Source organism: Tunturibacter psychrotolerans (genome assembly GCF_040359615.1).
Classification (GTDB): Bacteria; Acidobacteriota; Terriglobia; order Terriglobales; family Acidobacteriaceae; genus Edaphobacter; species Edaphobacter psychrotolerans.
Genome location: NZ_CP132942.1, coordinates 1,841,541 through 2,302,913, shown reverse-complemented (window position 1 = coordinate 2,302,913; position 461,373 = coordinate 1,841,541). Strand labels below are relative to the sequence as shown.

Annotated in this window: 402 protein-coding genes, 5 tRNA genes and 1 pseudogene (2 of these 408 running past the window's edge); 210 read left to right on the top strand and 198 right to left on the bottom strand. The window is 57.8% G+C overall.

Translation table 11 applies throughout. The features are described from left to right. The 3 genes in view from RBB77_RS09605 to RBB77_RS09595 are tightly spaced (at most 56 nt apart) and all read left to right on the top strand, a layout consistent with a single transcriptional unit that may run on beyond the window. Positions 1-476, top strand: partial view of a GerMN domain-containing protein gene (locus RBB77_RS09605; protein ID WP_353066852.1) — the 3' portion only. It extends 184 nt beyond the left edge of the window; 476 of the gene's 660 nt are visible here — the last part of the coding sequence; its start codon lies beyond the left edge, outside the window; it ends in the stop codon at positions 474-476. A 20-nt stretch (positions 477-496) separates the two neighbouring features. Next, positions 497-1,354, top strand: coding sequence for a glutamate racemase (murI, locus tag RBB77_RS09600; RefSeq protein ID WP_353066850.1), 858 nt, complete (start codon positions 497-499; stop codon positions 1,352-1,354). Between the two features lie 56 nt (positions 1,355-1,410). Next, positions 1,411-1,788 (top strand): EVE domain-containing protein, encoded by a 378-nt coding sequence (locus RBB77_RS09595; RefSeq protein ID WP_353066848.1) that lies wholly within the window; start codon positions 1,411-1,413, stop codon positions 1,786-1,788. Here the strand turns inward: RBB77_RS09595 and RBB77_RS09590 are convergent. Further along, complete coding sequence (locus RBB77_RS09590) at positions 1,785-3,101, bottom strand: Gfo/Idh/MocA family protein (RefSeq protein ID WP_353066846.1); 1,317 nt, start codon at positions 3,099-3,101, stop codon at positions 1,785-1,787. The two genes, RBB77_RS09595 and RBB77_RS09590, sit on opposite strands and share 4 nt — an antisense overlap. A 137-nt stretch (positions 3,102-3,238) precedes the next feature. Here RBB77_RS09590 and RBB77_RS09585 point away from each other — a divergent pair, with 137 nt between their 5' ends. Next, positions 3,239-4,000 (top strand): enoyl-ACP reductase FabI, encoded by a 762-nt coding sequence (locus RBB77_RS09585; protein ID WP_353066844.1) that lies wholly within the window; start codon positions 3,239-3,241, stop codon positions 3,998-4,000. A gap of 165 nt (positions 4,001-4,165) precedes the next feature. After that, the gene (locus RBB77_RS09580) at positions 4,166-4,675 is read left to right on the top strand and encodes a DinB family protein (RefSeq protein ID WP_353066842.1); all 510 of its coding nucleotides are present in this window, start codon (positions 4,166-4,168) and stop codon (positions 4,673-4,675) included. 20 nt (positions 4,676-4,695) lie between these two features. Here RBB77_RS09580 and RBB77_RS09575 read toward each other — a convergent pair whose 3' ends face one another. Beyond that, on the bottom strand, positions 4,696-5,187 hold the full coding sequence (locus RBB77_RS09575) for an amidohydrolase family protein (protein ID WP_353066840.1): 492 nt from the start codon (positions 5,185-5,187) through the stop codon (positions 4,696-4,698). Positions 5,188-5,320: 133 nt separating this feature from the next. Further along, positions 5,321-5,758, bottom strand: a pseudogene (locus RBB77_RS09570) (amidohydrolase family protein); the annotation flags it as partial. A gap of 353 nt (positions 5,759-6,111) precedes the next feature. Between RBB77_RS09570 and RBB77_RS09565 the strand changes: the two are divergent. Further along, entirely contained in the window at positions 6,112-7,515 is a 1,404-nt protein-coding gene (locus RBB77_RS09565; RefSeq protein ID WP_353066838.1) for an amidohydrolase family protein, read from the top strand. Between the two features lie 32 nt (positions 7,516-7,547). Here the strand turns inward: RBB77_RS09565 and RBB77_RS09560 are convergent, their stop codons facing one another. Together RBB77_RS09560 and RBB77_RS09555 are read right to left on the bottom strand one after the other, a co-directional pair. Beyond that, the gene (locus tag RBB77_RS09560) at positions 7,548-9,371 is read right to left on the bottom strand and encodes an ABC-F family ATP-binding cassette domain-containing protein (protein WP_353066836.1); all 1,824 of its coding nucleotides are present in this window, start codon (positions 9,369-9,371) and stop codon (positions 7,548-7,550) included. A gap of 229 nt (positions 9,372-9,600) precedes the next feature. Further along, positions 9,601-10,848, bottom strand: a complete 1,248-nt coding sequence (locus tag RBB77_RS09555; protein WP_353066834.1) for a hypothetical protein — start codon at positions 10,846-10,848, stop codon at positions 9,601-9,603. A gap of 274 nt (positions 10,849-11,122) precedes the next feature. Here RBB77_RS09555 and RBB77_RS09550 point away from each other — a divergent pair, with 274 nt between their 5' ends. Further along, positions 11,123-12,046: an acid phosphatase gene (locus RBB77_RS09550; protein ID WP_353066832.1), complete on the top strand. Its 924-nt coding sequence runs from the start codon at positions 11,123-11,125 to the stop codon at positions 12,044-12,046. Between the two features lie 39 nt (positions 12,047-12,085). Here RBB77_RS09550 and RBB77_RS09545 read toward each other — a convergent pair whose 3' ends face one another. Together RBB77_RS09545 and bshC are read right to left on the bottom strand one after the other, a co-directional pair. Then, the gene (locus RBB77_RS09545) at positions 12,086-12,394 is read right to left on the bottom strand and encodes a hypothetical protein (protein ID WP_353066830.1); all 309 of its coding nucleotides are present in this window, start codon (positions 12,392-12,394) and stop codon (positions 12,086-12,088) included. Positions 12,395-12,441: 47 nt separating this feature from the next. Next, positions 12,442-14,088, bottom strand: coding sequence for a bacillithiol biosynthesis cysteine-adding enzyme BshC (bshC, locus tag RBB77_RS09540; protein ID WP_353066828.1), 1,647 nt, complete (start codon positions 14,086-14,088; stop codon positions 12,442-12,444). A 118-nt stretch (positions 14,089-14,206) separates the two neighbouring features. Here bshC and RBB77_RS09535 point away from each other — a divergent pair, with 118 nt between their 5' ends. From RBB77_RS09535 to RBB77_RS09520, 4 genes are all read left to right on the top strand, one after another. Continuing rightward, the gene (locus RBB77_RS09535; protein WP_353066826.1) at positions 14,207-14,860 is read left to right on the top strand and encodes an NUDIX hydrolase; all 654 of its coding nucleotides are present in this window, start codon (positions 14,207-14,209) and stop codon (positions 14,858-14,860) included. A gap of 279 nt (positions 14,861-15,139) precedes the next feature. Continuing rightward, on the top strand, positions 15,140-15,367 hold the full coding sequence (locus tag RBB77_RS09530) for a cold-shock protein (RefSeq protein WP_353066824.1): 228 nt from the start codon (positions 15,140-15,142) through the stop codon (positions 15,365-15,367). A gap of 139 nt (positions 15,368-15,506) precedes the next feature. After that, positions 15,507-17,252: a DNA polymerase/3'-5' exonuclease PolX gene (polX, locus tag RBB77_RS09525; protein ID WP_353066822.1), complete on the top strand. Its 1,746-nt coding sequence runs from the start codon at positions 15,507-15,509 to the stop codon at positions 17,250-17,252. A 71-nt stretch (positions 17,253-17,323) separates the two neighbouring features. After that, on the top strand, positions 17,324-18,046 hold the full coding sequence (locus tag RBB77_RS09520; protein WP_353066820.1) for a hypothetical protein: 723 nt from the start codon (positions 17,324-17,326) through the stop codon (positions 18,044-18,046). 67 nt (positions 18,047-18,113) lie between these two features. On the opposite strand, the gene RBB77_RS09515 is transcribed toward RBB77_RS09520, so the two are convergent. Then, positions 18,114-18,710 carry a hypothetical protein gene (locus RBB77_RS09515; RefSeq protein WP_353066818.1) on the bottom strand — a complete coding sequence of 199 codons (597 nt, stop codon included), beginning with the start codon at positions 18,708-18,710 and terminating at the stop codon, positions 18,114-18,116. Positions 18,711-18,896: 186 nt separating this feature from the next. Between RBB77_RS09515 and RBB77_RS09510 the strand changes: the two genes are divergently transcribed. Then, the gene (locus RBB77_RS09510) at positions 18,897-20,876 is read left to right on the top strand and encodes a winged helix-turn-helix domain-containing tetratricopeptide repeat protein (RefSeq protein ID WP_353066816.1); all 1,980 of its coding nucleotides are present in this window, start codon (positions 18,897-18,899) and stop codon (positions 20,874-20,876) included. A 77-nt stretch (positions 20,877-20,953) separates the two neighbouring features. Here RBB77_RS09510 and RBB77_RS09505 read toward each other — a convergent pair whose 3' ends face one another. Next, a complete protein-coding gene (locus tag RBB77_RS09505) occupies positions 20,954-21,328 on the bottom strand; it encodes an RrF2 family transcriptional regulator (RefSeq protein WP_353066814.1) in 375 nt (124 codons plus the stop codon). 90 nt (positions 21,329-21,418) lie between these two features. On the opposite strand from RBB77_RS09505, the gene RBB77_RS09500 reads away from it, so the two are divergent. Beyond that, positions 21,419-22,213 (top strand): TIGR00282 family metallophosphoesterase, encoded by a 795-nt coding sequence (locus RBB77_RS09500; RefSeq protein ID WP_353066812.1) that lies wholly within the window; start codon positions 21,419-21,421, stop codon positions 22,211-22,213. 70 nt (positions 22,214-22,283) lie between these two features. Here RBB77_RS09500 and RBB77_RS09495 read toward each other — a convergent pair whose 3' ends face one another. Beyond that, complete coding sequence (locus RBB77_RS09495; protein ID WP_353066811.1) at positions 22,284-22,865, bottom strand: DinB family protein; 582 nt, start codon at positions 22,863-22,865, stop codon at positions 22,284-22,286. A 115-nt stretch (positions 22,866-22,980) separates the two neighbouring features. Beyond that, a complete protein-coding gene (locus RBB77_RS09490; RefSeq protein ID WP_353066810.1) occupies positions 22,981-23,523 on the bottom strand; it encodes a DinB family protein in 543 nt (180 codons plus the stop codon). A gap of 93 nt (positions 23,524-23,616) precedes the next feature. Between RBB77_RS09490 and RBB77_RS09485 the strand changes: the two genes are divergently transcribed. Further along, positions 23,617-23,967, top strand: coding sequence for a cupin domain-containing protein (locus tag RBB77_RS09485; RefSeq protein ID WP_353066808.1), 351 nt, complete (start codon positions 23,617-23,619; stop codon positions 23,965-23,967). Here the strand turns inward: RBB77_RS09485 and RBB77_RS09480 are convergent. Beyond that, entirely contained in the window at positions 23,957-24,475 is a 519-nt protein-coding gene (locus RBB77_RS09480) for an ester cyclase (RefSeq protein ID WP_353066806.1), read from the bottom strand. The two genes, RBB77_RS09485 and RBB77_RS09480, sit on opposite strands and share 11 nt — an antisense overlap. Positions 24,476-24,691: 216 nt before the next feature. Here RBB77_RS09480 and RBB77_RS09475 point away from each other — a divergent pair, with 216 nt between their 5' ends. Next, complete coding sequence (locus RBB77_RS09475; RefSeq protein WP_353066804.1) at positions 24,692-25,894, top strand: cysteine desulfurase family protein; 1,203 nt, start codon at positions 24,692-24,694, stop codon at positions 25,892-25,894. Positions 25,895-26,088: 194 nt separating this feature from the next. On the opposite strand, the gene RBB77_RS09470 is transcribed toward RBB77_RS09475, so the two are convergent. Beyond that, the gene (locus tag RBB77_RS09470; protein WP_353066802.1) at positions 26,089-27,972 is read right to left on the bottom strand and encodes an APC family permease; all 1,884 of its coding nucleotides are present in this window, start codon (positions 27,970-27,972) and stop codon (positions 26,089-26,091) included. 151 nt (positions 27,973-28,123) lie between these two features. On the opposite strand from RBB77_RS09470, the gene RBB77_RS09465 reads away from it, so the two are divergent. From RBB77_RS09465 to RBB77_RS09455, 3 genes are all read left to right on the top strand, one after another. Further along, a complete protein-coding gene (locus tag RBB77_RS09465; RefSeq protein ID WP_353066800.1) occupies positions 28,124-28,690 on the top strand; it encodes a glutathione peroxidase in 567 nt (188 codons plus the stop codon). Between the two features lie 108 nt (positions 28,691-28,798). After that, positions 28,799-30,790, top strand: a complete 1,992-nt coding sequence (locus tag RBB77_RS09460) for a M61 family peptidase (RefSeq protein WP_353066796.1) — start codon at positions 28,799-28,801, stop codon at positions 30,788-30,790. Between the two features lie 381 nt (positions 30,791-31,171). Next, the gene (locus tag RBB77_RS09455; protein WP_353066794.1) at positions 31,172-31,930 is read left to right on the top strand and encodes a hypothetical protein; all 759 of its coding nucleotides are present in this window, start codon (positions 31,172-31,174) and stop codon (positions 31,928-31,930) included. Positions 31,931-31,948: 18 nt separating this feature from the next. On the opposite strand, the gene RBB77_RS09450 is transcribed toward RBB77_RS09455, so the two are convergent. Further along, the gene (locus RBB77_RS09450) at positions 31,949-33,265 is read right to left on the bottom strand and encodes a protein kinase domain-containing protein (protein ID WP_353066792.1); all 1,317 of its coding nucleotides are present in this window, start codon (positions 33,263-33,265) and stop codon (positions 31,949-31,951) included. 154 nt (positions 33,266-33,419) lie between these two features. After that, a complete protein-coding gene (locus tag RBB77_RS09445; protein WP_353066790.1) occupies positions 33,420-34,874 on the bottom strand; it encodes a serine hydrolase domain-containing protein in 1,455 nt (484 codons plus the stop codon). Between RBB77_RS09445 and RBB77_RS09440 the strand changes: the two genes are divergently transcribed. From RBB77_RS09440 to mnmA, 4 genes are all read left to right on the top strand, one after another. Then, on the top strand, positions 34,831-38,259 hold the full coding sequence (locus RBB77_RS09440; RefSeq protein WP_353066788.1) for an alpha-mannosidase: 3,429 nt from the start codon (positions 34,831-34,833) through the stop codon (positions 38,257-38,259). The genes RBB77_RS09445 and RBB77_RS09440 overlap by 44 nt on opposite strands. A gap of 169 nt (positions 38,260-38,428) precedes the next feature. Next, positions 38,429-39,472, top strand: coding sequence for a hypothetical protein (locus RBB77_RS09435; protein ID WP_353066786.1), 1,044 nt, complete (start codon positions 38,429-38,431; stop codon positions 39,470-39,472). Positions 39,473-39,512: 40 nt separating this feature from the next. Continuing rightward, positions 39,513-40,484 carry a hypothetical protein gene (locus RBB77_RS09430; RefSeq protein ID WP_353066784.1) on the top strand — a complete coding sequence of 324 codons (972 nt, stop codon included), beginning with the start codon at positions 39,513-39,515 and terminating at the stop codon, positions 40,482-40,484. 182 nt (positions 40,485-40,666) lie between these two features. Further along, positions 40,667-41,785: a tRNA 2-thiouridine(34) synthase MnmA gene (mnmA, locus tag RBB77_RS09425; protein WP_353066782.1), complete on the top strand. Its 1,119-nt coding sequence runs from the start codon at positions 40,667-40,669 to the stop codon at positions 41,783-41,785. 140 nt (positions 41,786-41,925) lie between these two features. Here mnmA and RBB77_RS09420 read toward each other — a convergent pair whose 3' ends face one another. Continuing rightward, positions 41,926-42,495, bottom strand: a complete 570-nt coding sequence (locus RBB77_RS09420; RefSeq protein WP_353066781.1) for a hypothetical protein — start codon at positions 42,493-42,495, stop codon at positions 41,926-41,928. 114 nt (positions 42,496-42,609) lie between these two features. After that, positions 42,610-42,999: a YtxH domain-containing protein gene (locus RBB77_RS09415; protein WP_353066779.1), complete on the bottom strand. Its 390-nt coding sequence runs from the start codon at positions 42,997-42,999 to the stop codon at positions 42,610-42,612. A 426-nt stretch (positions 43,000-43,425) separates the two neighbouring features. On the opposite strand from RBB77_RS09415, the gene RBB77_RS09410 reads away from it, so the two are divergent. The 8 genes from RBB77_RS09410 (at position 43,426) to RBB77_RS09375 (ending at position 52,989) form a co-directional block, all read left to right on the top strand. Next, a complete protein-coding gene (locus RBB77_RS09410; protein ID WP_353066777.1) occupies positions 43,426-44,562 on the top strand; it encodes a BON domain-containing protein in 1,137 nt (378 codons plus the stop codon). 164 nt (positions 44,563-44,726) lie between these two features. Further along, the gene (locus RBB77_RS09405) at positions 44,727-46,523 is read left to right on the top strand and encodes a glycoside hydrolase family 57 protein (protein WP_353066774.1); all 1,797 of its coding nucleotides are present in this window, start codon (positions 44,727-44,729) and stop codon (positions 46,521-46,523) included. Positions 46,524-46,724: 201 nt separating this feature from the next. Further along, positions 46,725-47,024: a GIY-YIG nuclease family protein gene (locus RBB77_RS09400; protein WP_353066772.1), complete on the top strand. Its 300-nt coding sequence runs from the start codon at positions 46,725-46,727 to the stop codon at positions 47,022-47,024. A gap of 503 nt (positions 47,025-47,527) precedes the next feature. Then, on the top strand, positions 47,528-48,418 hold the full coding sequence (locus RBB77_RS09395; protein ID WP_353066770.1) for a hypothetical protein: 891 nt from the start codon (positions 47,528-47,530) through the stop codon (positions 48,416-48,418). Next, positions 48,415-49,077, top strand: a complete 663-nt coding sequence (locus RBB77_RS09390) for a class I SAM-dependent methyltransferase (RefSeq protein ID WP_353066768.1) — start codon at positions 48,415-48,417, stop codon at positions 49,075-49,077. The genes RBB77_RS09395 and RBB77_RS09390 overlap by 4 nt, the downstream gene beginning before the upstream one ends. A gap of 66 nt (positions 49,078-49,143) precedes the next feature. After that, positions 49,144-51,288 (top strand): M1 family metallopeptidase, encoded by a 2,145-nt coding sequence (locus RBB77_RS09385; RefSeq protein ID WP_353066766.1) that lies wholly within the window; start codon positions 49,144-49,146, stop codon positions 51,286-51,288. A 7-nt stretch (positions 51,289-51,295) separates the two neighbouring features. Then, positions 51,296-52,381 (top strand): hypothetical protein, encoded by a 1,086-nt coding sequence (locus RBB77_RS09380; RefSeq protein ID WP_353066764.1) that lies wholly within the window; start codon positions 51,296-51,298, stop codon positions 52,379-52,381. Between the two features lie 74 nt (positions 52,382-52,455). Further along, positions 52,456-52,989, top strand: coding sequence for a SixA phosphatase family protein (locus tag RBB77_RS09375; protein ID WP_353066762.1), 534 nt, complete (start codon positions 52,456-52,458; stop codon positions 52,987-52,989). Here RBB77_RS09375 and RBB77_RS09370 read toward each other — a convergent pair. After that, the gene (locus RBB77_RS09370; RefSeq protein ID WP_353066760.1) at positions 52,941-54,503 is read right to left on the bottom strand and encodes a Ppx/GppA phosphatase family protein; all 1,563 of its coding nucleotides are present in this window, start codon (positions 54,501-54,503) and stop codon (positions 52,941-52,943) included. The two genes, RBB77_RS09375 and RBB77_RS09370, sit on opposite strands and share 49 nt — an antisense overlap. 132 nt (positions 54,504-54,635) lie before the next feature. Here RBB77_RS09370 and RBB77_RS09365 point away from each other — a divergent pair, with 132 nt between their 5' ends. The 3 genes from RBB77_RS09365 to RBB77_RS09355 all read left to right on the top strand — a co-directional run bounded on the left by RBB77_RS09365 (position 54,636) and on the right by RBB77_RS09355 (position 60,213). Then, positions 54,636-56,900: an ArnT family glycosyltransferase gene (locus tag RBB77_RS09365; protein ID WP_353066758.1), complete on the top strand. Its 2,265-nt coding sequence runs from the start codon at positions 54,636-54,638 to the stop codon at positions 56,898-56,900. Between the two features lie 86 nt (positions 56,901-56,986). Next, a complete protein-coding gene (locus RBB77_RS09360; protein WP_353066756.1) occupies positions 56,987-58,963 on the top strand; it encodes an ArnT family glycosyltransferase in 1,977 nt (658 codons plus the stop codon). 74 nt (positions 58,964-59,037) lie between these two features. After that, positions 59,038-60,213, top strand: a complete 1,176-nt coding sequence (locus RBB77_RS09355) for a glycosyltransferase (RefSeq protein ID WP_353066754.1) — start codon at positions 59,038-59,040, stop codon at positions 60,211-60,213. Between the two features lie 10 nt (positions 60,214-60,223). Here the strand turns inward: RBB77_RS09355 and RBB77_RS09350 are convergent, their stop codons facing one another. The 4 genes from RBB77_RS09350 to RBB77_RS09335 form a co-directional block, all read right to left on the bottom strand. Further along, positions 60,224-60,625, bottom strand: a complete 402-nt coding sequence (locus tag RBB77_RS09350; RefSeq protein WP_183976352.1) for a MerR family transcriptional regulator — start codon at positions 60,623-60,625, stop codon at positions 60,224-60,226. 97 nt (positions 60,626-60,722) lie between these two features. Beyond that, positions 60,723-61,511 carry a hypothetical protein gene (locus tag RBB77_RS09345; protein ID WP_353066752.1) on the bottom strand — a complete coding sequence of 263 codons (789 nt, stop codon included), beginning with the start codon at positions 61,509-61,511 and terminating at the stop codon, positions 60,723-60,725. A gap of 135 nt (positions 61,512-61,646) precedes the next feature. Beyond that, positions 61,647-62,897: a J domain-containing protein gene (locus tag RBB77_RS09340; protein ID WP_353066750.1), complete on the bottom strand. Its 1,251-nt coding sequence runs from the start codon at positions 62,895-62,897 to the stop codon at positions 61,647-61,649. 49 nt (positions 62,898-62,946) lie between these two features. After that, the gene (locus RBB77_RS09335) at positions 62,947-63,849 is read right to left on the bottom strand and encodes an Fpg/Nei family DNA glycosylase (RefSeq protein WP_353066748.1); all 903 of its coding nucleotides are present in this window, start codon (positions 63,847-63,849) and stop codon (positions 62,947-62,949) included. Between the two features lie 211 nt (positions 63,850-64,060). On the opposite strand from RBB77_RS09335, the gene RBB77_RS09330 reads away from it, so the two are divergent. Beyond that, positions 64,061-65,170 (top strand): acyltransferase family protein, encoded by a 1,110-nt coding sequence (locus RBB77_RS09330; RefSeq protein WP_353066746.1) that lies wholly within the window; start codon positions 64,061-64,063, stop codon positions 65,168-65,170. 4 nt (positions 65,171-65,174) lie between these two features. On the opposite strand, the gene RBB77_RS09325 is transcribed toward RBB77_RS09330, so the two are convergent. Beyond that, positions 65,175-65,345, bottom strand: coding sequence for a hypothetical protein (locus tag RBB77_RS09325; protein WP_353066745.1), 171 nt, complete (start codon positions 65,343-65,345; stop codon positions 65,175-65,177). A 221-nt stretch (positions 65,346-65,566) separates the two neighbouring features. After that, positions 65,567-67,483 (bottom strand): molecular chaperone DnaK, encoded by a 1,917-nt coding sequence (gene dnaK / locus RBB77_RS09320; protein WP_353066743.1) that lies wholly within the window; start codon positions 67,481-67,483, stop codon positions 65,567-65,569. 360 nt (positions 67,484-67,843) lie between these two features. Here dnaK and RBB77_RS09315 point away from each other — a divergent pair, with 360 nt between their 5' ends. The 6 genes from RBB77_RS09315 to RBB77_RS09290 all read left to right on the top strand — a co-directional run bounded on the left by RBB77_RS09315 (position 67,844) and on the right by RBB77_RS09290 (position 74,311). Then, a complete protein-coding gene (locus RBB77_RS09315; protein ID WP_353066741.1) occupies positions 67,844-68,125 on the top strand; it encodes a hypothetical protein in 282 nt (93 codons plus the stop codon). Between the two features lie 193 nt (positions 68,126-68,318). Beyond that, positions 68,319-69,905 (top strand): DHA2 family efflux MFS transporter permease subunit, encoded by a 1,587-nt coding sequence (locus RBB77_RS09310; protein WP_353066739.1) that lies wholly within the window; start codon positions 68,319-68,321, stop codon positions 69,903-69,905. Between the two features lie 3 nt (positions 69,906-69,908). Further along, a complete protein-coding gene (locus tag RBB77_RS09305) occupies positions 69,909-70,406 on the top strand; it encodes a GNAT family N-acetyltransferase (protein WP_353066737.1) in 498 nt (165 codons plus the stop codon). 84 nt (positions 70,407-70,490) lie between these two features. Next, positions 70,491-72,122, top strand: coding sequence for a hypothetical protein (locus tag RBB77_RS09300; RefSeq protein ID WP_353066735.1), 1,632 nt, complete (start codon positions 70,491-70,493; stop codon positions 72,120-72,122). A 72-nt stretch (positions 72,123-72,194) separates the two neighbouring features. Next, complete coding sequence (locus tag RBB77_RS09295; RefSeq protein WP_353066733.1) at positions 72,195-73,208, top strand: polyprenyl synthetase family protein; 1,014 nt, start codon at positions 72,195-72,197, stop codon at positions 73,206-73,208. Positions 73,209-73,252: 44 nt separating this feature from the next. Continuing rightward, a complete protein-coding gene (locus tag RBB77_RS09290; RefSeq protein ID WP_353066731.1) occupies positions 73,253-74,311 on the top strand; it encodes a YncE family protein in 1,059 nt (352 codons plus the stop codon). A 50-nt stretch (positions 74,312-74,361) separates the two neighbouring features. Here the strand turns inward: RBB77_RS09290 and RBB77_RS09285 are convergent, their stop codons facing one another. Next, on the bottom strand, positions 74,362-74,592 hold the full coding sequence (locus RBB77_RS09285) for a hypothetical protein (protein ID WP_353066729.1): 231 nt from the start codon (positions 74,590-74,592) through the stop codon (positions 74,362-74,364). A 235-nt stretch (positions 74,593-74,827) separates the two neighbouring features. On the opposite strand from RBB77_RS09285, the gene RBB77_RS09280 reads away from it, so the two are divergent. The 4 genes from RBB77_RS09280 to RBB77_RS09265 all read left to right on the top strand — a co-directional run bounded on the left by RBB77_RS09280 (position 74,828) and on the right by RBB77_RS09265 (position 77,629). Further along, a complete protein-coding gene (locus RBB77_RS09280) occupies positions 74,828-75,691 on the top strand; it encodes a twin-arginine translocation signal domain-containing protein (RefSeq protein WP_353066728.1) in 864 nt (287 codons plus the stop codon). A 99-nt stretch (positions 75,692-75,790) separates the two neighbouring features. Then, a complete protein-coding gene (locus tag RBB77_RS09275; RefSeq protein ID WP_353066726.1) occupies positions 75,791-76,162 on the top strand; it encodes a metal-sulfur cluster assembly factor in 372 nt (123 codons plus the stop codon). A gap of 2 nt (positions 76,163-76,164) precedes the next feature. Continuing rightward, the gene (locus RBB77_RS09270) at positions 76,165-76,941 is read left to right on the top strand and encodes a class I SAM-dependent methyltransferase (protein WP_353066724.1); all 777 of its coding nucleotides are present in this window, start codon (positions 76,165-76,167) and stop codon (positions 76,939-76,941) included. A 148-nt stretch (positions 76,942-77,089) separates the two neighbouring features. Beyond that, the gene (locus tag RBB77_RS09265) at positions 77,090-77,629 is read left to right on the top strand and encodes a GNAT family N-acetyltransferase (protein WP_353066722.1); all 540 of its coding nucleotides are present in this window, start codon (positions 77,090-77,092) and stop codon (positions 77,627-77,629) included. A 51-nt stretch (positions 77,630-77,680) separates the two neighbouring features. On the opposite strand, the gene RBB77_RS09260 is transcribed toward RBB77_RS09265, so the two are convergent. From RBB77_RS09260 to ftsZ, 6 genes are all read right to left on the bottom strand, one after another. Continuing rightward, positions 77,681-78,130, bottom strand: coding sequence for a DUF4019 domain-containing protein (locus RBB77_RS09260; RefSeq protein WP_353066720.1), 450 nt, complete (start codon positions 78,128-78,130; stop codon positions 77,681-77,683). Positions 78,131-78,213: 83 nt separating this feature from the next. Then, on the bottom strand, positions 78,214-78,669 hold the full coding sequence (gene tsaE / locus RBB77_RS09255; protein ID WP_353066718.1) for a tRNA (adenosine(37)-N6)-threonylcarbamoyltransferase complex ATPase subunit type 1 TsaE: 456 nt from the start codon (positions 78,667-78,669) through the stop codon (positions 78,214-78,216). Between the two features lie 35 nt (positions 78,670-78,704). After that, positions 78,705-80,486, bottom strand: a complete 1,782-nt coding sequence (locus RBB77_RS09250; RefSeq protein WP_353066716.1) for an ArnT family glycosyltransferase — start codon at positions 80,484-80,486, stop codon at positions 78,705-78,707. 91 nt (positions 80,487-80,577) lie between these two features. Further along, on the bottom strand, positions 80,578-82,191 hold the full coding sequence (locus tag RBB77_RS09245; RefSeq protein ID WP_353066714.1) for an NAD(P)H-hydrate dehydratase: 1,614 nt from the start codon (positions 82,189-82,191) through the stop codon (positions 80,578-80,580). A 363-nt stretch (positions 82,192-82,554) separates the two neighbouring features. Beyond that, positions 82,555-83,814 carry a penicillin-binding transpeptidase domain-containing protein gene (locus RBB77_RS09240; RefSeq protein WP_353066712.1) on the bottom strand — a complete coding sequence of 420 codons (1,260 nt, stop codon included), beginning with the start codon at positions 83,812-83,814 and terminating at the stop codon, positions 82,555-82,557. Positions 83,815-83,953: 139 nt separating this feature from the next. Beyond that, on the bottom strand, positions 83,954-85,435 hold the full coding sequence (gene ftsZ, locus RBB77_RS09235) for a cell division protein FtsZ (RefSeq protein ID WP_353066710.1): 1,482 nt from the start codon (positions 85,433-85,435) through the stop codon (positions 83,954-83,956). 236 nt (positions 85,436-85,671) lie between these two features. Here ftsZ and RBB77_RS09230 point away from each other — a divergent pair, with 236 nt between their 5' ends. Genes RBB77_RS09230 through RBB77_RS09220 form a run of 3 tightly spaced genes read left to right on the top strand, consistent with a single transcriptional unit; the run spans position 85,672 to position 88,171 of the window. Next, complete coding sequence (locus tag RBB77_RS09230) at positions 85,672-86,247, top strand: hypothetical protein (RefSeq protein ID WP_353066708.1); 576 nt, start codon at positions 85,672-85,674, stop codon at positions 86,245-86,247. Positions 86,248-86,264: 17 nt separating this feature from the next. After that, a complete protein-coding gene (locus tag RBB77_RS09225; protein ID WP_353066706.1) occupies positions 86,265-87,395 on the top strand; it encodes a sensor histidine kinase in 1,131 nt (376 codons plus the stop codon). Next, on the top strand, positions 87,392-88,171 hold the full coding sequence (locus tag RBB77_RS09220; protein ID WP_353066704.1) for a LytR/AlgR family response regulator transcription factor: 780 nt from the start codon (positions 87,392-87,394) through the stop codon (positions 88,169-88,171). The genes RBB77_RS09225 and RBB77_RS09220 overlap by 4 nt, the downstream gene beginning before the upstream one ends. A 109-nt stretch (positions 88,172-88,280) precedes the next feature. On the opposite strand, the gene RBB77_RS09215 is transcribed toward RBB77_RS09220, so the two are convergent. From RBB77_RS09215 to murC, 8 genes are all read right to left on the bottom strand, one after another. Then, positions 88,281-88,763 carry an SRPBCC family protein gene (locus RBB77_RS09215; RefSeq protein WP_353066702.1) on the bottom strand — a complete coding sequence of 161 codons (483 nt, stop codon included), beginning with the start codon at positions 88,761-88,763 and terminating at the stop codon, positions 88,281-88,283. Further along, on the bottom strand, positions 88,753-89,262 hold the full coding sequence (locus RBB77_RS09210; protein WP_353066700.1) for an SRPBCC domain-containing protein: 510 nt from the start codon (positions 89,260-89,262) through the stop codon (positions 88,753-88,755). Before RBB77_RS09210 ends, RBB77_RS09215 begins: the two co-directional genes overlap by 11 nt. 33 nt (positions 89,263-89,295) lie before the next feature. Beyond that, on the bottom strand, positions 89,296-89,790 hold the full coding sequence (locus tag RBB77_RS09205) for an SRPBCC family protein (protein ID WP_353066698.1): 495 nt from the start codon (positions 89,788-89,790) through the stop codon (positions 89,296-89,298). Further along, positions 89,765-90,136, bottom strand: coding sequence for an ArsR/SmtB family transcription factor (locus RBB77_RS09200; RefSeq protein WP_353066696.1), 372 nt, complete (start codon positions 90,134-90,136; stop codon positions 89,765-89,767). Before RBB77_RS09200 ends, RBB77_RS09205 begins: the two co-directional genes overlap by 26 nt. 109 nt (positions 90,137-90,245) lie before the next feature. Next, entirely contained in the window at positions 90,246-92,033 is a 1,788-nt protein-coding gene (locus RBB77_RS09195) for a hypothetical protein (protein ID WP_353066694.1), read from the bottom strand. Positions 92,034-92,268: 235 nt separating this feature from the next. Next, complete coding sequence (gene ftsA, locus RBB77_RS09190; protein ID WP_353066692.1) at positions 92,269-93,498, bottom strand: cell division protein FtsA; 1,230 nt, start codon at positions 93,496-93,498, stop codon at positions 92,269-92,271. Then, entirely contained in the window at positions 93,495-94,817 is a 1,323-nt protein-coding gene (locus RBB77_RS09185) for an FtsQ-type POTRA domain-containing protein (RefSeq protein WP_353066690.1), read from the bottom strand. The genes ftsA and RBB77_RS09185 overlap by 4 nt, the downstream gene beginning before the upstream one ends. Positions 94,818-94,949: 132 nt before the next feature. Then, positions 94,950-96,350, bottom strand: coding sequence for a UDP-N-acetylmuramate--L-alanine ligase (gene murC, locus RBB77_RS09180; RefSeq protein WP_353066688.1), 1,401 nt, complete (start codon positions 96,348-96,350; stop codon positions 94,950-94,952). A gap of 206 nt (positions 96,351-96,556) precedes the next feature. Between murC and RBB77_RS09175 the strand changes: the two genes are divergently transcribed. Together RBB77_RS09175 and RBB77_RS09170 are read left to right on the top strand one after the other, a co-directional pair. Then, on the top strand, positions 96,557-97,615 hold the full coding sequence (locus tag RBB77_RS09175; protein WP_353066686.1) for an acetamidase/formamidase family protein: 1,059 nt from the start codon (positions 96,557-96,559) through the stop codon (positions 97,613-97,615). Positions 97,616-97,833: 218 nt separating this feature from the next. Continuing rightward, positions 97,834-98,937 (top strand): YXWGXW repeat-containing protein, encoded by a 1,104-nt coding sequence (locus tag RBB77_RS09170; protein WP_353066684.1) that lies wholly within the window; start codon positions 97,834-97,836, stop codon positions 98,935-98,937. Between the two features lie 278 nt (positions 98,938-99,215). Here RBB77_RS09170 and murG read toward each other — a convergent pair whose 3' ends face one another. The 11 genes from murG to RBB77_RS09115 all read right to left on the bottom strand — a co-directional run bounded on the left by murG (position 99,216) and on the right by RBB77_RS09115 (position 112,339). Continuing rightward, a complete protein-coding gene (gene murG / locus RBB77_RS09165; protein ID WP_353066682.1) occupies positions 99,216-100,289 on the bottom strand; it encodes an undecaprenyldiphospho-muramoylpentapeptide beta-N-acetylglucosaminyltransferase in 1,074 nt (357 codons plus the stop codon). 109 nt (positions 100,290-100,398) lie between these two features. Beyond that, entirely contained in the window at positions 100,399-101,490 is a 1,092-nt protein-coding gene (gene ftsW / locus RBB77_RS09160) for a putative lipid II flippase FtsW (protein WP_353066680.1), read from the bottom strand. A 20-nt stretch (positions 101,491-101,510) separates the two neighbouring features. Beyond that, complete coding sequence (gene murD, locus RBB77_RS09155; protein ID WP_353067599.1) at positions 101,511-102,866, bottom strand: UDP-N-acetylmuramoyl-L-alanine--D-glutamate ligase; 1,356 nt, start codon at positions 102,864-102,866, stop codon at positions 101,511-101,513. A 15-nt stretch (positions 102,867-102,881) separates the two neighbouring features. Further along, positions 102,882-104,018 (bottom strand): phospho-N-acetylmuramoyl-pentapeptide-transferase, encoded by a 1,137-nt coding sequence (mraY, locus tag RBB77_RS09150; protein ID WP_353066678.1) that lies wholly within the window; start codon positions 104,016-104,018, stop codon positions 102,882-102,884. Positions 104,019-104,152: 134 nt separating this feature from the next. Continuing rightward, positions 104,153-104,800 carry a hypothetical protein gene (locus RBB77_RS09145; RefSeq protein WP_353066676.1) on the bottom strand — a complete coding sequence of 216 codons (648 nt, stop codon included), beginning with the start codon at positions 104,798-104,800 and terminating at the stop codon, positions 104,153-104,155. Positions 104,801-104,857: 57 nt separating this feature from the next. Continuing rightward, positions 104,858-106,243 (bottom strand): UDP-N-acetylmuramoyl-tripeptide--D-alanyl-D-alanine ligase, encoded by a 1,386-nt coding sequence (locus RBB77_RS09140; protein ID WP_353066674.1) that lies wholly within the window; start codon positions 106,241-106,243, stop codon positions 104,858-104,860. Then, positions 106,240-107,733 carry a UDP-N-acetylmuramoyl-L-alanyl-D-glutamate--2,6-diaminopimelate ligase gene (locus RBB77_RS09135; RefSeq protein ID WP_353066672.1) on the bottom strand — a complete coding sequence of 498 codons (1,494 nt, stop codon included), beginning with the start codon at positions 107,731-107,733 and terminating at the stop codon, positions 106,240-106,242. Before RBB77_RS09135 ends, RBB77_RS09140 begins: the two co-directional genes overlap by 4 nt. A gap of 46 nt (positions 107,734-107,779) precedes the next feature. After that, positions 107,780-110,107: a penicillin-binding transpeptidase domain-containing protein gene (locus tag RBB77_RS09130; protein WP_353066670.1), complete on the bottom strand. Its 2,328-nt coding sequence runs from the start codon at positions 110,105-110,107 to the stop codon at positions 107,780-107,782. 94 nt (positions 110,108-110,201) lie between these two features. Beyond that, positions 110,202-110,723 carry a cell division protein FtsL gene (gene ftsL / locus RBB77_RS09125; RefSeq protein WP_353066668.1) on the bottom strand — a complete coding sequence of 174 codons (522 nt, stop codon included), beginning with the start codon at positions 110,721-110,723 and terminating at the stop codon, positions 110,202-110,204. Between the two features lie 214 nt (positions 110,724-110,937). After that, positions 110,938-111,831 (bottom strand): 16S rRNA (cytosine(1402)-N(4))-methyltransferase RsmH, encoded by an 894-nt coding sequence (rsmH, locus tag RBB77_RS09120; RefSeq protein WP_353066666.1) that lies wholly within the window; start codon positions 111,829-111,831, stop codon positions 110,938-110,940. A gap of 46 nt (positions 111,832-111,877) precedes the next feature. After that, positions 111,878-112,339 (bottom strand): division/cell wall cluster transcriptional repressor MraZ, encoded by a 462-nt coding sequence (locus RBB77_RS09115; RefSeq protein WP_183976249.1) that lies wholly within the window; start codon positions 112,337-112,339, stop codon positions 111,878-111,880. Between the two features lie 416 nt (positions 112,340-112,755). Between RBB77_RS09115 and RBB77_RS09110 the strand changes: the two genes are divergently transcribed. The 3 genes from RBB77_RS09110 (at position 112,756) to RBB77_RS09100 (ending at position 115,205) form a co-directional block, all read left to right on the top strand. Beyond that, complete coding sequence (locus tag RBB77_RS09110; RefSeq protein ID WP_353066664.1) at positions 112,756-112,947, top strand: hypothetical protein; 192 nt, start codon at positions 112,756-112,758, stop codon at positions 112,945-112,947. A gap of 111 nt (positions 112,948-113,058) precedes the next feature. After that, the gene (locus RBB77_RS09105) at positions 113,059-113,937 is read left to right on the top strand and encodes an IS1595 family transposase (RefSeq protein ID WP_353066662.1); all 879 of its coding nucleotides are present in this window, start codon (positions 113,059-113,061) and stop codon (positions 113,935-113,937) included. Positions 113,938-114,215: 278 nt separating this feature from the next. Beyond that, positions 114,216-115,205 carry a hypothetical protein gene (locus RBB77_RS09100; RefSeq protein ID WP_353066660.1) on the top strand — a complete coding sequence of 330 codons (990 nt, stop codon included), beginning with the start codon at positions 114,216-114,218 and terminating at the stop codon, positions 115,203-115,205. Positions 115,206-115,944: 739 nt separating this feature from the next. Here RBB77_RS09100 and RBB77_RS09095 read toward each other — a convergent pair. Then, complete coding sequence (locus tag RBB77_RS09095; RefSeq protein WP_353066658.1) at positions 115,945-116,475, bottom strand: DUF2127 domain-containing protein; 531 nt, start codon at positions 116,473-116,475, stop codon at positions 115,945-115,947. A 259-nt stretch (positions 116,476-116,734) separates the two neighbouring features. Here RBB77_RS09095 and RBB77_RS09090 point away from each other — a divergent pair, with 259 nt between their 5' ends. From RBB77_RS09090 to RBB77_RS09080, 3 genes are all read left to right on the top strand, one after another. Beyond that, on the top strand, positions 116,735-117,289 hold the full coding sequence (locus RBB77_RS09090) for a fasciclin domain-containing protein (RefSeq protein ID WP_353066656.1): 555 nt from the start codon (positions 116,735-116,737) through the stop codon (positions 117,287-117,289). A gap of 121 nt (positions 117,290-117,410) precedes the next feature. Next, positions 117,411-117,974, top strand: coding sequence for an SRPBCC family protein (locus RBB77_RS09085; protein WP_353066654.1), 564 nt, complete (start codon positions 117,411-117,413; stop codon positions 117,972-117,974). Positions 117,975-118,060: 86 nt separating this feature from the next. After that, positions 118,061-118,843, top strand: coding sequence for a hypothetical protein (locus RBB77_RS09080; protein WP_353066653.1), 783 nt, complete (start codon positions 118,061-118,063; stop codon positions 118,841-118,843). Positions 118,844-118,909: 66 nt separating this feature from the next. On the opposite strand, the gene dxs is transcribed toward RBB77_RS09080, so the two are convergent. Next, positions 118,910-120,802 carry a 1-deoxy-D-xylulose-5-phosphate synthase gene (gene dxs, locus RBB77_RS09075; RefSeq protein ID WP_353066651.1) on the bottom strand — a complete coding sequence of 631 codons (1,893 nt, stop codon included), beginning with the start codon at positions 120,800-120,802 and terminating at the stop codon, positions 118,910-118,912. A 341-nt stretch (positions 120,803-121,143) separates the two neighbouring features. On the opposite strand from dxs, the gene RBB77_RS09070 reads away from it, so the two are divergent. The 3 genes from RBB77_RS09070 to RBB77_RS09060 all read left to right on the top strand — a co-directional run bounded on the left by RBB77_RS09070 (position 121,144) and on the right by RBB77_RS09060 (position 125,935). Then, on the top strand, positions 121,144-121,950 hold the full coding sequence (locus RBB77_RS09070; protein WP_353066649.1) for an ABC transporter ATP-binding protein: 807 nt from the start codon (positions 121,144-121,146) through the stop codon (positions 121,948-121,950). Further along, positions 121,938-123,674, top strand: coding sequence for a hypothetical protein (locus tag RBB77_RS09065; RefSeq protein WP_353066647.1), 1,737 nt, complete (start codon positions 121,938-121,940; stop codon positions 123,672-123,674). Before RBB77_RS09070 ends, RBB77_RS09065 begins: the two co-directional genes overlap by 13 nt. 131 nt (positions 123,675-123,805) lie before the next feature. Next, the gene (locus RBB77_RS09060; RefSeq protein ID WP_353066645.1) at positions 123,806-125,935 is read left to right on the top strand and encodes a prolyl oligopeptidase family serine peptidase; all 2,130 of its coding nucleotides are present in this window, start codon (positions 123,806-123,808) and stop codon (positions 125,933-125,935) included. A 134-nt stretch (positions 125,936-126,069) separates the two neighbouring features. Here the strand turns inward: RBB77_RS09060 and pgeF are convergent, their stop codons facing one another. Then, positions 126,070-126,921 (bottom strand): peptidoglycan editing factor PgeF, encoded by an 852-nt coding sequence (gene pgeF / locus RBB77_RS09055; protein ID WP_353066644.1) that lies wholly within the window; start codon positions 126,919-126,921, stop codon positions 126,070-126,072. A gap of 298 nt (positions 126,922-127,219) precedes the next feature. Here pgeF and aroE point away from each other — a divergent pair, with 298 nt between their 5' ends. Continuing rightward, on the top strand, positions 127,220-128,800 hold the full coding sequence (aroE, locus tag RBB77_RS09050; protein WP_353066642.1) for a shikimate dehydrogenase: 1,581 nt from the start codon (positions 127,220-127,222) through the stop codon (positions 128,798-128,800). Positions 128,801-128,880: 80 nt separating this feature from the next. On the opposite strand, the gene RBB77_RS09045 is transcribed toward aroE, so the two are convergent. After that, complete coding sequence (locus RBB77_RS09045; RefSeq protein WP_353066640.1) at positions 128,881-129,396, bottom strand: hypothetical protein; 516 nt, start codon at positions 129,394-129,396, stop codon at positions 128,881-128,883. Positions 129,397-129,730: 334 nt separating this feature from the next. On the opposite strand from RBB77_RS09045, the gene RBB77_RS09040 reads away from it, so the two are divergent. Next, positions 129,731-130,012: a hypothetical protein gene (locus RBB77_RS09040; protein WP_353066638.1), complete on the top strand. Its 282-nt coding sequence runs from the start codon at positions 129,731-129,733 to the stop codon at positions 130,010-130,012. A gap of 106 nt (positions 130,013-130,118) precedes the next feature. Here RBB77_RS09040 and atpC read toward each other — a convergent pair whose 3' ends face one another. The 9 genes from atpC to hfq form a co-directional block, all read right to left on the bottom strand. Continuing rightward, positions 130,119-130,553: an ATP synthase F1 subunit epsilon gene (atpC, locus tag RBB77_RS09035; protein WP_353066636.1), complete on the bottom strand. Its 435-nt coding sequence runs from the start codon at positions 130,551-130,553 to the stop codon at positions 130,119-130,121. A gap of 4 nt (positions 130,554-130,557) precedes the next feature. Continuing rightward, positions 130,558-132,000 carry a F0F1 ATP synthase subunit beta gene (gene atpD, locus RBB77_RS09030; protein WP_353066634.1) on the bottom strand — a complete coding sequence of 481 codons (1,443 nt, stop codon included), beginning with the start codon at positions 131,998-132,000 and terminating at the stop codon, positions 130,558-130,560. A 32-nt stretch (positions 132,001-132,032) separates the two neighbouring features. After that, complete coding sequence (locus RBB77_RS09025; protein ID WP_353066632.1) at positions 132,033-133,124, bottom strand: F0F1 ATP synthase subunit gamma; 1,092 nt, start codon at positions 133,122-133,124, stop codon at positions 132,033-132,035. Between the two features lie 3 nt (positions 133,125-133,127). Next, positions 133,128-134,675: a F0F1 ATP synthase subunit alpha gene (gene atpA / locus RBB77_RS09020; protein WP_353066630.1), complete on the bottom strand. Its 1,548-nt coding sequence runs from the start codon at positions 134,673-134,675 to the stop codon at positions 133,128-133,130. Between the two features lie 62 nt (positions 134,676-134,737). Then, positions 134,738-135,277 carry an ATP synthase F1 subunit delta gene (atpH, locus tag RBB77_RS09015; protein WP_353066628.1) on the bottom strand — a complete coding sequence of 180 codons (540 nt, stop codon included), beginning with the start codon at positions 135,275-135,277 and terminating at the stop codon, positions 134,738-134,740. Next, the gene (locus tag RBB77_RS09010) at positions 135,277-135,999 is read right to left on the bottom strand and encodes an ATP synthase F0 subunit B (protein ID WP_353066626.1); all 723 of its coding nucleotides are present in this window, start codon (positions 135,997-135,999) and stop codon (positions 135,277-135,279) included. Before RBB77_RS09010 ends, atpH begins: the two co-directional genes overlap by 1 nt. Beyond that, the gene (locus tag RBB77_RS09005; RefSeq protein WP_353066624.1) at positions 135,996-136,463 is read right to left on the bottom strand and encodes a F0F1 ATP synthase subunit B family protein; all 468 of its coding nucleotides are present in this window, start codon (positions 136,461-136,463) and stop codon (positions 135,996-135,998) included. The genes RBB77_RS09010 and RBB77_RS09005 overlap by 4 nt, the downstream gene beginning before the upstream one ends. Positions 136,464-136,831: 368 nt before the next feature. Next, positions 136,832-138,256 (bottom strand): GTPase HflX, encoded by a 1,425-nt coding sequence (hflX, locus tag RBB77_RS09000; protein WP_353066622.1) that lies wholly within the window; start codon positions 138,254-138,256, stop codon positions 136,832-136,834. A 33-nt stretch (positions 138,257-138,289) separates the two neighbouring features. Beyond that, on the bottom strand, positions 138,290-138,613 hold the full coding sequence (hfq, locus tag RBB77_RS08995) for an RNA chaperone Hfq (RefSeq protein WP_353066620.1): 324 nt from the start codon (positions 138,611-138,613) through the stop codon (positions 138,290-138,292). Between the two features lie 252 nt (positions 138,614-138,865). On the opposite strand from hfq, the gene RBB77_RS08990 reads away from it, so the two are divergent. Beyond that, entirely contained in the window at positions 138,866-140,032 is a 1,167-nt protein-coding gene (locus tag RBB77_RS08990) for a DegT/DnrJ/EryC1/StrS family aminotransferase (RefSeq protein ID WP_353066618.1), read from the top strand. Here RBB77_RS08990 and RBB77_RS08985 read toward each other — a convergent pair. The 3 genes from RBB77_RS08985 to RBB77_RS08975 form a co-directional block, all read right to left on the bottom strand. Then, the gene (locus RBB77_RS08985) at positions 140,023-140,811 is read right to left on the bottom strand and encodes a phosphotransferase enzyme family protein (RefSeq protein WP_353066616.1); all 789 of its coding nucleotides are present in this window, start codon (positions 140,809-140,811) and stop codon (positions 140,023-140,025) included. The two genes, RBB77_RS08990 and RBB77_RS08985, sit on opposite strands and share 10 nt — an antisense overlap. A gap of 41 nt (positions 140,812-140,852) precedes the next feature. Further along, positions 140,853-142,034 (bottom strand): SH3 domain-containing protein, encoded by a 1,182-nt coding sequence (locus RBB77_RS08980; RefSeq protein WP_353066614.1) that lies wholly within the window; start codon positions 142,032-142,034, stop codon positions 140,853-140,855. Positions 142,035-142,221: 187 nt separating this feature from the next. Further along, positions 142,222-143,382, bottom strand: a complete 1,161-nt coding sequence (locus RBB77_RS08975; protein ID WP_353066612.1) for a lactonase family protein — start codon at positions 143,380-143,382, stop codon at positions 142,222-142,224. An 87-nt stretch (positions 143,383-143,469) separates the two neighbouring features. Here RBB77_RS08975 and RBB77_RS08970 point away from each other — a divergent pair, with 87 nt between their 5' ends. Then, entirely contained in the window at positions 143,470-144,567 is a 1,098-nt protein-coding gene (locus tag RBB77_RS08970; protein ID WP_353066610.1) for a M28 family peptidase, read from the top strand. A gap of 69 nt (positions 144,568-144,636) precedes the next feature. Here the strand turns inward: RBB77_RS08970 and RBB77_RS08965 are convergent, their stop codons facing one another. The 4 genes from RBB77_RS08965 to nadA form a co-directional block, all read right to left on the bottom strand. Then, positions 144,637-146,103: a catalase gene (locus tag RBB77_RS08965; protein WP_353066608.1), complete on the bottom strand. Its 1,467-nt coding sequence runs from the start codon at positions 146,101-146,103 to the stop codon at positions 144,637-144,639. A 91-nt stretch (positions 146,104-146,194) separates the two neighbouring features. Continuing rightward, positions 146,195-146,500, bottom strand: coding sequence for a Fur family transcriptional regulator (locus RBB77_RS08960; RefSeq protein ID WP_353066606.1), 306 nt, complete (start codon positions 146,498-146,500; stop codon positions 146,195-146,197). Positions 146,501-146,659: 159 nt separating this feature from the next. Further along, positions 146,660-147,091, bottom strand: a complete 432-nt coding sequence (locus RBB77_RS08955) for a DUF2203 domain-containing protein (RefSeq protein WP_353066604.1) — start codon at positions 147,089-147,091, stop codon at positions 146,660-146,662. Continuing rightward, positions 147,088-148,242, bottom strand: a complete 1,155-nt coding sequence (gene nadA / locus RBB77_RS08950) for a quinolinate synthase NadA (RefSeq protein WP_353066602.1) — start codon at positions 148,240-148,242, stop codon at positions 147,088-147,090. Before nadA ends, RBB77_RS08955 begins: the two co-directional genes overlap by 4 nt. Before the next feature lie 345 nt (positions 148,243-148,587). On the opposite strand from nadA, the gene RBB77_RS08945 reads away from it, so the two are divergent. The 3 genes from RBB77_RS08945 to RBB77_RS08935 are packed head-to-tail and all read left to right on the top strand — an operon-like array spanning position 148,588 to position 150,924. Then, positions 148,588-149,124 (top strand): Sec-independent protein translocase subunit TatA/TatB, encoded by a 537-nt coding sequence (locus RBB77_RS08945; RefSeq protein ID WP_353066600.1) that lies wholly within the window; start codon positions 148,588-148,590, stop codon positions 149,122-149,124. Beyond that, positions 149,117-149,905, top strand: coding sequence for a twin-arginine translocase subunit TatC (tatC, locus tag RBB77_RS08940; protein ID WP_353066598.1), 789 nt, complete (start codon positions 149,117-149,119; stop codon positions 149,903-149,905). The genes RBB77_RS08945 and tatC overlap by 8 nt, the downstream gene beginning before the upstream one ends. Further along, on the top strand, positions 149,902-150,924 hold the full coding sequence (locus RBB77_RS08935) for a M28 family peptidase (RefSeq protein WP_353066596.1): 1,023 nt from the start codon (positions 149,902-149,904) through the stop codon (positions 150,922-150,924). The genes tatC and RBB77_RS08935 overlap by 4 nt, the downstream gene beginning before the upstream one ends. A 51-nt stretch (positions 150,925-150,975) precedes the next feature. On the opposite strand, the gene RBB77_RS08930 is transcribed toward RBB77_RS08935, so the two are convergent. Continuing rightward, positions 150,976-151,494, bottom strand: a complete 519-nt coding sequence (locus RBB77_RS08930) for a DUF3761 domain-containing protein (protein ID WP_353066594.1) — start codon at positions 151,492-151,494, stop codon at positions 150,976-150,978. Positions 151,495-151,701: 207 nt separating this feature from the next. Between RBB77_RS08930 and RBB77_RS08925 the strand changes: the two genes are divergently transcribed. Further along, the gene (locus RBB77_RS08925; protein WP_353066592.1) at positions 151,702-151,908 is read left to right on the top strand and encodes a hypothetical protein; all 207 of its coding nucleotides are present in this window, start codon (positions 151,702-151,704) and stop codon (positions 151,906-151,908) included. A gap of 137 nt (positions 151,909-152,045) precedes the next feature. Continuing rightward, positions 152,046-152,954 (top strand): TerC/Alx family metal homeostasis membrane protein, encoded by a 909-nt coding sequence (locus tag RBB77_RS08920; RefSeq protein WP_353067598.1) that lies wholly within the window; start codon positions 152,046-152,048, stop codon positions 152,952-152,954. A gap of 54 nt (positions 152,955-153,008) precedes the next feature. Here the strand turns inward: RBB77_RS08920 and RBB77_RS08915 are convergent, their stop codons facing one another. Further along, on the bottom strand, positions 153,009-153,251 hold the full coding sequence (locus RBB77_RS08915) for a hypothetical protein (RefSeq protein ID WP_353066591.1): 243 nt from the start codon (positions 153,249-153,251) through the stop codon (positions 153,009-153,011). Between the two features lie 34 nt (positions 153,252-153,285). Next, positions 153,286-154,857: an L-aspartate oxidase gene (gene nadB / locus RBB77_RS08910; RefSeq protein ID WP_353066589.1), complete on the bottom strand. Its 1,572-nt coding sequence runs from the start codon at positions 154,855-154,857 to the stop codon at positions 153,286-153,288. A gap of 163 nt (positions 154,858-155,020) precedes the next feature. On the opposite strand from nadB, the gene aroB reads away from it, so the two are divergent. From aroB to ubiE, 3 genes are read left to right on the top strand one after another with little or no spacing between them, the layout of a single operon-like run. Continuing rightward, positions 155,021-156,130, top strand: coding sequence for a 3-dehydroquinate synthase (gene aroB, locus RBB77_RS08905; protein ID WP_353066587.1), 1,110 nt, complete (start codon positions 155,021-155,023; stop codon positions 156,128-156,130). Positions 156,131-156,133: 3 nt separating this feature from the next. Continuing rightward, positions 156,134-156,523 carry a hypothetical protein gene (locus RBB77_RS08900; protein ID WP_353066585.1) on the top strand — a complete coding sequence of 130 codons (390 nt, stop codon included), beginning with the start codon at positions 156,134-156,136 and terminating at the stop codon, positions 156,521-156,523. 8 nt (positions 156,524-156,531) lie between these two features. Next, positions 156,532-157,308, top strand: coding sequence for a bifunctional demethylmenaquinone methyltransferase/2-methoxy-6-polyprenyl-1,4-benzoquinol methylase UbiE (gene ubiE, locus RBB77_RS08895; protein WP_353066583.1), 777 nt, complete (start codon positions 156,532-156,534; stop codon positions 157,306-157,308). A 3-nt stretch (positions 157,309-157,311) separates the two neighbouring features. On the opposite strand, the gene RBB77_RS08890 is transcribed toward ubiE, so the two are convergent. Beyond that, positions 157,312-157,812, bottom strand: coding sequence for a nuclear transport factor 2 family protein (locus tag RBB77_RS08890; protein WP_353066581.1), 501 nt, complete (start codon positions 157,810-157,812; stop codon positions 157,312-157,314). 139 nt (positions 157,813-157,951) lie between these two features. On the opposite strand from RBB77_RS08890, the gene RBB77_RS08885 reads away from it, so the two are divergent. After that, the gene (locus RBB77_RS08885) at positions 157,952-159,307 is read left to right on the top strand and encodes an MFS transporter (RefSeq protein WP_353066579.1); all 1,356 of its coding nucleotides are present in this window, start codon (positions 157,952-157,954) and stop codon (positions 159,305-159,307) included. Between the two features lie 28 nt (positions 159,308-159,335). Continuing rightward, complete coding sequence (locus RBB77_RS08880) at positions 159,336-160,790, top strand: cation diffusion facilitator family transporter (RefSeq protein ID WP_353066577.1); 1,455 nt, start codon at positions 159,336-159,338, stop codon at positions 160,788-160,790. 31 nt (positions 160,791-160,821) lie between these two features. Here RBB77_RS08880 and RBB77_RS08875 read toward each other — a convergent pair whose 3' ends face one another. After that, the gene (locus RBB77_RS08875; protein ID WP_353066575.1) at positions 160,822-161,283 is read right to left on the bottom strand and encodes a cupin domain-containing protein; all 462 of its coding nucleotides are present in this window, start codon (positions 161,281-161,283) and stop codon (positions 160,822-160,824) included. A gap of 54 nt (positions 161,284-161,337) precedes the next feature. Here RBB77_RS08875 and RBB77_RS08870 point away from each other — a divergent pair, with 54 nt between their 5' ends. From RBB77_RS08870 to RBB77_RS08860, 3 genes are all read left to right on the top strand, one after another. Beyond that, the gene (locus RBB77_RS08870) at positions 161,338-161,718 is read left to right on the top strand and encodes a hypothetical protein (protein WP_353066573.1); all 381 of its coding nucleotides are present in this window, start codon (positions 161,338-161,340) and stop codon (positions 161,716-161,718) included. 109 nt (positions 161,719-161,827) lie between these two features. Then, a complete protein-coding gene (locus RBB77_RS08865) occupies positions 161,828-164,149 on the top strand; it encodes a TonB-dependent receptor (protein ID WP_353066571.1) in 2,322 nt (773 codons plus the stop codon). A gap of 127 nt (positions 164,150-164,276) precedes the next feature. Continuing rightward, positions 164,277-165,113, top strand: a complete 837-nt coding sequence (locus RBB77_RS08860) for a PASTA domain-containing protein (protein ID WP_353066569.1) — start codon at positions 164,277-164,279, stop codon at positions 165,111-165,113. 22 nt (positions 165,114-165,135) lie between these two features. Here the strand turns inward: RBB77_RS08860 and RBB77_RS08855 are convergent, their stop codons facing one another. From RBB77_RS08855 to aroC, 4 genes are all read right to left on the bottom strand, one after another. Then, positions 165,136-166,509, bottom strand: coding sequence for a transcription antitermination factor NusB (locus RBB77_RS08855; RefSeq protein WP_353066567.1), 1,374 nt, complete (start codon positions 166,507-166,509; stop codon positions 165,136-165,138). Beyond that, entirely contained in the window at positions 166,506-167,438 is a 933-nt protein-coding gene (fmt, locus tag RBB77_RS08850) for a methionyl-tRNA formyltransferase (protein ID WP_353066565.1), read from the bottom strand. Before fmt ends, RBB77_RS08855 begins: the two co-directional genes overlap by 4 nt. Before the next feature lie 296 nt (positions 167,439-167,734). Beyond that, entirely contained in the window at positions 167,735-168,274 is a 540-nt protein-coding gene (def, locus tag RBB77_RS08845) for a peptide deformylase (protein WP_353066563.1), read from the bottom strand. Next, positions 168,275-169,450 (bottom strand): chorismate synthase, encoded by a 1,176-nt coding sequence (aroC, locus tag RBB77_RS08840; RefSeq protein WP_353066562.1) that lies wholly within the window; start codon positions 169,448-169,450, stop codon positions 168,275-168,277. 244 nt (positions 169,451-169,694) lie between these two features. Here aroC and RBB77_RS08835 point away from each other — a divergent pair, with 244 nt between their 5' ends. Together RBB77_RS08835 and RBB77_RS08830 are read left to right on the top strand one after the other, a co-directional pair. Next, entirely contained in the window at positions 169,695-170,825 is a 1,131-nt protein-coding gene (locus RBB77_RS08835; RefSeq protein WP_353066560.1) for an alkene reductase, read from the top strand. A gap of 83 nt (positions 170,826-170,908) precedes the next feature. Beyond that, positions 170,909-171,382, top strand: coding sequence for a hypothetical protein (locus tag RBB77_RS08830; RefSeq protein ID WP_353066558.1), 474 nt, complete (start codon positions 170,909-170,911; stop codon positions 171,380-171,382). 73 nt (positions 171,383-171,455) lie between these two features. Here the strand turns inward: RBB77_RS08830 and RBB77_RS08825 are convergent, their stop codons facing one another. Next, complete coding sequence (locus tag RBB77_RS08825) at positions 171,456-172,520, bottom strand: hypothetical protein (RefSeq protein ID WP_353066556.1); 1,065 nt, start codon at positions 172,518-172,520, stop codon at positions 171,456-171,458. A 115-nt stretch (positions 172,521-172,635) separates the two neighbouring features. Here RBB77_RS08825 and RBB77_RS08820 point away from each other — a divergent pair, with 115 nt between their 5' ends. The 3 genes from RBB77_RS08820 to RBB77_RS08810 all read left to right on the top strand — a co-directional run bounded on the left by RBB77_RS08820 (position 172,636) and on the right by RBB77_RS08810 (position 175,238). Beyond that, positions 172,636-173,976: an amidohydrolase family protein gene (locus tag RBB77_RS08820; protein WP_353066554.1), complete on the top strand. Its 1,341-nt coding sequence runs from the start codon at positions 172,636-172,638 to the stop codon at positions 173,974-173,976. 363 nt (positions 173,977-174,339) lie between these two features. Continuing rightward, positions 174,340-174,813: a MarR family winged helix-turn-helix transcriptional regulator gene (locus tag RBB77_RS08815; RefSeq protein ID WP_353066553.1), complete on the top strand. Its 474-nt coding sequence runs from the start codon at positions 174,340-174,342 to the stop codon at positions 174,811-174,813. Positions 174,814-174,833: 20 nt separating this feature from the next. Beyond that, the gene (locus RBB77_RS08810; protein WP_353066551.1) at positions 174,834-175,238 is read left to right on the top strand and encodes a DUF1398 family protein; all 405 of its coding nucleotides are present in this window, start codon (positions 174,834-174,836) and stop codon (positions 175,236-175,238) included. 281 nt (positions 175,239-175,519) lie between these two features. On the opposite strand, the gene RBB77_RS08805 is transcribed toward RBB77_RS08810, so the two are convergent. Together RBB77_RS08805 and RBB77_RS08800 are read right to left on the bottom strand one after the other, a co-directional pair. Continuing rightward, positions 175,520-176,581 (bottom strand): 3'-5' exoribonuclease YhaM family protein, encoded by a 1,062-nt coding sequence (locus RBB77_RS08805; RefSeq protein WP_353066549.1) that lies wholly within the window; start codon positions 176,579-176,581, stop codon positions 175,520-175,522. Positions 176,582-176,586: 5 nt separating this feature from the next. Next, positions 176,587-178,527: a peptidylprolyl isomerase gene (locus RBB77_RS08800; RefSeq protein WP_353066548.1), complete on the bottom strand. Its 1,941-nt coding sequence runs from the start codon at positions 178,525-178,527 to the stop codon at positions 176,587-176,589. Between the two features lie 277 nt (positions 178,528-178,804). Here RBB77_RS08800 and RBB77_RS08795 point away from each other — a divergent pair, with 277 nt between their 5' ends. Beyond that, positions 178,805-180,418, top strand: coding sequence for a S41 family peptidase (locus RBB77_RS08795; protein ID WP_353066546.1), 1,614 nt, complete (start codon positions 178,805-178,807; stop codon positions 180,416-180,418). Positions 180,419-180,489: 71 nt separating this feature from the next. On the opposite strand, the gene RBB77_RS08790 is transcribed toward RBB77_RS08795, so the two are convergent. Continuing rightward, a tRNA-Gly gene (locus RBB77_RS08790) sits at positions 180,490-180,564 on the bottom strand. A 100-nt stretch (positions 180,565-180,664) separates the two neighbouring features. Here RBB77_RS08790 and dinB point away from each other — a divergent pair. From dinB to RBB77_RS08740, 10 genes are all read left to right on the top strand, one after another. After that, complete coding sequence (dinB, locus tag RBB77_RS08785; protein WP_353066544.1) at positions 180,665-181,732, top strand: DNA polymerase IV; 1,068 nt, start codon at positions 180,665-180,667, stop codon at positions 181,730-181,732. Positions 181,733-182,002: 270 nt separating this feature from the next. Further along, positions 182,003-182,995: a cytochrome c oxidase subunit II gene (coxB, locus tag RBB77_RS08780; RefSeq protein WP_353066542.1), complete on the top strand. Its 993-nt coding sequence runs from the start codon at positions 182,003-182,005 to the stop codon at positions 182,993-182,995. A 24-nt stretch (positions 182,996-183,019) separates the two neighbouring features. Next, positions 183,020-184,702 carry a cytochrome c oxidase subunit I gene (gene ctaD / locus RBB77_RS08775; protein ID WP_353066540.1) on the top strand — a complete coding sequence of 561 codons (1,683 nt, stop codon included), beginning with the start codon at positions 183,020-183,022 and terminating at the stop codon, positions 184,700-184,702. Then, positions 184,703-185,314, top strand: a complete 612-nt coding sequence (locus tag RBB77_RS08770; protein WP_353066538.1) for a cytochrome c oxidase subunit 3 — start codon at positions 184,703-184,705, stop codon at positions 185,312-185,314. Between the two features lie 21 nt (positions 185,315-185,335). Next, on the top strand, positions 185,336-186,196 hold the full coding sequence (locus RBB77_RS08765; RefSeq protein ID WP_353066536.1) for a cytochrome c oxidase subunit 4: 861 nt from the start codon (positions 185,336-185,338) through the stop codon (positions 186,194-186,196). Between the two features lie 10 nt (positions 186,197-186,206). After that, complete coding sequence (locus RBB77_RS08760) at positions 186,207-186,962, top strand: c-type cytochrome (RefSeq protein WP_353066534.1); 756 nt, start codon at positions 186,207-186,209, stop codon at positions 186,960-186,962. A 40-nt stretch (positions 186,963-187,002) separates the two neighbouring features. Next, positions 187,003-187,689: a ubiquinol-cytochrome c reductase iron-sulfur subunit gene (locus RBB77_RS08755; protein WP_353066532.1), complete on the top strand. Its 687-nt coding sequence runs from the start codon at positions 187,003-187,005 to the stop codon at positions 187,687-187,689. Continuing rightward, the gene (locus tag RBB77_RS08750; protein ID WP_353066530.1) at positions 187,677-189,173 is read left to right on the top strand and encodes a cytochrome b N-terminal domain-containing protein; all 1,497 of its coding nucleotides are present in this window, start codon (positions 187,677-187,679) and stop codon (positions 189,171-189,173) included. The genes RBB77_RS08755 and RBB77_RS08750 overlap by 13 nt, the downstream gene beginning before the upstream one ends. A gap of 153 nt (positions 189,174-189,326) precedes the next feature. After that, positions 189,327-190,157: a cytochrome c oxidase assembly protein gene (locus RBB77_RS08745; protein ID WP_353066528.1), complete on the top strand. Its 831-nt coding sequence runs from the start codon at positions 189,327-189,329 to the stop codon at positions 190,155-190,157. A 333-nt stretch (positions 190,158-190,490) separates the two neighbouring features. Then, complete coding sequence (locus tag RBB77_RS08740; protein ID WP_353066526.1) at positions 190,491-192,272, top strand: hypothetical protein; 1,782 nt, start codon at positions 190,491-190,493, stop codon at positions 192,270-192,272. A gap of 105 nt (positions 192,273-192,377) precedes the next feature. Here the strand turns inward: RBB77_RS08740 and RBB77_RS08735 are convergent, their stop codons facing one another. The 4 genes from RBB77_RS08735 to fbp all read right to left on the bottom strand — a co-directional run bounded on the left by RBB77_RS08735 (position 192,378) and on the right by fbp (position 194,314). Continuing rightward, positions 192,378-192,719 (bottom strand): hypothetical protein, encoded by a 342-nt coding sequence (locus RBB77_RS08735; RefSeq protein ID WP_353066524.1) that lies wholly within the window; start codon positions 192,717-192,719, stop codon positions 192,378-192,380. A gap of 124 nt (positions 192,720-192,843) precedes the next feature. Then, a tRNA-Ala gene (locus RBB77_RS08730) sits at positions 192,844-192,919 on the bottom strand. A 118-nt stretch (positions 192,920-193,037) separates the two neighbouring features. Continuing rightward, on the bottom strand, positions 193,038-193,301 hold the full coding sequence (locus tag RBB77_RS08725; protein WP_353066522.1) for a hypothetical protein: 264 nt from the start codon (positions 193,299-193,301) through the stop codon (positions 193,038-193,040). After that, complete coding sequence (gene fbp / locus RBB77_RS08720; protein WP_353066520.1) at positions 193,298-194,314, bottom strand: class 1 fructose-bisphosphatase; 1,017 nt, start codon at positions 194,312-194,314, stop codon at positions 193,298-193,300. The genes RBB77_RS08725 and fbp overlap by 4 nt, the downstream gene beginning before the upstream one ends. 67 nt (positions 194,315-194,381) lie before the next feature. Here fbp and RBB77_RS08715 point away from each other — a divergent pair, with 67 nt between their 5' ends. Then, a complete protein-coding gene (locus RBB77_RS08715; RefSeq protein ID WP_353066518.1) occupies positions 194,382-195,680 on the top strand; it encodes a M24 family metallopeptidase in 1,299 nt (432 codons plus the stop codon). Between the two features lie 25 nt (positions 195,681-195,705). Here RBB77_RS08715 and RBB77_RS08710 read toward each other — a convergent pair whose 3' ends face one another. Then, entirely contained in the window at positions 195,706-196,260 is a 555-nt protein-coding gene (locus RBB77_RS08710; protein WP_353066516.1) for a TetR/AcrR family transcriptional regulator, read from the bottom strand. Positions 196,261-196,430: 170 nt separating this feature from the next. Here RBB77_RS08710 and RBB77_RS08705 point away from each other — a divergent pair, with 170 nt between their 5' ends. Beyond that, a complete protein-coding gene (locus RBB77_RS08705) occupies positions 196,431-197,204 on the top strand; it encodes an SDR family oxidoreductase (RefSeq protein WP_183976068.1) in 774 nt (257 codons plus the stop codon). Positions 197,205-197,265: 61 nt separating this feature from the next. On the opposite strand, the gene RBB77_RS08700 is transcribed toward RBB77_RS08705, so the two are convergent. The 3 genes from RBB77_RS08700 to RBB77_RS08690 form a co-directional block, all read right to left on the bottom strand. Further along, entirely contained in the window at positions 197,266-199,179 is a 1,914-nt protein-coding gene (locus RBB77_RS08700) for a CocE/NonD family hydrolase (protein WP_353066514.1), read from the bottom strand. Between the two features lie 111 nt (positions 199,180-199,290). Then, positions 199,291-199,722 carry a hypothetical protein gene (locus RBB77_RS08695; RefSeq protein ID WP_353066512.1) on the bottom strand — a complete coding sequence of 144 codons (432 nt, stop codon included), beginning with the start codon at positions 199,720-199,722 and terminating at the stop codon, positions 199,291-199,293. A gap of 47 nt (positions 199,723-199,769) precedes the next feature. Continuing rightward, entirely contained in the window at positions 199,770-201,662 is a 1,893-nt protein-coding gene (locus tag RBB77_RS08690) for a M14 family metallopeptidase (protein WP_353066511.1), read from the bottom strand. Positions 201,663-201,781: 119 nt separating this feature from the next. Between RBB77_RS08690 and RBB77_RS08685 the strand changes: the two genes are divergently transcribed. Then, positions 201,782-202,489, top strand: a complete 708-nt coding sequence (locus RBB77_RS08685) for an O-methyltransferase (protein WP_353066509.1) — start codon at positions 201,782-201,784, stop codon at positions 202,487-202,489. Here the strand turns inward: RBB77_RS08685 and ispF are convergent. The 3 genes from ispF to RBB77_RS08670 form a co-directional block, all read right to left on the bottom strand. Further along, positions 202,486-203,097 (bottom strand): 2-C-methyl-D-erythritol 2,4-cyclodiphosphate synthase, encoded by a 612-nt coding sequence (gene ispF / locus RBB77_RS08680; RefSeq protein WP_353066507.1) that lies wholly within the window; start codon positions 203,095-203,097, stop codon positions 202,486-202,488. The genes RBB77_RS08685 and ispF overlap by 4 nt on opposite strands. Before the next feature lie 56 nt (positions 203,098-203,153). Beyond that, positions 203,154-203,870, bottom strand: a complete 717-nt coding sequence (gene ispD / locus RBB77_RS08675) for a 2-C-methyl-D-erythritol 4-phosphate cytidylyltransferase (RefSeq protein WP_353067597.1) — start codon at positions 203,868-203,870, stop codon at positions 203,154-203,156. A 72-nt stretch (positions 203,871-203,942) separates the two neighbouring features. Next, entirely contained in the window at positions 203,943-204,410 is a 468-nt protein-coding gene (locus tag RBB77_RS08670; RefSeq protein WP_353066505.1) for a GNAT family N-acetyltransferase, read from the bottom strand. Between the two features lie 59 nt (positions 204,411-204,469). On the opposite strand from RBB77_RS08670, the gene RBB77_RS08665 reads away from it, so the two are divergent. The 3 genes from RBB77_RS08665 (at position 204,470) to ftsH (ending at position 208,279) form a co-directional block, all read left to right on the top strand. Then, positions 204,470-204,952 carry a carboxypeptidase-like regulatory domain-containing protein gene (locus tag RBB77_RS08665; protein WP_353066503.1) on the top strand — a complete coding sequence of 161 codons (483 nt, stop codon included), beginning with the start codon at positions 204,470-204,472 and terminating at the stop codon, positions 204,950-204,952. A 5-nt stretch (positions 204,953-204,957) separates the two neighbouring features. Further along, positions 204,958-206,001, top strand: coding sequence for a tRNA lysidine(34) synthetase TilS (tilS, locus tag RBB77_RS08660; RefSeq protein WP_353066501.1), 1,044 nt, complete (start codon positions 204,958-204,960; stop codon positions 205,999-206,001). Positions 206,002-206,356: 355 nt separating this feature from the next. Continuing rightward, positions 206,357-208,279 (top strand): ATP-dependent zinc metalloprotease FtsH, encoded by a 1,923-nt coding sequence (gene ftsH, locus RBB77_RS08655; protein ID WP_353066499.1) that lies wholly within the window; start codon positions 206,357-206,359, stop codon positions 208,277-208,279. A gap of 137 nt (positions 208,280-208,416) precedes the next feature. Here the strand turns inward: ftsH and RBB77_RS08650 are convergent, their stop codons facing one another. Next, on the bottom strand, positions 208,417-209,298 hold the full coding sequence (locus tag RBB77_RS08650; protein WP_353066497.1) for a manganese catalase family protein: 882 nt from the start codon (positions 209,296-209,298) through the stop codon (positions 208,417-208,419). Between the two features lie 90 nt (positions 209,299-209,388). Between RBB77_RS08650 and RBB77_RS08645 the strand changes: the two genes are divergently transcribed. From RBB77_RS08645 to holA, 3 genes are all read left to right on the top strand, one after another. Next, a complete protein-coding gene (locus RBB77_RS08645; protein ID WP_353066495.1) occupies positions 209,389-209,790 on the top strand; it encodes a DUF4260 domain-containing protein in 402 nt (133 codons plus the stop codon). Between the two features lie 67 nt (positions 209,791-209,857). After that, positions 209,858-210,367: an LptE family protein gene (lptE, locus tag RBB77_RS08640; RefSeq protein WP_353066493.1), complete on the top strand. Its 510-nt coding sequence runs from the start codon at positions 209,858-209,860 to the stop codon at positions 210,365-210,367. After that, positions 210,367-211,512 (top strand): DNA polymerase III subunit delta, encoded by a 1,146-nt coding sequence (gene holA, locus RBB77_RS08635; RefSeq protein ID WP_353066491.1) that lies wholly within the window; start codon positions 210,367-210,369, stop codon positions 211,510-211,512. Before lptE ends, holA begins: the two co-directional genes overlap by 1 nt. A gap of 86 nt (positions 211,513-211,598) precedes the next feature. On the opposite strand, the gene RBB77_RS08630 is transcribed toward holA, so the two are convergent. Further along, a complete protein-coding gene (locus RBB77_RS08630) occupies positions 211,599-212,162 on the bottom strand; it encodes a PEP-CTERM sorting domain-containing protein (RefSeq protein ID WP_353066490.1) in 564 nt (187 codons plus the stop codon). Positions 212,163-212,433: 271 nt separating this feature from the next. Here RBB77_RS08630 and sseA point away from each other — a divergent pair, with 271 nt between their 5' ends. Continuing rightward, positions 212,434-213,279, top strand: a complete 846-nt coding sequence (gene sseA, locus RBB77_RS08625) for a 3-mercaptopyruvate sulfurtransferase (protein ID WP_353066488.1) — start codon at positions 212,434-212,436, stop codon at positions 213,277-213,279. 33 nt (positions 213,280-213,312) lie between these two features. Continuing rightward, a complete protein-coding gene (locus tag RBB77_RS08620) occupies positions 213,313-214,212 on the top strand; it encodes an Fpg/Nei family DNA glycosylase (RefSeq protein WP_353066486.1) in 900 nt (299 codons plus the stop codon). A gap of 51 nt (positions 214,213-214,263) precedes the next feature. Here RBB77_RS08620 and RBB77_RS08615 read toward each other — a convergent pair whose 3' ends face one another. Then, the gene (locus tag RBB77_RS08615) at positions 214,264-214,545 is read right to left on the bottom strand and encodes a hypothetical protein (RefSeq protein ID WP_183976040.1); all 282 of its coding nucleotides are present in this window, start codon (positions 214,543-214,545) and stop codon (positions 214,264-214,266) included. A 113-nt stretch (positions 214,546-214,658) separates the two neighbouring features. Between RBB77_RS08615 and RBB77_RS08610 the strand changes: the two genes are divergently transcribed. Beyond that, entirely contained in the window at positions 214,659-215,720 is a 1,062-nt protein-coding gene (locus RBB77_RS08610; protein ID WP_353066484.1) for an AI-2E family transporter, read from the top strand. A 476-nt stretch (positions 215,721-216,196) separates the two neighbouring features. Here RBB77_RS08610 and RBB77_RS08605 read toward each other — a convergent pair whose 3' ends face one another. The 5 genes from RBB77_RS08605 to RBB77_RS08585 all read right to left on the bottom strand — a co-directional run bounded on the left by RBB77_RS08605 (position 216,197) and on the right by RBB77_RS08585 (position 223,475). Further along, positions 216,197-218,533, bottom strand: coding sequence for a Tex family protein (locus tag RBB77_RS08605; RefSeq protein WP_353066482.1), 2,337 nt, complete (start codon positions 218,531-218,533; stop codon positions 216,197-216,199). 175 nt (positions 218,534-218,708) lie between these two features. Next, entirely contained in the window at positions 218,709-221,552 is a 2,844-nt protein-coding gene (gene polA / locus RBB77_RS08600; RefSeq protein WP_353066480.1) for a DNA polymerase I, read from the bottom strand. 73 nt (positions 221,553-221,625) lie between these two features. After that, positions 221,626-222,531: a tRNA preQ1(34) S-adenosylmethionine ribosyltransferase-isomerase QueA gene (gene queA / locus RBB77_RS08595; RefSeq protein WP_353066478.1), complete on the bottom strand. Its 906-nt coding sequence runs from the start codon at positions 222,529-222,531 to the stop codon at positions 221,626-221,628. Beyond that, complete coding sequence (locus tag RBB77_RS08590) at positions 222,419-222,715, bottom strand: S-adenosylmethionine:tRNA ribosyltransferase-isomerase (RefSeq protein WP_353066476.1); 297 nt, start codon at positions 222,713-222,715, stop codon at positions 222,419-222,421. Before RBB77_RS08590 ends, queA begins: the two co-directional genes overlap by 113 nt. A gap of 109 nt (positions 222,716-222,824) precedes the next feature. Further along, a complete protein-coding gene (locus RBB77_RS08585) occupies positions 222,825-223,475 on the bottom strand; it encodes a lysophospholipid acyltransferase family protein (RefSeq protein WP_353066474.1) in 651 nt (216 codons plus the stop codon). A 139-nt stretch (positions 223,476-223,614) separates the two neighbouring features. Here RBB77_RS08585 and RBB77_RS08580 point away from each other — a divergent pair, with 139 nt between their 5' ends. Further along, the gene (locus RBB77_RS08580; RefSeq protein ID WP_353066472.1) at positions 223,615-225,111 is read left to right on the top strand and encodes an outer membrane beta-barrel protein; all 1,497 of its coding nucleotides are present in this window, start codon (positions 223,615-223,617) and stop codon (positions 225,109-225,111) included. A gap of 21 nt (positions 225,112-225,132) precedes the next feature. Here the strand turns inward: RBB77_RS08580 and RBB77_RS08575 are convergent, their stop codons facing one another. From RBB77_RS08575 to RBB77_RS08560, 4 genes are all read right to left on the bottom strand, one after another. Then, positions 225,133-226,374 carry an ABC transporter permease gene (locus RBB77_RS08575; protein ID WP_353066470.1) on the bottom strand — a complete coding sequence of 414 codons (1,242 nt, stop codon included), beginning with the start codon at positions 226,372-226,374 and terminating at the stop codon, positions 225,133-225,135. Then, positions 226,367-227,299 carry an ABC transporter ATP-binding protein gene (locus RBB77_RS08570; RefSeq protein ID WP_353066468.1) on the bottom strand — a complete coding sequence of 311 codons (933 nt, stop codon included), beginning with the start codon at positions 227,297-227,299 and terminating at the stop codon, positions 226,367-226,369. Before RBB77_RS08570 ends, RBB77_RS08575 begins: the two co-directional genes overlap by 8 nt. Positions 227,300-227,386: 87 nt before the next feature. Beyond that, complete coding sequence (locus RBB77_RS08565; protein ID WP_353066466.1) at positions 227,387-227,785, bottom strand: ester cyclase; 399 nt, start codon at positions 227,783-227,785, stop codon at positions 227,387-227,389. Between the two features lie 69 nt (positions 227,786-227,854). Beyond that, positions 227,855-229,087, bottom strand: coding sequence for an MFS transporter (locus tag RBB77_RS08560; protein ID WP_353066462.1), 1,233 nt, complete (start codon positions 229,085-229,087; stop codon positions 227,855-227,857). 101 nt (positions 229,088-229,188) lie between these two features. On the opposite strand from RBB77_RS08560, the gene recG reads away from it, so the two are divergent. Continuing rightward, the gene (recG, locus tag RBB77_RS08555) at positions 229,189-231,582 is read left to right on the top strand and encodes an ATP-dependent DNA helicase RecG (RefSeq protein WP_353066460.1); all 2,394 of its coding nucleotides are present in this window, start codon (positions 229,189-229,191) and stop codon (positions 231,580-231,582) included. Between the two features lie 53 nt (positions 231,583-231,635). Here the strand turns inward: recG and RBB77_RS08550 are convergent, their stop codons facing one another. Beyond that, entirely contained in the window at positions 231,636-232,082 is a 447-nt protein-coding gene (locus tag RBB77_RS08550; protein ID WP_353066458.1) for a response regulator, read from the bottom strand. 656 nt (positions 232,083-232,738) lie between these two features. Then, positions 232,739-233,713 carry a PhzF family phenazine biosynthesis protein gene (locus RBB77_RS08545; RefSeq protein WP_353066457.1) on the bottom strand — a complete coding sequence of 325 codons (975 nt, stop codon included), beginning with the start codon at positions 233,711-233,713 and terminating at the stop codon, positions 232,739-232,741. 324 nt (positions 233,714-234,037) lie between these two features. Here RBB77_RS08545 and RBB77_RS08540 point away from each other — a divergent pair, with 324 nt between their 5' ends. Then, positions 234,038-234,694 carry a peroxiredoxin gene (locus tag RBB77_RS08540; protein ID WP_353066455.1) on the top strand — a complete coding sequence of 219 codons (657 nt, stop codon included), beginning with the start codon at positions 234,038-234,040 and terminating at the stop codon, positions 234,692-234,694. 47 nt (positions 234,695-234,741) lie between these two features. Beyond that, positions 234,742-234,817, top strand: a tRNA-Cys gene (locus tag RBB77_RS08535). 103 nt (positions 234,818-234,920) lie between these two features. Here the strand turns inward: RBB77_RS08535 and RBB77_RS08530 are convergent. Genes RBB77_RS08530 through RBB77_RS08520 form a run of 3 tightly spaced genes read right to left on the bottom strand, consistent with a single transcriptional unit; the run spans position 234,921 to position 236,726 of the window. Further along, a complete protein-coding gene (locus tag RBB77_RS08530) occupies positions 234,921-235,166 on the bottom strand; it encodes a tyrosine-type recombinase/integrase (protein ID WP_353066453.1) in 246 nt (81 codons plus the stop codon). Then, positions 235,091-236,077, bottom strand: a complete 987-nt coding sequence (locus tag RBB77_RS08525; RefSeq protein WP_353066451.1) for a tyrosine-type recombinase/integrase — start codon at positions 236,075-236,077, stop codon at positions 235,091-235,093. Before RBB77_RS08525 ends, RBB77_RS08530 begins: the two co-directional genes overlap by 76 nt. 4 nt (positions 236,078-236,081) lie before the next feature. After that, a complete protein-coding gene (locus RBB77_RS08520) occupies positions 236,082-236,726 on the bottom strand; it encodes a hypothetical protein (RefSeq protein ID WP_353066449.1) in 645 nt (214 codons plus the stop codon). A 45-nt stretch (positions 236,727-236,771) separates the two neighbouring features. On the opposite strand from RBB77_RS08520, the gene RBB77_RS08515 reads away from it, so the two are divergent. Continuing rightward, entirely contained in the window at positions 236,772-237,062 is a 291-nt protein-coding gene (locus RBB77_RS08515; protein WP_353066447.1) for a helix-turn-helix domain-containing protein, read from the top strand. A 2,718-nt stretch (positions 237,063-239,780) separates the two neighbouring features. Here RBB77_RS08515 and RBB77_RS08510 read toward each other — a convergent pair. Next, the gene (locus RBB77_RS08510) at positions 239,781-240,431 is read right to left on the bottom strand and encodes a lipase family protein (protein ID WP_353067596.1); all 651 of its coding nucleotides are present in this window, start codon (positions 240,429-240,431) and stop codon (positions 239,781-239,783) included. Beyond that, entirely contained in the window at positions 240,412-241,425 is a 1,014-nt protein-coding gene (locus RBB77_RS08505; RefSeq protein ID WP_353066446.1) for a hypothetical protein, read from the bottom strand. Before RBB77_RS08505 ends, RBB77_RS08510 begins: the two co-directional genes overlap by 20 nt. Positions 241,426-241,636: 211 nt before the next feature. On the opposite strand from RBB77_RS08505, the gene RBB77_RS08500 reads away from it, so the two are divergent. Together RBB77_RS08500 and RBB77_RS08495 are read left to right on the top strand one after the other, a co-directional pair. Then, positions 241,637-242,152, top strand: a complete 516-nt coding sequence (locus RBB77_RS08500; protein ID WP_353066444.1) for a hypothetical protein — start codon at positions 241,637-241,639, stop codon at positions 242,150-242,152. A gap of 1,598 nt (positions 242,153-243,750) precedes the next feature. Continuing rightward, positions 243,751-244,365 (top strand): PEP-CTERM sorting domain-containing protein, encoded by a 615-nt coding sequence (locus RBB77_RS08495; protein ID WP_353066442.1) that lies wholly within the window; start codon positions 243,751-243,753, stop codon positions 244,363-244,365. A 462-nt stretch (positions 244,366-244,827) separates the two neighbouring features. Here RBB77_RS08495 and RBB77_RS08490 read toward each other — a convergent pair whose 3' ends face one another. Continuing rightward, positions 244,828-245,202: a hypothetical protein gene (locus RBB77_RS08490; protein ID WP_353066440.1), complete on the bottom strand. Its 375-nt coding sequence runs from the start codon at positions 245,200-245,202 to the stop codon at positions 244,828-244,830. 324 nt (positions 245,203-245,526) lie between these two features. Next, positions 245,527-246,036 (bottom strand): hypothetical protein, encoded by a 510-nt coding sequence (locus tag RBB77_RS08485; protein ID WP_353066438.1) that lies wholly within the window; start codon positions 246,034-246,036, stop codon positions 245,527-245,529. On the opposite strand from RBB77_RS08485, the gene RBB77_RS08480 reads away from it, so the two are divergent. Continuing rightward, a complete protein-coding gene (locus tag RBB77_RS08480; RefSeq protein WP_353066436.1) occupies positions 246,030-246,719 on the top strand; it encodes a recombinase family protein in 690 nt (229 codons plus the stop codon). The two genes, RBB77_RS08485 and RBB77_RS08480, sit on opposite strands and share 7 nt — an antisense overlap. Before the next feature lie 524 nt (positions 246,720-247,243). On the opposite strand, the gene RBB77_RS08475 is transcribed toward RBB77_RS08480, so the two are convergent. Further along, positions 247,244-252,037, bottom strand: coding sequence for an RHS repeat-associated core domain-containing protein (locus RBB77_RS08475; RefSeq protein WP_353066434.1), 4,794 nt, complete (start codon positions 252,035-252,037; stop codon positions 247,244-247,246). Positions 252,038-252,865: 828 nt separating this feature from the next. Here RBB77_RS08475 and RBB77_RS08470 point away from each other — a divergent pair. Together RBB77_RS08470 and RBB77_RS08465 are read left to right on the top strand one after the other, a co-directional pair. Continuing rightward, on the top strand, positions 252,866-253,789 hold the full coding sequence (locus tag RBB77_RS08470; protein WP_353066432.1) for a hypothetical protein: 924 nt from the start codon (positions 252,866-252,868) through the stop codon (positions 253,787-253,789). A 609-nt stretch (positions 253,790-254,398) separates the two neighbouring features. Then, positions 254,399-254,869: a hypothetical protein gene (locus tag RBB77_RS08465; protein WP_353066430.1), complete on the top strand. Its 471-nt coding sequence runs from the start codon at positions 254,399-254,401 to the stop codon at positions 254,867-254,869. 307 nt (positions 254,870-255,176) lie between these two features. Here RBB77_RS08465 and RBB77_RS08460 read toward each other — a convergent pair whose 3' ends face one another. Further along, the gene (locus RBB77_RS08460; RefSeq protein WP_353066428.1) at positions 255,177-255,671 is read right to left on the bottom strand and encodes a hypothetical protein; all 495 of its coding nucleotides are present in this window, start codon (positions 255,669-255,671) and stop codon (positions 255,177-255,179) included. A 656-nt stretch (positions 255,672-256,327) separates the two neighbouring features. On the opposite strand from RBB77_RS08460, the gene RBB77_RS08455 reads away from it, so the two are divergent. Further along, positions 256,328-256,540, top strand: coding sequence for a hypothetical protein (locus tag RBB77_RS08455; protein WP_353066426.1), 213 nt, complete (start codon positions 256,328-256,330; stop codon positions 256,538-256,540). 172 nt (positions 256,541-256,712) lie between these two features. Here the strand turns inward: RBB77_RS08455 and RBB77_RS08450 are convergent, their stop codons facing one another. Genes RBB77_RS08450 through RBB77_RS08440 form a run of 3 tightly spaced genes read right to left on the bottom strand, consistent with a single transcriptional unit; the run spans position 256,713 to position 259,262 of the window. Continuing rightward, positions 256,713-257,528, bottom strand: coding sequence for a YsnF/AvaK domain-containing protein (locus RBB77_RS08450; protein ID WP_353066425.1), 816 nt, complete (start codon positions 257,526-257,528; stop codon positions 256,713-256,715). Between the two features lie 42 nt (positions 257,529-257,570). Continuing rightward, entirely contained in the window at positions 257,571-258,011 is a 441-nt protein-coding gene (locus RBB77_RS08445; RefSeq protein WP_353066423.1) for a YsnF/AvaK domain-containing protein, read from the bottom strand. A 42-nt stretch (positions 258,012-258,053) separates the two neighbouring features. After that, positions 258,054-259,262 (bottom strand): OmpA family protein, encoded by a 1,209-nt coding sequence (locus RBB77_RS08440; RefSeq protein ID WP_353066421.1) that lies wholly within the window; start codon positions 259,260-259,262, stop codon positions 258,054-258,056. A gap of 423 nt (positions 259,263-259,685) precedes the next feature. Here RBB77_RS08440 and RBB77_RS08435 point away from each other — a divergent pair, with 423 nt between their 5' ends. The 5 genes from RBB77_RS08435 (at position 259,686) to RBB77_RS08415 (ending at position 266,199) form a co-directional block, all read left to right on the top strand. Next, entirely contained in the window at positions 259,686-260,162 is a 477-nt protein-coding gene (locus RBB77_RS08435) for a nuclear transport factor 2 family protein (RefSeq protein ID WP_353066419.1), read from the top strand. A 169-nt stretch (positions 260,163-260,331) separates the two neighbouring features. Continuing rightward, the gene (locus tag RBB77_RS08430) at positions 260,332-260,793 is read left to right on the top strand and encodes a DUF4126 domain-containing protein (RefSeq protein WP_353066417.1); all 462 of its coding nucleotides are present in this window, start codon (positions 260,332-260,334) and stop codon (positions 260,791-260,793) included. Next, positions 260,793-262,184 carry an FAD-containing oxidoreductase gene (locus tag RBB77_RS08425; protein ID WP_353066415.1) on the top strand — a complete coding sequence of 464 codons (1,392 nt, stop codon included), beginning with the start codon at positions 260,793-260,795 and terminating at the stop codon, positions 262,182-262,184. Before RBB77_RS08430 ends, RBB77_RS08425 begins: the two co-directional genes overlap by 1 nt. A 76-nt stretch (positions 262,185-262,260) precedes the next feature. Beyond that, complete coding sequence (locus RBB77_RS08420) at positions 262,261-262,686, top strand: TOBE domain-containing protein (RefSeq protein WP_353066414.1); 426 nt, start codon at positions 262,261-262,263, stop codon at positions 262,684-262,686. Between the two features lie 177 nt (positions 262,687-262,863). Next, positions 262,864-266,199 (top strand): TonB-dependent receptor, encoded by a 3,336-nt coding sequence (locus tag RBB77_RS08415; protein ID WP_353066412.1) that lies wholly within the window; start codon positions 262,864-262,866, stop codon positions 266,197-266,199. Positions 266,200-266,246: 47 nt separating this feature from the next. Here the strand turns inward: RBB77_RS08415 and RBB77_RS08410 are convergent, their stop codons facing one another. From RBB77_RS08410 to RBB77_RS08390, 5 genes are all read right to left on the bottom strand, one after another. After that, a complete protein-coding gene (locus RBB77_RS08410) occupies positions 266,247-267,263 on the bottom strand; it encodes a tetratricopeptide repeat protein (protein WP_353067595.1) in 1,017 nt (338 codons plus the stop codon). Between the two features lie 74 nt (positions 267,264-267,337). Continuing rightward, positions 267,338-267,847 carry a hypothetical protein gene (locus RBB77_RS08405; RefSeq protein ID WP_353066410.1) on the bottom strand — a complete coding sequence of 170 codons (510 nt, stop codon included), beginning with the start codon at positions 267,845-267,847 and terminating at the stop codon, positions 267,338-267,340. A 76-nt stretch (positions 267,848-267,923) separates the two neighbouring features. Next, positions 267,924-270,224: a tetratricopeptide repeat protein gene (locus tag RBB77_RS08400; protein WP_353066408.1), complete on the bottom strand. Its 2,301-nt coding sequence runs from the start codon at positions 270,222-270,224 to the stop codon at positions 267,924-267,926. Positions 270,225-270,295: 71 nt separating this feature from the next. Next, the gene (locus RBB77_RS08395) at positions 270,296-272,209 is read right to left on the bottom strand and encodes a CRTAC1 family protein (protein WP_353066407.1); all 1,914 of its coding nucleotides are present in this window, start codon (positions 272,207-272,209) and stop codon (positions 270,296-270,298) included. A 222-nt stretch (positions 272,210-272,431) separates the two neighbouring features. Further along, the gene (locus tag RBB77_RS08390; RefSeq protein ID WP_353066405.1) at positions 272,432-273,718 is read right to left on the bottom strand and encodes a GRP family sugar transporter; all 1,287 of its coding nucleotides are present in this window, start codon (positions 273,716-273,718) and stop codon (positions 272,432-272,434) included. Positions 273,719-274,028: 310 nt separating this feature from the next. Here RBB77_RS08390 and RBB77_RS08385 point away from each other — a divergent pair, with 310 nt between their 5' ends. The 4 genes from RBB77_RS08385 to fdhD all read left to right on the top strand — a co-directional run bounded on the left by RBB77_RS08385 (position 274,029) and on the right by fdhD (position 279,460). Then, entirely contained in the window at positions 274,029-276,239 is a 2,211-nt protein-coding gene (locus RBB77_RS08385; RefSeq protein WP_353066403.1) for an alpha-N-acetylglucosaminidase, read from the top strand. A 3-nt stretch (positions 276,240-276,242) separates the two neighbouring features. After that, positions 276,243-277,427, top strand: coding sequence for an acyltransferase family protein (locus RBB77_RS08380; protein WP_353066401.1), 1,185 nt, complete (start codon positions 276,243-276,245; stop codon positions 277,425-277,427). 99 nt (positions 277,428-277,526) lie between these two features. Then, entirely contained in the window at positions 277,527-278,486 is a 960-nt protein-coding gene (locus tag RBB77_RS08375; protein ID WP_353066399.1) for a carbohydrate kinase family protein, read from the top strand. 35 nt (positions 278,487-278,521) lie between these two features. Continuing rightward, on the top strand, positions 278,522-279,460 hold the full coding sequence (gene fdhD / locus RBB77_RS08370; protein ID WP_353066397.1) for a formate dehydrogenase accessory sulfurtransferase FdhD: 939 nt from the start codon (positions 278,522-278,524) through the stop codon (positions 279,458-279,460). 73 nt (positions 279,461-279,533) lie between these two features. Here fdhD and RBB77_RS08365 read toward each other — a convergent pair whose 3' ends face one another. Genes RBB77_RS08365 through RBB77_RS08355 form a run of 3 tightly spaced genes read right to left on the bottom strand, consistent with a single transcriptional unit; the run spans position 279,534 to position 282,934 of the window. Next, positions 279,534-281,129 (bottom strand): Do family serine endopeptidase, encoded by a 1,596-nt coding sequence (locus RBB77_RS08365; RefSeq protein WP_353066395.1) that lies wholly within the window; start codon positions 281,127-281,129, stop codon positions 279,534-279,536. A gap of 33 nt (positions 281,130-281,162) precedes the next feature. Further along, complete coding sequence (locus RBB77_RS08360; RefSeq protein WP_353066394.1) at positions 281,163-282,533, bottom strand: M56 family metallopeptidase; 1,371 nt, start codon at positions 282,531-282,533, stop codon at positions 281,163-281,165. A gap of 5 nt (positions 282,534-282,538) precedes the next feature. Continuing rightward, positions 282,539-282,934 (bottom strand): BlaI/MecI/CopY family transcriptional regulator, encoded by a 396-nt coding sequence (locus RBB77_RS08355; protein ID WP_353066392.1) that lies wholly within the window; start codon positions 282,932-282,934, stop codon positions 282,539-282,541. A gap of 182 nt (positions 282,935-283,116) precedes the next feature. Between RBB77_RS08355 and RBB77_RS08350 the strand changes: the two genes are divergently transcribed. From RBB77_RS08350 to RBB77_RS08330, 5 genes are all read left to right on the top strand, one after another. Continuing rightward, on the top strand, positions 283,117-283,629 hold the full coding sequence (locus RBB77_RS08350) for an SRPBCC family protein (RefSeq protein WP_353066391.1): 513 nt from the start codon (positions 283,117-283,119) through the stop codon (positions 283,627-283,629). Further along, the gene (locus RBB77_RS08345; protein WP_353066389.1) at positions 283,626-284,585 is read left to right on the top strand and encodes an epimerase; all 960 of its coding nucleotides are present in this window, start codon (positions 283,626-283,628) and stop codon (positions 284,583-284,585) included. Before RBB77_RS08350 ends, RBB77_RS08345 begins: the two co-directional genes overlap by 4 nt. A 31-nt stretch (positions 284,586-284,616) precedes the next feature. After that, positions 284,617-286,668 (top strand): EAL domain-containing protein, encoded by a 2,052-nt coding sequence (locus RBB77_RS08340; RefSeq protein ID WP_353066387.1) that lies wholly within the window; start codon positions 284,617-284,619, stop codon positions 286,666-286,668. A gap of 247 nt (positions 286,669-286,915) precedes the next feature. Further along, entirely contained in the window at positions 286,916-288,292 is a 1,377-nt protein-coding gene (locus tag RBB77_RS08335; protein ID WP_353066385.1) for an ethanolamine ammonia-lyase subunit EutB, read from the top strand. 81 nt (positions 288,293-288,373) lie between these two features. Then, entirely contained in the window at positions 288,374-288,811 is a 438-nt protein-coding gene (locus RBB77_RS08330) for a hypothetical protein (RefSeq protein ID WP_353066383.1), read from the top strand. A 24-nt stretch (positions 288,812-288,835) separates the two neighbouring features. Here the strand turns inward: RBB77_RS08330 and RBB77_RS08325 are convergent, their stop codons facing one another. Then, complete coding sequence (locus RBB77_RS08325) at positions 288,836-289,840, bottom strand: phospholipase D-like domain-containing protein (RefSeq protein WP_353066381.1); 1,005 nt, start codon at positions 289,838-289,840, stop codon at positions 288,836-288,838. A gap of 86 nt (positions 289,841-289,926) precedes the next feature. After that, on the bottom strand, positions 289,927-291,732 hold the full coding sequence (locus RBB77_RS08320; RefSeq protein WP_353066379.1) for an ABC transporter ATP-binding protein: 1,806 nt from the start codon (positions 291,730-291,732) through the stop codon (positions 289,927-289,929). A gap of 216 nt (positions 291,733-291,948) precedes the next feature. On the opposite strand from RBB77_RS08320, the gene eutC reads away from it, so the two are divergent. Further along, positions 291,949-292,758, top strand: a complete 810-nt coding sequence (eutC, locus tag RBB77_RS08315) for an ethanolamine ammonia-lyase subunit EutC (RefSeq protein WP_353066377.1) — start codon at positions 291,949-291,951, stop codon at positions 292,756-292,758. A gap of 73 nt (positions 292,759-292,831) precedes the next feature. On the opposite strand, the gene RBB77_RS08310 is transcribed toward eutC, so the two are convergent. The 3 genes from RBB77_RS08310 to RBB77_RS08300 all read right to left on the bottom strand — a co-directional run bounded on the left by RBB77_RS08310 (position 292,832) and on the right by RBB77_RS08300 (position 300,738). Then, positions 292,832-296,758 carry a TonB-dependent receptor gene (locus RBB77_RS08310; RefSeq protein ID WP_353066375.1) on the bottom strand — a complete coding sequence of 1,309 codons (3,927 nt, stop codon included), beginning with the start codon at positions 296,756-296,758 and terminating at the stop codon, positions 292,832-292,834. A gap of 355 nt (positions 296,759-297,113) precedes the next feature. Then, positions 297,114-299,279 (bottom strand): peptidyl-dipeptidase Dcp, encoded by a 2,166-nt coding sequence (gene dcp, locus RBB77_RS08305; protein WP_353066374.1) that lies wholly within the window; start codon positions 299,277-299,279, stop codon positions 297,114-297,116. Between the two features lie 241 nt (positions 299,280-299,520). Next, positions 299,521-300,738 (bottom strand): cytochrome c3 family protein, encoded by a 1,218-nt coding sequence (locus tag RBB77_RS08300; RefSeq protein WP_353066372.1) that lies wholly within the window; start codon positions 300,736-300,738, stop codon positions 299,521-299,523. A 194-nt stretch (positions 300,739-300,932) separates the two neighbouring features. Between RBB77_RS08300 and RBB77_RS08295 the strand changes: the two genes are divergently transcribed. The 6 genes from RBB77_RS08295 (at position 300,933) to RBB77_RS08270 (ending at position 306,243) form a co-directional block, all read left to right on the top strand. Continuing rightward, positions 300,933-301,322 carry a YidH family protein gene (locus RBB77_RS08295; protein WP_353066370.1) on the top strand — a complete coding sequence of 130 codons (390 nt, stop codon included), beginning with the start codon at positions 300,933-300,935 and terminating at the stop codon, positions 301,320-301,322. A gap of 213 nt (positions 301,323-301,535) precedes the next feature. Continuing rightward, complete coding sequence (locus RBB77_RS08290; RefSeq protein ID WP_353066368.1) at positions 301,536-301,832, top strand: DUF503 domain-containing protein; 297 nt, start codon at positions 301,536-301,538, stop codon at positions 301,830-301,832. A 99-nt stretch (positions 301,833-301,931) separates the two neighbouring features. Then, positions 301,932-302,342, top strand: a complete 411-nt coding sequence (gene rbfA, locus RBB77_RS08285) for a 30S ribosome-binding factor RbfA (RefSeq protein ID WP_353066366.1) — start codon at positions 301,932-301,934, stop codon at positions 302,340-302,342. Continuing rightward, positions 302,339-303,337 (top strand): DHH family phosphoesterase, encoded by a 999-nt coding sequence (locus RBB77_RS08280; protein WP_353066364.1) that lies wholly within the window; start codon positions 302,339-302,341, stop codon positions 303,335-303,337. The genes rbfA and RBB77_RS08280 overlap by 4 nt, the downstream gene beginning before the upstream one ends. Positions 303,338-303,364: 27 nt before the next feature. Beyond that, positions 303,365-305,197 carry an ArnT family glycosyltransferase gene (locus RBB77_RS08275; protein WP_353066362.1) on the top strand — a complete coding sequence of 611 codons (1,833 nt, stop codon included), beginning with the start codon at positions 303,365-303,367 and terminating at the stop codon, positions 305,195-305,197. 62 nt (positions 305,198-305,259) lie between these two features. Next, positions 305,260-306,243: a GNAT family N-acetyltransferase gene (locus tag RBB77_RS08270; RefSeq protein WP_353066360.1), complete on the top strand. Its 984-nt coding sequence runs from the start codon at positions 305,260-305,262 to the stop codon at positions 306,241-306,243. 37 nt (positions 306,244-306,280) lie between these two features. On the opposite strand, the gene RBB77_RS08265 is transcribed toward RBB77_RS08270, so the two are convergent. Continuing rightward, positions 306,281-306,550 carry a DUF2277 domain-containing protein gene (locus tag RBB77_RS08265; RefSeq protein WP_353066359.1) on the bottom strand — a complete coding sequence of 90 codons (270 nt, stop codon included), beginning with the start codon at positions 306,548-306,550 and terminating at the stop codon, positions 306,281-306,283. Positions 306,551-306,588: 38 nt separating this feature from the next. Next, a complete protein-coding gene (gene guaB / locus RBB77_RS08260; protein WP_353066357.1) occupies positions 306,589-308,115 on the bottom strand; it encodes an IMP dehydrogenase in 1,527 nt (508 codons plus the stop codon). A 347-nt stretch (positions 308,116-308,462) separates the two neighbouring features. Between guaB and rimP the strand changes: the two genes are divergently transcribed. The 17 genes from rimP (at position 308,463) to RBB77_RS08175 (ending at position 326,160) form a co-directional block, all read left to right on the top strand. Beyond that, the gene (gene rimP / locus RBB77_RS08255) at positions 308,463-309,044 is read left to right on the top strand and encodes a ribosome maturation factor RimP (protein WP_353066355.1); all 582 of its coding nucleotides are present in this window, start codon (positions 308,463-308,465) and stop codon (positions 309,042-309,044) included. 90 nt (positions 309,045-309,134) lie between these two features. Then, on the top strand, positions 309,135-310,733 hold the full coding sequence (nusA, locus tag RBB77_RS08250; RefSeq protein ID WP_353066353.1) for a transcription termination factor NusA: 1,599 nt from the start codon (positions 309,135-309,137) through the stop codon (positions 310,731-310,733). A 136-nt stretch (positions 310,734-310,869) separates the two neighbouring features. Beyond that, positions 310,870-314,061 (top strand): translation initiation factor IF-2, encoded by a 3,192-nt coding sequence (infB, locus tag RBB77_RS08245; RefSeq protein ID WP_353066351.1) that lies wholly within the window; start codon positions 310,870-310,872, stop codon positions 314,059-314,061. A 318-nt stretch (positions 314,062-314,379) separates the two neighbouring features. Continuing rightward, entirely contained in the window at positions 314,380-315,243 is an 864-nt protein-coding gene (locus RBB77_RS08240; RefSeq protein ID WP_353066349.1) for a hypothetical protein, read from the top strand. A 261-nt stretch (positions 315,244-315,504) separates the two neighbouring features. Further along, the gene (locus RBB77_RS08235; protein WP_353066347.1) at positions 315,505-316,716 is read left to right on the top strand and encodes a M24 family metallopeptidase; all 1,212 of its coding nucleotides are present in this window, start codon (positions 315,505-315,507) and stop codon (positions 316,714-316,716) included. Positions 316,717-317,007: 291 nt separating this feature from the next. Further along, positions 317,008-317,178, top strand: a complete 171-nt coding sequence (locus RBB77_RS08230; protein ID WP_353066345.1) for a carboxymuconolactone decarboxylase family protein — start codon at positions 317,008-317,010, stop codon at positions 317,176-317,178. A gap of 215 nt (positions 317,179-317,393) precedes the next feature. Then, a complete protein-coding gene (locus tag RBB77_RS08225; protein WP_353066343.1) occupies positions 317,394-317,870 on the top strand; it encodes a VOC family protein in 477 nt (158 codons plus the stop codon). A gap of 134 nt (positions 317,871-318,004) precedes the next feature. After that, the gene (locus RBB77_RS08220; protein ID WP_353066341.1) at positions 318,005-318,529 is read left to right on the top strand and encodes a DUF6677 family protein; all 525 of its coding nucleotides are present in this window, start codon (positions 318,005-318,007) and stop codon (positions 318,527-318,529) included. Continuing rightward, positions 318,526-318,702: a hypothetical protein gene (locus RBB77_RS08215; RefSeq protein WP_353066339.1), complete on the top strand. Its 177-nt coding sequence runs from the start codon at positions 318,526-318,528 to the stop codon at positions 318,700-318,702. Before RBB77_RS08220 ends, RBB77_RS08215 begins: the two co-directional genes overlap by 4 nt. Before the next feature lie 107 nt (positions 318,703-318,809). Continuing rightward, positions 318,810-318,893 (top strand) — tRNA-Leu (locus tag RBB77_RS08210). 43 nt (positions 318,894-318,936) lie between these two features. Further along, positions 318,937-319,254 carry a DUF3467 domain-containing protein gene (locus RBB77_RS08205; protein ID WP_353066337.1) on the top strand — a complete coding sequence of 106 codons (318 nt, stop codon included), beginning with the start codon at positions 318,937-318,939 and terminating at the stop codon, positions 319,252-319,254. Between the two features lie 3 nt (positions 319,255-319,257). Beyond that, positions 319,258-320,895, top strand: a complete 1,638-nt coding sequence (locus RBB77_RS08200; RefSeq protein WP_353066335.1) for an ArnT family glycosyltransferase — start codon at positions 319,258-319,260, stop codon at positions 320,893-320,895. Positions 320,896-320,912: 17 nt separating this feature from the next. Next, the gene (locus RBB77_RS08195; RefSeq protein ID WP_353066333.1) at positions 320,913-322,544 is read left to right on the top strand and encodes a tetratricopeptide repeat protein; all 1,632 of its coding nucleotides are present in this window, start codon (positions 320,913-320,915) and stop codon (positions 322,542-322,544) included. After that, positions 322,541-323,857 carry an NfeD family protein gene (locus tag RBB77_RS08190; protein WP_353066331.1) on the top strand — a complete coding sequence of 439 codons (1,317 nt, stop codon included), beginning with the start codon at positions 322,541-322,543 and terminating at the stop codon, positions 323,855-323,857. The genes RBB77_RS08195 and RBB77_RS08190 overlap by 4 nt, the downstream gene beginning before the upstream one ends. 78 nt (positions 323,858-323,935) lie before the next feature. After that, positions 323,936-324,619 carry an outer membrane beta-barrel protein gene (locus tag RBB77_RS08185; RefSeq protein ID WP_353066329.1) on the top strand — a complete coding sequence of 228 codons (684 nt, stop codon included), beginning with the start codon at positions 323,936-323,938 and terminating at the stop codon, positions 324,617-324,619. A gap of 78 nt (positions 324,620-324,697) precedes the next feature. Next, positions 324,698-325,477, top strand: coding sequence for a slipin family protein (locus RBB77_RS08180; RefSeq protein ID WP_183975899.1), 780 nt, complete (start codon positions 324,698-324,700; stop codon positions 325,475-325,477). 2 nt (positions 325,478-325,479) lie between these two features. Then, entirely contained in the window at positions 325,480-326,160 is a 681-nt protein-coding gene (locus RBB77_RS08175; RefSeq protein WP_353066326.1) for an SPOR domain-containing protein, read from the top strand. Here the strand turns inward: RBB77_RS08175 and RBB77_RS08170 are convergent. From RBB77_RS08170 to RBB77_RS08135, 8 genes are all read right to left on the bottom strand, one after another. Then, positions 326,139-326,873 carry a lysophospholipid acyltransferase family protein gene (locus RBB77_RS08170; RefSeq protein ID WP_353066324.1) on the bottom strand — a complete coding sequence of 245 codons (735 nt, stop codon included), beginning with the start codon at positions 326,871-326,873 and terminating at the stop codon, positions 326,139-326,141. The genes RBB77_RS08175 and RBB77_RS08170 overlap by 22 nt on opposite strands. 41 nt (positions 326,874-326,914) lie before the next feature. Further along, positions 326,915-328,348, bottom strand: a complete 1,434-nt coding sequence (mpl, locus tag RBB77_RS08165) for a UDP-N-acetylmuramate:L-alanyl-gamma-D-glutamyl-meso-diaminopimelate ligase (RefSeq protein ID WP_353066322.1) — start codon at positions 328,346-328,348, stop codon at positions 326,915-326,917. Between the two features lie 16 nt (positions 328,349-328,364). Then, the gene (locus RBB77_RS08160) at positions 328,365-329,309 is read right to left on the bottom strand and encodes a S66 peptidase family protein (RefSeq protein WP_353066320.1); all 945 of its coding nucleotides are present in this window, start codon (positions 329,307-329,309) and stop codon (positions 328,365-328,367) included. Further along, on the bottom strand, positions 329,306-330,109 hold the full coding sequence (gene dapF, locus RBB77_RS08155; RefSeq protein ID WP_353066318.1) for a diaminopimelate epimerase: 804 nt from the start codon (positions 330,107-330,109) through the stop codon (positions 329,306-329,308). Before dapF ends, RBB77_RS08160 begins: the two co-directional genes overlap by 4 nt. Positions 330,110-330,153: 44 nt before the next feature. Continuing rightward, positions 330,154-331,773: a glycosyltransferase family 39 protein gene (locus tag RBB77_RS08150; RefSeq protein ID WP_353066316.1), complete on the bottom strand. Its 1,620-nt coding sequence runs from the start codon at positions 331,771-331,773 to the stop codon at positions 330,154-330,156. Between the two features lie 73 nt (positions 331,774-331,846). After that, positions 331,847-332,791 (bottom strand): PfkB family carbohydrate kinase, encoded by a 945-nt coding sequence (locus RBB77_RS08145; RefSeq protein WP_353066313.1) that lies wholly within the window; start codon positions 332,789-332,791, stop codon positions 331,847-331,849. 74 nt (positions 332,792-332,865) lie between these two features. Beyond that, positions 332,866-333,732 carry an S-methyl-5'-thioadenosine phosphorylase gene (gene mtnP, locus RBB77_RS08140; RefSeq protein ID WP_353066311.1) on the bottom strand — a complete coding sequence of 289 codons (867 nt, stop codon included), beginning with the start codon at positions 333,730-333,732 and terminating at the stop codon, positions 332,866-332,868. A 38-nt stretch (positions 333,733-333,770) separates the two neighbouring features. After that, positions 333,771-335,342, bottom strand: a complete 1,572-nt coding sequence (locus RBB77_RS08135; RefSeq protein ID WP_353066309.1) for a hypothetical protein — start codon at positions 335,340-335,342, stop codon at positions 333,771-333,773. Positions 335,343-335,400: 58 nt separating this feature from the next. On the opposite strand from RBB77_RS08135, the gene RBB77_RS08130 reads away from it, so the two are divergent. The 4 genes from RBB77_RS08130 to ribF are packed head-to-tail and all read left to right on the top strand — an operon-like array spanning position 335,401 to position 338,865. After that, complete coding sequence (locus RBB77_RS08130; RefSeq protein ID WP_353066307.1) at positions 335,401-336,465, top strand: YgfZ/GcvT domain-containing protein; 1,065 nt, start codon at positions 335,401-335,403, stop codon at positions 336,463-336,465. 2 nt (positions 336,466-336,467) lie between these two features. Continuing rightward, a complete protein-coding gene (locus RBB77_RS08125) occupies positions 336,468-337,082 on the top strand; it encodes a DUF1844 domain-containing protein (protein WP_353066305.1) in 615 nt (204 codons plus the stop codon). Between the two features lie 2 nt (positions 337,083-337,084). Continuing rightward, positions 337,085-337,885, top strand: coding sequence for an MBL fold metallo-hydrolase (locus tag RBB77_RS08120; RefSeq protein ID WP_353066303.1), 801 nt, complete (start codon positions 337,085-337,087; stop codon positions 337,883-337,885). After that, positions 337,885-338,865 carry a riboflavin biosynthesis protein RibF gene (ribF, locus tag RBB77_RS08115; RefSeq protein WP_353066302.1) on the top strand — a complete coding sequence of 327 codons (981 nt, stop codon included), beginning with the start codon at positions 337,885-337,887 and terminating at the stop codon, positions 338,863-338,865. The genes RBB77_RS08120 and ribF overlap by 1 nt, the downstream gene beginning before the upstream one ends. Here the strand turns inward: ribF and RBB77_RS08110 are convergent. The 3 genes from RBB77_RS08110 to RBB77_RS08100 form a co-directional block, all read right to left on the bottom strand. Continuing rightward, entirely contained in the window at positions 338,816-341,431 is a 2,616-nt protein-coding gene (locus RBB77_RS08110; RefSeq protein ID WP_353066300.1) for a penicillin-binding protein 1A, read from the bottom strand. The genes ribF and RBB77_RS08110 overlap by 50 nt on opposite strands. A gap of 75 nt (positions 341,432-341,506) precedes the next feature. Continuing rightward, complete coding sequence (locus RBB77_RS08105) at positions 341,507-342,742, bottom strand: S41 family peptidase (RefSeq protein WP_353066298.1); 1,236 nt, start codon at positions 342,740-342,742, stop codon at positions 341,507-341,509. A 145-nt stretch (positions 342,743-342,887) separates the two neighbouring features. Beyond that, positions 342,888-342,964, bottom strand: a tRNA-Met gene (locus RBB77_RS08100). Positions 342,965-343,096: 132 nt separating this feature from the next. On the opposite strand from RBB77_RS08100, the gene kdsB reads away from it, so the two are divergent. The 4 genes from kdsB (at position 343,097) to RBB77_RS08080 (ending at position 345,068) form a co-directional block, all read left to right on the top strand. Further along, a complete protein-coding gene (kdsB, locus tag RBB77_RS08095) occupies positions 343,097-343,807 on the top strand; it encodes a 3-deoxy-manno-octulosonate cytidylyltransferase (protein WP_434557112.1) in 711 nt (236 codons plus the stop codon). Between the two features lie 65 nt (positions 343,808-343,872). Next, positions 343,873-344,235: a VOC family protein gene (locus tag RBB77_RS08090; protein ID WP_353066296.1), complete on the top strand. Its 363-nt coding sequence runs from the start codon at positions 343,873-343,875 to the stop codon at positions 344,233-344,235. A 22-nt stretch (positions 344,236-344,257) separates the two neighbouring features. Then, positions 344,258-344,677 (top strand): VOC family protein, encoded by a 420-nt coding sequence (locus tag RBB77_RS08085; protein ID WP_353066294.1) that lies wholly within the window; start codon positions 344,258-344,260, stop codon positions 344,675-344,677. 40 nt (positions 344,678-344,717) lie between these two features. Then, entirely contained in the window at positions 344,718-345,068 is a 351-nt protein-coding gene (locus RBB77_RS08080) for a hypothetical protein (protein WP_353066292.1), read from the top strand. Positions 345,069-345,367: 299 nt separating this feature from the next. Here RBB77_RS08080 and RBB77_RS08075 read toward each other — a convergent pair whose 3' ends face one another. The 5 genes from RBB77_RS08075 to coaD all read right to left on the bottom strand — a co-directional run bounded on the left by RBB77_RS08075 (position 345,368) and on the right by coaD (position 350,499). After that, the gene (locus tag RBB77_RS08075; RefSeq protein WP_353066290.1) at positions 345,368-346,033 is read right to left on the bottom strand and encodes an HAD-IA family hydrolase; all 666 of its coding nucleotides are present in this window, start codon (positions 346,031-346,033) and stop codon (positions 345,368-345,370) included. Further along, positions 346,030-347,466: a phosphoglucomutase/phosphomannomutase family protein gene (locus tag RBB77_RS08070; RefSeq protein ID WP_353066288.1), complete on the bottom strand. Its 1,437-nt coding sequence runs from the start codon at positions 347,464-347,466 to the stop codon at positions 346,030-346,032. Before RBB77_RS08070 ends, RBB77_RS08075 begins: the two co-directional genes overlap by 4 nt. Before the next feature lie 54 nt (positions 347,467-347,520). After that, positions 347,521-348,687, bottom strand: coding sequence for a mannose-1-phosphate guanylyltransferase (locus RBB77_RS08065; protein ID WP_353066286.1), 1,167 nt, complete (start codon positions 348,685-348,687; stop codon positions 347,521-347,523). A 64-nt stretch (positions 348,688-348,751) separates the two neighbouring features. Beyond that, positions 348,752-349,948: a pyridoxal phosphate-dependent aminotransferase gene (locus RBB77_RS08060; RefSeq protein WP_353066284.1), complete on the bottom strand. Its 1,197-nt coding sequence runs from the start codon at positions 349,946-349,948 to the stop codon at positions 348,752-348,754. A gap of 56 nt (positions 349,949-350,004) precedes the next feature. Next, positions 350,005-350,499, bottom strand: a complete 495-nt coding sequence (gene coaD / locus RBB77_RS08055) for a pantetheine-phosphate adenylyltransferase (RefSeq protein WP_353066282.1) — start codon at positions 350,497-350,499, stop codon at positions 350,005-350,007. A 126-nt stretch (positions 350,500-350,625) separates the two neighbouring features. On the opposite strand from coaD, the gene RBB77_RS08050 reads away from it, so the two are divergent. The 3 genes from RBB77_RS08050 to RBB77_RS08040 are packed head-to-tail and all read left to right on the top strand — an operon-like array spanning position 350,626 to position 352,335. Beyond that, positions 350,626-351,237, top strand: a complete 612-nt coding sequence (locus RBB77_RS08050; protein ID WP_353066280.1) for an RNA polymerase sigma factor — start codon at positions 350,626-350,628, stop codon at positions 351,235-351,237. After that, positions 351,234-351,746, top strand: coding sequence for a hypothetical protein (locus RBB77_RS08045; RefSeq protein ID WP_353066278.1), 513 nt, complete (start codon positions 351,234-351,236; stop codon positions 351,744-351,746). The genes RBB77_RS08050 and RBB77_RS08045 overlap by 4 nt, the downstream gene beginning before the upstream one ends. Before the next feature lies 1 nt (position 351,747). Continuing rightward, on the top strand, positions 351,748-352,335 hold the full coding sequence (locus tag RBB77_RS08040) for a Spy/CpxP family protein refolding chaperone (RefSeq protein WP_353066277.1): 588 nt from the start codon (positions 351,748-351,750) through the stop codon (positions 352,333-352,335). A 402-nt stretch (positions 352,336-352,737) separates the two neighbouring features. Here RBB77_RS08040 and recA read toward each other — a convergent pair whose 3' ends face one another. The 4 genes from recA to RBB77_RS08020 all read right to left on the bottom strand — a co-directional run bounded on the left by recA (position 352,738) and on the right by RBB77_RS08020 (position 356,003). Beyond that, the gene (gene recA / locus RBB77_RS08035; protein WP_353066275.1) at positions 352,738-353,805 is read right to left on the bottom strand and encodes a recombinase RecA; all 1,068 of its coding nucleotides are present in this window, start codon (positions 353,803-353,805) and stop codon (positions 352,738-352,740) included. A 127-nt stretch (positions 353,806-353,932) separates the two neighbouring features. Continuing rightward, positions 353,933-354,376 carry a hypothetical protein gene (locus tag RBB77_RS08030; RefSeq protein ID WP_353066273.1) on the bottom strand — a complete coding sequence of 148 codons (444 nt, stop codon included), beginning with the start codon at positions 354,374-354,376 and terminating at the stop codon, positions 353,933-353,935. A 467-nt stretch (positions 354,377-354,843) separates the two neighbouring features. Further along, positions 354,844-355,581 (bottom strand): DUF5666 domain-containing protein, encoded by a 738-nt coding sequence (locus tag RBB77_RS08025; protein WP_353066271.1) that lies wholly within the window; start codon positions 355,579-355,581, stop codon positions 354,844-354,846. Continuing rightward, entirely contained in the window at positions 355,566-356,003 is a 438-nt protein-coding gene (locus tag RBB77_RS08020) for a hypothetical protein (RefSeq protein ID WP_353066269.1), read from the bottom strand. Before RBB77_RS08020 ends, RBB77_RS08025 begins: the two co-directional genes overlap by 16 nt. A gap of 258 nt (positions 356,004-356,261) precedes the next feature. On the opposite strand from RBB77_RS08020, the gene RBB77_RS08015 reads away from it, so the two are divergent. Beyond that, the gene (locus tag RBB77_RS08015) at positions 356,262-356,546 is read left to right on the top strand and encodes an RcnB family protein (protein ID WP_353066267.1); all 285 of its coding nucleotides are present in this window, start codon (positions 356,262-356,264) and stop codon (positions 356,544-356,546) included. Between the two features lie 125 nt (positions 356,547-356,671). Here RBB77_RS08015 and RBB77_RS08010 read toward each other — a convergent pair whose 3' ends face one another. Beyond that, the gene (locus RBB77_RS08010; protein WP_353066265.1) at positions 356,672-358,246 is read right to left on the bottom strand and encodes an FAD-dependent thymidylate synthase; all 1,575 of its coding nucleotides are present in this window, start codon (positions 358,244-358,246) and stop codon (positions 356,672-356,674) included. A 74-nt stretch (positions 358,247-358,320) separates the two neighbouring features. On the opposite strand from RBB77_RS08010, the gene RBB77_RS08005 reads away from it, so the two are divergent. From RBB77_RS08005 to RBB77_RS07975, 7 genes are all read left to right on the top strand, one after another. Continuing rightward, complete coding sequence (locus tag RBB77_RS08005; protein ID WP_353066263.1) at positions 358,321-359,082, top strand: YqjF family protein; 762 nt, start codon at positions 358,321-358,323, stop codon at positions 359,080-359,082. Positions 359,083-359,144: 62 nt separating this feature from the next. Further along, complete coding sequence (fabG, locus tag RBB77_RS08000; protein ID WP_353066261.1) at positions 359,145-359,891, top strand: 3-oxoacyl-[acyl-carrier-protein] reductase; 747 nt, start codon at positions 359,145-359,147, stop codon at positions 359,889-359,891. A gap of 391 nt (positions 359,892-360,282) precedes the next feature. After that, entirely contained in the window at positions 360,283-361,437 is a 1,155-nt protein-coding gene (locus tag RBB77_RS07995) for a hypothetical protein (protein WP_353066259.1), read from the top strand. A 61-nt stretch (positions 361,438-361,498) separates the two neighbouring features. After that, the gene (locus RBB77_RS07990) at positions 361,499-362,284 is read left to right on the top strand and encodes a class I SAM-dependent methyltransferase (RefSeq protein ID WP_353066258.1); all 786 of its coding nucleotides are present in this window, start codon (positions 361,499-361,501) and stop codon (positions 362,282-362,284) included. A 256-nt stretch (positions 362,285-362,540) separates the two neighbouring features. Then, on the top strand, positions 362,541-362,888 hold the full coding sequence (locus tag RBB77_RS07985; RefSeq protein WP_353067593.1) for a helix-turn-helix domain-containing protein: 348 nt from the start codon (positions 362,541-362,543) through the stop codon (positions 362,886-362,888). Positions 362,889-362,959: 71 nt separating this feature from the next. Continuing rightward, positions 362,960-363,427 carry a GAF domain-containing protein gene (locus tag RBB77_RS07980; protein WP_353066256.1) on the top strand — a complete coding sequence of 156 codons (468 nt, stop codon included), beginning with the start codon at positions 362,960-362,962 and terminating at the stop codon, positions 363,425-363,427. A 624-nt stretch (positions 363,428-364,051) separates the two neighbouring features. Beyond that, a complete protein-coding gene (locus RBB77_RS07975) occupies positions 364,052-367,633 on the top strand; it encodes a TonB-dependent receptor (protein ID WP_353066254.1) in 3,582 nt (1,193 codons plus the stop codon). 110 nt (positions 367,634-367,743) lie between these two features. Here the strand turns inward: RBB77_RS07975 and RBB77_RS07970 are convergent, their stop codons facing one another. The 8 genes from RBB77_RS07970 to RBB77_RS07935 all read right to left on the bottom strand — a co-directional run bounded on the left by RBB77_RS07970 (position 367,744) and on the right by RBB77_RS07935 (position 373,842). Then, positions 367,744-368,571, bottom strand: coding sequence for a rhomboid family intramembrane serine protease (locus tag RBB77_RS07970; RefSeq protein WP_353066252.1), 828 nt, complete (start codon positions 368,569-368,571; stop codon positions 367,744-367,746). 120 nt (positions 368,572-368,691) lie between these two features. Then, positions 368,692-369,183, bottom strand: coding sequence for a hypothetical protein (locus tag RBB77_RS07965; RefSeq protein ID WP_353066250.1), 492 nt, complete (start codon positions 369,181-369,183; stop codon positions 368,692-368,694). 107 nt (positions 369,184-369,290) lie between these two features. After that, positions 369,291-370,358 carry an MBL fold metallo-hydrolase gene (locus tag RBB77_RS07960; RefSeq protein WP_353066248.1) on the bottom strand — a complete coding sequence of 356 codons (1,068 nt, stop codon included), beginning with the start codon at positions 370,356-370,358 and terminating at the stop codon, positions 369,291-369,293. 71 nt (positions 370,359-370,429) lie between these two features. Then, entirely contained in the window at positions 370,430-370,669 is a 240-nt protein-coding gene (locus RBB77_RS07955; RefSeq protein ID WP_353066246.1) for a hypothetical protein, read from the bottom strand. Positions 370,670-370,684: 15 nt separating this feature from the next. After that, the gene (locus RBB77_RS07950; RefSeq protein WP_353066244.1) at positions 370,685-371,140 is read right to left on the bottom strand and encodes a MaoC family dehydratase; all 456 of its coding nucleotides are present in this window, start codon (positions 371,138-371,140) and stop codon (positions 370,685-370,687) included. A gap of 28 nt (positions 371,141-371,168) precedes the next feature. Then, the gene (locus RBB77_RS07945; protein WP_353066242.1) at positions 371,169-371,921 is read right to left on the bottom strand and encodes a hypothetical protein; all 753 of its coding nucleotides are present in this window, start codon (positions 371,919-371,921) and stop codon (positions 371,169-371,171) included. A 134-nt stretch (positions 371,922-372,055) separates the two neighbouring features. Further along, positions 372,056-372,916 carry a 3-hydroxybutyryl-CoA dehydrogenase gene (locus RBB77_RS07940; RefSeq protein WP_353066240.1) on the bottom strand — a complete coding sequence of 287 codons (861 nt, stop codon included), beginning with the start codon at positions 372,914-372,916 and terminating at the stop codon, positions 372,056-372,058. Positions 372,917-372,999: 83 nt separating this feature from the next. Further along, positions 373,000-373,842, bottom strand: a complete 843-nt coding sequence (locus RBB77_RS07935) for a PP2C family protein-serine/threonine phosphatase (protein WP_353066238.1) — start codon at positions 373,840-373,842, stop codon at positions 373,000-373,002. Between the two features lie 101 nt (positions 373,843-373,943). Between RBB77_RS07935 and RBB77_RS07930 the strand changes: the two genes are divergently transcribed. Beyond that, the gene (locus tag RBB77_RS07930) at positions 373,944-374,846 is read left to right on the top strand and encodes a DNA-methyltransferase (RefSeq protein ID WP_353066236.1); all 903 of its coding nucleotides are present in this window, start codon (positions 373,944-373,946) and stop codon (positions 374,844-374,846) included. On the opposite strand, the gene RBB77_RS07925 is transcribed toward RBB77_RS07930, so the two are convergent. The 5 genes from RBB77_RS07925 to RBB77_RS07905 all read right to left on the bottom strand — a co-directional run bounded on the left by RBB77_RS07925 (position 374,806) and on the right by RBB77_RS07905 (position 378,027). Continuing rightward, complete coding sequence (locus RBB77_RS07925) at positions 374,806-375,348, bottom strand: hypothetical protein (protein ID WP_353066234.1); 543 nt, start codon at positions 375,346-375,348, stop codon at positions 374,806-374,808. The genes RBB77_RS07930 and RBB77_RS07925 overlap by 41 nt on opposite strands. Positions 375,349-375,520: 172 nt before the next feature. After that, complete coding sequence (locus RBB77_RS07920; protein WP_353066232.1) at positions 375,521-376,069, bottom strand: hypothetical protein; 549 nt, start codon at positions 376,067-376,069, stop codon at positions 375,521-375,523. After that, positions 376,066-376,329 carry a hypothetical protein gene (locus RBB77_RS07915; RefSeq protein ID WP_353066230.1) on the bottom strand — a complete coding sequence of 88 codons (264 nt, stop codon included), beginning with the start codon at positions 376,327-376,329 and terminating at the stop codon, positions 376,066-376,068. Before RBB77_RS07915 ends, RBB77_RS07920 begins: the two co-directional genes overlap by 4 nt. A 75-nt stretch (positions 376,330-376,404) precedes the next feature. Then, positions 376,405-377,346: a metallophosphoesterase family protein gene (locus RBB77_RS07910; protein ID WP_353066228.1), complete on the bottom strand. Its 942-nt coding sequence runs from the start codon at positions 377,344-377,346 to the stop codon at positions 376,405-376,407. A 162-nt stretch (positions 377,347-377,508) separates the two neighbouring features. Further along, positions 377,509-378,027: a PEP-CTERM sorting domain-containing protein gene (locus tag RBB77_RS07905; protein WP_353066226.1), complete on the bottom strand. Its 519-nt coding sequence runs from the start codon at positions 378,025-378,027 to the stop codon at positions 377,509-377,511. A 136-nt stretch (positions 378,028-378,163) separates the two neighbouring features. Between RBB77_RS07905 and RBB77_RS07900 the strand changes: the two genes are divergently transcribed. From RBB77_RS07900 to RBB77_RS07880, 5 genes are all read left to right on the top strand, one after another. Then, on the top strand, positions 378,164-378,622 hold the full coding sequence (locus tag RBB77_RS07900) for a vitamin K epoxide reductase family protein (RefSeq protein ID WP_353066224.1): 459 nt from the start codon (positions 378,164-378,166) through the stop codon (positions 378,620-378,622). A gap of 114 nt (positions 378,623-378,736) precedes the next feature. After that, positions 378,737-379,135, top strand: a complete 399-nt coding sequence (locus RBB77_RS07895; protein ID WP_353066222.1) for a hypothetical protein — start codon at positions 378,737-378,739, stop codon at positions 379,133-379,135. A gap of 223 nt (positions 379,136-379,358) precedes the next feature. Next, positions 379,359-380,312, top strand: a complete 954-nt coding sequence (locus RBB77_RS07890; RefSeq protein WP_353066220.1) for a radical SAM protein — start codon at positions 379,359-379,361, stop codon at positions 380,310-380,312. A gap of 335 nt (positions 380,313-380,647) precedes the next feature. Further along, positions 380,648-382,150, top strand: a complete 1,503-nt coding sequence (locus tag RBB77_RS07885; protein ID WP_353067592.1) for a glycosyltransferase family 2 protein — start codon at positions 380,648-380,650, stop codon at positions 382,148-382,150. 81 nt (positions 382,151-382,231) lie between these two features. Further along, a complete protein-coding gene (locus tag RBB77_RS07880) occupies positions 382,232-382,612 on the top strand; it encodes a hypothetical protein (RefSeq protein ID WP_353066218.1) in 381 nt (126 codons plus the stop codon). Between the two features lie 119 nt (positions 382,613-382,731). On the opposite strand, the gene RBB77_RS07875 is transcribed toward RBB77_RS07880, so the two are convergent. The 7 genes from RBB77_RS07875 to RBB77_RS07845 all read right to left on the bottom strand — a co-directional run bounded on the left by RBB77_RS07875 (position 382,732) and on the right by RBB77_RS07845 (position 394,538). Then, positions 382,732-383,724 (bottom strand): hypothetical protein, encoded by a 993-nt coding sequence (locus RBB77_RS07875; RefSeq protein ID WP_353066216.1) that lies wholly within the window; start codon positions 383,722-383,724, stop codon positions 382,732-382,734. Between the two features lie 270 nt (positions 383,725-383,994). Next, positions 383,995-387,717 carry an Rne/Rng family ribonuclease gene (locus RBB77_RS07870; protein WP_353066214.1) on the bottom strand — a complete coding sequence of 1,241 codons (3,723 nt, stop codon included), beginning with the start codon at positions 387,715-387,717 and terminating at the stop codon, positions 383,995-383,997. Between the two features lie 587 nt (positions 387,718-388,304). Further along, the gene (rodA, locus tag RBB77_RS07865; protein WP_353066212.1) at positions 388,305-389,405 is read right to left on the bottom strand and encodes a rod shape-determining protein RodA; all 1,101 of its coding nucleotides are present in this window, start codon (positions 389,403-389,405) and stop codon (positions 388,305-388,307) included. A 15-nt stretch (positions 389,406-389,420) separates the two neighbouring features. Beyond that, the gene (gene mrdA, locus RBB77_RS07860; RefSeq protein WP_353066210.1) at positions 389,421-391,352 is read right to left on the bottom strand and encodes a penicillin-binding protein 2; all 1,932 of its coding nucleotides are present in this window, start codon (positions 391,350-391,352) and stop codon (positions 389,421-389,423) included. Positions 391,353-391,433: 81 nt separating this feature from the next. Beyond that, a complete protein-coding gene (gene mreD, locus RBB77_RS07855) occupies positions 391,434-391,958 on the bottom strand; it encodes a rod shape-determining protein MreD (protein WP_183975776.1) in 525 nt (174 codons plus the stop codon). A gap of 19 nt (positions 391,959-391,977) precedes the next feature. Continuing rightward, positions 391,978-393,273 (bottom strand): rod shape-determining protein MreC, encoded by a 1,296-nt coding sequence (gene mreC, locus RBB77_RS07850; RefSeq protein WP_353066208.1) that lies wholly within the window; start codon positions 393,271-393,273, stop codon positions 391,978-391,980. A gap of 137 nt (positions 393,274-393,410) precedes the next feature. Further along, positions 393,411-394,538, bottom strand: coding sequence for an alpha/beta hydrolase (locus RBB77_RS07845; protein WP_353066206.1), 1,128 nt, complete (start codon positions 394,536-394,538; stop codon positions 393,411-393,413). A 99-nt stretch (positions 394,539-394,637) separates the two neighbouring features. Between RBB77_RS07845 and era the strand changes: the two genes are divergently transcribed. Then, positions 394,638-395,687, top strand: a complete 1,050-nt coding sequence (gene era, locus RBB77_RS07840) for a GTPase Era (RefSeq protein WP_353066204.1) — start codon at positions 394,638-394,640, stop codon at positions 395,685-395,687. A gap of 20 nt (positions 395,688-395,707) precedes the next feature. On the opposite strand, the gene RBB77_RS07835 is transcribed toward era, so the two are convergent. From RBB77_RS07835 to ald, 3 genes are all read right to left on the bottom strand, one after another. Continuing rightward, positions 395,708-397,078 (bottom strand): sigma-54-dependent transcriptional regulator, encoded by a 1,371-nt coding sequence (locus tag RBB77_RS07835; protein WP_353066202.1) that lies wholly within the window; start codon positions 397,076-397,078, stop codon positions 395,708-395,710. Continuing rightward, positions 397,075-399,678: a sensor histidine kinase gene (locus RBB77_RS07830; RefSeq protein WP_353066200.1), complete on the bottom strand. Its 2,604-nt coding sequence runs from the start codon at positions 399,676-399,678 to the stop codon at positions 397,075-397,077. The genes RBB77_RS07835 and RBB77_RS07830 overlap by 4 nt, the downstream gene beginning before the upstream one ends. 76 nt (positions 399,679-399,754) lie before the next feature. Continuing rightward, positions 399,755-400,867, bottom strand: coding sequence for an alanine dehydrogenase (gene ald, locus RBB77_RS07825; protein ID WP_353066198.1), 1,113 nt, complete (start codon positions 400,865-400,867; stop codon positions 399,755-399,757). A gap of 324 nt (positions 400,868-401,191) precedes the next feature. On the opposite strand from ald, the gene RBB77_RS07820 reads away from it, so the two are divergent. Further along, on the top strand, positions 401,192-402,256 hold the full coding sequence (locus RBB77_RS07820; RefSeq protein ID WP_281376834.1) for a rod shape-determining protein: 1,065 nt from the start codon (positions 401,192-401,194) through the stop codon (positions 402,254-402,256). A gap of 434 nt (positions 402,257-402,690) precedes the next feature. On the opposite strand, the gene RBB77_RS07815 is transcribed toward RBB77_RS07820, so the two are convergent. From RBB77_RS07815 to RBB77_RS07800, 4 genes are all read right to left on the bottom strand, one after another. Next, entirely contained in the window at positions 402,691-404,175 is a 1,485-nt protein-coding gene (locus tag RBB77_RS07815) for a hemolysin family protein (RefSeq protein ID WP_353066195.1), read from the bottom strand. Continuing rightward, positions 404,172-404,783, bottom strand: a complete 612-nt coding sequence (gene ybeY, locus RBB77_RS07810; RefSeq protein WP_353066193.1) for an rRNA maturation RNase YbeY — start codon at positions 404,781-404,783, stop codon at positions 404,172-404,174. Before ybeY ends, RBB77_RS07815 begins: the two co-directional genes overlap by 4 nt. After that, positions 404,780-405,742, bottom strand: a complete 963-nt coding sequence (locus RBB77_RS07805; RefSeq protein ID WP_353066191.1) for a glycoside hydrolase family 16 protein — start codon at positions 405,740-405,742, stop codon at positions 404,780-404,782. The genes ybeY and RBB77_RS07805 overlap by 4 nt, the downstream gene beginning before the upstream one ends. A gap of 79 nt (positions 405,743-405,821) precedes the next feature. Then, positions 405,822-406,859 (bottom strand): PhoH family protein, encoded by a 1,038-nt coding sequence (locus RBB77_RS07800; protein ID WP_353066189.1) that lies wholly within the window; start codon positions 406,857-406,859, stop codon positions 405,822-405,824. 468 nt (positions 406,860-407,327) lie between these two features. Between RBB77_RS07800 and rpsT the strand changes: the two genes are divergently transcribed. Next, positions 407,328-407,606 (top strand): 30S ribosomal protein S20, encoded by a 279-nt coding sequence (rpsT, locus tag RBB77_RS07795; protein WP_179585465.1) that lies wholly within the window; start codon positions 407,328-407,330, stop codon positions 407,604-407,606. A gap of 151 nt (positions 407,607-407,757) precedes the next feature. Here the strand turns inward: rpsT and RBB77_RS07790 are convergent, their stop codons facing one another. Continuing rightward, entirely contained in the window at positions 407,758-409,506 is a 1,749-nt protein-coding gene (locus tag RBB77_RS07790) for a hypothetical protein (protein ID WP_353066186.1), read from the bottom strand. Between the two features lie 160 nt (positions 409,507-409,666). Here RBB77_RS07790 and RBB77_RS07785 point away from each other — a divergent pair, with 160 nt between their 5' ends. Together RBB77_RS07785 and RBB77_RS07780 are read left to right on the top strand one after the other, a co-directional pair. Next, positions 409,667-411,784, top strand: a complete 2,118-nt coding sequence (locus RBB77_RS07785; protein WP_353066185.1) for a M13 family metallopeptidase — start codon at positions 409,667-409,669, stop codon at positions 411,782-411,784. 80 nt (positions 411,785-411,864) lie between these two features. Further along, positions 411,865-412,785, top strand: a complete 921-nt coding sequence (locus RBB77_RS07780) for a DMT family transporter (RefSeq protein WP_353066183.1) — start codon at positions 411,865-411,867, stop codon at positions 412,783-412,785. Between the two features lie 13 nt (positions 412,786-412,798). Here RBB77_RS07780 and RBB77_RS07775 read toward each other — a convergent pair whose 3' ends face one another. Then, positions 412,799-414,184 carry an MATE family efflux transporter gene (locus RBB77_RS07775; RefSeq protein ID WP_353066180.1) on the bottom strand — a complete coding sequence of 462 codons (1,386 nt, stop codon included), beginning with the start codon at positions 414,182-414,184 and terminating at the stop codon, positions 412,799-412,801. 672 nt (positions 414,185-414,856) lie between these two features. Here RBB77_RS07775 and RBB77_RS07770 point away from each other — a divergent pair. Together RBB77_RS07770 and RBB77_RS07765 are read left to right on the top strand one after the other, a co-directional pair. Then, positions 414,857-415,834: a zinc-dependent alcohol dehydrogenase family protein gene (locus RBB77_RS07770; protein WP_353066178.1), complete on the top strand. Its 978-nt coding sequence runs from the start codon at positions 414,857-414,859 to the stop codon at positions 415,832-415,834. Positions 415,835-415,928: 94 nt separating this feature from the next. After that, entirely contained in the window at positions 415,929-416,291 is a 363-nt protein-coding gene (locus RBB77_RS07765; RefSeq protein ID WP_353066176.1) for an STAS domain-containing protein, read from the top strand. Between the two features lie 52 nt (positions 416,292-416,343). Here the strand turns inward: RBB77_RS07765 and RBB77_RS07760 are convergent, their stop codons facing one another. From RBB77_RS07760 to RBB77_RS07750, 3 genes are all read right to left on the bottom strand, one after another. Next, positions 416,344-417,777 (bottom strand): DUF1254 domain-containing protein, encoded by a 1,434-nt coding sequence (locus RBB77_RS07760; RefSeq protein WP_353066174.1) that lies wholly within the window; start codon positions 417,775-417,777, stop codon positions 416,344-416,346. 114 nt (positions 417,778-417,891) lie between these two features. Beyond that, entirely contained in the window at positions 417,892-419,148 is a 1,257-nt protein-coding gene (locus tag RBB77_RS07755; protein ID WP_353066172.1) for a threonine synthase, read from the bottom strand. A gap of 204 nt (positions 419,149-419,352) precedes the next feature. Beyond that, a complete protein-coding gene (locus tag RBB77_RS07750) occupies positions 419,353-419,706 on the bottom strand; it encodes a hypothetical protein (RefSeq protein WP_353066170.1) in 354 nt (117 codons plus the stop codon). Positions 419,707-419,851: 145 nt separating this feature from the next. Between RBB77_RS07750 and RBB77_RS07745 the strand changes: the two genes are divergently transcribed. The 14 genes from RBB77_RS07745 (at position 419,852) to RBB77_RS07680 (ending at position 433,799) form a co-directional block, all read left to right on the top strand. Next, positions 419,852-420,829, top strand: a complete 978-nt coding sequence (locus tag RBB77_RS07745) for an HAD family hydrolase (RefSeq protein WP_353066169.1) — start codon at positions 419,852-419,854, stop codon at positions 420,827-420,829. Between the two features lie 64 nt (positions 420,830-420,893). Further along, entirely contained in the window at positions 420,894-421,598 is a 705-nt protein-coding gene (locus tag RBB77_RS07740; protein WP_353066166.1) for a lytic transglycosylase domain-containing protein, read from the top strand. Between the two features lie 33 nt (positions 421,599-421,631). Beyond that, a complete protein-coding gene (locus RBB77_RS07735) occupies positions 421,632-422,684 on the top strand; it encodes a lysylphosphatidylglycerol synthase transmembrane domain-containing protein (protein ID WP_353066164.1) in 1,053 nt (350 codons plus the stop codon). A 127-nt stretch (positions 422,685-422,811) separates the two neighbouring features. Then, positions 422,812-423,285 (top strand): transcriptional regulator NrdR, encoded by a 474-nt coding sequence (gene nrdR / locus RBB77_RS07730; protein ID WP_353066161.1) that lies wholly within the window; start codon positions 422,812-422,814, stop codon positions 423,283-423,285. A gap of 3 nt (positions 423,286-423,288) precedes the next feature. Then, complete coding sequence (locus RBB77_RS07725; protein ID WP_353066159.1) at positions 423,289-424,335, top strand: isocitrate/isopropylmalate dehydrogenase family protein; 1,047 nt, start codon at positions 423,289-423,291, stop codon at positions 424,333-424,335. A 77-nt stretch (positions 424,336-424,412) separates the two neighbouring features. After that, on the top strand, positions 424,413-425,192 hold the full coding sequence (locus RBB77_RS07720) for a carboxypeptidase regulatory-like domain-containing protein (protein WP_353066157.1): 780 nt from the start codon (positions 424,413-424,415) through the stop codon (positions 425,190-425,192). Positions 425,193-425,237: 45 nt separating this feature from the next. Continuing rightward, on the top strand, positions 425,238-425,603 hold the full coding sequence (locus tag RBB77_RS07715) for a hypothetical protein (RefSeq protein ID WP_353066156.1): 366 nt from the start codon (positions 425,238-425,240) through the stop codon (positions 425,601-425,603). A 145-nt stretch (positions 425,604-425,748) separates the two neighbouring features. Continuing rightward, positions 425,749-426,870: an aspartate-semialdehyde dehydrogenase gene (gene asd, locus RBB77_RS07710; RefSeq protein WP_353066154.1), complete on the top strand. Its 1,122-nt coding sequence runs from the start codon at positions 425,749-425,751 to the stop codon at positions 426,868-426,870. Positions 426,871-426,896: 26 nt separating this feature from the next. Next, a complete protein-coding gene (lysC, locus tag RBB77_RS07705; protein WP_353067591.1) occupies positions 426,897-428,300 on the top strand; it encodes a lysine-sensitive aspartokinase 3 in 1,404 nt (467 codons plus the stop codon). 10 nt (positions 428,301-428,310) lie between these two features. Next, positions 428,311-428,997 (top strand): 4-hydroxy-tetrahydrodipicolinate reductase, encoded by a 687-nt coding sequence (gene dapB / locus RBB77_RS07700; protein WP_353066152.1) that lies wholly within the window; start codon positions 428,311-428,313, stop codon positions 428,995-428,997. An 18-nt stretch (positions 428,998-429,015) separates the two neighbouring features. Beyond that, positions 429,016-430,284, top strand: coding sequence for an aminopeptidase (locus tag RBB77_RS07695; RefSeq protein ID WP_353066150.1), 1,269 nt, complete (start codon positions 429,016-429,018; stop codon positions 430,282-430,284). A gap of 324 nt (positions 430,285-430,608) precedes the next feature. Beyond that, positions 430,609-431,856, top strand: a complete 1,248-nt coding sequence (locus tag RBB77_RS07690) for a pyridoxal phosphate-dependent aminotransferase (protein WP_353066148.1) — start codon at positions 430,609-430,611, stop codon at positions 431,854-431,856. Positions 431,857-431,978: 122 nt separating this feature from the next. Next, positions 431,979-432,899, top strand: a complete 921-nt coding sequence (dapA, locus tag RBB77_RS07685; protein ID WP_353066146.1) for a 4-hydroxy-tetrahydrodipicolinate synthase — start codon at positions 431,979-431,981, stop codon at positions 432,897-432,899. Positions 432,900-432,953: 54 nt separating this feature from the next. Then, positions 432,954-433,799, top strand: a complete 846-nt coding sequence (locus tag RBB77_RS07680) for a 2,3,4,5-tetrahydropyridine-2,6-dicarboxylate N-succinyltransferase (RefSeq protein ID WP_353066144.1) — start codon at positions 432,954-432,956, stop codon at positions 433,797-433,799. Between the two features lie 229 nt (positions 433,800-434,028). On the opposite strand, the gene RBB77_RS07675 is transcribed toward RBB77_RS07680, so the two are convergent. Both RBB77_RS07675 and RBB77_RS07670 read right to left on the bottom strand, forming a co-directional pair. Beyond that, positions 434,029-435,414 (bottom strand): dihydrolipoyl dehydrogenase family protein, encoded by a 1,386-nt coding sequence (locus RBB77_RS07675; protein WP_353066142.1) that lies wholly within the window; start codon positions 435,412-435,414, stop codon positions 434,029-434,031. A gap of 154 nt (positions 435,415-435,568) precedes the next feature. Further along, positions 435,569-436,180, bottom strand: coding sequence for a protoglobin domain-containing protein (locus tag RBB77_RS07670; RefSeq protein WP_353066140.1), 612 nt, complete (start codon positions 436,178-436,180; stop codon positions 435,569-435,571). Between the two features lie 100 nt (positions 436,181-436,280). On the opposite strand from RBB77_RS07670, the gene RBB77_RS07665 reads away from it, so the two are divergent. The 6 genes from RBB77_RS07665 to RBB77_RS07640 all read left to right on the top strand — a co-directional run bounded on the left by RBB77_RS07665 (position 436,281) and on the right by RBB77_RS07640 (position 444,492). Next, positions 436,281-437,819 carry a carboxylesterase/lipase family protein gene (locus RBB77_RS07665; protein WP_353066138.1) on the top strand — a complete coding sequence of 513 codons (1,539 nt, stop codon included), beginning with the start codon at positions 436,281-436,283 and terminating at the stop codon, positions 437,817-437,819. Between the two features lie 82 nt (positions 437,820-437,901). Beyond that, positions 437,902-438,651 (top strand): ribose-5-phosphate isomerase RpiA, encoded by a 750-nt coding sequence (gene rpiA, locus RBB77_RS07660; protein ID WP_353066137.1) that lies wholly within the window; start codon positions 437,902-437,904, stop codon positions 438,649-438,651. A 94-nt stretch (positions 438,652-438,745) separates the two neighbouring features. Continuing rightward, entirely contained in the window at positions 438,746-439,147 is a 402-nt protein-coding gene (locus RBB77_RS07655; protein WP_353066135.1) for a hypothetical protein, read from the top strand. Between the two features lie 123 nt (positions 439,148-439,270). After that, positions 439,271-440,935 carry a ribonuclease J gene (locus tag RBB77_RS07650; RefSeq protein WP_353066133.1) on the top strand — a complete coding sequence of 555 codons (1,665 nt, stop codon included), beginning with the start codon at positions 439,271-439,273 and terminating at the stop codon, positions 440,933-440,935. A gap of 202 nt (positions 440,936-441,137) precedes the next feature. Further along, positions 441,138-443,354 (top strand): patatin-like phospholipase family protein, encoded by a 2,217-nt coding sequence (locus tag RBB77_RS07645; protein ID WP_353066131.1) that lies wholly within the window; start codon positions 441,138-441,140, stop codon positions 443,352-443,354. Between the two features lie 112 nt (positions 443,355-443,466). Continuing rightward, positions 443,467-444,492, top strand: coding sequence for a threonine ammonia-lyase (locus tag RBB77_RS07640; protein WP_353066129.1), 1,026 nt, complete (start codon positions 443,467-443,469; stop codon positions 444,490-444,492). Between the two features lie 113 nt (positions 444,493-444,605). On the opposite strand, the gene RBB77_RS07635 is transcribed toward RBB77_RS07640, so the two are convergent. Both RBB77_RS07635 and RBB77_RS07630 read right to left on the bottom strand, forming a co-directional pair. Next, the gene (locus tag RBB77_RS07635; RefSeq protein ID WP_353066126.1) at positions 444,606-446,408 is read right to left on the bottom strand and encodes a chloride channel protein; all 1,803 of its coding nucleotides are present in this window, start codon (positions 446,406-446,408) and stop codon (positions 444,606-444,608) included. Positions 446,409-446,414: 6 nt separating this feature from the next. Next, positions 446,415-447,599, bottom strand: a complete 1,185-nt coding sequence (locus RBB77_RS07630) for a tetratricopeptide repeat protein (RefSeq protein ID WP_353066124.1) — start codon at positions 447,597-447,599, stop codon at positions 446,415-446,417. Between the two features lie 183 nt (positions 447,600-447,782). Between RBB77_RS07630 and RBB77_RS07625 the strand changes: the two genes are divergently transcribed. Next, entirely contained in the window at positions 447,783-448,808 is a 1,026-nt protein-coding gene (locus tag RBB77_RS07625) for a hypothetical protein (protein WP_353066122.1), read from the top strand. 96 nt (positions 448,809-448,904) lie between these two features. Beyond that, positions 448,905-449,789 (top strand): undecaprenyl-diphosphate phosphatase, encoded by an 885-nt coding sequence (locus RBB77_RS07620; protein ID WP_353066120.1) that lies wholly within the window; start codon positions 448,905-448,907, stop codon positions 449,787-449,789. A 66-nt stretch (positions 449,790-449,855) separates the two neighbouring features. Here RBB77_RS07620 and RBB77_RS07615 read toward each other — a convergent pair whose 3' ends face one another. Together RBB77_RS07615 and RBB77_RS07610 are read right to left on the bottom strand one after the other, a co-directional pair. Continuing rightward, positions 449,856-450,215, bottom strand: coding sequence for a DoxX family protein (locus tag RBB77_RS07615; protein WP_353066118.1), 360 nt, complete (start codon positions 450,213-450,215; stop codon positions 449,856-449,858). Positions 450,216-450,327: 112 nt separating this feature from the next. After that, a complete protein-coding gene (locus RBB77_RS07610; protein ID WP_353066116.1) occupies positions 450,328-450,792 on the bottom strand; it encodes a PA2169 family four-helix-bundle protein in 465 nt (154 codons plus the stop codon). A gap of 366 nt (positions 450,793-451,158) precedes the next feature. Between RBB77_RS07610 and RBB77_RS07605 the strand changes: the two genes are divergently transcribed. Further along, positions 451,159-453,837: a DNA translocase FtsK gene (locus RBB77_RS07605; protein ID WP_353066114.1), complete on the top strand. Its 2,679-nt coding sequence runs from the start codon at positions 451,159-451,161 to the stop codon at positions 453,835-453,837. A gap of 24 nt (positions 453,838-453,861) precedes the next feature. On the opposite strand, the gene RBB77_RS07600 is transcribed toward RBB77_RS07605, so the two are convergent. Together RBB77_RS07600 and RBB77_RS07595 are read right to left on the bottom strand one after the other, a co-directional pair. Next, entirely contained in the window at positions 453,862-455,160 is a 1,299-nt protein-coding gene (locus tag RBB77_RS07600) for a DUF3999 family protein (RefSeq protein WP_353066112.1), read from the bottom strand. Then, positions 455,157-457,058, bottom strand: coding sequence for a DUF2339 domain-containing protein (locus RBB77_RS07595; protein ID WP_353066110.1), 1,902 nt, complete (start codon positions 457,056-457,058; stop codon positions 455,157-455,159). The genes RBB77_RS07600 and RBB77_RS07595 overlap by 4 nt, the downstream gene beginning before the upstream one ends. A gap of 85 nt (positions 457,059-457,143) precedes the next feature. Here RBB77_RS07595 and RBB77_RS07590 point away from each other — a divergent pair, with 85 nt between their 5' ends. The 3 genes from RBB77_RS07590 to RBB77_RS07580 are packed head-to-tail and all read left to right on the top strand — an operon-like array spanning position 457,144 to position 459,650. Further along, complete coding sequence (locus RBB77_RS07590; RefSeq protein WP_353066108.1) at positions 457,144-457,854, top strand: response regulator; 711 nt, start codon at positions 457,144-457,146, stop codon at positions 457,852-457,854. Positions 457,855-457,889: 35 nt separating this feature from the next. Continuing rightward, positions 457,890-458,597, top strand: coding sequence for a response regulator (locus RBB77_RS07585; RefSeq protein ID WP_183975687.1), 708 nt, complete (start codon positions 457,890-457,892; stop codon positions 458,595-458,597). Between the two features lie 42 nt (positions 458,598-458,639). Then, a complete protein-coding gene (locus RBB77_RS07580) occupies positions 458,640-459,650 on the top strand; it encodes a YpdA family putative bacillithiol disulfide reductase (protein ID WP_353066106.1) in 1,011 nt (336 codons plus the stop codon). 13 nt (positions 459,651-459,663) lie between these two features. Here RBB77_RS07580 and RBB77_RS07575 read toward each other — a convergent pair whose 3' ends face one another. Both RBB77_RS07575 and RBB77_RS07570 read right to left on the bottom strand, forming a co-directional pair. Further along, positions 459,664-460,548, bottom strand: coding sequence for an ABC transporter permease (locus RBB77_RS07575; protein WP_353066104.1), 885 nt, complete (start codon positions 460,546-460,548; stop codon positions 459,664-459,666). 33 nt (positions 460,549-460,581) lie between these two features. After that, positions 460,582-461,373: the 3' portion of an ABC transporter ATP-binding protein gene (locus RBB77_RS07570; protein WP_353066102.1), read on the bottom strand. The gene runs 150 nt beyond the window's last position; 792 of the gene's 942 nt are visible here — the last part of the coding sequence; its start codon lies beyond the right edge, outside the window — the gene reads right to left on this strand; the stop codon is at positions 460,582-460,584.

Genomic DNA, 461,373 nt, shown 5'->3' with positions numbered 1-461,373 from the left:
ACACCGACGCCTCCATCACACCAACCACCGAATCCCTCGCGCTCCCCCAGGCCCCCACTCTCCGCGCCCGCACCCTGCTCGATCACCTCCTCACTGCCTACTCTCTCCCCACCTCGAAACATCCACTCCAAAGCGGCCCAGCAGTCGACGACGTCTTCCTGCTCGGCGAACCGCCCAACTCTCCCAACAAACCCTCAACGAGTTCTGCCCCAACCGAAGCCAAACAGCTGGCCATCGTCAATCTCCGCGGCTCTTTCGTAGACAACCACCCCTCAGGCATTCAGGTCGAAGCCCTCACCCTGCAATCGATCATCGGGACTCTCCATGCCGCTCTTCCCGAGGTCACCAGTATCCGTTTCCTCGTCGACGGCCAGCCGCACGACACCCTCGCCGGTCACGCCGATCTCCTCCGCACCTATCCAGCGGTCGACACCACCGTTCACCCGGCCCCGCCCACCGAAACTCCTCAGTTATAAACGAAAGCTATCAAACAGCCATGACCGAAAGACCCGCAGCCCAACCAAACACCGCAAAGTCCCTCACCATCGGCGTCTTCGACTCTGGCTTCGGCGGTCTCACCGTCCTCCGGGCTCTTCTCGCCCTCATCCCTGACGCGCATTACATCTTCCTCGGCGACACAGCTCGTCTCCCCTACGGCTCCAAGTCGCGCGAGACCGTCGCGCGTTACGCCGTCTCCAGCGCAAAGTTCCTCCAAGCCCAGGGCGCCGACCTTCTCGTCATCGCCTGCAACACCGCCACCGCACTCGCCCTCCCAGACATTCAGGAAGCCCTCCCGATCCCCGTCATCGGAGTAGTGGAACCCGGCGCCCACGCCGCCCTCACGACTTCAAGCTTTCCCGACGGCCCACACCACGTCCTCGTCCTCGCCACCGCCGCCACGGTCCAATCCCACGCCTACACCCGCGCGCTCAATGCCCTCGGCCTCGAAGCCTGCGAAAAGGCGTGTCCCCTCCTAGTCCCTCTCGTCGAAGAAGGCTGGACCAACCATCCCGTCACCGACGATGTCCTGAAGATCTATCTCACCGAGGCCCTAGCCGCCGCCCCCGCGACCCAAACCCTTCTCCTCGGCTGCACCCACTATCCCCTCATCGAACAGGCCATCCACCGCACCCTCGACGCCATCGGCCACCCGCTCACCATCATCGACTCTGCCGACGCGGCCGCCCGCGCCACCGCCGCCCTCGTAGCCCGGCAATTTCCCAATCGCACCAGCGACGCCAAACCCACTTGCACCTTCTACGCCACCGACTCCATCGAAAAATTTCAGCGACTAGGTTCCAACTTTCTCGGCAAGCCCGTCGCCGAAGTCAATCTCATCGACCTCGGGGGCTAAACTAGATCCGGCCACAAGCAGCTTCTTGTCGACCTCAACGAAAAGAGACAAAACAAATGGCATTCCTGCTAAAGACCGAACCGACCAAATACTCCTTCGACGACCTCGAACGCGACGGCGAGACCACGTGGGACGGTATCTCCAACCCTCAGGCTCTTCTCAACCTCCGCGGCATGAAAAAGGGCGAAAATCTCGTCATTTATCACTCCAACGTTGGCAAAGCGGCCGTGGGCTTGGCGAAAGTAGTCTCCGTCGACGCCACCGATCCCAAAAACCCACAAGTTCGCATCAAGCCGGTCAAGCGGCTCAAAGCCGAGAAGACCCTCGCCGACATGCGCACCGCCGCCGTCTTCAAAGATTCAATCCTGTTTCGCCAGTTCCGCCTCTCCGTCGTCCCTCTCACCGACGCGCAGTACGACTGGCTGACAGCCTAGGCAGTCTTCAGGATCACCTTCTTCTCGAAGTAAGAAGCGTTCGCCATGTGGCAAGCCGCCGCCGCATGATGCCCAAACACCACATCCTCCACCACAGGCTTCCTCGACCTCACCGCATCGAAGAACGTAGCCAGGTGCGGCCTCAGCTCATCCCACGACGGCCCCTTCCACATCATCGTGTCATCCAGCGGATGCTCCGCCAGAAACGCATCGTGCTCTGCATGCCACTGCTTCTCATACTGCGCATGCATCGCAGCCGGAAACCCGTTGATCCCATAAGCCGGCGAGCGATCAACTCCCAGTTCAGGAATCAACGTCACCGTATTGGTGTTCGAAATCTCAATAACACCCTTCGGCCCCATCACCCGAGTGACCTCAGGCGTCTCCGTCCCCAGCGTCAACCGCACCGTCACCGGCACATTGCCATATTCAAACGAGGTCACCATCAGGTCCGGCATATTCCGCCCATCCTTCCAGCGATAGATCCCCCCAATCGAATAAGCTCGATCCGGAATTGCGTTGATGCCAGTTACAAATTGCATCCCCGTCAGCAGATGCACCATCAGATCGCCCGCCATGCCCGTGCCGTACTCATGAAACGCACGCCACCGCGCAAACGCAATCGGGTCGAACGCCTTCTTAGGCGCAGTCCCCTGCCACGTCACCCAGTCCAGCGTCTCCGGCGACAGATCAAGCGGCGGCGGATACACCCACGCACCACCAGGTGAGTTCCTCCCCAACTGCAACTCCACCTGATGCACCTCGCCAATCGCGCCCGAGTCATACAACTCCTTCGCCTTCGCAAACACCTTCGAGCTCACCCGCTGCGAACCAACCTGGACAAAGTTCTTGCTTCCCTTCACCGCCGCAACCATCTCCTCGCCCTCGGGGATCGTGTGCGCCATCGGCTTCTCGCAGTGCACATCCTTCCCCGCGCGAATCGCGTCGACGGTCACCTGCTTATGCCAGTGATCCGGCACCGCAACAATCACCGCCTCAATATCCTTATCCTCCAGAATCTCCTGATAGCGCCGCGTCGTCTTGATATTCGGTCCAGCAATCTCTTTCGCAAGCATATGCCGCCCGTCATACAGATCGCACGCCGCCACACACTGCGCCTGCGGCAGACTCACAGCGTTCCTTAACAACTGGGACCCCTGAATCCCCACCCCGATGCTCGCGAATCTCACCCGGTCCCCACTCGCGACGGGTTGCGCCTGTTCTTCCCCAAGCATCACCGCACCCGGCAACACCGCCGACATCGCCAACCCGCTCCCCGTCTGCAAAAACCGTCTCCGCGAAAACTCCGACATGCTCTTGGTCTCCTTAGCTGCGAATCCAGCATAGATCAAGTCGTATCCTCATGCGTCACCGTGCCGACAGTATTCGCGCCACCGGATACGCTGATATCCTCAATCTTGCGCAATTGAAACAGGAGACATCCAACATCATGATTGACCTCAAAGGCAAAGTAGCCGTCGTCTTCGGCCTCGCCAACAAACGCAGCATCGCCTGGGGCATAGCCCAGAAGCTCTCCGAAGCCGGCGCCACCCTCGCCATCTGCTACCAGAACGAGCGCCTCCAGCGCGAAGCCGAAGAACTCGCCGCCGATTTGCCCAACACCAAAACCTTCCGCTGCGACGTCTCCATCGACGCCGACATCGACAGCGTCTTCGAGCAACTCAAATCCGCCTACGGAAAAATCGACATCCTCGTCCACTCCATCGGCTTCGCTCCCAACATCAAGAACAACGTCCTCAACACCGCCCGTGAAGACTTCCGCATCGCTCACGACATCAGCGTCTACTCCCTCATCGCGCTCGCCCGCGCCGCCGAACCCCTCATGGCCGAAGGCAGCTCCATCCTCACCCTCACCTACTACGGCGCAGAAAAGGTCTTCCCCAACTACAACATCATGGGCGTAGCCAAAGCCGGCCTCGAAGCCGCGGTCCGCTACCTCGCCTCCGACCTCGGCGCGAAGAAGATCCGAGTCAACGCCATCTCCGCAGGTCCCATCAAAACCCTCGCTGCGCGCGGCATCAGCGACTTCACCAGTATCCTTACCGCAGTCGAACAACGCGCCCCACTCCACCGTAACGTAGACCAGCTCGAAGTGGGTAACGCAGCCATGTTCCTCTCAAGCGATCTAGCCAGCGGTATCACCGGCGAAATCACTTTCGTAGACTGCGGCTTCAACGTCACCGGCCTGTAAAGATCAATCGACAGTCTTCCTCCCACTCGAACCTCCGTCATCTCGACCGAAGCAGCGGACAGTCTCATCGTCCGTTGCGCAGTTGAGAGGAGCCACATTTTGCTTAGTCTCATCCATCTGTAGCTTTCCTCGTATATCCTTCTCTCCAACTTTGAAGGAGCACCAATGACCATCTCAGAAATTCTCCTCCAGGACTTCGACACCGAAGTCTCCAACACGCGCCGCACCCTCGAGCGCGTCCCAGAAGGCAAAACCGACTGGAAGTGTCATGACAAATCCATGCCCTTCGGCAGGCTCGCCATGCACTGCGCCACCCTCCTCATGTTCGGCCACTACATCCTCGAAGACGACGGCATGGACATGGCCAACTCAAAACGCCCTCACATGCCTCTCGAGTTCACCACACGCGAAAATGCGCTGAAGCAGCTCGACGAAAGCTCCGCCAAATGCCGCGCATCGCTCGCTGCCGCATCTGACGAACACCTTTCAAAGCCCTGGAAGTTCTCCTACGGCGAAACGATCATCTCGCACGCTCCACGCTCCCAATCCTTCCGCCAGATGTGCTTCGACCACCTCATCCACCACACCGCGCAGCTAGGCGTCTATCTCCGCCTCAACGACATCCCTGTCCCCGCACTCTACGGCCCCTCCGCCGACGAGCAGTGGTCAGCCTGAGCCCACCCTCAGGCTGCACCTCAAGGCCGCTTGTAAACGACCCCATTCTTCATCACAAACACCACCTTCGTCGTCGCCGAGATATTCTCCAACGGATCTCCCGGCACAGCGATCACATCCGCAAAGTATCCAGCCTTCAACTCCCCAATCTGCCCCGACCAACCCAGCAGCCTCGCTCCATTCAGCAGATCCGCCTGCAACGCCGCCGCTGGGTTCATTCCAAACTCCACCATCAACTCCAGCTCACGAGCCTGCGTGCCATGCGGAAACGGCCCCACATCACTTCCCATCGCCACCGGCACCCCAGCCGCAAGCTGCTTCTTAAACTCGGCCGCATGATACACAATCAACTGCCTCTCCCTTGCCTCTGCCGGTTTGCTCGCAGCGTGGTCCGCGAAATATTCGCTGATCGCAAACGTAGGCACAGCATAAATCTGCTTCTCCTTCATAGCCTTCATCGTCGAATCGCTCAACTGATACGCATGATCCACCGAAGCTACCCCAGCAGCCACCGCAAACCCCGTCCCCGGCTCTCCCGTCGCATGCACCGCTACCCCCTCGCCCCGAACCCACTCCACCGCCGGTCCGCTCAGCCTCTTTCACCGCCGCTCGAAGCTCCGCCTCCGTGTACTGATACGGCGTCACAAACGCACCCTCCCGCACCCCATCCTTCCCTGTCTCATACACCTTCGTAAAGTCCGCCCCACCTTTCCTCTGCTCCCGAATCACCTTCACAATTTCCTCGCTCGAATCCGCATAGTCGGCATTCGAGAGCACCTTCTGCGCCGGGTTATACCCGATCGCGTCCTCATGACCGCCCGTCAAATCGATCGCATTGCAACTCATGCGCATTCGCGGCCCCGGAATCAATCCCGAATTGATCGCATTTCGCACTGCAACATCAGCGCATCCCGCGCCCTCAGTCCCCATATCGCGCTCCGCTGTAAAGCCCGCCATCAAATCCGCCTTCGCCGCCCCTGCCGCAATCAACGTCCTCTCCGGAACACTCTCCTGCACCGTCTGCAAATCTTCCGCCCCCGGATGCAGAAACAGATGCACATGCGCATCGATCAACCCAGGCATAAGCGTCGTGTCCCCGAGATCAATCACCTCTGCCCCCGCAGGTCGCTCCACATGCGCCCCAACCGCGACAATTTTCTCTCCCTCCACCAACACCTCACCCGGCGCCACCACTCTGCCAGCCGCCACATCCAGCATTCGCGCCGCATGCAACACCGTCACGTGCTTAGCCGCACCACCCGCATCCTGCGCCGCACAAGCCACTCCCGCCAACCCAACAACCATCCCGCAAAAAAGTTTTTTCATAATCCCAGCAGCATATCGCGAAACCATCGCCTCACACTCCCCAAACAAACAATGCAAGCGCCACTACACTTTCCAATTGACTTGACAATCCATCCACGCTAAACACAACCATGGCCAGGCATCTCTCAATCCTCTTCCGCAGGACGTTCATCCTCCTCGCGATCGCGACTTGTCCATCATTCGCCGCGAATCCCAAGCTCATCATCCGCAACGCGCGCATTATGACGATGGCCGCCAACCAACGCGAGCCCATCAACGGCTATCTAGCCATCGCATCAGACGGCTCAATTCAGGCCGTAGCACCCGGCGAGCCGCCAGCCAGCCTCCACGCCGACAAAATCGTCGACGCCCACGGCGACTTCATGATTCCCGGCTTCATCTCCGCGCACAGCCACCTCTGGCAGGCAGCCTACCGCGGTCTCGCCGCCGACAAAACCCTCCCCGGCTGGATCGACGACCTCTACGGCAAACACGCATCCAAAGCCTCACCCGAAGACATGTATTGGTTCGCTCTCCTCGGCTCACTCGACCATCTTGAACACGGCGTCACCACCGCCTACAACTTCACCTACGGCGGACGAGCCAAAACCGCCGACCTGAATAACCAATTCGAAGAGGCCCAGTTTCGCGGTGCGCAGGAGTCCGGCATCCGTTTCGTTCACAGCTACTCCCCCGACCGAATGTCTCCCAACATCACCATCGAGCAGGCGCGCACGCGCCTCAAGACCTTCCTAGACTGGACTGCCGCTCAACCACCCGACTCACACTTTCTCAGCGTCATGATCGGTGGAATGACTGCCTTCAACAACACCTACCAGCAGGCAGTGATGGAAGCGGCCATGATGAAAGAGTTCCACCTCGGCAATCAGACTCATTACATCGAAGCGCCCGACGACCAGGGCGAGCAACGGTCAAAGTTTCGCTGGATGCAAGAAAGCGGCCTGCTCAACAACCAACTCATCTTCGGTCACTTCATCCACGCAGACGACTTCATCCTCGAGCAAACCGCCAAAGTCGGCGCTTCCATGTCCTGGAACCCACTCTCCAATGGTCGCCTCGCGTCTGGAACGGCAGACATCCCGAAATATCTCAAGATGGGCATCCGCGTTGGCATGGGCGTCGATGGCGAAGCCAGCGCCGATCTCGCCGACCCCTTCGAAAACATGCGCACCGGCCTCTACGCCATCCACGACAAGTACGAAGACGCCACTGTCATGAGCCCCTACCAGGTCCTCTGGCTACACACCATGGGATCCGCCGACGTCCTCAACGTAAAAGACAAATTAGGTTCACTCGAACCCGGCAAGTTCGCCGACTTTCTCCTCATCAACCCAAAGCGTCTCGGCGTCTCACTCGAAGACCCCTACGCGAACCTCGTTCTCATCGCTGCGGAGCGTGACATCGACAGCGTCTACGTCGGCGGCGAAGTGATGGTCGAGCACAATCAGCTTCTCCATCACGACCTCGACAAAGTTCAGTCCGAATCCGACCACCGCGTTCTCGCCCAGCACTAACACTCGCCCAAGGCAATCGCAACGACGAAGACCTACCCAACCTTCTCCGTCAGCTCTGCCCACCGCGCATACAATTCATCCGCCACCGACTGCGCCGCCTCCATCTCCGCCAGCGCAGCAGTCAACCGTGCCGCATCCACCGCAACCGCAGGATCCTCAATCGTCTCCCTGGCCTTCTGCAGCCGATCCTCAGCCGCCTCCACCGCAGCCTCGATCCCCGCATACTCCCGAGCCTCCAGATAGGACAGTTTCTTCTTCCCACCAGACGCTCCATTTGAAGCCGTCGCAGGAACAGCAGGCGAAACCGCAACCCCCGCAGCCCCCGGAGCAATCGCATCCTCCACCTTCACGCCCCTCCACTGCTCCCACTGCGAGTAATCCGCGAACATCTCCGCGCCACCGCGCCCATCCAGCCCCAGCACAATCGTCGACACCCGATCCAACATGTAACGATCGTGGGTCACTAAGACGAGAGCCCCGGTGTACTCGAGCAAACTCTCCTCAAGAATCTCCAGCGTCGCAATATCCAGATCATTCGTGGGCTCATCGAGCAACAACAAATCCGCAGGCTCCAGCATCAGCTTCGCAATCAACACCCGAGCCCGTTCTCCCCCACTCAAACGCTCCACTGGCTGATTCAGCTGCTCACTCGTAAACAAAAACTTCGTAGCATAACTAGCCACATGCACCACCCGGCCCTGGTACACCACAGAGTCCGAATCCGGAGCCAGCGCCCGCCGCAGAGTCACCTCTTCCTCGAGCTCTCGCATCTGGCTGAAGTAGACAATCTTCAACGAAGGAGCTTTCTTGATCGTCCCCTTCGAAGGCTCCAACTCGCCAGTCAACAGCCGCAGCAGCGTAGTCTTCCCGCTCCCATTCGGCCCCACCAACCCCACGCGCATCCCCGAGGTCACCAGAAAATTCAACCCCTCAACAATCTTCCGGTCCCCCAGCACAACCGAAACATCCTCCAGCTCTACCAGCCGCTTCGTCTGCCGATCCGTCGCGGAAAAATCGATCCCCGCGCTCGACGTCTGCACTCGCGAGTTGACCTCTTTCAACTGCCCAATCAAATCCTGCGCATTATCGATCCGCGCCTTTGCTTTCGTACTCCTCGCCTTCGGCCCCCGACGCAGCCAGTCCACCTCGATCTTCACGCGATTCTTCAGCGCATCCTGCAGCTTGCTCTGCGCCTCCATATACGCCTGCTTGCCCTCGATGAACTTCGAGTACGTCCCCTTCACCCGCAGAAGGCCTTCCGCATACACACGGTTCAGTTCCACTATCTCTGTCGCAACATTCTCAAGAAAATAACGATCATGGCTAATAAGCACGCAAGCAAAACTACCCTCATTCAGCAGCTCCTCCAGCCACGCAATCCCGGCTAAATCCAAATGGTTCGTAGGCTCATCGAGCAGTAGCACATCCGGATGCGTCACCACCGCCTCCGCAATCGCCAGCCGCTTTCTCCACCCTCCACTCAGCCTCGCAGCCTCCGCATCAAGACTCGGAAAACCCGTCCGCCCACTCGTTTCTCGCAGCCGTCCCTCATGCTCCCCCTCGGCCACCTTCGCGCGCACCAGCGCGGCCTCCAACACCTCACGTACCGTCACCCCAGGCGCAAACACCGACTCCTGCTGCACATATCCCACCCGCGCCCGCTTCCGCACCGCAACATCCCCGGCATCGGCATCTTCATCGCCTGCAAGCACCTTCAGCAATGTGGACTTCCCCGCGCCATTAGGCCCAATTAGCCCAATACGATCTCCATCACTCACAGTAAAACTGATCTCACGAAACAAAGGCGTCGCGCCAAAGGCCTTAGTCAAACCCTGCGCATTTACGATTGGTGGCATTCCTCCAGTTTACCGTCTAAACCAAACCATTCCTAATCGCGCAAGTAATCCATCAGGATTCACTCACCTCTAAGCGCGCAGAATCAAGCGATCTTATAAATCAGCACTGAACGCAGCAGGGCTATGTAAGATCCGCTGATCAATGCCGGATCACATAGCCTTGGATTTAGCTACTACAGAGCGGAGGCTTTCCACCTCGCTCATTCAGTTCAAATTGCCTCTCGATTTCTCACCATTGGAACCCTCGACGCGCATCTGTGAACACCGAAACACATCCGGGAAGCGTTCCGCAAAGCGGATTCGGATCTTCGATCGGCACAAATATTTGGTTGTTGACAGGGTTTACCGTCACCGAATGAGCGTTGGTTCCCGTAGGAAAGTTTTCGATCCACTCATTCGTCTCGGCGTCGATAACACCCAACACGGGAGACGCTGTAGTTGCGCCCGGGCTCGTGAAATAGTCACGCGCTCCCAGATAGTAATCATGATCGACCGGATCGTACGCGCCGTAGTCTACCCCACCCACTTGCGGGATGTTGGCCAGAATTGCTCCCGTGCGCCCGTTGATAACATAAGTGCGCGGCGCGAAGAGAACCGGGTCAGGCGCCGGGAACCCCGGGTCGCAGGTGACCAGAACATTGTCGCGAGGCCCCTGCGCCATCCCGGATGGCATACAGTTGTCCAACCCCGAAAACACCTGCGTCACGTCTCCCGTTGCAGGATCCATCACCGCGACTGCGCCCGCGGTCAAATTCGATCCAACCTCCGGAATGCTGATAAGAAACTTGTTGGTTCGGGAGTCATATAGAACACTGGCAATGCCCCCCTGCGAGGTGTCAGGTGTGCCGTTAGTCCCATCAAAAACTATTTTCTTCACGATCTTGAATGTCTTGCTACTGATCAACGTGATGAAGGCCGGAGTTGAATCGCCGTTCGTGACGGCAACAACCTGCTCCGCTGGGTCATAGTCCATCTCATCGGCTCGAAACATGCCACCTGTGTGGATTTCGGCGACCTCGGGTGGAGAAGAAACACTTACGCTTAGGTCAAATACTCTTACCGTGCTCGGATAATCTCCAGCAAACAGGTAATGACCAGCGACCACGTTTCCGTCGGGGCCCGAGTGGGGACTGTCAATGCCAACGCCAGCAAATACGGCCGGCGTCTCCCCCAACTTTCTGTCTGTAAGTGCATCGAAGATGGCGACGGCCTTCGACGAGCGGCTCGACACGAATAGCAATTGTGACTTGGTATCGACGCGAGCCTGGTCGAAGCTGACAAAGGGATTCGCCTTGGAAGTTCCAGGAACCCCTATCGCTCCAATCGGAACGACCTGAGAGTGGCGGTCGTGATTCCAATCCGAGTCTGTCTGAAAAGGATGTGAATTGTCATCGACATCCGTTTGACTGAAGGCTGGTTGACACAAAACCCAGCCGGTGGTCGCCATACATACGAGCACGACGAGAAGATTTCTCATAAGTCCTCCTTCAATGCCTATCTAGTTCGGTACAGCCCAATTGCAGACGCTTTGCGAGGCTGGCCGCATATATACTCACGCCAATTCAACGCTGGGTTAACGCAGGCGTGCATTCCTGTTAATCTCCGGCGAAGATCACCAGAGATTCAGCTAGATGAGTCGCATCTCAAGATCAGCCCATCACCCCAAAGAAGTCGCGCATACGAACAAATTGTCGCGGACGGGTTCATAATGTCGAAGTCAAGACATCACGCGCCGCGTGGAGGAATAACCCTTGCAGATCAAAACTTTCGGTATGTTCCTGCTTCCAGTCCTTTGCCTCACGATCGCAACCCAATCCAAGGGACAGAGTGCCTCCCAAGCCCCGGCGTCGGTTCCTGCTTCAGTCGCCACGGCACCTTCAACTCCCTCGCAGACAAAATCCTATGGACTGATCTCGGTGCCGGAGATCATGCCCGGCATCCTTGCCGGATACTTGCCACCGACGACGTTGCCAAATAGTTTGGCTTTAGTTCCCCCCGCGCCCGCGCCCGGCACCGCTGTTTATGCACTGGACGAGGCTGTCAGCAAAGCCAACCTCACGCTGCAAGGCTCTCCACGTTGGCAACAGGCAACGAGCGATGCAGATCTATCGTTCCCTCACGTAGCCGAAACCTTTTCCTGCTCCATGGGTATTCCAATTACCGAGGCCGACACACCGCATCTTTACATTTTGTTGCGGCGATCCTTCACCGACGCTGCTCTCTCCACCTACGCCGCCAAGAATCACTACAACCGAACTCGTCCGTTCATGGAAAACACTCATCCGACCTGCTCTCCACACGACGAAGCGTTCTTGAGGAAAGACGGCTCCTACCCATCGGGACACACCACCATCGGATGGGCCTGGGCTCTCATTCTCACCGAAATTGCTCCGACCCAAACCGATGCAATCCTGGCGCGCGGACGCTCGTTCGGAGACAGTCGCCTAGTCTGCAACGTGCATTGGCAAAGTGACGTCAACGAGGGCAGAATCATGGGCGCAAGCACAGTCGCGAGACTGCACGCAGACCCTGCCTTCCTCGCCGATCTCGACGCCGCCAAAGCAGACTATGAAATTGCCCACGCTAAGGAACTGAAACCTACTCGCGACTGCACCGCCGAAGCCGCTGCTCTCGCAACCCCACTCGCGACGGAAACAACGCCGACCGTACATTGATGCGACACGGCCGCCAGCCACATCGCACTTGGGCAACAACTAATCCAAATCGAAGTCCCGCAGCGGCCGATCCGTCAACGGAGTCTCCTTCGCCTTCTTCACCGCCTCAGCAAACTTCTTCGCCATCACATCATCTTTGTTCTTCTGCGCATCCACACTCTGCTGAAAAATCGAATCTCTCCGCGCATCTGCTTCGCGCAACGCCTTCGCTGCCTCGCCAAAGTCCTCGAACATCTTCTTCTTCGGAGCAGATTTATGCGCAATCACCGACCGCGTCACCGGATCCACCTTCAGCATTCCCCCACAATCCGGACACATTACCTCAAACGGCTGATCGCTCAATCCCATTGCAACACCTCACCCACCCATTCTAAAGCGTGAGGTTCAAACATCCGCTACAACCGCACCACCACATGCCCCGGACATTGATTCCCCGCCACCCCAACCAGTTTCTCCACCAGCCCATCCCCATACCGCGCCACATACCAAACCCCCGCCACCACGCGCTCCTGCGGATGCTCCCCGGGGAATACATTCAACACGATCGCCTCTGCATGCTTCCGCAGACTGGCTTCCTTCTGCAGTTCAAACGTAGCCGCCATCCGCCGCAGCCGACTCATTTGATACCGCATCTTCGAACCCGAAACCTCCGCCGCCCGCCCCAGCGACGCATCCATCCCACCCAGATAATCGGTCAGCGCACTCAACTCCTTCTCCATCGCATTCCCGACAGCCGCCAGCTTGCGCTTCCCTTCAATCGGCATCGCACGAGCCCCCAGCCTCTGCGCCAGCGCCTCCGCCGTCGTCATCGCATCCGGTAGATGCACCTCGTCCTTATCCATCACAGTCGCAATCGCCGGCTCAAGCAACGTCGCACTCAACCTCGGCAGCACCGGCGTAATCCGCCCCAATATCGCCTCATACAAAACCGCACTCTGCGCAAAATAAGCAATCTCAGCCGGCCCACCCACATAAGCCGCGGTCGGCAGCAACGTATCCTGAAACACCGGCCGCAGCAGCGCATTCGGACTCAGTCGCTCCGGCGCCGTCTCCAGAATCGCAATCAGTTCCGCAGTCGAATAGCTCCGCCCTCCAGCCTTCCACATCCCATCCGCCGTCCGCCGCAACGCCTCACGATCCCACACTCCAATCCCTTGCGGATCACTCAAAAGAAACAGCAGTGAAGCTCCCTCATTCACCAGGACCTGAGCGTGATACCCACCAGACTCAAGCTCCTTCGTCCGCTTCAGTAAAGCCTCTTCAAGTTCTGCCGCATGTTCGATCGCATATCGAAGTGTCTCCGCACCGAGAGCGTGAAAACCCCGGCCCGCAGCATCCATCACAATCAATCCCTGCTCTTCAAACAGCCGAGTCATCAGCCGTCCGAAAGCCCTCCCCAAAGTAGGCCCGTGATCACTCCCCGACTGAACCCCATAACACTCGCGAAGCAGATCGCAGACAGGCGCATACCCCAGCAACTCACTCGCCTGCTCCAACAATCCATCGATATGCCCCTCAAGCACCACGCCACCGGCAGGAACGGCATGATGAGGAAACTTCACACCCATCGAGAGCTTCTCCACCGAAGTCTTCGTCAGCAGCGAAACCTGGTCCACCTCTTCCAGATCATGATCCTCCGTCGCCATCCAGAACACCGGCACATGCTCGACGCCCGTAGCCCTGGTCGCCTCTTTCGCGCGCGCCACCGCCGTCGCCGCCTTCAGGATCGTCAACAGCGGCCCCCCAAACAGCATCACCTGCTGCCCCGTCACCACCGCCCTTGCCCCGGCTCTCAGCTTCGCAATATTTGCCTTGACCGCATCCCCCGCACCAAATTCAATCGCCTGCTTCTCCAGCAAATCCGCCAGCGCTCCGGCATCCTTCACCGGCTCGCCGCTTCTGATCCACTTCCCGGCAAATGGCTCAGCCCCAAACCACCGACGCACCGCCGAATCACCCGCGCTCTCCGCCATCGCAAGATAGTCGCTGTAAATACGCGACACATGCGGCAACACCGTGATCGGAAAACACTCAACACTCATGCAGACCTATCCTCAATCTCTTCAACAGCGACCACCCTCAGCCAGATGGCACAATTTTCTGGGCATTCCGTTGGATGCCCGTCACCCAAGTCTAGATGCAGGATGATACTTTAGCCTCATGGCCGCAAAAAGAAAGCAGATCGCCAAACCCAGCGCCCTCCAGACCCAAGCCCCGAAACCACTGACTGCAACCACCATCAAACCGACCTCGAAGTTCGCCAAGCCCAGACTCATCTCCTCGAAACTCTCCTACAAGGGCAAAGTCTTCTCTGTCTTCACCGATAAGCTCGAAGAGCCCGGCGGCTTCGTCAACACTCGCGACGTCATCCGCCACAACGGCTCCGTCGTCATCCTCGCCATCGACGAGTCAAAGAACCCCGCCGACCCCGAGATCATCCTTATCCGTCAGTACCGCCACGCCGCCGGCCAATTTCTCATCGAGCTGCCCGCCGGACGCGTCGACGCCGGCGAAGCCACCCTCGCCGCCGCCAAACGCGAGATGATCGAAGAGACCGGCTACCGCGCCAAACGCTGGACCCTCCTCACCAAGTATTTCGCCAGCCCCGGCTTCCTCGGGGAATGGATGCAGATCTACCTCGCCCGGGACCTCCGCGAAGGTACCGCCACGCCCGAGCCCGACGAAAACATCGAGATCTTCCGCCTCCCCCTCTCCGAAGCCCTCGTCCTCATCGCCGCCAACAAGATCCACGACGGCAAAACCCTCATCGGCCTCATGCTCTACGACTCGGCCCGCCGCGCCGGTCATCTCTAACAACCAGTCGAATCACCCACGCAACGCCTTCAGGACGAAGCAGTTTTAGTCTCATGCAAAAATCTGCTCAAAGCTGTCGCCCGCATGCAATATCGGGCTGCGCCATCCAAAATTCGCAGGAAACCCGTCGCTATCCACAAATAACCAGCCTGCGAGCGCTTCTTCCAGAAAACTCCCGCAACGATGTTTGCGTCACACTGTCCAGTGGCGCAACCGCTGAAACGCTTTCACTTCCCGTTGCACCATCCTAGTGAAGACGCAAGAAAGGGAGTCGCTAAAGTGGCACAATACAAAGGTACGGTTAAGTGGTTCAACAACGCTAAAGGCTACGGTTTCCTGGGCCGCGACGGTGGGGCCGATGTCTTCGTCCATTACAGTTCCATCCAACGCGAAGGCTACAAGAGCCTCAAAGAAGGTGATGAAGTAGAGTTCGACATCATCCAAGGAAGTAAAGGTCCTCAAGCAGATCAGGTTGCTCGTCTCAAAGAAGCAACTCAGGCTCAGTAGGGAGTTACAGATACGATCAGACCTCCTACGGTCGCTTAAGTAGTTTGACGACCAGCCCTGCCCGGCCCTTGTAAACCGTTTTCCCTCACATTTTGTTGCATACTGACTCAGTGGCCGCAGAGGCCTCTGAAGCTTTGCTATGGACAATATCTCGATCGCCCGCCTCCTCGACGAAACCGCCTCCCTCCTTGAAATCGACTCCGCCGACCCTTTCCGTATCCGCTCCTACCGCCGCGCCGCCGAAGCCGTCGAGCAGCAAACCACACAGCTCGCCACCATCGCAGATGACCCAAAGCAGCTCCTGGCCATCGCCGGAATCGGCAAGGGCATGCTGGCAAACATCCAGGCCCTCCTTACCACCGGAACCATGCCACTCCGCGAAGAGCTTCTGCAAAAATACAAGCCCACCATGCTCGAACTCCTTCGCCTCCCCGGCATGGGCCCCAAAACCGTCGCTCTCGTCTGGTCGTCCTGCCAGGTGTGTGACATTGACGGCCTCGAAGCCGCCGCCAAGGCCGGTCACCTCACCAAGCTCCCCCGCATGGGAGAAAAATTCGTCACCAAGCTCCTCAAAGGCATCGAGGACCACCGCAAGAACTCCAGCCGCTTCCGCATCGACAAAGCCCAACAGCACGCCGACACCATCTCCGACCTCATCTGCGCCTTCCCCGGCATCGACGAAATCACCCCCGCCGGCTCCCTCCGCCGCGGCCGAGAGACTGTCGGCGACCTCGACCTCCTCGTCACCGGCCCCGCCTGCGAACCCGACGTCGTCTCTGCAGCCGTCGAGCACGTAGCCGCGCTCCCCCTCATCGACAAGCTCATAGCCAAAGGTCAAAACAAAGTCTCCTTCACCCTCCGCAACAACCTCCAGGTCGACGTCCGCCTCCTCCCCCGCGCCAGCTACGGAGCCGCCCTCCAATACTTCACCGGCAGCAAGATGCACAACGTAGCCCTCCGCCAGCGCGCCATCAAACGCGGCCTCACCCTTAGCGAGTACGCGCTCCTCCGCCTCGAAGACAACGTCATCGTAGCCGCCGCCAGCGAAGCCGAAATATACAACGCCCTCGACCTCGACTACATCCCACCCGAACTTCGCGAAAACGGCGGCGAACTCGAGGCCGCCGCAAACCACACCCTCCCTCAACTCATCACACGAGCCGACATCCGCGGCGACCTCCACATGCACACCGAAGCCACCGACGGCCGCGACACCATCCGTCAGATGGCCGAAGCCGCCCTCGCCCGCGGCCTCTCCTACATCGCCATCACTGACCACAGCAAAAACCTCGCCATGACCAACGGCCTCGACGACACCCGCGCCCTCGCCCACATCAAGCGCATCCGCGAAGTAGACGCTGAAATGGAAGGCAAGATCCGCATCCTCCCCGGCATCGAAGTGGACATCCTTGCCGAAGGCGCTCTCGACCTCGACGACTCCACCCTCGCCCAAATGGACATCGTCGTAGCCAGCGTCCACTCACACTTCAACCAGCCCACCGAAGAGATGACCACCCGCGTCCTCCGCGCCCTCGAGAACCCACACGTCCGCATCCTCGGCCACCCCACCGGCCGCAAAGTTCTGGGACGCGAACCCTACGCCATCAACGTCGACGCCGTCCTCAAACAAGCCGCGAAACTAGGCGTAGCAGTCGAGCACAACGCCAGCCCCGCACGCGCCGACCTCAACGACCTCCACCTCCGCCTCGCCAAACAACACGGCTGCAAGATTGTCATCAACACCGACGCCCACGCCACAGAAGAACTCGACCAGATGCGCTACGGCATCACCCAACTACGCCGCGCCTGGCTCACCCCCGCCGACATCCTCAACACCCAACCCACCGCCGAAACCCTCCTCAAGCAACTTCGGCCGAAGCCCTGAGAACGGAGCCAACCCACTCCCCCGCCGTATCTAACCACGAACCAAAACCTCATCGCGTGAAAGGAAATCCGGTGCGCAAATCACTCTCCTATGCCCTGATCTTTGCAGCCACCTTAACCGCGCACGCCGCCCCCCAGAAATTCCAGTCCGCTCCAAACCCTCAATCTGAATCCATGGACTGTACCGACTCCGACAAACCAATCACCACCCACGACTACACCGCAGCCCCCACCGACATCGTCCAGCCCCACCGCCTCGAACTCACACGCCCCTTCGACGCAAGCGCAAAGTTGAAACTACACGTCTGTCGTGCAAACCTGCGAATAAATATTGAGCCCGACGCCAAACAGATCAAACTCACCATCGTGCTTAACTCCGAATCAGGCAGCTACACCGTCGCCAACTACGTCAGGACCATCCGCGTCCAGCCCGACAAGGGCGTCATCCAACTCAACTTCCCCAAGTCCGCCCAAGCGTCAGTAACCGTCACCATGCCCATGGGACAGAACTCCGACAATGAGATCAACCTTGGCTACGGAGACCTCGACTTCAACGCAGCTGGCAGCGCTGGCCACCGAGAGTTCAACGTAGGCATGGGCCACATGCAGCTCCTCCTCGACAAAGACAAGAGCTACTCCAACTTGAAAGTCAACGTAGGCCTCGGCACGCTCCACGACCACCGCCCCGGCGGCTCCGACGGTCACTTCACCGTCACCAAAGTGTACCCAGGCACCGGCGCAGGCTCACTCGAGATCAACATAGGCATGGGCTCTCTCGACATCCGCAACGACTAAAGCAGCACGCGCCTTCACCCCCACAAAATCGCCAGGAGTGAAGGCGTGCAAGCCATCCGCAAAGCCCTCAGAAGATACTCGTAGCCGGGGTCTCCACCGTCATTCGAGTTCCCGTAATCGTTCCCTGAAAGTGAGCTACCCGATTTCCAGCTTCGGTGTACTGGTCGATCGTGAATGGCCCGCTAAACGAATTCCCCGCACGTTCCAGCGTGATCTGCTCTTGAATTTGCGCAGGCCCGATCAGGTTCAATCCGGTATTGTCATACGCAGCCGCAAAGTGGTTCAGCTTGAAGACATTCAATCCCACCTGCTTCCACACGCCCATGCACATGTCCCCGATGAGCGGCGGCCGGCCACCAGACTGCATGATCTCCGTCCCGTCCCCATGCCAGATCGAATACCCCGCATCGAACTCCGTCCCATCTTTGAACCCAGCCGTATCTTTCAGGAAAAACTTCACGTGCCACATACCCACAATCGGTGAAAAATTATCAAGCACATCATTCGCCAGCAGAAAATGTGCCCCTCCAGGTTGATAGTTATAGCCAGTGTGAGTCGGCGTCGGACGATTGACACCACATATAGCATTCGCGTTAGGAACTAACAAGATGGTCAGTGCAACCGCGCCAACCAGGGCGGACAGCGATCGATAAAGCTTCTTCATTTCATCTCTCCTTTGCCGGCTTGGCCAGCTCGTAGAGAGTTATGCTCCGCGAATCATTCAGGCGCAATACAGAGAAGGTGAAGTCGAGGTGAAGTAGAGGTAAAGCGGCAACTTCATGAAACCAAAAAGGATCTACCTCCCTTCATCCGCCGGAGCTATACTGCCACCACAAAGGAGTACGCTCCTGTGACCGTCTCGGTCTATAAGTTCGGTGACTTCCGACTGGATTGCGACCGCTTCGAGCTGTACCGGGCCGGGCGCAGTCTGAAGCTGGAACGGAAGCCGTTGGAGCTGCTCGTCCTTTTAGCAGCGCGAAACGGCAATCTCGTCACCAGAACCGAGATCGCCGAGCATCTCTGGGGCCGCGAAGTCTTCGTCGACACCGAGCACGGAATCAACACCGCCATCCGCAAAATCCGCGAAGTCCTGAACGACGATCCCGTGCAGTCACGTTTTATCCAGACCGTCACCGGCAAGGGCTACCGGTTCATCGGATCCATCGTCGAGGCCTCCGACGAAGCCGTCACCTCGACCACGCAACACACCGACCAAACCTCGACCACCAGAAATCGAAGAGTGGGTGACATCAACCCGCCTCCGCCGTCAACCGGCGCAGTCGCCATACAAGACCCTCCACTAGGCAATGAAGCCCCCCCGCCTGAAGCGTTAATGTCTCCCAGCAAAGACGACCCGCCACCACCCCGCGGCTCACGTCTTCTCATCTGGCTCTTCGCGTTAACCGGTCTCGCCCTTCTCATCCTCGCGGTTACTCTCGGCACACGCGCCCTGCGAAACCGGAACCACCTAACAGCGCCCAGGATCACCTCCCTCGCAGTCCTCCCTCTCGATAACCTCTCCGGCGACCCCGCCCAGAACTACTTCGCCGACGGCATGACCGACGAGCTCACCACCATGCTCGCCAAAAACTCCACCCTCCGCATCGTCTCCCGAACCTCCGCCATGCAGTACAAGGGAGCCCATCGCCCCCTCCCGGAGATAGCCCGTGAACTCGGCGTCGACGGCATCCTCGAGGGCTCCATCTCCCGCTCCGGCGACAAGGTCCACATGACCATCCAGCTCATCCAGGCCCCAACCGACACGCACCTATGGGCTGAGAGCTACGACCGCAACGCAAACGACATCGTCACGCTCCCTAATGAAGCCGCACAAGCAATCGCAAAACGGCTCGGCGGCGCCACTCCTCAACCCGCTTCCGCTCGATATGTAAATCCTGATGCCCACGACGCTTACCTCCGCGGGCGCTATATCTGGTTTCAGGGCGACAACGAAGCAGCAGGCAAATACTTCCGAAAAGCCATCGAACTGCAACCGGACTACGCACCCGGCTGGGCTGGCCTTGCCACCTACTACGGTCAAGGCGCCTTCTACAACCTCGACCCAAGAGTCGCCATTCCGCAGGCAATCGAAGCAGCCAACAAAGCAGTTGCACTCGATCCCTCGCTTCCCTGGGCGCACCTCGCACTTGGCGCGAACATGTTCTTTAATTGGAATTGGCCGCAGGCAGAGCAGGAGATCGAACGCGCGATTGAACTCAATCCCGACTTTGCCGAGCCCTATCACTTCCGCGCAAAGGTATGGAGTGCACTTGGCCGCCATAGCGAAGCCATCGAATCGGAAAAAAAAGCCATGGAACTGGACCCATTTGAGCGACCCTTCGCTATGGCTCTGGCCCTCGAAGACGCGCGACTGTACGACGCTGCCATCGACGACATTCATTCACGATTGGAAGCAACACCTCAGGATCTAAGCCTTCACTGGATGCTCTGCGACACCTACCGACGGAAAGGTGACCTGAAGAAGGCGGCAGAGGAGTGGGAAAAATCATTGCAGTTGACAGGTAATAAAGAGGAGGCCGAGAACATCCGGCGTACGTATGAGAAGGGCGGCTATCAGGCTCTACTCCTGCAACAGTTGGCCAACTTCAAAAAGCAGTCTGCAACACAATACGTCTCGCCTATGGAGTTTGCCCTTCAATACGCCCAGCTCGGCCGCCGCGATGAGACGCTCGCCTCGTTGGAGGAGGCGCGACAACAACGTGCCCCCTTCCTCCTCTGGATCCAGAACGATCCGGCCTACGACTTCCTCCACTCCGACGAGCGCTATCGCGCCATCATCAAAGCAATCGGCCTCCCGCCAAAATACTGACCGCACCAGCTTCTCCCCCAACGCAGCAAAGCCCCGGTTTTTCACCGAGGCCAACCACAAAACCCAATCTGCAAAATCTATTTCTTCTTCAACCGTTTCACCACACCAGCCAGCGAGTGTTCATTCATCGCCGCCACTGCATCCCCGCGCACCTTCTTGATCCAAGCGCTCACAGCCTTATCCTCAATGCTCAACCAGTCGCCCGCCGACGCCTCAAACACATCGCCGAGCCCGATCTGCTTCGCCGGAACCTTCAGCTTCGCGCCACCATGCGGCCCCTTCTTCTGCTCAATCAGCCCGGCCTTATGCAGCAGCAAAAAAGCCCTCCGCACCATCACGGCGCTCTCCTTCAGCTCCTCCGCAATCGCAGACGAAGTATGCATTGCATCCGGCTCACTCGCCAGCACCGCCAAAATTCGCACGCTCAACTGAAACCGTCCGCTCTGTGCCATGCAAAAAAACTACCACACCCAGCCGAGGATGCAATCACTCTCTCATCCGCACAGCCATTTCTCCACCATCCCAACATGTAAACTTCTTCAGTGAACATCCTTTTTGTCGGCGACGTCTTTGGCTCCGCCGGCCGCCACATCGTCCGCGAACACCTCCCCCACGTCCTCGAAACCAACGCCGTCGATCTCCTCGTCATCAACGGAGAAAACGCCGCCGGCGGCTTCGGCATCACCCCCTCCATCGCAGAAGAGCTCTTCGATCTCGGCGCCCACGTCATCACCACCGGCAACCACATCTGGGACAAGCGCGAGATCTTCGAATACATGACCGTCCCCGCCGACTCCCACGTCCGCGGCCGCCGCGTCCTCCGCCCCGCCAACTACGCCGTCGGCACCCCCGGCTTCGGCGTCTACGAGGGCGAACTCCCCACCGGCCAGACCTACGCCGTCATGAACCTCCAGTGCCGCGTCTTCATGTCCTCCTGCGACGACCCCTTCCGCAAAGCCGACGAGCTCCTCAGCAAGATCACCGCTAAGGTCATCCTCCTCGACCTCCACGGCGAAGCCACCTCCGAAAAAGTAGCCATCGGCTGGTATCTCGACGGCCGCGTCACCGCTCTCCTCGGCACCCACACCCACATCCCCACCGCCGACGAGCGCATCCTCCCCAACGGCACCGCCTACCAAACCGACGTAGGCATGTCCGGTCCCTACGACTCCGTCATCGGCGTAGAAAAAGAGTTAGTCCTAGCCCGCTTCCTCACAGGAATGCCCGGCAAGTTCGAGCCCGCCAAGGGCAACCCCAAAATGTGCGCCGCCCTCATCAACTGCGACGGAGCCACCGGCCGCGCCCATCGCATCCAGCGCATTATGCTAGGCGAATAGCAAGTCGCCCAAAAGAAAGAGCAGCCGGAAAAGGCTGCTCTTTCTAATCATTCCATAAAAAAACAGACCGTTACTTCCTGCTGGCAGGAGGCACAATCCCATTCATCCGCAGATACTCCACCAGTTGCCCATAGTGGTCGGATGCGTGTGCCACCAATCCGCCCGCCAGGCTCGCTCGCGTATTCGTCCCATCCGCACTCTCAAACGCGTTCTGCGGAGTCAGCGTCGCAAACGCCTTATGTGCAAACACGAAGGAAGCTTTCAGCGCCGCAACCGCCGCGTCCTTGTCCTTGATATTCGCCAGCGCCTTCACATCCACATCCGGCTTCATCGCGCCCACTTTGCTGGCATAGTAGTAGTTCGCCGATGCAATATGCAGCACCATCTTGCGAAACGTGCTCACCGTTGCATATTCGCTTCCCTGCCCCGGCACAAAGATCGCAGCACTCGGTGCAAAGTCGTACTTCTCAGCCGGCATCGCCTCGGCCAGCGGCACCATTTCGCCCTCAAAATCACTCAGCATCCCATCGAAGCTCTTCGCCGGCGCAATCATCGTCCCTGGAGCGATCTTCGGCCCCTTCGCATCCTGCGCCTGCATCCCTGTCGCGCAACAACAAGCCAGCGCCAACGCCACAACCATCCGCTTCATCATGTCATCTCTCCAAAAATTTCATAGAATCCCCGCGCCAGAGCGCAGAGCCGCGCTAAGCCTATCAGGTTTCAATCGCACTTATGTCACAAGTAGTTCACACACGCAGCCATTGACTCTACGAAGCAGGAAACGCCGGGTCAGCCTTGATCTCCTCAATCTGAAACGTATGCCGAGTGCTATGTTGTCCCAACACCACCAACCACTGATAACAGTCCAGATCCCCTAACGAAATATGGGGAAAAAAATGATCGCGCAGTTTCGCCTCCGTCTGCGCAACGAATGCAACTGTAACCGCCCTTGTCTTTTGTAACTCAGAAACTAACTCATTCCGATCCGGCCATCTCCCCGTCGGACGAACCCCTTCCCGAGCAATCAGTTTGTTTCTCCGTCCACTCGCGATCCCGAGAACGAACGGCTCCTTCGCACCAACCTCCGCCTTCTTCTCGGGCTCCGCCGCCCCTTCCAGAGTCTTTGCAATCGCCGACCGAATGAATCCTTCAAACACAACCAGGTGCTCGATGTTATCTGCAATCGACCATCGCTCCGGCGTCTCGCGAAAGCTCCACTGCTCCTCGGACAATCCACGCACCAACTCCAGCAGCCTCGCTTCACTCGAGGCTAACTCGTCCATCACCAACCGTCTTTCTTGCTTGTTCATATCGCTATTACTACTCAATAGATCCACTCCATGCAAGGCGCGAGCGCCATCCGCAGCGCGGTACAATCGCAAAACAATAGCATGGAGTAATACATGCAAAATCCTTCCTTCGAAGTCATAAGCCTTTCGGCCGAATCAGCAACAGCAGCCGGCTACAACAACCATTCCATCGCCAGCGTCAACGATCATGAAGTCCGTATAAGCGTCATGACCGAGTCCTATCACTGGCACTGCCATCCCGACTCTGACGAGAGTTTTCTCGCGCTGGAAGGTGGCCTCTTCATTGATTTCGACGACCAAACTGTCGAGCTCTTGCCGGGCCACATGATCACCGTCAAGCGCGGCGTCCGTCACCGCACCAGACCAGTCGGCAATCGTTCAGTCAATCTCACCTTCGAACGCGCTAACGCGCAGACCGAAACGCTTCCCTCACCTAAGGTTTAAGCTGTGGCGCAGCCAATAGCCCAAGCTGCTCCATCATGCCAACGTCATCCCGAGCGCCGTAATGATCGACGATCTTGCCATCGCGCATCTTGTACCAATGCATCACCTCGACCTCGAAGTGTTTATGGGTAGGAGGCACTCCAATCAATAAGCCGCCGTTCACTGATCGCTTCTGAACGCCAAGGTGAGTGCCGCTCTCGCGGCAACGAACAACGACCACATCGTCCTTCGCAATCAAATCAATGATGTCGAGACGAAAATCAGGGAACGTCGTCCAGATGTCTTCATAAACCATTTGCAGGCGCTGACGTCCACCCGGCGTTCCAAAGTTCTTCGTATCCTCGGCGTAATAGGTCGACGCATTCTTCCAATCGCCGCGATTCATAGAATCATGGTGCGCGCGAATCAAAGCCGCGTTCTCAGCCGACTTGTCCGAGTCAACTGCAAGACAGTCCCTATTCACGCCGAACATCAAACACGAAAGCAACATCAAGACTGCAATCTTCATTTAGATCTCCTCGGAACGTTGTGGTCAGTTGAATCCATCGAAAAACGTACCTCGCCAGAGCGATCGCACACGCGTGCCGCTCCGTATGGCATGTGCCAACCTTCTAAGTCATCTGTTGAGTCGCTAGCGTGGAACCGATGGGTCATCATACTGCCCTGCGCTCGATTTATCGGTCGCAAAACGAGACCCGGAGTACCTCACAGTAAAATAGAAGACATGCGCCGAATCTACATGGACGCGAACGCGACCACGCCTCTCCTGCCCGAAGTCTTTGAAGCCATGCGTCCCTTCTTCCTGGAGCACTACGGCAACGCCAGCTCCATCCATCAACAGGGCCAGTTCGCACGCGCCGCTGTCGACCACGCCCGCGACCAGATCGCTCATCTGCTCCACTGCCGCACCTCCGAGATCGTCTTCACCTCCGGCGGCACCGAGAGCGATAACCTCGCCCTCTTCGGCACACTCGAGAATGCTGCCGCACCGGCTCACTTCATCACCACCAGCATCGAACACGACGCTATCCTCCGCGCCGCCGCGGCCCTCGCCAAAAAGAAGATAGAAGTAACCATTCTCCCCAGCACCCCACAAGGTGTCATCGAGCCCACCGCTCTGCTCGCAGCCATCCGCCCCGAGACAAAGCTCGTCAGCGTCATGTTCGCCAACAACGAGACCGGCGTCATCCAGCCCATCGCCGCGCTAGCCGCCATCGCCCATGCATCCGGCGCGCTCTTCCACACCGACGCCGTTCAGGTCGTAGGCCGGCTCCCACTCGACCTCAGCCCCAAGGGCGCGCTCAAGGACGTCGACCTCCTAACCATCTCCGGCCACAAGATCTACGCCCCCAAGGGCATCGGCGCCCTCTTCGTTCGCCGCAACGTCCGCCTCGCCCCGATGCTCTACGGCGGCAGCCACGAGCGCCAACGCCGGGCCGGAACCGAAAACGTAGCCGGCATAGTCGGCCTCGGCAAAGCCGCCGAACTAGCCAACATCTGGCTCGCCGAAGACAGCCCCATCGACGGCCCCACCCACCTCACCGCCCTTCGCGACCGCCTCGAGCAAGGCATCCTCTCTCAAGTAGAGGAGCGCGGAGTCAACGGCGAAGGCGCCCCTCGCGTCTCCAACACCTCCAGCCTCTACTTCGATCACGTCGAAGCCGAAGCTCTCGTCATCGCCCTCGACCTCAAGGGACTCTCGGTCAGCGGAGGTTCTGCCTGCCAGTCCGGCGCCACTGAGCCCTCCCACGTCCTCACCGCGATGGGCCTCTCTCCCGCTCGCGCCCGCGCCAGCATCCGCTTCTCTCTCTCCCGCCTCACCACCGCCCAAGAGATCGACGAAGCCCTCGCCCTCATCCCTGCCGCCGTAGCCCGGCTCCGCGACCTGAGCCCCACCTGGAACAAAACCACCCTCATTCCCGCCTAATCGAGCAAACAAAGCCGCCTCGCAAGAGGCGGCCAGCACAGCTCAAAAATAAATCCCAAAAAGTTGGCGCATTTTCCGTCGAGGAAAAACACGCGGCGAAACACCACGTTTCACCACGCATCTCACCACAAATTCACCATCAAAACACCACGCCAAAACAGCCGTTTTTCTCAAAACACCCAGCAAAAACGGCGTCACAGGTACCAGGGAATATTAACCACCACAATCCTCTGATTTCCCTTCACCAGCAGCAGCAATTTCAACAACTGCACCCGCTGATTATGCAGCGCATTCTCCCACCAATGCCGCACCACCAGCTCCGGCAGCAGCACCGCCACCTTACGCCCAGGATTCTTCTCCTCAAGCTCCAAAATGTAATCCATCAGCGGAGTAACAACGAACCGATAGTTCGAAGGAATCGTCACCAACTCGGGCTCCTGCAGCCCCTCCTTCTTGATCGGCGCCATCACGAGATCTTCCCAGATGTCCTCCAGGCTGCACTCCTCATCATCCGAGTGGATATGCACCACCTTGATCTCCTTCGAAAGCAACAACCCAAACCGCATCGCCTTCTCCGTGATCCGGTCCCACCGAGCCATCGGAATCACCACCAACGGCTCTTGCAGATTCACCAGGTTCAACGGTGCCAGGTCCGCCATCTCACGCTTCACCCGCGAGTAATGCCGCTTCACCACCCACATAACCCCGATCAGAACGGGTACCAGTAGCGCCGTCACCCAAGCCCCTGCGCGGAACTTTGCAACGAGCACAACAAGTGTCGTAATCCCTGTCGCCACGGCACCGACACCGTTCACAAACATATGCCAGCCGCGTCCCGGATGAGCCTCGCCCCTCTTCCAGTGCACCACCATTCCGGCCTGCGAGAGCGTAAAAGCAAGAAACGCTCCAATCGCATACAGCGGAATCAAGCGGTCGGTCACGCCCCCAAACAAAATCAGGATCACTGCAGTAAATCCCGTCAGAGCATAGATCCCATGCGAGTACAGAAGCCGCCGCCCGCGCAGAATAAACACATGCGGCAGATAGTCATGCAGCGCAATCGCGCGTGTGAGCCGTGGAAAGTCAGCAAACGCCGTGTTTGCGCTCAACGCCAGAGCCACCAACACGCTGCCCGACGTCAGATAATAAAACCATCCGCGCCCGAAGACAGCAGTCACCAGCAAACTAAGCAAACTTTGAAAGTGTGCCGCATCCGGATCCATCGGCATAATCCGGTATGTCTTCGCCAGGTAAGCGATCCCGAACAACAGCACCATCAAAATTCCGATGATCACCGTCAGCGTCCGCTGCGCCCGCTGCACCCTCGGCTCGCCAAACGCCATCACTCCATTCGATACAGCCTCGACCCCGGTCATCGCCGCGCATCCACTCGCAAACGCCTTCAACAGCATCCAGATCCCCAGCGTCCCAACCGTCGCCGGCAACGCAGCAGGAATCGGAGCCATCGGCATCGGATGCCCACCAGCATGAATCGTCTTCCACATCCCAACCGCAATCAACGCCAGCAACGTGCTGACAAAAAGGAACGTCGGCAGCATGAATGCCGTTCCCGTATCCTTCACACCGCGCATGTTCACCAACGCGAGAATCACAAGGATAATCAGGCAGATCAGCAGCGTATGGCTCTGCAGCCCTGCGAATCGCGTACCCTGCACCGCCGACGTCAGCGCCGTCACACCCGCCGAAATCCCCACCGCTGCCGTCAGAATATAGTCGATCATCAGCGCCGCCGCTGCCAGCAGCCCCGGTTTCTCCCCCAGGTTCTCCGACGCAACGGTATAGCTTCCGCCGCCACCCGGATACGCCGCAATCGTCTGTCGATAGCTGAAGTACACAATCGCCAGCAAAATCAGGATCGCCCCGATAATCCGCCAGCCGTACTCAACCCCGCCGATCCCCAACGGAATCAGCAGCGTCATCGCTGCCTCAGGCCCGTACGCCGCGCTCGTCAGCCCATCCAGGCCAAAAATAGGAATTCCCGCAGCTACACCAATGTGCTCTGCCCGCTCCTCACTAGTTGCGAGGGGCCTGCCAATAATCGAATCTGCAAATGACATACGATTTAGATCCTACCGCCTCCGTCAACCCAATCCCTCGAAAAAGTCATAAAGAAGACGTAAAAGACCCAAACCAATATCGACCTCCGCAAGCCATTCCGGGAATCCTTGCCACACCTATAATCGACTCAATACAGTTTCAGGAGAATCCATGTCCCTCGCCGCTCTCTACGACATCCCCGTCCACAAAATCACCGGCGAAGGCACCTCGCTCGCCGACTACCGTGGCAAAGTCCTCCTCATCGTCAACGTCGCCTCCAAGTGCGGTCTGACTCCCCAGTACGACGCCCTAGAAAAGATCTACGCCCGCTTCAAAAACTCCGGATTCGTCGTCTGCGGCTTCCCTGCCAACGACTTCGGCGCCCAGGAACCCGGCTCCAACGAGGACATCCAGACCTTTTGCCGTTCCACCTTCGGCGTCGACTTCCCCATGTTCTCCAAGATCGCCGTCACAGGCCCCGACACCCATCCCCTTTACCAGTCGCTCATCGCCGCCGAACCCAAAGCCACCAGTCCCGGTCGCGAAGCCTTTCGCGAAAACCTCAACGGCTTCCTTCAGCAGCACGGCGCCACCACCAATCCCGAACCCGGCATCCTCTGGAACTTCGAAAAGTTCCTCATCGACCGCAACGGCAAAGTCGCCGCCCGCTTCTCCCCCGAAGTCCTTCCAGACGACCCCGCCGTCGTAGCCGCCATCGAATCCTGCCTTAACTCCTAATCCCGAACAAGGACGCAGCCTGCGACAACCAGTCTGCGTACTTTCCTCAGCCTTATCCGTCTCCATCTAATATCTAAAATCCTGCTTCGAGAGGAAAATTCTCTACTCATGATCAACCGCACCGCCATTCTGCCTTTAGCCCTTCTCACCTTCGGAACTCCTGGCCTCCTCCAGGCCCAAAAGACGGCCGCCAAGGTTGTCAAACTTCCTACCAACAGCGCCGCTAGCCAGATACCCCATCTCGGAGAGCCCATCCAGATCACCGCCGATCTCTCCGAAGCGCCCCGCAAGCTCTATCACGCCGAGATCGACATCCCCGTCAAGGCCGGCCCCGTCTCTCTCACCTCTCCCAAGTGGATCCCCGGCAACCACCGCCCCACCGGTCCCGTGGACGACATCACCGGCGTTGTCTTCACCGCTAACGGCAAAGTCCTCCCCTGGCGCCGCGACGATGAAGACCTCTACGAGTTCCACGTAACCGTCCCTGCCGGCGTCACCACCCTCCACGCCCATCTCGACTGCATCGTCACCGCCCGCGTCAGCGACAAACTAGCCGTCCTTGAATGGGAAAAACTCCTTCTCTATCCCGCGAAGACTCCCGTCAAAGAAATCGCCGTCCAGCCGTCAGTGAAGGTTCCCACAGGCTGGGGCATCGGCACGGCACTCACCCCCACCGACGGCTACGATCCCCAAAATCCTAAAGGCGGCCTCACCCACTACGCCCCCACCACCGTCGAGCAGCTCGAAGACTCCCCCGTCATCACCGGCCAATACTTCCACGAGTTCGCCCTCGCCCCTGAGGTCACGCCGAAACATTACATCGACGTAGTCTCCGACTCACCCGAAGACTCCAACCTCCGCCCCGCACTGCTCGCCGAACTCAACAACCTCGTCCGCGAAGCCGGTGCCGCCTACGATTCGCACCACTACAACGTCTACCACTTCCTCCTCACCCTCTCTGACGTAGCTGGCGGCGAAGGCCTCGAGCACGGCCAGTCCTCCGACAATGGTGTCGGCGAAAAAGGCTTCTCCGACCCAATGCATCAACTCGCCGAATCCGACCTCCTCTCCCACGAGTTCACTCACTCCTGGAACGGCAAATACCGTCGCCCCTTCAACCTCTACCAAGACGACTTCGAGAAGATGCAGCAGGGCTCGCTCCTCTGGGTCTACGAAGGTATGACCCAATACCTCGGCAACGTCCTCGCCGCCCGCTCCGGCCTCAAATCGCAGGAGCAGTACCGCGACATCCTCGCCCTCTCCGCCGCCAGCCTCGACTATCGACCCGGCCGCGAGTGGCGCTCGACCGAAGACACCGCCATCTCCGCCAGCATCCTCCGCGGCGGGAACCCCGCCTGGTCCAACTGGAAGCGCGGCCAGGACTACTACCAGGAAGGCGAGCTCTTCTGGCTCGACGCCGACACCCTCATCCGCCAGAAGACTGACAACAAGAAGTCCCTCACCGACTTCCTTCACATCTTCCTCGGCAAAGGCGGCAACACCGGCCCACTCATCGTGACCTATAACCGTGACGAGCTAGTCGCCGATCTCAACCAAGTCATGCCGTACGACTGGGCCACTTTCATCCACGAGCGCATCGATAACCTCAATCCACGCGCCGACCTCGCCGGCATCGAACGCGGCGGCTACAAACTCGTCTACACCGACAAGCCCTCCAAGTCCGAGCACACCGTCGCTGAATCCGGCAGCCGTCGCGGCAGCTCCGTCAATGTCTGGTACTCCCTTGGCTTCCGCATCGGCAGCGACGGCACCATCACCGACGTTCGCTGGAACGGTCCCGCCGACAAGGCCAAGTTCTTCCCTGGACAGAAGATCATCGCGGTCAACGGCAACGTCTTCTCCGGTGACGCTCTCAAGACCGCAATCAAACAGGCAAAGGGAACCTCTGAGCCAATCCACTTCATCCTGCAAAGCGACGCATTCGTCACCACCGCCGACATCGACTATCACGAAGGCGAGCGCTACCCCACCCTCGTCCGAGTAGACGGCACTCCCGCCTACCTCGACGACATTACAAAGCCCCTCGCCAATTCCGAACCCATCCCCGCCGAGAAGAAAGAAAAAGACTGGAACGAATAATCCCCGCACCGCAAACAGAGAAGCGCCGCTCCCATCAAGAGCGGCGCTTCCCTGTTTCCAACCCAATCCAAACCCACCCCCCGCAGTACCCCGCCATCGAGGGTGCCGTTGCCGCTGTAGTTGTTTCGTTCTTGCCTTTCTTGTTGTCATCCCCGGAGGGGATCTGCTGTTGCAGTTCTCTTCCCCATCCAAAAATCTCCGGCATTCTGACCGAAGTTGCCAAATCAACTCACCCGCCCCCGCATTCCACCTGGCCTGTTGTCGCCCGTCACACTCCGACCGTCGAGACGTCTGAACTCAGCAGAAAAAAAATAACAGAAGCAATCCACCCAAACTTCGATAAGCTTGGAGACCATCCCCTTCGGAGATGCTCAATCCTTAATGCTGACTCTGACGCAAAACATTGTGATCCTCGTCGTGACGATGACCTGTTCCATGCTTTTCATGGCGATTCTCAACCGTTTCTGGCCTCGCGAACGGCGGACAGTGCACAACGATCTGATCGGCTGGCAACTCGGCATCCTTGGCACAACCTATGCCGTCATCCTCGGCTTCATGCTCTACACAGTCTGGACCAACTTCGGCGAGGCAAACGTCAACACCGACCTCGAAGCCAACTCATTGCGCAACGTCTATAACATCGCCGAGGGCCTGCCTGCTCCCCAACGCACCCTCCTCGAACAGCAGACCCGAGCCTACGCCGACGCTGTCATCAACTATGACTGGCCCGAGTTGCATCGCGGCGAAATCCCCGAAGAAAGCCATCTCCTCGACCGCGACATGTGGAAGACCCTCACCTCGATCAAGGCTGCCAGCCCTTCCGAACTCGTCGCCCAGGACCACGCAATGACCGAACTAAGCTCCCTCACCGAGCATCGGCGCACCCGTCTCATTCAAAGCGTCTACCGTCTTCCCACCATCCTGTGGGCCGTTCTCCTGGTTGGAGGCCTCGTCACCATACTCTCGGCTTCCCTCTTCGGTGCCGCCAACCGGACCCTCCACGTGGCTCAGGTCTTCTTCTTCACCCTGCTCATCACTCTCGTCCTACTCGCAATCGCCGACGTCAACCTGCCCTTCCGCGGCTGGGTTCACGTCAGCGACTTCGCTTTCAAGCACGCCCGGATGAATATGAACGACTAACGATCGAAAGCTAACGCCCTATCGACGATAGTTCTGCGCATAGCTGTCGCCAGGCAGCCCCTCTGCGTGCCTCTTCTTCAGCAGCGCAAACGCCTCATCACGGCTCATCGTGCCCCCTACGGTCACCAAATAGGGAGCACGTCCGTTGGGCGTGAACACCTCAGGCCGCAGATCCGGATGCTTCGCCGCAACGCTCGCTGCCTTCTCCTGTGCCTGCGCCTCCCGGTTATACGTAAACGCCACCACCCGCCACTGTCCGGCACCGTTTGTTGCAGTTGTCGGCGTCGCAGGCACAGAAGCCTCCGGCGCAGCCACAGAGGCAGGAGCAGCCACTGAGCCACGCTCAGCAGGCGCCTCCAGCGCAGGAGCGGGCGCCGCTTCACTCCCCTCCGTCGCAATCGCAGGAACCACAGCATTCGCCTGCACCGCGCCGCCAGCCTTCGACGCACGTCCATGCACAAAGAGCGCAACCACCGCCAGCAGCAGCATCGCTCCAACACCAATCGCCAGCCGCCGTCCTTCTATCCCGCGTGACTCCGCCTCCACAGGAACCCGAACACGTTCCGTCGGGTAAGACGGAAGCTCCACCACGGTCTGCGCCACTATTCCCGCATCGGTCGCTTTCGTTACCACCGGACGAGTCCCTACCTGCACCGTATCCGGCCGTAACGCCGTATGAATCTCTTCCAGCCCCCACTCCCCACTCATTCCCTTGGGTACGATCTCGTTGAACGGAGCAGCCAGTGGCATATACCGTTTCGCCTCTTCAAGCGTCTTGCTCTGCGTCAGAGCCTGCAGCAACACCACCGAATAATCGTGCACATCCCGGCTCTTCAGATCGCGACCCTCCTGCCCCTCGGGAGTCTCCCGAATGCAGTCGCTTCGCAGCTTGATCGCCTCACCGACAGCAAGCACATTCGCCGGCTCGATATGTTCATGCACAAAGCCATTCGAGTGCAGCGCCTCAAGTGCCATCAACAAGCTCGTCCCAATCTGCTTGGTCTCCTCCGTCGTCAAACGCCGCTCGGCAACAATCTCGCCCATGTTGGCGTCGACCGGTTCCATCACTGCGTAAACCAGCGAAGTCTCGTCCAGCGTCACCCGACCAAACTGAATCAGCTTCACCAGATTGGGGTGATTCAGCACCTGAATCCCGCGCCACCGCACCAGGATCTCTTCATCATCAAAGTGCGATTCGATCAGCCGTATGACCGTCGGTCCACCAACACCATCCGAAGTCGAAAAGAAAGCACTCCTGCCTTCGGGCCGTATCAGCTTCGTAAGAGGAAACGCTCCATCAATCGTTCGTCCTTCATATTCTGTCCAGAGTTCCATGTCTGTTCTACCGTCCTGAGGATTGATTCAAGGAGAAAGCCGCAATGGGCAAGCGAAACAAGAAAGGACGTGACAAAAGCAGTCGCAAGCAGCCAGACTCCTCGCACAACCACGACCCATTATCCTTCATCGTAACGCCGCCTCTCAACGCAAACTAGCTCCCCGATGGAATTACCAGGTATTGCTCTAGCTTCCCGTCCGGCTCCTCATAGACTGTGACGCGCAACTGCCTGTCCGGAAAGCTCACACTGAAGGACCGAAACGTCATTCCGCCGCGCAACTCCTCATCCGTCTGTTTGAAGTTGCTCGGCGCTCCCAGCGGCTTCAAGCTGTTTGAGAAATCCGTCACCGCCTCGTCCGTGAAATACCCATTACAAAGCGCCGTCAACTGTGTACGGTCCAACTTCCCATTCTGCAACCCGGTAAAGATATCCAGTGCACGCTTCTCTGCCGCAGCAGTCCCAGCCGACATATCACCGCCCAGCACCAGCGGAGCGATCCTCTTCGCCAACGCGCCAGCCGCGCTCGAAGCATCTTCATTCGTCAGCACCGTCACCGCCACCTTGTCATCGGGATACACAACATTCTGCGACACAAACCCAGACACCTCCCCGCTATGCGACACGAAGCGATGCCCATCCCGGTCTCCCACCTGCACTCCCAAACCATAGTGTGTCCCGGTACCATCCTTCAGCTTCACCTCGCGAAACATCTCGTCATAAGAAGCCGGCGCCAGCAGCGTCCGATTCATCAAACTGATATCCCACAGCGCCAGATCGCTCGCCGGCATCGCCAGCTCTCCCGCAGCAAACATCCACCCCGCGCCTTCCTGCGGCGCCGGACGCAACGGTCCCAGTGCATGTTGGTAATATCCAGTCGGATCAGTCGCCGGCAGCCTGCTCGCGTCCGAGTTCAACACTCCATTCATCTTCAACGGGTTGAAGATCCGCTCCTGCAACTGCTCAATCAACGGCTTGCCCGCAACGATCTCCGCAATCCGCCCCGCAATCACATAGTTCGTATTCGAGTACTGCCACTTCGTCCCCGGCTCGAAGTCCAGTGGCTTCTTTGCCCACACATCCAGAATGTACTGCGGAGTCGCCGGCTGCATCATCGAGGTCATCACATAATCTTCGGGCCAAAAATCCTGATACCCCGAGGTCATCGACAGTACCTGACGCACCGTCACCTCATTCGCTCGCGTCAGCTCCGGCAAATACTTCCCCACCGGATCATCCAGCTTCACCTTGCCATCCTGCACCAGCAGCAAAATCAACGCCGCCGTAAACTGTTTGCTCACCGAGCCAATCGAATACTGCATTCCCGGCTCCGCCAGCAACACTGGCTCCAGCCGTGCCTTCCCATACGCCTTCACAAACGCTACCTTCCCACCCTGCACGACCGCGACCGAAGCGCTCGGCACCCCGGTTGACTTCATCACATCAGCCGCAGCGTCACCGATTCCCTTCACCGCGTCCGGCGCAAGCGTATTCTGCGCCAACACCGTTCCAACCATTGAAAAACCCAACCCAAGGACAGCAGCAGAACACACTCGCAGATTGATCATGCACGAAAGAGTAGCAGCACTTCCGAAACTCGTCAGCCTCAAAGATTCTCTCCATCCAAACGCCCGTTTTTCTCCCGAAGCCTCATCTTTTGCTAACCTTGGCTTCATGCTCCTTCGCCGGCTTCCGCTCGCCCTCCTGCTCTCTTGCACCACGCTGCTCGCCCAATCCTTCACCCCTGTTCGAGAACAAAAAAACCTCTCCCCCGCCGCCATCGCCAAACTCCACACCCTCGAAACCCTCAACGCCCTTCCCGCCGGCGAGTGGCACTTCCACGCCGGCGACGTCCCCCACGGCGAATCTCCCTCGCTCGACGACTCTTCCTGGCCACTCGTCGCTCCTAAATCCAAAGCTCCTCACGAAGCCGTCTGGTACCGCCGCGAGATCGAAGTTCCCAAGACCCTCAACGGATACGACCTCACCGGCTCCCGCATCTGGTTTCAGTTTCGCGCCGGAGCCAATGGCCCCATCCCCGAGGTCATCTACTTTAACGGCCGCCGCGTAGCCCTCGGCGACGACCTCGAACCCATCATCCTCTTCGAACCCGCCAAGCCCGGCGACAAGATCCTCGTAGCCGTCAAGCTCCTCCAGACCGTCGACGACAAAACCTTCTCCGGCATCAGTCTCCGCATCGAACCCAACCCCGACGCAACCGGCGCCACCGCCCGCCCATCCCCCGATGACATCCGCATCCAGTGCATCGCCGCGGCAAATATCCTCCCCTCCCTCGCACCCCCGCGCAAAGATCTCCTCCCCAAAGTAGAAGAAGCCGTAGCATCCATCGACACCAACGCCCTAGCCGCAGCCGACCAGGCCGCCTTCGACAAATCCCTCCGCCACGCGCAGGAGATTCTCATCGCCCTCCACCCGGTTCTCTCTGAAGCCAAAATCGACCTAGCCGGAAACTCTCACATCGACGCCGCCTGGCTCTGGCCCAAAAGCGAGACCGTCGACGTAGTCAAGCGCACCTTCACCACCGCGCTCCAACTGATGAATGAGTATCCCGACTACACCTTCTCGCAATCCGCCGCACAATACACCGAGTGGATGGCCGAAAAGTATCCCGCCCTCAACGACCAGATCCGTCAGCGAGTCAAAGAGGGTCGTTGGGAAATAGTCGGCGGCATGTGGGTCGAACCCGATCTCAACCTGCCCGACGGAGAGTCACAAATCCGTCAGCTCCTCGTAGGCCAGCGCTACTTTCAGAAGGAGTACGGCGTCACCGCCCGGATCGGCTGGAACCCAGACTCCTTCGGCTACAACTGGCAGCTCCCTCAGATCTACAAACGTTCCGGCCTCGACTACTTCGTCACGCAGAAGATGCACTGGAACGACACCAATCAGCTCCCGTTCCGCCTCTTCTGGTGGGAATCGCCCGACGGCAGCAAGGTCCTGACCTACTTCCCCACCGACTACGTCCACGACAACGTAAACCCCACCCGCATCTCCGCTGACTTCGCCGAGTCCGCTGACCGCAACCCCGGCACCACCGAGATGCTCGACCTCTACGGCATCGGCGACCACGGCGGCGGTCCCACCCGCGCCATGCTCGATCAAGCCGACCACTGGATCGCCGCAGGCACAAAAGATCACGACGCAGTCCCCACCATGCGCTACCACACCGCGCAGCAGTACTTCACCAACGTAGAAAAAAACCTCAACTCCAACTCCCCCACGTGGAACTACGACTCGATCGCCAAAGGCTACACCGCACCAGCAGCGGCAAACGGCGCACTAGGCATCCCCACCTGGAAAGACGAGCTCTACTTCGAATACCACCGCGGCATCTACACCACGCAAGCTGCGCACAAACGCAACATGCGCAACAGCGAAGTCGCAACTCTCGACGCAGAAAAACTAGCCTCCTTCGCATGGCTCGCCGGCAGCCCCTATCCGGCCGACGAGCTCACCGAGAGCTGGAAAAAAATCACCTTCAACCAGTTCCACGACCTCGCAGCCGGCTCAGGCATCGCCATCATCTACAAAGACGCCCAGCGCGACTACACCGAAGTCTTTAACTCCGACGCACTCATCAACAACGCCTCCGTCAAAACCCTCGCCGACCAGATCAACACAGCGAATCAACCGGGCGAACCGATACTGGTTACGAACACGCTTGCATGGCCACGCAAAGAAACAATCCAGATCAATGTCCAAACGCCCGAAGTCGGTGAACTAGCTCTCACCGATGACGCCGGAAACAAGCTTCCATACGAAGATCTGAACGAAGGATCAAATAGTCGAGAGCACACCGTACTCGCCACGATTGATGTACCCGCACTCGGATACAGCGTTCTGCACGCAACCGCGTCATCAGCCAAACAGCCGCGCGGTTACGAAACCGCACCCTCCGACCTGACGCTCGCCAACGACAAGCTAAAAGTGTCCATCGACTCCAGGACTGGCTGCATCACCCAGATCAGCGATCCGGCAGCCACTCACAAGTATCTGGCCCCAAACTCCTGCGGCAACCAGCTACAAGCCTTCGTCGACACCCCGAAGCAGTACGACGCATGGAACATCGATCCCGGCACACTCGATAAAGCCCCCACCATCATCGATCACGTCGACTCAATTCATGTCATCCGGTACAGCCCCCTTCGCAAGAGCATCCGCATCTCTCGCCACTGGCAAAACTCCACCTTCACCCAGAACATCTCTCTCGACGCCGGCGCCGACCACGTCGACATCTCCAATGACATCGACTGGCACGAATCCCACGTCCTCCTCAAAGCCGCGTTCCCGTTAGCCGCAACCGCACCTAAAGCCACCTACGAAATCCCCTACGGCTCCATTGAGCGGCCCACCACTCGCAACAACTCCTGGGAGAAAGCCCAGTTCGAAGTCCCAGCCATGCGCTGGGCCGACCTCGGTGATGCCAACCAGGGGCTCTCCGTCCTCAACGACTCAAAGTACGGCTATGACGCGGTCGGCAACACCCTCCGCATCACGCTCCTGCGTTCCCCCACCTGGCCTGACGCCGACGCCGACCGCGGTCACCAGCACTTCGTCTACTCCATCTACCCCCACACCGGCTCCTGGAAGCAAGCCCAGACCGTCCGTCGCGGCTACGAGCTCAACGACCCACTCAAAGCCACCCAAGTCTTCGCCCACACCGGCACCCTGCCCGCGCAATCCTCATGGGCCGAAGTCGAAAACCCCAACGTAACCCTGACCGCCATCAAAAAAGCCGAAGACTCCGACGCTCTCGTCTTCCGCATGTACGAGTGGGCCGGTACCCCAACCGAAGTCAAACTCCACATCCCCCACGGCGCCACCTACGCCGTCGAATCCAACATGATGGAGAAGCCCGAAGGCGGACATCTCCCCTTAACCGGCGACGTAGTCACCGTTCCCATCAAGCCCTACGAGATCATCACCCTCCAGGCCATCTATCCCCGCCAAGCCACCACGACAAATAACCAATAGCCGTCTTTCGTTCTTGCATTTACGCCGCGTTGAGTTTCCATCGCAAATGGAAAACTCAACGCGGCTTCTTTTTTTGCAAAAACCCTCCCAGAAACAACGTCTCGCAGCTATACCTGTGGCCCAGACTTCTGCCATACTTAAAATCATCGCTAAAAGTGAAGGCTTCATCATGATGCACCGGGCTCTCCTCTGTATCTGCACGATAGCTGTCCTCGTTAGCTTCAGCCGCGCTCAATCTTCGCGCGAAAAACAAGATCGCAGAATCAACCCCCAGGCCCCCCTCCAGGCCGAACTGCTCGCGCCCGTGGACGCCAACAAACTTGCACTGGGAGCTCCGGTCTTCGCGAAGGCCCGCGTCGACTGGAATGACCCCTCCTGTCATCTCCGCACCGGCTCCGCCGTCACCGGCCACATCGTCGCCATCGAGAAGCGAACAAAACAAAGCAAAGGATCCAGCCTCACCATCGCCTTCGACCACGCCGACTGTGACGGCCGCATCGCGCCCATTCAGTTCACACTCTTCGCCCTCATCGCCGCCCCCGAAGTCGATGAAGGCATGCCGCTCAGAGACTCCAGCACAAACCTCGGCGCATCAAGCACGCAACCTCACATGTCCATGGGAGGCGGAGGAGGCTTGGGGGGCGGCGGATCCTCAGCCCATGCAGCCACACCAATAGCCAGCAAAGATGACATGAGCCTCAACGGAAAATCTTCCGATGACAAGACCCCCAAAGTCATCCAGGCCGGACAGGTCATCGGCCTTAAAAAAGTCACTCTCAGTGTAGGCACCGGTCCCGACGGAGCCTCCGTCCTCACGTCCCTCAAAGACAACATCCGCCTCGAAGGCGCCACCCAACTCGTGCTCATGCCTCGCGGCTCGGTCGCACCCACACCGAAACCGGAACTCGCAGAAAACTCCACACCCCCCAACCTCACCGCCGCAGCAACACCGCCCCCACCACCCGAACCCAAACCCGCTCCCCCTCCCCCCGCCGCCCCCACCCGAGATCGACGAGACCAGCATCTGCACCGCCCCCTGCTCCCTCGTCCCCGACTCCACCGATATCGCGGCAGTCCACGCCTCACGTACCCTCTCCACTGCCGCCTTCGGTTTCGTCCCTCACGACACCCGCGAATACTCCGCCTTCGACTACGAATCCACCCTCGCCTACCTCGACGCCCAGAACCTTCTCTTCACCTACGACCCTCATAAGCTGCGCCAGCGCTTCCCCGCCGGCATCCGCACCGAATCCATGCGCACCGTCCGAGCCGTGCTCCTCGACCCCGCCACGCTCAAGATTAAAAAGATGGTCGACTGGCAGATCCAGGGAGAAGGTCAGTTCATCTGGCCTGCCGCGCCCGGTCAGATCCTCGTTCACCTCGGCCATCATCTGCGCCTCCTCGACGCCAACCTCAACGTTCTCCGCGAGGCCCCCGTCCCCGGCCAACTCGTCTTCGTCTCCGCCTCCCCCTCAGGCAGCTACATCGCCGTCGGAACCCTGCATGAGCGGCACACCCCAACCAGTCACCAGCAGCTAGTCGACGTCCTCCACATCGACCCCGAAGAGGACACCGACGTTCAACTCTTCGATCAAAATTTCACCGTCCTGCTCACCACCCGTCAAAGCTCCTCGCTGCCTCCGCCCGTTCTCTCAGACGCCGGAGAGATCAGAGTCAACACCGTTGGTCACGACCGCTGGCGCATCCGCGAGCTCCGCTGGGACCACACCGAACACACCATCGCCAACATCAACTCCGTCTGCCATCCGAACATCTCCACCCCGCTGCCGGACTCCGTCTTCCTCGTCGGCTGCACCCAGTCTCCTCTTCAAAACTGGTATCGCCTCATACGTCTCGACGGCCATCCCATCCTCAACGGCCATGGCTCCTCCGAAGAGATCGAGCAATCCTCCAGCAGCAGCAATCAGGACGACTTCGCCGTCCGCGTCGTCCGCGCCCACGTCGCCAAAGCACGCGGCGCCTACTTTCACAAGCAGGACCTGAAGGAGCAGGAGGTCAGCGTCTACCGCGCCAGCGACGGCAAGCGTCTCTTCTTCTCCATCAATCCCGCCGTCTCTCTCGCCGAGCAGTCCTTCGCCTTAGCCCCCGATGGTACGCAGCTAGCCATCCTCACCAGCAACAGTATCTCGCTCTACCCAATCGCCAACACCTCCCCCAAGATCGGAAAGGTCTCACAGGCAGCCCACCCCACCGCCTCAAACTGAAATCGTCCCAAGCGGATTGAGGCAAAGCGCCATCAATCCCGCAATCTATTCCAGCGGGCACTAACCAACGAACTCTCTCCACACGTTGATATACTGGAAGAGTGCGTCAGAGGACGCGCCTCATCGCAAGGTTTCTCAGGCTATTTCAGCGAAGTCATCCCGCGGTGCCCCCGAACAATTCCATGCCCACCGAGCCCAACAACACGATTGCGGTCGCCATGTCCGGAGGAGTCGACTCCTCCGCCGTCGCCGCACTCCTGCGCGCTCAGGGTCACGAGCTCGTCGGCCTCACCCTCCAGCTCTGGAACCAGCGCCGCCTCGCAGGACATGAGGGCATGCCCGAAGCCGTCCAGGGCCGCTGCTGCTCCATCGACGACGTCTACGACGCTCGCCACGTAGCCGAGCAGCTCGACATCCCCTACTACGTCGTCAACCAGCAGGAGCGATTCGAAGCCGACGTCGTTAAGCCCTTCGTATCGGAGTATCTCGCCGGCCGCACGCCCATCCCCTGCACCCTCTGCAACAATCACCTCAAGTTCGACCAGCTCCTCACGACCGCCCGTCAGATCGGCGCAGATCGCATCGCCACCGGCCACTACGCACGCAACCGCTTCGACGAGACGCGCCAGCGCTGGATCCTCTCCCGCCCCGAAGACAAGTCCAAGGACCAGACCTACTTCCTCTTCGGCCTCACGCAGGAGCAGCTCAGCCGCACCATCTTCCCCCTCGGCGAGATGCAGAAGCCTGCCGTCCGCCAGATGGCCGCCGACGCAGGCCTTGCCGTAGCGCAAAAGTCCGACTCGCAGGAGATCTGCTTCATCCCAGGGGGCGACTACAACACCTTCCTCAAGGCCTACCTCGACGAGCAGGGCGAAGACCTCCCCAACACAGCGGGCGAACTCGTCACCACCACCGGAGAAGTCATCGGCCACCACGAAGGCATCCAGAGCTTCACCGTCGGCCAGCGCAAGGGTCTAGGCATCACCAGCCCCAACCCGCTCTACGTCCTCGCCATCCACCCTGACTCGCACCAGGTCACCGTAGGCTCAGACGAAGATCTCCAGTCCCGCGACCTCTTCGCCAACCGCCTCAACTGGATCTCGATCCCCGAGCTTACCGAACCCATCCGTGTCAGCATCAAGATCCGCCATCGCCACACCCCGGCCATGGCCACGCTCACCCGCGTAGACGCCGAAACCGTCCACGCCTTTTTCGACGAGCCCCAACGCGCCATCACCCCCGGCCAATCCGCCGTCTTCTACCAGGAAGACGAGGTAGTCGGAGGCGGTTGGATCACCTAACCAGAAAAACCATTGATTTCCTAGTTGCCGCTTTTCTGGTTGTCATCCCGAAGGGGATCTGCTGTTGCTTTCTTCCTCATCCTCAACAAAAGCCCAAAGCGGTCCACTAACTCCTGAGTCCGAGAACAAAACAAAAGCTCCTACCAGCCCGGATCAGTATCCCGCCGCGAGTTCCTGCCCGGCCCTTTCGCCCGACCCACCAAAACATCTATCCCCGCCTTCAGCCCATTCACCAGGCCATTGAACTCCCGAACCGGCAACTTGATCCCGCGCTGAACCGTCTCCGAGATGTCGTTCGTCGTATTCAGAACCGAAGTCACCATCCCATCCACCCGGTCCAACTGCGCGCGCGTCTTCGAGTTCAAATCGCTCGCAGTCGCATCGAACTCCATCGCTTTGGCACGAACCACATGACTCGTCTCGACCAGATTGTCGGTGATGATTTTAATCTTCGGAGTCGTCTCTTGAATAAACCCATGAGAGTTTTCCAAAACCGGCGTCAGCTTCGCGCGTATCTCTTCAAAAATCTCAAGTCCACGCTTCCGCGTCTTCGCCGCGCCGACAGCCATCGCAATCAAAGCAACCGCCTGTGCGATCAGCGCAACGGCCACCATTCCAACGAAGACCATCAATAGCCGCGAGTTCCCTGAAGAAAGCGAGTCCGCATCTTGCAGCCACATACCTGACATCACGATCCGCATCGCTTCCATAAAGTCTCTCAATCCCTCAAGTTACGAGATAACAAATCATAAGGCCCGGCCGCCAGCAAGGGGTCGACCGGGCCTAGACTATCAGAAACGACGACAACGAGGACCAGAACTGTTCTACGAGTTGGATTCGCCCGTCGTGCTCACATACGCTTGTTTGCCCGCGTCGATCGCAGAAGATACCTTATCGGCGTGTTCCTGAACCAGGCCCTTCCCCTTCTCGACATATTGAGCCCACTGCGTCCGTCCCTTGTCGTAGTACTCCTTGCCGCGATCGACATATTCGTTCACTTGCTGCTTACCCTGTTGCGCCAGAACTGCCGCACGATCCTGCGCCTGTTGGGCAAGGACAGCAGCCCGATCCTTGGCATCAAGAGCGCTCGCGACCAGATCCTCTCGCGTCTCTTTCCCGGCCTTTGGGGCATACAACACACCGACAAGGGCACCGATGCCCAGTCCCGCCAGGAACCAACCCAATCCACTCACACTCTCGTCGTTATCTGACATACTCATTCTCCTCTTTCAGGCTTCGGTTCAGAATCTGCCTTCCGCCTTTATATCTCAACTTCTTAGATTTCCAATCCATCAGATCCGAAAACCACTTCAAATCTTCACTCGATTCGATTGCTCGGGCAATCGCAACTTCGCTGTGTCTAGGAAGATGCCCTGCACTCCAATTAGGTTGCGCGCCAAACCCCTCACTACGGTCATTTGCCGCAAACCTCCTCTCTGCTCGCTTTTCACTTTTTGCCGAAAGCAAGCTGATATCTTTCCTGAACCGCCTCGTCTAACAGTCAATAACAAGATCATCCTCCGCGAAAAACGAGCAAACCCGGTTCACTCGAAACTTCCGTCTAAGACGCTGCATCGGATACCTGTTCAGTGGTTTACAGTGTTCGCAGAGCGTCTCCCTCGACGCACGAAAGGGGTTTCATGTACGCCAACCGCTCTCTCTCCGCCACACGCGCTCTTCTGGCCATCGGCTCTCTCGCCATCGCACTCAGCTTTGCCGGATGCAAAAGCTCCGCACCCGCCGTCCCTACCGACGACGCCAGCCTGACCGCTGCCCTGCAAACCCGCCTCACCAACGATGACGCCCTCAAGTCCGAACCGATCAACTCCTCCGTTCAGGACAAAGTCGCCACCCTCAACGGAACCGTCAGCAGTGAAGCAGCGCGCTCCCTCGCCGCCGCTGACGCCGCACAAGTCGCCGGCATCAAGACCGTAGTCAACAATCTTTCCGTGCAGGCTCCCGTGGCCATGACTGCCGCAGTCGTCCCACCGCCGCCCACGCCCGCACCCGTCGCGCCAAAGAAACTCCCCACCCCAAAACCAGCAGCGAAGCCAAAGCCAGCCCCAATCGTCCAGGAGCCCGCTCCCGCCCAACCGCCTCCGCCCCCTCAGGAAGCAGCAGCCACACCGCCGCCCCCGCCGCAGCAGGAGCTCCCACCGCCGCCCCCGCCCCCACCACCCGTGCCCGAGTTCCGTAGCATCACAGTTCCGCCCGACACGACCATCCCCATCCGCATCACGCAAACCCTCGACAGCGCCACCACGCAACAAGGCGACACCTTCACCGGCACCGTCGCCACCGACATCATCCTCGACGACCTCGTCGTCATCCGTCAGGGCACCGCCGTCACAGGCCGTGTCTCTGCCGTGCAGGAAGCAGCCCACTACAAAGGCAGCTCACTCCTCACTGTCGAACTCACCAGCATCACCCGCCGCGGCGAAAAACTCGCCGTCACCACCGAACCCTACAGCGTCGAGGGCAAGGGTCGCGGCAAAAACACAGCCGAGAAAGTCGGTGGTGGAGCAGCCGTCGGTGCTATCCTCGGTGGCATCCTCGGTGGCGGCAAAGGAGCAGCGATCGGCGCAGCCGCAGGCGGCGGTGTTGGTGCAGGCGCAAACACCATCACCCGCGGCGAGCAAGTTCAGATCCCGTCCGAAAGCCTCATCCGCTTCCGTCTGACCAACACCTTGTCTCTCAAAGTTCCAACAAAAAATACAGAGAGCACGAGCAGCAACCCTGATCTGCAATCGCGGCCTGGAGACCAGCCGCCACAGTAGCAAAGCTTTGCATCAAACCGTTTAGAGCCCAGGCGGCAGTCTCACCTGGGCGGTCATCCCATCCTGAAACCGTTCAACGCGGATCAGGACTAAACGAAGCTGCAGCCCGACGAAGATCCGTCACAAGACTGCCCTACCCAGCGTTTTTCCAGAGGTGTACCGTCTTGACGAAGGCATCGATCGACAATGCGTCTCGCCCCGCAGGGTTTCTCACCTTCACCCTGCACGCGCATCTCCCCTATGTCGTCAATCACGGCACGTGGCCCCATGGACTCGAGTGGCTCCACGAAGCCGCTGCCGAAACCTACCTCCCTTTTCTCCGCGTCCTCAAAAATCTCGAGCGCGACAAAATCCGTTTCAACTGCAACCTCAATCTCTCGCCCATCCTCCTTGAGCAGCTCTCTCACCCAGTCTTCCTCGCCGAGTTCCCCCGCTACCTCACCCGCAAGATCGTAGCTGCCCGCGAAGACGAAGCTTTCTTCCTCCAATCCGGCGACCACCATCTCGCCGAGACCGCCCGTTTCTGGCAGCGCTTCTTCTCGCAGGCACTCGACGACTTCAACGGCTTCAACCGCGATCTCATCGCCGCCTTCCGTCACTTCAACGACACCGGCCTCATCGACATCATCACCTGCGGCGCCACCCACGGCTACATGCCTCTGCTCGGCACGGACGAGAGCGTACGCGCCCAGATCCACACCGCCGTCGACACCCACATCCGCCACTTCAATAAAGCCCCTCGCGGCATCTGGGCACCCGAGTGCGGCTACCGCCCCGCCGGTATCTGGAGCCAACCCGTCCCCAACTCCGACGGCACCCCAACGCCCCCAGCCTTCCATCGCATCGGCGTCGAGCAAGCCCTCTCCGAAGCCGGCCTCGAGTTCTTCTTCGTCGACACTCATCTCGTTGAAGAGTCCCGACACACCGCCTCGCCCTACGATCCACCCCGCGACGGTCTTCCCCATACTCCCGAAAAGGAGCGTGTCACCCACCAGCCCCACCGCTCCCTCTACCAGCCCTACTACGTCGACGGCCCCTCCGCCAAAGAGAACGCCACCACCATCTTTCCCCGCGACCCCCACACCGGCCTCCAGGTCTGGTCCGGAGACACAGGCTATCCCGGCGACGGCGTCTACCTCGACTTCCACAAAAAACGCTGGCCCGGCGGTCATCGCTACTGGCGCGTCACCGGCTCCAAAGTCCAGATGGGAGACAAGCAGCCCTACTACCCTCAGGAAGCCGCCGAGCGCGTCAAAGCCCACGCCTCTCACTTCGTCCATCTCGTCTACGATGCGCTGAAGTCCGGCTTCAACGACTCCATCCCTCCCATCCTCTGCTCCCCCTTCGACGCCGAGCTTTTCGGTCACTGGTGGTTCGAGGGCTCCCTCTGGCTCGAAGCCGTCGCCCGCAACCTCCACGAGTACGAGTCCGGAATCCAGCTCATCAGTTGCGCCGACTACCTCGACCAGTACCCCCACCGCGGTTTCATCGCCATGCCCGAGGGCTCCTGGGGAACGGAGGGCAACAACCAGGTCTGGCTCAACCCCGAAACCAGCTGGACCTACACCCACATCTACCCCGCCGAGATCTACACCCGCGACGTCTGCACCACCGGCCTCTGGCGCACCTCTGACCTCGCCCTACGCGTCATGCAACAGCTCTGCCGAGAACTCCTCCTGCTCGAATCCTCCGACTGGCAGTTCCTCATCACCACCGGCGCTGCCCGCGACTACGCAGAAATCCGATTCCTCACGCACAACGATCAGTTCAACGAAGTCAAAGCCCTCTGGCAAACCTACGAATCATCTGGCGCCATCACCGAAGCCCAGCAATCTCGCCTGGCCGAAATCGAACAGCGCGACAGCATCTTCCCCAACATCGATCCCGGCCTCTGGGTCACCGCTGCCAAGGAGCCCTTCCCCGCTCCACCCCTTCCCCATCCCGTCGAAACCACAGCCTAGCCTCTACGCCGCAACCTGCCATTGAAGTTGCATTGGCTGTTGCTGTTGCTGTTGCTGTTCCCGTTGCCGTTGCCGCTGCTGTTGCTGTTGCTGTTGCATTTCTGTTGTCATCCCCGAAGGGGATCTGCTGTTGCCGTTACCTCTCAGCTACCGTCCAACCTTTTCCCATCCCCACCAAGAAATCCCTGCTACCCTCCCCAAATGCCTCCCCGCGACTATCACTTCTGGGTCTACATCCTATCCAGCCGTTCGCGAAACCTATACATAGGCATAACCAACAACATTCATCGCCGAACCAATCAACACCACGAAGCGCCCCCTAAAACCCACACAGCGCACTACAACATTCACCGCCTCGTCTACTGCGAATATTTCCGTTACGTGCGCAGCGCCATCGCCCGCGAAAAAGAACTTAAGCATTGGACAAGAGCCCAAAAGATCGAACTGATCGAACGAACGAATCCGACATGGGACAACCTCCTGCCACCCCAACCCGATTAATCAAGTTGCCGTGTCTGCTGCCGTTGCCTTTCTTGTTGTCATCCCCGGATCTACAATTGCAGTTGCCGTTGCCGTTGCTGTTGCTGTTGCCTTTCTTGTTGTCATCCCAGAAGGGGATCTGCTTTGCTTTTGCACGTCCACCGCACACTACCAAAACAATCATCATTCGTACTTCATCGTCCTGAGTAAGCCCCCAAAAAACCTGTCAACCCCGCAAACGCCAAAAACCCGCGCCAATCCAGCACAATCGCGTGGCGTATTAGTTTCCCACCACCAGCTATAATGAATGAAGCAAACAGAAAAACCCCGGAATCCCCGGGGTTTTCCACATTAACCCGTAACCCGTTTGATTTGACGAATTTACCCGCAACCCCTTTGGAATGAAGATTTTGCAGAATGCCAAAATGGCAATTCGCTGAAAATAAACCACTTGCATGGGATGACGGGGGGGGTACCCCTCAATCCGGCGGCATCAAAACTCAACGAAGAGGACGATACTGACAGTGACGACAGCAACACAAACACGAAGCACCAACGCCACTCTCAACCACCTGACCACATCCTCCAGACACCCCCTCACCCTCTGGCATCTTCTCTCCCTCGACGCCCCCACAGTAGCCGCCCTTTGGACCTGGTTCATCGCCTCCGCCAACCATCTCCATCTACCAGCGGTCAGCATCGTAGCCATGTTTCTCGCCGTCTGGATGCTCTACGCCGCCGACCGTCTCCTCGACGCGCGCAACATCGACGCATCAAACAGTAGCGACCTCGAAGCGCGCCACTACTTCCACAATCGGCACCGTGGCGCCTTCCTCACCGGCATCCTCGCCGCCTCCATTACCCTCGCAATCCTTCTCCCCCACCTTGAACCCCAAGCCATCCACCTCTACCTCATCCTCGGCGGTCTGCTCTTCGGTTATTTCATCCTCATCCACGCCACCAGCAGCGCTCATCGTCTCCCCAAGGAGATCGCCGTCGGCCTCTTCTTCGCCGCCGCTACCTTTATCCCCACCGTAGCTCGCCGCCCCGACCTCCGCATCTCCCTATTCCCACTCGCGGTCCTCTTCGCTACGGCATGCAGCCTCAACTGCCTCTTCATCTACACCTGGGAACACAGCTCCCTCACGCCATCCGCTCCCCCCGCACACCCCGCCACCCAACTTGCCCTCCACAAACTTCCGCTTCTCACCGCCACACTCATCTTCCTCAGCGCCGCCTTCTCCATACTTGACCGTCAGGTTTCGTGGTCGATCCCATGCGCGATCGCGGCCTCCACTCTCTTGCTCCTCCTCTTGCATCACCGCCGCCATCACACCGCACGCCTCACCCTCCGAAGCCTCGCCGACCTCGCCCTCATAACACCGCTCCTTCTCCTCCCCCTCCTTCCTCGATGATGCGCGGCCAACCCAACTTCGACCAAATCGCGCGTCCTTACCGCTGGCTCGAATACCTCACCCTCGGCCGTGCTCTCGAGCGATGCCGCCTCCACTACCTGCCAAGCCTCCTCAAACGCAAGCAAGCCCTCGTCCTCGGCGACGGCGACGGCCGCTTCCTCGCACAACTCCTCGCTCAAAATCCTCGCCTCCACGCCGATGCGATCGACACCAGCGCAACCATGCTCCAACTCCTCCGCCAACGGTGCGAAGCTCTGGTCCCAAAAACACACACACGCCTCACCACCCATCAAGCCGACGCGCTCACCTACCCACTCGCCCCGCCCTACGATCTCATCGTCACTCACTTCTTTCTCGATTGCCTCACCCAGCCCGACCTCGAAACCCTCGTCAACCGCATCGCGCCAACTCTCTCGCCCGGGGCCCTCTGGCTAGTCTCCGACTTCCAAATCCCCACCGGCCCAATGCGCCTCCCAGCGAAGATTCTCGTCCGCGCTCTCTATCTCGCCTTCCGCATCCTCACCGGCCTCCGCACCACCCAACTCCCCGACCACGCCACCCCCCTCAAGCAAGCAGGCCTAACCCGAATCGCCCAACGACAACGCCTCTCCGGACTCCTGATCACCGAACTCTGGCAACGCAACCCGGACCCCCAATGAACCCCCTCGCTCCCGCAACACAAACTTTTTCCTCCCCAGACCCGCAGCCCCACCTACAATCCCCATATGCCGCGAACCCGCCCGCTCCTCGTCGCCGCACTCCTCCTCTACCCGCTCGCGATCCACGCTCAAACAACTCCGCAGCCCAGCATCGCGACTAACTCACCCGACGGCAAGCCACTCTCCACCAGGGTCGTCGCCTACAACATCGACGCCAAACTCGACACCAATAAAAAAACCCTCGACGCCACCGAGACCCTCACCTACAAAAACCTCAGCGGCCACCCCCTCACCACAATCCCATTCCACCTCTACCTCAACGCCTTCCGCCCCCAGTCCACCTTCTCCAAAGAAAGTCACTACACCGGCGGAGTCCTCGACCCCGAGGACGACAAAAACTACCCATCCGAAAAACTCGGCAGCATCACAATCTCCCACATCGAAGCTGACGGCTACGGCGACCTCACCTCAGCCATGCACTTCATCGCCCCCGATGACAACAACGCCGAAGACCACACCGTCACCGAGATCAATCTCCCTCATCCGCTCGCACCCAACGACGCCATCACCTTCCGCCTCGCCTTCCACGACATCTTCCCGCTCTCGGTCGCCCGTAACGGTTACAAACGCGACTTCATCATGGGCGGCCAGTGGTACCCGAAACCCGGAGTCTTCTGGCACGGCGCCTGGAACTGCCACCAATATCACTCCTCCACAGAATTTTTCTCCGACTTCGCAACCTTCCGCGTCTCGCTAACGCTCCCACGCCGCTACGTAGTCGGCGCCAGCGGCGTTCCAACCGGCGAAGTCACCAACTCCGACAACACCAAGACCCTCAGCTTCTACGGCGAAGACATAGGAGACTTCGCCTGGGCCGCAAGCCCAAACTTCACCATCACTGACGGAACCTACCTCTCTTCTCTAGGCCCAGTAAAGATTCACGTCCTCGCACTTGCTGCCCATCCCAAAGCTGGCGGTCGTTACCTCGACGTCATGCAGAAGACCCTCGCCGAGTATGACCATCGCTACGGGCCCTATCCCTACAAGATCATCACTGTCATCGACCCCGAGCCCGGCTCTGAGATCGGCGGCATGGAATACCCCACCCTCTTCACAGGAGAAACCTCCTGGTACGACCCCACCTACCTCACCGAACAAGCCGCCGAACATGAGTTCGGCCATCAATACTGGTACGGAATGGTCGCCACCAACGAGTTCGAAGACGCGTGGCTCGACGAAGGCATCAACTCCTACACCGAGGTCAAAGTCATGGCCGCCATCTTCGGTCAAAACACCTCAGTCTTCGGACGATCTTACGCAAACCTTGGCGACACTGATCTGCGGCGTTATAACTACTTCATCGAGCCCGACTTTGATCCGGTAACTCGCTGGGCCTTCAAATTCCGCAACTTCGACTCCTACGGCGTTATCACTTACGGCAAATCCGCCACTCTCCTGACCACACTCGAAGGCATCATCGGTCGAGACACGATGGACGAAGCCATGCGCACCTACTTCATGCGCTACCGCTTTACTCATCCCACAACCGAGGACTTCCTCCGCACCATCGAGGAGGTCGCCATAGCCCATGGCAAAGCCATCTCCACCGTTTCCCTTCCTCCAACACGCATACAGCAGCCCACAACATCGTACCAACCCCCAGCCACCTCTTTCAACGAGGCCGATGCTTCTCCCACGCTCGCCTTTCCTTCATCTCCGCCGCTCACCTCAACCGGCTATCCCGACTACGCCACCACTTCAGCCACGAACTCCAGCCTTCGATCCTTCTTCAACCAGGCCGTCTACGGAACTCAGATCCTCGACTACTCCGTCGACCAAGTCTCTTCCGATCCAGCCCAATGGTGGCTCCCGGAACCCAAAGACAAGAAGCAAGTCCAGTACCTCTCCTCTGTCTACCTCCGTCGCAAGGGCGATTTCATCCTCCCCGTCACCGCAGAAATCGTCTTCGACGACGGCACACGTCTCCGGGAACGTTGGGATGGCGTCGACCGCTGGACCAAATTCACTTACACTCGCAACGCGAAGATCCTCTCTGTCGAAATCGACCCCGACCACACGATCCTCCTCGACAAAAATCTCTTCAACAATAGCTACGTCATCACGCCTAACAACATCCCCGCTCGCAAACTCTCCAACATCTGGCTGAGCTTCCAGCAACTTCTGGCCCAACTCTCCTCCTGGATCGTGTAAACCCATCATGCTCGAACGTCGCAACATCTTCCTTCACGGCCTCTTCCTCGCACTCCGCCGCTTCCCCGCGCTTATCTGGGCGTACGTCTTCAACCTGGGACTGGGTCTGATCTTTTCCATCCGCCTCCACGCTCAGTTCAGCTCCATAATGGATCACTCCCTCGCCGCGCAGCGACTCACAAGCGGTTTCGACCTCAGCACACTGGCCAACACTTTTCTCCGCTTGCAGGATGGCCCTTCTGGCGGCAACGCCGGCGCCTTTACCTCTGTCCCTCTGTACCTGCTGGTCTATTTCCTCCTCGTCCCTGGAACTCTCTTCTGCTATCAAACAAAGAGCCGCGCAAAGCTGAGCACCCTCTTCCACCAGGGACTGATCCACTTCTGGCGTTTTTTCCGGATCACCCTCCTCACCGTCCTGGTCTCGGCACTAATACTCGGCCCTCTCGTCTTCATCCAAGGCAAATGGGCCGACCACGTCGACAGGCACGCTGTCGAACGTAACGCATTCTTCGCAACCCTCATCGGTTACGTGGTTATCTTCCTCGTCGCGTCTATCCTTCGTCTCTACTTCGATCTCGTTGAGGTCTACACGGTCCAGCTCGGCCTCCATCTCCGCCATAACGGCAAGCCTGACCGCCGCGTCCGCCGCGCGCTCGCCCCTGCCTGGAGAACCCTCCGCGTTCACTTTTCGCAAGCGTGGCCCGTCTTCCTCTTTCTCACCATCCTAGGAGCGTCCGCCGTCATCCTCACCGCCCGCGTTTCCATGCATATGCTCGCGCAGCCTCGAGTCTGGCCAACCTTCCTCCTCGCCCAGCTTGGCCTCTTCCTTCTCTTGTTCACTCGCTTCTGGCAACGCGGAGCCGAGACATCTCTGGCCCTCCAACACCCCATCTTCACCCCGGCGCCCCTACCCATCCTTCCTGTCGTTGGCAAGGTAAACCCCGTCGACCCGCTGCACCCAGTCCCTGCTCACCAGATCTCCCCGCCTGGCCAGCCTCTCGACCCGATTCCAAATCCCGAACCCGCCTCCCCCTCGCTTGACGTGCCAGATCCAGGAGTCTTCCATCACAATCCGGCCAAACCACCACAATAGCCCAACATCTCACCACACATTCATACCCCGGCTATGAGCCATAAACGCCCCCTGCGGTAATATGTGAATAGATTATGAATTTGTATATTCTTCGCCACGCCAGCGCTGGTCTTCGCAGAACAAATCCCCTCCTCGACGTGAAGCGTCCCCTCGACAAAGAAGGGAAAAAGCATAGTCTCCAGCTTGCTTACGTGCTCAATGCATTGAACATACAGTTTGATCTCATCATCTCGAGCCCACTCAAGCGCTCCCTCCAGACCGCCGCCATGATCGGCACCGAGACCGGTTACGAAGCCCCGATTCAGCAATCTGAAGCACTCGCCCCCTCCGCTACCGTAAAGGACTTCCAAAAGCTCCTTCGCGAGATCTCGAACCGCGAAAACGTCCTCGTGGTCGGCCATAACCCAAACCTAACCATTTTCTTAGGCTCGCTTCTAGTCCCCGCCGCAAGCCCCACAGCCAATATCCGCCTCCGCAAGGGCTCTATCGCGCGCGTCGTCATCACCCGTGGTCCCGCTACTCTGCAAGCCTTGCTCGACCCCCGCACCGTTCGCGCCCTCTACGCCACCTCGACGAAGAGTTCCCGCCGAAAGACCTCGCGAAAATAAGCCGCTTCTTTCTTCAGCGACCAGGCCTCCAACTCGGCTCCACCACGTCCCGGCACCAACTCCAGCAGAACACGCTTCGGATACACATGAGTCTTCATCTGGAGGACCGCGCTGGCGCGGTCCTGATTCAGCGCCACCGCTAGCCGAAGCAACACCACCGCCCGTGTCACGTTCATGTGCTCTTCCACCGGAATCCACCGCATCGGCCGGTCCAGAGGATCGGGCCGGCTCTTCCCCATGTACCGGGCGACAGCGCTCACAATCATCCGCTGTTCCGGCGAAAATCCGAAGATCTCCGAGTTCGCAATGATGTATTGCGTGTGACGGTAATGTCCCTGGTGGTTCATGAACTTGCCGACATCCTGCATCATCGCCGCAGCCTCGAGCCACAGCCTGTACTCCTCCGGCAACTCATGCACCCGCGCCAATGCATTGAACAACTCCACCACATGCTGCCTCACCGGCTCCACCCGCCGCTGTTCGATTCCGTACCTCTGGCAAACCTCGAGCACGCCTGCCCATCGCTCGCTCTCGATCTTCTGGTGCACTGACGTTCGTAGATCGACCTCCGCCAGCATCTGCGCGAGCATCCCGTCGCGCAGGCCCAGCGGAGAATAGCGAAATCCCTTCAGCCCCATCCGCTCCAGCAAACTTGCATACACCAGCGAGCCGCCGACGATAATCTCCGACCGCCGTGGCCCAATCCCTGGCACTCCTTCCCGCTCAGAATTGTTCATCTTCGCCAGCCGATCCGCCAGTCGCCGCACATCGGGTGTGTCCGCAGTCAAAGCTCCCACGCGCTCCAGTCGTTTCTTTGCCAAAGTCTTATTTGTCGCCCTGCCCTTGCGGACATGCCCACTCGCCTCCGCCAGCGCCGACGCCGTCCCCGAGGTCGCAATCACCAACCCTACTCTCGGCGTCCCAAGCTTCTTCTCTGCCCGCTTCAACTCGCGATCAATGAACTGCTTCAACCGCGCGACATCTTCCTTCGCCGGAGGGTCGCTCCGCAGAAACTCTTCCCGCAGCCGCACCGCTCCCAGCGGCATGCTCACCATCGACTTGATTCGGCCGCCATCGGAGAGCGTCACCTCGCAACTCCCGCCGCCCAGATCGATCAGCAGACACCGTCCCCGCGCCCCCACCTCATGCGTCACCACTCCCAGGTGAATCAGGTGCCCTTCCTCAAGCCCCGAGATCACCTCAACGTTCCAACCCGTTGTCGCCTTCACCCACTCAGTAAACGCCGCTGCATTCCGCGCATCACGCATCGCGCTCGTCGCCACCACGCGAACTTTATCGGCCACATGCAGCTGTACTGCCTTATGAAAACGCTTGAGCGCACGAATCGTCGAGGCCATCGCCTCAGGCGAGATCACTCCCGTCTGAAAAACACTCTCCCCCAGCCGCGTGACCTCACGGTCCTCGTGCAATGTCTTCAATCGATGCATCTGTACGCTGGCAATTTTCAAGCGACACGAGTTCGATCCAATATCGATCGCGGCAAACGTAGGCATAGTTCTGGAGTCACCTCAGGAGCAAAAATCCCACCACAAGAAGATTACATCTCGCAAGCCGTTCCCTGAGCGGCGCACCTTACCAACAATCTTCCTTGCAAGCCATTTATGCTAGAAGAGCACAGCGAAAATATGATGAAAGACACACTCCTCGAAACAATCGCCGAACCTGAGGCAACGCTCGCCACCTGTAACCCGCGACGCTCCACGGCGCTGCTCGTTCTCGCCGGCCTCTGGCTCATCATCTTCTTCGCCGCCCTCTTCTCTCCGCCCTTGCTCGACGACGCCGACGCAACCCATGCCAACGCCGCCCGTCACATGGCCCTCTCCGGCGATCTCGTCACGCTTCGTGTCAACGGCATCCGCTATCTCGAAAAAGCGCCGCTCCCCTACTGGCTGGGCGCCCTCAGCTTCTGTCTCTTCGGCTTCAACACCTTTGCCGCGCATCTCCCGCAGGCAATCGGCGTCCTTCTCCTCGCACTCCTCGGCTATCATTGGGCCTTTCGCGCTTTCAACGCCCGCGCTGCCTTCTACACCGGCCTCGCCACTCTCACCACCGTCGGCGTCTTTCTCTTTACCCGCTACTACATCCCCGAAGTTCTCCTCTCTCTGTTCCTCTGCGTCGCCCTCTACTGCCTCCTGCAAAGTCTCCTCCCCTCCGCAAGTGAGAAAGCGGCAGACCAAAGGTCGCCGAAACACAAAACGGCTTTCTCAAATGCTGGGAAAAGAGCCGTCATCTCGACCGATGCGCAGCGGAGTGGAGTGCCCCCCGCATTTCTTTCCCCGACCGCCTACGCCTACGTCATGTGGACAGTTCTCGCCCTCGCTGTCCTTACCAAAGGCCTCGTAGCGCTCATCTTCTTCTCCGGCGCGGCCATTCTCTATCTCGCCCTAAGCGGCGAATACAAAAACTGGCGCACTCTCAAACCCTTCACGGGAATCCTGCTCTTCCTTCTCATCGCATCCCCGTGGCACATCCTCGCTGGCCTGCGCAACACCGGCGGCATGAACGGCCACGGCTTCTTCTGGTTCTACTTCATCAACGAGCATTTCCTCCGCTTCCTCGGCCGACGCTACCCGATGGACTACAACAAGCTCCCTACCTCCCTCTTCTGGAGCCTCCATCTCGTCTGGCTTTTCCCCTGGTCGCTCTTCTGTGGAACCCTCATCCACCAGGCCTACACCACCTTCCAGAGCTATCGCGCTTCTAATCCCGCACCCACCAACGAAGCTAGAACCTTCTACTGGCAACCCTACGCCGTAGTCGGTGTGGGCCTAATTCTCCAAAACGCCCTGAAGGTTCCATACCTCTTCACTGTCTTCGTGGCACTCATCCTCTTTCTGCTCTACGGCCTCCGCCGCCGCCAATCAAACTCTCCATCGGGCACCCCACTCCTCCGCGTCAGCACGCTCGCCCAACGCAGCACCCTCCTTCTTACCCTCTTCGCCACTCTGGTCCTCACGTTCTTCTCCCTCTCCACCAACCAGGAGTACTACACCTTCCCCGCGTACCTCGCGATCATCCTTCTCCTTGCCGTTGCCCTCACGCACGCCGAGCAAACCTTCCCCTTCGACTCCGCCTCACGCCGCTGGATCACCGTCGCTCACACCACCTTCACCGTCCTCGGCTTGGCCATTGCCGTCACGCTGATCTACGGCCTCTGGAACTCCCGCCATCTCCCCTTCGTTCCCGACATCGGCGATGTCCTCGCCCACCGCGGCGTAGGCAACTACACCCTCTCCATGTCCGGCATCTTCGACCTCACAGGTCCCAGCTTCGCGGCACTACGTCTCCCCGCCGCGCTCGCCGCCGTAGCCTTCCTTACCGGCCCGGCCATCGCCTGGTTTCTCCGCTCGCAGCGCCGACACCTCGCTTCGACTGTAACTGTCGCCCTCACCGCGACCACTTTCTTCGTCGCAGCTCACATAGCCTTCGCACGCTTTGCTCCCATGCTCTCCTCCCGCAGCGTCGCCGACACCATCCAACAGCTCGAAGCCAACCACTCCATCGCCCCCAACACCGAAGTCCTCCTCTACGGAGATCAGTCCTACGGATCCTCGATCGCCTTCTACCTCGGCCGACAGGTCTATCTCGTCAACGGCCGCTCCTCCTCTATGCTCTTCGGCGGAACCTTCCCCGACGCACCGCCCATCTTCCTCACCTCGCAGGACCTGCTCACCGTCTGGGGCCACGGCGAACGCAAGCTTCTCTTCGTTCCCATGGAAAAGCGAGAAATAGTCGACCAACTCCTCGGCAACAAAAAGATTCTTCTCTTCGAAAGTTCCGGCAAAGCCCTCTTCACCGACCGTCCCCTGAACAACTCGGGCAAATCCGAAGATCACAACACCGCGACTCTCTCCCTCAACCAAAATCTGACCAGACCGAACACTCGCTGATCGGAACGACAAGGATGCCCTCACATCGCAGTCCATTGCAGCACCGGTTGATCTGCCAAAGCGCTCCCAGCTAAAGCCAGAGACCCATGCAACCTGACCATCTCTACGAAGAAGCCTTAGTGCACGAGACCTCCTCCCCAAACGCCGCCCCGCGACGTCTCTGGAGTCCCGTCTCTCTCGTCATCATCTTCTTTCTCTGGCTCATTCTTCAGATCGGCGGCCTCTTCACCCCCGGCCTCCTCGACGACGTCGACTCCATCTACATCGAGGTCGCTCGCGAGATGCTGCAACGCCACGACTTCGTCACCCCAACGATCGACGGCATTCGTTTCTTCGACAAACCTCCCCTGATGTACTGGATGGCAGCCGGCTCCATGCATCTCTTCGGCATCCACGACTGGGCCGCCCGCCTTCCCCTTGCCCTCGCCGTCCTGGCGCTCCTCCTATCCGTCTACGCCCTAGGCATCCGCCTCTTCGCAGCAATCTCCCCCACCGACAAACCCGACCGCGGAGGCTTCTACGCCGCACTCGCCGTCGCCACCAGCATTGGCCCCTACCTCTACACCCGCTTTTACATCCCAGACATTCTCATCGCCCTCTGGATGACCCTGGCGGTCCATCTCTTCCTCATAGCCCTCAACCGCCGTCAGCCACACGGTACCTCCTCATCCCAGCAACAAAGATCCGCCCTTCAACCGTGCCTCGCCTTCGCCGCCGTCATGGCCGCAAATGTCCTGACAAAAGGTCTCATCGGCCTTGTCTTTCCCATCGGCTTCGTCCTGCTCTACCTGGCCTTCACAAACCAGCTCAGGCTCCTGCTCAAACTCCATCTCATCCCCAGCACATTGGTCTTCCTCGCTCTCGCAGCACCGTGGCACATCCTCGCCGCGCTACGCACTCCCGCAATCCCACTCCCCGCTGGCTTCGGTCTCCCCGCCACCGGAGGCTGGGCCTGGTTCTATCTCTACAACGAGCACATCGCGAGATTCCTCTCAAAACGCATCCCCCACGACTACGGCCAGACACCCGTGCTTCTCTTCTGGCTCTATCTCGCCATCTGGGTCCTTCCCTGGACCGTCTTCCTGCCGGCAGCGATCGCCAATCACGTTCGAACTCTCCGCAACCACGCGTCCAACATCACCGCCAACGCGCTCTCCGTCGCCCGCGACCACGAAGCCGCCCTCTCGCTCCTTCTATGGAGCATCCTCGTCATGGGCTTCTTCTCCCTCTCCAGCCGTCAGGAGTACTACTCCATTCCCGCGATACCGGCCTTGTGCCTCATGGCCGGCGGTCTCCTCGCCCGCGCGGATCAATCGTCACGCTCAACACTCCACGACATCGGCGCCACGGCCACCGAGAGCGCCCTCCACTGGCACGTCTACCTTCTCCTGCCCCTTACCACGATCATTGCCATCGTCTGCGGATACTTCGCCATCACCGCACCGCACCCGGCCCCCGGCGCCGATCTAGCCTCACTCCTGAACTCCAATCCCGACTTCTATAATCTCTCCCTCGGCCACCTCTTCGACCTCACCGACGACGCCATGGGAATCTTCCGTGGCCCGCTCGTCGCAGTCGCTCTCAGCATGCTCGGCGTCGGCTTCGGCAGCTACATCCTGCGACGCCGCTCGTTCACTTACGCTGCGAATCTCGTCCTCGCCGCTGCAATGACCCTCACCCTTCTCGCCGCACACGAAGGCCTCGTCCGCTTCTATCCCATCCTTGGGTCAAAGGCCCTCGCCGCCACCATAAATCAGGACATCCGGCCCGGCGATCGCGTCATCATCGATGGTTGGCTGTCCTCCGGCTCATCCATCCTTTTCTACACCGGCCAACAGGCAGCCCTCGTCAACGGGCGAATCTACGGCCCCTGGTATGGCTCCTTCTGGCCCGATGCCCCACCCATCTTCGGAACCGACGACGGACTCCGCCAAGCCTGGTCCGGCTCCCAGCGTATCTTCCTGCTTACCTTCAACAAACAACGTGCCGCCGACCTTGCACGCTTCGCCCCGGTCCACCTCCTCGCCGCCGAAGGCGGTAAATTCATCCTCTCCAACCGCTAATCGCTCTTCGGTCTCCCTAGCGGCGCCCCCCGCAGTGGCACAACCCAACACGAGCCGATATCCTTACAGAAGCCATGTCCCCCATCCTGCTCCTGATCGGCCGCGTTGCCTTTGCCATCGGCTTCTTCGGCATCGTGACCTCCGGAGTGTCTTTTCTTCTGGCCGTCATCGGCGGCTTCCGATTCCGCTCCCATCGCAACGATCAGGGCAACTACGCCCCTCCGGTAAGCATTCTCAAGCCTCTTCACGGCAAGGATTCCGGGCTGGAGGAGAATATCGAGAGCTTCTTCACCCTCAACTATCCCCAGTTTGAACTCATCTTCTGCGCAAGATCACTCTCCGATCCAGGAATTCTCTGCGCTCAAGAAGTCGCGGCCCGATTCCCATCCATTTCCGCACGATTCCTGGCCTCAGGCGAGCCGCTCTGGCAAAATCCCAAGACCTTCTCCATGTCGCTCCTTGTCGAAGCGGCGCAGCACGAGATCATCCTCTTCTCCGACAGCGACGTTCGCGTCAGCCCCTCCTATCTCCACGACATCCTGCAGCCTCTGGCCGACCCCGCAGTCGGCTTAGTCACCTGTGTTTTTCGGGGAAAGCCCGCAGTCACCACCTCGCTGCCCACCGCCCTCACACAAACAGTGGAGTTCTCCAGTGGCGTCCTGACCGCAAATCTGATCGAAGACATCAAGTTCGGGCTCGGCCCGACTCTCCTCACCCGCAAAGCCCTGATCGACCAGATCGGCGGCTTCAAAGACATGGGAGACTTGCTCGCCGACGACTTCTGGCTCGGCAACCGCATCGCAGAAAAAGGTTACAAAGTAATCCTCTCAACGGCCATCGTCGATCACTGCATCAACTATGGAAGCTTCATCGCCGGCCTGCGTCACCAGATCAGCTGGATGAAGAACACTCGCTGCTCCCGTCCCGCCGGACACCTCGGCACCGGTCTCACCTACGCCATGCCCTTCGGTCTCCTCGGGTTTTTCTCCGGACTCGCCATCGGGCGACCCACCATCGGCTTGGGGCTTCTCGTTGCCGCAATCGCCAATCGCTGTCTTCAGGCCCTGCTCATCGGCTTCGCCATCATGCGCGACAGGCTATCGCTCACCTTCTTCTGGCTTTATCCCCTCTGCGATCTCCTCGGCTTCTACAGTTGGGCCGCAAGCTACTTCGGCCGAGAGATCATCTATCGCGGGGAGCGCTACCGCATCAACCCCGGCGGCGTTTTGCTTCGACTAGGCCCGAAGTAAATCCAACACTTCAGCCGGTCTTCTTATCCTTCCGCCCCGGAATCACGACCTGCCGCCGAAACGGAACCAGCCCAGCCCCCGGGGCCTGCTGTTGCTGCATTCGCGTCAACATCTCCGTCCGAACATAGTCGACGAACCCTTGCATCTGTCGATTCATCTCCTCCATCCGCTCCCGCATCTGCAGCACGATCGCGATCCCCGCGATATTCACGCCCAGGTCCCGCGCCAGGTTCAAGATAAACTCTAGCCGCTCCAGATCCTCATCGGTATAAAGACGCGTATTGCCCTCACTCCGCGACGGCCGCAGCAACCCCTCCCGCTCATACAAACGCAACGTCTGCGGATGAATCTCGTACATCTCCGCCACCGACGAAATCATGTACGCGCCCTTGCTCTTCCGCTTTGTCGCCATAGTCTCGAACCCCTGGAATCCCAACTCCGCTAGATGCTCTATCGAAGTCTAGCTCCTCGGGGCCTACGCTCGTCAAACAACTCTACGCAACCCGCACTTAACGCAAAAGACCAGCCGCCAAAGTCACACTCCGAACTCGATCCCGCCCGTGCTCTTCCACCGCTCCCACCTGCTTCGCCAACAAGACATCATACTTCCCATAATCGATCGTCACCTTCGCCTCGCCACCGATCCGCACATGCGTCGTCGAAACATTCTTCGCCGGTACCCATACACTCCCCCGTCGCATGTACCACGAGTCGAAGCTCGCGCTATCCAGCATCCACGAAGGACTCTTCGCCGGCTCTCCCATCATCCGCACCGTCGCAAAGTCATCCATGCTCACCCACACCTTCCCCCGATACGCCACGTTGCTGTAAACCTTCGGCTCTACCTTCAGAACCCACGTATTCACACCCTCCAGCTGCTCCCTGCCAACCAGCTCCACCCTGTAGGTATCTGTTGAAAACATTGCACGCTGCCAGTCCGTCTTCTCTGACGTCTGCTCCTCCTTATCGACCAGCCGCCGAAGAACCTCCCTGCACAGCAGCTTCGACCCCGACTCCGACAGTACCGTGAAATATTTCCTACCCGGAGCCACGTACTCTGTACGCACGATCATCTCCGCATGGTGTTTGCCACCGGTGCCGTCATATTCCAGCTGATAAGTTCGGTCAGTCCTGTAGTGTTCGAGCGCCGCCTGCCGCTCGCCATTCTTCTCGAGCATTCGGCTGACAATCTCCTCCGCTGTCGGAGTCGTTCGACTCTGTGCCTGCAAACATCCCGTGCAAGCCAGCACGGAGAACAGGAAACCGGGAAACATCAGCGCTTTCGCCAGATGCCGCATGGAATCACCTCCGATTTTAGAGAGATTTCATCATGGGTGCACAAGTTTCAGTGCAAACAGACCATGTACACCCCAACATTTCTTGATGAACTAGGATGCGACAAACGGTCAAGCGGGGTGCAAAGAAATTAGAACTTACACATTCTGAAATAAATCTTCGCGCGGATCCTCCGGATTCAGCTTCGCCAACTCGCGCAAAATCTCCTTGCTTCGTTCATCATGCACCTTCGGCACGACGATCTTCACCTCCACGATCTCATCGCCACGAGCACCCTCCCGCGAAGCTGAAGGCACTCCCTTCTCCCGCAGCCGCAGCTTCTGTCCCGTCTGTGTCCCTGGCGGAATCTTCAACTGCGTTCTTGCGCCGCCCTCATGCGAATCGATCGTAGGCACATCAATCTTTGCTCCCAGCGCGGCTTCGGTCATCGTAACCGGAACGGTTACATATATGTCATCCGCCGCCCGCGTAAACACCGGATGCGTCCCCGCCTTGATAATCAAAAACAGATCTCCCGCCGGTCCGCCATTCGTCCCCGCATTGCCTTTACCCGCCAGCCGAATCCTTTGTCCATCCCGGGTCCCCGGCTTAATGCGAAACTCCAGCGGCTCACGCTTGGTCACCACACCCTCGCCATCGCAGGTCAGGCACGAGTTCTGCACCTTCCCCGAACCACCGCACCGCGGACACTGAATATTGAACTTCATCCGGCCGCCCATCTGCGTCACCTGTCCCGAACCATGGCACTCCGGACACTCCACACTTCCGCCCGTAGTTGACTTGCCCTTGCATGTCGGGCAAACCTCCTGCCGCTGAATCTCCAGCCGCGTTACACCACCCCGCACTGCCATCCAGAAATCGACGCTCACCTGGTATTCAAGATCGGTCCCCGGCTGCGGCCCACGCGCGGCCTGCTTCCCTCCGTTAAACATCCCGCTGAAGATGTCCTTGAAGCTCCCGCCAAACCCGCCGCCCGACTCCTGCTGCGCCGCGCGTCCACTCTGAAAGTCCGAAAAATCGAACCCCCCAAAGTCAAACGGAACCTCCTGCCCGGCACCGCGGCTCGCACCAGCACGTCCGGCACCATAACCACCAGAAGATGCACCTCCGCCATAGCCGCCCCGCGCGGCAGCCTCCGCCGCAGCCGGGTCGATATTGTCCGAGTAGAAGCCAAGCTGGTCGTAGATCTTCCGCTTCTTGTCATCGCTCAAAACATCGTTCGCTTCAGAGATCTCTTTGAACTTCTCCTCGGCTTTTTTGTCGTTCGGATTCACGTCCGGGTGATACTTCCGCGCAGCCTTGCGAAACGCCTTGCGAATCTCCTCCGCCGTCGCCGTCTTCTTCACGCCCAGCGTGCCGTAATAGTCTTTCGTCTGTGTCGTCGCCATAATCTTCTTCCATTCTCTTACCAATGCGCCTCACGCGCATCTCTAAACCTCACTCAGCCTTCGAATCCTGCCCCGCCTGGCAGACCGGACACCAAAAAAGATTCCGCCCCGCCATCACCTTCGTCAAAATCTTCGTCCCGCTGATTGAGCAAGGCCGACCCTGCCGCCGATACACATAGTGCGCCTCTTCCTTCAGCACCGGCCCACTCTTATGCGGCCGATCCTTCGGCTTCGTCGTCACAATCCTCCGATCGATCATCCCAGCCTTCATCAACACGATCGCCTCTTTCCATATCGACCGCAGCGTGCTCTCCGCTACGTCTTTTCCCGGAGTAAACGGGCTCAGCCGCGCCCGAAACAGCAACTCAGCACGAAAGATATTCCCTACTCCCGCCGCCACCGACTGGTCCATCAGCAGCTCTCCAATCGCCTTCTTGCTCTTCGCAACACGCGCAATCATCTTCTCCGGCCCATCCCCATTTAACGGATCAGGCCCCAGACGCTCTAGCAACGCATCCCACTTCTCCTGCGAGTAGATCGAGCAGTCCATCGGCCCGCGCAACTCCACCCACGCCACCTTCGACGATTCAATATGCCCAGTCCCATCATCGTCCGAATACCAAGCATGCCGCTTACTCACACCCGGCACCGCCGGCCTCTTCACCGCAGCCTCATTCCACATCCGCAGCCGCAACGCACCACGCACCTCCGGTAGCGGCCCCGAACCCTCCGTGAAGTCTCCCTGCAGCCCGAGATGCACATGGAGGATCAAGTCCTTTCCGAAGTCATACCCAAGATGCTTCCCCACAGCCAGCACTCGCTTCAGCTTTCGCCCATCAATCATCCCCGCATCGGTAAACCGCCCCTGCGGCCCATCCACCCGAACAGTCTTCCCCGCAAACGCAGCCGAGTGCCTCTCGGCCCATCGATGAATCTCGTTCCCCTCAGGCATCTTCTCTCACTCTCGTCGCAGTCGCTCGCATCTGGTGCCATCGTCGAATCCATCGCGGACGTCCATTCGCCTCAATTCACATTGGGAGTGCGGAATACTGCGCTCAGAGGTCTACATCGCCATCTCTGACTTTAACGCTGCATCCTCCATGCTATGCTCCTTGGAACGCGGCGCTCCCCATCGTCTGCACAAGCGTCTAACGAGGAATTCTTTGACCGCAACAAATGCTAGCTTCTACCGGCCAGAGCTTGATGTTCTTCGCTTTGTCGCCTTTCTTCTAGTCTTCTTCTATCACTCCGTCACTGTCGCCAGCGGCATCTTCGATTCCTTCCGCATCGCCGGTGCGCTTGGCGTCTGTCTCTTCTTCCTGCTCAGCTCTTACCTCATTACCGAATTGCTCGAGCGTGAAAAGAGTCAATCTGGAGACATTCACCTTCGAGCCTTTTACATTCGACGGGGCCTCCGCATTTGGCCCCTCTATTTTATCGTTCTGCTGGTTGACTACCTCTTGCAACTCCACCTGAACCCCGGAGTCTTCACCACCTCACGCCTCTTGGCTTTCCTCTTCGCCGCGGGCAACTGGTACGTCGCGTACCACGGCTTTACCGATACCATCTCAACGCCGCTCTGGAGCATCCCCGTAGAGGAGCAGTTCTACATCCTCTGGCCTTCTGCCCGGAAATACCTCCACCGCTCTGGCTCCATCGTCTTCTCCATCGCCATGTTTGCCGTTGCCTATCTGGCGCTCGCTCACCTATGCCATGCCGGCTCCAGCGCCATCCTGATGATCTGGGTTAACAGCTTCGTTCAATTCCAGTTCTTCAGCACAGGAGCTTTACTTGCGCTTGCGCTTCGAGGCCGTGCGCCAAAACTACATCCCCTCGTCCGATCGCTCTTCTTCATCATGGGTCTTGCCGCTCTTGGTGCAGCCCAACATCTCTTTCAGGTCAAGGAAACATCAGACCCGGTTACCTTCCATCTCGCAGCTCCCGGCTACCTCTGCGTCAACCTTGGCTGCACCCTGCTCTTCTTCAGCTTCCTCGGTGAGACACGTCTAGCCAAACTGCGCCCCCTGGTCTACCTGGGAAAGATCTCGTACGGTCTCTACGTCTTTCACTGGGCCATGCTACGTCTCTCGATTTACCTCGTTCATCGCCTCACCAGTGGCCACCAAATAGCGAGGATGACGACCAACGCACTTGAAGTCGCGTTTGCCTTCATCCTCACTGTCTTGCTGGCTTCTATCTCTTACCGATTCTTCGAATCACCCATACTGCGCTACAAGAAGCGCTTCGAAGTTATTCGAACGCGCTCCGTCTAACAGATCAGTTCCAGACCTGACGCGCCTCGATCGCCTCGATCGAAAACATCTGATCCGGCTCCATCTGCTGCATCCGCTGGGCGAACTTCACCGCTTCTTCTTTGGTATCGAACATCATCCGGTTGTACAGCCGGCCTGCTCGAACCTGGTCGCACTTCCACATCGTCTCGGTCATGGTCTTCCCTCCAAGCAATCGATTGAGTTCCAGGTTCTCCATCCAAAACGTCTCTGCGTACTGATCTTCCCTGTTTCTTCCGCTCACCGCTACACACCTTTCTGGTGATAGACGCACTCTACACGCCAACCCCCACAATTCGAACTGATAAAAAGGAGGGGCACCCCATCAGGAACGCCCCTCACCTTTATTACGTTCAAACCAGTCCTTACGGATTACACTTATTTCTTTTCATCGACGTCGACGTATTCAGCATCAATCACGCCTTCGTCCTTCTTCGGCTCTTCGTGCGTTTCCGTCGCTGCTGTCGCACCATCGGTCGGTGCTGATGCCGCAGACGCCTTGTACATCGCCTCTGCGAGCTTGTGGCTCACAGTCGTTAGACGATCCTTCGCAGCATTCAGCTCACTCGCGCTCGGAGTTCCAGCCAGAGTCGTCTTCGCCTCCGCCAGAGCCGTCTCGACCTCGGTCTTATCCGACTCCTGAACCTTATCGCCTGCATCCTTCAACATCTTTTCAATGTTGTAGACCAGCGAATCCAGTCCATTCCGAGCCTCGACCGCCTCCCGCTGCTCCTTGTCCTCAGCCGCGTGAGCCTCGGCATCCTTCGCCATCCGCTCAACCTCTTCCTTGCTCAAGCCCGACGAGCTGGTAATCGTAATCTTCTGATCCTTACCCGTCGCATTGTCCTTGGCCGTCACATTCAGAATGCCGTTCGCATCGATGTCAAACGTAACCTCGATCTGCGGCACGCCACGCGGAGCCGGAGGAATTCCAGCCAGCTTGAACTTGCCTAGCGTCCGGTTCTGCGCCGCCATCGGCCGTTCGCCCTGCAGCACATGCACTTCAACTTCAGTCTGCGAATCAGCCGCCGTCGAGAACGTCTCCGTCTTCTTCGTCGGAATCGTAGTGTTCCGGTTGATCATCGCCGTCGCCACACCGCCCATCGTCTCAATCGACAACGTCAGCGGAGTCACATCGAGCAGCAACAGATCCTTCACTTCACCAGCCAACACGCCAGCCTGAACTGCCGCGCCGATCGCCACAACCTCATCCGGGTTCACGCCCTTATGCGGCTCCTTGCCGAACAGCTCCTTCACCAACTGCTGAATCTTCGGCATTCGAGTCTGACCACCGACGAGAACCACCTCGTCGATCTTGCTCGCATCCACGCCAGCATCCTTCATCGCCTGCTTCGACGGTCCAATCGACCGCTGCAGCAGATCATCGACCAATGACTCCAGCTTCGCGCGAGTCAAGTTCCGAACAAGGTGCTTCGGTCCACTCGCATCGGCGGTAATGAAGGGGAGATTGATCTCCGACTCCTGCGCCGTCGACAGCTCGATCTTCGCCTTCTCTGCGGCATCCTTCAACCGCTGCAGCGCCATCTCGTTGCCCTTCGCATGCAGATCAAGCCCGGTATCAGCCTTGAACTCAGCAATCAGCCAATCCACAATGCGCTGGTCAAGGTTGTCACCACCAAGGTGCGTATCACCGTTGGTCGACTTCACCTCAATGACGCCTTCACCAACCTCAAGAATCGAGATATCGAACGTACCGCCACCGAAGTCATAGACCGCAATCGTCTCGTCCTTCTTCTTGTCCAGACCATAAGCAAGCGCAGCCGCAGTCGGCTCGTTCACAATACGCTTCACATCCAGTCCAGCGATCTTGCCGGCATCTTTGGTCGCCTGACGCTGAGCATCATTGAAGTAAGCCGGAACCGTAATCACAGCCTCGGTCACCGAGGTCCCCAGATAGTCCTCTGCAGCCTTCTTCAGCTTCTGCAGAATCATCGCCGAGATCTCAGGCGGAGTGAACTCCTTACCCTGCGCGCTCACCACAATGTTGTCGCCCTTCGCAACAACCTTGTACGGCACCATCTTCAACTCGTCGCCAACTTCATTCATGCGACGACCCATAAACCGCTTGATCGAATAAACCGTATTCTCCGGATTCGTAATCGCCTGGCGCTTGGCCACCTGGCCCACCAGCCGCTCGCCACTCTTGGTGAACGCAACCACGGAAGGGGTCGTCCGGCCACCCTCTTCGTTCGGGATCACCTTCGGCTCCCCACCTTCCATCACCGCGACGCATGAGTTCGTCGTTCCCAAGTCAATTCCAATAATCTTCGCCATCCCAAATCCCCATTCTGGGCTCGCAGCCCATCAACATTTTTGACATCCCAAGAATCTCACCTTGAGTCACTTATTGTCAACTATTCTGATGTACCCAACCACCTATTGGATTCAAAACCCTTACTCATTCTTCCAAATAGCTTTAGCCTCCGCCCAGCCATTACAAAAGAACCGAAATCTAGCCTAAGAATTCTCCCGACGCGCCTCCAGTCCCCACTCCCACCCGCCGATAGACCAAACACGTGATTCGCCAAAACACCCCGGCGATATCGCCCAATCGGTCCCTCGAAGGTGTCATTGTCGCCCTTGATGCCCCCAGTTACGCTTCCTTCAATTAATGCATCACTTGGAGCTCTGCTCATGTCTTCCCTTACTGCACGCCGTACCGCACGCCGCCTTTTGAAAGTCGCCTCCCTGGGCCTCGCAGGCCTCCTAGCCGGTCTCCTCTCTGGTTGTAACGCCACCGAAGACTCCCCCAACATCTCGACCACCACCTACACCTGGTCCACCCACCTTCCGAAGAGCCTCGACGCCGTCCAGGTTCCCCCGCTCCGCCACTCCCCTTCCACGCGGAGGCTACAGATGGGCTCTTATCACAACGTCTCCCAGTCGATGGGCCAGATGGGCCGCAACCCCTCCTAAAGCCCCTCGACACCGAACCGGCAGACGTACGCCGGAAACCACAACCAACCAAGCGCGGCAGGCTCCATCCAACGGGCCTGCCGCCTTTTTGCGTCGCTAACCGCACCGCGCAAACTTCGAATGCATCCATTACCTCCTTTTTTGCCTCTATTTAGGAGACAATCACTCCACCGCAAGGATCCTTCCGGAGACCATGGCCTCGGCTGCGAGCGCACCGCCCGATCAATCCGCTTCCATGACCCAAGGCGTCAACCCCTGGCTGATCGCCGCATCGGTCATGCTCGCCACCTTCATGGAGGTGCTCGATACCGCGATCGCCTCGGTCGCCCTCCCTTACATAGCCGGTTCTCTCTCCGCCTCCAACGACGAAGCCACCTGGGTCCTCACCAGCTACCTCGTCGCAAACGCCATCATCCTTCCCGCCAGCAACTGGTTCTCCCTCAAATTCGGCCGTAAGCGCTTCCTCCTGTCCTGCATCGTGATCTTCACCATATCCAGCTTCGCCTGCGGAGCAGCTCCCACCCTCGGCATCTTGCTGCTGGCCCGCATCGTTCAAGGCGCAGGCGGTGGCGCCCTGCAACCTCTCTCCCAGGCCATCCTCCTCGAATCCTTCCCGCCCTCCAAACGCGGAGCTGCCATGGCCGTCTTCGCCTTCGGAGTCGTCGTAGCCCCAGTCCTCGGCCCCACTTTGGGCGGCTGGCTCACCGACACCTACTCCTGGCGCTACGCCTTCTACATCAACATCCCCATCGGCATCCTCGCAATCGTCATGATCAGCCGCTTCGTCCACGACCCGCCGTACATCAGCAAATCTCGAGTCCCCGCCTTCGACCGCTACGGCTTTGGTGCCCTCGTCGTCTGGACAGGCTGTCTCCAGGTCGTCCTCGACAAGGGTCAGGAAGACGACTGGTTCGGAGCCATCTGGATTCGTTGGGCCGTCTTCTTCCTCGTTACATCTTTTATCTACTTCTGTTGGCACTGCTGGCACGACAAAGACTCCATCGTCGATCTAAAAGTCCTCAAAGACCGAAACTTCCGCCTGGGCTCCATTCTCATCTTCATGTTCGGTGTCGGCATCTACTCCACCGTCACCGTCCTCCCGCTCTTCTATCAGGAACTCCTCGGTTACACAGCGTTCACTGCGGGTCTCGCTGTCGCTCCTCGCGGCATCGGCGCAGTCTGCGGCATGCCTGTCATCGGCTACCTCTCAAACAAGGTTGACCCCCGCTACCTTCTCACCTTTGGCTTCTTCACCTTCGGCCTCACCACTCTTTACTTCGGCAACGTCACCCTGGACATCTCCCCCACCACACTGCTCCTCCCCATCCTCATCACCGGCTTCGGTCTTAGCTTCGTCTTCGTCCCCATCAGCACCGCCGCCTACGGCACACTCGACACGAAACAAATCGGCAATGCCAGCGGCCTCTTCAACCTCATGCGCAACATCGGCGGCTCCATCGGCATCTCCATCGCCTCCACTCTGCTCACCCGTCGCGCCGACGTCCACCAAAACCTCATAATCAACTCCGTTCCTCGCACCGGCCAGCAGTTTCAAAACTCCCTCGGCAGCATGACCCAGTTCCTGACCAACCCCTACGGACAGGCGAACGCCGCCGATCCCGCCCAGGCCAGCCTCTACCAGCAGCTCGGCCGCCAGGCCACCCTCTGGGCATTTGTCGACGTCTTCCGTTGGCTCTCTCTTCTCTGTTTTGTCTGCGTCGGCATCGTATGGTTCTTGAAAAAAGTAAAACCAGGCAAGCCCCCCGCCGGCGCCCATTAGCCCATGGTCATCCTTCACGAAATCACTCCGGCGCTATCAGCCAGCTACAAAACAGTTCGTCTCCACGCTCTCCGGGACACACCATCCGCCTTCGGCAGCACCTACGCCCACGAATCTCAATTCTCTGAAGCCGAATGGCACACCCGCGCCGCCAACCTCTGCACCCCACACTCCGTCGGCTACCTCGCCTATCACCAGAACGAGTATTGCGGCATCGCCGCCGGTTTCCTCAACAAAGAAGTCCCACAAAACGCCGAACTCGTCTCGATGTGGGTTGCCTCCACCCACCGTCGAACCGGCACCGGCAAACTCCTCGTCGACGCCATCGAATCCTGGGCTCGCCTCTGCGCAGCCCACACTCTCCGGCTCATGGTCACCAACACCAACCTCGCCGCCATATCCTTCTACGAGCGCCTCGGATTCACTGCAACCGGCCGAACCGAGCCCTACCCCAACGATCCCAATCTCATCGAATACGAGATGTCGAAATCGATCCTTTGATCTCCACCCCTGGCATCGATTGACGTCGGTCAACATCCCAACATCACGCAATGCCCACGTCTAAGTCTGCGATACCCTCAAGACATGCAGCGCGACCGGCTCCCTTATCTCCTGATCCCTCTAGCCGCCTGCATCGCCATCTTCCCTCTCCTCCTCAACGGCTGCTCCTGCGGCCACGACTTCGACTTCCATCTCCTCAACTGGATGGAAGCCGCCCGCCAATTCACTCACGGCAACCTTCACCCTCACTGGGCCTACACCGCTGCCTGGAACGCCGGAGAACCTCGTTTCGTCTTCTACCCTCCACTCTCCTGGACCCTCGGCGCGATCCTCACCCTCATCTTCCCCATCACCGCGACACCTATCGTCTACACCTGGCTAGCCCTCACCGCCAGCGGTCTCGCCCTCCACCGTCTCGCCCGAGACTTCGCTCCTCCCACAGCCGCTCTCCTCGCAGCCCTCCTCTACACGGTGAATCCCTACATGCTCTTCACCGCCTACGAGCGCACCGCCTACGCCGAACTCCTCGCCGCAGCCTTCATCCCACTCCTCCTCCACGCCATCCTCCGCGAGCGCGTCACCATCCCCGGCATCGCTATCCCCATCGCCCTCCTCTGGCTCACCAACGCGCCCGCTGCCGTCATGAGCTGCTACGCCCTCGCGCTCCTCACGCTCATCCGCCTCGCCAGACCCTCCAACACGCCTCGCAAAAATATCGCCATCAATACCACCGTCGGCACCATTCTCGGCCTAGCCATTGCCGCCTTCTACATCGTCCCCGCCGCGTACGAACGTCGCTTCGTTCAGATCGCCATGGCCATCATCCCCAACATGCGCATCCAGGACAACTTCCTCTTCCATCACACCGGCGACCTCGCACACGATCAGGTTCTCCACACCGCCTCTCTCCTTGCCGTAATCCTCCTCACCCTGACCATCGCCGCCCTCGCAATCTCTCTCACTCGATACGCCCAACGAAACACGCTTACAAAATCCCTGTCCATCCTCACCTCAGCAATCGCCGTCCTACTGACCCCCCTCACCGCCATCCTCTGGAACCACGCCCCCGAATTGGCCTTCCTGCAATTCCCCTGGCGCTTCCTCGCAATCCTCGCCGCCGTCTTCAGCCTATCTACCGCCTTGGCGTTCGCCCGTGTGCACCTCAACCCCACCACGCACACACTAGTCGCAATCGCCCTCGCCGCAACTCTCACCTACCCTGCCTACAACCTCTTCCGTCAATCCTGCGACGAAGAGGACACCCCCGCAGCCCGCCAAGCCCTCTTCCAGTCAAACCAGGGCACCGACCCCACCGACGAATACACTCCCGCCACCGCCGACAACGACTCCCTCTCCCCCAAAGATCCCGCCTTCTGGCTCTCGCACGATCCCAACGCCAAGGCCCCCACCAACACCCAACCCAGCCCCACTCCCACGCACCTCACCATCAACGCCCCCATCGCCGAAGACCTCATCCTCAATCTCCGCAACTACCCAAACTGGCACATCTCCCTGAACGGCTCCCCTGACTCAACCCGCGACCAACGCGACGACGGCCTCATCGCCCTCCCCATCCCCGCCGGCCCATCCACCATCGCAATCATCTACGCCCACACCCTCGACCAGACCATCGGCGACACCATCTCACTCATCGCCCTCGCAACTCTTCTCTTCCTCCTCCGCCGCAAATCTCAATCGCAATCCACGCTCCCTTAAACATCACGAACTCACGCACATAAACCACCAACCTAAACCCACATCAATCAAGCTGATTTATCATCGAAGCCGATGCAACCCACGGTAAAAGACCTGCTTCTTTCCGGCGCTCGGCTCACTGATGCTGCCCTCGAACGCCTCCTGCCCGCAACCGACACTCTCCCCCACTCCATTCACCGCGCCATGCGCCACAGCACCTTCGCCGGCGGCAAGCGTCTCCGTCCCATCCTCTGCATGGAAGCCGCCCGCATGGTCGCAGGCACCGGAACCTACCCCGAAGGCATCGCCGACCTCGGCGCCGCGCTCGAGATGCTCCACACCTACTCCCTCATTCACGACGACCTCCCCGCCCTCGACAACGACGACCTCCGCCGCGGCCAGCCCACGGCCCACGTCGTCTTCGGCGAAGCCACCGCCATTCTCGCCGGCGACGCACTCCAAACCCTCGCATTCCAGACCATCGCAGGCCTTCCCATCTCCTCCCCCACCACCGTCGCCATCCTCCGCGACATCTCACTCGCCATCGGCACCGGCGTAGGCCGCGTGGGCGACCTCGACACCAAACTCCCTCCCGGCATGATCGGCGGCCAGGTCATGGACATTGAAGCCGAAGGGACCGCCCCCACGGCCGCACTCGTCGAAGCCATCCACCGCTCCAAAACCGGCGCTCTCATCACCACCAGCATCGTCTCCGGCGGCCTCTACGGCCTCAGCCTCCGCCACCGCTCCTCAAGCAGCGGCTACAGCAACGACGAACCCACCGAAACCAAAGCAAGCCGCGCAGCCTATGCCCCCTACGCCGACACCATCGCCCGCCTCCGCACCTTCGGCGAAAAAGCAGGCCTAGCTTTCCAAATCGTCGACGACGTCCTCGACATGACGCAAAGCTCCGAAGAACTCGGCAAGACCGCCGGCAAAGACACCGCCACCACCAAAGCCACCTGGCCTGCCGTCTTCGGCATCGACCAGTCCCTCCACGACGCCGAAGAGCTCATCGCCGACGCATTCGCCGCCCTGGCCCCATTCGGCGAAGCCGCAGCCCCACTCAAATCGCTCGCCCAATATCTCGTCGAACGCAAAAACTGAAAAAGCTCCTCCCCGCCATTCGCGGACGGGTAAACTCTCAACCTATGAAGATTCTTCTCTTCTCCGTCCGCGTAATCTCCTCGACCCTTGCCATCGCAACACTCTCTGCCGCAACTCTCTCCGCGTTAGCACAAACCTCAGGCACCCTCCTCGTAGCGAATCAGACGGATCGCACCCTCTCCTTCATCGACCCAACCACCGCCCAACAAACCTTCGCGCTCCAGGAAGACCGCATCACCGGCCACGAAGTCACCACTTCTCCCGACGGCCGCACTGCCTACCTTCCCATCTATGGCAACGCAGGCGTAGGCCGCCCCGGCACAGACGGACACGAGATGCTCGTCATCGACGTTCCCACCCACAAGATCACCGCCACCGTCGACTTCGGCCACGGCGTACGCCCCCACCTCCCCGTCTACGACACCAAACGCAATCTCCTTTACGTCTCCACCGAACTAGACGAAGCCATCACCGTCATTGACCCGAAGACCCTCAAAATCCTCTACAAGATTCCCACCGGCGCCGCCCAGTCCCACATGTTCGCGCTCTCTCACGACGGCCGCTTCGCCTACACCACCAACGTAGGCCCCGCCAGCGTCTCCGTCCTCGACCTCGACACACACAAAACGCTCGCAATCATTCCAGTCGGCGAGCCCGGAACAACACGTGTCCAGCGCATCTCCCTCAGCAACGACGACAAGCTTTTATTCACCTCCGACTGGAATAATCCCCGCCTCGCCGTCATCGACACCGCCACGCGCAAGCTCAAGACATGGATTCCACTCCCCGGCACCGGCTACGGCAGTGCATCCACGCACGACGGCCGCTACCTCATCCTCTGCCTCTCCAAATCGGCAAAGGTCGCAGTCATCGATCTCTCGAACTACTCCATCGTCCGCACCATCGACGTCCCCAGCCAGCCCCAGGAAGTTCTCATCCGCCCAGACGGCCTCGTAGCTTACGTCTCCTGCAACAAGGATCACAAAGTCGCAGCCATCGATCTAGAAACCTGGAAGGTCCAATCCCTCATCGACGCGGGAAACGATGCAGACGGCCTCGCCTGGTCCAATGCACCGTCACCAGCATCCGCCGGCACGCACTAACAAAACCGCGCTCCAGAATCCATGTAGTTCCTTTTGCGCACCGCAACGGACTACGCAGGATAACCCGCGTCCATCCACTCCTTGAACAGCGCAACACGATCGGCTGACCACGGTTCATCAGGAGGCATCGACCCATCAGACACTGTGCCGTAGACAAGAGTCGCATTCGCAGGCACACTCATCCACACGAAATCATCAAGAGCAATCCCATCAGGCTTCATGCATTCAATGTCCCCATCCCGAAATAGCGGGCGGATATCTTTAGCAAAGCTGAGCGCCATTGTGCCTCCTTAACGAACCACAGATGATTTTGGATTCTACGCCCACCCCACCCTTCGCAAAATCAATCTCCCCTTCAGCGACCTCGCTGAATTTCACAAATCCCTGACATCCACGCGGCGTACAGGTCTCGTACCCCATGCACCCGGAAAGTTCTCCGAGACCCCAGGGCCCCCAAAACAATCGAAGCGAACCGTGGACGAACTTTTCAGGAATTGAATCAGGAGATGTACCGCAATGAAAGCACTAAACGAAATCGAAGCCGTCCGTTCGCCAGAAGAAAGCCAATCAGCATCCTCCCGACGATCGTTTCTTAAAGGCGCCGCGCTTACCGGAGCCGCAACCTTCGCCGCTGTCGGCGCACTCTCCACCACAGTCTCAGCACAACAGCAGGAAGAGACTGACAGCATGCAGTACGAACACGAACACCTGAAGAAAAGCGATCGCGACATCCTCATCGCCGCACAGATCGCCGAAGCACTCGCCGTCACCACCTACACCAACATCATCAACACCTCCCCCTTCTTCAAAACAATTCCCGACGACGATCAGGGCTACCTCATCGGCGCCCGCCAGGAAGAGATGTCCCATTATCTTCTCGAGCAGTCCGTAACCGACCAGTTCACCCCCTTCACACAGTTCTTCTATCCCAAGAAAATGTTCTCGGACGCTCAGACCACCCTCAACATTCTGGTCACTCTCGAGGACGCATTCATCGCGGCTTATCTTGTTGGCGTGCGCAACTTCTCCACTCGCAACCTGCGCCTCACCGCAGCCCGCATCATGGGCATCGAAAGCGACCACCGGACTCTCGCACGAGTCGTAGGTGGCGACGTGACCCCGCAGTTTGGTGGCCCCATCAAATCCATCACTGGCATCCAGGGAGTCGCAGAGAGTATCGCTCCCCCGAACAACAACGGCTACGAGAGAACGCTATGCTGGACCTCGATCGACCAGGCCTTAACCGCGCTGACTCCCTTCGTAAACTTCAACGCCGCCAAAGCCGCAGGCTTTGACACCGCACAATCGTTCCCCTTCGAACCCTTCACCCCAACCCTGCCTAACCCGCTCGGAGACTTCATCTCCTTCAGCGGCTGCTGACAACTCTGCCCACGAATGCCCACACCTTCGACCCTGAGGTATGGGCATTCGTGAGTCCATTGACCTGTGCCGCAGGACTCTCCTCTATCATCAACACAGATGCTCACCGAGTCCGACATCCTCAAGGCCCTCCGCGACTGCTACGACCCCGTCCTCCCTTGCAACATCGTCGACCTCGGCCTCATCCGCTCCGTAACCATTACCCGCGACCTCGATGCCCCCGGCACTAATATCCCCGGCGTCCCGCAAAAGCACATTATCGAACTCTCCCTCACTCCCACCCAAACCGACGAACCCTCCCAAGCGCAACTCGTGGCCCAAATCACACATCGTCTCGCTGGCCTCGAGACCGTAAGCCGAACCAACATCGTCGTCCTCGAAACCCCCATCTGGACACCCCTCAACATCACCCCTTCAGGCCGCAAAACTCTCGGCCTGGATGGCAACCCAAACCTGGTCCAGATCCGCTAACCATGCCCCCACGCAAATCCAAATCCGTACTGGTGATGCCACCACCACCGCCACCACAACATCCCTTCGACCAGATCCACGGCGTCGAGACCAGCGGCCTCATTGCCGCCGGCAACCTCACCACCGGCCACCCCAACGACGCCCACGTCACCGCCTACTACGGCGTCGCTCCCAGCATCCTCCGCACTCTCATCGACCTCTGGCGCGCCACCAATCCACCTCACCCCATCCACCACTACACCTTCGTCGACATCGGCGCCGGCAAAGGCCGCGCTATGCTAGTTGCCAGCGAACTCCCCTTCCATCAAGTCATCGGCATCGAGCTCAACCCCACACTAGCCGGCACCGCACAAACCAACCTCGAGCACTGGCGCGCCTCCCACGTCGCCGACACCACCGCACCCGCTCTCGCCCCCATTCGCCTCCTCGAACAAGACGCCCTAACCTTCGACTTCCCCCGCACCCCCACCCTCGCCTTCCTCTTTCACCCCTTCGAAGCACCCGTCCTCAAGCTCCTCCTCCGTCGCATCGAAGCCCAGTTCGCCCCACGCCGCGGCACCCCCGCACCAGCCTTCGATCTCCTCTACGTCAACTCCGAGTGCCGCGCCGTCCTGGACCGCCACCCTGCCTTCACGCGCCTCTTCCTCGGCCCCGTAGCCATGTCCCCCGAAGACCACGCCGCCGACCTGGCCGCCATCGCCCAGCAAAAAGAGTACGGCTCCACCGGCGACGAAGAGTGCGCCATCTACCGCTTCACCGGCCGCGCGACAAAACCCTGACCATACAAGCCAGCCGCGCACTCCAGGTGATACGCTGTCGTTGCCTATGATTGCCTGAACGAACCATCGAGCTGCCCGCAACCGCCTCGGCGACTCTCACCGAAGCCAAGCATTTCTACGCGCCAGCCACCTCGTTCAGGAGTTCCAAATGCCCCTCGCAACTCAAGCCGTACCCAGCATCCCCACCGCACGTCTCGAACTCGTAGCTATCACCCCCGAGTCCCTCACCTCTGAACAAACATCCGACGGCAAACTCGGCCAAATCCTAAACTGCCGCGTCACCTCCGAGTGGCCCCACGCCGACTGGGAACCTCACGTCCTCCAACTCCTCCAGCAGACCTTCGCCGAAGACCCCACCGACATCGGCTGGCACCGCTACGTCCTCCTTCGCGCAATCAACGACCAACCCGCCACCCTCATAGGGTCCGTCGGTGGCTTCCGCTGGCCCGACAACCACCAAGCCGCAGAGGTCGGCTACGCCATCCTCCCCGCGTTCCGCCTGCACGGTTACGCCATCGAAGCAACAAAAGCAATGATCGCCTGGATCGAAGCCACCAACGCCGTAAAAACAATCTTCGCCCACACCTTCCCGCACCTCGCCGGATCCATTCGCATCCTCGAGCAATGCGGCTTCACCCTCGAAGGCCCCGGCAAAGAAGAAAACACGATCCGCTATCGAAAGCAGTAACCAAAAGAAGGGCGCGATCATTGACCGCGCCCCTCATTCTCCGCACAAAAACTACTTAATGTAGTACCCCGCCACTCGCCAAACCTTATCCTTCTCCCGGCTCATAATCACCGTCTCCTGAGCCGTAGCCTTGTGTTCAAAGCTCGTCTCATACAAGATCACCACGTAATCACCCTCCGGTACGTTCGGCAACAGCGTCGTATACGTCGCACTCTGCAGCTTCCTGCTCTCAAGTCTTCCCAGCGGGTCCCGCACATTCTTCATCGTCGAATCCCACTTCTCCATCGTCACCGCACTCCGCACCACCGCAGCCGCAGCCTTCCAGCTATCGACATATTTGCCGGCGTCCATCATCGCCAGCCAGCTCTCAGCCTCGCGAGCCGCGATCTGCTCCGCCGTCTGTTGCATCATCGGAGCGTGTTCCTGCGCAGCCAGGCCGACCGCACCCCCCACCATCATCACGACACAAACAACCACAGCCACCTTCGAAATGAATCTCACGCAAGTCCTCTCACGATCATCCAGACACACCAATCCTAAGCCATCAAAATCATCGAAGGCTACGAAGCCCAGGCAGACAACCTCTACCCCTTCACCCGCACATAGAACATCCGCTCATCCCCACCCGCATGTTCAATCAAAATCTCCCCATCCGCCCGCTCCACCACACTCGGAAACTTCTCCCCCCACTCCACCAGCACCAGCGCGTCCGGCTCCTCGGCCATCTCCTCCAGCCCCAGCGTCATCAACTCACGTTCCGTCTCCAGCCGATAAAGGTCCAAGTGAAACAGCCGCACCTTCTTCCCTTTGTACTCATGCACCAGCGTAAACGTAGGACTCGTCACATCCTCCTCTTCCGCCGCCCCCAGAGCCGCAGCAATCCCCTTCACCAGCGTCGTCTTTCCCGTGCCTAAATCCCCTCGCAGCACAAACATCTTCGGCGCAGGCAGCAGCATCTCCGCCACCCTCTCTCCCATCGCCAACGTACCCGCCTCACTCCGCGTCTTGAACCGCTTCTTCTCCCGCAACTCCACACTCACATCGCTCTCCTCAACTCGTCACTACCTTCATCTTCTCACTGTACCGAATCGTGTTTCGTCGCCTCCGTCGGCTTCGGCCTCGCCATATCCACCAGACTTGAAGCGGCATGTACATCAAAATGTCCGTCATAAACCAACAGCCCGCCATCTAAAATCGCCGTCGGCTTTAGCGCTTTGAACTGCGCATAAGGATTGGGCTGCCCAAACGGCAGATCGACACCCTCCAGTTCATCATCGCTGATTAGAACCGGGCCATCGATCTCCGCAGGCACACTCATCGGCACAGGAATCCACCACAGATTGACCATCGTCGGAAGCGGCTTGCAAGGCACGCCATAGTAGCGCTCATCGGCCACCCCACTCGCTGTGTACGCCATCCAGCATTCAGTCACATGCCTATCTCGCAAATAATTCGACGCCGTCTTCAACTGTTGTCCCCAATCCGAGTTCGAGTCGCTCAGCCAACGATGCACATTCCTTTGCCCACCCCACGCCTCATTCGCATAAGCGATATAACCGGGAAAACTTCGCAGCGAAGTCACTATCTGGAAGACAAGCAGCACCCCAGCGACTGCAATCCACCTCCGATCGCGACTGATCAACACACCCAACGCCGACCCACCCACAAGATAAAGAAAAGGGTAGATCGGCAAAATATGTCGAACCCCAATATTCATATCCGAGTGCATCGCCAGTCCCAGAAACACAACAACCGGAATCATCAACAGCAGCCAACGCCACCGGACTTCCCGCTCGCGAAAACAAACGAAGCCAGCAACCGCCAACAAAACAAGAAATGGCAGAGTCGACTTAATCAAAATCGCCGCCGGAAAATAGAGCCACGTCCCATGACGGCGCAACGTCCCAAACAAATAGCTAATATCCCGCTCTTCCGTTAGTTTCGTATTCGCGACGCCCCACAGATACGCCTCTGGAAGGAGATGCGCTCGAGCCATCGTCTCCAAAGGCTTAGGGTTTGCAACACGACCATAATCTTGCAGGTAGCTTTCGAGTGTTGGATTCTGCACCATCCCACTAGGACGCGCTGCGTAGCGAAAACCATAACAGCTCCACAGCACTACAAACGCAACACACAACGCAATACCCAGCGCAACACATCTCTTCCCAGCCAGCTGAACGCTGCGCCTCTCAAACCACTCAACCAGGATCATCAATCCCAATGTCGGAACAAGAAACAACCCGGTGAACTTCACCGCCCACGCAAGACCCACGACAACGCCGGCAAGAAGCAGCTTCCAACCCGTCGGGCGCACCATATAGCGATACCACGCATAAACCGCCGCAAAGACGAAAAATGTGATCGCCGCGTCCGTCGTCACCAGGGCTCCATGAGCAAGAAGCGTTGGATCAAAAACCAGAAACGCCAACGCGAGCAATCCGGCTGTCGCGCTAAAGATCTCTTGACCAGCCAGAAAAACCAGCAACGCCAGCCCCAGCGTGAACAGAGAGATCACAAGACGCCCACGAAGTAAAAGTCCATTCGCATCATTCTTAAACAGAAAGTCTTTGCCATCGAGAAACGCCTCTAACTGCGAACTGCGTCCCTGCTGTTCTGGCTCATTCAGGCGCAGCGAAAGCAACGGAAGCGCAGCTGCAGCCTTCGCAAGTGGAGGAACCTCAGGATTCAATCCAAAATCCCGATGTTTCAGAATCGTGTATCCATCGAACAGGTGATGGCCCTCATCCCAACTCATCGAGGTTCTGACATTCACTGCGAGTAGTTGCAGAAAAAGAATTACCAGCAACGTCGCGACCGCCGCTCCGCGCAAAGCAAGTTGCTGCCGACGAGCCTCCATCACGAGCACCCCAATGTTTGCGTTAACGCATCTGTCGCCGACCCGGTTCCCGAACGGTCTAGGAAATTTTGCGAAATCGCAATATCAAACTCTATCGTTGCAGCCCACAGATCCACACCAACCCATCGGCATCCGCCACCCTGTACCGAAAAGCGTCTGACAGATGTGTAACCGTATCGGTTGCAAGCACAGTATGCTCATCCATCGCTCGTGCCGCAAAGTCCGCAGCCAGCCCGTGTAGATACACCGCCGTCTCCACAGCCCGCGCTACGTCCTTTGGAAACTGTGCCAGCATCGCCGCGACAATCCCAGTTAAAATATCCCCACTCCCACCCTTCGCCATCGCCGGGTTCCCGCTCGTATTCACCGCAATCGAACCATCCGGATGCGCAATCAGAGTCCGCCATCCCTTCAGCACCAGCGTCAGCTTATGCGTGGTCGCAAACCTCCGCGCCAACCCCACCCGGTCCGCCTCCACCTCTCGCACCGTCATCCCCGCCAGTCGTGCCATCTCCCCCGGATGCGGCGTAAGCACCATCACGCGTCCTTCGCCATTCAACAACTCCGTCTTTCCGGCGAATGCATTCAAAGCATCCGCATCGATCACCACCGGCACCCCCGTCTTCTCCACAATCTGCCGCGCAAACGCCGGCGCATCCCCCTCAGTCGACAGCCCCGGCCCCACCGCCACCACGCTAATCTTTGCCACCAGCGCATCCAACTTCGCCCCATCCAGATTCTTAAAAGAGACCTCGCCTTTGGCTCCCTCCGCCAACGGCGCCATCATCAACTCAGGCGCAATCCTCGCTACCGAATCCAATATGCTCTTCGGCACCGCCGCCGTCACCAGTCCAGCCCCAGCCCGCAAACACGCCAGCGACGCCATCGCCGGCGCTCCCGCCTTTCCATAGCAGCCACCCACCACCAGCACGTGCCCAAACTTGCCCTTATTCGAATTCACATCGCGCGGCCTCTCTGCCAGCACCTTCGACGCGCCCGACCAGGTAAACCCACTCGCCGAAACCACCGCATCCTCCGGCGACCCGATCCCCGCAATCACCACCGGGCCCAACACGCCTCCCGTCTTTTCATTGCGCGTCAAATGCCCGAACACATGTGCCATCTTCGGCGCGGTAAACGTCACCACCGCATCAGCCCGGAACGACCCATCCGCCGTCTGCTCCATCGAATTCGCATCCCACCCCGAAGGCAGATCCACCGCCACCACCGGCGTCTCCAGCTTCTCCACCATCTCCCGCAGCGAAACCGCGAGCCCACGCAGCGGCGGCTTGAACCCGGTTCCGACCAGTGCATCCAACAAAAGCTCCGCCTCAGCGAGTCTCTGCCCGCAAGCACCCAAACCGCTCTCGTCTACAACCTCATCCACCGTGACAGACGAAACCTCGTCCCGCAGCCGCTTCAGCGCTCCTGCAGCCTCACCCTTTACTTCCTCCATCCGCCCAAGCAAAACCACCCGCACCAGATACCCAGCCTGTGCCAGTACCCGCGCCGCAACAAAACCATCCCCGCCGTTGTTCCCCTTCCCACACACCACCGCCACTGGCGACAAAGCCGGGTATTGCCGCAGACAGAACTTCGCCACCGCCCCACCAGCCGCCTCCATCAACGTCTCGAGCGAAACCCCAAACTCCTCCGCCGTCCACCGGTCTACCGCCTGCATCTCTGTCGCCGTAAGAATCTTCATCTTCCCCTTCTACCCGATTCCGAAGCCGAAGCCAAGATACGCCAGCCAGGGCGCAATCCTCCCTCCCAACCATGTAGCAGTACCGAATTCAAATGCAGCATCGTTTCGCACGTATACCAATCAAACCCAAGGCCCGGCCGCAGCCGAAGTGTGAGTCACCAGGCGCGCCGCATACCGGATCCGAAATCCCCGAACATGCAACTCAGGTAATTCCATGTTGTAAAAATAGGAAATTAAATACCGAAACGTGGCGCATTTCCTAGCCGCGCAAAATTACGCCGCCATGCACCACGTCTCCACCACCAAAACACCACACTGTTACCACATTCCTACCAGCGTTTTTCGCCGTCCGAGCCGTCAAACCTACTCAGAAGCACCCACAACACCACTGGTTTCAACCGTCGGCTTCTGCTGGAAATAATCCTTATCCCACAGCGCCCGATAAAACTCCCCAGTCAGCTCAGCCGCCTTAGGCCCAAAGGTAGGCCGTCCCCCCTCGAGGAAAAACACGGTAACAATCCGCCCCTTCGGTGTATCGGCAAACGACCCGAACCACCCAAATCGAGTGCCATTATTCGAGCAGGTCCCTGTCTTGCCCATCACCGGAAACTGGCTGAAGTTGGCCCTGAGTGAGCGCGCCGTTCCGTACTGCACTGCGCCTTGCATACCCACCGAAATCTCAGGAATCAGCGGAGCAATATCCAGCACCCGCTTCACCTTGGGCTCGAATGTTGCCACATCAACGGCCGTCTCTGGATGTTGCAGATAATAAAGCGTGCCGCCATTCGCAATCGCCGAAACTAGGGCCCCCAGCTGCAGCGGAGTCATCGAAACGCTCTCTCCAAACGAGCACATACGCCCCACGCCGCCAAGCGAGGCAGGTAACACCTCATCTGGATATGTCCCTAGCTGCTCGCCCTGAATTTGATAGCCAGCCAGCTCGCCAAGCCCAAACTCATTGGCGTAATGCTTCACCCTCTCAAACCCAAGCTGCCGTCCAAGCGTCTCAAAATAAAGGTTGTTCGAGTGTGCCAAAGCCTCCGTCATGGTCAGGTGATAATGGCCGCCCAGATTCACAGGAGTGTCCTTGTTGACGATTCCCTCTTCCAGCGCCGCCAAAGCCACCGTCAGCTTGATCGTTGAGCAAGGCTCAGCGCCCCTCGACAGCGCCAGTTTCTGGTTTACCATCGCCAGAATTCGTCCCGTCGAAGGATCAATTGCAATTGCTGTACCGTTCATATTGCCCAGCGCTTCAATCGCCGCCGCGCGAACCAACGGATCTTCGCCCTCTACGACATCACCCAAAGTCAGATTGTCTGCATACGAGCTTGCTGAAAAATGCTCCTGATATCGAGTCCGTCGCACTGCCAGTGTAGGCCGCGCACCATGTCGACGCCGTCCCGCAACCGTCGTAGTTGCAACAGCGTGGGAGGCGCTCTTCGCAGCTGAGCTAGAGTGCGAAGCCCCGGAATGAGCCTTCACAGACGTCGCAACACGCGTTGTCCCGGCAGAGTGATGCTTCGTTTTGCCGGTAGTAGTCGTCGTTGCTGCGTTTGCACCCACTCCAGCACCTAACACAAGGCCGAAGAGGAGCGCGCCAAAAACCTTCAATGATCTCGACACAGGCGATCCCTCTTATTGATTTGACTGCAATCGAACTGCCATCGATCCATAATTCATCTAATAAAACACTAATTGAACACTATTTGTTGCGAAAGCACCGTTCCCCATTTGTGCTACTCGCTAGAAATCAGTTGTACCACTAGTTCCCACGCCGCAAAAACGCAGGAATATCAAGCTCATCCGGCTCCGCAGCCGCCACCGCCGCACTTCCAAACGCCGGAACACGCACCGAAGAATCCCCCACCTCGTCCGTCACGGAGCGGATATCCTCCTGTTGGACTCGCACCGGCGCGGAAAAGTGAGTCGCCTCTCTCGCTCGCTCCGCCTCCGCAGCCTTCTCCCCACGCAACGCAGGAGCCCGAAAGAAGTCATCATCAAACACCGATGCCGGCACCGGAACCAACTCCACGGGTGCATTCGACTCCATCTTAGCGATCGGCTCTTTCACTTCATCCGCCTGGCGCAAAGGAAGCGCAACTTCCTTCACCGGCTCCGCTTCCATCTCACTCGCAAACCGCATCGTCGCCGGCCGCGGCGTCACAACGCGCGGCTGAATCGGCACATCGTACCGCATCGTAGGCAGGGTCGCCTCCGCCAACATGCGCTCCCGCCGCTGCGGCATCTCCTGCTGCTTGAATCCAGTCGCAATCACAGTGATCTTCACCTCATCGCCCATCGACTCATCCTGCACCGCACCAAAGATGATGTTCGCATCTTCATGCGCCGCATTCTGAATAATGGTCGAAGCCTCGTTCACCTCGCTCAGCTTCAAACTGCTCGACCCCGTAATGTTGATCAGTATTCCCCGCGCACCGTCGATCGCTCCCGCCTCCAGCAGCGGCGAAGCCATCGCAGCCATCGCGGCCTCCACCGCGCGATTCGCGCCCGACCGTACGCCGGTCCCCATCACCGCATAGCCCATCCCCGCCATCGTTGTCTTCACATCGGCAAAATCGCGATTGATAACGCCAGGAATCGTAATGATGTCCGAGATCCCCTGCACGCCCTGTCGCAGAACATCATCCGCAATCCGGAAGCTTTCAAAAAATCCAGCATCCTTCGCCACCGCCAGCAGCTTCTCGTTCGGAATCACAATCACGGTATCGACCGACTCCAGCAGCTCCTGCATACCCCGCTCAGCCTGCTGCATCCGCCGTTTCCCTTCAAACGCGAATGGCCGCGTCACCACCGCCACGGTCAGTGCGCCCATCTCACTCGCCAGGCTCGCAATCACCGGCGCGGCGCCCGTGCCCGTACCGCCGCCAAGCCCAGCCGTCACAAACACCATATCTGCGCCCTCAAGCGCTTCAATGATCTTGTCCGAATCCTCCAGCGCTGCCCGCCGTCCCACATCTGGGTTCGCTCCCGCCCCCAGCCCGCTCGTCAGCTTCACTCCTAGCTGCAGCTTCACCGGAGCATTCGAAACCTGCAGCGCCTGCACATCCGTATTCGCCGCAATAAATTCGACGCCCACAACATTGGCCGCGATCATGCGATTCACAGCATTGTTCCCGCCGCCGCCCACGCCGATCACTTTTATCCTCGCGCCATGCGGTATCTCATCGTGATAGTGAATGCGGAGATCGTTGGAATCGTTGGGCACATTGGGCAGATTGGACATTTCAGCAGGACTCCTTGAACGTTGTTTAATTCTCCCATCTCCCTGCCAAACGCACGACCCTCGTTTTCCACTGCACGTACCACGCATGGTTCCAAACTCGCGCCGTTCGCCGAAGCACTCGCACCGGCCCTGGACCCACCTAATCCAGTCTGCAACTATCAGCCTCTCCCTGCAAAAACCTCCACTCTTCCTGCAAACCGATGGCAACCCCTCCCGGCACGTCCCATGCTGACAATATGAAAACCCTCTCCCAATTCCTCGTGCTCCCTCTCTTGATTCTTCTCATCGCCTTCGCGCTCACCCAGCCACCCCAGTCGGTGCAAGCCAGGCACTCCAGTCAATATGGACAACCTCGCGACGCCATCGATCCTCAGCAACAAGCCGAATCTCCTCCCCGTAACGACGCGGGCGACATCACCTGGCACCTGCTAAGCTCCGCCTACAAAATCATGGAAGCTTACGAAAAGGTGCGTCTGTGCTACGAAAGGGCAACTTACATCCTCAACGAAATCCCGAATACACGAGCAGACTATGCCTCAGCTATCGACAACCTTGGCACAGCCAGAGAGCTGACAGGTCTATTCCATACCGCTATGATCCTTCGAACCGTGTCCAAGCGTCTGCATCAGGGGCATTGCGATCACACCTCGCAGGTCGCTCTAAAGACGGAACTTGCGCCTCCGGACTTTTTTCACAACGCAATACTGAAAAGTGAACCAGCGCGTCTCGAAAAGAACGCCGCACCCACGCTGTCGAATCTTCGTACCCGGCGGCGCGCCGGTTGTACCATGAGTGCAGAAAGCTTCCAGTGATCACCATGGAGCGACGAATGGAACAGAGCGCCAAAAGCATCTCGTCCACCCCGGCATCAGGGGCACTGCACCTACGCGGAGCCATCGCGGCCTTCGTCGCTTCCGCCGTCATGACCGGCCTCACTGCCGGCGAGTGCAACGGCTACTACAACAGCGTCCATTCGCCCTCCTCCCTGACCCCTCTGCTGCTCTTTGCCTCCCTGTACTGGCTCTGGTGGGGGTTTCTGGCCGTTGTCATCTGGTGGATCGCCCAACGTTGGCCCTCCACACTTGCCGGCACGACGCGAACCTTCCTCTCCCACATCGCCATCGCCTGCCTTCTGGGCCTGGCCCATCTGATCCTGCTGCAAAAGCTCGTCACCTTCTCCGCGAGCATCTGGAACCAGACTGCTCCCCCGCTTGACTACATCACCCTCCCGCGCTTCGGCTTCGAACTCCTCCTCTACGGATTTGTCCTTGGCTTGTCCGGAATGCTTCACGTCCAATCCCGCGCGCACCTCGACGCAATGCGCTCTTTAGAGCTGGAGAAGCAACTCTCACAGGCGCAGTTGAAAGCCCTGCAGATGCAGATGGAGCCGCACTTCCTCTTCAACACGCTCAATGCCGTCACCTCCCTTGTCGAACTCGGCAGAAACCAGGAAGCCTCCGAAACACTCGCGCACCTGAACACAATCCTAAGAAAGACATTGCAACGAAGCACACCAGAAAAAATCACCTTCGCACAAGAGTTACAGGTAGTTGAGAGCTACCTCGCCATCCAACAGGTTCGTTTCGCGGATCGCCTTCGCGTCAAGATCGAGACCACACCCGAAGCCCTCGAAGGCCTCGTTCCCTGCTTCCTCCTACAGCCAATCATCGAAAACGCTATCCGTCATGGTATCTCTCGCCTCGAAGGCGACGGTCTACTCGAGACATCGGTCGAACGCATCGGCGACCAGCTTCAACTCCGAGTCAAAGATAACGGCCCCGGCTTGAAACCTTCTCCAGGCGCACCCAACGGGACCAGCGGACACGGCATCGGTATGCAGAACACACGAGACCGTCTCTCGTATTTTTATCCAAACGCTTTCAACTTCTTGACAGCCGAACCCGCAACCGGCGGATACGAAGTCACCATTCAAATCCCTTACGAGCGGCAACAAGCATGAAGCTCAAAACCATCGTGACCGATGATGAACCGCTCGCCCGCGAACGGCTCAAGCTCCTCCTCGCTCAGGATGAAGAGATCCAAGTAGTTGCCGAATGCAGAAATGGCCGAGAAACCATCGCCCGTTTGAAATCCGCGCCTGCCGATCTTCTTTTGCTCGACATCCAGATGCCCGGCATCAACGGCTTCGACGTCATCGACGCTATTGGCTCCCATCGCATGCCCCCAACCATCTTCGTCACTGCTCACAACGAATTCGCCATCAAGGCCTTCTCCGTTCGCGCCGTCGACTACCTCACCAAACCCATCGAGCCCATTCGCCTTCAAGAGACGTTGGCTCACGTAAAAAAACGGATCGCTGGCGCCGCAGCCTTACTCACCCACGAACAATTCGCAGAAGCTCTGGCAGCGTTGCGAACGCCCACCCGTAACGAAAAGCCCTACCAGGAACGATTCATCGTGCGCGATGGAGCCAAAGATGTGCTGCTCAACGTCTCTGATATCGAGTGGATCGAAGCCGCCGACTACTACTCCTGTTTGTACGTCGGAGGTAGAAAATACATGCTCCGCGAGAGCATCAAAGAGCTAAGCGTCAAACTCGACTCCGCCAGATTCGCCCGCATTCATCGATCGGTCATTGTGCAAATCGAACGAGTGCGCGAAATCCACCACGATGGACGCGCCGAATACTTCGTCGTCCTCGCCAACGGTCAGCGCCTCAGGATGAGCAAAACCGGCTGGAGAAATCTCACCTCAGCCCACAGCCAACAGTCTTGAGGAAAGGCTAGCAATCCCTCACAAACAAAGAAGCCTCAGGCTTTCCTTCAATCAACGCTCGCTCGAAGGGAAACCCGAAGCTCATCATTCCCGGCAAATCAAACTTCAGCTAAAACAACACAACCAAGTCAACCAGCCGATCGATACTCTCGCACCACCCCTGCGACATACCCGCAAGGTGCTTCGGAGGCGCACCAGGCTTCATCTTCGTCATACGAGCAATCAGCGAGATCTCCGTTCCGCCAAGCACTTCCCTGAAGGTCACCGTATTCGTCACCTCGAACATCGGCTTCCCTTCACCATCAATCGCCGCCGTCACAAAGACGAGCCTGTGCGGCCGATCGATCGTCACAAACCGTCCGGTCATCGGATGCACCACGCCCTCCGGCGATCGCATATCGATCAACATCGCGCCGCCAATTCGCGCATCCACCTCGCACACAGGATTCGTGAAGCCCTTTGGCCCCCACCACTGAGCGAGATGCTTCCTCTCGATCCACGCCCGAAACACCACATCCGGCGAGGCCGCCACTCTGCGCGTCAGACAAACCTCCTGCAACCCCGCCTCCATGACCCCTCCTTCAACCGCCATACTCCACCTCGCGCAAAAACTCTTCCAACTTATCGAGGCTACTATTCCAGCCCTTCATATGCCCGTCTCGATCTTCTTGAGTTACGAAAAATGCCTGGTGAAAGTTCATCGTCGTCTTTCCGCCGTGCTCTTGAAACGTAATCGTAACCACGGTGTCGTGCTCAGGAAGCCCCGAACCTTCTTCCCAGTGAAACGTGAAGACAAGCCTCTCCGGCTCAACCACTTCCATGTATTCGCCGCCCTGCCACACATCTGCCGTCCGCCACTCGCCCGCGCTATCGGTGAAACCGTCGCTATGCAGACGATCCCTCCATTTACCACGCGCCCGCACATCCACCGTCAGGTCCAACGCCTCAAACTGCCGTGGTCCAAACCACTGCTTCATATGTTCCGGATCTGTCCACGCCTTCCACACCAACTCACGTGGCGCGTCGAACACCCGCGTAATGTTCAGCTCATGCTGCGTCCTCACCTTCGGAGATACCGTCGCTGTTCCCATCGCATTCCTCCTCGTGTTTTCAAACCTATGCGTCTATCCCTTGGCTGTCGTCCCTGCCAGGGAGCGCGTCAAATAGTCCGCAAGTCGCTCAAGCGTCTGCTTGCCGCCCTCAATCGAGCCGTACTCGCGCACATTCTGGTCGCGAGCCTCAGCCGAATCAAACACTGCGCGCATCGTGACCCGCGTGCCGCCCGCCACCTCTTCAAAGGTCGTTGTCTTTTCCATCTTCACCGGAGCCCCGCCCTTGCGGCCGCCAGTCAACGTGTACACAAGCCGCTCATACTGCACTACGTCGACAAACACACTTTCGTTCGGATAATCGGTGCCATCAGGCCCATGCATCACCTGCCTCCACACACCGCCCGGCCTCACATTCATCTCTTCAATCGTGGTCGAAAATCCCTTCGGCCCCCACCACTTCACAACCTGCTCCGGATCGGTCCACGCCTCCCAAACCATCTTAAGCGGCGCATCGAAGACGCGCGACAACACAATCTCCCGTTCAGCGTCGCTTTTTACCGTTTCCATTATTCTTTCCGGCATCTCGCTTCTCCTTTATTTGCAGAGTCTTCAAGTACTCGTCCAATCGATCGAAACTCTCCTCCCAGAACCGGCGATACTCGTCCAGCCAATCCGCAGCCTGCTTCAACGGCTCCGCCTTCAGCTTGCAGGGCCGCCACTGTGCCTCCCGCCCGCGCGAAATCAACCCAGCCTTCTCCAGCACCTTCAGGTGCCTCGAGATCGCCGGCATGCTCATCTCGAACGGAGCGGCAATCTCCGTCACCGAGGTCTCTCCCAACGCCAGACGCGCAAGAATCGCTCTCCGTGTCGGATCCGCCAATGCTGCAAACGTCGCTGTGATCTGATCGTCCATATTGTTATTAACCACTAAGTTAAATAACCATAACGTTAAATAAGAAATCTGTAAACAAGAAAACGAGATTTTTTATTTTCGGGGGAAAGGCTAGTTTTGCGCTTACCTTTCAGTGCTTACTTGTACCCTCAAGAGGCTCCAAAAAACGTACCCAGGCCTGACTCCCTGGAACGTGCTGCCATCCCGGCGACGAAACCTCAAACGGAATATCTGTCGCGACCACTGCAACAGCACCCTGCTCTCGAAACAACTCTAGAACCTGCTGCTGAGTTGAGGGATGATCGAAAAATAGGTGCAGATCCTGCACCTGGCTCTCCGGATCGAACGCATCGTTCCCAATCGCTGCCACAATGTGCGACCTGGAAGCGTAAGCCCACGTGCATCGGAGAGCGTTTCGTGGCGCTACAGACGCCACCTTATCTCCCGCTTTCAAATTCAGGTTCACCAGGTAGTCAGCGATGGCCCACTGCCCGCCGCTTTGCATATCAGTCCGCGCGATAGCCGATCGAACCGCCCCATGCAACCGCTCCGACGAGTTGAACAACGTCGCCGCAACCAAAAGCAGAACAGCAGCCGTACGTATCAAGGAACGAAGCGGCAGGCGATCCAGCGTAAGAAACGGGGCCATTCCAATCATGCAGAGAAATCCCGCCACGTACCGTCCTTCTATGTGAACCAACAGAAAGAACGAAAACCCCACAAGGGAAGGCAAGTACACAATCCACGGATTCAAGGAGGGTGCTGCGTCGGCACGGGTCCTCATCTTCACCACGAACGCGATGCAGAAGCAGACCACCACTGCCAAAGTAACGGGAAGAATCTCTTGAAACACGTACTTCAAATCATGAAGATTTCCAACGACAGCGTGAGCTGTATTTTTCAAACTGAAGACCTGGCGATATCCCTCATACCAATACACCATGTTGAACTGTGGCGGATAAGTAACATGGAATGGCTCGCTAAAAGCGAAGACCGGCGGATCGTTTCTAAGCATCCGCACAGGATGGATCGGCGATCCAAACTCCGGGGGACCTCCCTGCCATCCCATCCAGTGGCTCAGGTGATTCACATGAAACGCGAAATTCAACGCTCCCGCTTCACCCAGCGTGGGCCTGCCTAGAGACCACGAAAGACCCGCACCATACACAAAAACGAAAAGCAGGAAAACGCCCACTGCACGAAAAAACTGCGGGACGATACGGCGCCGTCCCTGCGACACTACCATCATCCCGAAGAACACACCCGTCAGCGGTAGGAAGATGGCCTTCGTCAGCAAACCCAAACCCAGCAGCACTCCCAGTGCAACGCTATTGCCCACGGTCAGCCGAAAAAAAACCTTGAGCGCGACTGCGGACGCGAAAAACAAAATACTGGTCACCAGCAGATCCGGGCCAACGGTCGAAACTCGACCCACTCCCGTCTGAACCGTGACAAAAATGCAGCCCGCACAGATCAACAGAAACGGAGATAGTGGACTATCAGGCTCTCGCAAAGGATCTCCTGGCAGAGACCTCGCCATCAGACGCAGAAGCCACAAAAACCCAATCCATGCGACAAAGTAAATAGATAAGTTCAACCAGAAAACAGCGGCCATCTCTCCGCGCATAGTCGAAGCGAAGAATCGCCTCACGACCGAAAGCAGCAGTGGGTATCCAATACTCCACAGAGGACTAAGCGCCGCCCTCCAATCGCCGGCCCGAATCATATTGGCTACGTCGAGGTAGGAAATGTCATCCCCATACAACTCCGACTTGCCATAACGGCACTCCAGCGCCCCGACAAACATCACAGCAGCGCCCACCAAAAGGCGAAGCGACAGATACCACCAATTAAAAGTGGCGCTAGTCGCTCTCGACTCCAACCTGTCACTGCCAACTCGAACCGTCTCGATCGCCATGTTCGCTGCCAATACCCAGATGTCGTTTTATGAAAACAGGCCCCAGAACTCGCGATCGAGTGCGGTAGACCTATATCTTAGTCACCAACCGGCTTCGCTTCAGAACAAAAATTAGGAAGTGATTTCGATAACTGAGGTGCACATATTTGCAGAAGCCATCCCGGAAGCCAGCTGCCAGCATATTTCAACGGAAGGCACACAAGAAGCCTTAGTAGTCCTCGACAAAAAAGCAGCCCTAAAAGCTCCCCGCGAAGATAGCCTTCAACTTCGCACGCAACCCCTGCTCTTCGCTCGCACGCCGCACCTGCGTCCGATGCGTATAAAGCAGCATTCCAATCGCCGCAGCAAACTCCGGCACAGCCAGTTCCGCAGGCATACGCGAAAGCGGCACCGGATATCCAATCCGCGCGGGCACTCGCAGCAGACTCTCTGCGTTATCCAGCAGCCCAGCCATATTAGCGCCACCGCCGGTTACCACGCAGCCCGCACCCAAAGCCTCCAGCACACCACCCTGCCGCAGATTATCCCGCAGCATCGTAAACAACTCACGCGCACGCGGCTCCAGAATCTCCGCCAGAAATCTCTGCCTCACCATCCGCGACGGCTGGCCGCCCGAAAACGCAAGATTGCCACCCACTTCAATCTCATTCAACTGCGGCACTGCCGTCACCACGCAATGTCCATACAGCTTCTTCAGATACTCCGCTTCTTCCACCGTCACATGCAGACCAACCGCGAGATCATTCGTAAAGTGATCCCCGCCAATCGGCAGCACAGCCGTGTGCGCAATCGAGCCCTCAAAAAACACCGCCAACTCCGTGGTGCTCGAGCCGATATCGGCCATGCACACGCCCAGCTCCCGCTCATCGGCGCTCAACACCGCCTCCGCTGCAGCGATCCCCTCATACACCGTATCCATCACCTCAAGCCCCGCACGGTTCGCGCACGTAATCACGCTCTGCGCCACGCCACCCGAGCAAGTCGAAAGATGCAGATTCACCTCAAGCCTGTTCCCCACCATCCCCACCGGATCATGAATCCCCGGTTGATCATCAAGAATGAACTCCTGCGGCAACAGGTGCAGCACCTCGCGATCAGGAGGTAGCGCCACAGACCGGGCACGGTCCACCGCCGCACGAACTTCCTCGCGAGTAATCTCCCGCATTCGGCTACCCATGCTGATGCCGCCGCGCGAGTTCACTCCGCGCACATGCGTCCCGCCGATCCCCACAATAGCCGTCTCAATTCCAGCCTTCGCCACGCGCTCCGCTGTCAGCGCTGCGCGATTGATCGCCTCCGCCGCCGGACCAAGCTCTGCAATCAATCCCTTGCGCATCCCACGCGACGGTTCCACGCCATGCCCGCGATACCTCAGCACACCATCCTGCAGCTCTGCCACCAGCACGCAACTCTTCGTGCTTCCCGCGTCCAGCACGGTGATCAGATTGTCCTGCTTCTGATTCATGGATGCGCCACCTGTGAAGGATGATACTGTGCAGTACCCGCCGACGGCTTCACAACAACCGGATGGTGCTTCACAACGTCAACATGTTTCTTCGCCTTCGGATCAGTCTTCTTCGCCTTCGCCGAAGAAGCAGCCTCACCCTTGGCGCTCACATGAGCAGGAGCCTTCGTCGCAGGCTTGCCCTTTGCGGCCACTGCATGTCTCCCCGCAACTGTTTGCGTAGCCGAAGACCCAGCCTTCGCCGTCGGTTTCGCAACCGGCTTTGTGGCCTCAGCTGCAGTATCCTGGGCCGTCGCCGCCTTGGAATCCGCAGCCATCACGCCCGCAGCATCATTTGCCGATGGCGCAACCGGCACACCCGCTCCAGGCTGCATCTCCAAAACCACCTGCCGCTCATACCGCATGTCCACCGACGAGAGCTTCGGATAAACCGTCCGCCACTCAGGCAGGTGTTCTTCGAATCGCTTATAGCGGTCGAGAAAATCCACATCGCCAAAGTGAACCAGAATCTCATTCGACTTATCCGGGATCAGCGCCTTCACATCCTCTGGATTCGACAGGTCCACCTCACTCAGCCCCTGCGAGATCTTCTCGCCCGACCCGTCCAGCTCCGTCGTGAACCGTTCGTAGATCTTCATCCTCGCCGCACGCGTCGATAGTGGATCCTCCACCACAATCCCCGTCACCACCGGAAACGAGTACCGCGCATCCGGCTTTGCCTCCGCCGGCATATCCAGCAGCACCCCATTCGCATCCACCAATCCGATATGGCTTCCCTGCCGTACAAACGCCACCGGCGTCCTCTCCACAATCGACACCCGCATCCGATTCGGCAATAGCCGCATCACCGTCGCATGCGCCACCCACGGCAGTCGTTCCATCTCGGCGCGTCTGTCTGCCAGCGACACCGTAAAGATGTTCCGCTCCACATCTCCCCCAAAGATGCTCAGCAGCTGCGCCCGCGTCACATGCGCATTGCCTTGAAACTCAATCGATGACGACGAAGGAATCACAAACCGCTCATCGTGCAACAGAAAACTCCTCGCCATCAAAAAACCACCCGCGCAAATCCCCAACAAAACAAGTGCCCCACATCCCGCAGCGATCCGCCCCCACTTCGTAGCAGGCATCCCGCGAAACCGCACCCGCAGCCCCGCCCTCCGCCGACCCGTCGGAGCATCATCCTCCCAATAAGGATCATCCGCGAAGTCTTCGCTCTGATCGCGACGCAGCTTCCTATCGGGCGAAGCCGACACTCGCCGCGGTCCCCGCGAACCCCGAGTCTCCGAGGCATAGTTCTTCTCAGGCGCCTCTAGCACCGTTGTTCCACCCCGATAAACCGCATCGCTTTGTCGCACGCCTGAGCAAGGCCGCGAGAATCGCCATCCTGAGCATAACTCGCCCAACCCCCTCGCTTCCCTGCGATCTTCGGCACGTACCCTTTCAGGAACTCACCCATTCGTCCCCAAAGCTTCCAGCAACACGGCTCCCGCCTGCGATACACTCCCCGCCCCCAGGGTCAGAATCACATCGCCCTCCTCCGCCTCCCGTACTAGCGCCCCCACTCCATCCGCCACCGAAGCCGCATACTCCACCCGATCCCCACCCTTCGCCCGAATCGCCTTCACCAAAGCCTGCGCATCGACACCCTCAATCGGGTGCTCACTCGCGGCATAGATATCCAGCACTTCAACCGAATCCGCGTCCTTAAAAGCCCCCGCAAACTCCGTCATCAAATCCCGCGTCCGCGTAAACCGATGCGGCTGAAACAAAACATGCACCCGCCCATACCCACACTCCCGAGCCGCCCGCAGCGTAGCCACAATCTCCGTCGGGTGATGCCCATAATCATCCACCACCGTCACCCCCCGCACCTCACCTTTTATCTGAAACCGCCGATCCACCCCACGAAACGTCTCCAACCCCGCCGCAATCTGGTCCGGAGCCACTCCCAGCTGCACTCCCACCGCAACCGCCGCCGTGGCGTTCAACACGTTGTGCCGCCCCGGAACATGCACCCGAAACTTTCCCAGCACCAGCCCCTTATAGTTCACCGCAAAACACGAGTGGCAGTCCTCATCCTTCGGCAGCACCTCCGTGCGAAAATCCGCATCAACACTCTCGCCATACGTATAGATCCTCCGCCTCACCCTCGGCAGCACCGTCCGCAACAGCGAATTATCCACACACGCCGTAGTCGCCCCATAAAACGGCAGCCGATCCATAAACTCCACAAACGCCCCCTCCACATCCTCCATATCGCGATAGCAATCCATATGCTCGCGATCCAAATTCGTCACCACGGCCAGCACTGGCGACAACTTCAAAAAACTGCGGTCGCTTTCATCCGCCTCCGCCACCAGATACTGCGAGTTCCCAAGCCGCGCATTCGACCCCAGCGCATTCACCCGTCCCCCCACAACCACCGTAGGATCGAGCCCCCCGCCCGCCAGCACCGCGGCCACCATGCTCGTCGTCGTCGTCTTCCCATGCATCCCAGCCACTGCGATCCCATACTTCAGCCGCATCAGCTCCGCCAGCATCTCCGCCCGCTGAATCACCGGAATCTTCCGCTCCCGCGCCTCCACTACCTCGGGATTGTCCTTCGCCACCGCCGAGCTGGTCACCACCACATCACTAGCCGCAGCGTTACTCGCCAGATGCCCCTCAAAGATCCGCGCTCCCATCCCGAGCAGCCGGTCCGTCACCGCACTCCGTCGCAGATCGCTCCCCGAGACCGAATACCCCATCGTCAGCAGAATCTCCGCGATCCCACTCATCCCAATCCCGCCGATCCCGATAAAGTGAATCCGCTGCGACGGCGCAAACAAAAAATGTCCAGGCACAAACATGCTGACCAATCTCCACTTTCAAAAAGCCCTACACAAGCTAATCCTCCACTCTATCAGCGGAACACGATCCTTCACTCCGACCAACGGGAGGACCAAACCGATCGCATCACAAACACAAGGTATACAAGTCACGAAGTGACCGCGCCACGCGCAGTGGGCCCGTCCGGCAGGACAACTCAAAACAAAGGAAGTGATATATAAAATCCATGCCCGCCAACCGAACGCGCCTCATCACCCTCTGCGCCGCCGTACTACTCAACATCCCCACCCTCGCTCAGCAAAACCAAACCCTCCTGGCCACTCCCACCACTGTCGCCTGGGGCTTCTACTCCGCCAAAGCCACACCCGCCCTCACCATCCACTCTGGCAACACCGTGACCATCCAAACCCTCTCTACCTGCGGTCCTCCCGAACGCCTCAAATCCCTCGGCGTCGCCGCCTCCGACATTCCCTCCTACGTCGACGACATCTACACCAAGGTCCCCACCTCCGAAAGAGGTCCCGGCGGCCATATCCTTACCGGCCCCGTCGCCATCACCGAAGCCGAACCCGGCGACGTCCTCGAAGTCCGCATCCAGAAAATCAACATCGACGTCCCTTGGGCCTGCAACGGCTTCGGCGCCGGCCGCGGCTTCCTCCCCAACGACTTCCCCTACAGCCGCACCCGCATCATCCCTCTCGACCGCGAAAAGATGATAGGCCACTTCGCCCCCGGCATCGACATCCCCCTTCACCCCTTCTTCGGCAGCATGGGCATCGCACCACCCGAGTCCGCCGGCAAATACAACTCCGCCCCACCCTGGATGCACGCCGGAAACATCGACAACAAAGAGATGGTCGCCGGCACCACTCTCTACATCCCCATCAACTCCAAGGGCGCCAACTTCGAAGTAGGCGACGGCCACGCCGGCCAAGGCAACGGCGAAGTCGACATCACCGCCCTCGAAACCCAGCTCACCGGCACCTTCCAGTTCATCGTCCACAAAGATCAGCATCTCCTCTGGCCCCGAGGCGAAACCCCCACCGCCTACATCGCCATGGGCTTCGACGAGGACCTCAAAACCGCCACCGAGATGGCCGTCCGCAACATGATCACCTTCCTCTCTGAGCAGATCCCAAACCACCCCCATCTCACCCGCGACGACGCCTACGCCCTCATCTCCACCGCCTGCGACGTCGACATCACCCAGTTGGTCGACACCAAAAGCGGCGTCCATGTCCTCTGCCCCAAAAACCTCTTCATCGCCACTCCAAACACCCACTAGCGAACGAAAAAATCCTGACCAATCTGGTACAACCACTCGTAATCAATCAGCAAATTCCCCGCATCACTATTTAGCAACAAATGCCACAAATTCGTGTCTAATCAACTGAGCACTTGACCCGGGCCTCCCAAGCCGGGCTGGAACTCATCCTTGCTCTCCGCGAAGTCCGCGCTCGACGCAGCACCGGATAAACGAAGGCTGAGCAGGAAGGTAACGCCATGACGTTAGCCCGCCTCTTCAGAAACTCGCTCGGTGTAGCAACCTTAGCCGGATTCACTCTGGCCATGCCGCTCCTCGCCCAGATCCAGCCCTATAACCAAGACGATCAATACGGTTACCCCGCGCAACAACAGGCCCAGCAAGATCCTCAATACACCCAGCAGCAGGACCCTCAATACGGTGGCCCGCCCAACGGCGCACAGCAGGACAACACCTACCCCCAGCAATACGGTGCCCCCCAGCCCGGCGCCCCCCAGGGCATCGAGCAAGCCCCCCCAGCCATCCCCGACTACCAGCAGCCCCCAGCCCCCGGCGACGGCTACATCTGGACCCCCGGCTACTGGGCCTGGACAGCTGATGGCTACCAATGGGTTCAGGGCGCCTGGGTGCTCGCTCCGTATACTGGAGCCCTCTGGACCCCCGGCTACTGGGGCAACGGCTACGACGGCTACTTCTGGAACGCCGGCTATTGGGGCCCCTATGTCGGCTACTATGGCGGCATCAACTACGGCTTCGGCTACTTCGGCATCGGCTTCTACGGCGGATACTGGGGCGGCGGCCGCTTCTACTACAACCGCGCTTACTGCAACATCGGCGGCGGCTGGCATGGCGGCAACTTCTACAACCGCAGCTATAACGGATACTCCGGCCGGCCCGGCGGAGCCAGCTTCACCCACGTCAACTCCGTCGCCTACCATGGCGGAACGTCAAACGCGTACCGAGGCTCCAGCATCAATGGTCGCACCATCGCCTCGAACGCTGGCCATACCAACCCGGGCTTCGGCAACAACAACGTAGCCCACAACTCCTATAGCGGAGTCGCCAACAACGGAGCATCCCGGAACTACGCTGGCGGCAACGCCTATAACGGAGCCTCCCGCAGCTACGCTGGCAACAGCGCCTACAGCGGAGCTTCCCGCAGCTACGCCCAACCCGCACAGAGCCACGGCAGCAGCTACGCCGGCGGCGGTTACAGCGGAGGTGGCGGCGGCTATCACGGAAGCACTGGTGGCGGAGCCTCTTACGGAGGTGGCGGTGGCTACCACGGCGGCGGTGGAGGCGGCGGTGGCGGCTCACACGGCGGCGGTGGTGGTCATCGGTAAGATCAACCAACAAAATTCAGGGGCTGAGGCAAAAAATCCTCAGCCCCTTTTTTATTCCGCACCGTTTCTCTCCCCTGCTTCCCAACCGACGTTTCCCAAACTATCCAAAAGTTCCTCGTCTCGACCGAAGTTAGTCGCAGTGGAGAGACCACCGTATTTTGTTTTTGTTTTCTTGTTGTCATCTCCGAAGGAGACCTGCTGCCTCCCTTATCGGTAGTTACCCGGCTTTTTTTCTCACCCAACCCAGGAACTACAACGGGCTACTAGTAGACGACACATTACCGCGATATTCTCACCACCATCTCTCCAATCTCCTCGACTGCATTCGGATGCGCTAGCCCCCGCGCGCGCTCCCCCATCGTCGCCAACCAATCCCCGTCCAGCAACATCCCACGCAGCGCCGACAATAGCCGGTCCTCAGTCAACTCCGACTCAACAATCAACTCGGCCGCCTCAGCCGCAACGAAGACATCTGCATTCTTTCTCTGGTGGTCATCCGCCGCCTGAGGAAAGGGCACAAGCAGCGAAGCCTTTCCTGCCGCCGCCAGCTCTGCCATCGTGCTCGCCCCGCTCCTACACAACATCAGATCGGCCTGCGCAAACTCACCCACCATTTCGTTCAGATACGGCTGCACCCGCAGCCGCGCCTCCGCCGCCAGCCCAGCCCGCTCATACAGCTCCCTGGTCGAAGCCTCATGCCGCCCACCCGTCTGGTGCACAATCTCCAGCTCTGGAATCGCCTCTAGCAGCCTCCCAACAATCTTCGGCATCGCCTCGTTCAGCACTCTAGCACCCTGGCTTCCGCCGAACACCAGCAAACGCCGCTCCTTCTCGGCACTCTTCGGAACAATCTCAAAAAACTCACGCCGCACCGGAATCCCCGTCACCTTCGCCCCGCGGAAAAACGACCGTGTCCCGTCGAAATTCACGGCAGCAGCAGTCACCCACTTGCCCACAAGCCGATTCGCCAGCCCCGGCACCGCATTCGGCTCAAACGCCAGCGTAGGAACCCGCAACAGGATCGCCGCCATCATCGCCGGCCCCGAAGCATACCCACCCACTCCCACCACAACATGCGGCCTGAAGCTACGCACCAACTCCACACAGCGCATCACTCCAAGCGGCAGATCCGCCACCGTCCGCAGCTTAGTCACCACGCTCACATTCTTCAGCTGCCCCACGCGAATCAACTCCAGCAGAAACCCCGCCTCCGGCACCAGCCGCGTCTCAAGCCCCCGCGCCGTCCCCACAAATCGCACCTCGGCCCCATGCGCATCGCGCAGCTCGCGAGCAATCGCAAGCGCCGGAATCACATGCCCGCCCGTCCCACCACCAGCAATCAAAACTCGCACAAGAGCCACCTCTTACTCCGACCAAAGTCACCCACGCACAAACGGTATACCCGTCACGAAGTGACCGTCCCGCGCGCAGCGGGCCCGTCCGGCAGGACGGCCCTTCCACTCAATCAATCTCGCGCGTAATGTTCAACAGCACACCCATGCTGGCCAAAGTAATAAAGATCGAAGTTCCACCCGAAGAGATAAACGGCAGCGGAATCCCCTTGGTAGGCAACAGCGCCAGCACCACACTCATATTGAAGAAAGCCTGGATCAAGATCGCGGTCGTCAGGCCAAACGCGAGAAAGCGAGCAAACGGATCGGTCGAAAGAAACGCTGCCCGCAGCCCACGATACCCCAGTGCCACGAACAACCCAACCACCAGAAGCGCTCCAATCAACCCCAGCTCTTCGCAGATGTTCGCAAAGATAAAATCCGTCTGAACTTCCGGCAAATAGAACAGCTTCTGCCGTCCTTCCATCAACCCAAGCCCGCGAATCCCGCCCGTTCCCACCGCAATCAGCGATTGAAGGATGTGAAATCCAGTCCCGCGAGGATCGGCCTCAGGATTTACAAACGCCAGCATTCGCGCCCGTCGAAACGCAACATGAAACAGCATGAAGTAGAGAACAGGAGCCGCCAATGCAGCACCAACCGCAAAATACCTGGTCTTCGCCCCTGCCAGATACAGCATCAACGCCGTCACCGCCATGCACACCATGCCGGTCCCAAGATCGGGCTCTTTCAAAATCAAAGCCGTAAACAACAGGGGCACGGCAACTGCACGCAGAATGGTCCCCTTCCAGTCATCCATCTGGTGGATTCGAGTCTGCAAAAAGTAAGCCAGAAACAACACCAGCACAGGTTTCGCCAACTCCGAAGCCTGCAATGTCGTACCCGCAACACGGATCCACCGGTGCGCACCATTCATACCGGGCATGGCAAACACGCACACCAGCAGGAGCATCGTGACCGTAACTGCTGGAAACACTACTCGGGGGTTGTTGTAGCGGCGGTAGTCCACGCGCATCAACCAGACCATTACCAGCAGGCCAAGCACCGCCCACTTAGCCTGATTCGCCACATAAGGATAAGGAGAACCCAAACTCGACTGCGCCATCACCGCCGACGCCGAGAACACCATCACCAGCCCAAAAAGCACCAGCAGCAGCACCACTCCGAAGAGCCACTTGTCCACCCCAACTCTCTTCGCCATGCATCACTTCCACTTCTTCGCTAAATTAGTTCGTCTACCAGCTGCCGAAACACGCGGCCCCTATGCTCATAGTTCTCAAACTGGTCGAAGCTCGAGCAGGCAGGCGACAGCAGCACCACATCACCAGCCGCGGCAGCCTTGGCCGCCTCCGTCACCGCCGTCTGCATCGTTCCCGCTGCCACCATCTTCACGACTCCGTGAAGCTGACGCTCAATCTTTTCTGCAGCCGAACCAATCGTATAAACAGCCTTCACCCGCTCCTTCAGCAACTCCGCCATCGTCCCGTAGTTCGAGTCCTTGTCCTTCCCACCAAGAATCAAGTGAATTCCCTTGCTGAACGAAGCCACAGCCTTCATCGTCGCATCCACATTGGTCGCCTTTGAGTCGTTATAGAACTCAACGCCATTCAGCTTTCTCACCAGCTCCAGCCGATGCTCCACTGCAGTAAACGTTGCCACCGAAGCCCGAATACTCTCTGCCGAAACCTTCGCCAAACGAGCCGCACAAACCGCTGCAAGCACGTTCTCGATGTTGTGCGCACCCTTCAGATGCACCTCCGAAACCGGCATGATCGGCTCGGTCACCCCACCCTCCTTCTCCACCCAAACAATCACGCCATCACGCACAAACGCACCGCGTCGAACCGCCTTCGTCCCGCTGAACCAGAACACCTCACTCTTCGCCCGCGCCGCGCTCATCTGCGTCACGCGATCGTCGCCGTTCAACACCAGCGCATCACCAGCGCCTTGCCGCTCGAAGATTCGCTCCTTCGCCGCCACATACTTCTCGAAGCTCCCATGTCGATCCAGATGATCTGGCGTAATGTTGAGGATCACCGCAATCCGCGGATGAAAATCCTCAATGGTCTCCAGTTGGAAGCTCGACACCTCCAGCACATTCACCGTCTCAGGCGTACTCTTCGCCACCAGATCGATCACCGGCAGACCAATGTTCCCTCCCACCTGCGTCGGCACCCCAGCATCACTCAAAATCTTCCCCACCAACGTCGTGGTCGTGGTCTTCCCATTCGACCCGGTAATCGCAACCACTTGCCCCAACAGGTAGCGACTCGCCAATTCCAACTCACCAATCACGGTCAGCCCAAACGCCACTACCTGCTTCACCTCCGGCGTATCCATTGGCACGCCAGGCGAGATCACAATCAGATCCTGCCGCCGAAATGTCAGAAGCCCGTGCCCCCCAGACTCAACCATGATCCCCGCTTCCAACAACGCAGGAATCTCTTTCGCCAAAGCCACAGCACTCCGCGAATCGCTCACCGTCACCCGAGCCCCTTGCGCGCGCAGAAACATCGCCGCAGACAGGCCGGATTTCCCAAGTCCTACAACCAACACCCGCTTGTTCTTCAAATCCATCATGCCTTCACACTCTCATCGCAGCTTCAAAGTAGTCAACGCGAACAACGCAAACACCAGCGCTAGAATCCAGAATCGCGTAATCACCTTCGATTCGGACCAGCCCATTAATTCAAAATGATGATGCAGCGGAGCCATCTTAAAGATGCGTTTGCCATTCCTTAACTTATAGCTGCCCACCTGAAGCATCACGCTCAACGCCTCAAGAATAAAAACACCTCCAATAAACGGAAGCAACAGCTCCTGCTTGATCACAACCGCCACAGTCCCGATCGCCCCACCCAACGCAAGACTTCCGACATCCCCCATGAAGATCTCCGCGGGGTGAGCGTTGTACCAAAGAAACCCAATACTCGCCCCCACCATAGACCCGCAGAACACCGTCAGTTCGCTCACCATCGGCATCCGCTGCAGCTCCAGATAATCCGAAAACACAACGTGTCCGCTTACATACGTCAGCACTGTCAGCGCTCCGGCCGCAATGATCGTGCAGCCGATCGCAAGCCCATCAAGCCCATCGGTCAAATTCACCGCATTGCTCGCCCCCGCGATCACGATCATCACAAAGACAACGAACGGTATAAACACCAACCAGTGCATATGCGGGACATGGCCCATCCACTCCCACACCAGGTCTGGCCGGAACCGTTTTGCAAACGGCACCATCAGCCGAGTCGAGTAGCCTCCGCGAATTTCCATCACAACCAGCGTTGCCGCCACCACCGCGCTTACTACAAATTGGAGGCCAAGCTTAGCCTTCGCCGTCAATCCCTGATTCTCCCGGTGCACAACTTTTATATAGTCATCCGTAAATCCGATCGCGCCAAACGCAAGCGTCGACAGCATCACGAGCCATACATAGGGATTCGAAAGATCGGACCACATCAACGTTGGCACCAGGATCGAGATGCAGATCAGCACCCCGCCCATCGTCGGCGTGCCGCTCTTTTTCTGGTGCGACTGCGGTCCCTCTTCGCGAATGTACTGTCCGATCTGAAACTCACGCAGTTTCTCGATCACGTACGGGCCGATCAAGAGGCCGATCAGCAGCGCCGTAAGACTCGCAAACACTGTACGAAACGTCAGGTATCGAAAGATGCGAAACAGACGAAAGTAGGGAAACAGCTTTTGATACAGCAACCAATAGAGCAAAACGTCTCCGCCTTTTACCCGCAGCTTGCGATTCTGTCGCGAGTCACGGCTATCTTAACAGGACTGTGCCCAACGCCCTGTGGTTATCTCACCTGCGAACCAACACAAATCCCCACTAAATCGTGAAATCCGCGCTAGAGGCCGTTCTCCAGCGCAAAACAGAGCGCATCGGCAGCCATTGCAAGCTCGTACGCCAGCTGAGCATCGTGATCAGAATCTTCTGCCTGCCGCAACAACTCCACCGTCACCGGGAAAAGATCCGTTCCTTTGCCACGCTCGGCGTGCTCAATCTTCTCCAACCTGCGATCTGCCTCCGCAATAAACTTCTCCAGCCAAGCCGGCGCAGGAGAGGCGACCTTCTGCTTATGCTTCTGCCTGGCTGAATAGAGGCCGGCCAGCGACAGATGTTCCGCCGCACGCAAAACTCCGATCGCCCGCAGCACGAACTTGTTTTCTTCTTCACGCTCTATCGCCTTCCGGTAGAGCTTCACGCCTCTCTCCAGAAGATCCCGCAAATCCTCCCCTGTCCCCTTCTCCATCAGAGAAATCACTACCGAAGCTCGCTGCATATGGTGAAACGCAGTCATAAGGCCATAGTCGGTGGCATAAATAACTGCCGTTCCTGTAACTCTCTCTGCTTTCTGGTTCGCAGCTTTCTTCGCGCTTTTCTTCGGGTCACTCTTCTTCGCAGTTTTTTTCGCGGCGTGTTTAACCGCCTTCTTCGCGTGCTTTTTTATCGCAGCCTTAGCTTCGCGCTTCACAAGTGCTCCCTTAGTCGACATAGTCCTCTCTCCATACGATCTCGTTTCGCCGCTCTGTTGCCGCTTGCACACGACGCATTATTTCGGCGTACCAAGCACCGTCAAGGCCTTCTCCAGCCGCACTCCCCGGGATGCCTTCAACAACACTACGTCGCCCGGCCTCAGATTCGCAACCAGCCACTCACCCGCTTCTTCGGGGCTGACTACAAATAGCGCCTTCGCACCCGCTGCTCGTGCGGCATTCACTAAATCCTGCGCCAGACCGCGTACTCCGAGCACAAAATCAACTCCCCGTTCTATCATCCGTGCACCACAGGCAGCATGCAGTGATGCACCGTCCGACCCCAGCTCCAACATCTCTCCCGCAATAACAATATGTCGTTCCGCAGGAATCGCCATGGTCGCATCGACCATCGCATTCAGCGCCGTTGGGTTGGAGTTGTAGCAATCGTTGATGAGCGTCGTTCCATGCCACTCCAAAACCTCACCGCGCTTGTCGCCCGCCCGCAGCTTGCCCACTGCCGCCGCACAATCGCTAAGCTCCATCCCACTCTGCAATCCAATCGCGATCGCAGCCAGAGCATTTGGAACGTTGTGTCGCCCTAGCATCTTCAACTGCACACTCTCACGCTGGCCCTTGGCCTCGACCGTAAACACGACACCGTCCGCGCCTACCTCCGCAACATTGACCGCTCTCACATCGGCACCCTCGCCAGCCCCGTAGAACACCGCGCGCGCGCCCAATCCGCGCCCAAACGCTGCCACGAAAGCATCATCGAAGTTCAAAACCGCAATGCCATCCTCAGGCAGCCCTTCAATCAACTCATACTTCGCCCGCGCAATTCCAGCAATTCCATCCGGAAAAAACTCAAGATGTACCGGCCCCACATTCGAAATCACCGCCCAATTCGGCTCTGCAATCTTTGCGAGCGCGGCAATCTCCCCGGCATGATTCATTCCCATCTCGATGACAGCAACCTCATGCTCTCGCTCTAGCTTCAGAAGCTGTAACGGCAGGCCGAATGCGTTGTTCAGGTTGCCAGCCGTCTTCAATACCTTGAACTTCGCGCTCAAAACCTGAGCGACGGCTTCCTTTGTAGTCGTCTTCCCCGCCGACCCCGTCACCCCAATCACCCTTCCGCCCCACTCCCTCCGCACTGCGTGGGCCAGTTGCTGAAGCGCCTGCAGCACGCAATCGTCCCCATCCGAAACCAGCAGCAGACGCCTCTCATCAACCTCCGCCGGGACCACCCACATATTGCTTACCACCGCTGCTGCAGCTCCGTTTGCGAGCGCAGCCTGCACGTAGTCATGTCCATCCAAGCGTTCGCCACGGACTGCAAAAAACAGCTCGCCACCGCCAATCGTTCGCGAGTCAATTCCGTACCCCACTGCTTCTGCCGAAGTCTCGAACTCTCCGTCCGCGTGTATCCAGTCAGCAACCTGCCCTAATGTAAGCTTCACCCGATCTCCTTCAAAACTCCCGCCGCCACCGCAACATCGTCGAACGGCACAGTACCGTCCCGCAAAATCTGTATCTTTTCATGACCCTTCCCAGCGAGCAGAACAATATCTCCGGCTCGCGCTGCACGAATCGCGAGCCCGATCGCCTCCGCCCGATCCCGCTCCACGATGCACTTCGTCTCCGTCTCGCGCACTCCCGCCAAAGCCTCTTCGATGATCGTCATCGGATCTTCGCTTCGAGGATTATCACTCGTCAGCACCACCAGATCACTTCCCTCACCAGCGGCCCTGCCCATCCGTGGACGCTTCGTCTTATCCCGATCCCCGCCGCAACCAAACAGCGTAATCACCTTGCCGCCGCGCTCCTTCACCAACTCCCGCGCCAGCGAGATCAAATTCCGCAACGCGTCATCCGTATGAGCGTAGTCCACCACCACGGTCAGATTGTTTGATGCAGGCACCACCTCAAACCGGCCCGGCACCTGGGCTCCCGAAGCCGCTCCCGCGACAATCTCTTCCAAGGTCAACCCTCGTGCCAACGCCGCACAGGATGCCGCCAGCAGGTTGTAGACATTAACTCTCCCCGTCAGAGAAGACCGTATCGGCACATCCCCCTTCGGAGTTTTGAAGATAAATCGTGTCTCGCCCGCGTGCAGCGTGATCTCCTCCGCCCTGTAGTCTCCGCTCGATGGCTCAAGCCCGTACGTCATCAATTGAGATGCCTGAGACCCCACAATGAGACGCTTTCCGTAAGGATCATCGCTATTGATCACCGCGACTCGCGGTAGCGGCGCACCAACACCCTCAAACAGCCTGGCCTTTGCCGCGAAATAATTCTCCATGGTCCCGTGATAGTCGAGATGATCCTGGGTCAGATTGGTAAACATCGCCACATCCACTGGCAGCCCCCAAACTCTCTCCTGCTCCAGCGCATGGGACGACATCTCCATCACGGCCTCCGTCGCCCCAACCCTCACGCCATTCTCAAAAATCTCGAGCACATCCCGGGACTCGGGCGTGGTGTGCGGAGAAACACGCATTTCATCTCCAACATGCGTCTCAATCGTCCCGATTAACACACAAGTCCGTCCCACGCTTCGCAGCATGGTTTCAAGCAGGAATGCTGTCGTCGTCTTGCCGTTCGTCCCTGTCACTGCACTCAGCGCAAGATCGCGTTCCGGGTGCCCCATCACCTCAGAGCTGACCTCAGCGAGTGCTCTCCGGCCTCGCTCAACCACCGCCGCACCAACCTGCGCATGTTCTCGACGCAGCTTCTCATAAGCTTCGCGAGAATCCGTCACCACCGCCGACGCCCCTGCTCCGATAGCTGCTTCTATGTAGCGATTTCCATCCGTCGCCTCTCCCCTCATCGCGACAAACACATCCCCATGCCGCACTTGCCGAGAGTCATACTGAACCCCCGAAAGTTCGGCGGAAGCACAGAAACGATCCACAGCATTCAGCCCCTTACAAAGGCTCTCCCAGTTCATAAAGGGATGCTAGCCGAGAATTCGAATATTCCCCAGCGCAAAGCCATCATCGGCTGAACCGCACCACGATCTCTGTTCCCGCCCCGACCATCGTTCCAGCCGCTGGCACCTGTTCTCGTGCCAACCCATTCCCTACCGCTTGCACACGCAGACCCACCGCATCCGCTCTTTCCACAACGCCCCGCAGCCCCAATCCATCAAACGAAGGCACAGGAACTCGCAGGCTGGCGTCCACCACAACGGCACCCTTCTCTTTTGTCTCAACAGTTGGCGCAGCCTTCTGAGGCACCAGACGCGCAGCGTCCGTTCCTCCCGAACCCGACTCACCATTTGTCCGAAACGCCGCAAGCACCTTCGCTGGAAGCAGATTTAGGATCCCCGGCGAGTCTCCCGACGCCTTCGCCGTGCGAACAACCGAGTTCTCGCTAGCCGCAACATCCACAGCCGCTGCACTAATAGGCGCGCGCAATGGATCATCCGCCGGCAAACTATTCACATCGTCAAACATCGCGCTCAAGTCCGCCGTGCTATCGGCAGGAGAGTCATCAGCAGCGTCCTTCTGTGCGATCTGCAACTCTTTCTTCGTCTTCAGCGGTTGATCATGCGGCACGCCCAGGTACTCCAACACCTGCTGCGCCACATCCGCAAACACCGGCGCACTCGCTGCTCCGCCGTAGTGCGCCGCTTCCCCGCCAGCCGTCGGCGTGTCGATGACCACAGCGATCGAAATCGCAGGATTGCTCACCGGCGCAAACCCCGCAAAGCTCGCCACCAGCTTCGTATGCGAGTACGTATGTGTCGCCACATCGATCTTCTGAGCGGTCCCCGTCTTGCCTGCAGAGCTGTACCCATTCAACGCCGCCAGCTTCCCCGTACCCTCAGTCACAATGCCCTGCATCATCATGCGCATCTTGGCCGACGTCATCTCCGAGATCACCCGATGAGCACCATCCGGCAGCGTGGTTGGCAGCTGATTCGAAGGCCGAAACGCCGCTGGCTTCAACCTCGCATCACCCTTCATCTCATCGGTCGATTGCAGCAACACATGCGGCGGCATGTAGACCCCGCCATTCGCCAACGCGCTCACCATCGTCACCAGCTGAACCGGCGTCACACCTACCTCCTGCCCGATCGCCATCGACAGTATGCTCGTCGATCCCCACTTCTTCGGCGCTCGCAGCAGACCGCGCGTCTCGCTCGGCAGTTCAATCCCCGACCGGTCTCCAAAACCAAATCCCCGCATATAGCTATAGAACTTATTCGGCCCCAGCTTCAGCGCCATCTTCGCCGCACCCACGTCACTCGAGTGCTCCAGCGCATACTGCACCGTCACCACGCCAAAGTGGTCGCTATGATCGTCATGCAGCGTACGGCCATACATCGTCATCGCCCCGTTCTGGCAGTCCACCAGATCCGTCGGCTGCACCCCTGCACCATCCAGCGCCGCCGAATACGTCACCAGCTTGAACGTCGACCCCGGCTCATACACATCACTCACCGCCAGGTTTTGCAGCACACTCGAATCCATATGCTTCTGGTCATTCGGATTGAACCGCGGCGAAATCGCCAGCGCCAGAATCTGTCCCGTATGCGGATCCTGCACCACCACAGTCCCATGCAGCGCCCGTGTCTTCAACATCTGCGCATCCAGCGCACGCTCCGCCATATACTGAATATTCGCGTCAATCGACAGAACCAGATTCTCACCCGGCATCGGCTGGCTCTCTTCACTCCCCAACACATGCCGCTTCGCATCGAGCGCAGTCAACATATGCCCCGGCTCGCCGTGCATATCTTCATCAAACTGCCGTTCCAACCCACCCAGCCCTATATCATCCGTGCCCACATATCCCAACACCTGCGCGGCCAAATCATTGTTCGGATAAAACCTCTTAAACTCCTTTTGAAAATAAACACCCTTCAAATTCAACTCGCGCAGACGTTCGGCGATCCCAGGATCGACCTTCCTCGCCACCCACGCAAAGTTCCTCGAAGCATTGAACCGCGCCAGCATCTGCTGTTGCGACGTAAAGTTGTCAGTCGGATCAGCATGCACAATCTCAGCCAATATCTCCGCCGCGCTCGCACGATTATCTCCAAGCTCCGACGGCACCGCATACACGCTATCCACCTGCACCGTCACCGCAAGCTCCCGCAGATTGCGGTCATACAACATGCCCCGCCGCGGAGCGACCTCAAACGTCCTCTGCTGTTGCATCGCCGCCCGATGCACAAAGTCCGAGTGCCGCACCACCTGCAGCCACCCCAGCCGCACTGCAATCAAACACGTCCACGCACAAAAAAACAGCGCCACATAGGCGAAACGGATCCTCCGTATCGGAGCGGTCAACGTCTGCCGTGGCGCCTTGTTCATCTCATCCCTGCTTCAAAGTTAGTTTACTTCCGAGCCCTCTTCGTCAGACTTTCTCTGCAAAGTCGAACCACCCGCTGACCACCGCACAATCTAATTACTGCGCAATCTGCATCGCAGCAGTATTGGCCTGCGCCAGCACAGGAGAGCTCGGATCCCCACCCTCAGGCCGCACCACCTGCCCCGGCTGAGGCTCTCCCAAGCCAAGCTGCTTTGCGATCTTGTCGATCCGGCCCGGATCCGTCAACTGCGCCTCGGTCAAACGCAACTGACGGTTCTCCTCGCGCAACTGTTCGACCTGCTGCTTCTGCGCTTCAACGTGATACCCAATCTCAATTGCCGAAAAATGCTGCCAGACATAGACCATGACCAGCACGAACAACACGCTCATCACTGCCGAGAACGTGCGCATCTCACGCCGGCGCTCTGGATCGTCAGCCTTCACAATGCGGCTATTGTCGATGTGCTTCGTAAAGAAGACCTCAGGCGTCGGACCACGCCGCGCACGCCGTTGGTTCTCAAACATCTCGCGATTCCGCTTCGTCAGCGACTCCGCACGGCTCTGCGCCCGCGAACCCAACATCTCTAACTGTTGTCCTGCCATCGCCGAAGCCGCCATCGTGTACCTCTCTCAAACCTCTCTCAAAACCATGGGCCCAAATCTTTGCCACTCTCCTCAACGTACGAACCGGGCCGGGATCGCTATTGGAGGAAGGGACTTTTTGTTACAGAGTTGTCTTTCGCCTGAAAGAAGGTAGGACAACCCCGGCCCGATCACATGTTTTCTCTATATATAGACTGCACCATTTTCAGTGCAACAGAGAATCTCTTACCTAAATTTTTTCGGCCGCCCTCATCTTGGCACTGCGCGACCGCGGATTTCTCATCTGCTCTTGCTCTGCCGCCACAACCGGCTTCTTCGTCAAAACCTCAAATACCTTCGCGTCCTTTGCCGCCTTGAACGCATCCTTCACCAGCCGGTCCTCCAAAGAGTGGAAGCTGATCAACACCAGCCTTCCTCCCGGCTTCAGCAGAGACCCCGCGCTCTTCAGCAGCGATTGAATCTCTCCCAACTCGTTATTCACGCGAATCCGAAGTGCCTGAAAGGTCCTGGTAGCGGGATGAATCTTCTCGCCTTTCATTGGTGGGGCCTCGGCCGATACGATTCGAGCCAATTCCGCTGTAGTCGTAATCGGCCGGGCCCTAACAATGGCTCTGGCGATTCTCCGCGACCTCCTTTCCTCTCCGAATTCGTAAATCAGGTCGGCGAGTTCGTTTTCGTCTTCCTGATTTACCACTTGCTCGGCCGTCTCCCCGCTGCGCGTATCCATCCGCATATCTAGCGGGCCATCGGTCCGAAAACTAAATCCTCTGTGCGCCTCGTCCAGCTGCAGGCTGCTCACGCCAAAATCAGCAAGCAAACCATCCAGGCTCCCCGGCTCAATCAGGCTCGAAGCCTCCGAAAACGCCCTCGGCTCAAACACCACCTCCGGCATCTCGTCTCCCAGCTCAGCCCGCAAAACCTCAAGCCTTGCTTTAGCCTTTTCCATCGCCTCCGGGTCACGGTCAAAGCCAATCAACTTGCCTTTGCCGCCCAGCCTCTTCGCTATCTCCGAAGAGTGCCCCGCCAGACCCAGCGTCGCGTCAACCACCACGCCGCCCGGCCGCACATTCAAATACTCCAAAACTTCTTCTAAAAGAACCGGCACATGTTGCGGACTCTTCATAGTTCACCCGCCTTCTGTGCTGCCCCTGGGGGCCACCTTGCACCTGCTAAGCAACTGCCTTGGTCTTGTCTGCGAACGCCATCAGATCCGCATCCGTCAGCTCTACAGCTCCACTGGCCTTCTTCATCTCGGCATCGAACAGCTCTGCATTCACAACTTCCAACAACGTCTGCGATCCCAGAACATTGACCTCGCCCGTCACCTTCGCCAACTCCCTCAGCTTCTGCGGAATCAAAACCCGGCCCTGTGCGTCCATCTCGGCCATCTGCCCATAGAAGTTCGTTACATCCTGAAACTTCTTCCGAACCGGATCCATCGGCGACATCTTCGACAGCGACGCCTCGATCTGCTCCCACTCCTTCAGCGGATAAACCTGCGCCCGCTTTCCATCCATGCTCGTTATGTAGAACTGGGGTCCGTACAGCTCATCCACACGACGCTTGAACTCGGCAGGGAGTTTTAATCTCCCTTTCTCGTCAACGCGTGTTGGGTGATTTCCCCGAAACATAACGACCTCGATACCTTATCCAACTCAAATTCCGTTCAAAATCACTTCACGTCGTAGAATTTTGTATGTCAGGAACCTAGCTTGATCCACCAGACTCCAAAATCTTCTACTTCGCTCCACCAGCATCGCCGAGCGACTCCCCCCTGTAAAGAGTTAATTTGTGCAACTTCTGTGTATTTCCCATATCGGGATGTGGAAAACTCAGTCTCTTGGGCAATCTAAGGAGTCAACTACTACAGGTAGTGTTTATCTTCCCGGTTCATGACTTCTAAGTCACTTGCAAGCCCTGAATCCATCTGGTAAGCGAAATAAAAGCGAAAACGATCAGCAGCGAATGATTATCCCCTTGACACATGTTGAGTGTAAATAGATAATAGTTTTGCTCCACTATCTTGGTTCAAAAGCAGAGGCAAACCATGTCCGAACAGGAACAGGAAGTCATTGAGGAAATCAAAGAACTACGACGGGTCATCCATGCTGGTTTGACTGTCATAGCTGCTCAATTGGTCGGAAGCAACGATGACAACGCGCAACCCTCAAAAGAATACGTCTCTAAGGCCTTCCTTCAAATGCAAGACGTACTCTCTCGTCTGAGGCAAGGCGATTAGCTTTGTTTCGGGGCTGCCCAATGTATTTCCAGTGCAGACTTCGTATTGCTGATGACACGAGGTCTGCACAGATAAGAGCAAGGCATATCACTACAAACAGGGATATCACGTATGAATCTCTTCTCTCTTGCTAAGAAATTCCCCACCGAAGAACATGCTCTTGCCTATCTGATGAAGGCGCGATGGCCTGATGGGGTTCGTTGTATGGCTTGCGATCACCCCAAATGCTGGTTGACCGAATCCAAAGGTAAAACTGGTAAACCGCGTCGTCTCTTCCAATGTGCTGAGTGTGGCTGGCAGTTTAGCGCGACCACTGGCACACTCTTTCACGATTCCCACTTGCCTCTACAAAAGTGGTTTGCGGTCATTGCCCTAATGATCGAAGGCAAGAAAGGCATATCAGCAGCTCAGGTTCAAAGACACATTGGGATGACGTACAAAACCGCTTGGTATGTATGCCACCGCATTAGACAAGCCATGCAAGAAGAGGCTGATTTTACGGTTGGCGGCCCTGATACAACTGTCGAGATAGACGAGATGTATGTTGGTGGCCGTCGAAGATTACAAGGTGTAAAAGGTGTGCCATCCAAACCCAATAAGACGGTAGTTGTTGGCATGGCCGAACGTCATGGCAGTCTTCACATGCGTGTAGTACCTGCCAACACTCTCCAGAATCTACGCCGTGTTTATCACGACCATGTGGATACCGAAACCCCTAAAGTCGTCACAGACGGCAATCAAACTTATAAGGGAGTGGTTCCACGCGCCAAACACCGGCAGGGCAACCACGAAGAAGAGATTCGAGACAAAGGCCGCGTTACATCCACGTACACGGTTGAGAGTGCATTCTCTCTATTCAAACGGGGTATTGTCGGCAACTATCACCGTTTGAGTGCTGAACATCTGGACAGATATTTGGGTGAGTTTGCTGGCGGTATAACCGAAGACGGATGCAGCCTTGGTTGTTTGATATGGCCCTGCAAAATCTGACCCACCGCAAGCCTTTGCCATACAAACTTCTGACAGATGACGGGTTCTATACGTTCAAGAAGGATCTGACTGAGTGGTATTCAGAACAGTTTTAGTCTTCGGCTCTGACTTCTTTGGTTTGTGTGGCGTGGGCTTCATGTTCACCATGCGCTTTAGAAGCGCGTCGAACTTGTCTTTGTCTACGGTTATGTCTTTCATTCGATTATTCTAGGCGTCACGATACCATCTGGTATTCGTGTTTCATCTTGCACTTCCAAGAAAGTCTCTTTTTAAAGCCTATGCGCTTCGCTCTTACTCTGCTCGCCACGCTATTGATGCAATCACCGCATACCAAAGCAAAGCCACCCAAGCCCTCCGATAATGTTAAACAAGCCGACACAGACCGTAAAGGCACGCAGGATAACCCTCTTGTCGTCCACATAAAAGGTTCCGAGCCAAGCGATCAAGAGGCCGCCGAAAACAGCGAGAAAACTGCATACGATGAAGCGATCAAGACTCGCGAGCTTCGCCTTACCTTGTTTATTGCATTTGCGGCAGGCGTTCAGGCTATAGCCGCTGTCGCGCAATGGCGCGTTTATAAGACGCAGTCCAAAATAATGCGTAAGACTCTGAAGGCGATCCGAGTCCAGGCGAATACCATGAACGCCCAGACCACCATCCTTAGCGAATCTGTCGCCGTTGCGAAGCAAAGTGCTCAAACAACCGCCGACAGCCTCAATGCCATGATTGACAAAGAAAGGGCGCGCCTTTCGATTGAAATTGGGAAACTCAACTTCGGACCAAACCCATCCGTCTATTACAGGATTACTTGTCACGGGACCACGCCCGCCTACATGGTTTCCAGTTGGCAACTGACGGGTCTCTACCCAATTCCTGATTTCGGATGGCCAAAAGAGGCTTTTGGATTTGAGCTTAATGATCTCCCATCTGTAATTCCTGTTGGGGTATTCGAGGGGTACAACTTCATTATGAGTACTAACAGAAAACCCGGTTCTTTCGCCCGCATCGATTGGGGCGACATAGAAAACAAAATTTCTAGCGGGGAATCGTATCTTCATTTCCGGGTGCGAGTTCTTTACCGAGATATATTTGACGACGTCAGAACCCACGAACTTCAAATCAGCAAAATATATGGGGTCAAATTGCAAGACCAGCCCCAGACTCTCTTTGATAAACTGTATGGAAAGCCTACAAAGGTCTTGGGAACCTTTCCCGAGTGGAGCGATTCCGCCTTCAAGTTTGGTCAGGTTGAAGAGGAGCAGGGCTAGCCCTGCTGCGGCAAGAATAGAAACCGCGAATTTAGCGAGATAAGCCACGGCGTCCTAAAAAAAGCAGTGCTTCTGTCCAGAAAATGGACAGATTACAATTTGTTTCGGCGTACGGCACAGACCCCGCGCCTACCCAGTTGCAAAACCACGGAAGCGTTTAGGCGCAAGTGGCCGTTTATGGGTAGGGAAAATCGCGTCTCTCAGAGCTACAGCAGTAGCAAAGCCGTACGCCTGTTGGCTAGGTGACTCTCAGCCTAACGACCACAAACTACAAAACTTATCTCGATTTCTCAGTGTGCTCTGAGATAGGGTATGCGTTCGGAATCCTGAAATTGCAGATGATTATCTGTAGGAATATCAACAACATGTGTCTAAGGGATAATCACTCAGCAGCGCTCCAAATCTCAATAAGAGAACAAGAAAACACTCGTCCAGACAGAAACCAGGACATCGGGATCCATCGCTCTTCTAAAATCTGTCAAGCCCCAAAACTGATTATCTCATTTATCAACAAAGAGATACGCGTGGCGTATTAGTTATGCTCCAGCTTCTATACTTATAAGTACAGAGAAAAGATCTTGCGCTGCTGACAAGTGGAGGCAAATTCCCGAGCTAACCCTTTTGTTTGGACGAATTTGGAGATAAGGTCTTTAGAATGACGAATTTGGAGGTACATCCGGCCGATAAGTTACTGAAAATAAATAACTTGGACGCGGCGTATAGGGGGGGGGTGGGGGTACTAACGCTTCCCCAATAAGTTCTTCCGGCGCAACAGCCACACCAGATACGCCAACACTGCGAGATTGATGATCAGCAGGCTCAGACGGAACCAGTCGGGCCTTCGAACCAGCTCATACAGCTCCCACGGCAAAAAAGATACCGTCAAAATCAGCGTCAAATACTCAGCCCAGACCTTTTCGAGAAGCAGCCCAATACCCTCGGTCAGAGCCAGCGCGGAGTAACCGAACGTTCCCACACTGATCTGCCTCAACCGATGGGCATCGATGAGATCCGCCTTGTGGAGCAGCAGCGCAACCAGGCGACTCTCAGGGTCAAACCTCAACCGCAGCGCCAACCGCGTCACCTCGTCGCCGACATCTTTATGCAGCAGATGAACCGCGCCGGCACCGATACAGAAGAAGAAGATCGCCTTCGCCAGCTTGAAAAGACCGATCAGCATCAAGCCACGGTCATGCGCATGGGCGGGATGGTCTCCCACCTCCTGTGCCTGCATCAACCCGTCACTCGTCCTGCTGGCCACTTTTAACATAGGCTCCGACCTTCAGTTGACGAGGACTCGAGGTAATTGTCAACGCCACCTTCGTAGGATGCACAACTTCACATCATCAACATCTTCTCGCGATCAATTACGCACACACAACCGACCTCGCAGCACTGCCACTCAGGTCTGGTTTTCACGAGCATGATGGGAATAGAACCAATCCAGTCCACGCAAGTGGACGTAGATGCTTATGAACGCCCCTGCAGGGAACGAGCCTCTAGAACTTCAGAACGCAAAGGAAACCGAAATGAAGAAGTCTCTTCTCGCAACTCTCGCAGTGGCCACTCTGGCCATCACCTCACTCAGCGCTCACGCCCAGAAGGATCCCGATGTGGGCGGAGCTGCCATGTACCCCACCAAGACAATCGTCGAGAACGCAGTCGACTCGCCGATTCACAAGACCCTCGTCGCTGCCGTCAAAGCCGGCGGTCTGGTCGATACCCTCAACAGCCCGGGCCCCTTCACCGTCTTCGCTCCCACCGATGACGCCTTCGCCAAACTACCGGCCGGCACCGTCGACACACTCGTCAAACCCGAAAACAAAGACACACTCGACAAAATCCTCACCTACCACGTCGTGGCAGGCAAGGTCAGCTCGAAAGAGCTCGCAAAGATGATCCAGAAGGGCGGAGGCAAAGCCACCCTTAAGACTGTTCAGGGCGAAAACCTCACCGCAACCATGTCCGGCGGCAACATCATGCTGACCGACGCCAAAGGCGGCATGGCCACCATCACTACCGCCGATGTCTTCCAGTCGAACGGTGTCATCCACGTCATCGACACCGTCCTCATGCCCAACTAAGTGTTTCCTCCGGCAATCCTTCAAGGCGCCTCATCACGAGGCGCCTCTTTTTCGCGTCACACGAAACAGCGTTCTGTTTGCTGTCTGCACCACTCGCTCAACACGTTATAACCAACCCAGCATGCGCCACACATTTCACTCCGAACAGTGGCTCCCCTATCCCGTTGACCTCGTCTTCGCCTTCTTCGCGAATCCCGAAAATCTCCCACGCCTTATGCCTCCCTGGCAGCGTGCCCGCATCGAGAAGATCTCCATAGCACCACCACCCCCGCGACCGGAACCCACAGACGCCTCAAGCATCAGCACCATCGTGGCCGGAGCAAATACGAAGCTCACCATCAGCTTTCGCCCACTCCCATATTCGCCCATCCGAGTTCCATGGGACGCAGAAATCTCTGAGTTCGTCTGGAACGATCACTTCTGCGACCGACAACTCCGCGGCCCCTTCGCCTATTGGCATCACTGCCACCGACTTCATACAGAGAACCGCACCGACGCTTCCGGAATATCCACCTCCGGCACGCTGCTCTACGACGAGGTCGCATACGAATTGCCTCTCGGCAAACTGGGCGATCTAGGCAACCGCCTCTTCATTACCCGCCAGCTCCGCAGCACCTTCGACTATCGCCACGCGCGCACAAACGAGCTGCTTTCCCTCCAGGTGCGCCCTGGCATCCAACCCTGAATTTCCCTTTACCGTCCGCATAAATTCTGTTAGAATCCCGTCCTCCCCAAGGCCCTAAAACCGAATAGAAGCTCTGGAGGCATCTCATGAAGAAGCTCCTTCTCGCGTGCGCATTACTTGCGTTGCCAACACTCTCGTCTCATGCCGCCGATAATCCCTGGGTCGGCACATGGAAGCTTGATATCGACAAGAGTCACTTCACGGGTGACACCTTTACCTACACCCAGGGAGCCAATGGCCTGATGCATTACTCCAACGGTAGCAACGCCAATTTTGATTTTCGTATCGACGGTAAAGAGTACAAGTCGGTGTACGGCCGCTCCGTCATCTGGACCGCCGACGGAGACAACGCGTGGAACACGGTCGTCATGTTCAATGGCAACGTCTTCTCAAAGGTACACCGGCAGATCTCTCCCGACGGGAAAACATATACCATCACCATGGAACGCACCAGACCTGACGGATCAGCCTACAGCGAGGAAGATGTTTACGTCCGCGAGACAGGAACCACCGGTCTTGTCGGAAAATGGCGATCCACGAAAGTCACCATGTCGGCACCGGATACATACGTAATTTCCTCGCCGGGCCCCGGGATCATCCGCATGGAATACCCGGAATACAAATCGTCGGTAGAAGGCAAAACGGACGGAACTGACAATGCCTATACCGGACCCCTTGTTCCAGCAGGAATGACGATATCTTTCGAGATGCTCTCTCCCTCGAAACTCTCTTACACTTACAAGTTCGATGGAAAGCCCAGACTCTACGGAACCCACACTCTCTCAGCAGACGGCAAAACCCTTACAGACGTCTCTTGGAACCCCGGAAAAGAGGATGAGAAGAGCACGTGGGTCTACATAAAACAGTAAGCCCTTATTGCATCCTGAATGAGAATGGGCCGCACAAGGCAGACATTTCTTTATCGTTGAATAACGTTAGGAGTGCTTGGCCAGCACCTGATCCATCATCTTTGCGAGGTAGGGTCTGGCCTTTTCAAGAGCTGCCTCCGCAGTCAGGCCATACTTCTCCCGCAACGACTCCACCTTGCCGTGCTCGATGAAGGCGTCCGGCCATCCCACCCTCACCACCGAAGTCTGCAACTCAAGCTCGTTTAGCGTCTCCATCACGGCAGAGCCAAACCCACCCGCGAGCACATGGTCCTCTAACGTAATTACCAACCCACAGCGACGGCCGAACTCCCCGACGCAATCGCGATCAATCGGCTTCGCAAAACGAGGGTTAATGACCGCCGCGGAAAAACCCTCGCGCTTCAGCATCTCTGCCAGCCTTTCCGCCTCAGGCAGCATCGCACCCAAACCGAAGATCGCAACATCTGCTCCATCGCGGATCACTTCGGCCTTGCCGATCTCGATTGCTTTTGGGCGCTCTTTAACAGCCACTCCCGGCCCAGTGCCACGCGGATACCGAATCGCGCTTGGCCCATCATGCAGCATCGCCGTGTACATCATGTCTGACAGTTCATCTTCATCCTTGGGAACCATGTGGATGAGATTTGGAACGCTGCGCAGATAGCTAATATCGAAGAGCCCATGGTGAGTCGGTCCATCATCACCACTCAAACCACCGCGGTCCATGCAGAACACCACTGGCAGATTCTGCAGACAAACATCATGCACAACCTGGTCAAAGGCTCGCTGCAAAAAAGTCGAGTAGATCGCACAAAAAGGTTTATAGCCCTTTGTAGCCATGCCGGCTGCAAAGATCACCGCGTGTTCCTCAGCGATCCCCACGTCGAAGTATCGCTTGGGATGATGCGGCCGGAAGAGATCGAGCGCCGTCCCATTCGGCATCGCAGCAGTAATTGCTACTACCTTATCGTTCGCGGTCGCCAGCTTGGTCAACGACTCGGCAAATATCTCCGAGTAGGTCTTCTGTCCCGCAGCCTTTGTCTCTCCCGTCTGCGCGTCATACGGCCCAAGCCCGTGAAACTTCTTCTGCTTCTCAATCGCCGGTTGAAAGCCCCTGCCCTTCTGAGTAATCGCATGCAGCACAACTGGCCGGTTCTGTTGCTTGAGATACTTGAACGTCTCGATCAGCAACGGAAGATTATGTCCATCGAGCGGGCCGAAGTAGCTCAGGCCGAACTCCTCAAACAGCATGCCTGGCCCGATCAGTCCCTTTGCGGCCTCTTCTGCCTTACGCACCACGTGCCGCGCCGTCTTGCCGCCAAACCGCTCCAATAGATCCGCTGCCTTGTCATGCAGGCTCGAAACCGTCGGATTCGTCACAATCTTGTGGAAGTACTCCGCAATCGCTCCAACGTTCTTATCGATCGACCATGCGTTATCGTTCAGCACTACGATCAATCGCTTGGTCTGAGCCGCAATATTGTTCAGCGCTTCGAATGAGATCCCATTTGTAAACGCTGCGTCCCCAGCCAGCGCGACGATGTGTTCTTTTCCACCCGCCATGTCGCGGCCAACAGCCATCCCAAGCGCTGCACTAAGCGCTGTTCCGGCGTGGCCTGCACCGTAGCTGTCATGTTCACTCTCAGTGCGCAGCATAAATCCATTCAACCCGCCCGGTTGCCGAATCGTATGGAACAGCTTCTCTCGTCCAGTCAGCAGCTTGTGCACATAAGCCTGGTGGCTGACATCAAAGACAAAGCTATCCGTCGGCGTATCGAAGACATAATGCATCGCCAGGGTCAATTCGACAACACCGAGGTTCGGGCCAATATGCCCGCCTGTCTTGGCAACCCCGACAATCAGTCGCGCCCGAATCTCCTCTGCCAGCTGGGTCAGCTCCGCAATCGACAGCTTCTTCACATCAGCGGGAGAGTTAATCGTCTCAAGAATGTTGCTCATCAAAACCTGTTCTGCAGTCTCGCTCACCGAGCATCGCGTCCTGCCCAAAACACAGTCACATCCTCAGCTCGGCTAAATGAGGTGACCCTTAAGTATAACAACCCGCACATCCTTCATTCGTTGCATCTTCCAGCCAAGTCTTAAAACGGCATCTCCCATCAGTTGCCATCCTCAGGAAGCGTTTAGGTTTTACGAGTTCCCCAAGAGCGGAAAGTCCTTCCCACTCAAATCGTTGGCGGTCGCTCCCGAGCCGTTTGTTCGGCCTGACGGCCCATACCCTTCCCTGTCAGAACTTTTGGAATTTGCCCTGCTCCCCAACCTCTGCGGTATGCTTCCCACACATGATCCCCGCCGTTACCATTACAGGCCTTACCCGTCGTTTCGGCGACTTCATCGCAGTTCAGGACGTCAACCTCACGGTCGCCCCTGGCCAGTTCTTCGGCTTCCTCGGCCCAAACGGAGCCGGCAAATCCACCACCATCAAGATGCTCACTGGGCTGCTGGCCCCGACCTCTGGTTCTATCCAGATCCTCGGCCTCGACGCCATCGCGAACCCCATCGAGGTCAAGCGCCAGATCGGAGTCGTCCCCGAGGGCCTCGCCCTCTTCGGCCGTCTTACTGCGGCTGAATACCTCCGTTTCGTAGGCCGCATGTACGGCCTCGACCAGGCCACCACCGCCGCCCGCACCACCGAGCTCCTCGAATTCATGAGCCTCGCCGGCGAAACGAAAAAGCTCATCACCGACTTTTCCCACGGGATGCAGAAAAAGCTAGCCCTCGCCGCAGCCGTCATCCACGGCCCACGCATCCTCTTCCTCGACGAGCCCTTTGAAGGCGTCGACGCCATCGCTTCCGGCACTCTCAAGGCCATGCTGCAAGGCATGATCGCCCGCGGCGCCACCATCTTCCTCACATCCCACGTCCTCGAGATTGTCGAGCGTCTCTGCACTCACATCGCCATCATCGACCGCGGCCACCTCATCGCTACCGGCTCCCTTGAAGAACTCCGCGCAGGCGTTCAGGCCCGCAACCCCCAAGGCAACGGCAGCAGCCATCAAACCCTCACCCTCGAACAGATCTTCCTCAGCGTCGTCGGCAGCGACCCCTCCGCCGCCCACCCCGAACAGGAGCTCTCATGGCTGGGCTGATCCAAACTCCGCCGCCACCCACACTGACAGCCGTTCATACCCGCCCCTGGACCGCCGCACAAAGCCGCGCTCAATTCCTCGCACTCGCCCAACTCCGCTGGTGCATCTTCCGCAACGCGTTCTGTCGCAAAGGAGGAGTTGGCGAACTCATCGCTCGAATCATCTTCTTCCCCGTCCTTGGCATCATCGCCGTTGGCCCCATCGTCGGTGCAGGCTTCGCCAGCTATTACCTCATTTCAGCCGACAAACTAACGCTTCTCCCTGCGCTTACCTGGGCCATCTTCGCCCTCTGGCAACTCGTCGTCCTCAATATCTCCCCACCCAGCCTAAGTTTCGACATCAACACCATCATCCGTTTCCCCATCAGCTTTCCACGCTACCTCACCGCACGCCTCTTCTTCGGCCTGCTTTCCGCCTCGAACGTCATCGGCACTCTCGCTCTTACCGCAGCCGATATCGGCATAGCAATCGCCCGACCGTCTCTCCTCCCCTGGGCCACTCTCCTGCTCATCATCTATGCTTTATCGAACATCTTTTTCACCCGAATGGTCCTCTCCTGGGTCGACCGTTGGCTCTCTACCCGTCGCGCCCGCGAGATTCTAACCGCCTTCATCCTCTTCGCCTCGCTTGGCTTTCAATACATCAATCTCAACTTCAACCCTGGCTTTCAAAACAACCGTCACCACGCCAATCATCTTCCATTCCTACTCAAGATCTTCCACCAGATTGAACCCCTCGCCGCACTTCTCCCTCCCGGACTAACAGCGACGTCAATCGCCAACTTTGCTGGGGGACGCTTCCTCCACGCCTTCGCGGCACTCGTCGGCCTCGTAGCTTTCAGCAGCCTCTTCCTGGCCATCTACGCCTTACGCATGCATCGCGAGTTCCGCGGAGAAAATCTAAGCGAAACCACCAAGCAGCCCCAAACAGTCCGCATCCCAAACACTCCCGCGGCAATCCCGCATCCCTCAACCTCGCCACTCGCAAGCGCGAGCACCGTGGGTCTCAGCCCTACCATCGCCGCCTGCCTGCAAAAGGAATTCCTCTACCTCCGCCGCAATACGAATCAGCTCTATGGTTTCATCGCTCCCATCTTCATGGTCTTCCTCTTCGCCAACCGCATCGGTACCAGCGGACGCTTCGGCAGCTTCGTCTTTCCTGCCGCAGTCGCATACTCCGTCCTCGGCGTCTCCATCCTCTCGTACAACTGCCTCGGCATGGACGGCCCCGGAATCCAGTTCTACTTCCTCTCCCCCACTCGCCTCCGCGACGTCTTCCTGGCAAAGAACATCATCGGTTTTCTCTTGAGCTTTATCGAACTCGTTCTGATCTTCACCGTCATCAGTCTCACCGCCCACCCACCATCGCTTCTCATCTCCCTTGGTACGTTCTGTTGGCTTCTCTTCGCAGTCTTCACCAACGGAGCAGTCGGCAACCTTCGTTCTCTCGCCGCTCCAAAAAAAATTGACCTCTCGAAGATCAACCGCAAGCAGACCTCTCAGCTCAGCGCCCTCATCGCTGTTGGTATCGTGGCAGCCTGCTTCGCCATCGGTTACGGTGGCGTCTTGCTGGCGAACTCCTTCAACCTCCCATGGCTGATGGTTCCCTTCTTCCTCCTGCTGGCCGTCGCCGCGTTCTTCTTCTACCTGCACGTCCTCAACCGCATCGATACAATCGCCCTCAGCCACCGCGAAGAACTTGCAGAGGAACTCTGCAAAACCTAGACTCTGCCTTGCTGCCGTCCCACAACTACAAACGAATCCTGCGCTACACTGAGCATCTCTGCAAGAAACCCGGGCTTTGGCAGAGCAACGGGACCAACCAAACCGCGCATTCACGAAGGGGAACAGACACGATGCTGCTTCGAAGTCGCAAGACCGCAATCCTTACCGCGTTCGCAATCGCAACAACCCTTGGTTCCATTCACTCCTCTGCACAGAACACCAACGAGCAGCCTGATAAATACCAGTGGCTCGAAGACGTCTCCGGCGAAAAAGCCATGGCCTGGGTAAACGAAGAAAATGCCCGTTCAGCGAAGGTTCTGCAGGCCGACCCACGCTACGCCGTGCTGGCCGAGACCGCGCTTAAAGTACTCGAGTCTCCTACTCGACTTCCCACCCCGGACTTCCACGTCGGCGAGGTCTACAACACCTGGCAAGACGCCCAGCACGTCCGCGGCATCCTTCGTAAGACCTCCCTCGACAGCTACCTGACTTCGCAACCTGATTGGCACACAGTCATCGACTACGACGCCCTCGCCGCAAAGGACAACCAAAAATGGGTTCAAAAGGGGCTCAACTGCCTCTATCCCGGCAACGGCCTCTGTCTCGTCTCGCTCTCCGACGGCGGCGAAGACGCCGACACACTCCGCGAGTTCGATCTCAAGACCGGCGATTTTGTGAAGAATGGTTTTGTCTTGCCCAAATCAAAGCAGGATGTGACCTGGGTCGACAAAGACACTCTTCTGGTTGCCCGCAACTGGGGCGACGGAACAATGACCCAGTCCGGCTATCCCTTCGTCGTCAAAGTCTGGAAGCGCGGCCAAACCCTCGATCAAGCCAAAGAAGTCTACCGGGGCACACAGACCGACGTACAAGTCGCCCCGTTTACGATCAACGACGGACAGGGTCACGCTGTAGTCGTCATCAATCGCGGAGTGAATTTCTTCGAGAGTGAAATCTCTTTCTACACCTCAGGAGGAACTGAAAAAATCTCTGTCCCCGGAAAGTGCCAGCTTCACGGAATGCTCGACGGCCAAATCTTCGTCGAACTCAACGAAGACTGGAAGCCTCAAGGCCTCTCCACGACATTCCCTCAGGGCTCGTTGATAGCGCTTAATCTTGAGGCCGTTAGAAAAGACCCCGTCCACCTCAAACCCACGGTCGTCTTCACGCCCACATCCCAGGAGTTCTTTCAGGACGCGGCAACAACGAAAAATCATCTGCTCATCACCACGCTCGACCACGTTCAAGGTCGCGCCTACTTCTACACCCACGACGCAAACAACACCTGGACTCGCAAGAAACTCGACATCCTCGACAATCTCAGCGTCGAGATCGCCTCTGCCAACACCTCTGACGATAAGTTCTTCGTCCAGACCACTGGCTTCCTCACGCCTTCCTCGCTCCTTCTGGGTGACGCTGCTTCAGCTGGTATGAAGTCGGCAAAGACTCTCCCGGCCCAGTTCGACGCATCCAACCTCATCGTCGAACAACTTGAGGCTACCTCCAAAGACGGGACCAAAATCCCCTACTTCCTCGTCCGTCTTAAGGACATCAAATACGACGGCTCCAATCCCACCGTGATGAACGCATACGGCGGCTTTCAAGTCTCCATGACGCCTCTCTACAATCCCACCCTTGGCAAGCTATGGCTTGAGCGAGGCGGCACCTTTGTCCTGGCTAACATCCGCGGCGGCGGCGAGTTCGGCCCAGCCTGGCATGACGCCGGCCTCAAGACCCATCGCCAGCGCATCTATGACGACTTCGCCTCAGTCGGTCAGGATCTCTTCAGCCGCAAGATCACGTCGCCTCGTCGCCTAGGCATTGTTGGCGGCTCCAATGGAGGACTCCTCATGGGCGTGGAATTCACTCAACACCCCGAGATGTGGAACGCCGTCGTCATTCAGGTACCCCTACTCGATATGCTCCGCTACGAACAGATCGCAGCAGGCGCTTCCTGGGTCGGAGAATACGGCACTGTCACCATCCCAGAGGAACGAAAATTCCTCGCCTACATCTCCCCTTACAACCAGCTCAACCCCAACACAAATTACCCAGAACCTCTCATCTTCACTACAACCAAGGATGACCGAGTAGGACCGGTTCACGCACGCAAATTCGCCGCTCGCCTCGAAGAGTTCCACAAGCCCTTCTTCTACGACGAAATTATCGAAGGCGGTCACGCACCTGGAGCCAATCTCAAAGAACAGGCCAACACCCGCGCCGAACAGTACACCTACTTCACGCGAAAACTGATGGACTAAGCATTCGTAAAGTAGTAGCTCTGGACCGCTGTGTTTTTGAAAATATCAACGTGACTAAGCTCGCGGACAACAGAGGAGTCAGGATCGCTCAACATGGGTGGTCCTGACTCTTTTTCATCGGATCCAACGCAAAGCTATCCAGCCACACCGACAACGCTCAGCATTCTCCCCGCAACACCCTTCTCTCCACGATGCGAAAAATACTTCTGCTCCCCTCTCGCATCGACCTCGCAAGCCGTACACTCCCCCATCAGGGTAATCTGCTCTTCTCCCAGTCCGGCGTTCAACAGCTGTCTTCGATTCGCTTCCCACAGATCCAGATAAATTTTGGCGTCATCCTCGTCGACACCAACTCGAAAAAGATCTGCCGCGTACCCAAACCGCTCGTGGAACTCGTTGTGCACCTCCTTACCAACCGAGTAGCAGCAAGCACCAATGCTCGGCCCAACCGCCGCCTCCAGATCCTCCACCCGCGACCCATACTCGTCCACCATCATCGCCACTCCGCGCTCCACGATCTGAGCCACCGTACCCCGCCATCCCGCATGAAACGCCCCGACCGCTCTATTCTTCCCATCCACCACCAGCACCGGAACGCAATCGGCCGTCCCCACCCCTACAAGCACTCCCGGAACGTTGGTAATCAGCCCATCTCCCTCGAGAACTGCCTTTCCCTCCGCAGTCTGAAGCCTGCCTTCCAACGCCCCATCCCCATCCCGAACCACTCTCACGATGTCGGAGTGAATCTGCCGCACTCCCACCAGCACCGAACCACGTCTATCCACCAAATCACCATCAAGAAACCGCACAAATTGCCGTCGATTTTCCACCACCGACGCCCTGTCATCCTCTTTGGTCCATCCCAGATTCAGCGATTTTCCCCCATAAACCGCCGAAATACCCCCGCTCCGGGTGCTGAAACCATGCCGCAACCACCCGAACCTATCCCACGCCCCATTTCGCATAGTTTTAATCTCTTCGCTCACGCTAACTCCTTTACTTTGATAAACTTTGTCCGCATTTCCCCGCGATAATGTCAACTAACAGCCTCGTTCACGATTTCGCCGACCCTGTATTAGTCCCTTCCCTCTCGAACTACTGACGAGTAACATTCTTCGAGATATAGCGTCTACTTCTAGTGTCTTCGACTCGTCTCGCGCATCCAAAGAAACGAAACCGAGTAACGTTGCAAGGACAGGAACTAAACTCCTTATATTTCAACAAAAATTTGCATCCTTCCCAGCGGGTCTGTAATATACCGCGATTGTAGACATGAGAGTGAATGTGCCCAGCGTAACCCCCCAATTTCTTCGTTCCCGTATCGGTAAAGTCTGCGTCGCCATCATTGGCGCCACGCCTGCCGAGATGCTTGAAAAAGCTACCGCTGTCGTCAAAGAGACGCCTTTCCTCGAGTTCCGCCTCGACTACCTGGAGAAGCCTCTCCTCGCTTTGCCGAAGCTGAAACATTTCCTCAGCGACAATACCGCGGTCACAGCCATCGCGACCTGTCGTCGCGCGGCTAACGGCGGTAAATTCTCAGGCAATCTCGTCGCCGAGATGGAGATTCTCTCCAAAGCGGGAACCTCTGGTTTCCACATCGTCGATCTTGAGCTTGAATCGGCTGAGAGCCTGAAGAAAGGCGAGCTTCAGAAGCTTCGCGAAACAGGCGTCGCCCTTATCATCAGCCATCACGACTTCGCAGCCACCAAAGATCTTGACGGCATCTTCAAGCGCATCGAGCCCTTTCACCCCGACTTCATCAAGATCGTGCCCACGGCCAAGAGTCTCACAGACAACGTCACTCTCATGCGCTTCATCGAACGTATGGACGATCACTCCAACATCGTTGGCATCTGTATGGGCGATGCAGGCATCATCTCCCGCGTTCTCGGACTCCGCGCCGGCAGCGCCTTTACCTTCGCCGCAGCAACAGCCGGCGAGGAGACTGGCCCTGGCCAGATCGCCGCCCGCACACTGATCGAAACCTATCGCATCGATCAAGTCGACGCAGCCACAAAGGTTTACGGTGTCGCCGGCAACCCCATCCGCAGCTCGCTCTCTCCCATCATGATGAACACGGCCTTCCGCCGCGAGACCGTAAATGCTGTCTATCTTGCGCTTCAGGCCAACAAGCTCGCTGACCTGCTCAAATTGGTGCATGAGATCCCCATCCAGGGCCTCAGCGTCACCATGCCGCTCAAGCAGGAGATCATGGCACACCTCGAGAAGACCGATCCTCTCTCCGCCAAAATCGGTGCCTGCAACACGGTCCTCCGCCAGGACGGCAAGCTCTATGGCTTCAACACAGACGTCGCCGGGATCACCGGCCCTATTGAGAAGCGAATGTCCCTCCGCGGAGCAAAGGCTCTCGTTCTAGGTGCCGGCGGAGCCGCTCGCGCCGCCGTCTTCGGTATGCGCGACAAGGGAGCCGAGGTCTTCATCCTCAATCGCACCTCCGAGACCGCTCAGAAACTGGCCAAGCAGTCCGGTTCGAAGACGATTAAGAAAGATGCTCTATCCAAAACCACCTTCGACGTAATCGTCAATGCAACTCCGGTTGGTATGGCTGGTGTCAAGACTACGCCGATCCTAGAAGCAGCAGACCTCAACACCAAGCTGGTCTTCGACCTCGTCTACAACCCGCTCGAAACCCCACTACTCCGTCTCGCACGGCAGCAAAGCATTTCCATCATCACCGGCATCGAGATGTTCGTTCAGCAGGGAGCTCGTCAGTTCGAGATTTTCACCGGCAAACCTGCCCCTGAAGAGGAGATGCTGCGCGTCGTCATCCATGCTCTACGCCAACAGGCCGAGTCAATCGCAGAAACTCCGGCACCGGCTGCGAAGACGAAGAAAGCTTCCTAGTCGATCGCCTTCCGCACAAGTCCGAAGACCGAGCCCGGAGCAATCCGGGTTCAGTGTTTTAACTTTGAGAATTTCGCGAATCACGCGTCATAGCATCCATTCAGCACAGAAAAGGGCACCCGCAAGCTCAGACGGTCGATCGCAGCCTGAACCAACTCCCTCACTTTGGACGGCGTGACGTCCAGGAACTTTGCCACTTCGATCTCCGAGGATCGCAAAACGAGTTTTAGCATGAATGCCAAACGCGGCAGGTCAGGCAACTCGCCAAGGGTGCTCGGCAAATACACAGCACCTGCTTCACTTCCTTTGCATCCCAACCCAAGTCCGGCGATCGCCTGCGTAATGAGTGTCTCCCGGGCCTGGTTATATGCGAGCAACGGCATCGAGACATCGAACGGAATTGCGTCCAACTGCACCATCGTGCGTTGAATCGCCTCTTCGACCAGACGGTGATCCGCGACGAGGTACCACGCCAGTGTCGCGAACTCGTCTAAATGTTCGAGAAATAGCAAATACCAGGCGACATTCTTTCCAGAGGTGGTCGAAGGTCCTGTCTTTCGCGAAAAACCGTTCGGTGTAGTAAATGAAGTTGACATGATCACCTCTTGCCCTCCGTGAGGACCCTCTTAGCAGCCGACGTGCCGAACCGCATCAAGCCGCGCGCTGCCTCTCGGCTGGTACTCGCCCGATCACCATTTCCTTTGACGTTGAAGCCGGTTCGCTGAGGCGTCCGAGCATCTCGTTGGTCGTATCTTCCACACGTGTATTTGGTCTGTGCAACTTGCGGGTTCCCTTAGCGACAAGCCTGCACAATAGATATCGGTTTGACTCGCAAATGAGCGCATCGAAAATCAGCTCAGAACGCATCGGCAACTCCTTTGATAGCTGGCAATCAGTTACTTTTTTCGACCGCCCCAGGCTCATCATTAGGTGGGCGCTTCCGCTTCTCTCGACACGCCTGAGCTGAATCACGCGGCGTTTTGGCTTCACAACTGGCCCGGATCCGGAAAGCCGGATCTCTTCCACAAAAAAGCTGAAGGAATCCTGGAATTAGGTCAGGATGCACTTGCCTACATCTCACTTGGGAATGTGATTCATCTGGACGGGGATAAGCTTCTCGTTTACTGCCTTTTTGCGGCAAAAAACAACATTTTGACAAATTACCTAAATTTGACCGACATCATCGGCCGCATGTCTCTCAATGAGGAGTAGAGACCACGCGGAAGCGTTGGGGGAAGGGAACAGAATAATCAAATACCTTTAGATACGAAAGCCGCCCATACGGACGGCTTCCCTATTCCCTGAGTACCAAAATAGGCTACGTACTCTTGCCCTCAGCGGAGGCGATCTTCTCTTCCGCCTTCCGCGTGATAGCGTTAGCTTCGTCATATTTCTCGCCATCATCGCCAGCTTCACGCCAGAGCTTCTCCCCCTCCTGAAGCTCCTTCTGGGCCTCAGAGACGTCGATCTCGTTCGGATGCAGCGCGGTCTCCGCCAGGATCGTCACCCGGTCCGGCAGCACCTCCACAAAACCCCAGGCTACGAAGAACTTCTGATCGCCCGAGCTACCACCATGTAGCCTCACTTCACCGGCGCCAAGCTCTGCGAGCAGCGGCGCTGCACCATACAACGCCTCCAAATACCCTGACATTGACGGCAGCTCTACCGCCTGAGCCGTCGCATCCAGCAGAATACGATCCGGCGTCACCAGCCGAACCGCTAACAACCCCGTATTGCTCGTCGTCTCTGCCATTGAGTTATGCCGTCTGCTTCATCTTCTCTGCGGCTGCAATCACGTCTTCGATGCCGCCCTTCAGATAGAAGGCCTGTTCCGGAATATCGTCGTGCTTTCCTTCGATAATCTCTTTGAAGCTACGAACCGTATCCGCAACCTTTACGTAAGCGCCTGGGATACCGGTGAAGATCTCAGCCACATGGAACGGCTGCGACAGGAACCGCTGCACCTTACGCGCACGCGCCACGGTGATCTTGTCTTCCTCCGAGAGCTCATCGATTCCAAGAATCGCGATGATGTCCTGCAGGTCTTTGTATCGCTGCAGAATCTTCTTCACGCCCTGCGCCACATCGTAGTGCTCCTGTCCGACAACACGCGGAGACAAGATACGTGAGGTTGAAGCAAGCGGATCGACAGCAGGATAGATACCCAGTTCAGACAACGGACGCGAAAGCACGGTTGTCGCATCCAGGTGAGCAAAGGTCGTCGCCGGCGCCGGGTCAGTCAAGTCGTCGGCGGGTACGTAAACAGCCTGCACCGAGGTGATCGAACCCCTCTTCGTCGAGGTGATCCGCTCCTGTAACTCACCCATCTCAGTCGCGAGGTTCGGCTGATAACCCACAGCTGAAGGCATACGGCCAAGCAGTGTCGAAACCTCAGAACCAGCCTGCGTAAACCGGAATATGTTATCGATAAACAGCAACGTATCCGCGCCCTCTTCATCGCGGAAGTGTTCCGCGACCGTGAGGCCGGTCAGCGCCACACGAAGACGCGCCCCTGGCGGCTCGGTCATCTGTCCGTAAACCAACGTCGCTTTGCTCTTCGGCAAGTCCTTCAAGTCAATAACGCCGGACTCCTGAAACTCCATCCACAGGTCATTGCCTTCACGGGTGCGTTCACCCACACCGGCGAATACCGAGAAGCCGCCATGCTGACTGGCAACGTTGTTGATCAGCTCCTGGATGATGACGGTCTTGCCTACGCCCGCGCCACCAAACAGACCGATCTTGCCGCCCTTCAAGAACGGCTGGATGAGGTCGATAACCTTGATCCCGGTCTCGAACATCTCTTCGCTTGTTGACTGCTCATCAAACGCGGGCGCCTGGCGATGAATCGGCATGTGTACCTTGGCATTGACCGGACCAAGCTCGTCCACCGGCTCCCCAAGCACATTAAGCACGCGGCCTAGAGTCTCGCGACCCACTGGCACCAGAATGCCCGACCCGGTATCGATCGCCTTCATTCCGCGAACCATGCCTTCAGTCGCGACCATCGCGATGCAACGCACACGGCCTTCGCCAAGATGCTGCTGAACCTCGAGGATGACATCGAGCGGTGCAGGCACCGTGAAGCCCTCGCTGACGACGCGGATCGCCTGAAAGATAGGGGGCATGTGCGATTCTTCGAATTGAACGTCAACGGCCGGTCCGCTGATCGAAATTACTCTTCCAATATTCTCTGCCATAGGTCTCTTTTCGTTATTGCAGCCGTCTGTCACTATAGAGCAGCCGCACCACTCACAATCTCGATAATTTCCTTGGTAATTGCTGCCTGCCGTACGCGGTTCATGGTGAGGCTCAGGCTGTCGATCAGGTCCCCAGCGTTCTTCGTTGCAGCATCGGTTGCCGTCATACGCGCCGCGTGCTCCGCGGCAGTGGACTCCAGCAGCGCATGAAAGATCTGTGTGGTTATATAGCGCGGCATCAGATGCCGGAAGAGCGTCTCAGGCGACTGGTCGAAGATGTAGTCGACGTTGGCGGTACCAAACTTCTTGGCCTCCTCCTCCATCTCGCTCGCCTCTGGTACATGAACACTGATGCCTTCAGATTGCGCCGCTCGGACAGCCGCATCCCGCTCTTCCTGGGTCGGCTCAACGGAAGACTCAACATTCTGCGCCCCGAGCTCAGCAATCGGCAGCAGCTTTTCAACGACAATCCGCTGCACGAGTACTGACTTGAACTCGTTATAGACGAGATAGACTGAATCGATCTCCGACCTTTCATAGCGCTCAATGATCGAGTGCGCTAACTCCGAAACGGCCTTAAGATCGGTCTTTGCCAAGAGATCAGGATGTTCTGCGGCAACCTCAATCTGCCCCGCACGATGACGGATCGTCTCATAGTGGGTGGCGAGATCGTTGTCATAGTGCTCTTCCGTCTTCTCGTAGTTCGCCGCGGGGAACTTTCTCTTGTAAAAGGCAATCGCCTTCTTACCAATCGGCTCGAGATCGATGTTCTCTCCCTTCGCCAAGCGCGCCTCGATGAACTTCTGCGCTGCCTTCCCAACATTCGAGTTGAAGCCGCCCGCAAATCCCTTATCACCTGCTATCACAATGACGAGGACATTCTTTTCTTCGCGTTCGATCAGCAGAGGATGAAGAATCTTACCGGTGTGCACGTTGTAGATATCGGTGCGGCGCACCAACGATTCCAGCACGTTGATCAACATCTGCGCGTAGGGGCGCGCCTGCATCGCATGTTCCTGCGCCCGTCGCAGCTTCGCCGCCGAAACCATCTTCATGGCCTTGGTGATCTGCCGCGTGTTTTTCACACTTCGGATGCGGCGCCGTAAATCGAGTACGTTTGCCATGTTTTACTTAGCCGCAGCCGTCTCTTTCTTATCCTTGCGATCTGCGAGGAAGTTTCCTTTGTACTCTTTGATCGCCGCCGTCAAACGAGCCTTCAAGTCGTCGTCGAGGGCCTTCTTCGTGGCGATATCGGTCAAAATAGAAGCCTGGGCCGACTCGAGGTAAGGATAGAAGCCATCCTCAAACGCCCGCAGATCTTTCACTTCGACATCATCCAGAAGCCCGTTCACACCAGCAAAGAGAATCGCAACCTGCTTCTCCGCAGTGAGCGGCTGGAACTGAGGCTGCTTGAGCAACTCCGTCAGGCGCTGTCCGCGGCTGAGCTGTTGTTGCGTCACCTTATCCAAGTCCGAACCAAACTGCGAGAACGCAGCCAGTTCGCGATATTGCGCCAGATCAAGCTTCAGGGTCGCCCCCACCTGCTTGGTCGCCTTGATCGCAGCCGAGAAGCCCACCCGCGACACAGAAAGACCAACGTTGACCGCAGGCCGCACACCCGAGTTGAACAAGTCCGTCTCAAGAAAGATCTGCCCATCAGTAATCGAGATCACGTTCGTCGGGATATAAGCCGAAACGTCGCCAGCCTGAGTCTCGATGATCGGCAGAGCCGTCAACGAACCGCCGCCCAGCGCGTCAGATACTTTCGACGAGCGCTCCAGAAGACGCGAGTGGAGATAAAAAACGTCACCAGGGTACGCTTCACGCCCAGGTGGACGACGAAGCAGAAGCGAAATCTCGCGGTAGCTGGCGGCATGTTTCGAAAGATCGTCGTAGATCACCAGCGCATGCTTGCCGCTGTCACGGAAGTACTCCCCCATCGCGGTAGCGGCAAAGGGAGCAAGGTACTGCATCGGTGCCGGTTCTGAAGCGGTCGCAGCGACGACGATCGTATAAGCCATCGCGCCATGCTCTTCGAGCGTCTGCACCACCTGCGCGACTGAAGAACGCTTCTGCCCAACCGCGCAATAGATGCAGATCAGATTGTTCTTGGCGGAGTTGATGATTGTGTCGAGCGCGATCGCGGTCTTCCCTGTCTGACGGTCGCCGATCAAAAGCTCGCGCTGACCGCGACCAATCGGAATCATCGTGTCGATCGCCTTGATGCCAGTGGCCATCGGCTCTCGCACCGACTGACGATCGATAACCCCGGGGGCAAGACGCTCGACAGGCAGATACGTGTCCGTATTGATCGGCCCCTTGTCGTCGATCGGCTGACCCAATGCATTCACGACACGGCCAATCAGAGCCTCGCCTACCGGCACGGACATGATCTTGCCGGTACGCTTTACCTGATCGCCTTCGCTGATCTCCGTGTAATCACCCAGCAGCACCGCGCCGACCTGATCTTCATCAAGGTTCATCGCGAGACCTGCAACGCCGTGCGGAAACTCAATCAACTCGCCGGCCATCACCTTATCTAGGCCATGCACACGCGCGATTCCGTCGCCCAGAGAGATGACCGTTCCGACCTCATCCACCTGGATGCGCTGTTCGAAGTTCTCAATCTGCTGGCGAAGCAGTTCTGTTATCTCATCCGCCTTGATCTGTGCCATGTCTTCCTTCTACTCGATTCGTGTCAAATCTTGAAAAACTAGCGCCATCACCGGTTAGGGCTCTAGGCGTTCACAAGCTTCTGCTTCAACTGCTGCAACTGTGCCCGGATCGACCCGTCATACACCGTAGACCCGAGGCGGACGACTGCGCCGCCCAGCAGCGTCGCATCCTGATGATAGGTAGCCTTAACGCGCCCTCCAGCGAGTTTCACAACCTGAGCCTCGAGCTCCGTACGATCCTGGTCATTCAGCGGACGGGCACTCGTAATCTCCGCCTCAACCACATGGGCCTGCTCATCTGCAACGAGGTGGTATTCACTCAAAATCTCGTTCAACTCACCAAGACGCTGGTGATGCATAATCACCGCAATAAAATTCCTCACCTGCGGAAACATCCCTATGCGCGCTGCAATTGCGTCAAGCACCTTCAACTTCTGCTCGTTAGCGATTGAAGGATTCATCAACACTTCACGCAGATCGTGGCTTCCGGCCAGCGTCCCACTAAAATCGCCGAGCTGTTGTTCCGCCACGGCGGCATTCAGATTGGCGGAAGCCGCCACCGAGGCAAACGCGTGAGCGTACCGCAAGGAAAGGACCGACATCAGTTTTGTCCTTTCTTCGAGTCGCCACCTGCAAGCCGTTGGGCAAAACTCTGTACCAACAGCCGGTCGGTCTCCGCCGTCACCACCAACTTATGCGCTGCCTGCTCAATGGCAAGCTCTGCTGCGTACTGCTGAATCTGACGCTGCGCCAGCGCCGTCGCAGCAGCAATCTCCTGCTCCGCCGTCGCCAGAATCTTCTGCTTTTCCTCTTCCACGCTCGCAGTAATGCGCTGCTCGTCAAGCGTGGAATCCTTCTCTGCCTGGGCTCGCATTGCCGCAATCTGACCGTCCAGCTTGCTCAACCGATCTTCCACGCTGCGCAATCTAGCATTGGCATCTTCGGTCGCCGTTCGCGCATCCACCAATTGCTTCTGGATCGCCGTGCTTCGATCGCGGAACGTCTTGGGCAAAGTTTTCGCCAGGAACCAGCCAACGAGTGCCGCCAGAACTACAAAATTCGCAACCGTAAACGCGGTAGCCGCCTGCTCCGCGTTCAAGCCAGCTTTTGCACCTAACGCACGAACGGCTGTTGAATGAAGATACTTGTCGTTCTCATCTTCTTCTTGCTTGCCCTGCTCCGACGACACGTTCTCAGACGCATCATGTCCGGCATCCACCTTGGTAGCGCCCGAGTCCTGCGCCCTCAGATGGCACACCGGCAGGAACAACAAACCCATCAGGATTGCGGCTGGCAGTAGCCGCTTCACAAAAGAAATCTTCACTGCGCCACCTCCGTCGCCCGCACATCGGCTGGAAGCAACGCACTAACAATGCGCGAGCTCAACTCCTCGCTCATTCCTGCGATTTGGAGTCGAGCCTCATGCGCACTCTGCTCAATCTCCACCTTGGCTCCGCTAACGCGATCGTGCATGTGCTGACGCGCCTGGGCCAAGGCTGCTTCCCGCTCCAAGTTCCACTGCTTCAGCCTCTTATCGCGCATCTGAAATATCTCGGCCCTGGCGTTGCGCAACTTTTCTTCGTAAGCCGCAGTGTCAGCCTCAGCCGCTGCAATCGCTCTGCGCGCCTGTTCAATCGCACCTGAGGTACGAGCACGCCGCTCAGCCAGCACACGATCCAATGGTCGTCGAACCAGCAATCCATAAGCTGCCACTAGCAAAATAAACAGAACAATAGTCGGCACAGAGCCGAGCACAAGTTCACCGAGTTGATTCAGTATCTGATCCATGAATGGGGTCGGCCGGGGCCGCTTGGAAGTCCTGTAGTGAGCGGTCTCACACCGCTACCGTGTTCCAGAAAATACTGGCGCAGGCGCTGCATGTTAGTTCGAGGTACACCTAGTTTTAGCAAAGCGATTACAACAGTGTCAACCAAGTATCTGATGAATATCGCCCACGTTGAACGATATTCGCGCAATTGCCGTAGCCCAGCCTCAGTGCAGATAATTTCAACTTCCCTTTGACTTCCTGAACCAAAGGACTAGACTGACAAGTACCACCTGGACCCTAAGATCTGGGTCACATAGGTCGCGTGATTGGGGACACCACCTCCGCTCCCCATCAGGCGGCCTATGCTAGTTAAGAGGCTTTTCTGGGCTCAACGAACCTTTTCACGAAATCTCCTAAACCTGTTCAGCAACGAAGCCGGCCCTCGTGCCGTAACAAAGGCCAGATTTCCCTCAAAGCGCTTCCCTTCGACGACAGCTCCAGCTTCCAGCGCAGCCAACACCGCCCCCTCCGACTGAGGCAGGCGAAACTGCATCTCAACCAGCGGATCCACTACCAACGCCGCATCGATCGCTGCCATCAAATGATCGAGCCCCAGCTTCTTCAGGCCAGATACGGCCACGCTTCCGGGCGCTCCCATGGGCATACCTTCGTGGTCCCCGACCAGGTCGATCTTGTTCAGCACCTCAATCACGGGTTTCTTCGAAACATCCAGTTCGGCGAGCACCTTCTCGACCTGCGTCTTCTGTTCTTCCACCATCGGACTTGACGCATCGCGAATATGCAGCAGAAGTTCCGCTCGCTCCACCTCCTCCAGCGTCGCCCGGAAGCTGGTCACCAGCGTGTGTGGCAGGTTACGAATAAATCCCACCGTATCCGAGAGCAAAATCTTCCTTCGCGAAGGGAGTGTCAACTGCCTAAGCTTAGGATCGAGCGTCGCAAACATCCGTGACGACTCCAACACCCCCGCCTCGGTCAACGCATTGAAGAGCGTGCTCTTGCCCGCGTTGGTATAGCCCACCAACGCAACCACCTGCACCGGCACCGCCTCTCTTCGCTGCCTCTGCTGCCGGCGAATTCGCCGCACCGACTCCAGTTGCTCTTTCACGTGATCGATCCGCAGATTGATCTTCCGTCGATCCGTCTCTAGCTGCGTTTCACCTGGCCCGCGTGTACCGATACCACCGCCCAACTGGGACATCGCCTTGCCGCGTCCAGCCAGCCGGGGCAGCTGATACTCCAGTTGCGCCAACTCCACCTGCAGTTGGCCCTCTCGCGTCCGTGCATGTCTTGCAAAGATATCCAGAATCAACTGCGTTCGATCAATCACTCGGCACGGCAACTTCGCCTCAAGGTTTCGCAACTGCGACGGCGAAAGATCATGATCGAACAGCACCAGATCTGCCCCCGTCGAGGCAATCACGCCATCGATCTCCTCAAGCTTTCCGTGCCCTACCAGTGTCGCCGGATCGGGCCTCGGCCGACGCTGGATGAGGGTGGCTGCGACTTCGGCGCCCGCGCTCCTCGCAAGCTCTTCAAACTCTGCGAGCGAAGCATCAAAGTCGAGGTCCGCGGCACCTTTCGGGGCAGAAACAGAATCACCACCCTCCAATGCGGTCCCAGCCGAAACCGCCGCTGCAGTCTTTGCCAGCCGCGCCGCCACTGTCAGCTTTCGCCGCTCACCGGTAAACTCCACAGCCACCAACACTGCACGTTCCGCCTGCGACAGACCTCCCCGCGCCTGGCGTGCCGCTGCCTCTTGCGCTTCGACCAGACTGCGTCTCGTGGGCTTCACTCCACCGATCTTCGCACCTTCAGTTGTCAACGGCTAACGGCCTTGGGTCCCTGTCGCTTCTTGTACTGGCGCGCCAGTAGCCGGAGCCGAACCTACCGACGCCCGCACTTCTGGCTTCACGTCGGTCCGCACATCGCCATGTACTCCCGCGCGTCCACTCACTACAGTCGAGATCGCATGTTTGAAGATCAGTTGCTCCTGGCTGTTGTTCTCCAGCAGCACGGAGTATTTATCGAACGACCGAATCTTCCCCGTTAGCTTCACGCCACTTACCAGGTAAATCGTGATCGGACTCTTGTCTTTTCGCACTGTGTTGAGAAAAGTATCCTGAATGTTCTGTGCCGGCTTTGATTCCATGGGGCCGATCTCCTTTGTCCAAAAATGTTCATACTGCAATGAGCGTTTGCCGTGACCCATCGGCTTTAGAACAAAACTCAGCGCATCCAACGGCTAAGCCTAAAGCCAAGACTGTCAACAATACGAGCATCCACGGCAATAATCAAATTGCCTCGCCACATTGTAGAGACGAACGCAATACTTCGTTAGACGCATTGCAATGCAGAATGAAAGTCTGGCGCTGTCCCCACAGCTACATACGAGCGATATACCATGGCAAATGTGACCCTCCGTAACTCGCAACCCGTTCCAATGCTTGACTTCTCCCGCCAGTTCGCTACCCTCCGGCAGGAAATACTGAACTCCATCGAAGCTGTATGCGCCTCGCAGCACTTTATCCTCGGCCCCCAGGTCACCAGCTTCGAGCTCGCTGCAGCCGTCGTCTGTGCCGTGCCCCACGCCATCGGCTGCGCTAGCGGCACGGATGCCATCTGGCTCGCCCTGGCCGCTGCCAACGTCGGCCCCGGCGACGCCGTCATCACAACCCCCTTCAGCTTCTTCGCCACGGTCAGCGCTATCCTCCGTTGCGGCGCAACACCTCTGTTAGCTGACATTGACCCCACTACATTCAACCTCTCCCCGGTCTCGGTGGAAGAGCTTTTACATTCCAGCCCAACCAAAAACATCAGGGCCGTCCTCCCCGTCCACCTCTACGGCCAGTGCGCCGACTGGGACCAATTCACCACGCTGAAACAAAGTCACGACCTCCTCCTCATCGAAGACGCCGCGCAGGCCTTCGGAGCCACATGGAACGGAGTCCCCGCAGGAGCCCTCGGCGATGCCGCCGCCTTCAGCTTCTATCCCACTAAAAATCTAAGCGCCATGGGAGACGCCGGCCTCGTCACCACTACGTCCGCCGCGATTGACGACCACGCCCGCATCCTCCGCGCCCACGGCATGCGCCGCCGGTACTATCACGAGGAGATCGGCTGGAACTCCCGCCTTGACTCCATTCAGGCTGCCGTCCTCGAGGTCAAACTCCGCTACCTGCCCAAGTGGAACCAGCAGCGCCGCGAGCACGCTCTCTTCTACGATCAACTCCTCCGCAAAGCGAACCTCACTGCCGACACGGCAAAGGAAGGAGTCGTCCTCCCCATCACCGACCCGCGCGCCGGACACGTGTTTCATCAATACGTCATCCGCGCTCCCCGCCGCGACGAACTCCGCAGCTACCTAACAGAACAAAAAATCGGCAGCGAGATCTACTACCCTGTCCCCCTGCACCTGCAAACCAGCCTGGCTCACCTTGGCTACAAGCAGGGAGACTTCCCCATCAGCGAAGCCGCCGCCCATGAAGTTCTCGCACTTCCCATGTACCCAGAGCTGCGCGAAGACGAACAACAATCTGTAGTCGACGCCATCACAGCTTTCTACGCCTGACCGCGACAATCATCGTCAAAGCCAGCAAGCAGCGCATCTCTCCAGATCTCCAGATGACGCTCGACATAGTCCGCAGCCTGCCTCCAATGACGACTGCCATGGCCCTCCGCGTGCAGTCGAGCCCACGGTTGCTCCCCAGTGATCGCAGCGCGCTCCCCCAATTCAAACATCGCTCTCGTTCGAGCGACCATCAGTTCAGGCAACTTCTCACGCTGCGATCGATCCAGACCATACCCATCCACAAAGCAACGTAGCCGCGAGGCATCCACAGCAGGCTCTCCACCATGGATCAAAGGTACAAAGGTCTGCGCCGCATAAGCCACATCCCACAGAACCGACCCGGGCCCGCTCCCATCCCAATCGATAAAGACCCACCGGTCTCCACCCCGAACCAAATTCCACGGCGCAAGATCATGATGACATATCAACTCTTCCGCGTCGGGCCCGATGACAACCTTCCATAGCGCCCCTTCCGGCGGAACAAAACTCTTCGCAGCCGCGTGAAACTCTCGAATCAGCTGCCCCACTCGCCCCAACTCCTCACTGGTGTACGAGAAAGGCTCTTGAGTCGCTCCCGGCACATACTCCAGTACATGACGCCTCTTGTCATCCCGGCCCAATGTTCGCGGAGCCCCTCTGAATCCAACCTCGAAGAGATGTTCCAGAAACGCTTCAACGCTACTCGTCGCCTCGGTCACAGGCTTGCGAACGGTCGCGCCGACGCGAACCACCGCATCCGCCACATTCCCACCAAACAGCCGCTCCTCCTGATCGCTCATAGTCACTTCGACTCACGCACGCAATCGATATCAGGCCGACCCTACCTCTTCTTTTTTCCTTTGCCGCCTTTTGCCGCCGCCTTCTTCTTGTCCGACAAAGGCTCCGGATGAGCCTCTCCCGGCGCAGTCGTTCCCGGCTGAAGCACCCGTCGCACCAGATTGCTCTCCAGCCGATAGGTCTTCAGCACCGTCTTACCCGGCACAATCGCTCCGGTCACCGGATCCGGAATCACCGGCCCCGCATCATCCGCCAATACTCGATACGAGAAGGTTGGCGCCGGCGTAGTAGCCGTTGGCGACTTTCCGTAGGGATCGGTCGCCATCTTCACATCGACGGGCAAATATCCCTCGATATTCCTGTCGCGATATCCCGTCTCATAACGATGCTTTTTCACGTTCCAGGTAAACACGCGAACCTGATCGAAGTCATACGTCAGCCCAGCCTTATACGGGCTCAATACCGTCACGTAGATCGGAATATTCTTGTCGTCCTGCTCGGCCTCGGGATCGTTCACCGTCGTCAGAACATACGATCCCACAATCCTCTGCCCCTCGGAGTACCGCGTAATAGCGTCAGGAGCATCCACATCCATCATCCTGCTATAAAGCCACCCCGTATCGCCCTTGGAGTCACGCACCAGCCACCAGTCCTCCATCGCCGGCGGCACAGGCTCCTCCGGCGCCGCTTCAGCCGTAGTCCCAACAGCCCTCGCACCCTTCGCCACTACACCATTTACGCTCGCACCAGGCGCCGCAGAAGCAGGTACGGCCTTAGCCACTCGCGTTCCCGGAGGCACCGGCTTAGCCAGCGTCGCCCTCGCCAACAGCTTCAGCTTCTCGCCCTCCGCCAGCCGAAAGAACCTCTCCGTATCGCGGCCAGGCTTGGCATGCATGTAAACCTCATCCCGCACCACCGCAGACGCGACCACCGGATCAGCCTTGTGATCCTGCTTCAACTTTTCAAACTCGTCGAAGACGTCCTGGGTCGCAACCACCTTCTCGTCGATCCAACCCTGCTCACCCTTGGCCGTCTGCACCTTCACAAATCGCCGCCCGCGATCAAGCACCTCAAGCCGATCGCCATTCTCCACCGTCGCCGTGCGATTCGACACCGCTGCCACCCTGTCGCGCAGAAAGGTCTGCTTCGCCGTCACATACACGTACTGTGCTGGCGGCTTAGGCCGCAGCCGCGAGCAGCCACTCCCGCCCGCAATTAGCACCATCGAAACCGCTACGAAGCTGCAAACCCGCGAAAAGTACCGCACGAAATCGAATTGTCGAGAAGAAGAAACGATAGCCCTGAAACTCCGCGTCACAGCACAACACTATCTCCATACTAACGGCGGCCACGTCAAATCCATAACCCACGCACCAACTCCAACACCTGCGCCCCAGGCAGAAACGCAGCCGCTAATGCGTTAGCGCCACCGCGACAGCCCCTGCAGGATCTGTATCCGTAGCGATGCTCGTAGCCGGATCCAGCTTGCCTGGAGTCGTAATGTCGAAGCTGTACATCGTCAGGTCCGGGCTGCCGCCAACCGCCGCCGCCAACAGATACTTGCCCGTTCTGTCGATCCCCAATGACTGCACCGAAGTCCCACTCAAATATGGCGACCCGCTCAGCGGGTTCAACGTCAAAGCCGCCTGAGTTGTTCCCGCGACAATCGTATACCCGGAGATCGTGCCACCCGTTCGATTTCCCGCATACACATAAGTCCCCGTACTATCCAGTACGACCGACTGCGTCCCATTTCCCGCGGCAAACGGCGAACCCGTGACCGAATTCAGCGTCCCTCCCGACCCAATGATGTACACCGCAACTCCACCATTAGTCCCGCTCCGCGCAATGTACAAGTAGGCAGTCTTCGGATCGACGGCCAGTGCATAATCGCCCGTGCTCGCATTCACATTCGGCAGATGTTGGCTGCTCGTAGCCAATCCCGTCGTTGTGTTGAACGTGAAGGTAGCATCGCCCGCAGTGCCCAGGGCAGCAAAAATCAGCGTCCCGTCCGGCGAAACTTGAACCATCGATGGCTGCCACGTACCGGATCCCGAAGGGATTGGATAGGCTGCAGGCGATCCAGCCGCCGCCGTCAACGCCCCAGTCGACGAATTGATCTGGTAAATGTCCAGCTGCTGCGTAAGGCTATCCAGCGCAATCAGCCACTGCCCATCCGGTGAAACCGCCAGCGAAGCAGCAGTCACCGCATTCTGCTCGGCGCCGCCGCTCGGCGCGCTTAACGATCCGTCGGAGTTGATCAAATATAAGCTGATCAATGCCTGCCCCGCAATATAAAGAAACGCATTATTCGGAGTTACAACCTCAGCAAATGGTTGAGACCCAAGCGTGACCGGCGAGTTGTTCACGGCCTTCAGCGTCCCCGTCCCCACAACGAATCCACTCACAGACTTCGTCGTCTGATTCAAGACGTACACCTGGTTCCCCGTCGCACCAGTTCCACCACCAGAATTATTGACTGGAGGAAAAAATCCCGTGCAGCCAGTAAAGACCGGCAAAATCATCGCGGCACCCACTGCAACCGACCGCCGCAACCTTCCCCTTCGTTCCATCGCCACCGAACCCCTTTTCCTCTATCTTCGCAGCAGACACAGGCAACACGGAATTAATTCATTGAAGGTTCTTCTATAATTTCCGCAATGTATCTCTCGAAGCTTTTATATTCTCTGCCTTTAGCCGCAACCCTGCTCCTGACTCTTCCCTTCAAGTCTCAAGCGTCACAGGCCCACTCCTTCGACGCAGCAGCCAAGCAAACAGCATCTCCCTCCGCCACTCTGCAACAGGAAGTTCACGCAGATATGAACTTCCTCGCCGACGACGAACTACACGGCCGCGGCTCAGCCACACGCGACGAGCACATTGCAGCCCTCTTCGTCGCCTCTCAGCTCCAATCCCTCGGCCTCGAACCCGGCGGAGATAACGGCACCTTCCTCCAAAAGTCAACCCTCCCCGTCCCTCTTCCCGCACGAACCCAGCAGCGCATCGCAAAATTCCAGGACATCCCACGAAAAGAGACCTGGAACGCAATCGCCATCCTGCGGGGAACCACCTCTCCCAACGAGGTCATCCTCCTCACTGCGCATCTCGATCATCTCGGTATCGGTCCCGCCAACTCCTCTGGTGACACCAACTACAACGGAGCAGACGACGACGCCTCCGGCACCACAGCCGTACTGACACTAGCCCACATTCTCGCCACTGGCCCGCACCCGAAGCGAACCATCGTCTTCGCTCTCTTCGGCTCTGAAGAACTCGGTGGCTTTGGCAACCGAGCATTCCTCGCGCATCCTCCAGTCCCCCTCACCAGCATCGTCGCCAACCTCGAGTTCGAGATGATCGGCCGCCCCGACCCTGCAGTCCCCACAGGAACCCTTTGGCTCACCGGCTTCGATCGCTCGAATCTTGGCCCTGAACTGGCGAAACACGGTGCCCACCTGGTCAATGACCCTCACCCCAAAGAGAACTTCTTCCGCCGTTCCGACAACTACGCACTAGCCCAGCAAGGGATCATCGCTCAAACCGTCTCCAGCTACGGTCTCCACAAGGACTATCACCAGCCCAGCGACGAGATCCGCACCATCGACTTCAGCCACATGACCAACGCCATCGCCTCGATGATCAATCCCATCCGTTGGCTCGCCGACTCCGACTGGAAGCCCGAATGGAATCCAGGCCGCAGACCCGACTCCAACCCCACCGGGCCTCCGCCCTTGAACGCACACCCGCCCGTAAGCTGAATCGGCTTTCAGTGAACAAAAAGAGCGGCCCGCAAAGGGCCGCTCTTTTTACGTAACACAATCAGTTACTTATGCATGAACCAGCTCTTCTTTCCTCACAATATCCTCAATCTTGCGTCCAATAGCCTTGGCGACACCTTCGCCGTACTTCGGATCGCACTTGTAGAAGTGATTGATCTGCAGGTCCTGGATCCGCGTCTCAACCTGACCCAGACCGGCTCCAATGTTTCCGCACAGCCTTTCCTGAGCATCCGGCGTCATCAGACGGAACAGGTTACCCGGCTGCGTGTAATAGTCGCCATCATGCTCGCGATGGTCGTACCTACCCACAGTCGCCGTGTTGTAGGTCACAGGACGCTCAAGGTACTTCTTATCCTGCGTCGGACCGCCAAAGCTGTTCGGCTCGTAGTTCGGACCATTGCCGCCGTTCTCACCGAAGCGCATGCTGCCATCTCGGTTGTACGTGCTGTAGGGACACTTCGGCTCATTGATCGGAAGCAAATTGTAGTTCACTCCAATGCGATACCGGTGCGCATCCGGATAGCTGATCAACCGCCCCTGCAGCATCTTGTCCGGCGAAAAGCCCATGCCTGGAGCAACATTCTTCGGATCGAACGCCGCCTGCTCGACCTCAGCAAAGTAGTTCACCGGATTCCGGTTTAACTCCAATTCGCCGATCTCGATCACGGGATAGTCCGCGTGAGGCCACACCTTCGTCAGGTCAAACGGATTGATGTGGTAAGTCTCTGCCTCAGCCTCCGGCATAATCTGAATCTGCACCGTCCACTTCGGGAAGTCACCCTTCTCGATCGAATGAAAGAGATCGCTCTGCGAGTGATCCATATCCACAGACTTCATGTGGTCGGCCTCTTCGCGAGTGAAGTTCTTAATCCCCTGCTTCGTCTTGAAGTGATACTTCACATAAAACAACTCGTTCTTTGCATTGATCAGCGAAAACGTGTGGCTGCCGTATCCATTCATGTGGCGATAGCCGTCGGGAGTGCCACGGTCCGAAAACAGAATCGTCACTTGGTGCAGGCTCTCCGGCGAAAGCGACCAGAAATCCCACATCATCTTCGGCGACTTCAGATTTGTCTCTGGATCACGCTTCTGCGTATGAATAAAATCCGAGAACTTCAAAGGATCGCGGATGAAAAACACCGGCGTATTGTTTCCCACCAGATCCCAGTTGCCCTCTTCCGTGTAGAACTTCAACGCAAACCCACGCGGATCGCGCTCGGAGTCGGCAGATCCCTTCTCCCCGCCAACAGTCGAAAACCGGAGGAACGTCGGGGTCTTCTTGCCCTTCTCAAAAACCTTCGCAGTCGTGTACTTCGCCATGTCAGGATGGGTGCACGTAAACGTGCCATGCGCCGCCGAGCCCTTCGCATGAACCACGCGCTCAGGCACACGCTCACGATTGAAGTGCGCCATCTTTTCAAACAGCAGATAGTCTTCAAACACGATCGGCCCACGATTACCCACCGTAATGGAGTTCTGGTTATCGCCAACCGGTCGCCCGGCATCGGTAGTCATTTGCTTACTCTTCAAGTCTTCTGCCATAGATCACCTCTACAGTTGTTAAGAAAATCGCCCTATGCCTGTTGGCACTTCGCACAAATGCCAATCACATCCACTGCATACCGCTCCACCAGAAAGCCACCGGGCAGTTTGTCGTGCTGCGAAGCCAACCCGAGTTCTTTTTCTCCATGTCGGCAATCGCCTTACACTTGGAGCACACCATGCGGTGATGCGATTCATCATTCATCTTCACCCGCAGCGAGCCATGATGCATGCTCACTTCGCGGAAGACGCCGCTCTCCACAAATAAATGTATGTTTTTGTAGACGGTAGCCAGCGAGATAGCCGGCACCCTCTTCCTCACCTGCGCATAAACCTCTTCCGGACTCGGATGGCCATGCATTGTCTTCATCACTTCGTACAAGACCTGCCGTTGGTGCGTCGCCGCGATCCCCGTTCTTCTGCCAAACCTCACGAAACGACCTGGCCTCGTCCACCGACATGAGGCGAGTATAAACGATAAAGATTATCGTTCAATAGATCTAGTTATCCACAAGTGGCCGCCCACCCGCTAGTTCAACCGCTCCGTCTTCCCAAATCTCGAATCCAAAGGTTTTCGCCCCGCGAACCCCTCTTCCTCCGTGTGCCAGTGGGTAATCGCCGGTTCGCCAAGCTTCCAGCAAAGCAGAACCGTCTTCCCATCCATCACGTAAGGAAAGTCCAGCAGCCCCTGCTCGAGATCCTTTACCTGGACCCCAATCGAATCGATCTCCGCCAGCGTATCCCTGCCCGACTGCACAGCCTTATCGCGCTCTGCCCGGCGCCGGGCGGCAACACTCACATCCACATGCATGCCGCCAGACAGAAAAATCCTGTGACTCAACTGCTGCATCTCGTACTCGAGCTCCTCGGCCCGGACCTGTGCTTCCTGTGCCTTCCTTAGCAGAGCCTCTACTACTGGCAACAGCGTCTGTGCCTCGCCCAACGTAAACGTCTTGTTCAAACTCTGATCTCCAGCATTCTGTCGAGCGCTACATGCGCCCATTGCTTCACATCATCGTCCACCTTGATGCGATTCACAACCTTTCCCTCGACAAGATTCTCCAAAGCCCATGCCAAATGCTGCGGCGAAATCCGGTACATCGTTGTGCACAAACATCCCGAGTCATCGAGCGTAATCACCCGCTTACCCAGCGGGGCAAACCGCTTGGCCAAACGGTTGACCAGATGAATCTCCGTCCCCACGGCGAAGCTAGAACCCTCAGGAGCGCGCTCAATCGCCTGAATAATATGCTCCGTCGAACCCACGTCGTCTGCCTTCTGGCAAACCTCCCAACGGCACTCCGGATGAACAATCACCTGCATTCCAGGCTCCTCCCGGCGCACGCGATCGACATGCTCCGGCAAAAACCGTTGATGCACCGAACAGTGTCCCTTCCACAGAATCACCTTTGCTGCCTTCAACCGATCCGGGCTCAATCCGCCGTTGATCTGATAAGGATCCCAGACCACCATCTCGCTCAACGGAATCCCCATCGCAAACGCAGTATTGCGTCCAAGGTGCTGATCAGGAAGAAACAAAATCTTGCTGCCGCGCGCGAACGCCCACTCAAATGCCCCGCGAGCATTTGACGAGGTGCAAACCAACCCGCCTCGCTCGCCGCAAAAAGCCTTGATCGCCGCAGCCGAGTTCATATACGTCAGCGGAATCAGACTACCAACGACTTCATCTGTCAGCCCTGCACGTTCCAGCGAATCCCAACAGTCTTCCACCTGCCCGATCTCCGCCATATCCGCCATCGAGCAGCCCGCATTCAAATCCGGCAAAATCACCTGCTGCCAGGGTCGCGCCAGCACATCCGCTGTCTCAGCCATAAAGTGCACACCACAAAACAGCATGTACTTCGCATTTGTCTCGGAGGCAACCTTCGAGAGCTTGTAGCTGTCGCCGGTAAAGTCAGCGAACCGAATCACTTCATCACGCTGATAGTGATGCCCCAGCAGAACCACATCCGTGCCAAGTTTCTCCCGAGCCGCAGCGATCCGGGCATCCATCGTATGGTCTGGTTGCGCAAGGTAGTGATCTAAGGAACACGAGTCTGCAACATTCTCCGCCACGGCGTCAGCCGTTGCGATCTCCAATAGTCCGTTCAAAGTACTCCGCCTTCAGTCTCACAAGGTCGTCAGGTAGCGGCTTCAGCCGATACCATCGTTCGCCTTCGAGACGGGGATGTTGAAAGCATGCACTGCTTGAGTTGCAGTAGATTCACTGTGCCGGCTCCTTCAAGCCGCCACCCAACCCACGGGGGTGTTGCAACTCCTACCACTTCGCTACTCGCGACCAGTTCGATCGCTCGTTCACAATTAGACGCAATCCATATTCAGACGATGCGTCTTTCTTCAAATCATCCTGCTGCCCTACCCCAGCGATTTTATCAGCCTCAACGCCCTCCATCCATTTGTTCCGTCCACTCGTAAGCCGTATCATGGGACTGACTTATGCCTAGCTTTCAGGACAGCGCCGTCATCTTCTTCCTCGCCCTGCTTCTCTTCGGCCCGAAGAAGCTGCCCGAACTCGCCCGCCAACTCGGAAAACTCATGGGAGAGTTTCGCCGCGCCTCCAATGAGTTCCGCATGCAAATGGAAGACGAACTCCGCGTCGCCGACCAGGAGGAGCAGCGCAAGAAGATCGCTGCCATGGAGGCCGCCGCTCCCGTGACCCCCGCAATCTCCGCTGGAGAAAATACCATCGCACCCCCCGCACTCACAGCAGACTCCGCATCAGAATCAGACGTCACTCCCGAACGGATCGCCCAGCTCACTCAGGAGCTGGTGGAAGACCACCCGCAGACGGCGCCTCCATCCCCGTCCCCCCTTCCCATCGCCACCTCCGGCGACCTCAATCTCATGCCACCCTCGACCGGTCTTCCCGTCAGCAACTCGGCCCTCTCCCCTGTCCTCAACTCCATCCCCCACACGGCCGAATCAGAATCAGTCAGCGAAGTAGCCGCCAGCGAGGCCACTCAGCATGGCTGATCTTGTCGACAGCGTCCGAGCCGCAGTCACCGACCGCGCCGATCTCCCCGGCATGAGCCTGATGGAGCACCTCACCGAGCTCCGCAAGCGCCTCATCCATGCCACTGTTTATCTGCTGATTGGATTTGCCGTTGCCTACGCCTTTCACGAGCGTCTCTACGGCTTCGTCCAGAAGCCCCTAGATGACCTCCATATCGCCCTCAACTTCACCCATCCCACCGACGGCCTCAATCTCTATCTCAAGACCGCCCTGCTCGGTGGAGCGATCCTCGCATCTCCCTTCATCCTCTACCAGCTGTGGCTCTTCATCTCGCCCGGCATGTACGCCAACGAGAAGCGCTACGTCGTCCCGTTCATGGCCGCAACCATCGGGCTCTTCCTCGCGGGAGCATGGTTCGGCTACCACTGGGTCCTTCCCGGCGCCATCAAAGTCCTCGTTCTCGACTTCGGCAAAAAGTTCAATCCCATTCTGACCATCGAGGACTACACCCAGTTCTTCCTGGCCGTAATCCTCGGTCTGGGCATCTGTTTCGAACTGCCGATCCTCATATTTTTTCTCTCCCTCTTCGGCATCGTCGACGCCAAGTTCCTGCTCAAACACATCCGCTACGCGATCCTCGTCATCTTCCTCATCTCGGCCATCATCTGCCCCCTGCCCGATCCCTTCAGCATGATCCTCTTCGCAAGTCCCATGCTCGTGCTCTATTTCCTCGGCGTGGGTGTCGCATTTTTCGTTCACCCGTCGCGCCGCAAAGCCAAAGAGGCCAATAAAGCCGCATGATCCTTCCCACGAATCTGTATCCCCAACGGCTCCGCTGCGCCACAAAACCGTCTACCCCGTGCCTGAACTCTAAGACCGAAGTTCTCCTATCACGTCATCTATCGCTTACCGTTGTGGTACTGCTCATCCTTCTGGCGCCAATCGCCCACGCCCAGAAAACAGTCACCACGCAGTTCAGCGGACAGGCCGCCTACACCCTCACAAAACAACTCCTTGACGTAGCCCCCAAGCGCTTCAACGGCTCTCCCGGCCACGCCAAAGCCGAAGAGTTCCTCAAACAGCACTTCGCCCCCGAAGCCGCCAAAGGCAACTTCATCGCCGACACCTTCACTGCCACCACCCCCGCCGGTCTCCAGACGATGACCAACTACATCGTCAAATATCCTGGCAAAAAGGACGGCATCATCGTCCTCGTCAGCCACTACGAGACCAACTATCCCCTCCGCGACATCAACTTCTACGGAGCCAACGACGGCGCCGCCACCTCTGCCCTGCTCATCGAGATCGGCACCATCCTCCGCGCCCACCCCCCCGAGGGCTACTCCATCTGGCTCGTCTTCGACGACGGCGAAGAGGCAGTTAAAACCTGGTCCAACTCCGACTCCCTTTACGGCACCCGCCACCTAGCCGCCAAGTGGTCGCAGGACGGCACCCTCACCAAAATCAAAGCCCTCCTCGTCGCCGACATGATCGCCGACAAGGACCTCAACATCGACTACGTGGAGAACTCCACCCCCTGGCTGCTCGATCTGCTCAAAGTCGCCGCCAAAAACACCGGCCACTCCGCCTCCATCTTCAAATACCGCGAGGCTGAAGAAGATGACCACCTACCGTTTGCGGCACGCGGCGTCCCCGTCCTCGATCTGATCGACGCCCACTACGGCCCCACCACCGACGCCATGCCCGACGGCTACCACCACACCGACAAAGACACCATCGACAAGATCAGCGCCCACTCCCTCCAGATCTCCGGCGACATCGTCCTCGAGATGATCCGCTTAGTCAACCAGCGCCCCTGAAGCCAAAGCATCGGCATCAGAGGCGCTGGATAAATCCAGCTATCAAATGAACTACTTGCTGCAGGCCTTTCCATGGTCAGGATGAGCGCCCTTGGCCTTTGCATCCGCCTCAGACATATACGACCCAGCCTTGGTCTTCCCGTAGTAGTCCGACCCATAGCAGTGATAGACGTTACTCGACGTATTCACCCACACTAGGCCTGGTCCACCACCGGCGGCCTGCGGAAGAGCCGCTGCCCTCTGCGATGGTGACTGCTTTCCAGACGCTGCCGCAGCCGTGCTTGTGGCGGTCGTCGAAGCAGCAGATGTTGCCGCAGCGGGCGCAGTCTTCGCAGCCGCTACCGGTGCAGCCGCCGCAGCGGCCGGAGCAGCAGCCGCAGCCGGAGCGGCCGCATACCACTCCTTTACGCCCTGGTGACCCCGGCAGGCGCCCTGCTTGCTCGCAGCTGTCGAATACGTTCCGTCCTTACACATCCCCGTAGATCCCGCCGGTGGTGCCGCCTGGCCCACAGCCAGCTGCGTACCCACAAGCCCCGCCGCAACCGCCATCAAACAGATCACTGTCTTCATAAACGCTCCCATTCCTTGGATTTAGAGGGCCCGAATACCGCCAAATCCTACCCCATTCCGCATACCATGTCACCAAAAACCGGAAGAAAACCAGCAACTAGCCATCAAAACCAGGCCTTATTGTGACCCAAACGAGTTACAAACTGCCGCATTCGAGGGATAGTACCTCGCTAATGCTAGCCCTAGTCTTGGCCGATAGGAGGGACCATGCAGACACCAACGTACGCAGACATACACAACCGTTACAGAAGTCTAACCAACCGCACCGTTCGCCCAAACAACGCAACTGGTTTCCTCGAGAACAACCAACACGTAATCGACATTGCGCGCAGCCTGTTCCTGTCCTCCCTCATGTGGTTGGCACTCGCAGTTATCGTTTACACGGTCTACTCGATGGTCGCCGGCGTACGCTAGCCGGCAGTCTGAATCGGCAAAGCCGCAGTTTCGACAGTTAAGATCTCCGTCGAACCTCCCCAACGGCTCCCCTGCCAGAAGAACTTACCGGGCCCCTTTCATACATTTTGCCGTTCCGCGCTGTAGCATCCAAGGTGATGCTCGCTGCGACTCCAATCGGCCATTGGATAGGTTTTCACCTGTTCATTCTCGTCCTCCTCGGGGTCGAGCTTCTCTACGTTCGCTATCAGGGTCCTTCTAAAACGCAGTCCACCTCCGTCGCGGCCACCTTCCTCTGGGTCACCGCCGCCCTTGCCTTTGCCTTCTTCATCTTTCGCTCCATGGGAAGCCTGCCTGCCACCCAATACCTCGCAGGCTACGCGATCGAAGAGTCGCTCTCCATCGACAATCTCTTCCTCTTTCTCCTCCTCTTCCGCCTCTTCAAAATCGAGCCCGCCTATCAGCCCAAAGCCCTCTTCTGGGGCGTTCTCGGCGCCATCCTCATGCGTGGAGCCTTCATCTCCGCAGGCATAGGCCTCCTCGATCACTTCGAGTGGGTCAGCTACGTCTTTGCCGCTATTCTGCTTATCGCCGCCATCCGTCTGGTCCTGCCAAGCGCCCAAAAAGACGAGACCCACACCCCCCGCTGGATCGCCTGGCTAGCCCGTCTCCACCCCGTCAGCCTCCGTCAGGACAAGTTCTTCGTCATCGAAAACGGCCAGCGCATGATCACGGTTCTCTTCCTGGCCCTCATCGCCATCGAACTCACCGACGTCGTCTTCGCGCTTGACTCCATCCCTGCCGTCCTCTCGATCACCCGCCATCCCTTCCTTGCCTACACGTCAAACATCATGGCCGTCATGGGTCTCCGATCGCTCTACTTCCTGCTCGCCCACCTGCTCGCCAAGCTTCGCTTCCTTCACTACGGCCTCGCCGCAGTCCTGGCCTTTGCGGCTCTCAAAATGCTTGCCGCCCACCACTTGGACATCGGCCCACTCACTTCACTCGCAATGATCGTAGTCATCCTGGGAACAACGATCGCGATCTCGCTGCTTTCAAAAAAATAGTCTTCCAACCCCATCAGAACCCATCGAAGAAAATCTCCAACGTCGGCGCTTTCCTCACGGCTCCAACTCGCGACTGCTCCCCCACCTCAAAAGAAACACCAGCACCAACAGTGCGACGACTCCGCCTCCAAACAACCCGGCCATGGCAGCCGCCAGCGAAGCAGGCCCGCCGTGAAAAATACCGTTCACCCTCACGTCCGCAAGCTTGTAATAAACCCCCGCGGCGACCACACAAAAGCTGATCACCGCCCCCGCAGCAGATACAACAAAACGTTGCAAATCCCGGTCACGCTTCACGTGGAAATCCCGCTCACTCCGAACTTCACTCACCTCAGGCAACAAACTCAAGCCTCCCCTGCTGCATCACCGAGTGCTTCGCACCCTCACCCCGCAGTGGAAAATCATTCCGAAAATGCGCCCCCCGGCTCTCTTCCCGCCCCAGCGCCGAAGCCACAATCAGCTCCGCCACCACCAGCAGGTTTCGAGCCTCCACCGCTCGCCGCGTCAGCCCCTTCGGCATCGCCGCGCCCAACGCATCCAGACCACGCTTCGCCTGCCGCAAACCGTCCGCATCCCGCAGCAGCCCTGCGTACTTCCACATCAACTCTCGCAGCTCTTTGATCCACTTCTCCGTCACCGCCTCCGAACTCACACCCATATTGGAAGCCGCCGTCGCTACACCCAAACCGCCGTCCTCCCCCAGCGTCTCAGAAACCATCGTCTCCGCCGTCAGCGCCCCAAACACCAACCCCTCCAGCAGCGAATTGCTCGCTAGCCGATTCGCTCCATGCACCCCCGTGCACGCCGCCTCACCCGCCGCATACAATCCCGGCAGCGACGTCCTCCCCTGCACATCCGTCCTCACCCCGCCCATCAAATAATGCGCCGCAGGACGCACCGGAATCAGATCCCTCCCCAACTTTAGCCGATACTTCGCCAGAAACTTCGAGATCCCCGGAAACCGTGCATGCAGATCCTTCTTCACATGCCGCATATCCAGATACACCGGCCCATCCATCCCCTCACGCGTAATCGCCCTCGCCACCACATCCCTCGGAGCCAGTTCCAGCAGCGGATGATACCGCTCCATAAACCGCTCCCCCTTCGCATTCACCAGATACGCACTCTCACCCCGCAGCGCCTCGCTCAACAAAAACCTCGGAGCACCAACCTCACTAAACGCCGTCGGGTGAAACTGATAAAACTCCATATCGCTCACCGCTGCACCTGCCCGATAAGCCATCGCAATCCCATCCCCCGTCGCCACCGCAGGATTCGTCGTATCGCTATAAACCTGCCCCGCCCCGCCACTCGCCAGCAAAACAGCCCCAGCCCGAACCACCCTCAGCCCACCCTCACCATCAAGCAGCGTAGCCCCCACCACGCGTCCTCCCTCAACAATCAAATCCACACTCGTAGTCCACTCCATCAACTCAATCGTGCCTTTGTCAAAACCACCCGCCCGCACATGCCGCAGCAACGACACGGCAATCTCCTTCCCCGTTGCATCTCCATTCGCATGCAGAATCCGCGACAGGCTATGCGCCCCTTCGCGTGTCCGCATCAACTCACCCTCATCCCCATTCTTGTCCTTAGGGTATCTATCGAACGCCGTCCCCCATTCCAACAGCTCCTCCACTCTCTGTGGACCCTGCGAAACCAGCACCGCCGCAGCCTCGCGGTTCACCAGCCCATCGCCCGCCGCCATCGTGTCCTCGAGGTGCAGCGCGACATCCTCATCCCCACCCATCGCCACCGCGATCCCACCCTGCGCATAAGCCGTATTCGACTCTGCCAGCTCTTCCTTCGTCACCACCAGCACCGTGCCCGTCTCTGCCAACCGAATCGCTGCACTTAGCCCTGCAATACCTGCCCCAATAACCAAAAAATCAAACCGTCCCATACATCGATGCTAGATCATTTGCCGCCCAACGGGAGGCGACAGCCCTCATCCCGCCTAACACAAGTTAAAGAGGCGTGCGAACGCCCGCCCCGCGCGCAGCGGGCCCGTCCGGCAGGACAAGATGACATGATCTCGAAACTACCTGCGATACGATGAAGACACCGTGCCCGTCATCCCAGTCAACACGCCCTCCGCAAAGTACGACGTCACCATAGCCTCCGGCCTCCTCCGCACGCTCCATCCGCGCCTGGCCAAGCTCAACCCCGGCAAACCCTTCCGCCCCTTCATCGTCACCTCCCCCAACATCTGGGCTCTCTGGTCCAAACACTTCCTCGCATCCTTCAAAGAACCTCCAACCGTCCTTTTCCACCCCGCAGGCGAGCGCCACAAGCGCATGTCGAGCGTCGAAGCCCTCGCTCAGCAACTCGCCACCGCCGGAGCCGACCGCGACTCGCTCCTCCTCGCCTTCGGTGGCGGCGTCATCGGCGACATCACCGGCTTCCTCGCCGCCATCTACATGCGCGGCATCCGCTACGTCCAAATCCCCACCACCCTCCTCGCGCAAGTGGACTCCTCCATCGGCGGCAAAACCGGCGTCAACCTCACCGCAGGCAAAAACCTCATCGGCAGCTTCTACCACCCGCAAGCCGTCCTCGCCGACACCGACCTCCTCCGCACCCTCCCCCCAGCCGAGCTACGCGCCGGCCTGCAGGAGTCCATCAAAGCCGGCATCATCTACGACGCCAAACTCTTCCGCTTCATGGAACAAAACGCCGCAGCCATCCTCAACACAAAGAAAAACGCCGACACCAAAGCCCTGACGAAAGTAGTAGCCGCCTCGGTCCGCGTCAAAGCCGACGTAGTCAGCAAAGACGAAAAAGAGTCCGGCCTACGCATGATCCTTAACTTTGGCCACACCATCGGCCACGCCATCGAAGCCGCCACCAACTACCAGCAGCTACTCCACGGCGAAGCCGTAGCCTGGGGCTCAATCGCCGCACTCAACGTAGCCATCGCACGCAAAACCATCAAGCCCAAAGAAGCCGAGCGCATCACCAAACTCATCCTCCGCTACGGCCCACTCCCCACCTTCAAAGCCACCGCCGAAAAACTAGTAGCCCTAACCTCCCGCGACAAGAAAAATCGCAGCGGCATCCGCGCCTTCATCCTCCCCACAGCCATAGGCAAAGTAGAAATCGTCCGCAACGTAACCGAACCAGAACTCCTAGCAGCCACCAACCACATGCTCACCCTCATGCGACAAAAAAGGTGATGAATGATGAACTTGAGAACTTTGTCCAGAGTGTGCGTTGGCGCTGCCGGCCTGATTCTTTTACTAGAAACCCTTTTCGGAATGTTCGCGGTTTTGGGCATTGGGTTTTCAATGTTGCTCGACGTAGCGACAGACTTATGTCTCACCATGGCATTTCCTATCTACCTGGTCGGATTTAGGTCGCTGGCGGCTGCAACATTTGGCTTGTGCTTACTTTTCATTGCGCAATGGGTCGATATGTATCTAGTAAGTGTGCCGAGACATTTTGGAAACATGCTCAATGGCTGGTTTGGCGAACTGTTGCTTCTAACGATCCTGTTGATGACTTTTTCTTACGCAGCAACCAAACGACAAGTCGGCACTCAGCAAGTTTTGGCGTTTAGAGATATTTGAAGGTAGTAATGTCCAATAGCTACACGACTCCCGAACACGAACGCTCCACCGGAGCCCGGCCCGCTGGCGTCTCCAGTGAACAAGATGCCGCAGCGAACGTCCAACAGATGTTCGACACCATAGCCCCCGGCTACGACCGCGCCAACCACCTCCTCTCCGCTGGCATCGATCGCACTTGGTGGACGCGCACCGCGCGCCTCTTCCAACCCATCCTCCAACATCCGGAAGCCGTCACTCTCGACCTGTGCTGCGGCACCGGCGATATGACGATGGCCCTCCTCAAACATCGCCCCACTACCCCTGGAGCCACACCCATACTTGCCGTAGACTTCTCCCACCAGATGCTGTCGCTCGGCATAAAAAAATTCGCCTCCCACAACGTAGTCCCCATCGAAGCCGACGCCCTCCACCTACCCATCGCCGACAACTCCGTCGACCTCGTCACCTCCGCCTTCGGCTTCCGCAACCTCGCCAACTATCACGAAGGCCTCACCGAGATCCTTCGTGTCCTGCGCCCCGGCGGCCAGCTTGGCATACTCGAATGCAACCAACCCGAAGGTCTCACCGGCGCGCTCTACAACATCTACTTCAAGTCCATCCTGCCTCGTCTCGGCGGCCTTATCACCGGCAACGAACGCGCCTACAGCTACCTCAATGCTTCAGTCGAGCGCTTCCCCCGCCCACCCCGCATGCTCCAACTCCTCAAATCAGCCGGGTTCACTAACGCCACATGGACCAGCTATACCTTCGGCGTCGTAGGCCTCTACCACGCCACCAAACCCTGACCACTACCGCATCGAAACAGTAGCAGACGGCGGAGTCGCAGGCACACGCGTACTGTGCATGAACACAATCTTCCAAACCCCACCGTGCCTTTCAAGAAACGCCGACTCAAGCCAACTCTGCGCTCTAGTCCCTGATTCATCCGTCACGGCGCCTTTATTCACATAAGCGATCCACGCCGTGTCCCCGATGACATGCACGTCAGGCTCCGTAACGTTCCACACATAACGCGTTCCCTTCGCATGTTGAGCTTTGATCAAGGCCATGATCGCGTCCCCATCAAATCGCGCCCCCGCGTCGTACAGATAAAACCTAGGCGCAACCACCGCATGAAACTTCGCAAGATCATCCACAGTAGCCGCCGCGAAGACCGCCTTCACCGTATCGACAACCTGCCCCTGATCCGCACCCAGCGCTATCTCCTGACCGATGGAGCTATCAACAGCAACGAAAAACATAAGAGCAAGCGCAGCCGCAGCGAAAACACCTCGAACTCTCATCAACATCGAACCCTCCCCAATCTTTTATCCAATCACGCGACGATACAACAAGACACTCGCTCTCCATCATCATCTCCAGTGATATATTCCCCTCAGTTCCCCAGCCCAAATCGCACGTTCACCCGCTCAATGAGACGGAACACCAATGGCCTCCACTTCGCAGCAGATCATCGACGAGCCGCCAGTCTCACCTGACGCAGCCATCGGCGCATCCGCCATGCGCAAAGCGACCCGCCGCCTGATCCCTCTCATCGCTCTCGGCTACGGCGCCGCCTACATGGACCGCGTCAACATCAGCTTCGCCTCGCTCCAGATGAACCGTGACCTCCACTTCAGCGCCACCATCTACGGCTTCGGTGCAGGCCTCTTCTTCCTCAGCTACGCCGCCTGCGAAATCCCCTCGAACCTCCTGCTCTATCGCTTCGGAGCCCGTCGCTGGCTCTCCCGCATCATGGTCACCTGGGGAATCATCGCCATCCTCATGCTCTTCGTCCGCACCCCATGGCAGTTCTACACCGCACGCTTCCTCCTCGGAGTCGCCGAAGCCGGCTTCTTCCCCGGCGTCATCTTCTACCTCACGCAATGGTTCCCACAGGAGCTTCGCGCCCGCGCCATCAGCCGCTTCTACATCTCACTGCCGCTCAGCTCCGTCGTCACAGGCCTCATCGCAGGGCCACTCCTCAATCTCGACGGCCACCTCGGTCTTCGCGGCTGGCAATGGCTCTTCCTCGTCGAAGGCATCCCCGCGATTCTCCTCGGCGTAGTCTTCCTGCTCCTCCTCCCCGACGGCCCGCAGCAAGCCACATGGCTCACCGAAGACGAGCGCACCTGGATCATCCATCACGTCCGCAACGACCCATCACTCATCGGCGAGAACAGCCACGCCCTAGGCGCCGCCCTCTTCGACCCCCGCGTCTGGCAGGTCGGCATCTTCATGTTGTTGATGCTCGGCTCCTCCTACGCCTACACCTATGTCGCTCCCGACATCATCCAGCGCGCAACGCACCTCAACACATCAAAAGTCGGCTACATCATCGCCGCACTCAGTCTTCTCGGCGCAGCCGCCATGCTGCTCAATGCCATCTACTCCGACCGCGTCCAACGCCGCAACCCCGAGAGCAACTATCCACGCTACATGCACGTCATTCCGTGGGCATTTCTCATCTCCGCAGGCTTCTTCGCCTGCAGCCTCTCGACAAATCCAATCAGTGTCGTAGCCTCCATCGGCACCATCATCATCGCCTACAACGCCATGCAGGGACCCCTCTGGTCTCTCCCCGGAAGCTTCTTTCAAGGCCGATCCGCCGCCGCAGGTATCGCGACCATGAACATGATCGGCATGATCGGCGGCTTCCTCGGACCCTACTTCGTCGGCTTCGCAAAGGACCTCACCGGCGACTATCAACGCGCCCTCCTCTTCATGAGCCTCCCCATGCTCCTGGGCGCCGCCATCATGTTCTATCTGCGTGCCGAAACACGTCGCCGCCTCCACAAAACCTGAGCCCTCAAAACCCTGTACCATCTTCCTGATGAGCACCACGGCCAAGCCCGAACAAGCCGCAACCCCTCACAGCGAAAAACGCTCTGCCGCGCTCTTCTCCGTCATCGCCGCCTTCGCCGTTACCCTCTTCAAACTCCTCACAGGCATCCTCACCGGCTCCCTCGGCATGCTCTCCGAGGCCGCCCACTCCGGCATCGACCTCATCGCCGCCGGCATCACCCTCTTCTCCGTCCAGGTCTCCGACCGCCCCGCCGACGCCGACCACACCTACGGTCACGGCAAGATCGAAAGCCTCTCCGCCGCCATTGAATCCGTCCTCATGCTCGGCTCCTGCGTCTGGATCCTCACCGAGGCTATCCACCGCATCACCCACCGCCAGCATCTCGCCCTCAACTTTTCCATCTGGCCCTTCCTCGCCCTGTTCCTCTCCATCACAGTCGACTACACCCGCTCCCGCAAGCTCCACCGCATCGCCGCCGAAACCCGAAGCGAAGCCCTCGAAGCCGACGCCATCCACTTCCGCACCGACATCTGGTCCTCCATCGCCGTCCTTCTCGGCCTCGTCGCCAGCTTCATCGGCGAGCGCTATCAGATCCCCCAACTCGAACTAGCCGACCCAATCGCCGCCATCATCGTCGCCGGCATCATCCTCTACGTCACCTGGAACCTCGCCCGCCGCACCATCGACGCCCTCACCGACGCCACCCCTATCGAGACCCGCGCCCAGACTCGCGAGATGATGCGCGACGTAGCCGCCATCGACGGCGTCCTCTCCGTCGACCGCATCCGCACCCGCCGCTCTGGCCCGGACTACTTCGCCGATGTCACCCTCGGCCTCCCGCGCAACCTCACCTTCCAACGCTCCGAGCAGATCACCATGGCCGCCACCGCCGCCGTCCGCCGCCATCTCCCCGGCGCCGACGTCGTCGTCCACTCCATCCCCACCGCCGACACCGCCGAAAGCCTCCACGACCGCATCCGCGCCGTCGCCTCCCGCTCCAACCTCGCCATCCACGACGTCAGCGTTCAGGAGTACAACCACACCCTCCACGTCGAGCAGCACCTCGAGGTCCACGAGAAGATGTCCCTAAGCGCCGCCCACGCGCTCGTCACGCAACTCGAATCCGATATCCGCCGCGAGATCCCCGAGATCTCCACCATCCTCACCCACATCGAAAGCGAGCCCGCCACCATCGAGCGTCCCGCCTCAGCCGAACGCGACCGCCAACTCGAAGTCCGCCTCCGCCGCTGCGCCCAGGCATTCCCCGAGATCCTCGACATTCACGAGGTCTTCGTCACACGCGCCCACAACAACGGAGCCGACCGCATTCAGGTGAACTGCCACTGCACCCTCCCCGACGATCTCCCCATGTCAAAAGTCCACGAGATCATCACTGCCCTCGAAAACGCATTCAAACTCGACTGCCCCGAAGTCTCCCGCCTCCTCATCCACCCCGAGCCCGCCACCGACAACCGCCGCTGAGACCTCCATCGCGACAACAGTCCGCAGTCTGCTACTTCTCGTCGCTTATAGATAACGGGAGCTCAGAGTTTCCGGAATAGTAAACAATCAGCACTGTACCTGCATCACCCGTGACACCTCGATGCACACTGTTGACTGTCTCCGCGATGACCTCACCCGCCACGAAATGCTTTGTAGTCCCGTCCCTTTTCTCAACCGTCAGATCACCAGAAAGAACATACCCAGCGTTTGGAAATGGATGCGAATGCCACTTCATCGTCGTCCGCGGCGGAATCGTGATCTTCAAAACGGTAATCTTCGGCTGCCCAACCGGGTAAGCCTTGTAGGGTGTGCCGTCCCAGGAAGATGTCCTTTGAAGAAGGGGTTCAATCTGAATCTTCGAGGATGAATCCTCCGCATTCGCAAAACACGCAAGAACAAGCGTTAACAAAACAGTGGCTAGTTTCAATTTCATCTCCTGTCCCTCAGAATATCTAAGCACTTTGCTGTCCATCCACACTTCCCCCGCCGTGACATTTCCGTGACAGTCCTCCGTTACAATGAAACCGTGCGACGCCTAATCGGCATTACGTTACTCCTCCTCTTCAGCGCACCGCTGATCTCGCCGCTACTGGCTCTCACCGCCAGCACCGCAGCGAATCTTCCGGCCTGTTGCAGACGGAACGGCGCCCATCACTGCATGATGAACATGGACCAGACAGAGTCCTCCAGCTCGAGTCACAACGTCTCGACGATCCCGCAAAAGTGCCCTTCATATCCAGCGGCCGTCACCCAGATTCAGCACGGAGAACTCTCGTCCCACACTGCCTCCCTCATCTTTGCAGAGATCGTCAGCCACCCCTCCGTCACAACCCAGACCGAAGCCCGCGCCCGCGTAGCCTTCGATCGCTCCCGCCAAAAGCGCGGCCCTCCCTCCTTCTCCCTCTAAGCGACCCGACCAGCAGCCGACGCACCTCCCGCCATTCGCGAGAGCACGTCGCGCTGCCGTCCTGTTCCGCAGTTCCAACTCCGTCAGCTACCTGACGAGGAAAATTCCCATGCGCAAGCTTGCTCTACTCTGTCTCCTGTCATTTCTCGCCGCCGTCACCGCTCGAGCCACCATCTTCAGCCAACTCCACGGAGTCGTCCACGACCCCCAGCACCGCCCCATCGCCAACGCACGCATCGAACTCCGCGCAACAAACTCCGCCTTCACCAAATCCACCACCACCGCGCAGGACGGCTCCTTCACCATCCCATCCCTCCCCCTCGGCGACTACACCATCACCATCTCTGAACTTGGCTTCGACACGGCAAAACAAACTCTCACGCTAGCTTCCGACACCGCGCCCATACTCCACATCGAACTCCAACTCGGCACCATCGAACAAACCACTAACGTCACCACTGACGTGAACACCGCCAACATCAACACCGTCACCCCCACCACCCTCATCAGCCGCGACGACATCACCCAAACCCCCGGCGCCGACCGCACTAACTCCCTCGCCATGATCACCGACTACGTCCCCGGCGCCTACATCACCCACGACATGCTCCACATGCGCGGCGGCCACCAGGTCTCCTGGCTCCTTGACGGCGTCCAAATCCCCAACACCAACATCGCCAGCAACCTCGGTGCGCAGATCGACCCCAAGGACATCGACTACATCGAGATCCAACGCGGCAGCTACACCTCCGACGTAGGCGACCGCACCTACGGCGTCTTCAACGTCGTCCCCCGCACCGGCTTCGAGCGCAACCGCCAGGCCGAGCTCATCCTCTCGGCAGGCAGCTTCCTCCAGACCAACGACCAGCTCAACTTCGGTGACCACACCGAAAAGTTCGCCTACTATGCCAGCCTCAACGGCAACCGCAGCGACTACGGCCTCTCCCCACCCACCGGAGTCGTCGTCCACGACGCCACCAACGGCTATGGCGGCTTCGCATCTTTCCTCTACAACACCACACCCAAAGACCAACTCCGCCTCATCACCCAGGTCCGCGCCGACTACTTTCAGATCCCCTACGACCCCGACCCCAACAGCCCCGGGAACCAGCAGTTCCAATCCAGCGGACTCCGCGACGGCCAGCACGAAACCGACGCCGTCGCTGCCTTCTCCTGGCTTCACACCTTCAACCCCGCCACCGTCCTCCAGGTCTCGCCCTTCTTCCACTACAACCGCGCCGACTACGGATCCAACCCCAACGACATCCCCGTAGCCACCACCTCCGACCGCAGCTCCACCTACGCCGGAGCACAAGCCAACATGACCACCGAGCTCGCCCGCAACACCATCCAGGCCGGCTTCTACTCCTTCGGACAGCACGACAACTACCTCTTCGGCGCCATCTTCAACGACGGCTCCGGCACCGCACCCTTCCTCACGCCCGACTCAGCCTCCGGCGGCGTCATCGAAGAGTTCATCTCCGATAACTACAAACCCACCTCCTGGCTCACCCTCATCGCCGGCCTGCGCCAAACCCACTTTCAAGGCGAGTTCACTGAAAACGAAACTGACCCACGCTTCGGCGTAGCTCTCCGCATCCCCAAACTCAACTGGGTCTTCCGCGGCTTCTACGGCCGCTTCTACCAACCCCCGCCTCTACTCACCTTCGGTTGCTCCGCCACCTCCATCGCCGACGGCACCTGCAACCTTCAAAACTTCGCCCTCAGCGCAGGCACCAGCTTCGCCCCGCTCCACGGCGAACGCGACGAAGAGCATCAGTTCGGCGTTCAAATCCCCTACCGCGGCTGGCTTCTCGACGCCGACACCTTCAAAACCCGAATCAACAACTTCCTCGACCACTCCAACATCGGCGACTCCAGCATCTACTTCCCCGTCACCGTCGACGGCGCCCTCATCCGCGCCTGGGAGCTAACCCTCCGCAGCCCTCGCATCGCCAACATAGGCCAGTTTCACCTTGCCTACTCCAACCAGATCGCCGAGCAGCGCGGCGCCATCACCGGCGGCCTCATCTGCTCTCCTCCCACCTCAGCCGAGTGCGACGTCGATCCCGGCTACACCCCCGTCGATCACGACCAGCGCAACACCCTCAACGTAGGCTTCAACGCCACGCTACCCTGGCGCACCACCGCCTCCACCAACGTCTACTACGGCTCCGGCTTCACCAACGGCGGCTTCGACCCCGACGGCCCACCAGCCGACCCACGTTACCCCAACCCCTACCTACCCCAGCACACGACCTTCGATCTCTCGATCGGCAAAACCTTCACCGAAAAACTAACCGCGTCCGTCACCGCCACCAACGTAACCAACCGCCGAGTCCTCCTAGACAACAGCCTCACCTTCGGCGGCTTCCACTTCAACGACCCGCGAGAGATCTTCGGCGAACTACGCTACCGCTTCAAGTACTAACCCCGCCAAAAAAGGTACACAAGTCACGAAGTGACCGCCCTCCGCGCAGGAGGCCCGTCCGGCAGGACAGGTCTCCTGCAGAGAAGGCAGCCTCGCACCCGCCCCTCCGCTATACTCTGAAAAACACATGAGGCCCATACTCCCCAGAAAAGTCACCCGAAGCATCAATCGCTTCTTCAACATCGTGCTGGGCGCCCTCGCGATGCTCACCGTAGCCCTCGTCTCCGCCTTCATCACCATGCGTCTCGCCATCCACGGCCACGAGGTCAAAGTCCCCGACCTCACCAACCTCACCATCTCCGAAGCCAGCAAAAAAACCAGCTCCCTCGGCCTCGTCCTCACCCTCGAAAACCGCTTCTACTCCCCCAACACCCCACCCGGCCGTGTCCTCGCCCAATCCCCCGGCCCCGGCCTCACGGTCCGCCGCGACTGGCCCGTCCGCATCACCGAAAGCCTAGGCGCCCAACAAGTCGCCATCCCCGACCTCATCGGCCAGTCCGAACGCACCGCCACCATCAACATCCGCCGCCTCGGCCTCGAACTCGGCACCGTATCCCACATCGCCGCCCCGGGCGAACCCGGCGTCGTCATCGCCCAAACCCCCGCCCCCAACGCCGTTGGAGTCGACCGCCCCCGCGTCAGCCTCCTCCTCAGCGACCCCGAACAAACCAGCTCCCCTCAGGCCTTCGTCATGCCCTCCCTCGCCGGCCTCACCCTCGCCGGAGCCGCTGCCCGTGCCGCATCCTCCGGCCTCCACATCGCCAGCGCCGAAGACCTCAACCTCAGCTCAACCTCACCCGCCGCTCCCCTCACCGCGCAATCCCCACCCAGCGCCACCACACCATCCTTCACCGCACCCGTAGCCCACGCCGTCTCCACCATCGGCACAGTAATCGCTCAAACCCCTCCCGCCGGCCATCGCGTTGTCAAAGGCGATCCCGTCCACATCACCCTCACCGACTAATCCAGTTGCTGTTGCTTCGCCTCTACGCCCGCTCCAGAATCACCGCATAAAAACCATCGCCCCCATGCACCCCAGGCAGTGTCCTAAGCGCCCCATCCCTCACCGCCGACCCCATCTCCGCACCCAACACTCCACGTTCAGCAAGCTCCGCCATCACCCCATCCACCGGCACCCGCACCGCCACACCCTCACCGACAACCGCATCCACCACCCCCTCACACTCCTCAGCCTCCAGCGAGCAAGTCGAATAAACCAACTGCCCACCCGGCCCCAACCGCTTCAAAGCCCCCTTCAAAATCGCCCTCTGCCTCTCCGCCTGCCGCACAAACTCCTCCACCTTCAACCGATGCCGAATCTCCGGATTCCCCGCCATCGTCCCAGTCCCCGAGCAAGGCACATCGCACAAAATTAAATCAAACTCTCCCACAACACCCTTAGCCTGTGCCGCATCGGCAACCGCAAACCCAACGCGTTCCGCATACGCATATCGCCGCAGCCTGGCCTCCGTCTGCGCCAGTCGTTTCGCACTCACATCACTCGCCACAATCTCCGCCCCACCCAACCGTTTCGCCAAAATCAAAGTCTTCCCCCCAGGAGCAGCGCAGCCATCCCAAACCCGCTTCGCCCCCGGCATCGCCGCCGCAGCAATCTCAGCCACCAAACGCGACCCATCATCCATCACCGGCCAATCCCCTCCCCGTTCGGCGAACATCGCACCCTCCACCGGCTCCTGCTGATCCGCCTCACATATCTTCAGCGCCGCCTCACGCCCATACGCCGCCACCCACCGTTCCACCATCCATCGCGGATGCCCCAGCCTCTCAGCAAACGCCGCCACCGACTCATGGATCCGTACACCCGGCCTCTGCGCCGCCGCCAACTTCCGCAGCACCGCATTCACCATCCCCGTCGCATGTGGCTCCCCTGCCGCCCGACACAACTCCACACTCTCACTTAAAGCCGCATGCGCCGGAATCCTCTCCAAGTGCAGCAATTGAAACGCCCCCATCCTCAATGCAATCGACACCGGCTCCGCCAGCCGCTGCTCCGGCCGCTGCAACAACCCGCGCACCCGAGCATCCAGCGCAATCTGCCAACGCAGTACCCCCATCACCAGCGCAGTCGTCAGGTTCCGATCCTCCGGCGACAACCCATCCACCCGCGCCGAGTGCAACAACTCATCGCTGTGCCCCTTGTTCTCTCCCACCAACTTCAAAATCTCAAAAGCAGCCAGCCGCGCAGGCGTAATCTTCGCTACCGCCGCTTCCACCGAAGCCGTAGGCCCCGCAGACACAGGCCTCTTCCGCACCACCCCCGTCTCACCCGCAACTGCCTTCGCACCACCAGGCTTCAAATGCTTCGGCTTTCCCACTCCCACCTTCGACTCGTCCTTCATAGTCCCAACCGTTCGCCGCTCTTCACCTGATACCCATGCAAAAACTCAGCCGCGCTCATCTTCTTCTTCCCTTCCATCTGCACCTCAAGCAGCTCCACCGCCCTCTTGTCCGCGCACCCAAGAAGCATCGCCTCTCCCTCCACCAGCAACTCCCCTTGAGCAACCGAGCGCTCTCCACCAATCTTCATCTTCCCCACAATCAATTTCTTCCCGCGCAACGTCGTATGCGCCCCCGGCCATGGCTGAAACCCGCGCCACCTGTCATAGATCTGCTGCGCCGTCCGCGAGAAATCGATCAGCCCATCCTCCCGCTTCAAAATCGGAGCCAGCGTAGCCAGCGAATGATCCTGCACCTCAGGGCAAATCTTTCCCGCCTCCAGCCTCTTCAGCGTCTCTACCATCAACTCCGCACCCAACGGAGCAAGACACCCATACACATCCTCTGCCGTCTCCTCCTGCCCAATCGGACACACCTGCGCCAGCAGCATATCGCCTGTATCAAGCCCCGCATCGAGCCGCATCGTCGTCACGCCCGTCACCACTTCGCCGCAAGCCACAGCCCACTGGATCGGCGCAGCCCCACGATACTTAGGCAGCAGCGATCCATGGAGATTGATATTCCCAAATCGCGGCAGCTCCAGCATCCACTGCGGAATAATCCGCCCATACGCCACCACAAGAATCGCATCCGGCGCGATCTTCTCCAGACGCTCTCTGAATTCAACGTTGTTCTTGATCTTCTCAGGCTGCACTACCGGCAGGCCGTGCTTCAGCGCTGCCTCTTTCACCGGAGGCACATTCACCTCCAGCCCGCGTCCCGCTGCGCGATCCGGCTGTGTCACCACCAGCGCAACCTCATGCCCCGCCGCAATCACCGCTTCAAGCGTTGGTACTGCGAACTCCGGCGTCCCACAAAAAACTAGTCTCATTTCTTCCCCCAGATTCGCCGACTTGTTACGGCAATCAAAAGACCTGCCGAGGCGTAAATAAGGAAATTTCCACCTAATTCGATCGCCCCGATAATGATCCCCAGAGGCGAGAACGTCGGCCCGTTGAAACCAATCCCAAATATGGATGTCGGCCACAATGCGAGAAGCACATTTGTCGAGATTTGAGAATTGGAGGCCATTATGCCTACGGGTACCGCTACACCGCCCAGGCCGCAAAGAAGCGCGAACTTCACAGTTCCACTCATTCGAGCAATGCTACGTCATGGAGCAGTGCTTCACCACTCACCATTCTTAATCAATTTCTTGATCTTCCGAATCACCAAATCCCGCTTCAACCGGCTCAACCGATCAATAAACAGCACCCCATCAAGATGATCGATCTCATGCTGCATCGCCCGCGCCAGCAACTCCGTCCCTTCAATCTCGAACCACTCCCCCGTCACATCCTGCGCCTTCACCTTCACCCACTCCGCCCGCGAAACCTTCTCCCGAATCTCCGGCAGACTCAGGCACCCCTCCTCCTCCACCTGCTTGCCTTCACGCTCAATAATCTCCGGATTGATCAGCACAATCTTCTCCTCCGGATTCTTCTTAAAGCTCACATCGATAACCGTAATCCGTTGCGAGATCGCAATCTGCGGCGCCGCCAGCCCAATCCCCTGCGCCTCATACATCGACTCGAACATCTCGTCGGTCAGCTTCTTCAGCTTCGCGTCAAACACCGTCACCGTCTCCCCGCGCTTCGCCAGCACCGGATCCGGCCACTTAACCACTTCATGAATCTTCGTCTTCTTCTCAGTCGCCTTAGTCGTCACTCAATACGCTCGAATCTGCTCACAATAGCCATTGAAATTTCGCTGCATCTCACGCAGCGAGTCACCGCCAAACTTCTCCACCACCAGCCGCGCCACCGTCAGCGCAACCATCGCCTCCGCCGCAACACCAGCCGCCGGAACCACACAAACATCGCTCCGCTCATACGCAGCCTTCACCGGCTCACGCGTCTCAAAACTCACCGAACCCAGCGGCCGTCTTAACGTAGAAATCGGCTTCAAATACCCCCGCACCACAACATCCTCGCCATTCGAAATCCCACCCTCAACTCCACCGGCATTATTCTGCTCCCGCGAAAACTTCGTAAACGCCTGATCAGCACCCTCATACCCAATCGCATCATGCACCGCCGACCCCACCGACTCCGCCGCCGTCACCCCACGCCCCAGCTCCACCGCCTTCACCGCCTGCAGACTCATCACCGCCTGCGCCAACAACCCATCCAAACGCTCATCCCAATTCGCATGCGTCCCCACACCCGGAGGCAGACCATGCACCACCACCTCAAACACCCCGCCCACGGTATCGCCCGTCCGCAGCACCGCATCGACCTCAGCCTTCATCGCAGCCTCGGCCTCCGCATCCACGCAGTTCAACAAAACCTCATCCTTCAACTGCAGCGCCGCAATCTCCTCCCACGTCGCCGCCCTTCCGAGCTCCGCCTTCCCCACGCGAATCACATGGCTAGCAACCTCAACACCCACGGCCCGCAGCAACATCTTCGCCACCGCACCCGCCGCCACCCGCGCCGCACTCTCCCTCGCACTCGCCCGCTCCAGCACATACCGCGCATCCGGAAAGTCGTACTTCAAACTCCCCGCCAGATCCGCATGCCCAGGCCGCGGCGAAGCGACAGCTTTATGCTTCGTCGCATCTCCCGCCTCCACCGGCAGAATCTCCGTCCAGTTCTTCCAGTCGTTATTCGCAATCACCATTGCAATCGGCGACCCGATCGTCTTGCCATGCCTCACGCCGCTCAAAATATGCGCCGAGTCCCGCTCGATCCGCATCCGCCCACCGCGGCCATATCCCTTCTGCCGCCGCCACATCTCCCGATCAATAAATTCCTGCTCGACGACCACCCCCGCGGGCAGCCCACTCACCATCGCCACCAGGCTCTCCCCGTGGCTCTCTCCCGCTGTCGAAAATCGCAACATCCCGTATCTATCCCCTCATATACCGCGCGGCAAACTTAAATTGTAACAACCCATCCACCCTCGCCTGCGATTCCACGAACGGCCTTCGCGAATCTCCGAACCTGTTTTTTAGAACTCCATAAAATTCCGCCTCTCGATGAATCCGATAGCCATCTAACTTCCTCTAAGCCATAACGCCCATAGTCAGTAACTCCCCACTGAAGTCTACGCAACCGCCGCGCAACCCACTTCACAGGAGATCGTCATGGCAAGTCAGACCCACAAAGCTCTCTTCACTCCCGTCCAACTCGGCCCGCTCTCGCTCAAACATCGCGTTGTCATGGCCCCTCTCACGCGCTCCCGCGCCACCCAGCCCGGCGACATTCCCAACGCGCTCATGGCCGAATACTACGGCCAGCGCGCCTCCGACGGCGGCCTCATCATCACCGAAGCCACCACCATCTCCCCCACCGCACGCGGCTGGTTCGGAGCGCCCGGCCTCTACTCCGACGAGCAGGTCGAAGCCTGGAAAAAAGTCATCGCCGCCGTCCGCGCCAAAGGCGGCCACATCTTCGCGCAGCTCTGGCACACCGGCCGCTCCTCCAACATCGAAACCAGCGGAACCATTCCCGTCGCCCCCTCGGTCGATCCCTCGTACTGGGACGACGAATCCCACGTCGTCTCCGCACCCAGCGGCTGGGTCAAACCCTCACCCCACCGCGCTCTCGATATCAACGAAATCCCCGGCATCATCGAGGACTATCGCAAAGCCGCCCAGCGCGCCAAAGACGCAGGCTTCGACGGCGTCGAACTTCACGGCGGAAACGGCTACCTCCTCGCTCAATTTCTCGAAGACGGCAGCAACAAACGCACCGACGCCTACGGCGGCTCCATCGAAAACCGCTCCCGCTTCTTCCTCGAAGCCCTCGAAGCCGTCACTTCCGTCTGGGGAGGCAACCGCACCGCCGCCCGCATCGCACCCGGCGGCACCTGGAACGGCATGCACGACAGCAACCCTGAAGCGCTCTACGGCTACCTCGTCGATCAGCTCAACCGCTTCGACCTCGCCTACATCAACATCATCGAGCCACGCGTCAAAGGCAACATCGTCCTCGAAGAAGGTCAACAACCCACCGCCGCCATGCAACTGCGAAAGATCTTCAAGAACAAAATCATCGCCGCAGGAGGCTTCGAGCCCGACACCGCCGAAGACGTCGTAGCCGCAGGACACGCCGACCTCGTAGCCTTCGGACGTCACTTCGTCTCCAATCCCGACCTGCCAAAACGCATCGAGCAGGATCTCCCGCTCACACCCTACAACCGCGACACCTTTTACACCTTCGACGCCCTCGGCTACACCGACTACCCCGTCTTCGAGCAACTCGTCACCGCGTAATCTTCCTCAACCACGTAGAATCGCGCCTCAAACACAACCAGCCACTCCCTCCCGGAATCTAAGTTATTGATCCGGGAGATATTATGTCCATAACGAAGTCCTTGGCCCTGTCCGCCCTCACAGTCGCTCTCGTGAGCAGTGTCTCTGTAGCACCTGCCCAAATCTCAGTGAACATTGGAGTCGCGCCGGTATGCCCATACGGCTACTTCGACTATGCTCCCTACCCCTGCGCTCCTTACGGTTACTACGGGCCCGATTGGTTCACCGGAGGCGTCTTCATCGGTGCCGGCCCCTGGTACCACGGCCATGCAGGATGGTACGGCCACGTCGACAATCGCTATGATCCTCGCCACGGCTACGCAGGACCGATGCCCGAGCACAATGAGGAGGCCTTCAACCACTTCCACGGCAACGAAGCCCGCGATGGAAATGGCCACGTCGGCAACGCAGGTCACGAAGCGACAAATGAACACGCCGCCGGATATTCAGGCGGCGGTCATGGCGGTGGCGGCGAACACAGCGGTGGCGGCGAACACAGCGGCGGCGGCCACCACTAGAAACTGATGCAACGAAGGAAGAAGGCGCCCCGATCTACAAAAGCGGGGGCGCCTTCTAGCGTTGCAGAGAAAACTAATTATCGCCTTGAACAGCTGCTTTGACAGTCCGCAGATTTTCAGGGGTCGCAGGAATAACGCCGCATTCATGCGGGTAAACCGGGTCTGAGTCCTCTTTGAAAAGCAATATCTCCGTCGGTGCGACTGGGTCCAACCCCGACCATATCTTACGGACGTCGCCAGTGTGCCACGAGCCCGATCCCTTCAGGACTTCGACTAACCGCCCAGGGCTCGGGGACCATTGACGTGTTTCGGCATTAGGTTTCTCAACCTTCACAACAGCGACACTCTCCGAAGCTCTTACCAATTCTTGAAGCGAGTACGCGCACTCAGCGATTCGTTCCCTGGTAACGCGAAGCTGCTTCGTCTCTGCGATGTATTTTGCCCAGGCGTATGGCAGCAAATCACCCATCTCTCTACATGGAGCCCAACGTGTTATGCACGAAAAGTTGAAAGCAGTGAGCCATGCCACATCTTCCGGCTTCGTTGCCGCGGTGAATTCCGTGAAGAAGTAGCTATTCGTTCCTCCCCGTAAGATTGTGCGGTACTCCGGGTGCGGCTCTCTCTCAGGCCACAGGTCGTACTTCTCAAGGTCGCGTGTACCTGTCACACGGCTATCTATTTCGCCTCCGCCAGGTAAATTCGATAAGAGCGAAAACGAAGTTCCGACGACCAAATTTTTCTGAACGTCGAACTCTCCTTGGACAAAGGACACGTGAGCGTATTGCACTTTGGTTGTTATCTCAACAAATCGATACAAGAGGTCAGACAATCGCTCCGACGTTACCGCTGGCCAGGTCGTCATTCCCGCCGAGTCGAAGTAAATAAAATAATCGCAGTGAGCCGCGTCGCAGGTGCCTCTGTAGTGGCCCCACCTACCCCAACGCTGCATCAACACTTGTGCATCGTTCCAGGAGCTCTTTTCCAGCTGCAACCCTCGGACGTCTGATAGCAAATGCTCAGCCCGTCTCCGCGTAATCCGCTGGCCGATCTGTACAGCCGCAAGCAGGACGAGATACAGGACCAGCAGGCCGGTCAACACCCTCTTGCATAACTTCCATCCTCTTGAACCCGTAAGCATGCCGCTTTATACACCCTCCTAGGAAAGGAATTTGGCTTTCCCCTGTCGGCAAAGCTCGAAGAATGCGGAGCGGAATCCATAGTTTCGGCGCACCCGTAGAATCGAACTCAACTCTATGAGCTCGACCCGCAGAACTCTCCTCGCAGCACTGGCCCTCTTCGCAGCCGTTCCCAGCTACTCCCACGCGCAGTCCACCAATCCCTCGATCGACCCGACCATCGCTGCGCAGATCGCGGCAATCCCCGCCATCGACAACCACGCGCACCCCATGCTCTCACCTCCCGCCTACGCCACCGACCGCAACTTCGACGCACTCCCCGTCGACACGATGGAACCCTATACCGACCCCGCCGGAATGCGTCCCAACCTCCCCGCGCTTCACGACGCATGGCAGGCCATCTTCAACTTCAACGGCCAACCGCCACTCGACGCCGCAGGCCTCGCGCAACTAGAAGCCGCACGAGAAAAAATCCGCCAGCAACAAGCCACCAACTACTCCACCTATATCCTCGACAAAGCCAACATCTCCACCATGCTCGCCAACCGCGTAGCCATGGGCACCGGCGTCCAACCACCGCGCTTTCGCTGGGTTCCCTACGTCGACGCACTTCTCTTCCCGCTCGACAACTCAGCCCTCGCCGCCGCCACCCCGGACCGCAAACAGTTCTTCCCCTTGGAAGACAAACTCCGCGCCCAATATCTCCAGCAAGCAGGCCTCAAAGCCATCCCACCCACACTCGACGCCTACCTCAAACAACTAGTCACACCCATCCTCGAACAACAAAAAGCCAACGGAGCCGTAGCCGAAAAATTCGAGATCGCCTACCTGCGTTCTTTCGGCTTCGATGACGTCCCGCAAGCAGAAGCCGCACACCTCTACGCGACTCTTCTCCACACCCCGCACCCAAACGAAGCCCAATACAAGCGCCTGCAGGACTTCCTCTTCCGCTACATCACCGCCGAGTGCGGTCGTCTCGGCATGCCCGTTCACCTCCACACCACCTCAGGCGGCGGAGGCTACTTCTCCATCGCAGGCGACAACCCCCTCCTGCTCGAACCTCTCTTCAACGATCCCCGCCTCCGCAAAACCAACTTCGTTCTCCTCCACGGAGGCTGGCCCTTCGTCCACGAGATCGGCGCTCTGCTCCAAAAGCCAAACGTCTACCTCGACATCTCCCAGCAATCCCTCATGATCAGCCCCCGCACCATGTCCGCCTGGCTCCGCGAGTGGTTAGAACTCTATCCAGAAAAAATCCTCTACGCCACCGACGCCTACCCTTATTCCCCCTCGATGGGCTGGGAGGAGGCCGCCTACATCGCCAACCGAAACATCCGCGACTCTCTCGGCATGGCCCTAACCGGCATGCTTCACGACAACGAAATCACCCCAACCCGCGCCACCGAACTAGCCAACATGGTCCTCCACAAAAACGCCGAATCCCTCTACAACTTCTAAACACTCGCTTATCGCCGAATCCGCAATTACCGTTTGCTTATCCGTTTGTGCTTGTCCTTTTGTTGCTCCCCCTAAGGGGATCTGCTGCTGTGCAATTGCCGTTGTAATTGCCTCTGCCTTTCTTGTTGTCATCCCCGAAAGGGATCTGCTGTTGTGTCTGCCATTCTCTCGCACCGCTAAAACAATCGTCATCCCGAGCGAAGTTGCTCACACACTTTGTGAGCAACGCAGTCGAAGGATCCCTGTATTTCGCTGTTGCTGTTGCTATTGCCCTCGTCTTTCTGTTGTCATCCCGCAGAGATCTGTAATTGCCTTCCGTTAAAATTAGTTTACTAGGAAACTAATTCAATATACCTTCTCTCTATGAACAGAGAACAGCCAGCAAAACCATCTGTAAGCGAGCTAAAAAGCCACACTGGATTCTGGCTGCGTTTCGTCTCCAATCACGTCTCTCACGCCTTCTCCCGGAAGCTCCTCAATAGCGGTGTCACCGTGGCCGAATGGGTCGTTCTCCGCGAGATCTTCGACACAGACGAGATGCCCCCCAGCGCACTTGCCGAACAAACCGGCCTCACCCGCGGCGCCATCTCCAAATTGATCGAACGGCTAGTTCTAAAAAAACTCGTCTCCCGAAAAGAAGGAAGCGAAGACCGCCGCTACCAACGCATAGCTCTCACACCCGCCGGCCGAAGACTCGTCCCAACACTCGCCGCCATCGCCGACAGAAACGACCACGAGTTCTTCAAACCGCTCACAGCCAAAGAGCAGGAATCTCTAGTCACAACCCTCAAGAAGCTGGTGCACGTGCACAACCTGCACAAGCTCCCAACCGAATGAAAAAACAAAAAGGAGAGACAATGAACACTTCTGTAATCCACGAAGTCCTCGCAGAATCCCAGGCAGGCAAACTCATCTTTCCCGAAGTTGTCCGCAGACTCTCGGAGGTCGGCGTCGAATCCTATCTCTGCGACCTCGCTACCGGATCAGAGACCTTCTACATGGCCGACGGCAGCACCCATTCAGAACAGATGACACTTCCCCTCGCTCCCATCGCGACAGATTTCTCATCGTCCCAGGTCGTCGCGGCAATTCGCGGAGCCCAGACCGACACGATCCGTTACCCGGAGTTCATGAAGCGCTCCGCAGCCGCAGGCGTCATCGCCTACTGGGCCTTCCTCTCAGGCAAGAAAGTTATCTACTTCGGGCGCAAAGGAGAATCGCACACCGAGGAGTTCCCGCGCCCAGCGTCCGCGGAGAAATAACTCTCACGCAGCACCCGCACCCCTGAACTTTCCGCCGCCTCTCACCAGCAAGGCTCACTCTGCAAAAAATAAACTTCAAAAACATGTCACATTTTTCGACGCCGAAAAACTGACTGCTTAAACACCACATCCCACCATCAATCCACCACAACTACGCCACGATTTACCACCCACAAAACACCAAAAATCAGCAAAACCCTCAGCAAAAACGCCACTCCACCACACAAGAATTTTTTTCTTCAGAGGAAACAAAAAAAGACCAACTCAAAAACGAAACCAGCCTACTCGTCCTTAAGATACCCCTGCGTATTAAGCAGCGGCCGATCCATACTCCTCACCCAATCGGTCACCTCGCCGCTGCTCTTCCCGCTAGCCACCGCCGCCGCAAACTCATTCCGCATCGCCTGCATCTTCGCCTCAAGATCATCCAAAGCACTCAAAAGAAGGGCCTCCGGCGTCATAGGCAGCTTCGGCGATCCAAACTCATACTTCCCATGATGGCTAAGTATCATATGCTCCACCAACACCCGCAGCTTCTCCGGAAACGGCGCCAACTGCTGCACCTTCTCTCGCAGCATCCCCTGCGCAATGCTGATATGCCCAATCATCTGCCCCTCCAGCGTATAGCTGAAGCTGGACCTCCACTCCAACTCACGAATCTTGCCGATATCATGCAAAATCGCGCCCGTAACCAGCAGATCCGTATCCACCTCCGGATAAAACGGAGCAGTAGCCGCACACACCCGCACCAGAGTCAACACATGCTCCAGCAACCCTCCAAGCCAAGCATGATGCAACCTCTTTGCCGCAGGAGCTGTCTTGAACGCAGGTCCTATCTGCTCATCATCGAGAAACGCAAACACCAACCGCCGCAGCTCCGCATTCTTAAATGCAGAGACATACCCACGCAACTCACCCCACATCTCCTCAACATCAAACTTCGTCGAAGGCTGAAAATCCTTCGGATCGACCTCCGACTCCGCCGCCAGCCGCAGCTTCTTCAATGTGATCTGAAACTTCCCCTGATATTTGGAGATATCCCCCTGCACCTTCACATAACAACCCTCGTCACAGGTCGCAATCGCTTCGGTCACATCGTCCCACATGCGGGCCTCGAGCGATCCAGTCTTGTCGCTCACTGTCAGCGCAAGGAACTGCCCACCCTGCTTCTTATCTCTCACCTGCATCGACGTCAGAACAAAGTAAGTCGTCACTGTCGCGTTATCGAACCGCGCCGCATCTTCAACAAAAAAATCTTTCATCCCAACCAGGATACCGCGCATATCGAGCAACCCACCCAGACAGAAACGCGAGAGCCGAAGCCCTCGCGTTGTGAACACCATTCCACCTACTGCGGAGGCGGCGTCGGAGTTGGCGATCCAGGCGTGGCCGGGGGCTGTCCCGCACCTGGAGGGTTACTGGCCGGAGGCGCGGTCGCCGGAGGCAGCGTCGTCGTATCGCTGGCCTTCGGAGCAGCTGTGCCCGTTCCATGAACTCCCTCCATCGGGGTTCCGCGATCAGGAGCCTTGGACGGCGTCTCCTCCAACGGTGCCTTCGGAACAGGAGTCTTATCCTGCAGCCGCTCCTTCGGCGCACCCTTCGCCTTCTTCTTTTTCTTCTTCTTGGCCGTATCGCCGTTCAGCCCCAGCGGTGCAGCTTGAGTCTGCTGGGTCGCCTTCTCTTCTGCCGTAGCGGGTGCGGGAGCAGCAGCGGCCTTCTCCTTCACCTTCTTCGCCTTCGTCGCCTTTTTCTTGGCATCGGTCTTCGCACGATCGCTGTAGCGAGTCTTACCAACCACAGGCGCCGCCGCGCCCGCCAGGGGGTTCGGTCCAACATCGGAACTCGACTCCTGGGCGCTAGCCTCTAAAGGTGCAATCGCCGTTCCCGGGGCAGCCTGCGCTGGGGCAGACGAAGCCGATGCCGCCCCGGAACCCACATCGCTACCCGAAGCCGTCTCCTCCGGTCCGGCGGGCAATGAGTTCCGCGGGGCCTGCCCAAATCGGACCTTCTCTTTCTTCACCTTCTTTGGCTTGACAGGCTTCCCGTTCTTCGTAGATACAATCGCAGCCGGAGTTGCCACGGGAGCTGCGGTTGTCTTAGCAACCGTAGAGTACTTGGTACCCCGATCAAATCTCTTCTTCTGCTGAACCGTCTTCTTCTTCGCAACCGGCGGAGCGTAAGCCGTAAACACCGGTTTGGTCTGCTTCGCGCTCGCACCGGAGTCCACATACCCGGCGCGGATATCGATATAAGCCTCTTCTCGCAGCTTCGTCAGGTACGCCCGCAGCGCAGGCTGTATCTGTTCCGAATACATCGCCTCCTGAATCTGCGGCTCGACATCCTTCAACGGCGCCACACCCGGAGCAGTGTGGTCGGTTACCTTCAAAATCACAAATCCCTGTCGCGTGCGAATCGGTGCCGTCCACTCTCCAGCCTTCAGGCCAAACGTCTGGTCCTCCAGCACCTTCGCCAGGGCCCCCCGCTTATAAAGTCCGAGGTCCCCACCCTTGTCCGCAGTCGGTCCGCCCGAATTGGCCTTGGCCAGATCCTCGAAGTTTCCTCCCGCCTTCAGCTTCTCTTCAACACCTTCCGCCTTGGCCTTGGCCTGGGCAACCGCGGCATCGTCTGCATCAGCCGGCGTAGGAATCAAAATCTCGCTCAGCTTGATCTGCTCCGGCTGCGCGAACTCCTGCTTGTGCGCGTCGTAAAAAGCCTGTTCCTGCCCCTGCGTGATCTGCAGATGGCGACCCACCTCGTCCCGCACCACTTGCTGAGTAATCACGTTATCGCGGATACCCGCCTTGAAGTCCTCGAAGGAGACGCCCTGCTGCCGTGCAGCCTTCTCCAAATCCTCCAACGTATCCATGTGGTTCTGCTTGCGAATCTCGTCCAAACGGCGAATCACATCGGCGTCTGCGTTGATCCCAAGCTCTTTACCTCGCGACAACAGCAGCTGCTTATCAATCATGTCGCGCAGCAGATTCTTTTGTCTGTCGGCCACATCAGCAGCACTCGCGCCCGTCTGCCGACCCTCTTCCGCAAGCTGTTGTTCCGCCCGCTCCACATCGCTCCGGCTGATGATCTGGTCGTTCACATGCACGACCACATCCTCCACCACGGTTCCATTCGGCGTAATCGGCTGGGTAACGGGCAACGTATACACGGGTTGCGGCGCGTTTGGTACGCTCAACGGGCTCTGGTACCGCGGCGCTTGTGCTTGCACCACTCCCGGCAGTGTCAGCAAACCTAGCCCGAACACCACCGCAAACTGCGAAATTCTCAAGGTCATCGTCACTCGTATCTTTATCAACGTCCCAACATCAAAATCCCAGCCACATCCCGGGTCAGAACCCAGTTCGTCCAACACGTTCGCCCTGACTTTTTAGACTCAATTCAGGTTTGGACGGTATCCGTACCCAATTCTAACTGCCATGCCCGGAACAAGCGAATCCCTCTTTCGGGCGCAGCCCAGGCTCACCCCAGGATGCTATACTCCGTCCAAGATAGGACGTCTGTCCCAGCGCATCTTTCAGCGCCGTCTCCACCTTTTGAGGTAACCCAAGCCCATGGCTCCCCGTACTCGCCGCGCACTCTTCTCCGCTACCGTTTTTCTCGCCACCTGTGCCGTCATCGGCTCCTTCATCAACCAGAAGGTCGCCGCCCAGTCAGCCAGCGATGAGTCCACTTTGCGCGACTCGCTCCATTCCTTCACCAACGTCTACTCTCTCGTCGAACAAAACTACGCCGAGCCCCTCAATACCGATAAGACCGACAAGGCCATCTACGACGGCGCCATCCCGGGCATGCTCCACGTCCTCGATCCCCACTCGAACTTTTACGACCCCAAAGCCTTCGCTCAGATGCGCGAGGACCAGCACGGCAAATACTACGGCGTCGGCATGACCATCCAGCCCCAGCCTACGGCCAACGGCAAGACCAAGATCGTCGTCCTCTATCCCTTCGAAGGAACACCCTCCTACAAAGCCGGCATTCGTCCTGGCGACGAGATTCTTACCGTCGACGGCAAATCGACTGAAGGCATGGACTCCGCAGCAGTCGCCACGCTCCTCAAAGGCGCACGCGGCACCCACGTCTCGGTCACAATGGTTCGCGAAGGCGCTGCCCGTCCCCTGGTCTTCGATCTCGTTCGCGACGAAATCCCTCGCCCCTCGGTCGACCTCGCCTTCCTGCTTAGCCCCGGCGTCGGCTACATCCACGTCTCCAGCTTCATCGAGACAACCAGCCACGAAGTCGGCGAAGCGCTCGACAAGTTCGGCGACATTCACGGTCTCGTCCTCGACCTTCGCGGCAACCCCGGCGGCCTGCTGAACGAAGCCGTCAATATGTCCGACAAATTTCTGCAAAAGGGTCAGATCGTAGTCTCTCAACGCGGACGTGCATTCCCCGACCAGGTCTATCGCGCAACCCGCGGCGAAGAGGGACCCAAGTTCCCCATTGTCGTTCTGGTTAACCGCAACACCGCCTCAGCCGCCGAGATCGTCTCCGGTGCCCTGCAAGATCACGACCGTGCTCTGATCGTCGGCGAAACCACCTTCGGCAAAGGCCTCGTCCAGACCGTCTTTCAGATCACCGAAAACACCGGCCTCGCCCTCACTACCTACCACTACTACACGCCCTCAGGCCGCCTCATCCAGCGCAACTACGACCACGTCTCGCTCTACGACTACTACTACGTGCGCGATGACTCCGCCAAGGCCAAGGACAAGAGCAATCTCGAGGTCAAACTCACAGACTCCGGTCGCACCGTCTACGGCGGTGGCGGAATCACTCCCGACGAGAAGATCGACAACCTCAAATCCAATCACTTTCAGGACAGTCTCCTCATCAAATACGCGTTCTTCAACTTCAGCAAGCACTACCTCGCTAGCCACACCGTCACCAAGGACTTCCAGGTTGACGATGCGGTCATGCAGCAGTTCAAGGCGTTCCTGAAGGACAACCAGATCGATTACACCGACTCGGACATCGCCGGTGTCAGCGACTGGATCAAGCAGAGCATCAAGAGCGAACTTTTCACCTCACAGTTCGGACAACTGGAAGGCCTCAAGGTTCGCGCCGAATGGGATCCCCAGATTGCCAAAGCTGTCACCTTCCTGCCCGAAGCCCAAACCCTAGAAGATCACTCCAAGCTGGCGCAAAAGAACACCGCCAGCCGCTAAACTTCAACTCATCGACAATAAAAAGGCGCTCAAGCATCAGCTTGAGCGCCTTTTTCTATGCCTCAAAATTCTGGAGCGGGAGACCGGGATCGAACCGGCGACATTCAGCTTGGGAAGCTGACGTTCTGCCACTGAACTACTCCCGCATCGAGTCTCATTATACGCAAAAAATTTCAGCCAGACTTTCGGTCGTCCGCGGTCCGCACTCTTTGAGATCGACTCCGAGGCCTATCATGGAGCTGGATCATGGTTCGCAAAATAGTTCACGTAGATATGGACGCGTTCTATGCCTCGGTAGAGCAGCGGGATGATCCGGGGCTGCGCGGACGTCCGGTGGTTGTCGCATGGCGCGGCAATCGCTCCGTGGTCTGTGCTGCCTCCTATGAGGCGCGAAGCTTCGGTGTGCACTCGGCGATGCCCGCCACCCGCGCCGAGCGGCTGTGTCCCGAAGCGATCTTCGTGCCTCCGGACTTCACCCGCTACCGCGCCGTCTCCCGAGCAGTCCGAGAGATCTTCCAGCGACACACCGATCTGATTGAGCCGCTCTCGCTCGACGAAGCCTATCTGGACGTCACCGAAAACAAAACCGGCCTGCCCACGGCTACGCGAGTCGCCATCACCATCCGCCAGCAGATTCGCGACGAGCTGAACCTGACCGCGTCCGCAGGCGTAGCGCAAAACAAATTCCTCGCCAAGATCGCCTCCGACTGGCGCAAACCGAACGGCCTCTTCGTCATTCAGCCCGATGACGTCCAAACCTTCCTTCCCCCACTCCCTGTCGCACGCATTCCCGGCGTAGGAAAGGTCACCGAAACCCGGCTGAAACAGATCGGCGTTCAAACAATCGCTGATCTGCAGGCCCTCGAGCTAACGCACCTTGAAGCACGGTTTGGCCGTTACGGAATGCGTCTCTACGAACTCGCTCGCGGTATCGATCACAACAAGGTAGTTCCTGACAGGCCCACCAAATCCATCTCCGCCGAAGACACCTTTGAACGCGATATCCCGCTCTCAGAGACCGAGACGTTGATCCGCCGCCTCGCTGAAAAGGTGTGGACGGCCTCCCGCAAAGATACCCGCGTGGCACGCACCGTGGTCCTGAAGCTGAAGACGAGCGGCTTCAATATTCTCACGCGCAGCCATACCCCCTCGATCCCTCCGGGTTCATGCGAAGAACTCACTGCGATTGCTCTCCTCCTGAGAGAGCGCATTACCCTCGAACCCGCCCAGCGCTTTCGTTTGGTTGGGGTGGGCCTCAGCAATTTTCGAGATGCGGAAAGCCTCCAACCGCCCCTGTTCGAGGACAGCGAATGACCTCCAAAATTTCTTTTATGAAAGCTGCCGCCATTTCGATATCATCCCCATCTAACGCGTTGAAAGGTAACAAACAAAACAAAATGTTCGCCGAGTTGATCAATATCGACTCGATTGGTTTAATATCATTTCAGACCCTTGGCTCTAGTTATGTTCCTTCAACCTGTTGCGTATAGAGGTCCTACTGCCGTGTCTCTTTTCACCAGACGTTCGCCCGCAGACATCAGCAGAACCAACTCAAGGCCTGCACGCATATGGTGCGGTGCGGTCATGTCTTTGATTGCGGGCACGGCCTCCGCGCAATCTCCCACGAACATCTTCGATCCCGCCGGCACTCCCGCGCGTACCGCCATGGGCCTTTCGATATTGGTCCTTTCAGTCACCCTGGTCATCTTTCTCATCGTCGCCGGCCTATTGCTCTATGCCATCATCCGCTTCCGGCATCGGCCGACTGACTCCGATCGCGAACCCGCCCAGATCTACGGCAGCAATCAGATCGAGCTCTCCTGGACAGTCATACCGATTCTGATCGTAGTCACGCTCTTTCTCACCACCACGCGCGTCATCCTTGTCACCGAGGCAATTCCGAAGCCTCCAAGCGCGATGGACGTAACCGTCATCGGCCATCAATTCTGGTGGGAATATAACTACCCCAAACTCGGCGTCGTTACAGCCAACGAGCTGCACGTTCCCATTAGCGATCCATCATCGCCAACGCCAACTTATTTGACGATGTCCTCAGCCGACGTCTCCCATAGCTTCTGGGTACCTCGTCTCGCAGGCAAGATGGACCTGATTCCAAATCGCGTCAACACCATGTGGATCGACCCGCAGGCAACGGGCCTCTACCTCGGCCAATGCGCGCAGTATTGCGGAACCCAGCACGCAAAGATGCTTCTTCGTGTCTACGCGCAAACCCCACAGGACTTCGCTGCGTGGATAGAGCAGCAGAAGAAACCCGCGGTGCAGGACTTCCCTGGAAACGCCGCTGCAGCAGAGGGTCAGACCGTCTTTATGAAGAACGCGTGCATCAACTGCCACGCCATCAAAGGAACCGTCGCCACCGGCCGCTTTGGGCCTGACCTGACCCACCTCGCCAGCCGCGACACCATCGCCTCCGGACCGGTCCCGAACACACCTGAAAATCTCAGAAAGTGGGTCAACGACCCAAACACCCTGAAACCCGGCTCGTTGATGCCGGCGATGCATTTGAACGATCACGATCTCGACGTCATCACCGCTTATCTCACTCAGCTTCACTAACCAATTACCGGAAAGAAGCGAAGCATGACCACAACTCCTGTATTGGAAGCAGTCGACGAGACACTGGAGACTCAGGGTAAGCCACCCCTCAATGTCATCTACGAGTGGCTGACGACCGTCGATCACAAAAAAATCGGGCTGATGTACATCTGCTACGCGCTCCTATTTCTCGTCATCGGTGGCTTCGAAGCGGTCCTGATGCGGATTCAGCTCGCCATTCCCAACAATCACTTTGTATCGCCGCAGGTCTTCAACCAGCTCTTCACGATGCACGGCACCACCATGGTCTTCTTCATGGGAATGCCGATCCTCTTCGGCATGGGAAATTATCTCGTCCCCCTCATGATCGGCGCTCGCGACATGGCCTTCCCACGGCTGAACGCCTTCAGCTTCTGGGTCTCCGCCTTCGCTGGCTTCCTTCTTTACTTCAGCTATATCGGCGGTAGCGGACTCTACGCTGCAGGCTCTGCGCCCGATGTCGGCTGGTTCGCCTACGCACCTCTCACCTCAAAGGTCTTCTCACCCGGCCACAGTACCGACTACTGGACCCTGGCTGTCTTTCTCAGCGGCATAGGAAGCATCGGCACCGCTCTCAACATCGTCACCACCATCCTCTGCATGCGCTGCAAGGGCATGAAGATGAGCCGCATGCCTCTGCTGCCCTGGCTCTACCTTGTCATGTCCGGCCTCGTCTTCGTCGCCGTCAGCCCACTCACTGCCGCGCAGATCATGCTCACCTTCGATCGCTACCTCGGCGCACATTTCTTCGACACCCAGGCTGGCGGCTCCGCCATCCTATGGATGCACTTCTTCTGGATCTTCGGTCATCCTGAGGTTTACGTACTCGTCCTTCCAGCCTTCGCCTTCGCCAACGAGATCATCCCCGTCTTCTCCCGCAAAGCCATGTTCGGATATCCCGCCATGGTTGCGGCATCCGTCGCGATCGGCTTCATCAGCCTCAGCGTGTGGGCGCACCATATGTTCACCGCGGGCCTCGGCCCAGCCGGCAACACCTTCTTCGTCTTCGCCACCATGGTCATCTCGGTGCCAACTGGGATCAAGATCTTCAATTGGCTTGCGACTATATGGGGGGGGAAGATTATCTTCGCCGTCCCCATGATGTTCATGGTCGGCTTTCTCTTCCAATTCCTGATTGCTGGTCTTACCGGCATCATGCTCGCAGCAGCCCCATTCAACTGGCAGCTCAGCGCCTCCTACTTCGTCGTCGCACACTTCCACTACGTTCTGGTCGGGGCGATCGTCTTCTCTCTCTTTGGCGCCTTCTACTACTGGTACCCCAAGGTCACCGGCAAGATGATGGACGAAACGCTCGGCAAGTGGCACTTCTGGCTCTTCCTCATCGGCTTTCATCTCACCTTCGACTTCATGCACATCCCGGGAATCCTCGGCATGCCTCGGCGTATCTACACCTACGAAGATGGCCGCGGCTGGAACACCTTGAACTTCATCGTCGGCATCGGAGCAATCTTTCAGGCTGTAGGCACCCTGATTTTGGTCTACAACATGATCCGTTCCTATTACAAAGGCAAAGAAGCAGGCCACGATCCCTGGGACGCCTGGACCCTGGAATGGTCCGTACCTTCTCCGCCACCGTCCTACAACTTCGCCATCGAGCCAACCGTCAACAGCCGCCGGCCACTATGGGATCTGAAGCACCCTGAAGATCCAGACACGGACTACGAATAAATGACGACCATCACAACAGCAAGCAGAATCCCAATCGATGGCCCAATCGAAACCCCATGGAAGTTGCCTTACCGCGGCAACGTCGGTATGGCATGCCTCATCATCGCCGAATCCGCGATCTTCATCATCTTTGTCGTCGCCTATATCTACTACATCGGCAAGAGCCTCAGCGGCCCAACCCCCGCGCAGGTACTCGAGCTTCCCATTCTCGGCACCATCTGTCTGCTCTCGAGCAGCATCTTCGTTCACCTTGCCGTCAGCTCTCTGCGTAAAGAGAACTATCGCGGCACCACACTCCATCTCGGAATCACCGTCCTGTTGGGAACCATCTTTCTGGCCACTACGGCAAAAGAGTGGTATCACCTCATTCACGACGAAGGCCTCACCATTAAGACCAACCTCTTCGGCACCACCTACTACTCTCTGGTCGGTCTACACGCGACCCACGTAGTAGTCGGTCTTATCATGCTCTCTCTCACTCTCGTGTTATCTCTCGCAGGTCGCGTCAAGGAGGAGCATTCGGAAAAACTCGAAGTTCTCTCCCTCTACTGGCACTTTGTCGACGCTGTCTGGATCGTCGTATTTCTCGTCGTCTACGTTTTAGGCAGATAACTACAGCAAAGGAGGAGCACGATGCAGGAAGCACAGTCCACGCAGGGCCACGAACACGAGCACCGATCCGACACCGTCATCCTCCCGGCGCCGACACCCTGGCCCATGGTGCTCGCACTAGGCGTCGCCCTGATGATCACCGGCATGGTCACACATTGGGTCATCAGCCTCCTGGGACTGATCCTTACACTGCGAGCCATTGTCGGATGGTTCTTCGACATCTTTCCGCACGAGCTTCACGTCGCCGTCCCCGTTCAAACCGGCGTCATGAAGATCTCGAGCACCCGCACCACCCGCGAACAGCTTCCCGTCAGTGCGAGTCATCGCCAGATGTTACCGGTCGAAACTTTCAGCGTTGTCTCCGGCATCAAGGGTGGCATCGTCGGAGGCCTTGCAATGATCGTTCCCGCAGCCCTCTTCGGTCTCCTCAAATATCACAGCATCTGGTACGCAGTAAATCTCCTGGCGGCAGGTGGCTTCGTTAGCTGGGCCTCTGAGACCACCGCCTTCCTCTGCCAGTTTCACCTCGAAGGGCTTCTCGCGGCCACCGGCATTCACGCCTTCACCTCGGTTCTCATCGGTCTTCTCTACGGAGCCATGCTGCCGATGTTCCCCAGAAAGCCGATCCTGACCGCCGGCTTCGTCGCCCCCCTACTCTGGACCGGCATCCTCTACTCGGCCCTCGGAATCATCAGCCCCGTCCTCAACGAACGCATCAACTGGCTGTGGTTTGTCATCTCACAGATCGCCTTCGGTCTCGTCTGCGGCTTCATCGTCAACCTGCAGGTCAAGGTGCGCACTCCACAGTTCCGAGCTCTCCCATTCGCCGTTCGCGCGGGTATTCACAGCGATCAACCTCTCACGAAAGACGACGAACTATGAGCAAAAACAAATGAGATCAGCCCCTCACAGACTCGCAGTGTTCGGCACCCTCATGCTATCGGCTGCCTGTATCGCCACCACCGGCTGCAGCCGCATCCCCGGTCGCCCCGGACCAGGCCCCGAAGTCATTCGTCCCGACGAAGTTCTCGACTTCGCAACGCTCTACAAAAACAACTGCGCGGCCTGCCACGGAGCCAACGGCAAAAACGGTGCAGCCATCTCTCTCGCTAACCCCGTCTACCTCGCCGTTGCCGGAGAGCCCACCATCCAACAGACCGTCGCCAAAGGCGTCGCAGGCGGCCTAATGCCTGCCTTCGCCAAAAGCTCCGGTGGCTCACTGACCGATCGCCAGGTCTCCGTCATCGCCCAGGGCCTCCTCCGACAATGGGGCACACCAGACGTTCTCGCGGGAGCAAATCCTCCGCCCTACGCAGCCACGTTATCCCCCATCGCCGACCACGGTCAGCAAGCCTACACAGCAGCCTGCGCACGTTGCCACGGAGCAGACGGAGAAGGCACCTCAGGCGATCCCAAAACCGGCGCCGGCAAACTCGGCTCCATCGTCAACCCGTCCTATCTCGCTCTCATCAGCAATCAGGATCTTCGCAGCATCACCATCGCCGGCCGTCCCGACGAGGGCATGCCAGACTGGCGCTCAGTCGCCACGCAGCCCCTCACCGACCAGCAGATCACCGACATCGTCGCATGGTTAGCCTCCAAACGAATCGCCGAACCAGGCCAGCCGTATCACTCATACCAACCATGAAAGACAGAGAGAATGAAGTGCACCGCAGGAGCAGGAAGCCATGATACCCAGTGAACAGCTCCCACAAACCGATCACGCCATGACCGAGCCTACAGAACCAGTGAAAGACCCGAGCATTGCCGCAGGCCACTCGCGTCGCGCCTTCCTCTTCAAGCTCGCTCTAGTGGTCAATGGGGCAGTCGGCGTCGTCCTTGCCATTCCAATCGTCGGCTACCTCCTCGGCCCCGCGTTGAAGAAAACTTCAACCGACAACTCCTGGATCAACCTCGGCCCTCTCTCAGATTTCCCCGAAGGCGAGACTCGCCTCGTCAGCTATCGCAACCCCATCACCACCGACTGGGACGGCCAAACCGGCGACATCCCTGCCTGGGTCCGTCGCGTCTCTGGCGACACCTTCCAGGTCTTCGCCATCAACTGCGCTCACCTCGGCTGCCCCGTCCGCTGGTTCGCCCAGTCCAAACTCTTCCTCTGCCCCTGCCACGGCGGCGCCTATTACGCCGACGGCTCCCGCGCCTCCGGTCCACCCGAACGCGGCCTCTTCGAGTACCAGCACAAGGTCTCGAACGGCACCCTCATGATCAGCGCCGGCAGAATGCCAACCCTTGCCAACGAAGCAAAGAACGTCAATCCTCTTACCCAGATCGAAACAAAGATCAAAGGCAGTTCCGCAGCCAAACTCTCCGCGATCGATCAACCCCAGCCGAGGTGCAGCTCATGCCAGACTTAAAGCAACGCGGCATCGATCTCTACAACTGGTTCGAAGCCCGCCTCGGACTCGGCACGCCCCTCATCGAAGTCGCCGAACACGAGGTCCCCAACAACACCGCCAGTTGGTGGTATGTCTTTGGCAGCGCCGCAACCGTCGTCTTCGTCCTCCAGGTCATGACCGGCGTTCTTCTCGCGCTCGTCTACGCCCCGACCGCCAGCAACGCTTGGAACAGCCTCCAGTTCCTCGACCACAACGTCCACCTCGGCTGGTTCCTCCGTGCAATGCACGGCTGGGGCTCGGACTTCATGGTCGCGATCGTCCTCATCCACATGGTGCAGGTCTTCCTCTTCGGCGCCTATAAATTCCCCCGCGAACTCACCTGGATCATCGGCGTCTTTCTCCTTCTCCTCACCCTCGGCATGGCCTTCACCGGCCAGGTTCTGCGCTTCGATCAGGACGCCTACTGGGGCCTCGGGATCGGCGCATCAATCCTCAGCCGCGTCCCGCTCATCGGCGGCCCTCTCGTAGGCCTTATGCTCGGCGGCCCCATCATCGCCGGCACCACGCTCTCACGATTCTTCGCCCTCCACGTCTTCGTTATCCCCGGCATCCTGATCGCCATGGTCGGCATGCACGTCTGGATGGTCCTGCGTCTCGGCATCAACGACTATCCCATGCCCGGCCGACTCGTCAGCAAAAAAACCTACCTCAACGACTACCACGAGCTCGAAAAGAAAACCGGCATCCCCTTCGTCCCCGACGCCGCCTGGAAAGACGCCATCTTCGCCGCAGCCATCATGTGCGCCGTCATTGCCTGCGCTCTCTGGTTCGGTCCCTTCGGCCCATCCGGCCAGCCCGACCCCACCATCATCGAGACAGCCCCCAAGCCTGACTACTTCTTCCTCTGGCTCTACGCCGTTCTCGCCTATCTCCCACCTGCCCTCGAAACCCCAGTCCTCTTCATCATGCCGGTTATCGGCATCGCAGCTCTCATCTTGCTCCCACTTCTCTCGGGAGAAGGCGAAAAGCACGTCTCCCGCCGTCCTGCCGCAGTCCTCATAGTCAGCGTCATCGCGGTCTCGCTCGGCGTCTTCACTCACCTCGGCACCTACACGCCGTGGAGTCCCATCATGAACGCCTGGACCAGCGATCCTACCCCTGTGTCCTACCTCCACAACCGCACCCCGCTCGAACGCGAAGGCGCAATCGTCCTGCAGTACAAACAGTGTCGCAACTGCCACTCCATCGGTGGTGAAGGCGGCCTCCGCGGTCCCGCACTCGACGCCGTCGCCGCCCACATGACCGAAGACCAGATCATCCGTCAGGTCCTGCAAGGCGACGGCAACATGCCCGCTTACGGCAACGCCCTCAGCCCCTCCGAAACCACCGCGCTCGTCAAGTTCCTCACTACCCTGCACGGCCACGATCTCCAACCCGCCGTCGATGCCTCCCGCCGCGTCGTCTCAGCCGCTACAGCCACGCCTCCAACGAATAACCAATAATCTCAGCCACAAACAAAAACCGTCGTCCCGAGCGAAGCGATTCACAGTCTCATCGTGAATCGCCCACTCGCAGGGCCAGCGGTCTTCGAACTCCAGTCATCTCAACCCGACCGCACACAGCACGCGTCCCAGCTTCGATCTATCCTTACCCTAATGTCTCCTGAATACCGGGCCATCTTCGACGATTGGTCCCCCCCGATCTTCCTCACAACGGCGCTGTTGCTCACCGCCATCCTCTACACGCGCGGCTGGTACGCCATCCGCAAGACAAGACCCGCGCTCTTCCCAACCTGGCGCCTCGTCACCTTCAATCTCGGCATCGCTACCATCTGGGTCTCCATCGCCTCACCCATGGATGGCTTCGCCGACGCGCTCCTCAGCGCCCACATGGTTGAGCATCTGCTCCTGATGTCCTTCGTCCCGCCGCTTCTCCTCCTCGGCTACCCTCAGGTCCCTCTCCTCCGCGGCATTCCTCACGTCATCACCGTGCGCCTGCTCGCCCCATTCCTGCGCATGAAGTGGCTCCGCAACCTCGGACACTTCTTCACCAAACCGGTTGTCGCGTGGCTCGCGATGAACCTCACCTTCCTTGCCTGGCACCTCCCCGCCGCCTACGACTTCGCGCTCGAGCACGAACACTGGCACGAGTTCGAACACATCTGCTTCCTCACAACATCGATCCTCTTCTGGTGGCCGCTCATCCGCCCCTGGCCCACCAGCTCGCGCTACCCCGGCTGGATCATGCTTCCCTACCTGGTCCTGGCAGACATCGTCAACACGGCACTCTCAGCTTTCCTGGCCTTTTGCGACCGCCCCGTCTACACGTCCTACGTCGAGCGCCCAAACCCCTTCCACATCGATCCAATCGCCGACCAGCGCGCAGGCGCCGTCATCATGTGGGTCCTGGGTTCGCTCATCTTCCTCGTTCCCGCGGTCTTCGTCACCTTCCGCCTTTTGCATCAGGAGAAGACCCGCAGGGCATAGATCCGGGCCCCGCAAAAATGGGGTACTCAGACAATGACGAGCTAGGTCGCAATGATTTTTATCTCTGCTATAGTCATAAAAAACTCGAAGATCGGAAACGCCTCAACTAATTGCGCCTTCAAATGATCGTGTTTGCTTGCCTCCCCATCGTGGCCACAACAACGACCGCAATCCGCGAGTTTGTAACCGCACATAAACCCTCTGCCACTCGCACGGACACCACCTTCCAAGCTGGAAGTCCTGTGAGCCTTACGCTCCAGGGATCGCAGGGAAATACACGGCTCTCAAGACCGATCGCCGTCAGTACGACATGGCAGATCGAAGGGAGAGTGCATGGCAACTGGAACCGGTAAGGGCTGGTTTGCAGAAGGCCGCGCAGACGCTCTGTTTTGCAGCATATTCACCGTACTGGCCGTCCTGGCCGCGAAACCTTTCACCGAAATCGGATTGATCGACGACTGCTCCTATCTCAGAACAGCATTTGTCTTCGCCAGGACAGGGCGCCTCGTCTACAACGGATGGGCGACGGCGATGCTTGGCTGGCAGATAGTTTGGGCCGCCCCGTTTCTCAAGCTCTTCGGATACTCTTTCACCTCCGCTCGCATGTCGACGCTGGCCCTCTCCGGCATCTGTGTCTGGCTCGCACATTCCATCTTCCGACTTTCCGGCATCAATCGTCGCAACGCTAACTTCGGAGCCCTGACAGTTGGCCTCTCGCCAATCATCGCTCCATTCTCGGTCAGCTTCATGAGCGACACCTGCGGTTTCTTCGTCATTCTGCTCTGCATCTACCTATGCCTTCGAGCCTACGTCGCATCCAGCGACCACGCCATGCTGGCATGGCTGATAAGCGCAGGCATCGCAGGAACAATCGGAGGAACGGCTCGACAGATCGCCTGGTTATCCGTGCTCATTTTGGTGCCAACGACTGCTTGGATGCTCCGCCGACGCCGGGGCGCTCTCCTTACCGGCACCGCGCTCTGGCTCATCGGTGCGCTATCGATCTATGCCTGCCTGCAGTGGTTTAAGCATCAGCCATTCGCGGTCCCGTATCCACTCATTCAGGGTCCAATCAATCTGGCGACCACTCGTCAACTCACCGACCACGCCTCTGCCCTGGCCCTGTGTCTAGCGCTCTTGACCCTACCAGTGCTTGGAGCCTGGCTTACTATGCTTCCAAGGTTTCGAGCCGGGATCATTACCCTTCTCACCTTGGTCGCTCTCTTCGCTACAGATCTATTACGACGCATCACCTATCACGACCTGGAAAAAGGTTTCATGCCTTGGACCGGGGACATGATAGAACGCCTGGGCGTTGTGCAGTTCCCAAACAACAGCCTTATTGGCGCCCCTCCCACGACCTTCAATCACACGGGCCGGGTGATTGCATCATTTGTGGTAATCGCCACCTTGGTAAATTTCTTCTACTGCATTTTCATCCTCAAAGAAAATACAAACACTCCTGCCCCTCCCTCGGGCCTGTCATGGAAGACGTTACTCCATCTTCTCGGACCCTTCGCGGTGGCCTACACTCTGCTCCTTGTAATTCCAAGCGCGTGGGGTAACACCTATGATCGCTACCTGATGTCCCTGTTCGTTCTGGCTCTCCTGTGTCTCCTGCGCCTCTATCAGGAACGAGTGTCTGCACGACTGCCGGCGCTGAGCTACGCGACGCTGGTGGCCTTCTCCATCTTCACGATCTTAGGCATTCACGACTGGTTCGCAATGCACAACGCGCGCGTCGCAGCCATCGACACGCTCCACAAAGCAAACATCTCCTCTTCACAGTTTCAAGCCGGGTTTGAATATGACGGACTCACCCAAATCGACAACGCTGGCACCGTGGTGGATTCTCGCGTAAAGCTCCCCGCCGGGATCGAGCTGCAATATGCTCCGCCCGGCCTTCCATCCAACTGCGCTGCACTCTTCGACCCTCATACACCCAGCGTTCATCCGATCTATTTTCTTGCCTTTCAAAAAGCGCCATGTGTCACGGATTCGCAATTCGACGCCGTCCCGTATAGAACATGGCTGCCGCCCTTTCAACGCCAGATTCTCATCTTGAAGCTGCAGTCGCCCACTCAATCCGCAGACTCGCGGCCACTCAGCGAATAGACAATCGCACCGAGACGGAAATATAGGGATCCGAATGAATCGACGGTTTGGCGGCGTCACGACAGTCTAAGAGGCCTCCTTCGCGGAAGAGCTTTTTTGCAACAGCTACTGCAGCTTCTGTAGGGCCTCCACACGGACGATTTTGCACTCCACCTCTTTATTCTGTGGAGTTTTAATCTTTGCCTTGTTGCCGTCAATCTTGTATGTCATGTCTGTGCCAACCACAAAGTCGGTTGCGTTCATAGATTTATTCGGGTCGGTCCGACAGGTATAACTCTTCCCCTTCGCCTCAAAAGAAAGATCATAGGCCTGATGTTTGTGCTCTGTATCTTTAACTCCATAGGGTTGGGAATCCTTGAGAGTCGTCGTACCTTCGAGTTTAGTTCCGGCAAACGCGGATAGGCTCGTTGCCAAGAGAAGGACAGCTGTTAGGGGACGCTTTTGCATGATTCACCTCGAAGACATTGTAAGCAGTTGTCAAGGGAGATGAGAAAGGGCTAGGGACCCGAATTGGCCCCGCAGCAATTTCTTGCTGAAGGCCACAGATCTTCCTATCTATAAGTTAATTCTATGGTGGAGCTGAGCGGGATCGAACCGCTGACCTCCTCGTTGCGAACGAGGCGCTCTCCCAACTGAGCTACAGCCCCCCACCTAACCCGCATCGCACACCGCTTTCGCAGGCACAACGCAGCCGAAACAACATCTCCGAGTGTATCAGCAACAACCCTCACGACTCAACCGCGCTTAAACCCAAAAAGCCCGGCGTCACTCCACCGACGCGCCCACCCGCCCAGTCACCGCGGTACCCGCAGCCAGCGGCTTCTCCACCAAGTGCCACACCTCACCAGCTTCAATCACTACCCCAAGCACCGGCACCACCAACTTCGCCCCACTCCGAGCCACAGCCTCCAGCACACCAACATCGCCAGTGCCAAACTCCGTCCGGTCCAACGCCATCTGCCATCGCTGCCGCCCCGCCACGCGCGACTCTTCACGAATATCAATCACTTCTGCGACAAAAGAACTCACTTCGCCCTCGCCGGACTCACTGCCGCAACCAGCGCCTCCATCTCGCGCTTACTACCAACACAAAACGGCGTCCGCTGATGAATCCCCTCCGGCTTGATATCCAGAATCCTCCCGGCACCACTGGTCGCCATCCCGCCCGCCTGCTCCGCGATAAACGCCAGCGGATTCGCCTCATACAACAACCGCAGCTTGCCCTTCGGCTGCTTCAACGTTGGCGGATACAAAAACACTCCCCCCTTCAGCAGCGTCCGGTGAAAGTCCGCCACCAGGCTCCCGATATAGCGCGAGCTGTACTCCTTTTGCAATCCACCTGTCCGCAGCATCTCCACATACCCGCGATACTCCTCCGGCCACCCCGCCGCATTCGCCTCATTCACCGAGTAGTAACTTCCCTGCTCCGGCATCTTCATCTTCTCGTTGCTCAACACAAATGCCCCGATCGTCGGATCGAGTGTGAACCCATGCACGCCATTCCCCGTCGTATACACCAGCACCGTCGAAGGCCCATACACCACATACCCCGCCGCCACCTGCCGAAACCCCGGTTGCAAAATCGACTCCTCGAGCGTGCCAATCTCTGTAGGCATCCTGCGCAACACGCTGAAGATCGTCCCCACATTCACATTCACATCAATGTTCGATGAGCCATCCAGAGGATCGAAAACAATGATGTACTTCCCCGTCTCAGGATCGCGATTGAACGTCACCGGCTGCTCATCCTCTTCGCTGACCAGCGCAGCAACGCTATCCCTTAGCCCCAGGCAATGTAGCAGTGCCTGATTCGCATACACATCCAGCTTCTGCTGCTCCTCCCCCTGTACATTCTCCGCGCCAAAGGCACCCAGCACATCGCTCAACCCCGCCGACCGAATCTTCGCCTCCACCATCTTCGCGGCCAAAGTAATCCCACTCAGCAACCAGCTGAATGTCCCTGTAGCCTCGCGCCCCGTAGATTTCAGCATCTCCTGCTGCTGCTGCAAAATGTGCTGCTGCACCGTCGTTATCATCGCCATCGATCAAATATCCTCACCACTAATCTTAGTTCACGCCCCGCCAACTCCCCGTACACTATTCCCACCCATGCCCACACGCCGCCGCTTCCTCCTAGCCGCCGCAGCAGCCACTCCCGCCCTCACGCTCACCGCACAAGCTCAGCAATCAGAGAAACTCCCTCCCGCCATCGCCGCCCTGACAAACCGCCGCGCCGAAGCCGTCCCCATCACCCTCGCCGAGCGCGAGCAGCGCCTCGACCGCGCACGCGCCCTCATGCACCAGAACAAAATCGACGCCATCGTCATCACCACCGGCACGTCGCTCACCTACTTCACCGGCCTCCGCTGGGGCCAGTCCGAGCGCTTCTTCGCATGGACCCTCCCCGCAACTGGCGCTCCCTTCATCGTCTGCCCCGTCTTTGAAGAAGGCCGCGTACGCGAACGCATGGAAGCCAAACCCGCCACCCTACCCTCCGCCTCCACCACCCGTGTCTACACCTGGAACGAAGACGAGGACCCCTACCAACTCCTCGCCAAAGCCCTTAAGGAATCGGGCCTCGCCTCCGGGAAGATCGGCATCGAAGAACGCACCCAATTCGTCTTCGCCGACGGCATCGCCCACACCAGCCCCACCCTCACCACCACCAGCGCCACCCCCATCACCTACGGCTGCCGCAGCATCAAAACCCCCGCCGAGCTAGCTCTCATGCAGCTCGCCAACAACATCACCCTCTCCGTCTACAAAGCCTGCTACGAATCCGCACAACCCGGCATGACCAACCGCCAATTCTCACAACTCGTCGACGCCGCATACACCCGCTGCGGCGTCACCGGCGACGCCAGCTGTCAGGTTGGCGAGTACTCCGCGCTTCCCCACGGCTCCCTGCAACCGCAAATCATCCGCGAAGGCGAGATCATCCTCATCGATGACGGCTGCACCGTCGAAGGCTATCAATCCGACATCTCACGCACGTTCGTCCTCGGTGATCCCACCATTGCCAAACTCGACAAAGCCCGCAAGGTCTTCGATATCGTTCTCAAAGCCCAATCCGCGGCCCTCGCCGCAGCTCGCCCCGGTGTCCAATGCCAGGCCATCGACGCCGCTGCACGCGACCTCATCACCGCCGCAGGCTATGGCCCCGACTACAAACACTTCACTCACCGCCTCGGCCACGGTATCGGCATGGACGGCCACGAATGGCCCTATCTCGTCCGCGGCAACACGACCCCGCTCGCACCCGGCATGTGCTTCTCCGACGAACCCGGCATCTACCTCCCCGGCGAGTTCGGCGTCCGCCTCGAAGACGACTGGCACCTAACCGAAACAGGCGGCAAGATGTTCACTCCACAAAGCCCATCCCTCGAACATCCCTTCGCCAAGGCCTGATTCTTCGAAGCGAAGCGGAAGCGGGTCACACCAACCCCTTCCGCGCCTCTTTCAGAATCTCTTCCGAAAAAGCATCATCATCCACCGCCCGAGCCAGCACCATCGCACCAACCATCGACGACAGCGCCCGAATCGAATCCCCCCGCGCCGCGCGCTTCGAGCTCCACGGAAAATGCGATGCCATTGCCTCCACCACCGCCTTCAACCGCGCCGTGAACGGGCCCCGCACAAGCGGCTCCTGCCGCACTTCCGCTGCAAGAGCCGCCATCGTGCATCCCGCGCCACAAGCATCGCGGTGAGCCACGCTCAGATAGCGCTTGAGATAGTCCGTCCAACCCTTCGCCGAACCCTCCGTCTCCTCCAGCCCGTCGAGCGTCGTCTGCATTCCGTGCATCACGCTGTCTGCCATCAACGCTTCCTTCGAATCGAAGTGGTTATAAAAAGGTCCGTGCGTCAAACCGGTCGCCTTCATAATCTCGCTCACGCTCACACCTGAAAACCCTCGCTCGCGAAATAGCCGCGCCGCTTCATTCAAAATCCTCTCGTGTTTCTCAGCCGTCTCAACCGCCGGATATCTCATCACACCACCTCCCAAATCCCTGCTCTTGACATTATTCATGACAAGCATCATGCTTACAAGAACGTTATGCATGACAATCATCATGTATAAAATATTAGCTCTGAGTCGCCACCAACTCAAACGGCCCATACTCAAATTCAGTGACCTCGAAGGTAAAGGAGTAGGAACCAATGAAACTCGCAGGAAAGAAAGCTCTCATCACAGGCGGAAACAGCGGCATCGGCCTCGCCACCGCTCAGCTCTTCATAAAAGAAGGCGCAGAAGTCGCCATCACAGGCCGTGACCAGAAGACTCTCGACGAAGCCGTCAAGCTGCTCGGGCCAAAAGCGAAAGCCTACCGCGCCGACGTCACCGACTCGGCTGCTCGCAAAGACCTCTTCGCCAAAATCGCCAAAGACTTCGGCCATCTCGACATCGTCTTCGCCAATGCAGGAATCGCGGGACAGACCAAAACTGGCAGCACCGACGAAGCCGTCTTCGAAAACATCATCCGCATCAATCTCACCGGAGCCTTCTTCACCGTCGAAGCAGCGGTCCCACTCCTCAACGATGGCGCCTCAATCATCTTCAACGGCTCCGTCATCGGCACCCTGGGCCAACCCGGCTACGCCGCCTACGCTGCCAGCAAAGCCGGACTCCGCGGCATGGCCCGCTCCATCGCCGGCGATCTAGCCCCACGAAATATCCGCGTCAACGTCGTCGCACCCGGCGCTACGGAAACCCCCATCTGGAGCCGCAACGAACGCTCCGCAGAAGAAGCCGGTGAGCTCGCAAAGCGTATCGCCTCCACCATTCCCCTGGGTCGCTTCGGCAAAGTAGAAGAGCTCGCAAAAGCAATCCTCTTTCTCGCCTCCGATGACTCCTCCTACGTCAACGCTGTCGAGTTTTTCGTAGACGGTGGATCCGTAGGCACGCCCTTCGGTGGACCAGCGTTCCGCGGTTAAACACAACGGGCGATCGCGAAAACTCTCACGATCGCCCGTCAGTTCTACGACTTCCCAGCAATCAGTGCTGCGGCACCACCAGCACCTCAACTCCACTCGCCGCGCCAGCATTGCGATAAACACTCTCCGTCGCCTTCACAAACTGCCCCGGCTTCGCGAAGGGTATATCGACGAACGTCTGCGGATTCCGATCGACCAACGGAAACCACGAGCTCTGCACCTGCACCATAATTCGGTGCCCCGTGCGGAACGTGTGGTTAACATCCGGCATCTCCGAGTTCACCTCCACCATCTTCCCTGGCGTCAGTGCCGTTGGCTTCTCCCAGCTATCGCGAAACTTCGCGCGCATCGGCTCGCCCCGCACTAACTGCTCATATCCGCCCATCAAAATCGGAGCCGCTCCCAACACTCGCTTGCCGACAGCATCGGCAGGCGGATCGGGATAATCATTCGGATAGACATCAATCAGCTTCACCACAAAATCCGCATCGGTCCCGGTAGAAGCCACCTTCAACTTAGGCCGCACGGGCCCCGCGATCGTCACGTCTTCGGTCAGCGGCTCGGTCTCGTAGGTCAACACATCCGGCCGCCGCGAAGCGAACCGCTGATCGTCGTCCATATACCGCTGCGGCACCGTATCCGTTGTGTAACCCACAAACGGCACCGGATGCGCCGGATCGCTCACATACTCATCCACTCCTGTGTTCTCTGAAGGAGCCTCGAAGCTCAACTTGCCGCCATCACGAAAGTAAAGTGTCTTCGCCGACGCAGACTTAGGTGGCCACGCATCATATTTTTTCCAGACATTACTGCCCGTCTCAAATACATAAGCCTTCGGCAATACCCCGCCGTCGTGCCCCTTCAGATAGTGTTCGAAGAACGGAAACTGAATCTGCTCCCTGAAAAACAGAGACGTCTTCGAATTAAAAGTCACATCTCCAAGACGATCACCGTCTGCTCGAGCCCATCCACCATGCGTCCAGGGACCAACCACCAGCGTATTCACTGACCCCGGATTGAACTCATCGATCGCATGAAACGTCTTGAATGGCCCCGAAAGATCCTCTGCGTCAAACCACCCGCCGACCGTCATCACCGCCGCATGAACATTCTTCATGTGCACCGACAGATTGCGCTTCTTCCAATAATCGTCATACGTCGTATGCACCAGTTGGTCATGAAATAAGAAGTTCGTCCCGTCGAACTTCTTATCCAGATTTTCTGTCGGCCCTGCCTTCAAATAAAACTTGTAACTATCAGGCCCACTAGGTTCCGAATACTCTCCCTTATCTGGCAGCGTCGGATTTTTCTGTGGCTTGAAGAACACATAAAACCCATAGTTGGCCGACAACATAAACGCGCCGCCATGGTACGCATCGTCGTTGAAAAACAGATCCGTCATCGGAGCCTGTGGACTAGCCGCCTTGATCGCCGGATGCGAATCGATGATGCTCGCCGACGTATAGAACCCCGGATAGCTGATTCCTGTAATCCCAACCTTGCCGTTGTTATTTTCCACGTGCTTCAGCAGAAACTCGACAGTGTCGTACATGTCCGTCGACTCATCCACATCCTTGTTCGACTTCTTATCGTCGATATGCGCATTCATCTCCTGAAATACGCCCTCGCTCTCGTACCGCCCGCGCGCATCCCCACAAACGAAGATATAGCCCGACTCTAACAACTCCTGGCTGGGCGCCAAACGCTTCGGCATCTGGTCTTCACCATAGGGCGCGCAGCTATACGGTGTCCGCGTCATCAAAAATGGATACGGCCCTGCATCTTTGAACGCTCCAGCCAGTGGCGTATACACCGACACGAACAACTTCACCCCGTCCCGCATCGGGATCCGGTACTCATACTTCGCATAGTGCGTCTTGACGAACTCTTCTTCACTCGGCGCCGCAGCAGCCTGCCCAAGCACTCCTCGACCAACCGCCAACAAACAAAGCACCAGCACGATCTTGCTTCTCATCAATCCCTCGAAGGAAAAAACAGAATAGAAAAAGTCTATAGTGGCCACACCACTTCTGACATACGATATTTCACGCCAGGCTTGGCCACCCAGGAAGCCTTGTCATTTCGGTCAAAGCATTCGATTCGCCGCCGACAGAGCCTCAAACGCCGTTCCCGAAGCGATCGTTGCAGCCGCTTCGCTATCGGCCGACTTCCCCGCAGCAACCGCCGCCGTCTTGCGAAAGACCGTAGTCTCCGTTTCCGACTTGAACCATCGCGCCCCGCCAAAACCCACAATAATCGCGGTGCTCAGCTCAGACAACCTCAGTACAACCGGCGGTGACGGCGTCATGTTGCCAGTCAGAGTAGCCGTCTGCGTCGCAAGCCACGCTCCAAGTGCAGCAACCAATCCAACAAGCACAACTCCGATGTATCCAGGGCGAAAGATACCCTGTTCTATTGTCGGCAGGTGAAGCCCGGAGTCGCCAATGAACACATTCACGAAGCCGCCAACCGCTCCGCACACTGCAACAATCACAAGATCGACCACAAGATCGTGCATCGCTCACCTCGTTCCCGAAGGCCACCATCTTAGACCATCACCAGCAATCACCACGCCATTGGTACTCCATCAAGACTCAGCAAACGCCCCACCGGATATTGCCCGACCCGATTCGCTGCAAACCATGGTGTGCGGTCATAAAAAAACTCCAGCCGCGCATACGAGTTTCCCGCAAACGCCGGATCGCTCGCCACCTTCTTCTCAAACTCCGCCTTCAACTTCGGATCCTTCGCCATCATCTCCCGCGCCAGAGACTCCAACACATACGCCTCGCCATACTCCTTCTGCTCAAAGATTGAATCGAAGAACCCCCACTGCAGCGCAGAGTCAGGCGCCGCCGGCTCCAGCCACTCTAGCGCCACCTTCGACAACCTCTGATTCAGCCGCACCACCGCCGACCCCGCTGGAAAATTCATCTTCTCCCGCACCACCACGCAGCTCCCATACTTCCCCGGATCATGCGCCGCCTCGCCATTGAACGTCGGATGCCGTCCCTCAAACGGAGGTTCCTGCCACGCCATCCCCGCGCACTGGTACGTCTCGACATCCCCCGTCCACGCGGCCGTAGTCCGCTCCATCTGGACCTGGTGCGCAGCCAACACATCAATCACCTTCGTCCACTGCACAGGAATAATGTAAGCGGCCGGCACCTTCGTATCCACCGTCACCTTGAAGCCCTTCTGAAACGGCAGCGAAACGTTCCACGGCTCATGAGAATACTCCACCCGCATCGCCCCCGAAACCGCGCTTAGCTCCCGCGTATACCTGTATCCGCGAAACAAAAACGGCGTCGTCTCCCCGCCCCAACCCAACGCCAGCGGATACCTCACATTGCCCAACGGATGAGCCCCCAGATTCTCAGCCTCTTTATCCGCGGCAGCATTCAGTGCAATCACCTTATCCGCATCGCGATTCATCAACTCCATCAGCCCCGCAAGAATCTCGTAGTTCCCCGTCACACGAGTCTTGTAATCCTTCAACATATGTAGCTCAACCAGCATCCCCGGCCGGCCTTCCAAGACCACATACCCCGTCGAAAATCTTGGCGGATCATCATTGAACCCCAGCCCATCCGCCGGATCATTGTCATTCACCAAATTGATGTACGTCGGCGAAGCCAGATGCCCATGCGCATCCACATACTTCTCAAGCGTCGGCGTCGCAACCTCATCTACCCACTTCGCCGTGCCGCTCGGCACATTCGGCCCATCGTCGATCGTGAACGTCACGTCGTACTGATAGTCCGCCCCATCGGTCACATGGTCATCCACAAAAAAATCCGGCATCCAGCGATGAAACATCGCCATAAACGCCCTCGTCTCCGGCGTATCTGCCTTCAGATAGTCGCGGTTCAAATTCAGGTTGGTCCCATTCCCCCGCCACCCCATCTCCGCCGGCCCGTCCTGATTGATCCGGTTGTACGCACTCCTCCGCTCATGCCCATCCGCGTTGTAGATCGGAATAAACACAAACACCGCCCGCTCCAACAGGCCAGCCTTCGTCTTCGCGATCACCATATCCCGCAACAGCGCGAGACAAGCATCCTTCCCATCCATCTCACCCGCATGAATCGAGTTCTGCACCAACAAAATCGGCCTCTTAGCCGCATGAATCGCCGCCGGATCGAACACCCCATCCCGCGAAACCACCACCACATCAAGCTCTCGCCCCTCGCCCGTCTTCCCAAACGACTCAATCCGCACCTGCCCCGGGGTTGCCGCTTGCACACGCTTCAAATAGGCCATCGTCTCCGTATAGTCCGGTGTCGTCGCATAGCAGGTCTTCTCAGCTGGCGTAAGCCACTCCGAGTCGCCACCAGGCGAACAATTTGCGACCTTGCTCGCACGAGGCTGCAAACTCGCCTCACTGACCGTTTGCCCCTTCGCCGCTCCACTTAAAGCCAAAGCCGCCATCAAACCCAAGCCAAATCTCGAACCCACTCGCATCCCGACTCCTCGTACTAACAACTCTCTACGAACACGCTAGCATCTTCGCGTGCCAGGCCGCCTCCGAAACGCAATTTGCCCGCGCAGCCGCTCGCCTTTATTCTCATCACCATATGAATCAGGATCTCTGGACCTCCGTCGAACGCTTCCTCACAGACACACTCGTCCATCCCGATCTAGCGCTCAACGAAGCCGTCGCGGCCAACACACGCACCGGGCTTCCCGCCATCGACGTCTCTCCCAACGAGGGCAAGCTCCTTCATTTGCTGGCTCGCATCCAGGGAGCCAGACGAATTCTCGAAATCGGCACCCTCGGCGGCTACAGCACCATCTGGCTCGCCCGTGCTCTCCCGCCCTTCGGCCGTCTCATCACACTCGAGCTCGACCCAACACACGCCAGTGTTGCCGCCGAAAACATCGAGCGCGCCGGTCTATCCTCACTCGTAGAAATCAGGGTCGGCAGCGCACTCGAATCCCTCGCCCGCCTGCACGCAGACAAGACCGAACCCTTCGACCTTATCTTCCTGGACGCCGACAAGCCCAACAATCCCAACTATCTTGAATGGGCACTCAAACTCTCACGCCCCGGCACCGTCATCATCGGAGACAACGTCATTCGCGACGGCGAAATCCTCGACGCCACCAGTACTGACGCCAGCGTCATCGGAACTCGAACTTTCCTCGAACGCCTCGGCAGTCACCCACGCCTCGACGCAACCGCGCTCCAGACCGTCGGCAACAAAGGCTACGACGGATTCGCTCTCGCCATCGTCAAAAACCGAGCCGCGAGGCATCACTCACAAAACGGAGAACGGCACTAAGTCAGATCATCCGTATCAAACGGAGTTACCTTCCGCCCGAGCGCCGAAACGCTCCGCGTCTCCCCCACCAGTGTCTTCACGACAACATCGATTTCATTCTCAGCCGTCGCAGCCATCGCGCCCACAGGCTCCGGAATCCCCAGACTCTCCAAAAGCACCGTCGCATGCGCCACCGCAACGTGGTCCTGGTCCAAACCCTCAGGCGTCTTCGCCTTGATCCCCACTTCGCCCGGCTTCACACCCAGAAGCGTCGCCACACTCTCCCGCAGCTCCCCGGCAATCGGCACGATCTTCGGCTTCGCCATCACCAGCACCGTGTCGATATTCACAATCTTGTATCCAGCCGTCGCCACCTCTTCCAGCGCCGTCTGCAAAAACACGCTCGACGCAGCCCCCTTCCACCGCGGATCGCTCGGCGGAAAGAACGTCCCGATGTCCCCCGCGCTCACCGCACCCAGCAGGGCGTCAGTAATCGCATGCAGCAACACATCTCCATCCGAGTGCCCAGCCAGTCCCTCGGGATGCTCAATCGCAAGTCCGCCAATCACCAGCGGCACGCCTGCCTTGAACGCATGCGAGTCATATCCGTAGCCAATCCTCATACCCATAAGCTATCTTCCCACGTTCCGCGAAATGGAGCGTCATCGCAGCCCAGCCAGATCCATCAAGCCTTCGCCAATCCCAGATAAAACTCCGCCAGTTCAATATCTCCCGGCTGCGTAATCTTGAAGTTCCTCGCCGCGCCCTGCACCACGGCCACCTCAACCCCGGCCCGCTCCAGTAGACTCGCCTCGTCGGTGCCCGAAAACCCATCCACCTCGGCCTCCGCAAACGCCGCCCGCAACAACCCGAACCGTGCACCCTGCGGCGTCTGCGCCTGCACAATGCGCTCCCTCGGAATCGTCGCCGTCACAATAGCTCCATCCGCCGTCCGCTCCACCTGCTTGATCGTGTCCACCGCCGGCAGCCCAACGATCGCCGCGCCATGCTTTACCACTGCATCGATCGTCCGTTCAATCGTCGCCGGATCGATCAACGGCCTCACCGCATCATGCACCAGCACCACATCGTCCGCATCGCACTCCAGCGCAGCCAGAGCATTCGCGACGGAATGTTGACGGTTATCCCCACCCTCCACCATATGCACGCGCGGCCCCAGCTTGTACTCCACCATCTGCGCCTCTACCCGGTCGCGCTCATGCGCCCGCACCGCCAGACAAACCGCATCCACTCTTGGCACCGCAAGAAACGCCCGCACCGACCGCACCAACACCGGTACCCCGCCAATCTCGAGAAACTGTTTCGGCGCCGCCGTCGACGCACCACCCGCGGCCATCCGCGTCCCAATCCCTGCTGCCGGAAGAATTACAAATACTCGCATAACCTGCGAAGTATACAAGATGCTCACGAACTTCTACGCGTCCTGCTTCTACGCGTCCCGTTTCTACACGTTCTAGTCGAGCCGCAGCATCATCTCCGTAGAAACTTCAAATCCGTTCCGCTCATAAATAGGCCTGCCAAACTTTGAAGCATGCAGCGAAACCACCTTCACGCCCCGCTGCCGCGCCTCCTCCACCGAAGTCTTCAGCAGCTTCCACGCCAATCCATGGCCACGAAACGCAGGATCGACATAGAAGTTCAGCAAGTAAGCCCGCATCGGCTTCGCATCCATCCAGTGCGGCGGAAAATCCATCATCCACATCCCCGCCCCAGCCACCACGCTGCCATCCTGCTCCACCATCCACCCAACGTAACTGCCATCCATCAACCGCGGCCGAACCCAAGCCACAAAGTTCTCCATCATAGGCTGCAGCAGAACATCCTCCGCCTGTCCCGCATCCACAAACATCTGCCGCCGCTGCCGCGCAATCAACTCCGCATCCCCAACCGTAGCCAATCTCGTCTCGAACATATCTGCCATATCTTCAGTATAGAAATGACTGAGCGGAGCTATCATCGACACATCGAGGTTGGGCTGATATGCGATCCAATACCCGACGCACGTTCATACTTCGCGGATCATCTGCCATTTTTGTGTTAATTGTCTCCTGCTTCCTCCAGGCGCAGTCCCAGAGCGCCATTCTCACTGGAATCGTAAAAGACGCCTCTGGCGCAGTAATTCCCAAAGCCGAGATCGACTTGAAGGATGACAATGGCCAGGTTCTTAAAACAACCGCTGACAACTCAGGCAGTTTTACGATCGAAGGCACTCCCGGACAGTACGCGCTGACCGCTTCTTCTCAAGGATTCGAGATTTTCACTGAAACGGTTCACCTCACGGCGAACGCCAGTACCGAAAAACAACTTGTACTTCAGGTTGGCTCAAACGGATGCGGCGTCTGTGTGGTTCAAACAGAACCAATCCAGTTGCTCGACGAGCCACTCAACTTGCTCCTGCCTCTGAAACCGCTTCCCCCATTCAAGTTCCGTCCGAGAAGTCCTAAGAATCTCCACGTAACATAAAGCTGATGTCAGTCGCCGCTACCCTCCCCTTCGACCGCACCCAAATCCGACCCGGCGACCGCATCTGCGTAGCCATCTCCGGCGGTGCGGACTCCGTCGCCCTCCTCCTCACCCTCCACGCTGCACGCGAGTCCCTCGGCATCGGCCTCTCCGCCGTCCACGTCCACCACGGCCTGCGCGGCGAAGAGGCCGACACCGACCAGCGCTTCGTAGAAGATCTCTGCATCGCCCTCGACATCCCCCTCCACCTCCACCAAGCCAGCGTCCCCGCACGCGTCGCCCAAACCCACGAGACCATCGAAGAGGCAGCCCGCAACCTCCGCTACGAGTTCTTCGCGACACTCCTCGCCTCCGGCCACGCCGACACCATCCTCACTGCCCACACCCTCGACGATCAGGCCGAAACCGTCCTCATGAAGATCCTTCGCGGAGCCTGGACCGAAGGCCTCAGCGCCATCCATCCCGTCATCACCCTCCAAAAAGGAAAGATCCTCCGCCCCTTCCTCAGCAGCCGCCGCGCCGACATCGAAGCCTACCTCACACAACTCAACCAACCCTGGCGCACCGACTCCACCAACGTCGACACCGCCTACACCCGCAACAAAATCCGCCACGAACTACTCCCCCAGCTCCGCACCTACAATCCCAACCTCGACCAGGCCCTCTCCAATATGGCTGAGCTGGCCCGCGAAGAAGAGTCCCGCTGGCAATCAGAACTAACCCGCATCCTCCCCCAACTCCTCCTCCCCGGCAAGCCCGTCCGAGGCGGCGGCCGAGCCGTCAGTACCACCCCAGGCCAATCCGCCGTCTCCATCGAACTCGACCGCCTCCGCGCCCTCGATCCCGCCCTCCGCCGCCGAGTCCTCCGCGCCGCGGCCCGCCAACTCGGCGCCCGCCTAAGCTTCGACGAGACCTCCCGCCTCCTCGCCCTCTGCGGTTTCCGCCCCGACCCCACCGTTGCCGCACGCACCGGCACAATCCTTCATCTGCCCAGCGGCCTCCGTGCCGATCGCTCCCCCCGCGAACTCCGCCTCTACCGCGAGAAATAACTCCCATCAAATCATCACCTAGAACCGAAGCGAGTAATCCGCTCTCCACCCCATCATCGTCGCCAGAAAACCCCAATACACAGGCACGAACACCCCCAAATCAACCCAACCTCCATCACCCTAAAGTCACATCATTATTTCCCGCTTCAGACCCACGAATCCTTCCGCCAAGAGTAGAATCTAAATACTTGACCGAGGCAGGGTTTTTGCTGACAAACAGGAATACCCCACCAGCACAGAACCTTCCCTCACAGCCGCCGTCTAACCGTTGCACGTCTTCGCTTGCGAAGACTCTGTCTGACAAGTGCCAGCCGATTTCGAGGCCGACGCAGACTAGAAAAATGAGGAAATTCGCTTGAACTCGACCGTCAAACAAATTCTGATCTGGGTCTTCATGATCACCTGCCTCGTGTTCCTATGGCAGGTTGTCGTCAAAACAACCGGCGGCACTCAGGAAAAGAACATCAGCCTCACCACCCTCCTCAACGACGCCGACCAGGGCAAGATCCAGGACGTCATCGTCAACGGAGCTGAGGTCACTGGACACTACCGCGACGACGCGAAGAATCTCTTCCACACCACCATCCCGGGCAACTACCCCGACATGTACAAGACGCTCCGCGATCACGGCGTCAACATCACCATCAAGGACCAGAGCCCGAACCAGTGGCTTAGCCTCCTGATCTCCATCGCGCCCTTCGCCCTTCTCCTTGGCCTCTGGTTCTTCCTGCTCCGCCAGATGCAGTCCGGCGGCAACAAGGCCATGAGCTTCGGCAAATCGCGCGCTCGTCTGCTCTCCATGCAGCAGAAGAAGATCACCTTCAAGGATGTTGCCGGCGTCGATGAAGCCAAGGAAGAACTCAAGGAGATCATCGAGTTCCTCCGCGAAGCGCAGAAGTTCCAGCGCCTCGGTGGCCGCATCCCCAAGGGCGTCCTCCTCGTCGGACCTCCCGGCACGGGCAAGACCCTCTTGGCCCGAGCAGTAGCTGGCGAAGCCAACGTCCCCTTCTTCTCCATCTCCGGTTCTGACTTCGTCGAGATGTTCGTCGGCGTCGGCGCAAGCCGCGTTCGCGACCTCTTCGAGCAGGGCAAGAAGAACGCCCCCTGCATCATCTTTATCGACGAGATCGACGCAGTAGGCCGTCACCGCGGCGCAGGCCTCGGCGGCGGACACGATGAGCGCGAGCAGACCCTCAACCAGCTTCTGGTCGAGATGGACGGCTTCGAGTCCAACGACGGTGTCATCCTCGTCGCCGCGACCAACCGCCCCGACGTTCTCGATCCCGCCCTTCTCCGCCCCGGCCGCTTCGATCGTCGCGTCATTGTCGATCGCCCCGACATCCGTGGCCGCGAAGAGGTCCTAAAGGTTCATTCCAAGAAGGTCCCCATGGCCGAAGATGTGAACCTCAACATCCTCGCTCGCGGAACCCCGGGCTTCTCCGGTGCCGACCTCGCGAACATGGTTAACGAAGCTGCCCTCACCGCCGCCCGCTACAACAGAAAGTCAGTCCACATGTATGACTTCGAAGTAGCCAAGGACAAGGTCATGATGGGTGCCGAGCGCAAGTCCATGCTCCTCACCGACGAAGAGAAGCGCGTCACCGCCTATCACGAAGCCGGTCACACGCTGGTCTCCGCGTTGCGCGAGCACTCCGACCCGCTCCACAAGGTCACCATCATCCCCCGCGGCATGGCTCTCGGTGTCACCGTCTACCTCCCCGAGGAAGACCAGCACACTGTCACGAAGGACTATCTCGAAACCCGCATGGCCACCCTCATGGGCGGACGCTGCGCCGAAGAGATCTTCCTCAAGCAGATGACCACCGGAGCCGGCAACGACATCGAGCGCGCCACAGAGCTGGCTCGCAAGATGGTCTGCGAATTCGGTATGTCCAAGATGGGTCCCATGACCTTCGGCAAAAAGGAAGAGCAGATCTTCCTCGGCCGCGAGATCGCTCAGCACCGCGACTTCTCCGACGACACAGCCAAGCAGATCGACGCTGAGGTTCGCTTCTTCGTGGACGCCGGCTACAAGTCGGCCTACACCATCCTCGAGTCGAACCAGGACATCATGCACCGCATGGCAGCCGCCTTGTTGGAGCGCGAGACCTTGGATGCGGCAGAGATCAAGCTCATCATCGAAGGCAAGGAACTCCCCGCAGCCAAGTCCGCGCTCTCCGGCGTAGACCCAGGCAACGGCGGCGAAACCCAGAAGATCCTCAAACCGGAAGGCGGACGCAAGCCCGGCTTCGGCGAAGGCCAACCTTCTCCCGCATAATCAGCAACCAAACAAGAAACAAAGAATGGCAGCCCGCAAAGGCTGCCATTTTCTTTTCCCACAACGTCATCAAAAGGCGCCGAAGGCGCGTCAGCCTCGATGGCAGATCGCGCCGTGCGCGCAGCACGCCGTTGCCTTTACTCCCGAGTCCGCGAACTCCGGCCGGATCCATGTCCATTACTTCCAACGCCAGCAAGCTGCTTCCCGATAGCCTCATCCGCCACTGAAGTCGTAGCCTTCTGCGCATCGTCCTGCTTGCCGCGATCTTCGCCATTGATCTTCCCGTCAATGTCGCCGACCGAAAGACCCTTGCCACCGTTCATCTGCGATTCCACAGCATGCAGGCCAAACGATGAGGTCCACGGCCCATGCATATCCGTCTCCCCCTCACTACCGTCACCTGTAGACCCATTGAAGTATTCATCCACAATCCCCGGCGTAGGCTTCAACAATCCAACCGAGAACGGCGACTTCTCAATGCTATCCAGCGCCGCCTGAAACGCCTTCATGTGTGTAATCTCACGAGTCATCAGGAACTGCAGCGTATCGATCGATCCGGGATCGTCCGTATGGTCGATCAATCGCTCATACACAATCTTCGCCCGAGCCTCCGCCGCGATGTTGCTCCGTAGATCGACATCAATTTCGCCGGTAATCTTCAGGTAGTTCGCAGTCCACGCGTTCCCCATCGAATCAAACAGCCCAACGCCGCCACCTCCGGCGATCGTCACCAGCGGATCGGCTTCCGCAGCCTCACGATTCGTCTTCAGCGGCTTCAGGTGCATCCGAATCAACGCTCCAACAACCTCCAGATGGCTCAACTCCTCCGTGCCAATATCCAACAGCAGATCTCTCCGCCCCAGATCGTCCACGCAATTCCACCCTTGAATCGTGTACTGCATCGCAGCCGCAAGCTCCCCGTTCGCTCCGCCAAACTGCTCCAGCAACATGTTGCCGAAACGAACATCCGGCTCCCCGATATTGACCGTATACATCAGCTTCTTTACATGGTGATACATAGGAAGTCCTTAAAAATTGATTTGTCGTTCTTCCGTTCTGCGTACTACCCGTATGATGCAATCGGTCGCTCCGCACCGCGGAATCCCCAAATGAGCGCGTATAAATCTCCTATGCTCACCCACCCGCCCATCCTCCTCCGAATCGAGGAAGCCGCCCTCCTCATCCTCCCCATCTTCGCCTACCAGCATCTCCACTACAGCTGGCTCCTATTCACCATCCTCTTCCTCACTCCCGACCTTTTCATGCTCGGCTACCTGGCCAACGTTCGCCTTGGTGCCGCAACTTACAACCTCGTCCATACCCTGACCCTCCCCTTCGTCTTGCTTCTAACCGGTTACATCAAGCACTGGCATCTCCCCTCAGAGATCGCGCTCATATGGATCGCCCATATCGCCATCGACCGCCTCCTTGGCTTCGGCCTCAAATATCCCACCCGTTTCAAAGACACCCACCTCCAGCACATTCCCGCGCGCAGCAGCGCCACTCCATGAACCATCGCCACGATCAGCAAACCCCGCCATCAACAGCGCCCCCAATGCGACAATAGAAGAAGAACGCATGCGCCTCCTCACCCCGATCCTTCTCCTCACGCTCACCGGCTGCGGCTATCACCAGGCTGGCTCCGCGACCAATATCCCCGCCAGCGTCCGCACCCTCGCCGTCCCCGTCTTCACCACCAACGCGCAGGCCTTCCACACCGAGATGGCTTTCACCCAAGCCACCATCCGCGAGCTCAACACCCGCACCAAATACCGCATCCTCACCTCTGACTCCGACTCCGCCGACGCCACTCTCAAGGGCACCATCGTCAGCCAGACCGTCGCCCCCCTCACCTACGACGGCGCCACCGGCCAATCCTCCAGCTACCTCATCACCATCACCGCCAAAGTCCTCCTCACCGCCCACGATGGCCACGTCCTCTACCGCAACGACGGCTTCGTCTATCACGAGCAGTATCAGTCCACCCAGGACCTCAGCGGCTTCATCCAGGAAGATAACCACGCCGTCAACCGCGTCGCAAAAGACTTCGCTCAGGCCGTCGTAAGCGATATGCTGGAGTCGTTCTAATGGCCTCTCTCAAATCCTTCGCCTCCGTCGACCGATTCATCGCAGAGATCGCCTCCCCAGCTACCCTCCGACCCGCCTACCTCCTTCTCGGCGACGAGGTCTTCCTTTACGATCGTTGCCGCAAAGCCGTCCTCGCCACTCTCGCCCCCGAAGACACCCGCGACTTTTGCCTCCAGGACCTCGACCTCGCCGAGACCAGCATCTTTGAAGTCCTCGACCGCGCCCAAACCCCATCCCTCATGGCGCCCTTCCAGGTCCTCTTCGTCCGCAACCTCAAAACTCTCTACGGTCGCGGCAGCAAAAAGGAAGAGTTCGCTGCCATCGACGCCTACTTCCGCTCACCAAATCCACAAGCTCTCATCCTCTTCGTCGCCGACCATCTCCGCATTCCCACTGACCTCCGCAAGATGGACTATCAAGACAAAGAGCGCTTCGAAAAGATCCGCGAAACGCTGGGCGACTGGTGCGGCACCGTCGAGCTAGCCCGCGTCGACGAAAACGACGCCATCAAGTGGGTCACAACGACCGCCGAGTCCCGCAACGTAAAGTTTGACCCCGACGCCGCCCGCGAACTAGTCGACGCCCTCGGCGCCGACATGATGCTCATCGCCAGCGAATTCGAAAAGCTCCTCCTGTACGTCGAAGGAAAGAACCGCGTCACCCTCGGCGACGTAGAAACCATGGTCCTGGCCGCCAAGCAGCGCTCCCTCTACGAACTCACCGACGCCATCTCCGCCAAGGACCGCCCCCGTGCGCTTCTCCTCCTCCACGGCCTCCTCAATGCCTCCGACGGTGGCGAAGACGCGGCCATCGGCCACCTCTATATGCTCGCCCGCACCTTCCGCCAGATGCTCATCATCTCCGAAAAAAACGTGCGCGACCCCCGCGCCATCTGGCAGGTACTCTGGCAGGGCTTCCGCATGCCTCCCTTCGCCGCCGAAGACCTCATCAAGCAGGCGCGCCGCTACAAATCCCGCCGCGAGCTCACCCGCGCCATCCGCCTAGTCGCCCGCGCCGACCTCGAACTCCGCAGCTCCCCCGCCAACAAACTGCTCGTGCTCGAGCGCCTTATCCTCGACCTCTCCACCGAACCCAAACCCAACACCTACGACCCCTCCCAACAATTCGCCATAGAACTGTCATAGCAGCTCTCGGATAAGCCGCGTCGAACTAGAGGAAAGAGGCCGGACTTCGCCACCCGGCTCCTCACCGTAATTTCGTCGCGCAGAAACTAAGAGACCAATCTTTTGCGAACAACGCCCGCAACTGCAAGCATCCCAGTTCCCAGCAGAGCCAACGTCGCAGGCTCCGGAGTGATGCCGGTTTGAGTTTGATTGGGAACATAAGACAGCACCGTCGTCTCTTCACCCGTGAAATCCCCACCAGCAAATTTGACTGTCAGCGTATCTCCCGCAAACGAAAAGTCCACACCCAGATCATTCGACATCAGCGAAAAGCTCTTGAAGTCGGGATCAGTGAACTTCATTTCAAACGGTGCCTGGCCGTCACGAAATCCTGTATCCGTGATGGTGAGAGTCGAGCCGGTGAAATTCGCAGTATCCAAATTATCTGAGTCACTATAGCCGAACTCAGTCCCGGACCCTATAGTCACCTTGGTCCTCACATGGTTGCCAAAACCCGGAGGGACCCCTTTGTTTGCTGGATCAAAGAAATTGATTGGGAGCCCCTGGAATGCAAGAGACCCGGTGACCGATGTACCGATGCCGTCAGCGAGAACCGTATTAGCAGATAGAGACAGCACTCCCACCGCAAAGATAGACAAGATTTTTTTCATGGTTTTACCTCGATACAGTCCTTCTAAAAGCAATTAGCCAGCCAAAGAAAATCCACAGAGGAAGCGAGCGCCAACTAGTGCAACTCGCTGCGTCGAAATGGCGTTTATTCATTCGGTCTTGTAGTTGCAAGGCGATTGCCCCTTGCTCTTATGCACGAACTTGCATGCAAATGTGCAAAGACATTCCGAGATAGTCCGCCAACCGCTGACCCACATTCACATAGCCGCCCCACCTCCTGGTTCATCCCCTTCCCGGCCCACACAGTAATCTATGTCCATGAACCCTCTCGTCGCCCCCTCCTGGCTGGCCGCGCGCCTCGAAGACCCCTCGACCATCGTCCTCGACGCCACACTCCCACCCGTCGGCGTTACACCCCCGGTCGACACCCGCGCCCACTATCTCGAGCGCCACATCCCCGGCGCACTTTTCTTCGACATCGAGGATCTCTCCGACCACGCCACACCACTCCCTCACATGCTCCCCACGCCCGAGAGCTTCTCCCGCCGCATGTCCGCCCTCGGCGTCTCCGACAGCAACACCATCGTCATCTATGAGCAGCACGGCGTCTTCTCCGCCCCCCGCGCCTGGTGGATGCTCCGCACCTTCGGCGCCCAAAACGTCTACGTCCTCAACAGCAGCCTCCGCACATGGATAGACTCCGGCCTCCCCACCGAATCCGGTCCCGTCCATCGCGCTCCCGCAACCTTCCACGCCAACCTGAACCGCAACGCCATAGCAGACCTCGCCCAGCTCAAAGATCGACTCGCCCGCCACCAGCAAGTCCTCGACGCCCGATCCGCCACACGCTTCAACGGCACCGCACCCGAGCCGCGCCCCGGACTAAGCTCAGGCCACATGCCCGGCGCCACCAGCACACCCTTCACCGACCTCGTCGAAGACGGTCGCCTCAAACCAGCCGAAAAACTCCACGAATACTTCGCCGCCAAAAACGTGGACCTACATCAACCAATCACCACCACCTGCGGCTCCGGCGTGACAGCCGCGGTCATCGCCCTAAGCCTCGAAGTAGTCGGCGCTCAAAACGTAACCCTCTACGACGGCTCTTGGGCCGAGTACGCCCAACACCCCGACTCAGTCATAGAAAAAAGCAGCTAATCCCGCCGCAATCGTTATCATCTCTGCAAACACATGCCGGAACTTCCCGACATCACCGCCTACCTCTCGGCCCTTGCCCCACGCGTCGTAGGACAGCCGCTAACCCACCTCCGCATCGCCAGCCCCTTCCTTCTCCGCACCGTCCAGCCCCGCATCGAAGAGACCGAAGGCCACACCATCCGCGCACTCCATCGCATCGGCAAGCGCATCGTCTTCGAGTTCGACAACGGCCTCTACCTCGTCCTTCACCTCATGATCGCAGGTCGTCTCCACTGGCGCCCTCTTGGCGCAAAGCTCGGAGGCCGCAACAACCTCGCCGCTTTCGACTTCCCCAACGGCTCCCTCGTCCTCACCGAAGCAGGCTCCAAGCGCCGAGCCTCCCTCCATCTCTTCGCCAACGAAGCGGCCGCACAAGAAACAGACCCCGGAGGAATCGACGTCTTCGCCACTGATCTCGAAGCCTTCCGCACTGCCCTCACCGCCGAAAACCGCACTCTCAAGCGAGCCCTCACCGACCCGCGCATTCTCTCTGGCATCGGCAACGCCTACTCCGACGAGATCCTCCACGCCGCCCAACTGTCACCGATCCAACAAACCGCGAAGCTCGATCCCGCCCAATGGCAGCGCCTCTTCACCGCCACCCGCGAAACCCTCCAACTCTGGATCGACCGCCTCAACGCCGAAGCCGCCCAAGCCTTCCCTGAAAAAGTCACAGCCTTCCGCAAAGACATGGCCGTCCACGGTCGCTTCGGCCAACCCTGCCCCACCTGCGGCCAGCCCATCCAGCGCATCCGCTACGCCGACAACGAGACCAACTACTGCGCCCAATGCCAGACCAACGGCAAGGTTCTCGCCGACCGCAGTCTCTCCCGCCTCCTGGGCAAAGACTGGCCTCGCACACTCGACGAACTGGAAGCCCTCAAAAAACGCTAACCAGCTAGTACCTCCTCTTGTAATCGTCAAGCGATCCGCCATTCCACACAATCAAACAGCCTCCGGCCCCCGCGGCCCCTTAGCCCGCCGCAACACCGTCATCGATACATAAGCCCCTATCCACGACCCCACCGCAGCAAAGCAAACATAAACCCAGTTCTTCGTATAACTGATCACCGCAAACGCCGACAGCAGATACCAGACACTACTCCAGGTAGCTGCCGGCAACCGTCTCTGCGACGACACCGCCGCATTGAACATCACATAAACCGCATCCGTAGCCGCCGTGGACACCAACACACCCACCGCAAGCCATGGTTCTAGATGCACCATAGGCCAAACCTCCTCCATCATTCACAGAACAAAATCAACCAGCGAGCACGTATTCTAATCTCAACCCATAACAGACACGCATCGAACAAAGACCATCGGAGAGCGCTCCCCACATGCAAGAAGGCCGAGAAGACAGACAAAACCGAGAAGCCCCGCCTTGGAGACAGATCACCCTCTTCCTTCTCACCATCGCCATCCTGATCCTCTGCGCCCTCATCCTCCAGCCCTTCTTCACCGCCATCGTTGGAGCCATCGTCCTCGCCGTCGTCACCGAAGTCCCCTACAACTGGCTCTCCGCCCGCATTCGCAACCGCACCCTCAGTGCTACCGTCGCACTCTTCCTCGTCATCCTCGCCGTCATCGTCCCAGGCTTCTTTCTCATGCAGGAACTGAGTGAACATGCCCTCAAAGCCATCGTCTCTCTTCGCAACCCCAACGCGCAAAATCTAATCACCGACTACATCGGCAACCATCCCGCCCTCGCCAACCGCATCGAAGCCTTCTCCGCCTCCATCGACGTCAACACCGCAGCCCGCTCCACCGCCACCTATGTGGGCGGGAAAGCCGCAGTGATCCTCGCCAACTCCATCCACTTCATCACCGAACTTGTCGTCATGCTCTTCCTTCTCTTCTTCCTCTTTCGTGACCGCCAGGTCGCGCTCGAGGGCCTCCGCGCCCTCATCCCCCTCCGCGAAGACGAGACCGCGGAACTCCTCAATCGCGTCGACGACACTATCTACGCCACCTTCCTCGGCCGCCTCGCCATCGCCCTTGTACAGGGAGTTCTCGCCGGTCTCGCCTTCTGGGTGCTCGGCGTCCCCGGCGTCCTGCTCTGGGCCACCACCCTCACCGCCTTCGCCATGATCCCCGCGTTCGGTGCCTTCCTCGTCTGGGGACCCATCGCCACCTACCTCGGCCTCAACGGCCATTGGGGCAAAGCAGCTCTTCTCGTCATCTGGGGCGGACTCATCGTCAGCACCATCGACAACATCCTCTACCCCATCCTCATCGGCGGACATCTTCGCTCCCACACCGCCATCATCCTCATCACCATCCTCGGCGGCATCGCGGTCTTCGGCCCCCTCGGCATCATCCTCGGCCCGGTCATCTTCAGCATTGCCGCCAGCCTCCTCAACATCTGGCACGCCCGCACCAATCAAACGCTATCAGCCTAAGTGATCCGCCTCTTTTCGGGTCGTCATCCTGACCCTGAGCGAAGTCGAATGGGGAAGGATCACTGTATTTGCCTTTGTTTTTTTGCCGTAATCTTTCTTGCTGTCGTCCTCGAAGAGAATCTGCTTTTTCCTTTATTGTTTCCTTTCGCGAAACCGATTATTAATCTGCAAATTTGCCCGCAAAAACACGTGTCAAGCCCCAAACTCACCAAAACCCGCGCCAATCAAGAGAATTAGCGTTGCGCATCAGTTCCACCTAATTCACTAGACTAGAAATAAGGAACAAAAAAATGCCCCGCGACCAGCGGGGCATCCTTTTGTAACCGCAAACGAACATAAGCCGTTTGGAATGACGAATTTGACTATAAACCTTTTATTAAGACGAATTTGCAGAGAACAAAATTTGCAAATAATTGACCCTAAGGGACTTAGCTACACCACCCGGGGGGGGCACCCCCCTAAGGAATCGAATGCAACTAACGCCCCTTCCACTTAGAGGACAGCATCGCCAACTTGTCATCCATAGAAACCGGAGCCTTCACCGGTTCGGGCGCAATAGTCTTCACGCGGACCTGCGTCTTCAACATCGGCCCGCCTTGCCCCTTCGCCGCAGCCTGCAAATTTGGTGTTTGCCGCGGCCCTCGAGGCCCCGCCTCATGCAGCGCCTTGATCGACAACGCAATACGCTTCGTCTTCGCATCGGCAGACAGCACCTTCACCTTCACGATCTGCCCCGCCTTCACCGCCTCAGACGGATCCTTGATGAACTTCACCGACAGCTCACTGATATGCACCAGCCCATCCTGGTGCACCCCTATATCGACGAACGCACCAAACTTCGTCACGTTCGTCACCACACCTTCAAGCACCATGTCCGGCATCACATCCGACAACTCGCGGACACTTTCGTTGAAGCTCGGTGCAACAAATTTATCCCGCGGATCCCGCCCCGGCTTTTTCAACTCCTCCAGAATGTCATTCAGCGTAAAACTTCCTGCCGAAACTGCGCTCTTATCCACCTTCTCCAGCAGCTGCGGACTCTTGATCAACTCCTCAACCGGAGCCTTCAGCGAAGCCGCAATCTGCTCCACAACCGCGTACGATTCAGGATGAACCGCAGTCATATCCAGTGGATTCTCACCATCCCGAATCCGCAGAAATCCCGCAGCCTGCTCAAACGTCTTCGCGCCAATCCCAGGAACCTTCATCAATTGAGTCCGCGAGCGAAACCGTCCATGCTCATTCCGATAACTCACGATGTTCAACGCGGTTCTTTCCGTCACACCCGAAACATACCGCAGCAAAGTCCACGACGAAGTATTCAGGTCAACTCCAACACGATTCACGCAGCTCTCAATCACCGTCTCGAGCGACTGCTGCAACTGTCTCTGATCCACATCATGCTGATACTGACCAACACCAATCGACTTCGGATCGACCTTCACCAACTCCGACAACGGATCCTGCAATCGCCGCGCGATCGAGATCGCTCCACGCACCGTAAGATCCAGATCCGGAAACTCCTGCCTTGCCACATCCGAAGCCGAATAGATACTCGCTCCCGACTCGCTCACCGTCACCGAGAAGATGTTCTCCAACCCGCGCTCACGCAGGAACTCACGCACAAACGCATCCGTCTCCCGCGAAGCCGTTCCATTCCCAATAGCAATCGCCCGAACCTGATGCTTCACCACAAGAGCCTCAAGCGTCTTCGCCGCCGCCTCCGCAGCGCCCTTCGACGTATGCAGATACAGCACATCATTGGCCAGGAACTTCCCTGTCTCATCCACCACCGCAACCTTGCACCCGGTCCTCTGCCCCGGATCAATCCCCAGCACCGAGATCGGCCCCGCCGGAGGAGCCAGCAGCAGATGGTGCAGATTGTCCCGGAACACCTGGATCGCATCGAGATCCGAGCGCTTCTTCAGCTCCAACCGCAGCTCCCCCTGAATGGATGAGTTCAAGAGCCGTGACCAGCAATCCTCAATCGCCAACTCCAACTGCGGCGTCCAATCCCCCTGCTCCCGCAAAACCCCGCGCCGCAGCACACTCACTGCCCGTGCAGCCTCCAACTCGATCAAAAAATAAAGTACATTCTCACTCTCACCCCGACGAATCGCCAACATTCGATGCGACGGAATCGTCTTCACCGGCTCGCGATACTCGTAGTACATCTTGAACTTTTCCTGCTCATCCACCGCATCCATCGCTCTGCGGCTCACCACCACACCTTCATCAAACATCAGCGCACGCGCCGCTTTTCGCAAGTCGGCACTCTCGCTGATAATCTCCGCCACAATGTGCCTTGCGCCCTCGAGTGCCTCCTCAACAGAGGCAACGCCCTTCTCACCATCGACAAATCTCAGGACCATCGCGCTCAGCGGTTCATCCGAGATTCTCTGCTCCCACAGATACAGCGCGAGTGGCTCCAGTCCCTTCTCCCGCGCAATTGTCGCCTTCGTCCTTCGCTTCGGCCGATATGGCAGATACAGATCTTCCAGCTCACTCTTATCCAAAGTCGCTTCAATTCTCGCCTTCAAATCGTCCGTCAACTTGCCCTGCTCCGCAATCGAAGCGACAATTGTCGCTCGCCGCGCCTCGAGATCGCGAAAGTAAGCGACCTTTTCCTCGATATCGCGAATCTGCACCTCATCGAGATTCCCGGTAGCCTCCTTGCGATATCGAGCGATGAACGGGACGGTTCCACCTTCATCCAGCAGCGAAATCACTGCGATCGTGCCTTGCATTGGAAGGTTGAGAATTTGGGCGATGTGCAGCAAAACTGGGGGAGGGAGAGTACGTGCGTCAGTCATATACTTGTTTAGCAATCCTACCGCCAACAGCCTAGGAAAACTCGCCCTGACATCTTTCCACGTGCCGTCGATTACTGGATCCACAATTAATGGGCAGAAGGTGCAAGAAAGTATGGTCGGACAATTGCCCAATGCGGTAGAAGTTCTCACCGACATGTTGAAAAGCGAAGAGGCACTATTTCATGTCGCGCCAGTTCCTGCCGACGCCTACCTCAGCCACGATTGGGATTGAGAACTCAGCGACGTGTTCCATCTCTTGTTTAACAAGCAGCTGCAGTTCTTCAACTTCTTCAGGAACAACATCGAAGAGTAGCTCGTCGTGGACCTGCAGAGTCATCTGCGATCTGAGTTTGCGGTCACGGATGAGCTGGTCGATTCTGAGCATTGCCAGTTTAATGAGGTCGGCGGCGGTACCTTGTAGCGGCGTATTGATCGCAGTCCGCTCCGCAAAGCCGCGCATGTTGGGATTGCGAGATTGAATATCCGGAATTGGTCGAATGCGGCCGAAATACGTCTTCACTGATTGATCTAGACGCACACTTTCGAGCGTCTCCTTGATGAAGCGCTGAACGCCCTTGTAGCGGTCGAAATAGGTCTCGATGTAAGTCTTCGCGGTCTTCTGGTCGATGTTAAGTTGTGCAGCGAGGCCGAATGGACTAATGCCGTATACGATGCCGAAGTTAACTGCCTTAGCACGAGCGCGAGTCTCTTTATCCATTGTGGCCATGTCAACACCGAAGACCTCACTAGCGGTCAGCGCGTGAATGTCTTTGCCTGTCCGGTAGGCATCGAGCAGCAAAGGGTCCTGTGAGAAGTGTGCCATCAAACGCAACTCTATCTGCGAGTAGTCCGCGGACATCAACACATTGCCTTGCGCTGGGATAAATGCGGCGCGAATCTCCCGGCCGAGAGCAGTGCGGATGGGAATATTCTGCAGGTTTGGGTTGGTACTGGAGAGGCGGCCAGTCGCTGTGCCTACTTGGTTGAAGGTAGTATGAATACGCCCCACGCCATCGGTGAGCTGCGGCAAAGAATCGATATAGGTTGATTTCAGCTTCGCTAGTTGGCGATATTCGAGTACGAGCGCAGGAACCGCATGATGTTCTGCGAGCTCCTCAAGCACATCTTGAGCAGTAGAAACAACTTTGCCCTTGCCATACTTCATCGGTTTTGGAAGAAGCATCTTGTTGAAGAGGACATCGCCGAGTTGCTTAGGCGAGTTGATATTGAAACGATGGCCAGAATCCCTATAAATACGTTCGGCCAGATTATCTATATCCACAGCGAGTCGAGTCGACATCTCGCCGAGAACAGCAGAATCGATCCGAACACCAGCCTGCTCCATACGCAGTAAAACAGGTACCAGCGGGAGATCCATGGTCTCGTAGATACGTGTAAGGTGAGCTGATTCGATCTGACTCCGAAGAACATCGGAGAGGCGATGTACAGCGTTCGCAGCTTCGGGCAAGAGATTAGCAATCTCCGCGTCACTTGGCATCTTTGAGGGGTGGGATAGGGCACGGTCAGTAAAGCGGGCCGTGACATCAGGAAGAATGTGAGAACCATGTGTCGGGTTGATGAGATAGCTATATAACATCACATCATCGCGGATACCGGCCAAGACGGTTTGATGAGCTTCAAGTGCACGGAGCACGGCTTTGAGATCATGGACATGCTTTGGGAGGGTTGGGTCTTCAAGCGCCTCTTTTAGGCCGAGCGCGCGGAGCGATACGACCATCGCGGAGTTAGCCGACGTCGTGAGACCAATTTGTAGAGTGGTCGAAACGTTCGACATGCGCTGGTTCTGCGGCTCCGACTCCTGGGTTCCGAAGAGAGACATAGACTTGGACGGCGGCGGTTCGGGTTCTGCCTCTTCTTCCACAGACACGTCCGTGGAGACTTCTTCTGCAAGAGCTCGGGCATCTTCAAAGACGGCTAGAGTCAACCCTTTGATGTTTCCCGAAACATCTACCGATCTGGCGTCGTCCAGCAATTCACTTATTTGTTCTGATGTCGGTGACAAATTGTACGAGATGGGGGCGCTTACGTTAGATGGCGCCAGTTCCTTTAGCAAAGTTGTGAATTCAAGCTCCGAGAAGAGTTCACGACATGCTGCATTATCGGGAGGCTGGGTGAGCATATCGTCCAAGTCGTAATCGATAGGCACGCTCGTATGGATCGTAACGAGTTCTTTTGACAGAAGAATATTGTCGCGATTGTTTTGTAACGATTCACGATACGTTTTGCGCTTTACCTCATCGGCGCGATCGAGCGCGGCCTCGACGTTACCAAACTGTTGGATGAGCTCGACGGAACCTTTATCGCCGATGCCTGGGGCACCGGGAATGTTGTCGATCGAATCGCCGCGGAGCGCCATCACGTCAATCACACGCTCCGGCGGGACACCAAGCGCAGCTTCAACGCCGGGAGGATCAAGAATGAGATTGTCTTTGGTTGGATTGAGAATGAACACGTCGTTGGTAACGAGCTGCATCATATCCTTGTCAGAAGAAACGACGTAGACTTTGTGGCCCAGAGCAGAGAGCTTACAGGAAAGCGTCCCTATAACGTCGTCGGCCTCGAATCCCTCGTAACTAAGGATCGGGATGCGAAAAGCCTCAAGGGCTCGGCGGATGAAAGGAAGCTGTTGGGTAAGATCGGCGGGCATTTCTGTTCGATTGGCCTTGTAACCGAGATAGTCGATTTCCTCGAACTGCTGGGTCTTGATATTGAACTTCTTAACCGCCTTCATCTCGCGCGCGCGTTCGTCTCGAAAAACGGGCCCAGACAAGTCGTAGATGGCCGCAAGATAATGCGGAGAAAAGTCTTTACGTAGCTTGTTGATCATATTCACAAAGACATAGGTCGCCGCAGTAGGTATCCCCGTCCGCGTTGACATCGGGCGCTGACGCTGCATTGCGTGATATGCACGGAAGATAAAGGCCATGCTGTCAAGCAGGTAGATAGGAGGCTTGGCCGACGATGCGGTTGGATTTGCTTGATTTAATATGTTCGACATGACTCGTTAGATGGTAGCGCGTACGGGCTCAATAAGGATTCGCCTGCGAGAGTAGTGACGGTCGAATCGCGGTTTAGAGAAGCAGCATGCAGTCACCATAGCTGAAGAATCGGTACTTTTCCTGGATGGCGTGTACATACGCTGCCCTTATCAGTTCTTTTCCGATCTGGCTTCCTGCAAAAGCGCTTACCAGCATAAGCAACGTCGATTCTGGGAGATGGAAGTTTGTGAGGAGACCTCCCACGATCTTGAACTCGTGACCGGGGCTGATGAAGATGCTGGTCTGGCCAGAGTGAGGCGTGAGAACATTCCCTGCGGATGTCAGGGCGCAATGTTCAAGTGTACGAGTCGTTGTGGTTCCAGCTGCAATGATTCGTCGGCCCTCTCTGAGGGCTGTGTTGATGGCTTTAGCCGTAGCAGCAGGAAGTGTGTAGTGCTCGGAGTGGAGGCGGATGTCTTCGACCTTTTTTGCGCGGACCGGCTGGAAGGTGCCGAGACCAACATGCAGGGTAATGGTCTCAATCTGTATGCCATTTTCTTTGAGTTCGGCGATGATTGCCGGCGTAAAGTGCAGGCCCGCAGTCGGAGCAGCGGCGCTTCCGGATTGTCGAGAGTACACCGTCTGGTAACGTTCGCGATCGGCCCTATCCTCGCGATGGATATAGGGCGGTAGAGGCATGTGGCCTATCTTGTTGAGGACGGCGAGGAAGTCTGGCGCTGGGGAGAAGCGGAGGGTGCGTTCGCCGAACTCGGAAGCCGAGAGGACTTCGGCTTCCAGCACGGGTTCGACCTCATCAGCGGCATGAAAAAGGAGGCGTTCGCCGGGTTGGATTTTTCTGCTGGGGCGAACAAGCGCGGTCCACTCCCTATCGGCAAGTTGTTGGGTCAACAGGACTTCGATGCGGCCTGAAGGGTCGGGGGAGTTTTGTTGAGTTTGTTGGCTGCGCGCGCGTCGCGTAGAGGCGGGCGGGTAAAACACGGCTATCGTTGAGGATAAGCAGGTCGCCGGGTTGGAGAATTTCGGGGAGATTACGAAAAAACTTGTCCTGGTAGCGGCCGGTAGCTCGGTCGAAGAGGAGCATGCGGCTGGAGCCGCGAATCTCCGGTGGGGACTGGGCTATCAGCTCTTCGGGGAGGTCGAAATGGAAGTCGGATACGAGCAATCTATGTCAATTTTAGCGGTGAAAACGTGGTGAGTTGTGTGGTGAAACGTGGTGAAGAGATGGTGTTTTGCATGGTGAATTTTCGTCTTCGAAAAATATGCCAACTTTTCTAACTTTTTTTTCGGGAATTATTCTTTCGGGATTCGGCCAGTTCGACGGAGCGATCGAGGGCGGCTTGAACGGCCGACTCGTCGGCGGTAGTTAGGAGGGGCCAGCCTATGAAGACTCGGGAGAACGGTTTAGGGATGAGGAAGCGGTCCCAGGAGCGAAGTTGCCAGGCACGCTCAGGGAGGACATAGAAGGTCCCGACCGGGCTGTCGACGAGTTGGGCCAGCTGTGTGACGCCGGGTTTGGCAATCATGGCGGGGCCGCGAGGGCCGTCGGCCGTAATGGCGCAGTACTGGCCCGCCAGATAGGCGCGGTGCATGTTGCGCAGGCCAAGAGAGCCTGACCGTGAGCTTGAGCCGCGGATGGCGACGTAACCGAGGCGCTCCACGGTTCGAGCTATGAGTTCCCCGTCGAAGCTGGGGCTGATGAGGATGGCGATGTTGTGGTTGCGGAAGTGCCAGGCGCTGGTGAGCAGGCACCGATGCCAGAAGGCATAGATAGCCGGCGGTGGCGCGTCGAAGCCCAGTGAGGCGCCGGGGTCGCGAACATCTTCGAACCGGAGGGTCATGCCAAGGAAACGGATCGCGGCGCTCGCGAGGCGCGGGACGATAGCGAGGGCGAGCCTTTGCTTCAAGGTGTAGGTGGAGGACACTTCGTCCAGTTTACCTGCGCCCTCTGCTCGCAGAAGTTATGGAAAAGATTCGGCGAAAATCTGGAAAAGGTTTGCTCCCGTTTACGATCAATTTACTGGGAACGTGGTTTGATCACCCTGTTCGCGAGAGGCCTGCCCTATGCGCCGCTTCAATCGGTTCTTTCTTCTCTCTCTTTTCGCTGCTCTGCTTTCCGGGATTGTCGGAAACGCACAGACGACGGTCGCCCCGCCTCCAAATGCAGATGTTGAGGAACTGAAGCAGACGGTGCGTGACCTCGCTTTGCGGGTGAGTGCGCTCGAGGCGGAGCTGCAGAAGCAACGGACCGTGCAGACGACAGAGATTGCGACGCTGAGGCCTGCGGCGCTGACCCTCGCTCCGGCTGCAGACATTCGAAGAAGCGTGGAAGCTGTGTCCAGCAGCGGCGCGGCTCCGGTGCCGGCAACGATCGCGGCAACTCCCCAGGCTCCGGCAGCGCAAAGTTCGCCTGTTGCCGCCGTCCTGCCGACCCAACTACCCGGGGGCGCCACGTTGAACTATATGTTCGATGGGTATTACGGCTACGACCTTAATCATCCTATCGGGCGAGTGTTGTATTTGAGGGCCTACGATGTGCTGAGCAACGCGTTTAGCGTCAACCAAGCCGATGTGGTGTTCGCGCTTGACCCTGATGTCGCAAATGGGCGGCGGTATGGAGTTCGAGTGGATCTGCAGTTTGGACAAGCTACCTCGACCTTGCAGGGAAATCCAGCGAACGAAGCACGGCCGGATATTTATAGGAATATCTTTCAGGCATATGGGACTTATGTTGTTCCGTTAGGCAAGGGCCTTACGGTGGACTTCGGCAAGTGGTCAAGTTCGCTGGGAATCGAGGGGAACTATACGAAAGACCAGGTCAACTACTCGCGGTCGTTCTTTTTTAACTATTTGCCTTTCTACCAGGCGGGGCTTCGAACCAGTTTCAAGGTAAACGACAAGCTTGCTCTGAACTACTGGGTGGTGAATGGAACCAATCAAACTGAGCCGAATAACTCGTTCAAAGACGAGCTGTTTGGATTTACGGCGCAGCCTACGAAAAAGATTTTGTGGAATTTCAACTATTACCTCGGACAAGATCATCCCGATAGTCAGCCTGCTACAAATTGCACGGCGCCGGTACAGCCAGGGTTGTGCCTACAGGCGATCAACCCTGCGCCGGATGGAAAGATACACATCTTCGACAGCTATGTGACCTGGAACGCGACGCCGAAGCTGACGTTCTCGCTCGAGGGTGACTATGTCATTGAGCGTGAATGGGCGCACGCGGAGCCGGGCGAGTCTTCCGCCCCATCCCATGTCGATGGCGGGGCGGCCTACGCGCGTTACCAACTGACACCGAAGATGGCGTTGGGAGGACGGACAGAGTATCTGTCGGATCGTGGCGGTTTGTTTAGCGGGACGACGCAGGCGTTGAAAGAATTCACAGGAACCTATGAGTACAAATTCGGCGAGGGCTTCCTGGCGCGCGCGGAGTATCGAAGAGACTGGAGCAATGTTCCGTACTTTTTGACGAACAAGCCTGGGGTGCTAACGGCTGATCAGCCCACGATGACCGTGGGCATGGTGTGGTGGGTTGGAGGCAAGCAAGGGGCCTGGTGAGTTTTACGCTTCGGCGAAGTTCTAGCTGTATTTGAGCCAGCGCAGGAGTTCGGGGAGATTGGGCTTTTTGCCGTACATCAGAATCCCGACGCGATAGATGCGGCTGGCGACCCAGAGAATGCTGACTATCGTGAGGCTCATCAGAACGAAGGAGAGGCCAATCTGCCAGGGTGGCACGGTGGTGAGCGAGATGCGGAAGTTCATCAGCAAAGGACTGCAGAATGGAATCAGTGACACGATCTGCGCGAGGGTTGAATCAGGGGCGCGAGTGATGACAAAGATCATAAGGAAGCAAAAAGCCAGAGGCAGGACGAGGAACATGTTCAGTTGCTGCAACTCTTGTTCGGAGTTGGTCATCGCACCCAGGGCGGCCGCAATGCTCGAGTAGACCAGAAACCCGAAGATGAAATAGATGATGAAGAAGAAGATCTGCGTGGCGCTGATGGGGGCGTGGCCTCCACCTATCAGGTTGGTCGCGAGAGGGGTTGCGCCGAGGACGGCAGCAGCGAGCATCCATACTGCGATCTGAGTTATGCCTACCGAGCCGACGCCAAGAATCTTGCCGGCGAGCATCTCGTCGGGCTTGATGGTCGAAAGCATAACCTCGAAGACGCGGCTGGTCTTCTCTTCGATGATGGAGCGTGCCGTGTTCATGCCATAGAGCATGATGACCATGTACATGAGGAAGAAGAGAAGATAGGCGGCGCCAAAGGCAGTGCGGCTGTCTCCGGTTTTGCTCGTGTCGATGACAACTGGTGCCATGAGGGCTGCGATGTCGGAAGCGCCCATTCCCTGTCGCGTGAGCCCTTCGCGAGTGATGACGTTCTTGATGGCGGTCGAAAGATCGTCTTCCGTCGTGACGTCGCCTGCCGAGCGTGGGACGTAGGTGAAAGCCGGGCGCGCGTTGCTCTGCGAGGGCGGTGTAATCCAGAGATAGCCCGTAAGGTCGCCGTGCTTGCTGGTCAGATTCTGATCGAGAGTGGCGCGAGTGGAGTCGCTGTTCGACGTTGATGGGGCGAGAAGGTCGACCGTCATACTGCTGTTCTTCCCGGTCAGAAGCTCATGCTTGAGATCAGCGGCAAAGTTGGTATCGGACGAGACGATGGCGATGTGCGCGGAGGATTTTGTGCGCGATGCGAGATAGCCGCTGCCGAAGACGAAGCCACCCATGAGAAGCGGAATAAGGATGGTAGCGACGAGGAACGCCTTGGTGCGAATGCGCTCCAGATACTCGCGCCTGGCGATGAGCCAGATGTTATGCATTGACGTGAACTCCTGTAGACTGCGAGGCCTGCGATGTTTCAGTTACCTTTTCGATGAAGATCTCTTCAAGCGTCGGCTCCATGACTTCGAAGCGAGTGACGCGGGCTTTGACGATCGCCGCGGCGAGGAGCGCCTGCGCGTCGGCGCCTTCGTTGAGACGGATCTCTGCGTGTCCACCGTAGTTCTTTGCCGAATGGATGGTGGGGTGATTGAGGAAGGAGTCATCGCCGGTGAAGTTGATGAGAACGCGGTTGACGGGATAGCGGGACTTGATCTCACGCATGGAGCCGGACAGTACCAGGTGGCTGTTGTGAATGAGGCAGATGTTGTCGCAGAGCTTTTCGACCTGATCCATGCGATGGGTGGAGAAGAGGATGGTGCGGCCTTGTTTGCGAAGGTCGACGAGGGTGTCCATGAGAAGGACGGCGTTGACGGGATCCAGGCCGCTGAACGGCTCGTCCATGATGATGAGCTCAGGCTCGTGGAGGAGGGTGGAGATGAACTGGATTTTTTGCTGCATCCCTTTTGAGAGCTCTTCGGTCTTTTTGTGGATCGCTTCCGTGATCTGCAGCTTTTCGCACCAGATGTGTGCGCGTTTCGAGGCGGTAGTGGCGTCGAGGCCGTGGAGCTGCCCGAGGAAGATGAGTTGATCCATCACCTTCATCTTTTTGTAGAGGCCACGCTCTTCGGGGAGATAGCCGACGCGCTTGAGAAGGCTGCGATGAAACGGTTGACCGAAGAGGCTGATGGTTCCGGAGTCGGGGACCGTGATGCCGATCACCATGCGGATGGAGGAGGTCTTGCCTGAGCCGTTGGGGCCCAGGAGGCCGAACATGCTGCCGGGTTCGATGGTGAAGCTGAGGTCGGCTACGGCGATCTTGGTGTCGTAGGCTTTGCGGACATGTTGCAGTTCTACGATGGACATGGGTTCTCTTCTATGCTGAGTTTATCAGGCGATTCTGCAGCGTAGCGGTGGGGCAGCCCGTGAGAATTCAATCTATCCGGGGATAGTTTATTCGAGCTGTTTGTACATCGTGGTGAAATCGAAGTTGTTCCATGACTCGACAATCTTTCCGTCTTTCACGCGGAACATCGTCATGCCGTGGAACTTGATGGGCTTGCCTGTGGCGGGCTTGCCGGCGAGAGCTTCCCCGGTGTGCGTGCCGGTGACGAGGCAGCGTGCTGCGGTCCTGTCTCCGTCGATGATGGTGTCTTCCAGGTTGATGTGAAGGTCCGGAAAGGCAGAACGGAACGACTTGTGGAAGGAGCGGAAGGCGGTCATTCCGTCTACCTCTCTTCCCTCGGGATGCGTGAGGCCGTGGCCTACGGTTTGAGGGGACATCATCTCGTCGATGGCTTCTTCGCGGCCCTTATTCCAAACTTCTTCGAACCAACGCTCTGCGAATGTCATTTGGGTCCTCCGCGACCTCTGGGCGTCGAAGGCGCCTGAGGAGGTGACGGAATTATAGGCTCTTCGTGGTTACAGGACAGAGAGCTCCTCCGCGATATGAGCGTCGCGATGTTTGCGGTCTAACCTTGCCGAGATCAGAGCTAGCAGAAGGGTTAGAGAGGTTACTAGAATGCTGGCGATCGGGAGCTGACGATAGGTGTAGCCGGCGGTGAGCATCATGCCACCGAGGGAGGCTCCGGTTGCGTTTCCGAAGTTGAAGGCTCCCTGGTTGAGAGTCGAGGCCAGGTTCGGTGCGGCTGCGGCCTGGTCCACGATGCGGGATTGCAGTGGGGCTCCCGCGGCGAACTGAATGGCTCCCCAGAGAAGGATCATCGTGATGGCGGGGACGACGTGAGGTTCGGCGTAGTAGAGGGCGATGAGGGAGGCGATGAGGGTGAGGAGCGCGCCGATGAGGAAGGTCATGGGGCGCCAGTCGCTGAGGGTGCCACCGAGAAAGTTGCCGACAGTGATGCCCACCCCGAAGAGCAAAAGCGTCAGCGTGACGGTATGGGGAGAGACTAACGTGACGACTTCGAGTGCCGGGGCAATGTAGGTAAGGACGCAGAAGAGCGAGGCCGAGGTGAAGACGCTCATGGCCAGAACCAGCAAAACCTGCGGCTTGCGCAGGACGCGGAACTCGTGGAGCAGGCCGCCGGATCCTGCGGCCTGTTTGGGGACGAAGAAGAAAACTGCCGTGGCTGCGAGAAGGCCAATTGGGACTATCGCCCAGAATGCGAATCTCCAGCCGTAAGCCTGGCCTAAGGCCGTTCCGACGGGAACTCCTAGGACGTTGGCCAGAGTGAGGCCAGAGAACATGAGGGCGATCGCCTGGGCGCGTTGATTGCGGGGGACGAGACCTGCGGCGACGACACTGCCAATGCCGAAGAAGGCTCCGTGGCAGAGGGCAGTGAGGACGCGCGCTGCGAAGAGGAGATTATAGGTGGGGGCGATGGCGCAGGCCAGGTTGCCGAGGGTGAAAACACCCATGAGGAGAAGGAGTGCTAATTTGCGTTCCAGACGGGCGGTGGCGATGGCTACGATGGGCGCGCCTATGGTGACAGAGAGCGCGTAGCCGGTGACGAGGACGCCTGCCTTGGGGATGCTGACGTGAAAGTCGTCGGCAAGGTTGGGCAATAGGCCCATGATGATGAACTCGGAGGTGCCGATGCCGAAGGCGGCTATGGCCAGCGCCATCAGAGGCGTATGCAGCAGGATGTTTTTGCGCTCCGCCGTCGTTTCTGGACTCCCTTCAAAGCCTGGCATTCTTTTATTCCAACATATCTCTTGTCAATACGTGTCAAGACGAAGAAATTGTTGTGAGAGTCCAGGATTTGGTCGCGGCCGGTTCTTGGTAGCATCGGTCTGTGCTGGAACTTTCTACACCGATCAAGTTTGTGAAGCTCGTGGGAGAGCGTATTGCCGTCGAGCTTGCCAAGCGCGGCGTTGAAACCGTGGAGGATTTGCTTTATCACTTGCCCTTTCGGTATGAGGATCGGCTGAATCCGGTGCCGATGAGTGCGTTGCAGGCGGGCACAATGGCCTCGGTGATTGGCGAGGTGAGAGGATCGGTGCTGCTCCAGACACGAAACATGCCGTTGTTCGAGATGACCGTGGGACAAGGGCTCAGCACGGTGAAGTGTATGTGGTTTCGCGGGACGTATCTGCGGGACAAGTTTCATGTGGGGCAGATGGTTGCTCTGTACGGAAAACTTGAGCCGTCGCGAAGTAGCGCAGGCAAATTCAAGATGATTCAGCCGCAATTTGAGATCTTACCTTCTGGTGGCGGCGCAGACGCCGAGTTTTCGATGCTCGAGGTCGGGCGAATCGTGCCAGTGTATGAGTCGTTGGGAGGAACTACGGCGTGGGGCGCAAAGCTGGGCTCGAAGTGGTTGAGGCGCGTGATCTGGACTCTATTCGAGGAATTTGAAAAGCAACACATCAGCGAGTCGGCGAGTCAGCAGATCGAAACCTTGCCGGGTGCGATGCGTGCGAGGCTCTCGTTTCCGGATCGGTTGAAGGCCCTGAAGGCGGTGCATTTTCCTGAGGCCGGCACGCCGATGGTAGAGCTGATGTCGGCAACAACCCGGGGACATCGGCGATTGATCTTCGAGGAGTTCTTTTACCTCGAGTTAGGCCTGGAGTTGAAGCGGCGACGGATGCGAGAGCGTGTGGGGACCGCGTTTGTTACGAATGTGAAGGTACGAGAAGCGATCAAGCAGGTACTCCCTTTCCATCCGACGGCCGCGCAAAAGCGGGTGTTGGGTGAGATTGCCGGTGATATGCGCCGGCCTCAGCCCATGCGGCGATTGCTGCAGGGCGATGTGGGATCGGGCAAGACAATCGTTGCAATGCAGGCGGCGCTGGTCGCGATCGAGAATGGCTACCAGACAGTCTTGATGGCCCCCACTGAGATTCTGGCAACGCAACACTACCTTTCGGCCAGGAAGCTGTTGGGAGATGTGCTGTCGCCGCGAACTGGAAAACCTTACCATGTGACCTTGCTAACCGGATCTCTCGATGAGGCGACGAAACGAGAGGCACGCGGAAGAATCTTTCGCGGCGAGACCGATCTTGCGATTGGAACTCACGCACTTATCGAAGACAAAGTTGACTTCCAAAATCTCGGTTTGGTGATCGTCGATGAACAGCATAGGTTCGGCGTGCAGCAGCGGTTTCGTTTGATGAAGAAGCCGGGGGCGCTTGATCCGGATGTGCTGGTGATGACGGCAACGCCAATTCCAAGAACGCTTGCGTTGACACTGTACGGCGACCTTGATGCGAGTGTGATCGATGAACTGCCTCCTGGGCGCACCCCGATTGTGACTAGACGGACAACAGAGGAACGAGCAGAGGACGTTTGGAGTTTCGTCCGCAAACAAGTTGAAGCTGGACGACAGGCTTATATCGTCTATCCAGTAATCGAAGGGGCAAAGGATGATCAACCGGAGCTGGACTTTCCTCAGGACCCGGAACCGGATGCGGCTGAGGCAAGCCTGAAAGCGGGAGCAACGTCCTCCGCTGCGTTGCGGAATGGCGGCGAAAAATCTGGGGCGAGCAAGAAGAACAAAGCTGCGAAGGCCAGAAGCACGAAGGCCAAGGCCACAAAGCCATCGTCGAAGACGGAGAAGTTATTCGAACCGAAGAAGGCACTGCGAGCCGCGACGGATATGTATGAGGAGCTGAGGCTAGGACCACTGAGCGGACTTCGCCTAGGGTTGCTACATGGACGGTTGAGTGCAGATGACAAAGACGTGACTATGCGGCGATTTCAGAGGGGGGACCTCGACGTACTGATTGCGACGACGGTCATAGAAGTTGGTGTGGATGTTCCCAATGCGTCGGTGATGGTGATCGAACATGCAGAGCGGTTCGGTTTGGCGCAGATGCATCAGTTGCGGGGACGTGTTGGTCGTGGAGCGGCGAAGAGCTACTGCGTGTTGATGACGGGCGGCAGACTGAGTGAGCAGGCCGAGGCTAGACTGGATGCGATGGTACGCACCCAGAATGGATTCGAACTTGCAGAGCTTGACCTGCAGCAGCGTGGGCCAGGGGAGTTCTTTGGAACGCGTCAGGCGGGAATGCCAGAGTTTCGCGTTGCCAACCTGATCCGCGATCGCGCGTTGTTGGAGCTTGCTAAAGTAGAGGCGGCGCGATTTGCGTCAGAGCCGGATCCAACCGTTTCGAGTGAGGAGAAAGATGCGGTGTGGGCCCGGCTGAAGATGCAATGGCAAAGAAAATATGGATTAGTCGAAGCCTGAAATCTCACGACGGTCACGCAGGCCGTTTGATGGCTCTCTGCTGCGAAGAACGTTCAGCTCGCAGTGGCGTGGGTGAAGGCGCCAATCGATGCAGATTGCGAGGGGGTCGGGACAGCCTTTTTGGGTCCACGCTTGCGGGCAACCAGGACGCGGATTCTCTCGATCATCTCCGCCGGCGAAGAGGCTCCCTTCGGAAGAAAAACGTCGGCATGGAGAGCACGATCGAAGGCATTGACGGTGCCGGAGACAATCATCGCGGGCAAGCCGGGATGAAGTTGTTTGGCGCGACGGACCAGTTCGTTGCCGTCCATCTGCGGCATGATGAGGTCACACAGGATCAGATCCAGTGTGCCAGGAAGATATTGATCGAGAACGGTCAGCGCCTCCTGCGCGCTGTGAGCGGCGACGACACGGTAGCCACGGGTTTCGAGAAGGAAGGTGCGAACTGAGAGAATTTGTTCATTGTCATCTACACAGAGAATCGTCTTCTTGGGGCGCATGCAGTCTCGCTTCTGCCGGATGCCACCTTGTGGTGGTCGCGGCTGATGAGCCAGCCTGACGCGTCTGCTGGTTTGCAGGCGCGCCGGTCTGGTGTTCAAGGTGACCCGTGGTTCGGCCGGTTGTGGCTCTTCGGCGCGTAGTGGGTCCGCTGCTCCGGAAGGGGAATGACGGAATGAGCAAAGCTCTCCCGTCTGCTCCACAAAGGGATCAGGGCCCATTGTCCAGCGAGCTTTAGCTGCCGAACCTCGGGGTGCGAGAGAGGCCGTAGGCCGACGCAGGTTGCCACGCGGTTCCAGAAGCGCAGGAGATCCCTCTGCTGCGGATACAGTGAGCGTCGATGCCGAAGATGCTGGCATCGACTCACTGCGTGTGCAGACAGTCGGAGTGCGCTGGGGAGTCGCGACTGCGGGGCAGTCGGGCTTCTCTCAACTCAAATTGTCAGAAAACAGGCGAAAGCAATCATCTCCAACGACGCTTCATATTGCATGGAACGTCGTCGTCAACGCTTTCCAACAGTACGAATGAGTCGGTCACTTGGCAAGCGGCGAAGTTTGGGCGAAGACGTCAAATATTAGAACTTGCACATCCACCGACCACATAAAAAGGTGCGTATTCATTGACGATTCATGATGCGCTCCTGTTGAAATCTGGTGCATCACGGCAGGAAAAGGCGTCCGCTTGCAACAGAAATGGTGCGACCGCCGACGAACACTTTTGTCACGCGGTTGTCTTCAAGGTCGGCGCTGACATGGATGCGACTGGGGCGAAGCATCTCGATTCCCTGCTCGAGGATGATCTGCTGCCCGCTGGCGACGCGGCCGTGACGTACGAGGTAGGCGATCGTGCAGCCCGAGGCAGAGCCGGTCGCAGGATCTTCGCCTGAGTCGAACTGCATCCGCGCATGCCATTGCGCTCCTGAGTTTGCATTAGCAGGAGTAATGCAGAAGAAAAACTTAGCGCCTACGCGGCCAAGAAATTGCCGAGAATTTTGCGCGTTGATGCGGAGGCGGTTCGCAACCTCCATTGATCGCAAGGGCACGATGCAGAACGCCATCCCCGTGGATACGACCTGCGCGGGCAGAGTTGGATCGAGATCTTCGATGGAGAGGTTGAGTGCGTTGGCTAACGCTGCGCGGTCGTCGGAGCTGTTGAGAGCTTCTCCGAATATAGGGTCGTTTTGTCGCATAGTTCCGAAGACACCGATCTCCCTGGGCTGCGGCGGATTGAAACGAACCTTGATCGGCCCGACACCAAGATCAAGTGTGATCTCCTCTGCGCCGCGGAAGACTGGATGATTCAGATAGAGCCAACTGGCGGTACCCAGCGTTGGATGGCCAGCGAATGGGACTTCTTCGGTCGTGAGGAAGATACGAACATGGACACCGCGTTCGCGTTCGATCTCCGCAGCGCGCGGGAGGATGAAGGTGGTTTCACTCAGGTTGGTCTCGCGAGCCAGCGCTTGCATCTCGTCGGAAGAGATGCCTCGTGCGTCGGTGAAGATAGCGAGCGCGTTGCCTTCGAGCGGGCGTTCGGCGAAGACGTCCACCTGAGCGAAGTCGTAAGTGCGAGAGGCCGAAATTGGGTATGCAGTAAGAGGCGTAGGGGCGACAACAGAATCGTCATTTGACATGGAAGCTCCTCGGAAGTATGGTTTGGAAAGACCGCGATGAGGCAAACCAGCCTCATGCTAGCTTAGCTGGCAGCGGCACAAAATATTTAGCCATGACGACGATGCCAAACACGATCACCACACTCTGCTGCTGCTGTTGCTGTAGCCCAGTGTGGGTGTGTGGATGAGCGAATCGAAGCAGGCATCTTCGAGCAGCACAGAAACCCACCCAGAGCGAATGAGCCGGGTGGTTTTTTTACGTTTAGGCCCCAGCAACCAGAATCGTATGTGGCGAGTAGTCAAGAGAATGACGAATTGGGTGAACCCCAAAGAAAGCGAATCGACATGTCACTCCGTATCAACGATATTGCTCCTGATTTCACTGCAGAAACGACTCATGGCACGATTCAGTTCCATGAGTGGATCGGCGAGAGTTGGGCAGTTCTCTTCTCGCACCCAAAGGACTTCACTCCGGTGTGCACGACCGAACTTGGCGCAGTAGCGAATCTGGAGAGCGACTTCGCCAGGCGTGGCGCCAAGGTCATCGGCCTTAGTGTGGACCCGGTCGGCAATCATCACAAGTGGGCTGTCGATATTGAAGAGATCGGTGGATCGAAGGTGAACTATCCGTTGATCGGCGATCCGGAGCTGAAGATTGCGAAGCTCTATGACATGCTCGCGGCGGATTCGGGCGAGACGTCCGAAGGTCGGACGCCAGCCAACAACGCGCCGGTGCGAACCGTCTTTGTGATCGGACCGGATAAGAAGATCAAGCTCACACTCGCGTATCCCATGACAACAGGGCGCAACTTCGATGAGATCATCCGCGTGCTTGATTCGATTCAGTTGACGACGAAGCACAAGGTGGCGACGCCAGCAAACTGGAAGCAGGGCGATGACGTCATTATCGCCGGAGCAGTCTCGAATGAGGATGCTGATAAGATCTTTCCCGGTTACAAAACGGTAAAGCCGTATCTACGCACAGTAGCGCAACCGGAGTAAAGTAAGACTGACCTCGCCACAACGCGTCAGCTGCGTGGCGAACAAGGGCACCGATGGCGAAGTGGCTAACGCGCTGGTCTGCAAAACCAGTATTCATGGGTTCAAATCCCATTCGGTGCTCCAATCTTTCAATAACTTAGGAAGCAACTCGCAAATGCGGCATCGCCCGCTGTAGCGGAAATTGTAGCGAGTACCGCGCTTTTTGTGTCCGTGCCCTGCTCTACCTCTATTGAATCGAGGATGACGTTTGCGGTGCTGTGCGCTCCGCATGGGCGATCTTCTGTGCGCTAACATACTGCTCCATCTTGTCCATCGCCTTCGATTGGTGCTCTTGCGTCGGGTGGGCGTAGCGGAGAACCATATTGATCTTGGAATGGCCTAGCATCGCTGCCAGTGTCACAAGGTCGATTCCTGCTTCGACCGCGCGGGTAGCCCAGGTATGGCGACAATCGTAGGGGCGAAACTGAGCCACTTTGCTTTCGCGCAAGCCCGTGCGTGGGCGCTCTGAATGCCGGGGAGTGGTCGCGTGGCGTCCACCTCGCAGGGAAAGAGGAATGACCCGCTGTCTTTGTCCTTTGCGCCTCGCTCCGCGGCAGCTTTCATCCGCAGCGTTAGGATGCTCTTGGCCGTTTCCGTGAGCTTGATACGCCGCTTCGCCGCCTTGGTCTTTCCGAAGGGGTTGAACAAATAGTTTTCGATCAGATAAACGTTCACAGCTTGAATCCTATAGACCTCTTCCGGCCGCATGCCCGTTTCGAGCATCAGCGTTGCCACATCCCGCAGCATTGGCGTGGCCTTCTCCATATACTTCCCCTGCTCGTCATAGCTGAGAACTCGGGTTTGTTCGTTGTCTTCACGGAGAACCTTCGCCGCTGTCTTGCTTATCGGATTCCTCAGAGGCACTTCGCCCTTGATTGCGTGATTGAACATCGCTCGCAAACACGCTAATTCACGATTGACCGTAGCCGGCCGCAGCCGTTGCTTTGTCTGGAGACGCTTCTTATCTTTACCGCGCACTGTCTTGAACTCCGCCGCGCGTGACGTCTTATAGCGCTCTACCTCGTCTGGAGTGATTTTATCGAGCGGCTTGTCGCCAAAGAAACCGAGGAGTGCAAAGCTGCTGTAGCGATAGCGTTCCGCCGTACTGGATGCCATCTGGTGATCTTGTGCTGCCCACTTCAAGAAATCGGCCATCGCGGCTTTGAACCCTGGAATCTTCTTCCGCTCCGTGATGCCCACTTCACCCTTAGCAAGCGCCGTTTTATAGGCCGCTTCAATCTGGCGGGCTGTTCTGGGGTTGCCCTGCTTCGTACTCTTCTGAATGTGCTCCCCATTGAACAGAAAGTGATACCAATAGACGCTGCCACGTTTGAATATCGACATGTTCTCACTTCACCTTTCCTGACTTCTTGAGGGCGTAGTTATCGCGCATGTATTCGCGGCGTTTGGCCTTGAATGTTTCTGTCTGCCCATGCGCCTTTTGTCTGCAATTCACGCTGCAAGCCTTCTGATCGAGCCGCCTCGCAAAAAACCACCTTTGACATATGCACTGCCGCAACAAAGACAATCTCTTGGTCTCGGCTAGGCTTACTATTTCGGACACTGCATCGACTTCGCCTGTCGGCCTTGGCCGAGTTCCGTCCATATGACGATCGAAATAGAGTTCATCTTGTTCGCTTGTCTCACTGATTTCAATGGTCGTCCGCAAAGGGTATTGATGGAGAGTATTGTCCACGTCCCATAGCGCCTGCTTCAATGCCCAAGACATGGGTCGATCCCCGCGGTTTGGATTTGAGCTACGTTCCTCTTTGAGAACTTGGGCTGCGGTTTGAATTGCCTTTATCAAGTACAAAACTCTCACGTGTGACGCCTTTGAGGGCTTAGCTATATAGAGATGATGGGGGAAAGATCGCGAATCCTGGCTCTTCAAGAAACGCACCATGTCTTCCCTATTTGAAATAGTGACGGGATCTTCCCGATTCAAAAAGCTGACCAGCATGTTCGGCTGCCGCAAGTCCTCTTTAATTGTCATTTATAGCCTCTCGTGAAGGTTTTCTAACCGACGCTTCATTATCGTATGCGTCGGTTAGAAAGTATTACACGTTTCTGGTCTTTTTGCGCAACAATCATCTTGTATTTATTTAGCTACAGAGGTGAAGGAATGGATGAGTTGCTATCAGTTGACGAGGCGGCACGTAGGCTTGGTGGTCTGAGCAAGTACACGATTCACGCATGGCTAAGTTCGGGCAAGCTACGCCGTACAAAGGTGGGAAGTCGGACAATGATCCGTGCTTCTGAGCTGCAACGAGTGATTGAGGACGGCGGCAAATCGCCGGTTACCCGCTCACATATGACTGAGGTCGCCTAGTGGCAACCTCTCCCGTAATCACAGTGCCTCACATTGTCGCCAAGTCATCTGCTGGGTCAATTCCAGCACCCAGGAGGCGTAAGCAGCCCACGTACGGCAATGCTGGGCTTGCCACGGTGCCATTACTGGTGTGGGAGGGAGCCGATTACCCCCGCATGGAGCCTGGACGCTATTTGGTGCGGGGATTGAAGGTCCAAGGGCCGGAATGGGTTCGAGCCTTCAGCCGTTGGTCTCTCCGAGTTGAATTCGCGACAGTGCATGAGCCGGGCGGCGTTAGCGCGTTCTTCAATTTCGGCAGCGATAGGCTAAAGCAGTACATCGGGAGACAGAGCAAGTATTTTCATGCGTGGACACTTGCCAATGGCGGGCCGCCCCGGAAGAGTGAGCAGATGAGTTCAGAAGTCTTCCTTGACGGACAATTCTTCTGGGTAACAGTGGAAGATTCAAAGCGTAAGACCGATGGGTCAGAGAAGACTAACGCTGAAGTCTATTCCACAATCGCAAAATTTCATTCTGCGGAGCGCCCGTAATCAGAAATCTTTCAATCAGGAATCAGGAATCACGCAATCAACCAATCAAGTAATCAATCAATCAAGGTTGCCATCGGGTTCCGCCTTAGCCGGGCGAAGGTAAACGCCAACCCAAAAGTAAACCTAAAGGGCGGAGGCTTCGGCTTCCGCTCAGGCCAAAATTAAGAATCAATCGTTTCAGTGATTTATAAGACTTAAATTAGCCGAAAATGAATCCTTTTATCGCGTTGATCGACCTCAAAAATCAAATGGAAATCAATTCAGAGCGGATCGAATAACAGCGTGATTTGCCTAATGATTTCGGAAAATCGTGGAGAGTAAATGGGTGGGTATGGCAGCGGCCGTGCGCAAAGACGGGACTGCACGGATAATTATGTCCGCCTCGATGTGCGGTGGTGCAAGCGCCAAGGCTACTTGAGGCCGGGGTGGGCCGGCATGGTGTATTGGTCACGACGGGGAGAGCGCTTCGCGAGTGTCAGCATCGAAGCTGCGGACGGCCAAATCACTCTCCGATACAGAACGCGTCCAAGAGGCGATGAATGGAGGCCTTGCGCCTTCGGAGGAAATCGCGCATGGTTCCGGTGTCCCGCGTGTAGCCGTCGTGCGGCGATCTTGTATGGCGCGACGGTGTTCGCATGTCGGCATTGCCTTCATCTCGCCTATGGATCACAGCGGGAAGCTCCGCACAACCGCGCACTGCACAAGGCGCAAGGCATCCACGAGAAACTAGGCGGCACGGGCATCATTCATGAACCGATATTCAAACCCAAAGGCATGCACTGGCGAACCTACTACCGCCGCATGAAAAAGATGCGGGAGGCGGAATCTAGAGCGATCCCGCCGTGGCTCGTGAGGTCGCTAAACTTCTAATGACAAAGTAGTCTTGCGTGCCGCTAAACTCTCAGGAAGGTGAACGGTAAATGCCCGTAGGGATATGTCCGATGTGCACGCGGAGCAAAACGCTTCTCAATAGCCACTTTATGCCAGCATCGCTTTATGCCCTTTGCGGCACAGATGAGTTTCCGCCGGTCCGCATGACCGAACAAGTCATGATGCCTACCAATAGACAGATACACGATCGTCTTTTCAGCTTCGATTGTGAGCAGCGGTTCAGCCGGGAAGGCGAGGCCTGGACAATCCCATTATTATCGGTCTTGGATGGGCCATTCCCGCTCCGTGAGCGCGCCCCGGTTCAGTTTGCGGAGATGGCTAAGGAACTGCGTGGTGTTTTTCGTGGTGAGGCCAAGAGGCCGAGAGCAACAAAGAAGCTCTTGGAGAATACGGCGGAGATCGAAGCGCGAGGGCTAAGCGTGAGGCTCGGTGATTAAGGGATATGCTTGAATCGAGGGATGGGTGAAGGTTTTTTGGTCGTGGCAGTCGGACACTTCCGGGAGGATCGGGCGCCACCCTAATCGCGCCTCCGGGCCGTCTCTCGATCGCCCGGAACTTGGGCTCGGTCGCCACTGAGTATCGGGAGCTAACCGAGGGGCGCATGACAGCGAATATGTTTGCTAGAAACGTCTACCGCCGGGATGGCACGTTTGTGGCGGCGATGCCGTCAGCTTATTAATGTTGATTTTCAAATCTGCACTAGCCAAAAGGGGTGAGGATCAATGGGTGTAGGATAGGGAACTACTTTGAGGGTTGAGCGAAACCGTGAACAAAACCGAACCCGACGTAAAGCAACCTGAGCCGGACTACCATTCCATCTATCAAGATGAACACCGGCAGCGCATCCAAAACAAGGGTCGCATTTACATACTCCTATCACTGTATTTGCTAATCATTTGTCTAAATGCTCTTTCCGTAGTCGCCGCATTTTGGTTGCGTCTCACACATAAAGTAGACGTATCGTATGAGGCGCTCGCAGCCTGGTCAGTTGGTACGGGCGGTTTGGGTGCGGGATCCCTCTTGTTCAAAGAACCACTCAAGAAATTGTTTTCTTGATCGCATTTCTGGCAGGGTGCGCCAGTCAGCGTGGGCGTCGCGCAGTCAACACATAATGAAATGACCGCCGCCCCCGACGTTGCAAGCCTTTTCCCAAGCATCGCACGGTTGAATGGACGCGTTGTCCCTGCGGAGGCAATCGCACATGGTTCCGTTGTCCTGCGTGCGGCCGTCGTGCGGGATCTTGTATGGCGCGACGGTGTTCACGTGTCTTTGCGCTCCGTTCAGCGGCTGAGACAGATTAGAGCTTTACTAAGTAATGGAACAGATACCAGAATCCCAACATACCGATGATGCTCAACAATGAGATAGCGGCGAAGAGAAGGGTTCCCAGCCAAGCCTCGACTACAGATCTTTCAGGCCTGGTTCCTGGGGCCAGTGGTTTTTTGTAGGTGCCTAACCCGAGTGATTCGAAAGCGACTGCACGCCAGACCACACCATCAGACCAGTAATTTGAATGCCCACCCTTACCGACACAAAATTGCACAGTGGCCCGTGGTTCCAAATCCAAGTGCTTGCCGATCAAATCGGCATCCCTCCACAGGTTTACCCAGCGCACGTTCGGGTGAATCGCTAAAGAGATTTCGCGCGGCGATTTGATAATCTTTGGAAATACTCGACAGAGATAATTAAGCGGCGAACCTAATGTGACCAGGCTAATCTCACTAGTCATTTCCTCGGACAGGCACATCGAATTGACAGCATGCGATGCTATGACACTACCTAAGCTGTGGCCTACGATAACCAGCGGAGCGCTCGGAGCTTGGCTCCTAAGCCAGACCATCGCATCGACCGTTCGGCTAACGAGTGAGGCGCGGGTCTTTTCAGTGTTTGCGTAATCGAAGACATCGAGTCCAAAATCTACTAGGCCGCTAAATAAGGTTGCGACTATGCAGACATATCCCAGCGACCGCCAAACTAGGTATGAAATCTCTCCAATGGTCCCTTAGTGATTCGTAGCGATCAGCGAATTTCTCTTTTACTTTTTGCGCGTGCGACGCTGGACGAAGGGGCGCTTGAGGCGGCGGGGTGTCCGGTCCTAGAATTTGGGACGTGTTCAACATTGCTGCACGTCTTTCTACCTGTTCCTGAGTCTCAGGAGGAGATGCAAACCTCGAGCCAACCTGACACACGATTCCGACCAAGGACGCCGCGGGCAAGCTCAAAGCGATAACGAGTGCCAGCAAGCTGACCTTCCAACCAAAGCTACGCGCTAATGGCAAACATCGAACGATGCTGATGCAGGCCACCAACAGCAGCGCCACGATGAGAATGCCAATGGGAACCAAAAGTAAAATGTGAAAAAAGAGAAAGATCTTCAACCCGATGGTCAACAAAAACGGCGATGCAAAAACCCAATAGCCCCAATTGGGTAGGCGCTCCGAGGGTTCGCTCGTGATGTTTTTCCAAATGTTCCAGAGTCCGACTATCGTAACGTAGCCAAATATTCCGCGGGACCACCATGACGAGTTGAGCCAGTCCTCCAAATTCTGCAAGTGATCGCGTGCCGCGAAAGCGACAAGCATCACTACTGTTACCTGCAGCAGCACCTTCCCGCAGAACGCTGCAATTGGAGATAAGCGATACTTACGGTCAGTCCAAGGAAGCGCAATCACGAAATGATTTCCAGCGGAGCCCTGAAGAAACAGCGCCTCGGCGTCTCGCTTCCCCGAGAGTGTCGGGCAATCGGGAAGTGGTATTCGTTGTGAGACATCGCTGAATTGTGATACGAAATATCCCTTGCTCGCAGCTGCCAGTATGGACTGGGAGGTTGCTTTACCGACACCATGAATCACAATTGTGAGACTTGCTGCAGTAGAAAGATTTCGATCAACACCTAAAGCTGATTGGACAAAGTTCTCACCGACTTGTGGTCTGCTGGACACAAATTCTACCTCTTGCAATCCGGGAACAGACTATTGCTTTTCTATGGCATTTGAGGCGATATAGAGGCTCGATGTCATACTCTAAGACTTTTTCGCTCGACACCGCCACCAAATAGTTTTTACTCGTCGAAGCTCCTCATTCCATTAGACGCTCTCGGGAAAGGATACTGTAAAGTTGGCGTGGGAATAATTCGGAGTTTCTGAGGGCAACATGGCACGTCTGCAAGCGATGGTGGTGGGACTAATACTGCTGGTGACTGTCGGGTGCGATGGAGATAAGATCGCCCAATTGGAAAAGCAGAACCAAGAACTGAAAGACCAGATAGCGAAGCAAAATCTAGCCGCCGATTTCGATCTCCAGGCGAAATGTTCAAAGGACGCCAGAGTGTGGTTCAACGAGAATTGGGGAGGTGCCCGAGACAAGCAAACTATCCTCCTCGATTTCACCAATTATTACAACGCGAAGCATAATAAATGCCTCATCCTCGTCGAATACCACTACAACTCCCAGTTCGCCGGTCCAGGAGGAAATTCTTGGACGAATGACATGAGTCTTACTGATGTCTATGAGAACGCGAAGTACGCCTACTTCGCAGAAAACCACATCACTAATTTTAAGCCGACGATTGAAACGCATGAAGAAGTGATCTCATGCGATGTGGAGAGAACGAAGTGTAAAACGGGCGATGAATTCAATAATCTTCTTAGACCGTATATGAATGACTGATTCGCTGTGCGAAAGTTTCTGACTGGAGGTAGCGTCAACGAAACACAAATTTCAGTAGGATATTGATCGCATCAGCGTAGCGCTGGTGGTATCGTCCGCTTGTTTCTAAAGTTACTGTTCGACGGGACAACAGATGAAGCCCCTCGTCCTGCGCGTTAGATAATATCGTCTACTGCCGCATCATCGCTTCCTTCACTATCTCTGGGTCATTCGTAGTTGGGTGCCATTTCTAGACCCGACACCGGCGACGTCTCGGGACCTCGGGAACTGTACACCTCGACCTAGCAAATCGAGACAGAGACCTACTGAACAGAATTAAGATCTGTAATCTGTCTATCTAAATCAGCCAAGATTCCCTCCGCACACTCTTTTACCCTTGACGAGCCACAAATCTGAACGGAGAGGGCTTCGAAGAAAAGCCCTCGAGTGAAGGCTACGGCAATCATGGATCGGCTGGCATTTTCATCTGTGTCTCTGGTTACCACGCGTATTGACCAAATTGGAAATACGTTCGCACCCTGTCGATTGAATTCGCTTCCAGACTTGAAGTATCTGGGACTGGTCGCAATCAAATCTCGGATCGCCGTGGCAATTCGGGATCCGACCGGATCATCGCATGTGCACTGGAAGAACACGGGTATTTTTGTAACGGGGACTTGGGCGAAAACCTTCGCCGTCATTATTGCCAAAAGGATTGCCAGGCACATCGCTAGTCTCTTCATCTCTTTCTCCCATACGTCTGCCCTAGTATGATTCAGCTGCCTACTATGGCAAGGGCCATGTAAGAGGCTTTGATGTTGTTCATGCGGTCTAGGGGTTCCTCGGTGCCTAGCCGCTTGACTCCTTCGCCGCAACTGATCAGATATGCCTGGGCGAGCTTCATGCCTTCGGGACAGGCTGGGAAATCGTCATTGTGCCATAGAGATAACAGTTTGTGAATTTTAGGCGGGTTTAGGGCTTGTATGCAGGCGATATCAGGTGCTGATTGAAAATTCGATGTGGTCCGACGGAAAAAGCCCACCTCAATGGCGTTCATTATGAGTGTGTTGAAGGAAGTCGCCCAATGACCTTTCTTCACACTGGCACCAACTGCCCTCGCGTGGCGTCGGTTGTGCTCAGTTTAGCGCAAAGAACACTTGTCGCACTTGTCGCTGTGATTCGCCATTGCGTTATACGTCCAAAGAAGATCTGCGTGGCTGGTGCTTGTCCGTGCCCGACTTGATGCGTTGACACACTCTGCAGCTGCTTCTAAGAACCTCAGCGCAAGCTTCATTCTTTCATCGCACGCTTGCATCTTTTCTGGATTGGAAAGGGGCGATAGGGCTTCGTTCTTTACTGGCATAGTTCTTTACCTCTTTATACTTTTTGCACACGATTCTGATGACTGGGAGAGCAAAGCAGACACTCTTGATAGTGACTTGAGGCTCGAATGTGTTTCACCTCAACCTTTCCGCTGAACCTTCTGTTTCCGACTCCTAAGCCCATCGAACTGTTCCTGACTCAACTCAATATCGTTCCAGAAAAAACTTTTCGTTGATACGTTTCAAACTGAAAGGTCACTATCAGTCGAAGCATAAATCCACGCTGAGGAGTTGGATATGAAACGCTTGTACCTGATAGCTCTCTTCGCTTTTCTCGCCTGGTTCAATGACTTTTCGCCTTCTGTAGCACATGCTGACACTTACCAATCTGTGACCATACACGGCGCCGGCGCTGCCAATTCAAACGATTACTTCCTGTACGGCATCGATAACAAGGGAGATTTCGTGACCGACCGACCCAATTGCGACGGACGCGATGACACTTGCTATTACTCGTTCATTTCGGGAGATCGGAGTTCGAGCAGTTTCACCCCTCCGGCGCTTGACTACGACAACAGCACAGTATGTGGCACCAGGGACTTCGCGGTAGAGATTTGTAATGCAGGTAGGGTAGCGTTCATCGCTAATGGCCCTGCACCCTCTGCCGACACTCTTTACTCTGGACCCTCTTCAGACTTGTCGATTGTCAAGAGTGGTGACTTCGGCTTCATCCATCCGTTGATGGACAGTAATGGTGACATAGTTTTTGACGATGGCAATAACTTTGAAGAGTACATCGACGTCACGAGCCGCCTCGGTGTCACCCCAGAACCTACAAGCATCGTCCTCTTGGGTACAGGGCTTTTAGGGTTCGCCGGATTCGTCCGACGCAAATTGAGTAAGCATAGCTAGAAGTCATGTCATTAATCCAAAACGATCAAACGCAGATAAACACAGCTTTTATCGAGCAGATACAACGGCAGGACGGCTCGATGCGATTGTTGAAGCGGATCATCTGTTCGTCAAGTAGCGTTCCATGTGGAATGGCTCGACTGCCACGTATGTTCCATTCAGAGTGCGCTTGAGCATGATCAGCGGGCTTCTCAAGCTCTCGAGGGTTTGCGTCTAGACATAAGCCCGTTTACCGAACCCGGCGCGCCTTCGACGAGGAGCAGGCTCTTGAAATGAAACAAATTTATTGTCGCGGTCACTATGGAGAAAGGACGATCATTCTCACTTCACGACGAGGAGGGATCCGTGAACAAGGATAAATCGGTAACGGTCGCAGTCATTGGACTCATCGGGGTTGTGTTAGCCGCTCTAATCGCGAATCACCACCCAAGCGGTGTAGGCACTACAAGTAGTCCGAAGAGTTCAACCAGCTTGGGAAGTCCAAACAGCCCTTACAACCCCAAAAGGCCCGCTCTTCCAGAGAAGCCAATAAGTGGGGGCGGCAAGCGATACCATTGATAGCTCAGCAGGTAAGTCATTCCGCCAAGGATTCATTAGGCCGGCAGCCTCCATCATCGTGTCCCATGCTTTGAAGAGAAGAAACGCATTGCCTTCGATAGAATCCCACCACGTTTCTTTGCGTCCTCTGGCCTCTAGTTCTTTCAGCCTTCTATTCAGCTGCCGCATCTCTTTCGCGCGCTCTACTGACCTCAGATGCGCCTCCACAGATCCGCGATCATCTCTGTCACCGAATCCCATTGGCTTGTATTGCTTCGTAAACTTGATCTTCGGTGGCACGCTCTAGTCTCCAAAACATTTCCGGAAGCCCAACTCTACCAGCTGGCGCGCCGTATAGAGCCCTGGAACGTCAACTTCACGGCCTTTACGTAAACCATCGATGATCGCGGCAGCTGTTAAAGGAAATGCTAGTCGGCCCAGCAACAGATGGAGTTGTCTCTCGTATACCCGCAGGTGACGGGGAGGCTGATCACCCTCATAAGCTTTCAAAGTGACATACGCCAGTTCGCCTTTGGAGGGGCCCACGGTTAGCAGTCCTGGAATCGCAACGATTTTGTAAAGGCGTATGAGCAACTCAAGCACATTACGCAATTCGGGCACAGTTCAGATTTTCCCTATCAATTTGTTGTATTGATCAGGTGAAAGCTTGAGAAAGACTCCGCCTTTCCCATTGCTGATTCCGTTCTCTACAGTTTGTTTCGCTTCGAGGTTTGTCAGTGCACCTCCGCGCTTGGCAAGTTCCACCAACTTCTCTTCATCTTGAAACATGACCGTGCGGAGACACTGTTGAGTTGCGCTGTCGTAGAAGACGACTTCCCATGCCTTCTTTCGCTCGAAGGCCGCGTAAACGACTTTCACGGGCGGCTTGCACTTTTCGCAATAACGCTCACCTCGGGTATGTGGCGGTGGCAGGAAGTTCTTGCAAGCACAGCAAATCTCCCCTGCGAGTCGTTTCTCTGTTGTAGTTCCTCGCTCTCCGCCCATAGGCGAAGAATAAGCGAATACGCAGTGGATTTTCTCCTTTTTATCACTTTTCAATTCGCGTTCTGACGATTTATCATTTACTTCAACGTCGGCAGAAGCAAATGTAACAGCGGGTAAGCAGAGTGGCAAACGGCAAATTCATTTCCTACCTGAGAGTCTCAACGGCACGACAAGGTGCGAGCGGTCTCGGCCTGGAAGCACAGAGAGAAGCCGTATCGCGCTATCTAAACGGCGGACAGTGGCAGCTCATTCAAGAAGTCGTAGAAGTTGAGAGCGGGAGACGCAATGATCGTCCGGCAATTGCGGAAGCTCTCCGGCTCTGCCGTCTGCACAAAGCGACACTAATTATTGCTAAACTTGACCGTCTCGCCCGCAATGTCCATTTCATTAGTTCGCTCATGGAATCGGGAGTGGATTTCTTGGCTTGTGACTTCCCGGAAGCCAATCGCCTCACCGTTCACATCTTGGCCGCAGTCGCGGAGCATGAGGCTTCAATGATTTCGTCCCGCACGAAAGCGGCTCTAGCAGCCGCAAAGGCGCGTGGTACGGTCGTAGGTGGGCAGAGGGGCAGCTTAGAGCGTATGGCGAGCATGGCAGTTAAAGGAACACTCGCGAGCGCCAATGTGCGCCGGCAATCCGCTGCCAAGCGGAGAGACGACTTGTTTCCAGTGATCGAACGGCTGCGGGTAGATGGTGCGACCTCACTGCGCGCGATTGCAAATGAGCTGAACAAGACGGGACTAACAACCGCGCGCGGATGCATATGGACAGCTACTCAGGTTCAACGGGTCTTGTCTTCTCATTCGCACTGAAGTTACTTGCATACTTCGGGCCTTCGTCATTAGGTGGTGCTCAGTGATCCCAAAAAAGCGCAGAGTAGGCGCAGATTTTGCTGGTTTCCATGAGTGTTTTGCCCTTCTCTTAAACGAGACAACATATGTCCTTGTAACGGGTCCGTTGTTTGGAGAAATACCAAATGCACTTACGGCGAAGTCCGTCGCACATAGACACATATACATTGGACACGTACCCTGAGACTTCCCAATCGTTTCCCACTCCGTCCAGAAGCGGCCCTACGTGGATTTAGCGGAACTGGACGATTATGGCTGCCACATCTTCCAAATTGCGAATAAGGCAATGAACAAGAAAAGTGACACCATTATAGCGCGAGTGGTTTTGGTTGCCTTAATTCCCCAACGCTCCCTCGCTTCCTCAGAAGGAGCAGACTCAGATTCATCTATGAATACATCAACAAAACAGGCATACACCGCCAAAGCTAATGCACCGACGAAAATCAGTAGGTAGCCAGAGTGTGGCCCATGAAATAAGTGGAACTCTATGGATGAGGTTGACATTTCGGATCTCCCATCGTGCCAATCGTTGCTGTGGCTCCGACCGTAAAAATGAATGGAGCCCAACTCGCGCTGACTGTAGGAACGCCCTTATCGCTTACTGAAACACCTCCACCGATCCTGGTAACCGGATCACGAACTGTTACGCCTCCGCTGAAGCCTTTGTTCGTATCTCCCTTGACAGATAAGCTAATTGGCGCAATGTCACCAGAAACACCTTCAGGCGTGGGTCGAACCGTGAGGTAACCTTTGCCTCCACTGTTCGAGTCATAGGAACCACCAATAGCTCCAGCTCCGGGACCGATTTGGCCAAATACTCCTACAGAACAGACGGTTGGAACTCCTGCGGTATCTTTAGCTGCGGCACTGAGAAACTCCCGACCGGCAAGGGAAATCTGCGCCGGAGCAGCCTGCGATTGGAGCCAACCAACCACATATTGATTCTGCTCTTGGTCGTTTTGTTCTTGCAGCAGATTACGACTCCCATCGGCGTAGACGGTAACGGCTGGGGCAGCTTTTCTATCTGCTTCATCAACAATCGAGCATCCATTACCGTCATTGTCGTCGTAGACAGTTCCATCAGATGAATTTGTTTGGCAGGTTAAGCCCGTCGAATCAATGAAGCTAAGCGGGTTATTCAGCACGTAGCTGTAGAGATTGAAGCTCTGTGGATTTGTCGGATCAGCGTATGCCAGCCCCGACGGATCAACATTCATGAAGCGACCTGTGCTGGACGAGTAGTACCTACCCCCAAAATAGTCATTTCCTGATTCGATATCTCTCTCTTTACCTGTGAAATGAGTAGGATCGGTTCCAATTGAACTCAGCGCATCGCCATAGGGTAAAGAGGTATATAGCAACGGCTCGATAGGTTGCGCACTTGATCCAATATCTCCATTGCCCGCAGTCTCATACCGCTTTGTGCCCAACCAGTCCTTCCCAAGCCAATGGAACTGATCGTGCTGCCAGGAGCCAATCTGTTCACCATCAACGTAGACTCCAATTAGGCTATATGGAGGCCCATTTGGCGTAGGGTTGTAGATCCACGTAGGTTGTCCTGCAGAATTACGTTGAAAAACCTGGACGCCAGTCGATCCAGACTCCCAAACTAATTGTCCCTCTGAATCGTATCGGTAGGTCACTGCTCCGCTGTTAACACCCACCATTCGGCTATACACATCATAGGCGTAGGTCTGTCCCAAATTATCAGTGGTAATGTTTCCAGCATAATCATAAGCAAAACCTCCGCTTGGATCCGCGTGGTTATTGTTTCCTGTAAAAGAGAAACTGGGTTGCGGCGCAGAACCAGTTCCAGATGCGGTTTGCGTTTTACGATTCCCAAAAGAATCATATGTCCACGCAAGTGTTAGGCCCGCAGCTGAAGTTGCACCTGAAAGTCGACTGAGGGAGTCATATGAGTAAGTCCAGTTTCCATTGACAGTGTCAGCTGAAGTTGCAGCGCTTCCGTCGTGATAGTACGTTGTCGCAGTTGTGTAGCCAATCGATGCTCCTGCCTGGAATTGAGTGCTTGAGCTCAATCTTCCTCGGTTATCGTAAGTTCTGTTTTCGCTCAATCCGTTTCCCAGGAGTCGTGTCGCTGGATTGCCGAACGGATCGTAGGTCGCATTTGCAAATATCTGCTGGGAGGAAATCCCATTCAACGTACCGGTAGTGTGCTTATTTGCGCTGATTGCGGTTACATGTCCTGCCGTGTCGCGTGTCTCATACAAGTAAACTCCGGCAGCCTGCGTCTCAAAGGTGACGTTTCCCGCCAAGTCATACTGATAGCCACCGCTACCTATACCGGAATCTAAAGCCCCGGTGGAGTTTGGATTCTGAAAGACACGCGTAAGCAGCCTGCCCATTGAATCGTAGGAATAAGTGTAACGCGAGTAAACACCGTATATAGAGGAAGAAGCAGAGCTTAGCCGCCCTGACGTGTTGGCCATACCGTAGGTGTTCCAAGTCACGGTCTTTTCATCGTAGTTATAAGTGTCCGTAGCTGTGTGGCTGTTGGATGGACTTTTTGTGATCAAGCGATTTAAGGAATCATAGGAATAATTCGATGACAAACCACGCGCATCGGTCTTGACCTTCAGGTTTCCATTGAGATCATAAGAGTAAGTCACGACCCCACCTGGAAGCGGTGCAGTCGAAGACGTTGGACACTGTGCGTGAGAATTCTCTGAGTCTGCCTCGCAGATCATTCGAGAGAGTGAATCATAGGTATAGCTACGTACACGTGCTCTTTCGCCCGACAAGCCCGCCTGATTGATTCCTAGCAAGTTGCCTAGCGCGTCAAAACTAAGACTCGTGACGGCAGTAGTTGGCTCAGTAACTCTTGTCAGATGCTCAAGCGCATCGTAGACTTGAGTCCACACATTCCCAAGTTCGTTTCTCTTTGCCAATCCGTTTCCTGTATACGTCCAGCTGATATAGGATTGTCCTGGTACGCACGGCCCGGTGCTCCCGTTATCGGGTTGACATTGGCGGATCTTTCTTCCTAAAGCATCGTATGCATAAGATGTGATTCCATAGCTCGAATCTGTCGAGGACCGATATGGATTCGAAACGCTCTGCGTTCGTCCATCGCCGTCGTAGATTGTATTTGTATATATGGGACCAATGGGGTCTGAAGTAACTTTGACCTGAACTTGGCGTCCCAGTGCATCGGCTGTCGTAACGATCTGGTATTGGCTAGTCGCGGTTAATTTCTTTGTGTATGTGATGGTTGGACTAGGAGCCGCGGCGTCATTATAAGTGTGATTTTCCTGACCCCCATCGGGATAGGCAATCTGCGCGATGCGTCGCATCGAGTCGTAACTATAGGTCGTCTTCTGCAGATTCTCGTCCGTATGCGATGCGGCTAGGCCTGTATTTGCGTCGTAAGTATAGGCATCTATGTGGTTTACGCCATTTGTTACTGGCCTTGTGACAGTGGTGGGGTATGCACCTGTCCCGTCGTAAACAACGCTAGTCATATTTCCATTGCCGTCTTTTGCTCCAACCACCATTCCGTTGGCATTGTAATAGGTATGGGTTGTAACGGTTCCACCATCGACTTCCGAGGTCGCATTGCCCTGAAATCCGCCGGGGCTATAACTCGTCTCATCATAAGTAATGGTCACACTGGCTAATGGCTGGGCACCGGACGATGTTGACGTAGATGCCTTAAGATTTATCAGGTTGGCAGCTCGATAACTGTCATTGGCCTGCCATTGATAGGTGTTAGTTGTCTCGCTAAGAAGTGGACCCGGCCCGCTTGATGTTGTGTAGTCGTAGGTGTAGGAGTACATGGGACTACCCAAAACAAGCGAAGCACTATATGGAATGAAGCCGGGAATGCCTCTAAGACTGTCATTGGGGTCGTACACTTTCAATCCCCCAGACATGGGTCCGTCCGTACCGGTGCATGCAGTGTTTGTATTGTTGTCGTAAATCACACATGTGGTGGTGGATTGTCCGTTATAGATCGTGGTCGTTTGTTCCGGCAGATGTAAACCAGCAACACCATATCCGGTACCCAACACACCACCCAAATACGTGTGTTGCACGGTTTTGATAGCTGGAGATGTACCTTGGTTATAAACAGTCTGCGCCTCAGTCCCGTTTGAATTAAAAAGGTGGACTATCGTGTTACCAAGCGGATCTGTCACTGTGGTTTGAAAGCCAGTTCCATTCCCGGGTTGTGGGACTAGCGAATACGCGTAAGACCACTGGGACATTACGCCGTTTATATTCAATGTTCTTGATTGAATAAACCGCTGGCCTGGCTGTTCTCCTACTGGATATTGAGTATATGAGGGCGGGTAGTAAGCATATGTCATCACCGCCCCGGTCGGTGTGGTGACACTATGCAGAAAACCCCAGCTATCGTATGTAAACCTCCACGAGGCGCCATTTTGGAGTGTTATGCCGGAGATTGCTACGAACGTGGCTTGACCCTCGCGAGTCCCATTCCCAAATGAAGTTGCAGCACTTAACTGCTGCCAGCATATCGTGATCGGAGCAGTCGTTCCCCCAAAAATCGGGAACTGTTGCGCTTCACATTTGGCTACTACAGAGGAACTAGACATATTGCCAAATGCTGGGATTGTTCTACCTACGCTGTCCTTGAAAGTTGCCATACCGGAAGTGCCACCGGTAGTGGTAACGGTGACTGTGTTCCCGCTTGGGTCTTTCATAAACGTGCTAGTTGCGGGAGTAGGACAAACGTACGGGTTGTAAAGAGTACATGTGCCCGTATATGAGATACCGTTGCGGTCGACGAACCCGCTCCCCGGGATGATTGCAATCCCGGAACCGTCAACAGTCTCGAGTGTCGTCGTATGAACGCCAGCCGGAGATACCACTCCAAACATCTCATGGCTTGCGCCGGTGGGGTCTATAGCCGTTGTACCAGACAACGGGTTATGGTTGTTATCCGTGCCGTCCGGAAAAGTGCCGCCGACGTAGTTCGGAGTAGCCACGAGACCGGATTTGTTAAGGTTGGTATAAAACCAAGCTACATATTGACTGCCGCCTGAAGTCTCTACCGTCGAGGTCCAGACGGGAGGGTTATATACAAGCTGAAGCCCTAGTGGCGGCAATGTGCCCTTTTGGGGGTAGGAAATGATAGGTATGTGCAATTGCACTCCGCCACCAACCAAGTCCACGGTATCAAAATTCGATTCGTCGTATGACTGATATGGGACGAGCCCAGGCAGCTGTGGAAACTGCGCGGTTGCAAAAGTTGTAACCGAGAATAAGCACGCGAAAGCAATGCAAAGCGATTTCATCCGTTTACTCCTTGAAGAATACGCAATCGGCGACCGGCGAGGTTGGCGCAAGAGGGATAGTTACACTCTCGGCAAATGGAGTGTTGGCAGCGGCGGAATCATAGTTTTGCTGATCGACTCAGATTGGAAAGGACTGGATGTCCCCGTGAATTACGACGAAGAGTAAGTTGTGTGGCGTTCACAATCTCTGCGGAGGGACGACGGCATCCGACGCGCTCGCATGCGCTCAACGAAGGCCAAGGCATGATCTACCTCCAGACAAAAGAAATGAAGTGCTCCGCTTGCGCACAGACAGATTTTCTGGAAGAGGAAACAAGACTGCCAAGGACTATGCCGTTCAGGAATAACGAATCTGGTAGTTCATTGACCCCCGAATAGTATGAGAAGAGGCACAATAGGTCAATAAAAATTGTTTTGGACTGCTGTCACCCTATAACAATATATTTTGCTGCGCAGTGCAGAGCATGCAAAGGCATCGTTGCACCGGTATCCTTCTTGGAATCAGACGCCGCGTAAAATTACAGAATGCAATTCATTCCGTAGTACGCAAGGGCCAAATAGTGTTTGTTTAGAACGCTTCTAAAAGCCAAATCTAGGCAGCCATGTCGCACCTGAAGATAAATCACGCCAACGCTACTGCCACAGGTTCGTCGTCAAAGTTTATCCGGCCTTTCCAGGATCGAATTTCTCTGTAACGGCTAAGTAATTTGCGGCACTATCCGTATCAACGCCCGTCAGATAAGTTGGTAACTGCCGGCTGGGCCTAAAGCACATGATGGTGGCATTTGCGGCTCAAGATTTTCCCGGGCCGTCGCCTAGGAGCAAACCGTGGATAAACAACCTGAAGCCGGCGGCCATCGTATTCCGTTGTTTTGGTCAGAGAGAAGCGACTATTTTCGCCTGCAAAGGGAGGCAAAGTCATTTGATGTTGAACTCGCGCTTCTAGAGGCACGCGATCAGCCTTCAGACAAGTCCTGGGCGTCGGCGGCTCGTAAGGAGCTTGCAAATGTTTCTCAATACCTCCATGAGAAGAACAACGTGGAGGGCGGCTGGCTTAGTCTGCATGCTGCGAGACGGCACGCTACTCTCGCGCTTAACCCCGAAGAACTTGAGATACGTGCCTCGATTCTGCGGGCTGAAGCGCCAAAGATTGCATCCTGGCGCGGGAGGGAGATGCTCAACCTGCTTTCGCCCAACGTGAAGAAGCCCACAGTCAATCACATAATCAGTGCCATGGCAATCCGTGATGAGTATTTTTCCAATCAGTACCATAAGATTTGGCTCGTGGGCGATCAGCTGATGCTCTTACTTATTAGCTGTTTCGTAGCTGTTCTTATGGTGGTTCCTCTGGTTGTCTTCTCTACCCGGCACCCATATTGCGCGCCGGCTCCATGGGGTTACCAGATGGTGCTAAGTGTGTTGTTCTTCGGCCTATTGGGAGCAGCGTTCAGCGCCGCCGGATCTCTGATGCGCGCGGACGTTACCGCGAAAATTCCCGAACGGGTTTCTAATCAATTCGTGACCAGCGCTCGCGCTTTTTTTGGGTCGGGTACTGGGCTCGCAGGCTATGCGTTCTATCAGTCCAAGCTGCTAGGGATACAAATTGGCGATAACAACCTTCCCGGATGCGGGTTGGCCGTCGCATTTCTTTTCGGATTCGCCGGTGAACGCCTGATCGCCAATGTTTTGGGTACGCTGGGTGCACCCCAGTCCCACAACAACGAGGAGGCGGCCTCCGTGACCCGCCGATAAAGTGACAAGGGCTTTTGGACACCGTTCACATCCTGACCACTGTTGCAGAACACGAAGCCTCTATGATTTCGGGTCGTAACGCAATGAGGGACACGGCACGACTTCGTACTATGCAGATTGACCAGAATCCTTCAGAGCACGGTAAGTACACTTCATCGTGCAGCGACAAGGAGAGGTCTTCCATGCCATTTTTCTTTTCCGGGGCTCCCATCGTGGCCTCTCAGCGGTTCGGCGCTCTTGAAACAGATATCTTTTCCACAGGAGTCACGGGACAGATCGGGGTCTCTTAGGCCAATGCCGCGGGGGCATGAATCAGCCTTTGCCCCTCACGCCGATCAATACGTCTCCGCTGGCGGGCCACTTGGCCGCAATCCAACAATTCGGCACAGTGACACCGCAAACAGAATGTATCCGCAGTGGATATCCAAGGGACCTTAAACATCGCCTACGCAGGGGCGCCGGGGTCGAGTTATCAGCGATTCGAGATCGGGTCTTCCCACACCTATTTACCGGGCGCACCTGTGGCTGCCACTGGCCATCGAGGTTCGTGGGGCATTCAAAGTTCAGTTCTCCCCGAGACCGACGGCTTCGTAATCGGCGCGGAGCGGATTGGACGTTCACTTCGTCCTCGGGAGCGGAATTTGGCAGGAAGTGGAACTCTGGCCACGTCATATCGCCGCTCTAGGAACTCCGGTTGCGGCAGCCACGCAATCCAGTGGATTTGTGGAACTAACAAACCAGACCTACGCTTTTTTCGTCGACAAAACCGGTGCTCTTAACGCATATTCGGTAGACAATACTGGCATTTGGAAGCGTCAGATCATCAGCGCCGAAGGAACATTCTGGCCAAATACGTCTATTGCCGTATCCCAGCAATTCGGCACCGCAGATGGCTTCGTTGGAAGTCAAAATCAACTAGACGTCTTCGAGATCGACGTCAACAGCACTCTGAACGTCAAGTTCGGATTTCGAAAGATCTCTTTTGTCGAGTCTAGGCACTTACACTGTAGCGAGAAATGTAGCGAGTGCCGGTTTAGATTGGCTTGTATTGGTTTAGAAGTGGAAGCGGTAATCCATTGAATAGACAATCGGAACGAATCTCAAACAAACCACTGCGAACGCCCCTTGTAGGTCTGCAAAACCAGTATTCATGGGTTCAAATCCCATTCGGTGCTCCAATAAATCAATAATTTATAGCGATAACGGCAGAGTCCAAACTTATCACTGTGGGGAAAATTGTAGTGATAGCTTTCAACCTTCCCGCTCCCCTTTTCGAGCACTCGTGACACCTGTCCAGGGTCCACCCCTCGGCGACGAGATGCCGCGCTGATTCAGTTTTGCGCGTGATCCCCGCAGACCGAGTTCCTAATGTCATCCGGTGTCTCGGTTACTGCATTCGCTGGATGTCCTGCACCCAATTTGTCTCCCAAGTCTTGCCCTCATCTGGCGAGTCCGCTTGCTCCCAGTGACCGGATGTCGGAGTGATGTTGGACCAGATGAAGCGCGCTCGAACTCGCTTTCCGTTGACCGTATCGTCGCCATAGAAAGTGCCTACGCCATTGTGGAAGCTTCCTATCATGGGTGGATCCAGTGGATCGGATGGTGTCCTGCTGTCGAGCCACCAGATTGACCACTGCTGGGCCTTCGGGTCGAAGGACCGCAGTGCGACACCGCGATACGGTACGCCCGGAACATTGAGCAGTGTATCGTCGACGTTGCTGTGACTTCCCATAAGCGGTTGGTTAAATAATGTGCCTTCGAATTCAATCCACTCGTGACTATTGGCGAGGCGGTGCGTCAGCTTTCGATGATGAGCCTGCCAGTGACCCACAAGGAAATCGAAGTCGTGAAGACCTGGGATTGCACTGTCTGTCTGATTCATCCCGGGGCCCGAATCCTGGTGCGATTGTGCGGCCAACTGTCCAGGCGCTGCCAGACACAAACTTAGCAGAGCGATCATGACTGAACGGTGATGAATACTCACGTTGCCCCTTTTGAATTGCGGAGGTAGCCAATTCTCTACGATGCTTGAACTCCATTTAGATTTACTCAGCTCGTGGCGTTTGTGAATACCCACTTTCTATAGAAGTCTCGATACCACTTTCGAAGAAGCACGGGCCTCTCTTCCGGCAGGTACACAGGGGCAGGATTGGATCCAATATGCAGACCAAAAAGAGAGCATGGATTACCGTCAGAGAAGTCGCGGAACTGCTTCGTTTGAACCAGCACATCGTGATGCGAGATTTGAGGACGGCACCCATCCAGGCAAAAAGATAGGTTCCAAGGGGCGATGTACGAGGAAGGACCTTGAAGCCCATCTCGAACCTCCCCCACTGAATTGAAGCAAGGCTAGCTTCATGGTGTGGTTCCTCGAAGACTGTGCCTTGAGGTCGCTAATAGATTCTCGATTGTCCACGCCGAAGGGAATACGAATGTAGTCCCCCGAATATTTATTGCACCACTTTGTATGCAACTTCTGTATGATAGCCAAAATTAACCCTGCGTTGATGATGTATCTACATTCCTCGATTTTGAGGAATGGCCAACTCTCTTGGTTTGGAGCAGGTACCTATGGCGGATGAGTTGAAGAGCAGATTTATGAGGGCCAGGCTGGCCGCAATCGTCGAGCATGAGCTCCGCGAAGGCGGAAGCGAAGACGCGCGTTCTCACGTTGCAATCGTTCCACGGTTGGGTTACCTGGTGACGATCGGCAATGGAGAGTCAACGACGATTCGGCTGGTCCAGGACTAAGAGCGAGTAGCTCCAGTCGACGCGCGAAAGAGAGTGGAAACTGAGCTGTCGCGTGCGAAGAGTCGATGTTCGCTCGCCTTCAAAACGAACGAGAAACAGCCGACATTAGAATGCGTGTTTGGATCCCGCCCGGTGCGGGGTTGATCCCGTCCGGGCGGGTCCATCTGCGAAACTACGTCCTGGCTGCTGGCGGGTTCTTTCCCGGAACGCGTTCAACTTCGACCTGTTGACGCCGCACCGTATCGTGCACTGTCTCGACACGATTAGAGCCGGTCTTCCCGACGACAACCTCTTCCGCAACACGTGCCGATTTAGAGACGACGGCCTGTTCGGAGGTCTCCAGCACTTCGATCGTCTGATCGGACCAGTCGATGTCCTTCACGAAGTTGGGGTCGCTGACAGCGCGACGAACAACCTCCGCATGCTCTTCGTGCAGGGTCACCTGTTTTTCGACCGGCGTCTCGGTGACGAAGCGTCGGATGCGCGTAGTTCCCTCTTCGACCAGGCGCTTACCCACTTCCAGGTGCTCTTCGGCGAGGCGAATCACCTCGTTCTTCCCCAGGTCCGCGGTGACGGGCTTAGTGGGCACCGCAGCGGCAACAGCTGTCGAAGCAGCAAGCGTTGCAGCGGAAGCCTTCGAGATGACGCCCGTATCGACGGCACGGTCGGTTACGTCGACCAGTTTGTGCTGGTTCAGGATCGCCATCGCTTTCGGAACATCTGCCTCCGCTGCGCGCAGGGTTAGCACGACTCCGCCGGACTCAACTGCTTTTGCATAGACAGTCGCCTCGTGCTGTGCGATGTCGCTCCCAAACATGCGATGCCAGAGGCCAGGCTCGCGCAGGGCGTCCCCGGCCTTGGGAAGATCCGAGCCGCTAAGAATGCTGATGTCGCCATCAGAAAAGCCCGCATGCTGCAGGTTCGTCTCGGCCGCTTGGGCATGTTCCGCTGTGTCAAATAAAGTCACGATCTTTTCGAAGTTGCTCATGGGTGTTTCCTTTCGCGGGTTAACTGCATCGGTTTGAGTCGCCTAATCGGGGACTTCAGAGTGTTCTATGGGAGTGCGGGAGACAAGGACTTCCTGCTTGCGCAGCGTCACCTGCTCTTGATGCCTTTCGGTCGTTTTGATCCGCCGAATATGCACCTCTTCCTTGAGCACCAGGCAGCGTTCCACTTTCAAAACTTCTTCAACGACAGGGATGATCGTGACATCGCCTTCCTGACGTATGGATGGCATAGCCTCGATTGGTCGGTCGACGGGAACGTGCTCGACCTCCACCTTCTCGTGATTCAGCAGCTCATCGACCAGCTGTTGATGGTCATGAGTGACTCGCGATACACGGACCCGTGCTGTTTCTACAACACGTTTGGCAACGGAGAACTGTTCTTCCAAGAGCGGGATGACGGTCTCCCGTTCGGCGTGCGCGGCTGTCGTGTCGACCGCGCCCAATTTATCAAGGGACGGATTCATAGTGAGACCTCGAGGGGAGACGCCAGCCGGGATGGGCGTTCGCTATTTAGCGGTTACCAGTACGGAGATCCGCCGATTGAGTGCGCGGCCCTCCTCCGTGGAGTTGTCCGCCACGGGATTGTGATCGCCATATCCTTTGGCAACCAATCGATTGGGCGCAATACCCATGGTCTCCAACTGGGCGACCACGCTGTCGGCACGATCTTGCGAGAGCTTCTGGTTATGTTTGGCGTCACCGGTGTTATCGGTGTAGCCGCCGACGTTGAGGTGGATGTTAGGACAGGCCTTGAGGGTGGCTGCGACATCGTTGAGTTGATCGGTAGACTGCGGCTGCAGAGTAGCTGAGTCGGTATCGAAGAGCAGACGGTCAAAGTCGAACCACGAGGTTTTGTCGGGTTTGTGAGCAGGATCCTCGATGAATGTAATCAGCTTCCCTTCCATTCCTCGCTCTGGAACCCGCAACGTAGATCCGTCGCATAGCTTGACATCGACCAGCGAGCCCAGATCGGCTCCGTAGGAGGACGTGATTTTGGGCGGGACGGGAGCAACGACTGGCGCTGGGGTAGCAACCGCTACTGGCTCCGGTCGAGAGTGGAACCACCAATAACCAAGCAACAGTGCAGCCACCAGCAGGCCCAGCAACCAAGGCCAGAAGGAACGGCTTTTTTCTACCTGTACTGTCTGGGCGACTACGGGGTTGACGTCTACTTTGTGCGTAGTAACCGTAGCGGTGCCTGCGCTAAATCCCACTGGAAGATGCCCTTGCAGCGCAGCACTTTCCTTTTGCAGAAACCCTGGAAGACTGCTCGCGTTCAAGCTGCCATCGCGGAATTTGTTCCCAAGCAGACTTAGAACGGTCGTACCGCCAAGCGACAGCAGAGTGGAAATTGCCGTTGAGCGCAGTCCGGTCTGACTGCTCAGTGCATCAGTAATGGAGCCAAGTTTGCCGCCGAAGGTGCTGGTGAGCAACTGATTTGCTCCAGAAAGAAACGAGGAGTTGGGGTTGGTGAGAGCGTCATGGGCAAGTGCGGATGTCGCAGCGTTCTCCGGGGTCGACGAAGCCAGTTGAGCAATTTGGCCGATAAAACCCTTATCGTTAGACTTCTGCGCGAGACCACCGAGCACCGCAGCGATCGATGATTGAATGCCGCTGAGGACGGTTCGCTCTGACGCCCCGAAGTGACCGGCAATGCTCTGAACGGCCGAGGTGGGGAACAAGTTGGAAAGAGACGAAAAGTAGGAATCTGGCATGGTTACTGCCTCCTCTAACTGAGAAAAGCTCGAGCCCGCAATCCAATTCCGCAACCGATACTAGACCTTCGGCATCAAAAAAGCGAACGCTGGCAGCCATCTTTTGAAATCTTTTTTTCAAAAGAAATGGCCCAGTTTCAAAGACTCCAAACTCTAACAAAGCGATGAGACATGATCCGCAACAACTCGGCTAACACTAGTTTGCACACTGGAAGATGCAAACACGCCCCGGCAATTCGATACGTCTGCCAAATCGATTGCCCTAACATTAGGGGCAAAAAAGCAGTCTGGGAGATCAACCACTCATAGGTTTACCGTTGCGGCTTTCTTAATACGTTTGATAACTATTTCGTTGTCCGCCGTTGTCCTCACTTGTTCTCTTTCACAGAGAATTTACGATCCATAGCCGGAAGGAGTACAGGAATGAGCAGTGAATCGAAAGTCGCACTTGTCCCACCGTTCACACAGGAGACCGCAATCCTCAAGGTACGTAAGGCCGAAGACGGCTGGAACTCGCGTAATCCGGAGCAGGTCGCCCTCGCTTATACCCTCGACAGCAAGTGGCGCAATCGCTCGGAGTTCGTCACCGGGCGAGAGCAGATCGTGCAGTTTCTCACTCGCAAATGGCAAAAAGAGTTGGACTATCGGCTCATCAAAGAGCTCTGGGCGTTTGGAGGCTCGCGGATCGCAGTCCGGTTCGCGTATGAGTCGCATGATGCAACTGGGCAGTGGTTCCGTTCTTACGGAAATGAAAACTGGGAGTTCGGCGAAGGCGGAATCATGCATCATCGCTATGCGTGCATTAACGATCTTCCAATTAAAGAGAGCGAGCGCCTCTATCATTGGCCGCTCGGTCGGCGTCCAGACGACCACCCAAGCCTTACCGAGCTCGGCCTGTAAGTTAGCAGGCCCTGATCTGCAAGCTTCGCCACCGAGCTACGGGATTGGTTGCGACGTACGCTCTAAGCCTTTCTTTATCTACCCTGCCGCATACTCTCCAACACTCATGCAGTCAGCAGCAGTAGTGTTATCAAATCAACAGTAAAAATAATCCCTCACAGGAGCCTTAATGTTCATCATCGTGCTTGCATTTTTGATCGGTATTGTCGCCGGACTTCGCGCCTTGACCGCACCCGCGGCCGTAAGTTGGGCAGCCCGCCTTGGTCTTCTGCCGCTTCAAGGCACCTCTCTCGCATTTTTAGGTTATGCCGCTACGCCCTACATCTTTACGTTGCTGGCTATCGGGGAGTTGATCAATGACAAGCTGCCGAAGACGCCCAGTCGAAAGGTGCCACCTCAATTCATCACCCGGATCATTACCGGAGCCTTCTCTGGAGCGGCCGTGGGAGCAGCACGTCAATCGTTGATCATCGGGCTCGTCGCCGGCGCTGTCGGTGCGGTAGCGGGTACACTTGGGGGCGCGGCCGTACGCACGAAACTGGCTGAGGCGTTCGGAAAAGACCTTCCTGCGGCTTTACTGGAAGATGCCGTAGCGATCATTCTTGCTATCGTGGTAGTCACGAGACTCTGATGAGACAAGACTTCGATGCAATCATCATCGGTGCTGGACAGGCGGGACCGTCGTTAGCGGGCCGTCTCACACAGGCCGGCTGGACGGTCGCCATGGTCGAACGCAAGCTGTTCGGCGGAACATGCGTGAACGTCGGATGCACTCCGACCAAGGCAATGGTCGCAAGTGCACACGCAGCTCACATCGCACGCCGCGGCAGCGACTTCGGAGTCGTCCGCAAAGAGCCCGTCGTCGTCGATATGAAACAAGTACTGGCTCGCAAGAATGCAATCGTAATGAAGTCCCGCACGGGCGTAGAGGGTTGGTTGCGAGGCATGGAGCGATGCACCGTATTTACAGGAGCAGCGCGCTTCGAGTCTCCCAAGGAGATTCGCGTTGGTGACCAGGTTCTTTACGCAAAAAATATCTTTCTAAACGTCGGTGCGCGGCCGTCCATACCTGATATGCCCGGCGTTCGAGAGGTTCCATTTCTTACCAGCACCACCATCCTCGACCTTGAGGAACTTCCCAAACATCTCATCGTCGTGGGTGGAAGCTACGTAGGGCTTGAATTCGCTCAGATGTACCGACGCTTCGGAGCTGAAGTGACGGTTGTCGAACGCAAGTCGCGGCTCATCCCCAATGAAGATGAGGACCTCTCCTCGGCGGTTCAGGAGATCCTTCAATCTGAGGGGATTCAGCTTCGCCTCGATGCGAACTGTATCCGACTTGAGAACGATGGCGGAGAAGTGGCGGTCGGCCTCGACTGCCTTGAGGGCCATCCTCAGGTCGTAGGATCGCGCATTCTTCTCGCCGCTGGAAGGCGACCAAATACAGATGATCTCGGGCTAACGGCCGCCGGTGTCAAGGCCAATGAGCATGGCTATATCACTGTCGATGATCAGCTGCAAACGTCCGTTCCAGGGATTTGGGCGATCGGAGATTGCAACGGAAGAGGGGCCTTTACCCATACCTCGTACAACGACTTTGAGATCGTAGCGGACAATCTCCTCGACAAAGCCTCTCGGCGCGTCAGTGATCGTATTCCTGTAAGTGCCCTTTACATCGATCCCCCACTGGCACAGGTCGGCCTTACCGAGACGCAAGTGCGCCAGAGTGGACGTGCTGCCCTGATCGGAACTCGCCCAATGACGAAGATCGGGCGCGCCGTTGAGAAGGGAGAGACGCAGGGCTTCATGAAAGTGCTGGTGGACGCAGAAAACAAGAAGATTCTGGGCGCCGCCATCCTCGGAACTGGCGGAGACGAAGCCATTCATTGCATCTTGAGCACCATGTACGCAGGGGCACCTTACACTACTCTCTCTCACGCCGTTCACATTCACCCCACCGTATCGGAACTCATTCCCACGATGCTTCAGTCGATAAAGCCGCTTGATACGAGCGTGAAGTAGGATAGTCGTCGCTGACTCGCAAGAACGAGCAGCTTAGGGTGCAGTCGACTTCAAAAAAATGCTAAAACTATAGGGCATGCCGACTACCAAGCAAATGCTGACGCCTCGTGAAGCCGCTCGCATGTTGGGCGTGAGCTATCCAACCATCAAGCAATGGATCCTGAGCGGAAAGTTGAAGACCGTTCAGACTCCGGGCGGACATCATCGACTGTCAGAGGCGGCCTTGAAGCCATTTCTTACGAAAGACAAGACGAAGCCCACTGCCGAGTCGCGACAGCGTTATCGTCGCGTCAGTGGCAGGAATCAACTTGCAGGCAAAGTCGTCAGTATCCACATACAGGGTCTTCTGGCGGAAGTGGTTCTTTCAGTAGCGGACACACATGTCACAGCGATCATCACCTCAAACGCTGTGCGCGAGCTTCAATTGAAAAAGGGTGATCTTGCAGCTGCTCTTATCAAGTCGACCGACGTGATGATTGAGCGCCTCGACGATCCTTCTTAGTTGCAATCGGTGTCCCAGCCGGCCGATCTGCGAATCGTTTGACTATACGATTTGAATCGAATAACTTCGTAGTATTCAGTGGGACACGTGCGGGGAGGCCAGTCTTCAGCTCGACTGTTCGCTAATCCTTGTTGTAACCGAACGCACCTCAAACCTGCGTTTCCAGGAGCGATTTTCATGAAGCTTCGCCGCCTCTCTTGCGCCCTCTTCATTGTTACCTTGTTCGATGGAGCGATAGTATCCGCCCAGATCGCGGCCGATTTGAAAGGCCGCGTTCTCGATCCCTCTGGTGCTTCCATCGCAAACGCAGCGGTGGAGTTGACCGAATCCTCAACGAACCTGCATCGATATACGACTACCTCCAGCTCGGGCGATTATCTTTTCATCCATCTCAATCCGGGATCTTATAGTGTCGAGGTGAAAGCTTCCGGCTTTAAGACTCTCAATCGCGAAGGCGTTTCACTCTTCATCGGACAGACCGTTAGTCTCGATCTCAATCTCAGCCCCGGGGGCGATCAGCATGTTGTAACCGTCAACAGTGATGCTCCGCTCCTGCAGGCCGAGACCAGCACCATTCAGACCACGATCCCTGGCATCATCATCGCCTCCACCCCGCTCAATACACGAAACTTCATTCAGCTCACAACACTGGCTCCAGGTGTTGAGTTGCCTCCGGGAACCTTGCTTCCTCGCATCAACGGCGGCCGTCCCCGCACCAACGAATACATCTATGACGGCATCTCTGCATTGCAGCCTGAGCCCGGCCAGGTCGCCTACTTCCCTATCCTCGATGACATCGCGCAATTCACCATCGAAGCGAATAACGTGCCCGCTGAATTCGGACGCTTCAACGGTGGCGTAGTCAACGTCGCCACTCGCTCGGGCTCTAACACCGTACATGGCAGCCTCTTTGAGTATCTTCGCAATGAAGATCTCAACGCCCGCAACTACTTCGCCCCGACGGGACCAAAGCCCGAGTATCGACGCAATCTCTACGGCGCCACCCTTGGTGCACCCATCCTCCACGACCGCCTCTTTTTCTTCGGCGACTACCAAGGGGTCAAGCAGTTCATCGGCCGCACACTTACCTCGACGATTCCAACCGTTAACGAGCGTAACGGAATCTTCACTGGCGTCTCAAAGATCTACAATCCCGCTACGACAACTATCATTAACGGGAAGAATGTCCGTCAGGAGTTTCCCGGCGACGTCATTAACATACCGTTTGATCCCGCGGCAAAGGCTCTCCTCGCCCGCTTCCCCACCCCAACCAAAGGCGCCGCTGCCAATAACTACACTCGCACCGCGAACGACGCCGACCATCAGAACCAATTCGACGTTCGCATCGATGGAGCTTACGGAACTCGTGACCACGCCTTCGGCCGCTACTCCTACTACAACGAGGTAGAAGATCCAGTTACTCCATTGCCTGATGGCAGCGGTCTAATTAGTGGTGCAGCTCTCGGCACTGGCGGCGTTCCGGGCCTGTCCAACGTGCGCGGACAACAAGTCGTCGCCAATGAGAACCATGTCTTTTCCCCACGTCTCGTCAACAACCTCACCGGCGGCTACACCCGCCGCAGCAACAACATCATCGGTCCTGACCTCGACGACACAGCTTCGAACGCGCTCGGCATCCCCGGTATCCCCACCAATGCGGCTTTCAACAATGCCCTTCCTCTTTTCACGTTGACTGGCTTCCAACAGCTCGGTCCCTCTGCAAGCACCTTCGCAAACTTTCAAACCTCTGTCTGGCAGATGGTCGACACCGTCGTCTACACTCGCGGCGCACATGCCATCAAAGCCGGCATCGATTTCCGCTGGTATCAGCTCAACACCGTCTCGCCGCCCAACCCCACAGGCTCCTTCGCCTTTACAACCACCGGAACCAACCAACAGGGAATCACCAACAGTGGCAACTCCGTTGCCAGCTTCCTTCTCGGTCAAGTCGACACCTTCCAGATCGACCTTCAACAAGCCAAAATCCGCCCCCGCGACTATATCGAAGAATACTTTTTACAAGATGACTGGAAGGCATCCAATCGTCTTACGCTCAACATCGGAGCACGTTGGACGCTCCACCATCCATCGACCGAAAAGAACAATCAGGGAGCGGTCTTCAACCTCGGTACTCAGCAGCTTGACTACGTGGGTGTCGACGGGAACCCACGCAGCGCCCGCGAACTTCACTACGACAATGTGGCTCCTCGTGTCGGATTCACTTACATGCTCAATGAAAAGACCGTCGTCCGTTCCGGCTTTGGCATTGTCTTCATCGACCAATCCGGCATCACGACGCCCTTCACTGTTCCACAGTTCCCTTTCATACAGAGCGTCACGCAGAAGACACAGGATAGTGTCAACGCAGCATTCGCACTATCGCACGGCCCCTCAATCACCCCCATTCCACTTAACCAAAACGCCGGCCTTGGACAAAGCGTCTATACCGTTGATCGCGGCGCTGGTTCCGGATACGTCCAGCAGTGGAATCTCGCTGTCCAGCACGCAGTAACCAACAATCTCTCCGTTGAGGTCGCGTACGTAGGATCGAATATCATTCACGTTGGCATTCCCGACTCCAACCTAAACCAGCTCACCGCCGCCCAGCTCGCAGAGGGCCAGGCCCTGCTGACTCCAGTCACAAACCCTTACTTCGGCCAGCTTCCCCCTTCCAGTTCACTTGACACGAAGACCATTGCCGCCGCGCAGCTCATCAAGCCTTATCCTCGCTTCCAGAACGTCGCTACCTATCGCCACAACTCCGGCACCACCAACTACAACGCGATTCAGACCAAAGCCGAGCAGCGCTTCTCTCACGGCATCTCGTTCCTATTCGCTTACACTCACTCCAAACTCATCGATGATGCTTCCTCGGTCTTCTCTTCCACCGTTCTTTCCTCGCCCAACACAAGTTCACTCATCGCAGCAGATACTTTCCGCCCCTATCTGGAACGTGACTCCTCCAGCGGCGATATGCCCGACGTCACCTCTTTCAGCGGCATCTACGATCTGCCCGCCGGCCGCGGCCACCGCTTCGCGTCAAGTGGCATCGGCAATGCGATTCTCGGTGGATGGAGCCTAAACTCAATTCTGTCGCTGCAGTCTGGGATGCCGGTCACGGTCACTCAGGCCACGAACAACAACTCTTTCGCCGGCTTCTCACTTCAACGCCCCAACATCGTCGGAAATCCGAAACTAGCCGCTAATGTGCGTTCTCCCGCGCACTACTTCAACACCGCGGCATTCGGGACCGCCCCACAGTTCGTCATTGGCAGCGCATCCCGCAATCCAGTTCGCGGCCCAGCCTACCGCGACCTCGACGTCTCCCTGATCAAACGCACCCGACTCGTTGAAAAGGCCGACCTCGAGTTCCGTGCCGAGATGTTTAACGTCACCAACACGCCAGAGTTCTCGCAGCCCAACGGCAGCTTCGGGTCCGCCGCGTTCGGTACGATCACTTCGACTACAACCGACCCTCGTGTCGTGCAATTTGCGATTCGAATAAGCCGATAGTTAGGGTTTCGTCACATCGTTAGAACATGTCCGATGTAAGATGCCAGCTATTTCGGATTTTCGACGGAGTTCTGAATGCTCTCTGCGCTTTTGTACTCGCGCGTGGCATCTTCTTTGCGGCCCAAAGCACGGTAAGCCTGACCAAGCAGCAGATGAGTGAGATGGTTATTTGGATCCATGTGCTCTGCACGCATCAGATAATTAAGCGCCGTCAAAGCATCATCCCGTTTCAACAGAACCTGCCCGAGCAGTATGTAGGGCCCGGTAGAATTCGGCTCCAGGAGGAGCGCACAGTTCAAAGCCTGTTGTGCATCTTCGTAGCGCAACGCTCGCAAGTAGGAATCACCCAGGCGCTCATAAACCTCTCCGTCCATCGGATTGATCTTCCGTTCGGCTTCAAACTCGACAACGGCTTCAGCCGCCTGCGACCGCGATAGTGCAAGCTGTCCCAGCAGCAGATGCGCCAAAGGTAATCTCGGCTCAATTTCGAGTGCTTTGCGTGTCATCTGTTCGGACTCGACTGGGTAATTGCGGCGGAGCAGCATACGTCCCATAAACAAATACGATGCAGCCGAATCAACTGGGAGCTTGTACTGTTGGGCAAAGATGCGGCGCGCGTCGTCATACCGATGGACGTCGAGGTAACAGACCGCCAAAACATAGGTGCCATCAGCGTTGTCGCTTGCTATGGGAGTATTCGCACGTTCGAGAAGAGGAATTGCCGCTGCCGGTTGTCCCATTCGATAAAGCGTCACGCCGCGCATCTGCGTAGCTTGGAGATCTTTGGGATCTTGCATGATTGCTTTTTCGAAGGCCGAATTCGCGGCGGCAAATTCATTGCGCTGGTAGTGAATCATCCCGCGCATACGCTCTACTCCCGCTGGTTCCGGTTGCTGGCTGGCCAATGAATCTAACCGCGTCTCCGCTTCACTCAACTGACCACGAGAGATCAACCGCTGTACCTCGTTAGTCGGAATCGCGCTGCCCTGAGACGAGTGGGTTGAACTCTCTAATCCACTTGTACCTAAGTTCTGCTGAGCGTTCCCATGAACGATAGAAACCATTCCCACAGAGCAAACAAAGCAAAGCTTCATCAATTCAAGATGTCTGCCGGAACGCCAGGCGATAAGCGACATATCTAAAAGAGCGCTCCGGCTACCTGTTCCGCCACGTTTCTCGCCTCATCACTCAAGCCGTTCACACTCGAGATGGGCTGCATAGCTGAGCTTCGCTTGAGATCAATGACAAACGCCCGGTCACGAACCCGGCCGATGATCTGTTCTCCCCCATTGGCCGAGCCATTGGTCGTGACACAATGAACCGCCTCATTGCCAATTCCCTTCAGAGGAACCGCGGTACCGCTACATCGAGCAAGGTACGTGGCAAAATCCTTCGCGGGGAGAGCCATCGTATGCACAGCGATCGTCAATACGAAAACAGCAGAGTGCTCAGTGCGTTTGAATTCACAGGTAGTATCGCCCTGCGGCGTCAGTGCAGCGACGTTCGCCTGTACTTCACCGCCCAAGACGCCGGCAGCGGTTGCGGCATTTAGCCATGGACACTGCGTTTCAGCTAGACATCGCGGCGGCGCAATGAATGTTACAATTACTACCGCAAACACAACTGCCATCCAACTTTTTTTGCTCACAACTTCTCCACTCACCGCAATCCCCACCCATTGAGAACGTATCTTATCTTAGAGTGTTTCCGAGCCGACCCACGTCTCAGTGCTCTCCACCGGCGCTCATAACTTCGGGATGCGCCAGATCCTTATGCACATGCCACGGCACGCTTTCTATCGAGATTTCCGGATGCTTACGGAGGAAATCTAGAGAATAGGTAGGTGCGCCAGGGTCAATCTTTTTCGTGACGAACTTCGCGGATTGTTCCTTGGCCTTGTCCTTCATCCCGGCACGACGGTATAGCAGCGCAAGATTGTAATGCGCTGTCAGGTCATCCGGGTCAATCGCCTGCAACGCCTCAAACTGCTCCATCGCCTCCTGAGGCTTGCGTTGTTGATAGTAAGAGATCCCCAGCTCTCGACGAGCGTCTCGTGATTGGGGATACTGTGCCAGAACCTTCTTGAGATCTGCTACTTCAGCTTCGGAATTTCCTGCTCGCCGCTCCACCAACGCAAGGTAGTAAAGAGCCCGAGCGTTATTGGGACTGAGTTCCAGGGCCTTCTCAAGGCCTGCGCGAGCCGAAGCGTATTTCTCCCATTCGATATTTGTTAGGCCAATATTGGTGTAGCCGTCAGCATAATCCGGCCGCAACTTGACGACCTGTGAAAAGGCTTGAATCGCATCGCTGTACTGCAACTGATCGAGATAGGAAATGCCGAGGTTATTCCAACGCATCCAGTCAGCATTGTCTTTCGGATCGGGTGCGCTCACCGGATTCTCTCCAAGATTGAGTGTCCGGGATCGTGAAGCCAACTCAACAATCGGGTAGGCGACGTGATCTTCTCCGAAAACGTTGTTCAGATAGCTCTGGCGGAGATGTCGATAATTAACTCTGGCAGTAATTGTTACTGTCCCTTTCGCTTCGGATGGAATGCGAAACTCGTAACGAATGAGAGAGGAACGGCCCGCCTGAACCGTGTTGTCATACGCAACAGAATGGATCGTCCACACCTTGTGATTGTCGACGAACCCACCGTCCGTGTTGACCGGACGGTTCGTAAAGCTGTGCGCCCGCTCATCCAGCTTTCCATCTGGTTTGATGAAGCCGCTGTGGTAGATCTCCTTGCCACTAGAGTCGGTGACTACAAACTCTACCCAGGCCTCATACAGGTCGCGCACCTCTGGAATCAGCGAATGGCCGATATTTTTGTTCTGGATCACCGCCATCGCCTGCACGACATCACCCGGTGCGAGAGTGAACGCCGTCGAACCCAAGGGTGCGATTAGCTTGTCATCGTTCGCCTTGCGAATTGCGAACAGATCGACGTTTAGATAATTTCCAGTCTTCAGAAATTCGATCGTCTTCTCGAGCTGTCCATCAAACCCATAGTAGAAAGGAACAGCGGTATTGCCTGCAGTCCAACGGTGCGAGGCGAAGGTACCGTTCTTAGCGCCTGGCTCTGGCAGCGCATTCGATGCACGCTTCATATGGCAACCCTGGCAGCTAGTGAAATCGGCTTGATAAAAGGTGAGCGGATTTCGCTGCGAGAACTTAGAGTTTTGCCACTCGTCATACGCCGTGAATGCGCGGATCCATTTGTAATCGTTCAGCGGATTCGGCAAGTTAGCCTTATGGCAGGCGGAGCAAAACTCGGGCGTCCGGTAGAAGGTTTGCATCACCGCCTTCGAGTGCCTATCAAGATGAGCCAAAATCTCTGAATCAGGTACCAACCCGGGAATGCGTGTGCCATTTTCATCGACGAGCACGGCCGGTACACCCATCACATAGCCGCCGTTGCCAAGCGTCGACTGCAGTTTCTGCACCGAATGGCACGTAGTGCAAGTCAATCCATCCTGATCGAACTTGCGATCCACGATCGAACTCTGCGTTAGTCCCCCGCCGAGCACTGCAATCGGATTGTGACAGCTATCGCAGTGGCGCGAGAACTCAATTCCCTTGGTCCTAATCAGGATATTGACGCTAGTGCGATAAAACGGCGTTCGAAATGAGTTGGAGTGTAACGACTGCCGCCACTGGTGGTACGCCTCTTTATGGCAATGGCCACAGTAGTCGGCCGTAGGAAACGCATCTGGCTCGAGAAATGTGTCTCCAAGCACTGCTGCGTTTCCTGGAGTTGAAATATTCCCTTTGCCGAACGCAAAGTTGTACGTTTTGCCAACCTTCTCTGCGTATTCTTTGCGAACTGTAGCTTCGTCTGTGATCTTTTGCTGGGTATCGTTTTGATCCGAGTGCGCCTGAATCCGCGGAAGAAAGGCAAACACGCTTGCTGCCAGGAGCGCGCAAACCAAAGCGACGTACGCCACCCTTACGACAGCGAGGCGCCGTCGATTGCCGACCACCCACTCCATCCGCGTCTTGGCCCACTCCGAAAACGTCAGCATCGATTCCCAGCTTTCCTTTCGTCGGCTTACAAACTAAGTAGGTGCGAAAGGTTGATCGGAATTCTACTTACCTAGTGCACCTTTTGTCTGCTAGTTTCTGCGGCAGATTTCGTCCTCCCGGGTTCGTCCAGAAGACCGGGCACAACACCCTTTCCCTCTTGAATCGTGAAAAAGCGGTCAACCGATGGGATGACTATCTGTTCCACCAATCCGCTGGGCCAATGAATCTCAACAGCATCTACCTTGGTCGCATCGCCAATTCCGAAGTGTGGTCGCTGATCGTTGGAAGACTCATAGCTGCCACCACTTAGCACGTCTGCTCGTTGACGTATCCCACCCGCCGTCAGGTAGACCGCAGCGCCCACGGCATCTCGCGGACTCTTTGGACCTCCGATCAACTTCAAGCCAACCCAGTGATGGTTATCCGGATTAACATTTCTCATCAGCGAAGGCACATGGTCCATCGAATTGATGACAACGTCCACCTTACCGTCGTTGAACAGGTCGCCGAACGCGGCTCCCCGTCCCGGAATCACGTCCGCCAACCCGCTTCCAATCACCGCCGGTATCACCTCAAACTTCTTTCCCTTGTCGATGTTATGAAACAGGAGAGGACGCTGCGCGTAGGAAGTTCCCCAATCGTACTTATCCACCTGCGGATAGACATGTCCGTTGACCAGAAAGATGTCCTTCCAGCCATCGTTGTCATAGTCGATAAATTCAGTCGCCCAGGTCAGAAAAGGATACGTGACCTCTGCGATACCCATCTCCGGACTTATTTCAGTAAATCCCTGATCCCCACCATTTCTAAACAGAGGTTTGTAGTCATCCGAAAATGTTCCAGTGTAGAGATCGATCCACCCATTGTTGAGATAATCACCAACTGCTAGGCCCATGCCAGCCTGATCGCGTCCTTGCTGGTTCAATGCGAAACCAGAGTAGTAACTGGCATCTTCAAATGTTCCATCTCCGTTATTCATATAAAGATAGTTCGGCGACGAATCGTCGGTGACTACAAGATCGACCTTGCCGTCATTGTTGATATCGACAAACACCGCCGTAAAGCCGTAGTAGCGAGCTTTATCTGACACACCAGCCTTCTCGCTTACGTCGGTAAAGGTTCCATCCCCGTTGTTGTGAAAGAGGTGATCTCCCTCCCCTTGCAACCCGCGCGGCCCGCACAAAGTATTCACTCCGCGAAACTGACAGTAGACCATCCCAATAGCCTCCGATCCCGGATCAGGTGGATGGCTGATGTCGTAGTGGACGTACCCAGGAACAAAGAGGTCGAGCCGACCGTCCCCGTCGTAGTCTCCAAACGTCGCTCCAGTAGACCAATTCCCCAGCGTGACTCCTGCTTTTTCCGCTACGTCGGTGAACGTTCCGTCGTGATTGTTGTGATACAGCCGATTCTTGCCAAAGTTGGAGACGTAGATATCCGGCCAGCCATCGTTGTCGTAATCTCCCACCGCGACGCCATACCCCCAACGATCGTTTGTGACTCCGGCTTTGACGGAAACATCGGTAAATGTTCCATCGTGGTTGTTATGAAACAACGCTGCATGTGGAGGATCCGCCGTACCCTTCATCGCATCGTAGGTAGAGCCGTTCACCAAGTAGATATCGAGCCAGCCGTCATTGTCATAGTCCAGTAAGGCGACACCCGAGCCGGTTGTCTCCAGTATGTACTTCTTTTCAGGCGTCCCCATCACGTGATGCCAGCCAGTCAGGCCAGCTTGTTTAGCAATATCTTTGAAGATCACCGGCCCGTCTTTAACGAATCCCCCCGCAGTGATCGGACGCAACTCCGAATCCTTCACCGCAGCGAATACGCCCGCCGTCGCAGATCCGCCCTTGGGCACAGTTGGGGTAGGCAGGTCGGGAGTCTGGCTTGGCTTAGGCGTTTCCTGCGCCGTTGCAAATGATCCTGCTAACACCTCGCCCACCAAAACGCCTGAGAGAATTATTTTTTGAAGATATTTCATAACGTCGCTTGTTCTCGCCTCTGATTCAAAACGCATAACCCGCAGCAGCCACTGTGTCAGGGGTGGTATAGCCATATCCGAACGATACAGTTCCCACCCCGAAATCATCAGCTTTGTAATCGTTCGTGTCTATCCCTATTTCGCCTGCCTCGGTGTCGCGTCAAACACCGGTCCGCACCCCACAAGCCACAAAGTGAGATCTAGCCGCGAGGAAAGATACCATCAGTTAAATCGCGTCCTCCGCCAGAGGCTCCAACCTCCAACCATCAAACTCGCAACCAACACCACACTCAGAATCACGACCCAACGAAGGTCCATGGTCAGCGGCGGCACTACCGCTCGAACCCCCAACGTGACAAAGACTGCAATCGCAGTCAGAACAATGATGTAATCCCACCAGCGACGCCGCTCGTCCCTCCCGCCGAACTCATCTCCAGCCTGCGCCATTATCGTTCGTTGATAGTCCAAGCCGTATCGCCTGCACTCCCGCAGCACTGCCTCATTCGTCGAGTTCCCTTCCTTAGCCGAAGCCACCGCCGTGCTGATGGCCAGCGCCCCAAGGATCATGATCACCGACCCTCCAATCACCATCCATCGATGCTGCCTGTCAGCCTTCGCCAGTTCGCCAAACACCAGCGCACCCCACGCGAGCCCCCAAAGTTGATTGGTATTTGAAAGCGGAATCCCGCGCCCAATCCCCAGATACTTCGTCGCAAATTGCTGAAACAGGTCTCCGATCACCCACACAAACCCACCCAGGAAAAGCCAGAACAACGCTCCGGACACACGAAACAGTTGGAACGCCGACGAATGCAACCCTCCATCCAGAGCCAGCGTCAGCGCCAGCACCGTTCCCAACTCGCCCACCGTAAACACCGTCACAAATGAAAGCGGATTCATCCCGCTGAGATACGCCTTGCGATACGGAACGTACATCGTCCCCCACATTAGGCTCGCGCCCAACGCCGCAACGATTCCGCGAACAGCATGCCTTCCCATTGCCCCGCCGTGGATCGTGCTGAAACCCAGCATCACCGCGGCAATTACAATTGCAATCGCACCCAGCACAACCTTCGCAATATTTCTGCCGCTCGCGCCCTCCAACTCACGAAACAGCACGCGCCCCCAGAACAATCCAATCAGCGAGTTCGCATTCCACATCGGAAACGCCACCGCCAAACCCACGTCGCGAATCGCGAACACAGTCAGAGTATTCGCCACTGCCCACAACGCCCCTGCCAGCAGCGCCCAAACCATCAGGTGTTTCCTCTCCGCCAGATCCTCGAAGACATACCCCGTCCCCTTCAACAGAGTAGGAAAGGTCCATCGCGCCGTGAACACTCCGGCGACCATACACAACGAGATCGCAAACGGCGAAAACCCTGCATTCACCAACTTCGTTGGAGCCTCGGCCGCTCCCAACCAAACTCCAGCCGACAACCCGCAGACGACACCCAGGCCATGCAGCGACAAGCCCGTCTTTCCTGTCTCCTCTACGACCAATGCCATTCAACTCCCTCGATGCTTCCCTTCAGACCGGCCGTACTCTGCCGACTAATGCAACACTGCCAGCAAAACAATCCCCAACACAAGCACACACAGTGGAACCAGGAAATGACTGTCCGTAGCAATCGTCTTTATCTCTTTCGCAAAATTCAAAACAACCTCCAATCACCTGTCCATACTAAGCGGTCCCACCGAGCAAAGCCCTACATCCCCTTTACAACACGTAATAAAACCAACGAGACCACCACTTCCGATTCCTCCCGTTCAAAACTCTCCAGAGCGCTCTCCTCTAAATTTCGCTACATTGGTGTGCATGCTTCGAAAGCAGTTCTTCGCGATTCCGCTCCTCACCGCCAGTCTGGTGACGGGGTCCGCACGCGCCGAATCGCCCACCGCGCCTGCCCAAGCGGTCCTCCAACGTCTCATGCCGAACCTCGCACCACAGTTTCAATTAGCTCTCATTCCGAAACCCGACCACAAGGACTACTTCCGCGTCACCGGTACGCAAGGCCACATCCGCGTCGAAGCGGCCACCCGACCCACTCTCTTATATGGCGTCAACTGGTATTTGAAGTACGTCGCGCATCTACAAATCTCCCCAGACGGCTCTCAACTTGGCCCTCCCAACCTGTCGCTCCCCGCGCCCTCCGCCCCAATCGAAAAGCCAGCCCTCTACCCCTGGCGCTACGCCCTCAACGAGAACGTTGACGGTTACTCCGCACCTTACTGGGATCAACAGCGCTGGCAACATGAGATCGACATCCTCGCTCTAAGCGGCACCAATGCCATCCTCATCGAGCGTGGTATGGACCTAGTTCTCTACCAGACCTTCCGCGACGCCGGCTACTCCGACCAGGCCATCCGCAACTGGATCGTCCAGCCTGCGCATCAGAACTGGCAGCTCATGGGTAACATGTGTTGCTTCGAGGCTCCCATCTCGATGGAGCTCCTCGAGAAACGATCCCGCTCCGCGCAACAAATCATCGCCTCACTACGCAGCCTCGGCATCACTCCCGTTCTACCCGGATACTACGGCATTGTCCCCGCCGACTTCGCCTCGCTTCACCCCGGCGCTCACGTCATCACGCAAGGAGACTGGAACGGATTCACCCGCCCAGGCTGGCTCGATCCACGCGATCCAAACTTCAACAAACTCGCGGCGTCCTTCTACCGCCATCAGCACGCTCTCTATGGCGACTCCGCAATCTACGATATGGAGATCTTCCAGGAAGGCGGCGCAGCCGGCGACGTCCCCGTTCCCGAAGCCGCAAAAAAAGTACAGCAAGCCCTCATGCACGACCATCCCAACGCCCTGTGGATGCTCCTCGGCTGGCAACAGAATCCAACCCAGGAGCTGCTCTCTTCCCTCGACACCAGCCACGTCCTCATCGCCGAAATCGAACAAGGTCGCATTCCCCGTGAGGATCGTGACCGCGAGTTTCGTGGCGCCTCCTGGCTCTACGGCGGCCTGTGGGAGTTTGGCGGGCGCACCACCATGGGCGCGCCACTTTACGACTATGCCGTTCGCCTTCCCCAGATGGCCGCGCAACCCAACAGCCGCATCGTCGGCACCGCCATCTTCACCGAAGGCATGGACACCAACCCCTTCGCCTTCGATCTCTATACAGAGATGGCCTGGCACGCCAATCCAGTCACCCTCACCGAGTGGACCGACGCCTACGCAATCCGCCGCTACGGAGCGAACGATCCACACGCTCAAAGCGCCTGGCAGATCCTACTCAAAACCGCCTACGGCTATCGCGCCGATGGCAACACACAACACGGCGAGCGCGACGCCTCACAGGACTCCATTTTCAACGCCCAACCATCTCTAACGGCAACCCGCGCCGCCACCTGGTCGCCGGATGTGCTCCGTTACAACCCATCCGACTTTGCCCCCGCCCTCACCGAACTTTTGCTGGTCACCCCCGCACTCCGCTCCACAGAAACCTACCGCTACGACCTGGTAGACGTAGCCCGTCAGACCATGGCCAACGAAGGCCGCCGCCTCCTGCCCCTCATCAAGCAGGCCTACGACACGAAAGACAAGACCGCCTTCGCCACCCTCACAAAGCAGTGGCTCCGCGACATGGAGCTACAGAACCAGCTACTGCAAACCAGTCCATTCTTCCTTCTTGGCAAATGGCTCTCATTTGTCCCGCGGTGGGCCTCTTCACCCGAAGAGCTTGATCGTCTCAACTATGACGCCCGCTCCATCCTCACTACCTGGGGCGACCGCAAAGCCAGCGAATACGGCCTCCACGAGTACGGCAACCGCGACTGGGCCGGCCTGACGAGCGATTACTACATGGTTCGCTGGCAGATGTACTTCGACTCGCTCTCCACCGCGCTCAACACCGGAGAAGCTCCGAAGACCATCGATTGGTACGCCTTCGGCGATCAGTGGAATCACAGCCAGAAAGCCTACGACGCCACAGCGCACGGCGACTCCTATGATGCCGCCCTGGCAATTGCGCATACACTTCATCTAGCTCCCAATCAACAATCCGAGGCGCACCAGTAAACTATGACAACGATGAGCGCACCCTCCGAAACCCCCTGGCCATCCTTAACCGGCGCACGGCCCGCACGCCTCCTCTCGCTCGACTTCCTGCGGGGCCTCACCATCGCCTTCATGATCCTCGTCAACAACAACGGCGATGAACAGTTGGCCTACTGGCCACTCAAGCACGCGGCCTGGAATGGCTTCACTCCGACAGACCTCGTCTTCCCCACCTTCCTCTTCCTCGTCGGCATCTCGACCGTCTTCTCCACTGCCTCGCGACTCGCCCAAGGCGCCACGAAACAATCCCTCTTCCTCCACGTCCTGCGCCGCTCCATCACGCTCTACGTACTCGGCCTGCTCATACACGGCTTCCCTTTCTTCAATCTCCACACCATGCGCTTTTACGGCGTACTTCCACGCATCGCCATCTGCTACTTCATCATCGCCACGCTCTACATCCTGAGTCCCGGCTGGCGTAGCAAAGCAGCTCTCGCGATCGGCGCTCTAGCCGCTTATTGGATCCTCATGCGCTTCGTTCCCGTCCCTGGATACGGCGTCCCTACCCACGACATTCCCCTCCTCGATCGGGACGCGAACCTCACCGCATGGCTCGATCGTCAGCTATTTTCAGCTTCCCATCTCTACGAGCACACCCGTGATCCCGAGGGCCTTCTCAGCACGATCCCTGCCCTGGCCACCGCTCTCTTCGGAGTCGTCACCGGCATCTGGCTACGCACCCAGCGAACGCTCACACAGAAGATAACCGGCATCGCCATCGCTGGCATCAGCGGCATTCTGCTGGGCGGTCTCTGGAACATTACGTTCCCCATCAACAAAAAACTCTGGACCAGCTCCTACGCTCTCTTCGCCGCAGGCCTCAGCCTCTCCCTCCTGGCACTAAGCCTGTTCATCGTTGATCTACGAAGAACACCAGGCAAACAAGATCACTCGGGCGCCCTCAAACCCTTCTTCATCTTCGGAACCAACGCCATCGTCGCCTACGCCTTCTCGGAGTTGCTTGCAGCCCTCCTCTACAGCATTCACACGCATCCGGGCGTCACTTTGCAGCAATCGATCTTTCGCTCATTCCAACAGGTAGTTCCGAATGTGCCCTTCGCCTCCCTGCTCTACTCCATTGCATTCGTAGCCGTCTGCTGGCTCTTCGTCGCCGTACTCTACCGCCGCAAAATCTTTATCAAGATCTAACTCGCATGAAGTGCTTCAGCACAAAAGAACAGTTCGCCCAGCGACAGCGTCCCACGCTTCCGATATCGCGGACACCGCCACTCCATTTACAGTAAAAAGATGACGAAGGCGTCAAAGGTCGATCTGGTAGGCGTCGGGCTCAACGCCACCGACACCGTCATCCCTCTCACGGACTACCCCTCCCGCGGGTCCAAAGTTGAGTACCGCACCGCAACCGTACTACCAGGCGGACAAGTCGCGTCCACCGTCGTCGCCTGTCAGCGCTGGGGTATGAGCACTCGATACGTAGGAAAGCTAGGCGATGACGCCGCCGCCGCGCTCCACCGCGAAGCCTTCGCCCATGCAGGCGTTGAAACACAACTGATCACAGCCGCAGGCGCAGCCAGCCCGCAATCTCTCATCCTCGTCGATGCTGGCGGCGAGCGAACCGTCCTCTGCAGGCGCGACGAGCGCCTCATCCTCCAGCCCGCCGATCTCGACCGCGAATGGGTCGTCAACGCCCGAGCCCTTCACGTCGACGGCCACGACACCGCCGCCGCAACTCTCGCAGCCACATGGGCCCGCGCCGCCGATATCCCGGTCATCGCCGATCTCGATGAACTCTATCCAGGCGTCGAAGAACTCATCGCAAATGTCGACTACCTCGTCGTAAGCAGAGACTTCCCACGCCGTCTCATGACCGAGCCCAACTTGGAAAAAGCGCTGCAAAAAATCCAACACCACTACGGATGCGCTCTGGTAGCCGCCACACTAGGAGAAGAAGGCGTCGTAGGGTGGGACGGCAAACAACTTCACCACGCATCCGCCTATTGTGTCTCGGTAGTCGATACCACCGGAGCGGGCGATATCTTCCACGCGGGCTTCATCTACGGTCTCCTTCAAAATTGGCCTCTCGAGCGGCAACTCGACTTCGCCTGCGCCGCCGCAGCCTTGAACTGTACAGCCGTCGGAGCTAGAGGCGGCATTCAGCCGGTCGACAAAATCGAAAACTTGATGGCAAAAGGCACTCGGCACCTCTCAGCGCATGCTTCTAATCTCCAGGCTGAATCATTTCGATAAGCACGAAACAAGCCCCAAGAGGCATCACACCGCTCATGAACGGCTCTAATCCCACCTTCACTCCGCAACCCGATGTCGAGACCAACCGAGCCGCACACCAGGTCGCGATCGAAAAAGTCACCGGCCTCAACTCACATCACACCGAAGACATACTCGCCGTAGAAGAACCCCTCGAAATTCAGCTGGCCCACGGCCCACTCAACGCACGATCCCTAAAATCCATCTCCGTGACGATGCGCACACCAGGCCACGACTTCGACCTGGCAGCGGGCTTCCTCATGACCGAGGGCGTAGTGCGCGACCCAAACGACATCGACCAGATCGTCTACGCCGCCGGCAGCATCAGCGAAGTCGGCGCAACAAACCCAACACAAAGTTCGCTTCCCTATCAGCCCACCAAAAACGTTGTCCGCGTCGAACTCGCACCAGACGTCGTCGTCAGCCTCGCCAATCTTGAACGCAACTTCTACACAACCTCAAGCTGCGGCATCTGCGGCAAAGCCTCTCTTCTAGCGCTGCAAACGGTCTGCCCGCCGCGCCGCAAAAACGCCTTCGACATCGACGCCAGGATTCTCTACAAACTACCCGACCGCCTGCGCGAAGCCCAAAGCCTCTTCAATCGAACCGGAGGAATCCACGGCGCGGCCCTCTTCAATGCCGCGGGCAATCTCCTCGCCGCACGCGAAGATGTAGGCCGTCATAACGCTGTCGATAAACTCCTCGGCGCCGAATTTCTTGCCGACCGCACTCCCCTCCGCAACGCATTGCTTCTGCTCTCCGGCCGAGCCAGCTTCGAGCTCCTGCAAAAAGCACTCATGGGCGGAGTTCCCATGGTCGTCGCCGTAGGCGCCCCCTCCAGCCTCGCCGTACAAGTCGCAAAAGACTTCGATATCACCCTCATTGGCTTCCTTCGCGACAACCACTTCAACATCTACCACGGCGCAGAACACATCCTCGGGCACGCCTCGAACTAAAACGCCTCAAGCTAAGCGACACGCAAAAAAATGGGCCGCTGCGATCGTCTGCAGCGGCCCAAAAGCTTGCGCACTACATACCGCTTTGGTTCCCCGAATCAGGATGAACCACGCGGTAACTTGCTCCGCCTCGCGACCAGACCAACAGCAGCAAATCCTTCCCATCCGGATTCGCATGCGCCGCATTCACGAACTGCTCCGCCGAAGTCACCGGATGACGATCGACCTCAAGGATCACGTCGCCAGGAGCAAGGCTCGCATCGTCGGCCGGGCTGCCCGGGCGAACACTCTGAATCGCAACTCCCTGCACCTGCGAAGGAATATGCAGCTGTTGCCGCACATCCGGAGTTAGCTCTGCCACAGCAAGACCAAGCTTCGCTTTCTGCGGTGTCGCACCCTCACTATCGCTCGCTACTTCGGCCTCTTTGTGGAACTCGCCAACCTGCACCTTCACAGTCTGCTGCGAGCCATTGCGAATGATTCCCAGATCAATCGAAGTTCCCGGAGTATCCTCGCTCACCGCAACCTGGAGCGCGCCACCGTTCACGATCTTCTGTCCATTCAACTCGACGATCACGTCGCCATTCTTCAGCCCCGCACGCGCAGCAGGCGAGTCAGGCGTTATCTGCGCCACAATCGCACCCGTCGCATCCTTCAGGTTGAAGAAGCTCGCATTCTCAGGCGTCACATCGTTCATGCTGATACCGAGATACCCATGATGCACAGTGCCGGTCTTGATCAGCTGCTCCGCCGTCGTCCGCACAATCTGCGAAGGAATGGCAAACCCAGCACCGGCAAACGAACCACCATTCGAGATGATGAAAGTATTGATCCCCACCAGCTCGCCGCGCGCATTCACCAGCGGTCCACCAGAGTTGCCCGGATTGATCGCAGCATCCGTCTGAATATATCCACCCGGCTTCCGCGCATCATCGCGATAAGGATTCTGCCGATCCACCGCGCTTACAATTCCACGCGTCACCGAAAACTGAAAGTATCCAAACGGGCTGCCGAACGCCAAAACAGTCTGTCCCGGCTTCAGCTTCGTCGAATCACCCCACGCGATGCTCGGCAGATCATGCGCATCCACTTTGATCACCGCGAGATCAGTCAGCGGATCGTGCCCCACCAGCTTCGCCTTCAACACTCGCCGGTCATGCAGCGTCACGCGCATCTCCACCGCGCCATCGACCACGTGATTGTTGGTCACAATATATCCATCGGGCGAAATAATAATTCCGCTGCCAATCCCATGCTCAAGCTGCGGCTGTTGCGGACGCTGCTGCTGCATCATCCCTGGAGGCAGCTGCCCAAAGAACTGCTGAAGACCAGGCGGCAGGCTCTGTCCTTGCGGTCCCTGCTCCTGACCATCCTCCTGATCCTCACCAACCTGGTGCTCCGCCGAGCCACGCGACGTAACAGCAACGTTCACCACCGCAGGTGTAACCCGCGCCGCAACCGCCTCAACGGCATTATCCAAAGCAACCAGTGACGAAACACTGTTGTCATCCATCGGTGCCGGCGACGAGATCGGCGAGGAGATCATGGCCGCATGAACCCCATTGTGATGAACGAACATCCCAGCTGCCAACACGAGAGCCGCGGCAGCACCTGCAGGAACGGCAACCCGTCCCGCCTTACCTACTAATTTATTAGTTTCAAATGACATGATCGTTCCTCAAAACGGGTTGAACAGCTTTAGTTAAAGTTGAATGACCAGCCAGCCGCCCTCGGTAGGCACGGCTGCAAACGAAGAAGAAAACACTCGCCCACCCGACACGGTAAGCACCATCCTTGGCTGCGATGACTCCTGCCACGATGTCAGCACCACCCATCGTTCCATCCGCTGGGTCTGTTGCATTGCGCGATCCTGCTTCACGCGCATCAACGATGCCGCATGCAGGGGACGATGTCGCTTAGCAGCTACCTGAGTCTTAGGCCGCGTAGCCTGCACAGTCGTCGCCACCGGCATAGAAACTTTCAACAGCGTCTCATGTGCCATGCCCGCAGCCGGAATGGCCGCTGCAGACGGATGAAACGCGACAGGCTGGTATGTCGCATCGCCCGAAGCAAAACTCTGCGCCTCTTCATGGATCGACACCGCTCCACCAGAGAACGAAACAAATTGTGGGCAACGCGAAAGTCCGGCGGCACCGCCAACAACCGCAAGCACTAGCACGCTCATCATCACGCCCGCCTGCGTCCGGCTCATCCCTTCGCGACGTCGCAAAATGCTATGCACCCGCCGCACCAACTCGGACTGCTTCTCCCACGCACCCAGCGAAAGCGCAGCAGCCCTACGCCCCAGCCGCTGCTCGGCCAGATTCGTCAGGCATGTTGCATAAGCCTTCGGGGCCTTCGTAAAACGCAGCACCGCATCATCACAGGCCAGCTCGCGTTCGAAGCACAGCCTCCGTTCAATCCACAACAGCACCGGATTTAGCGGCACCAGCACAAGGCTGATCTTCTGCAACAGATTGATCCAATCATCTGCCCGCCGCAGATGTCCCATCTCATGCAGAACAATATGTTCCAATTCGCTCGTAGTAAGCCGCTCAAACATCTCTCGTGGAATCAAAATCCGCGGAGAAAAAAACCCAATCACGCTAGGCCGGTCCACATCCGCCGACGTGCATACGGTCGCTCCACGCCACCCGGCTGCAACTAACGCAGAATCCCAACCTGTGCTCATCTCAACCGGCGTTGAGCGTTTCCATATTCCGCGCAGTTGCACCGCACCGATCGCGAGCTTCACCGCCCGCACCATCGATACACCGAACCACAGCACCGCAATAGCAAGACTCCATCGCACATCCACCTGCACGAACGCGCCATGTGCTGACGCTTCGCCGTCACCCCGCAATCCATACGCATGCAACAGCGGCAGCAACGCAAGAACCCCAAACACCGCCGTCCACACCGCAAACCGGATCGCAGCCGTCGTCTTCGGCATCAATCGCAAACAGATCCATACCGCAGCAGCCAACACAAGCCCCTGCCACAAGCCCGACACCACCGAGCCAGCCGCCACCCGCGACAGACTCTCAACACCGTGCAACAGGCTCGAGTCCATCCCCATTACAGTTCGTCTCCCGCGCGGTCGTCCGCTGCCGCTGCAATCGCTTCTTTCAGCCGTTGCAACTCCTCCGTCGTCACCTCATCATCCCCAAGCAGCGAAAGCAACAACTTCTCCCGCGAGTTGCCGAAGAACCGCTGCATCATATGACGAACCTCCGACCGGCTAGCCTCCTGCTCGGCAACGCATGGGATATACAGAAACGCCCGCCCCTCCTGCCGGTGCCGCACGTAGCCCTTCTGCTCCAAGATCCGAATCGTCGTCAGCACCGAGTTATAGGCCAGCGCCTCTGGCATGGCCGCCACCAGCTCTCCCACAGCCGACTCGCCACGCGCCCACAGAATCCTCATGAGCCGTAACTCAGCCTCTGTCAACGTGATGGACTTCTTTGGGGGCATAACCTCTCAACCTTCCGTCTTCCTCAACCCACGGGGCGACAGAATCTACTTACAGGAAAGACGAACAACTAATCGATTAGTTAGCGCGAAACAATAAAAATCCATGAACTCACGCCCTCCGTCCAACCGCGACCCCCCACACGACACATTTACTCTTCCTAAGGAGGAACTCTCCACACACGATGATCCGTATCGATGAGACCACCACGATCGAAGCACCCATTCAACGCTGCTTCGACCTCTCCCGCAGCGTGGAAGTCCATCTCCTTAGAAATGTTCACTCCGGCGAACAAGCCCTCGCAATAAGCGGCCTCACCTCCGGCCTCCAAGGCCTCTCCGACCGCGTCACCTGGCGAGCCAAACACTTCGGCGTCTGGCACAACCTCACCAACGAAGTCACGGCCATCGAACCGCCAACCTACTTCCAAGTGACCATGAACAAAGGAATATTCCGCTACATGCAGGCCGACCACTACTTCCGCACGCTCCCCTCCGGCGCGACCGAGATGACCGACCACTTCCGAATAGCCTCTCCCCCTCCGATCCTTGGCCTCTTAGCCGAAAAACTCTTCCTCCGCCGATACATGCTCGCGCTCATTCGCGAACGCAACGCTGTCATCAAGCAACTCGCCGAGTCCTCAGACTGGAAGTTCTACCTCCCAAAAGAAGCAGTGGGGAAAACAACACCATCATGAAGATCGTCATCCCCGGCGGCGCCGGACAAGTAGGCCACCTTCTCGCGCGCCACTTTCACGCCCAGGGCCACAATGTCATCGTCTTCAGCCGCACCGCACACCCCGCGCCATGGCGTGTAGTTCCATGGGACGGCCTGACTCTCGGCCCATGGGTCGCCGAACTCGAGCAGAGCCACATCTGCATCAACCTCGCCGGCCGCAGCGTCAACTGTCGCTACACCCCCGTCAATCGCCGAGCCATCTTCGACTCCCGTATCCTCTCCACAAAACTTCTCGGCGAGGCCATCTCCTCCCTGCACCACCCACCCGCCATCTGGCTCAATGCCAGCACCGCCACCATCTATCGCCACTCGCTCGATCGCCCCATGGACGAAGCCACCGGCGAATACGGCGGCAACGAACCCGGCGCACCTGAAACCTGGAACTTCTCCATCGACGTAGCCAAAGCCTGGGAGTCAGCCTTCTTCTCCACGCACACGCCCCACACTCGCAAGATCGCCCTCCGCAGCGCCATGACCTTCAGCCCCGATCAAGGCGGAGTTTTCGATGTCTTCCTCAGCCTCGTTCGCCACGGCCTCGGCGGCACCAACTACCCCGGCACTCAATTCGTCTCCTGGATCCACGAGGTCGACTTCATCCGTGCCATCGAATTCCTCATCGCTACGCCGGCCATCACCGGCCCAATCAATCTCGCCTCTCCAAATCCCCTCCCTAACCGCGACTTCCTCCGCATCCTCCGCGAAGCCTGGGGCACTCCCATCGGCCTGCCCACCACATCCTGGATGATCGAGATCGGCACCTATCTCATGCGCACCGAATCCGAGCTCATCCTCAAAAGCCGCCAGGTCGTCCCCGGGCATCTCCTGTCCGCTGGCTTCCCCTTCACCTTTCCCGACTGGCCCTCCGCCGCCCAGGACCTCGTCGCTCGCTGGAGAAGTCACAAATTCCCTCTGTAACTTGCATCCGGCCCGTAGTATCGTCTTTTCCATGGCTGCTGAAGACGCGAACGATCTGCGTAGAGCGCTCGAGAAGAACGAAATTATCCCGTACTTTCAACCGCTGGTAGAACTTCGAACGGGCCTGCTCAGCGGATTTGAAGTTCTCGCGCGTTGGCAGCACCCCGTCCGTGGCCTCATCCCCCCTAACGAGTTCATTCCATTGGCCGAAGACACCGGCCTCAACGGTCAACTTACCGGAAACCTCCTCCGAGCCGTCTTCGCCGCCGCAAAAAACATCCCCGACCACCTCACCCTCTCGGTCAACATCTCCCTCACCCAGCTCACCGACTTCTCCCTCCCCAAACACATCCGCGCCGCCGCCGACCAGGCCAGCTTTCCCCTCAACCGCCTCATCCTCGAGATCACCGAGAGCGCCCTCGCCAGCAACACCGAGCACGCCTACCGCATCGCCACCGAGCTCAAAGAACAAGGTTCCCGCCTCGCCCTCGACGACTTCGGAACCGGCTATTCCAGCCTCCGCCACCTCCAGTCCCTCCCCTTCGACGAACTCAAGATCGACGCCAGCTTCGTCCGCTCCATGGGCCACACCCGCGACAGCCGCAAGATCGCCGCCGCCATCGTCGGTCTGGGCAACAGCCTCAGCCTCACTACCGTCGCCGAAGGCGTAGAAAATCAAATCATCGCAGACATGCTCCTCTGGCTAGGTTGCGACCTCGGCCAGGGCTGGCTCTACGGCCGCGCCGTCCCCCCCGAACAACTTCCCGACGTCCTCGCCGCCAGAATCGACCCGCCCCCCATCCCTGCCGAACCACGCTCGCCCGTCGCCAACTCCACCCTTCCTCTCCGCCTCGAAGCTCTTCCCACCCAGCGCCTCGCCCAGCTCAATGCCATCTACGACGGCGTCCCTGTCGGCCTCTGCTTCATCGATCGCAACCTGCGCTACGTCAGCGTCAACCGCCGTCTCGCCGAAATGCATCACCTCCCCGTTGCCGCGCACCTCGGCCGTTATGTCTCCGAGGTCATGCCCTCCGTCTTCCCCCTCTGCGAACCCTATCTCCTCCGCGCCCTCAACGGAGAGGCCAGCAACAACCTCGAAATCTGCTATCCCGATCCGACCCCCCTCAACGAAAAACGCACTCACCTCATCTCCTTCCATCCCGCTCGCGACGAGGCCGACGAGGTCATCGGAGTCTCCGTCTCAGTCGTCGATATCACTCGCCGCAAGAAGGCTGAGCAAGCCCTCGCCGAGAGCGAAGACCACTACCGTCACACCGTCGAGCTCAACCCCCAGGTCCCCTGGACCGCCGACCCCGAAGGCATGATCCTCGACGCAAGTCAGAGATGGGAGAGCCTCACTGGCCTCACCATTCAGGAATCCCTCGGCACCGGCTGGATTCGAGCTCTCCATCCGGATGATGTCCAGCCCACCTCCCGCACCTGGTCAGCCGCCCTTCGTACCGGCAGCCCCCTCGATGTCCAGTACCGCATTCGTCATGTCGACGGAACCTGGCGCTGGATGCGCGCACGCGCCGCCCCACGCCGCGGAATAGATGGGGAAATTATCCGCTGGTACGGCACCGTTGAAGATGTCGATGATCAGAAGCAGGCAGAACAAGCCCTGCGCAAGAGCGAAGCTCGTCTCCAGGCAGTCTTCGACGCGGCCCCCATAGGGATCGTCATCGCCGAAGCACCCGACGGCCGGGTCGTCATGAGCAACCCGCGAGCCGAGGAGATTCTTCATAGATCGGAGCTCCCCCTCACGGTAATCGACGACTACTGCAGAGAGTCGATCTCGCTAACACCGCAAGCCGCCTCAGCCACCGGGAACACAACTCCCGATCATCCGCTCGCCAGCGCCATCATGGGTGGAAAATCCATCGGGCCAACCGAATACCTTCGCTTCCGCAGCGACGGTACAAGCGCCTGGATCAGCCTCACCGCCGCACCCGTCCTCGATCCCGACGGCAAAGTCTCCGGCGGCGTCGTCGCCATTCAGGACATCGACGAAGACAAGCGCGAAAAGCAGCGCCTCTCCGACCTGAACACCATCCTCAAAGTCAAACTCGAAACGCATCGCTAGCACTTAGTCCCTGCAGTCACCGCAACCCTCTGTCATCCTGAGCGAAGCGAAGAACCCCGCATCTGCATTTGGGTCGCCCTGAAGTTGCCAGTTGTAATTGCAATTGTTTTTCTAGTTGTCATCCCCGAAGGGGATCTGCTGTTGCAGTTGTCTTCGCCGCTAGTGCTGTCCTGCACAAATCAGCTATTGCCGCAAATCACAATCATCTCCATCCCCCTCGCCACCCAACCTGCTAGCGTAGTACCCAATGGCCCACGCCCACACCGTAGCGAGCGTCCGCTACACCTTCAACTCCCTCGCCGATCTCCTCGCCAAAGCGACCCCCGCCCGCTCTGGTGACGAGCTCGCCGGCATCGCCGCAACCTCCGCCCAGCAACGCGTCGCAGCACAGATGGCGCTCGCCGGTCTCCCCCTCACCCACTTCCTCAACGAAGCCGTCATCCCCTACGAAACCGACGAAGTAACCCGTCTCATCCAGGACACCAGCCGCACACCCGCTGCCAACGCCGCATTCGCCCCCATCTCAAGTCTCACCGTAGGCGAGCTCCGCGACCATCTCCTCTCCGACGCAACCACCCCAGCCACCCTTGCCGCTCTCGCCCCCGGCCTCACCCCCGAAATTGCCGCCGCCGTCTCCAAACTCATGCGCCTCCAGGACCTCATCCTCGTGGCCCGCAAGATCTCCATCGTCACAAAATTCCGCACCACCGTAGGCCTGCCCGGCCGCCTCTCCACCCGTCTACAACCCAACCACCCCACCGACGACCCAGCAGGCATCGCCGCATCTATCCTCGACGGCCTCCTCCTCGGCTCCGGCGACGCCGTCATCGGCATCAATCCAGTCTCCGACAACGTAGCCGCTCTCACAACCCTTCTCCACCTCGTCGATCACATCCGCCGCCGCTACGAGATCCCCACCCAGTCCTGCGTCCTCGCCCATCTCACCACGCAGATGCAGGCCATGCAGCAGGGCGCACCTCTCGACCTCCTCTTCCAATCCATCGGCGGCACCGAAGCCACCAACACCAGCTTCGGCATCAACCTGGCTCTCCTAGAAGAGGCCCACCAACAAGCCCGTAGCCTGAACCGCGCACCAGAAAATCCATCGCCCAACATCATGTACTTCGAGACCGGCCAGGGCAGCAGCCTAAGCGCCAATGCTCATCATGGTGCCGGCGGTCAGGGCGTAGACCAGCAAACTCTCGAAGCCCGCGCTTACGCCGTAGCCCGCCACTTCAACCCGATGCTGGTCAACACAGTCGTAGGCTTCATCGGTCCCGAATACCTCTACGACGGCAAGCAAATCCTCCGCGCAGGCCTCGAAGATCACTTCTGCGGCAAACTCCTCGGCCTCCCCATGGGCTGCGACATCTGCTACACCAACCACGCCGAAGCCGATCAGGACGACATGGACGCACTCCTCACCATGCTCGGCGCCGCAGGCGTCAACTACATCATGGGTGTCCCCGGCGCAGACGACATCATGCTCAACTATCAGAGCACATCCTTCCACGACGCCCTCTACCTCCGCCGCCTCCTCAATCTCCGTCCCGCCCCCGAGTTCGAAGCGTGGCTCAACACGCAAGCTCCCCATCGCCTCACCTTACCCGCCATGCTCCCTTAGCTACGTCGACCGCCAGCCAGCACTAAATGGAACAAATCAGATCTAACCGACGTAACTTTCTTCGTGAATCCACCGAATAGCATGGAGATAGTCACGCTCGCGGGCTTATTGGCTGGAGCTTTGGACATCACCGCAACCTCTACCCTCATGTCGCTGCAGGGCATGCCGATCGAAAGACTATGGCAGGGCATAGCCAGCGGCGCGTTGGGCGCATCCGCGTTCAAGGGCGGCAAAAGAACGGCCGCTCTGGGCCTGTTCTTTCACTTCGCAATCGCATTCACCGTTGCTGCGATCTACTACGCGATAAGCCGCCAACTCCCGATCACCACAGAAAGACCGATCCTCTACGGCACTCTCTACGGCGTTGTCGTTCATCTGGTCATGAGCCGCGTCGTCATCCCACTCTCAGCAGCGCCCAAACGTGAGTTCTCCGCAAAAGCCTTCGTGACTCAACTGGTCATCCACATCTGCTTCGTGGGACTTCCAATCGCACTCACAGTCGCTCACTTCGCCCGATAGAAACCCGCGCTAAAAGCAAGCAACTCAGCACTTCTTCGCACCCTTATGCGTTTCGAGCGCAAGATCCTCCGCCACATTCGGATCGTATTCCTCCAACTCCGCCAACAGGCCTGCATCGCTCAAATCCAGTAGCTTCGAGTTCTCCCAATCATGCCGGACGGTCTTGAGTAAACGATCAAGGATATGGTCGTCCCTCACCTCAATCGCCAGCTCCCGCCTGCTATCGAAGCTCCCCGGAGCGAGATTGATCGATCCAATAATTGCGCGCGCATCGTCAGCCAGCAACAACTTCGCATGAAGCTTAATATGCTTCAACTTGTGGATCTTCACGCCAATATCTTCCAACACCCTAAGCCCGCTCACGCCCTCAATCAGCTTGTCTTTCTTCAGCTTGTGCGGAGGCCGCGCCATAATGTGAATCTTCACCCCACGCTGGTTCGCCCTTACCAGATGTTCGATAATCGTCGGATCCTGATACCGCTCATTCTGAAGCCACAGCGAGTGCTTCGCCTCATCGATCAACTGCCCCAGCCGCTGCCGCCCATTCCCAATACACCAGATCAAATGCGAGTGATCGCCCGCATTGAAGTTCTCCCTCTTCCAGTCCGCGTCGAAGCACTCCATTACCTCTTCGACCTCGTGCTTATGCGTCGTAACAATCGCATAATCCCGCGTCACCGTAAGGTTCTTCGTCTCCCAGTTCAGCGACTCGACAAATGCCGTCTTATCATCGATCACCATCGACTTCTCATGCGTCAGATCGAAGCACGGATTGCTATCCAGCACCTCAATCCCCGCGTCCGTCAACGTAATCCTGGACTCGTCATTCTCTTTCTCACCATCCCGCCTCTCCGGGTTCAGCATCACCCGCACCTTCACCCCACGCTGATGAGCGGCAATCACAGCCTGCAGCAGACCCGGATCCGAAAACACAAACATCTTGATCCGGATCGAATCTTTCGCACCAAGAATGGCGTCCAGAATCGGCTTCGCAGAATCGTCCGGCAAAACAATCACAGAGCGCGACATAATCCTCTTCCCTTAACCCCGTATTTCGAGAACTGGCGTTGATCTCTTTTACAGCCTCTCATCGCCCAATACAACTAGCAGGTCCTTTACGCCATCACCTTATCCAACCCGGCGTCGAACTGCGTCCGATGCAGCGCCGCATAGATCCCATTCACCGCCATCAACTCCTCATGCGTTCCATTCTCCGCCACAACGCCTTCATTAATCACAATGATCTGATTCGCATCCCGGATCGTGCTCAATCGATGAGCAATCGCAATCACAGTCCGCCCCTCCATCAGCTTCTCCAGCGCATCGATCACCAACTTCTCCGACTCGCTATCGAGCGCTGCCGTCGGCTCATCCAGCAGCAGAATCGGACTATTCCGCACCATCACCCGCGCAATCCCAATCCGCTGCCTCTGCCCACCCGACAGCGTCGATCCCCGCTCCCCCACCATCGTCTCGTACCCCAACGGCATCTTCGAAATGAACTCATCCGCATTCGCCAGCTTCGCCGCCGCAATCACCTCTTCTCTCGTCGCCGCCGGCCGCCCAAACGCAATATTCTCTAAAATCGTCCCGCGAAACAGCACCGTGTCCTGCAGCACGTACCCGATCTTGTCCCTCAGCGGCTTCAGTTTGTACTCACGCACATCCTCGCCATCCATCTTTACCGACCCGGAATCGACATCATAAAACCGCGGGATCAAACTCACCACCGTCGATTTCCCGGCTCCCGTCGGCCCCACGATCCCCACAAACTGACCCGCCTCAATCTTGAAACTCACATCCGTCAAAATCAGATTCGCCGGGTCATATCCAAACGCGACGTGCTCAAACTCAATCGTCCCCGCCACCGTCTCCGGCGTCAACCCATCTTTCTTCTCCGGAATCACCGCATCCGTATCCAGAATCTCGCGAACCCGCTCTGCTCCAACTGCCGCCTGCGCCACTGCATTCGTCGTCGTCGCAAGATCCTTCACCGGCTTGAAAAACTTCGTAAGGTAGGCCAGATAAACGGTCAGCTCGCCCACCGTCATCGTCTTCTCAAGAATCAGCGCGGCTCCGCGCCACAACACTACCGCCGTACACAACGACACCGTAATCGTCACCACCGGCGACAGCAGCGCCTTCACACTCCTTGCCTTCAGCGCAGCGCTCACCGTCGCCTGGCTCACCAGCTCCAACTGCGCCTCTTCCGTCGCCTCCTGCCCAAACGCCTTCACTGCCTGTATCGATTCCAACCCCTGCTGCACCACCGCGACAATCTCGCTCTGCTCTTTGCGAACCTCATGCGTCGCCTTCTTCACTGCCTTCTTAAATCTCGAAACAAACAGCAGCAGAAACGGCGTCACCCCAACAGCAATCAGCGTGAAGTCCCAGTTCAGCCAGAACATCAACCCCAGCATGCAGACGATCGTCAGCATATCGACCACAATATTCAACGTCGATGACGAAGCAAATCCCTCAATCGTCTGAATATCCGCCGTAATCGTGCTCAGAATCGTTCCCGTCGCATGCGTGTTGTAGTACCCAAGCGACAGCCGCTGCAGGTGCCCATACATCTTCATGCGCAGATCATGCGCCACCCACTGCCCCACACTCTCGGTGTAGTAGTTGTCGATATAAGACGCCACCGCGCCCAACAGCGAAATCACGACAAACACCACCGCCGCCAGCCCCGCGACATGCAGCCTCGACTCATGCGACCTCGAGCCTTCATCCACCATCGACCCAATCAGCCGATGCAGCCACGGAGCCATCTTGTGGTCGCCGATTACGTTATCGAGGATGATCTTCAACGGCCACGGCGTCGCCAGGCTCATCACCGTCTCGACCAGCATGGCCAGAAAGATGCCCACCAGCGTGCCACGATAAGGTCGAATTAGACTTCCGATAAACCGCAACATAATAAGCAGGCCCTATCCCCGCAAACCACTACTTCAGATCCTTGCAACCACCGATCCTTCAAGTAGAAATCAACAGCATCTCCCCAACAAGCGTTCTTTCATCGCAGCCAGCAGACAATCATCCTACCCGAACCTCCACAAACACAACCTCGCGCGTCGTTTTTTCGTACACTCGCTATCATCGTTCCTCACACTACAGACAACTCACGATCAACTATGTCCGACCACAAAACAAAAGAATCAAAAGAAGTAAAAGAGCTGGAGATAGCCCCGACCGGAGCACCGTCCGCCACCCCGCCCCCGTCTCTGCGCAGCTACACGCCTGCCCGCATCGCCCTGCGCCGCACCGGAGTCAGCCTCGCCACCACAGAGATCCTCGACTTCCAGCTCGCCCACGCCCAGGCTCGCGACGCCGTCCACGCCGCGCTCGACACCCAACTCCTCATCCACCGCCTCAATACCGAAATCCCGTCCCTCACCGTACCCATCCTCACCCTCGCCAGCGCCGCCCCCGACCGCGCCTCCTACCTCCGCCGCCCAGACCTCGGCCGTACCCTGTCCCCCGCCTCCGCCGCTCTCCTCCACCCGTCCCCCTGTGACATCCTCCTCGTCATCGCCGACGGCCTCTCCGCCACCGCCATCGAGCACCACGCCGTCCCCCTCCTCGCCGCCCTCCTTCCCGCGCTGCCTGCAAACCAGACCCTCGGCCCACTCTGCATCGCCACCCAGGCACGCGTCGCCATCGCCGACCGCATCGGCTCCCTCCTCCACGCGCGCCTCTCAGTCATCCTCATCGGCGAGCGCCCAGGCCTCAGCTCACCCGACTCCCTCGGCGCATACGTCACCTGGAACCCCACTCCCGGCCGCACCGACGCCGACCGCAACTGCATCTCCAACATCCGCACCGCTGGCCTCGACTACCTCACCGCCGCCGCCCGCATTGCCTTCTACTGCGCCGAAGCCAGCCGACTCAAACTCACCGGCACCGCCCTCAAAGAAGCAACCCCGCCTCTTCTCAGCTCCTGACTCCGATTGCAAAAAAAAATGGCCCACGCTCATCACGCAGGCCACTGCAGAAACTCATATGCAAACGCAATCTCTAGAACAGGAATCTCAACGCCATTTGTATCTGCCGCGGGCTCCCGATCGTATGCGTCACAGTACCCAACCCACTCGGGCAGTTATAAAAGGTGTTGGTGCTTGGGCTGGTGGTGTTGCAGCCGGTAGGTAGAACCGGCGTCCCAGCCTGCGGAAAGCCATTGTAATTAACGTTCTGTGCCACCTCATTGCCGGGCACATCGAAACTGCTTGTGTTCGTGAGGTTATACACATCAAACGTATAAGTGAGACTGTACCGTTCCGTGAACTTCGTCACCTTCATCAGCGACGCATCCGAACGCTTTTGGAAGGCCTGATGGAAGATATTGCGCTGACCAGTCGTAAAGTCCGTTTCATATGGGTCGGAGGTCGGAACAGCGCCGCTCAGTCCGCCAGCCTGCAGTATTGGAATCGTGAAACACGACGCCTTCAACGCATTCAGATTCGGATCGCCACTCGGATTGAACGCCCCAGAATGCCCCGTCTTCGCAGACTTCGCAGTGCACCCCGGAGCCAGCGGAACGATTGGATTCGTAATTCCGTTACTGACGCCGTAGAAGATGCTGCCCACAGCGCCGCTGAAGTCAATCACGCTATACGGCTGGCCACTCTGCAGAATCGTAAGCCCCACCAGCGACCAGCCATTCGCAAAATAACCTTCGACCGCATGGTTATGAACAAAATCGGGCAGCCTGTAAACGTAGTTGAAGTTGATCACATGGGTGCGGTCAAAGTCGGACGAGGCATATCCGTCGCGCAGGTTCAACGGATTGTTGCCGTTATAGAAAAGCCCCAGGCCACTCTGTTCATCGAGCGCGTGCGAGTACGTGTAAGAAGCAGCCACCTGGAATCCGTGACTCATCCGCTTCTCAACGTGTGCCGTCAGCGCATTGTAGGCATCCACTCCCGCCGCTCGATAAGAGATCGACTCCGCCGCATAACCAACATAAGGAACGCGATGGTCGATGTTGCCGCCCTCATAGTCGAAGTCATAGCCAGTCCCATCAGGCAGCGTGGCTCCCCCAACGTTATAACCATACGAATACTTCTCACCATGGATATTGGCACTAGGTGAAGCAATTCCAGGCTGGTTGAACGGAACCGGAATCACCTGATGCCGCCCCAGATTACCAACGTAGCCCAGTGTGATCGCAAGGTCATTGCGCGGCTGCCACTGGATATCCAGCGTGTAGTTGAAGGTATAAGGCAGTTTATTGGCGCGATCGTAGACACCAAGCGAAATCGGCTGCCCGCCATCATTGATGCTCGCAATGTTCGGCAGGTAGTTGCTCAAGTCGGACGACTGCGGATTCGTCGGCGGTGCATTCTTCACGTTGGTATACGGGTTCGCGAGATTGCCCGTCGCAGCCGTAGGCGCAGAGGTCGGTGGGTTTATGCCGCCACCTCCACCGCAGGTTGGAATGTAGTAGCTGTAAAGGCTCTGGACCGGGCAAGATTGTGCGGTAACGAAAGGAAGCTGTTGGTTCACGCCGAAAGGCCCGCCAGTAACCGTTCCAATCGCATAGCCAGGCGAGAAGTAGCTGAATAGTTCACCGCGGTCGTAGTACATCCCGAAGCCTGTACGCACCACCAGCTTGCCTCCGAACTTCTCCGGCTGCCATGCCGCACCCAGCCGCGGACCAATCCCCCACTGCCGCCCCGTCAGTGTGGTCGGGCTCACACCTGTGGTTCCGTTTTTGTTGTTGCTGGCAATGATGAAGCCAGGATTGACGATCGTATCCGACGCTTCGTTGTAGCTGTAAAGCGTCGGGTCAAAGTTGAAGATCCGTCCGTTCTTCTCGCTCAGGCCACCATCCCAGTCATAACGCAGCCCCGCGGTAAGCGAAACCGTCGGCGTGACCTGGAACTTGTCCTGCACATAGCTCCCCACCTGGTTCGCCCGGTAGTAACGGCTCGCATCACCCTGCAGAAACGAGCTGACATAAAACTGGGTTGAAGAGCTACCCGGCGTCACATACCCCTGCGCAAAAGCGCTCAAATCGTCCGTCGCCACCGTGCCCGCGTTCGTCCGATGGTCGATCGTATTGAGTTGCGTATAGCTATAACTCGTCCCAAACGTAACCGTGTGCTTGCCCAGCGTCCAGATCGCATTTCCAGACGGCTGCCATCGATTCTGGAAAGCTCCGGTATTAGGAGCCTGTCCCTCAGCGTTAGGCCCAATGTTCAGAATGCCCGAACTAACCAGACCATACTGAGCCTGAGCGCTGCCCAACACATTCACAATCGACACACCGGGAAAATAACTCGACCCAAACTCATTGATCGAAACTGTTCCCAGCGAGCCTCCCGGAATCGCGTCCGGCCCAAATGGCTGCTCGTTATCCACCCACGTCTTCTCCCGAAGAAAACCCAAACTCTCCGTGGTACTCAAATTCGACTTCACAAGATAAGTGTTGATGATCGAGAAAACCTGCGCGCCCGAGTCAAGATGTTCCGTAAATCCCGGAACGCTCGAGTAGGCATAAGGAGCAAGCGTAGGATCATGTTGATAGAAATACTTCAGCGACAGCGTGTCTTTGTTACTGATGTTGTAGTCAAGATTAGCCACCGCCATATCAGCCTTGAAACGACCCGTGCCAGGAAGAAAAGCATTGTAGGGATGAGAAGCAGACATCCCCGACGATCCCGTGTCATTGGGCACAAGCCACTTACCCGGCTCACCAGGCAGCGAAGGCGAGTTGAACAAAGCCAGCGCAGTCCGATCGATGTTGGCAGCAGTAAGTGTGGTCCCAAACGGACCATTGATCATATTCGCAAAGCCAGCCGCATCGCGATTCGTATCGGAAAGGCCAACCGGCACATTGATGAAGTTATCCCCGATCTCCTGATCCGACACCTGCAGATGCTGGTACGACACAAAACCAAATAGTTTGTTTTTAATAATCGGACCGCCAAAAGTCCCCCCGGCGATATACCGGTGCAGCTCAGGATTCTCGTCCTTCGGATCATTCGCGAGCAGCGGATTATTTTTGAAGAAGAACGGCGCCGCATTAATCCAGTTCGTTCCGCGCCGCCCATACGCCGTTCCGTGATACGCATTCGTGCCCGAAGCAGTATTCACATCGATGTGCGCACCCGAAGTAGAGCCCTGCTGAGCGTCATACATCGACGCGTTCACCCGCACCTCCTGGATCGTCTCCGGCGCCGGCGTAGGAATCGCGTTACCAATCGAAAGATAAACCGATGCAACGGTCTGAATCACTCCCGCGCCACCCTGCGTCGTCGAAGCCCCCGTACTGTTGATCACACGCTGCGAGCCAACCTGGCTTGTGCTCTTCCCATTGAAGAGACTGCTAGCATCCACGCCGTTGATCGAGAAGCTATTACTCGTGTCGCGCTGTCCATTCGCCCAGATCGGCAGATTCCCCAAACCAGACTGAGCTCCAGTACCACCCGGCAGCTCCGCGTTCACACCCGGCGACAGAATCGCCAATCCCGTAAAACTCCCCGTAGGCTGCGGTATCGACTCGATCTGCGCCTTATCCAGAATGTACCCGTTCGTCGTATCCACCGCGTTCAACAGCGGGACCGCTTCCACGCTCACCACGGTGTTCACTGCACCCACGCTCAACTGAGCATTCACTGTCCCCGTCCGGTCGCTCTGCACAGGAATCCCCTGCATCTTCTGTGACTGAAACCCTTCCTTCGTAAACGAGAGCGTGTAAGTCCCAATCGGCAGATTCGCAAAATCATAAAATCCATTGCTTCCCGCCGTCTGCGTCCGCGTCAACCCCGTCTGATCCCCCACCACGGTCACCACCGTCCCCGGCAGAATCCCGCCCTGGCCATCGGTCACCACCCCCGTCAGGCCGCCGAGCGTCTGCTGCCCAAACACGGGACACACCAGAAGCAGACACGCCATCTGGCACACAACGACAAAGAAGAAGGAACGGAAACACCTACTCATAATCTTGCTCCTAAGTGTTGCAGCGCATTACTTACAACAAGTCGTCCTTTGCCTGAAAGTAGGCATTTGCAAAGACACAGATGCAGCACGGCCAATCCGCGGGGACGACGCCGAGGCAACTGCGAACTTAAACTTCGGAACAGGTGAAATTCAGTTTGCTATGTGAACTTGGAATGAAAATGAGCATATCTGAAGTTGTCAAAATTGCGAAGAGAATTCGACGTCTGCACGCAACTTCTCATCGACGCTTTTGCAGCCACGTAAACCGCGCAGTCCACCCATAGGAAAAAGCCGCCTGCATCACCCACGCAAGCGGCTCATTCCCTAACCTCGTTTTATTCTTCGCGGACGCGGCCTACTTCGCCGTCTTCACCAGTCCGCGATACTTCAGCATCGGCTTGACATTCGGCGCGCTACCCAACCACGCCTCATACATCTTCGCCAGATCCTCCGTATTCCCACGCGACAGCACCATCTTCCGGAACCGGTCTCCATTCGCCCGCGTCAGACCGCCGTGATCCTGGAACCATTGGAACGCATCATCATCCAGCATCTCGCTCCAAAGATACGCATAGTACCCGGCCGCATATCCTCCGCCCCATATATGCGAAAAATAACTCGACCGATACCGCGGCGGAACGTAGCTCAACGTGAATCCCTTCTTCGCCAGCGCGGCCTTCTCAAACGCATCCGGCTCCTGCAGCCCATCGCTCACCGGCAGCGTGTGCCACTGCATATCCAGCTCAGCCGCCGCCACCAACTCCGTCAGCAGATAACCCTGGTTGAAATCCGCCGCCTTCTTGATCTTCGTCGCCAGATCCTCCGGCATCGCCGCGCCCGTCTTATAGTGCTTCGCGTAGTGCGCGAACACCGCCGGGTACGTCGCCCAATGCTCATTGAACTGCGACGGAAACTCCACAAAGTCCCGCGGCACCGATGTCCCCGACAAACTCGGATACTCCGTATCGGCCAACATCCCATGCAGCGCATGCCCAAACTCGTGGAACATCGTAATCACATCGCTAAAGCTGACCAGCGCCGGCTCACCCGCCGCAGGCTTCGGCAGATTCGCAACGTTATAAATCACCGGCAGCGTACCCTTCAGCTTCGACTGGTCGACGAAGCTGCTCATCCACGCTCCGCCGTTCTTGTTATCGCGCTTGTAGTAGTCGCAATAGAACAGCGCCAGCGGTTTCCCATCCCCGTCGAACACCTCGAACACGCGCACATCCGGATTCCAAACTGGAATATCCTTCCGCTCCTTGAAGCTCAGACCATACAACTGACCGGCCGCATAGAACACGCCATTCTCAAGCACATTATTCAGCTCAAAGTAAGGCCGCACCTGCGCGTCGTCGATGTCGTACTTCGCCTTCCTCACCTGCTCGGAATAAAACTCCCAATCCCAGGGCTCAACCGAAAACCCGCCATCCTGCGCACTAATCACACCCTGAATATCCTTCGCCTCATCCGCCGCATTCGCCGTCGCAGGAGCCACCAGCGCATCCATAAACTTCAGCGCGTTCTCCGGCGTCTTCGCCATCTGGTCTTCCAGCTTCCAGCCTGCGTAGGTGTCATGCCCTAGCAGTTTGCCCTTCTCAGCACGTAACTGCGCAAGCCTCGCAATCGTCGAACGTGTGTCATTCGCATCGCCGCGCTCCGTGCGCGTCCACGAGTTCTCAAATATCGCCTGCCTCGTACCCCTCACACTCAACGAAGAAAGAACCGGCTGCTGCGTCGTATTCTGCAGCGGAAGCACATACCCATCCTTCTTCCGCTCCTTCGCTGCCTCCTGCGCCCCGCTCAAATCTCCCGCCGTCAACCCCGCGAGCACTTCCTTATCCGTCGTCGCATACGCCGCGTCCTTGGTCGCCGCCAGCACCTTGCTGCGGAAGCCGTTCGACAACGTCGACTCTTCTCCGTTCAACTTCTTCAACTTTTCTTTATCGGCATCCGAAAGGTTCGCACCGGCATGCACAAAGTCCCTGTACCTCACCTCTACCAGACGCAGTCCCTCCGGGCTCAGCTTCAGCGAGGCTCTCGCCTCGTACACCGCTGCCACACGACGAAACAACTTCTCATTCAGATAAATCGCATCCCGGTGCGCCGCCAACCTCGGAGCCAGCACCTCCTGCAGCTTCTCCAGCTCAGGATTCGTATTCGCCCCCGTCACGCCATCGAACGCAGCCTGCGCCCGCTGAAACAACTGGCCCGTCTTCTCCATCGCGACAATCGTATTTTCAAACGTAGGAGCAGCCGGATTATCCGCAATGGCCTGAATCTCCCTCAACTCCTCCGCCATTCCGGCTTCGATCGCCGGTTCATAATCGCTGTCCTTAATCTTGTCGAACGGCGGCGCCTCGAACGGCAGCGAACTCTTCGCATAAAACGGATTCGATGGCCCAAACCCGGCATCCTTCGCGCTCATCACCGCACCCTGTGCACTACTCACACTCACCCCCACAAACGCTCCGAGACTCATCGCCAAAGACACACGCCGCACCAAACTCGCTCGACTCATCCATATCTCCGAACTTCCTCAATCGTGATCCAAACCCAAATTGTAGAGGATTTCCCCTCCTCCAACATTCGCAACTCCGCGCACCCCCCTGCCGTTGCCGTTGCATTTCTAGTTGTCATCCCCGCAGGGGATCTGCTGTTGCTGTTGCCTTTCTCGTTGTCATCCCCGCAGGGGATCTGCTGTTGCTGTTGTTCTTGCCGTTGCATTTCTTCTTGCATCCAACCGGCGACCCCCTCAACAACTAATTCACCACCCGCCACGGCGAAGTAGTCTTCCACCCCCTCAACTCCTTCGTAGCCCACGAGGTCGACTTATCCGTATGACAAGAAGTACAAGGATTCGGAATCCCCGACTGCTCCGTCTCAACAGGCGTAATAAACCGAAACGTATGCGCACTCACAGCGTTGTCCTTGATCGTCTGCTCAATCTTCGGCATATGGCACGCCACGCATTCACTCCCCTTGCTTCCCGCCGCATGATGCGTATGCTCGCTCACCGTCCCCTTTAGTCCCGCAGGATTATCCTTCGTGTGGCACGTCAGGCAAACCGCATTCCCCCTCGCAATCAGGTTCGACGCATTCTCGTTACTGTGAACCTGATGACAGTCAAAGCATCGGATCTGCCGGTGATACATATTGCTCTGCACAAAATCATTCCCCTGCATTCTGTTCTTGTGCGCCGTCAGGTCCGCATACTGGAAGAAGTTCGTCACACCCGGCTTCAACTCCTCCAGTCTCCAGAAATCCGCCAGCCTCTCTCCCGGCAAAAAACCCACCGGCCAATCAAAGTACTTCCCATTAATCGGGTTCGCGAGCGGCCGCCCCTGACTGTGGCATTGAATACAGGTGTCATTGCCGCGCACGTAATCAAGCGTCCCCGGATTCACAATATTCTGCGTCGTCGGATGCGCCACATGCAGACTCCCCGGCCCGTGGCACTTCTCGCATCCCACATTCCACTCCGTCACCTGCTTGGTCTCAACGTTGTAGTTCACCGAGTGGCAGCCATCGCACGTCGGTCCCGTAGGACGATCGAAGTTACTCGGCCCATAAAACGGTAGCCACCAATCTGTGCCCGTTTCCGCGTGATACGGCAGCCACCGGCCCTTCTTCACATCCCACTGCGCCGGCTCCGGGTAGTAGTCATCTCCACGCTTGGTGAAATACCTCTGCTTCCATCGGCTCCCATACACAAAAGCCACATCCCCGATCCCGAACGTAACTAGCGGATCGGCATGATTGAAATCCCCAAGCACCGCCTCTGGATGCACCTTCGGATCGCGCACCACATTCGCCATCCGCGTCTTCTTCCAACTGTCGTACGTCGCGCTATGGCAACTCTTGCAACTCTCCGAGCCCACAAAATGAGCACCCGGTGGCCCCTCGCCCCGAGCCCGATCAGGCGGCAACAAACAGATCACCCCAAAGGCGACCAACCCAACAACCGCCCATCTCCTCACGCAAGCCTCCACTCGTCGCCGATCCCATCCCCACATGGTTTTCAAATATAGGCAAACAACGTCCGCAAGTTGTCACGACCTCATGTCGGCGAACGATCCCAAAACAGAGCCTCACACAGCACCAGCAAATCACCACAACCCACCATCAAAAAACCACAACTCACTACCTCCCCGCCCTGCCTTACAATCCCACCATGCCGACTCCACCCCAGCCCGTCGAGCAGGATCCCCGCGTCTACTTCGCCGCCGAACGAACTTTCCTGGCATGGATCCGCACCGGCCTCGGCCTGATGGGAATCGGTTTCGCCGTCAGCCGCTTCGGCCTCTTCCTCCGACAGATCACCGCCGCCGAGTCCCATCTACCCGCCCGCACCACTGGCCTCTCCCTCTGGTCCGGCGTCCTTCTGGTCGCACTAGGAGTCATCGTCAACCTCACCGCCGTCTACCGTCACTTCCAACTAATCCAGGAGCTAAGCTCCGGCACCTGGCGTCCCGGCCGAGTCTCCAGAGACGCCGTCGTCCTCGGCCTCCTGCTAGCCGCTGCCGGAGTAGCCATGACCATCTACCTGATACTCGTCCGCTAAACATAGAGAGGGGTACTTGACAAAAACGATCACGAGAAACGGCCAAAGATCGGCAACCAACATCAAGTATCGGCTTTAAGTCGTTTCTTTCCAATATTTTGCACGTAACCCCTTTAGATGCAATATTTTGCAGCCACCAACCCTTCGTAGATACAACAAAATAAGAGACTTCCCCACAAAATACCCTGAACCGGGGAAGGGGGTACCAAGACAATGCCCGTAGCCAAACTCACCATCGAACTCGAAATTCCTCACGCCCAGTCCCTCAAAGACCGACGCCAGGTCTTACGCTCCATGAAAGATAAACTCCGCCACAGTTTCAACTTATCCGTCGCCGAGCTGGACGACGGCATGGTCTGGAACCGCGCCACTCTCGGAGTCGCCGCCATCTCCTCCTCCACCAGCTATCTCACCGGCCAACTCCACCAGATCGACCACGCGGTCCACCGCATAGCCGCCGCCCTAAGTGCTGAGATCACCGACTCTTACGCCGAGATCCTCCCCGAATGACAGCACAATCCACAAGAAATCCTACCTAAATCCTCCTCGAGCACTAGGTGGACAGGCCTGACTCTGATATCCTCAACCGTTCGACCCAGTCAAAACCATATGCCCGAGCAGCGCGCAAGAACCTACCATCGCAACCGTGTCGCCAACACCTTCTCCGAGGAGATCGGAGCCATGCTCGAAGGAGAACTCTCCGATCCACGAATCGCCCCCAGCTACGTCACCGAGGTCGTTCTCGCACCCGGCGGCAAATCCGCCCGCATATTCGTAGCCGTCCACGGTAACGAGGAGGAGGAAGCCTCCACGCTCGAAGGTCTGACCACTGCCCGAGCCTACATCCGCTCTCAACTCCGCGACCGCATGGGCGTACGCCATGTACCAGAGCTGAGCTTCGCCATCGACCGATCCGAGAAGATGACCGGACGCATGGACGAGCTCCTCGCCCGCACCCGCAAGCGTGAGCAGAAGCGCATCCCCTCCGAACCGGTCCAAGGGGCGCCTCCTAAATCATGACCCCTCAAGCACAGCTCCTCGAGCCTAAGCCCCATGTAGCCCGGATTGACGATCTGCTGACGATCTTCCGGTCCCATCCCCGCTTCCTCCTCGCCTCGCACACCCGCCCCGACGGCGACGCCATCGGTTCCGTCTTAGCCCTCGCTGAGGTGCTCGACCAACTCGGCTGCCAGGCCGACATCGTCTTCGCCGACCCCATCCCCTCCTCCTACGCCACCCTCCCCAACATCGGCCGAATCCATCACTCCCCCTCCGCGAACGACGTGGACCCCTCCGGTACCACCCCCGCCATCCTCCTCGAGTGCGACGGCATCGTCCGCACAGGTCTTCTCGGTCTCGAAGGCCGAACTCTAATTAACATCGATCACCACGCCAGCGGGCGTCCCTTCGCCTCAGTTAATTGGATCGATGAACACGCCTGCGCCGTCGCCGCCATGGTTTACCACATCGCCGTCGCTGCAAACGTCGAGATCACGCCCTCCATGGCCACCTGCATCTACGCGGGCATCCTCTCGGACACCGGAACCTTTACCTACTCCAGCACGAACGCCGACACCTTCGCCCTGGTCCATCATCTCGCCGCCTGCGGAGCCGATCCCAGCCAGATAGCCCGCGACATCTACCTCTCGAACCCCGCCAGCAAGATCCGACTGCTCGGCATCGCCCTCTCCAATCTCCAGTGCGACGACGATCTTGCGTGGACCTGGGTCACCAGTAAAGACATGGACGGCGTCGGCGCCACCGCCGAGGACTGCGAGGGAGTCGTCAATTACCTCATCAGCATCGCCGGCGTCGAATCGGCGGTCTTCCTCAGAGAGGTCCCTAACGCCGACCAATTTCGTCTCAGCATCCGCAGCAAAGGCAAAACAGACGTAGCTCGTATCGCCGAACTCTTTGGCGGAGGCGGCCATCGCAACGCCAGCGGATGCACCCTCGATGGCCCCCTTCCGGTCGCTCTCGAGCAAATCCTAACCCAGCTTCGGACAGGACTCTGATAGCCTTGTCTCGCTCCTCTTAGGAAAATGGACGATATTCAACATCCCGCCGACTCCGGCGCAAGGAATGGCAGCGCCGCTGCGATGTGGCTCCAGCAGTATCTTCAGATACCCTCCGCCACAACGGTTCGTGAGTTCGTCATCCTCTTTGTAGTCACCATTTTTCTTTTGCTCTTCGGTCTGGTCCCCGTCTTCGGTGGCGATCAGCTCGGCCTGGTCGGCGCGGACGAACCACGGTATGCCCAGATCGCCCGCGAGATGCTCACTGCGCACTCCAAGGCCTGCCACGACGTCGACGCTAAGATGGTCCCGCGCAGCCTTCGCCCGGAAGATATTCGAAACTCGTTCCACTGCATAGCCGGCGGCACGGTTACTCCTATCCTTTACGGCAAGCCCTGGCTCGAAAAGCCCGCCCTCTATTACTGGCGCGCTATGAGCTTCTTCAAAGAGTTTGGCGTCTCCGACTGGACAGCGCGTCTCCCCTCTTCCTCCGGAGCCCTCGCCCTGGTCGTACTCATCTTCCTCCACATGCGGCGCTTCCGGCCCGGTGGTCACCTGGACGCAGCCCTGATCACTGCCTCCTGCGTCGCAATCGTCAGTTTCGCACGCGGAGCCTCCACCGACATGCAGCTCGCAGCGCCCTTCTGCATCGGCATGCTCGGCTGGTACGCGTGGTACGAAACCGGCAAAAAGTTCTGGCTCTTCGACCTCTACTTCTTCGGTGCCGCCGCCACGCTCGCCAAGGGCCCTGTAGCTCCCTTCCTCGCACTGGCAATTATTCTCCTATTTGCCGGACTTCGCCGCGAGTGGTCCCTCCTCCGCCGTACCATCTGGATCCCCGGCGTCGTGCTCTACCTGGTCATGGTTTTGCCCTGGTACATCGCTGTTCAAAAGCGCAACCCAACTTTCTATCGCCTGTTTTTTCTGGAACATAATCTAGAGCGCTTCGCTACCAACCGTTACCAGCACCACCAACCGTTCTGGTACTACGTCGCGATCGCCCTCATCGGCCTGATGCCCTGGACCGTCATGGCCATTCGAGCCCTGGTCGACTCCATCGAAGTCTCCATCGCCGAATGGAAGGTCCGGCACAACCCGCAGCGTTACCTCGGACACACTCGCGCCGGAGACGCCTTTCCTGAATTTCTCGTCCTCTGGGCGATCTTCCCTATCGTCTTCTTCTCCTTCTCTGGCTCCAAGCTTCCCGGCTACATTCTCCCTTCGATTCCTCCGATGACCATTCTCACGGCCGACTATCTCAACCGAAGCCGCCGCACCGGTCTGCCACAATGGCTCGTCTGGGCTCACGCCGCCACATGCGGTCTTCTTGTCTTCGTTCTTGCCCTCGCCCCCCAGCACATGAAGTACGAGACCCTCGTACCCTCCACACAATGGCTGCTCATCGCGGCCGCCGCGGCCATCGCCTTCGGAGCCATCGTCTTCCTCACTATCCGTCGCTGGGGTATCCCGCAGGTATGCAACGTAACCCTGCTTCCCATCCTCGCGGCCCTCGTCTTTCTCCTCGGCTTCTACGGCAAAGAGCTCGACATGAACTACTCCGCCCGGCCGCTCGCCCGCGAGATCCAACAGCAGGCGCCCGACGTGAAACTCGTCGCAACCGACATCAAGCGTGACATGGACTACGGCCTCGCCTTCTATCGCAATGAACCCATGATTCACTACAGCACCGACGGAGTCCCCAGCGCAGAACACATCCTCGTCATCCGTGCCAACGACACCGCGGACCTTGAACACTGGCTCGCCGGGCGCGTCTACAAGCCCTTGTTCCTCTATGAATCGCAGGGCATTGAAGTCTATCGCGTCTACGCCAAACCCGAGGCAAGCGTAGACCAACCCTGACCGGGGTGCCCGACGTAACACTCACCCATCTCTCGAAAATTCCTATAAGCTCGACGAAAGGTATGGCCGTCGCGACCCAACTCGAGATACTGGACCTTCGCCACTTCTCGGCGCGCCAGCTTCGTCCCCTGCTCGAAACCGAGTCGCGCGTATGGGAGCAGCGACTCCGCTGGAACTATCAAAGCTCCACCGAACTCCTCCTGCAATATCTCGACTCCCGCATCCTGCCCGGCTTCGTTGCGCTCGACCGTGGACGCATCTGTGGTTTTACCTTCTGCGTCTACGAAGGTCAGAAGGCCGTCGTCGGTGATGCCTTCGCCATCGGAAACGATACAGCGCAGATGCTTCAGACCACGCAGACGCTGCTCCACCAGCTGCTGCAGCTCCTGCAACACTCCCCCGGCATCCAGCGCATCGAGTCGCAGCTACTTCTCTACGATGCTGGCTCAATCAACGAGGCCTTTCACGCCGCAGGTTTTTCGATGTATCCCCGCCTCTTCATGGAATATAACCTCGACAATACTTCGCCTCAGGCGCGAAACGAACCGAATCTCCCACCTAACATCGATCTGCTACGCTGGTCTGCAGACCACTATCAGGCCGCAGCCGAACTCATCCACGAGTGCTATCTGGGCCACATCGACGCCCGCATCAACGATCAATACTGCTCCCTGCACGGCTCACTTCGGTTCCTGCATAACATCGTCCGATTCCCTGGCTGCGGCGTCTTTGAGCCTGATGCCTCTTGGGTACTCCGCGATCGCAGCAACGGAGCCATGGTCGGAATGTTGTTATGTTCGCGCGTGGCCAGCGATGTCGCCCACGTCACCCAACTATGCATAGCACCAGGCTGGCGCGGACATGGACTTGGCCGAGCCGTGCTCGATTACTGCTCCAACCATCTTGCCCGCGCCGGCTTTGCCGCCATCACGTTGACAGTCACCGAGGCCAATCAGCAGGCTGTCAAGCTATACCAGACTCATGGCTTCTTCATCCGTCATCGCTTCGACGCCATGGTTCTCGACCGGGCCAACCCGACACCCTAAAACTGGTTGCGCAAGCGCATAGACAAGCACACAAGTATCAAACAGCAAATCTCTCAGCAGAGCGAGCCTTCTTCTTAGCTGCCTCTTCCTCTCGATCCTTAGGCGGCGCATTTGTCTCGAGTGCCGCAAGCAGACGCCCCGAAATCAGTGATATCTCATCGACCGCGGACAGAAAAGGAGCTTCGTTCGCCTTCGACGGTTTGGTAAAGCCGCTGATCTTTCTAACAAACTGGAGCGACGCGTCGCGAATCTCTTCGTCCGTAACAGGCGGATCGAAGTTGAACAGGTTTTTGATATTCCTGCACATAGGCTCACCTCAAAGCATGGGCAACAACAAGTCGAATCCTACTCGACGTGATAGTTAGGCGCCTCACGCGTGATGATCACATCATGAACATGGCTCTCGCGCAAACCGGCATTTGAAATCCGAATGAATCGCGCATTGGCCTGCAACTCAGCAATCGATCCGCATCCCAGATAACCCATCCCGGAACGCAATCCGCCCACCAACTGATACACCATGCCCTCAAGCGGCCCACGATGCGGCACCCGTCCCTCAATCCCCTCAGGCACAAACTTCGCCAGCCGATTCGAGCCGCCGTTCTCACGAGCCGTCAGCGACGGACGCTCCGTGCTCGCCGCATCCTCCATGTCGCCCTTGCCCTGGAAGTACCGCTCGCCGGACCCCTGTGCCATCGCCGACAACGAACCCATCCCGCGATAAGCCTTGAACGAACGCCCTTGGTAAAGAATCGTCTCGCCTGGGCTCTCATCCACTCCGGCAAACAGCGATCCCATCATCACCACGCTCGCGCCCGCCGCAATCGCCTTCGTCACATCACCCGAGTACTTGATCCCACCATCCGCAATAATCGGAATCCCACGCTCCTGCCCCGCGCGAAACGCCTCGGAAATAGCCGTAATCTGCGGCATACCCGCTCCCGTCACCATCCGCGTCGTACAGATTGATCCCGGCCCGATCCCAACCTTCACCGCATCGGCTCCCGCATCCATTAGCGCGATCGCGCCTTCGTACGTCGCGATATTTCCCGCGAGCAGATCAATCTGCGGAAACGCCTTCTTCACTGCAGCAACCGCTTCCAGTACCCGCGAAGAGTGTCCATGAGCCGAATCAATCGCGAGCGCATCCACCCTCGCCGCCACCAGCGCCGCAGCCCGCTCCAGAAAATCACCTGTAGCACCAATCGCGCCCGCCACCCTAAGCCGCCCCTGGCTATCCTTCGACGCATTCGGGTACTTCAACTTCTTCTGAATATCCTTGACCGTGATCAGGCCCTTCAACTCATAGTCGTCATTGACCACCAGCAGCTTTTCGACGCGATGCTGGTGCAGAATCTGCTCCGCCTGTTCGAGCGTTGTGCCCACCGGCACCGTAATCAGGTTCGTCTTTGTCATCACCGAATCAATCGTCAGATCGGTCCGCGAAACAAACCGAAGATCGCGATTCGTCAAAATCCCCACCAGTTTTTTATTCTTCGTCACCGGCACACCAGAGATCTTGTACCGCCGCATCACCTCAAGCGCATCTGCAATCGTCTGATCGGGCACCACGGTTACCGGGTCCACAATCATCCCACTCTCCGACCGCTTCACCTTGTCGATCTCACCCGCCTGCTGCTCGATGGTCAAATTTCGGTGCACCACACCCAAACCGCCCTGCTGTGCCATCGCAATCGCTAGCCGCGCCTCGGTCACCGTATCCATCGCCGCCGACATCAACGGAGTACTCAGCGTGATATTGCGTGTCAGCTGCGTCTGCGTACTCACCTGGGTCGGGACAACGTCACTATAAGCAGGCACAAGGAGAACATCATCAAACGTAAGGGCTTCAGGAATCGGGGAGATGATCATAGTTTTTGGGTTCCAGGCGACGAGCCGGGCTTACAAAGAAGCCTGAATTTCGCGGGATTTGATTGATTGTAGAGTCGCATTCGACCCATAGCAAATTTAGATGGCCCAATTTCACTAAAGTTTCGCGGCCACTCAGCCCGCCCGTCTCTGAAACAAGCCAACAAGGCCATTGAATTACCGCAAAAGTAGATGTATCATCGGAGGTGCAGACGATTTTGTTCCGTCGTAAGAATGAGAGCCGTGACCGCACCGGTGATTTGACGGAAGAGATGAGTGGGCTAAAGCCCACTTTTTATTTGCTCTAAAGACGTTTGTGCACACGGGACCATGAACCGGAAATAACGCTTATGGCAGTCCAGCTAGACCAAATTCGAGCAACCGCGGAGCGCGTCGCCGCCTCACACAATCTGGAACTCGTTGATGTGGAGTTTCAGGGCGGCGTCAAGTTTCGCACCTTGCGCGTCTTTGTAGAAAAAAATGCGGTAGAACGGGCCAAACTCGCCGAGCTCGCCGCCAGTGAAGCTGAATCGAATCTCCCGAAAGGTGTTCCGGTAGAACAACTCTCCGGGGTTACCCACGAGGATTGCGCTGTATTTGCACAGGATTTTGGCACGGTACTTGACGTAGAAGATCTGATCCCCGGGGCCGAGTACACCCTGGAGGTCTCCTCACCGGGGCTCGAACGAAAGCTGTTCCGCCCAGAGGACTTTACCCGGTTTCAAGGCAGTCTGGTCAAACTCCAGACCTTCACGCCGGTAAACAAGAACAGGCAGTGGCAAGGCCGTCTGACCAAATTTTCAGGCGGGGTACTTACGATCGACCTTTCTGCCGTCAAACAGAAAGGTAAGGCAAAGAAGGCTGTGACCGAATCGACCGTCGACATCGCATTAGCAAACGTCGAAAAGGCAAACCTGGTCGCGGAGATTTAGAACTGTTCGCACTCAGCAACTCCGAACTGTCACACCAACAAACAAGAAACAAACCCCGGAACCCGGGGCAAGAGCAAGGAAGAGTGAGCGATGGCAAGTGTTCTGTATCAATCGATTGAGACGTTAAGCCGCGATAAGGGAATCGAACCGGCCGTAGTGGTAGGCGCCGTCGAAGACGCCATCGCGCTCGCGACACGCAAGTATTACAAGACCCAGGAGAACATGCGCGCCGAGATGGACCGCGAAACCGGCGAGATCCGTGCCTATGTCTTCAAGACCGTCGTCGAAACCCATGACCAGGTCGAGGATGACGTCAACCAGATGACCCTCGAACAAGCTCGCGAACTCGCGCCCGAGGTCGAAGTCGGCGGCGAACTGCGCTTCTATAAGGACACCACCCCCCTCGGTCGCATTGCCGCGCAGATGGCTAAGCAGGTCATCTTCCAGAAGGTCCGCGAAGCGGAGCGCGATACCGTCTTCAACGAGTACAACCACCGCGCCGGCGAGGTCCTCAACGCCACCGTCAAGCGCCTCGAGCCCATGGACGTCATCTTCGACCTCGGCAAAGCCGAAGCCCGCATGCCCAAGCGCGAGCAGTCTCGCCTCGAGCAGTTCGCCGTCGGTGAGCGAGTTCGCGTCGTCCTGCTTCGCGTCGATCGCGCCGCCAAGGGCCCGCAGGTCATCGTCTCCCGCGCCGCCCCCGGTCTCGTCCAGAACCTCTTCCAGTCCGAGGTCCCGGAGATCTACGATGGTACCGTCAGCATCAAAGCCATCGCCCGCGAGGCTGGCGAACGCACCAAGATCGCCGTCATGAGCCGCGACAAAGATGTCGACCCGGTCGGCGCCTGCGTCGGCATGAAGGGCATGCGCGTCCAGTCCATCATTCGTGAGCTGCGCGGCGAAAAGATCGACATCATCGAGTACTCGGAGGAGATCACCACCTTCGCCGAGAAGGCCCTGCAGCCCGCAAAGGTCAGCCGCGTCTCCATCACCGACCTCGCCGATAAGCAGATTGAGGTCATCGTCGACGACACCCAGCTCTCTCTCGCCATCGGCAAGAAGGGCCAGAACGTCCGTCTCGCCGCCAAGCTCCTCCAGTGGAAGATCGATATCAAGAGCGAAGAGGAGAAGCGTCAGGAAGTCGAGAGCCAGATGCAGGCCATGAGCGGTGGTCCGACGACCCCGATCGAGCAGGTCTCCGATCTTGGCGAAGCCATCCTCGAGAAGCTCATCGCGGCCGGCATCACCACCGTCGAAGCCCTCGCCGACATGACCCCCGAACAGCTAGAAGAGGTCCCCGGCATCGGCGAAAAGACCGTCGAAAAGATCTCCGTCGCCGTTCGCCACTACTTCGGTCAGTACGAAGAAGGCGAAGAGCGCCCAGCTTCAGCCCTCTCTGCAGCCTCTGAAACCGAAGTCTCAGAGCTTTTAGAAGAAGGGTCCATGGAAAAGACCCCCGAAGAGATTCTCGCTGCCGAAGCCGGTGTTGGCACCGCACACGAAGTCAACAACCTATCCACCGAAGACATCGCGAACACCGAAGAAGCAGAATCGGCCAGCGACGCCTTCAGCGACAACGATGCACGCGAAGAACAAATCGAGTTAGATAACGACACCGTAGACAGCCTGGTTGACGAAGCCCAGGAGCACTCCGATGAAGGTATCGACGATGGAAACGATCGTGGTTAGCCAGTACAACCACGCGCCACAGCATTCCCTGGATCGTGAAGTCTCGAAATCCAGTGAGAGCACTTACAATAAAGACTCCTGCAACGATGAGGCTGCTATGAAGAGCTAACCGCGCAGGGCAAGCGAAAAGGGACGGATGAGCAAAGTTCGAATTAACGATCTGGCACGAGAACTGGAAGTAAAGAGCAGGCCTATTCTGGACGCGCTCGAAGCAATCGGCGTGTCTGGAAAGACCCACTCCAGCTCCATTGAAGCCGATCAGGCCGAAAAGGTCCGGGAATACTTCAAAAACGGCGGAAGAAGCGGTGCTAGCCGGCAGCAGCAGGCCGACAACAAGCCCAAGTTCGACCTCTCCAAGGTCTCTAAGCCTGGCGACGCCCTCAAGGCCATCCTCGAGCGGAAACAAGCCGAGGCAACCGCGAAAGCCGCGCCCCCCCCGCGGCCCACTCCCGTCGTCGCCGCGCCCCCGGCCTCTACCTCGGTTGCGTCCGCGCCTGCGCGTGTCGTTGCAGCGCCAACAACGCCACCATCCTCGGCCCCGGTCGCATCGGCAGCACCTGCCCACGCGGCACCGCCAGCGCCCCGCCGCATCGTCCCTCTACCTCGCCAGGGCGCAAACATCGTCGCGCCTGCACCCGCCATCGCGAGCAAGCCACCCGCTGGCGCTGTCATCGCGCGCCCACCAGTGACTTCTCCGGCTGCAGTTACACCAGCCGCTGACAGGCCGGTCGTCGCTGCCGCTCCTGTTGCTGTTGCTCCGCCCGCTGCGAAACCAGTGCCTCCGCCCACCCCGGCCTCCGAAGCCACACCGGCACCGAAGTCTCCAGTCCCGGCAACTCCGGCAGTCGAAGCCGCGCCCTCTGTCGCGATAGAAGAAACCCCAGCGCCCGCCGCAGCAGCTGAGACTGAAGCCGAAGCCATACCTGCAACACCAGCGACTCCTCCCGCCCCCCCCGCTCGTCGCGTCATCATGCCGCAGACCGGTCCGCGTCCCATCTACACCGCACCTCCAGTCGCTCCCGGCACCCCACAGCGCGGCCGTCCCATCTTCGAGCGGCCCCGCCCTCAGTCGCCCGGCGCTCCGGGCTCCCGTCCGATGTCTTCGACGGCTCCCGGCGCACGTCGTCCGATGCATCCCACCCGCACCTTCCCCGGTGGCTCAGGCGGCCCCGGCGGCGCACCTGGCCGTCCCGGATTCACTCCCGGCGCACGTCCAGGCTTCCCTGCTCGTCCCGGATTTGGTGCTCGTCCCGGCGGCGCCCCAGGCGGTGCTCCCGGTGTGATGCCTGGCCCTGGCGAAAAGCCGGGAATGCGTCCCGCAGCACGCCCCGCGTCACGTCGTGGCGGACAGCGCTACGAAAAGACCAAGGAAGGCCCGATGAAGGGCTTCCAGCCGCCACCACGCTTCGGCGGCGCTCAGGTCTCCCGAGAACCGGTACCGATCACCCGCACCATTACGGTCACCGAAGGCATCAGCGTCAAGGATCTCGCCGAGAAGCTCGACGTTCGCGGCAAGGATCTCATCGCAACCCTCCTCATGAAGGGTGTCTTCGTCACCGTCAACCAGTCCCTTGAAGGCGAGTTGGTCAAAGACGTTGCCCGCCAGTTCGGCGCCGACGCCACCATCATCTCTGTCGAAGAGCAGCTCGAAAACGAAGCCATCGAAGGCTTCCTCGAAGACACCACCGGCATGGTCGAGGTCGTTCGCTCGCCCGTTGTCACTGTTATGGGCCACGTCGACCACGGTAAAACCTCGCTCCTCGACGCCATCCGCTCCACCGACGTCGCCGGCGGCGAAGCCGGAGGCATCACCCAGCACATCGGTGCCTACAAGGTCAAAATCACCAAGCCCGACTCTCCCGCCTTTGGTCGCGAGATCGTCTTCCTCGATACCCCTGGTCACGAAGCCTTCACCCGCATGCGTGCCCGCGGAGCCAAGGTCACCGACATCGTCGTCATCGTTGTCGCAGCCGACGACGGCGTCATGCCCCAGACCCTCGAGGCCATCGACCACGCCCGCGCCGCGAACGTTCCGATCATCGTCGCAGTCAACAAGATCGACAAGCCCGAGGCCAACCCCTCGAAGGTCATCCAGCAGCTCACCGCGCGCGGCCTTCAGCCTTCCAACATGGGCGGCGACACCGAGTTCGTCGAAGTCTCCGCGAAGAAGCACATCAACCTCGACAAGCTCGAAGAGATGATCTGCCTCGTAGCCGACGTCAACGAACAAAAGGCACAGCCCGATCGCCCTGCCGTCGGAACCGTCATCGAAGCCAAACTCGATCGCGGCCGCGGTGCCGTCGCCAGTATCCTCGTGCAGAACGGAACCCTCCGCACCGGAGACAGCTACATCGTCGGCAACACCTTCGGCAAAATCCGCGCAATGTTCGACGACCGTGGCCGCCCCATCACCGAAGCCGGTCCCTCGACCCCGGTCGAAATCCTCGGCCTCGAGGGCATGCCCGACGCAGGCGACACCTTCCTCGTCATGGCAGATCGCGACAAGGCCAAGGGCATCGCCCAGTACCGCAAGATGAAGGAGCGCGAGGCGCAACTCGCCAAGAGCTCCCGCGTCTCGCTCGAAGGCCTCGCCGAGCAGATCAAGCAGGCCGGCATGAAGGATCTCAACCTGATCCTCAAGGGCGACGTGCAAGGCTCCGTCGAGGTCCTCGCCGACTCGCTCCAGCGCATGTCCACCGAGAAGGTTCGCGTTCGCGTCCTTCACTCCGGCGTCGGCGCTATCACCGAGTCGGATGTGCTTCTCGCCTCCGCGTCGAACGCCGTCGTCATCGGCTTCAACGTCCGGCCTGATCGCAAAGCCGGTGAAGTTGCCGAGCGCGAAAACGTCGAGATTCGTCTGCACTCGATCATCTACGAGCTGCAGGACGAGATCACCAAGGCGATGTACGGCCTCCTCGAACCAGTCTTCAAGGAGAACTACGCCGGCCGCGCCGAAGTGCTCAACGTCTTCAAGATCACCAAGGTCGGCCAGATCGCCGGTTGCCGTGTCACAGACGGTCTCATCAAGCGCGATCAGCAGGTACGTCTCCTCCGCGAAGGTGCCGAAGTATGGAAGGGCAAGATCGCCTCCCTCAAGCGCTTCAAGGACGACGTTTCCGAAGTCCGTCAGGGCGTCGAGTGCGGTATCGATCTCGCCGGCCACAAGGACATCCGTGTCGGCGACGTCATCGAATCCTTCACCACAGAAACCCTCGCCGCCGAGCTTGGCCAAAACTCTGCCGCAGCTCGAAAAGCAGAGAAGGCCGAGAAGGAACGCGAAGCAGCCACCGCGGCCGCAGCCCACGCGGAAAACTCAGTCAACGCATAATCAAATCCATTAGCGAAAACAGAAAGGCCGGGAGCAATCCCGGCCTTTCTTTCTGTTGTATCGGTCCGGTCATTGGCGTGCTAAGTTCTTTACGAAGTTGGTTCCGGCTCGCTACGAAGGAGCATACGCACAGTGGTCAGTTTAAAAGTTACAAATCTCTGGCAGGCTGTGCGCAAGGTAGTTTATGCGCGAGTGACCCTCGTCCCGGTAGCGTGCCTGATTGTCCTCTGCGCCGATCTCGGGTCAGCGTGTCCGGCATCAACAGGCCAGGAACGTTACGATCTGGGCGGCCCGTGTAAAGACCAACCAAGTTGGCGGATGAAGGATATCCAGGACGCCGAGCGGGCCCGCGAATGGGACCGAGCTGTCCTGCTGGAAGAAGAGACAGTCAGGGGCGGGTGCAACGTCCCTTATAGGTGGGACCGTTTAGTCAACGCACTCCTTAGCGCTCATCGATCCGCAGAAGCATTGAGCGTTCTACAAGAGATGGACGCGCGCGGTTTCGACCTCAATCTCGCAGTTTTGGGCGACGAATTCCCCGAAATAGTGAAGTTCATGGAGAGCAAAGAATTCGATGCGTCTCCCTTGGGATTGAAAATTAAGCCACTCGAGAACATATCGGACGAGAGGCGCATCAAGTTTCAGGAAGCGCTGAGTCGGATGCCTGCCAGTGAAAAGCCGCCGGACAATTACATTGCAAAGGGCGCTTGTCCTGGCGAGTACTGCCGGTATGGCAACTGGACCGTGACGGAGGACACGGACTTGGTTTCTAGCCCAGGCAGCAGCCGCGTGGTCGGTAGAGCAAGGAAAGGAAGCTGTGTATTTGGGCTCACGGGCGAGGTGCACCTGAAGCCCGAGCCCGTTGTCGTGCTGACTGCACCCGAGGCCGATGGCGTGTTGACTGCAGATGAACTGCCAAAGAACAGCATCGCGTTCATCCTCGATTACACAAGCGAGGGATACTCACACGTGTACACGCGCGGGAAGGTAGTCGACGTCCTAACACACTTGAGTTATGCAAAGTATTGTTACCATCTTTCGAAGGACTGCTGGGGAGAGACGCTTTTCCCGTCGCAGGAAAAAAAGGAACAGATCTGGTGGGTGAAGGTTCGACTTCCTAACGGAATCGTGGGATGGACTGACAAGACGAACCATTTCGGTGGCACAGACTCTTGCGCGTAGGCAACCTGCGTCGAGCGTTTCAGAACCGCGAGCAAGAGTCACCTGATTTCTACCTCATACAGGATCAGCCTGTCGGCGAGTATGCGAAGCCTACTTCCCTGCCAGATCCTTGACACGCCTGATATCCTAAATTCAGCAGAAGAGGCCCGGCCAACAGCCGGGTCTTTGCATTTTAAGCTGTGAAGACTTGACCAGTAAGTCCGGACTCATGTCTTCTGGTTTGAAGACTTTGCGCACTTTTCACCCTTGAGGGGGAGGCACATGCCGATCACCATCACCGAGACCACGAGCGGTACCAAATTCGACCTCGCCGCCATCCAGCACGCCCTCCGCGAAAATAAAATCGACGGCTGGCTCTTCTACGATCACCACCACCGCGACCCTCTCGCCTACAGCATCCTCGGTCTCGACCCGAACGCACACGTCACCCGTCGCTGGTTTTACTTCATTCCCGCTCATGGCGAACCAAAGAAACTTGTTCACCGGATCGAAGCTAGTCGTCTTGACACCCTGCCCGGCGCGAAGTCCGTCTACTCGTCCTGGCAGGAGCTTGAATCGCAGCTCGAAGGACTTCTCAACGGTCAGAAGAGAATTGCGATGCAGTACTCTCCGCGCAACGCCATCATGTACGTTTCGATGGTGGACGCCGGCACCATCGAACTCCTGCGCAGTCTCGGAAAAGAGATCGTCACCTCCGCGGATCTGGTCAGCCATTTCGAAGCTGTTCTTACCGATGACCAGCTCGCCACACACTACGTCGCTCAGCGACACATTGACGAGATCCTCGCTGCAGGATGGAGCGAGATAGGCACGCGCGCCCGCTCCGGCGGCACCGACGAACACGCCATGGTCGAATATCTGCAGGAGGCCATGTCTCGCGCTGGCCTCATCTGGGAGCACGGCCCCAACGTAAGCGCCGGTGCTAACTCTGCCGACTCGCACTACGAGCCCACCCTCGCCAACTCCCGTCCAATCAGAAAAGGCGACTTCGTTCTCATCGATATCTGGGCCAAGCTCGCAAACAATCCCGCCGCCGTCTGGTACGACATCACCTGGACCGGTGTCGTGGGCCGCGAGCCTACCGAGCGCGAGCACCTCATCTTCAACACCGTCCGCGATGCACGAGATGCCTCCATCAAAGCCGTGCAGAACGCCTTCGCCGCCAACAAGCCGATCGCAGGCTGGGAGGCCGACGACGCCTCACGCAACGTCATCCGCGCAGCTGGCTTCGCTGAGTGGTTCACGCACCGCACCGGGCACAACATCGGCACTGTTCTCCATGGCAACGGCGCACACCTCGACAACCTCGAGACCCACGACGAGCGTCTGCTCCTGCCTGACACCTGCTTCTCCGTCGAACCCGGCCTCTACTTCCCCGGAGAGTTCGGCGTTCGCAGCGAGATCGACATGATCGCCCGCAAAGGAAAAGCCGAGGTCACAGGCCGCATCCAGACTGAGTTGGTTCGCGTCTGACCTCTGCCGGCCCGTAGTCGTTTCCGATAACCCCGTTTTCAAGGAACTACAGGAACCATTGGTCGATGGCGCGACCATCGCCGCCGACCTCGGACGATTCGTCCTATATTAATGCGGTAGAGCTGATGGTTGACGGCGGAATGACCGGCGCTCCCTTCGGAGCCCCCATTCTTCGCGGCCGACGCCGAAGTGCGTTTTGGGGAATCGCTGCGGAAACGTATAACCAAACGCGCTTTCCGCACCCTCTTAGGTCGGAAGCGGTTTCCACAAAACCGAAATGGAGGCACTCATATGTTTGATATGAAGAATCTCACTCGGCTCAAGAAACTCGATGAGAATGCACACGACACAACGAAAGCCTTCTGGGCTTTTAATGGAGAGTTGTTCAAAGCCGGTGCCATCGATGTCCTGCACAAGCAGTTGATAACAGTGGCGCTCGCGCTGACAACGCAGTGTCCTTAGCAAGGCCGGAGCAAATGACACGATGCTGACGGAAGCGGCTATGGTCGCCGCGGCAATGCTGGCAAACGCGTCAGTTACCCACGCATCTCACTTGTTCAAAGAATAGGTCTCGTCGCAAACGGAGATTTGCCGACATCTAAGAAGATGATCCGTCGCCTCATTCCTTCGTGGAGAGAACCGCGACGGCGATCCCCCACGGAACACAGGAGGTAGCCATGAGCACCAATGATGCCTGTAGTAACGACGCAGCAAAAAACGCAGGCGTCGCGAGAATTGACATGAAGCTCGAGGTCGTCGTCATCCCCGTTTCGGATGTCGACCGAGCGAAGGAATTTTACGAGAGGATCGGATGGGAGCTCAACATTGACCGCTCCGCCGGCGAAGATTTCCGCCTGGTCCAGTTCACGCCGCCGGGCTCCTGCTGCTCGGTCCATTTCGGCAAGGGCCTCACGTCGGCCGCTCCCGGTTCGGGCAAGGCATTCCTGATCGTTGCCGACATCGAGGCCGCCCGGGACCAGCTGGTCGCCGCCGGCGTCGAGGTCGGCGAGTTCTTCCACGACGGCCCAGAAGGCCGCGGCAGCGGCCTGCATCCCGAGCGTCTTTCCTACCGCTCTCGCGCCCTATTCAGTGATCCCGACGGCAACGGCTGGCACATGCAGGAGGTCTCGATCCGGGACCCCAGGCGCGGCTAACCTGGCGCGACTTCCTTCCGCTCACAAAGCGACCTAGCGAGCACGCTTTGGCGTGCAGAGGCCGATTCACGGCAACCACGAGAAACGCACAGGGCAGCGCGGCCACTTGTGTGTAAAAACCGGCTTCTCGGACAATGCCCGAAAGTCAGGTCTTCGGCAAATTCGTGTCTACGGTTCTCAAAACTAGTCTTCTCGATATTGGCTCCAGCTTCCATCCAGCGTTGCGGCGTCCTGTTATCATCGAAGTAGCAATGGCCACCAACATTTCAGCATCAACGAGCGCGCAAACTTCCTCTATGCCAACCATGGCGCTCATCGCAGGCTGGCTCATCCCCGGCGCTGGCCACCTCCTGCAGCGCAAATGGATTCGGGGTGGCCTTCTGATGGTCTCGATCGTCGCAATGTTCACCATCGGCCTCGCGCTCAAAGGCAAGATCTACTCGCCCAATACCGGCGATCTGCTCGATATCCTTAACTTCGCCGGCGACCTCGGCAACGGCTTGCTCTATATCCTCGCCCGCATGCTCGATCTCGGCCAGGTCACGGTACAGGTTGCCACCGCCGATTACGGAACGAAGTTCATGGTCGTTGCCGGCCTCCTCAATATCATCTCCGCCGTCGATGCGCACTCGCTGGCCACCGGGAGGAAGCGCTCGTGACCATCTCTCACTTCGGAGCAGTCCTGCTCTTCTCTCTCTTCACTTCGATCGTCTTCGGCATCACCCAGCGCTCTGAACCTCGCATGATGATCCGTTTCGGAGCCTTCTGCTTCGTCCTCTTCGTCGGCGGCACCATTGCGGCCAGCTGGATCATGTGGTTGATCAAGCACTGATCGTTTCTCATCGCTGATAACGTTGCAAACAACACCCCTTTGCCATAGGCTGGTGGTGGCACACTTTAGTTCTTCGCACACCATCATGGTGTCGTCCACGAAGAAATGCGGGAGTGGCGAAATGGCAGACGCACTTGGTTTAGGTCCAAGCGGAGAAATCCGTGGGGGTTCGAGTCCCTTCTCCCGCACCAGATTCCAGTAATCGACAGCAATCCAAACCCCGAAAGAGATTCGATGAGCCAGCAGAACCCCAATCAGCCGCAAGACAAGCAGCCCCAGCTCAAGCTCACCCACGCCGAAAACTATCGCGACGGCTACGCCAACAGCGTTCAAGTCCGCATGAGCGTCTGGGACTTCTTCCTCGTCTTCGGCACCATGACGCAGGACACCCCCGACGAGTTGAACGTCAAAAACTTTCAGGGCGTCTATCTCAGCCCCCAACAGGCAAAGGCTCTCTGGAACGTGCTCGGCCACAATCTGGCACAGTACGAGCAGACCTTCGGCTCGATCACGCTCGAGCAGCTCCCCCAGACCGAAGGCCCCATCAACTAAAGCGTGCGACTCCAGCGCAGCATCGACGAAGACCGCCAGCAGCCGTTTGAGAATATACCTCTCTGGATGCTCTATCCGCTCCTCTTCGTTGCGGTCTATCTCTCTCACTTCCGCCTCCTTCGCCTGCCCTACTTCTGGGACGAAGGAGGCTATTACATTCCCGCTGCGTGGGATTTTTTCCGCACCGGCACGCTCATCCCGCAGAGTACCGTAACCAATGCCCACCCACCACTGCCTTCGATCCTTCTGGCGGGCTGGTGGCATCTCTCGGGATACGTCGTCAGCGGAACCCGCACCTTGGTCTGCATGGTCACCGCGGCGGCTCTGCTGGGTGTCTACAAAATTGCGAGAGATCTCGCCAACTCAGCCGTAGCCGCAGTCACGGTCGTGCTCACTGCCCTCTACCCAATCTGGTTTGCGCAGAGCACGCTCGCTCACGCCGATATCTTCGCCGCAGCCTTCACGCTCTGGGGGCTTGGTTTTTACTTCGACGGCGCAGATGCCGCTGGCTCTCGCTCGAAGGCCACACTAAATCCTCTCTTCGCAACGCTTATGTTTTCTCTAGCGGCACTCTCGAAAGAAACAGCGATTGTCACTCCCGTAGCTCTCGCGCTATGGGAAGCCGTGCTCTTTATAAAAAATCGAAGCGAGCCTCTGTCCCGCAAACTCCAGTCAAGCTGGATCCTGGCTCTTCTCTCACCCATCGTGCCGCTCGCCGCGTGGTATGCGTATCACTATCACCGCACCGGCTTCGTGTTCGGCAATCCTGAGTTCCTTCGCTACAACGCAACCGCAAATCTGGACGCCTATCGCATCATTCTCTGCCTCTGGCATCGCCTCCTGCATCTCTTCGCGCACATGAACATGTTCGTTCCCGTCGTGTGCATGCTGGCCGCAGCTTTTATCCCCGTCGCTGACACGAACAAGCGCCTCCCCATTCCTCGCAAAGCGCTCTATGCGATCGGCGTCATCCTTCTCTCGAACTGGATCGCGTTCTCCATCCTCGGCGGCGCACTTCTCACGCGTTATCTGCTGCCGATGTATCCTCTCATCCTCCTCGTCTGCGTCAACACCTGGCGTCGCCGCATTCCTCAGCGCTGGCTCGTCATCGCCATGCTCAGTGCCGCAGCCTTCCTCTCTGCCATCTGGATCAACCCTCCCTACGCCTTTGCTCCTGAGGACAACCTCACCTACCGCGATTTTGTCGTCCTGCACCAACAGGCAGTTCGTTTCATCGACCTTCACTACCCCAATGCCACAGTCCTCACCGCGTGGCCCGCAGTCTCGGAGCTGAACCGTACCGAACTCGGCTACACGAATCACCCCGTCAAAACCACACCGATCCAGAACTTTTCGCTCGAGCAGATCCAGAGAGCCGCAGCCGACCCAGGAAGCTACGACGTCGCCCTCATCTTCTCCACTAAGTGGGCGCCTTTGGCAAACCAGATTAACCTCGGCCGTCCGAACGAATCCGCAGATACGAAGTACTTCGACTTCCATCGCGACCTCTCGCCCTCAGAAGTCGCAACTCTGCTCCACGGCCAAGTCGTTTGGCAGGCACGCCGCAAAGGCGAGTGGGCCGCCGTTCTCCACTTCCCCCGTATCGTCGAAGCCACACTCTTTCCGCCGCAAAAGCCCTGACCCTCTATACTCATACTGTGACGAAGCGCCTTCTAGTTCGCTCGATCCTTCAACGGCCCTGGCTCCTCTCGCTGCTCCTGCTATGCAGCATCCCTGCAATCTCGCAGTCTTCGGAACCTTCTGACACCGGCGGCCGAGTCGTCCTCGTCCTACCCTTCGACAATCGCTCCGGCCAGGCAGCCTTGGGGTGGGTCGGCGATTCATTTCCCGACACGCTCAATCAGCGCCTCTCCTCAGCCGGCTTCCTCACCATCACACGCGAAGACCGGCAGTACGCGCTCGACCATCTCGGCCTCCCCGTAGACTTCAGGCCCTCTCGCGCTACCACGATACGCATCGCGCAAAATCTCGACGCCGACTTCGTTGTAGTAGGCAGCTACAAAGTCACCAACGGACGCATCTCCGTACAGGCACAGGTGCTGCAGGTCAATCAGCTGAAGCTGTCCACGCCGCTGCAGGATTCGAGCGAACTCAACCGTCTCTTCGACGTCGAAAATGCCACCGCGTGGAAGGTAGCGCGCCAGATCGACCCGCGCTTCAACGTGGCCCAGCAGACTTTTCTTGCCGCATCCGGCGGAGTCCAGCTCAGCGCCTTTGAGAACTACATTCGCGGCACCGATGCGACGACCTCGCAAGAGAGAATCAAGCGCCTTGAGGCGGCCATCGTAGCCGATCCTAACTATCCCGCAGCCCTGCTCGCCCTCGGCAAAGCACAATACACGGAGCGCGAATACGATCAGGCCGCGGCGACGCTTGCGAAGATCGCCCCAACCGATCGACGCGCGCTTGAAGCCAGCTTCTATATCGGCCTCGCGCGCTTCAACACCGCCAAGTACGCCGAGGCCGAATCCGCCTTCGCCTTCGTCGCAAGCCGACTCCCGCTCCCCGAAGTAGTCAACAACCAGGCCGTGGCCTCCAGCCGCCAGGGCCACAACGCCGTTCCGTTATTTCAGCGCGCCTCGACCGCCGACCCCAACGACGTGGACTACCACTACAACCTGGCCGTCGCGATGTATCGTCAGGGTGACTTCGCAGGAGCCAAACGCGAGGTCGACCTGGCCTTGAAGCTCAAGCCCGCAGACACCGAAGCGGCGCAGCTCAAGACCAGTATCAGCGCGGGACACACGCCACCTGCCGCCAATGCCGCAGCCACCACTGAGACAACTTCCGACTTCGACCCGCTCGAGCGCATTCGCCGCACCTACTCTGAAGCCTCCTTCAGGCAGGCGGCCTTTCAACTCGATCAGATGCGCGCGATCCGGCTAGCCACTTTGCCACCCGCTGAACAGGCAGCCGAGTACACCAAGCAAGGTCACGAGTATCTCGCGCAGGGGTTGGTTCCTGAAGCCGAGCAGGAGTTCCAGACCGCAATCACCGCCGATGCGTCCAGTGCAGAGGCGCACGCCGGCCTTGCCCAGGTGCGTGAGCGTAGCGGAAACTCAGCCGACGCCCGCGCAGAGGCGGAGAGTTCAATCAAACTCCACCCTAACGCCCCCGCCTACCTTGTTCTCGCGCGGCTCGATCTCCAGACCAACGACACAACCGCCTCCGCCGCCAATGTCAACAAGGCACTCCAGCTCGAGCCGAAGGATACCGCCGCGCAAGGCATGCGGCAGGCCCTGCTGGCACGCGGACAGAGCTTGCAATGACTCGCCTCACCAGATTCGCCCTCACCCTGCTGATGGCGATCTGCTGTGCTCTTCCAGCAACGCTTTCCGCCGTATCTGACGCTCCCGGCATCGTCGTCAAACTCACGATCCACGACACCATCCAGCCCATCACCGCAGACTATCTTCAGCGCGGCCTCCACGAAGCCGCCCGCATCCACGCCCAGGCAGTCCTGATCTCCATGGGCACCCCCGGTGGTCTGCTCGAGTCCACTCGGGTCATGGTTCAGGCAATCGAGAACTCGCCCGTCCCAGTCATCATGTTCATCTCCCCAACGGGCAGCAGAGCAGGCTCCGCGGGCTTCTTCCTCCTTGAATCAGCCGACATCGCCGCCATGGCCCCAGGGACCAACGCGGGCGCCGCCCACCCCATCGTCGAAGGCACCAAGCTCGATCCCATCCTCAAACAGAAGATCGAAAACGACGCCGCAGCCTTCCTGCGCTCCTATACCTCACGCCGTGGCCGCAACGTCGAAGCCGCCGAAGACGCCGTCCGCAACTCGAAGTCTTACAGTGACGAAGAGGCTCTTAAACTAAAGCTCATCGACCTTGTCTCACTCGACGACGACTCCCTGCTAAAGGCTCTCGACGGCCGCGAGATCCATCGCTTCGACGGAAGCACCCAGACCCTGCATCTCAAGGGAGCGACAATCGTCACCACCGCTCCCTCCCAGCGCGAACGCCTGCTCAGCAAACTCACCAACCCCGACATCGCCGTCCTCCTGCTCGTCCTCGGCGGCCTGCTCATCTACCTCGAGTTCAACGTTCCCGGTACGGTCGTCCCCGGCTCCATTGGCACACTCTTCGTTCTCCTCGGTCTCTTCGGCCTAAATCTCCTGCCCGTCCGCCATACAGCGATCGTTCTACTGATCGCAGCCGCCGTCATGATGCTCCTTGAAGCAAAGGTCGGCAGTCACGGCGTCCTCGCAATCGCAGGCATCGCATCACTCATCTTCGGCCTGGCCACACTGGTCGACGGTCCCATCCCCGAACTTCGCGTACATCTCGCGACAGCCCTGGGCGCAGGCCTGGGCTTCGGCACCATCTCTTTCGGTCTCGCCTGGATAGCCCTCCGCGCCCGCCGCAGCAAGGTTCTTACCGGCCCGCAAGCCATGATCGGCGGTATTGCCGTCGTCCGCACCCCGCTCTGCCCCACCGGCCAGGTGGAGATCCGCGGCGAGCTCTGGCAGGCGTCCCTGCGCGGGCCGGAATCACTCGCGGTCGGCTCTTTAGTCTCCGTCCGCGATCTGGATGGCCTCGTTCTCGTCGTAGAACCCGCGCAAAAGCCGGTTTGACGCGTCCTCCGAGCCCCCATCCACCCCCACGCCAGAGTAGACTGAAAGGATAGAAGTTTTCGCTAAGGGAGTTTTTGCTTGATTTTGAATGTGTCGCCCCAGTCCTGTGTTCGGAGTGTTTTATTTTGCCTGCTGCTTACCCTGGCAGGATCAACCGCCAAAGCTCAGGCCACCCAACAAAACTCGGGTCTGGACCGTCAACTCCAGCGTCTCGACATCGGAGTAGTCGCCTCCGCGATCATCAACAAAGACTCCAACGGAACCGTCGTCATCAACACTGTTCCGACCGCGGTCAACCTCCATCCCGGAGACACCGTGGGTCCGCTTGTCACGATTCGTTACACAGTCTCCCCCTACGTCGGCTTCGAGTTCAACTACGCCTACGCCCGCTACACGCAGACCTTCACTCCCTTCGGTGCTACGCCGGTAGGAGGAGTTCAGCAAAACGCATCCGAATACAGCTTTGGATACGTCGTTCACCCCAAGCGTCAGTTCCACGGCGTCAATCCCTTCATCGGTGTCGGCGCCGGTACAACTGCCTTCCGCCCCACACCCGGCGGCGGTGAAGGCTTGCAGTCGCAAGCCCGCGCCACCTACTACTACAACGTTGGCGGCGACTACATGCTGAACAAGCACTTCGGCGCACGCGCTGAGTTCCGTGAAACGTTCTTCAAGGCTCCCGACTTCGAGACCAACTACCTGACCATCCAGAAGCAGACAACCGAGTTCCAGCCTGGGTTCGGCTTTTTCTACCGCTTCTAGCCAGCAACACGAGCCGCTGCTGCGCCTGCTTTACAATCGCAGCGGCGGCAGCAGTCTGGCCGACAGAGGTCCTAACCCATGATGTCTCTCCCGCTCCTCTTTGCCATCGTCATCGTCGTTCTCTACCTGGCCAACTCCCTCAACATCCTCAAAGAGTACGAACGAGGCGTCATCTTTCGCCTCGGCCGGGTCAAGCAGGCAGCCGCCGGACCGGGTCTCATCTGGATCTTCCGTCCCCTCGATCAGATCGTCCGCGTTAGCCTCAGACAAGAGGCGATGGAGGTTCCCCCGCAGGACGTCATCACCCGCGACAACGTCACCCTCAAGGTCAACGCGGTCATCACCCTGCGCGTCGTTGACCCCACCAAAGCCGTCATCGAGGTAGCCAACTACATCTACCAAACCTCGCAGTTCGCGCAAACCACCCTGCGCTCGGTACTCGGCGAAGTCGACCTCGACGGCCTTCTCGCCCACCGTGAAGCCCTGAACATCCGCATCCAGACCATCATCGACGGCCACACCGCTCCCTTCGGCGTAAAAGTCGTTTCCGTTGAGGTCAAACAGGTAGACATGCCCGAGTCCATGCTCCGCGCCATGGCCAAGCAGGCCGAAGCCGAACGCGAACGCAGGGCGAAGATCATCCATGCCGAAGGCGAGTTCAACGCCGCTGCGAAGCTCGTTGAAGCCGCACAGCTCATGGCTACGCAGCCTATGACCCTGCAGCTCCGCTACCTCCAGACCCTGACCGAGATAGGTGTCGAGAAAAATACCACCATCGTCTTTCCCCTTCCAATGGAGCTGATGAACCTGTTCAATAAGACAATGACGCCCGACCCGGCGCTGGAGAAGAAGGTCTGACCTTGAACAGCCGCTACCAGAACGACGACGACTTGCAGGATCTTCGCGACTCTCGCGGACAGGACCGTGAGATCTCGCTTGGCACCACCACCATCCTTGGCATCTTCTTCGCGCTGGCTCTGCTCTGCGCGGTCTTCTTTGGCTTCGGATACTCCCTCGGCAAGCGTTCGACCCCGCCTGTCGTCAGCGCAGCAGAACTCCCCGCCGCAAGTTCAGAGTCCAGCGCCCCCAAACCCGCGCCCGGCAGCCCAGCGACTCACGCCGCATCCACTCTGCCTGCAACACCGGCCGATGACGCAGCCTCAACCACGATCGTCACGGACGCTCCGACAACATCCTCAGAAGCAACCCAGCCCGCTCCCGCCCTCACCCGGGTCAAAGCCGTCGCCGCAGACTTTCGTACTGATCCTCCCACCAGGCCTGCCACCCTCAAGCCCGCAGCAGTCGCCTCCACCCCCGCCACGCCGGGAGCAGCTATCGTCCAGGTAGCCGCCGTCTCACACCAGGAAGACGCCGACGTCCTCATCAAGGCTCTGAAGCACCGAGGTTACAACGTAGCCGTCCATCATGAGCCGCAGGACAAGCTGCTCCACGTCCAGATCGGGCCCTTTCCCATCAAGAAAGATGCAGACGCCATGAAGCAGCGACTTCAGACGGACGGCTACAACGCCATCGTCAAATAATCCGCCGGCTTCATCTCCGGCGGTAGCGCCTCTGCGATAGCGTTCCTGACCGCCCGCATCAGCTCGTCACGCGTCGCATAATCAGATGGCTCGATCGCAGGCAGCAGCCGAATCCGCGCCACCCCCGGCACAATCGCATTGCTTCCCTTTCGCATCATCGTCTGCGTGCCCGAGACCGCGACAGGAACAATAGGCGCCTTCGTCTCCTGCGCCAGAAAAAACGGCCCCTTCTTGAAGGTCGAAAGCCTGCCGTCAAGCGAGCGCGTTCCTTCCGGGTACACCAGGATATGCAGGCCCGACCGAAGCGCATCTCCCGCGGCCGCCACGCTGGCCTGCGCAGCATCGCGGCGGTTTCCCCGCTCCACCGGCACAAACTTCGCCATTCGCATCGCCCTTCCCAGAATCGGGATATCCATCAACTCCTTTTTCAACAACACTGAGCTACGCCCAGGCAGAAGCGGAATAGTCACCGGAGGATCAAGGTTCGAGACATGATTGCTCATAAAAATGCAGCTTCGACCCGCTGGAATATTTTCAAATCCGCCGATATCGATCTTTATTCCAGCCGCTCGCGCTCCTGCATTGGTGATCCACATCGCAACCCGGTAGAGCCGCGTAATGTCTCCAACCAACAGCGTGTAAGGAATTCCGATGATCCCAGCGATCGGGCCAAGAGTGAGATAGACAAAGGCAAGCTTGAAGGTCGCGAACATACCACCTTCAAGGATACCGTAGTGGCAAGAAATCAGCTGATTTACGCCCTCGACGTCCGACCCGCAATCGCCTTCGGCAGCTTCCCGTAGATATTTCCAAACCCGCCATTCGAGAGGATCGCAACAACGTCGCCCTCGTGCAACTGAGGCACAACTGCTTCGACGATCGCATCCGCATCGGCTAACAAACTTGCAGGCACGCCCCGGGCATTCAAAGCACTAACCACGTTTTCAGGGTGCAATCGCTCATTCGCCGGAATGTTCTCGGATTTGAAGACAGAGGCGAGCACAACGCGATCTGCCAGCGCCAGACTGTCCACCAGGTCGCTCTCAAACACATTCCGTCGCAACGTATTCGATCGCGGCTCCAGCACCGCCCAAAGCCGTTGATTCGGATAAGACTCACGCAGCGCCCGCAGCGTCTCACGAATCGCCGTGGGATGGTGCGCAAAATCATCAATAATCGTTACGCCGCCGACAGTGGAGCGAACCTCGAGCCGGCGCTTCACACTCTTGAACGTTCCCAACGCCTCGACAATGGCCTCCGTCGAAACGCCCTGCCCCGCCGCCAGGGCCGCAGCAGCAGTAGCATTCAGCGCATTATGCGCACCCGCCATCGGCAGGCTCAAATCAGCAAACGCAACACCCGCACGCGTCACCGTCCAGCGTGTCAAGGCTCCCTCATGCCGCAGGTCCGTAAGCCGCCAGTGTGACAAAGGATCGAAGCCATATCGCTCAACCGCACAGAAGGCTTTCTCGACACACTCGCTCACGTTCTCGCTGCCATCAAACGCAACGATCCGCCCCCGCCCCGGCACAAGATTCACCAGCCGCTTGAAAGCAGTCTTCACCGCCGGAAGGTCGGCATAGATATCCGCGTGATCGAACTCCACATGCGTCAAAATCAGAGCATCCGGAAAATAGTGAAGAAACTTTGGCCCCTTATCGAAGAACGCGGTATCGTACTCATCGCCTTCCAGCAGAAAAGGCTTCGTAGAACGCACCTTGAAGCTGGTGCCAAAGTTTTCCGCGACCCCGCCGATCAAAAACGACGGTGCCAGCTCAGGGTTTTGCCGCGATGCAACCTCGTAGATCCAGGCCAACATGCTCGTAGTGGTTGTCTTACCATGCGTTCCGGCAACCACCAGCGATTCCCGCCCGGGCAAAAACTCATCATGCAAAATCGCAGCCATCGAGCAGAATGGAATCCGCGTATCCAAGACATATTCAAGCTCAACATTACCGCGCGAGATCGCGTTCCCAACCACAACCAGGTCCGGCCTCGGCTTCAGATTGCTCTCTGCAAAGGGCTCATGAATCGGAATGCCGAGCGACGCAAGCAGATCGCTCATTGGAGGATAGGCTGCCGTATCGGAGCCAGTCACACGATGCCCCTGAAGTTGCAGCATCCCGGCGAGCGACGCCATCGCAGTCCCACAGATACCGATTAAATGAATATGTTTGAAATTTTGCATGTCGCGAGACTCCAGCCTAACCGCTCACGGCTGCTTCGAGAAGGTGCATCTGCGGATTCCCAGCCTCGGTCAAATCCAGTCGCGCAGACACACCAAGCGGCAGCGTGACGTTGTACGTGCTTACATGCCCACACCGCAGGCCTATACCGACCGGGCCGTCAAACTCACGAAGCGCATGAAGAATCGCTCGCTCGAGATACTCCGCCTCTTCAGGCGAAACATTTTGCCCCATATCCCCAAAGACAATCCCCGTCACTTTCTCGAGAACCCCTGCATAGCGAAGATGCAGCAGCATCCGATCCCATTGGTACGGCTTGGTCCCAATATCTTCGAGAAAAAGAATGCTGTCCTTCTCGATACGCGGCGCAAACGGAGTGCCCAGCGCTTCCGCGAAGATCGAAAGACATCCCCCCGTCACCAAACCCTCCGCGTGCCCCGCCCGCAGCACACGAAGCCCCTCCGCCGTCCCGAGCGACCACGCGGAATCGCCTGTCAGGCTATGCTGCCAACTTGGCAAATCCGGGCCATCGTCGCGCGAGAAATCGGCCGCCGCCATCGGGCCATAAAAAGTAGCAAGATTAGCTTCCCTGTGAAGCCAGCAATGAAGCGAGGTATGGTCGCTGTATCCGATAAACGGCTTAGGATTCGAACGAATCAAGGTCGCGTCAAGATAAGGAAGCAGCTCCCCCGAGCCCCAGCCGCCACGCGTGCAGATGATCCCATCAACCTTTGGATCCGCGAATGCCGCATGAAAGTCGTGCAGACGATCTTCCAGCTTGCCCGCATAGTAGAGCGGCCCGCTATCCAGTGCATGCGATCCAAGCAAGGTCTCATACCCAAGTCGCTGGAGATGCGCCACGCCGCGTTCGACCAGCTCCGGCTTGGTCGCACTGGCCGGTGACAAAATCGCAAGAGTCGCTCCCGGACGCAATGCGTGAGGCTTGATGAGTGGCGATGTCACAGTGCAGTGACCTCGCCTCGGCAGATTATCTCCGCCGGCCCCGTCAACCGCATCACAGCATCGCTCGTAGGCCACACTGTACGCTGCGGTCCGCCTTCAGCAACTGCAGTCAATGCACGATCCGCCCCACGCAATGCCATAGCCGCCACAGACGAAGCACACGTCCCCGTGCCGGACGAGGTAGTAGGTCCGCATCCCCGTTCAAAGATACGAAACGCAATCTCAGACGGCGACAGAACACGAACGAACTCAACGTTGGTTCCATGAGGAAACAGGGGGCTCACGCTGATCTGCGCCCCAAGTTCCTGCCAGCTCAACCCATGCGCACTGAAGTCATCACACTCCACAAAGAGAACGAAATGGGGGTTGCCAACATTAACCATCGCACCGGGAACCTCGCCAACGCCCGGTAGCACAATCGTGCGCTGCATCACACGCGGTATACCCATCTCGCTCTCAATCAGGTACAGCGGATCGTTCGCCTCAATTACATGACAAGTACGAAGCCCGCCATGAGTCCCCAGCGCCACTTCCCTTCGCCCTTCGCTGCTGGCCAGCCACGCCGCCACGCACCGCGTGCCGTTTCCCGACAGCTCTGCCTCGCTACCATCTGCATTGAAGAGCCGCAGAAAAAACTCACCGTTCGGCTTTCGCTCCAGAAATTCAATACCATCCGCTCCAATACTAGTGTTCCGTGCACAAAGCTTGCGTGCGAGTTCGGCATGACGACGTTGCGCCAATGGCTCCTCGATGATCAGAAAATCATTGCCGCAGGCGTGCGCTTTGACGAAGGGAATCATGTGCTCCTATTGTGCCTCAATGCTCTCTCGCGTAACAGACGGCTTCACTTCGGTAAAGCGCTATTCGCTCGATCGGATCTATAAATGCGCGCGCAAGGCTGGCCGGTCGTGCACAGAATCGTCACCTCAGTAAGCCCTTCCGGATGCATCGCAACAGCCTGGGCCACCGGATCCCCGGCAATCGCGACAACATAACCAGCATGCTCGGCAGGCGCGGCCAGCGCAGCTCGAAAACTGTCGCTGTCGCCTTCGTTCACTGTCATCCGAAGAGGAATCCCGGCATCCTGAAGCGCCCCGACGTGATCGGAGTTGTACATCAAGATCGTCGACCCGTACGGGAACCCTCCCAATTGACGGGCAAGCGCCGTCTCGAACCCGACGCGAGTGGTCGAATTGACTAGCGCTTCCTTCAGCACCAGCGGCGTGCGATACATCATCCCGACGGCATTGAGCGCGATCAGCAGAAGTGCAATTGGCTGCATCAGTCTCTTGGCCATCGGCTGCGTCTCACTCCATCGCCGCTCAATCCACTGCACAGCCAGAAACGCAAAGACCGCAAGCGCCGGCAGCAACTCCATCCCGTAACGTGAATTGTAGTAAGAGTGCGGCCACAGCTGCGGAATGAAGATCGGCACCGAGCCGTAGGAAACAGAGTAGATATAAAAAGGCAGCGGCATCCACAGCAATAGCGACGACAGAACGAAGCGGCGACGGATCACCACAATCAAGCCCCCCACCGCAGCACCGATCAAGACAAAGCCCGTCTCCCAAAACGCTGCGTCGATCTGTGCGGTGCGAGTGTAGAAGAGCAATGCCCACGCAGGATTATGCCAGCCGCGATGATGTTGCCCATTGGGCGGCATCGTCTTCTTTTCAATTGCCGCTGCCGAATAAGGCCCACGCATAAAGTCCAGGGGATCATGAAAAAAATGTTGGTTGTAAGCGAGCCAGCTAATGGGGCCCGCAATCACGAGAAACGTAAAAACAATAAAAGAAGAACTGACGCTACGCCACACCTCACGTTCACGCGCCAAACAGAAAGTAACAACACACCAAACCGCAGCACCCAGAACCCAGCCGTCATATCGGGTGAACACAGCAGCCAGAATGAAGATTCCGAGCAGAAGCAGACGGCTGCTGACCGCACTCTGCTGAGAGCTCTTGATCGCGGCAACACACTCTACCGTCAGCAGCGTCGTCCAGATCAGAAGCATCAAGAACAGCGGCTCCGTCATCGCTGTCGTCGAGAGATAGAGTAGGTTGGGATTCAGTGCGTAAAGAGCAGTTGCAGCAAGCGCCCAGCGTGGAATCATCATCCAGCGCGCAAGCCGATAAATACCCGCTACGCTGGCGATGTAGCAGATCAACGAAGGCCATGCCCCCGCGAGCCCGTTCTGCCACCACTCCATCTTCTGAACAAATGGAAGCATTAAAAGATGCGGCAGCGGTAACCACACTCCGCCAAGTTGAACCAGCCCAGGGTTGTGCGAATCAAGAATGCGACGCGCAATTCCAAGATGCGCGACCGCATCGCCGTACAACAGCAAATAGCCGCGCGAATAAGACAGAAGCAACGCGATGAAAGACAACAGCACAGCACCCAACGCGACAGGAAACGTCTCCTGCCGCGTCGCCGGTGTTACCGCTTCGGGGTCCAGCTTCACTGAGCCAGAATCAACGACACGTCCTGAGATGCCAGATGCCGCCGATCTGCCGGGCCGAGAAGTTCGAGACGATTTAGACGCCCGCATGTTCAAGGTGCGAGATCTCCAAAAAGAGCTTGAACCGTTCGTCGATCTCTTCGCGAGAGACATTCTGCAGACGCTCGGTTCCAAAACGCTCCACCGCAAAAGAACCCATCACTCCGCCGTAGAACATCGCGGTACGAAGAACCGCCGGAGTCAACTCAGGCTGAGACGCAAGGTATCCATAGAAACCGCCAGCGAAAGAATCGCCCGCGCCGGTCGGATCGACGACCTCTGCAAGAGGAAGCGCTGGTGCCCGGAACGGCCGCAAAGCCTTCTCGCGCCCGGTGAACGAGCGATCGCTAAAGAAAGCAGTCGCCCCATACTCGCCATGTTTGACGATCAGGGTCTTCGGACCCATGGCAAGGACCTTTTCTGCGGCAACAACCAGATTACGTTCACCGGCCAGCATGCGCGCCTCACCATCGTTGATCAGCAGTACATCCAACTCACGCAGCACCTTGGCAAGATTCGCCGAATGATCCGCGATCCAATAATTCATGGTGTCGCCGCACACCATGCGAACCTTCGGCATCTGGCTACGCACACGCGCCTGCAAGACAGGATCAATATTCGCCAGAAAAAGGTACTCGCTGTCTTTATACGCATCCGGAATCTTCGGCTCGAAGGTCTCGAACACATTCAGGTCGGTACCCAGCGTCTTGGCTTCATCCATATTGCCCGAGTAGGAACCAGTCCAGTGAAAGCTAAGCCCTTCAGAGCGCTCAATGCCCTTCGTATCGATGCCGCGACGAGTGAAGATCGCCTCATGTTCCGCAGTGAAGTCTTTCCCAACGACACCAATAACGCGTACCTGGGTAAAGTAACTCGCAGCCAGCGAGAAATGTGTCGCAGCGCCGCCCAGGCAGTTCTTCACAGCGCCGTGAGGAGTTTCAATGCTATCGAATGCCACTGAACCTACAACAAGAATTGACATAGACTCCTTATGGATTATCTTTTTATTAGTAACTGTGTTTGCTACATAAAGGTCTGAGCGCGAAACGATCCCACTCAGAGATATTTATCAATCAGCAACGAAAGCTTCTGTTTTGTCTCTTCTGGAATAGCCTTACGATCAGTGAGGATGGCATACTTCAACGCATTGACACAGGCACATCCCTTCGTCATCTCCGCCGGCATCGCAGCAACGGCCGCTCGCACCACCTTTGACGCGTTGTCCGCGTTCTGGTGCATCACCGCAACAATCTGATCCACGGTGACATCATCGTGGCCTTCACGCCAGCAATCGTAATCTGTGACCATTGCCACGGTTGCGTAGCAAATCTCAGCCTCGCGAGCCAGCTTCGCCTCCTGCAGGTTGGTCATCCCAATCACATCCGCACCCCAGCTCCGATAAAGATTCGACTCGGCTCGCGTAGAGAACTGTGGCCCTTCCATACACACATAGGTCCCACCGAGTTTGCCGACCACGCCAACAGTATCGCAAGCCTGCTTCAGCACATTGGCAAGAGGCGCGCAGACCGGATCGCCAAACGCGACGTGAGCGACGATGCCGTCACCGAAAAACGTAGACGCCCGAGCAAAGGTGCGGTCAATAAACTGATCGGGAATCACAAAGTCCGTCGGCTTGTGCTCCTCTTTCAACGAGCCCACCGCAGAGACCGAAAGAATGCTATCGACCCCAAGCATCTTCATCGCGAAGATGTTGGCGCGGAAGTTCAACTCACTTGGCAGAATGCGATGGCCGCGTCCATGACGAGCAAGAAACGCGACATTGCGACCTTCAAGTTCACCCAACACAAATACATCGGACGGCTCTCCGAATGGAGTCGTCACGCGCTCCTCGCGCACATTTGTAAGTCCGGGCATGGCGTACAGGCCGCTGCCCCCGATAATTCCAATCTCTGCCTTCTTCAAAATGCTGTTGCTCCCTTTTGCGAACGTCGTCCGGCTGGTTACTTCGCCCCTCTGGAAGTATACCGTTGCAGGCTGCTTTCACTCACCGCACCAAACGACGCCAGAATGTGTGACATCGAAAAAGCCGGTTCCAACATCGGCATGGCAGCCTGTTGCATCGGCCCCTCTGGCTGCACACTCACGATTGTGTCGCGCAGCTTTCGTGCCAGCGTAAGGTTGAAACCCTCACCGATAAATACGCCATCTCCCACTCGCGAGATCAAAACATCTCCCTCATTCGTGGAGTAAACAAGCTCCGTATCGTCGGTCTCATCCTTCTTCCGCTCCACGACGTTGGAATACTTCCTCGGAATCTGCGCCGCGTAGACACGCAGGAATGACCGCGCCGAGTCCGTATTCTTCCAGCGCGAGTAGTAGAGCAACCCAATAGACGCCGTCGACTCCTTCTCTGCCTGGGTCACAGCCGATTTGCGTTGCGCCGCGTAGTACACTCCGCCGTTCCACTCCGGCGCAAGTGCGGTTGCAATCTCTCTCCCACCGAACAGTTCCGCAAGGATGCGAACATCCAGCTCCCCCATCACGCCAATGTCGTACGGTGTGTACTCCGGGTCGAGCAGCGGATGAATATCCGGCAATCGAATCACCGGCACTGGTGCGTGAGCCATGTAGGCATCCGGGTGCATAATCTCGAAGCTGGAGGAGGGCGGATTCGCAAGCACGCCGCCGAACGCAGCCTCTTTACCCGCCTTCAGCAGAATCGCCTGCTCAAAGCTCAGCCCATCGCCGTACGGAAACAGGAGAGACTCCTGCAACAGCAACGGCGCCCGTGCCATCACAGGCGATCCCCCTGTATCTGTGACCTGCTCCTTCAGCTTGTCGGCAAGATCCGGCGCGTCGGCGATCGTCTTGCCCGAAGATCGCAGCGTGTAGTCGACGAAAACAGCCATCGCCTGTCCTTCCGCCACTGCGGTGCGCGCGGTGTCTGCCTCATCCACCTGCAGGTGGTGATTATCTTCCTGCACATTGTGGGAGGTGCTAGGCAGGCTCACGTCAGACCACTTCGTAAGATCGACTTTTTGGTCCTGCAGTGCATGTGTCAGTTCATGCGCCAGCACAGGCTTCTGCTCGTCGGGCTCGATCCAGTCCAGCAGGTTCACTGTCTTCGTCTTGTTGTCATAAAAACCCGCGATCTGCTCGGTCAACAAAGACAGCAAAAACGTTCGAAGATGAAAGTCGCGATCCAGCATTCCAAACTTCTTAAGCACAATCTCTGACCGCTCCATGCGTTTGGCGCCCTCATCCTCGTCAAACTTCTCCTTCAGGTAACGATTTACCTGATCACGCGAAATAAGCTTTCTCTTCACGGCATGTTCAATCGGCAATTTCGTGTCGCTGCTGACGAAGCCAAGAATCTCATCCACCGAACGAAAGAGCTCCTTCGCCTGTTGCTTCGTCATAGGCTGCTGGTTCGCGGCAGGTGCGTTATTCTGAGGTGCACTGGGAGTCGCCGTCTGCGCTCCGTAAGCTATAAAACTGGCCGACAACAGCGCAACTCCCGCGACCAACCTAATCGAACTCCGGCTCGCGCCGCAAAGCACACCCTGCAACATAACCCTCTCGATCCACCGCTATAATCAAGTGTACGCAAGTTTTTTGCATCGTTCCTCCATGAGTTCGCCAGCACAATCCGACATCACCGCTTCGCCAACCCCGGGCTCAGCCCCGCAGCTCGCCGCACTCTTGCAGAACGTTGGCCTGTCTCACCTCCACAACATCGGTTGGATTCGGGTCACTGGCGAAGATCGCGTTCGCTGGTTGAACGGAATGGTCACCAATTCTATTCAGGATTTGCGCCTTGGCCAGGGCACCTACAACTTCTTCCTCAGCGTTCAGGGCCGCATTCAGGGCGACGCCACCATCTTCGCCAACCGTGAAGATCTACTCATAGAGACCAGCTCCGATCAGCTCGCGGGCTTAATCACACTCCTTGACCGCTTCATCATCATGGACGATGTCGAGCTTGCAGACATCAGCAACACACGCTTCGGTTTACAGGTAGCCGGACCAAAAGCAGCGGCGCTCCTGCAGCGAATCGGCTTCGCAATCGATGATCTCGATACCCTTTCCACTCGCATAATCCTATGGAACAACGCCGAAGTGGCCGTCATTCACGCATACGGTCCCCTCGCGCCGCGATATGAACTTTGGGCCGATAACGCGACCACCACATCCCTTTCCAATGCTCTGCAAGCCGCCGGCGCGGTCATCTGCGAAGACGAGAGCCTCGAATGGCTCCGCATCCTCGAAGGAACTCCCCGAATCGGAACCGACATCCGCGACCGCGAGCTTCCACAGGAGACCAATCAGGCTCGCGCCCTGCACTTTGCCAAAGGATGCTACCTCGGCCAGGAAATCGTCGAGCGAATCCGTTCCCGCGGCAACGTCCACCGTACCTTCAGCGGTTTCCGTCTCGAAGGCGACCTCCCGCCCATCGGCGCCCCACTCGAAGCGGACGGCAAGCAGGTCGGCGAACTAACCAGCGTCGCGGCCATCCCCTTACCCGCGGAAACACATCCAGTTCATCTTGGGCTAGGCTACATCCGCCGCGAAGCCCTGGATCGCGGCCTTCCCATCAACTACCCCGGTGGAGTCGCACGGCCGGTCTTGCTTCCCTTTTCTCCTCCTGCAGCCTCCGCAACACAGGCTGCATCTGAACCTTCTGAAAGAGTGTGATCATGCCTGAACAGAACAAACCCTTCGTTGTCACAGACCGTCGCAAGTTCACCATGGACGGCGAGTTGCGCCCCGACGCTGATCCTTCGCCAGAAAAAGAAGAACGCGAGGTCAGGCCGGCCGACCCCGCTCCCGCAACACCGCCTCAGGCAGCCTCCGCAGCCACTCCTGAAGAGCCGGAACTCCCGCCGGCACTAACCGCCGAGCAAACCGATCAGGCAAAGCGCGCCTACGAGATGACAGCAGATCGTCTCGACACCGCCATCCGCTCCGCCAACCCCGGCATGGACCACCCGCCCACGATGAGTTTCGACCAGCTCGTCCAGTCCGTCTACATGACCTCCATCATGCAGCTCGGCGGCACTACGCAGGAAGGCCAGCAGCCCCAGGTCGATATCCTCGGAGCTCGCCAGAGCATCGATATGCTCTCCGTCCTCGAAGAAAAGACCAAAGGCAATCTCTCCACCGAGGAGACCCGCCTGCTCGAGAGCGCGTTATTCGAGCTCCGCATGGCCTTCCTCGAAGTCACGCAGGCTCTTGCCCGCTCCGCAGCCTCTAAGGCAGCACCCGGCGGCCCAGGTCGTCCTGGCCCCGTCGGCCCCAGCATCGTCCGCTAACGATGGAGGCCACCCTCACCTTCCTCGGCACCGGCACCTCCATGGGGGTGCCGACCCTCGGCTGCGACTGCGCCGTCTGCACCTCCGCCGTCTCTCCCGACGGAGACCCCCGCAATCGCCGCACCCGCCCGTCCATCCGACTCGACTACAACAACCACACCGTCCTCGTCGACACCGGCCCTGACTTCCACGCACAGGCCATCCGCGAAAACATCCGCAGCATCGACGCCGTCCTCTACACCCACGGCCACGCCGACCACATTCTCGGCTTCGACGACCTTCGCCCCCTCAGCTTCCGTCACAACCATCACCTGCCCATCTACGCGGACGACCACACCGCAAAAACGCTGGAGCGCATCTTCGAGTACACCTTTCGCAAAGAAGACCGCTATCCCACCAGCGCTCGCGTCGAAGTCCATCGCATCGACCCAACTCCCGGCTCAGGCGTGGATCTCTTCGGAGCATGTTTTCGCAGAGTCCCCGTCACCCACGGCCGCGAGCAGATCACCGGCTACCGCTTCGGCAACGCAGCCTACCTCACCGACATGAGCGACATCCCCAAAGAGAGCCTCCCGCTGCTGCAGGATCTCGACGTCCTCATCCTCGACGCCCTCCGCCGCGATCCTCATCCCAGCCACTCGCATCTCGACAAATCGGTAGCACTCGTCGAACAGCTCAAACCCCGCCGCGCCTTCTTCACCCACATGAGCCACGAACTCGACCACAGCGCCACCGAAGCCGAACTCCCGCCCCACATCCGCCTCGCCTACGACGGACTCACGTTCACCTTCGAGATCGCCTGATGCAGATATTTCGCCAACTCGCAGACGTTCCATCAGACTTCGGCCCATCCATTGCCACCATCGGCAACTTCGACGGCGTTCACTGCGGACATCAGTGGGTTATCGCCGAAGTAGTTGTGCAGGCTCGCTCTCTAGGCATCCGCTCAATAGCCATCACCTTCGATCCGCATCCTGCGCGAGTCATCCGCCCTGAATCGACTCAGCCTCTCATCACGCCTCTTCCCCAAAAACTGCACTTGCTCGCTGAGACAGGCGTCGACGCGGTCCTCGTGATTCCCTTCACGAATGAGCTCTCCCGCATGACCGCACGTACCTTCGCCACCGAAGTCCTCGCACACACCTTGCACGTCACCCATTTGCACGAAGGCGAAGACTTCCGCTTCGGTTATCAGGCCGAGGCAGGCGTTGAAAGCCTCGAAGTCCTGGGCCGCGAACTCGGTTTTGGCGTGCGCGTCTATGCACCTCGTCATCTACGCGGCGAGACCATCTCATCAAGTCGTGTGCGCCAGATGATCGCGGAAGGCGACATGAATCATGTTCGTGCTCTGCTCGGCCGCAGCTTCGCCATCTGCAGCACACCTGCTTCGGGCCGCGGCTACGGCACACGCTACACCGTCCCCACGATCAACCTCGCTCGATACACGGAGCTGCTTCCCGCAAACGGCGTCTACATCACCACACTCACAGTCGGCGAAGGCGCCTCAAGCGAGACCTTCGACGCTGTCACCAACGTAGGCAATCGCCCCACCTTCGGCGCCGATTCCTTCACCGTCGAGTCGCACTTGCTCAACTTCCACCCCATCGATCTCAACGAAGACACACCGCTCACCCTGACGTTCCTGCGTCGTCTGCGCGCAGAGATTCGCTGGCCAAACCCCGAAGCGCTCAAAGAACAGATAGGCCGCGACGTCGCAAAGGCGAAACGTTACTTCAATATATGTCGGGTGGTGGGTTCGAAACTCCACTCCGCTCGTCCGTAGGTTTCTGTGACAACCCCATAGCCGCACGAGGTGGAACAGCAACCGCTTGCGGCGCAGGACGAGACGCTTCAGACGCCTTCGGTTTCTGTTCCGCTGGCGCAGGCGTAGCGAACACTGGAGTTGTTCGCGTAGGAACAGTAGTCGCTCTCGGCACAGAATGAGAGGAATCAGGCACCCTGGGCTTCTCTTCTGCAGGCGCTGGCGCAGCAACAGTCGGGGCGACATGCTTTGGACCCTCGCCACGAGACGCATCAGGATCCTCTACCTGCTTCGGCACTAGCGGCTCTAACGGTTTCGCAGCATCGGCCACGCCACTCAACGGCACGTCCAGCTTCTTCTTCGGTGCTCCCGCAGTTGGAAACTGTTCATCCGGCTTGTTCGCAATCGCCGCGCGCATGAAGTCCATCCACATCGGTAGCGCCGCTCGTGCGCCAGTCTCTTTCTCTCCCAAAGACTCGCGGTCATCAAAACCAATCCAGGTCCCGCACGTAATAGACGGAGAAAATCCGATGAACCACGCATCCGTAAAGTCGTTCGTAGTTCCGGTTTTACCCCCCAGAGGATGTTTCAGCTGCGAAGCAGAAGCCGCCGTTCCCTGCCGCACAACCGCCTGCAGAAACTGCATCATCGTGCGCGCAGTCTCCACCGAGATCACCTCTGACACCTGCGATGGCGTAGCATCCAGCGGCAACCCGTCCGCTTGCGTCACCTTGCGAATGTATCTCGGCTCAATTCGAATGCCGTCATTAGGAAAAACGCTGTATGCGCTTACCTGCTCGGCCAGCGTGATATCGGCTGAACCAATTGCAACCGGAAGAAACACTGGAATATTGCTCGTGATTCCAAAGTTGTGCGCTGTCTCAATCACCTTGCGAATCCCATAGCGGTCCGCCAGCTTCAACGCCGGAATATTTCTCGATTCTGCAAACGCATTCAGCAGGGTCATCGCGCCCTTATAATCCGCCTCATAGTTATGCGGTGTATAAGGCCCATTCGGCGTGGGAAACGTTGTAGGTCCATCGACAATGATGTCCGTAGGCTTCGCGCCTGCCTCAACCGCCGTCGTGTAAACATACGGCTTGAACGAAGAACCCACCTGCCGCTGCGCCTGGGTCGCACGGTTGAACTGCGACAGCGCAAAGTCTCGTCCCCCCACCATCGCCAGCACTTCACCGGTAGAGTTATCGACTGCCATCATCGAAGCCTGAGCTCCCGAATCCTGCTGCAGTGACGCCCGCAGCGTACCATCTGCAGCGACGTTCTCCACCTTCACATAAACCACATCGCCGGAACGCAGGAAACTATCGCCATCCGAATTCTGCGTCCACTTCCAATCCTCAGGCGTCAGCACTGCCTGCTGCGTACCAAGCTTTACCGTCACCTTCTTCGCGGAGACCGTCGTCACCACGCCATGAACATAGCTCCCCTTCTGGATCGGCTGTGCCCAATCTGGATGACGATAGCTCACAACATCCGCCCCATCGAGCACCACGTTTGGCAGCTTTCCGATCCAACCGCGTCGCCGCTCATAGGTCGCGGTGCCATCAAGAATCGCCTTATTCGCCACCTGCTGCAGATCAAGATCAAGCGTCGTATAAACACGAAGCCCCGCACCATGAACCTGCTCCACCCCGTACTGCTTCTCCAGTTGCCGCCGCACCTCCTCCACAAAATACGGCGCAACGGTATTCGCCGGAGCCTCAAGATGCAGTCCCAGCGGCGCCGCCTCCGCTGCCTCTGCCTGCCGCTTCGTGATCTTGCCATCGGCCAGCATCTCGCTCAGCACAAGATTCCTGCGCTTCAGCGCACGATCCGGGTATTTGATCGGAGAATAAGCCTCAGGCCCCTTCGGCAACGCAGCCAGCAGAGCGGCCTCCGGCAGCGTCAATTCACGGACGTGCTTGCTGAAGAAAAACTCTGACCCCGCCTCGAACCCATAGGTCCCATGCCCTAAATAAATCTGGTTCGCATATAACTCGAAGATCTGCTGCTTCGTAAATCGCCGCTCAATCTGCATCGAGAGAAATACCTCTTGCAGTTTGCGGCCATACGTCTTCTCCGACGAGAGAAACAGATTGCGTGCCAGTTGCATCGTCAGCGTCGATGCGCCCTGCGCCTTCCCGCTCGAATGCAGATCCCGGTACGCAGCCCCCACAGCCCGCACCAGGTTCACACCCCAGTTGCTCTCAAAACTCTTGTCTTCAATCGAGATGATCGCCTCTCGCAGAACAGGCGGAAACTCCGCATACGGCAATACCACGCGACGCTCCAGCGCAAAGGAGCCGAACGCCTTCCCATGTACATCCAGCAGCTCAGTCGTGGTGTTGGGGTGATAGCGCGCCAGATCATCCATCTGCGGCAGATCGATCGAGTACACCACCATCAGCCCGCAAAGCGCGCCGAAGACAGCCGACAGACCCAGCAGCACATAAAACGCCACTCGCCTCGCAATACGGCGACTCGGATAATCGGGTCCATTCAACGTGGCACGACGAAGCGCTCGTTGCCAGTCAGGAACTTCCTCAGGCGCCGGAGTCTTCGGATCGCGGCTGTGTAGGATCTGCACGCATCTTCACCTTAGCATGGTCCGACACACCGTCATCCACCCAAAAAGTCGTAGTCGCAGCGCCTAAAATCGCGCCTAAGCAGCCTTGCTCTTCAGCAGATCAAGCGCCTTCGTCAGCTGTTCATCCACCGTCACCGCCGGCTTCTGCAGCGGCGTCTGCTGCTGCTTCTCCGACGGCGTAGCCGTATCCTCTTCGGCCACAGCCTCTTCGGTGTTCGAAGCTACCAGCACACCCGGCGTCACGCCGTCATCCTGCAGCTTCTTCCCCGAAGGCGACTCATACTTCGCGATCGACAGAATCAACGCCGCACCATCCGGCAGCTCAAACGTCTTCTGCTGAGCACCTTCACCAAACGTCTTCTCACCCACCAGATCCGCCCGCTTGTTATCGAGCAGCGCCGCAGCCACCAGTTCTGCCGGCCCCGCCGTCCCACGATTCACCAGCACCACCACTGGCGCTGTCGGATTGATCGCCTTCGAAGCCTCCGCCGTAAACGTCTGCTTCGCGACCTTCTGCCCCTCCAGCATCGCAATCGTGCCGTCCTTCAGGAAGAAGTTCGCCAGCCGCGTCGCCTCCGGCATATCGCCCGCTGCAACGTCCCGCAGATCGAGCAGAATCTTCTTGTTCCCCGCCTTCGGCATCGCCTTCAGCTTGGCCTCGATCTGCTGCACGTGATCGTGATCCAGCACGCCAGGCTTCAAGTAAAGAATCGACGAGTTCTCATACATCGTCTCCGCAACCGGCGGCGGCGGTGTCGACACCCGCGTCATCACAATCTTGTCCGGCGCCGCCTTCCGCGGCCGCACCACCGAAACCGTCAACTCGCTCCCCGGCTGGCCCTCCAGCAATAACTGAATCATCGCCAGCGAGATATCCCGCGTATCCTGGGGCCCAATCGCCTCGATAATGTCGCCGTCAGTAAGATTCGCCTTATCCGCCGGGCTTCCCGGCACCACCGAAACCACGGTCGCATACCCAAACCGCTTCGACACATTGATCCCTACCTGCGCTTTGCCGCCCTTATCTTCTTTGAACGCCTTATAGTCGTCCGGCGTCAGATAGCTCGAGTCAGCATCAAGCGACTCCAGGAGCCCACGCAACGCGCCATTTGTCACCGCGTTGATGTTCGGCTCTTCGACATAGTCTGTCTGAATATGCCGCAGCACTTCGCTATACACATTGATCTGGCGATAAGCCCCATCCTGCGGCTCGCTCGCAGCACTCACTGGGTTTGAGTTCACCCCTAAAAACACGGTGACCACAAGAACAACCGAAACAGCAAGCAACAAAATCTTCGAGATCTTAGGCATAGTTCAGTGCGACTCCAAAAGGGGTGTTCCCGGCACAATACCGGTTAGACGCATCCCGCAGGCAAAAGCTCCCGCAGGCGATACAACATAGACAAAATGATACTCTCGATCCATAGAGAGTGCGCCTGCAGTCGCTATAACACTTTGGTGGCGGTGGGCAGAATCGAACTGCCGACCTACGGGTTATGAGTCCGTCGCTCTAACCATCTGAGCTACACCGCCAATGTGTAAAGGGGTATGCCGGCACAAACATCTCTGTAGTCAGAGAGAACGATCGCCACGGCACAGCCATCTCCAATCATACTTGATTCCGGCCACAGCGAAAAGCCGGCGGGCCACGACGGAAAGCCGACCATTCTCGGCGTAATCCCCGCCCGCCTAGCCTCCACCCGCCTGCCCCGCAAGGTCCTCCGCACCATCGCCGGACGCCCCATGCTCGCCTGGGTATACGACGCCGCCAGCGCCTGCCCTCAGCTCGACCGCGTCCTCATCGCCGCTGACTCCGACGAAGTCGCCGAGCTCTGCCACCGCAATCAATGGCCCGTCCAGCTCACCTCACCCGACCTCCCCAGCGGCACCGACCGCGTCCACGCCGTCGCCCGCCACCACCACGCCGACATCTACGTCAACATCCAGGGCGACGAGCCCCTACTCAAGCCCGAGCACCTCACCGCCCTACTCCGCCCCTTCACCCAGCAGCACGTCGAAGTCTCCACCCTCAAAGTCCTCTGTACACCAGAAAACATCACCAACCCCAACGCCGTAAAAGTAGTCACCGCAACCGACGGCCGCGCCCTCTACTTCTCCCGAGCCACCATCCCATACGACCGCGATGGAGCCGCTCCTCAATACTGGAAGCACATCGGCCTCTACGCCTACCGCAAGGACACCCTCGAGGGCTTCCCCACCCTACCCCCCAGCCTCCTCGAACAAACCGAGCGCCTCGAGCAACTCCGCTTCCTCGAAAACAACATCCCGGTTCACGTAGAGCCCACCGAGCACGACACCATCGGAGTCGACACCGAAGAAGACCTCCATCGCGTCGAAGCCTTGCTCCTGCGCTGAGGCACTCTCCTCCAATTTGACGTAAAGTCGGTCTTGGTCCATAAAGGAGTGCAAGGAGAGCTTCCATGGGCGCAAAAGAGAAACCGAACTCGATTGGTCAGCCAGTGCCGGAGCTGCCTGTCGCCGATGTCGAACGGGCACAACAGCACTACAGAGATGCACTCGGCTTTAAGATTGGTTGGCTTTACTCCGACAAAGAGATCGGCGCAGTCTCACGCGAAAACGTGGCAATATTCTTTCGCAGAAGGAAACCGCCTTTCGAACCCACCGTTCACTGGGTATTCGCTGAAGACGTCGATGCCTCATTTCAGGAGTTAACATCGTTAGGCGCCAACATCGTGGATCCTCTGGAAAGAAAACCCTGGGGACTACGCCAGTTCACGGTGGAGGATCTGGACGGGAATCTCTTTTACTTCCATCACGACTAACCAAGCCGCTGGAGCAAGCGCCATGACCCATCAAGCCGAACAAACTCTACTTCGCCCTGTTCTCAGCTCGACGGAAGCGCAACTGTTCGTCGCAGACATCAAAGCCTCATGCGATTTCTATGCCGATAAGCTCGGCTTCACGGTCGCCTTCGTCTACGGCGATCCACCCCACTTCGGCCAGGTCACCCGAGACCATGCGCGCCTCAATCTACGTGTGGTCGACGAACCCGTGTTCGTTGGCGATATTCGCGAGCGCGAGCAGCTACTCTCTGCTTCGCTCACCCTCGCAACCGCAGAAGAAATCGAACAGCTCTTTTTGAGCTACCAGGCCGCAGGAGTGCGCTTTAGTCAAACCTTCAAGAAGGAGTCCTGGGGCAGCAGTACCTTCATCGTGACCGATCCCGATGGAAATCTCATCCTCTTCGCCGGCCCGGCGGATTAAACCGAATCGCCGTGCAGTAAACTACTAGCGGAGCCGGAGCATGTTGCTCGAACTCGCCAAACCCGTAGCTCTTCTCCTCTGCCTGCTCTCCCTCTTCGCTGTCTTCCACACTATCTTCTTCACCCTCGAAGACCCCCAACTCCTCCTCCAGCCCCACCAGGCCAGCCGCGACCGCGTGATCGACTCGCTCCTCCTCCTGGCCCTCTCGGCAGGCATCTCCGTCGTCGGCGCCTTCATCTTCCGCGAAGCCGAACCGTACCCCCACTCGTCCCTCTTCGCCACCCTCCCCCTGCAACTCTTCTATTGGGCCACCGCCATCATGCTGATCCTCTTCCCCCTCGCATCATTCCTCGAAACCCACTACATCTTCACCCCCACCATCCACTGGTAGACACAGAAAACCTTGTCAAGCCCTAAAACGCGATAAACCACTAACAATCAAACACATGCATGTGGCGTATCAGTTCGGTTCAATTAGCTATACTTGATATCGACAAAGAAAAGCTCCGGCAACCCCGGAGCTTTTTTTGCGTGTCCAGACAGACAATTTGCCGTAACTCCTTTGACTGGACGAATTTAGCCGTAAGCCTTTTGCAATGACGATTTTGCGAAGAACGAATCTTGTAAATGGCTGATACAAAGGAATTTACGCGAAGGTAAGGGGGGAGGGGGGTAAAGCATCACCCAGCTTCAGACCATCGTAGCGAATCGAACCTCGAGCCCCGCTGCGCCTACGGTCACCGCCACGCCCTCAAGCGATCCCACTATCCACTGCGCCCGCCCCAGCTCCGCAGCAGAGTGCGTTCCTACAACACCAAGCACACGGCACCCAGCAGCCAACCCAGCGCCAACCCCAGAAGGTGCATCTTCCACCACCAAACAATCCTCCGGCCGCAATCCCAGCAGCTCGGCACCACGCCGGTACGGCTCAGGATCCGGCTTACCCCGCTCCACCATGTCTGCGCTGATAATGCGCTCCGGAATCGGCAAACCCGCCACCTTCAGCCGACCCAGCATAAGTCTTCTCGTCGCAGAAGTCACAATCGCCCACCGCTCCACCGGCAGGCTCTCCAGCAGAGTCTTCGCCCCCGGCAGCACCACCAGGTCAGCCATATCATCCATCTCCAGATCCTCGATGTATCGCAGTCCCTCCTCCGGGTCGATATCCGGGCGCAGCGCCTTCACAACCTCGATAGCCCGCACCCCATGCGGCACCTCGTAGACCTCCGCATTCGGAATCTCATAGTGCTCCGCCCACTGCCGCCAGCAACGCACCACCGCACCAATCGAGCTGATCAGTACTCCATCCATATCGAACAGGATGCCCTTCGCGGTCACACAAACCGTCTCGCTCAAGCCTCACGTCCTTGCAGGACAAACGCCTGCGCTGCCGCCAACACCTTATTCACCGACTCCACCGAACAACTCTCGCAGTACACCCGCAGCAGCGGTTCCGTCCCAGAGGCGCGAAGGAGCAGCCACGTCTCCGCCGCATTTGGTTTGCTGGCACAGTCAGGATTCCCCAAAAAGAACTTGATCCCATCCAGCGTCTCCACCCGCAGCACCTTCAAACCCGCAAAGTCCTTTACCCCAGCCTTCGCCCTGGCAATCGCGGACTGCTTCAACTCCTCATTGATATGCATATCGATGCGCCCATACTGGTGCTCGCCGAACTCCTCCTGCAACGCCGCGACAAGCTGGCCCAGCGTCTTCTTCTCGTCCGCCATCACGTTGGCCAGCAGCAGCGAATTCAGCATCCCGTCCCGCTCCGGCAGATGCCGGCTGATGCCAATGCCACCCGACTCCTCGCCACCAATCAGAATCTCCTGCTCGAGCATAAGGTCGCAGACATACTTGAAGCCGATCCCATGCTCATGCAGCCGCCGCCCATACTTCGCGCAGATTCGGTCGAGCATCTTCGTCGTGTTGAAGGCGCGTGTCACATCGCCGGGCCACTTCTTGCGTTCGAGCAACCACTTCAACAGCACCGCAAAGATCTTGTGCGCATCCACCACGTTGCCATGCTCATCCACCGCACCAATACGGTCCGCATCGCCATCCGTGATCAGCCCCGCATCGCACTTCGTAGCAACCACGGCGCCCCGCGTAACCTTGATGTGCGGCATAATCGGCTCAGGATTAATCTCAGGAAAAGCAGGATTGATCTCGTCGCGAATCTCGACGTATGGAATGCCCGCCCTCGAGAAGATGCCTGAAACCACCCCGCGCCCCGCGCCATACATGCAATCGATCAAAAACCTGTACCCGGAGGAGCGAATGGCATCGAGATCAACAAACCGCGCAATCGCAGCAACGTAATCCGTGTTGAAATCGGCCGTCTCGATCGACGCAGGCTTCGCGGCCTTCACCAGCGGCTTGTCGAGATAGCTCTCGATCGCGGCCATGATAGAAGGCTTGCCCGAACCGCCATAACTGGCCTTGTACTTCACGCCATTCCACTCGGCCGGATTATGGCTCGAGGTGATCATCACGCCGCCCGCAGCCTTGCGCTCGCGCACCGCGAACGAAAGTGCAGGCGTAGGCGTAATCTCCGCACCCATAGCCACCGGGATGCCCGCCCCGGCCAGCACTTCGGCAACAACCTTCGCGAAGGAGTGTGAGCCGAACCGCGTATCGTAAGCGATGCACACCCCGGCCGCCGCGTCTTCGTGCGCTAAAACATAATTCGCAATCGCAGCCGCCGCGACCCGTACATTCGCATACGTAAAATCATCCGCGATGATGCCCCGCCAGCCGTCAGTGCCAAACTTTACAACCGTCTCAGCCATAATTTGTTCGATTTTCCTGAATGAATTGATGCACGACAAGCCAGGTTGAGACCACTAGATGAGATCTTCTCGCCCAGCACTCTTCAACTCCGCAACAACCTTTCCAACATCCTGCGATCGTTCGCGAGTCGTAATCAGCAAGGCATCTTTCGTCTGAACCACAACGAGATTCGTCACACCAACCAGCGCAATCACCTTGCCTGGAGCGTGAATGTAGTTCCCACTCGAATCGATCGAGATGCAAAGCGGATCTTCGCCTTCGAAGACATTCGCCACCGAAACGTTCTCAGGCGGACAACCAGCCGCATGTTCATGCAGCGCCGACCAGCAGCCCAGATCGTTCCACTCAAAGTCGCCTGGAAGACTGTAGATCTCAGCGCCTGCTTCGCCTTTAGCCGAACGCGGTTCAAGCACCGCATAGTCAATGCTGATGTTGTCGCACAGCGGATAAACCTCGGCGAAGACCCGCTCGAACTCCTCCTTCGACGTGCGATAAGCCACAGCAATCCGCTCCAGCAGCGGAGCCATCGCAGGACAATGCTCGCGGATCGCGTTCGCCAAAGTCCGCGCACTCCAGAGGAAGATTCCTCCGTTCCAAGCGTAGTTCCCCGAAGCGACAAACTCCTCCGCAACCTCAAGGTTCGGCTTCTCAGTAAACCTCTTCACCCGCCGAACCGCAACTCCCGGAAACGGAACCTGCGACGGCTCAACAACCTCGCCCAGTTCAATGTAGCCATAACCAGTCTCAGCGCGCGTCGGAGGAACGCCCAGCACGACGATCTTCTCACCGCTCGCAGCAATCGCAATCCCAGCGCGAATCACCTGCGCAAAGCGAGCTATATTCTTCACCACATGATCGGATGGAAAGACGCCGATCACTGTCTCTGGAGAACTCGGTTCCAGCAGGAACGCAGCAAGAGCGCACGCAGGCGCAGTATTCCTGGCCGCAGGTTCGCTCAGGATATGTTTGCGAGGCACCTCAGGAAGCTGCTCGGCAATTAGGTCATCAAGCAGGCTGTTCGTAATCACCCATACTTCGGCGGGGTCAACCACCGGAGTCAGACGCTCAACCGTCTGCTGAATCATGGTGCGCTCTCCATCCAGAGCCAACACCTGCTTCGCTCGCGCCTTCCGGCTTCGAGGCCAGAACCGTGTTCCGCTGCCACCTGCAAGAATCACCGGAGCGAACTTCAGCTCCGTCTTACTGCCTTCAATGGGCATAAGCCTCCATCTTAGTGAAAAGACCGCACCAAGCAGCAGTGCGGTCCAGACGCAAGATCAACAGCTAACTCAACGTTGCGAAGTAGTCCCGCATTCGTTTGACACCTTCATCCACAACGTCGTGCGATACCGCATACGAAAGCCGAATATGCTCCGAGGTCCCGAAAGCCTCACCCGGAACAACCACAACGTGCGCCTCACTCAGAAGCTTCGCCGCCAGATCCGATGCTGACTTGATGCCACCCTTGCCAATGAACTTACTGACATTGGGATACACGTAGAAAGCTCCCTGCGGGACAGTGCAGGTCAATCCAGGAATCGTCTTGAAGCCTGCCAGCGTCTGATCGCGCAGCTTGATGTAGTCGGCGCGCATCTCCGTCACACACTCCTGCGATCCCGTCAGCGCAGCAATGGAAGCACGCTGCACCATACTCGCGGTATTCGACGTGCTCTGCGACTGCAGCTTGCTCATCGCCGCAATGATTGGCTTTGGCCCAAGCGCAAAGCCAGCTCGCCAACCAGTCATCGCGTAGGTCTTCGATAGCGAACCCAACACAACGATGTGCTCCTTGCAGTCCGTGAACGACCCGCCGCTGACAACCTCACCGGTAAACGTCAGGTAGACGTAGCACTCGTCAAGCAGAACGTAAATGCCATGCTTGTGAGCCAAGCGAACGATAGCTTCGAGATCGTCGGGAGCGACCACGGCGCCCGAAGGATTCGATGGGGTATTGAGGATGATCGCCTTAGTCTTCGGGGTGATCGCAGCTTCGATCATCTTCGCTGTGATGCGGAAGTTCTCTTCTTCTTTGCTCTCCACTAAGACGACCTTGCCACCAGCGTACTGAATGATGTCCTTGAAAGAGACCCAGTAGGGAACGGGAAGAATGACCTCATCGCCGTGGTCAACCAAAACCTGGATGGCGTTGAAGAGGGCCAGCTTTCCGCCGGTTGTGAAGACGCACTCGTCGGGCGTGTAGTTCGAGCCGAAGTCACATGCGTGCCGATCCACGATCGCTTTGCGAACCTCGGGAATGCCGGCCACGTTCGTGTAGCGGGTAAAATTCTTCTCGATCGCCTCGATGGCCGCATCCTTGATGTGGCGCGGTGTGGAGAAGTGAGGTTCGCCCGCACCGAAGTCTGCAAGATTCACGCCTTCAGACTTGAGCTTCAGCGCTGCGGCTGTGATCGCCATGGTTGCGGAAACTTCGATCCGGCCGATGCGGTCGGCAAATATCTTCGTTGCTGTCGCGGTGGTCATATCTCTAGTGTGGCAGATTTGGCCAGCGAGATAAAGGAGCAAGTCTTCTCAAGCCTTTAGAGCAGATTTGGGACCTTCGCTTTCAGACGCTCGACGACCAGGGGCGGCACAAGCGCCGTAACGTCGCCACCGAGCTGGAAGACGCCCTTTATCAGCCTCGAACTGACGTAAGTGTACTTTTCGGCTGGCATCATGAAGAGCGTTTCGAGCTCAGGATCGAGCTTCCGGTTCATCATCGCCATCTGAAACTCGTATTCGTAGTCACTGATGGCTCGAATGCCTCGAAGGACTGCTTTCGCACCCTGTTGTCGGGCGAAGTCGACCAGAAGACCGTTGAATGTCGTGACTGAGACGTTGCCAAAACTGCGAGTCGCCTCAGTGATCATCTCTTCGCGCTCGGGAACCGTGAACAGAGGCGTCCCTTTTTCGGAGTTGCGAAGGATCGCGACCACTAAATGATCCACAATCTTCGATCCTCGGGCGATCAGGTCGAGGTGCCCGTTGGTCAATGGATCGAAGGTTCCGGGGTAAATCGCTTTCACTGTATGCATGCATGAGCAGCATACCTCGCTTTCTCGATAAAAAATAAATCCACGCTTTTCTGTAGTCTTGCGGGTACCCTCAGGCGTCTCTTCCAATAGCCAAAACATCGGCGGCAACACAGCCACGGTTTCTTCATGCCATCACAAGCTCTCAGTTCCGATAGTCTCTCCACCGACCGGCAGACGCTCGTCGCACAACGAGCACCGGCTACTCCGCTCGACGATATGGATTCGATCGTCGCTACCTATGAACAAAGAATCTTCAGGTTCCATCTAGTCTCGATCAGGGATCGCGATGTAGCGCAGACGCTAACCCAGGACACGTTTGTCCGGGCCTGGTCAGCTCGCAACAGCTTCCGCGGCGATTGTTCGATATCGACCTGGTTGATGCGGATCGCGTTGAACTTGGTACGCGATCACACTCGGACCGACCGTTTCCGCTTCTGGAAGCGGGTTTCGGATACAGCCATCGATGTGTCCGACATCGCGTCGCACGTTCCACATCGCGATAGTTCGCTTGAGTCGCGCCTGATCGCAAGCGAGCAGATGGCCCTAGTGTGGGAGAGTGTTGCGCAGCTCTCGGAGCGTCAGAGAAGCATCTTCCTTCTCCGTTTTCTGGAGGAGCTTGAACTCTCCGAGATCGCCAGCATCACCGGTTTGCCTATCAGCACCGTCAAGACACACCTTTACCGCGCCCTCGCGACGATTCGGGCTCGCCATAACGCTACTCTCAAGGACTCTCTATGAACCTCCACCTTACTCACGAGCAACTCTGCGATGTTCTCCTCGCCGACTCGTCCCAACAGTCTGTCGGCGATCGCGACACCGATGTCGTCAAGCAGCATCTTCAGGCCTGCCTGATCTGCTCAGCAGAGCTGAAGAGCCTGCGCGATTCGCTCTCGCACTTCCGTGATGCCTCGGTCGCCTATTCCCGACAGCAGTTCGCGCAGAGCTACGCGCAGCGATCGTCGATTGCGCCTCCGCACAGCGTGCTCTCGCAACCACTTTACTGGGCTGCAGCGGCGGTCATCTTCGTCGCTGCCCTTTTTCCCGTCTCGTTGCACCGGCAAACGACTGCTCGCGAGGCCATGAAGACCGCCGCGGTGGCTGCTCAGAACGCTGAGTCGGATGAGGCTTTGCTCTCCGATATCGACCAGAAGGTTTCGGCCGATGTGCCTTCGCCGATGCAGCCGCTGGCCGACCCGACCGATGAGACTACTTCGACGACTTCTACTTCAGACCAAAGGACAAACTGATATGCGCTTGAAACCTGTACTTTCGATTGTTTTATTCGCGACTCTTTCTGCTACTTTCTTGCCGGCGCAACCCACCCCAGGAGGTCCTCCGCAGCCGGGCGGCGGGATGGGCCGCGGCGGATGGGGAGGAGGCGAGGGGATGCGTGGCGGCCTTCGCATCGGACCTCCGGGAATCTGGTGGCATAACGCTGACCTGATCCAGAAGCTTGCCCTGACGCCGGACCAGCAGAAGAAGATGGATGACATCCTGCAGCAGAGCAAGCTGCAGTTGATCGACCTGCGGGCCAACGTAGAGAAGCAGGAGGTTCTGATGGAGCCGATGCTGGCGGCGAACCCTCCGGATACAAACAAGATCCTGGCGCAGATCGACCAGGCGGCTCAGGCTCGTGCGGAGCTTGAAAAGGCCAACGCCAAGATGCTGCTGGGCATTCGCAATGTGCTGACGCCCGACCAGTGGACCAAGCTGCAGGCCGAGCAGCGCGAACATCGCCGCACGAGGATGGGGGGCGGCAGTAACGGTCCCGGTGGTCAGGGTGGTCAGGGTGCGCCCCCTCCAGGTGGTCCGGGTGGCGGCGAAGGGATGGAGTAGGAACCGCTCCAGCGCCGAGTTGGGCTTTCTTTCTGACCCTAAAGGTACCCTCCCCTCCCCCCCGGGGTTGCCTTCGAGTAAGACATTGAACAGCTTACGACTATTGATTCGCGCAAAATCGTCATACTAAAAGACTTGCGGCCAAATTCGTCCAAGCAAAGGAGTTGCGGCCGTTTGTTAGCTTTATCGCGTAAAAAGCCCCGAATAAACTTGGGGCTTTTTTGACTCTGTTCCAGTATAAAACGTTTGGCATAACTGATACGCCACGGATATGTGGCTTGTTTGCAACTGTTTGGGCGGGAATGGGGCTTGACAGCGTTTTCCTGTCGGTTTGTCGAACGAAGAAACGCCGGCGATTGGGTCGCCGGCGTTTTCTTATGATTATTTGCTGTTTTCGCCTGATTACTTCTTGGCGCGAACGGCTTCCTTGGCCTGAACGGGACCGTCGGCAGGGACCGGGGGAACATCGGCAGAGGCTACGCCGGAGATGCCGAGCTTCTTGCGGAGTTCCGAGTCGACGCGGGCGAATACGTCCTTGTTGTCCTTGAGGAAGCCGCGGACGTTTTCACGGCCCTGGCCGATGCGCTCGCCCTGATAGCTGTACCAGGCTCCGCTCTTGTCGACGATGTTGTGGAGGACGGCGAGGTCGAGGACGTCACCCTCGCGGGAGATGCCTTCGCCATAGAGAATGTCGAACTCGGCGTCGCGGAAGGGTGCGGCGACCTTGTTCTTGACGATCTTGACCTTGGTGCGGGAGCCGACGACCGAATCGCCATCCTTGACTGCGCCAATGCGGCGAATGTCGATACGGACGGACGAGTAGAACTTGAGGGCCTTGCCGCCGGTTGTGGTTTCGGGGTTGCCGAACATGACGCCAATCTTCTCGCGAATCTGGTTGATGAAGATGAGGCAGGTACGAGACTTGGAGACGGTTCCGGTGAGCTTCCGAAGTGCCTGACTCATCAAACGTGCCTGTAGCCCCATGTGGGAGTCGCCCATCTCGCCGTCGAGTTCGGCCTTGGGGACGAGGGCTGCGACGGAGTCGACTACGAGAACGTCGATGGCATTCGAACGGACGAGGGCCTCGACGATTTCAAGGGCTTGTTCGCCGTAGTCAGGCTGGCTGACGAGGAGATTGTCGATGTCTACGCCAAGCTTTGCGGCGTACGCGGGGTCGAGCGCGTGTTCGGCATCGACGAAGGCTGCGAGGCCGCCGGACTTCTGGGCCTCGGCAATGATCTGGAGGGTGATCGTGGTTTTGCCCGAGGACTCAGGGCCGAAGATTTCGATAACGCGTCCACGTGGGACGCCGCCTACGCCGAGGGCTGCGTCGAAGGAGATGGAACCGGTAGAGATGACCGAGATCGGCACGACGTCTTTCGAGCCGAGCCGCATGATGGAACCTTTGCCAAACTGCTTTTCCAGCCCGGAAAGGGCCAGTTCTATTGCCTTGCTGCGGTCATCTGCCACGATATTTCGCTCCTAAGGGTGGGTAAAAGGGAGGTTGATGTTTCAATTTGGGATTCTAGCATTCAAAACGGGAAAAGCAAATAAAAGGCGAACATGCAAAGTCATCACGATGTCCGTTTTACCCTTCTCATGGGAGCGGGGATGGGAGCATGTCATCTTTTGTATTGAAATTGAAGCTTGTCAGGATCCAATTTTGCCCTGTTTTGTAGACAAGAAACTTGGCAAACAGCGGTCCGTTGTCGTAGTCCAAGACGAGATATAGAACTCGCGTTCTCGACGAAAGATCTCGGGTACCGATCACCTCAAATGCTTGGTAAGAACCGTAGAAATCTTGAATTTGACGCAGCGCATTTGCCTGGCTAAGGGCCTCCTTACTTCCTTCGATTGGGCTACCTTTAATCCAAGTTTTGACAGCTTCCTCTGGACCTTTGTCCTTATAAGCCTCCAGCCCCGCAGTAATGATGGAGGGGATGTCCCCCACAGTGCGTTTTTGGTCAGGTAGCGCTACGGCCGATGCCAGATAACCGAACATAAGAACAGAACACAAGATAAGAAAAGTGGGCTTGCGCATTTTCGATTGCCTTTCAGGAGGGAAGAGCCAAACTCGATTCGATTGCCCGGTCCTTACCAACCTAAATGCACCAGGCTTACAACACAATTACAACTAACGTCGTAGATTATTCACTCGCAGTTTGCGCGGATGGGACCACTTGCGAAAATATGTGCAGTTCAAGCTGATTGGTCCTTTACCGAGCACATTTTTCCTTTTGCTAAGAATCAGGCACGCCATTCTCGATCTCTGTTGCTACCATCCGAAATGTTCCATTGTCATTGAAGAGAAGACCACGAACACGCGCCTTAACACCGACTGACAACGGTGAAGTTGTAATGGTATGGGTTTCGGAAGTGGAATAGGCTACGACGGTTTGCGTCGAGGCGAACAGTGTAATGAGATCGTCGTTGAATAAGATGACCTGGTACGAGGTCTGCCCATTCTGGTTGGAGATTGCTGCGACCGTACCATTGATGGTCTGCGGCTCAAGTGTAACAACGCTGGTTACAGGAACGATATTCCCAACTGTTTGCAGCGCTTGGATTGGCGTAGCGATATTTGCCCAGGAAGGATGGATTGTGCATTGAGAGTCGGTGTGAACGGAAGCCCGGCCGGTGCGGTGCCGTTGGGCCACGAGATCTCGAACTGCGCAGACGGATTGATTTGAACGTTGTTGTCATAAAATCCAGTTCCGTTTGGAAGATTTGGACCTGTTGCTCACGGCCGGAACTGAAAAAGTAGCTCTGCACCGAGCCTTCGACAATCTGGCCGACCATGTCGTACTGCGGACCGGTCCCTTCGGTCTGTACATGGGTAGCAAGCATGGACCCGTCCGTTTGAAGCGCTGCGTCCACATCCACGAAGCTACCAACCGGCGGCGTTGCGGTACTATTTGCACCTGCAAAGACTGTTGAAGACGATGTGTTAAAGCTAAGGGAACTACCGCTGTCAGTTTCGATCGTAAGAGCGTTGCGGGAGCTGACGGTGACTTGACCGTGTACATCTTCCACTTTGCCGTCTTGCAGTGTGCTGGGATTGGCAGCGAGCGATACTGCTGAAAGTGAGAAGACAGGTTTGAAGGAAGTCTGGCCCCCGTCTGGAGCCAAAGCAGACGAACCGTCGAAATACGGAGTGTATGTTGTCGCTTGCGGAACATTCAGATTGAGCAATATGCCCATTGCGCTGCCACTGACCACTAATGAAGTGGTTAAAGGAAGTTGCACTGTGGCCGTCTCGGTGGACCGATCTTGTAGGTATTTACGCCGGTCGATCCGGGGCCACCACTTTGATCGATTACAACGAAGATCGAAGGACCGTAAGTCAGCTTGGCTGAGACGTAGTTTTTTTGAGGAACGTCCGTGGTAACAAGAGGACGTGCGACTCCGCTAATGGAGCCGAGCTCCACAAGTTGTGGCGCTGTGAGTATGGAGACAGATGTTCCGTCTTCGGCCAAGAGCGTGAGAGTTTGAATATTGAATTTGAAGATTGGGATGTTCGCCTTGTTTGTCGCTGTGATGAGGAGCGTGGCGTGGGTATTTGCGGGTACCGAGCCAGATCCGCCACCAGAAGCACACCCAGCAGAAAAAAGTAGAACAGACGAAGCAATACACACAGCCGTCAGTACGCGGCTGCAGAATTCGGACATCAGCTTTCCCATTGAACAGACCTCTGCATTGTGTTCAAGAGTGATTCGGGCAACAGTTTACTTTTGGAAAAAACACTCGACGAACTATGTTTGCGGACTCGCCATTTTGAAGATGGCACGCAATGCAGACGCTTTCAATGTGCCAGAAGTTGCACAGCTAAATATTTCTTTCTTTACGATGACTTGGCTTCGCGGTCTTATGGCCACGGTAAGCAACGCGACCTGTTTTATACGAATCGAACTTATCCAGGAGCGTATATGAGACTATTCCGCAAAGCTTTAGCCTTCTCAACTTTGGCCGCAACTCTTAGTGCCGGCCTCGCATTCGCTGAAGATCACTATGTTCGTCATGACGAATGGAAGAAGGGTGCTCAGATTCGTCACGAAGATTGGAACCGAGGCGACAAAGTCGACTATCGTCACTACCATCTGCAGGAACCACCGCGTGGCTACGAGTGGCGCCGGGTGGATGGAAATTACGTTCTTGCCGCAGCAGCTACAGGCGTGATCGCCACTGCGATCGTGGCTTCGACAGTCCACTAGTTTTTGATTTTCAGAAACGAATGTTGTGAAACAAACCCCGCCGCGATTTTATGTCGCGACGGGGTTTTTTGTTGGAGAAAGAGCACACCTTCGTAGAGCAAACTTTGACTTGATATCTATTGCGTCTACCGTTTTAGAAGATCCACGGGCTCGTTGACGTCTTCGATGCGGAAGTATTGGGCGAGTGATGGGTGCTTTTTCGCGACGGCCTTGTACATCTCCCAGGCTACGCGGCGGTAGCTGAAATGGCCGGCGACGCCGGAGCGGAGTTCGGAGATGTAGAGGGCTTCGGCGAAGTCCATCTTGAAGAGTGAGCGGCAACGAGTTGCCAGTGGGAGCAGATATTGCGCCGATTGCGCGGCCTCGGGAACATCGCTATCGCGCAGGGTGCGGTAGGTGGCGTAGATGGCGGCCAGCGCTTCGCTGTAGACGGTGGCGAGGCCCGCTTCGGCTAGGGTGGGCTGGCCGGGGCAGATGGGCTCGTCGTAGCCGTGGAGGTCGGTGTAGGGCTGGAGGAGCTGGACGCAGCGGCGATGGCGATGCATGTCGCGGAAGCCGCCGATGTCCATGAGGATGTCAAAGCGAAGGCTGTGGCCGGAAGAGAAGCTGCGGAGGAGTTCGTCGTGACGGCCGCGATGTTTGGTGCCGAGTGAGACCATCTCGCCGCGTTGGTTGGCGCTGAGGGCTGCGACGTTGTGCCGAATCTGGCGGTAGGGGTAGTGGCAATGCGGGTAGAGGAGCGAGGTGGCGAGCTCGACCTCGAGAGGCTCGTCGCCGTCGAGTAGGTCGACCACGGGTGAGGGAGCGATGGGCTGTGTGCCCATGAGTACGCGGGCCGCGTGGGCCAGCTCGCTGCGGGTTTCGCGTTGGTAGTCGTTGGGGGTGGCGTATTTGACCAGTGTGGGCGCGGTTTTTACGGGACGCAGGAAGGCTTCGTGAGCGCGTCGGCCGCAGTCGGCGTCGAGAGAGGTGATCTCTTCGCAGAGAACTTCGCCAGCTCCCTGCTGGACGTTCCATGCGGGTTCGGTTGCGGCGGTGCGAAGTTTTTCGCCGAGCTGTCGGACCTCGGCGAAGTCGCTGGTGAGCAGACGGGAGACCTGGGTTTCGAGAGTGCGGGCGTTGACGATCTGGCCGAGCGAAGTGTTCGTCGCCAGTGGAAGAAGGTAGCGGGCAACGTCGAAGGCGCGGGCTTTGAGGGTGCGGTCGTAGGCGTCGGGCTTCATCGATTCGGGCTGCGGGATCGCGACCTTGAGCGCGGTAAGTATGCCGGCACTGATCTTGTCGTAGGTGGTGAAGAGGCGCCCGACGGCGGCGGTGAAGGCAGGGGTCTCGGAGCCGAGGTCGGGCGTGAACCAGCCGGAGAGGCGAAAGTTTTGGTAGCGGGTGGAGCGCTCCTGGCCGTCCCAGCGTGTCTCGTCGACGAGCTCGATCGCGGCAAGGAGAGAGAGCCGTTCGATAGCGAAGGGGATGTGTGCGAGGTCGGCAATGGAGCGATGGCCGTAGGCAAAGTAGAAGGTGTTGAGGAACTGCTCCGCGCGCTGGGAGCTGATTTCGGCGAGCGACTCCTTCATGGTGAGAGCGGAGCGGGAGTACTTGGCCATGGCGTAGGCGAGGACCTCGGGGTCGGCGCCGTGGATGGCGTAGACGTCGGTCTCGGTGGCGGGAGGAGGGAGGGAGGGGCTTTTCTGGCTGTCGGACATGGTGATGCTCAGGATACTTGATCCTGTCGAAGTGGATTTCTGAAGAGTAATTCGACGACGACTATGCTGGCGTAATGGATGTTCTGAGCTCCCTCGAGCATCGACCTTACCTGCTGCCCGCCGGGCAGTGGAGGATGGCACAGCGTTGGAACGATTTGCTGTTTGCGCATTGGCCGATTGAGGCGGAGGCGATAGCGCGGCTGCTGCCGGCGGGACTTGCGGTAGACAACTTCGACGGATGGGCGTGGGTGGGTGTGGTGCCGTTCTGGATGGATCGGGTGCGGACACGTGCGCTGGGGCAAAGATGCGTCACCGTTCCAGGTACAGGGGAGTTTTGCGAGTTGAATCTCCGGACATATGTGCGTTCGCAGGTTACAGGGTTGCGCGGGGTGTATTTTTTTTCGCTCGATGCAGCGAGTGCGCTTGCTGTTGCGGGTGCGCGGACCCTGTTTCATCTGCCATATTTCTTGGCGAGCATGCGGAGGGATGTATCGACAGATGGAACGATCGAATACAAAAGCAAGAGGCTTATGTCGAGGGACAGCGTTCGGTTTGAAGCGAGCTATCGCGGACTTGGCGAGGTTGCGGGGCCTGGTGTCGACGGCACGCTGGAGCATTTTTTGACAGAGCGATACTGCCTGTTTACTCCGCACGGAGGCAGAGTCCTGGTGGGACATATTCATCATCTTCCGTGGCCGCTGGAGCGAGCCGAAGCGGAGATTCGCGTGAATGAGCTGCCGGCTGCACATGGAATCGCGCTGCCGGAACACGCGCCGGTGCTGCACTTCGCGCGGGAGCTGAATGTGTATATCTGGTCCCTGCGGGAAGACCTCTAGCCAGGCTCGCGGAGTCATCAGCGACGGTTCGTATAATAAGTGAGTTTGGTTCGAGGAGGTTCATGAGCATTAACGCAGGTCGTATTGCATTGGTTACCGGGGCGTCTCAGGGAATTGGTCGCGCATGTGCGCTGGAGCTGGCGCGAGCCGGAGCGACAGTGGCGCTGGCAGCGAGAAATCTCGACAAGCTGGCGGGGGTTGCCGCGGAGATTTCGGCTGCGGGCGGTAAGGCACACGCATTTGCGCTGGATGTCGCGAACGAAGAGTCGATCAAGGAGTGTGCCAAAGCGGTGATCGCGCACTTCGGCGCAGTGAATATCCTGGTGAACAACGCCGGGATCACGCGGGACATTCTGGCGCTGCGGATGAAGCGAAAAGATTGGGACGACGTTCTGACGACGAACCTGACGGGCGCATTTCTGATGACGCAGGCGGTGATGTCGCAGATGGTGAAGGGCCGGTGGGGACGGATCATCAATGTGACCTCGGTGGTGGGACAGACAGGGCAGGCTGGACAGGCAAACTATGCGGCTTCGAAGGCGGGGCTGATCGGTTTGACCAAGTCGCTGGCCCGGGAGCTGGCGAGCCGGACGATTACGGTAAATGCGGTGGCGCCAGGATTTATCGAGACGGCGATGACAGAGGTGTTGACCGAAGATCAAAAGGCGATGAATGCGCAGTTCATTCCGCTGGGTCGAGTGGGGACCGATGTCGAGGTCGCGCATGCGGTTGCGTTTCTCGCATCGGAGGAGGCAGGCTACATCACCGGCCACACACTGGACGTGAACGGCGGCATGTATATGGGGTAACTGTATCTCGGTTACCAGTTGGAGGAACTTTAAATTTTCAGCCTGGTGCGTGACTTGCTGTAAAGTCTTTCTAGCACGCGATTTATGGTTTGGGTTTCGTAGGTGAGGTCTATCTTTTGCGCCCGTTCAGAGCTATTTTGGGATTACTTCTTGTAGAACACAGGGGGTAGAAATTGAAAAACGGCTCCCAGAAACATTGCAACAATAGTTGAGCTGGGAAGATCCGGATTGATGGCTTTGGCGTATGCTTTTCAGCCGCCATGTAACTCATCTGCCAAAAGTTCTTTATTTTCTTTCGCCCCATGACCGGCCATAGAGCTGGCGAGATGCATCACACTCAACAGCACAGCGAAAAAGCACCCGCATCATTTTCACCGATCTTCGGTTCACTATGCTTTCGACCAGTCATGAAGTGAAGGACTTACTGGGGAACGATCTGAACACGGCGCACTTTTTCGTTCTGCGCGGACGAGCCGCGATTCTGCGGATTCAGCCGGTGCTGGTGCGTCTGAGTTCTCTCTGCGAACAGACCGGGGCAATGGACTATCTGGAATACTTCCTAACCGGACCTGACAACCTGAAGAAGATCCCCTATCTCGTGCTGGTAGGGAAGCGCTCGAATTTAAACGTGGCCGAACTGCGGGCCGAAGATTTGAAGGGCGCGGTCCTGGTCTATGAGTACAAGGTGCTGGGGATGCCGTCGCGCGTCTTCACTACGAGCGACTTCAATGGCAGCAGAGCTGTGATTGCACTGCCTGCCGAACGGACGAAGATCTCGGCAAGTGTGGGTCGCTACCTGATGGCGCACGGCGCGCAGGTTGTGATGCTCAGCTATGCAGGCGAAGGCAATGAGAAATGGTCAGAGTGCTTCGACGGCTCGGTTGCGGGAGATAAGAAGCGTCTGTGGACGACACAGACACGCGAAGTTGGAGCAACCATTGTGCTGGAGAAGACGCCCGATGAGACCCTGGCAGCGATGGGCAAACACACGCGGCGCAATCTAAGGTACTACCGCCGAAAGGCCGAAGCAGAGTTGGGATGCAAGTTCGAGGGCGATGTGAAGAGTGTGTTGAACAAAGCACAGCTGATCGAATTGAACGCGGCCTCGACACATCCTGTCTCGGAGGTCGTTCTCGAAAGGCGATACCGCACGATGAAGGAGCTGGACGGGCTGTTTTGCGTGGGAGTGAAGACGCCGGACGGTCAATGGATGGGTCTGCTCGGCGGCAGGAGACATCATGGCGTGTCGGAGATCGATTGGCAGATGAATCGCGGAGGTCTCGAGAAGTACTCTGTGGGAACGGTGATTCGTGCCTACCTCATCGAACATGAGATTGAGATTGGAACGGGCAGACTGTTCTTCGAAGGCGGAACACCACACTCGATGCGGAATGCATTCATCTCCGAGAAAGCGGTCGATATTGTGGTGGCGCAACGTTCGCTATTTGTCTCGTTGCTGCGCCGGTTGGCCCACTGGTCACCGCCAAGAAATAACTTTCTGCTGCAGACGCTTGTCGATCCTGCACTACGGTGGGAGTTGCATTGAGTTTCTGCGAAGACATGAAAAATGGGCGGGGCTTCGTTCCTGACGCAGACAAGATAGCGCAATGACGAGACTCAACGCGGCATGGTCAAAGCTGCGATGGTCGCTGGCTCAGCGTGGGCTGCGCGGAACGATGCGTACCGCACTCGGACGGCTGCCTCGACAGGACACGACCCCGGGTGAGGAGAAGCCGCTGTTGCATCCGTTCGACCAGCGGTATGGGGTCGACACGAGTGGGCTGATCGGTGGCGGCGACCTGCGCTCCGGACATAAAAACGATGTGTTCAACACCGCGTACTACGGGATGGCTCCGTCGCGGTTTCGGCGGGTGATGGAGGACTGGGTCGCGGACTCGGGCCATGCAGCGATCTCTCAGTACAATTTTGTCGATCTGGGTTGCGGGAAGGGGCGGGCGGTCATGATGGCCTCGGAGTTTCAGTTTCGGCAGGCGATCGGCGTGGAACTGAACCCATCGCTCGCCAAAACCGCCGAGGCGAATCTTACAGTGTGGACCGACGCAGCTCGAGCGGTGTGTCCGGTGCAGATTCTTTGCCAGGATGCGACGGAGTTTTCGTTTCCCGAGGGACCTTGCCTGCTCTATCTCTTCAACCCGTTTGCGGCGCCGGTGGTGAAGCGGTTGATCGAGCGGCTCGCGAGCGAATTTGCAGACCGGCCGGGTCTGCTGGACGTGATCTACTTCAACCCGGAGGCGGGCGAGATGTTCGATGCCCATGCAGGGTTCAAGCTTCTGTGGACCGGGACGGTCGAGATGTCGGAGGAAGATGCGGCGGTCGACCACGTTGCCTCGCCGGAGGATCTGTGCAGTGTCTACCGGTGGGGTGGAGTATGACCCGGGGTTACTTCGGAGTTAGTAATTGATCCGGTAATGATGGGCTCGGTTCCAAACGGGCACAGGGTTAAAGTAAGGCTTCAGGGTTTGCCGGTAACTCCCTCTGCATGAACCTGGGATGGTTCAGGATTCACACCGTCCCTCAAGATAGTCATTGACCAAGTCGTTGCGGGTGTTTACTTTGTGGCTAATGGCTGACATGCAAACTATCCCTGTAGATGTGGCGAACGAGTCGATTGAGGCTCTTTCGATTTCGATGAATATCGGTACGACAATTCGCGGATACCGCCTGCAAAAGGGCATGTCGCAGGGCGACATCGAGAAGCGAACCGGACTTCTGCGCTGTTACCTTTCGCGGGTGGAGAACGGTCACACGGTGCCCTCGCTCGAGACGCTGCAGAAGATTGCACGGGCCCTTGACCTGCAGCTCTCGGAGTTCTTCGCCGAGGAGACGATGGCCAAGGAGATGTCGGGGCTGAACCTGGGCGAAGAGGAGATTCGATTCCTGACGCAGGTGCAGAGGTACTCGGCCCACCTGTCGGAGAGCGACCGAAGGCTGCTATTAGCCATGGTGCGGAAGTTCGCCCAGACTACGCTCAGCTAGACGGATTCCCTTCCCTACAATTTGCCGCGAAATACAACCCTCTTCCCTGACGAAGACCGGAGGATCGACTGGTGCCGGATAGCGAACTGCTGGATACGCTCAGGAACATTACTGCCGAAGACTCAAACCGCGCGATCAAAGCGAAACGAATCGTGGATGCGATTCGGAAGGAAGGGTCCTGGCGGTGGGTGGGGATCTACGATGTGGACTTTCAGCGCGGGCTGGTGGTGAATATTGCGTGGAGTGGATACTCCGCCCCCTCTTCTCCGGCATTTCCGATTACGCAGGGTCTCACTTCAAGGGCGATCGCTGGAAGCAGAACCATCAACGTGGGGAATGTGGCCGATGACTCAGGCTACATGACTACGTTCGACAGCACCCGTGCGGAGATTATCGTTCCGATTCTTGGCCATGGCGACCGCGTGATCGGCACGCTGGATGTGGAGAGCGAACATCTGAACGCATTTGATGTTGAAGCGCAGGCGCTGCTGGAAGAGAGTGCGCGTGTGCTGCAAGAGTTTTGGGCCAAGGGCAAATGAAGACCGGGCTGCTCTAGGGAGCTATACTCCTGACTGGCGAAAGCGGCCGTCTTGCTGGGCGTCGAGCACGCGTGCTGCATGAGCAAAAATCTTCGATTCCTTGCGAACTCAACTCTGTCGCTGAACGTATGCACTGTATTCCGAGAATGAGAGGATGCAGACGTTACGTTCTATGCTTTCCAAAAGGTAGCGCTGAGACCCTTTTTGATCCAGTCTTCAGTAGATTCGGTGCCCCGACTCATCCTCAGGCAGACATCGGATAGTTGCAGCGAAACTCAGATCGACGCTGTGTTGTTTTAGATTGACATCGGAAATTTTGAGTGTAGGTTAGTCGTTACCTCCAATTTTTTAAAGTTTGTAAAATCATCGCGTTACGCGGGCTTTGGGCTCAATTGGTTTCGTTGAACCGAAAACTTCTCGTTATCTGCGAGGAGCAGAACGGCGTATTTCAAATTCGTTCAGTCCTTAGCTGAATTTCATTGCTTGAGTAGTGCATTGCTCTATAAGCTGCAATCTTCCTCCACACGCAAGAACCACCTTTAGCCGAAGTTATCGAAAGGGGTTGTAATGAAACGCATAATCAGGAACGGCCAGTGTCCGAACTTTATAGAAGGTTTGACGAATATGATTTCGCTCAAAACCTCATTTTTTGTTGTTGCCTTTGCTCTCGCGTTTGCCATCTGTCCTGCCTTACACGCCCAGGCCACCGGTAGTTTCTCGGGGAATGTCCGCGATAAATCCGGATCGGCCATCGCGGAGGCTACAATCACGGTGACCGCCCAGGCCACCGGCCTGACTCGCGAAGCCAAGACAGACAGCGCCGGCCACTATCTGGTTCCTTTGCTCCCTGTCGGGCTTTTCACCGTGCGCGTCGACTTCACCGGCTTTCAAAGCACAGAAGCCAAAGATCTCAATCTCCAGGTCGACGAAGCCCGCGAACTTGATTTTTCTATCGTTCCTGCAACCGTAGTCTCTACCGTGACGGTCTCCGGTGACGCCGTAACGACCGAGACCACGAACCCTTCGCTCGGCCAGGTCATTACCGCGCAGCAGGTGTCGCAGCTTCCCTTGAACGGTCGCGACTTCGTGCAACTCGCCACGCTCACCGCAGGCGCTACAGCGGAGACCAACTCCGGCAGCTTTTTCACCTCTGGCACCGACAGCGAGGTGGCTGCGCGCGGTTCCTTCTCTCTGTCGGTCGGCGGTTCCCGGCCCAACAGCACCGATTGGCTCCTCGACGGAGTCGATAATAACGAGCTGACGGCGGGCGGAGTTGGCGTCCTTTCTTCCATCGACGATATCGCGGAATTCAAGGTGCTTACCTACAGCTACTCGGCGGAATACGGCACCCGCGCCGGCCCAACCGTGCTGGTCACGACTAAATCGGGCACGAATAACTTCCACGGATCTCTCTTTGAGTTCGTCCGCAATACCGACTTCGACGCCAAGGGCCCCTTTGCCACTACAACCCCGAAGTTCAATTTGAATCAATTTGGCGGCACTTTCGGTGGGCCCATCATCCACAACAAAACGTTTTTCTTCGTGGATGGCGAGCAGAAATATCAGCGCCAAGGAATCACCTTCACCGGTTTCATTCCTTCACTCGCGATGCGCAAGGGCGACTTCTCGGCCGACCCCTTCGGTCAACCTGTCTCAGGTTTAGCCATTGCCAACCCTAATATGGCCGGCTCATCCTCCAACCCGGCCATCTACCCAAACGTCTACTTCCAATGCGACGGCAACGGCAATCCTATACCCGCGAACCCCGACGGAAGCCAGTCACAGGGAACCCCCTGCAACAAGATCCCTACAAACCTGATCAACAGCGCTGGCCAGGGACTGCTCAATATCTATCCCGCGCCCAACGCTAACGGCAACGGCTTCAACTACGTCAACGAGCCCGTCCGCATCCTGAACGAAACCAAATTCGATGTTCGAGTAGACCATTCGCTCACGACCAAGGACAACCTGTTTGGCCGCTTCAGCTACGACCAGGCATTCTCTTTTGCGCCCGGCGGTGCTCCCGGCCTTGCCGAACTCAACGCCTTCGGCAGCAATGAAAACCTGATCAACCACGCACGCAATGCCGCCGTCGGCTGGAGCCACGTGTTTGCAGCCAACACACTCAACCAGGCCACCTTCGGGTACGACCGCATCTTCAACTACATTGACTCACAGGGTAACTTCACCTGCGGATCGGCCCTCCTGGGCATTCCCAATGCCAATACAGGCTGCTCGCCGGACGGTACCCCACTCGCCGGAGGTTCCTTCAGTCAAGGTGTGGTTTCTATCGAGCCCACCAGCGGATACTGGTCACTCGGCGACCGTGGCTACTCCCCCTTTCAGGGTGGAACCAATATCTACTCCTTCAAAGACGATCTCGACCTAATCCGCGGCAAACACGATATACACGTCGGCGTTGATCTCCGTGCCAACCAGATGAATGTGGGCACAGAGGCCTTTGGATCCGGCTTTCTGCTCCCTGGTGTCACCGGAAACTTCACTGGGGGAGGTGAAGCCGCCGGCAATCCCATGGCAGATCTGCTGATGGGAATTAGCGGAGGCGCCATCCACGACCAGACAACCAATGGCTCAATCACCGGCCGCCGCTGGAAGATCATAAGGCCCTTCGTCGAGGACGACTGGCGACTCACCCCGTCGCTGACCGTCAACCTAGGCCTGGCGTGGGGCATTACAAGTCCGATCACCGAGGTTCATGACCGGATGGCGAACTATATCCCCTCGACCCGAGCGCTTCTCATCGCCGGGCAGGACGGAGTGAACCGAGCGGCGGGCATCGATAGGTTCGGGGGTGCGTACGAACCACGCGTGGGCTTCGCCTGGAAGGTTGCTGGAAGCGACAGGACCGTGCTCCGCGCCGGTTTCGGCATCTACCACGACTCTGTCTGGAGTCAGGGTGCACAGGGCCTGTGGCAAAATCCTCCCAACCTGGGCGAGACGGATCAGTTCGCCGGCGCTGGCTGCGCCTTTGCGACTTCATTCTGCGCCCTCAACGGCGGAACACCTTCGGAACCCTTTTTCCTCTCCACCGGTTTTCCGATTCCGCCCACGCCGGGGACTGTGGAGAATTTCCAAGGCACGTTCTACTACCAGCCACCCAACTTCCAGCCCGGCAGGGTCCATCAATATAATGTCAACGTAGAACGGCAGCTACCCGGCGATGTTCTTCTCACGGCTGGCTATGCCGGCGCGGTCGCTGGCCACATCTTGGTTAGCGGCAACGCCATCAACGTCAACAGCCCCTCTGCTTGCGGAGTCGACCCTACCTATACGATCGGCTGTCTCCCCGGCGGCGCACCTTACATCTTTCCCTTCCCCACCGAGAACTTCAACTCCATCATTCTCTTTGGCGATGTGGGAAAGACCCACTACAACTCGCTGCAGATCAAAGCCGAGACCAAGGCGCCCAAGCACGGTCTCTACGCGCTAATCGCGTACACCTACTCACGCACCTACGACAACGGTCTAAGTGACGGCCTGGGCTCGTTGTTGAGCGCGGTGTATTTCCCACTGCCCAACTGGCAAAATCTCGACTGGAGCCTGTCGCAGATCAACCTGAATCACAGCTTCACGGCAAGCATCATCTATGACCTGCCGTTCGGCAAGGGCAAGGCATTCGGAAGCTCTTGGGGGCCTGTGACCGACAGTCTTCTCGGTAACTGGCAGGTCACGCTGATTGAAAGGATCTCGTCAGGCTTCCCGGTTCCTCTGATCGACAGCAACAACCAATCCGGTAATACCTTCAATGAAGGCGGCAACAGCTTCAATCTCAACCGGCCCGACCAGGTTGCCGGCTGCGATACGCACGCAGCAAGCCACCACCTGTACCAGTGGATCAACCGTGCTTGCTTTACCCCCGCTCAGGCCCAACAACTTGACCCTAACACCGGCGCGTTGATCACCCCCGGCAAGCTCGGCAATGCCAGTCGTCTTCCCGTCGCGGGACCCGATTTCGTCAACTCCGACTTCTCACTCATCAAGCAATTCCGCTTGCCACGTGAGATGGGCTTGAACTTCCGCGCTGAGTTCTTCAACCTGTTCAATCACCCGCAATACGCATCGCCAATCGCCGACATCAACTTCAATTCACCGGCCGCGGGCACAGTGTCCCCGTTCTTCGGTTCGGTGAACTCAATCGTCAACAATCCCCGCTTGATACAACTTGCCCTCAAGCTATCGTTCTGAGGTTGCGTTCATCGGCGCCGTCGGATCTCTGGCAGGTCAGCGGGATACAGCGAGTCAGCAAGTCGGCGAGAAGTTCGCCAGCTTGCTGACTCGCTCGCTCGTTAACCAGCCTACCTAAGCTTGGTGATGAAGTACGCGAAGAGGAACAGCAGAAACGCGGCGGCGGCGAAGCTGATCTTCTGCCGCGCGAGGTAGCGTGCGCGACCGGAAGTCATGCGTGGCACCAGCGGTACACCCAAGGCCAATCCGCTGAGAAAGCCGCCGATATGAGCGTGATTATCGATGCGCACAATGCTGGTAAAGTTGGCGCCGATGCCGATGATCAGATTCAGCACTGCGAACTGGATGACGGAGCGGCGAAGGCGGTTCAGTTCGAACGCTGGGATCGGAAGCTTCTTGTTCGAAAGCAGAATGATGAGGATTCCGGCGATGCCAAAAACCGCGCCCGAGGCCCCTGCGCCCACCGAGCTGTAATCGCGAAAGACCACATTGGAGAACAGGCCCAGCAGATTACCAGCGACGCCAGTGAGGACGTAGACAGCGATCAGCCCGAAAGGACCCAGCAGCGGTTCGCCCAGCAGTCCGAGGTTCCACAAGCACCACATATTGGTCGCGATGTGGAGCAGGCCAACGTGGACGAAGGTAGCCGTGAGCAGGCGATACCACTGGCCATGCAGAATGAACTCCGTATTTGTGGCGCCGAAGTAGAGCAGTTGACCCGGAGTGGGGCTCGTGAGTGACACGCCCCGGAAGATCATGTAGCAGAAGACCGCGATGTTGATGCCCAGCAAAATGTACGTGCCAGGAGTAGCGAGAAAATTCCAGCCGCGTTCGCGAGAGTTAGGGCGTGACACCTCTCGCTCGTAGTCGGGGATCGGATGATCGGTCGTTGCGCCGGTATGCGGAGGAAGGACTTCGCCTTCAGGAGCGGGGGACATGATTTCTCTACGCTATCAAATGTAGGGAGGTGAGTTGTCGTCAGCAGCGGAAAGCTAACGTCATTCTAAGAAGACGAGCCGGGCTACCGCCGCCAACAACTCAACAATTCACAGCTGTTCTCAGGCGGCGTTCTTGGTGAACCGGTCGCGAAGGTCCGCGGGAATCCGCTCTTGGACAATGCCCCCAATGAAACCGGGAAGCGGCGTCGTGATTGCAACCAGAACCCAGAGGAGCGTTGAAAACACAAGGCCGGCGATGGCGACTGCCTCAAGCGAGACGGCGACAGCATGTGCCTGATTCAGATGGACCCTGACGGTATTGATGTGAGTGACAACCTCAACCCTGTGAATGACGACTGCGGCCAGCAGGAAGGCCACGATGGAGAGGGTGCTGACACTCATCAGAAGGACGTCGATGGTGCGGGCGATGCGCTGGCGGCGGCGGCAATGGCTGCAGTCGGACATATGCTGATCGTAGTCCGTGCGCATGGCGGGGGAGAGACCAGAAATGTCATAGCGCCAACCGGAGAGGATATCCCCCACCACCTGATCGATGCAGCCATGGGTGTGGGTTCTGCGGTTCACTGGAAATGCTAACGCTGTTTTTTTCATCACTTTATAGTCACCATTCTACCCTGTTAGACAACCGGACGGAAAGAAAGGATTCACCGAACAGTAACCGTATAAGCAACTCTGTGCAAACGTTGGTAACACAAGAGTTACAGGCAGATTGGATCAAGTGGAACGGCCTGCCCTGCTAAAAGAATTCGGTTACCGAGCAAGGTGGGCTGATTGCTCAGCGCCTGCTCGGCCGCGAGCCGCGCCAGCTCAGGAGCGTTGTTGGACTCGGAGAGATGGCCGAGAACGATCCATGCCGCGCCACCGTCGTAGTCCTTCTGCAGAAACTCCGCCGTGGCGTTGTTCGACAGGTGGCCGACCCGAGACAGAACGCGTTGCTTGACCGACCACGGATACGGCCCGTCGCGTAGCATCTCGAGGTCGTGGTTGGACTCGAGTAACAGAACATCGATACGCTTCAGCGCGGATTTGACGTTGGGTGGCATGTAGCCGAGGTCCGTTGCCAGCGCCATGCGGATGCCTTCGGACTCGAAGACGAAGCCACAGGGATCCGCCGCGTCGTGCGGAATGGTGAAGGGCGTGATGTCGATATCGCCAATGGAGAACCGTGTGCCAGAGTGGAAGTACTCGACAGCAGGCAGGTGAGTGGGATCGCTCCTCGATGCGGTCTTTTGTGCGGCGGCAGATTCAAGTTCAGGGCCGCAGAGCTCTTCGTCGTCCGGATCGATGGGAAGCTCGAGAGAAGCGTTTGGGTCGTCTGAGCGGCTGAGCGCGGCGGCCTCGGCGGAGATGCTAGCGATCGCCTCGGCCTGCGCGGCTAACTGTGCGGCAACGCCAGCGGTCGAGGTGCTTGCGACTATCGTGGCGGCGCGGGCTTCCTTTTCGCGCTGTACATGATCGAGCCACTTGGCGTAGGTCATCGTACTGCGAGGGGTGAGCATACGCACCCAGGCGCGGTGGGTCGGCTCGGTAAAGAAGACGGGAATCTTGAGACGGCGAGCAAGCACAGCCAGGCCCGCTACGTGGTCCTGATGCTCATGCGTGATGAGGATGGCATCGAGCGCGGAAGGGTCTTCTCCGGCGATGGCCATGCGCTTCAGCAGCTCGCGGCATGAGAGACCAGCATCAACCAGGACGCGCGTCCGGCAGCTGGCGATGACGGTGCTATTGCCTTTGGAGCCGGAGGCGAGCACTGTCATACGCATCATTCGCTAAGAATACGCCGATTGGTTGTGAGTATTCGGGCAAGGTAACCAGATTGGTTCGCCCGGCTACAGCGTCACGACTCCAGTCGATGAACCGCAGCGATATCGGCGAGTAGCGTCGAATGGCCGACGCTTCCTATCGGGACAAAATTGCCGTCGGGACCCGGTTCGACCTTCAGGTAAAAGACGTCGGGGGTCTCTTCGCCGTCGAAGACGAAGAGAACTTGAGCAAGGAACCGCTCGCCCTCGACGGTCTCCAGCGTAACAACCAGGTCGATGCTGGATTTGAGAAGAGCGAGATCTTCAGTCGTCATTGGAGTTGGTTCCTGCTAGGCAGTCGGTCTAACGGGAGCGAGAAAATTGACCGTAGAACGCAGGACCACCTGATCGCGCTGGTTAAAGGCGAGTGTGCGGGTGCGGACTACACCGTACTCCTTGCGGGAGTTTGATTGGCGGACACCGACAACCTCGATCTCGGTGCGGAGCGAATCGCCGGGGCGAACAGGCTCAGTCCAGCGCATCTCTTCGACGCCCGCGCCGATCATGCCACCAGCAACCGTGATCGACTGAACGCGAAGACGCATAACGATGGCGGCGGTCAGCCAGCCCGATGCAGCGAGGCCTTTGAAGAAGGAGTTTTCGCCGGCAGCCTCGTCCAGATGGAAGGGCTGCGGATCGTACTTGTTGCCGAACTCTTTGATCTCTTCGGCGGTCACCTTGGCCTGGCCAAGCGAATGGAACTTCTGGCCTACGTAAAAGTCTTCGTAATAAAACTCCTGCGGCATGTCCTCTCCCTCTTCTATTTGTATCGTTTCAGTGTATCCCCGGAACTGCCGTGTCAGCCTGCGGGCTTGCTCGGAGAGCGTTCCCCGCTGCCTGACGTACTTTTTCGCTTTCGCTCAGATTCGCCTCGAGAGCGAGCAGTGTATGGTGCTCCCTTTCCATAGCGTGTTCGCCAAACTTTGGCGAAACCTGAATAATCTTCAGCTTTAATTCATCGCTCTTTGTCTTCGACAGAAGTTCGGCCACAGCGTCCAGCACCTGATCCGAGAGGGGCATATTCTGAAGACTGAAGATCGCCCTCGTCTTCAAATCATCGGACACACTCGGACTCCTGAAGAAATCTGCGAGCACGGCATCGGCATCTGGATTTGGCCCACTTGTCGCCACCCGGGCTAGCCCAATCGCCAGCGAAGAATAAGCAGTTCCATCTGCGATCTTACGAGCCGCTAAATCTTTGAATTGGGCGATGGCAGACATCGGCGTCCGATGGTCGATCAGGGTGCTGCACATAAGCTGAATGCCCTGATCATTGCTCTTGTCGAGGCAAGAGAGCACGGTGGACGCCAGGAGTTGTCGATCCGCCTCTGTATTGCCGATCCGACGAACAAGGCCACCAAGCACCACTACAGCATGCCCTCTCACTTCCATATTGGCGTCTACAAGATCAGCTTCGAGAAGACGGCAGATAGCGTGCAAGTCGAGGTTCGCATCTCTCTCGGCCCGAGCCTGCGATGCGCGGAAAGCTTGAGAATCGAATGTTCCGGCCCGGATCTGTGAGGGCATGTTTTTAAGATCCGTCAGAAACGAAGAAGACTCGGGGGCCTGCGTCTGAGCGACACAGCTAACAGAGATCAACACAATTGCTAAAAGCGTCGTGTGTCTCATGGAAACCTCGAAATTGAGCCCATGCCAATGTCCTACGTTGTGGGGTACGTGTAAAAGCCTCTACCTGATTTTCGCCCCAACCAGCCTGCGTCTACCATGCGGACCAGAAGCGGGCAGGGGTTGTACTTCGGACTGCCAAGTCCATCCGCGAGGACACGCATGATGTCAGCGCAGACATCGAGACCGATGAAGTCGGCAAGTGTCAGCGGCCCCATGGGATGCGCCATGCCAAGCACGAAGACCTGATCGACAGCTTCGGCCGTGGCCACACCCTCCATCACGGAGTAGATCGCCTCATTGATCAGCGGCATCAACACTCGGTTTGAGATAAATCCGGCGGCGTCGTTCACCTCGACCGGAGTCTTGCCGAGCCGCTTGGAAAGCGCCTGAACAGCGTCGAAGGTCGCCTGCGACGTTGCGAGGCCACGAATGACCTCGACAAGCTGCATCACCGGCACCGGGTTGAAGAAGTGCATGCCGATGACGTTTTCAGGACGCTTCGTCACCGCGGCAAGCTTCGTGATCGAGATGGAACTGGTATTGGTCGCAAGGATGGCATCGGCCGGAAGGATGCGGTCGAGATCGCGGAAGATCTCCGACTTGATGGCAAACTTCTCCGTCGCCGCCTCGATGGCAAGGCTGCAACTGCCAAGCGCTTCGCGGTCGAGCGTGGGAGTGATACGTGCCCTCGCCTCGTCGAATTGCTGCTGCGTGAGCTTGTTCTTCGCCACTTCGCGAGCAAGATTTTTTTCAATCGTGGCAAGCCCGCGATCAAGAAACGGCTGCTGCAGATCGTAGAGGATGACGTTGAAGCCGGAGCGGGCACAGACGTGCGCGATACCGTTGCCCATGGTGCCGGCGCCGAGAATTGCAATGGTTTTCAAGTCGGACATAAAGGAGTTTCAGACGACTTCGCAGTGTAGCAGTTTGCGAGGGGTCTGCGAACTATGGGTCGTATCGATCAGGCGGAGGAAGATCAGGGGACGACGGCGACCAGCAGCACAGTGATGTTGTCATGGCCGCCGTTGCGATTTGCGGCCGTGATGAGCTCTTCACACGCCGTGGTGAGCGCGGCTTTGGTCTGCGGTTTAGGGATGGCGGCCAGAATCTCCGCGATCTCTTCATCGCTGATCTCATGGGTCAGTCCGTCCGAGGCGAGCATATACACGTCGTTCGGTTGGGGTCGATGACACTGAATCTCGGCCTCCACCGTGGGCTGCGAACCGATCGCGCGCGTGATGAGGTTGCGCATCGGCGATCTCGCCGCCTGGGCCATGGTGATCTGCCCGGCGCGAAGCTGTTCCTCGACCAGCGAATGATCGATGGTGAGCTGCTCGAGCTTGCCGCGCCTTTGCCGGTAGCAACGGCTATCGCCAACATGACCCAGCCAGAGCGTCGGAGGATCGGTGATGCGGGAGTTGATGTGATTGGTCGCCGAGCGACGAGCACCCGAAGTCTTGCCATTTTCCCCGTTGACTACAGGGGTGTGCAGCAGGGAGACAAGAGTCGTCCCCATGCCGTTGTACTGTCGCGACTGGCGGGACTGCCGGTAAACGGCGTGATTTGCTGCCTGAATGGCCGCGTTGAGACGGGCCTGCGGCTTCTGCGCCTCTTCCCCGCTGCCGACCGGTGGCCGGAGATTGGCCAAAAACGTATCTGCAGCCAGAGTGCTCGCGACCTCTCCCGCTGCAGCTCCGCCCATGCCGTCGCAGACAACGAACGCGCCAATCTCAGGCGCCGCAGCACAGGTATCTTCGTTTCCATGGCGGACGCGGCCCTGGTGGGTCAGCATAGCGTAGATGAGGTGATTGGGAGACATAGTCAAAACCTGGCCGATGCAGCCAGGCCGTCGAAAAGAACGATACACGTCGCAACCGAAGAGACCAAGGGTACGTTAGTGTTAGGAGCGGAGACGATGGTATGAACCGGATCGTGCAGGGAGACAATCTCAACATTTTGCAGGCGATGGCCGCCGAATCCGTAGATCTGATCTACGTCGATCCCCCTTTCAACACAGGCAAACGGCAGGCCCGCAAACAGATAAAGACCATTCGCGACGAGGCGGGCGACCGCGTAGGGTTCGGCGGTTTCCGCTACCGCACCGAAATACTGGAGCAGCAAAACGGCGGCCAGGGCTACCGCGACAGCTTCGACGACTTCCTCGGCTTCCTGCGACCGCGCCTGGTCGAAGCCCACCGCATCCTCTCCGCCACCGGCTCGCTCTTCTTTCACATCGACTACCGCGAGGTCCACTACTGCAAGGTCATGCTCGACGAGATCTTCGGACGCGAGTGCTTTCAGAACGAGATCATCTGGGCCTACGACTACGGCGCTCGCGCCACCAAACGCTGGCCTGCAAAGCACGACAACATCCTCTGGTACTCCAAGGACCCGAAACAATACACCTTCAACCTGAACGAGAGCGACCGAATCCCCTACATGGCTCCCGGGCTGGTAGGCGCGAAGAAAGCAGCGCGAGGCAAGACCCCAACCGACGTCTGGTGGCATACGATCGTCTCGCCCACCGGCAAAGAAAAGACCGGATACGCCACACAGAAACCGTTGGGAATTCTTGAACGGATCGTGCGCGTCCACTCAAATCCCAACGACACCGTACTCGATTTCTTCGCCGGCAGCGGCACGACCGGCGCAGCCGCAGCGAAACATGGCCGCAGCTTCGTCATGATCGACGAGAGCGCCACCGCCGTGGCCGTCATGGAAAAACGACTCGTAGCCTTCAGCCCGCGGAGAGAGGACTCGCCACCCCCCGCGGTCAGGAAACCTAAGCGGCGCGCGCCTGCTTCTCAGCGAAGTCGCCAATAACGGGCAGCTTGTACCACTCGCCCTTGCTGGCCTTCAGGATGATGAACAGCCACACCAGGAAAAGGCCCAAGCCGATGACAAGATGAATCAGCGAAAATAGCAGGATAATTCCGGGAATGAAGTGCATCATCATCTCCCCGATGGTGATAATCACCTGCAACACAGCCGCTGCGACGAAGAGCCCAATCGACTGCCACGAGTGAAATTTAACAAGCGGCATCTTGTTGAAGGGTTCCAGCACCAGGAAGATGATCGCAGGAATGATCGTGAGGTAGGCGATAGCCGCGGCCGCATTCTCCGAGAGCCCGGAGCTGATCGCAGCCGGCGGAGCCGCAGTGTACGCAGGGGGAACCGTGGAGTAGGCCGGCGGAACATTCGTGTAGCTCGGTGGAGGAGGCACGCTCGAACCTGCAGAAGCGTCGCCGGCAGCAGCCAGGGGCGCACCGCAGCTACTGCAAAATGCACTTTGGGATACTTCGTTGTGGCAGACAGGACACTGCATGGCATCACTCCTGAGAGATGGAATAGCATCTGGGCGCAGAACACAGCTCAGCTCGAGACAGCTCTGGAAGTTTGACCTCGTCTGAAGTGCTACCCAGCATACCGCCGAACCGGCCAGGCGCAACCCACTTTTTTCAAATCTCTGTGCGATTTGATACGGTCACAGTCGCCGATTACAGGTGTTCGTGCTTTTGCTCTGTCGCCAGGCAGTCCTCGATTGCCTTCTGCCACTCCGGCCCGTTTCCTGCGTCACGCTTCCCCATAGCAAGCACGTCTTCATTCGCGGCTGCGTCCAGAGCAGTCCGAACATAGGTCACCTCGACCTTCGTCGTCGACGGAGTGAGAGTGGCGAGGCGCACGTCGACCGTAGAGACAAGCGTATCGGGGATAAACGACACGTACTGCATCCGACCGCCTGCTAGATCGAAGACCGTGTTCACCCACACGCTCTTGTGCGGCCCGTGCTGCACCGTGAAGACGGCTCCCTCGATGTCCTGTGCCGGTTGGGGATGCAGAAACTCGGGATTCCAGTGAGGGCCCGCCCAGCACCGCTCTCCCTCCGGCCCGAAGAGTCCTGCTGCACGGCCGAGCGGGGCCGCGACGACGAACTGGAAGCTGTTGCGGACATGCGCGGGTGCCTCTGCCTGCGCCACTGCAGCGAGTTGTCCTCCACCCACTGCGCCTGTTGCTAGTGCGAAACAAAGTAACTTTGTTGCGTTCATCTTCGCTCCTTCAATCGATGGCTGTCCGACGCACGCAGCGTCAGGCCATAGATGCCTTTCAGCTTTTCGATCTCCTTCAGAGTCTGCGGCGAGAACGGAGCCTTGCCTTCAAACGCGTGAAGCACAATGCCCTCGAGCAGATCGCCAAGACTCATGTCCTTCAACTCAGCGACGGCCTTCAGTACTTTCAACAGCCGTTTCTCCATGCGGACGCCTGTCTGCATCCGCTCAATCTCGACCAGGTTTTTCGTCTCTGCCATGTGTACCAATGTACCACGGTAACAACATAAATGAAGGAACGCACCCTCATTGTTTCCAGCAAGTGCAGTTGATCTCTAGGTATTTTGTGGTGCGACCGACTGGAACCCCGAGGGCTCGTAGTGCGTGGTGAGCTTGTTGTTTGCGACCGTGACCACCGTAAACCCTTCGGGTGTGCCAAGACGTGTGCCGTGCCACCAATTACCGCAGACAGCTCCGCTGGTGATGTACTGGACGCCCTTCCACCCCACGGTTTCGTTGACATGAGTGTGGCCTTGCAGAACGCCAAGGACGTTGTGTCCGGCGAAGAGATCGAGCACCTGGTTGGCGTTAGCCACACTCAGGCTGTGGTGGGCTGGAGCTACTGTCGTCTCCGGGATATATGCGCCAAAGGCCGTGACCAGGGGAATGTGAACCGAGACGATGACCGGTGTCCCCGAAGGCAGCGCGGCGAGGTCAGTGGCGAGCCACTGAAGCTGAGCCGCGTCGATCCGACCTTCGTAGGCGCGGTCCGGCGTAATGCCGATCGAGTCCAGCACGATGAAGTGGTGGCCCTTGTGATCGAAGGAGTAGTACAGCTTGCCAAAGCGCTGCTCGAAGAGCTTCTTGCCGTAGAGAGGGTCGTCCTGCGCAATGCCGCTCGCGGGGTAGATGCCGAGAACGTCGTGATTGCCGACCGTGTGATACACCTTCACCCCGAGATCCTGCTCGGTCTTGTCGTAAAGATCGAAGAGCGTCAGAGCACGCTGCTTCGGCACGCCAAGAGCGTCGAAGACATGGTCCCCGCCATTGATGGCGAAGTCCGCTTTGACCGCACGGGCCTTCTTGAAGGCCATATCTGTGCCGACCACACCATTGAGCTCCGGCTGGAGATGAGCATCGGTAACGAAGAGAAAGGTGAACGCCTCCCGCGCCTGCGCGGATGGTGCGGCCGCGGCGAGGAGAGACGGCGTGACAGATGCGGAGACGCCGGTGGCTCCGAGAAGTGTGAGAAAACGTCGACGGCTAAGTGATGTCATCACAAACTCATGATAGTCCGACAATCACTCGATTGAATGAAGGCAGAATGACGAAGAATTCTGGCGCGCCGAGCCTCGTCAGATGAAGTCAACGGGTGGGGAAGGGAGCGAAAGCAGTCACAAAAAAAGCCACCCGGAGGTGGCTTTCTCTGCTGCCTGTGATCAGATAGCCATGCGACGTCGAATAATCCCTACGCCTCCCAACAGACCTGTACCCAAGAGAGCCAGGCTGCCGGGTTCTGGTACAGGTGCTGGGGTGGCCAGTTCTAGAGAACCGGTCGTCATGAAAATCAGATTCCCCTTGGCTGGGATGAATGCACCTGCGTCATTCCCTTGAGGAACGATGCACGGATCCGTAGTGGAACAAACCAATCCTTGAGGCCCTGAGAGGTTGAAATCGAAATTATCTCCACTCGCAGCTTGTGATTGGAGATCATAGATAAGCGGAGTAGCAGCCTCAGAAAACGAAACTGTGTTGAATAGTTCCTCGAACGATCCCAGGGTGTAGGTCACGTCGAAACCGGTATAAACTCCGGTGGTTGTGTCGAAGGTGACGGTGCCGGTTGCAGCACCACCGTTAGCAAAGGTCACGTCGTTTAGGGTGTAGGTCGAGAAGGTATCCGCCATCAGAGGCAATGGCAGAACCAGCAAGGCAGAGAGTAGCAAGGAACGAAGGCGCATCAGTTTCTCCTCAGAGCGTAGTAGGGGAGGTGGGCCAGCGTAGCCGCTCCCCTACCGAAACGCAAGATGAAAGAGTTTGCATCTTATTGAATTAACATAGAATTTACCCTACCTGTGGCGACGTAAAATCAAAGCTATGAAGTATCTGATTGCCCTGCTAGCGGTCGCTGGAATTGTGGTCTCGACGATGGCGCTTCATGTCCACTACATGGACCCTTCTCTTGCGCCACCCTGTGCGGTCACCGAACAGTTCGACTGCGGTGCTGTTAACCACAGCCGGTTCGCGGTCTTCCCTCCCCGCACCTTCGACGAAGATCCTAAGGCGGGGTCACATATTCCCGTAGCAATGCTTGGCATCGTTGGGTATGCGGCGATTGGCGTGCTCGCTCTGACGGGCCGCTGGTGGCTGGTCTTCGAGTTCGCCCAGGTCGGGTTTCTTTTCGCGGCATTTCTCAGCTATATCGAGGCGTACGTCCTCCAGAAGTGGTGTATCTACTGCCTATGGTCGCAGGGGATCGTGACAGCCATTCTGCTGGTTACGATTATTGCGCTCGTGATGAGATGGCGGCAGGGTCGCGCCAGCTTGCAGGCATAGAAGCCTGAAAATAAAAGATTCGGTATAAATCGGCAACAGGTGCGTCTGGTCTAGGATTAGGCATCGGTTTGGCTGCCGTCACCACCGATCTAAGACAAGACCCCGGAGAAGCGTATGTGGCCAAAGGTGTTCGTGCAGTTAGTCGAATTGCTCCCCCACATAACACGGCTGGTGCCGCTGGCCGATAGATTCTTCACTTCCAAGGTTGCCTCTGAGAAGGCGAACGAGGCGGCTATGGTGGCGATGGCCGAAGGCGTCCGCGGCGACCTGGGGCAAGTCACCAAGGCGCACCTGGGCCTCTATCGCCAGTTGCAGGACCAGAGCGCACAGATCACCGCAGTAGGCGAAGAGGTGAAACGGGCGCGGCTTTCGATGGAGCAACACGAACACAGGATGGCAACGCTGGAAAAGGGCGTGGCATCGTTTGGCCTGTGGCTGAAGGCAGGAGTCTCGCTCCTGCTCGTACTAGCGGTGGTGGTGATTGTTCTGCTGGTTCAGTTGCTGCACCGGTAGGCTCGTCCGGGAGTCTTGCGGCACTGAAAATAAAGTTCAAAAACGTGGCGTATTTTTCAGCCCGGAAAAAGTGACGGCTAAAACACCACACTAGCCACGCATTTCACCACAACTTGACCACGTTTTTACCACAACAAAACACATCAAAAACGCAAAATCCCCCCACAATTAAGCGCTTTTCCCCATCCAGATTTTTTTCTGCCAAAAACCGTAGAATTGAAGCATGGGAATTAGCCGTAACGAAGCTCTGGACTGCTTTCGCAGCGACGATCTGATTGGAATTGGAATGGAAGCCGACGCGGTACGCCGCCGGCTGCACCCCGAAGGCGTAGTAAGTTATGTCATCGACGGAAGAGTCAACTACACAGAATCCGCAACTGGCGCGGGTTTCGATCCACTCTGCGAGAAGATCTCTGACATCGTCGCAAAGGGCGGCCATGGCGTAATGCTGCAGGGCGAAGTGACCCCGGCGCTCACAATCTCCTGGTTTGACGGGCTGTTTCGCGGCATTAAAAAGCGCTTCCCTGCCATTTGGCTGCACTCCCTTTCGGCCAGCGAAATCCTGTCGATCGCTGAACAGTCCGGAGTCACCGTGTCCGAAACAATTGCACGCCTGCGCGACGCCGGACTCGACTCAATCCCCGGTGATGACGCGGGAATTCTCGACGATGAGGTGCAACAGGGCGCTCGCAAAAAGTGGGCCGTCGCAGACTGGCTTGCAGTCCACCGCGCCGCACACAGGCTCGGCATCCAAACCACCGCAACAATGACCTTCGGCTGCGGCGAGACGATGGAACATCGAGTGAATCACCTCGAAGCAGTGCGTAGTTTGCAGGAGGAGACGAACGGCTTCGCCTCATTCACACCGTGCAGCTTCGCGCCAAAAGCCGCGTCAGTGCAGGGATTTGAGGAGGCGACGGCAGTCGAGTATCTGAAGACGCTCGCAATCTCGCGCATGTATCTCGATAACGTCCGGAACGTCCAATCGAATCTCGAGACGCAGGGTCTGAAGGTTCTGCAGGTTGGGTTACGATTCGGCGGCAACGACGTGGGCAGTGTGATGCTCGCCGAGGGCGCAAATGCCGCCACTGAGGAACAGCTGCGGCAGGTGATTCGCGACGCTGGTTTTAGGCCGGTTCAGCGCGATACGGTTTATCGAACAATGTTTCTGAACTAGACGACCACCGCCCTCGTTTTTGTGAGGCTTCCGCGCAGTTGCCGTGAGCTGGCTCGGCCATCCGACTTGATGGATTCTGATTGAGCCGCCTGAGTGCGTTTGAATCAGATTTCAAGCGGCGATTCGCGTAGAATCGGTTGGGTACCCCCGAACCTTCTGGTGGAGCAACGATCCTGCACTTTTCTCTTCAATTATTGACGTCTCAACTCGCGTTGCTGGTGGGTCCAAAGGGCTTCGGTCACTATTGGAAGACGCACTACGCGGATAAGACGTTTGAGCATCTCTACCGATGGAATGCGTTCGATACGGCGTTGCTGATTCCCTATTTCATCGTCATGATTATTCTGGCGTTCTACGGGATTCATCGCTATCAGCTGGTGTGGCTCTACTTCAGAAACAAAAAGAGCGCGGCAAAGTGGAGTGAGCCGCCGATGCGGTTCGCCGAGGGCGAATTGCCGTTTGTGACGATTCAACTGCCGATCTTCAATGAACAGTTTGTAATCGAACGCTTGATTGAGGCAGTGTGCAGACTGGATTATCCGCGAGACCGGTTCGAGGTTCAGGTACTGGACGACTCTACCGATGAGACGACCGGCGTGGCACGGGATATCGTCGAACGGTATGCGCGTGGCTTTGTCGGAATGGAGCCGCAGCCGATTGTGTATCTGCATCGCAGCAACCGGCATGGATATAAGGCCGGAGCTCTGGACAAGGGGCTCGACGTTGCGCGGGGCGAGTTTGTTGCAATCTTCGACGCGGATTTTGTACCGCCGCGGCAGTGGGTGATGCAGGTAATCCATCACTTCGCGCAGCCGGAGATAGGCATGGTGCAGACGCGCTGGACACACCTGAACAGGAACTACAGCTTTCTGACGCAGGTGGAGGCTATCCTGCTCGATGGACACTTTGTGCTCGAGCATGGAGGAAGAAGCCGGGCTGGAGTTTTCTTTAATTTCAATGGTACGGCGGGGATGTGGCGTCGAGAGACGATCTCGACTGCTGGCGGCTGGCAGCACGACACGCTGACAGAAGATACCGACCTAAGCTACAGGGCGCAGTTGGTCGGATGGCAGTTCAAGTATCTGCAAGATGTGGAGTGCCCGGCGGAGTTGCCGATCGAGATGACGGCGTTCAAGACCCAACAGGCACGATGGGCCAAGGGGCTGATCCAGACGGGGAAAAAGATTCTGCCGCGAGTGCTCAAGAGCGATGCGCCGTGGCATACGAAGCTCGAAGCCTGGTACCACCTGACGGCGAATATCAGCTATCCGCTTATGATCGTGCTGAGTGTATTGCTGATGCCGGCGATGATTATTCGTAGCTGGCAGGGTTACATTCAGATGCTGCTGATCGATTTTCCTTTGTTCATCGCGAGCACAATGTCGGTTTCGACGTTCTACATGGTGAGCCAGAAGGAGCTCTATCCGAAGAGCTGGTACAAATCTATCGTCTATGTCCCGTTCGTCATGGCGCTCGGTGGAGTAGGGCTGACGATCACCAATACTAAAGCCGTGATAGAGGCGCTGTTTGGAGTGAAGAGCGCCTTTGCACGGACGCCGAAGTATAGCGTGAAGAAGAAGGGTGAGAAGAGTCAGGCAACGGTCTATCGCAAGCGACTGGGAGTGATTCCCTGGATTGAGATGGCGATTGGATGTTACTTTGCATGGACGGTTTACTACGCGATCTCGACGGAGAACTTCTTTACAGTGCCATTCCTGGTGCTGTTTGTGTTCGGATACTGGTATACGGGCCTGTTGAGCCTGCTGCAGGGGCGTTTTGAACGGAGCCGCGATCCGGATCAAGAGATGCATGAGAAGCCATATCCAGTGGGTATTTAAGAGAATCCGGCTGATAGACTTGCATTCTATGTCTCGGAAAGAGTCGCCATACGAAGCGCCGCAGGGGCCCGAAATAGACTCATGATTACCGGAAGTTTTCTTTTGCTTGCACTCACTCTTGGGTACCTGGTGACGGTCGGACTGTCGATGGCAGCGACCTTTGGCATTACTGCGGCTTCGCCCGATCTAGTCGCGCAGGACCACCGGATCACGCAAAGATACAAGTTTCTCCAGGATGGAGTATGGCTTGTGTGCACGATGGTGGGAGCGTATGTCATGGCCCTGATTCTGGGAAGAGAACACTCTCCGTGGCTGGGAGCAGCAGCTTTGGTTACTGTTTTGGTCGGGGTGCTGTGGAGGAACGCCTGGGAGAGACGACAGCGCGGGATCGGACATCAGATCCTGATTAGTCTTGCGACATTAGTCGGAGTGGGCGCTGGATTCTTCTTTCGGCTTCATTAGTCATTCTTTGGCGATAAGCATCGATGCGCAATTGAGCCATCAACCTATCTAGTGAATATACAAATGAAGAGAGACCAAAGGCCTCTCTTCTTTTGTATATTCATCGTTGGCAGACAAGGTTAGAAGCGGAGGCCGAAAGTGATCGGGATGTAACTCGTCTTCGCGCTGTTCTGAGGAAACACATTGAAGCCGTTACCATTCGCGTCTCCGAGAGAGAAGTCTCTTTGCGAGTTGAATGTGTAAACGTAGCGACCTTCCACATAGAACCGCGTTGAAGCGAAGCGAGACATTTTATAAGTGAAACCAAGACCTGCATTCACGCCGAATGCATTGCTGGTGTACTTGTCGATGGTTGAGTTGGCCGCAAACTGGAAGCAGCCAAAGAAATCACAAGCAGTACCGATTGTTGGCACGGTGAAGTTTGCGGTCTTGTGATAGAAACCTGCTCCACCAACCACATATGCGCCCACGGTATCGGAGGTGTAGTAGTTGACAATTGGATTGAGAGTGAAGGACCAGTCATGGCTCGATCCTCCCAACTGAGTCAGCGGATTGCCATTCTGGTCAACTGCGCCGAGGGCGTTATAGATTGCGAGCAAGTTATTGAGGGTCGCCGTCTGGACGCCGAACTTGTCATAGTCGAATTGAGCGATGACGCCAAAGGTCTTGTTGAAGTTACGTCCAACGCCGGCCTGAAGCTTCCAACTGGTGTCGAGTGCGCTGTGCGTGGCACCGGTGGGAAGGGTAAAGCCTCCACCAACAAGAAAAGTATATTTTGCGGAGCCATCGGAGTTCGTTCGGCTGTCGTTGTAGTTTGGGCGACTGTAGCGGCGACGAGGCGGTGGCTGACTGGCATCGCTATTCAGGTTGAAGTCCAGAGCGTTGGCGGTCTCGACGCTACCGGTGCTGCTGCTGTAGCCGAGATCGTCTGGGGCGGAAAGATTGAGCGGTGCGGCGAGGCTCGTCTTAAGGTTAACTGGCGGCAGAGGTGCTGCAGTGCCAGCGGACTGCTGCGCGTGAAGGCCCATGGTCCCTGCTGCGGCGAGAAAAGTAACCGCCGCGGTGTGGCCAAGGATTCGGTGTAGGCGATTCCCAGTGATCTTCGTTTGCATCTTTGTGTAGCTCCCTTAGTGCTGCGAGGTTCTTCATTGGCTTGAACCCAACTGTAACGCGCTTGTTGTGTATGACGCAGGAAATGTGGTTTGGGATGACACTCACGACAGAGTTTTTACTTTGGGGCGAGGTGCAAGCTGATGCAGAGGACGTAGTTACGGGCGTCCAGAAGATTGGACGCCCGTAAGTTTTCGTTAGAGAACCTTGATCTTCTTTTCGGAGATTTTATCACTGGGCTTTAGCCCAACGATTCGCTCCGAACGAAGAATCTAGTGAATATCAAACTGCTCGGGATGGAGGCTGGGGTCGGATTTGACGAGAATGGTTTTACCGACCATCTCTTCCATCTCCTGAAGCCATTTTGTGCCTGGCGCCTTGAGCTGTTTGACTACGTCGGGATTCACGCGAAGCATGACATCGCCGCGGTCGAGATGCTTCTGCATCTTGCGCATCTCGATGTAGATGTCGTTGCAGACGGTGACGGGCGACTTGACCATTCCGGTGCCTGTGCAGATGTTGCAGGTAGTGGATAGGGTGCGCTCGAGCGACTGTTTGACGCGCTTGCGGGTGATGGCGACCAAACCAAAATCGTTGAACTGAAGAACCTTCGAAGGCGCACGGTCGTTCTTCAACTCCTCTTCAAGCGCGGCCATAACCTTGTTGCGATTCTTGCGTTCGTCCATGTCGATGAAGTCGATGATGATGATGCCGCCGAGGTCGCGCAGACGAATCTGACGAACGATTTCGGGGATGGCATCGAGGTTCGTCTTGACGATGGTGTCTTCGAGGCGAGCGGTCTTGCCGACGAACTTGCCGGTGTTGATATCGATCGCGACGAGTGCCTCGGTCTGGTTGATGACGATCGAGCCGCCCGATTTGAGCCAGACCTTGGAGCGCAGAGCCTTGTTGATCTCTTCGGTGATGCCGAACTGCTCGAAGAGCGGGGTTTCTTTGGTGTAGAGCTTGACGCGGCGAATGAGCGAGGGCTGGAACCGCTGCAGGAACCGCAGAACGCGCTCGTATTCGCTCTCGCTGTCGACCCAGATGGCGGAGAAGGTGTCGGTGACCTGATCGCGAAGGATGCGCTCGACGAGATTGAGGTCGTGATAGATGAGGGCCGGGGACTTTGAGGATTCTGAGCGCTGTTTGATATCAGCCCAGAGGTTGAGGAGGAAGCGGAGGTCAGAGCGGAGTTCCTCTTCGCTGGCTCCTGAGGCGGCGGTGCGGACGATGAAGCCGCCGGCAGCCTCGCCCTTTTCGCTGAGCAGAATCTCCTTCAGACGGCGGCGTTCGCTATCGGAGTCGATCTTGCGAGAGACTCCGGTGTGGTTGACCGTGGGCATGAAGACGAGGAAGCGGCCAGGAAGCGCGATGTGCGATGTAATGCGTGCGCCCTTCTTGGCAATGGGCTCCTTGGCGATCTGAACGAGAATCTCTTGGCCAGGCTTGAGCAGTTCGCTGATGGCAGGAAGGTTGGTGGACTGCATCGAGCTGCGACCACCGCGACGGTCACGGCCGCCGTTGTTGGCGCGGTCACGGTCGGCCGCCCCTCCGGTGTTGCGGGGACGATCACCTCGATCGTTGCGGCCATAACGGTCTCCGCGGCGGCCATCACGACGACCATCACGGCGGCCACGGCCACGGTCCTGGTCGCGATTGCGGTCGGGCGAAGGAGCCGCCAGGCCGGCCTGCGCCTGGTCGAAGCCGTTGGCGGGCGATACTTCATCGCCCTCAACGATCTCTTCGTGGAGGACGTCTTCTTCGGTGTCGGATTCGTCGAGGTCTTCTTCGTCATCGGTCTCCTCGATATCGCCGATGAGAGGATCGTAGACTGCATCCTCTTCTTCGAGGTCGTCCTCCTCTTCTTCGTCTACGTTGCCGGAGCGGGTGATCTGGTCGATGGACATCTCGCGGAGCATGGTGCCGAGGTCGGCGGCACCCTCGAGAGTCTCCTCTTCTTCGAAGTCGTCCATCTCTTCGATGGAGCTGGCGTGGAGGGTGGTGTTGAAGTCCTCCTCATCGAGGGTCTCCTCTTCGAAGGAGCCGACGCCAGGTGCGAAGTGCTGCGGAGCAGCATCATCTGCGATGACATAGTCGGCTGGGTTTGCGATGGCCGTCTCGTGTTCAATCGGAGAGACCGTCTCAGTTGCGTGTTCGGGAGTGAAGGCAGCGACTGGAGCTTCGGAGTGCATCTCGCCGGTGGCATGAAGCGTGGTCAGCTCGTGAGAGGCAGGGGCGGGTTCGCTCACCTCAACGTGAGCTTGTGCGGGGGTCTGCCAGTCAAATGGTTCGTAGTTGGTGTGTACGGACTCGACTTGGAGTTGGGCAACGGACTCGCCGGGGCCGGGAGTAATGCTGTGAGTTGCGCTCTGATCCTGAACTTGCGACTCGATGACGGTCTCTGATTGGACCTCTTCTGGCGCATCGAGGACGGGCGCGCTTTGGCGGTACTCGCTGGGAGCTGCGGGATCGATGCGATAAGAGGCAGAGGCATCGGTTGGTTCGTATTCGGTTGGTTCGGCTAGAACTTCTGTAAGCGTCTCGTCCATAGGGATAGGGTCGACCGAGTCGGTGAGGGCAACCTTCGGTTGCTTTTCGATGACATCAGTGACACTGAATCCGTCGGCATCGTGAATGACTTCGGCATGAGGAAGAGAATGGATGGGAGTCTCGTTGCGGAGATCAGAACGAGTATCCTGGCGATGCTCGGCTCGGGGTTCGCTACGATTTTCCTGGCGACGACGGCGAGAGAGAGTTTCCCCGGGCAGAGTAGCTCCGCCATCCCAGCCTTCAGGAATGCTGAACCCCGGAGCTGAGGGGATAATTACGTTGATTTCGGCAGGCTTGGAGACTGCAGCGACCGACTCTTCTCCTCCTTTGCGGTACTTGGAGAGGGATTCGCCAGGGAGAATGATGGGCTCGGGCGCGTTGGCATCGAGTTCGGGAGCCTGATCGTAGGCAGGTGAATCGTCGACGCCGTAGAGCGAGGTTTTGGGGGCAAAGCCGCGAGGGATGCGGGGTTCACGATCACGGCCACCACGATCGCCGCGGTCGCCGCGATTTCGATCTCCACGGTTGTTGCGGTCGCGGCGATCGTTGTCTCTTCCGTCTCTTCCGCGGTTGCCGCGATCTATATTTTCCTGAGCGGTGCCGACTGTTTCGACCGCGTTGTAGACAGGCGGGATTTGGGCCGGGGCGGTCGGAGTGGAGATAGGCGCAGCGGCTCCGTCGATATCGAAAGAATCTTCGTCATAAGCGGATTCGCTCGGAGCGGTGCCCGGGACTGCGCTAGCGATGTTCGGAGACTCGTCGCGCTGACCGGGGCCACGGCCACGGCGTCGGCCGCGACGGCCTCGCCAGCGGCGGCTGCCATCGGCACCGGGGGCGCCTTCACCAATATCGCCACCGTCGTTGCGGTCGGTCACGATGTTCTCTGTTGGCTGGTCGGCGGAGAAGAAGTCAGCGGTGGGAGTGCTGTAAGTGTCCTGGGGCGATGTGGGCGCAAGGGGGTCGGCGGTGGGCTGACGATCGCGGTTACCGCCGCGGTCACGGCGGCCTCGTCCACCACGGCCACGGTCGCCACGGCCATTGCGGTCGCCGCGGTCGGTCCGCTCAGAGGAGCGGAGGCCGGAGTCAGAGGTCTGGTCCAAGCGATCCGGGGGGCTGGCGACAGTGCCTTCGAGGATGGGAGCGTTGCCGTTGCGACGGCCTTCGGAGCGGCGGCCAGAGTCGCCATTGGTGTCGAAGTCGGCCGAATCGCCGGCCTCCTCCATGAAGTCGGTGATGTAAAGGAAAGCGTCTCGCTCGAGGCCGATGTCGACGAAGGACGACTGCATACCCGGCAGAACGCGGGTGACTTTTCCGTTATAGATGGACCCTGCGAGAGTGTATTCGTTCTCGCGCTCGTAATAGATTTCGGTTAGTTCGTCGTTTTCGACGATGGCGAGACGAGTCTCGTGGGGGGTACTGGAGATGTATATTTCTTTCGACATTCGCTGTGCTCTTTCTGCCCGACCTGGTTGAGGTTCGAGCGGCAGACGCGACAGAGAACAATCGGGAGCTGACCTGGCTTAGGGCCGGGTGTGGCTCACCGTGGATCGGACAGATTACGGGCTGCGGAAGCGCGTGAACAGAACTCGACGACCGGTGCGAGGTAAGAGTACAGCTCTGCCGTGGACGCACTCGCTGAGAATGCGGGTTGGGCGGTACCGGGTAGATCGGGGACACGGGGGGATGCTTCGAGCAATTCGAGACATGCGGAGTTTGTGACCGAAACAACCTCAAAATCAGAGATTTGAGGCGGGGCCGTTCGCCATCCGGATGCAATCATTCCCTAAAACCTGTCCGGCCAACGGATCGATGTCTCTGGCTGGCCGGCCTTTTCTTCTAAAAATCTTTTGTTGCCGCTGACTGGCGACCGTGCGCCCGAGTAGCGGGGTACACTGAGCGGCATCTACAGCCGAACAGGTGTTGCTAACAGTATTGCACTAAAGCCGCCACAGCGGGAAATTTACCTATCTGTAATACCGAGATTTGTTCCCTTGAGAGGACCTATTCAGGCAACAAGGCTAATACGCATCTAGTTGACGAAGCGGCGCATGCGGATGTTCATGACAATGCCGAGGGATAGGAAGGTGAAGAGGACCGAAGAGCCGCCGTAACTTAGCAAAGGTAGAGGAATCCCTGTGACGGGCATGAGGCCGACGACCATGCCGACGTTAACGGCAATTTGAAATACGATAACGGCGACGACCCCCATGATGATAAAGCTGCCGGGCAGGTCGGAGGCGGTCTGGGCGTTTTGAATCAGGCGCATGAGGATGAGGAAATATAAGAGCAGTACGCCCAGAGCCCCGACGAAGCCATGCTCTTCACAGAACGCGGCGAAGATGAAGTCGGTGTAAGGGATGGGGAGAAAGTCGCCCTGGGTTTGGGTCCCCTTGTTGGCGCCTTTGCCCCAGATGCCGCCGGAGCCGACAGCGATGAGGGATTGGCGGATCTGATAGCCGGAGCCCCGTGGGTCGGAGTCGGGGTTAATGAAGGCGTCGATACGCGCCTGCTGGTAGGGCTTGAGATGTTTGCCGCTCTTCCAAGCGATACCGCCGATCATGGCTAGCGCAAGCAGCACAAGGCCCACCTGCTTGAAGCGAATGCCTCCGAGGAAGAGGCCGCAGATCAGGATGGGTAGGTACGTCAGGGCGGTGCCGAGGTCTGGCTGTTTGAGTACGAGAGCCATCGGGACGACGACCATAGCGGCCGCCTTTCCAATGTCGCCCCAGGTTAGTTCCTTTCCGGCCAGTCCCCAGAAGTAGCGGGCGACGGCGACGATGAGGACAAGTTTGACCCATTCCGACGGCTGAAAGTGAATACCGCCGGGGAATTTGATCCAGCGGCGGCCGCCGAGGACTTTGGTGCCGACGATCAGGACCGCGACTAATGAAACGATACTGATGCCGTAGGCCCAGTGGACGATGTCGAGCATACGGTGGTAGTCGATAAGCGAGACGATGAACATCAGGACCAGACCGACAGCGAGAAACTGGATCTGCTTGTGGTCGAAGCCGTGGAACTTGGTGTGGAGCGTGGCCGATTTGATCTCAAGAACAGAGATAAGCGAGAGCAGCAGTACGAATCCAAGAAGGACCCAGTCAAAGTCGCGGTAGGAGGAGAGGCGGGGCATGGTGACTGGTCTGTCCTATTCGGCGCTCGGCACGGTGGGTGTTGCGCTGGGGATGGTCTCGGGCTTGGCGGGCTCGGGGGTGGTGGCGATGCGGATGTTGTTGTCGCGTTTGCGCTGCTTGTTGACGAAGGCGTCGATGATCTGGGAGGCGAGCTTGGCGGAGTTGTTGCCCCAGTTGCCATGCTCCCAGAGGACGGCAACGACGATGTCTGGATTGCGGCGCGGAGCCATGCCCACGAACCAAGCATTGGGCTCCGTGTTGTGGCCTTTGCTGGTCTTGGCGAGAGCATCGTGGCCGATGACCTGCGCAGTGCCAGTCTTGCCGGCGAAGTCGACCCCTTCAAGATGTGCGGCGTAGGCGGTGCCGATGGGGCTGCTGGTGACGTTGGCCATGGCGTCTGTGATGAGCTGCCAGTTCTCCGTGGTCAGCGGGATGGTCGCGTCTCCCGAGCCAGGAAACGACTCGCGGACAGCCTGAAGCATGTCGGGCGGAATCTCGTCAGCGAAGACGACATGCGGACGGCGGAGAACACCCCCGTTAGCGACGCCACTCAGGGCACGAGCAAGCTGGATGGGGGTCGCGGTGACTGCGCCCTGGCCAATGCCGACCGAGATGGTTTCGCCGGCGAACCATTTGTCATGCTGAGTCTTCAGCTTCCAGGCTGTGGATGGCATGGTGCCCGTGACCTCGTCGGGCAGGTCGATGCCGGTCTTTTGACCGAGGCCGAGAGACGTCGCGTACTTCGCGATAGTGTCGATGCCCAGGCGGTTGGCGAGGGTGTAATAGAAGGTGTCGCAGGAGTACGGAATGGCGTTATTGATATCGACTGCGCCGTGGTGGCGGTCGCAGGCGTAGAAGTGGCCGTAGAACTCGGCGCCACCGTTGCAGCTGACGTGCATGGTCTGAGCAACGTTTTCCTGCAGGCCAGCAACCGACATAATGATCTTGAAAGTGCTTCCTGGTGCGAGCTGTGCCTGGAGACTCTTGTTGAGTAAGGGGTGGTCGGGATTGTTGAGAATCTCGTTCCAGTAGTTCTTGGTGAGGCGGACGGAGAACTGATTCGGGTCGAAGGTAGGACGCGAGACCATCGCGAGAATCTCGCCGGTGTGTGGGTCCATCGCAACGATTGCACCGTTTTTGCCGTCGAGCGCCTTCTCGGCGGCGATCTGGAGGTCGAGATCGATGGTGAGCTTCAGATCTTTTCCTGGGACGGCAAGCTCTTGGCCGAGGTGACCGAGCTCTTTGCCGTGGCTGTTGACGATGACGTCGCGGCTGCCGTCTTTGCCGCGTAGCAATGCATCGTAGGTCTGCTCGACGCCGGAGCGACCGACGACGTCGCCGGGAGAGTAGAAGGCGTAACGCGGGTCGTCGAGCATCTGCTCGGAGACTTCGCCGACGTACCCGATGAGGTGGGCGGCGAATCCGTCACGAGGGTAGAGGCGGCGCTGTTCGTCGAGGGTTTCGAGTTCGGGAAGCTCGTCGCGGTGAGCTGCGATGAAGGCTTGTTCGTCGGGCGAGATGTCCTGCTTGAGGGGGATCGGCTGATATTTCGGGGCGATTTGATAGCGGCGCAGCGTGGACTGGATCTGCTCAATGGGGATGTGAAGGCCCTGAGAGATGAGAGGCAGATCGACGTCGAGATCTTTGACCTGCTCGCGTAGGAGGTAGCAGGAGACGGAGGGGTAGTTATCGACGAGCAGACGGCCTTCTCGGTCGAAGAGGCGGCCGCGAGGAGCGAGGATTGGAACCTTGCGGATGCGGTTGGCTTCGGCGAGTGCGCGAAAGTTATCAGCGCCAAGAACCTGAAGTCGCCAGAGGCCGGTGATCAGAATGATGAGAATGAATGCGACGATGTACTGCGCCGCGTGAAGCTTACCCGCAGAGACTTTTTCGGCTTTACCGTTGGGGCCGAGGTCGTTCGGGTCGATATGGTGAGTGAGTTCCATGCTATTTCAGTCTACGACTGGAGTTGATGATCGGGGTCTACCACTGTTGTAATGTACGTTTTAGACGATTGGATTCGGGCTTTACTCGTTCCTCTTCGTGTTATCGAGCAGAAAAAAGATAGGAAGGGCAACCGCCGTGTTGATCGCGGCGCGAATGAGTTCGTGGCCCCAATAGATGTGGAAGTTCGTGAGTCCAAGGAGTCGACGGTTGATGAGGAAGAGCAGGAAGCTGTTGATAAGAAAGAAGCCGAAGTTGATGAGAATGCGCGTCGTGAGATTTTCAACATCGATCTGAATACCGATGCTGGCGGCGATATAACCGATAACGGACTTTGCCATGCCGTTAACGCCGATTGGTTGGGCGGTGAGGGCGTCCTGAAGGAGGCCGATGGCTGCTCCGGTAAGGGTGCCAGCGACCGGATTGCGGCGTGAGACGGCGAAGAAGACGGTGACGATTAGAGGAAGATCGAGAATGGCGAGCCGCGGAAAGGGCCGGGGGAGCAGCGCCTGCAGGAGGATGGCACCCAGAGGCACCAGCAGGGCGACGGCAGGGGGAAAGCTGTGCTGCTCTAGCTCTCGTCGGGATGTAAAGCTGCGGGTGGCCATTTTTTAGGTCGAAAAGTTGCTACGGCTGCGGGTTTGGGGGCTGGGTTGAGTCCGATGGAGGCTGAGGTTTGCGAGGCTTTGGTTGCGCGGGCTTCGGTGTGGCTGGCTGAGTTGTTGCGTCCGGAGTGGACGTTTGGGGTACTGATGGATTGTTGGTCTCGGCAGCACCCGGTTTGAGATCGGCAGCCGATGGTGTGGCTCCGGGCGAGTAACGATCGGAGTGGATGGTGGGGAGCGGCTTGGGAACCACGCTGATCGCAGGAGTCGTAGCAGGGGGTGTTGTTGCGGTGCCGGCCTTCGCATCGCTCGCGTCGTCGTGGATGCTGGGCAGACGATCAGCTACGATCTGAGCGGCGGAACGGGCAGCAGCCTCCGCGGCCTGCTGGTCTGCAAGTTGTTTGGCGGCAGCCTGAGCCTCGGCGGTCGCGGCGCCAGCGGCAAGATCCTTCTGAGCCTGATTAGAAAGCGTGGTTTGAGTACCAGTGATGACCAGAACCTCTTCGAGCTGGTTCAGATTGGCAGCGGGGCGAAGCTGGATGAGCGTGTAGGGCTGGTGATCGGGATCGACTTTGATGGACTCGATGGTGCCGACGGGTAGACCGCGCGGATAGACTTGGTCGCCGCCGGAGCTGAGAACCTGTTCGCCGGGCTTGATGCGGTCGTCCGGGGTGAGGTTGTTGATCAGAATCTGGCCGGTGGTGCTGCCGCGGAGAATGGCGCGGATACGCGTGGTGGCGAGGAGAACGCCGGCGCCTGAGGTCTGATCGTTTATCAGAAGCACCTGAGAGGTGTGCGGAAAGACATCGCGAATCTTTCCCACGATGCCATCGGGCGTGATGACGGCCTGGTCGGCCTTGAGGCCATCCTTTGCACCTTTGTCGATGTAGATGACGCGCGAAAGGTCATTGCCGCTCGTGCCGATCACTTGCGCGGCAACGGTGGCCGATACATAGTGCTGCTGGAAGTCCAGCAGTGCCTGCAGACGATGACCCTGCATGGCATCTTCGGCGAACAAGGCCTGCTCCAGTCGGAGACGCGCTATCTGATCTTGAAGGTCGTGATTTTGTTGGCGAGTGTTGCGGAGGTCGACATAGTTGGACCATCCGTAGCGAACAGTGTGGCCGATGCCGTGGAAGAATCGCTCAAAGGGAGTGACGATGGAGACGGCCCAATATCGAATAAGCGTGACCCTGCTGCTGTCAGGGGCGCCCGATTCGACGGGGCGGCGAACCTGGACTGCAAGGCCGATGGTCTGGGCTAGCAGGATGGCAACCAGGACCAGAACATTCTTGAAGCGTGTAAAGAAAGATTCCATGCGCTAGCACTGATTATCTGCGAAGTAACGCGCAGGAGGAGGTGGCGTGCTGGATGCGGAGGCCAAATTTTTCTTGTTGCACTCACTGAGAGGTCGACAAGACAGGCCAATAACCACTGCCGGAACAACGCAAGCCGCTATCTTTGCTGGAACAGCAATGGGGCGAAGTGGCTCAGGTTGTCGCGCCAGACCATCCAGGTGTGGTAGCCGGGGGTTTCGATCTGCTGGACGGGCATACTCTTACTTTTAAGAAAATCAATAAGTTTGCGATTGGGCTCGATAAGCGAGTCTTCGGTTCCACAGGCAACCCAGAGCAGGCGGAGGTTCGCAGCTTTGGGATCGAGCGACGCGAGTTTCTGGGTGTATTCGAGGTTGTGAACGGCCGAACTGAATCCTCCGATCCACGCAAACTTATCCGGATGGGAGAGCCCGATCTCGAGGCTTTCAAGGCCGCCCATCGAGAGACCGGCGATGGCGCGGTCGTTACGATCCTTCGAGATATGGTAGTCAGACTCGACGCGCGGAAGAACCTCGGTGAGCAGCGCTTTGGCGAACAGATCGACATTATGGTCGATGGCGGCTGGATCCTCCCATACATGGAACTGGTGAATGAAGGACATATCCCCGTAGCCGAGCGGCATCACGACCACCATAGGCTTGATCTTGCCTTGTGCAAGCAGATTGTCGAGGATCAGTTCGGCGCGCCCGACAGCCGTCCACCCTGAGTCCGAGTCGCTCCACCCGTGAAGCAGATAGAGGACCGGATACGGCTGCGGAGCCTTCGGATCGTAGCCCGGCGGAGTGTAGACGAAATAACGGCTCTGGTTTTGAGGCAGCCCAAGGACGGTATCAGTGGTGTACGTGTAGTGGTGCAAGATGCCGTGTGGGACGTTGGTTACATCCCAGAGTTGTGGTGCGTCCCCAGGCACGATGAGTTCGTTCGCGATATCAACCAGGTTGATCGTGGTACCGGGATTGGCGGGATCCAATCGGAGGTCACCGTCGGCTTCAAAGTGATATCCATATATTTCAGGTGGCAGGGACGGCGTTGTGACGGTCCATATACCGGCCGTATCCTTTTTCATAGCCAGCTTCTTCGGCAGTCCGCCGACGACCAGCTCGACCTTTTTAGCAACGCCGTCCCTGTAAGCGAAGGTTACGGTCCGGTCTGAGTGAACCTCGATCGAAGAGAAGGGCTTGACGGCTTGAGCGGAGAGGAAAAGTGGTGCGGTGACGGATGATAACAGGGCCAGACCTCGAACCATTCTGCGAAAAGTCCGCAGTTTGTTGGATTTCAATTTCATACGAGCCAGTTTAGCCGAGGTTCGCCAATTGGGGCACTACGACAGCGCATAATAAAGGGAATGGCCTTTCGCTCCGGTTTCGTCTCCATCATCGGTCGCCCAAATGCGGGCAAATCCACCTTGCTCAATGCCCTGCTTGGGCAGAAACTTGCTATCGTCACGCACAAGCCGCAGACGACGCGCACACGGATTCATGGCGTGCTCGAAGTTCCGCTAAAGAAAAAGACGAAGGTCGAGGCTGGGCATCCTGCTGCGCAGGTGGTCTTGGTTGATACACCGGGGATTCACAAACCGGATACGCAGCTCGACAAGCGAATGATGCAAGAGGTCCACGATGCGCTGGAGTCACGCGACGCCGTGCTCTTTATCGTTGATGTGACGCACCGATTGCCGAAGACTCCCGGAGCAGGAGACAGCGGAAAGGCGACCGGGCGGATGGGAATGTCCGCTGCCGAAGATGACTTCGCGCTCTCACTGATTAAGAAACTCGAGTGCCCGGTGATTCTGGTACTTAACAAGATGGACGCGATCCCGAAGAAGGACCTGCTTCCGCTCATAGCGCATTGGTCTACGCTCCATTGTTTTGCGGATGTGATTCCGATCTCGGCGCGAAAGAAGGAAGGACTCGAACTGCTGCTGGAGAAGGTCATTGGCCAATTGAAGGAGGGCCAGCGTTATTTTCCGAAACATCAACTCACCGACCAGCCAGAACGTTTTCTCGTCGCCGAACTGATTCGCGAGAAGATTTTGATGCTCACCGGCGAAGAGGTCCCGTATGCGACCGCAGTCGTCATCGAAAAGTTTGAAGAGCCAACCTCGTTGAAGAAGATGAAAGATGGCAGGTTGCCTGTGACAAAGATCTCCGCAGTCATCTTCTGTGAGCGAACAGGTCAGAAGGCGATCCTGATCGGCAAGCAAGGCGAGATGCTGAAACGAATCGGCACTGCGGCGCGGAAAGATATCGAATCCCTGCTGGGCACGCGGGTGTTTCTTGAACTGTTTGTGAAGGTGCAGGAAGAGTGGCGCTCCAGCCGAGGCTTTGTTGAAGACCTCGACTGGCGGAGACAACTTGAAGAGATTGCGGCCAAGCAGGCTGCGGAAGAAAAGTAAAAGGTGAAGTTGTTTCGGGTCTATTCCTTCACGCTGACGCCGAGTGCTTTCATCTTGCGATAGAGATGGCTGCGCTCGAGGCCCAGACCTTCTGCAGCGCGGCTGACATTACCGTGGAACTCGTCTAATTTTTTCAGGATGTAGTCGCGTTCGTAGGCTTCGCGGGCCTGCAGGAGGCTGGTGAACTCTTCACGACCGTTGTTCTTGTTCGCGTCTCGGGCGGAGTCGCGGTAAACGAGCATGGGAAGATGCTTGCGTTCGATGCGCTGCGTCTTGGGATTGAGGATCAATACCCGCTCGACTAGATTGCGCAACTCGCGCACATTTCCGGGCCAGTGATATTGCTTTAGAGCGGCAAGGGCGTCGTCGGTCATGTCTACGTGTGGGCGTCCGTACTCCGAACCGAATTGTTGCAGAAACTCTTTTACCAGCAGGGAAATGTCTTCCTTGCGGTCGCGCAGTGGTGGGACGAAGAATGGAATGACGTTGAGACGATAGAAAAGGTCTTCGCGGAAGTTGCCGCGGGCGATCTCTTCCTCAAGGTCTTTATTGGTCGCGGCGATGACGCGGACATCTACGTGGACAGGATGGGAAGCTCCGACGGGAAGAAAACGCTGCTCGTCCAATGCGCGTAATACCTTGGCCTGTGTCTTGAGGCTCATGTCACCGACCTCGTCGAGAAAGAGGGTGCCACCGTCAGCTCTTTCGAAGGTCCCGCGCTTTTCGGTGGGTCCGCCTGGGACCGCTCCGTGGCGATAGCCGAAGAGTTCGCTTTCGATGTAGTCCTCAGGAATGGCGGCGCAGTTTAGCTCGACGAAAGGACGGTCTTTGCGCAGGCTTTCGGCATGCATGGCTCGACCGACGAGCTCTTTTCCTGCGCCGGATTCACCATAGATCAACACACGACCATTGGTCGGCGCCATTAGCTTAATCTGTTGTCGCAGGGCTTTCATGGGAACAGAGTTTCCTGTGACCGTCCCTTTGGTAAGCTGGCGTGAGAACTCCTGATTGTCCTCGCGCATCTGGCGAGCCTTCATGGCGTTCTTGAGAACGATCAGGGTGCGATCAAGCGAGAGAGGTTTTTCGAGAAAGTCGTAGGCACCCAGTTTTGTGGCACGGACTGCGGCTTCGATGGTGCCGTGGCCACTAATAATGACGACTTCGGGAACGTTGGCTGACTCCATCTGACGGATTTCGGTGAGGGTATCAAGGCCGTCACGGTCGGGCAGCCAGATGTCGAGAAGGACAACGTCGTAGGCGGCGTCGCGAAGAAGCTCCATGGCTTCGCCGGCTGTAGCTGCGGTGGTGACCAGATAGTCTTCTTCTCGAAGGATGCTTTCGAGCGACTCGCGGATCTCCGCTTCGTCGTCAACGATGAGTACGTGATTCATTGTGGGCCTCTGGGGAGAGTGGAGGCAAAGTCGTCTTCGGCTTTGGTGCCGTTGGTTGCGGCGGCAGATTCGACTTCAACTGTCGAGTGATGGCCGTTCTGGGAAGGAGCATAGGAATTGAAGACAGCTGGCGCCTCCGCGTCGCTGTCGGGCGAACTCGCTGGGCGAAGCTCGACGATAAACCTGGCTCCCGCCGGCTCATTCTTCTCCGCGCGGATAGTACCCTGATGCTCCTGGATGATCTTTGCGGCAATTGCAAGGCCGAGTCCGGTACCGCGCTGCTTGGTGGAGAAGTACGGCAAGAAGAGGCGCTGTCGCATGTCGTCGGTAAGGCCGGAGCCGCTATCGGCGATGGTAAGTTCGACCATTCCGCTGTCCAGGAGACAGGTGCTTATTTGCAGCTCTCGATAGAGGCTCTGCTGCATGGCCTCGGCGGCGTTGTCGATGAGATTGCCGAGGGCGCGCTTTAATGCCTCTGGGTCTGCCATAACGAGCGGCAGATCCGGGCTCATCTTACGGACGATGCGAATCGTCTGCATGCGGCCAGCGAACAAAGCCAACGAGTTTTCGACGATCGTGTTGAGGTCTGCAGGCTTCGGGCGAGCCGTGGGGAACTCCGCAAGTGCGGCAAATTGGTCAACGAGTGACCGCATGCTCTCAACGGAAGAGGTGATGACCTCAGAGCATCGGCGGATGACGGCGATGGAAGGTGGTTCCGCGCTGCTGGGTGGTATCGCGTCGGCGACGGCGCGGGCGAGGCGGTCGATGTGACGGCGAATCTGCTCTGCGCTGAGGCTGATTGGAGTAAGAGGATTCTTTATCTCGTGTGCTACACGCCGGGCCACTTCTTTCCATGCTGACTGCTTCTGCGCGCGGAGCAGCTCGGTCGCGTTTTCAAGGACGATTACGTAGCCCTGATGCTCACGGCGCATGCGTTCGGAAGCCGCAGGCATCTCGAGCAAGGCAACCGTAGCGAGGAGATTCATCGTTCCACCAAATCTGTCGCCCGAGGTTCTGGGAAACCCTGTAATCTCAATCTCACTCGAGGCCGAACCCATGCGATGACTGCGTTTAATAAGGCGGTCAAGTACCTCGGAGACCTCAGGCGGAAAGACCTCTTCCATGACCAACCCATAGAAGGGCCGCTGGCCGCCCGGATCCATCATCTCGCTAAGAGCGCGGTTAGCGAGGACTATCCGTCGATCCGTGTCGAGCGTCGCTACTCCATTGGGAATCGTCTCGAGCATCGTTTCGAGTTCTCCGCGTCGCGCCTCAAGCGCAGTGTTGGCGGCACTGAGTTGTACGGTGGACTCTTCGACCGCGCGGCGGCTGCCCTCAAGATCAGCGGCCATGTGATTGAAGCTGCGCACCAATTCGCCAAGCTCTTCGGTTGCACTCTCCTGCACGCGATGGCCGTAGTCTCCTTGCGCGATAGCCTCCATCGCATCCGCTAGAGCCTCAACCGGCTTCGTCACCTGCTTGGAGAGATGAAGTGCAAGCCAGCATGAGGCGAAAAGAGCAAGGCTCGTCATCATCAGCAGCAAGAGCATGTACAGATCTCTGATCTGACGGCGCTCGCTGTAGAGCACCCAGTATGCGTCTGCTGCCTTACGTAGGTTGGTCATGGTCGCAGCCATACCGAAGGGCATAGGCAGGCCTACGACGACGGTCTCGCCCTGTTTCAGAGTAGTGGCGCCCAGTGCATAGTCCGTGGCACCAAGCGAAAACACGGGCTGGTCGATGCGCTGGGCGGTGGTGAGGATCGCGGCGTCCATGGGGTCGGTAGGGGCGTGAGCGCTCGCCTCCTCCGTGTCTGCGCCGGACACCTGATCGGGAAGCCAGACCTTAACCTGCGCGGTCGCTCCAACGCGCTGCGGCAAATGAAATGAAGCGACGACGCGACCCTCGCGATAGACGATAGCGAAGCCGTTCTGCAGGGTAATTTCATGCTGTCGCAAAACCTCGTAGATCGCCTCACGGTTCAGATGAGAGGCAGAGGGTGCGACGGGACGAACCAGATCATGCGCCGAACCGTGGGTCGAGCGACGGGTCTGGCTACGACCCGACGCTGCTGCTCGTGCCGCAGCCGATTCATGAGCTACGTGAGCAACCACCGGGGGTGCGGGCAAACTAGCGGCGATCGAATCCGCCTCGGCGCGAGCATTTGCTGTCGTGTAGTGCGCCAGTTCGAGGGCCATGTTGTTGCTGTCTTCGCGCATGTCCGTGACAGGCTGCGTAAACCAGCGGTCTACCGCGCGATTCATCAGCTGGTAGCTGAACGCAAACATGGAAGCAATAGGAACCAAGCTGACCAACACTGCGCCCCACAACATGCGGGTGCGCAAACGCGTACCCATCACACGGCTGCGCTGGTCCGCATACAGCTTCAACACGTTGCGAACCAACAGCAGCAACACGGCGACAAAGAGGAGAAACGCCACGATCGACAGACCGGTGAAGATCACTGTCTGCTGGGTGCTCGCTGGTTTGGGGAGCTGGGTGTTAAAAGCGTTCAGAGTAGCAAGGGCCACGAAGAGGATAAGCAGGCACGCACCGAGAGCGACGATCCAAATCTTTCGCCGATTCGCAGTTGTGCCCATGGCCCGCTCCCCTCAGTCCCCACGATTATATGCGGCTGAGATCGGTTTTTCGTTCATTCCGCAACAGACACGGCGGCTAAACGAGCTTCGCTACGGCCTGCCAGTCGCGCTTTTGCGCCTGAGCGACTGCGCCGTAGGTCAGTACACCGTTGAAGGTGTTGACTCCCTCGGCAATTCCCTTGTCTTCGCTAATGGCCGCGTTAGCCCCCAGACGCGCTAGTTTCAGCACGTAGGGGAAGGTTGCGTTGGTCAACGCGAGGGTTGATGTGTTCGGTACAGCGGCAGGCATGTTCGTGACGCAGTAGTGAACCACACCATTGACCTCGTACGAGGGGTTCGAATGGGTCGTCGGGTGCGCGGTCTCGATGCAGCCACCCTGATCGATGGCGACGTCGACGATCACGGCACCCTTCTTCATCTTTGCCACCATCGCTTTGGTGACGATTTTTGGGGCGGCCGCTCCCGGAATCAGGACGCCTCCAATGACGAGATCGGCATCGCGAACGGCGTGTTCGATGTTGTAGCTGTTCGAGGCGACGGTATAGAGGCGGCCACCGAAGATGTCGTCCAGTTCGCGCAGGCGATTCAGGTTCAGATCGATCAGCGTGACCTTCGCGCCCATGCCGAGCGCAATCTTTGCAGCGTTCGTGCCGACGATACCCCCGCCGATGATGCAGACGTTGCCCGGTGGTACGCCTGGAACACCGCCCAGGAGAACTCCACGCCCACCATGCTCCTTCTCAAGATAGGCTGCGCCGACCTGGACGCTCATGCGGCCCGCGACCTCGCTCATTGGGGTTAGCAGCGGCAGGGCGCCAGCGCGATCACGGACGGTTTCATAGGCGATGCCTGTGACCTTCGACGTAAGCAGCGCGTCGGTTAGGTCGTTGAGCGGAGCCAGGTGGAGATAGGTGAATAGAACCAGGCCGTCGCGGAAGTGCTTGTACTCTTTCTCAACCGGCTCCTTGACTTTGACGACCATCTCGGCGAGCCGCCACACATCATGAGCCGAGCCGACGATCTCGGCGCCCGCTGCCTGGTACTCGTCGTCGGGCATGGCCGACAGGGCACCGGCGTCGTGCTCTACGAGAACTTTGTGTCCAGCTTCGACCAGTGCTTTGACGCCAGCTGGGGTTACTCCTACGCGGCTCTCGTGATCCTTCACTTCCTTCGGCACACCAATAATCATTCGTCTGTCTCCACATCGCTGAAGCTTATTTTGATTGTATCTATTCGCACTGGAAGGATGTCACAGGAGGATGAGAAAGCCTCTCGCCGACCGCGCTCCATAACCGAACGCTGAAGATCCTCTTTTCGCGCTTGAGAAATACGGCTCGACGGTCATGTGAGAATTCTCATCTGTCCGTCGGTGTTCTGGTGACGGTTGCTGTGTGAACCAGAACGGGACTAACACAGAAGAGGCATGCTAACTGGTTAGATTAGGTGCTGAAATACCGCTTGCTAAAGGAATACACTAGTGTGAGTCTCTTTTTAGGATCGATCTCAAACACCTATGTCTTCGAATAGTTTTCAGATGCGTTACTCCCGCATTCACAATATGCGGTCTCTTTTCAGCCTCTTTTCCAGCGACCTTGCTATCGACCTCGGCACGGCGAATACGCTTGTCTTCGCACACGGCAAAGGCATCATCGTCAACGAGCCTTCGATCATCGCGGTGAACAAGATCACCAACGAGGTTGAGGCTGTGGGCAAAGAGGCCAAGGAGATGCTTGGCCGCACACCGGGCAATATTGTTGCCATCAAACCGATGAAGGACGGCGTGATCGCCGACTTCCGTCATACCGAGAAGATGTTGAATTACTTCATCCAGAAGGCTCACAACCGGAAGATGATGGTGCATCCTCGCATCGTGATCGGCGTTCCCTCAGAGATTACGCAGGTTGAAAAACGCGCCGTTATGGACTCTGCTTACCGGGCCAAGGCGTCCGAGGTTCACCTGGTCGAACAGGCCATGGTGGCCGCGATTGGCGCGGGTTTGCCGATTACCGAACCGGGCGGCAACATGGTCGTCGACATCGGTGGCGGCACTACCGATATCGCGGTGATCTCGCTAGCCGGTATCGTCTACTCGCGTTCCGTGCGCATGGCTGGAAACCAGATGGACGAAGCCGTGATGACGTACCTGAAGCGGAAGTACAACCTGCTGATCGGCGAGCGTACCGCGGAACAGATCAAGATCTCGCTTGGTTCGGCGTATCCGCTGGATAAACCCATTTCGATGGAAGTCAAGGGACGCAATCTGATCGAGGGCGTGCCGAAGACAATCACCATTGAAGACTCCGAGATTCGTGAGGCGCTCTCGGAGTGCATTGCGACGATCATCAACGCGATTCGCGTTGCGCTCGAGCGGACTCCTCCTGAGCTTTCGGCTGATATCTCCGACCGCGGCATCGTGCTGACGGGCGGCGGGGCGCTGATCAAGAATCTGGATAAGCGGATTCGTGAAGAGACTGGTCTTCCAGTTTCGATCGCGGATGATCCACTGGCTTCGGTTGTGCTGGGGACAGGCAAGATGCTGTCGGATTTCAAACTGCTTCGCAAGATTTCTATCGACTGATCGACTTTGGTTCTACCTGGTTGGGCCAAGGCTCCGGATTTTTCCGGGGCTTTTGCTTTGTCCGTGAGGGTACCCCCCCCCCTGGTTACCCTCCTGTAAGTGCTTATTTATGAATAGTTTACACAGAACATGGTCTTGCAAATTCGTCATAGCAAACGGGTTACGGCCAAATTCGTCCAAATAAGGGGCTTAGCGAGTCTACTTTTAAAAAAAGAAAAGCCCGGGTGGGTACCCAGGGCTTTTTGCGAACTGTAATCAGTATAGCGGATCGTGGATAACTAATACGCCACGCGGATGTCGTTGATGGGCAATGGATTAGATGGCTTGGGGGCTTGACAGGCTAATTGAAGGCGCGATGTTAGGAACAGCAGATCCCCTTCGGGGATGACAACAAGAACAGCAAAAGTAACGGCAGAGCAAGTGCGGTAGTGCGATTAGGCGGCGGGGAGGTTGGCGAGGCTGACTCGGATGCGGTCGATGCGGCGGTCGGTGCTGGCGAGGACTTCGAGGCGGAGGCCGTCTTCTTCGACGACTTCGCCGGGGAGAGGGATGTGGCCGGCGATCTCGGAGACGAGGCCACCGAGGGTGGTGGATTCGTAGTGCTCGGGGAGACGGACGGCTGTGGGGTCGTCGCGGGTGTCGCGGGGCTCGCGTTGGTCTCTTGTGTCTTTGGCGTCGTCAGAGTCTTCCCTGCTGTCGCTCCAGTGAGCGGCTTCCGCTGATTCGAAGGCCTCGTCTTCGGGGTCGTGGGGTTCGCTGTCTTCGGCGGGGCGCCCGTTGCGGCTGGGCTGTTCGAACTGATCGGCGAAGAGATCGCGGAGGCGCGAGAGTTCGAAGGAGCCGGAGACGACGTAGGCGCCGTTGGGTTCGCGGATGGGCTCGTCGTCGGCTTCGGGCTCGTCGTGCTCGTCGGCGATATTGCCCACGATGGCTTCGAGGAGATCTTCGATGGTGACGAGGCCTGCGACGCTGCCGTACTCGTCGATGACGATGCGCATGTGCTGTTTTTCGCGCTGCATCTCGCGGAGGAGTTCGGCTACTTTTTTTGTCTCGGGGACGAAGGCGGCGGGGCGCTGGATCTGGGCTACGGTGAGGGTGTCGGCCTCGGTGTCGAGGACTTTGAGGAGATCGTGAGCGAAGGCGATGCCGGTGACGTGATCGAGCGAGCCGTTGTAGACGGGGACGCGAGAGAAGGCGTGCTCGTTGATGGTGGCGGTGAACTCCTGCAGGGTTAGGGTGCCGGGGACGGAGAAGATCTCGGGGCGAGGGGTCATGACCTCGAGGACGACTTTGTCGCCGAATTCTACAGCTGAGCGGACCAGCTCGCGGTCGGACTCTTCGAGGATGCCTTCTTCTTCACCGGCTTCGAGGAGCGCGTCCATGGCTTCGGAGGGATGGTCTTCTTCGGTGGTGTCTTCAGGTTCGGCGAGGGCGGCGATGGAGAGCAAGAGACCGAGCAGGAGAGTGACGGGAAGGATGAGATAGAAGAGGGCCTGGAGAATGGGGGTGATGCGCCTGATCCAGAGGCCGCGTGTGCGGGAGAAGAGGAGTTGGGGGAGAAGGCGGTCGAAGATGAGGATGAGGAGGATGAGCTCGAAGACAGCGCGGAGGATCTCGCCTGCGGTTGGAGTGCGAGCGAGGGTTGGGACGAGTGTGGTGTGGCTGTAGAGGCGGAGGCCGGAGAGCAGAGCCAGGGCGGCAAGCGAGAGTTGACGAAGGACGGAGGCGGAGAGCGCGATGGACTCGCGTCCGAGGCGGAGGCGCGGTTCGACGACGCGCTCCCATGAGTCGATGTTGTCCTGATACTCGCGGGCGAGGAACTTGCCCATCTCGGAGTAGATGCGGTCGACGTATGCGGCTAGCGCGAGGATGGCGAGGAGGAGGATGAGGGCGAAGGTGTAGGCGTAGGTGGAAGTCACTTTGCGCCTCGCTTGTTTTTAAGCTTCGTGCCTTTGAGTTTTTTGGTGGTTCGCACGGAATGCGGGGGGCTCTCCACCGCGGCGACATAGTGCGTCGCCTTCGGTCGAGATGACGATTTTTTTGTGTCTGTTGAAGTTGTTTTTGTTGAGCGCGATGGCGATCTCTTGGTGGTGGTGCGTTCGATGAGAGTGTTCGAGAGTTTGAGTTTGGTGCGGAGCGTGGCTTCGCGGGCGGCCATCTCTCCGTTGTCGGTTTCGTGATCGAGGCCGGAGAGGTGGAGGAGGCCGTGGAGGAGGAGGATTCTTACTTCATCGCGCAGAGAGTGGCCGTAGGTGGCGGCCTGACGGGCGGCGGTTTCGAGGGAGATGGCGAGGTCTCCGGCGTGGGTAACTGCGATCTCGTCGGGCGTGGGGAAGCTGAGGACGTCGGTGGGCTTGTTTTTGCCGCGAAAGGATTTGTTGAGGCGGCGGAGGGTGGGGTCGTCGGTGAGCAAGACTTCGACCTGGCCAGTGAGGCCGACGGCAAGGCGGGCGCGGTTAAGGAAGCTCGTCAGGCCGGGGCGTGAGAGATTTTCCTTGAGGCTTGGCGGTGGTTCGATGGTGATCATTGAAGGGGCTTCGGTGCTGCGGCGGTTACGAGAGGCCGTTGGGTGGGCTTGGCCTGGCTGGAGTTCGCGTTATTTGGCTTGTAGACGCGGACGTAGTCGACGACCATCTGCTGGGGGAAGGTGGTGGTCTGGTCGGGATTGCCGGGCCAGTCGCCGCCAGTTGCTAGATTCAGGATGATGAAGAAAGGATGATCGAAGGCCCAGTGGCTGCCGGGCGGCAGATCGGCGGGAGTGCGGTGCGTGATGAGGTGATCATCGATGAAGAACTTTATGTCGTTGGGGGCCCACTCGACGGAGTAGAGATGGAAGGCGGTGTTGACAGCTTCGCCCGCGGGGAGGGTGAAGCGTGCGGGGATGGAGTGGTCGCGGCTGTAGCCGGGGCCGTGAAGGGTGCTGTAGATCTGGGTGGGGTCTCCGATGTTCTCCATGATGTCGATCTCACCGCATTCAGGCCAGGGGTCGGATTCGATATTGCTGCCGAGGAGCCAGAAGGCGGGCCAGATTCCTTTGCCGGTGGGGAGCTTCATGCGGGCTTCGAAGCGTCCGTAGGGCTCGGAGAAGAGGCCCTTGGTGAGGATGCGGGCGGAGGTGTAAGGCTGAGTGATGCCGTCGGGACCGGTGTGAGTCTCCTTGATGGCCGCGATGATTAGGTGGCCGTCCTGCTGGTGCGCGTTGACGGGACGGTTGGTGTAGGACTCGAGCTCGTGGTTGCCGTAGCCGCTGCCGCCGATGTCGAAGTTCCATTTTTTGGGGTCGGGGGATGCGCCGTTGGGGCCGTTGAACTCGTCGCTCCAGGTCAGGGTCCAGCCTTGTGGATTTGGCGGGGACTGGGCTTTGAGAGCGGCTGCGAATCCGGCTAAGAGAGAGAACGCGAGGCAGGCGCGTGTGAGGGTGCGCAACTGGCCGGGGCGGCGGAGCGCGGAGATGGAGTGAGTACTTGGAGGTTCGATGGTGGTCATCGCTCGGAAGCAGGTGGTGCTAAATGTCACAGGGGGCTAAGTGCGCCCCCTGTCCTTGATTATCGCAGATTGCTTGTGTTCATTGAGGTTTTGGTATGGGTTTGGCGGCCTGGATGACGTTTGGGTCGGGCAGAGCGGCTTCGCCGATGGGGAGCGGAAGCTGCTGCTGGGCCTTGCCGTAGCTGTCGTAGGCCCGAACGATGCGCTGGACGAGCTGGTGGCGGACTACGTCGACGTCTTCGAAGTGGCAGAAACGAATGCCTTCTACGCCATCGAGGACATGGAGTGCTTCGAGGAGGCCGGACTTCTTTGGGTTGGGCAGGTCGGTCTGGGTAAGGTCGCCGGTGATGACGGCCTTGGAGTTGTTGCCGAGACGGGTGACGAACATCTTCATCTGTTCCATGGTGGTGTTCTGGGCTTCGTCCATGATGATGAAGGCGTCGGATAGGGTACGGCCACGCATGAAGGCGAGAGGGGCGACTTCGATGACGTTAGACTCGAGGAGCTTGTCGACCTTGATAGGGTCGAGGAGATCGTAGAGGGCGTCGTAGAGGGGGCGGAGGTAGGGGTCGACCTTTTCCTGGAGGGAGCCGGGGAGAAAGCCGAGGCGTTCGCCGGCTTCGACTGCGGGACGGACCAGGATGATGCGGCTGACTTTTTTGGCCATGAGGGCGCTGACGGCCATGGCGACGGCGAGGTAGGTTTTTCCGGTGCCGGCAGGGCCGAGGCCGAAGGTCATGTCGGACTGTTCAATGGCCTCGACGTATTTGCGCTGGTTGGGCGAGCGGGGCTGAACCATGCGCTTGACGCCGGCGGAGCGCTGCTTGCCAGCGTCGACGAGGGATTTGAGGGTGGTAGCGGGGTCGGCGACGACGAGTTTGAGCATGCCGTGAAGTTCGCCGTTGTGGAGGTTGATGCCTGATTTTCGGAGGGTGTCGAAGTCGGAGAAGACTTGTTCGACGCGGGCAACGTTGGTGGCTTCGCCGGTAACGTGGATAGCGTCGGAGCGGAGATCGATCGTGACGTTGAGTTTGTCCTCGAGGATGCGGAGGTTTTCGTCGTGGGTCCCGTACAGGGGCTCAATGCCAGGGGTGATTTCCAGGGATTTTTTAATCAATTAGTGTGCTGACCTCCGTCAGGGGGAGCTGGGTTGGGTGCATGGCCGGTTGACTTGGGAGTTTTAGGGGGGATGAGCGGGCACTGACTGGTGGCGCATTTGCTGCGCCCTTTGACTGCGACCGGGATGGCGAAAGGTGCCAATCTAGTGTCGAAGATGGGCAAAGAGTAGAACGTCAGGGAGATGGCGTCAAGGGGCAAATGATGAATTGATTTTGAAGGAGAGCCGAGATGGGATCGTGGCACCAGCATTTTTCTATGGATTGGATGCTTTTGGTGGGGTTGAAGCCGTATTTTCGGGGGAAAGACGGTTGACCGGAGGGCTGGGTTTCCGTAGACTCAGATATTGCAGGGAGTGCGGCAGGCTTGTTTAGCGCTGCTCAAGGCTATGACTGGAAGCAGAGTCGGCTGGCCTTGAATCTGCATCCCATTTTCCCCTACAAATGTACGGGTTGAGAGAAGAGAGTTTATGGCAAATCATGTTTCGTCGTTGAAGCGCGCACGTCAGACCGTAGCCAAGACCGCGGTAAACCGCTCGAACAAGAGCAAGCTGCGCGGAACGCTGCGCCTTCTGCGCGAGTCGATCGCCAAGGGCGACCACGCCGCGGCAACCACACAGTACCGCGAGACCGCATCGATTCTGGACAAGAGCGTTCAGAAGGGCGTTCTGCACAAGAACACCGCGAGTCGCTACAAGAGCCGCTTGAATGCGCGTGTGAAGGCTGTTGCGCCGAAGAAGGCTGCTTAGTTTTTAGTTACTTGCGCTGAGAGTTTTGGCGTATTAGAAAACAGCAGATCCCCTACGGGATGACAACAAGAAAAGCAAAATTGTGAAAAGGCTGGTTTGCGGGAGACTGCAGCCGGCCTGTTTCTGTTTGTGGGGGACGATGCGCGGGGTTCTATTGCGGGGGGTCTTTGGGATGGTCGGGGTTTGCGGGCTTGTCTGAGGGTTTGTCTGTTGGAAGGGTGTAGAGGGTGGGCGGCTTGCGGTGGGCCTCGGGGGCTGGGTCACCGGAAGACTGAGCAGTGCCGGTGGCTTGAGGGTCGTCGGAAGGTTTTACGGCATTATCCGTCGGTGCGGCGGGAGCTTGAGCGGTTTGGCTCGATGGTCGGGTGGTGACCTGGTCGGGATGTTCGGCAGGTTCGGAGGCGGCCTGTCCGAGGTCGTTGGAGGTCGGGGCGTTGGCGTGGGTTCCAGGTTGGGAGGACTGGGCTGTATCGGGGACAGCGACGGCGTTGTCGGGCTGGGCTTCGGGTTGAACGGTGGAGTCGGCCTCTTCGGCAGAGGGGGCGGGCTCGTTGGCGAAGTGAACCGGGAGATCGTTCGCGGGGGGGGCGGATGTTTGGGCCAGTTTGACCGCATTCTCCTCCTTGGAGGTGAGGGGCGGAAGACGATAGATCTCAATGGCGTCGGCGTGGATGAGCGCGAAGGAGAGGCCGTCGGGGGAGAGGGCGAAGTTCTGGCCTGCACGCTCTACAGGGGAGCAGTCAACGTGCAAGATCTGCTTGCCGCTGTCGGTTTGGTAGACGACGACGGTTTGCGACGAGATCTCTTCGGGGACGATGGGTTGATCGGGTACGACGGAGTTGTGCAGGAGAACCCGGCTGAGAGCGAAGCGGCCGCTGGATGGCGCGTAGACGAGCGACGGGGCGATGAAGTCGCCGAACAGGCCTTGCTCCCACATCTCCTGGCCGCGCATGTTGAAGCCGCCGACAGCGCCGACGGTATGGCTGTTATGGCAGCCGAAGACGATGAACTCGCTGTGGCTGACGAAGAGGGGATAGGGGTGGCAGGTGGAGTCGAAGGGAGAGAGCTCGTCGACCTTGCCGGTGTAGGAGTGGAAGTCGAAGGCGTAATGTTGATGGCCCTGGTCGACTGTGTCGAGATAGCCGGCGACCGTGATGGGGGCGCCCCCGACGGCTCTCGATCGCGCGATACCGGCGTATTCGGCTTTGATGGGGGCGCCGGGCTCGGCAGGTGGGTGCAGACGATAGAAGTTGACCTGAACGACGGGGCGTTCGGGAGCCGGTTCGATGGGCGTGGGGCCGAAGAGAGGAGTCTTCGGTTTGGGCGGGGCGGGCATGCGTTTGATGGTTTCCACAGTGAGCAGGTCGGCATCAGGGGACAGGATGACGGCGGCGATGCGGCGATTTTCGGTGGAGAGAAATGGCCGCTCGGCGAAGGACTTGCCGGTGGAGAGGTTGGCGAGGGGAGCGAAGGTGGTAAGGGTATCGCGGATGCGCAGGAGGAAGTGACCGTGGCCGAGGCTCCACAGATACTGGCCGTGGTCGTGCGTGCGCCAGGTGGTGCGGGCGAGGGCATGGCCGGAGGGGAGTTCGATCAGGACGGCGTCGATGGTGCGGTCCATATCGTCCTCTGGCTCGTCGGGCAGCCGCGTGAGGAGATGGCGGGCGCTGAAGGTGAGGAGAAGATGCTCGTTGTCGACGTAGTGGATGGTCAACATAGAGCTGCCTGCGAGGAGGAACTGCTGGGAGAGTGCCTGGAAGCCGAATTGTTCCAAGGGGAGGCGCTGGTCGGGAGTGGCGACGCGCGCGGCGAAGAGGGTTGGAGCGACAAAAAAAAGAAGAGCGCCTATGAGCGGGAGGCGATGGCGAAACGTCGAAATGAGAATCCTGGGAACCGTCATAGGAGTGGACGCGTATCTCTGCTCACCGAGAACGCTCGAGTAATGGTTTCACAGACGCGCGAGCGTTGCCAATGTATGCAGACGATGTCGCGTAAATAATGGTCTGCGTTGGATTGGTGATACAAAGGCTGCAGAAATTCTCCGAGAAAAGGAAGACGAAATGTTTAACGTATGGACTTTGGGAGTGCCCGACAGAACAAGACGACGCGCTGGGCTGAGCGTATTGATTGCATTGGCTACGGCTGGTGCCGGTATCACCGGATTTGCACAACAGACGAAGCTGGTGAATGACAGCAGCAAGCCGGCCGAGGTCTATCTGCCGATTCCCGGGTTCGATACGACGTCGCTGGATACTTCAGCGGACCCCTGCGATGACTTCTACAAGTTTGCATGCGGGAAGTTTGCGGCGAACCATCCGATTCCTGCAGATCAAGCGGGCGTGGATCAGTTTTATGCGCTGTATAACGTCAACACTCAGTCGTTGAATGGAATTTTGAATAAAGCGGCTGCTGGTGGGGCGGGGCGGTCGCCGGATGAGCAGAAGATCGGCGACTACTACAAGGCGTGTATGGATACGGACGTAATCGAAGCCAAAGGCATCGCACCGATTGAGCCTCTGCTGAGTGAGATTGATGCCGTGAAGAGCAAAGCTGAGCTGCCAGCGTTGGTTGGGAAGCTCCAGCGGATAAGCGTGAATGCGTTCTTCGAGTATAGCGAGCAGCAGGACTTCAAAGACGCCACGAAGCAGATTGCAGTTGTGGGACAGGGCGGCCTTGGATTGCCAGAGAAGGATTACTACCTGCGTACGGGAGCGAAGGACGTTGAGCTGCGAGAGCAGTATGTGGCGCATGTGGCGAAGATGCTGGAGCTGGCAGGAAGTTCGCCGGCGAAGGCGAAGAAGGATGCGCAAGCGATTATGACGTTCGAGACATCGCTGGCCAAGGCTTCGATGGGCGTTACCGAGATGCGGGATCCGGAGAAGATCTATCATCTGCAGCCGATTGCGACCTTCGAGGCCACGATGCCGGGTTTCAAGTTCGGAGAATTTGAGAGTGCGTTGCATTCGCCGAAGGTCAGCGAGATCAACAATTCAACGCCGGATTTCTTTCCTGCATTGATGAAGGAGATTGATGCGACGAATCTGGAGACGCTGAAGGCTTACCTCCGGTACCAGGTGCTGACGAGTTATGCGAATAGACTGCCGAAGAGGTTCGATGCGGAGAACTTTGATTTTTACGGGCGCAAGCTGAATGGACAGCCGGAACAGGCGGCGCGTTGGAAGCGCTGCTCAAACTCGGTGAATGGCGCGCTGGGCGAGGCTTTGGGCAAGGTGTATGTGGAGCAGTATTTCGCTGGAGATAGCAAAGCGAAGATGGTAGAGATGGTTGCCGACATTGAAGCGGCTATGGGACAGGATATCGACCAACTCGAGTGGATGTCGGCTGTGACGAAGACTCGTGCGAAGGAAAAGCTGCACGAAGTTACCAATAAGATTGGATATCCGGATAAGTGGCGGGACTACTCCAAGCTTGAGGTCAAGCCGGATGATGCGCTGGGGAATACGCAGCGAGCGGACGCATTTGAGAATGACCGGCAATTGGCGAAGATCGGGCAGCCAGTGAATATCATGGAGTGGGATCTAACGCCTCCGACGGTGAATGCGAACTACGATCCAAGCATGAATACGATCAACTTTCCTGCTGGAATTCTGCAGCCTTCGTTCTACGATCCGAAGCAGGATGATGCGACGAACTATGGGCATATCGGCGCGGTGATTGGGCATGAGCTGACTCATGGTTTCGATGATGAGGGGAAGAAGTTCGACGGCAAGGGAAACTTGAACGACTGGTGGACGGCGGAGGATACGAAGAACTTCGTGGCTCGGACTGACTGCCTGGAGAATGAGTATGGCAGCTTCGTCGCCGTTGATGATGTGAAGGTGAATGGCAAGCTGACGTTGGGCGAGAACACTGCGGACAATGGTGGTTTGCTGCTGGCGTATATGGCTTATCTCGATCGCGCGAAGAAGGAAGGCGTGGATCTGGCGGCGAAGAAGGATGGATACACTGCGCCGCAGAGGTTCTATATCGGCTTTGCGCAGAACTGGTGCGAGAACTCGCGGCCGGAGCAGACGCGGACTCAGGTGTTGACCGATCCTCACTCGCCCGATCACTTCCGCGCGAATGGCGCGATTGTGAACCAGCCTGGGTTTGCAGCGGCGTTTGGCTGCAAGCAAGGGGCTCCGATGGTGCCGGTGAAGAGCTGCCGCGTCTGGTAAGCGCTTAGGTCGGAAGTGCTGCGGGAGGGAGGCTTCGGCTGTCTCTCCCGTTCGCTTTTTAAGTGTGCGAGAGTGGAAGGATGGCTGTTTTAGAGAAGAGACGGGCGTTGGGGTTCGGCGCTTGTGCGCTGGCTAGTTCGTTGTGGGGGTGCGGGTTTTTCTTCGGCAAGATTGCGCTCGCGGAGATGGGCTTCGCGCATATGGTGCTCTATCGTTTTCTGTTTGCGATGGTGGTGTTGTTGCCGTTGCTGGTGACGCATCGTCCGGGATTGGATCGCCGGGAGTGGGGGTTGCTGGTGGTTGCTTCGTTTATGGGGGTGCCGCTGCAGTTTCTGATTCAGTTTTATGCGCTGTCGATTACGACGGTGAGTCATGCTGCGTTGATGGTGGGGACGATGCCGGTGATTCTTGCGGTGGGGGCGGCGGTGTTTGCGCACGAGCGGATGGATTGGGTCGGGTGGGCGGCGCTGGCGGGGTCGACTTGCGGAGCGGCGTTGATTGCGCTCGGTGGTGGCGCGCATGCGATGGGTGGAGCGACGCTGGCGGGAGATTCGCTGGTCGTGGTTTCGTTGATGATCGCGTTGTTCTGGATTCTTTTGAATAAGCAGTTGATGGGACGGCACTCGCATGTTGTGGTGACGGCGTATGGGTTGCTGCTGGGGACGCTGATGCTGATGGTTTGGGTGCCGGTGCGGTATGGGATGCCGCCAGTGGCGGGGGTGTCGGTAAAGGCCTGGCTGGCGCTGGCGGGGAGTGGGGTGCTTTGTACGGCTACGACTACGCTGCTGTGGAACTGGGGGATGACGCAGGTGCCGGCGTCGCAGGCCGGGGTTTTGCTGAATATGGAGCCTTTGATTGGAAGCCTGCTTGGGGTGATGGTGTTGGGGGAGCGGTTGGGGCCTAGCGCGTGGGTCGGGGGCGGGTTGATTCTTGCTTCGGCGGTTACGTTGACGACGCGGTCGAAGACGAGGGTGCGCGAGGATATGGCGCTGACTGGTTGAGCGCATTGCGGCGCTAGTTGATGGTGGTGATTGACTCGTGGGTCAGGTTTGCGGACTCGAGTTTTTTTGTGGTGTGTCTCCAGATGAGGGTGAGGGTGATGCCCGCAACCATGAGGCCGACGCAGAGTCCCATCCAGAGGCCGACGGCTCCGTAGTGAAGATGGAAGCCGAAGAGGTAGCCGATGGGAAGGCCGATGATCCAGTAGCCGACGATGTGGACGACGAGGCCTGCGTGAGTGTTGCCGGCGCCACGGAGAGAGCCGGTGGCGGTGATCTGGAGACCGTCAAAGAACTGAAAGATTGCTGCGACGAGGAGTAGGGGGATGGCGGCGGTGATGACGCCGCTGTCTGTGGTGAAGCTGCTGGCGATGGCTCGGGGAAAGAGCAGCAGGACGGCGGAGAAGCAGGCCATGACGCAGGCGCCGAGGAGGATTGCGGCCCAGCCGGCGGAGGCGGCTTCGGCGGGTGCTTTGCGGCCGATGCCCTGCCCTACTCGCACTGCTGCGGCGGCGGAGATGGCGAAGGGAACCATGAAGGTGAAGCTGGCGCAGACGAGTGCGATCTCGTGTCCGGCGAGCGGAAGCCGGCCCATGAAGCCGATGAGGAAGGTGACTGTTGCGAAGATGGAGATTTCGACAAAGATCTGAGCGCCGGCGGGGGCTCCGAGGAGGGCTAGACGACGGATGCGGTGGGGTTCGAAGTGGCGGGACATGCTGCGAAGGCCGTAGCGGTGGCGGCGCTCGATACGCCAGAGAGAAATGACCATGAAGAGCGCAAGGTAGCAGCGGGAGAAGGAGGTGGCGAGGCCGGAGCCGGTGACTCCAAGGGCCGGGATGTGGATACTGCCCCAGGAGTGGCCGTAGATGAGGAGCCAGTTGCCGCAGACGTTGATGAGGTTTGCTGTCACCAGGGCGACGGCGATGGGACGGACGTGGTTAAAGGCCTGGAGGTAGCGGCGGAGAGTGAAGTAGAGGAAGAGTGCCGGTGTGCCGTAGTTGAGAGCGCCGAGGAAGGAGACCGAGCCGGTGAGGACGGCGTGGTCGATGGGCAGGCGCATCATGAGGACGGGGGCGCAGAAGATGATGAGGATGAGGGTGAGGGCGAGGCCGCCAGCGAGGATGAGGCCGTGGAGGAGCCAGCGGTTGGCCTCGTCGAAGCGGCCGGCACCATGGGACTGGGAGAGGTAGGTGTCGAGGCCGAGGAGAATGCCGGCGATGCCGAAGGCGATGGTGTTATAGAGGACTTGGCCAAGGGCGGCGGAGGAGATGGCGAGGGCGGGATTTGCCATGTGTCCGACCATGACGGTGTCGACGATGCCCATGGACATCCAGCCGAGTTCGGCGAGGATGAGCGGGAGGGCGAGCGTGAGCACGGGCCGAATTTGCTGGCGGATAGACATTTTGTTCTGAGACCCCTCCCCCTCCCCCCTTGCGGGGTATTTTGCACGTAAGCTGTTTGCTATCTACAGGATAGACGGGTATACCGTCTGCAAAATATTCATTGCAAAGCAGTTACGCCTAAAATACTTGTTTTGTGCAGGTTACTTGGGCCCTGAATGCTCTCGCAAAAACGGAGACCCCGGTTGTGTGCCGGGGTCCTGTTTACGTCTGATATCAGTATAGCTGGTTGAGAGAAACTCATGCGCCATGGGAATGTGCCCGTTTGGCGCGGAGATTCACGATTTCGGGGGTTGACAGGTTTTGGGTTGGAAAGGTTCCGGGCAAGGAAAAGCCGTCCCTCCCGAGGACGGCCCTTCTTACCGTACCTGGAAAAATCGTCGGCGGAAGATGACTCTTGCGCTATGGCGATTGGATTGCTTTCTGACTGGGTGCAATCAGTAGACCAATTCATCCTTTGTCGTTTTTCCAGTAGTTTCAGTGAATTCACATTGAGCGGTAACAATTGGTGTGAGTTATGTTGCAGTGAAAGTGGAAAGAGATTTTCCTGCTACCGTGAGCCTTACGCTTCGCGTCTGTCTGAGAGAGTTTCTCAGAGATTGACGTATCCCCATCGGTGATTACGCAACTGCGGCCCCCCCAGTCTTTTCAAATTTTCGACGAGAGAGAACGCTATGCGCGCCTATGTGGTCGAACGTCCTGAAGCAGGTTTTACGCAGGTTGATCTTCCCTGCCCTGTTCCCTCCGCAGGTCAGGTATTGGTGCGGGTGCATGCGAGTTGCGTGAATCCGCTGGACACGAAGATTCGTGCGGGGAAGGCGCCTCATGCAAAACAGCCTCTGCCTGCGGTGTTGGGGCTTGATATGGCGGGTGTGGTGGAAGAGGTGGGTTCGGGGGTGCGGTCGTTTCGCCCAGGCGATGAGGTGTATGGCATGGTGGGCGGCGTGGGTGGGCTGCAGGGGACTCTGGCTGAGTTCGTGGTTGCGAACGCTGATCTGATTGCGTTGAAGCCGACGTCGCTTTCGATGCGCGAGGCTGCGGCGCTGCCGTTGATCACGATTACGGCGTGGGAGGGATTGGTCGATCATGCGAAGGTGCATGGGGGGCAGAAGGTGCTGGTGCATGCGGGCGCGGGCGGAGTGGGACATGTGGCGGTGCAGCTTGCAAAGGCACTTGGTGCGGAGGTGTTCGCTACGGTCTCTGCGGAGAAGCGGCAGGTCGTAGAGGAGTTCGGCGCTACGGCCATTGACTACCGTGCGCTTTCGACGGAGCAGTATGTGGAGATGCATACGGGAGGCGAGGGCTTCGATGTGGTGTACGACACGGTGGGAGGCGCGACGATTGATGCTTCGTTCGTTGCGGTGAAGCGGTATACGGGCCATGTGGTGAGTTGCCTGGGATGGAGCACGCACTCGCTGGCTCCGCTTTCGTTTCGCAGCGCGACGTACTCGGGAGTGTTCACGCTGACGCCGCTACTGACAGGGCTGGGGGAGGCGCATCATGGTGAGATTCTCAGCGAGGCGGCTGCGCTGGCAGAGGGCGATAAGCTGAGGCCTTTGATGAACGAGCGACGGTTTACCGCGGCGAATCTTGATGACGCATATGCGTTGGTGGAGTTGGGGGCTGAGGGCAAAGTGGTGGTTGAGCTGTAGGTCATTGTGAGCGTCCGAGAGTGTGTGTGACGTTGCTTGGGGAGGGTGAGGCGTTTGCAGGATTTACATGACTGTAATCTGAGGCTGAGGAGGCTTGCCTACACTTTCAACTATGCTTGATCAACCTTTGACTCATAGTTTTACGCCCGGCAAGAGGGAGGGGACGACGATCCTGAAGCTCGTTGGACCGCTGACCCTGTCTTCGATCTTCGGGTTTCAGAACGAGTTTCGCAGCCATACGCCGCAGGTGATGATTGTGGATTTGAGCGAGAGTCCATATATGGATTCGGCTGGGCTGGGACTGCTGATGAACTACTATGTGTCGGCTGAGAGCCATGGGCGGAAGCTGCTGCTGGCGGGAACGAATCAGCGGATCGATTCGCTGCTGGAGATGACGAAGGTGCACAAGGTTTTGAAGACCTTCCCCAGTGTCGAAGCGGCTGAGGCGAGTTTCTAGGAACGGCTCACCTCGCATCTTGATTTTGCGTGGAAGCGCAAAGCGTGTCGACTTATTTGAGCGGGACGGGTTGCATCTGGGGCTTCTTCCATGTGCCGTTGAGGACTGCTTCTCCGGGCATGTAGACGCGGTAGATGGCGTAAAAGGGGCCGTCGGGCGCGGGGAGCCAGTTGGATTCCTTGTCTTTGCCGGGGGAGTTCTTCTGGATGTAGAAGGTGAGTGATCCGTCGGGGGCGTACTTGTAGGACTTGAGCGTGGTGGAGTTGAGCAGGTAGCGCTTGAGCGGATTGACGACGAGGAACTGGGTCTTGCCGTCGTACATGGTGAGGGACCAGAAGGCGTGATTCTCGGGGATTGCTCCTTTGGCGAATGCGAGGGTGTAGTCGTTCTTTGAGGCGTCGAGGGGGTGGTGGTCGGCGTCGGCGAAGTAGCCGAAGTAGATGGCGTCGGCGCCGGAGTTGCCATAGAGACCTAGTTTGGCGCCGGCGAAGCGGTAGATGTAGTTGTTCTTGAGGAAGTCGCGGGTGCCAAACATGTCGGCGCTGGAGATCTCGTCGGCGTTGACTTTCTTGATGATGCCGTCGATGTCGGCGCTGGTTTCGGCGATGCCGTCGTTGATGGCCTGTTGAGTGGGCGGGGTGAAGGTAGCGATGTCGAAGGTTTTGCCCGCGCCGATGTTGAGTTTGGCGAAGCGCGCCATGAGGTCGGTTTCAGAGGGGTCGGTGGGGCAGAACTGGAGGAGGAAGTTGACGTAGGGGAAGATGGCGGGGGATGGAGTGGTGATGAGGTCTGGGGTGGGCTTGGGCCAGTTGACGGCTGGGGCGGCCGGTGGCGCGGGCTTGTGGAGGAAGGTACTGAGGGGCACGGCGTGATAGCCGGACTGGATTTTGCGGACGTTTACGATGTCGGCGGGGTTGAAGAGCTGGGTGCGGATGAGGAGATAGGCGAACTGGGTCTGGGCGTGGAGGACGGCTTTGATGCCGGGGGGAGTTCCGCCGTTCCAGTTGGGGCCGGCGATGAGGAAGTTGCCGCCGTCGTTGCCGTAGCTGCGGGTTCCGAGATAGGCGAAGTTGAAGGTGTAGAGATCGACTAGCTGGCCGGTGTTGTAACGGTTCTTCTCGATCTTCGGCATGGTGATGACGATGGGCTCGGAGCGGAGGTCCATCCAGAGGTAGGAGTAGGGGGTGTCGGAGTTGGGGGTGACGACGAACTTGTCTTCTGGGGTGGCTACGTTGCTGGAGTTGGCGAGGGTGTTGAAGGGGGCGCGGTAGTCGCGGCCGGTGGTGTCAATGGCCTGCTTGTACATGGTCAGGTAGTTGGCGGCCATAGGGAAGCCGTAGATGTAAGCTTCTTTGGCGATGGCGCGGGCGTCGGGTGGAATGGGGCCTGCGGCGTTGTCGCCGGGCTTGGTATTGCAGCCTTCGGTGACGATCAACGCGGCAAGAATTATTGCCTGGGACAGAACGCGCAGCTTCGGAACGAACATTGGTGCCCCCTTTTTCAACCTGGAACAGCGCCTCGTGCTGGCTGGGAGAGGATAGCACCCGGGCGACCAGGTCAAAGTGAAGACTGTTGGTTCCTGGTCGCTATTGGGGGGTCGCTATTGGGGGGTGATGATGCCGCCTACGGGCATGCTCTTGGGGAGAGTGCCGGGGCGCTTGAGGTGCATGGCTTCGGCGGTCATGTCGGTGTACTTGAGGCCGGCACCAGTGTTGAAGAGGACGACCTTGTCGGTGGGCTTGAGGTCGCCTGTGGCGATGAGGGCGTCGTAGGCTGCGGTGGCTGTGGCGCCTTCGGGGGAGAGGAAGATGCCTTCGTGTTTGGCGTAGTCGAGGATGCTGGCGAGGATCTCTTCGTCAGAGAAGGCGAGAGCTTTGCCACCGGATTGGCGGACGATGTCGAGGATGATGGCGTCGCCGTAGGGCTTGGGGACGCGGAGGCCGGCGGCGAAGGTGGCGGCGTTCTGGAAGAACTCGCTGGCGGGCTTGCCTTCTTCGAAGGCTTTGGCTACGGGGGCGCAACCGGAGGCCTGGAGCGCGTACATCTTGGGGCGTTTTCCGGTTACCCAGCCTAGCTGCTCCATCTCTTCGAAGGCCTTCCACATGCCGATGAGGCCTACGCCGCCACCGGTGGGATAGAAGACTGCGTCGGGGTACTGCCAGCCGAGTTGCTCGACCAGTTCGTAGCCCATGGTCTTCTTGCCTTCGACGCGGAAGGGCTCTTTGAGGGTGGAGATGTCGAACCAGACTTCACTGGTGGGGGTGTTGGCTTCGCGCTGGGCTTTGATGTTTTCGGCGACCATGCGGGCACAGTCGGAGATGAGGCCGTCGACCATGGTGACGTTCGCGCCGTAGACGATGCCTTCTACGTAGTTGGCGAAGGGAACGTCTTGCGGCATGAAGATGTGGGCCTTGATGCCGGCGGCGGCGGCGTAGGCGGCGAGGGCTCCGGCGGCGTTGCCTGCGGAGGGGACGGCGAGATGCTGGAGGCCGTAGTGCCTGGCCATTGTGACGGCGAGGCCGAGGCCGCGAGCTTTGAAGGTGCCGGTGGGGTTCGCACCTTCTTCCTTGATATAGAGGCCGGGGTAGCGCTTGCTGTGAAGCATGGGCGTCCAGCCTTCGCCGAGGGTGACTGGTGTTACATCTGGCAGGACACTGCAGTAGCGCCACATGCCGAGGCTCGTGGGAGAGGCTGCGGCGCGGGCGGCGATGTCTTCACGCTTCGCGGTCTGGCGGAGCTTGTCCATGTCGTAACGGACGTAGAGGGAGCCGGCGCAAAGGGGGCAGAGAGTTTGAGGGGTTTCGGCGGAGACGTGATGGTGGCAACGAGCGCACTCGAGCGAAGCAATAACGGCCATATATTAGATGCTACCGTAAAACCCTTCTGGGTGGCCTTCCGGCCGGGATCGCTGCGCGCGACGCGGTCACTTCGTGACGGGTATACCCTTCGGTTGACGCTCCCGTTGGTCGCGAGGAAGATGGTTGCGCCGACCATCGGGAGGGTCCGGGCGAAGCCGGTATACATGTCACGAAGTGACCGCTGCCCGCGTAGGGCGCATTCGTCAGTGTCGTTTGAGCCAGCGGCGGGACGAAAAGTCCATGAAGATGCTGGCCGCCAGGAGCGCAACGCTGATGGCGAAGGCGCTAATGACCCAGTTGAGCTCCATGCGGCCCTTCAGCATGAACCTGTCGAGCAGGGCCAGGACGAGAACCAGAACCGCCGCTTCGGCAAAGAAGGAAGAACAGCGTGGGGCAGCGATGGCGATGAAGTCGAAGAGCGGAGAGGATTTCGCCAGAGGCGGAGCTCCGCCGCCAGGAGGAACCAACGCAATTCGATTGGAGGATTGGGAGGTAGAAGCTGGAATTTGCTGCGGTGAAACGCTCCCAAGGGAGGTTAGTACATTTTTGTGAAACATAAACAAGCCTTTGTGGTGCCTGTTACCAGTGTGGCTCATGGGCCCGTGAATGTCACGTGAATTTCTCGTAAATTGCAGATATTGAATGCTTTATGGATACTTATACGTGAAAGATGAGAGAATATGCAGGGAAATTGAGGTGGGCATGCGTTTAATCGCAGTAGATATGGACGGAACGCTGGTGGGGCCGGATGGGCGAGTGAGCGAACGGAATCTGGCCGCGATGAAGTCGGCGGAGCGAGCGGGGATGACGGTGGTGGTGGCTACCGGGCGACGGCACCCTTACGCTATGCGGGTTTTGCGGGGGTTGGGGCTACGCGAGGAGGATGCTCTGATCAGCTCGAATGGGACGGTTACGCGGACGATTGGGGCAAAGTTGCTGGACAGGACGTTGCTGCCGGTGGAGACGGCGCGGCGGCTGTGTGGGCATGTGGAGGAGTTTCGCAATGCGCTGGTGGTGACCTTCGATAAGGTGACCGACGATGGGGAAGATGTGCCTGGGGCGCTCGTGGTGGAGCATCTGGCGGAGCTGAGCGCCAGTATTAGCAGATGGGTGGCGGCGAATGAGCCTTACATCAAATGCGTAGTGCCGATTGAAGATGCGCTGGAGGGGGAGGCGCCGATCTCGATGTTGCTGTGTGGAACGATAGAGCGGATGCGGAGGGCGGAGGCTAGGCTGCTGGAGCATCCGGGAGTGTCGGCTGTCGGAGTGTCGCCGTTGCGGAAGGATGAGGTGCGGCGGTTGGAGAATATTGGGTTGACCAGAGGCGGGATTACGCCGCAGGAGCGGGCCGCGGTGGCGGAGGCCGCGTTGCACCGGACGGAGTACCCGGAGCGGGATTTGAGCATGGTGGATATTTTGCCGGCGGGGTGCAGTAAGGGGTCGGCGCTGCTGCGGCTGGCAGAGACGCGAGGGGTGAAGGCGGAGGAGATTCTGGCGATTGGGGATAACTGGAATGATGTTTCGATGCTGGAAGTTGCGGGGCAGGCGGTGTTGATGGGGAACGCTCCGGAGGATCTGAAGGCTTTGGCCGGGGATAGGGGGTGGAGGATGGGACGGCGGCATGATGAGGATGGAGTGGCGGAGGTGATTGAGAGGGTGTTGGGAGTGGGGCTTCGATGACCCGATCGGGGGAGTTCAAAGTTGGGTCGATGGTGGGTTGGGGTGGTAGGCTTTGAAGGTGGCAATGTGGATTAAAGCGTTTGTGTTGAGCACGGTGATCGCGGCGGTGTGCCCGTTGGCGCGTGCGGCGGAGCACGTGACGCTGAAGAATGGATTTGAACTGGATTGCGTACGGCGAGAGGCGGTTGGGGATAAGGTTCGTCTCTATTTTCCGGAAAAAGCTGGGGCTGCCGCGGGTTCGAACTACATGGATGTTGCGGCGGAGTCGGTGGTTCGGGTGGAGACGGTTGCGGATCTGCCGGAGCCGGTGGCAGAGGTGAAGACGCCGTCTGCTGTGACGCTGATGCCCGCGCCTACGAAAGAAGAGATGCATGAGATGTTGGCGCATGCGGGTGCGGCGCACAACATCGACGAGGATTTGCTGGCGAGCGTGGTGAGGGCAGAGAGTGGTGGGCAGGTAAGAGCAGTTTCGCGGACAGGCGCGCAGGGGCTGATGCAACTGATGCCTGGCACGGCGAGTGCGATGGGCGTGGAAGATGCGTTTCGACCGGAGCAGAATATCTCGGGCGGGACGGCGTATTTGGATTTAATGCTGACGCGCTATCACGACAATGTGGCGCTGGCGCTGGCGGCTTATAACGCCGGGCCGGGCGCGGTGGATAAGTATCACGGGATGCCTCCGTATCGCGAGACCCGGTCGTATGTGGCGCGGGTGATTCGCGAGTTTAATCGTCGGAAGCAGATGGCGATGGTTGCCCAGGCACGATAAGACAACACCAGCTACGGATCAAGAGAGAGATGGATGACCAAGCGTAACGCAGTGGTGTGGGGAGTTGGCGCGGTTGCGCTGGTGGTGCTGGTGTGGCTGTTTCGGACGAAGGTGCAGTTTGATTGGGCCAACTTCTGGCAGCAGCTTCGGTATGTGAGCGTGGGGCACATCGTGGCCGGAATTGTGCTGATTTACGTTACGTATTTTTTTCGTGCTGTTCGGTGGTCGGTGTTTTTGTCACCGACAAAGAAGGTTCCGGCTACTTCCCTGCTGGGGTCGCAGTTCATTGGGTTTACGGCGGTGGCGTTATTTGGACGCCTGGCGGATCTGACACGGCCGTTTTTGGTGTCTCGGCGAATTAATCTTCCTTTGAGTTCTCAGGTGGCGGTGTACACGATTGAACGCATGTTCGATCTTGGGTCGGCGGCGTTGATTTTTTCAAGTGCGCTTGCTTTTACTCCAAAGGGGCTGCCACATCATGAAGTGTTTGTTCGAGCAGGCGCTGTCAGTATGGGTTTGACGCTTACGATTGCGATCTTCGCGGCCTTGGTTCGAGTGTCTGGCGCCGCGGTGGCAGCATTTGCACGGAAGACCGTGGGACTTGTTTCGAAACCAGCCGCGGAGAGTATAGCCACAAAAATTATTGGATTCCGAGATGGATTGAATGCGCTGTCGTCAGCACGCGATTTTGGGATTGTTACTGTTCTATCGCTGACCATGTGGGTGATGATCGGATTTGCTTACCTGCAGACAGCACATGCGTTTGTGCATACCCCTGAGTTGGCTGGAGTGACATTTTCACGGACGATGTTGCTGATGGCGGTGAGCATCGGCGGGTCCGCGCTACAGCCTCCCATCATTGGCTGGTTTACGCAGATTGCAATTACTGCGGCGGCGATGCATTCATTCTATGGCGCACCGATCGAAGCTGCTACGGCTTGCGGTGCTATGTTGCTAGTGGTCACGTCCCTTTGCATCATTCCTGCTGGGTTGATCTATTCGCGGGTGGAGCATGTGAGCTTGAAGAAAGTTGCGCAGGAGAGTGAAGCGGCTGGGGCAGCGGTGGTTGAAGGGGATTTGCGGTAAGGCCTTTGTCCTGCCGGACGGGCCCACTGCGCGTGGAGCGGTCACTTCGTGACTTATGTATCTTTTTCTGTGGCTAATGAATGGCTCCGAGCCTCTGGTTGCGCGCTGATAGAATCGACTTATTCCGATGAAGTGCCCCTACTGTGGTTTTGCCCAGGACCGAGTTGTCGATTCACGCGAGAGTAAAGACGCGGATTCGATACGCCGGCGACGGGAGTGCGAAGGCTGTAACAAGCGATTTACGACATATGAGCGGATCGACGAGATCCCCTACATGGTGGTGAAAAAAGATGGGCGGCGGGAGAAGTTCGACCGGCAGAAGGTGCTGAGTGGACTGCTGCATGCATGCGAGAAGAGGCCTGTCGCTGCGGTGAATCTCGAACGGATTGTGGATGAAACCGAGGCGTATGTCGTCGATTCACCGGAGCGCGAGCGGACGACGAATGAGGTCGGCGAGTTGATTATGTCGCGTCTGAAGGAGATCGACACGGTTGCTTATATTCGGTTCGCGAGTGTGTATCGGGACTTCAAGGATGTTCGCGAGTTCAAGGAAGAGCTGGAAGAGTTGTTGAACGGAAAAGACCCGAAGAAAAGGCGGTAGTGCATGACGGCAGCGAAGAAGACGCACAGGATTACTTTGATTCCGGGCGATGGGATTGGCCCGGAGGTCTCTGGCGCGGTGGTGAAGATTCTTGAGGCCGCGGGTGCGGCGACGGGAGTGGCGTTTGACTGGCATCCCTACGATGCGGGTGCGAATGCGTTCGAGAAGACGGGTGAGTACATTCCGAAGGTGCTGTATGACTCGATCGAGAAGAATCGCGTTGCGCTGAAGGGGCCGGTGACAACGCCGATTGGTGGTGGGTTCGCTTCTATCAATGTGACGTTACGACAGAAGTTTGAGCTGTTTGCGAACTTCCGGCCCGTGAAGAGCCTTCCGGGGTTAAAAACGAACTATCCAGATATCGATCTGGTGATCGTGCGCGAGAACATGGAGGATCTGTACGCCGGGCTGGAGCATGAGGTGGTGCCGGGAGTGGTGCAGGCGCTGAAAATTATTACCGAGAAGGGCTCGACGCGGATTGCGAAGTTTGCGTTTGATTACGCGCGGAAGCACGGGCGCAAGAAGATTCATGCGATTCATAAAGCGAACATCATGAAGCTGTCGGATGGTTTGTTTCTGCGGTGCTGCCGAAGGATATCGGAGGGATTTCCCGAGGTGGCTTATCACGAACACATTGTCGATAACACCTGTATGCAACTGGTGATGAATCCTTATCAGTACGATATTTTGCTGACTGAGAATTTGTACGGGGATATTCTGAGCGACCTTTGCAGTGCATTTGTGGGTGGGCTTGGATTGGTTCCGGGAGCGAATCTTGGGACTGAGTGCGCGATCTTTGAGGCGGTGCATGGATCAGCTCCGGATATTGCGGGGAAGGACATGGCGAATCCGACTGCACTGCTCCAGAGCGCGGTGCTGATGCTGCATCACATTGATGAGCCGGCGACGGCGGAGCGCGTGCAGGCTGGGTTGGAGCAGGTTTATCGCGAGGGAAAGACGCTGACGAAGGATGTTGGGGGCACCAGCGGGACGAAGGCGTTTGCCGATGCGGTGCTGGAGGCAATGGAAGCTCCGGGGGCTGCGGCTTAGGCCTTGAATGTGATTGCTGCGTTTTTTCAGGGAAGAGATTCGAGTGAGGTGGTATGAGGCGGATTTGCGGTTGGTTAATGGCTGGGGCGGTTGCGTGTGGCGCGATGAGTGGATGCAAGCCCAGTGACGCGGTGAAGCACAGCGGCGATAACACGGTGCCGGAGACGTCGAAGACAGCGCCGACACCGACGGTGCAGCTCGACAAAGCGGCGCTGGGGATGGTGACGGGGACCATCCGTTTTGCCGGAAAGGCTCCGGAGCCTGTGAAAATCGATATGTCAATGGATCCGGTGTGCTCGATGACGGCTGCGGATAACTTTGCTGAGCAGTACGCGGTGAAGGACGGCAAGCTGGGGAATGTCTATGTGTATATCAAGAGCGGGCCTCCAGCTGCGATGCTGACCGGCGGACCGACGCCTGCTCCGGTTGTGTTGGACCAGGTTGGATGTAAGTACGTTCCGCATGTGATTGCGGTGGTACGCGGTGGATCGGTGGAGTTTCGGAACTCGGACTCTACGATGCATAACATTCATACGATGCCAACGGTGGTGGGGAGTCAGCCGATTGATATCTCGCAAGGGCCGAAGGGTGCGCCGCAGGTGAAGCAGTTCAACCAGCCGGAGGTAATGATTCCGGTGCGGTGCAACAACCATCCGTGGATGAACGCGTTCATCAATGTGTCGGCAACGCCATTTTTTGCGGTTACGGATGCGGATGGACACTTTGGGATCACTGGATTGCCGGCGGGGACGTATACTTTGGCGGCGGTGCACGAGAAGATGGGCGAACAAACGATGACGGTGACGGTTGAGCCGAAGGGGACGACGAAGGCGGACTTCAGTTTCAGTGCGAAGTAGAAGTTGATCGCGCTATGAAGATCAAAGGACAGCTACGGAGGCAGGATGATTGCAGAATTGGCGGTTTTGGCAGCACAGCATACGGCGCAGTTCACGGTTGATCTGGCGTTCGTGGTTCACGCGTTGCCGCTTTGGTTTCTGGTGTTTGCTCTGTTTTTGCCTCGGCTGGCGATGGTTGTGGCCTGGTTTCAGGGTCTGCTGGGGCCGTTTCATTTCGATCTGACCCCGCCTCACTTTCAAGGTTTGGTTCCACTGCTTTTCTGGCTGCTGCTGCCGCGGGCACTGATTCTTTATCTGATCTACCAGGATCAGGGGATTCACTTCTGGTTTCTGTTGCATCTGCTGGTGGCGCTGTTGGTGTGGGCTGGCGGTGGGCACCGGATGACGCGCACACGGCGGCGGGATAACTAGATATTGTCCTGCCGGACGGGCCTCCTGCGCGGAGAGCGGTCACTTCGTGACTTGTCTACCTTTTTGCTAGGTGCTCTGCTTGGTCCTCCCGTTGGTCGGCTTTTGGGTGAGTGACGGTGTTCGGTCCGCGAGTTATTCTTAGTAGATGGAACGACGCAGGGTTGGCATTCTTGGCGCGACCGGAATGGTCGGGCAGCGATTCATTCAACTTTTGAGCAATCACCCGTGGTTCGAGATTGCGTGGCTGGCGGCGAGCGATCGCAGTGCCGGGAAGACGTATGCCGAGGCTTGTAAGTGGAAGCTGGATACTCCGCTGCCGAAGCGGATTGCGGCGATGACGCTGCAACCGAATGTTCCTGAGGGATCGGCGATCGAGTTGCCGAAGATTATCTTTGCGGCGCTTGACGCGGATATTGCGCGAGAGCTGGAGCCGAAGTTTGCGGCAGCGGGTTGCGCGGTGATTTCGAACTCGAGCGCATTCCGGATGACAGCCGATGTACCGCTGGTGGTGCCGGAGGTGAATTCGGATCATCTTGCGCTGCTGGAGACGCAGAGCTCGCGGAAGGACCGCGGTGGGCGTGGGGGATATATCGTTACGAATCCGAACTGCAGCGCGATTGGGCTGGTGCTGGCTTTGAAGCCGCTTGAGGAAAAGTTCGGGATTGAGAGTTTGTTTGTGTCGACGATGCAGGCGGTGAGCGGCGCGGGATATCCGGGAGTGGCATCGCTCGACATTCTGGGGAACGTGGTGCCGTTTATCAAGAATGAAGAGGAGAAGCTGCAGGAAGAGGTCGGCAAGCTGCTGGGTAAGCGGAAGAGCTCGGGGATTGAGCTGCTGGATGCGAAGGTGAGCGCGCATTGCAACCGGGTGGCGGTGGAGGATGGACACACGGAGTGCGTGAGCATGAAGCTGAAGAAGAAGGCTACGCGGGAGGAGATTCTGGCGGCGTGGAGTGAGTTTCTGCCGTTGCAGGGACAGCATCTGCCTACGGCTCCGGAGCAGCCGGTGGAGTATGACGAAGGAGTCGACCGGCCACAGCCTCGACTGGACAGGATGCGCGGACATGGAATGGCGGCGACGGTAGGGCGTTTGCGTGAGTGCACGCTGCTGGATTGGAAGTTTGTGGTGCTGTCGCACAATACGATTCGCGGTGCGGCGGGAGCGGCGGTGTTGAACGCGGAGGTGTTGGCGTTGTTAGGAAAGCTGGATAAGTTGGGAGTTCCATTGGAGACGTTTTCGGCGAAGGCTGTGGCGGTGACGGCTTGAGTGTAGCGCGAGAGAAGCTGGTTGTGATGAAGTTTGGGGGCACGTCGGTGGAGGACGCGCCGGCGATGAAACGGACGGCGGCTATCGTTCGCGGACGGCGGGAGAAGGGGCTGGAGGCTGTTGTCGTTGTGTCGGCGATGGCGAAGGTGACTGATCTACTGTTGTCGGCTGCAGCGGCTGCGGGCCGCGGGGATAAGGCAGGGGCACTAGCGATTGGGGCTCGGCTGAGGCATCGGCATATCGACACTTCGAACACGTTGCTGGAGGGGGAACGGTGTGTACGGGTTCAGCAGGTGCTGCATCAGGAGTTCGATGCGCTTGACGATCTGCTGCGCGGGATTGCTGCGGTGGGAGAGCTGACGCCTCGCACGAATGACCTGGTGGTGAGCTTTGGGGAGCGGATGTCGAGCAGGATGATGGCCGAGGCTCTGAGCCAGCAGGGGCTGGAGGGCGCGCATGTCGATGCCCGGAGCTGCATCATCACGGATGCGAGCTACGGCAAGGCTGTGCCACAGGACGCGGCGATTGAAGCGAAGCTGGCAGAGATTGTGTTGCCACTGGTTCAAGCTGGAAAGACGCCGGTGATGGGAGGGTTTATTGGTTCGACGGCAGAAGGGGTTACGACTACGCTTGGGCGCGGAGGAAGTGACTTCACCGCTTCGCTAGTAGGGGGGGGAATGCATGCGGGCGCGATTGAGATCTGGACGGACGTGAATGGAATTATGACGACCGATCCGAGGATCTGCCCGGATGCGTTGCGGGTGAAGACTATCAGCTTTGAAGAGGCTGCGGAGTTGGCTTACTTCGGCGCGAAAGTGCTCCATCCGGCGACGATTCTGCCGGCGGTGCAAAAGAGTATTCCAGTGTGGGTGCTGAACTCGCGCAATGCGGAGAATGAGGGCACGAAGATCACTGCGATGGCGGCGAGGTGCGCGAGTCCATTCAAGAGCATTGCGGCGAAGAAGCGGTTGACGATTATCGACGTCGTTGCTAGCCGGATGCTGATGTCGCATGGGTATCTGAAGGCGGTGTTCGATGTCTTCGATAAGTACAAGTGCGCGATTGATATGGTTTCGACGAGCGAGGTGAGTATCTCGTTGACGGTGGATAGCAATCAGCAGCTTCCGGAGATCTGTGCAGAGCTGGCGAAGATTGCTGATGTGAAGATGGAAGGACACAAGGCGCTGGTGTGCCTGGTGGGCGAGGATATTCGCGGACACAATGGCATTGCGGGGCAGGTGTTTTCGGCGATCAGCCATGTGAACGTGCGGATGATCTCGCAGGGTGCGAGCGAGATCAACATGAGCTTCATGATTGATGAAGAGGATGTGGAAGAGGCTGTGCGGAGTTTGCATAACCACTTCTTTGCGAACCCGGATGAGACGGTGTTCGACGTTGTGAATCGGGTTCAGCTTGCGAGCAAGGTTTAGGAAGGGATCAATGCGGGTTCTGGTGTTGGGGATGGGGAAGACGGGCAAGCTGGTGGCAACGGTTGCAGCGGAACATGGGCATAGCGTACATGTGCTGGACGCTAAGGAGAATGCGGGAGCCTCGGCGCTGACGCCGCCGTTTGTTTCAGGGTTTGATGTTGTGATTGATTTCACCACGCCCGAGGCGACGATTCAGAACATGCGGGCGTGCCTCGCTACCGGCGCGAAGATGGTGATTGGGACCACGGGTTGGTACGACAAGCTGAACGATATGCGCGGGCTGGCGGAGCGGAAGCAGGCTGGGCTGTTGTATGGGACGAACTTTTCGGTTGGGGTGCAGGTGATGTTTCGCCTCGCAAAGACGATGGGAGAGGATCTTAAGAAAGCTGGATATGCGTTTTCGATTTCAGAGACGCATCACGCGAGCAAACTGGATTCTCCGTCGGGTACGGCCATGACCTTGGAGAAGGTGGTGAAGACTGCGGCTGGTGTGTCGGAGGTTCCGGTCGAGGCGCAGCGCGAGGGAGATGTGATGGGGTTGCACACGCTGACTGCTACGAGCGATGCGGACCGGTTGGTCTTGACGCATGAGGCGTTTTCGCGGCGCGGGTTTGCCGAGGGTGCGGTGAGGGCGGCGGAGTGGTTGGCTTCGCGAACAGGGTGCTTCGACTTTCAGGATGTTTACACCGAGGTCTAGTAGTTGCGAGGAGATGTTATGAGCGTGATGGAAGCGGTTGCGAAGACGAAGTTTGCGGAACTGACGTTCGAAGAGAAGCTCGACCGGCTGGCTGAGGTCGCGGTGAAGATTGGGCTGGGGCTGAGGGCCGGGCAGGAGTTGATCATGTCCGCTCCGATTGAGGCGCTTCCGTTGGTGCGCAGGATTACGGAGCATGCGTACAAGACTGGGGCACTGCTGGTGACTACGTTCTATTCGGATGATCCTAGTGTGCTTGCGCGGTATGAGTATGGTGCGGATGCGAGCTTCGACTATGCGCCGAAGTGGCTGCATGATGGGATTGCAGAGGGCTTCCGGAGTGGAGCGGCTCGACTGGCGATCGCGGGGGCGAATCCGGCGCTGCTGGCGAAGCAGGATCCTGCGAAGGTGGCGCGGGCGAACGTTGCCGCGTCGAAGGCGGGTAAACCAGCGATGGAGTTGATTACGCGGCATGAGATCAACTGGACGATCGTCGCGTGCGCGACGCCGGAGTGGGCGAAATTGGTGTTTCCGGGGGAGCTTGAGCATATTGCTGTTGCGAAGTTGTGGGAGGCGATCTTCGTCTCCTCGCGGATTGCGGTGGATGATCCGGTGGCGGAGTGGAAGGAGCATGGAGCGCGATTGAAGAGGCGCATGGAGATGCTGAATGCGAAGCGATTTTCTGCGCTGCACTTCAAAGGTCCGGGCACGGATCTAGAGGTTGGTTTGGCGGATGACCATCTGTGGGCCGGGGGCGGAACGACCGCGGGGAATGGGGTTTATTGCCAGCCGAATATTCCAACCGAGGAGTGCTTTACGACGCCGCATAAGGACCGCGTGAATGGGACGGTGAGGGCGTCGAAGCCTCTGTCGCACCAGGGGACGCTGATTGAAAATATTGCAGTGCGGTTTGAAGGCGGGAAGATCGTTGAGGCTACGGCGACAGCTGGCAAGGACGTGCTGAACCGATTGATCGGCACCGATGATGGGGCGCGGCGATTAGGGGAGGTGGCGCTGGTACCGCACTCTTCGCCGATTGCGCAGAGTGGCGTGTTGTTCTGGAATACGCTTTTCGATGAGAACGCGGCGAGTCATATTGCGCTGGGGCAGGCTTATTCGACGTGCTTGATTGGCGGCGAGAAGATGGATGGGGAACAATTGGCGGCGTTGGGTGCGAACGCGAGCCTGATCCATGTGGACTGGATGATTGGGTCGGGCGAGATGGACGTGGATGGTGTGGCGGCGGATGGATCGGCTGAGCCGTTGATGCGTGGGGGCGAGTGGGTTTAGCCACACGGAGAGTGTGATGCGGCCAGCATTGATTCGAAGATGCTGGCCGCGCGCCGCTCCCATGTTGAGAAAAGCTGCGTGGCTGCTGTTTTTTCCACCGTTCGCGGAATAATTTGTCTGGTATTCGCGGAAAATTCGCGATAAATTGAAGCCAATCGGACGGCGGTCCCGTCTTTATCCCAAAGTTCCCAAAGAATAGTTGCTGCAAGGCGATTCGCTTTGCAGGAAATATGTAGCTGATCCTCAGGATCCTCAGTTGGCCTCATCCTTCTGTCGCCGTGGTGTCGCTTCTCTCCAATTCGACCTTTTCGAGGAGAACTGTCTATGAATTTCGATACGACGCAAGGTGTTTCCCGCAGATCGTTTCTGCGCATCGTTGGTGCTGCTTCGGCGGCAGCGACTACGTTTCCGGCATTTGCCTCGATGACACCGCCTGCGGCTGCAGGACAGACGGCACGACGAAGCGGGACGCGTGGGATGCAGCCGCTTTCTGCCGACACGGTGGTGATCAGTTCGAATGAAAATCCGCTGGGGCCTGCGCAATCCGCGCTGACGGCGATATGTAGCATGGGCGTGCAGGGGGGCCGGTACCACTGGGATGAGTACATGAAGACGATTGATGTCTTCAATGGAGAGTTTGGGTTGAAGAAGGATTATTCGGCGCTGTTTCCTGGTTCGAGCGGGCCGCTGGATCTGGCGTTGATGTCGAATCTTGGTCCGGACAAGCCGCTGGTTTATGGAGATCCGAGCTACGAGCAGGCTCCGCGGGCGGCTGAGACCATGAAGGCGCCGAAGTATCCGGTGCCGCTGACCGCCACGTATGCGCATGATGTGAAGGCGATGTTGAAGGCGCACCCCTCGCCGGGCGCGTACTACATTGTGAATCCGAATAATCCGACAGGAACGATTACTCCCAAGGAAGACATTGTTTGGTTGGTGAACAACAAGCCGGCGGGTTCGGTTGTGATTATCGACGAAGCCTATACCCACTTTTCCGATAATGAGTCGTGCATCGATCTGGTGACGCAGGATAAAGACGTGATCGTAATGCGGACGTTCTCGAAGATCTATGGAATGGCCGGGCTGCGGGCCGGGTTCGCTGTGGCACGGCCGGATTTGATTGACCGGTTCAACAATGTCGGTGGGCCTAGCCAGAGCCTGGCGAGCGTCTCGATTGCAAGCGCTGCGGCTGCCCGCGCGAGTTTGCTGGATAAGGATCTGGTTCCACTGCGCAAGAAGATCAATGCGGATATTCGGACGGAGTCGGTGGAGTTTCTGACAAAGCATGGCTATAAGGTGATTCCGGGATCGCAGGGCAATATGTTTATGGTCGATGTGAGGCGTCCGGGGAAACAGTTCCAGTCAGCCATGTTGAAGGAGAATGTTGCGGTTGGAAGGACGTGGTCGGCGATGCCGAACTATGTGCGGGTGACGGTGGGGACAAAGGCCGAGATGGAGAGATTCCAGACGGCTTTCGTGAAGTGCATGGACATGCCCGCGGGAGCGGCGAATGGAGCGGCGGAACTGCATATGCCTGAGTTCCATGTGCCGTCGGAGCTCTATCGCGGCTAGTTGTTGTAAAAAGCGCTCAGCCTCGGCAAGAGATTGTCGGGGCTATTTTTTTCGCTTTGATTTGCTGCGAGGCTTGGGTGTGCTGAACCGACACCCGCTGACGCGGTAAACTTGCAGTCATTATGGAATTGATGGGTTGTGGAACGGCGCTGGTAACTCCCTTTCGCAGGGATGGCAGTGTAGACGAGCCTGCGCTGCATGCGCTGGTGACGTGGCAGATCGAGAGTGGAATCGACTTTCTTGTTCCGTGCGGGACGACGGGGGAAGCCTCGACACTGACTGAGGTGGAGTGGCTGCGGGCGATTGAGGTCGTGATTGCAGCAGCGGCGGGGCGGGTTCCGGTTTTCGCGGGCTGCACGCACAACTCGACCCATGAGGCTGTGGCGCGGGTGCGAAAACTGTCACAGGTGCATGGGCTGACGGGCGTGCTGAGCGCCAATCCTTACTACAATCGGCCGGGGCAGGAGGGGCAGTATCAACACTTCAAAGCAATCGCGGAGGCGACGGAGCTCCCGGTGTTGCTGTACAACATTCCTTCGCGGACGGGTGCGAACCTGGAACCGGCGACGATGCTTCGGCTGGCGGAGTTGAAGAACGTCATTGGAGTGAAGGAGTCGAGCGGGAATATTGCACAGATTACCGAGCTGCTGACGACGGCGCCGCGAAGCTTCAAGGTGTTTGTGGGAGATGATGGGCTCGCGTTGCCGGTGCTGGCGTTGGGTGGAGCGGGGTTGGTGTCGGTGGCTTCGAATGTGATCCCAGGGCAGATGTCGCGAATGGTAAAGGCGGCGCTGGAGAACGATTGGGTTGATGCGCGGAGGATCAATAGGCAGTTTTTCCGGCTGATGCAGGCGCATTTTTGGGAGGCTAGTCCTGCTCCGGTGAAGGCGGTGCTGCACATGCTGGGGCGTGGGGAGGATGTGCTGCGGCTGCCGATGGTGCCGGTGTCCGACGCGACGCGGAGACGACTGGAACGGATGATTGGTGAGCTGGGAATGCTGGTTGGGGTTCCGGCAACGGGCGAAGATCTGCGGATGTTTTAGGTTTCATTATTGATAGCTGGTAATCATGAGTGAGAGAGAGATGAGGACGAAGTTTTGAACGGAACATTGCAGGAACGGATTGAACTTTGGTTTGCGCAGGGTGCGGCAGCGGTTGGTAATGCAGAGGCGGAGGCGGCTTTTCTTGAGCTGCGTGAGAAGTTAGAAACGGGAGGGTTGCGGGCTGCCGAGCCGGATACTTCGCTGCCGCTGGGATGGCGCGTGAATGGGTGGGTGAAGCAGGGGATTTTGCTGGGGTTTCGCATTGGGACGATGGTGGAGATGGGCGGCGAGACGTTGCAGTTTATCGATCGGCATACGTATCCGGTGCGGCGGTTTTCGGTGGCGGATGGAGTGCGGGTGGTGCCGGGTGGCGTGAGTGTGCGGGCTGGTGCTTATGTGGCTAAGGGGGTTGCGGTGATTCCGCCCGCGTATGTGAATGTGGGGGCGTATGTGGATGAGGGGACGATGGTGGATTCGCATGCGCTGGTAGGGAGTTGCGCGCAGGTGGGAAGGCGGGTGCACCTGAGTGCGGCGGCGCAGATTGGTGGAGTGCTGGAGCCGGTGAATGCTTCGCCCGTGATTATCGAAGACGATTGCTTGATTGGTGGCAATACTGGTGTTTATGAGGGGACCGTGGTGCGGAAGCGTGCGGTGCTGGCGGCTGGAACAGTGTTGACTCGAGGGACGCCTGTGTATGACCTTGTGAAAGGCGAGATTTATAAGGCGACGGCGGAGGTGCCTCTGGTGATTCCGGAAGGCGCGGTGGTAGTGCCGGGATCCAGGGCGGTTTCCAAGGGGAAGGGTGCGGAGTGGGGGTTGAGTTTGGCGGCTCCGGTGATTGTTAAATATCGGGACGAGAAAACTGAGCTTTCTTTGGTGTTAGAAGAGATTTTGCGCTAGTTTGTAGTGGTAAATCGTGGTGAGTTTGTGGTGTTTTGTGTGGCTGGGGTGGAGTTTTAAACACCACTTTTTGGCTGTAAAAAAAATGTGCCACGGTTTTGGGTTTATTTTTGGACGACGTCCTGCCGGACGGGCCCACTGCGCGTGGAGCGGCCACTTCGTGGCGTGTGTACCTTTTTAGTGGTAACGATTGTTTTGGGCCCTCCCGTTGGTCGGGATGGGCCCTTTTCTAGGCTTGTTTCTTTGGGACTGTGTTGAAGAGGTTGATGAAACCTTCGGACAAGGTGGGATGGGTAAGGATGATGTTGTGGACCGCGGAGTAAGGCAGGTTCGCTGACATTGCTAGCTGGATGACGGGGAGGAGTTCGCTGGTACCGGATCCGAAGGCAGTGAAGCCGAGGATGTGGTCGTCGGAGCCAATGAGGACCTTCATGAAGCCGCGGGTCTCGTCGAGGGTGCGGGTGCGGAGGGCGGCGGCCATGGGGATCTTGCCGAGGCGATAGGCTATTCCCTGCTTCTTTGCTTCGTTCTCGCTGAGGCCTACATGGGCTAGTTCGGGATCGGTGAATGTGACGGAGGGGACCTGGCGGTTCTTCGTGGTGCGGTTGCCTCCGGCGAGGTTGTCGCGGACGATGCGGAAGTCGTCGAAGGAGATGTGGGTGAAGTGGGGCGAACCGGCGCAGTCGCCCATGGCCCAGACGCCGGGGGCGGTCGTCTGGAGACGGTCGTTGACCTGGAAGTGACCGGTGGGGATGGTTTTGATGCCTACGACGTCGAGGCCCATGTTTTGCGTGTTGGGTGTGCGGCCGGTGGCGACGAGGATGTGGGAGCCCTGGAGTTTGGCGCCGTCGCTCAGGTACACGGTTACGGATTTGCCTGAGGTACCTTCGACGCGGGTGATGTTGGCGCTGGTGACTATGTCAATGCCTTCGTCTTTGAAGAGTTGGTGGAGGCCTTCGGTGACGTCAGGATCCTCGCGGTGGACGAGGGTTGGGTTGCGCTCGATGATGGTGACGTTGGCTCCGAAGCGGCGCATGGCCTGGGCGAGTTCGAGACCGATGAAGCCTCCGCCCAGGACGAGCAGGTGCTCGGGGAGGACGGTGAGTTCGAGGAGTTCGATGTGGGTGAGGGGCACGGATTCGACGAGGCCGGGGATAGGGTCGATGGTGGCACGGGAGCCGGTGTCGAGGAAGATGTAGTCGGAGCGGAGGGTGCGGGTGCCGCCAGCGTTGAGGGCGACTTCGATGGTCTTGTCGGCGATGAAGCGACCGAAGCCCATGACGACCTCGGCGTTGTTTTTTGTGTAGTTGGCGAGGTGCATGTCGCGCAGGCCATCGATCATGCGCTGGCGGCGGGCGCTGACGGCCTCCATGTCGACGTGCCAGTCGCCGTGGACGATGCCGAACTCCGAGCCGCGCTGGAAGAAGGAAGCGACCTTGGCGGAGTGGATGACGTTTTTGCTGGGCAGGCAGGCGATGTTGGGGCAGGCTCCGCCGAGACGCTTGTCTTCGACGTTGGCGACCTTCTTGCCCTGGGAGCCGAGATGCCAGGAGAGATATTTTCCAGCTTCTCCGCTGCCTATGATGAGTGCGTCGTATTGTTCCGGGGTAGACATTGGCGTTCTCCGTGCTCTTTAGGATTGTGTGTTGGTTCGGGTTCGCCCTGCGCGGGCGGCGGTCACTTCGTGACTTGTATACCCCTTCGGTTGGCGCTTCCGTTGGTCGCGATCAGGTGTTGGCAGGACGTCATCTTCACCAAAATTGACTTCTTCACCATTCGTTTGGGGCCTGATGGTCGTTGGTGTAGGGTTCGGCCCAGAGTGCCAGCTGGAGTTGGATCGATTTACACCATGCCCGATGCATTCGATCCACTTCGTCGGCAGAATGATTCTTCGCGGCGAGATAAGGTTTGATGGTTTCGTTTATGACAGAGATGAAGCCGACAATGTCGCGGAGTGGGACGTAGGGAGTTGAACTGACGTTGTCGGTTTTGTTTTTCTTCAGCGCGGTGTGGCGGAGGGCGATCTCCTGCTGATAGTTGAGCCAGTCCTGGTCGTAGGGGCGGAGGCAGGTGTCGAGGATCCATTGCTGGAAACGAAGATTGCTCTTGGCGAGATAGTCGGGCAAGGGTTCGTTCTGTGGAGAGCGCGAGTGGCGGGCGAGATTTGGAATTCCTGCGATGATTCCGCTGCGCCAGTGTTCGACTATTTGTTTGGTCTGGCCTGCGAGAACGGTGCCGGCTTGCTGGAGATGACGCTGATCCTCTTCAGTGAAGCCTACGGTAACTTTTAGAGCTTCTAACTGCTGCAGCGTGACAGGTGAGGTCGCGACTTCGGATGTTCCGTAGGTGTAGCCATGAATTCGTTCGGCGACTTTCTGCATGAGGTTCTCTTTCCTTCTCTGGAGCTTCGGTCTATTTAGAGTGACATGGCTTAAGAGACTTTAGGTTGAGGAGATGAAAGCTAAAATAAAGCCGATACCTATGATCACTCGTCGAAGGTTCCTGGTAAATGGTTCGTTGGCCGCATTTGCTCCCCGAACCAGCAGTCTGTTTGCGGCTCCTGTCGTCACCCCCGTAGTCGTTCGCGCACCGAGCGGAGCACTGCGTGGGGAAAGCGTAAACGGGGTAGTCGTCTTTCGGGGCGTTCCCTATGCTGAACCACCGGTTGGGCCGTTACGCTTTCTCCCGACAGAAAAAATAACCCCGTGGAAGGGCGAACGTGATGCAACCAAGTTCTCCGCCGCGCCGATGCAGCACAAACTGCTGGAAGTACCGCACAGCGAAGATTGCCTCTACTTGAACATCTGGGTGCCCGAAGGTAGCGGGCCTTTCCCCGTCTTTGTCTGGATTCACGGCGGAGGTTTTACCGACGGCTACGCCTTCGAGCCCATGTATTACGGCACGGATTTTGCACGCGAAGGGATTATCAGTATCTCCGTCGAGTACCGTTTGGGGGTGTTTGGCTTTCTGGATTTTGAACATCTCCTCGGCGAGCAGTATGCAGGAACCGCGAATAATGGGCTGCATGACGTGATGACTGCGTTGTCGTGGATACAGGAGAACATCGGCGCTTTCGGTGGCGATCCGGCTCGCGTCACCGTTGGAGGAGAGTCAGCGGGTGCAAAGTTGACGGATATTTTGATGGGCATTCCCTCGGCCCAGCCGCTGTTTCATCAGATGATCTCCGAGAGTGGCGGGGCTGAACGCGTGTGGGCTCGTGCGGCGAGCGCAGGGATCACAAAGGGCTTTGCAGATATCTGGCAGAAGCAATCGGGCGACGCCATCGCGAGTGTAAAGACGGCAGCGGGAGCAAGCTTGATCCAGGCTCAGCAAGAATTCATCGATACGTGGCCGCAGCACTTCCCGCTGCGTGCCGAGATTGATGGGAGTTTTATTCCGCGCCTTCCCGTGGAGACGATTGCCGGCGGTTCGACCCGTGGAAAGAGACTGCTGATCGGCACCAACCGGGAAGAAAGCGCTATCTTCATCGGGCCACATCCGGCGAAAGATGCAACGGCGATTCAGCTGGGCAACACGAGTGTCGCGAAGTTCGATGCTGTCTATCAAAAATACAAAGAGATCTATCCGCAGCTCAGCGTTGAGCAGCGTCGTATTCGCGCGGTTACGGCGGAAGAGTATTGGATCCCTTCTATCCGTGTCGCAGAGGCACATCTGAAGGGCGGCGGTAGCGCGTATGTCTACGAGTTGGAGTTCGCGGAGACGAGCGGTAAGTTCGCGGGCGACGCCTATCATTCGTTGGATGTTGGCATGGTCTGGAATCATCCGCACAAGCAGGTTGCAGATGCTGGATCTGAAGCTGCTTTGGGCAAGCAGATGCACGCGGCCTGGGCTGCGTTCATCCGTGGTGAGACTCCTGCGGCACCGGGGCTTCCTGCATGGCCGCAGTATGACGAACAAAACCGGTCGACGATGATATTCGGCTACAAGGCGAGTACGGAAAGCCGCGTGGAACAAGGGCCGCAAGCTGCTGAACTCGCGCTATGGAAGGAAACTCTGTAAGACTCAATGGCTTACGAACCGATTGTTGAGAACAGCCGGGGTGCCTGTTTCGCTGGCTTCTTGCTGATTCGCTGGCGGCGTGATGCAGATTTTTTCTGCACGTGATATCAAGGAAGGCATGAGTACTCATGAGCAGGCAAATTCGACGGATGCAGCTAAACGCAGGGCTGCGGTTTGGGCTGCGTCGCAGATTGAAGATGGGATGAAGGTGGGGTTGGGGACTGGCTCTACTTCGGCGCTGGTGATTGAAGAGGTAGGGCGAAGGGTTGCGGAGGGATTGCGGATTACGGCGATTGCTACCTCTGAGGCGTCGCAGAAGCAGGCGTTGGGTTTGAAGATTCCAATGAGTGACTTTGCGCACCTGCCGCAGCTCGATCTGACGATCGACGGGGCGGATGAGGTGCAGGAGGGGACGCTGTACCTGATCAAGGGCCATGGCGGAGCGTTACTGCGGGAAAAGATTGTCGCGATTGCGAGTAAGAAGCTGATTATTGCCGTTGACCCCAGGAAGCTGGTGAAGACGCTGGGGGCCGTATTTACGCTGCCGGTGGAAATTGTGCCGTTTGGGTTTGAGACGACGATGAGGCGGCTGAAGGATCTGGGTTTTGATTGTGAATTGCGTGTGAATGATGATGGAAAGCCGTTTGTAACCGATGGGCAGCATTACATTGCCCACTGCAAACTGCCGCAGGTTGGGTTTGACGCGAAACTGGCGGCAGAAAAACTGAAGGCGACGGTGGGTGTGGTCGAGCATGGGCTGTTTCTGGGGATGGCGAGCAAGGTGGTGATTGGTGGGCCGGAGGGGATTCAGGTTTTGGAGGCGGCGCGGTAGGCTGTCGCACGTCTCCTGCTTCGATCTCCTGCACAAGTAAATGGTCTCTCTTAGAGTGGCTTCCCTCTTGCCGTGGGATAGGGGCGTCAATATCATGACCTGTATGAAAAAGCTTCTGTGCTTTCTCGCCTTCGTACTGCTGGCTCCATGTTTGATTACCCCTGCACACGCGCAGACCACGACACCTGCGATGCCTCCGCAATCCTCTGATTTGAAGTTGGGCGTGGATCTGCTCAGCGACACCAACGGAGTAGATCTTGGTCCCTATATGAGGATCTTGATTGCCGACTTGAAGAAACACTGGCTGAGGCCGGCGGCTGAGTCCGCGAATCAGACGTCCTTGAAGCAAGAGGAGACGCTACTTCGATTTACGATCGCAACAGATGGTCAAATCTCGGCCATGCGGCTGGAGAACCCGGTACAGGATCCCGCGTTCGATAAAGCTGCTTGGAAGTCAGCAACGATGATTACTCCAATGCCGTTACCTGCGGAATGAAAGGCTCGAGTTTAACGGTGCTCGTTCACTTCACGGTCAGGTAGCCTGTAAATTGAGGTAGCTGAGCGCCACGTTTGCCCGATATCTAAGAGAATTCGCGTGCAGTGATAAGCTTAAGTATTGATGGCACAAGATAAATTGAAGATAGTTCCGCTGGGTGGCCTTGGCGAGTTCGGTATGAACTGCATGGCGATCCGCTGGCAGGATGACATTATTGTCATCGATGCTGGTCTGATGTTTCCTGAAGAAGAGTTGCTGGGTGTGGACATTGTTGTCCCGGATATCAGCTATTTGACTGAAAACCGCGAGAAAGTTCGCGCGATCCTTTTGACGCATGGACATGAAGACCACATTGGCGGGCTGCCGTGGATTCTGTCTGAGCTGAACGTTCCGGTGTATGGGACCGAGTTCACTCTGGCGTATGTCGAGGGCAAGCTCGAAGAGCACAGGCTGCTCGATGACGCCGATTTGAACGAGATGATTCCCGGCAAGCGGCTGACGCTGGGGCCGTTTTCGATCATGCCGATTCGGGTGACGCACTCGCTCGTGGATTGCGTGGCGCTGGCGATTCATACGCCGGTGGGCGTGGTGCTGCATACGGGCGACTTCAAGATCGATCTTTCGCCACCGGATAACAAGCCGTTCGACCTGCATGCGTTTGCCGAGCTAGGCAAGCAGGGCGTGCTGCTGTTGCTGCAGGATTCGACCAACGTCGATCGCAACGGATATACGCCGAGCGAGCGTGCAGTACGACCGAAGCTGGACGAAATTTTTTCGCAGACGAAGAAGAAGCTCTTCTTTAGCTGCTTCTCTTCTTCGATCCATCGAATTCGGCTGGCGATGGAGCTGGCGCATGAGCATGGGCGCAAGGTTGCGATTATTGGGCGGTCGCTCGATAACTCGACCGAGATTGCGCAGGACCTTGGGTATCTCGATGTGCCGCAGGGTCTGGTGATTAACCCGGGACAGATTCGTGATTTTCCTGCAAATAAATTGCTGATCATGATTAGCGGAACGCAGGGCGAACCGATGAGCGCTCTGAGCCGGGCTGCGGTGAATAATCACAAATTTGCGCACATCGATGCTGACGATACGGTGTTGCTGAGCTCGCGGGTGATTCCGGGGAATGAGAAGTCTATTTATCGAATGATCGATCACCTTGAGCGGCGCGATGCGAAGGTGATTCATGATGATGGGCAGTCCGGGTTGATCCACGTGAGTGGACATGGGAGCCAGGAGGAGCTGAGATTGATGATCAATCTCGTTCGTCCGAAGTTCTTTGTTCCCGTGCATGGAGATTATCGCCACTTGAAGCGTCACGCAGAACTTGCGGGGTCGATGGGCGTGGTCGAGAAGACAATTCTGCTCGAAGACGGCGATGTTCTGGAGTTGGATAAGGGCTCGGCAACGAAGACCGGGAAGGTTACGGTTGGTCGGGTGTGCATCGATTCAGGCGGGACTTCGACTGACGTCGTGGAAGACATTGTCATTCGCGATCGGAAGCATTTGAGCGAGGACGGGATTGTGCTGCCGATCATCGCGATCAACAAGCGGACGGGTCTGCTCGAGAATCCTCCTGAGATTGTGATGCGGGGCATGGCGATTCCTGAGGAGGGCCTGATCGCTGAGGCTCGGCAGGTGGTGCAGCGGACGCTGGAGGGATCTTCGTCGGAGGAGAAGGCCGATTACGGCGTGATCAAAGAGAAGATTCGCAATGATTTGAAGCGGTACATCCAGAAGAGCACGAGCCGGCGACCTCTGATTATGCCGGTTATTCTCGAGATCTGAAACGTAGTTGTTGCAGTGAAAAAGCGCTCCTGATGGGGCGCTTTTTTGTGCGTTGATGCTGGTTAGGGTGGTGATTACCCCTGTCAGTTAGAGGTCGAGATGAGGGTGTGGTGATAGTAGGATCAGCGCGGAACCGGTAATTGGGAGCGGTCCGGGCGAGTGTCTCGGTGCGGCGGTGCGGTTTGGCGCACAAGGTGACTTTATGTTGAGGATTGTTTTTGGCCGGTGCATGTTGGCAACGATGTCGATCGCGGCGATGTTGTCGACTGGAGCGGCCGAGGCGCAGAAGCCTACGATTGAGCCGCCGACGCGGCCCACGATCGGGCTGGTGCTGGAGGGTGGCGGGGCGCTGGGGTTTGCGCATATCGGTGTGATTGATTGGATGGAGGCGCACCATATTCCGGTGGACGATGTGGCCGGGACCAGTATGGGTGGGCTGATCGGTGGGCTGTATGCGTCGGGAAACAGTCCGCAGGAGATTGAGACGTTTGTTGGTGGGATTGACTGGTCAGCGGTGTTGAGTGGGCAGGTGCCGTTTCCGGCGTTGAGCTATCGTCGCAAGGAAGACAAGCTGGCGTTTCCGAACCGGCTCGACTTTGGATTGAAGCATGGGTTCAGTTTTCCTAACGGATTGAATTCTGGATCGGGCGTGGGGATGCTGTTGGATCGGGAGATGCTCCCTTACTACGATTTGAAGAACTTTGATGACCTGCCGATTCCCTTCCGCTGCGTGGCTACCGATATTTCGACGGGAACCGAGCATGTGTTCAAAGATGGATCACTGGCGCAGGCGATGCGGTCGACCATGTCGATTCCAGGCATGTTTGCTCCGGTGGTGCATGGGGATCAGGTTTATTCGGATGGCGCTGCGGTGAACAATCTGCCGGTGGATGTGGCACGCGGTATGGGCGCGAAGATTGTGATTGCGGTGTACCTGGATACGGGGCCGGTGGATAAGGAGAGCTTCAATTCGCTGGTGGGGGTGGCGGGAAGAAATCTATCCATCATGGTTTCGGCGAATGAGCTGAAGAGCATGAAGGACGCGAATATTCTGCTGAAGGCGGATTTGAGCAAGTTCACTTCGAGCGAGTTTGAGAAAAGTGCACAGATTATTCCGCAGGGCGTGAGGGTGGCGGAGGAGCATGCGGCTGAGTTGGAGAAATATGCTCTGAACGATGCAGAGTGGCAGGCGTATGTCGAGCAGCGGGATGCTCGGCGAAGGACAAAGATTCCTGTGCCGCAGTTTGTGAGCGTGTATGGGCTGGAGGGGGCGCAGCGAGCCGAGGTTGCGAATGAGTTTTCGAAGTACGTGGGGAAGCCAATCGACTCACAGAAGATTGACACCACGATTGCGGACCTGCAAGGGACAGGGACTTACTCGAGCATCAGTTACAACCTGATCGATGAGAACAATCAAACGGGGTTGCTGGTGCGACCGCGGCTGACAAATTATGGGCCGCCGTTTTTGAATGTCGGGCCCACGCTTGCGTCGAATGACTCGAATGATATTCAGCTTGGGCTGGGTGGACGGGCGACGTTCTTTGGGCTGACGGGACCTGGGTCCGAGGTGCGGCTGGATGCCTCAGTGGGTCAGGTAGCGGGGGTTAGCGGGGAGTTGTATCAGCCCTTGATTGTGGGCAGGCGGTATTTTGTCGCGCCGCGCGCGTATTACTCGCATACGATTGACTCGTTCTATTCAGGGAGCCAGGAGCTCTCGCAGTACACCGAGAAGCGGAACGGTTTCGGTTTCGATCTTGGGTATCGATTCGGCTCGAAGGCTGAGTTGAGAGTGGGCGAAGACTACCAGTGGTATGGCGAGACATTGCGGGTTGGGCAGCCGATTGAGCAGGTCTTCCATCTGACGCCATTTGTGAGTAATGTGCGGTTTCAATACCTGGGGCAGGATAGTGTGCAGGTTCCTACGAGAGGGACCGAGTTTTTGACGAAGTACATCTATTCGACGCAGAGACCGTTTGGGGACGGCGGGTACTCACAGTGGGACTCGAGAGTGGCGCATTTTCTTCCTGTGGGAGAGAAAGGGATTATCTTCGGAACGATGTCGGGAGGGACGAGCTTTGGCGCTACGAATCTAGGGCTTGCTGGATTTTCACTCGGTGGTGCGCTGCGGTTGAGTTCATACGATCGTGGAGAGTTGTTGGGGAGTGATTATTTTCTTGGGCAAACGGGGTATCTCTACCGGCTGGCGAAGCTGAATCCGGTGATTGGCGAGTCAATCTACGCGGCGGGATTTTATGAGATTGGGAAGGTGTGGAATGGGGCGCCAGGGACGCCGACTCTGCCGAACGATATCTCCGGCGCAGTGGTGGTGAAGACGCTGCTGGGGCCGCTTTATGGTGGCGCGAGCATCGGGGATAGCGACCACCGCAAGTGGTTCTTCGGTCTGGGCCGGGTGTTTTAGTGACTTTGTTCGAGGTGATTCGCCTCGTTTACCAGGTGCTTCCCTTCTACTTACTTCGTGGCAGACGCTTATTATTATCCTTGCGGCAGGAGCTGTAAGGAGAGTCGGGCGGATGAGCGAGTTTGTGACGTTAGAGGAGATTCGGGCGGCGAAGAAGCGGATTGCCGGGGTGGCGGTGAGGACGCCGCTCTATCGCGTGGAGCGGGCTCGGCTGCGGATGGGGAGATTTGCGGAGCCGGAGTTCGATCTCTATATCAAGGCGGAGAGTGAGCAGCCGATTGGGAGTTTCAAGCTGCGTGGGGCTTACAACATGGTGGCGCAGTTGTCGCCGGAGGAGCTGCGGCGTGGGGTGATTACTTACTCCAGTGGAAACCATGCGCAGGGTGTGGCGTATGCGGCGCGGGCGCTGGGGGCGAAGGCAGTGATTGTGATGCCGGGGAACGCTTCGGAGGTGAAGAAGGCGGCTACGCGGGCGCTGGGTGCGGAGATTGTGGAGGTGGGGCCGGCTTCGTCTGAGCGCAGATTAAAGGCGGAAGAGCTGGTGGCGAAGTTTGGGTATGCGATGATTCCGCCTTACGATGCGCCGCAGATTATTGCCGGACAGGCTACGTGTGGGTTGGAGATTGTGGAACAACTCCCGGGAGTGGAGCTGGTGATCTCGCCTGTGAGCGGTGGGGGGTTGCTGAGTGGGACCGCTACTTCGGTGAAGCTTGCGGCACAGACCGGGTTGGTGAGTGCCGGCGTGCAGGTTTGGGGTGCGGAGCCTGAGTTGGCGGCCGATGCGAAGGAGAGCTTCTACTCGAAGAAGCTGGTGGAGTGGCCGGCAGCGGATACCACGCGGACGATTGGGGATGGGTTACGCACGCAAAGTATGGGAGTGTTGAACTTCGCGCATGTGATGAAGTTTGCGGATGGGATTGTGACGGTGTCGGAGGACGAGATACTGGCGGCGATGCGCGTGATCTTGAGTGCTACCAAACTGGTGCCGGAGCCTAGTGGTGCGGTGACATTGGCGGCGGCGCTGTTTCATGCGGAGGAGCTGCCGAAGGTTCGGAAGGTTGCGGTGATTCTTAGTGGTGGGAATTTGGAACCCGAGTTGCGACGGCAGCTCGAGGGAGAGCTGGTCGCCAAGGCTTAGTCCTGCCGGACGGGCCCGCTGCGCTTGGCCACCCCCGGTTCGTGCGGTCACTTCGTGACTTTTGTACCCTGTCGTTGTGGTGCGATCGGATCGCTTCTAACCGTTGGTGGGAATCAATGCTGACTGTGTTTTTGGTAGCGGTTCAGGACTTCCTGTAGTGTGATTGTTCCTTCGAGGGAGCCGCGCATGGCGCGGTTGGTTACGGGGAGAAGCGGCCAGCGGTGGAAGTGCGGCAGAGCGCTTGAGAGGGGTAGATCCGGGAAGAGGACGGGAGTTCGTTCGGGGCCGAGATGTTCGGCTAGGGTGGCGGACGGAGCTGCGGCGGAATTTAGTTCGATCTGCGGGGTGGTCTCTCCTGTTGTATTCGCCAGGGCTTCGAGCTCTTCTCTCTTTGCGGCGTACCAGAGGCCATCGAGGCAGTGGACGAGGATGACGGGGATAGATTTGAGGTCCTCGTACTGGGCGAGCGAGTGCAGCGTGTCGGCGATGGTTTCGCTGCCTTGAAGGACCGGGACTGTAACGGGCTGCATGGCGTCTTCAAGGTGGAGATTGCTCTCTTCGCGGAGCTCTTCCATGGAGGGGAGGTCGAGGCCGTCCTGGTGGGTGAACTGTTCGAGGATGGGGACGGGCTGGAGGACGCGGGAGATGAGGTAAGCGATGGCGTTTGCGAGAATGACGGGCAGGACGATGGAGTAGTTGCCGCTGACCTCGAGCACCATGAAGACGGAGGTGAGAGGCGCACGAAGGAAGGCGGCGAAGAGAACGCCCATTCCGACCAACGCGTACGAGCCGATGGTGCCGGTGAGATGCGGGAAGTAGATTTTTTCGAAGGTGCCTACTGCGGCGCCGAGCATAGCTCCGATGAAGAGCGTGGGGGCGAACATTCCGCCCGGGGTTCCGCTTGAGAAGGAGAGCGTGGTGGCGATGATTTTGAAGAGCGCGAGGAGGAGGAGCATCTTCCAGGCGAACTGGGCGTGCATGGCCTGGTCGATGGCGTCGTAGCCTGCGCCCATGACCTGGACGAGTCCGAAGTAGCCGATGGCTCCTACGAGGAGCCCGGCCGCGGCTGGCTGCAGAAGTTGCGACCACTGCGGCTGGCTGCGGAGTTTGGGACGGAGGTAGTTGAGGCAGCGGGCGAAGAGAAGAGAGGCGAAGCCGCCAACGACTCCTAGGGCGGCGTAGGCGAGGAGCTCGCGTGAGTCGCGGAGGTCGACGACCGGGATGCGGAACATGGGTTGCGTGCCCCAGAATGAGCGGGCGACGACGACGCTGGCGACGGCGGAGAGGACGATGGAGCCGAGGACGGCGGCGCTCCATTGGCCGATGACCTCTTCGATGACGAAGAGGATGGCGGAGATGGGGGCGTTGAAGGCGGCGGCGAGTCCGGCGGCGGCTCCGATGGGAGCGAAGATGCGCAGCCTTTCTTTCGACATGCCGAAGCGGCGGCTGATGAGGGAGGCGACGCCGGCTCCGATCTGGAGGGATGGGTCTTCGGGGCCGAGGGAGTGGCCGCTGCCGATGGCGAGGGCAGAGAGAAGAAACTTGCCGATGACGGTACGGAAGGAGATGTAGCCGTTGTTGATGTAGAGGGCGGCCTTGGTCTGGTTGATTCCGCTGCCTCGGACATTGGGGAAGACGTAGCGAGTGAGAATGGCGATGACTAAGCCCGCGGCCGCGGGGACGTAGAGCAGGCGCGGCTGATGCGGGTTGGGAGAGGAGCCGAGGAGGAGGACGCTGAGCCACTCGATGGCCATGCGGAAGGAGACGACGAGCAGGCCGGAGATGACGCCAATGAAGATGGAGAGGACGAGAAAGATGCGCTCCTCGCGGCCGGGAGCGATGCGGGCGATCACATCCTCACGAAGGGTGGGAGCTGCGACTGGTTCGCTCTCTGCGATGGTTGGGTCGGTTTCCATCTTCGCTTAGGGCTCCATCGCTTTGGGAAATTCGGCTAGTTGCAGGAGGAGAGCATCGTCACCGGTGGGTTTGCCGCAGATCTTGCTGGTTTGAGTTTCGGTGTCTAAGACGAGCTGCATGGTTGCGTCCTGCTGAGCGGGATCGTCAAGGAGAACGGCGCGAGTGCTTGTGGCGTCTTTGTTCGCCCATTTTGTTGTGAGATCTTGCAGCGGGGTTAGGAGGCCGCTCGAGGTGGAGATCTGTGCGCTGCAGGCATCGAAACGTTTCTTTGCCACAGCGCGGGCTTCGAGGATGCGGGTAACACGCTGGTTGTTTGGGAGCTTCTTCAGGGGCGCGAGAGCGAGGATGCGCGTGGAGTTGTCGAGCATCTCCTTATCGCTGGGAGTGATTGTTTGCTGGTTGGCGGTAGCGGCCTCGCGTTCGTGCATGGCCTGCTCCATGAGGCGGTGGGCCTCGTCGAAGCGGCCGGAATCGTATTCGAGGCGGGCGGCAGATTCGAGCGCTGTGTTGTCTTTGGGGTCCTGTGCGAGGACCTTGTGGTAATAGTTCAGGGCATCGTGGGGGGCGTTGGCTTGCTCGAGCAGCTGCGCTATGGTGAGGGCTAGGGGAACGTCGTCGGGAGCGTTGCCTCCGGCGATGAGGAGCTCGGTGCGGGCGCTGCTGAGTTCTTGCTGTGCGATGAGGTATTGGGCGAGTTCGAGGCGGACATCGCGGCGGCGGAGGACACCGTCCCCCTCCCAGGTGCCGTATACGGAGGCACGATAGTAGTTGATAGCAGATTGAACGTCGTTTTTCTTAGCGGCGAGGCGGGCCAGGCGCAGATTGATGAAGCCGTTGCCGGGTTCGGCCTCCCATAGGCCAAGGAAGTAGTTGTTGGACTCTTCGGTGTGGCCGTCGTCGCCGAGGGCCTGGGCGAGGAGAAGCTCGTAGGAACGCTGGCCGGGGACGTAAGATAGCGCGGTGCGAAGGGCTACGATGGCCTGGTCGGGATGGCCGGAGTTGATCGCTGCCTGGCCTCGGGCAGACCAGCGCTGACCGAGTTCCAGGCGGTGGGACGCGAAGGATCGGAAGAGGAAGAATGTGATGAGAAACAGGAGAACGGTGATGAGCGCAAGGCTGAGGAAGGTCAGGGAGTCGCGAAGGATCAAGCGTCGCTTCAGGCTCGAATAGTCTTCTGTTTGCAGTGTCATAAAGCGAATGGTGGGCGTTCTTCTAGCTGCTGCTCTCTCCAGTCTATGGATTTGATGCGTATGGGGATAGTGACGCCGTCTTCGGAGAGTTGATGGCGATATTGGTTCGTGACGACTGGGCAAAGTTTAGACTGGACGCTGTCTTGCTGCCCGGCAAACTATGGCGGCGTCTAAATGAGGTCTATGCGGATTCTTTCTATTCGGCGATATGCGGCGTTTGGTGTTGAGGCGGTGATGCTGATGACGGCTGTCGCCGCGTTGGGGCAGAAGAAGGGGCAGAACTACGATAGGGCTGCTATCGCGACGGTGCTGCATGATGCGAATGTGTATGTTGCGTCCGATGCAGATGCGCAGAAGATCTCGCTGGTAACACCGGGCCACGAGATACAGATTGTGGAACGCAGCGGGCCGTGGGTGAAGGTGTTTGCGAACACCGATATCAATGACGATGCCAATGAGGATGACCGCAATAAACCGATGTTTGGCGAGGACGCGAATGTAATGCCGGCGTCGGGGTGGATTCGAGACAAGGGGATTCTGGGGCCGGCCACGTCTGGTGGAGATGTGATTCTGTTTGGGTCTGCGGCGAACTTTGAGGATGAGGCAGAGCGACCGCATGCACCGAAAGGTGCGGCTGCTTCGGCTCATCTGCTTTATAAGCGGGTTGCGGAATATTTTCCGAATTCTCCGCTGGCGGGTGAGGCGGCATGGAGGGCGGCGGACATTCGATGGCAGCTCGATAAGTTGGATGTCAGCACGCTGCCGAGCGCGAAGGAGCAGGAAGCTTATCTGCGACCGCAGATCTACGAGGGGGAGTTGAAGAAGGTGATCAAAACGTATCCGGGGAGCGAGTTTGCGGCGCGGGCGGCGTTCGATCTACTGGATAACAAATTGTGCGGGGACTGGCAGGGGTTGCCGAAGTGTCCGGAGATGGAGACGGGGCAGTATGTGAAGTATGCGCAGCAATATGCGGATGGACCGAAGGCTGCGGAGGCCCTGTACAACGCGGTGTACCGGCAGGGTGTGGTGGTGACGATGTACCTGGTGCAGGAGGATAAGAAGAAGTCTGATGAAGCGGCGAAGAGGATGCAGGCACTCGCGATGGATTTGAAGGCGCGTTATCCGAAGTCGGAGTTTGCGGCGAGGGGTGAGAGTCTTGCGTTCAAAGTGTCGCAAGGGATCCCTATCTATGGGAGCGACCGGGACTAGGCTCGTGCTGATGGGTGGGTATCTTCCTCGGGACATTCCTGGAGAGCGTACGGGCCGATTTACCGTTTACACATGCTGACGCTTTAGGATGGAGGTATGTCGATTCTTCATGTCATCATCCTTGCCATTGTGCAGGGTCTTGCTGAGTTGTTGCCTGTATCCAGTTCCGCTCACGTTGTGGTTGCCGAAAAGCTGTTGGGGCTGGACCCGACGACGCCGCAGATGACGCTGCTGCTGGTGATGCTGCATACGGGTACGATGTTCGCCGTGATTGTTTACTTCTGGAACCAGTGGAAGAAGACTTATTTTTCGAGCGGCGATGCATTCAAGAGGTTCTTGATCCGGTTGATCTGGGCTTCGCTGCTGACGGCTGTGATTGGTGAGGTCATCATCAAGACGATCGAGAAGACTGCGTTCAAAGGAGCTTCGAAGGGTGAGATCGAGCTGCTGTTTGGGCGGCTGGATCTGATTGCTCCTGCGTTGGCTGCGGCTGGGTTGCTGATTCTGCTTGCAGGCCTGATGGAGAAGCGGCGCATGGGTGCGCATGAGCAGGTCTACGGCGACAGCGTGACGATGCGACAGGCGGGATGGATAGGTGCGATTCAGGGCCTGTGCCTGCCGTTCCGTGGATTTTCGCGGTCGGGCGCTACGATCTCGACGGGTATGTTGACTGGTGCGAGTAAAGAGCGGGCGGAGCGGTTCAGCTTTGCGTTGGCGGTGGTGCTGACGCCTCCTGCGGTCGGACGAGAGGTGATGCGGCTGGTGAAGGCCTCACATGCTGCGAAGGCGGCGGGTACGACGATCGATCTGCACGGGAGCATGGTGATGGGTCTGCTTGGAGCTGTGTTTGCGTTTCTGGCTGGGCTTGTGGCGCTGAGGTGGTTGAGCAGTTGGCTCGAAGAGGGTCGATGGTATCTCTTTGGGATTTATTGCCTTGTAGCCTCAGTCGTCGTGTTTGGGCTGTATCACGCAGGGTATTGATCCGCAGTCGTGAACGCAAGGAAGGCTTCGCGTGTGGGTTACATCTCCATGCGCGAAGCTTTTTCGTTATGGCGTGCGGGTATAAAGCCACGCCCAGAAGATGAGGGGAAGCTGGAGAGGAATTCGCAGCCACTGCGCCCAGCTTTGGCCCATGATGCCGGGGGCTGGCAGGTGGGCTGTCGCCATGTAGATATTGGCTGGCAAGATTACGATGAGCAGAGCTACCAATCCCCAGGCTGCAACGTAGCGCGTTTGTGGGAAGAGAAGGCCCAGGCCTCCGAGAATCTCTGCAGCGCCGCTGACGTAAAGGATGGCAAGGTGCGCAGGCAGCGATGGCGGGATGATTTTGAGGTAGATGGCGGGATGAAGGAAGTGAAGGCTGCCGGCGATGATGAAGAGAACGGCGAGGAGAATGCGGCCAATCATGCTGGATCACTTCCCTCTTGCAACATCTCTCGGCTGTTAGTTTTCTAAGACTAGCAAAAAAGCGGGCAGCGGGGATGATCCCTGCTGCCCGTCGTCGAGTGATACGCCCTGGTTACTTGGATACAAATGCGTCGCGATGACTCTTGACGTAGTCATGCGAGGTAAGGATGTGTGCCTGCTGTTCGGCGATGAGTTGACGAATGGGGAGAGGGAGGTCCTGGTTGAGCGCGTCGGCGTAGGCCTTTTTGGCTTCGTCCTCGCCCTGCTCGGCTGTTTCGAGGAGAGTGTGATCACCGCCTCCGAGCTTCGCTCTGAGATCTCCCCACACGCGATGAATGGTGCCGGCGGTGGTGCCGGATTCTTTGATGTCGTGAACTCCGTTTTGATGGAGGATCTCCTCGAGGTCGCCGCGAAAGCTGGCGCGCTTGAGCGATTCGGCCAGGAAATAGCGCTTGAGAGTGTCGTCTTTGAGGTGCTCGCCGATGTCTGCGAAGCCCTTCTGGCTGTCGAGGAGGGTGCTGATAAGAGAGTTGAGCGAGCGCTGCATTTCGTGCTGTTTGCCTGAATCCGTGGGCATTGTGAAGACCTCAATCTTATGGAGTTTGTTCGGTTAAAGCAGGGTCCGTCGGCTGTGCGCGATTCTCCTCCGCCGACGGCAAGCCAGAGAAATCGCGAAAATCCCGCTCCCCTGCCAACCGGTTCTAAGGACCGCCGGGTGAAATGGGCCCGGCGGTGAATATAGAGAGATAGATGCACGGTTCGCCTGCGGGTTTGTATGTGGATACCCGAGGCGAGGTTTTTGTACGTGGGCTTAGGGGCGGTCTGGGATAATCGAAGGTGCTCTGGTGATTTGCGGGCTCGGTTTGGATCGGACGGCGTGTGGAGATTTCGCGCGCCGGGACGAATGAGTCCGCGCGTCCCCCTCTCACATGAAGGCTCCCCAATGAAAACTCTGAGACTTGTTTCGACCCCGACGCGCAACCGCCGCCTGAATGAGATTCTCGGGATGGTCGTACTGGTGAGCGCGGGGCTGCTGCTGCTGGCGCTGGCCAGTTATACGCCGACTGATCCGTCGTTCGACACGGTAGGACAGTATGTGAAGGGGCGACCTGCGCACAACTGGACGGGGATGGTTGGGGCGTACCTGGCCGATGCGATGCTGCAGTTGATTGGGGTCGCGGCGTTCTTTCTTCCTCTGGTGCTGGGACGGTTGGGAGTTTGCTGGATGCGGTCGCGACCGGCAGGGTCTCCGCTGGCGAAGACGATTGGGTTGGGGATGTGGGTGGTGTTTGGGCCGGCGGCGATCGCGCTGTTGCCGGGAGAGATGATGTGGCGGGGCTCGTTGCCGGTGGAAGGGACGACGGGCAGACTGCTGGCGGACTTCATGGTGCACTATCTGAATCTGCCTGGGGCGGCGATTGTGCTGACGCTGATGGTGGCAGTGTCGCTGTATCTTGCGACTACGTTTACATTCAACACGGCGCGGGAGTGGGCGACTATCCGGTTTGGGTTTCTGCAGCGCCTGTGGGAGTGGTGGGTCGAGCGACGAAGCAGGCGCGCTGGTGCCGAGGCCTCCTTTGAGGATTCGTATGGGACAAAGCGTGAACAGGCAGACGCGAAGGCGCGGCAGGCACGAGAGCTTGCGGAAGATGCCGAGCGAAGGAGAGCACAGCCGGAGCCGGAGCCAACGACGCTACTGGGCAGCTTGTTTGGTTGGTTGAGCAGGAAGAAACGTGTGCAACCCATCTCGATTGCGCCTGAGGATATTGCTACGGGACATACTCCTTCGATCTTTGAGGCGATGCCCCGGACGCTGGTGGATGCTCCTCCGGTGACGGCGTTTGGCACGGCTGCGGCTGCGGCGGCGCCGTTTGCGGAGGTGTTGGCGAAGGCGTCTGCTCCGGTGCATGCGCTCGATGATGAGTCGAACTTTGGTGGTTTTGGCCATGAAGAACAGTGGCGGCAGCAGGCTCCTGCGAAGGCGGTGGCTCCGGTTCGTGCGGTGAAGAAAGTTGAGGAAACTCGCACTCCGTTTGCGGCGCCGCCTGCTCCCGCTGCGATGGCTCCGCTGGCAGCGTTGCCGGAGAGTATCTCGTTTGGAAAGCGGGCGGATGCGGACATCAAGCCAGTGACGATTGTGCCGAAGAGTGTGCGGGGGTATAAGTTGCCACCGTCGTCGTTGCTCTATCGGAGTGAGGAGCACGCTGTTGTTCGCGAGGATGCGCTGCGGGAAGAGGCGCGGGTGTTGGTGGAGAAGTCGGCTGAATTTGGCGTCGATGGGCAGGTGACGCAGATCAATCCCGGGCCGGTGGTGACTACGTTTGAGTTCAAGCCTGAGGCTGGTGTGAAGGTAGCTCGAATTACCGGGTTGGCCGACGATCTTTGCCTTGCGATGGCGGCGGAGTCGATTCTGATTGAGCGGATGCCGGGGAAGAGCACGGTTGGAATCCAGGTGCCCAACCATGAACGGGAGACTATCTGGCTTCGGGATGTGGTCGAGTGCGAAAGCTTTGCGCAGAGTAAGAGCAGGTTGGCGATTGCGTTGGGGAAAGACATCAATGGGCGCATCGTTACTGCCGATCTGGCAAGTATGCCGCATGTGCTGATCGCAGGTTCGACGGGTTCGGGTAAATCGGTCGCGATCAACGCGATGATTATGAGTGTGCTGTTCAAGAGCACGCCCGAGCAAGTTCGCATGATTCTTGTGGACCCGAAGCGCGTGGAACTGGGGATGTACGAGGGAATTCCGCACCTGTTTACGCCGATCATCACGGAGGCAAAGCTGGCGGCGAATGCGCTTCGAAATGCCGTGCGTGAGATGGAGCGGCGGCTGAAGCTGCTGGCGGCGAACCATGTGCGGAATATCGATCAGTTCAATAAGCTGTTCGATCATGGCAGCGAATATTTGTTTGAAGACGTAAACCAGGAGCCGCTGCCTTACATCATCATCATCATCGATGAGCTGGCGGACCTGATGATGCTGGACCGGGCGAATGTGGAAGAGTCGATTACTCGGCTGGCGCAGATGGCGCGTGCAGTTGGAATTCATCTTGTGCTCGCGACGCAGCGACCTTCGGTTGATGTCATCACCGGGTTGATCAAAGCGAACGTGCCGACTCGTATGAGCTTCCGGTTGGCCACGAAAGTGGACTCGCGGACGATCATCGATTCGAATGGCGCGGAGAGCCTGCTAGGACGCGGCGATATGCTTTATCTGCCGCCGGGGACTAGCCGTGTGCAGCGCGTGCACGCTCCGTTTGTGACGGAGAAAGAGATCTCGGCGGTGACGGAGTTCTGGAAGGCGCAGGGCGAGGCGGAGTATGTGCATGGGTTCCTTGAAGGGCCGAAGGAAGATAACCCCACCGGCAAGGATGGCGATGGCGGAGACGCTGCAGACAACAACGATCCGATGTACGACGATGCGGTTCGGCTGGTGTTTGAATTTGGTAAGGCGAGCACTTCCCTGCTGCAACGCAGGCTGCGGATTGGATATGGTCGCGCGGCTCACCTGATCGACATGATGTACAACGATGGGCTGGTGGGGCCAGCGGATGGGTCGAAGCCGCGTGAGATTTTGAAGTCGCCTAACTGGATCAGCGAGGTCGATGCAGCGATTCGCTAGACGGATTATTAGACAAGGCTCCGATTAATGGTGGACTGTCTTTGACGAGCGGATGGCGATGATCGCGAGGATGCAGATCACGATGAGAAGCGCGATCCAAAGCAGATGGGGATGGCGATCGGTGAGAGGGCGTGCGTCGGGGCGATCCCGGTAGGCGGGGTTGAGTTGCTCGGGGCTTAGCTTGGCAGTGTGAAACTCGCCCGATGGAGAGAAGAGGCGGGTGTAGTCGTACTGCGGTGCGGTGAGAGCGACATCTCCGTAAAAGAGAATGAGTGGTTGAGCCGCGGGTGCGTCGAAACAGATCTTGCGCTGGCGTGTCTCGAGTCGGACGGCGGTGATTGGGAGCGGCGCATCGTCGCCATTGTTCACTGCGACTTCTACCGTCGCTGTGCTCTGCATGTTGGAGCCGAGGGTTGCGGGGACGCTGAGTTGTTCCTGTCGAATCTCACGACCTGCCTGGGTGAGGTGCACTCGGAGGATGGTGCCGGAGAGAGTTTCGCCGAGCGAGTCGGCTGCGTTCGTTGTGGCGGTGGGGTGGTCGGAGATGCTTACATCGCGACTGAAGTTGGCTTTGAAGTTCGGAGCCAGAGCGAAGGAGACGCGTTCGATGGGAATGCGTTCCGGAAGATTGAAGATGGCTACGCTTTGGCGATCGCGTCGGGTGATGGAAGAAGCTTCGGCTGCTGTGGTGTAGAGAGACTGGGCTTCGCGGCTGGGGGGGACGGTGACGGACTGCACCATCTTTTGCAGGGCTTGAGGAGAGGTGTCTAAAGTGTGCGTGCCGGTAGCGGGAGAGATGGCCAGTTCGATGTGGAGATAAGGGAGGCTGGTCTCCTGCAGGTGAATGGTAGTGCTGCGGGAGAGGCGCTGCGAGGTGAGGTCGAAGAGGGTGAACTCTCCGAGGCGCGTCTGGTTCGCGTAGTTGGGGTCGCGGGTACCGGAGACTGTGGCTGTGGCGATAAAGTCTCGTTCGGGCAGATCGAGGGTGAGTTCGGTGTAGGGACGGTTTGGCATCTCGAGGTCGAAGACGATGTTGCGACCGCGAAGACCGAGGTTGCGGATGGTGGCCGTGTCGCTGTCGGGCTGCTGGGGTTCGCTCAGCGTGATGGCGTAGGGGATTTCGCGGTTGTCCTGATAGAGGCGGAGGTCTTTGAGCGATGGGGCGGCGTGGGGGAAGAGAGCGGGATCGAGCACCGCGCAGCTTTGACCTGGGCCAGTTGGCAGGGTGATGGTTCGCTGGTAGCGGAAGAAGTGAGGATCGGCCGGCTCTGGAGTTGGGGTTGCCTGCCAGAGAACGAGGGTCAGGAGAATCGCTGACTTCACTGATCGACTCCTTCCTGCGTGTGCGGTTCTCGAGCGGAAGTTGGAAGGCGGAGGGCAAGCCAGTCTTTCTGGTAGGCGAAGCTGATTGCCATCAATAAGGCTCCAAGACCGAGGAAGCTGAGGACGCGATAGCCCTGGCTGAGATTGCGCAGGTCATAGAGGAAGGCTTTGCCGATGGTGAAGACTAACAGGAGCAGAGCCTGCCAACGGATGAAGGCGGACCGCTTCCAAAAGCCCAAGGCCAGCAGTGCGGCACCGTAGAGCATGAGGAAGGCGGACATAGCGAGAGCTTTCTGGAGATCGGCCTCAGGGTTGGCGACAGAGACGCTCCATGCAGAGTCGAGCTCGCGGAGGCACGACAGGATGGCGATGAAATTGAAGGCTACGATGGAAGACCCTGCGATGAGCAGCCAGCTTGGGAAGGATTTTTCGCGATGATTGCCGAGATGCAGGGGGCGGTGTGCGACGAAACCGGAGATGCCGAGAGCGGCGAGGCCGAAGAGCGCAGTCGCGAAACGAAGATTGAAGAACGCGGTGGCGATTCGCTCATCGAGCCAGAAGGGTTCAACAAGGAGGCCACAGACTCCTAGTGCGAGAGCGGCGGTCGCGAGACGACGAAGGATGCGTGGGGCCGTGAAGGTGGCGTCGTCTGATGTTGGGCTTGTGAGACGAGCCGCGACCCACAGGAGAGCCGCGCCCTCAGCGAGCCAGCCTACGATGATCCAGCGGCCGCTGGCTTTGAGGGGGATGGCGATAGTGAGGAAGACGATAGCGAGCGAGAGATGGATGGCTGAGGTGACGCGAGGCTGGGGCAGTCGCATCAATCCGAGATAGAGGGCTGCGAAGAGAACAGCGAGCCAGGGGAGGAGATCGTGATTACCTGTGTCCTCCAGGACCGCGTAGAACGCCAGAGCAGCGAAAACGGCGTTGGCTAATGGGAGAAGGATTTCGGTAATCGGAGAGGATGTTCGTTTTTCGTTTTGCGGGATGCGAACGGATGGAATCAGGAACGTGACGAAATACAGCGCAATGAAGATCGTTGTGGTGGCGAGTGGCTTTGGCGTGTTGTAGGTGTTGAACCACTCCACGTACCATCCTATGAAGAAGGCAACCGTTGCCGGAAATACGGCGAAGAGAAGGCGTGGCCAGGGTTTGAGACGGACGAGGCAGACCGTGGCGATATCGATGGCGAGGATGTAGGTGAAGAGAAAGGCTTCATGGTTGCCGCCGGTGGAGAGAAGCAGGGGGGTTGCGAAAGCTCCAATGAGTGCGTAGGTAGCGAGGATCTGGCTGTTTTGTGACCAGGCCATGTAGGCGTTCCATGCCGTGACCAGGATCATGGCTGGAAGAGCTACGGCGGCAGGCAGCAGATGGTAGAGCTGAAAGGCGGCCCAGAGCGAGAGATAAAGGGCCCCGCTGCCGATGGCCTTGAGCGAGAAGGAAAAGGCGTTGAAGCCTTGACGGCGGAAGCGCTCGGACCAAAGGACGACCGCTGCGCCTGCGACCAGGCCGGCGAGAATGCGGCCAATGGGGCCGATCCAATGGTTGTCGATGGCCCACTTGAGGAAGAGTGTGGTCGCGATGAGCAGCGCGACGATGCCGATGCGGCTGAAGAGTTGAGAGCCAATGCGATCCTCAAGCGAGCCGCTGGTTTTCGGAAGATTCTGGGCAAAGTTCGGGACGGGGATTTCTGAGGGTGCCCCTGCGGGGACAGGCGGTGGAGGGCTGGAGAGTTTGCGTGCTTTGAAAGAGGGGGTGGAGCGCAGCTCTGCCAGTTGCTGCTCGAGGTTTTGGACGCGGAGAGACAGGGCTGCGAGGGTCGCGGCCAGCTGGGCTTGCTCGGTGGGCTCCTTTGGGCGGTCCTGGTACTGCTCGTCCTGCATATCCTCCGAAGCCATGGCAACTACTTTACCGCTATCGCGTGCGGGATTGGTACTGGAGTCTGTCAGTTGATACTCTTTGCGCTGAGGATAAGGGACAGGGATGGCCGTTCGGATCTTGATTGTGGATGATGATGAGTTGAGTCGGGAGGTGCTTGCGCTGTTGGCAGATGACGCGGGGTACGAGGTGGATACGGCGGATTCTGGCGATGCGGCGCTGACGTGTGTGCGGCAATTGCGTCCGGAGGTGGTGTTGACCGATATACAGATGCCAGGGATTGCAGGGGATGAACTCGCTCAACAGCTACGCAGTCTGTGTGGGGCGGGGACTTTGCTGCTGGCGATGAGTGGAAGCGAGCTGGGGGATGGAGTAGGGCGGGAGTTCGATGGATTTCTGCTGAAGCCGTTTACGATGGAGACGCTGACAGCGGCGATTGACGGTGGTTTAATTCGAGTGGAAGATAGACCGGCCGCAACGGACGGTGTTGTGCTGGATGAGGGTGTGTACACGAAGCTCGCGGGATCGATGCGGGACTCGCAGCTGGAGGAGTTGTATGCGCTTTGCCGTAAGGATGCGGAGGCAAGGGTCGAAAGGATGCGGCGGGCAGCATCCATCGGCGACGACGCCGCGTATAGAAAAGAGGCCCATGCGCTCAAGGGGGGGTGCGGAATGGTGGGAGCTGTTGAGCTGCAAAGACTTGCAACGTCAATGGAGGAGCGGGGTTTGCGTGATGACGATGTAGCTACGTTGGAGGAATTCGTGGTCGCGTCGGAACGGCTGCGGCGTATTCTGGTCGCACGCAAGAGCAACTAAAGTCGGATCAACGAGTTGTCGGGAGATAATGCACGATGAAGGAATCGATAAAGAAATCTGACGATGCAGTTGTCGCAGCGACACCGATCCGTATCGTTGTTGCCGATGATCATCCAGTAGTGCGCTTCGGCGTGAAGAACATGCTGGAGAACGAAGTAGGCTTCGAGGTAGTAGGCGAGGCAGAAGATGGCGACGTGGCCATTACGCAAACGCTCGAGCTGGAGCCGGATATTCTGCTGCTCGATCTGCAGATGCCGCGGCTACCTGGGCTTGAAGCGCTGCGCGCGATTATGAGCAAGTCGCCGCGCGTGAAGATCATCATGCTGACGAGTACGATCTCGACGCAACAGATCATCGAAGCGCTGCAGATTGGAGCTCGCGGGATTGTGCTGAAAGATGCTGTTGCGGGCGATCTTTCTCGCTCGTTGCGCGCGGTGCTTTCTGGCGACTACTGGATCGGCGGAGAGCGCGTTGCGAATCTTGTGGCAGCGCTGAACGAGTTGATGAAAAAAGCCGCGGCTGTCCCGGAGCGCAAGACATATGGCTTGACGCCACGGGAGCTGGAGGTTGTGACCTGCATTGTGGAAGGCTGCAGCAACAAGGATGTGGCGAAGCAGTTCACGATCAGTGAGGAGACGGTGAAGCGGCATCTTTCAAATATCTTCGACAAGACAGGTGTTTCTACGCGTTTGGAGCTGGCGCTTTTTGCGATTGCCCACAAGCTCGTGGTTCTGGATAACTAGCGCTTAGACTGGCTGGCCGCAAGACTTCAGTAAAATGAAGGGATGAGCGACGGCGCTGATTCGAAGGTTGTAGATTTGCTGGTAATTGGCGCGGGGCCGACCGGTATGGCTTGCGCGATTGAGGCGCAACGAGCCGGGTTTTCAGCGATGATGGTCGATAAAGGCTGCCTGTGTAATTCGCTGTTTCATTACCCGGCACATATGACCTTCTTTACGACGCCAGAGCTGCTGGAGATCGGGGATATGCCCTTCTCCAGCCCGAACCAGAAACCCAATCGCAGTGAAGCTCTTGAGTACTACCGCAAGGTCGCCGAGTTCTACAGTCTGGACGTTCGGCAGTATGAGAATGTTGTGCGAGTGGATGGTCGGGACGGGAATTTTACGGTTCATACGGTGGATCAGTTTGGACGGCCGATACACCATCGTGCGCGGAAGCTGGTAGTCGCGACCGGATACTATGATCTTCCGAATTACCTTGGGATTCCGGGTGAGGATCTTGGCAAGGTGAAGCACTATTACCATGAGCCGCACCCCTACTATGGGCTGGATGTGCTGGTGATTGGGGGCAAGAACTCTGCAGCGATTGCCGCGCTCGATTTGTGGCGGCATGGCGCGAAGGTGACCCTGGTGCATCGGGGTAAGGAGATCTCAAAGAGCGTAAAGTACTGGATTTTGCCGGATATCAATAACCGGATTAAAAATGGCGAGGTGGATGCCCATTTCGATAGCGCCGTGACCAATATCACAGAAGACGATGTGACTATCGCTACGCGGCGAGGAAAGCTAACGATCCCAAATCAGTTTGTGTTTGCGTTGACGGGATATCATCCTGACTTCGAGTTCATCGAGCGGCTTGGAGTGAAGTTGGACAAGACGAATGACCGCTGCCCCGTGTGCAATCCGGCGACTCTGGAGAGCAATGTTCCCGGCATCTATGCGGCTGGAGTGATTGTGGCCGGAGAACGGACGAGCGAAATCTTTATTGAAAATGGACGCTTCCACGGTAAGTTGATCGCGGCAGATCTGCGGCGCAAGCTGGAAGCAGTAGCTTAGGGATATTCGTAGCTTAGCCGATGACACGGCGGAGAAATCCTCTGATCCCTAGTGTCGTGAGGAAGCATAGCGAAACCAGGAGCATGCCGACGATGATGTAAGGGTTCATGTGCGGCAGAGTTGGGGTGAGCGATGCGCGGAGGCCTTCACTCATGTAGACGATAGGGTTGATAAGAACACCGACCTGGAGCCAGCGAATGTGGGTCAGCGCGGCCCAGGGATAGTAGACACATCCGAGGAACGTGATCGGGATGACGACTACACCGAAGATAAGGCCGATTTGCTGCGGTTTGACGCTGGTGCCGATAGTGAGGCCGAGCGCGCCTGCGGTTAGGCTGGCGAGGGCGACGATGAGGATGAGAAACGGCCAGCTGCTGACGTGAGTTGTTGGATGTGTGGCCGGCACATAGTAAGCCAGCGGGTACACGATGCAGGCGGCGATAACGCTTTGCACGGCGGAAAAACAGATTTTTTCGATTGCAACGAATGGGACGGGTAATGGGCACATCACGCGGTCGTCGATCTCGCGCGTGATACCGAACTCCTGCGCGAGAGGAAGAGCGACGGCAGCGATGCCGGAGAACATGATGGCGACGGCCATTAGGCCGGGAAGAAGAACGGTCGAAAATGCGTTGCCGGCCATGGACGCGGTGGGGTTCATCGCGGCGCCGGCGTTCATGTGCGGGATGACGTAGGTGAAGACAAAGAGAAAGAGCAGAGGGTTCATGCAGACGCGAATGATGAAGGGGAAGAGCTCGCGGCGAAGAACGTGGAGGTCTCGGCGGAACAGGCCAACGAAGGCGCGTCCATACTGCGTCAGCTTCGAGCTCTGAGCAGCCCGAATGGTCTGGCGGTTCAGTGGTGTGCTGGTATTTTCGGCTTCGGCCAGTTGAGTCATAGATCTCTCTCGATTTCTCGATACTGCTTTGCACTATTCGCGAAGGTCACGGCCAGTGAGACGGATGAAGACGGTCTCGAGGCTGGTTTCGGTGATGGTGAGATCGCGGAGGCCGTAGGGATTCGCTTCGCGGACGACGTCAGAGAGAAGGCCTTCGGCGCCGTGTGCGAGAACGCGGACGCCTTTGGCGGTAGGCTCTGCGCTGGCTACTCCGGCGAGTTGCTGAAGCTGTTGAACGAGGGTCGGGATGTTGTCGTGGCTGCGGAGGTAGAGCTCGTAGACTTTTTGCGCTCCGACGGAACCTTTGAGGGCGGTGGGGGTGTCCTGGACGAGGATCTTGCCGTGATCGATGATGGCGACGCGGTCGCAGAGTTCGTCGGCTTCCTCCATGTAGTGGGTGGTGAGGACGACGGTGATTCCCTCTGCGCGTAGATTACGAACGGCGTCCCACATGGCGATGCGGCTTTGCGGATCGAGGCCGGCGCTGGGCTCGTCTAAGAAGAGAACTTTGGGGTGGTGAGCGATGGCGCGAGCGATCTGGACGCGTTGAGCGAGACCGCCGGAGAGCTGAGCCGGGTAGGCGCCAGCGCGTTCGGTGAGATGGAACTGAGCGAGGAGTTGGTTGGTGCGGTCGTCAGCCTCGGCGCGGGAGAAGCCAAAGTAGAGGCAGTGAAAGTTGATGTTTTCAAAGATCGTGCAGGCTCGGTCGAGGGTGTTGTACTGCGGCACGACACCGATGAAGCGACGGGCGACTGCGGGGGTTTGGACGACGTCGATTCCTGCGATGCGGACACGGCCCGCGGTGGGCAGAGCGCGAGTGGTGCA

Bases quoted from the DNA above. Each gene is read 5' to 3' on its own strand.
- RBB77_RS09250 (WP_353066716.1), bottom strand. From the start codon at position 80,486: ATGGAGGCTCGTCGGCAGCAACTTGCTTTGCGCGGAGCGGCGGTCGCG.
- RBB77_RS08800 (WP_353066548.1), bottom strand. From the start codon at position 178,527: ATGACCTTGAGAATTTCGCAGTTTGCGGTGGTGTTCGGGCTAGGTTTG.
- RBB77_RS08050 (WP_353066280.1), top strand. From the start codon at position 350,626: ATGCCATCACAAGCTCTCAGTTCCGATAGTCTCTCCACCGACCGGCAG.
- RBB77_RS08375 (WP_353066399.1), top strand. From the start codon at position 277,527: ATGACGAAGGCGTCAAAGGTCGATCTGGTAGGCGTCGGGCTCAACGCC.
- RBB77_RS09450 (WP_353066792.1), bottom strand. From the start codon at position 33,265: ATGGAACTCTGGACAGAATATGAAGGACGAACGATTGATGGAGCGTTT.
- RBB77_RS09090 (WP_353066656.1), top strand. From the start codon at position 116,735: ATGAAGAAGTCTCTTCTCGCAACTCTCGCAGTGGCCACTCTGGCCATC.
- RBB77_RS08930 (WP_353066594.1), bottom strand. From the start codon at position 151,494: ATGAAGACAGTGATCTGTTTGATGGCGGTTGCGGCGGGGCTTGTGGGT.
- RBB77_RS09085 (WP_353066654.1), top strand. From the start codon at position 117,411: ATGCGCCACACATTTCACTCCGAACAGTGGCTCCCCTATCCCGTTGAC.
- RBB77_RS08580 (WP_353066472.1), top strand. From the start codon at position 223,615: ATGCGCCGCTTCAATCGGTTCTTTCTTCTCTCTCTTTTCGCTGCTCTG.
- RBB77_RS08275 (WP_353066362.1), top strand. From the start codon at position 303,365: ATGGACGATATTCAACATCCCGCCGACTCCGGCGCAAGGAATGGCAGC.
- rbfA (WP_353066366.1), top strand. From the start codon at position 301,932: ATGCCCGAGCAGCGCGCAAGAACCTACCATCGCAACCGTGTCGCCAAC.
- RBB77_RS09390 (WP_353066768.1), top strand. From the start codon at position 48,415: ATGATGCGCGGCCAACCCAACTTCGACCAAATCGCGCGTCCTTACCGC.
- RBB77_RS07970 (WP_353066252.1), bottom strand. From the start codon at position 368,571: ATGTCCCCCGCTCCTGAAGGCGAAGTCCTTCCTCCGCATACCGGCGCA.
- RBB77_RS08390 (WP_353066405.1), bottom strand. From the start codon at position 273,718: ATGGCATTGGTCGTAGAGGAGACAGGAAAGACGGGCTTGTCGCTGCAT.
- RBB77_RS07940 (WP_353066240.1), bottom strand. From the start codon at position 372,916: ATGTCCGACTTGAAAACCATTGCAATTCTCGGCGCCGGCACCATGGGC.
- RBB77_RS08440 (WP_353066421.1), bottom strand. From the start codon at position 259,262: ATGCCAGATTCCTACTTTTCGTCTCTTTCCAACTTGTTCCCCACCTCG.
- bshC (WP_353066828.1), bottom strand. From the start codon at position 14,088: ATGAGTGTTGAGTGTTTTCCGATCACGGTGTTGCCGCATGTGTCGCGT.
- RBB77_RS08570 (WP_353066468.1), bottom strand. From the start codon at position 227,299: ATGTCCATCGTAGAACTGCAACATGTCCGCAAAGCCTACGACACCAAG.
- RBB77_RS09200 (WP_353066696.1), bottom strand. From the start codon at position 90,136: ATGGACGATCAGATCACAGCGACGTTTGCAGCATTGGCGGATCCGACA.
- RBB77_RS08565 (WP_353066466.1), bottom strand. From the start codon at position 227,785: ATGACATTCGCAGAGCGTTGGTTCGAAGAAGTTTGGAATAAGGGCCGC.
- era (WP_353066204.1), top strand. From the start codon at position 394,638: ATGGCCTTTCGCTCCGGTTTCGTCTCCATCATCGGTCGCCCAAATGCG.
- RBB77_RS08240 (WP_353066349.1), top strand. From the start codon at position 314,380: ATGAAGGATATCCAGGACGCCGAGCGGGCCCGCGAATGGGACCGAGCT.
- ubiE (WP_353066583.1), top strand. From the start codon at position 156,532: ATGTCCAATAGCTACACGACTCCCGAACACGAACGCTCCACCGGAGCC.
- atpH (WP_353066628.1), bottom strand. From the start codon at position 135,277: ATGTCGGTCCTTTCCTTGCGGTACGCTCACGCGTTTGCCTCGGTGGCG.
- RBB77_RS07670 (WP_353066140.1), bottom strand. From the start codon at position 436,180: ATGCAGAAAGTCGCCGAACGAATTCATGGCTACACCTACGGAACATCC.
- RBB77_RS08120 (WP_353066303.1), top strand. From the start codon at position 337,085: ATGGAGGCCACCCTCACCTTCCTCGGCACCGGCACCTCCATGGGGGTG.
- RBB77_RS07830 (WP_353066200.1), bottom strand. From the start codon at position 399,678: ATGGGCACAACTGCGAATCGGCGAAAGATTTGGATCGTCGCTCTCGGT.
- RBB77_RS08515 (WP_353066447.1), top strand. From the start codon at position 236,772: ATGCGTCGGTTAGAAAGTATTACACGTTTCTGGTCTTTTTGCGCAACA.
- eutC (WP_353066377.1), top strand. From the start codon at position 291,949: ATGTCCGACCACAAAACAAAAGAATCAAAAGAAGTAAAAGAGCTGGAG.
- RBB77_RS08540 (WP_353066455.1), top strand. From the start codon at position 234,038: ATGTCACTCCGTATCAACGATATTGCTCCTGATTTCACTGCAGAAACG.
- ispF (WP_353066507.1), bottom strand. From the start codon at position 203,097: ATGGGTATGAGGATTGGCTACGGATATGACTCGCATGCGTTCAAGGCA.
- ctaD (WP_353066540.1), top strand. From the start codon at position 183,020: ATGACCACAACTCCTGTATTGGAAGCAGTCGACGAGACACTGGAGACT.
- RBB77_RS08205 (WP_353066337.1), top strand. From the start codon at position 318,937: ATGAGCCAGCAGAACCCCAATCAGCCGCAAGACAAGCAGCCCCAGCTC.
- RBB77_RS08715 (WP_353066518.1), top strand. From the start codon at position 194,382: ATGCCCACACGCCGCCGCTTCCTCCTAGCCGCCGCAGCAGCCACTCCC.
- RBB77_RS09280 (WP_353066728.1), top strand. From the start codon at position 74,828: ATGAAAGCACTAAACGAAATCGAAGCCGTCCGTTCGCCAGAAGAAAGC.
- RBB77_RS08575 (WP_353066470.1), bottom strand. From the start codon at position 226,374: ATGCATAACATCTGGCTCATCGCCAGGCGCGAGTATCTGGAGCGCATT.
- RBB77_RS08145 (WP_353066313.1), bottom strand. From the start codon at position 332,791: ATGTCAATTCTTGTTGTAGGTTCAGTGGCATTCGATAGCATTGAAACT.
- RBB77_RS08865 (WP_353066571.1), top strand. From the start codon at position 161,828: ATGCGCAAGCTTGCTCTACTCTGTCTCCTGTCATTTCTCGCCGCCGTC.
- fmt (WP_353066565.1), bottom strand. From the start codon at position 167,438: ATGAGACTAGTTTTTTGTGGGACGCCGGAGTTCGCAGTACCAACGCTT.
- RBB77_RS07805 (WP_353066191.1), bottom strand. From the start codon at position 405,742: ATGACCACCATCGAACCTCCAAGTACTCACTCCATCTCCGCGCTCCGC.
- RBB77_RS07645 (WP_353066131.1), top strand. From the start codon at position 441,138: ATGTTGAGGATTGTTTTTGGCCGGTGCATGTTGGCAACGATGTCGATC.
- ispD (WP_353067597.1), bottom strand. From the start codon at position 203,870: ATGCGAGTATTTGTAATTCTTCCGGCAGCAGGGATTGGGACGCGGATG.
- RBB77_RS08295 (WP_353066370.1), top strand. From the start codon at position 300,933: ATGCCGACTCCACCCCAGCCCGTCGAGCAGGATCCCCGCGTCTACTTC.
- RBB77_RS08735 (WP_353066524.1), bottom strand. From the start codon at position 192,719: ATGCAAAAGCGTCCCCTAACAGCTGTCCTTCTCTTGGCAACGAGCCTA.
- RBB77_RS08230 (WP_353066345.1), top strand. From the start codon at position 317,008: ATGTTTGATATGAAGAATCTCACTCGGCTCAAGAAACTCGATGAGAAT.
- fbp (WP_353066520.1), bottom strand. From the start codon at position 194,314: ATGGCGATGATAACGACGGTGCAGCAGCACATTTTGCAGCAGCAGCAG.
- RBB77_RS09005 (WP_353066624.1), bottom strand. From the start codon at position 136,463: ATGGATCAGATACTGAATCAACTCGGTGAACTTGTGCTCGGCTCTGTG.
- RBB77_RS09455 (WP_353066794.1), top strand. From the start codon at position 31,172: ATGCTGACTCTGACGCAAAACATTGTGATCCTCGTCGTGACGATGACC.
- RBB77_RS08935 (WP_353066596.1), top strand. From the start codon at position 149,902: ATGATCCTTCCCACGAATCTGTATCCCCAACGGCTCCGCTGCGCCACA.
- RBB77_RS07960 (WP_353066248.1), bottom strand. From the start codon at position 370,358: ATGATGCGTATGACAGTGCTCGCCTCCGGCTCCAAAGGCAATAGCACC.
- RBB77_RS09415 (WP_353066779.1), bottom strand. From the start codon at position 42,999: ATGTCAGATAACGACGAGAGTGTGAGTGGATTGGGTTGGTTCCTGGCG.
- RBB77_RS08045 (WP_353066278.1), top strand. From the start codon at position 351,234: ATGAACCTCCACCTTACTCACGAGCAACTCTGCGATGTTCTCCTCGCC.
- RBB77_RS07845 (WP_353066206.1), bottom strand. From the start codon at position 394,538: ATGGTTCGAGGTCTGGCCCTGTTATCATCCGTCACCGCACCACTTTTC.
- RBB77_RS08335 (WP_353066385.1), top strand. From the start codon at position 286,916: ATGGCCCACGCCCACACCGTAGCGAGCGTCCGCTACACCTTCAACTCC.
- RBB77_RS07985 (WP_353067593.1), top strand. From the start codon at position 362,541: ATGAATATCGGTACGACAATTCGCGGATACCGCCTGCAAAAGGGCATG.
- rimP (WP_353066355.1), top strand. From the start codon at position 308,463: ATGGCAGTCCAGCTAGACCAAATTCGAGCAACCGCGGAGCGCGTCGCC.
- RBB77_RS08985 (WP_353066616.1), bottom strand. From the start codon at position 140,811: ATGAGCGATCAGGAGGAGCGGCTGTTTGGTGGGAATGTGGCGGATGCG.
- mpl (WP_353066322.1), bottom strand. From the start codon at position 328,348: ATGCAAAATTTCAAACATATTCATTTAATCGGTATCTGTGGGACTGCG.
- RBB77_RS09325 (WP_353066745.1), bottom strand. From the start codon at position 65,345: ATGACCGAGACGATGTGGAAGTGCGACCAGGTTCGAGCAGGCCGGCTG.
- RBB77_RS08340 (WP_353066387.1), top strand. From the start codon at position 284,617: ATGGCTGCTGAAGACGCGAACGATCTGCGTAGAGCGCTCGAGAAGAAC.
- RBB77_RS08430 (WP_353066417.1), top strand. From the start codon at position 260,332: ATGTTCATCATCGTGCTTGCATTTTTGATCGGTATTGTCGCCGGACTT.
- RBB77_RS08990 (WP_353066618.1), top strand. From the start codon at position 138,866: ATGGCAAATGTGACCCTCCGTAACTCGCAACCCGTTCCAATGCTTGAC.
- RBB77_RS09225 (WP_353066706.1), top strand. From the start codon at position 86,265: ATGGAACAGAGCGCCAAAAGCATCTCGTCCACCCCGGCATCAGGGGCA.
- RBB77_RS08410 (WP_353067595.1), bottom strand. From the start codon at position 267,263: ATGGTTTCTATCGTTCATGGGAACGCTCAGCAGAACTTAGGTACAAGT.
- RBB77_RS08770 (WP_353066538.1), top strand. From the start codon at position 184,703: ATGACGACCATCACAACAGCAAGCAGAATCCCAATCGATGGCCCAATC.
- RBB77_RS08700 (WP_353066514.1), bottom strand. From the start codon at position 199,179: ATGAGAAGCAAGATCGTGCTGGTGCTTTGTTTGTTGGCGGTTGGTCGA.
- ftsA (WP_353066692.1), bottom strand. From the start codon at position 93,498: ATGAATCAGAAGCAGGACAATCTGATCACCGTGCTGGACGCGGGAAGC.
- RBB77_RS09430 (WP_353066784.1), top strand. From the start codon at position 39,513: ATGCGCACCGTCCGAGCCGTGCTCCTCGACCCCGCCACGCTCAAGATT.
- RBB77_RS08460 (WP_353066428.1), bottom strand. From the start codon at position 255,671: ATGAATCAGACAGACAGTGCAATCCCAGGTCTTCACGACTTCGATTTC.
- RBB77_RS08605 (WP_353066482.1), bottom strand. From the start codon at position 218,533: ATGACTGACGCACGTACTCTCCCTCCCCCAGTTTTGCTGCACATCGCC.
- RBB77_RS09545 (WP_353066830.1), bottom strand. From the start codon at position 12,394: ATGGGATTGAGCGATCAGCCGTTTGAGGTAATGTGTCCGGATTGTGGG.
- asd (WP_353066154.1), top strand. From the start codon at position 425,749: ATGGAACGACGCAGGGTTGGCATTCTTGGCGCGACCGGAATGGTCGGG.
- RBB77_RS08415 (WP_353066412.1), top strand. From the start codon at position 262,864: ATGAAGCTTCGCCGCCTCTCTTGCGCCCTCTTCATTGTTACCTTGTTC.
- RBB77_RS08860 (WP_353066569.1), top strand. From the start codon at position 164,277: ATGAGGCCCATACTCCCCAGAAAAGTCACCCGAAGCATCAATCGCTTC.
- RBB77_RS08395 (WP_353066407.1), bottom strand. From the start codon at position 272,209: ATGAAATATCTTCAAAAAATAATTCTCTCAGGCGTTTTGGTGGGCGAG.
- RBB77_RS08705 (WP_183976068.1), top strand. From the start codon at position 196,431: ATGAAACTCGCAGGAAAGAAAGCTCTCATCACAGGCGGAAACAGCGGC.
- RBB77_RS07620 (WP_353066120.1), top strand. From the start codon at position 448,905: ATGTCGATTCTTCATGTCATCATCCTTGCCATTGTGCAGGGTCTTGCT.
- RBB77_RS09515 (WP_353066818.1), bottom strand. From the start codon at position 18,710: ATGAAGAAGCTTTATCGATCGCTGTCCGCCCTGGTTGGCGCGGTTGCA.
- RBB77_RS09230 (WP_353066708.1), top strand. From the start codon at position 85,672: ATGAAAACCCTCTCCCAATTCCTCGTGCTCCCTCTCTTGATTCTTCTC.
- RBB77_RS08665 (WP_353066503.1), top strand. From the start codon at position 204,470: ATGCGATCCAATACCCGACGCACGTTCATACTTCGCGGATCATCTGCC.
- RBB77_RS08365 (WP_353066395.1), bottom strand. From the start codon at position 281,129: ATGTCATTTGAAACTAATAAATTAGTAGGTAAGGCGGGACGGGTTGCC.
- RBB77_RS07690 (WP_353066148.1), top strand. From the start codon at position 430,609: ATGAATTTCGATACGACGCAAGGTGTTTCCCGCAGATCGTTTCTGCGC.
- RBB77_RS07900 (WP_353066224.1), top strand. From the start codon at position 378,164: ATGAAGTATCTGATTGCCCTGCTAGCGGTCGCTGGAATTGTGGTCTCG.
- RBB77_RS08685 (WP_353066509.1), top strand. From the start codon at position 201,782: ATGAATCAGGATCTCTGGACCTCCGTCGAACGCTTCCTCACAGACACA.
- guaB (WP_353066357.1), bottom strand. From the start codon at position 308,115: ATGATCATCTCCCCGATTCCTGAAGCCCTTACGTTTGATGATGTTCTC.
- RBB77_RS08875 (WP_353066575.1), bottom strand. From the start codon at position 161,283: ATGGACAGCAAAGTGCTTAGATATTCTGAGGGACAGGAGATGAAATTG.
- RBB77_RS08710 (WP_353066516.1), bottom strand. From the start codon at position 196,260: ATGAGATATCCGGCGGTTGAGACGGCTGAGAAACACGAGAGGATTTTG.
- RBB77_RS09070 (WP_353066649.1), top strand. From the start codon at position 121,144: ATGATCCCCGCCGTTACCATTACAGGCCTTACCCGTCGTTTCGGCGAC.
- RBB77_RS08920 (WP_353067598.1), top strand. From the start codon at position 152,046: ATGCTCGCTGCGACTCCAATCGGCCATTGGATAGGTTTTCACCTGTTC.
- RBB77_RS08755 (WP_353066532.1), top strand. From the start codon at position 187,003: ATGATACCCAGTGAACAGCTCCCACAAACCGATCACGCCATGACCGAG.
- RBB77_RS08010 (WP_353066265.1), bottom strand. From the start codon at position 358,246: ATGTCCGACAGCCAGAAAAGCCCCTCCCTCCCTCCTCCCGCCACCGAG.
- RBB77_RS07770 (WP_353066178.1), top strand. From the start codon at position 414,857: ATGCGCGCCTATGTGGTCGAACGTCCTGAAGCAGGTTTTACGCAGGTT.
- RBB77_RS07750 (WP_353066170.1), bottom strand. From the start codon at position 419,706: ATGTTTCACAAAAATGTACTAACCTCCCTTGGGAGCGTTTCACCGCAG.
- RBB77_RS07885 (WP_353067592.1), top strand. From the start codon at position 380,648: ATGATTATTCTGGCGTTCTACGGGATTCATCGCTATCAGCTGGTGTGG.
- rodA (WP_353066212.1), bottom strand. From the start codon at position 389,405: ATGCCCCGCCTCTCCTCCTACCGCGACTTTGACTGGGTCCTTCTTGGA.
- dapB (WP_353066152.1), top strand. From the start codon at position 428,311: ATGCGGGTTCTGGTGTTGGGGATGGGGAAGACGGGCAAGCTGGTGGCA.
- RBB77_RS07915 (WP_353066230.1), bottom strand. From the start codon at position 376,329: ATGGCAGAGACGAAAAACCTGGTCGAGATTGAGCGGATGCAGACAGGC.
- RBB77_RS09380 (WP_353066764.1), top strand. From the start codon at position 51,296: ATGCTCGAACGTCGCAACATCTTCCTTCACGGCCTCTTCCTCGCACTC.
- RBB77_RS07580 (WP_353066106.1), top strand. From the start codon at position 458,640: ATGAGCGACGGCGCTGATTCGAAGGTTGTAGATTTGCTGGTAATTGGC.
- RBB77_RS08825 (WP_353066556.1), bottom strand. From the start codon at position 172,520: ATGCTTACGGGTTCAAGAGGATGGAAGTTATGCAAGAGGGTGTTGACC.
- lysC (WP_353067591.1), top strand. From the start codon at position 426,897: ATGAAGTTTGGGGGCACGTCGGTGGAGGACGCGCCGGCGATGAAACGG.
- RBB77_RS08085 (WP_353066294.1), top strand. From the start codon at position 344,258: ATGACCCATCAAGCCGAACAAACTCTACTTCGCCCTGTTCTCAGCTCG.
- RBB77_RS07665 (WP_353066138.1), top strand. From the start codon at position 436,281: ATGATCACTCGTCGAAGGTTCCTGGTAAATGGTTCGTTGGCCGCATTT.
- RBB77_RS07755 (WP_353066172.1), bottom strand. From the start codon at position 419,148: ATGGCCGTTATTGCTTCGCTCGAGTGCGCTCGTTGCCACCATCACGTC.
- RBB77_RS07820 (WP_281376834.1), top strand. From the start codon at position 401,192: ATGTCTTCGAATAGTTTTCAGATGCGTTACTCCCGCATTCACAATATG.
- RBB77_RS09400 (WP_353066772.1), top strand. From the start codon at position 46,725: ATGCCTCCCCGCGACTATCACTTCTGGGTCTACATCCTATCCAGCCGT.
- ybeY (WP_353066193.1), bottom strand. From the start codon at position 404,783: ATGATCACCATCGAACCACCGCCAAGCCTCAAGGAAAATCTCTCACGC.
- ftsZ (WP_353066710.1), bottom strand. From the start codon at position 85,435: ATGTCCAATCTGCCCAATGTGCCCAACGATTCCAACGATCTCCGCATT.
- RBB77_RS09360 (WP_353066756.1), top strand. From the start codon at position 56,987: ATGCAACCTGACCATCTCTACGAAGAAGCCTTAGTGCACGAGACCTCC.
- RBB77_RS08925 (WP_353066592.1), top strand. From the start codon at position 151,702: ATGCAGACACCAACGTACGCAGACATACACAACCGTTACAGAAGTCTA.
- RBB77_RS09460 (WP_353066796.1), top strand. From the start codon at position 28,799: ATGATCAACCGCACCGCCATTCTGCCTTTAGCCCTTCTCACCTTCGGA.
- RBB77_RS09215 (WP_353066702.1), bottom strand. From the start codon at position 88,763: ATGGCGGTTGAAGGAGGGGTCATGGAGGCGGGGTTGCAGGAGGTTTGT.
- RBB77_RS07880 (WP_353066218.1), top strand. From the start codon at position 382,232: ATGATTACCGGAAGTTTTCTTTTGCTTGCACTCACTCTTGGGTACCTG.
- RBB77_RS07590 (WP_353066108.1), top strand. From the start codon at position 457,144: ATGGCCGTTCGGATCTTGATTGTGGATGATGATGAGTTGAGTCGGGAG.
- RBB77_RS08645 (WP_353066495.1), top strand. From the start codon at position 209,389: ATGAGCGCGTATAAATCTCCTATGCTCACCCACCCGCCCATCCTCCTC.
- RBB77_RS09485 (WP_353066808.1), top strand. From the start codon at position 23,617: ATGCAAAATCCTTCCTTCGAAGTCATAAGCCTTTCGGCCGAATCAGCA.
- nadB (WP_353066589.1), bottom strand. From the start codon at position 154,857: ATGGGACGGTTTGATTTTTTGGTTATTGGGGCAGGTATTGCAGGGCTA.
- RBB77_RS08385 (WP_353066403.1), top strand. From the start codon at position 274,029: ATGCTTCGAAAGCAGTTCTTCGCGATTCCGCTCCTCACCGCCAGTCTG.
- RBB77_RS07955 (WP_353066246.1), bottom strand. From the start codon at position 370,669: ATGACGACTGAAGATCTCGCTCTTCTCAAATCCAGCATCGACCTGGTT.
- RBB77_RS08190 (WP_353066331.1), top strand. From the start codon at position 322,541: ATGACTCGCCTCACCAGATTCGCCCTCACCCTGCTGATGGCGATCTGC.
- RBB77_RS09095 (WP_353066658.1), bottom strand. From the start codon at position 116,475: ATGTTAAAAGTGGCCAGCAGGACGAGTGACGGGTTGATGCAGGCACAG.
- RBB77_RS08080 (WP_353066292.1), top strand. From the start codon at position 344,718: ATGTTGCTCGAACTCGCCAAACCCGTAGCTCTTCTCCTCTGCCTGCTC.
- RBB77_RS07610 (WP_353066116.1), bottom strand. From the start codon at position 450,792: ATGCCCACGGATTCAGGCAAACAGCACGAAATGCAGCGCTCGCTCAAC.
- RBB77_RS08360 (WP_353066394.1), bottom strand. From the start codon at position 282,533: ATGGACTCGAGCCTGTTGCACGGTGTTGAGAGTCTGTCGCGGGTGGCG.
- RBB77_RS08545 (WP_353066457.1), bottom strand. From the start codon at position 233,713: ATGTCAAATGACGATTCTGTTGTCGCCCCTACGCCTCTTACTGCATAC.
- RBB77_RS09135 (WP_353066672.1), bottom strand. From the start codon at position 107,733: ATGAACTGGGAGAGCCTTTGTAAGGGGCTGAATGCTGTGGATCGTTTC.
- lptE (WP_353066493.1), top strand. From the start codon at position 209,858: ATGCGCCTCCTCACCCCGATCCTTCTCCTCACGCTCACCGGCTGCGGC.
- RBB77_RS08355 (WP_353066392.1), bottom strand. From the start codon at position 282,934: ATGCCCCCAAAGAAGTCCATCACGTTGACAGAGGCTGAGTTACGGCTC.
- RBB77_RS07735 (WP_353066164.1), top strand. From the start codon at position 421,632: ATGACCAAGCGTAACGCAGTGGTGTGGGGAGTTGGCGCGGTTGCGCTG.
- RBB77_RS07895 (WP_353066222.1), top strand. From the start codon at position 378,737: ATGTGGCCAAAGGTGTTCGTGCAGTTAGTCGAATTGCTCCCCCACATA.
- rpsT (WP_179585465.1), top strand. From the start codon at position 407,328: ATGGCAAATCATGTTTCGTCGTTGAAGCGCGCACGTCAGACCGTAGCC.
- RBB77_RS09420 (WP_353066781.1), bottom strand. From the start codon at position 42,495: ATGGAAGCGATGCGGATCGTGATGTCAGGTATGTGGCTGCAAGATGCG.
- RBB77_RS07785 (WP_353066185.1), top strand. From the start codon at position 409,667: ATGTTTAACGTATGGACTTTGGGAGTGCCCGACAGAACAAGACGACGC.
- RBB77_RS09025 (WP_353066632.1), bottom strand. From the start codon at position 133,124: ATGGCAAACGTACTCGATTTACGGCGCCGCATCCGAAGTGTGAAAAAC.
- RBB77_RS07835 (WP_353066202.1), bottom strand. From the start codon at position 397,078: ATGAATCACGTACTCATCGTTGACGACGAAGCGGAGATCCGCGAGTCG.
- RBB77_RS08320 (WP_353066379.1), bottom strand. From the start codon at position 291,732: ATGTTGCGGTTTATCGGAAGTCTAATTCGACCTTATCGTGGCACGCTG.
- RBB77_RS09270 (WP_353066724.1), top strand. From the start codon at position 76,165: ATGCCCCCACGCAAATCCAAATCCGTACTGGTGATGCCACCACCACCG.
- RBB77_RS09130 (WP_353066670.1), bottom strand. From the start codon at position 110,107: ATGAACAAGGCGCCACGGCAGACGTTGACCGCTCCGATACGGAGGATC.
- RBB77_RS08425 (WP_353066415.1), top strand. From the start codon at position 260,793: ATGAGACAAGACTTCGATGCAATCATCATCGGTGCTGGACAGGCGGGA.
- RBB77_RS07715 (WP_353066156.1), top strand. From the start codon at position 425,238: ATGATTGCAGAATTGGCGGTTTTGGCAGCACAGCATACGGCGCAGTTC.
- mnmA (WP_353066782.1), top strand. From the start codon at position 40,667: ATGCCCACCGAGCCCAACAACACGATTGCGGTCGCCATGTCCGGAGGA.
- RBB77_RS09370 (WP_353066760.1), bottom strand. From the start codon at position 54,503: ATGCCTACGTTTGCCGCGATCGATATTGGATCGAACTCGTGTCGCTTG.
- ftsL (WP_353066668.1), bottom strand. From the start codon at position 110,723: ATGGCGGCTTCGGCGATGGCAGGACAACAGTTAGAGATGTTGGGTTCG.
- RBB77_RS07695 (WP_353066150.1), top strand. From the start codon at position 429,016: ATGAGCGTGATGGAAGCGGTTGCGAAGACGAAGTTTGCGGAACTGACG.
- RBB77_RS07635 (WP_353066126.1), bottom strand. From the start codon at position 446,408: ATGGAAACCGACCCAACCATCGCAGAGAGCGAACCAGTCGCAGCTCCC.
- RBB77_RS07930 (WP_353066236.1), top strand. From the start codon at position 373,944: ATGAACCGGATCGTGCAGGGAGACAATCTCAACATTTTGCAGGCGATG.
- RBB77_RS09590 (WP_353066846.1), bottom strand. From the start codon at position 3,101: ATGTCGGAGTTTTCGCGGAGACGGTTTTTGCAGACGGGGAGCGGGTTG.
- ribF (WP_353066302.1), top strand. From the start codon at position 337,885: ATGCAGATATTTCGCCAACTCGCAGACGTTCCATCAGACTTCGGCCCA.
- RBB77_RS08610 (WP_353066484.1), top strand. From the start codon at position 214,659: ATGCAAGAAGGCCGAGAAGACAGACAAAACCGAGAAGCCCCGCCTTGG.
- murC (WP_353066688.1), bottom strand. From the start codon at position 96,350: ATGTTTGTGCCTGGACATTTTTTGTTTGCGCCGTCGCAGCGGATTCAC.
- RBB77_RS08030 (WP_353066273.1), bottom strand. From the start codon at position 354,376: ATGCGCAAGCCCACTTTTCTTATCTTGTGTTCTGTTCTTATGTTCGGT.
- atpC (WP_353066636.1), bottom strand. From the start codon at position 130,553: ATGGCAGAGACGACGAGCAATACGGGGTTGTTAGCGGTTCGGCTGGTG.
- RBB77_RS08520 (WP_353066449.1), bottom strand. From the start codon at position 236,726: ATGACAATTAAAGAGGACTTGCGGCAGCCGAACATGCTGGTCAGCTTT.
- RBB77_RS08445 (WP_353066423.1), bottom strand. From the start codon at position 258,011: ATGAATCCGTCCCTTGATAAATTGGGCGCGGTCGACACGACAGCCGCG.
- RBB77_RS09490 (WP_353066810.1), bottom strand. From the start codon at position 23,523: ATGAACAAGCAAGAAAGACGGTTGGTGATGGACGAGTTAGCCTCGAGT.
- RBB77_RS07790 (WP_353066186.1), bottom strand. From the start codon at position 409,506: ATGACGGTTCCCAGGATTCTCATTTCGACGTTTCGCCATCGCCTCCCG.
- RBB77_RS08070 (WP_353066288.1), bottom strand. From the start codon at position 347,466: ATGGCTGAGACGGTTGTAAAGTTTGGCACTGACGGCTGGCGGGGCATC.
- RBB77_RS08810 (WP_353066551.1), top strand. From the start codon at position 174,834: ATGAACACTTCTGTAATCCACGAAGTCCTCGCAGAATCCCAGGCAGGC.
- RBB77_RS07905 (WP_353066226.1), bottom strand. From the start codon at position 378,027: ATGCGCCTTCGTTCCTTGCTACTCTCTGCCTTGCTGGTTCTGCCATTG.
- RBB77_RS07910 (WP_353066228.1), bottom strand. From the start codon at position 377,346: ATGACATCACTTAGCCGTCGACGTTTTCTCACACTTCTCGGAGCCACC.
- RBB77_RS08345 (WP_353066389.1), top strand. From the start codon at position 283,626: ATGAAGATCGTCATCCCCGGCGGCGCCGGACAAGTAGGCCACCTTCTC.
- atpA (WP_353066630.1), bottom strand. From the start codon at position 134,675: ATGGCACAGATCAAGGCGGATGAGATAACAGAACTGCTTCGCCAGCAG.
- RBB77_RS08760 (WP_353066534.1), top strand. From the start codon at position 186,207: ATGAGATCAGCCCCTCACAGACTCGCAGTGTTCGGCACCCTCATGCTA.
- RBB77_RS08620 (WP_353066486.1), top strand. From the start codon at position 213,313: ATGCCGGAACTTCCCGACATCACCGCCTACCTCTCGGCCCTTGCCCCA.
- RBB77_RS08040 (WP_353066277.1), top strand. From the start codon at position 351,748: ATGCGCTTGAAACCTGTACTTTCGATTGTTTTATTCGCGACTCTTTCT.
- RBB77_RS09305 (WP_353066737.1), top strand. From the start codon at position 69,909: ATGGTCATCCTTCACGAAATCACTCCGGCGCTATCAGCCAGCTACAAA.
- dcp (WP_353066374.1), bottom strand. From the start codon at position 299,279: ATGAGTCGAGCGAGTTTGGTGCGGCGTGTGTCTTTGGCGATGAGTCTC.
- RBB77_RS08650 (WP_353066497.1), bottom strand. From the start codon at position 209,298: ATGTATCACCATGTAAAGAAGCTGATGTATACGGTCAATATCGGGGAG.
- RBB77_RS09355 (WP_353066754.1), top strand. From the start codon at position 59,038: ATGTCCCCCATCCTGCTCCTGATCGGCCGCGTTGCCTTTGCCATCGGC.
- RBB77_RS07890 (WP_353066220.1), top strand. From the start codon at position 379,359: ATGGGAATTAGCCGTAACGAAGCTCTGGACTGCTTTCGCAGCGACGAT.
- ftsW (WP_353066680.1), bottom strand. From the start codon at position 101,490: ATGGCGAAGAGAGTTGGGGTGGACAAGTGGCTCTTCGGAGTGGTGCTG.
- dapA (WP_353066146.1), top strand. From the start codon at position 431,979: ATGGAATTGATGGGTTGTGGAACGGCGCTGGTAACTCCCTTTCGCAGG.
- polX (WP_353066822.1), top strand. From the start codon at position 15,507: ATGGACAATATCTCGATCGCCCGCCTCCTCGACGAAACCGCCTCCCTC.
- rsmH (WP_353066666.1), bottom strand. From the start codon at position 111,831: ATGAAGAGTCCGCAACATGTGCCGGTTCTTTTAGAAGAAGTTTTGGAG.
- RBB77_RS09560 (WP_353066836.1), bottom strand. From the start codon at position 9,371: ATGCCACCAATCGTAAATGCGCAGGGTTTGACTAAGGCCTTTGGCGCG.
- RBB77_RS07950 (WP_353066244.1), bottom strand. From the start codon at position 371,140: ATGCCGCAGGAGTTTTATTACGAAGACTTTTACGTAGGCCAGAAGTTC.
- nrdR (WP_353066161.1), top strand. From the start codon at position 422,812: ATGAAGTGCCCCTACTGTGGTTTTGCCCAGGACCGAGTTGTCGATTCA.
- sseA (WP_353066488.1), top strand. From the start codon at position 212,434: ATGTCCATGAACCCTCTCGTCGCCCCCTCCTGGCTGGCCGCGCGCCTC.
- nusA (WP_353066353.1), top strand. From the start codon at position 309,135: ATGGCAAGTGTTCTGTATCAATCGATTGAGACGTTAAGCCGCGATAAG.
- RBB77_RS08805 (WP_353066549.1), bottom strand. From the start codon at position 176,581: ATGGTGTTCACAACGCGAGGGCTTCGGCTCTCGCGTTTCTGTCTGGGT.
- RBB77_RS07650 (WP_353066133.1), top strand. From the start codon at position 439,271: ATGGCACAAGATAAATTGAAGATAGTTCCGCTGGGTGGCCTTGGCGAG.
- RBB77_RS07675 (WP_353066142.1), bottom strand. From the start codon at position 435,414: ATGTCTACCCCGGAACAATACGACGCACTCATCATAGGCAGCGGAGAA.
- RBB77_RS07595 (WP_353066110.1), bottom strand. From the start codon at position 457,058: ATGGCTTCGGAGGATATGCAGGACGAGCAGTACCAGGACCGCCCAAAG.
- RBB77_RS09300 (WP_353066735.1), top strand. From the start codon at position 70,491: ATGCAGCGCGACCGGCTCCCTTATCTCCTGATCCCTCTAGCCGCCTGC.
- RBB77_RS08400 (WP_353066408.1), bottom strand. From the start codon at position 270,224: ATGCTGACGTTTTCGGAGTGGGCCAAGACGCGGATGGAGTGGGTGGTC.
- RBB77_RS09205 (WP_353066698.1), bottom strand. From the start codon at position 89,790: ATGGAAACGGTAAAAAGCGACGCTGAACGGGAGATTGTGTTGTCGCGC.
- ald (WP_353066198.1), bottom strand. From the start codon at position 400,867: ATGATTATTGGTGTGCCGAAGGAAGTGAAGGATCACGAGAGCCGCGTA.
- RBB77_RS09435 (WP_353066786.1), top strand. From the start codon at position 38,429: ATGATGCACCGGGCTCTCCTCTGTATCTGCACGATAGCTGTCCTCGTT.
- RBB77_RS08060 (WP_353066284.1), bottom strand. From the start codon at position 349,948: ATGACCACCGCGACAGCAACGAAGATATTTGCCGACCGCATCGGCCGG.
- RBB77_RS08235 (WP_353066347.1), top strand. From the start codon at position 315,505: ATGCCGATCACCATCACCGAGACCACGAGCGGTACCAAATTCGACCTC.
- RBB77_RS09110 (WP_353066664.1), top strand. From the start codon at position 112,756: ATGTCCGAACAGGAACAGGAAGTCATTGAGGAAATCAAAGAACTACGA.
- RBB77_RS09060 (WP_353066645.1), top strand. From the start codon at position 123,806: ATGCTGCTTCGAAGTCGCAAGACCGCAATCCTTACCGCGTTCGCAATC.
- RBB77_RS09375 (WP_353066762.1), top strand. From the start codon at position 52,456: ATGAATTTGTATATTCTTCGCCACGCCAGCGCTGGTCTTCGCAGAACA.
- mrdA (WP_353066210.1), bottom strand. From the start codon at position 391,352: ATGGAACTCACTCACCATATCGACCCGAACGACCTCGGCCCCAACGGT.
- RBB77_RS08475 (WP_353066434.1), bottom strand. From the start codon at position 252,037: ATGAAATCGCTTTGCATTGCTTTCGCGTGCTTATTCTCGGTTACAACT.
- RBB77_RS08890 (WP_353066581.1), bottom strand. From the start codon at position 157,812: ATGTTGATGAGAGTTCGAGGTGTTTTCGCTGCGGCTGCGCTTGCTCTT.
- RBB77_RS09170 (WP_353066684.1), top strand. From the start codon at position 97,834: ATGACGTTAGCCCGCCTCTTCAGAAACTCGCTCGGTGTAGCAACCTTA.
- RBB77_RS09220 (WP_353066704.1), top strand. From the start codon at position 87,392: ATGAAGCTCAAAACCATCGTGACCGATGATGAACCGCTCGCCCGCGAA.
- RBB77_RS08220 (WP_353066341.1), top strand. From the start codon at position 318,005: ATGCCCGAAAGTCAGGTCTTCGGCAAATTCGTGTCTACGGTTCTCAAA.
- RBB77_RS09285 (WP_353066729.1), bottom strand. From the start codon at position 74,592: ATGGCGCTCAGCTTTGCTAAAGATATCCGCCCGCTATTTCGGGATGGG.
- RBB77_RS08130 (WP_353066307.1), top strand. From the start codon at position 335,401: ATGAGTTCGCCAGCACAATCCGACATCACCGCTTCGCCAACCCCGGGC.
- dinB (WP_353066544.1), top strand. From the start codon at position 180,665: ATGGTTCGCAAAATAGTTCACGTAGATATGGACGCGTTCTATGCCTCG.
- RBB77_RS08975 (WP_353066612.1), bottom strand. From the start codon at position 143,382: ATGGAACGAAGGGGAAGGTTGCGGCGGTCGGTTGCAGTGGGTGCCGCG.
- RBB77_RS08065 (WP_353066286.1), bottom strand. From the start codon at position 348,687: ATGCCCATTGAAGGCAGTAAGACGGAGCTGAAGTTCGCTCCGGTGATT.
- RBB77_RS08225 (WP_353066343.1), top strand. From the start codon at position 317,394: ATGAGCACCAATGATGCCTGTAGTAACGACGCAGCAAAAAACGCAGGC.
- RBB77_RS08880 (WP_353066577.1), top strand. From the start codon at position 159,336: ATGAGCACCACGGCCAAGCCCGAACAAGCCGCAACCCCTCACAGCGAA.
- RBB77_RS09480 (WP_353066806.1), bottom strand. From the start codon at position 24,475: ATGAAGATTGCAGTCTTGATGTTGCTTTCGTGTTTGATGTTCGGCGTG.
- RBB77_RS08815 (WP_353066553.1), top strand. From the start codon at position 174,340: ATGAACAGAGAACAGCCAGCAAAACCATCTGTAAGCGAGCTAAAAAGC.
- murD (WP_353067599.1), bottom strand. From the start codon at position 102,866: ATGGATTTGAAGAACAAGCGGGTGTTGGTTGTAGGACTTGGGAAATCC.
- RBB77_RS08885 (WP_353066579.1), top strand. From the start codon at position 157,952: ATGGCCTCCACTTCGCAGCAGATCATCGACGAGCCGCCAGTCTCACCT.
- RBB77_RS09410 (WP_353066777.1), top strand. From the start codon at position 43,426: ATGTACGCCAACCGCTCTCTCTCCGCCACACGCGCTCTTCTGGCCATC.
- RBB77_RS07935 (WP_353066238.1), bottom strand. From the start codon at position 373,842: ATGTCTCCCAATCACCTCATCTACGCTATGCTGACCCACCAGGGCCGC.
- RBB77_RS08670 (WP_353066505.1), bottom strand. From the start codon at position 204,410: ATGGCAGATATGTTCGAGACGAGATTGGCTACGGTTGGGGATGCGGAG.
- holA (WP_353066491.1), top strand. From the start codon at position 210,367: ATGGCCTCTCTCAAATCCTTCGCCTCCGTCGACCGATTCATCGCAGAG.
- RBB77_RS08330 (WP_353066383.1), top strand. From the start codon at position 288,374: ATGGAGATAGTCACGCTCGCGGGCTTATTGGCTGGAGCTTTGGACATC.
- RBB77_RS09565 (WP_353066838.1), top strand. From the start codon at position 6,112: ATGGCCAGGCATCTCTCAATCCTCTTCCGCAGGACGTTCATCCTCCTC.
- RBB77_RS08290 (WP_353066368.1), top strand. From the start codon at position 301,536: ATGCCCGTAGCCAAACTCACCATCGAACTCGAAATTCCTCACGCCCAG.
- RBB77_RS08180 (WP_183975899.1), top strand. From the start codon at position 324,698: ATGATGTCTCTCCCGCTCCTCTTTGCCATCGTCATCGTCGTTCTCTAC.
- RBB77_RS09295 (WP_353066733.1), top strand. From the start codon at position 72,195: ATGCAACCCACGGTAAAAGACCTGCTTCTTTCCGGCGCTCGGCTCACT.
- RBB77_RS08420 (WP_353066414.1), top strand. From the start codon at position 262,261: ATGCCGACTACCAAGCAAATGCTGACGCCTCGTGAAGCCGCTCGCATG.
- RBB77_RS07720 (WP_353066157.1), top strand. From the start codon at position 424,413: ATGGCTGGGGCGGTTGCGTGTGGCGCGATGAGTGGATGCAAGCCCAGT.
- coaD (WP_353066282.1), bottom strand. From the start codon at position 350,499: ATGCATACAGTGAAAGCGATTTACCCCGGAACCTTCGATCCATTGACC.
- RBB77_RS09345 (WP_353066752.1), bottom strand. From the start codon at position 61,511: ATGCGGCATCTGGCGAAAGCGCTGATGTTTCCCGGTTTCCTGTTCTCC.
- RBB77_RS08550 (WP_353066458.1), bottom strand. From the start codon at position 232,082: ATGCGCCCCAAGAAGACGATTCTCTGTGTAGATGACAATGAACAAATT.
- RBB77_RS08740 (WP_353066526.1), top strand. From the start codon at position 190,491: ATGGCAACTGGAACCGGTAAGGGCTGGTTTGCAGAAGGCCGCGCAGAC.
- RBB77_RS09470 (WP_353066802.1), bottom strand. From the start codon at position 27,972: ATGTCATTTGCAGATTCGATTATTGGCAGGCCCCTCGCAACTAGTGAG.
- RBB77_RS09245 (WP_353066714.1), bottom strand. From the start codon at position 82,191: ATGAAGATTCTTACGGCGACAGAGATGCAGGCGGTAGACCGGTGGACG.
- murI (WP_353066850.1), top strand. From the start codon at position 497: ATGACCGAAAGACCCGCAGCCCAACCAAACACCGCAAAGTCCCTCACC.
- RBB77_RS07780 (WP_353066183.1), top strand. From the start codon at position 411,865: ATGGCTGTTTTAGAGAAGAGACGGGCGTTGGGGTTCGGCGCTTGTGCG.
- RBB77_RS09105 (WP_353066662.1), top strand. From the start codon at position 113,059: ATGAATCTCTTCTCTCTTGCTAAGAAATTCCCCACCGAAGAACATGCT.
- RBB77_RS09505 (WP_353066814.1), bottom strand. From the start codon at position 21,328: ATGGCACAGAGCGGACGGTTTCAGTTGAGCGTGCGAATTTTGGCGGTG.
- RBB77_RS08495 (WP_353066442.1), top strand. From the start codon at position 243,751: ATGAAACGCTTGTACCTGATAGCTCTCTTCGCTTTTCTCGCCTGGTTC.
- RBB77_RS08695 (WP_353066512.1), bottom strand. From the start codon at position 199,722: ATGCACGATCTTGTGGTCGATCTTGTGATTGTTGCAGTGTGCGGAGCG.
- RBB77_RS09580 (WP_353066842.1), top strand. From the start codon at position 4,166: ATGACCATCTCAGAAATTCTCCTCCAGGACTTCGACACCGAAGTCTCC.
- dxs (WP_353066651.1), bottom strand. From the start codon at position 120,802: ATGAGCAACATTCTTGAGACGATTAACTCTCCCGCTGATGTGAAGAAG.
- RBB77_RS09195 (WP_353066694.1), bottom strand. From the start codon at position 92,033: ATGGCGATCGAGACGGTTCGAGTTGGCAGTGACAGGTTGGAGTCGAGA.
- tatC (WP_353066598.1), top strand. From the start codon at position 149,117: ATGGCTGATCTTGTCGACAGCGTCCGAGCCGCAGTCACCGACCGCGCC.
- RBB77_RS08765 (WP_353066536.1), top strand. From the start codon at position 185,336: ATGCAGGAAGCACAGTCCACGCAGGGCCACGAACACGAGCACCGATCC.
- RBB77_RS08280 (WP_353066364.1), top strand. From the start codon at position 302,339: ATGACCCCTCAAGCACAGCTCCTCGAGCCTAAGCCCCATGTAGCCCGG.
- RBB77_RS08525 (WP_353066451.1), bottom strand. From the start codon at position 236,077: ATGTCGATATTCAAACGTGGCAGCGTCTATTGGTATCACTTTCTGTTC.
- RBB77_RS08325 (WP_353066381.1), bottom strand. From the start codon at position 289,840: ATGTCGCGCTCTGTGATTGTTTTGCCGGACGATTCTGCGAAGCCGATT.
- RBB77_RS08380 (WP_353066401.1), top strand. From the start codon at position 276,243: ATGACAACGATGAGCGCACCCTCCGAAACCCCCTGGCCATCCTTAACC.
- aroC (WP_353066562.1), bottom strand. From the start codon at position 169,450: ATGTTGCGATTTTCGACAGCGGGAGAGAGCCACGGGGAGAGCCTGGTG.
- RBB77_RS09290 (WP_353066731.1), top strand. From the start codon at position 73,253: ATGAAGATTCTTCTCTTCTCCGTCCGCGTAATCTCCTCGACCCTTGCC.
- RBB77_RS08090 (WP_353066296.1), top strand. From the start codon at position 343,873: ATGGGCGCAAAAGAGAAACCGAACTCGATTGGTCAGCCAGTGCCGGAG.
- RBB77_RS09045 (WP_353066640.1), bottom strand. From the start codon at position 129,396: ATGTCAACTTCATTTACTACACCGAACGGTTTTTCGCGAAAGACAGGA.
- RBB77_RS07965 (WP_353066250.1), bottom strand. From the start codon at position 369,183: ATGAAAAAAACAGCGTTAGCATTTCCAGTGAACCGCAGAACCCACACC.
- RBB77_RS09265 (WP_353066722.1), top strand. From the start codon at position 77,090: ATGCCCCTCGCAACTCAAGCCGTACCCAGCATCCCCACCGCACGTCTC.
- mreD (WP_183975776.1), bottom strand. From the start codon at position 391,958: ATGGCCACCCGCAGCTTTACATCCCGACGAGAGCTAGAGCAGCACAGC.
- RBB77_RS08750 (WP_353066530.1), top strand. From the start codon at position 187,677: ATGCCAGACTTAAAGCAACGCGGCATCGATCTCTACAACTGGTTCGAA.
- RBB77_RS09065 (WP_353066647.1), top strand. From the start codon at position 121,938: ATGGCTGGGCTGATCCAAACTCCGCCGCCACCCACACTGACAGCCGTT.
- RBB77_RS08970 (WP_353066610.1), top strand. From the start codon at position 143,470: ATGTATCTCTCGAAGCTTTTATATTCTCTGCCTTTAGCCGCAACCCTG.
- RBB77_RS08020 (WP_353066269.1), bottom strand. From the start codon at position 356,003: ATGTCCGAATTCTGCAGCCGCGTACTGACGGCTGTGTGTATTGCTTCG.
- hfq (WP_353066620.1), bottom strand. From the start codon at position 138,613: ATGGAATCAAAGCCGGCACAGAACATTCAGGATACTTTTCTCAACACA.
- RBB77_RS08830 (WP_353066558.1), top strand. From the start codon at position 170,909: ATGTCCATAACGAAGTCCTTGGCCCTGTCCGCCCTCACAGTCGCTCTC.
- RBB77_RS09585 (WP_353066844.1), top strand. From the start codon at position 3,239: ATGATTGACCTCAAAGGCAAAGTAGCCGTCGTCTTCGGCCTCGCCAAC.
- tilS (WP_353066501.1), top strand. From the start codon at position 204,958: ATGTCAGTCGCCGCTACCCTCCCCTTCGACCGCACCCAAATCCGACCC.
- RBB77_RS07775 (WP_353066180.1), bottom strand. From the start codon at position 414,184: ATGTCTATCCGCCAGCAAATTCGGCCCGTGCTCACGCTCGCCCTCCCG.
- RBB77_RS08125 (WP_353066305.1), top strand. From the start codon at position 336,468: ATGCCTGAACAGAACAAACCCTTCGTTGTCACAGACCGTCGCAAGTTC.
- RBB77_RS08450 (WP_353066425.1), bottom strand. From the start codon at position 257,528: ATGAGCAACTTCGAAAAGATCGTGACTTTATTTGACACAGCGGAACAT.
- RBB77_RS08820 (WP_353066554.1), top strand. From the start codon at position 172,636: ATGAGCTCGACCCGCAGAACTCTCCTCGCAGCACTGGCCCTCTTCGCA.
- RBB77_RS07725 (WP_353066159.1), top strand. From the start codon at position 423,289: ATGACGGCAGCGAAGAAGACGCACAGGATTACTTTGATTCCGGGCGAT.
- RBB77_RS09465 (WP_353066800.1), top strand. From the start codon at position 28,124: ATGTCCCTCGCCGCTCTCTACGACATCCCCGTCCACAAAATCACCGGC.
- RBB77_RS09495 (WP_353066811.1), bottom strand. From the start codon at position 22,865: ATGATGAAGCGGATGGTTGTGGCGTTGGCGCTGGCTTGTTGTTGCGCG.
- RBB77_RS08500 (WP_353066444.1), top strand. From the start codon at position 241,637: ATGGCACGTCTGCAAGCGATGGTGGTGGGACTAATACTGCTGGTGACT.
- RBB77_RS09175 (WP_353066686.1), top strand. From the start codon at position 96,557: ATGCCCGCCAACCGAACGCGCCTCATCACCCTCTGCGCCGCCGTACTA.
- RBB77_RS07630 (WP_353066124.1), bottom strand. From the start codon at position 447,599: ATGACACTGCAAACAGAAGACTATTCGAGCCTGAAGCGACGCTTGATC.
- RBB77_RS07740 (WP_353066166.1), top strand. From the start codon at position 420,894: ATGTGGATTAAAGCGTTTGTGTTGAGCACGGTGATCGCGGCGGTGTGC.
- RBB77_RS09100 (WP_353066660.1), top strand. From the start codon at position 114,216: ATGCGCTTCGCTCTTACTCTGCTCGCCACGCTATTGATGCAATCACCG.
- RBB77_RS07925 (WP_353066234.1), bottom strand. From the start codon at position 375,348: ATGCAGTGTCCTGTCTGCCACAACGAAGTATCCCAAAGTGCATTTTGC.
- RBB77_RS07975 (WP_353066254.1), top strand. From the start codon at position 364,052: ATGATTTCGCTCAAAACCTCATTTTTTGTTGTTGCCTTTGCTCTCGCG.
- fdhD (WP_353066397.1), top strand. From the start codon at position 278,522: ATGAACGGCTCTAATCCCACCTTCACTCCGCAACCCGATGTCGAGACC.
- mreC (WP_353066208.1), bottom strand. From the start codon at position 393,273: ATGGAATCTTTCTTTACACGCTTCAAGAATGTTCTGGTCCTGGTTGCC.
- RBB77_RS09555 (WP_353066834.1), bottom strand. From the start codon at position 10,848: ATGAGAAATCTTCTCGTCGTGCTCGTATGTATGGCGACCACCGGCTGG.
- RBB77_RS08795 (WP_353066546.1), top strand. From the start codon at position 178,805: ATGGCTCCCCGTACTCGCCGCGCACTCTTCTCCGCTACCGTTTTTCTC.
- RBB77_RS09350 (WP_183976352.1), bottom strand. From the start codon at position 60,625: ATGGCGACAAAGCGGAAGAGCAAGGGCGCGTACATGATTTCGTCGGTG.
- RBB77_RS09275 (WP_353066726.1), top strand. From the start codon at position 75,791: ATGCTCACCGAGTCCGACATCCTCAAGGCCCTCCGCGACTGCTACGAC.
- RBB77_RS09475 (WP_353066804.1), top strand. From the start codon at position 24,692: ATGCGCCGAATCTACATGGACGCGAACGCGACCACGCCTCTCCTGCCC.
- RBB77_RS07655 (WP_353066135.1), top strand. From the start codon at position 438,746: ATGACCTGTATGAAAAAGCTTCTGTGCTTTCTCGCCTTCGTACTGCTG.
- RBB77_RS08105 (WP_353066298.1), bottom strand. From the start codon at position 342,742: ATGCCTAAGATCTCGAAGATTTTGTTGCTTGCTGTTTCGGTTGTTCTT.
- RBB77_RS07760 (WP_353066174.1), bottom strand. From the start codon at position 417,777: ATGTTCGTTCCGAAGCTGCGCGTTCTGTCCCAGGCAATAATTCTTGCC.
- RBB77_RS08960 (WP_353066606.1), bottom strand. From the start codon at position 146,500: ATGAAGACAATGCATGGCCATCCGAGTCCGGAAGAGGTTTATGCGCAG.
- RBB77_RS08135 (WP_353066309.1), bottom strand. From the start codon at position 335,342: ATGTTGCAGGGTGTGCTTTGCGGCGCGAGCCGGAGTTCGATTAGGTTG.
- RBB77_RS08980 (WP_353066614.1), bottom strand. From the start codon at position 142,034: ATGGTGCTAATTGCGGGCGGGAGTGGCTGCTCGCGGCTGCGGCCTAAG.
- RBB77_RS08005 (WP_353066263.1), top strand. From the start codon at position 358,321: ATGGATGTTCTGAGCTCCCTCGAGCATCGACCTTACCTGCTGCCCGCC.
- RBB77_RS09315 (WP_353066741.1), top strand. From the start codon at position 67,844: ATGTCTTCCCTTACTGCACGCCGTACCGCACGCCGCCTTTTGAAAGTC.
- rpiA (WP_353066137.1), top strand. From the start codon at position 437,902: ATGCAGATTTTTTCTGCACGTGATATCAAGGAAGGCATGAGTACTCAT.
- RBB77_RS07640 (WP_353066129.1), top strand. From the start codon at position 443,467: ATGAGCGAGTTTGTGACGTTAGAGGAGATTCGGGCGGCGAAGAAGCGG.
- RBB77_RS09115 (WP_183976249.1), bottom strand. From the start codon at position 112,339: ATGTTTCGGGGAAATCACCCAACACGCGTTGACGAGAAAGGGAGATTA.
- RBB77_RS07875 (WP_353066216.1), bottom strand. From the start codon at position 383,724: ATGCAAACGAAGATCACTGGGAATCGCCTACACCGAATCCTTGGCCAC.
- RBB77_RS07920 (WP_353066232.1), bottom strand. From the start codon at position 376,069: ATGAACGCAACAAAGTTACTTTGTTTCGCACTAGCAACAGGCGCAGTG.
- RBB77_RS07995 (WP_353066259.1), top strand. From the start codon at position 360,283: ATGCTTTCGACCAGTCATGAAGTGAAGGACTTACTGGGGAACGATCTG.
- RBB77_RS08630 (WP_353066490.1), bottom strand. From the start codon at position 212,162: ATGAAAAAAATCTTGTCTATCTTTGCGGTGGGAGTGCTGTCTCTATCT.
- RBB77_RS08015 (WP_353066267.1), top strand. From the start codon at position 356,262: ATGAGACTATTCCGCAAAGCTTTAGCCTTCTCAACTTTGGCCGCAACT.
- RBB77_RS08855 (WP_353066567.1), bottom strand. From the start codon at position 166,509: ATGAAGGACGAGTCGAAGGTGGGAGTGGGAAAGCCGAAGCATTTGAAG.
- RBB77_RS09365 (WP_353066758.1), top strand. From the start codon at position 54,636: ATGATGAAAGACACACTCCTCGAAACAATCGCCGAACCTGAGGCAACG.
- RBB77_RS07625 (WP_353066122.1), top strand. From the start codon at position 447,783: ATGCGGATTCTTTCTATTCGGCGATATGCGGCGTTTGGTGTTGAGGCG.
- RBB77_RS09595 (WP_353066848.1), top strand. From the start codon at position 1,411: ATGGCATTCCTGCTAAAGACCGAACCGACCAAATACTCCTTCGACGAC.
- RBB77_RS07575 (WP_353066104.1), bottom strand. From the start codon at position 460,548: ATGACTCAACTGGCCGAAGCCGAAAATACCAGCACACCACTGAACCGC.
- RBB77_RS08965 (WP_353066608.1), bottom strand. From the start codon at position 146,103: ATGACTACCGATGCCGGGCGACCGGTTGGCGATAACCAGAACTCCATT.
- RBB77_RS09210 (WP_353066700.1), bottom strand. From the start codon at position 89,262: ATGGGAACAGCGACGGTATCTCCGAAGGTGAGGACGCAGCATGAGCTG.
- RBB77_RS08270 (WP_353066360.1), top strand. From the start codon at position 305,260: ATGGCCGTCGCGACCCAACTCGAGATACTGGACCTTCGCCACTTCTCG.
- RBB77_RS08265 (WP_353066359.1), bottom strand. From the start codon at position 306,550: ATGTGCAGGAATATCAAAAACCTGTTCAACTTCGATCCGCCTGTTACG.
- RBB77_RS08945 (WP_353066600.1), top strand. From the start codon at position 148,588: ATGCCTAGCTTTCAGGACAGCGCCGTCATCTTCTTCCTCGCCCTGCTT.
- RBB77_RS07745 (WP_353066169.1), top strand. From the start codon at position 419,852: ATGCGTTTAATCGCAGTAGATATGGACGGAACGCTGGTGGGGCCGGAT.
- RBB77_RS09340 (WP_353066750.1), bottom strand. From the start codon at position 62,897: ATGGCGACGACACAGACGAAAGACTATTACGGCACGCTGGGCGTGAAG.
- RBB77_RS08900 (WP_353066585.1), top strand. From the start codon at position 156,134: ATGATGAACTTGAGAACTTTGTCCAGAGTGTGCGTTGGCGCTGCCGGC.
- RBB77_RS08835 (WP_353066560.1), top strand. From the start codon at position 169,695: ATGGCAAGTCAGACCCACAAAGCTCTCTTCACTCCCGTCCAACTCGGC.
- RBB77_RS07615 (WP_353066118.1), bottom strand. From the start codon at position 450,215: ATGATTGGCCGCATTCTCCTCGCCGTTCTCTTCATCATCGCCGGCAGC.
- infB (WP_353066351.1), top strand. From the start codon at position 310,870: ATGAGCAAAGTTCGAATTAACGATCTGGCACGAGAACTGGAAGTAAAG.
- RBB77_RS08615 (WP_183976040.1), bottom strand. From the start codon at position 214,545: ATGGTGCATCTAGAACCATGGCTTGCGGTGGGTGTGTTGGTGTCCACG.
- RBB77_RS09335 (WP_353066748.1), bottom strand. From the start codon at position 63,849: ATGCCTGAGGGGAACGAGATTCATCGATGGGCCGAGAGGCACTCGGCT.
- polA (WP_353066480.1), bottom strand. From the start codon at position 221,552: ATGTCGAACATATTAAATCAAGCAAATCCAACCGCATCGTCGGCCAAG.
- RBB77_RS07870 (WP_353066214.1), bottom strand. From the start codon at position 387,717: ATGTCGAAAGAAATATACATCTCCAGTACCCCCCACGAGACTCGTCTC.
- RBB77_RS07585 (WP_183975687.1), top strand. From the start codon at position 457,890: ATGAAGGAATCGATAAAGAAATCTGACGATGCAGTTGTCGCAGCGACA.
- RBB77_RS09145 (WP_353066676.1), bottom strand. From the start codon at position 104,800: ATGTCGACTAAGGGAGCACTTGTGAAGCGCGAAGCTAAGGCTGCGATA.
- RBB77_RS09440 (WP_353066788.1), top strand. From the start codon at position 34,831: ATGCACGAAAGAGTAGCAGCACTTCCGAAACTCGTCAGCCTCAAAGAT.
- fabG (WP_353066261.1), top strand. From the start codon at position 359,145: ATGAGCATTAACGCAGGTCGTATTGCATTGGTTACCGGGGCGTCTCAG.
- RBB77_RS08745 (WP_353066528.1), top strand. From the start codon at position 189,327: ATGTCTCCTGAATACCGGGCCATCTTCGACGATTGGTCCCCCCCGATC.
- RBB77_RS07605 (WP_353066114.1), top strand. From the start codon at position 451,159: ATGAAAACTCTGAGACTTGTTTCGACCCCGACGCGCAACCGCCGCCTG.
- RBB77_RS07990 (WP_353066258.1), top strand. From the start codon at position 361,499: ATGACGAGACTCAACGCGGCATGGTCAAAGCTGCGATGGTCGCTGGCT.
- RBB77_RS09080 (WP_353066653.1), top strand. From the start codon at position 118,061: ATGAAGAAGCTCCTTCTCGCGTGCGCATTACTTGCGTTGCCAACACTC.
- RBB77_RS09535 (WP_353066826.1), top strand. From the start codon at position 14,207: ATGGCCGCAAAAAGAAAGCAGATCGCCAAACCCAGCGCCCTCCAGACC.
- RBB77_RS09385 (WP_353066766.1), top strand. From the start codon at position 49,144: ATGCCGCGAACCCGCCCGCTCCTCGTCGCCGCACTCCTCCTCTACCCG.
- dapF (WP_353066318.1), bottom strand. From the start codon at position 330,109: ATGATTCCCTTCGTCAAAGCGCACGCCTGCGGCAATGATTTTCTGATC.
- RBB77_RS08170 (WP_353066324.1), bottom strand. From the start codon at position 326,873: ATGTTCGCGACCTTCAAGCTTGCCTTTGTCTATCTCACTCTTGGCCCG.
- RBB77_RS08310 (WP_353066375.1), bottom strand. From the start codon at position 296,758: ATGAGTAGGTGTTTCCGTTCCTTCTTCTTTGTCGTTGTGTGCCAGATG.
- atpD (WP_353066634.1), bottom strand. From the start codon at position 132,000: ATGGCAGAGAATATTGGAAGAGTAATTTCGATCAGCGGACCGGCCGTT.
- dnaK (WP_353066743.1), bottom strand. From the start codon at position 67,483: ATGGCGAAGATTATTGGAATTGACTTGGGAACGACGAACTCATGCGTC.
- RBB77_RS08560 (WP_353066462.1), bottom strand. From the start codon at position 229,087: ATGCCAGGCTTTGAAGGGAGTCCAGAAACGACGGCGGAGCGCAAAAAC.
- RBB77_RS07945 (WP_353066242.1), bottom strand. From the start codon at position 371,921: ATGCCCTCACAGATCCGGGCCGGAACATTCGATTCTCAAGCTTTCCGC.
- RBB77_RS08435 (WP_353066419.1), top strand. From the start codon at position 259,686: ATGAGCAGTGAATCGAAAGTCGCACTTGTCCCACCGTTCACACAGGAG.
- RBB77_RS09310 (WP_353066739.1), top strand. From the start codon at position 68,319: ATGGCCTCGGCTGCGAGCGCACCGCCCGATCAATCCGCTTCCATGACC.
- RBB77_RS08455 (WP_353066426.1), top strand. From the start codon at position 256,328: ATGGCCAACTCTCTTGGTTTGGAGCAGGTACCTATGGCGGATGAGTTG.
- RBB77_RS08350 (WP_353066391.1), top strand. From the start codon at position 283,117: ATGATCCGTATCGATGAGACCACCACGATCGAAGCACCCATTCAACGC.
- coxB (WP_353066542.1), top strand. From the start codon at position 182,003: ATGTCTTTGATTGCGGGCACGGCCTCCGCGCAATCTCCCACGAACATC.